Below are 454,016 nucleotides of genomic sequence, written 5' to 3' on the forward strand. Positions count from 1 at the left end.
CATGCTGACTGCCTGGACTCTGGGGCGGGCGGGCGCCGAGGTGGTGCTGTTGGAAAAGGGCGAGACCGGGCGCGAAGCATCCTGGGCCGGCGGCGGCATCGTCTCGCCGCTCTATCCGTGGCGCTACAGTGCTGCCGTCGCCAACCTGGCTCACTGGTCGCAGGATTTCTATCCGCAACTGGGCGAACGCCTGCTTGCAGATACCGGTCTCGATCCGGAAGTGCACGTCACTGGTCTCTACTGGCTGGACCTCGACGACCAGGCCGAAGCACTGGCGTGGGCCAGGTCCCATGGCCGCCCGCTTTCGGAAGTGGATATCGGCGCCGTACGTGAGGCTGTCCCGGTACTGGGACAGGGCTTCGAGCGCGCCGTGTACATGTCCGGCGTGGCCAATGTGCGCAACCCGCGCCTGGCCAAGTCGCTTCGCCAGGCGCTGGTGCAGTTGCCGAATGTGAGGGTGCAGGAGCAGGTCGAGGTAACCGGTTTCCTGAAACGGGGCGATAGCGTGGCGGGCGTCCGCACGGCGCAGGGTGACTTCACTGCCGACTCGGTGGTGTTGGCGGCCGGCGCCTGGAGCGGTGAGTTGCTGGCAAAGCTGGGGCTCGAGCTACCGGTTGAGCCGGTGAAGGGACAGATGATTCTTTATCGCTGCGTCCCGGACTTCCTTTCCAGCATGGTGCTGGCCAAAGGTCGTTACGCGATTCCGCGTCGCGATGGGCACATTCTGGTGGGCAGTACGCTGGAGTTCGCCGGCTTCGACAAGACTCCGTCGGGCGAGGCCCTGAGCAGCCTGCGTGCATCCGCGGAAGCGCTGATTCCCGCACTGTCAGGCATGGAGCCGGTAAATCACTGGGCGGGGCTGCGTCCGGGCTCGCCGCAGGGCATTCCCTTCATTGGCGAGGTTCCCGGCCACCCGGGGCTGTGGCTGAACACCGGTCATTACCGCAACGGCCTGGTGCTGGCGCCAGCGTCCTGCCAGTTGCTGGCGGACCTGATGCAGAAGCGGCAGCCGATCATCGAAGCGGCGCCCTACGCGCCGGCAGGGCGTCTGGTCGCGACGCCCATCGTCTGAGACCGGTCGGGGATCAGTCGATCCCCAGTTTCTTCAGGCGGTAGCGCATGGAGCGGAAGGTCAGCCCCAGGCGCTGCGCCGCCGCGGTACGGTTCCAGCGCGTCTCTTCCAGAGCCTGCATGATCAGCTTGCGCTCGATGTCTTCGAGGTAATCCTCGAGGTTGTCGATCTGCGCCAGGCTCGCGTCACCACCGCCGTCCGCCGTGCTGGTTTCGGCCAGGCGCAGGTCATGAGGCTGGATGACGTCGTCCTCGCAGAGCGTGTAGGCGCGCTCCAGCATGTTTTCCAGTTCCCGCACGTTGCCGGGGAAGCGGTAGCTCTTGAGTTTCTCCAGCGCATCGGCGCTGACCGCCGCGGCGGCCAGTCCGTTGTCTCCGGCCAGGCGCTTGAGGACGCGGTCGGTCAGCAGCGGGATGTCCTCGCGGCGCTCGCGCAGCGGCGGAACCCGCAGTTCGATGACGTTCAGGCGGTAGTAGAGGTCCTGACGGAATCGGCCAGCCGCCACTTCGGCGGCCAGGTCCTTGTGGGTCGCGCAGAGGACGCGCACGTCCACCGCGACCTCCTGCTGGCCGCCCACGGCGCGCACAGCCTTCTCCTGGATGACGCGCAGCAGCTTGACCTGCATCGGCAGCGGCAGGTCGGCGACTTCGTCGAGGAACAGCGTGCCGCCGTTGGCCGCCTGGAACAGGCCGAGCTTGTCCTCCACGGCACCGGTGAAGCTGCCTTTCTTGTGACCGAAGAACTCGCTTTCCATCAGCTCGGACGGAATGGCGCCGCAGTTGACCGGCACGAAGGTCTGAGTCTCGCGCGGGCCCTGCTCGTGGATCAGTCGGGCCACCAGCTCCTTGCCGCTGCCGGATTCACCGCTGATGTACACCGGCGCCTGGCTGCGGGCGAGCTTGGCGACCTGGTTGCGCAGGGTGCGCATGGGCGGTGAATCACCCAGCAGGCGGCTGTCCACCGGCGCTTCCTCGGCTTCCGGCGAGCGCAGGCGCAGGGCGGAATTCACCAGCTCGCGCAGGCGGGCAAGGTCCACCGGCTTGGTCAGGAAGTCGAAGGCGCCGGCCTTGAGGGCCTGCACCGCGGTGTCGAGACTGCCGAAGGCGGTGATCATCGCCACCGGCATCTGCGGATGGCGCTGCTGGATGTACTGCACCAGGTCCAGGCCGGTGCCATCGGGCAGGCGCATGTCGGTGAGGCAGAAGTCGAAGGGCTCGCGGGCCAGGAAGTCACGAGCTTCCTTGACGTTGCGGGCGCTGCGGGTGTCCAGCTTCATGCGGCCGAGGGTGATCTCCAGCAGCTCGCGGATGTCGGGTTCGTCGTCGACGATCAGGGCTTTTTGACGGCTCATGCTCTTTGCGTCTTCTTAGCTTTGTTTGCGCGGGTGGGCGAAGGTGAGGCGGAAGCAGCTGCCACCTTCGTCACGCGTCTTGTAGTCCAGCCGGGCCTGGTTGCTTTCGCACAGCTCGCGGGAGATGTACAGGCCAAGGCCGGTGCCCTTGCTTTCAGTGGTGAAGAACGGCTCGAACAGCTTCCCCCGCTGATCGGCAGCGATGCCGGGACCGTCATCGAGCACTTCCAGTACAGGCAGGTCGGTCTCGCTGTCGCGGAACAGACGCAACCACACCTGGCCGGTGCCGTTCTTCTGAGTGCTGTACCGTAACCCATTCTGCACGAGGTTGGTCAGTACCTGCGTCAACTGGTGCGGGTCCATGCGCGTCTGCACGGTGCCCTGTCCGGTTTCCACGTGGATCTGCTGGCCCTCGCGCAGGCTATCGCGCATCTCGCCGGCGTAGCGGTGCAGCCAGTACTTCAGATCCAGCAACTGCGGTTCGGCCTGGCGCCGGCGTGACAGCTGGAGGACGTTCTCGATGACCAGGTTCATTCGCCGCGACTGGTCCTGAATGATCTGCGTCAGACGCCGGTCGGGCTTGTCCAGCTCTTCGGACTCCAGCAGCAACTGCGCTGCATGGCTGATGGCGCCCAGCGGGTTGCGGATCTCATGGGCGATGCCTGCGGTGAGCCGGCCAAGGGCGGCGAGCTTGAGTTGCTGGGCCTGCTGAGTGATCTGCGAGATGTCCTCGAGGAACATCAGGATGTGCTGTTCGTTGCCCCGGCGCAGGGGGATGAAGCTTGGCTGTACGGTCGGGCCGGACTCCATGGGCTGCAGGCTCGGTGGGCGCAGGGCGGGGTTCTGCTGCCATTGCTGCAGGCTGGAGACCAGCTGCGGGCTGTACTCGGCCAGCGAGTGGCCGGGCAGGTCGTGGCCACCCAGCAGGGTGGTGGCGCTCTGGTTGGCCAGCAGTATCCGGTGGCGATCGCCGAGGACCAGGATGCCGGTGCGCATGCGCTGCAGGATCAGTGCGTTGAGTTCTTCCAGGTTGGCCACCGTCGTGGCGCGCTGCTCGGCGATGCTTTCGACGATCTGCTGGCGCCGCGCCAGGGCCTGGATCAGCAAGGCCGAGGCGAAGCTCAGGGCGCCCAGCCCGCCTGCCTGCACGTAATGGTTGATGACCGTGGGTTGGCTGAGGCTCAGGTAGAAGGTCAGGTAGATCAGGCCGATGGCGGCGATTGCAGCGATGAGCAGGCCGATTCGCCCGCGCAGCAGGATGTTGGCGATGGCCACCGCAACCACCATCAGGTTGCCGATGCCGCTGGGAATGCCGCCTGCGGTATAGAACAGGGCGCTGAGCAGGAGTATGTCCAGCGCCGCCAGGAGGAAGATCGGCAAGAGATGGCGCGGTGTTGGCATCAGCACCGCGATCAGGATGTTGAGGACCAGGTAGATCCAGCAGCCGACGTGGAACAGCTCGGGGTGAGCCAGTTTCAGCAGCTCATCGTCCAGGCTGCTGGAGATCAGCAGCACCAGCACCAGCCCGATGGTCAGGCGGTACAGGTGGTACAGGCGCAGGACTCGAAGGCCCTGGCCAGTGAGCGAGATGCCTTCAGCGATCACGGTCGGTGCGATCCTGTTCGAGGTGCGCGCGGCTGCAGTACCACTTGCTCTCGTCCTGCAGGGCGTGGGTCTGCGGCACATGCACGCCGCACTGCGCACAGCGGACCATCGGAGCGGCCGGGTCGTCGCCCTTGGGCTTCTCGACAGGGCGGGCCGGCCGGGTAGCTTTGCGCCACAACCACCAGCCGAAGGCGAAGAGGGCGATCCAGAACAGCAGACGGGTCATGGCAATCCCTTGTGCATAAAGAGCGGCAGTTTATCCAAGCCAGGCGGTGCCGCACAGTGAACCCGTGACCGCGCGGCAAAAAGCCCCTGGGCTTTCCAGCACGAAAAAGGGAGGCCAAAGCCTCCCTTTTTCGTCGAACCTGCTGGTATCAGTCGAAGATGCCGAAGGTCATGTAGCTGAACCAGGAACGGTCGCTGCTGCCGGCGTTGCCTTCGGATTCGTGCTGCTCTTCCTGCACGTCGCTCTGGTTCTCGGGCTTGAGTTCGGCCGGAATCTGCTGTTCGGCGTCTTCGTACTGCTTGATCACGTCCTTGGATGCCTGGGTTTCCATGTGCGGCGGGGCATCGTTGGTTTCGATCAGGCCCAGAGTAGCCTTGGCCAGCCAGGAGCGGTTGTCGGCTTCGTCTTCACGGGGAACGAACTGGCCATCCTTGAGGCTGGCGTTGTCCGGGTAGTTCGCCTTCAGGGTTTCCAGGCTGGAATCGGCCAGGTCGTTCAGGCCCAGGCGCTGATAGGCCTCGACCATGATCGCCAGGCCATCGCCGACGGCCGGGGTTTCCTGGAAGTTCTCTACCACGTAACGGCCACGGTTGGCGGCGGCGACGTAGGCCTGGCGCTTGAGGTAGTAGTGACCGACGTGCACTTCGTAGGCCGCCAGCAGGTTGCGCAGGTAGATCATGCGCGCCTTGGCGTCCGGGGCGTAGCGGCTGTTCGGGTAGCGGCTGACCAGTTGGGCGAACTCGTTGAAGGAGTCGCGGGCGGCGCCCGGGTCGCGCTTGGTCATGTCCAGCGGCAGGAAACGCGCCAGCAGGCCACGGTCCTGGTCGAAGGACGCCAGACCCTTGAGGTAGTAGGCGTAGTCGACGTTCGGGTGCTGCGGGTGCAGGCGGATGAAGCGCTCGGCGGAGGCGCGGGCGGCCTCGGGCTCCATGTTCTTGTAGTTGGCGTAGATCAGCTCCAACTGCGCCTGCTCGGCATAGCGGCCGAACGGATAGCGGGACTCCAGCGCCTTCAGCTTGGCGACGGCGTTGGTGTAGCTCTTGTTGTTGAGGTCGTCCTGTGCCTGCTGGTACAGCTGGCTTTCGCTCAGGTTCTCATCCACCTTCTCGCCCTTGGAGGAGCAGGCGGTGACGAAGGCGAGGATGGCGATCAGCAGCAGGTGTTTCACTTGCATGGCGAGTTGCGTCCCTGGACGGTCGGCTGTCGCGGCCGCAACCGTCTGTTATGATTGGCGCCCCAGGGATACCCCTGGGACAAAGGCCCCGTATTTAACCACAGCGTGCTGCCGAACCAAAAGGCCGCGCGCCCTTCGTGTCCCGTCATGTCCAATATCATCCAACTCGCGGCAGAAGTGCCGTTCGACCTCGGTGGTCAGCGTCTCGACCAGGTCGCCGCCCAGCTCTTCTCCGACCACTCCCGCTCCCGCCTGGCTGGCTGGATCAAGGACGGCTGTCTCAAGGTCGACGGCAACGTGCTGCGTCCGCGCGACATCGTCCACGCCGGCTCGCGCCTTGAACTGGACGTCGAGCTGGAGGCCCAGGGCGAATGGGTCGCCCAGGACATCGAGCTGGACATCGTCTACGAAGACGACCACATCCTGGTCATCGACAAGCCGACCGGCCTGGTGGTTCACCCCGCCGCCGGTCACCAGGACGGCACCTTGCTCAACGCGCTGCTGCACCACGTGCCGCATCTGGCCAACGTGCCGCGCGCCGGCATCGTGCACCGCCTCGACAAGGACACCACTGGCCTGATGGTGGTGGCCAAGACTCTCGAAGCGCATACCAACCTGGTCGCCCAGTTGCAGGCGCGCAGCGTCAGCCGCATCTATGAAGCCATCGTCACCGGCGTGATCGTCGCTGGCGGCACCGTCGACGCACCCATCGGTCGTCATGGCGTTCAGCGCCAGAAGATGGCGGTGATCGAGACCGGCAAGGTCGCCATCAGCCATTACCGTGTGCTGGAGCGCTTCCGTGCGCATACTCACACGCGGGTGAAGCTGGAAACCGGACGTACCCACCAGATCCGCGTCCATATGACGCACATCGGCCACCCGCTGGTCGGCGACCCCACCTACGGCGGCCGCTTCCGCATTCCGCCAGGGGCCAGCCCGACCCTCGTCGAGTCCCTGCGCGATTTCCCGCGCCAGGCCCTGCACGCGCGCTTCCTGGAGCTGGATCACCCGGCCACCAACGTACGCATGAAGTGGGAATCGCCGCTGCCGGATGACTTCACCTGGCTGCTGAGCCTGCTACGGCAGGACAACGAGTCCTTCGTATGAGCCCCTGGCTGACGCCCGACTGGCCGGCTCCGGCGAACGTCCGCGCCTGCGTGACTACCCGTGCCGGCGGCGTCAGCGTCGAGCCTTTCGACAGCTTCAACCTTGGTGACCATGTTGGCGACGAGCCGGCTGACGTAGCCGAAAACCGCCGACGCCTGACCGCCGAGCTGGGCTGTCAGCCGGCTTGGCTGAGCCAGGTGCATGGCATCGATGTGGTCGAGGCCGACCCGGCTGCTGTCGCCACTGCGGATGCCAGCTGGAGCGCCACGCGCGGTACCGCCTGCACCATCATGACTGCCGATTGCCTGCCGGCGCTGTTCTGCGACCGCGCAGGGACTCGTGTCGCTGCAGCCCACGCCGGCTGGCGCGGGCTGGCGGGCGGCGTGCTGGAGGCGACGGTGGACGCCATGGGCGTCGCACCGGCTGAGCTGCTGGTCTGGCTCGGCCCGTCCATCGGTCCGCAGGCCTTCGAAGTCGGCCCGGAAGTACGTGAAGCCTTCCTGGCGGACCACGCCGAAGCTGCACGAGCCTTCGTGCCAAGCGCCAATGCCGGCAAGTTCATGGCTGACATCTATGAGCTGGCGCGCATCCGTCTTGCGGCGAAGGGCGTGACTGCCGTCTACGGTGGGGATTTCTGCACCTTCACCGACACCGAGCGCTTCTACTCCTACCGCCGCAGCTCGCGCACCGGCCGCCTGGCCAGCCTGATCTGGCTGGCCTGACAGTCTGTTTGTAGGAGCAAGTTCGCTCGCGAACAGCTGGATACCTTTGTATCAGGCGAGGTTCGCGAGCAAGTTCGCTCCTACAGGTTCAACTCCGTTCCGGAGGTCCTTTCGAAGGCACTAACTGACGGGTGTCATGGCCAAATGGCTTGAACCGACCAAAATCGTCCTTATCTATCTGGCATCCCGGCGGGTTAGTCGTGACCAGGGGCACTCATCGCTCCGGCCCGCTATAGAAAGGAAGGACGACCCTCATGCGAATCGACCGTTTGACCAGCAAGCTCCAGCTTGCACTCTCCGATGCCCAGTCCCTGGCCGTCGGACATGACCACCCGGCCATCGAGCCGGTGCACCTGCTGTCCGCGCTGATCGAGCAGCAGGGCGGCTCCATCAAGCCTCTGCTGATGCAGGTCGGCTTCGATATCCCCGCGCTGCGTTCCTCTCTCAACAAGGAGATGGATACGCTGCCGAAGATCCAGAATCCCACCGGCGACGTGAACCTGTCGCAGGACCTGGCGCGCCTCCTCAACCAGGCCGACCGCCTGGCCCAACAGAAGGGCGACCAGTTCATCTCCAGCGAACTCGTGCTGCTCGCCGCCATGGACGACAGCACCCGGCTCGGCAAGCTGTTGACCAGTCAGGGCGTTACCAAGAAGGCTCTGGAAAACGCCGTGACCAACCTGCGCGGCGGTGAAGCGGTCAACGATCCCAATGTCGAGGAGTCTCGGCAGGCGCTGGACAAGTACACCGTCGACATGACCAAGCGTGCCGAGGACGGCAAGCTCGATCCGGTGATCGGCCGTGACGACGAAATCCGTCGGACCATCCAGGTCCTGCAGCGCCGCACCAAGAACAACCCCGTGCTGATCGGCGAACCCGGCGTCGGCAAGACCGCCATCGTCGAAGGCCTGGCCCAGCGCATCGTCAACGGCGAAGTGCCCGACGGCCTGAAGGACAAGCGTCTGCTGGCGCTGGACATGGGCTCGCTGATCGCCGGCGCCAAGTTCCGCGGCGAGTTCGAGGAGCGCCTGAAAGCCGTCCTCAACGAGCTGTCCAAGCAGGAAGGCCGGATCATCCTGTTCATCGACGAACTGCACACCATGGTCGGTGCCGGCAAGGCCGAAGGCGCCATGGACGCCGGCAACATGCTCAAGCCGGCCCTGGCCCGTGGCGAGCTGCACTGCGTGGGCGCCACGACCCTGGACGAGTACCGCCAGTACATCGAGAAGGACGCGGCCCTGGAACGCCGCTTCCAGAAAGTCCTGGTGGATGAGCCGAGCGAGGAAGACACCATCGCCATCCTGCGTGGCCTGAAAGAGCGCTACGAGGTGCACCACGGCGTGACCATCACCGACGGCGCGATCATCGCCGCGGCCAAGCTCAGCCACCGCTACATCACCGACCGCCAACTGCCGGACAAGGCCATCGACCTGATTGACGAAGCCGCCAGCCGCATCCGCATGGAGATCGACTCCAAGCCGGAGGAACTCGATCGCCTGGATCGCCGCCTTATCCAGCTGAAAATCGAGCGCGAGGCGCTGAAGAAGGAAGACGACGAGGCCACCAAGAAGCGCCTCGCCAAGCTGGAAGAAGACATCGCCAAGCTTGAGCGCGAGTACGCCGATCTCGAGGAAATCTGGAAGTCGGAGAAAGCCGAGGTCCAGGGTTCCGCGCAGATCCAGCAGAAGATCGAGCAGGCCAAGCAGGAAATGGAAACCGCGCGTCGCAAGGGCGACCTGGAAACCATGGCGCGCATCCAATACCAGACCATTCCGGACCTGGAGCGCAGCCTGCAGATGGTCGACCAGCATGGCCAGACCGAGAAGCAGCTGCTGCGTAACAAGGTGACCGACGAGGAAATCGCCGAAGTCGTCGCCAAGTGGACCGGCATCCCGGTGTCCAAGATGCTCGAAGGCGAGCGCGAGAAGCTGCTGCGCATGGAAGACGAGCTGCACAAGCGCGTCATTGGCCAGCATGAGGCCGTGGTGGCCGTCTCCAACGCCGTGCGCCGTTCCCGCGCCGGCCTGGCGGACCCGAATCGCCCCAGTGGCTCGTTCCTCTTCCTCGGCCCGACCGGGGTGGGCAAGACCGAGCTGTGCAAGGCGCTGGCCGAATTCCTCTTCGATACCGAGGAGGCGCTGGTGCGCATCGACATGTCCGAGTTCATGGAGAAGCACTCCGTGGCCCGTCTGATCGGTGCTCCGCCGGGCTACGTCGGCTATGAAGAAGGCGGTTACCTGACCGAGGCCGTGCGCCGCAAGCCGTACTCCGTGGTGCTGCTCGATGAAGTCGAGAAGGCCCACCCGGACGTCTTCAACGTGCTGCTGCAGGTGCTCGAAGACGGTCGCCTGACCGACAGCCACGGGCGTACCGTGGACTTCCGCAACACCGTGGTGGTGATGACCTCGAACCTCGGTTCGGCGCAGATCCAGGAGCTGGTCGGCGATCGTGAAGCCCAGCATGCGGCGGTCATGGATGCGGTGAATTCGCACTTCCGTCCGGAATTCATCAACCGGATCGACGAAGTGGTGGTCTTCGAGCCGCTGGCCCGCGAGCAGATCGCCGGTATCGCCCGCATCCAGATGGGGCGCCTGCGCAAACGCCTGGCCGAGCGCGAGCTGAGCCTGGAGCTGAGCGACGAGGCGATGGACAAGCTGATCGCCGTCGGCTTCGACCCGGTGTATGGCGCACGGCCGCTCAAGCGCGCGATCCAGCGCTGGATCGAGAACCCGCTGGCGCAGCTGATCCTGGCCGGCAAGTTCAACCCTGGCACGCAGATTCACGCCAAGGTCGAGAACGACGAGATCGTCTTCTCCTGATCTGTGCTCCACGAAAAAGCCCGCCAATTGGCGGGCTTTTTCTTTGGCTATTTGTAGGACCGAGGGGGGCGCCTAGTCCTTGCTCGCCAACCGCAGGGCACGGCGTTCCCTTGTAGGAGCAGGCCATGCCCGCGATCGCGCGCATGGCGCGCTCCTACAGGTGTTTCGGCGCTCAGCCGGTCTCGCGGGCGCCACCGAGCAGGACCAGCAGTTGCTCGATCAGCTCCGCCTGATCCTCGGCGATATCGATGATATGGAAACCCGCCCAGCCCAGTTGGCTGTCGGTGCCAGCGCGACTCCAAAGACAATCGGCACCGAGCTGGATTTCGCCGATCTCGTCCAGCGGCGGCGCCGGCACCAGATGGCACTCCCAGACCGAATCGGCCTCCGGCACGTCCACGCCGCAGAGCATGAACCCTTCGGCGGACAGGTCGGCGAGCCGGCCCAGGCTGCGCCCGGAGTGGCGGTCGAAGACTTCCACGGTCAGCCCGGTCTGCTGCCGGCTATGCTGGCGACGTTCACTCATCGACTGCTCCTTCAGGTCTGTGCCGGGCTGCGCCCGGAAGTAAAGCGTTGCAGGACGCGGTAGATCGCACTCAGCGCACGATCCATCAGCGGGGCGGACTGTTCCGTCGGTACCAGGCGGACCTTGCCGGCTTCCATCTCCTGGGCCAACTGCACTATCGGTTTGACCGCCACCCGTTGCCCGGTGTGGTCGACGAACATGTAGTTGCGCGTGGTCGGGCTGAACCACGACAGCTTGAGTCGGCGCGCCGGCGTGGTGTCGCTGAATTCGAACCAGGTGCCGAACTCCAGGTGGCTCAGCTCCTTCATCAGGACCCGCACGCGCTCGGACAACGCCTCCCCGTTGGGCTTGACCAGGGTATGGCCTTCGGCACCGAGCATGGCGCCCAGCGGGCTCTCCGGCAGCTCCTGTTTCAGTTGCGCCGCGATCTGCGGCTGCTGCGCCTGGATCGCGTGCTGGCAGGCAACCAGATCCTGCAGTAACCGGCGGATGCCGTCCTCGTGGTAACCGCCGAGTACCTCCAGTCCCTTGCGCAGCTCTTCCAGGAGAGCCAGGCGGATCGCTTGCAGATGATCGCGGCCGGCGGCATCCAGCGGCGTCACGCTCCAGGCCAGCTGTTCAGCCACTTCACAGGCGCGCTTCCATTCGTCGCTGTGCTCGCCGCTGCGTAGCACGATGAAGGTCAGAGCATCGCACCAGCTCATTTCCAGGAAGTTGCGCACCAGCTCCGGCAGGTCGCGGTCCTGTGTCACCTTGGCGATGGCGTCCAGCGCATGCTCGCGGGCGGCCAGCAGGCGGTCGCGGCCACGGGCGGCCTCCATGGCGCGGCGTTCGCGCAGTTCGACCTTCTGTCGCAGGTTGGTGACGTACTCGTTGAACTCGCCCAGCAGGTTGTCGAACAGCGACAAGTCGCCGACGAAGTCCTGGATCACCCGCTCGACCACCCAGTGCATCTTCGCCAGCAGGGCGCGCTCCTCGCCCTCGCCGCCATACAGCACGCCGGCCTGGGCCATGGCGTTGAGCAGCTTGCGCGCGGGGTGGTGATGCTGGGTGAACAGCTGCTTGTCCAGCAGCGCCACCTTGAGGAAGGGCGTATGCAGGTGGGAAAGGGTGGTCTTGCAGCTGTCGGGCAGGTTCTCGTCATCGAGGATGAAGTCGAAGACCATGCCCACCAGGTCGATGACGTCGGCTTCCTGGTCGGTCAGCCGGGTGTTGTTCGGCTGTGCGCTGCCGGCTTCCAGCTGGCGCTGCAGGTCGGCCTTCAGCACATCGACCGGCTGCGGCCGACGCAGTCGGTGGGCCAGTTCGTGGGCAGACTCGCGCTGCAGTCGGTTCAGCGCCTCCAGCAGTTCGTTGGCGCTGTAGGTCGTGGTGGCCGAGGTTGGGCCAAAGCTGACGATGCTCTGGGTATTGCCGAACAGCGTGGCCTTGTTGCCGCGCCGACGGTGCTCGGCGAGCAGCACCGCGAGGCCGCCGAACAGGGCATTGCGGTCACCCGGTGGCACATCCGGCAGGTCGCCGGCGGCGTAGGGCGATGGTGCTGCTGCTCCGCCGTCCATCGTCGCGGTGCTCTTCTCGGTCATCGCCGGGCGCGGCGGGGGCGGGGAGGCCTGGCGCTGCCCTTGTGGGCGGTATTTCAGGTTGGGCAGGACACCGCCGTCGGCCAGGCGCTTGTTCAGCTGTTCATATAAAGGTTGCAGGTGCTGCATGACCTGTTGATCGAACAGTACATAAAGGATGGTCTTGATCCGCAGCGGAAAGACACTGCGCGCCAGGGTGTCACGGAACGCCTGGGCGATGGCCTGCGGGCCGAAGGGGTTGCGGTCCTCGCCCAGCTTGCTGCCGTTGTTGAGCAGCGCCAGGCGCTGATCCAGCGCGAACAGCTGCTGGGCGCAGTGGGCGCGCACCTGGTTGACCATGTTGGTCACCAGCAGTGTTTCTTCATATTCGTCGTTGCCGACCAGGGTCAGCTGGTCCACGTCCAGTTCTTCCAGCGGCTCCACGAGGGGCAGCTTACCTTCGAGGAAGTCGCTCAGGCCCTGGGCGATTCGCTGGTGGTAGAAGCGCTCAAGGTTCGGCCGCTCGCGGCGGACTTCGCGCATGGCGTCGAAGAACAAGGCCTGGACCTGGTTGTTCTCGGCTTTCTCGGCGCATTCGAAGAGCGTGTCGTCGACCTGGGCGAAGACATTACCCAGGAGCTCGGCGAGGTGATTCATCGCCAACTGACGGCAGCCCTGCACCAGTTCGCCGAAGCGCGGCTGGATCATCCGGCTGGCGATGGGGGAGGGTGGTGGGGTGTCCTTGTTGCTCATGGCCATCCTGTGCGTGATCGTTCCGTTTGCACCCGCGGTGGATCACTCGAGTTTTTCCATGCAGATATAGCAATCAGCCCGGCCCCCTGCAAAGCAGAGAAAAACTTTTTGGATCAGAGTGTTGACAGACGTTTCGATATACGTAAAATGGCGCGCCTCTGATACGGGAAACCGGTGAAGCCGGAAGAAAGTAGAGGAGATTGAAAGGTTCTTCGTTCCGCGATAGCTCAGTCGGTAGAGCAAATGACTGTTAATCATTGGGTCCCTGGTTCGAGTCCAGGTCGCGGAGCCAACTTTCAAACGGGGTATAGCGCAGTCCGGTAGCGCGCTTGCTTTGGGAGCAAGATGTCGGGAGTTCGAATCCCCCTACCCCGACCAACATTTGGGTCGTTAGCTCAGTCGGTAGAGCAGTTGGCTTTTAACCAATTGGTCGTAGGTTCGAATCCTACACGACCCACCATATTGAGCTCGCAAGAGCTATGAAGAGCCCGCAGTCTCATCGAGACTGCGGGCTTTTTCATTTTCCGCAATAATCTCCTCGCCTGATCCCTTCCGTCTGACATCAATCGCTGCTCCGGGACGACGACTTTTCGTGCTCCAGAAACGGAACGATCGTCATACTTCGTCGCATATTGTCACTTGCAAAAACCTCGATGCGTCGATGTGTCGCAGGGTGCGCGCGGTCATTTCCATACATTTGAAAAAGTTCTTGATCGCCGTCATGGCAAGGTCTTTGCCCGATGCTTCGGCGACTTCTGATGACCTTCTCGCGACGCGCTGTAACCCCCGTGGTTCATGGATTTGACACATTTTTATGGCGGTTGGTGAGAGGACTTGGCGGGGTGGGAAAACCCTTTCGCAGGATATGTGAATTGATCGTTTTCTGAACGATCCAGGTCCGGACTGTTTCGTAGGATGAGAAAATATCTTGTTAAAAATGAAAGGTCAGGGCCTTGAAAGGGGTTTCTGAAATGCTTTGTAATACCCGCCGTCCATTTCCTACCCCCAAATCGCTGAGTCGCACTGACGTAGATCAAAGCCAGTGCTCACCCTTCGGTGCAGCGGCATAACAACAGGGGGCTGCCATCGGTGGGCTCCTGTCATCAAGACGAGTCGGGCAATCCGCTCGTGCATCCGGTGTGCGACGCGCGTGCTTCAACGAGCCGCCAGTCCAGACACCACACGCTGAATAACACGGAACGAATCAGCTGACGAAATCGGTTTCGCATCGCGAAGACCGGGCGAGCTCCCTTTGCCTGGAATCCGTGCGGCCGCGTTCGTGAATCCATGACAGCCCTGGCAGGCGGCTTGGAAAAGTCGCGGGTAACGAGTCGTCGAGCAATGCGTGGCGAAGGCTCGTGGGCGGTGAAGCGATTTTCATCCACTAAGGCCGCAAGATGAAAAAAGAGCAGTACACAGGAATTTTGAAGAGACTTGCGCTGCTGCCGATGCTGATGCTCGGTGGTTGCAACATGGCGCTGTTCGACCCGAAAGGGCAGGTCGGCGCTGACGAGAAGTCCCTGATCATCACGGCAACCCTGCTGATGTTGATCGTGGTGGTGCCGGTCATCCTGATGACCTTCGGGTTCGCCTGGAAATACCGAGCTTCGAACACCAAGGCCACCTACATGCCGGACTGGTCTCACTCGACCAAGATCGAGCTGGTGGTATGGCTGGTTCCCTGCGTGATCATCGCCGTGCTCGGCTGGATCACCTGGGAGAGCACCCACAAGCTGGACCCGTATCGTCCGCTGGACTCCGAGGTCAAGCCGGTGACCATCCAGGCCATCTCGCTGGACTGGAAGTGGCTGTTCATCTACCCGGAACAGGGTATCGCCACCGTCAACGAAATCGCCTTCCCGAAAGACACCCCGGTGAACTTCCAGATCACCTCGGATTCGGTGATGAACTCCTTCTTCATTCCGCAGCTGGGTAGCCAGATCTACTCCATGGCCGGAATGATGACCAAGCTGCACCTGATCGCCAACGAAGAAGGCGTGTTCGACGGTATCTCCGCGAACTACAGCGGCGGCGGCTTCTCGGGCATGAAGTTCAAGGCTATCTCCACCTCCGAGCAGGGCTTCCAGGATTGGGTCGCGAAGGTCAAGGCCTCGCAGCAGACCCTGAACCTGGATCAGTACCCGGAGCTGGTCAAGCCGACCGAGAACGTCCCGGCGACCTACTTCGCAACCGTCAGCCCCGAGCTGTTCTCCCACGTGCTGAACAAGTGGGAACACGCTGGCCACGCGATGGCGAAAGCCCACGAAGCCAAAGAACAGGCCGAGAAGGGCGAGCACGGCGAAGCAGCGCATGACGAGACCGCCATGGCGGGCCACGACATGAGCAACATGCAAGGCATGCCTGGCATGCAAACGAATCCGAGCCAGGAGTAACCGCAGATGTTCGGGAAACTGACACTGTCGGCCGTGCCGTATCACGAGCCGATCATCGTCATCACGCTGGCCATCGTCGCCCTGTTGGGCCTCGGTGTGTTCGGCGCGATCACCTACTACCGCAAGTGGACCTACCTGTGGACCGAATGGCTGACGTCCATCGACCACAAGAAAATCGGCGTGATGTACATCATCGTCGCCCTGGTCATGCTCCTGCGCGGCTTCGCCGACGCCATCATGATGCGCGGCCAGCTCGCGCTGGCTGAAGGCGCCAACCACGGCTACCTGCCGCCGGAACACTACGACCAGATCTTCACCGCTCACGGCGTGATCATGATCATCTTCATGGCCATGCCCTTCATGACCGGTCTGATGAACCTGGCCGTGCCGCTGCAGATCGGCGCACGTGACGTGGCGTTCCCCTTCCTGAACTCCCTGAGCTTCTGGCTGCTGGTCGTCAGCGCCATGCTGGTGAACGTCTCGCTGGGTCTGGGTGAGTTCGCCCGTACCGGCTGGGTCGCCTACCCGCCGCTGTCCGAGCTGGCCTACAGCCCGGGCGTGGGTGTGGACTACTACATCTGGGCTCTACAGATATCGGGTATGGGTACCTTGCTCACGGGTATCAACTTCCTGGTCACCGTGTTCAAGATGCGTACCCCCGGCATGAAGCTGATGCAGATGCCGATCTTCACCTGGACCTGCACCTTCGCCAACATCCTGATCGTTGCGTCGTTCCCGATCCTGACCGCGGCCCTGGGCCTGCTGTCGCTGGACCGTTACTTCGACATGCACTTCTTCACCAACGAGCTGGGCGGCAACGCCATGATGTACATCAACCTCTTCTGGGCCTGGGGCCATCCTGAGGTGTACATCCTGATCCTGCCGGCTTTCGGTATCTTCTCCGAAGTCACCGCGACCTTCGCCGGCAAGCGCATGTTCGGCTACACCTCGATGGTGTGGGCGAGCGCCGCGATCACCTTCCTCGGCTTCACCGTGTGGCTGCACCACTTCTTCACCATGGGTTCGGGCGGCGACGTCAACGGCTTCTTCGGCGTTGCGACCATGCTGATTTCCATCCCGACCGGCGTGAAGTTGTTCAACTGGCTGTTCACCATCTACCGTGGCCGCCTGCGCTTCGACACCCCGATCCTGTGGACCCTGGGCTTCATCGTCACCTTCACCATCGGTGGCATGACCGGCGTTCTGCTGGCCATTCCGGGTGCTGACTACCTGCTGCACAACAGCCTGTTCCTGATCGCTCACTTCCACAACACCATCATCGGTGGTGCGGTGTTCGGTTACCTGGCCGGCTTCGTCTTCTGGTTCCCGAAAGCCTTCGGCTTCAAGCTGGACGAGAAGTGGGGCAAGCGTTCCTTCTGGTGCTGGCTGGTCGGCTTCTACATGGCCTTCATGCCGCTGTACATCCTCGGCTTCATGGGCATGACCCGTCGCCTGAACCACTACGAAAACCCGATGTGGCAGCCGTACATGGTGGTGGCGTTCTGCGGCGCCGTGCTGATCTTCTTCGGTATCGCCTGCCAACTGATCCAGCTGTTCGTCTCGATCAAGAACCGCGAGAAGCTGGCCGACCTGACTGGCGACCCGTGGGGTGGCCGTACCCTGGAATGGTCCACTTCCTCGCCGCCGCCGTACTACAACTTTGCCGAACTGCCGAAGGTCAACGACATCGACGCGTTCCACGACATGAAGCAGACCGGTACCGCGTACCGCAAGCTGCCGGCCTACGCGCCGATCCACATGCCGAAGAACACCGCCGCTGGCTTCTCCATTGCCGTGTTCGCCTTCATCTTCGGCTTCGCTGCCATCTGGCACATCTGGTGGCTGGTAGGTGTTGGCTTCGTCGGCATGATCGCTTCGGTCATCGCGCGCAGCTACGTCACCGACGTGGACTACTACGTCCAGCCGGATGAGATCGAGCGCATCGAGAACGCCAACTTCCAGAAACTCGCCACCGCGCAGCAGGTATAAAACCATGTCGACGGCAGTACTGAATCAACACCTGGTCGATACGCACGAAGCGGCGCATGACCACGACCACGCCCACGACAGTGGCGGCATGACGGTCTTCGGCTTCTGGCTGTACCTGATGACCGACTGCATCCTGTTCGCGAGCGTCTTCGCCACCTACGCCGTGCTGGTCAACCACACGGCCGGCGGCCCGAGCGGCAAGGACATCTTCGAACTGCCCTACGTGGCCGTCGAAACCGCGATCCTGCTGATCTCCTCCTGCACCTACGGCCTGGCCATGCTGGCTGCGCACAAGGGTGCCAAGGGCAAGGCCATCGCCTGGCTGGGCGTGACCTTCCTCTGCGGTGCCGCGTTCATCGGCATGGAACTCAACGAGTTCCATCACCTGATCGTCGAAGGCTTCGGCCCGAGCCGCAGCGCCTTCCTGTCGTCCTTCTTCACCCTGGTCGGCATGCACGGCCTGCACGTAAGTGCCGGCCTGCTGTGGATGCTGGTGCTAATGGCTCAGATCGGCACCCGTGGCCTGACCGCGCAGAACAACACCCGCATGATGTGCCTGAGCCTGTTCTGGCACTTCCTGGACATCGTCTGGATCTGCGTATTCACCGTCGTCTACCTGATGGGGGCTCTGTAATGACCGCTGCTGCACATCATCACGACTCCCACGGTGCCGGCCACGACAACCACGGCGCCGGTCACGGCAGCCTGGGTTCGTACGCCATCGGCTTCGTGCTCTCGGTGATCCTCACCGCGATCCCGTTCTACATGGTCATCGACGGCGGCTTCTCGCGTCACGCCACCCTGCTGACCATGGTGATCCTGGGCCTGGTTCAGGTCGTCGTGCACCTGATCTGCTTCCTGCACATGAACTTCAGCTCCGAAGGCCGCTGGAACGTCATGGCATTCATCTTCACCGCCATCATCATCCTGCTGGTGGTCGGTCTGTCGCTGTGGATCATCTACACCGCAGACACCCTGATGATGCCGATGCCCTGAGGGCCGATGCCGTGAAACTCAAGCGTTATCTCCTGGTCGCCAAGCCGGGCATCATCTTCGGAAACCTGATCGCGGTGGCGGGGGGATACTTCCTCGCCGCTCGCGGCAGCGTTGACCCGATGCTGCTGCTGGCCACCGTGATCGGCCTGTCCCTGGTCGTTGCCAGCGGTTGTGTATTCAACAACTGCATCGACCGCGACATCGATCGCTTCATGGAGCGTACCCGCAGCCGTGTCACCGTGACCGGGCAGATCTCGCTGAAGGCCGCCCTGGCCCATGGCGTGGTCCTCGGCGCGGCGGGCTTCGGCCTGCTGGCGTGGAAGACCAACGTGCAGGCGACTCTGCTCGCCGCGTTCGGCTTCTTCGTCTACGTCGTGCTCTACAGCCTCTGGCTCAAGCGCAGCTCGGTCTACGGCACGCTGGTCGGCAGTCTCTCCGGAGCCATGCCGCCGGTGGTGGGCTACTGCGCCGCCAGCGGTCACTTCGACATGGGCGCGGCGGTGCTGCTGCTGATCTTCTGCCTCTGGCAGATGCCGCACAGCTACGCCATCGCGATCTTCCGCCTCAACGACTACCGCGCTGCCGGGATTCCCGTTCTGCCGGTGGAGCGGGGCATCGAAGCGACCAAGAAGCAGATCCTGTACTACGTCGTGGCCTTTGGTCTTGCGACCCTGCTGCTGACCGTGACCGGCTTCGCCGGCTACGGTTACCTGGTGGTGGCGCTGGCCGTCAGCGCCTGGTGGCTGTTCATCGCGGTGAAAGGCTTCAGTGCCGAAGACGATCGCCGCTGGGCCCGCCAGCTGTTCGCCTTCTCCATCATCGCGATCAGCGTGCTGAGCCTGATGATGTCCATCGACTTCCAGGCCATCCCGGCCCAGTCGATGCTGGCGGCGCTGTAAGGCTGCTTTGCTGCAACGAAAAAGCCGCCCCTCGGGGCGGCTTTTTTGTGCCTGGCGTTTTGGCCGATGTGCCCCTTGTAGGAGCGCGCCATGCGCGCGATCGCGGGCATGGCCCGCTCCTACAGGTGAGGCACCGTGTTTGCCACGGGCGTAGGAGCGGACTCCGTCCGCGATCGCTATCCGATCAATGCAGCTTCAAGCGCGGCTCGGTACTGCGGCCGATGCGGTCCGCGATCATCAGCAGCGCGGTGCGGAACGGTCCATACAGCGCCATCTGGTGCATGCGGTACAGCGACACGTAGAACATCCGCGCCAGCCAGCCTTCGAGCTTCACGCTGCCCATCAGGTTACCCATCAGGTTGCCCACCGCGCTGAAGCGCGACAGCGAGATCAGCGAGCCATAGTCGGTGTAGCGGTACTCTGGCAGCGGCTTGCCTTCCAGGCGCGCGACGATGGCCTTGGCCAGCAGCGAAGCCTGCTGGTGCGCAGCCTGGGCGCGCGGTGGCACGGTGCGTTCGCTGCCATCGCCCATGGGGCAGGCGGCACAGTCACCGAAGGCGAAGACGTTGTCATCGCGGGTGGTCTGCAGGGTAGGGCGAACCACCAGCTGGTTGATGCGGTTGGTCTCCAGGCCGTCGATTTCCCTGAGCAGGCTCGGCGCGCGGATGCCCGCCGCCCAGACCTTCAGGCTCGCCGGAATGAACTCGCCCACCGCCGTGCGCAGGCCCTCGGCGGTCACTTCCTGCACCGCCGAACCGGTGAGTACGCGCACGCCGAGCTTCTCCAGCGTCTGGTGTACCGGGCGGCTGATGCGCTCGGGCAGCGCCGGCAGCACGCGCGGGCCGGCCTCGATCAGGGTGATGCGCATGTTCTGCGGCTGGATGCCGGTCAGGCCGTAGGCCGCCAGTTCCTGCGCGGCGTGGTGCAGCTCGGCGGACAGCTCGACGCCGGTGGCGCCGGCGCCAACGATGGCGACGCTGATCTGGTCGTCCTTGTCCTGCCCGGCGTGGGCGCGCAGGTAGTGGGTCAGCAACTGCTTGTGGAAGCGCTCGGCCTGCTCGCGGGTATCCAGGAAGATGCAGTGGTCCGCGGCGCCCTGGGTGCCGAAGTCATTGGTGGTACTGCCGATGGCTAGCACCAGGGTGTCGTACTCCAGCCCACGCGCCGGCACCAGCTCCTCGCCCTGCTCATCGAGCGTGGCGGCGAGCTGGATGCGCTTGCTCGCGCGGTCCAGACCGGAGAGGCGGCCGAGCTGGAATTCGAAGTGGTTCCATTTCGCCTGGGCGACGTAGTTCAGCTCATCCTCGGAGGAGTTGAGCGAGCCGGCGGCGACTTCGTGCAGCAGGGGTTTCCAGATGTGGGTGAGGTTGGCGTCGACGAGCGTAATGCGCGCCTTGCCCTTTTTACCCAGGGTGCGGCCGAGACGGGTCGCGAGCTCCAGCCCGCCGGCGCCGCCGCCGACGATCACGATACGATGGGACATGGTGCATTCTCATAGCTTAAGGAATCCTGTATCGGCCCGTGGCGGCACGGCGCTCACGCAAGGTAGGCCAGGAGGCGGCTCAGCAAACCCAGGGCGATGACCACAGCGAGCAAGGCTCCCATCATCAGCCAGGGTTTGAACGGCGCGCGTTGGACCTGGTGGACGGGAGAGCTGAGGTACTGATCGACCTTCTGCTGGTCTTCGGGGCTCAGGCGACTGGGCATGGGCGGCCTCCGTTTATAATGTCGAGCATTCTAGTAGGGCTTGGGCGGCCTCTCAATGCGCCGCCGATCAATGCAGCTTTGCGTCGGCGCCTATTTACAGGCCGACGCCCATGTCGAAAAGGATGCTGCGGCCCAGGCTGCCGCGCAGGAAATCCGGCGCATCACTGTGGGCGAAAAGCACGCGGGCGAAGGTCGGGCCGACCACCGACAACGAGCGCCAACCCTGGCGCAGGTACTCGGTTGGCGGTGGAAAAGGGGTGTTGAAGTCCGGCGTTTCGCGCTTGAGGCTGACGAAGGCCAGCAGGTCCAGCTCGCGTGGGTCGATGCCGCGCTCGGTGTAGTTGTGCGCCTTCTTGCGCAGTGTCGGTGCCAGGCGCGCCTGCAGTTCCGCGCAGGGAATCCGCCGCGGCCGCTGCTCACGGCGGATCAGCTGGTTGAGGCTCTGGGCCATGCGCCGGCGCAGCAGTTCTTCCTTCCACTCCTCATTGAGCCGGCGACCCTGGTCGAGTACGAAGAACACCTCGAAGGTGGCGTCGCGGAACAGCACATCCGGTGGCTGCTGCGTGGGCGCGACGAAGTCCTCCTGGCGATACGGCACCTTCAGCGCCTGCAGCAGGCGCTGGCAGGCCCAGCACTCCCGTTCCCACTTGCGGGCGTTGGAGAGAAAGTCGTTGGCTTGTTCTGCCTGGCGCGTCAGCAGGCGCAGATAGTCGGACTCGTTCATGCCTCAAGCATAGTTGCTGGCAACCGCAGGCGGGCGCCGATGGCGGTGTAGACTGTTGCCAATCATTGGCGGTTCCGGGCAAGGGGGATGCGTGAGGCGAGTGCTGGGCGGGATGCTGTTGATGATGTTGGCGAGTCTGGCGGTGGCGCAGGATTCACCGGCCATCGGCTGGACGCTGCTGGATCAGTTCGACAAGCCCTACACGGCGAACGCTGACCTGAAGGTGCTGCTGGTCGCCCACGACATGGCCGGCTCCAAGCTGGTGAAAGCCGCGCTGGCCGAGCGCCCGGCAGGCTATCTCGAAGCTCGCCATGCAGCCTTCGTGGCCGACATCAGCCGCATGCCCGCGCCCATCTCGAAGCTGTTCGCAATCCCCGCCATGCGCGACTACTCCTACCGCGTGCTGCTCGACCGCGAGCCGCGCGTGGCCAACCGTTTCCCGGGCCAGGCCGACGCGGTGACCTGGTTGCAACTCGAACAGGGCAAGGTCTTCTCGACCCATCAGCTCGACTCGGCTGAAGCGCTGCGTCAGGCGCTGGAGCGGGGCGCGCCGTGATCGCCGCGCAGTTGCTGTCCGCGGAGACCCTGGAGATCGGCTGGGCGATCTACCTGCCCATCGTCGCCTGGGCCATCTGGCGCGCACCGTGGCTGGAGCTGGTCAGCGACTTCCGCCGCCAGCACCTGGTGTTCGGCACCATGCTCGGGCTGTTCCTGCTCTGGCTGGTGCGGCGCGACTTCGCTTCCGGGGTGTCCTTCCACTTCATCGGCATGACCGCCGTGACCCTGCTGCTGGACTGGCCGCTGGCGGTGCTGGTCGGCCTGGTTGCGCAATTGGGGCTGTGCGCCATCGGCCGGCAGGACTGGGCGGCCCTCGGCGTCAACGGCATCCTGCTGGTGCTGATCCCGGTCGTCATCACCGAGCTGGCGGCGATCTTCGTCGAGCGCCGGCAGCCGCGGAACCTGTTCGTCTACATCTTCTGCTCGGGCTTCTTCCCGGCGGCGCTGGCGGCGGTCTGCAGCCTGCTGCTGGGCCTCGGCCTGCTGTGGATGGACGGGCTGTTCCCGATGCCGCCGTGGATCGAGGACTTCATCGGCTACCTCTGGCTGATCATGTTCCCCGAGGCGTTCATCAACGGCACCATCGTCACCGGGCTGGTGGTCTTCTACCCGGACTGGCTGGAGACCTTCAACCGCACGCGCTACCTGCAGGCGCCGTGGAAGGATGACGATGAGCCACGCTGATGTTCGGCCATCTGCGAGGCCCATGGCCGCCGCGGTTTGATCCAGATCAGTTCGGCAACCTCCCAGGATCAGGGAAGCTTGGCCCCCCATTCGCAAGGAGATTGCCGATGAGCATTCACAGCTGGGCCGAACAACGTCTCCACGAACTGCTGATCGAAGCGGAAGCGGGCGGGCAGGACCCACAACTGGTCGTGCGCGCACTGCTCAGCGCAGTGGTGCAGGCCAATGCGCAAGTCCGTACTCAGGAAGACCTGGGGCATGAGTTGCATTTCCTCGCCGACAACCTGGACGAGGAGCGGGACTACAGCTTTATGCGCCCCTGAACGAAAAAGGCCCGCAGATGCGGGCCTTTTTACTGGCTTGGAGAGCGCCGCTTCAATGTCCGCGCGGATTCTCCAGATCACCGGAGAACAGCTCGTCCTCGAGATTGTCGCCGGGGATGGCGTGATCTTCCGCCGCCCAGGCGCCGAGGTCGATCAGCTTGCAGCGGTGCGAACAGAAGGGGCGGAACTCGCTCTTGGCGCTCCACTCCACGGGGGCGCCGCAGGTGGGGCATTCCACGGTCAGGGGTTGGCTCATGGTTGTCCTCCACGCAGGCCTAGATAGAACTGATGCAGACGCTCGACCTGCTGGTGCAGGTGGCCGAGGTCGCCATCGTTGAGCAGCACGTCGTCCGCGTGCTTGAGTCGGTCGTCGCGCAAGGCCTGGGCCTTGAGAATCGAGCGGACCTGTTCTTCGGACACCTGGTCGCGGCGCATGGTGCGCTCCAGCTGCAGGTGTTCCGGGGTATCCACCACTAGCACGCGCTGGGTCATGCGGTGCTGCCCGGACTCCACCAGCAGCGGCGAGACCAGGATGGCGTAGGGCGATTGCGCCTGCGCCAGGTTGCTGGCGATCTCCTGGCCGATCAGCGGATGCAGCAGCTGTTCCAGCCAGCGACGTTCGTCTTCGGCCTTGAAGATGCGCTCTCGCAGGGCGGCGCGGTTGAGCTGGCCATCCGGCAGCAACATGGCTTCGCCGAAGCGTTCGACGATCTTCGCCAGGGCAGGGCGGCCGGGTTCCACCACCCAGCGCGCAGCGTGGTCGGCGTCGACCATGTGTATGCCCAGTGAGGCGAAATGCTCGGCGGCGGCACTTTTGCCGCTGCCGATGCCGCCGGTGAGGCCCAGGATCCAGGGTTTCATGGTTCTCCTTTCAGCCGGCCCGGTGGCCGTCCAGATGCGCCGAGGAGACTCGGCGCAGGAGAAGGCTAGCGGAAACCGGCGAACTGCAGATAGGTCGCGGTTATTTGATCACCCCAGAGCAGCGCAATCCAGCCGGCGATGGCCAGATAGGGTCCGAAGGGGATGGGCGTACTGGTTTCGGCATTGCGCAGGCGCAGCATGATCACGCCCAGAACCGCGCCTACCAGCGAGGAGAACAGGATGGTCAGCGGCAGCACCTGCCAGCCGCCCCAGGCGCCGAGCATGGCCAGCAGCTTGAAGTCGCCGTAGCCCATGCCTTCCTTGCCGGTGATCAGCTTGAACAGCCAGTACACCGACCACAGGCTCAGGTAACCGAACACCGCGCCCCAGAGCGCGTCGCCCAGGCTGGTGAAGAGCCCGAAGTGGTTGACGATCAGCCCCAGCCAGAGGAGCGGCAGTACCAGGGCGTCCGGCAACAGCTGATGATCGACGTCGATCATGCTCATCGCCAGCAGGCCCCAGGTCAGCAGCAGCATCGCGCCGGCCTGCCAGCCGAAGCCGTAATGCCAGGCGATGAAGGCCGACAGGATGCCACAGGCCAACTCGACCAGCGGGTAGCGCTTGCTGATCGGCGCCTTGCAGGACGAGCACTTGCCGCCCAGCGCCAGCCAGCTGACCACCGGGATGTTCTCCCAGGGCTTGATCTCGTGGGCGCAGTGCGGGCACTGGGAGTTGGGCAGGACCAGGTTGTAGATCGGGAGCTTCTCGCCCTCCGGCAGGCCCAGGGTTTCCCGCGCCTGCTGCTGCCAGTCGCGCTCCATCATCCGCGGCAGACGATGGATCACCACGTTGAGGAAGCTGCCGACCAGCAGGCCGAGGAGGGTGACGCACAAAACAAAGGCCAGCGGGGTGCTGGCCAGGTAGTCAAGAGCAGGCATGGGTTATACGACGTTGCCCAGTTGGAAGATCGGCAGGTACATGGCGATGATCAGGCCGCCGACCAGTACACCCAGGACGGCCATGATCATGGGCTCCATCAGGGTGGTCAGGTTGTCGACGGCGTTGTCGACTTCCTCTTCGTAGTAGCTGGCCACTTTGTCGAGCATGGCATCCAGCGAGCCGGATTCCTCACCGATCGCGGCCATCTGGATGGCCATGCTCGGGAATACGCCGGTGGTGCGCATGGAGAAGTTCAGCTGTGTACCGGAGGAAACGTCCTGCTTGATCTTGTTCACTGCGTTGCGGAAGACGACGTTGCCCGTGGCGCCAGATACGGAGTCGAGGGCCTCCACCAGTGGCACACCGGCAGCGAAGGTCGTAGACAGGGTCCGAGCATAGCGGGCGACGGCGGACTTGAAGATGATATCGCCGACAATGGGTGTCTTGAGCAATCCCCGATCCACCGAGTCTCTGAATTTTTCTGAGCGTTGATGGGCTGCCCGAATGATGAACGCCACAGCGAACATGCCTATCAACACCACGAACCACCAGGCCTGAAGCACCTCTGACAGGGAGATGACCATCTTGGTGAAGGCCGGAAGCTCCGCGCCGAAGTTGGCAAACACCGACTGGAATTGCGGCACCACTTTAATCAGCAAAATTGCGGAAACGACGATGGCAACGACCACGACCGCAATTGGGTAGGTCATGGCCTTCTTGATCTTGGCCTTGAGCGACTCGGTCTTTTCCTTGTAGGTGGCTACTCGGTCCAGCAGGGTCTCCAGCGCGCCAGACTGCTCGCCCGCGTCTACCAGGTTGCAGTAGAGATCGTCGAAATACAGCGGCTTCTTTCGCAGCGAATTAGCCAAGCTGTTGCCGGAGGCAACCTCTTGTTTAATCTCGTCGACGAGCTTGCGCATGTTGGCGTTGTCGAAGCCTTCGCCAATGATGTCAAAAGACTGCAGCAACGGAACACCCGACCCCATCATGGTCGCCATCTGCCGGGTGAACAGAGCGATGTCCATTGGCTTGATCTTCTTGCCCCGACCCAGCAGCGAGATGCTTTTCTTGCGCACCTTGGTCGGATTGATGCCCTGCTTGCGCAGTTGCGCCTTTACCAACGCAGTATTGGTGCCAGAAAGCTCCCCTTTGACTTTCCCACCCTTGCGGTCAGTGCCTTCCCAGGTAAAGACACTGGACTTCAATGCTTTTTCCGCCATGGATTAATCCTTGGTCACGCGGTTGACTTCCTCGAGGCTGGTAATGCCTTGCATGGCTTTCAGCAGGCCCGAGTTGCGCAGATCGTTGAAGCCTTCTTTGCGGGCCTGTTCGGCGATCTGAATGGAATTGCCTTCTTCCATGATAATCCGCTGCAGGGCTGGCGTGATTTTAACCACTTCATAAATACCTACACGTCCTTTGTAGCCGTTCTTGCAATTTTCACACCCTACCGGCGAATAAAGCTTGAAGGTACCGATTCTTTCTGCAGGGAAGCCTTCATGCAGAAGGGCCTCGTGCGGGACGTCATGTTCCTTCTTGCAGTGCGAGCAAAGCTTACGGGCCAGGCGCTGGGCGATGATCAGGTTGGTGGAAGTGGCTAGGTTGAAGGAGGCAACGCCCATGTTGAGCAGGCGTGTCAGGGTTTCCGCGGCACTGTTGGTGTGTAGGGTGGACATCACCATGTGGCCGGTTTGCGCCGCTTTGATGGCGATCTCGGCGGTTTCCAGGTCGCGGATCTCGCCGACCATGATCACGTCGGGGTCCTGCCGCAGGAACGCGCGCAGCGCCTGGGCGAAGTCCATGCCCTGCTTGGGGTTGACGTTGACCTGGTTGATCCCTTCCAGGTTGATCTCTACCGGGTCTTCCGCTGTGGAAATGTTGATATCCGGGGTGTTGAGAATGTTGATGCCGGTGTAAAGCGACACGGTCTTGCCCGAGCCGGTCGGGCCTGTCACCAGGATCATGCCCTGCGGTTGTTTGAGTGCCTCCAGGTAAAGTTGCTTCTGCGCTTCTTCATAGCCCAGGGCATCGATGCCCATCTGTGCACTGGACGAGTCGAGGATCCGCATCACGATTTTCTCGCCCCACAAGGTCGGCAGGGTGTTGACGCGGAAGTCGATGGATTTGGTCTTGGAGACGCGCATCTTGATGCGACCGTCCTGGGGCTTGCGGCGCTCGGAGATGTCCAGGCCGGCCATCACCTTCAGGCGCGCCGATATGCGGCTGGCCAGCTGGATCGGAGGCTTCGCTACTTCATGGAGCATGCCGTCAGTACGAAAGCGCACACGATAGATCTTCTCGTAAGGCTCGAAGTGCAGGTCCGATGAGCCGCCCTTGATGGCATCGAGCAGCATTTTGTTGACGAATCGAACAACCGGGGCGTCATCGGCATCGCCTCCGACAGCCTCATCCTTCTGTTCGGAGTTGCCGCTTTCGATGTCCAGACCGTCCAGATCGATGTCACCCAGGTCGTCCAGCCCACCGGTAACGCTCTCGAACAGTTTCTCGATGGCTTCACCCAGTCTGTCGTCGTCGACCAGGATGGCTTCGGTGGTCAGGCCGGTGCTGAACTGCACGTCGGTGATGGCCTGGTGGTTGGTGGGGTCGGAAAGGCCCACGAAAAGCTTGTTGCCACGTCGCCAGAGCGGGAGGATGCGATGCTGGCGGACCAGCTTCTCGCTGACCAGTTCCTTGGGAATTGACTCCTTGTCCAGGCTCGCGAGATCGAAAAAGGCTACCCCGAACTGTTCGGCTGCCAGCTCCGTCAGAGGGCGCGACTTCACCAGCTTGTTCTGCACCAGGTAGGTCACCAGTGGCAGCTTATTTCTCTGGGCTTGCTGCTGTGCCTGCTGTGCGCTCTTTTCATCGAGCAGTTCAGCGATAACCAATTGGCGGGCAAGTCCGGAAAGGATGACTTGGTCGTTCATGAGCATCAGGGCCTGGAGTAGATATAGGCAGCCTTATAACGCAGTTGCCGTGGGCTGCCAAATTGACACCTGGCAGGTGTCGTTTTTTGTCACTTCCTGCTGAAACCGCTCAGTTCAATCTTTGAAGTTTCCTTTTTTATAGCAGGAAACACAGTACCTTTTATGTTGGCACGGATGATGCTTTTGTCAGATCAGGTCATAGGACCTCCATTACTGACTCTAGGAGTTCAAGCATGAATGCTCAGAAAGGTTTTACTCTGATCGAACTGATGATCGTGGTTGCGATCATCGGTATTCTGGCCGCCATCGCCCTGCCGGCCTACCAGGACTACACCGTCCGCGCTCGCGTTTCCGAAGGTCTGGTCATCGCCAGCGGCGCCAAAGCCACTGTTGCTGAAAACCTGGCTGCCGCTGCTGCCGACAACTGCGCCGGTGTTAACACTGGTGTCACTGGTCGTACTACTCTGGCCTGCAACGCCGGCACCCTGTCGGTAGCGGTGGATGCCGGTAACAGCATCACCGTCAACCTGGCTCTGGCTCCCACTGCCAGCAGCACCGGTGTGACCTGGGCTTGCACCACCTCTTCCGATCTGAAATACGTTCCGGCCGAGTGCCGCAACGCCGCTACTCCGTAATCCGATGTCTCGAAAATGCGCCGCTTGCGGCGCATTTTTTTTGAGGTCACGAAAATGATGGTTCAACCAGCGCGCTGCTTCTTTTCTCCCATTGTCGACTTCATGATGATTGGCGGGTTGTCGCTGCTGGTACTGGCTCTGGTAGTTGCGCTGAATTTACAGGTATCTACTTTTGATATTTCCTTGCTGGCGTGGTACCTGGCGTTCTTCGTCAACGGCCCGCACTTTCTGATCAGCTACCTGATGCTCTATGGAGGGCATCGTGGGCGCCTGCTGAAGGACATTCGTTTTTTCTGGGCCGGCGTGCTCGCACCGCTTTTGTTGCTTGGTGCAGTGGGTTACGCGCTTATGACCGCGCGAATCGACGTACTTCGGGGTCTGCTGTACCTCATGCTCTTTACGGTGGGCTGGCATTACATCAAGCAGTCCTACGGCTGTTTCATTGTCTATTCAGCGGGCCAGGGCGCTTTTTTCAGTCGCTCCGAACAGCTGATTATTCGCTATTCGCTGTTCCCGCTTTGGTGGGCGTCGTTTCTGCGTCTTTTCACTGGGCGCTATGACAATAATTTTGCGGGACTTCCGTATTCATTGCCGTCCGTTTTGAGCGACTGGACGCGAGAGTTGCATCTGCTCTCTTTGCTGGGAGTCCTCCCCGCTCTGGCGGTGTTTCTGTGTCGCTGGAAGCGCAACGAGAAGTGGCCAGGGCTGATCGCGGTTACGCCCTTGCTGATGATCTACCTCTGGCTCTCACCGCTGCTGCGTAATGAATTCTTCCTGGTGCTCATTCCGCTGTTCCACTCCCTCCAGTACATGCTGTTCAGCGGCGCTTACACGCGAAGCAAGGTGCAGCGTTCCGGGCGCGCCTGGCTGGGATATGCGGCTTGGTGGGGCAGCGCGTTCGTGTTGGCTGCCTTGTTGTTCAATTATTTACCGGTCTATCTGGATCAGTTGAGACTTCTGCCGCTGGCAATGCCGATCAATACCTTCATGCTTTGCTTCGTCCTCTTCATCAATGTTCACCATTACTTCATCGATAACGTAATGTGGCGAGGGGGAAATCAGGAGGTCCGAGAGAACATTGGTATGCGGACCTTGGGGCGAACTGCCGAGTCTGCCGGTCGTTCAGCCATTTAGAATGCTGGCCCTGCGGCCTGGGGGCAGAAGCTCCCGATGATCAATGGTTTGATGGTTGCCATCCGGAGTTGATGAGCTCGTGATCCTCCTCTAGATGGCGATTTCTTCAGAGTGCTTATGACCAAGTTAGTACGGGTACTGCTTTCCCTGGCATTCTTGCTGCTCTACTGGGCTCCGTTGCTTCTGGAGCCTCGCGTATTGCCCATGGATGATAGGCACGTCTATGCCTTGCTTCGCCAGGCCTGGATGTCAGGAACGGTGCGTGAGGGGGCGTCGCTGTTCATTGCCAGCAGTCTGGTGCTGTGCGCCGTGACCCTGTGGTTCTTCAGTTGGCTGGGAAGGTGGGTGGCGCGCCTGTTTGGCATTTCGCCCACGATTGGCCATGCACTGGCCCTGCTGTTCGGTTGGATGCTGCTGGTCTCGGTGAACCGCTGGTGGTTCCCTTACTCCAACTACTCCTATGCGCTTTCGCTGCTGGACTCGGTCATTCTGGGTAAGGTAGCGCTGAGCCTGCTGGCGATTCTGCTGCTAGTCATTTTTTATCGCGCGATTCCTGTAATGACTCGAGCGCAGCGCCTGGCGGGTATCTGTGTAGCCCTGGGGGGGCTGGGACTCTGGGCTATCAGCGGGGCCGCGCATGTAGAACCTCGCTCTGGGCGCAGCATTGTCATAGTCGGAGTGGACTCGCTCTCGGCGCATGCCTTTGCCTCGACCGCAGAGCAAACCCCAGTCCTCCATGGTCTGTATGCCCAAAGCATGAAGTACACTCGGGCTTACGTTCCCCTGGGCAGGACTTACCCTTCGTGGACCAGCATCCTGTCGGGCCAATATCCCCAGCAGCATGGTGCTGTTTTCAATCTGCGTGGTCTGGCGCATGTGGCCCCAGAGACGCTCCTTAGCACTCAATTGCAGAAGCGAGGCTATCGGACTGTTTTTGCCATCGACGAGCGCCGTTTCAACAATATGGATAAAGGCTTCGGATTCGACGTCATAGTTGGACCCAAGGCTGGCGTGTTGGACGTCGCCCTACAGAGCTTTGCCGATACACCACTGACTAATCTGTTGATGCAGACGCAGCTGGCCGGGTGGTTGTTTCCCTACGCCTTTGTCAACACGGCCATTCACGTAAATTACTCGGATACGGACTTCGTCCAGGCGGTCCTGGATTCAGTGGGTGGCGGTGGTGATGTATTTCTTGCCACGCATTTTGAGTCCGCACACTTCCCCTACAAGACCCGGCACGCCCATGTGAAGGTGAAAACTGACAACCCTTTCTGGGATGCGCATGTTGAGGCGCTCAGTGTCGTCGATCACCAGGTCGATCTTCTGATGGATGGGCTCCGGCAAAAAGGAGTGCTGAACGATGCCTTGGTGGTGCTGCTCTCCGACCATGGCGAAGGGGTGGGGGAGATTGAGAGCGTTGTCGCTGTCGATGGTCAGCCCTTCGAAGTCACAGGCTACGGGCATGGCGCCAATGTCTTGAGTGATCGGCAGAACCGAGTGCTGCTGGCAACTCTGGTCTACAAGAACGGCAGAGTGGTCAGTGCTCCGGGAGAAGTGAGTGCCCAGGTTGGGCTGACGGATGTTCGAGCGGCCATGGAGCGCTATCTTGCAGGGCAAGAGCCGCAGATCAGGGCGAAGGACGACTGCATGATGGTCGAGACAGGGATTCGTTTCTTTGCTGCGGAAAACTACAAGACACTCGATGAGGCCGCCCTTGCACAACAGGGGGCGGGATACTACGAGGTCACTGCTCAGGGCTTGATGCAACTGCGGGAAGACCGGATAGCGGAATTGGTAGCGACGAAGGATATTGGTGTGCGCTGTCTGGGACGCATCAGCTATTACGTTGCCGCCTCAGGGCGGGTCTATGGTTTCGCCCTCGACACACAGGGGGTGCCGGTCAGGCAGATCGTCCCGCTGGTCGATGACATCGCAAGGATCGAGGCATACAGAAATGCCTACCGGAGCCAGTTCCCTGCTTCATCTGCGGCGCCCGGGGCTGGTCACTGAGCAAGCTTTGCTTTGCGGCGTATGGTGCTGTCGCCCATCGCCTCGAACCGGTGCCGGGCGGATTGCCATGTCGCCGGCCTAGTGCTAGCTTACGCCCGCCGCCGGTGTAGCTCAGTCGGTAGAGCAGCTCATTCGTAATGAGAAGGTCGGGGGTTCGATTCCTCTTACCGGCACCAGATGTACCGCTCCGAATGATCCTGAATCATCCCGGAGCTCAGGAAAACCGGCCTCTTGGCCGGTTTTTTTGTGCCCGTATAAATCTGTATGCTGATGCACAATCCAGGTTTTTAGGGGTACAAATAGGGGTACGGCCCGGTTCGATATTGCCCGTACCCCTAAAAATGACGCTATGGCCCGTCCCATCACGCCTCTGAGCGATTCCAAGTGCGAAGCTGCCAAACCGCGCGAGAAAGCCTACAAACTCGCTGACGGCCAAGGCCTGTACCTGTTTGTCCGTCCTAATGGCAGCAAGGTCTGGCGGATGAAGTACACCCGCCCAAACGGCAGCGAAAACACGCTTACCTTCGGCGAGTACGGCCGGCAGGGTATTTCCCTCGCCAAGGCACGTGAGAAGCGCAGGAAGGCCCGCGATCTGCTGGCGCAGGGTATCGACCCCGCCGAGCAGGCAAAGCGTGAGGAAGCCCAGGCGAAGAACGCCACCACCTTTGAAGCCGTCACCCGTGATTGGCACGCCGCCCAGGTGAAGCGTGGCAAGTGGTCAGCCGGCCACGCCGAGCGAATCCTTCGCGAGATGGAAGGGGATCTGTTCCCCGCCCTCGGAAAGCGGCCGGTGGAGCAGTTGAAGACTCGTGACCTGCTGGCGCCGCTCCTGGAAGTGGAAGCCCGCGATGCACTCGACATGGCAGCCAGGCTCAGACAAAGGCTGTGTGCCGTCATGCGCTACGCCACTCAGACCGGAATCATCGACTACAACCCCGCTCAGGACCTCTCTGGCGCGATTTCCACGCGTAAGACGGTCCATCGGCCGGCTTTGCCTCTGGAGCGCCTTGGCGAGCTCTTAGAGCGCATTGACGGCTATAGCGGTCGCACGCTTACCAAATACGCGCTGCAGCTCACTCTGCAGGTGTTCGTGCGGTCGAGCGAGCTGCGCATGGCGCGGTGGCCGGAATTCGATTTCGATCGGGCCCTGTGGATCATTCCGCCGGAGCGCGAAGCTTTGCCAGGAGTGAGGCACTCCACCCGCGGCAGCAAGATGCGCGATGAGCACCTGGTCCCGCTGTCGCCCCAAGTCTTGGCCATCTTGCGTCAGGTACACGAACTCACGGGGAAAGGGCTTCTAGTGTTCCCCCATGACGCCTATGCCTCCAAGCCCATGAGCGAGAACACCATCAACGGCGCTCTCCGCCGGCTTGGCTACGACACGAAGACCGAAGTCTGTGGCCACGGTTTCCGGACCATGGCGTGCTCCGCCCTGGTCGAGTCGGGACTGTGGTCGAAGGACGCGGTGGAGCGACAGATGAGCCACAAGGAACGCAACGGCGTGCGTGCGGCGTACATCCACCGCGCAGAACACATCGAGGAGCGCCGGCTGATGGTGAACTGGTGGAGCAACTACCTGGACGAAAGCCGCCATCGGGCGATCACGCCTTTTGAGTATGCCCGGCCGGCAGGGAAGAACGTTGTCGATCTACGGAGAGCCGCAGAATGAGCAAGCTACTGAAGTTCCGTGACTGGCTATCGGCCGAGGAAGCAGCCATGTATCTGGCTGGGCTTATTGGCGAGCAGGTGAGCGCGAGAGACATCGCCCAGCTGCACAGCGAAGAGTGGCTCCCCGCCTACCGTGAGGGCTACTACAGGATCGTTCGGCTGGAGCCCGTGCAGGGCCCCAATGAGCAACAGGCACGATCAGACCTTGGGCTTCCCATATTCCGTGCAGCAGAAGACGTAGGTACTTGTTACTGGCTTCAACTTCCTAGCCGCCTTGCGATGTTGGAGAGCGAAGATGGGGGCCGGGAAGTCTTCACCATCCGCGACGAGGCAGGAGGCTACTACGCATACTTCGACGAAGACGCCGGCGAGTACCAACCGACATTCCCCAACGAACACGACCCGTCAGATTGCGAAGCAACGATCTTCAATCCAACCGATGTGTTTGAGCTTTCCCAACTGGCAAACACCCCAGGGGCCTCGGAGAAGCCGCGCCAACGGCGAGAAATCGACTGTCTCGCAAGCATACGACTATTCAACCTTGGGGGAGACGAAGAAGCTCCTGCACGCATGCCCGCGAAAATGGCAGAGCCCCCACAACGGGCTTCCAGCAAACTTCTAATCGCTGCTCTTGTAGCAATGCTCATCGAGCAAGGGCCTGGTCGGACCACCCAGGAACTCATTGCGGAAAAGATTGAGGAAAAATACAAAGGGGTAAGGGGGCTCGGATCGAAGACATCTACGAACCTCTTCGCAGAAGCAAAGAAAGCACTCAGAGCTGCGATGGCTGCTCTGCAGCCCTGAAATCCCAATTGGGATTCTATTTTTCCTAATTGGGATGACTGTTTATCCATACAGTATAAGGATGGCGCCGTAGTCATACGGAGCCATCTACATGCACACCCAAGCTAAACAATCGCCCGCAAAGGCGCTGATTCGTAAAACCTCTCTCTGCAGCTGGCTAGACATTACTCCTGGCGGCCTCGACAAGCTCAAGGCGAAGGACCCGAGCTTTCCCAAACCGATCAAGGACAGCCCGACCCGCCAAGCTGCTGCGTACTACGTCGTTGCCGAGGTGGAGGCCTGGCTGCAGAACAAGATCGCTAAGCGCGATGGTGCAGCGGTATGAGTGCCCTCGACATCTCGACCGAAGCGCAGCGCGCACGCCTGCTTGCTCGCGTTCAGGAAGGCCCTGTAGATACCCTCACTGCTCGGGCTGAACTCAACATCCTCCACCCCGCCGCACGCATCCAGGAGCTCCGCGACCGCGGCTATCCGATCAAGACCCACCTGATAACCAAGACCGACGACCACGGCCGCAAGCATCAGCGGGTGGCGCTGTACTACATCGGCACCCTGCCTCAGGGCGAGGGGAGGGCTGTCGCATGAGCATCTACGCCGGCCACCGCATCGAGGACCACGAGGACTTCATCTTCGAAACCCTCATGCCGGAAATCATCAACCAAGCCACCCGCAAGAGTGCCCCAACCGAAGTCGTTGCCTTCGCATGCTTCATGGCGCTGGCCACCATCCTCCAGCACAAGGGCATCGATCCCGATTCCTTGGCCCGCTACATCAAGGCGGCTAACCCGGTGAGCATCGTCAATCAGGGGGCATTGCACTAATGGCCCTTGCACTCACCTATCGCCGGCGCTATGGTTTGCCCGTCACGGTAAATCCCGTGGCCGGGCGTCGCGGCCCGTACGATCAAGGCGCACAAGCGCCCAAGACCTCATTGTTGGCGCTTTTTTTGTGCTCGCAGTGTCGCTCTATGGTGACGGCTGTGCGTGGGACACCTTCGGGTGTGCCGGTTTCCTTGATGCCGGTCCGCGAACCCGCGTACAGCTGTCACCTCCCTTCGCGTCGCGGCGAACGGTGGCAGCTCCACAATCAAGGAGCTACACCCATGCACACCCGCAATCCGCTTGCACATGCTGCAGCTCTCCGGGCAATTGCCCTGGCTGCACTCCGTGCTGATTCCTCCCTCTCTGTTCGTCTCGCTCGCTACAACGCCGCTATGGCCAAAGTCCGCGCGCTCGAAGCGCAGGGGGTGGACCATGCAGCAAGTTAACCACCTCGGCTTCATCGAACTGGTAGGCGACGCTCGCCTTAGCGACATGGACATGGCCTACATGAACGCCGCACGCGCGGAATTCGAGCACTTGGCCAACCTGATCCGCCTGGTCGTCATCCCCGCTGTGGGTGGCTGGCAGTCTCCAATCAGCATGGAACTCGGCGCCCACCTGGAAAACGTCCAGGTACTGTCCTCCAACTTCTGCTGGCGCCATCGCCACGTGGGCGCTGCTCACGATGCGCGCGACGTGCTCAGCACTAGCCAATCCAAGGCGCTGGCGCAGGAAGGTGCGGCATGAAGGCATTCGCCCCCAAGCGCAGCCAGGCCGTTGGCTACTTCTTCGTCCTCGATGAGCGCCGCCCAGTTCTGCCGTTCGGTGTATGCGGTCCCTTCGCCAAGCGCCGTGAAGCGAAGAAGGCCGCGAGCAAGTTGCGGGGCGTCCGTCCCGAGAGCGTGCTGAGCGTGTACGGAGGAACGGTGTTCGGCGTCGCGCAGACCTGCGAGGCGATGACCCAGGCCCGACTGCGAGCGCGCGATGAACTGAGCGCCATGCTGCAGGCGCCCACTCCCACTGCCCAGGCATTCAACGGCCTGACCAAGGAGTAAACCCATGACGACTTTTCAACAGCGCCGCGCAGCGCTGACGGGATCGGCTTGCCTGCAGAAAGTGGAACACGCTTTCCGTGAGGCGCTGCAGGGCATCTTCGGGCAGTTGGATTGGCTGCCTGAAGGCGACGGAAGCATTCACCGCTTCCACGTGCCCGGTGATCGTGTCGGCAGCCGCAATGGCTGGTACGTGCTGTTTGTGGATGGGGTAGCGGCTGGCGCTTTCGGTACATGGAAGAGCGCCCAGGTACATCACTGGAGCAGCGCCGGCGAACTGTCCGCCACTGAACTTGAGGAAAGCCGGCAGCGGATCGAACAGGCCCGCGCCCAGCGTCAGGCAGAACAGCTACAACGCCAGCAGGCCGCGGCAGAGCTTTCCCACCGCTGGTGGGAAAGTGCCCGTCGCGCAGATCCCGCTCACGCCTACTTGGCCAGCAAGCACATCCGCCCCTACGCGCTGCGGCAACGAGCCGGTGAACTACTCGTGCCGCTCTATCACTCGGGAGAGCTGGTCAACCTGCAGCGCATCAGCACCACCGGCCACAAGCGCTTCCTCTACGGAGGACGCGTGACCGGCTGCTATTCGCCTCTCGGCAATATCAGCTCCGGCAAGCCGCTGTACATCTGCGAAGGCTGGGCAACCGGCGCGACCATCCACGAGACCTCAGGCATGGCCGTCGTCTGCGCGATGAACGCCGGCAACCTAGTGCCCGTGGCGCTAGCGCTCAAGGCCCGTTACGGCGACCAAGTTCAGTTGGTGATTGCCGGTGACGACGATCGCAACACACCCGGCAACCCGGGGCGCACTGCGGCTACTGCGGCAGCACTCGCCGCCGGCGCGCTGGTGACGTTCCCCGACTGGCCCGACGACGCTCCGCCATCGCTCACCGACTTCAACGATCTGCACGTGTGGAGGGCTGGCGCATGAGTAGCCCGATCACTCTGAAGGCCAAGAGCCCGATCCAGGAAGCCATCCACAACTTGTCCGAAGACGCTGGCGCCTTGTACGCGCCGGCCGTGCTCGAGGAGTTGCGCTCGATGCGCAGCAAAGACCCCGCAGCCTTCGCCCGCCTGCGCATCCAGGTGAAGGAAACCAAGATGCTGAGCATGGCGGAGTTCGATCGCCTGACCGTCTCGGCCGAGTCGGAGGCAGGAGCTGCTGCAGGGCAAAGCATCTTCACTGACGTGGAGCCCTGGTCGAAGCCGGTAGATGGCGCCGAGCTACTGGATGACGTCACCCAGGCGCTCGCCCGCCACGTGATAGCTGAGAAGGAGACGCTGCGCGCTGCAGCACTGTGGGCCACCTTCACCTGGTTGGTCGATGTGGTGCAGATAGCCCCCATCGCCAACATAACGGCTCCGGAGAAGCGCTGCGGTAAATCGGTCCTGCTCACCGCCCTGGGCAAGCTGGTCAACCGCCCGCTGCAGGTGTCGAATATCGGGCCGGCAGCGCTGTTCCGCTCCATCGAACTGTGGTCGCCCACGCTGCTGATCGATGAGGTGGACGCCTTCCTTGCTGCACACGAAGACGCCCGCGGCATCCTCAATGCTGGCTTCACTCGAGATAGCGCAGTGGTCATCCGCTGCGTGGGTGATGACCATATACCCACCCCGTTCAACGTGTGGGGCGCGAAGGCTCTCTGTGGCATCGGCCGCATCGCTGACACGCTGGCCGATCGGAGCGTGCCGCTGCGCCTGCGCCGTCGCACACCCGGCGAAAGCGTGGAGAACCTGCGCCACTCCGACCCGGCACTGTGGGAGCAATTGCGCTCTCGGCTGGCACGCTTCGCCCTCGACTACTCAGAGGCGATCGGCAAGGCTCGCCCGAAGCCCATCGAAGGGTTGAACGATCGCGCCAACGACTCCTGGGAGCCGCTCCTGGCGATTGCTGACCAGGCCGGCGCTCACTGGCCGAAGTCGGCACGCACTGCCGCAATTGCATTGCATGGTCTGGAGGGTGATGCACCCAGTGTTGGCGTCGAGTTGCTGGGTGACGTGAAGGCTGCATTCGATGCCAAGAAGGCTACGAAGCTGTTCAGCGCCGAGTTGCTCGAATACCTCATTGCGGATGAGGAGGCGCCCTGGTCGACGTGGAACAGAGGTAAGGCAATGTCGCCCCGTCAGCTCTCCGCGAAGCTGGCTGATTTCGGGGTGAAGTCGGGCACCGTCCGTGTCGGCATCATGACCAAAAAAGGCTACTCCCTCGAGCAGTTCCGTGACGCTTTCGGTCGATACCTTTCCCCTAGTACCCCCATCACAAGCGTCACATCGGCACAAGCCAGTAACGGCGCGGCTTACAGCCAATCTGAAAGCGTCACACAGCCCCCGTCCGTGACGGATAAAAAACAGCTGAAAGCCACGGCTGGCGCGGGTTGTGACGATGTTACGGATAAAACACCCCCTGCAAGGAAAGGGGCAGGCAAGGCAAAGGCGACTTCCCACGACGAAACCGACCGGGAGGAGTTCTGATGTCTGCCCTCGACTTCCTCACCGAACGTGGTTTCGCCGCCCGCATCAGTGGCAACAAGGTCAGCATTTCACCTGGTAGCCGGCTCACCGAAGAGGTCCGCCAATACGTCCGCCGGCACCGCCTCGAGCTGCTCGCCGAACTGGGCTCGATGGATGGCAAAACGCGCCGCATGCACTGGGCGATCACGCTGGGCGGCAAACCGCTCTGCACGATGATCACGCCGCCCCTGACACTCGAAGAGGCACTGATCGAAGCGCGCTGGCGCTGGCCCGGTGCCGAGATCACTGAGTAACACCAACCCTGCGCTGGCCGCAGGGCTGGCGCTTACTTCGACCCATGGAGGTCATATGAAAGCTGCAACCCGTAAACACCTGCTGTCCAACCGCACTGAACAACTGCTCCAACAGCGGGATGATTACCTGGAAGAGATCGAGCAACTGGAGGCACGAGTCCCCGGCCTGGAAACCAAGCTGGCGGAACTGCGAAAGAAGGTCGTGCGCACGACCTTGCATCACATCGACAACGGCAGCCACGAGGTGATGGAGGAGCTGTCGAATGCGAGGGCGCGCATCAATGCGCTGCGCGGCCACGTGCAGGAGACCGAGCGCAGCCTGGAGTTGGTCGAGAAAGCCGAATCGGCGGCGGTCGCCATTGCCCAGGCCATGGAGCAGATCAACACCGAGCAGCGCCTGCAGGCCTCGCTGCAAGCTCGAATCGAACAGGCAGCAACGCGAAGCCAGAGCATTGAAGAGGAAATTGCTGCAGCACAGTCCGCGGCGGAATCGGCAGAGCAAGCAGCCGGCCAGGCACTCGCCCAAGCGGAAGACGCCAAGGCCGAGAAAGCCGCACGCACGCAACTTGAGAAAGCTGTGGAGCTGGCGCTAGCGACCGAGGCCACCATCCGAGTGAAGCGCCGCACCATCGAGACCATGGAAACCGAAGTGGCCAACATGAAGCAGCAGGCCGCCGACTCCAGGCAGCGCGAACAGGTGGCCAAGGCTGCGCTGTCGGAGGCGCTGTGGAGCAAGTACGCCGAGGAGTGGAATGCTGCGGCCAAGACCTTGGCCGGCATCGGCGCTCACCTAGTCGCTGCTGATCGAATCAACGGCGGCTGGGGTGCACACCTGACGAAGCTGTACATCCCGCTGTTCGGCACACAGGACCGGGAGACGCTCACCCGCACCGAGGTGGTAGATGCATCCGACGAGGTTTCCCTAGGTGACCTGGTAAAAGGAGCAACCTGATTACTATGCCTTAAGGAGTAACCGTTGCCCCAAGAAGCACCGAAGCCCGGCATCAGAGCCGGGCTTCGGCTGTCTAGCGAGGTCAAGACTGCCTGATCTTTACGGTTTGCATGACCTCCTGCCACTTGGAGAACTCGGTGAAGTTTAGGTGGTAGCTATCGGTACCCGCATAAGGGATCGCCGGAAGATGGCGACTGATTACGATCAAGCTTCCCGTCTCATCGTTGAAACCAACAACCTGGTTACGGCCATAGATACCATCGAAGCAGTCAGGCGGCATTCCGAAGCGTTTCGTCCATATCTCACCTTTCTGGGCCCAGTTGGCCACTTCATGAGCATTTTTGTACGTTGCGGCTCTTTCAGCCTGGGTGTGCTGGAACGTTGAGTAGCTTGCTTCTTGAACCTGCTGCTCCAGCGGAATTGATCCCAACTCAACGGTGCGGAGGTACTGCTCAAGCGCTTTGGCCACGAGCTGATTCTTCGACATCCCCGTAGACATTGATACGTAGTCGAGAGAGTTTTCTATCTCGGTTGGCAGCCTTACTGAAAGCATGCGCATTTCCTTTTCATGTTGTCTATACATGTATTCGAAGTGAATACATGTGGTGACATTATGAGTTCTCTGTAATCAAGTCAAGATCCGCTGCATGAATCAAGGTGGGGGCCAACCAGATGGTCGGCCCGCCTGCGGCCCCTAAGATCAAGACAGCCGGAATGAGCCAGCCGAGCCGCGATCGAAATCCTCGAAGGTGTGGGCAGATTGCGAGAGCGGAATATTTCGCGGAGGGGACCCTAGCCATTCCCCCGCCCCCACGGGGGAGGCGTCGAGCCGCGCGGTAAGGCAGAAAATTTCGATTTTTCGGATGCTCCACCACAGGTCTCTGCATGAATCGTTGAAAGCCATGCAATCTGTGGGCTGCAGCGCTTTTCAGTCGGTGCGCAGGGTGAGCATTTGGCCGTGCGCACATGTACAGCTAGGGATAGTGGAAGAACCGTCTACAGGCCCCGTACTGCGTGGCTTTCAGCAGTTTTCGATATGACGCGGGGTTGTACATCGCATCTAGGACGTGCTGAGGGCCTCATTGGTGTCGCAAGTGAGGTACCCCTCGGATCAGATCCCGGAAAACAGGCGGGGAGGCAAATCGCCACTAACCGTCTACCTTTTCCCTGTCTTGATCTGAAAAGCGCACGGAGGCGTCATGAAGATTTCAAAGGTAGTAATAGAAAATTTCCGCTCAATTGAACACATCGAAGTAGACACCACAGACTTCAACATAGTCATCGGCCAAAACAATACGGGAAAGACAAATTTCTTCGAAGCGATTAATTGGTTTTATACCGGGTCAGGAAGTCTCGCTGATCTTAAGCATAAGCAGGAGAATGATAGAGAGATTGTTGTAAGTCTTGAATTTTCTGACGCTCAGCATGGTGCAGAAAATATGCTGAACGAGGGAAATAAAGCCAAGATACAAGCAGTCTTGAATGGTTCGAACTCCATAAAAATCACTCGTCGAAGCAGTGACCCTAAAAAACGGACTGTGGAGGTGGGTGGGGCGGCAACGAAAAATCCTACTGGGTTTGATACGGCGCTAAATGATTTTCTTCCAAAGTTTGAGTACATTCATACCCGTCAATACTTTGAGGATATGGCAAAGTACAGCCAGAAGAGTGCAGTGGGGATAATGCTTTCTTCGGTGATCGAAGAAATACTTAAGGACGACCCGAAGTACCTAGCATTCCGCAGTACATTTGAAGAGCTGTTTAACTCGGAAGACTCCGCAGTGAGCGGGCACTTTAAGGGATTGGGCGAATCTGTAAGAAAACATCTGGAGAAACAATTTGCGGAATGCTCAAAAGTCTACTTTGAGGTGCTTTCTCCAGAGTTTAGCGATCTACTAAAAAAATTTGAAACTGTAGTCGATGATGGTGTTGAGACATATGCCACCGCAAAAGGGGATGGCATGCAGCGAGCACTTATGCTTGCGATCATTCAAGCTTATGCGGATTACCGAAAAGCACGAGACGATGCAGGGAAGTCGTTCTTGTTTTTCATTGATGAAGCCGAACTACATCTTCACCCTACAGCGCAGCGAAAGTTAAAAACCGTACTCCTAGAATTAAGCGAAAGCCTGGATCAAGTCTTTATCAGCACACACTCATCGGTATTTGTCGCGGACACCGCGCCTTCCCAGAGCGTTTTTAAAGCCGAAAAGATAGAGTGTAGGACGGAAATATTTAAAACTGACGAAGCCGACAAGCCATATATTGTTTATGAGCTTCTCGGAGGAAGTCCAGCCGACCTTTTACTTCCTAGGAATTTTTTGATAGTTGAAGGCCCGAGTGAGCTCGAACTTCTGACCAGAGTTATTAGAAGGCATTACCCTCATGCTCCAGCCATTCAGATAATCTCCGCAGAGGGAGATACTCACCAGGCCAAAAGGTCTATCAATGCCATAATGAAGGCCTATTCACCCATGGGGAATAGTATCTACAACGAACGAACCACAATTCTTTGTGACAAGCCAACCCCTAAGGCGCAGGCCGGATTTGACCAGTTTGCCGAGTCGCATAAGGCCTTGTTTGATAGAGGTCAGATTCACATCTTGCCTCATGGGAGCTTAGAAGAATGCTATCCAGCCGGCTCCGGCTGGCAAAAAACTGAGGACGAAGTTAAAGGTATGACTGGCCATCAAAAGAAGCAACTGGCCAAGCTTGCTGGCGACCAAATTTCGAAGGAGTCTTTCGAGACAGACATGGCCGCGCTACTCGATGTTCTCAATTGCTCTTGGCAGCGTGCGTATTGAGTAGGAAGTTACACCTTAAAAACATGGAGGCTCAGCATGAAGCACCGATACGCTATTTCTTTAAGCGCATTTCTTCTGCTGGTGCATTCAGCATCTAAAGCAGATGAGCCTCTCCCTCCACTCTTAGTAAAGTCAGGAGAGACAAAGATTATCTCGGCCCAGCGCTACGAGTTCTCGAAGGTGGAAATTCAGAAGGACGCGAGGCTTGTGGTGAAATCTGGGGCCGCGATGCTCCATCTTGTCGTTAAGGGGCCAGTGAAGCTCTATGGAGTGATCGAAGCCAGGTCTTTCAATTCGGATGAGCGACAAGTCGCCCTCGCTATTGCCGGACAGCAAACTCCACTGCAACTTGAGTTTCGCAATACAAACCGAGGAGGAAATGGAGGGCACGGTGGAGCGGGGGCAGTGAATGTTGGAGGTCAAGGCGCAGTCGGTAACAGCGACGCAGGCGGCGGCGGTGGTGGTGGAGGCGGGCGTGAGCTGAGGCCGCTGAAAGACTACCTAGGAAAGCCTGCAAGCGGGGAAGTTGGTGGCGGTTGGGCTGGCGGAGGGTGTGGTGCTATGGGCGGCAACGGAGCGCGTCGGAGCGTAAACGGAAATGGTGGCATCGTGTTTCTTGAGGTTGCCGGCGACTTCGATGGTTCCGGGGGAACGATCGATGTACGAGGAGATATTGGCCCTCGAGGTTCTGATGGAGGTCTGCCGCAGTTTCCCCCGATGGCAGGGGCCGGGTGCATCGGTGGAGGTGGCGGCGGCGGCGGTGGAGCTCCAGGAGGTCAAGGAGGCTATGTCGTGGCATATGTAGATGGATCAATAGCAGCTTACCCGGCGACTGAAACCGCTGGAGGTGATGGTGGAGATGGCGGGGCAGCGAAGCAAGAAGGAGATCGTTCAGGTAGCCAGGGGACGAAGGGGCAGCGCGGCGCTAGCGGTCGAGCCTTTTGGTTTAAAAGGCCATAAGCCTCAAGGGCTCTCGGCCTGGCATGGATCAGATGTGAGCCATCGACTTCCTCAGCTTGAGGAAGTCGATGCTGGCACCCGGTTGCCACAATTTGTGGAGACCCCAGGCCGCCCCGGGTGATGCCGATGACGTGGCTAAAGTCGCCCGGGGGCCCCTAGGGAAACTGGAAGCGCTGAGGGTAATTCGAGCCCCGGTTTCCCGCTATGTACGAGACTTTTCCTAAGTTGGTTGTTGTTTCGTCGTTCACCTGAAACCCTGCAACGGTGAGGCCTGCAGGCGATCAAAACACCAACCTAGGCCGTGAATACCCCAACTGCCTTCCCCTCTCCCGTCCAGTGACCGTAATCACTCGGAAGCTGCCTGTCATTGGCAGCAGCTATCGGCCAGAAACGCCCCCTCGGGAGGGGCTGTTGCCTAGTGATGAGCAGTAGTAGCCTACTAAAGGCGGGTCATGGACAGGCTGCTTAGATGTCATAGGAGTGATCGATGAACAATGCAGAACATGTCTACCAGCGTATTGGAGAGTTTGCTGTCGCTTTTCAGTCCATTGAGAACAAACTTCGCGAGATCGGATGGTTCGTCATCGATCCGGAACGATTGAAATGGCCTCCTCCTGATCTGCGGAATCTAACCAATGAGAAGCTCGTGGACCGCGTTTATGAGCTTTTCCTGCAAGCTCTTCCAAAGTGCAAGCTGCCGAAGGGGTTAGAGGCCGATTTCAAGGAATCCTTTGCGACTGCTGCCAAGCACCTGCACCAACTTCGTAGAGATAGGAATCGAATACTTCATTCTGCATTCGTTGAGCTCAACTCCGGAGGAGAGGCTCAAGGGATTCTGCGTACTGGCTCCAGGCTTCAGGTGGATGAGGAGACAGGCGAACCTCTCTTTGATCAGGAACTGCTCACCACCGAGTCATTCGCCGATGAAATGGAAGCTATGGCAGAGTTATCCATGTTCTTGAATCGCGCCTATACGCAACTCATTCATCGATATCCCAATGGCGGAGCCTGAATCAATGAACGGCGATGCCCAGCGAGTAGGGCCACGCCGGATATCTCAAACGTCAGAGCGCTTTTTGGGATCGGAGCGGAGGTGTTCGAACGGCGACCTCTGGCCGTTCAACGTCAACTTGCTGATGATTGACCGCAGTAGCCGCTGTCAGCCAATACGGTGCTGACTCCCCTGCAGCGATCAACCCCACCATGAGCCCAGCCATTCTGCATACTCAGAGCGGTGCCATTGAATGTGCGGCCGTCTGGATTCAACATGGAAGCAATCTCTTAACCCAATTCGGGCCTCGCCCAATAGATGGGGCACTCAGATTGGATTACGTTTGCCGCAAGTCTGATGGCTCCGGTGGTGGCTAGCACTCCTAGCCGACCATGATGGGCGTAAGGACATCATACCGAGGACCGCGAATGGCTCTGCCAACTGACACCATAGGACCCTTTGACGTCAGAACCGACGACCTGATGCAGATCGCAGCCGGTCAAGCGGTTGAGCTGTTCCGTCAACTGTTGGTCATCGAGGCAGCAAAGCTCGGCCTACCGACCACGGGAGTGGATGTACCTGCGTCGATCAACGTAGCCGATGGCGGCATCGATGCGGATGTTGCGGGCATCGAAGGCAAATTGCTGCCCGCCGGACTGATCGAGGAAGGCCAGACCTGCTACCAGATCAAGACGGGCGATTTTTCAGCAACGAACCAGTCGGACATTCGATCGCTGCTGATACAGCCAAAATTTGCTGCAGGGAAGGATCTGCCGACCAAGGATCAGCTGCAGCCTCGGGTGCTGAGCTGTTTTGAGAACGGCGGAGCATTCGTTGTCGTGCTTTTCGGCACGGACCTCGTGGGTAAGACCGACGACTACGGCGAAAAGCAGATCAGTGACTTGATGGGAGCCATCGACCCTGCCTTCGCAAAAGTCACGGTCCGGATCATCCGAGCGAACCAGTTGTGCACGGCTATCAAGACACTGGCACCGGGCATCGCGAGACGTATCAGTCGAGTTCAGGGGTACGACAAAACCGACTTTTATGACCTGTCGTTCATGGCGGAGGCCTGCGAGCTCGAGATTGATTCCTATCAGTTGACGGATGATCTGAAGGCATTCGCCGAGGAGATTACGCGCGTAGCCGACAGCCTTGATGGCTTCAAGCATGTGCGCATCCTGGGGGACGCCGGGGCGGGCAAGACTCACCTGATGTATAGGGCGCTAGCGGCATGCCAGCGAGCAGGATGTGTCCTGTACTGCCCTGATCCTGAGCAAGCGATAAACAGCGGCCCCATGGAGGCCCTGAGGCAGATGGCACCGAATACTACCATCATCCTGGTGGCTGACGACTGCGACCTAGAAACGTCGCGCGAGCTGAGCGCGCTTTTCCGCAAGCGAGCAAGCAATATGCTACTCCTGACCGCCAACAACTTAGCCGATGGACCCAGTGCGCACGTCGATGTCCAACTGATCGAAATACCTAGGCTTTTGCAGCCGTTTCTGGCCGAGATCTTCAAGGGCTACGGGATCGTCGCGGACGAGGCGGAGTGGTTTGCCAGCCTATGCGAGGGCTCGCCTAGGGCCGCGCACCGGCTGGGTCAGTACATCAAGAACAATCCGACCCAACACTCGGCTGAGCATTTCGCGCATTTGGATGACCTGTGGAATGGCATAGTGTGCGCACCGTACAACATCGATTCCGTTGACGGGCAGGATCGACTCGCTGTTATTCGCACGATGGCATTGTTCCGCCAGATTGCATGGGAGACCGGCGATGGCGCTGAAGTCCAGGGCGCAGTCTTGAAGGCGGTTCAGCTCCTTGATTCCAACTTCTCGCGGTTGCGGTTGGTCCGCGCGGTCGAGGCGCTTCGCGAGCGCCGCGTTCTGCAGGGCCCGCGGACGTTGCTGATATCTCCGAAGCTCCTTCACGTCGCCATGTGGAAGAGTTGGTTCGAAAAGTATTCCCTCGCAATCGACGTGCTGGAACTCCGCGAAAACCTTGGGGTGCGTATGCAGCAGCACTTCGATGCAATGTTGATGTTTGCTAAGGAGTCTAAAGCGGCGACTGCCTGGGCCGACCGATTGCTCGGTGAGGGCGGTATGTTCGCGTCCCTTGCTGGCTTTGGTGCTGGCTCAGACGCCAGTCTTTTTTTCGCCATAGCGCAGGCTAAACCCAAGGCAGCCCTGCGCCGTTTCGTCGCTGCCTTGGGACGCGAAGATGTAGAAAAGCGCCGAGAGTTCTCTGGCGATGCGCGTCGAACGGCTATATGTCGGCTTGAGCAGCTCGCCGTGCCCGCCGAAACCTTCTTCGAGGCCGCCCAGTGCCTGCTGCTGTTAGCTGAGGCCGAGAATGAAAACTGGTCGAACAATGCCACCGGCACTTTCATCTCGCTATTCAGCCTCGGTCATGGTCAGCTCGCCGCGTCTGAGATGTCGCCAATCGACAAGCTCGACTACCTAAGGCACCTGTTGCAGAGCCCTGTGTCGTTCTATAGGGAAATTGCTGTGCAAGCGCTGAGCAAAAGCCTCGATCCGTTCATGAGCAGGCAGGTTATCGACGAAGTCATTGGGCTAGAACGGCTGCCCGACCGTTGGATGCCGGAAACCTGGGAGCAGTTATATGACGCCTACGCCGCGCACGTGTCGCTGCTCACGGAGTCGGTTGATTACCTGCCTCCTGCCGAAGGCCACAAAGCGGCGATCGGGATATTGGATCACTTCCGCAGCCTCGTACTGATCGTGCCGATTGCCAAGTCGATCCTCGCGTTCATGCGACGGGCGGCCCAGGTGCATGAGCTGCGTGATAAGTGCATCGAAGCCATCGTGGCAACGCTGCATTACGAACGGAAGGAGTTGTCCGCGGAAGTTTCATCTGAGCTAGAAGCGCTACGTGTGGAGCTCATCGAATCCTCTTTTTCGACCAAGCTGCATCGGCACGCTGGCATGAAGCTGATCGAGGACCACTTCAGCGCGGATGGTGAGTACACGGATGGCGCGAAGCCGGAACTGGTCCAACTTGCTGCGGCTGCCGTTGGAGATCCAGCACTGCTGCTGCCAGAACTCTCCTGGCTCGTCACGGATGATGCCAAGAATGGATATGAGTTTGGCGTGTTGTTGGGGCGCATGGATGACCTAAAACTATGGACGTCAATCTTGCACGCCTGGACCCGGGCGACCGAAAAGCGGTCAGACTTCTTCGTCGGGGGATATCTGGCCGCTGTTCATGACAAGAACGCTTTGCTCTGGGAGGGGATGGTCGAGAGCTTGCTGTCGAACGACGAGACTCGCCACTTGACTTTGGGCGTCGTCTGGCGGTCTGGAATTAGCGATCGCATCGCCAAACTTTTGCTCAACCTAGCCCAGCAAGGTGAGATCGACCCGAGGGGTTTCAGGCTATTCATCTATGGCGGGGTGGTGAACCAGCTGCAGCTGACCGTCTTCGAAGGCGTCATTGACCTATTGCTCGGAATCGATGACCTCGTTGCGTCCGATGCAGCACTGGATTTGATCGACTCCAGGCTACGTGGGCATCCGGAGGAAGGTGTCCTGCTGTCTGGCCGGATTGAGCAGAGCCTTGGTGCGCCGGCCTTCATCGAGGGACAGGAGCGCCAAAGCTATAACAACATGCTGCAGTATCGCTGGAACGAAGTCGCGAACCGTCTGCTCGAACTGGATGCCGATGCTGCGGCACGCCTAGCTGTGCGCTTGCTCGAAAACTTCGACGGCCGCACCAATATCACTGCGGGCTACCGCCCGGAACCGCTCAAGTTCCTGTCAAACGTCGCACAAGCAATGCCTACCGCCATCTGGCCTGTTATTGCACGCCGTCTGGAGGCGCCAAGGGACCGGGGTACCTGGCATCTGCTGAATTGGTTCCGTGGGGGGAGCTCAGTCCGGGGTGAAGGTATGGCAGGTATCGACTCGCTGCCATCACCCATGGTGTTCGAATGGGTCGATGTCGCTCCTGCAGACCGTGCTTGGCTCCTCGCAGCGCATTGCCCGACCATCGTTAGCAGTCCTGGGGACACGCCGAGCTTCGCTCGCCAGTTGCTGGAGCGTTACGCGCATATCGAGCAGGTTCGGAGCAGTCTGCATGCCAATAGTTTTTCGGGGTCATGGAGCGGTCCCGCGAGTGAGTACTACCGCGGGAAACTTGAGAGGGCCGAGGCGCTACTGGCCATTGAGACTAACTCGAATGTACGGATGTGGCTAAAGGAACACCGAGAGCGGCTCCAGGCTCATGTCGAGCACGAGCTTGAGCAAGAGTTGCGAGAGAGTGAGTACTGAGTGCCGATTGGCGGCTCGGCCATATCGCCTAACGGGGTAGAACCCCAATCAAAGCAATAGAAACGGGTTGCTGATGGTTTGCAGTAGCTGCGGCGCCTAACCCCAGTAATCGAGCGTGGCTCACGCCACCGGGGGCCCCTAGGGAATCTGGAATCGCTGAGGGTAATTCGAGCCCCGACTTCGGACTACATACCAGCTTTTCCTGGGCAAGCCGTTTCCGGTTCCGGTTTGAAGCGAAACCCGCGCCATGACTGGATGCGCAGCACTAAACCAACCGGAAACGGTTGCCTCAGTAAGCTGCTATCAATCAGGCGCGTCATAAAGCAGCGATGTGCTGCGAGCGAAAAATAGCCACTGATCTCGCAATCCAAATATTGCAGATCCGCCTCGCTATCTCCGTCTGGCTAGCTAGAAAGTCGTTCATCGGAAGGGCTTTCTTCATCCAGGTCTTGCTCATCGGTCTTCTTTCGCTTTTTCCCTTGAAGAAGCGTACCGATGACGATGCCAACACCAGCCATGCAAAAGATGAGGTACATCCCAAAGTTGAAGGCGTGAAGCAGCACCGCGACGATCTCTCTGCGAGTGACTGGCTCAACAGAGTCCCTGAACGCCACAACGTGGAAGTAAGAGTTCCATGAAATCAGCGCCGGGCCCACGACGATCGCAACCAACAAGATTGGGCGAAGCCCTTTACGTGCCAACGTTAGGATCTTGCGCAGCGAGTCTTTAAGGTCAGTTCGCCCTTCTCGGCTAATCGCGAAGTAGGCAAGAAAAAGCGCGATCAACGAGCAGGCTGGTGTGATGTATTCCATGACAGTTCGCTCCATTTTCGATCGTCCGATAGTAATGCGACTGACGTTACTCAGCCACGTCAGCGTCAGCAGCCAGAAGGTGCGTTTTGGCGGGACCGGCTTTACAACTCTGTATTAGATACCCTACCCGTCGTCTCGATTACACTGGCTGAACAATTCCACGGAAAGGGAGCTTGATGATGCAATTGCACGAGGCAGAAGAAGTAATAGAGGTCCAGACTGCGCATGCTGCCAATCAGAAGCTGGCAGAGGGATGGATCTTGTTGGCTGTGACAGCGACGGGGCCAGGTGGAGATACCCGCCCTTGGTACGTATTGGGCAGGCGGAAAAAAGCGACGGCTAGCACCACGAATCTTCGTGTCTGATCGCGACCTAAAGCCGGGCTGGGCGCGCTGCGGCGTGCTTTCTACTGTGTAACGCGCGAAGGAATGTTCCTTGCCTATCAAGAGCGTCTACATCGATAACAACGTCTGGGATTTTTTGTTCGCACGCCAAATGGATCTTAGCGTCGAGCTACCGGCTGACAGGTATTGCCTCTGCATGACCCGGGAGGCGGAGTTTGAGATTCCTCCGATCCCCGAGGAGAAGGCCGACCTGAAGCAGTTCATTCAGGAGGCAATACGAAGCTGCGTCAGAACTGTTCCGTTCTTTGGCTTCTTTGACGAGAGTCTCCCAACAGATGAGCAGCGACATGGCGGTTTTGACCAAGGTCGTTTCGCGAGTCTTGAGGAGTTGGACTTTATCAACCAGCAGCGAACGACGATTGGAAGCCGGAAGAAAGAGAAGACGAAGCTGTACCCCAACGAGGCCGACGTCTCGGTAGCAGCAAGGTCGTTTGAATCAATTGTATTGACGCTTGACCGGAAGAAGGGGCCGATCAATTCCGCATACCAACAGGGCGGCCAGATTGTCTTTCTCACGGAGTTTGACGGGAGCGGGCTTTCCTTGATGGAGTACGTTGAGGCGAAGATTGTGAGGCGTCAGCCCTAGATCGTTGGCTCGACAGCTTGTTGAGGGCATCGATTCAGGTTGGCTAGGGTGCTTGCAGGTTTAGGGGTACAGATAGGGGTATAGTTAGCCGATAGTTAGAATTTATCCGCTAATTGCCTGGCTTATAGAGTGTTATTCGATTCCTCTTACCGGCACCAGCTTCAACAAAAAGCCCCGCTTTCGAGCGGGGCTTTTTGTTTTCCGATTCGAAGAAAAGTCAGGCGTAGCCGCTGGGGTTCTGGCTCTGCCAGTTCCAGGCGTCGCGGCACATGTCTTCGATGTCGCGGCTGGCGCTCCAGTGCAGTTCAGCGCCGGCCAGGGCCGGGTCGGCGTGGTAGCTGGCGATGTCCCCATCGCGGCGGGGCAGGAACTGGAAGGGCAGTTCGTGGCCGCAGGCCTTTTCGTAGGCTTGGATGATCTCCAGCACGCTGTAGCCGCGGCCGGTGCCAATGTTGAAGGTCTTTGCGCCGCTGGCGCCGTCCAGCCAGCGCAGGGCGCTGAGGTGGGCGTTGGCCAGATCGACGACGTGCAGGTAGTCACGCACGCCGGTGCCGTCCGGGGTGGGGTAGTCGTTGCCGAATACGCGAATGAACGGCTGCTTGCCGGTGGCGACCTGGGAGACGTAGGGCATCAGGTTGTTGGGGATGCCGTTGGGGTCTTCGCCGATGCGCCCGCTGGCGTGGGCACCCACTGGATTGAAGTAGCGCAGGATGGCCATGGTCCACTGCGGGTCGGCGTGGGCGATGTCGCGCAGGGCGATTTCCGCCATCAGCTTGGACTGGCCGTATGGGCTGGCCGGGCCGGTGGGGGCGTCCTCGCGGATCGGGCTTTCGGCCGCCAGGCCGTAGACCGTGGCGGAGGAGCTATAGATGAAGCGCTTCACGCCATGGCGCTGCATGACCTGGCAGAGCGTGACGGTGCCGGTGAAATTGATCTGGTAGTAGGCGATGGGATCGGCCACCGATTCGGCGACGGACTTGACGCCGGCAAGGTGGATCGCCGCGTCGATGCTGTACTCGCTGAACAACCGATCAAGGATGGCTTCGTCGCGGACGTCGCCCTTGACGAAGGGAATGCTCTGGCCGGTCAGCTGCTCGATGCGCTGCAGCGGGATGGGCGAGCTGTTGCTCAGGTTGTCGAGCACGACGGGCTGATACCCCTGCTCGATCAGTTCCAGACAGATGTGGGAGCCGATATAGCCGCAGCCCCCGGTCAGCAGAATCTTGCCCGCCATTGCGCCAGTGCCTCCTTTCGCCAGCTGTAGGAAAACGCCTGAGGGAATTCAGGCGCTTGGCTGAAAGCGTAGGCAATGGAGGACAGGCGCGCCTGTCAGGGTGATTACAGGCTCAGGCGCATCGACAGATCCAGCGCCTTGACGTCCTTGGTCAGGGTGCCGATGGAGATGTAGTCCACGCCGGTCTCGGCGATGGTGCGCAGGGTGCTTTCGGTGATGCCGCCCGAGGCCTCCAGCTTGGCGCGACCGGCAGTGAGGGCGACGGCGGTGCGCATGTCGTCCAGGCTCAGCTCGTCGAGCATGACGATATCGGCGCCGGCCTCCAGCGCCTGGCGCAGCTCGCCGAGGTCTTCCACTTCGATCTCCACCGGTTTGCCGGGGGCGATCTGCTGGGCCGCCGCGATGGCCTGGGCGATGCCCCCGCAGGCGGCGATATGGTTTTCCTTGATCAGGAAAGCGTCGTACAGGCCGATACGGTGGTTATGGCAGCCGCCGCAGGTGATCGCGTATTTCTGCGCCAGGCGCAGGCCGGGCAGGGTCTTTCGGGTGTCGAGCAGCTTCACGCCGGTGCCTTCCACCAGGTCGGCATAGTGCCGGGCGCGGGTGGCGGTGCCGGAGAGCAGCTGGAGGAAGTTCAGTGCGCTGCGCTCGCCGGTGAGCAGGGCGCGGGCCGGGCCTTCCAGGGTGAACAGGGTCTGGTCGGCGCTGACCTGCTCGCCGTCGCGAACCTGCCATTTCACCTGCACGCGCGGGTCGACCTGGCGGAATACCTCATCGACCCAGGCGGTGCCGGCGATGATGGCGTTCTCGCGGGTGATGATGCGGGCGCTGGCGTCGCGCTCGGCGGGGATCAGTTGGGCAGTGATGTCGCCGCTGCCGACGTCTTCGGCCAGTGCGGCGCGGACGTTGGCCTGGATTTCCCCGGAAAGCTCGGCGAGGGTGAGGTTCGGCATGGAAAGCTCCTGTTCGCAGTGGCGCGATTATACGGGCGACAGCGCGCGGCGTGCAGGGCGTGGTGTTTTTTGGACCGCCGTACAATCTGTCGGACGGACGGCGGGCGCTTCAGTGTGAATTTCTTCAAGAATGCGTGAAATGTCTCTTGGTTGTGTAAGAAGCTTCCCTATAATGACGTTGAACCTTTCCGCTTTTTGACGCCACTAAATTGACGTTACGGATGACGCTTCGATGACTGTTGGTGCCGCCAGACAGGTCTGACGGCAGGAGACTTGCGATGCAGAACGACGCGAACGTAGTGCCGCTGAACAAGTCGGCCACGGAACCCTCGCAGAATTCGTTCGCTGGACGCGTTCCGGCGGGGCTCGTCGCTGTCCGCGATAAGGTCGCCGTCCAACTGCGTCACGCCATGCAGGCCCTGTTCGACAACGCCGACGACACCCTGTTCGAGATGGCCGATCGCGCCGCCAACAACGCCGAACAGAGCGCCTACTTCGAAGCCATGCGCGACCTGCGTCTGAAGCGCAAGGGTATCGAGCGTGGCGTGCTGCAGAAAGTCTTCGAGAACTTCGCCAACCTGAATCAGTATGAGATCGGCCGCGCGCCGGCGCTGGATACGGTTTCCTACGAAAATCTCACCCTGGTGCAGAACGACGAACTGGAAGAGTCCGTCGCCCTGGATGCCATGGTCGCGAAGGTGATGAGCCGCGACGGCGTCGCCCTCACGCACCTCACCACCCGTTTCAATACCCTGGTCAGCAAGAAGGTCGAGGACAAGAACAACCCGCTGGGTCCGCGCCAGCTGTGCGAAGCCTTCCTCGATGCCTGCCGTGGCCTGGGCGTGGAGATCAAGGTCAAGCTGATCATCCTCAAGCTCTTCGAGAAGTACGTGCTGGCCGACGCCGAGCACCTGTATGCGGAAGCCAACCAGACGCTGATCGCGCTGGGCGTGCTGCCGGAGCTGAAATCCGTCCCGCTGCGCCGTCCGCCGCAACGCACCGTACCCAGCAGCCAGGGCGCCGCGCCGTCCTCTGCTGCCGCTGAAGCGGGCGAGCAGGGCGTCCCCGCTCAGTACATGGATGCCGACAGCCAGGCCGCCTTCGCTGCCTTGCGCGACCTGCTCTCGCAAGTGCGCGGCAGTGCCGCCCCGACGCGCTCCATGCCCGCCGATGCGGTGCCGATTTCCAGCAATGACCTGATGCGCCTGCTGTCCCACCTGCAGTCGCATCTGCCGGCGCAGAGCATCGACGAGATCGACGTGCGCCAGCACCTGGATCACCTGCTGACCCGCGTCAGCAGCAAGAGCGGCCGTTCCCGCGTGGTCGGCCAGGTGGACGAGGATGTCATCAACCTCGTCTCCATGCTCTTCGAATTCATTCTCGATGACCGCACCCTGCCGGATTCGCTCAAGGCCCTGATCGGCCGCATGCAGATCCCGATGCTCAAGGTCGCGGTGCTCGACAAGACCTTCTTCAGCCGTGGCAGCCACCCGGCGCGCCGCCTGCTCAACGAGATCGCCTCGGCCGCCCTGGGCTGGGCCGAGCAGTCCGACGGCCAGCGTGACCACCTGTACCAGAAGATCGAGCAGGTGGTGATGCGCCTGCTGAACGACTTCGTCGACGACCCGGCGATCTTCTCCGAGCTGCTCGACGAGTTCATCTCCTTCACCGGCGACGAGCGCCGCCGCAGCGACCTGCTGGAGCAACGCACCCGCGATGCCGAGGAGGGCCGCGCGCGCGCCGAACTGGCCCGTCAGGACGTGGAAGGCGTGCTCAATGAGCGCCTGCTGGGTCGCACCCTGCCCGAAGTGGTGGTGCGCCTGCTGCAGGAGGCCTGGAGCCAGGTCCTGCTGCTCACCTGCCTGAAGCACGGCACTCACTCCAGCGAGTGGGAAGCCGCGCTGGCGACCATGGACGACCTGATCTGGAGCGTCGAGCCCCACGAAGATCCGGACTCCCGTCTGCGCCTGCTGGAAATGGTCCCGCAACTGCTCAAGTCACTGCGCGAAGGCCTGGCTTCGGCCGCCTTCGATCCGTTCTCCACCGGCGAATTCTTCAGTCGCCTGGAAGGGCTGCATGTGCAGGCCTTCCAGCGCTACAAGCAGGTCGAGGAAGCGCCGCTGCTCGATCTGGAAGACGACCTGCCGCTGCTCGACGACCCGCTGGATGCACCGGCAGACGTCGCGCCTGCACCTGCACAGCCAGCCATGGTGGCTGTGGTCGAGGAGATCGTCCTCGCCTCGCCGGAACCGCCCCGCGCCGTAGAGCCCGAGGAGGCCTTTGCCGACGACGACGAGTCGCTGCGCAAGGTCGATGACCTGCGCGTCGGCAGCTGGGTGGAAATCCAGGAAGACGAAGAACACAAGCTGCGCTGCAAGCTGGCCGCGGTGATCCGCCCGAGCGGCCGCTACATCTTCGTCAACCGTACCGGCATGAAGGTGCTGGAAAAGACCCGCATGAGCCTGGCCGTCGAGTTCCGCCGCAACGCCGTGCGCCTGCTCGACGACGCGCTGCTGTTCGACCGTGCCCTGGAGTCGGTGATCGGCAACCTGCGCCGCCTGAAGAACGCCTGAGCCCGCTGGCCGCGTGCCAGCGAGTTCATTTCCCCCGTCGCCTGCTTTAGAGTGGGGCTCTGCCAAGGAGTCTCCATGCAGATCGACCCCGAATCCGGCTGGTGCCTCGATGCCCAGCGCTGCCCCTCGCCGAACTTCAACGCGCGCCCCGACGGCGAGGAAGTCTCGCTGCTGGTCATCCACAACATCAGCCTGCCGCCCGGCCAGTTCGGTACCTGCAAGGTGCAGGAGTTCTTCCAGAACCGCCTGGACGCCGATGAGCACCCGTACTTCGCCAGCATCTGCAGCCTGACCGTCTCGGCGCATTTCCTCATCGAGCGCGATGGCTCGCTGTTCCAGTTCGTTTCCTGCAACTCGCGCGCCTGGCATGCCGGCGTGTCGCGCTTCGACGGCCGGGAGAACTGCAACGACTTCTCCATCGGCATCGAGCTCGAAGGCACCGATAGCGAACCCTACAGCGAGCGGCAGTACGAGGTGCTGGCGCAACTGACGCGGCAATTGCGCAAGGTCTACCCGGCTATCACCCCGGAGCGCATCCAGGGCCACTGCGATATCGCCCCGCAGCGCAAGACCGACCCGGGCGAAGCGTTCGACTGGACGCGCTACTTTGCCGATATTGGCGCCGGCCTGAAGAAGGAGCCGACATGAGTTTCCTGGTGCTGTTGCTGGTCCTGCTGGTCGAGAAGTTCTCCGGTTGGCGTGCAAAGGTTCAGCGCGACGGCTGGTGGCTCGGCTGGCTGGATAGCGTGGGCGGCGTGAAGTCGCTGGTGGCGCAACCCTGGCTCGGCCTGCTGGTGGCGATCCTGCCGCCGCTGCTGTTGCTGGCGCTGCTGCTGACCCTGCTCGAACCGGTCGCCTACGGCCTGCTGGCGCTGCCGGTACAGTTGCTGGTGGTGGTCTGGTGCCTGGGGCGCGGCGACGTGCTGCGCGCCATCGGGCCGTTCCGCGATGCCTGGCGCCGCGAGGATGCCCAGGCCGCCTACCACGTCGCCGAGCGCGACCTGGGCGTGCAGGTGCAGGCCGATGGCGACGACGACCTGCTGGCCGTGGTGCAGGGCACCCTGGTGTGGGAGGCCTACCAGGCCTTTTTCGCCGTGATCTTCTGGTACGCGCTGCTCGGCCCGGTGGCTGCGCTGGCCTACCGCCTGCTCGCCATCGCCGCCGAGCAGGCGCGCCAACCGGAGCTGCGCGAACGCGCCGCGCAACTGCGGCATGCCTTCGACTGGTTGCCGTCGCGCGCGCTGGTGCTGAGTTTCGCCCTGGTGGGCAACTTCGTCGCGGTGACCCGCACCCTGTTGCATGACCTGCTGGCCTGGGACGTACCTGCCGCTCGTCTGCTGGCGCGCGCCGGCTACGTCGCCGAAGACTTCAACGAAGGCGGCCTGGGCGCCAAGGGTGTCGCCAGCCTGGATGCGCTGTGGCAACTGCTGGTGCGCTCTGCCGTGCTCTGGTACGCCATCTTCGCGATCTGGACGCTGCTGCTCTGAACCCGCGAATCGGGCCGGCGCCCGCCGGTCCGATGATGGCATTTTAACCTTAAGTTACAGAACTCCCCGCCGATATCAGGTACACATCGAAACCAAAGCGTGAGGTGACGGCCGCTGCATGACAGTGACCGGCCGGTGAGCGCTCGTGGCGACGGCCCGTCCAGGGGCGCGCCGTACCATCCCCGACAAGCGACATAACAATAACGGGAACAGGAGACGTCTTTCGTGAGGACCGTGCTCTATCCGGCCATCGCGCTGATGAACCGTCTGAGCTTCGGCATGAAGTTCAGCCTGATCAGTGTGCTGTTCTTTCTGCCGATGCTGATTACCAACTTCTACCTGGTGCGCGACTCCTACGGGCAGTTCGTCAGTACCCGTGCCGAGCTGGAGAGCCTGTCGCTGATCAGCGACGGCCTGAAGGTCCGCCGCCACCTCGAGTCCTACAACGACCTGTTGCAGATCAACGGGATTCTTGGTCAGTCCAGCAAGACCGCCGGCCTCGACTCGCGCATCAGCCAGTTGCACAAGGACCTGCAGGCGCAGATCGGTGGCCTGCAACCGGTCACCCAGGACGCCGAGCAGATCACCGAGTTCAACGCCAAGCGCGACGAACTGCTGGCCAGCCTGAAGGGCGTCGACGCCGAGGGCTCGCTGCAGAGCAAGGCGGCCATGGCCGCGCGCCTGCTCAGCGAAGTCCAGGTGTTCAACAAACTGCTGGTGTCCCAGGCCGGCCTGAGCCAGGACGACGCCCGCGACCTGCGTCAACTCGCCGAACTGATCACTTCCGGTACCCCCCAGGTCACCGAGACGCTCAGTCATGGCCGGACCATGGGTTCCGGCGCGCTGGGGCAGGGGTTCCTCAACTCCTCCACCAGCAGCAAGCTGGACGACCTGCTGCAGGACCTGGAAAAGCTCCACGCCGAGTACGGCCTCAAGCTGCAGGACGCCCTGGGCGCCAGCCCGGCCGCGCAGAGCGCGTTGTCCGCCGATGCCCAGGCCAGCCGTGAAACGATCAAGAGCATGGGCAAGCTGTTCGAGGACAAGGTCGTGATGGCCGATACCCTCGATACGCCCTGGTCCGAGTTCTATGAGCAGGTCAGCAAGGCGATGGAGCAGACCTACCGCCTCGACGACCAGGTGCTGCAGTTCGTCGATGGCGCCCTGCAGGCGCGCCTGGCCAGCAAGCAGCGGCAGATGGTGCTGCTGGTCGTCGCGCTGCTGGTGGTGTTCGTCTCCATCGTCTACCTCTACGGCGGCTTCTACGTCTCCACCCGCACCACCCTGAAGAGCCTGGGCAAGATGATGGAACGCGTCGCATCCGGCGACATGACCGTCAACTTCCAGGCCCAGAGTCGCGACGAGCTGGGTGAGCTGGGCGATGCCTTCAACCAGACCGTGTCGAAGATCCACGACCTGATCGAGCAGGTTGGCCGCACCGTCAGCGAAGTGGAGCGGCAGACCGTGCGCGTGGAGTCGGTTTCCGCCGAGAGCAACCAGGCGGTGGCCGGTCAGCGCAACCAGATCGAGCAGGTCGCGACGGCGATGAACCAGATGGCCGCGACCGCCCAGGAGGTCGCGCGTAGCGCCGCCGTGGCGGTGGGCAGCGCGCACAACGTGAATCAGGAAACCGCCAGCGGCCGCGCCCTGGTGGAGTCCCAGGTGGGCAGCATCCAGCGCCTGGCCGGCGAGATCGATGAATCGGTGGCGGTGATCAACCAGCTGGCCGCCGACAGCGCCTCCATCAGTCGCGTGCTGGATGTGATCAAGGGTGTCGCCGAACAGACCAACCTGCTGGCGCTCAACGCCGCCATCGAGGCCGCGCGCGCCGGAGAGCAGGGCAGGGGTTTCGCGGTCGTGGCCGACGAAGTACGCACCCTGGCCAAGCGCACCCAGCAGTCCACCGAAGAGATCGAGCAGATGATCGCGCGCCTGCAGAACGGCGTGGGCGCGGCGGTGAAGGCCATGGGCAGCAGTCACCAGACCGCCGACGGCACCGTCAGCCAGTCGGCCCAGGTGCAGCAGGCGCTGGAGAACATCCTCCAGGCGGTGGGCGCCATCGTCGACCAGAACCAGCAGATCGCCGCCGCCGCCGAGCAGCAGACCGCCGTGGCCCATGACATCGACCAGAACATCGTCGAGATCAACCAGGCCGGCGAACGCACCTCCGAAGGCGCCAGCGAGACCGAGCGCGCCAGCCGCGAACTGGCCGGGCAGGTGGTGGAACTCAAGCGACTGATCGGCGCGTTCCGCGTCTGATCCGAAAGATCCGGGGCGGACCTGGCGGTCCGCTTCGCAACGAGGTTTTCGCCAGCAGGCCGATGTCCGTGGGTCGCACGGATGCACCCCATCTCACGGGCATCGGTTTGTCGGTGAATCCGGGATTACTGTGATCGGTTTCGATCCCCCTGGTTGTTCACTCTGACGCGTCCCCTCACCCCAGCCCTCTCCCGGAGGGAGAGGGAGCCGTCGGTACCGGCTGATGCCATGGATTCATCCTGCGCTGAACGGTCCCCTCTCCCGCTTGCGGGAGAGGGTTAGGGTGAGGGGCTCTTGTTCTTGCAGGAGGGGACGGTTCAGCTCCAGCCGAACAACTCCATCGCATTGCGCGTGCTGGCACTGGCCAGCTCCTCCGGGCTGACGCCCTTCAACTCCGCCAGTGCCGCGCAGATATCTGGTAGGTGTTCCGGGCTGTTGCGCACGCCGGGGTACATCGACGGCGCCATGTCCGGCGAGTCGGTTTCCAGCACGATGGACTCCAGCGGAATCTCCGGCACCACCTTGCGCAGGCGGTTGGCCTGCGGCCAGGTCGGCGCGCCGCCCAGGCCCAGGCGGAAACCCAGCTTGAGGTATTCGCGGGCTTCCTCGCGGCTGCCGGCGAAGGCATGGATGATGCCCTGGCGCTTGGGCTTGTAGCGCTTGAGCGTGGCGATCATCGCTGCATGGGCGCGGCGTACGTGGAGCAGCACCGGCAGCTCGAAATCGATGGCGATGCGCAGCTGTTCCTCGAAGATGGCCTGCTGGCCATCGCGGTCGAGGTCTTCCAGGTAATAGTCCAGGCCGATCTCGCCCACCGCGCAGAGCTTCGGGTGCCCGGCCAGGCGCTGCAGCCACTCGCGCAGCGCCGTCAGATGTTCCGGCCGGTGCCGCGCCAGGTAGATCGGGTGCAGGCCAAGGGCGGCGTACAGGTCCGGCTCGTTGTCGACCAGCGCCCAGACGTCCTCCCAGTTCTCGCGGAATACCCCCAGCAGCACCTGTCGCTCCACACCCAGCTCGCGGCTGCGTTGCAGCACGGCGGCGCGGTCCTGCTCGAAGTCCGGGCAGTCGAGGTGGTTGTGGGTGTCGATCAGGCGCATCGGTTCACTCCGTGCGCAGCTTGAGGTTGCGCGGGATCGGGTGCACGCCGGGGGTGTAGCTGTTCTGTTCGATGGCGGCCAGCGCGAGGTCCAGCGCGCGCTCGGCGATCAGCGCGTGCTGCTGGGAAATGGCGTTGACCTTCAGTGGCACGAAGTCCAGCAGCTGGGTATCGCCGAAGGTGGCGATGCGCAGGTCCGCCGGCCAGCCGCTGGGCAGCGCCTGGAGCACGTCGAAGACGCCTTCGAGCAGCACGTAGGAGGTGGTGATCAGCGCGTCGGGCAACTGTCCCTGGCTGGCCAGCAGCTCTTCCATCAGAAGGCGGCCGCAGGGGCGGCTGAAGGTCTCGCCGTGCTCGATCAGCACCTGGCCCCGGTAGTCGCGCAGGGCGCTGCGGAACCCTGCGGCGCGTTCCTGGGAAATGATCAGCTCCGGTCGTGCGCCGAGCAGGGCGATGCTGCGCGGCGCCGGCTTGAGCAGGCTGGCGGTGAGGCGCTGGCTGGCGTCGCGGTCGTCGCTCACCACCGAGCAGAAGCGTTGCGGGTCGAGCTGGCGGTCCACTGCGATGATCGGCACGCCGTCGGCCTGCAGGCGCGCGTGGCTGTCGTCCACGCTGGGCAGGCAGCTGGCGACTATCAGTGCGTCGCAACGTCGCGCGCGGAACAGGTTGAGCACCTGGCGCTCGGTGTCCGGTTCGTCGTCGGAGCAGGCGATCAGCAATTGGTAGCCGCGCGCGCGCGCGCCTTGCTCGAGCAGCTTGGCGAGCTTGGCGTAGCTGGGGTTTTCCAGGTCCGGCAGGACGAAGCCCAGGGTGCGGGTCTGCCCGCGGCGCAGGCTGGCGGCCTGCTGGTCCGGGTGGTAGCCGTGCTCCTCGATCACCGCGCGCACGCGCTCCACCGTGGCGGCGCTGATGCGGCGCTGGACGGCCTTGCCATTGATCACATAGCTGGCGGTGGTGACCGAAACACCTGCCAGGCGGGCGATATCACTGAGTTTCAACGCGGGATGCTGCCGACAATTGGGGGCTTCAAGGATCACGCATTATCGAGTAACGTGCCAGTCTCAATAGGTGAAACGATTCAGCATTGCGCACGCAGTATTGCCTGAACCCTGTTCCTGCGCCGCAACCTCTAAGCTGATCACCGTACAAGCGGATAACCGCCCCAGCGCCAGCGCGTGCGAACGCCGGTGAGGAGACAAGCGATGCTCGAATTCAACGCGCAGCAGGTCCGCATGGGCCAGCGCGCTGCCGACAAGCAGGCCGCCCTGGCCCTGCTCGGCTCCGCCCTCGAGGACGACGGCCTGGTCGCTCCGGGTTACTTCGCCGGGATGCAGGCTCGCGAGGTGCAGGGCTCTACCTACCTCGGGCAGGGCATCGCCATCCCCCACGGCACTCCGGAAACGCGCCACCTGGTGCAGCGTACCGGCGTGCGCCTGATGCACTTTCCCGAGGGCGTACATTGGGGCGACGGGCAGACCGTACACCTGGCCATCGCCATTGCCGCCAAGTCCGACGAACACCTGCGCCTGCTGCAACTGCTCACCCGTGCGCTGGGTGACGGCGAAGTGGGCGCGGCGTTGCGTGCAGCGCAGAAGCCCGAAGACCTGCTGCAGTTGCTGCAAGGTGGAGCGCCGCAGCCGCTGCTGTTCGACGAGCATCTGGTCGGGCTCGGCGTCGCCGCCGAGGATTTCGACGAACTGGCGCTGGTCGGCGCCCGCCGTCTGAAGAAGGCCGGCTGCGTCGTCCCCGGCTTCGCCGCCGCGCTGCATGATCAGGAAGCCCTGCCGCTGGGCGCCGGGCTCTGGTGGCAGGACAGCGAACAATGCGTCACGCGTCCCGGCCTCGTTTTCGTCACTCCGACGCGCGAGCTGAGCCACGCCGGCCAGCCTGTGCGCGGTCTGTTCTGCCTGGCCCGCCAGGGCAACTCTCATGAAGCGGTGTTCGCGCGCCTGTGCGATCTGCTGGTGGATGGCCGTGCCGACGAATTGGCGAGTGCCACTTCCGTTCGCGCGGTGCTGGAGGCCCTGGGCGGCGAATTGCCGGTGGACTGGCCGAGCATCCGCGTGCCGCTGGCAAACCCCCATGGTCTTCACGCGCGCCCAGCGCAGGTTCTGATGTTGCTGGCGCGGGAATTCAGCGGGGAAATCCGTGTGCGCATCGCCGAGGGCGACAGCGCCCCGGTGTCGATCCGCAGCCTGAGCAAACTGCTCAGCCTCGGCGCGCGACGCGGGCAGATGCTGGAGTTCTTTGCCGAACCGGAGATCGCCGAAGCCGCGCTGGTTGCTGTCCGTACGGCAGTGGAGCAGGGCCTGGGCGAAGAGGTCGAACCGCTACCGGAAACACTCGAACTGATCGTCGAAAGCATTCAGCTGGACGAGCAGGAATTGCAGGCCGTGCGGGCTCCCGAAGCGGGTGCGCAGCTCCAGGCCATCCCCGCATCGCCGGGCATTGCCCACGGGCCGGCCTACGTGCAGGTCGCCCGGGCCTTCGAATTCGCCGCGCGCGGAGAGGCGGCGGAGGTCGAACGCCAGCGCCTGGACGAGGCGCGCACGGCCATCAGCCGGGAGATCGAAATCCTCGTGGAACGCAGCCAAGTCAAGGCGATCCGCGACATCTTCGTCACCCACCAGGCCCTGCTGGATGACCCCGAACTGCTCGACGAGGTGCAGGCGCGCCTGGTCGAAGGCGCCAGCGCCGAAGCGGCCTGGAGCCAGGTGATCGAGCGTGTGGCCGGCGAGCAGGAGGCCCTGCGCGACGCGTTGCTGGCCGAACGTGCGGCGGACCTGCGCGACGTCGGTCGGCGAGTGCTGGCGCGCCTGTGCGGCGCCGAGAGCGCGGTTGAGCCCAGCGAGCCCTACATCCTGGTGATGGATGAAGTCGGCCCGTCAGACGTGGCGAGGCTCGATCCGGAGCGCGTGGCTGGTATCGTCACCGCGCGCGGCGGTGCGACTTCGCACAGCGCGATCATCGCTCGCGCGCTGGGCATTCCCGCATTGGTGGGCGCCGGGGCAAGCGTGCTGGCGCTGGAATCCGGCACCGCCTTGCTGTTGGATGGCGAGAAGGGCGAGCTGACGATTGCGCCGGACACACAGACGCTACACGCCGCCGAAGCTCAGCGTGACCTGCGCCAGCGCCGCGCCGAGCAAGCCGAGGCGCGCCGTCATGAGCCGGCAGTCACCCGCGACGGCCATGCCGTGGAAGTCTGTGCAAACCTCGGCGATACCGCCGGCGCGGCGAAAGCCGTCGAGCTGGGTGCGGAAGGCGTGGGCCTGTTGCGCACCGAATTCGTCTTCATGGACAACCCCCAGGCGCCGGACCAGGCGACCCAGGAACTCGAATACCGTCGCGTCCTCGACGCCCTCGAAGGCCGCCCGCTGGTGGCGCGCACCCTCGATGTGGGCGGCGACAAGCCACTGCCTTACTGGCCGATCCCCGAGGAAACCAACCCCTACCTGGGCATCCGTGGCGTGCGCCTCACGCTGCAGCGCCCGCAGATTTTCCGCACCCAGCTGCGCGCCCTACTCACCGCCGCCGCCGGCCGCCCGCTGCGCATCATGTTCCCCATGGTCGGGCAGGTGGATGAGTGGCGCCAGGCCCGCGACCTCACCCTCGAACTCTGCGCGGAGCTGGGCGGCGAACACGACCTGCAGCTCGGCATCATGGTCGAGGTGCCGTCGGCTGCGCTGCTGGCGCCGGTGCTGGCGCGCGAGGTGGACTTCTTCAGCGTCGGCACCAATGACCTGACCCAGTACGCATTGGCCATCGACCGTGGCCACCCGAGCCTGTCTGCCCAGGCTGACGGCCTGCACCCGGCCGTGCTGCAACTGATCGACATGACCGTCCGCGCCGCCCATGCCAACGGCAAGTGGGTAGGCGTGTGCGGCGAACTGGCCGCCGACCCGCTGGCCGTGCCATTGCTGGTTGGATTGGGAGTGGACGAGCTGAGCGTCTCGGCGCGCAGCATTCCCCTGGTGAAGGCGCGGGTCCGCGAACTGGACCTGCCGACTTCCCGCGAGCTGGCGCAAGCCGCCCTGACCCTGTGCTCGGCGGCGGACGTTCGCCAGAGTGTCGCCCTCGCGCTGCCGGAGGTGCACTGATGGCCCGCATCCTCACCCTGACCCTGAACCCCGCGCTGGACCTCACCGTGCGCCTGCCGCAGCTGGAGCCCGGCGAGGTGAACCGCAGCGAATCGGTGCTCAGCCAGGCCGCTGGCAAAGGTGTGAACGTCGCCCAGGTGCTGGCCGACCTTGGGCATTCCCTGACCGTCGCCGGCTTCCTCGGTGCGGACAACGCGCAGCCGTTCGAAGCTCTCTTTCGCCGTCGCGGTTTCATCGACGCTTTCGTCCGTGTGCCGGGCGAAACCCGCAGCAATATCAAGCTCGCCGAAGGTACCGGGCGCATCACCGATATCAACGGGCCCGGCCCCGAGGTGGGTGAGGCGCAGCAGGACGCGCTGCTGGATCGCCTCGACCTGATCGCCGCCGACTTCGAGATCGCCGTGGTTGCCGGCAGCCTGCCGCGCGGCGTCGCCCCCCAGTGGCTGCGCGAGCTGTTGCTGCGGCTGCAGGGGCATGGCCTGAAGGTCGCCTTCGATTGCAGCGGCGCAGCCTTGCGCGCGGGTATTGAGGCCTCGCCCTGGCTGATCAAACCCAACGACCAGGAGCTGGGCGAGGCCTGTGGACAAGTCGCCGGCAGCGCCGAGGAACTGACTGCTCAGGTCGAATCGCTGCGCGCTCGCGGGATCGAGCAGGTGGTGCTTTCCCAGGGCGCCGAGGGCGTGCGCTGGTTCAGCCCGCAGGGCGTCTGGCAGGCGGTGCCGCCGCAGGTGGAAGTGGCCAGCACGGTGGGTGCCGGCGATTCCCTGCTCGCCGGCATGATCCATGGCCTGCTCGCCGGCTGGCCGGCCGAGCGCGTGTTGCGCCAGGCAACGGCGGTGGCCGCGCTGGCGGTCACCCAGTTCCAGTTCGGCATCGGCGATGTGCAGCGGCTCAAGCGCATCGAAGACGCGGTGCAGGTTCAGGCGCTGGCCTGAGCGATAGAACAACAAGAGGTATGACGATGAACCTTGCCCTGATCACGGCCTGCCCCAACGGCCAGATTTCCAGCGTGCTCAGCGCTCGCCTGCTGCGGGCGGCGGCCGAGCGCCTGGGCTGGTCGGTGTGTGTCGAGCAATGCGACCCGCAGCATCCGGAGCGCCAGTTGAGCGAAGGCCAGATCGCCGCGGCCGACTGGGTGCTGGTGGTCAGTACGCAGCCGCTGGAGCTTTCGCGTTTCGCCGGCAAACGCCTGGTCCAGGCCCGGCCTGCCGAGGCGCTGGCCGAGCCCGCCAGCTTCCTGCAGCGAGCGCAGGAAGAGGCGCAGGTCTGGCAGCCCGGTGAGCCTTCGAGCGTACCGCTCGCAGTGGAGCGCGCGGCGAAAGTCGTTGCGGTGACCGCCTGCCCGACGGGAGTGGCGCACACCTTCATGGCGGCAGAGGCGCTGCAACAGACGGCGCACCAAATGGGCATCGAGTTGCGGGTGGAAACCCAGGGCTCGGTGGGCGCGCGGAACCCGCTGACCGCGGAAGAGATCGCGGCCGCCGATGTGGTGCTGCTGGCGGCGGACATCGAGGTCAATCCCGAGCGTTTCGCCGGCAAGCGCATCTTCCGTTGTGGTACGGGCGTGGCGCTGAAGCAGCCGCAGGCGACCCTCGAGCGCGCGTTGAAGGAAGCGACGGTGGAGTCCGCTTCATCTGCCGGCAGCAGTGCGGCGCCAACCAAGAATGAAGCGCGCGGGGTCTACAAGCACCTGCTCACCGGCGTGTCCTTCATGCTGCCGATGGTGGTGGCCGGCGGCCTCTTGATCGCGCTGTCCTTCGTCTTCGGCATCGAGGCCTTCAAGCAGCAGGGCACCCTGGCGGCGGCGCTGATGCAGATCGGCGGCGACGCGGCGTTCAAGCTGATGGTGCCGATGCTCGCGGGCTATATCGCCTGGTCCATCGCCGACCGTCCTGGCCTGGCGCCGGGGATGATCGGCGGGCTGCTGGCGAGCACGCTGGGCGCGGGCTTCCTCGGCGGCATAGTCGCCGGCCTGCTGGCCGGCTATTCGGCGCGGGCGATTGCCCAGTGGATTCCGTTGCCAGCCAGCGTCGCGGCGCTCAAGCCGATCCTGATCATTCCCTTGCTGGCCAGCCTGTTCACCGGGTTGGTGATGATCTACGTGGTGGGTTCGCCGGTGGCGGCGATGATGCGTTCGCTCACCGATTTCCTCGCCGGCATGGGCACCACCAATGCCATCCTGCTCGGCCTGCTGCTGGGCGGGATGATGTGTGTGGACCTCGGTGGGCCGATCAACAAGGCGGCCTATGCGTTTTCGGTCGGGCTGCTGGCTTCGCAGAGCTATGCGCCGATGGCGGCGGTCATGGCGGGCGGCATGGTCCCGCCCATCGGCATGGGTATCGCCACGCTGCTGGCGCGGCGCAAGTTCGCCCAGAGCGAACGCGAGGCCGGCAAGGCTGCGCTGGTGCTGGGGCTGTGCTTCATCTCCGAGGGGGCGATTCCCTTTGCCGCGAAGGACCCGCTGCGGGTGATCCCGGCGAGCATCGCCGGAGGTGCGCTGACCGGCGCGCTGTCGATGCTGTTCGGCTGCAAGCTGCTGGCGCCCCATGGCGGGTTGTTCGTGCTGCTGATCCCCAACGCGATGAACCACGCGTTGCTCTACCTGCTGGCGATTGCCGCGGGCAGCGTGGTGACCGGGGTGCTTTATGCGCTGCTCAAGCGCGGCGAGGCGGCGCCGATGATGGTGATGGGACAGGTGTAACGGAGCTTGCACTGACGCAGGAGCGGACAAAGTCCGCTCCTGCGGGTTCAGCTTCGGTCAGGCGCTGCGTCGGTGACGTTGCTCGACGACCTGCGCCGGCACCGGCAGGCGGTGCGAGTCGCCACGGCCCATGGGGAAGTACTCGAAGCCGTAGCGCGCTACGCGCTCGGGGTCGAACAGGTTTCGGCCGTCGAAGATCACCGGGGTCTTCAGGCGGCTGGCCACCAGCTCGAAATCCGGTGCCTTGAACTGCCGCCACTCGGTGCAGATCACCAAAGCATCGGCGCTGCCCAGGGTGGCTTCCGGCGTGCCCATCAGGGTCAGGCGTTCATCGTGGCCGTACAGGCGCTGCGCTTCAGGCATGGCTTCGGGGTCGAAGGCGCGGACCTTGGCGCCGGCTTCCCACAGGGCTTCCATCAGGGTGCGGCTGGGGGCGTCGCGCATGTCGTCGGTGTTGGGCTTGAACGACAGGCCCCAGAGCGCGAAGGTGCGGCCCTTGAGCTTGCCGCCGTAGTAGCTGCGGATGCGCTCGAACAGCTTGCTCTTCTGCCGCTGGTTCACCGCCTCCACGGCGCGCAGCAGGTCGCTGGAGCAGTGGGCTTCCTCGGCGCTCTGGATCAGGGCCTGGACGTCCTTGGGGAAGCAAGAGCCGCCGTAGCCGCAGCCAGGGTAGATGAAGTGGTAGCCGATGCGCGGGTCGGCGCCCATGCCCTGGCGCACTGCCTCGATGTCGGCGCCCAGGTGCTCGGCCAGCTCGGCGATCTGGTTGATGAAGCTGATCTTGGTGGCGAGCATGCAGTTGGCGGCGTACTTGGTCAGTTCCGCACTGCGCAGGTTCATGGTCAGGATGCGGTCGTGGTTGCGGTTGAACGGCTCGTAGATCTCGCGCATGACGTCCAGCACCTCGGCGCTTTCGCAGCCGATGACGATGCGGTCGGGTTTGCGGCAGTCGGCCAGCGCTGAGCCTTCCTTGAGGAACTCGGGATTGGAGACGATTTCGAAGTCCAGGCTGCGGCCTTCTTCGGCGAGCACCGCCAGCACCTTGGTCTTGACGCGGTCGCCAGTGCCCACCGGCACGGTGGACTTCTCCACGATGATCACCGGCTGGGTGCGGTTGCGGGCAATGCCTTCGGCCACCGCCAGCACGGCGCGCAGGTCGGCGGAGCCATCGGGCAGCGGCGGGGTGCCGACCGCGATGAACTGCACGCGGCCATGGCCGGCGGCCTCGGCGACGTCGCTGGTGAAACGCAGGCGCCCGGCTTCCAGGTTGTCCTTCACCAGCTCGGCGAGGCCCGGTTCGAAGATGCTGATCTGGCCGCGCTTGAGCTTGGCGATCTTGTCTTCGTCGATGTCCATGCATAGGACGTCGTGGCCCACTTCGGCCATGACTGCGGCCTGCACCAGGCCCACATAACCGATTCCGAATACGCTGATTTTCATGTTGTGCTCTCCCGGATAGGGACTCGAAGCGGGATTGGGGTCAGTCGAACTGCGCGTGCTCGGAGCGAGCGTCGCTGGGTTTGATGACGGTTGTTCTGTCAGGGCGGCGTGGCGCGTTGATCGCGATCACACCGGCGATCACCAGGGCGACGCCCAGGGTGCGCGGCAGGCTCAGGGGCTCGCCGAAGCCCGGCAGCACGGCGGCGCCGAGGTAGACGAACGCATAGCTCAGGCTCAGCAGCGAATAGGCGCGGCTCAGCGGCAGGTGTTTGAGGGCGAGCAGCCAGCAGAGCATCGACAGCGCGTAGGCCAGTACCGCGCCGGCCAGCGCCAGCAGGGCGGCGAGGTCCAGTTGCGCGAGGTCGAACGGCCAGTGCGTGGGCAGGCGCGTCATGCTCCAGCGCATGCCCAGCTGCGCACCGCTCACCAGCAGCACGCTGCCCAGGGCGAAGGCGATGCCGCGCTTCACGAGTGCATCCCCAGCAGGGCGACGCCGCCGACGATCAGTGCGACGCCGAACCAGTGGCGTGCATCGATGCGCTCGCCGAACAGGCGGCTCGCCAGGAGCGTCACCAGCACGAAGTTCAGGCTCAGCATGGGATAGGCGACGCCCACTTCCAGGCGCTGCAGGACCAGTAGCCAGAGCAGCAGGCCGAACCCCAGGCAGGCTACGGCCAACAGCAGCCAGGGCGAGAAGAGCTTCGCCGCCATGCTCGAAGGAGTATCGCGCCAGTTTTCCACGGCGAGCTTCTGCGCCAGCTGGCCCAGGCAGGTGAGCAGGCAGACGCCGGCCAGCAGCAGGGCGGTCATGGCGTGGCCTGCGGAATCAGCAGGACCACCAGGTGGTTCTGCCGGTAGCTGATGGCGTCGCTGGGCAGCATGGCCAGTTCGGCTTCATCGCTGGCGCTGTTGACCCGCATGATCACGCCGATGGAGCCCTCGGCGCGGGCGCGTTCGATCCAGGCGTGGATGCCGTCTAGGGCGATGCTGCGGCCCTGACCCTCGGGATAGCCCAGGCCGAACTTCAGCTCGCCTTCGGTGTTGAACAGCGTGATGTCGCTGCGCTGGGTGCGCCAGGCGAGGGCGGTTGCCGCGCCGAGGTCATTGCTCAGCAGGCTGCGGGCGCTCTTGAGCTGGTCCAGGTGCTCGGCGATGAACTGGTCGGGCATCTTGCTGTTGACCATCTTGTTCGGCATCGCATTGGGTACCAGCGCCACCAGCAGCCAGGCCGCGAAGGCCGGTGCCGCCCAGTAGCGATTGGGTCGCAGCAGCTGCAGCAGGCCGGCCAGCAGCCAGACTACGCAGACCAGGGCGACCATCAGCACGCTGGGCAGTTCGTCGTGGTACTGCGGGTGGCGGGCCTGCATGAACAGCAGGCCCGCCAGGGCGCTGCTGCCCAGCAGCAGGTTGAGCGCGCCGTTGAGTTTCAGCGCGATCAGCTTGCGTTGCTGCAGCGCACGGCCGATGGCGTCGGCCATCAACAGGGCGAGCGGGGCGAAGCAGGGCATGATGTAGGTCGGCAGCTTGCCCTTGGCCAGGCTGAAGAACAGGAAGGGCATGACGAACCACAGCAGCAGGAATACCAGCCTGGAGTCACGCCAGCCCTGCAGGCCATTGCGCAGCGCCGGGAAGATCAGCACCGCCCAGGGCAGCGCGCTGGCGAACAGCAATGGCACGAAGAACCAGATCGGCCGACCGTGCTGCGCGTCCTCGCCGGCGAAGCGGCGGATGTGCTCGTGCCAGAAGAAGAAGTCCCAGAAGTCCTGTTCGCGGGCGTGGATCAGCAGCACCCAGGGCGCGGCGACCAGTACGGCGACCAGCACCGCCAGGGGCCCGTAGCGCAGCAGTTCGCCGGAGCGCTTCTGCAGCAGGGCATAGGGCAGGCCGATGAGCACCGGCAAGAGGAAGGCGAGGAAGCCTTTGGTCATGAAGCCGAAGGCGCAGGCGGCGCCCAGCAGACTCCAGGCGGCGAAGCGTCCGCGCGTGGTTCTGGCGTCGAAGGCGAACCACAGGGCGCCGAGGCTGAGATTCACGCAGAAGGTGAACTGCGGGTCGAGGTTGGCGTAGCCGGCTTGGCCTGCGATCAGCCCGAAGCTCAGGTAGAGCAGGCCCGCAGCCCAGGTGCGGCGCGGGTCATTCCACAACCGGCGGGCGACCAGGATGACCAGCAGGGTGCTCAGTGCGGTGACCAGCGCCGAGCCGAAACGCACGCCGAACAGGTTCTGCCCGAACACGGCCTGGCTGGCGGCGGTCAGCCAGTAGCCGCCAGTGGGCTTCTCGAAGTAGCGCAGGCCGAGCAGGTGCGGGGAAATCCAGTCGCCAGTCTGCAGCATGGACTGGCTGATCTGCGCGTTGCGCGACTCGTCGGGAATCCACAGCCCGTGGAAGGCCATCGGCAGCAGGATGCACAGTACGAAGGCGGCTAGCAGGGACGGGTAGGCCAGGCGCTTCATGCGTGCTGCACCCCCAGCCAGCCTTCGCGGCCGGCCAGTTCGCCGCGCACGAGACTGGCGACGGGCAGGGTGGTCGGGTCGTCCGGCAGCAGCCGGCCCAGCGGAACGAAGCGGATGCCGCCGGCCCGTGCCTGGGCCAGCAAGCGGCGGAAGTCGTGGGCCATGAGAATGCCCTCGACCTCGGCGTGAATGGTGTACACGTTCAAGGCGTCCATGTCGAAACGGGAAAGGATGTAGTCATTGAAGGCGGACGGCGCCACCTGCGGGCCGACGACTTCGTCGAAGGTAGGCATGTCCACCGGGATCTGCGGGGTGCCGGCGCGACCATCGGCCAGGCGCGGACGGAACAGTGAGCGGCCGCGGCAATCACTGTTGTAGCGAAAGCCGAAGCGCTCCTTGGCTTCCACGGTGCGCTCGTCGGCGCGCCAGCCGGCCACCGCCGAGCACTCCACCGGGTTGCCGAGGATGTCGGCGAGGGTGTCCACGCCCCGGCGGATCTGTTGCTCCAGTTGCTGCGCGCTCCAGCGGCCGGCGTTGGCCTGCCAGCTGTGGTGGTCCCAGGCATGCAGGCCGACTTCGTGGCCGGCGTCCTGGGCGCGTCGCATCAGGTGGCCCAGGTCGCGGCCGATCGGCTTGCCCGGCCAGGCGGTGCCGGCCAGGAGGATGTCCCAGCCGTAGAGGCCGGCGGCGTTGGAGCGCAGCATCTTCCACAGGAACTGCGGGCGGATCAGGCGCCACAGGTGCCGGCCCATGTTGTCGGGGCCGACGCTGAAGAAGAAAGTCGCCTTGACGTCGGTTTCCTCGAGCATGTCCAGCAACCGGGGCACGCCATCACGGGTGCCACGGTAGGTGTCGACGTCGATGCGCAGTCCCGCTCTCATCAGGCGATGCTTTTCTTCAGCGGGAAGGCATGAGGTAGACCGCCGGAGCGTTCGGCCAGGGCTTCGCGGAGGAAGAAGTCCAGGGTCTTGCCGATGGTGGCCGACAGCTCCACGCTCGGCTGCCAGTCCAGCAGGCGACGGGCGTTCTCGATGCTCGGCTTGCGGTGCGACACGTCCTGGTAGCCGTCGCCGTAGAAGCTGCGGCTTTCCACTTCGCGGAAGCCGGCGAAGGGTGGGAACTGGTCGCGCAGCGGGTGGGCCTCGAACTGGCGCAGCAGTTCTTCGCCCAGCTGGCGGATGCTGGCTTCGTTGTCCGGGTTGCCGATGTTGACGATCTGCCCGTCGCAGCGGCCGCCTTCGTTGTCGATGATGCGCGCCAGCGCTTCGATGCCGTCATCCACGTCGGTGAAGCAGCGCTTCTGCTCGCCGCCGTCGACCAGGCGGATCGGGGTGCCTTCCACGAGGTGCAGGATCAGCTGGGTAATGGCGCGGGAGCTGCCGATTCGCGCGGAGTCCAGGCGGTCCAGGCGCGGGCCCATCCAGTTGAACGGACGGAACAGGCTGAACTTCAGCCCCTTCTGGCCGTAGGCCCAGATGACGCGGTCGAGCAGTTGCTTGGAGACCGAGTAGATCCAGCGCTGTTTGTTGATCGGGCCGACGATGAGGTTGGAGGTGTCCTCGTCGAAGTTGGCGTCGGTGCACATGCCGTACACCTCGGAGGTGGACGGGAAGATCACGCGCTTGTTGTATTTGACGCAGTAGCGGACCAGCTTGAGGTTTTCCTCGAAGTCCAGCTCGAACACGCGCAGCGGGTTGCGGGTGTATTCGATCGGCGTGGCGATGGCCACCAGCGGCAGGACCACGTCGCACTTCTTGATGTGGTACTCGATCCACTCGGTGTGGATGCTGATGTCGCCTTCGACGAAGTGGAAGTCCGGGTTGCCCTTCAGGCGCTCGATGGCGTCGGAGCCGATATCCAGGCCGTAGACCTCGTAGTTGCCGTCACGCAGCAGGCGCTCGGAGAGGTGGTTGCCGATGAAGCCGTTGACGCCGAGGATCAGCACGCGGGTCTTGCGCTTGGGCTTGCCGAGTGCGCCATGCAGGCGCGAGCCGTCCACCAGGCCCATCTCGCGGGCCAGTTGCGGGCCGGCGAGGAACAGGCCGCTGTCATTCTGCTGGCCGGAGAGGATTTCCAGCGAGTCTTCGCCGCAGGCGATGCGCAGGGGATCGACCGAGAGCACCGAGCCGGGCGCCATGCCGTTGTTTCCGGCTGCAACGCGCGAGCTCCAGACGATCAGCTTGCGATCGCCCACCGGAGCGAAGGCGCCGGGGTAGGGCTGGGTGACGGCGCGGACCAGGTTGTGCAGTTCGCGGGCCGGGCGTTTCCAGTCGAGCTGGCCGTCCGCCGGGGTACGGCGACCGAAGTAGCTGGCACGGGATTCGTCCTGGGCGACTTCCTGCAGCTCACCGCGCGCCAGGCGCGGCAGGGAGGCGGCGAGCAGTTCGCGGGCGGCTTCGCGCAGCTTGCCGTGCAGCACCAGGGCGGTGTCGTCGGCGCCGATGGCGACGCTCTGCTGGGCAAGGATGCCACCGGCATCGGCGCGCTTGACCATGCGGTGCAGGGTCACGCCGGTCTCGGTCTCGCCGTTGACCAGCGCCCAGTTGGCCGGGGCGCGGCCACGGTAGCGCGGCAGCAGCGAGCCATGCAGGTTGTAGGCGCCCCTGGTGGCGCAGGCCAGCAGAGCTTCGCTGAGCAGGTGGCGGTAGTAGAAGGAGAAGATGTACTGCGGCTGCAGCTCACGGATGCGCGCGACCCACAGCGGGTGGTTGACGTCTTCCGGGGCGTGCACCGGGATGCCCAGGCGAGCGCAAAGCTGCGCTACGGAGCCATAGAAGCGGTTCTCCTTGGGATCGTCGGCGTGGGTGAAGACGGCGTCGATCTGGTAACCGGCGGCGAGCAGCGCTTCGATGCCGGCGCAGCCGAAGTCGTGGTAGGCGAAGACGATGGTCTGCTGGGTCATGGCTGGATGGACTCGAAAGAAGGGGAAGAAGTGGTGATCTGGGCGCGCGGCGTCTCGGTGCGGACGATGCGCTCGATGAAGAAACGGGGGCGGGCGCGCACGTCGTTGTACATGCGCCCCAGGTACTCGCCGAGCAGACCCATGCCGACCAGCTGCACACCGGTGAACATGAACAGCACGGCGAACAGCACGAACACCCCGTGGCCGGCCCAGGCGGCACCGAACAGCAGGCGCAGCACCAGCAGCATCAGGGCGAAGGCGAAGCCGGCCACCGCCATGCCGCCGCCGACGAAGGACAGCAGGCGCAGCGGCGAGGTGGTCATGCAGGTGACCAGGTCGAACATCAGGTTGATCAGGCGCAGGAAGTCGTACTTCGACTCGCCGTGCTCGCGCTCGGCGTGGGCGACGAGGATCTCGCTGGTGTGGCGGGCGAAGCTGTTGGCCAGGATCGGGATGAAGGTGCTGCGCTCGCGGCAGGCGAGCATCGCCTTGACGATGCTCGAGCGATAAGCGCGCAGCATGCAGCCGTAGTCGTTCATCGCCACGCCGGTGGAGCGCTGCACGGCGAGGTTGATCAGTTTCGACGGCCAGCGGCGCAGGGCGGAGTCCTGGCGTTGCTGGCGCACGCTGCCGACCACGTCGTAGCCCTTGGCGGCTTCGGCCACCAGGCGCGGGATTTCTTCAGGTGGGTTCTGCAGGTCGGCGTCGAGGGTGATCACCAGGTCGCCCTGGCACTGCTCGAAACCGGCCATGATCGCGGCGTGCTGGCCGTAGTTGCGGTTGAGGATCACCGCCACCACATGGCTGCCCGGCGCCTGCGCGGCTTCCTGCAGCAGGTCGGCGGAGCTGTCGCGGCTGCCGTCGTCGATCAGTACGATCTCGTAGTCGCGGCCCAGCTGTTCGCAGGCGGCGGTGGTGCGGCGCAGCAGCTCGGGCAGGCTGGCCTCTTCGTTGTACACCGGGATGACGATGGACACGCGATGGATCGGATAGGGTTTCACGGTGGCGTTACCGAAGCAGGGTTTCGATGGCGTCGACCACACGGTCCTGGTCGGCCTGGGTCATGTCGGGGAACAGCGGGATGGAGACGATCCGCGAGGAGTTCCACTCGGTGTTGGGCAGTTGCACGCGCGGGTAGCGCTGGCGGTAGTAGCTGTGCAGGTGGCTGCCGATGAAGTGGATGCCGCTGCCGATGCCGCGCTGCTGCAGGCCCTGCATGAAGGCGTCGCGGTCGATGCCGCAGCGCTCCTGGTCGATGCGCAGGACATACAGGTGCCAGGCGTGATGTTGCGGGTAGTCCGGCACCACCAGCGGTTGCACGGGCAGGTGCGCCAGGCGCTCGGCGTAGCCAGCGGCCAGCTCGGCGCGGCGGGCGTTGATCGCTTCGAGCTTGGGCAACTGGACCAGGGCAATGGCGGCGTTGATGTCGGTGAGGTTGTACTTGAAGCCCGGCTCCACCACCTGCGCCTGCGGCTTGCGGCCGTGGGTCAGGCGGTCGTAGGCGTCGACGCCCAGGCCGTGGAACTTCAGGGTGCGCACGCGGTTGGCCAGGACTTCGTCATCGGTGACGAACATGGCGCCCTCGGCGCAGGTGAGGTTCTTGATCGCGTGGAAGGAGAAGATCGCGGTGCCGTGCTGGCCCACCGGGCGGCCCCGGTAGAAGGTGCCGGCGGCGTGGGCGGCGTCCTCGATCACGGGGATGCCGTGGCGCAGGGCGAGCTCGTCGATCGGGTCCATGTCGCACGCCGCGCCGGCGTAGTGCACCGGGATGATGGCGCGGGTACGCGGGGTGATCGCGGCCTCGATGCGGGCGGCGTCGGTCATCAGGGTGTCACGGTCGACATCGACGAACACCGGGGTGGCGCCCAGCAGGCTGATCATGTTGACGGTGGAGACCCAGGTCTGCGACGGGGTGATCACCTCGTCGCCCGGGCCGATGCCCAGGGCCAGCAGCGCCAGGTGCATGCCGCCGGTAGCGGAGGACAGCGCGACGGCGTGGCGGCAGCCGATCGACTGGGCAAAGCGTTGCTCCAGTTCGGCGTTCTTCGGCCCGGTGGTGATCCAGCCCGAGCGCAGCACTTCATTGACTGCCTGGATCTCCTCCTCGCCGATGCTAGGGCGGGAGAAGGGGAGGAAGGGCATTTCCATGTGGGTTTCCAACGGCCGTAGCGGCTCTGTTTCAAGATGTGTAAACGCTACGGGGACGATCGTTAAGAAGCCGTTAAGTGGATGTCGTGATTCCGTTCGTCGGTCGAGTCTGCGACATGGGACATCCGAAGATAGGAAGGGCGGTGAGTGAACGGTCTGAAAACGACATGGCTGATGTCGGAAAACGCTGTTGAACACTCGTTCATCCTTGGCTATGGTGGCCCAACGCTCCTGCGGACCTTTCTGCAGGACATTCCGTCATTCGGATGAGGCCCTTGCATGCGTTATTCGTCGCTTGTGGACAGGATGGTCGGACCCGGCGTCGCTGCCTGGGACATTCACTACGCCGCCATTGCCGCCCAGCGAGCCGGCCGCGACGTGATAGTGCTCAGCGTCGGCGACCCCGATTTCGCAACCCCGGACTTCATCACCGATGCCGCCGTTTCCGCGTTGCGCGACGGCGACACCCATTACAGTGACGTGGCCGGCAAGCCCGCACTGCGCCAGGCGATCGCGGCATTGCATGAGCGGCGTTTCGGCCAGAAGGCAGGGCCTGAAAACGTCATCGTCGTCGCCGGTGCTCAAAACGGCCTGTTTGCCGCCGCGATGTGCCTGCTGGAGAAGGGCGACGAGGTCATCACCTTCGACCCGGTCTACGTCACTTACGAAGCCACGCTGAAAGCCACCGGCGCCGTGCTGGTCGGGGTACCGACCCGTCCGGAAAACGGCTTCCGCCCGCTGGCCACCGATATCGCCGCAGCGATCACCCCGCGCACGAAGGCGATCTTCCTCGCCAACCCGAGCAACCCGACCGGCGTCGTGCTGGACCGCGACGAGCTGCTGGCCATTGCCGCGCTGGCGGAGACTCACGACCTCTGGGTGGTGGTCGACGAGGTCTACGAGGGCCTGACCTTCGAGCGTGAGCACCAGAGCTTTGCCGCGCTACCCGGCATGGCCGAGCGCACCCTGAGCATCGGCAGCCTGTCGAAATCCCACGCCATGACCGGCTGGCGCGCTGGCTGGATAGTCGCCAACCCGACGCTGGTCGGGCACCTGGAAAACCTCGCGCTGAACATGTTCTACGGCCTGCCGGGCTTCGTGCAGGAAGCCGCCCTCGCGGCGGTGGAGCGTCACGACGAGGTAGTCACGACAATGCGCGAGATCTACCGCCGCCGCCGAGATCTGGTGGTCGCCGCGCTGAGCGATTGCCCACGGGTGAAGGTGCTGTCGCCCGAGGCCGGCATGTTCGTCATGGTCGATGTGCGCGACACCGGCCTCAGCTCGCTGGACTTCTCCTGGCAGCTGTTCCATGCCACTGGCGTCTCGGTGCTCGACGCAGCGGCCTTCGGCCCGCAGGCGGAGGGCTTCGTGCGGCTGTCCTTTGGCCTGAGCGACGAGAGCATGGCGGAGGCCTGTGCGCGGATCATTCGCTTCGTCGAATCCCTTCCGGCGAAGGCCAATTCCGTAGGAGCGGACTCCGTCCGTGATGTGGCCCGTGCCGAGGCGGGTCGCGGGCATGGCCCGCTCCTGCAGGAGCCGCAAGCGCAGTCCAGACCGGTGATCGAAGTGCGCGATATCCACAAGCGCTTCGGCGACTTCGAGGTGCTCAAGGGCGTGTCGCTGTCGGCGCGCGAGGGTGAGGTGATCTCGCTGATCGGCGCCAGCGGCTCGGGCAAGAGCACCCTGCTGCGCTGCATCAACATGCTGGAGATTCCCAACCAGGGCTCGGTCACCGTCAACGGCGAGACCATCGGCCTGACCCAGAACCGCCACGGCGAGCCGATGGTGGCCGACCAGAAGCAGCTCACCCGCATCCGCTCGCAGCTGGGTATGGTGTTCCAGAGCTTCAACCTGTGGCCGCACCGCACCGTGCTGGAGAACCTGATCGAGGCGCCGACCTTCGTCCTCCACGAGAGCAAGGCCGAGGCCCGCGAGCGCGCCGAGGCGCTGCTGGAGCGCGTCGGCCTGGCCGAGAAGCGCCACGAGTACCCGGCCTTCCTTTCCGGCGGCCAGCAGCAGCGCGTGGCCATTGCCCGCGCGCTGGCCGTGCGGCCGAAAGTGATGCTGTTCGACGAGCCGACCTCGGCGCTGGACCCGGAGCTGGTGGGCGAAGTGCTGAAGGTGATCCGCTCGCTGGCGGAGGAAGGGAGGACCATGATCCTGGTCACCCACGAGATGGCTTTCGCCCGCGACGTGTCCAGCCATGTGGCGTTCCTCCACAAAGGCCTGATCGAGGAAGAAGGCACCGCCGAGGAGGTTTTCTCGCGGCCGCGCAGCGAGCGCTGCCGGCAGTTCGTCAACGCGCACCAGAATCGCTGACCGATGCCGCGCTGTCGGCGCATCGATGAGCGTGACCCAACACTAAGTAAAACAATGCAGGGGATCACGATGAACAAGAAAGGTCTGTGCAATCTGATGGTGGGTGCGGCGATGCTGGTGGCCGGCGTGGCGAGTGCCCAGGCCGAGACGATCCGTTTCGCCCTGGCCGCCGAACCCTACCCGCCGTTCTCGCAGAAGCAGCCCGATGGCAGCTGGGTCGGCTTCGAGCCGGACCTTATCCACAAGGTCTGCGCCGAGATGAAAGCCACCTGCGAGATCGACGAGGTGGCCTGGGACGGCATCATCCCGGCGCTGCTGGCGAAGAAGATCGACGTGATCTTCAACTCCCTGTCGATCACCGATGAGCGCGAGAAGCAGATCGCCTTCAGCCGCCCCTACTACGACACCCCGGTGGCCGTCGCCGCGCCCCAGGCGGTGGACGTGCAGATCAGCCCCGAGGGCCTGAAGGGCAAGACCATCGGCGTGCAGATCTCCACCGTCAGCTCCAACTACCTCAAGCAGTACTACGAGAAGATCGCCGACGTGCGCTACTACGACACCCAGGACTCGGTGAACGCCGACCTGGTGGCCGGGCGCATCGACCTGATGATGGCCGACGGCATCGCCGTGGCGTCCTTCGTCAAGTCGCCGGATGCCCAGGCGGCCGGCATCGTCAACAAGGGGGAAGTGAAGTACGACCCGCTGTTCGGCCGCGGCGTCGGTGCCGGCATGCGCAAGGGCGATACCGAACTGAAGGCGAAGATGGACGAGGCCATCGGCAAGCTGCTCGCCAGCGATGACTACAAGGCGCTGTCGGACAAGTACTTCGGCATGAGCGTCGCGCCCAAGCAGTGATCCCGGCGTGAGCCGAACCCGTGCCCGCTGCGGGCACGGGGACGACCCTGAGCCTCCCACCCTGGAGACGGCCATGCAAAGCATCTTCGACCTGATCGGCTTCGGCCCAACCGGCTGGGGCCCGGCCCTGCTCAAGGGGCTGCTGGTCACCCTGCAGATTTCAGTCGGCGCCTTTCTCGTCGGCCTGCTGATCGGCCTGGCCGCGGCGAGCGCCAAGATCGGCGGACCGCGCCCGCTGGCGATGCTCGCGCGCGGCTATACCACGCTGTGCCGGGCGGTGCCGGAGCTGCTGCTGATCCTGCTGCTGTTCTACGTCGGCTCCATGGGCTTGAACCAGTTCTTCGAGTGGCTCGGCTACGGCCAGGTGAAGCTCAACGGCATGATGGTGGCCATCGTCGTGCTCGGCCTGGTGCAGGGCGCCTACGCCTCGGAAATCTTCCGTGGTGCCATCCAGTCGATTCCCTATGGCCAGATCGAAGCGGCGCGCGCCTACGGCATGCACGGCTTCGGCCTGTTCCGCCGGGTGACCCTGCCGATGATGGCGCCCAACGCGCTGGCCGGCATGGCCAACCTGTGGGTCAACCTGATCAAGGACAGTGCGCTGATCAGCGTGGTGGGCACCAACGAGCTGCTCTACACCGCCAAGCAGGCCGCCGGCTCGACCCGTCACTACCTGACCTTCTACCTCACCGCGGCGGCGCTGTATTACGTGCTCACCGTGCTTTCCAACCTGTTCGCGGGCTACCTGGAGCGGCGCTTCCGCCGCTGGATTCCGGCGGTCTGAACGAGGCGCGGCGATGAACGAACACTGGCTATTCGTCTACGGGGCCCTGCTGCTCAAGGGCCTGGGCACCACCCTGGTGATCCTGCTGATTTCCGCGACGCTGGGCTTCGTGCTGGCGCTGGGTGTGGCGCTGGCGCGGATGTCGCGCAACTTCCTGGTCTCGCGCCTCGCGCTGGCGTACACCAGCGTGATTCGCGGCACGCCGCTGCTGGTGCAGATCTACATCTTCTACTACGGCCTGGGCAGCCTGTTCGCGCAGTTCCCGCTGATCCGCGGCAGCTTCCTCTGGCCGTACCTGCGCGATGGCTTCTGGTACATCGTGATCGCGCTGATCCTCTCGGTCGGCGCCTACGTCGGCGAGGTGGTGCGCGGCGGCCTGAAGGCCGTGCCGCGTGGCGAGCTGGAAGCCGCTTCGGCGTTCGGCATGAACCGCACGCTGGTGCTCTACCGCGTGTGGCTGCCGCGGGCGATTCGCCTGCTGCTGCCGACGCTGGCGGGGGAGAGCGTGATGCTGCTCAAGTCCACCGCGCTGGCTTCCACCATTGCCGTGGTCGACCTGCTCGGCGCCGCCAACGTGGTGCGTGCGCAGACCTTCCAGATCTATGAGCCGCTGCTGCTGGTGGCGGCGATCTATGTCTGCCTGACCTTCATCATCGAAGCGCTGTTTGCCGTGCTGGAGCGCGCCACGCCGGTTCGCCGCGAGCAGAAGACGACGCAGCGTTCATGGCTGGGCAAGCGAAGGCCGCGTACGGCCGTGTGAGCGATTACGCGTAGGCGCCGCGGCGGAGTCCCTCCACCCAGCAACGGCTGAGTTCGAGGCCGTCGGCGGCGCTGAAGGTCGAGGGATTCAGACACCACTCCAGCCACAGTCCGTCGAGCATGGCGGAGAGGCCGATGGCGGCGAGGCGCGGGCGCGCCACGCTGAAACCCTCGGCGCTGGCGAGTTCGCTGATGAGTTTTTCCAGGATCGCGAGGTAGCTGTGGTAGCCGCGCTCGTGCGCCTCGTTCACCGGTGGCGAGTGGCGGATCAGGCTCCAGAACACCACCCAGGGGCTGAGCAGGTCGGGGTCCAGCACCTGGGGTGAGAAGGAGCCGGTGAGGAAGGCTTCCATGCGCACGGCCGGGTCGTGGCCGACTGCGTCGACCTGCTGGTAGAGCGCCTGGGTGACCTCGCTGGCGAGGGTTTCGTAGGCCTGGGCGACCAGGGCGTCGATGCTGCCGAAATGGTGGTTCACCAGGCCCACTGCGACGCCGGCTTCCTTGGCGATGCGGCGCACCGAGATACCCGCATGGCCATCGGCGACCAGGCACTTGAGGCAGGCGCGGACCAGGTGGTCGCGGCGTTCCTCGGAGGTGGCGCGCTGGGCTTTCTGGCGGGGGATATCCAAGGGCGGGCGTCCTGTTAGCGTGGTGCCGGTACGCGGCGAACGGGTTCGATACTAGGAGGCGCTGGCGAAGATTTCCATGGGCTTTTCGGACAGACACAGGACAGAGGAGGCAGTGCAAATGATCGAGGACGTATCCTTCAGCGTACCCGGTGATTCCGGTGCCGAGCTGCGCGTGCGCGCCTGGCGTATCGATGGCGGCAGGCCGGGGCCGAAGGTGCACCTGCAGGCTGGCGTGCATGCCGATGAAATCGCCGGGATGCTGGTGCTGCACGAGCTGCTGCCACGCCTGCGCGATGCCGCCGAACGCGGTGTGCTCAATGGCAGTGTGACGGTGGTGCCGCAGGCCAATCCCTTCGGCATTGCGCAGTTCCGCCAGGGACGGATTCTCGGTCGCAACCACGACGCGACCTCGCGCAATTTCAATCGTGGCTTCATTGCCTCGGCGGCCGCCAGCGGCACGCTGGATAACCTCACGCTGTGGCAGAAGCGCGTGGCCGAACTGGCCGCACCGGCGGACATCGTTCTCGACCTGCACACCGACGATGAGGCGCTGCAGTATGTCTACATCCACGAGTGCTTCTGGCCTGCCGCGCAGGACCTCGCCGCCGCGCTCCGCGCGGAGCTGGCGATCATCTGGGAAGGCGATGGCGACGGCGCGTTCGAGGAGGTGGTGATCGCCCCGTGGCTGGCCGAACAGCGCTTCGCCGGACGCCTGGTGGCAACCGTCGAACTGCGCGGCCAGGGCGACGTCAGCGATGCGCTGGCACAGCAGGATGTCGATGGTCTCTACCGCTTCCTCGGCGCCCGTGGCGTGGTCACCGACGCCGGGCCGTTGCCGGAGTGGAAGGGCGTCGCCACGCCCATGGGGTTCATGGAAACCGTGTTCGCCCCCGCGGCCGGCGTGCTGGTCTTCGAGCGGGAACTGGGCGAGTGGATCGAGGCGGGCGAGCGCTTCGGCCGCATCGTCTCCCGCCCCGGCGACGCCAGCAGCGAGCACATCCTGCGCGCACCACAGAGCGGGCTGCTTGCCACACGCTATCGCGACCGGCTGATCCCGCAGGGCGCCATCGCCGCCAAGCTGACCGGCAGTGCGACTTCCAGCACCTGGCGTTCCGGTGCGCTCGATCCGTGAGTGGCTGTCGCGTGCGTCCTGCGGGATGGCACGCCGTTCCCTGTAGGAGCGCCCCATGGACGCGATCGCGGGCATGGCCCGCTCCTACAGGGTACCCGGTGCGAGCACGGCACGGGCACGGACGTGTCCAGGTGAATGCAGTGGTTCCAGCCGGCGGCACCAATGAAAACGCCCGCACAAGGCGGGCGTTTTCGTGAGCGGCGAACTCAGTGGTGTTCGCGGGTGGCGCGGAAGGTGATGTCCGGCCAGCGCTCTTCCATCAGGCTCAGGTTCACGCGGGTCGGGGCCAGGTAGGTGAGGTGGCCGCCGCCGTCCACGGACAGGTTCTCGAAGGCCTTGTCCTTGAACTCCTTGAGCTTCTTCTCGTCCTTGCACTCGATCCAGCGCGCGGACCAGACGTTGATCTGCTCGTAGGCGCACTCGACCTTGTATTCCTCTTTCAGGCGGCTGGCGACGACGTCGAACTGCAGCACGCCGACGGCGCCGAGGATGATGTCGTTGTTGCGCTCGGGGAAGAACACCTGGGTGGCGCCTTCCTCGGCCAGTTCCTGCAGGCCCTGGCGCAGTTGCTTGGACTTGAGCGGGTCCTTCAGGCGCACGCGGCGGAACAGTTCCGGGGCGAAGTGCGGGATGCCGGTGAAGCCCAGCGCCTCGCCTTCGGTGAAGGTGTCGCCGATCTGGATGGTGCCGTGGTTGTGCAGGCCGATGATGTCGCCGGCGAAGGCCTCTTCCAGCTGCTCACGCTCGCTGGAGAAGAAGGTCAGCGCGTCGGCGATCTTCACGTCCTTGCCCAGGCGCACGTGGCGCATCTTCATGCCCTTCTCGTACTTGCCCGAGCAGATGCGCATGAAGGCGATGCGGTCGCGGTGCTTGGGGTCCATGTTCGCCTGGATCTTGAACACGAAGCCGGAGAACTTCTCCTCGGTCGGCGCCACGGTGCGTTCGTGGGCGCCACGCTCCAGCGGTTGCGGGGCCCAGTCGACGATGCAGTCGAGCACCTGGTCGACACCGAAGTTGCCCAGCGCGGTACCGAAGAACACCGGGGTCATCTCGCCCTTGAGGAAGGCGTCCTTGTCGAACTCGTGGCAGGCGCCCTGCACCAGTTCCAGCTCTTCGAGGAAGTTGTCGTAGAGGTCGCCCAGGTGCGCGCGTGCTTCGTCCGAGTCAAGCTTGTCGATGACCTTGGTCTCGATGCGCTCGTGGCCGTGGCCCGGCACGTAGACGATGATCTTGTCCTGGGCGAGGTGATACACGCCCTTGAAGTCGCGGTAGCAACCGATCGGCCAGGTGATCGGCGCGGCCTTGATCTTCAGTACCGCTTCGATTTCGTCGAGCAGCTCGATCGGGTCGCGGATGTCGCGGTCGAGTTTGTTGATGAAGCTGACGATGGGCGTGTCGCGCAGGCGGCAGACTTCCATCAGGGCGATGGTACGCGGCTCGACGCCCTTGCCGCCGTCGAGGACCATCAGTGCCGAGTCCACCGCGGTCAGGGTGCGGTAGGTGTCTTCGGAGAAGTCTTCGTGGCCGGGGGTGTCGAGCAGGTTGATCATGTGCTCGCGGTAGGGGAACTGCATCACCGAGGTGGTGATGGAGATGCCGCGTTGCTTCTCCATCTCCATCCAGTCGGAGGTGGCGTGGCGGTCGGACTTGCGCGACTTCACGGTACCGGCGACGGCAATCGCCTTGCCCATCAGCAGGAGCTTCTCGGTAATGGTGGTCTTACCGGCGTCGGGGTGGGAAATGATCGCGAACGTGCGGCGCTTCGCGACTTCGGCGGCTTGGATGCTCATGGATGGGTGCCTGGTCGATTCGGTGAAGACGGGCGGCGAGCGGCCCGAAAAACGCGGGATTATAGCCTGATTCGAGGCGTCGCCGGCAGACCCGGCGACGCAAGGCTCAAGGCCCCTGGAGAGCGCCGTCAGTGGTGGCTGTCGGCGGCGGGCTCGGCGCCCTTGTAGATGCGCCGCACCAGCGGGCCGATGGACAGGCCCTGGAGCAGGATCGACACCAGCACCACCACGTAGGTCAGGCTGAGGATCAGGTCGCGCTGCTCGCCCAGCGGCAGGGACAGCGCCAGGGCTACCGAGACGCCACCGCGCAGGCCGCCCCAGACGAGGATGCGGATGGTGCCGGCAGGTACCTGGCGGCGGCCGTTTTCCCGCTGGCGCAGCACGAGGATGGCCGGGGCCACGGTGAGCAGGCGGGAGATCAGCACCGCGCCGCCGAGGACGAAGGCGGCGACCACGTGCAGCCAGTTGAACGGCAGCAGGAGCAGCTCCAGGCCGATCAGGGCGAACAGCAGGGCGTTGAGGATCTCGTCGATCAGCTCCCAGAATTTGTCGATGTAGCGCCGCGTCTCGTCGGACATGGCGTACTGCCGCGCCTGGTTGCCGATGATCAGGCCGGCCACCACCATGGCGATCGGCGCCGACACGTGCAGGCGCGCAGCCAGCGCCGCGCCGCCGATCACCAGGGCCAGGGTGAGCATGACTTCCACCTGGTACTGGTCGATACCGCGCATCATCAGGAACACCCCGTAGCCCAGCGCCGCGCCGAACAGGATGCCGCCAATGGCCTCCTGCACGAACAGCCAGGCGATGGTGGAGGCGGTGGGTGTCTCGCCGGCCAGCAGGATGCCCAGCAGGATGGTGAAGACCACCACGGCGGTGCCGTCGTTGAACAGCGATTCGCCGACGATGGTGGTGGCCAGCGGCTTGGGCGCACCGGCGGACCTGAGGATGCCCAGCACCGCGATGGGGTCGGTGGGCGAGATCAGCGCGCCGAACAGCAGGCAGTAGATGAAGTCCACGTGCCAGCCGAAGAGGGCGAAGGTGTAGTAGGCCAGGTAGCCGATCACGGTGGTGGCGATCAGCACCCCAAAGGTGGCCAGCAGGCCGATGGGCCACTTGTAGTTGCGCAGGTCGGCGAGGTTCACGTGCAGCGCGCCGGCGAACAGCAGGGCGGGCAGGAACCAGGTCATCAGCACGTCGGAGAAGTCGATGCGGCTGATGATCTGCTGCATCTCGACTTCCAGGACCGGGTAGCCGAGCAGCGACATGCCCTGGGCGATGAAGGAGAACACCAGGGCGGTGGCCATGACGCCGATGGTCGGCGGCAGGCGGACGAAGCGGTAGTTGACGTAGGTGAGCAGGGTGGTCAGCGCGATGAACGCCGCAGCCAGATCAAGCATGGTGATGGATCTCCGTGGTAGGCAAGACGCCGGCCCCGAGTGACCTATCCATGGGTCGGGGGCACGCGAAAGGAACCCGATGATAACCGCTGAGCGAAACCGCGTGCGTCTTCGCCGGGCGCATTCGGCGTTGGGCAAGCGGTGAGGGGCGATGGTTCAGCCGGATCGGCGGTTTTTTTGAAAATAATTTTGTCGCCCGCAGGCCCCGGACCATGGGGACTGACGCCGATTTCGCCTGCGCGCGATGGCACAAAGATGGCAATTTTATTGAACGTAAGCGCACGGACGGGGGTCCACCCCTTCGCGACGGCAATCCGTAAAGGCTTCTGCAAGTGCTTGATTCCCGTCGCGTTTAATCGCGGTCCCAACTAGCTTTCTGGACGGGATCGAGCGTCAAGTGAGCGTGGCGATGCCAGTCGCCGCGCACCCGAAGGGAGTCCCCCAACCATGGTGAAGTCCACCACGGGCAAGGCCCTGTTCGGCGTCTGCTTTGCAGTCGTTGTGCTGGCCCTGCTGATCCACTGGATCACCCCTGCCACCTTGTGGCAGTACCGCGAAGACCTGCTGTTCTACCTGCAGGCACACCTGTTCCTGGTGTTCGTGTCCATGCTGGCCGCCGTCGCGGTCGGTATCCCCGCCGGTATCCTGCTCAGCCGGCCCGCCCTGCAGGGGCAGGCCGAACGCCTGATGCAGGTGTTCAACGTCGGCAACACCATCCCGCCGCTGGCTGTACTGGCCATTGCCCTGGCGATAGTCGGGATCGGCAACGGCCCGGCGATCCTCGCCCTGTTCCTCGCATCCTTGCTGCCCATCGTGCGCAACACCTACGAAGGCCTGCGCGCCGTGCCGGCCTCGCTCAAGGAAGCGGCCACCGGTATCGGCATGACCCCGCGCCAGGTGCTGCTGCGTGTCGAGCTGCCCAATGCCGTTCCGCTGATCATGGGTGGCGTGCGCATCGCCCTGGCGCTGAACGTCGGTTCCGCCCCGCTGGCCTTCCTGATCGGCGCCAACAGCCTGGGCAGCCTGATCTTCCCCGGCATCGCCCTGGACGACCAGTCCAAGCTGCTGCTCGGCGCCGTGTGCACCGCGCTGCTGGCGCTGGTGCTCGATGGCCTGGTGGTACTGTTCAGCCGCAGCGTGCTGGAGCGGGGGCTGACGCAATGAAAGCTCTCGACTTCAAAGGATCGGGTATGAAACGACTGCTCGGCGCCCTGGGCCTGCTGCTCGCCGTCGCTACCGGGACGGCGCACGCAGCCGATGTGATCCGCATCGGCGGCAAGCCGTTCACCGAACAGCGCATCCTCACCGCCATCACCGCGCAGTACCTGCAGAGCAAGGGCTACGACGTGAAGGTCACCAACGGCCTGGGCAGCACCCTGGCGCGCAGCGCCCAGCAGAGCGGACAGCTGGATCTGGTCTGGGAGTACACCGGCTCGTCGCTGATCGTCTACAACAAGGTCAAGGACAAGCTGGACGCCCAGCAGTCCCTGGCCAAGGTCCGCGAGCTGGACGGCAAGAAGGGCCTGGTCTGGCCCAAGCCGGCGCCGTTCAACAACACCTATGCGCTGGCGATGCCCGAGGAGCAGGCCGAGCAACTCGGTGTGCGCACCCTCAGCGACCTGGCGCGGGTGATGAAGGAGCAGGGCGCGAAGCAGACCCACCTGTTCGCCATGGACCCGGAATTCGCCGGGCGTCCCGATGGCCTCGGGCCGATGAGCGAGCTGTACGGCTTCCACTTCACCCGCGACGACGTGCGGCAGATGGATGCCGGGCTGGTCTACACCGCGTTGAAGAACCGCCAGGTGTTCGTCGGTCTCGTCTACACCACCGATGGCCGCCTGAAGGACTTCAAGCTGCGCGTGCTGGAAGACGACAAGCACTTCTTCCCCTTCTACAACGCCGCGCCGGTGCTGCGCGCCGATACGCTGGAAAAGCACCCGGAGCTGAAGACCCTGTTCGAGCCCATCTCCGACCTGCTCGACGACAAGACCATGCAGGCGCTCAACGCCCAGGTCGACATCGAACAGGAGCCGCCGCAGCGCGTGGCGCAGAAGTTCCTGCGCGAGCACAAGTTGCTGGGCGACAAGGCCCAGTCCACCAATGACCAGCCCGCCGGGGAGGAGAACTGACATGGACTTCATGACCGTGATTTCCCGCCTGGACTGGACCCAGGTCGGGCAACTGACGCTGCAGCACCTGATGCTGGTGTCCATCGCCGTGGGCCTGGCGATCATCGTCGGCGTGCCGCTGGGCGTGCTGATGACGCGCTTCCGCTGGCTCGCCGGGCCGCTGCAGGGCGCCGCCACCGTGGTGCTGACCATCCCGTCCATCGCGCTGTTCGGCCTGATGCTGCCGCTCTACTCGAAGATCGGCCAGGGCCTCGGCCCGCTGCCGGCGATCACCGCGGTGTTCCTCTATTCGCTGCTGCCGATCCTGCGCAACACCTACCTCGCGCTGACCAATGTCGAACCCGGCATCCGCGAAGCCGGCAAGGGCATCGGCATGACCTTCTGGCAGCGCCTGCGGATGGTCGACATCCCCATCGCCGTGCCGGTGATCCTCGCCGGCGTGCGTACCGCCGTGGTGATGAACATCGGCGTGATGACCATCGCCGCGGTGATCGGCGCCGGTGGCCTGGGCGTCCTCATCCTCAATTCCATCAGCCAATCCAACATGCCCATGCTGGTGGTCGGCGCCGTGCTGGTGAGCCTCTTGGCCATCGCCGCCGACCTGCTGCTGCAATGGCTGCAGCGTGCGCTCACCCCGAAGGGCCTGCGCCCGCAGACAGGAGACTGAACATGATCGAACTCGACCAACTGACCAAGACCTTCACGCTCAAGGACGGCAAGGAATTCCGTGCCGTCGACAAGGTCAGCCTGACTGTGGAGAAGGGCGAGATCTGCGTGTTCCTCGGCCCCTCCGGCTGCGGCAAGACCACCACGCTGAAGATGATCAACCGGATCATCCAGCCCACCTCCGGGCGTGTGCTGATCGACGGCCAGGACACCGCCGAACTGGACGAGGTGACCCTGCGCCGGCAGATCGGCTACGTGATCCAGCAGATCGGCCTGTTCCCCAACATGACCATCGAGGAAAACATCATGGTCGTGCCGCGCCTGCTCGGCTGGGACAAGCAGAAGTGCAAGGAGAAGGCGCGCGAGCTGATGGCCATGGTCAAGCTCGAGCCCAAGCAGTACCTGTCGCGTTACCCGCGCGAGCTGTCCGGCGGGCAGCAACAGCGTATCGGCGTGATCCGCGCGCTGGCGGCCGACGCGCCGCTGCTGCTGATGGACGAGCCGTTCGGTGCGGTGGACCCGATCAACCGCGAGTCGATCCAGAACGAGTTCTTCGAGCTGCAGCGCAAGCTGGGCATGACCGTGATCATGGTCAGCCACGACATCGACGAGGCCATCAAGCTGGGCGACAAGGTGGCCGTGTTCAAGAGCGGCCGCCTGCTCCAGTACGATCACCCGGACACCCTGCTGGCGCACCCGGCGGACGAGTTCGTCAGCGCCTTCACCGGCCAGGACAGCACCTTGAAGCGTCTGCTGCTGGTGCGTGCCGAGGATGCCGCCGACAGCAGCATCGTCACCGCCAACCCGCAGACCAGCGTCGCCGAAGCGCTGGAGAAGATGGAGGAAGACGACCGCCGCTACCTGGTGGTGGTCGACGCCAACGGCAAGGGGCTGGGCTACGTGCGCCGCAAGGACATGCGCCGCAAGGAAGGCGCGTGCAGCGACTTCCTCAACGAGTTCCGCGTGACCGCCAGCCACGACGAGCACCTGCGCATCCTGTTGTCGCGCATGTACGAGTTCAACAGCTCGTGGCTGCCGGTGCTGGATGCCGAGGGGCAGTTCCTCGGCGAGGTGACGCAGGAGTCGATCGCCGATTACCTGAGCTCGGGCCGCTCGCGTGGGCGCAAGACCAACATCGTGTCGCCGGCGGAGGTTGCTCAGGCTTCCTGATATTTCCAGCGGGCACGTGCCCCTCACCCTAACCCTCTCCCGGAGGGAGAGGGGACCGTCCGCGGTTTGTTGCCAGGCCAGCGTCAGCCTGTCCATCTGCGGCAAACTTCCGGCCTGCTCGGATTACCCCCTCTCCCTTTGGGAGAGGGCAGGGGTGAGGGGATGGCCCCCGCTCCGAAATTCCCGAAAAATCCCCTCCCGCACCACCCATCCCAAACAGCTGAACTCCCCCCTCTGTCACCGGTCGTTAACTCAGTAGGACGATGATGCAGAAACGCGTCGAAAGCCCCGTTCTGTGCGGTATTCCGTGCATTTTGTTGAGTATCCAAAACAGTCAACCGGCAGTGCGACAAAGGGATGCGAAAAAGCGGCAATTCAGGGTTGAACTCAGTGACTTCAGGTCCTAAAGTTCGCGCCCGAACGTCCATGCTGGAAACGATCCATCCGGCTCAAGTACTGACGACGAGAGGCACCGGCTCCATTGACCGGTACCGGTGATACTCGGCGACATGCCTTGGGAAGTAGGCGAACCAAAGTGGGGAAACGGATTCGACGTTCAGCTTCACCCCTACGAATAACCTGTTCTGCCATTTGGAGTCCCAACCATGTCCATCAAGGTCGAGGATTACTTCGCCCCCGAAACCTTCCAGCGTATGAAGGCGTTTGCCGACAAGCAGGAAACCCCCTTCGTCGTCATCGACAAGCAGACCATCGCCGATGCCTACGACCAGCTGACCGGCTGCTTCCCGTTCGCCAAGATCTACTACGCAGTGAAGGCCAATCCGGCCACCGAGATCACCGAACTGCTGCGCGACAAGGGTTCGAACTTCGACATCGCCTCCATCTATGAGCTGGACAAGGTGATGAAGACCGGCGTGCGCGCCGAGCAGATCAGCTACGGCAACACCATCAAGAAAGCCCGCGACATCCGCTACTTCTATGAGAAGGGCGTGCGCCTGTTCGCCACCGACTCCGAAGCCGACCTGCGCAACATCGCCAAGGCCGCGCCGGGCTCCAAGGTCTACGTGCGCATCCTCACCGAAGGCTCCACCTCGGCTGACTGGCCGCTGTCGCGCAAGTTCGGCTGCCAGTCCGACATGGCCATGGACCTGCTGGTGCTGGCCCGCGACCTGGGCCTGGTGCCCTACGGTGTGTCCTTCCACGTGGGTTCGCAGCAGCGCGACATCGGCGTGTGGGACGCAGCCATCGCCAAGGTGAAGGTCATTTTCGAGCGCCTGAAGGAAGAAGACGGCATCGAGCTGAAGCTGATCAACATGGGCGGCGGCTTCCCGGCCAACTACATCGCCAAGACCAACAGCCTGGAAACCTACGCGGAAGAAATCATCCGCTTCCTCAAGGAAGACTTCGGCGACGAACTGCCGGAAATCATCCTGGAGCCGGGCCGCTCGCTGATCGCCAACGCCGGCATCCTGGTCAGTGAAGTCGTGCTGGTGGCGCGCAAGTCGCGTACCGCGGTCGAGCGCTGGGTGTTCACCGACGTAGGCAAGTTCTCCGGCCTGATCGAAACCATGGACGAGTCCATCAAGTTCCCGATCCACGTGGAGAAGGCGGGCGAGTTGGAAGAAGTGGTGATCGCCGGTCCGACCTGCGACAGCGCGGACATCATGTACGAGCACTACAAGTACGGCCTGCCCCTGAACCTGGCTGCTGGTGACCGCCTGTACTGGCTGTCCACTGGCGCCTACACCACCAGCTACAGTGCGGTGGAATTCAACGGCTTCCCGCCGCTGAAGGCCTTCTACCTGTAAGCCATGCTGTCCTGAAAAGGCCCCGCTGATGCGGGGCTTTTTCTTTTCTGCCGTTCTGTACCGCGACTGCGCGCTACGGGTTGAATCCGCCGCGCGCTGTTGCAGGAGCGGGCCATGCCCGCGGTCGCGCCCATGGGGCGCTCCTGCAGGTTGAATTCATTGTTGGGGCACAATTAAAAACGCCCCGCAGGGGCGGGGCGTTTCATCGCATCGCGGGAGACTCAACCCTCCTTGGGTTGCGTCTGCACTGGAGCCTGGGCCGTCGCGGGAGCCTTGGCGTCCTTGGCGATTTCCTGCTCCGGCGCGGCCTTGTCCTGCGGCAGCTTGTCGAACTCGTGCAGACCGTCCTTCTTGTACGGGTCGCCGATCCAGCGCGGGGCGGCGGCGAACTGCTCGTTCACCAGGCTCTTGGCCGGTTCGTAACGGTCGTAGCTCAGGCCGGCGAGGTCCGACAGCGTGTGGATCAGGTGCGAGCTGCTGTAGGAGCGGTTGGCCACTGCCTGCAGGTCGCGCGGGTGCTCGGCCTGCCAGCTCGGCGAAGTCCAGACCATGAACGGAATGGTGTACATCGGCCGGGTCGGGTCCATCTCGTTGCGGCCCAGACGGTCGTGGTTGCCCGAGCTGTAGACCTCCTCGCCGTGGTCGGAGAGGTAGAGCATGAAGCCGTTGGCGTTGGCGGCCGAATAGCGCTTGATCAGGCTCGACACCACGAAGTCGTTGTAGCGCACCGCGTTGTCGTAGAAGTTGTAGGTCTCCACCTGGTCATCCGACAGCGCCGAAGGCACGCCCTGGCGGTCCTTGAAGTGGGCGAACTCGTCCGGATAGCGGTAGCGGTAGTCCATGTGCGTGCCCAGCAGGTGGATCACGATGAACTTCTTCTGCGCCGGGTCCTTCAGGGCCTTCTCGAACGGGTCCAGCACCACGCCGTCGTACTGGCTGGCGTTCTGGTTGCGCTGGTTGTTCAGGTACACCGGCTCGTCCGTCTGCTGGGAGAAGGTGGTGAGCATGGTGTTGCGCTTGGTCATCGTCTGCTGGTTGGTGATCCAGAAGGTCTTGTAGCCCGCCTGTTTCATCAGGTTGATCAGCGACGGATCGGTGAGGAACCTGTCCGGGTTCTGCTCATCGCCGAAGGTGAGGATCTGCTGCATCACCTCGATGGTGTAGGGGCGCGGCGCGACCACGTTGTTGAACACGGTCAGGCCCTGGCCGCTGGCGGCGAGGGCGTCGAGGTTCGGCGTGGTGTCGCGGCCGTAGCCATACAGGTGCATGTGCTGGCGGGTAGTGGATTCGCCCAGCACCAGGACCAGGGTGCGCGGTTCGTTGCCGCTGCTGTCCTTGAGGTTCTGCAGGGGCGGCAGGGAGGCGTTCTGCTGCAACAGTTTCTGCATGTTGTCCAGCTGCTGGCGGTACTGGACGTAGCCGACCACCAACTGCCACGGTACGGCCGGCTCCATGCGCGACTGCACCTTTTCCACGGCCTGGGCGAAGGTGCGCTCCTGGGTGACCATCTGCTTGTAGAAGGGGTAGAACAGGTTCAGCACGACCAGCAGCACGGCCAGCGGCACGCGGGCGTAGGCCGGCATGCTGATCGGGCGGATGCGCTTCCAGAGCACCACGGCGACCACGCTGTAGGCCAGCAGTGCCAGGCACAGCCAGAGGCTGAAGTACTGGCTGAAGTACTCGCCGGCTTCGGCGGTGTTCGACTCGAACATCACGAAGATGACGCTCTGCGAGAACTCCTGCTTGTAGATGCCGAAGTAGCTCAGGCCCACCAGCGAGGCGCCCCAGAGCACCAGGCCGATGACGGCGGCGATGCCCCTGGTGAAGCGCGGCAGCAGCAGCGGCGGTGCGAGCCACAGGCTGCTGAGGAAGAACGCGTCACGGAAGCCGGCAAAGCCGGTGGTGCCGCTGAACAGGATCAGCGCCTGGGTAACTCCGGAGAAGTACCAGAAGAACAGCAGGAGCCAGCCCAGGGCGGCCCAGTCCACGCGTTTGCGCGCTACGGGGGATGTGGTGTTCGACACTTGCGCCTCGTCGTTACGTGGCGGCTGCCGAACGCTCCGGCAGCCAGGTTAGCCGGCAAAGCTAGCAGGGGTGGCGTGAAAATTACGTCAAGGGGCGTCAGGCGACGCCCATCTGCGCGGCGAGGTGATGCAGGTCCGACTCGTCGCCCAGTTCGGCGGCGCGCTGGAAGTAGGCCAGGGTCAGCTCGCGCAGGCTCGGCGGCATGGAGGCGGCGAGCTGGTGGCGGGCCACGCGCAGGAAGTTGAGGTTGCCGCCTTCCAGCGCGCGTTCCAGCCAGATGCGCGCGGCTGGCAGGTCGCCGCGCTCGGCGAGCACCGAAGCGTGGCTGAACTGACCACGGAAGTCGCCGGCCTCGGCCGATCGACGGTACCACTGGCGCGCCGTCTCCAGGTCGCGCGGCACCACCAGGCCCTCCTCGTGGAAGCGCCCGACCAGGTTCATCGACTTGGCGTGACCCAGCGTCGCCGCGCTCTGGTACAGCGCCAGTGCGCGGGCGTCGTCGCGTTCCACGCCACGGCCGGTGGAGAGCAGGTTGGCGAGGTTGTACATCGCCCAATCGAGTTTCTGCTGCGCAGCGATGGCGTAATGACGGGCGGCGCCGGCCTCGTCCTTCGCGCAGCCCCAACCATGCTCCAGGCAGCGGCCGAGCATGTTGCGCGCCATGGCGTGGCCGCGCTCGGCGGCAATGCCGAACCAGGTCAGGGCGAGGTCGACATCCTGCTCGATGCCGTGGCCGTCGAGGAGGATCTGACCAAGCAATGCCTGGGCTTCGAGGTCACCCTCGCGGGCACCGGTCACGATGAGGCGGGCGGTCTGCCGCGGGTCATCGGCGAGCTGGCCGGTGAGGTCTTCGACGTTGATTTCTTCAGTGCGACGCAGGATGAAACTCATGGCGGGTCAGACGTCCACCCAACGGCGCAGCAGGTTGTGGTAGGTGCCGGTCAGCTCGATCAGCGCCGGATGCTCCGGCACGTCTCGGGTCAGCGCCTGGATCGACTGGTCCATCTGGAACAGCAGGGCGCGCTGGCTGTCCTCGCGCACCAGGCTCTGGGTCCAGAAGAACGAGGCGATACGCGCGCCACGGGTCACCGGGTTGACCTTGTGCAGGCTGGTGGCGGGGTAGAGCACCAGGTCGCCGGCCGGGAGCTTCACCTGCTGGGTGCCGTAGGTGTCCTGGATCACCAGTTCGCCGCCGTCGTAGTCGTCCGGGTCGCTGAAGAACAGCGTCGAGGACACGTCGGTGCGCACCCGCTCGCGGCCGCCCTGGGTGTCGCGCACGGCGTTGTCGATGTGGAAGTCGAACGAGCCACCGCCGGTGTAGCAATTGAACAGCGGCGGGAACACCTTGCTCGGCAGCGCGGCCGACTGGAACAGCGGGTTGCTCCACAGACGCTGCAGCATGGCTTCGCCGATCTCGCGGGCCAGCGGGTGGTCCTGCGGCAGTTGCAGGTTGTGCTTGGCGCGGGACGACTGGTAGCCGGCGGTGACCTTGCCGTCGGCCCACTCGGCCTGTTCCAGGGCGGCGCGGATGCGAGTCACCTCATCGCGGGTGAAGACGCCGGGAATGTGCAGCAGCATGGGCCGGTTCCATCAGTTTCGATAATTTGCCAATGATAATGATTTGCAACATGTCGGTACAACCGCCATACCCCTACTTCCGACAGGGAGAAAGTGTAAAAGTTGTAAATCATGTGCGTATGGTAATGAATGTGAATTGATACAAATTCTCAGTTGCAATAAATTGCGCGGCCTTCATGAACCCCTGGGGAGGGAGTTTCGATGTCGCGTCAATCCACCGAGTTCGCCGGCAGCAAGCCGCGCCTTCTAGTCAGCGCTGTCGGCGTGGCGATCACCGCCATGTCCGGTACTCATCTGGCCCATGCTGCCGAGGCTTCGCCGAAGAAGTCCGGCCAGGACGTGCTGTCCCTGGACGCCGACACCGTCGTCGGCACCCAGCAGCAGGACCCGACCACCTACAACGTCGAGAAGTCCTCCAACGAGAAGTACACCGCGCCGCTGCTGGATACGCCCAAGACCGTCACCGTGATTCCGCAGCAGGTGATCAAGGATACCGGTGCGCTGACCCTGCAGGATGCGTTGCGCACTACGCCAGGTATCACCTTCGGGGCAGGCGAGGGTGGCAACCCGGCGGGTGACCGTCCGTTCATCCGCGGCTTCAACGCCGAAAGCGATACCTTCCTCGACGGCATGCGCGACGTCGCCTCGCAGACCCGCGAAATCTTCAACATCGAGCAGATCGAAGTCAGCAAGGGCCCAGGCTCGGCCTATACCGGCGCCGGCTCCACCGGCGGCAGCCTGAACCTGATCAGCAAGACCGCCAAGCAGGCTGACTTCAACGACGCCAGCGTCGTGCTGGGCACCGACCAGACTCGCCGTACCACGCTCGACGTCAACCACATGCTGGGCGACAACGCGGCCTTCCGCCTGAACCTGATGAAGCACGATGCCAACGTCGCCGGCCGCGACGAGGTGAATGTCAGCCGCTGGGGCGTCGCGCCGACCATCACCTTCGGCTTCAACACGCCGACCCGTGCGACGCTGTCCTACTACCACCTGTCCACCGACGACATGCCCGACTACGGCATCCCGCTGACCCTGACCGGGCGCAGCGAGCGCAACCCGAGCAAGCCGGTATCCGTGGACAAGAGCAACTTCTACGGCCTGAACGATCGCGACTATCGCAAGAGCACCACCGATACCGGGACCTTCCGGATCGAGCACGACCTGAACGACAATCTGACCCTGTCCAACAGCTTCCGCCTGGTACGCACCACTCTCGACTACATCGTCACCAACCCCGATGACAGTCGTGGCAATGTCGCCAACGGTCTGGTCTATCGCTCCTCGAAGAACCGCAACTCCACCTCCAAGGGCTGGGTCAACCAGACTGACCTGAAGTCCACCTTCGACACCGGCTTCGTCGGCCACACCCTGGTGACCGGCATGGAGTTCAGCTACGAGGACGTGCACAACCGCCCCTACGTGATCACTCCGGGCGGCGGCACTGGCAACATCTGTACGCCATCGCTGATCGCCAGCGGCGACTGCACCAGTCTGAACAAGCCGACCCCGGGCGACCACTGGACCGGCAGCATCACCGACAGCGCCGCCTTTACCGACACCGACACCAAGACCGCCTCGGCCTACGTGTTCGATACCCTCAAGCTCAGCGAGCAGTGGGACCTCAACCTCGGCCTGCGCTACGACGACTTCGAGACCCGTTCCAGCGGTTATTCCACCGGCGGCCGTGGCTCGCCCGCCGGCGATTTCGACCGGCAGAACAACTCGCACTTCTGGAATTACCAGCTCGGTGTGGTCTACAAACCAGCGCCCAACGGCAGCATCTACGCCGCCTGGTCCACTTCCAGCAACCCCAGCGGCGAGACTGCCGGTGAAGGCGGCGGTGACCTGGCCCTGGCCAACACCAACCTCGATCCGGAGCGCAACCGCAACTACGAGATCGGTACCAAGTGGGCGTTCTTCGACGAAGCGCTGTCGCTCAACGCGGCGATCTTCCGCACCGACAAGACCAACGCCCGTGTCGCCTCGCCGGATGACTCCACCGTGCAGGTGCTCGATGGCGAGCAGCGTGTGCAGGGCATCGAGCTGGGCTTCAGCGGCGCACTGACGCCCAAGTGGAAAGTCTTCGGCGGCTACACCTACCTGGACAGCGAGATCCTCAAGTCCAGCGTGGCCAGCGACGAAGGCAACCGCATGCCACAGACCGCACAGAACAATTTCACCCTCTGGTCGACCTACGACGTGCTGCAGAACTTCACCGTGGGCGGCGGCGCCACTTACGTCGACGAGCAGTACGGCAATACCGCCAACAGCACGATGATCCCGTCCTACTGGCGCTACGACGCCATGGCCAAGTACGTGATCAGCAAGAACGTCGACCTGCAGCTCAACGTGCAGAACCTGACCGACAAGCGCTACTTCGACCAGGTCTTCAGCACCCACATGGCCCACGTGGCCCCCGGCCGCACCGCGCTGCTGGGCGTCAACGTCCACTTCTAGGGACGAGCTCCTTGCGTTGGGGCGCGCACCTCTGGCGCCGCGCCCCGGCCGATGCTCCTCGGCCGGGGCTTTTCTTTGTCCGGGCTGGCGCCCGTTCGGTGAAGGTAAGGCCAGGGTAAAGATTGTTAAATGGGCTGCGCTTGCGAGCCATTCTCATTAAAATGCCCGCCCTGCGTGAAGGGTCTGCGAAGGTGAAGCCGCGGTGTTGAAGAAAGTCCTGTTCCAGTTGCATTGGCTGTTCGGTATCAGCGCAGGTCTGGTGCTGGCGCTGATGGGCATCACCGGGGCGATGCTGTCGTTCCAGGATGAAATCCTGCGCGCCATCAACCCCCAGAGTCTGGTGGTGGAAAAGCGCGCCGAAGCCGTGCTGCCGATGGACGAACTGATCCGCCGGGTGGAGAGCGCCGAGCCGGGCAAGAAGGTTTCCTTCCTCTGGCTGAAGACCGAGGGCGTGGAGTCCGCGCGTATTTTCTTCACCCCGCCACCGGGCCAGCGCCGGGGCGAATCGCTCTATGTCGATCCGTACACCGCAGAAGCTCTGCCCGCGCCAGTGGGCGAGGGCGCCTTCATGTTCATCATGCAGCTGCACCGTTTCCTCGCCGCCGGCGAAGTCGGCCAGCGGATCACGGCGGCCTGTACCCTGATCCTGGTGTTCTTCTGCCTCTCAGGCTTGTACCTGCGCTGGCCGCGCAAGGCGCTGAACTGGCGCACCTGGCTGACCTTCGACTGGCGCAAGAAGGGCCGCGCCTTCAACTGGGACCTGCACGCCGTCGCCGGCACCTGGTGCCTGGTGTTCTACCTCCTGGCCTCGCTGACCGGCCTGTACTGGTCCTACGAGTGGTACCGCAACGGCCTGTTCAAGCTGCTCGACGACGCCCCCGCCGGCCAGGCCAAGGGCGGCCAGCGCGGCGGCAAGCGCGGTCCGGTGCCCGAAGGCCCGCCGCCAGTGGTGGATGCCACGGCCATCTGGAACACCATCGCGCAGACCGGCGGCCCCAACATGACCGCCTACAACCTGCGCCTGCCGCCGGTGAAGGGCCAGCCGGCCACCGTGTTCTACCTCCTCGATGACGCCGCCCACGAGCGTGCCTTCAACGAGATGACCATCGACCCGGCCAGCGGCAAGCTGCTCAAGCACCGTCGCTACAACGACAGCAGCGCCGGCAAGCAACTGCTCACCAGCGTCTACGCCCTGCACGTGGGCAGCTACTTCGGCCTTACCGGGCGCATCCTGATGATGCTCGCCAGCCTGACCATGCCGCTGTTCTTCATCACCGGCTGGCTGCTCTACCTCGACCGCCGCCGCAAGAAGCGCGCCGCACAGGCCGCCCGTGGCGAGCTGGACCAAAACGCCGCTGGCGCCGACTCCTGGCTGGTGGGCTACGCCAGCCAGAGCGGCTTCGCCGAGCAACTGGCGTGGCAGAGCGCCGGCCAGCTGCAGGCCGCCGGCCTGCCGGTGCGTGTCGAGCCGCTGGGCAAGCTGGATCGTGCGCAGCTGGAGCAGACCCGCAACGCGCTGTTCGTGGTCAGCACCTTCGGTGAGGGCGAGGCACCGGACAGCGCCCGTGGCTTCGAGCGCCAACTGCTGGGCCAGGCCCTCGGCCTCAATGACCTGCGCTTCGCCATCCTCGCCCTGGGCGACCGCCAGTACGAACACTTCTGCGGCTTCGCCCGACGCATGCAGGGCTGGCTGCAAGGGCAGGGCGCGCGGCCGCTGTTCGACGGCGTGGAAGTGGACAACGGCGATGCCGCTGCGCTGCACGACTGGCAGGTGCGCCTGGCCGAACTCTCCGGCGCTGCGCCGCAGGTGGCCTTCAGCGCACCAGCTTTCGAAGTCTGGACGTTGAGCGGTCGCGAGCACCTCAACCCCGGCAGCCAGGGCGAATCCACCTGGCTGCTGCGCCTGAACGCACCGAGCGATTCGCAGATCGACTGGGCTGCCGGCGACCTGGTGGAAATCGTCCCGCGCCAGCCGGACTTCCTCGTTGCCCGCTGGCTCGAACGCCTCGGCCTCGATGGTGCTGCCAAGGTGCAAGTGGATGGACTGGCCCTGCCGCTGAAGGACGCCCTGGCCGGCTGCCTGCTGCCGGGCAACCTCGAGCACCTGGTCGGCCAGCACGGCCAGGCGGTTTACGACGCGCTGATCAAGCTCTCGGTGCGCCAGTACTCCATTGCCTCGTTGCGCAGTGCAGGCGCCCTGGAGCTGATCGTCCGCCAGGAGCAGCACGCCGACGGCTCGCTGGGCATCTGCTCCGGCTGGCTGACCGAATACCTGCCCGAGGGCGGTAGCCTGCTGCTGCGCCTGCGCCGCAACCGCAGCTTCCACCTGACCGAGGAGGATCGCCCGCTGATCCTGATCGGCAACGGCACCGGTATCGCCGGCCTGCGGGCACTGCTGCAGGCGAGCGTGGCCGAGGGCCGCTCGCGTAACTGGTTGCTGTTCGGTGAGCGCAACATCGCCCACGACTTCTACTGCCGCGAGGAACTGGAAGGCCTGCTGGCGCGCGGCGAACTGCAGCGCCTGGATGTCGCCTTCTCCCGCGACCAGGCCGAGAAGGTCTACGTGCAGGACCGCCTGCGCGCCAGCGGCGAAGTCCTCGCCCAGTGGCTCGACGACGGCGCGGCGATCTATGTCTGCGGAAGCCTGCAGGGCATGGCTGAAGGCGTCGACCGCTCCCTGCGCGAGATGCTTGGCGACGCCGAGGTCGAGGCGCTGCTGGAGAGCGGGCGCTACCGCCGCGATGTCTATTGATCCTGCGTCAGGGGGAGCCCATCGCGGACGGAGTCCGCTCCTGCAGGATCAAATGCCCCGCGCTGGCCTGATCCTGTAGGAGCGGGCCATGCCCGCGACCCGCCGGCACGGCCGGCGTTGGCGTTCCGCACAGCCGTCGCCGGTACCTGCGGATTTCGCGGCCAGCGATGCGCCTGCAAACGGATCGGTCCACGATGTCTTGAACGGTCCGCAAACAAAAAGGCCCCCGCCAATGCGGAGGCCTTTTTGATCTCAGGCGCGGCTCATATCCACAAGAACAGCGCCAGCACCGCCGCGAAGAAGCCCCACTTCTGCAGGTAGTACAGCTTGCGGTTGCGCTTCTTCAGGGCCTTGCCATGCAGGCGGATCTTGTACAGCGAAGCGAAAGCGCGGTTGATGCCGCCGGTCTTGTCGCCCGCGTCGTTGGGCGAGGCGGCTGCGGCCATCACGTTGCGGCTGAACCAGCGGTTGAAGGCCGTCACCCAGCCGTATTTCAGCGGCCGCTCGATGTCGCAGAAGAGGATCACCCGGTCGTGGTCCGTGGTGTTCTCGGCGTAGTGGATGTAGGTCTCGTCGAACACCACCGCCTCGCCGTCACGCCAGTGGTAGCGCTCGCCGTCCACCTCGATGAAGCAGCCCGGATCATTCGGTGTCAGCAGGCCCAGGTGGTAGCGCAGCGAACCGGCGTAGGGGTCGCGGTGGCGCACCAGGCGCGAGCCCGGCGGCAGTTCGGCGAACATCGCCGCCTTCACCGACGGAATCTGCCGCAGCAGCTCGGTGGTCTTCGGGCACAGGGCGTCGGCGGACGGGTGACTGTCGTCGTACCACTTGAGGTAGAAGCGCTTCCAGCCAGTCTTGAAGAAGGAGTTGAAACCCACGTCGTTGAGCTGGTCGGAACGCTTGATGCTACCGGCGTCGCGCAGGTGCAGGGCTTCGCTGCGGATGGCTTCCCAGTTGTCGGCAAGCAGGCGCATCTCGGGGAATTCGTCGGTCGCCAGGTACGGCTGGCTCGGCACCCGTGAGAACAGGTACATGAGGCAGTTGATCGGCGCCAGGAAGCTGGAGTGGTCGCTCAGCTGGCGCGTGAACTTGTGGCGCACCCGCCCACGCAGGTGGACATAAACGATGCTCAGGCCGAAGGCGGCCAGGATGGCGGCTTTGATCATTCGGGGGGAGATTTCCACGGGTCTAGAGGCGGAATGGTACTCCTCCTGAGCGTGACTGAGTATTCTCCGAAGGCCAAAGGCCAGTCGGTGCAGTAACCTGTGCACTGATCGAAACCGGGACAGACCGATGACCGAGCGCACCACGCCAATCCTGCTGAACTGCGACATGGGCGAAAGCTTCGGTGCCTGGCGCATGGGCGACGACACCCATGCCATGCCGCTGATCGACCAGGCCAACCTCGCCTGTGGGTACCACGCGGGCGACCCGCTGACCATGCAGCGCACCGTCCGCCTGGCGGTGGAGCAGGGCGTCAGCATCGGCGCGCACCCCGCCTACCCGGACCTGGCCGGCTTCGGCCGCCGGCACATGAACTGTTCGTCCGAGGAAGTCCACGCCCTGGTGCTCTACCAGATCGGCGCGCTGGACGCCTTTTGCCGCGCCGCCGGCACCCAGGTGGCCTACGTGAAGCCCCACGGCGCGCTGTACAACGACCTGGTGCGCGATGATGCGCTGCTCGCCGCGGTGCTCGATGCCTGCGCCGCCTACCGCAAGCGCCTGCCGCTGATGGTGCTGGCCCTGGCCGACAACAACCGCGAGCTGCAACTGGCTGACGCCGCCGACGTGCCGCTGATGTTCGAAGCCTTCGCCGATCGTGCCTACCTGCCTGATGGCCAGCTCGCCCCGCGCCGGCTGGCCAACGCCGTGCACCACGAGCCGCAGCGTATCCTCGACCAGGCCCTGGCCATCGCCCGTGGCGAGCCCTTCCCGGATATCGACGGCAACCCGCTGCAGCTGCGCGCCGACAGCCTCTGCGTGCATGGCGACAACCCCGAATCCCTGGCGGTGCTGCGGCGCCTGCGTGGCCTGCTGGACCAGGCATGATCCGCGTCGAAGCCTTCGGCGCCACGGCGCTGCTGATCACCCTCGCCGAGCAGCCCGGCGACGCGCTGCCGCTGCGCATCGCCCGACTGGCCGAGCGCCTGCGCACCGAGCTGGGCGCGGCGCTGACGGATTGTGTGCCGGGCTGGACCACGCTGTTGCTGCATTACGACCTGCTGCGCATCGACCTCCCGCAATTGCAGAGCCGCGTGCAAGCTGTGCTGGCGGAGTGGCCCGGCGGCGCCTTGGCGAACGATGCCGGGTGCCTGCATGAGATCGCCGTGTGGTACGCCGGTGAGGACCTTGTGGAGATCGCCCGTCTTTGCGGGCTCAGTACGTCCCTGGTGATCGACCTGCACGCCGGCCGCGACTATCGCGTCGGCGCCATCGGCTTCGCCCCCGGCTTCGCCTATCTCGGTGAGCTGGACCAACGCCTCGCCCTGCCGCGCCGGGCCACGCCGCGCACGCACGTGCCCGCCGGCAGCCTGGCGATTGCCGAGCGGCAGACGGCGGTTTATCCACAGGTCTCGCCCGGTGGCTGGCATCTGCTCGGTCGCACTGCGCAGCGCTTGTTCGATCCCCATCAGCAGCCGCCTTGCCCGTTGGCGGTGGGCGATCGCGTGCGCTTCGTGCCTATCGATGAGGCGGCTTATCGTGCGGCCGGAGGCGAGCCATGAGCCTGAAAGTCATCGCCTGCGGCCCGCTGTGCCTGCTGCAGGACGGCGGCCGGCGAGGCTGGCAGCACCTGGGCGTATCGCCCGGCGGCCCTGTGGATATACACGCGGCGGTCTGGGCCAATCGCCTGCTCGGCAACGCGCCAGGCGCGCCTTTGCTGGAAATCGCGCTCGGCGGGGTGGAGCTGGAAGTGCAGGCGGACACCTGGCTGGCGCTGACCGGCGCCGAGTTGCCGGTGACGCTCGATGGTGAGCCGCTGCTGGGGTGGTCTCGCTTTCGAGTACGGGGTGGGCAGCGCCTGAAGCTGGGCTTCGCTCGCTCTGGACAACGGGCTTATCTCGCCGCTGCCGGAGGCTTCGAAGCGGAGCCGATACTGGGCAGCGTCGCGACCCAGGCACGGGAAAGACTCGGCGGTCTTGCCGGCAATGGCCAGCTGCTCGCCGCCGACGATCTGCTGGAATGCGCAGCCCATGGCGAACGTTTCACTCGCGGCGCCAGCGTGCCCTGGCCTTATCGGCCGGACTACCGCGAGGCCCCGACACTGCGCGTGCTGCCCGGCCCGGATGCCTTCAGCGAGGACCAGCGCCAGGCGTTCTTCGAACAGCGCTGGCAGGTCAGCCCGCAATCCGATCGCATGGGCGTGCGACTGCGCGGCGAAGCGCTGAGCGCGCCTCGCCGGCAGTGGTCGTTGGGGATAGTGGAAGGCGCCATCCAGGTGCCGCCGGATGGCCAGCCGATTGTCCTGTTGGCGGACCGCCAGAGCATGGGTGGCTACCCGCTGCTGGGCGTGCTGCACCCGCTGGACATCGGCCGACTGGCGCAATGCCCGGCGCACAGCCAAGTGCGGTTCGCCCCGGCAAGCGTGGAACAGGCGCAGGCTGACCTGCGCGCGTTCCTGCGCTTCTTCTCAGGCTGACATCAGCCCTCGAAGCGTTCACCGTGAAACACCCGGCGCGGATTGCCGCGTTCCAGGTGGTGATGCACCAGCCGGCGTTCGGCGCGCAGTTCGCTGCTCGCCTGCTCCGCGCGTTCCTCCAGCTTGCGGGCGATCAGCAGCAGCGCCAGGCGCTTGTTGGCGTGCTGGCTGCGTTCGCTCTGCACCTTCACGCTCAGGCCGCTGGCGACGTGGGTGGCGCGCACTGCCGAGTCGGTGGTGTTGACGTGCTGCCCGCCGGGGCCGGAGGAGCGCAGGGTTTCGAAGCGCACTTCACCTTCGAGGCTGGCCGGCGGCGCGTTGAACCGCGCGCCGCCGAAGTACCAGTTCTTGCGTCCGTGGTTGGGCCGGTAAGGGCTGGCGCAGACCCATTGCAGGGTGCCGCTCCAGCCCTCGGCCAGGGTTGCCGCCGAGTCGCCCTCCAGCGCCAGCAGCACCGAGAGCAGGGTGCCCCGGCGAGGGCCGGCTTCCTCCTCGATCACGCGCACCTCGGCGCCCTTGGCTTCGGCTTCGCGCAGCAGTCGCTGCAGGGCCTTGGCCACGGCCAGTGCGCATTCGTCCGGCCCCTGGGCCGCGGAAAGTTGCAGCAGGATCATCAGCAGCACTCCCCGCGGGTCTTGTAGGTCAGCACCGGCTTCAGCCGCGCCAGTACCCGCAGCAGCCCCGCTTCACGCAGCGCGCCGACCACCGAGTCGATGGCCTTGTAGGCTTCCGGCGCCTCCTCGTAGATGAGTCCGCGATCGCCGCAGATCACCCGGCTGCCGAGCGCAGTACGGGCCAGCTGCTCGACGCGGTAGCGCGCCGAGAGTCGGTCCTTGCACTCGCTGCGCATCCACTTGCGACCCGCGCCATGGGCGAGGGAGAAGAGGCTGCGCGGATCGGCGACCGGCTCCACCAGGTAGCTGTAGTCGCCACGGGAGCCGGGGATGACCATCACCCCGCGATCCGCCGGCGTCGCGCCCTTGCGATGCAGCCAGCCGTCGACGCCGTCGACCTGCGCCGGGCTGACGAGGTTGTGGTTCACGTCCAGCACCTGCGCACCGTCCGCCCGCAGGCGGTCGAGCATGCGCAGGGCGATCAGTTGGCGGTTGGCTTCGGCGAAACGCAGCGCGCCGTCGTGGCGAGCCAGGTAATGCGCGCACTCGTCGGTGCCTTGTTCCAGGCCCTGGTGGCTGAAGCGGTCCACCTGCTCGCGCAGGATGGCTTCGCCCAGGCCGCGCGAACCGCTGTGCACCAGCAGGAGCAGGTGCCGCCGGTCGAGGCCGAGGGCTTCGACGGCGACTTGGTCGTAGAGCTGGTCGAGTTGCTGCAGCTCGGCGAAGTGGTTGCCGCCGCCGATGGTGCCCAGCGAATGCTCGTGGTCGCAGGGCGGCAGGCCGAAGCTTGCAATGCGCTCGCTCCAGTCGTCGTCCAGCGGGCCGTCGAGGTTGCCCAGGCGCTTTTCCAGTTTGTCCAGGTTCAGTTTGGCGGTAGCGATATCGGTGCGCCACAGCGCCATGCCGCAGCCGATGTCGTTGCCCACCAGCGCTGGGTACAGGCGGCCGGTGGAGAAGAACGCCGCGCCGATCGGGTAGCCGCGACCAGGGTGCAGGTCCGGCATGCCGGCGACACGCTGCATGCCCGGCAGGCGGGCGGTGGTTTCAAGTTGCTGGATCGCTTTACCTTCGATCCAGGTGTCGTCCGCGGCGATCAGGGTGATGCCGTCGGACAGATTTTGGATGCAATTGCCCATTGTCCAATCCCATGAGGAATGAAACGAAAAAAGAGGATGGGGGCAGGCCGGAGCCGGGCAATGCAATGCCGCCAAAGGGGCGGCGGGGAAGCGATTACGCCAGACGCGACCTGCAAAGGGTGATCAGTGTTTGCATGATGTCTCTCCTTTGCTGTCGGTGGATGGGAAGGGTGCGAATGATAGGCGCACGGCGGCGCGCGCGCAATCTTCGCTATTTCGGCAGGTGGCGCAGCGGCAGGGGCGCCGACTCCTTCACCGTCTGGATGGCGAAGTTGCTGCGAATGTCGCTGACGCCCGGCAGCTTGAGCAGGGTGCCGGTGAGGAACTGCTCGTAGGCGCGCAGGTCGGGCAGCACCACTTGCAGGAGGAAGTCCGACTCGCCGCTGACCAGGTGCACCGAGATGACTTCCGGCAGGTCGATCACGGCCTGGCGGAAGGCGGCGGCGCTGGTGTCGCTGTGACGCTCCACCTTCACCCCGACGAACACGGTCAGGCCCAGGCCGACTTCGTCGCGGCCCAGCTCCGCGTGGTAACCACGGATCATCCCGGCCTCTTCCAGCAGGCGCACCCGGCGCAGGCAGGGGGAGGGTGAGAGGCCGATCTCCTCGGCGAGCTGCACGTTGGTCAGCCGGCCATCGCGCTGCAGGGCGGCGAGGATGCGGTGGTCGTAGGCGTCCAGTCTTGGATTTGGCATGAGTGGCTATTCAATGGATGGGAGATTGGCAGGATATGCCAATTGTTAGCGTCAGACTGGTTGAATACGCAAGCACCTGCCTCGGCCTTCAGGCATAGAATCCCTATCCGCGATGACTTCTTCGGAGTGGCTCTTGTGGATATCGGCGTCTTCCTGCTGGCCTTGGCGATGGTCTACTTGCTGCCGGGGCCGGACATGATTCTCCTGCTGCACACGGGGGCCCGCGACGGCTGCCGGGCCGCTCTGGCAACGGCCCTGGGGCTGGGCTTGGCCCGTGGCTGCCACGTCGCCCTGGCGGCAACCGGGCTGGCGCTGCTGTTTCGCACCGCGCCCTGGACCTTCGATGTCGTACGCATCGGCGGCGGCCTCTACCTGGCGTGGATCGGCCTGCAATTGCTGCGCGCGCCGGTGGGTTTGCCGGTGGCGACCGGCGCGGCAGGGTTATCCACAGTCAGCTATCGGCGCGCCTTCCGCCGGGGCCTGCTGACCAATCTGCTCAACCCCAAGGCGCTGCTGTTCTGTTCGGTGCTGTTGCCGCAGTTCATCCATCCGCAGAACGGCCCGCTGGCGTTGCAGTTCGCGCTGCTGGGTAGCGTGCTGGTGGTGGTCGGGCTGGGTTTCGACAGCTTCTATGCGGTCAGCGGCGAGCGCATGGGCCGCTGGCTGGCGCGGCACCGGACGATGCAGCGCGTTCAGCAGTGGGGCTTCGGCGGCATCCTGCTGGGCTTCGGCGTGCGTCTGGCGCTGATCCGCGATTTGTAGAGGCGCGGATCAGAGGTCTTCCGGCTGGATTTTCCACAGCCTCGCCACCGAGGGTTTCTGCGGGTTGCGCGCGACCACCAGCAGGCCCAGGTCCTTGCCGCGCAACTCACGCAGCAGTTGTGCGCCCTTGCGTTGTTGCAGGCTCTCGGCGAGATGCCCGAGGGCGATGGCCGCTGCTGCCGGGTGCGTGGCGACCGGCACATAGCTGCCGTCGTCCATGTCCAACACCACATGCTTCTCGCCGGGTTCCGGAGTGGGGATGTGCAGGCTGGTCTTGAGCAAATGCGCCATGGCTTCGTCGCGCTGGGCGGCCGTCAGTTGTCCCGGTGGCAGTGCCCGTTCCAGGGCGAAGAATTCGTCTTTGGGCTCGACCTTCGGTTTGGCCTCAGCCGGCAACTGCGTGGGGGCTTTGGCACGAACTGGAGCGGGCGGCGGCTTTGGCGCTGGCGGGGGCGTCGCACTGAAATCCAGCTCCTCCTGATCGAGACCGTCCCAGTCGATTTCGTCGAGTTCGACGTCCTCCGCTGGCGCTTTCTTCTTCGCCGCTGGTTTCTTCCGCGACTTCACGGCCGCGCGCACGTCCATCCGTCGCTGACGCTTCCACTTGTGCAACTGGACGTTGGCGACGATGGCGGTGACGAGGATGAGCAGAAGGTAGAACAGCAGCATGGAGGATAGTGGCCCTGTGGATAACGGCCACGGCGTGCAGGCAGTGGCGGGGTGCCACCCTGGCGGGATCGTCTGGATCAGGCGATAGGCCTGTTCCGGCTGCGTCGTAGGACGCCGCTGTTTCCGAAAGAGGGGCCGGCCTATGACCGGCCCGTTTCGCATCAGTTCAGGAACTGCTCCGCATGGTGGCAGGCCACCTGGCGCTCATCGAGCAGGCGCAGTTCCGGCACCTCGGTCTTGCAGCGCTCGGTCGCATACGGGCAGCGCTTGTGGAAGGTGCAGCCGGTGGGCGGGCTGAGCGGGTTGGGGAGTTCGCCCTGGATCTTGATCTTGGGCTTGTCCGGGTCGGGGTGGATGGCCGGGGTCGCCGACAGCAGCGCCTGGGTGTAGGGGTGCAGCGGGCGCTCGTAGAGCTTGTCCGCCGGGCCCATTTCCGCCGGGCGGCCGAGGTACATCACCAGCACGTCGTCGGCCACGTGGCGGACCACGGCGAGGTTGTGGGAGATGAACACGTAGGCGGTGCCGAACTCCTGCTGCAGGTCCATGAACAGGTTGAGCACCTGCGCCTGGATCGACACGTCCAGCGCCGAGGTCGGCTCGTCCGCCACCAGCACTTTGGGCCGCAGCATCATGGCGCGGGCCAGGGCGATGCGCTGGCGCTGGCCGCCGGAGAACATGTGCGGGTAGCGCTGGTAGTGCTCGGGGCGCAGGCCGACCTGCTTCATCATCGCCTGCACGCGCTCGCGGCGTTCGGCGCGGGACAGGCTGGTGTTGATGACCAGCGGCTCGGCCAGTTGGTCACCGATCTTCTGCCGCGGGTTGAGCGAGGCGTAGGGGTTCTGGAAGACCATCTGCACGTCGCGGCGCAGTTGCTTGCGGGTGTCGTGGTCGGCGCCTTTCACCTCGTGGCCGGCGATCTGCAGGGAGCCGGAGGTGGGCTCCTCGATCAGGGTCAGCGCACGGGCGAGAGTGGACTTGCCGCAGCCGGACTCGCCGACCACGGCGAGGGTCTTGCCGGCCTGCAGGTCGAAGGACACGCCATTCAGCGCACGGACCAGGGCGTGCGGCTTGAACAGGCCCTGGGATATTTCGTAGTGACGGGTCAGGTCGCGGGCGGTCAGGACGGCGCTCATCGGGCCACCTCGGTGTTCAGGTTGAGCGGGTAGAAGCAGCGCACGGCGCCGCGCTCATGGGCTTCCAGGGCTGGCCGAACGCTGCGGCAGTGGTCCTGCACGTAGGGGCAGCGCGGCGACAGCAGGCAGCCCTGCGGGCGGTCGTACTTGCCGGGGACGATGCCGGGCAGGGTGGCCAGGCGTTCCTCGCCGGCGCTGTGCTCGGGGATCGCCTTGAGCAGTGCCTCGGTGTACGGGTGGGTGGGCAGGTCGAACAGCGCCGGCACCTCGCCGATCTCCACCGCTTGCCCGGCGTACATCACGCAGACGCGCTGGGCGGTCTCGGCGACCACGGCGAGGTCGTGGGTGATCAGGATCAGCGCCATCCCCTGGTCGCGCTGCAGGTTCAGCAGCAGCTCCATGATCTGCGCCTGGATAGTCACGTCCAGCGCGGTGGTGGGCTCGTCGGCGATCAGCAGCTTGGGCTCGCCGGCAATCGCCATGGCGATCGCGACGCGCTGGCTCATGCCGCCGGACAGCTGGTGTGGGTAGGCATCCAGACGCTGCGCAGCGCCGGGGATTTCCACCCGTTCGAGCAGTTCCAGGGCGCGCTGGCGCAGGGCCTTGCCGCGCAGGCCGAGGTGCAGCTTGAGCACTTCCTCGATCTGGTAGCCGACGGTGAAGCTGGGGTTGAGGGCGGTCATCGGGTCCTGGAAGACCATGGCGATGTCCTTGCCGACGATGCGCCGCCGCTCGCGGCCCTTCAGGCGGAGCATGTCGGTACCATCGAACTGCATGGTGTCGGCGGTGATGATGCCGGGGGCGTCGATCAGGCCCATCAGCGCCATCATGGTCACCGACTTGCCGGAACCGGATTCGCCGACGATGGCCAGGACTTCGCCCTTGTCCACCGAGAGGTCGAGGCCGTCCACTACCGGGATGGCGTTGCGGTCGCCGAAGCGGACCGAAAGATTGCGCAGGTCGAGGAGGCTCATACGGCGGTCTCCATCAGGCTTCTCTTGTTGTCGTTGGCGATCTTGAGGCTGTGCATGGTCACTGTCCTCACGCCGCGTTCTTCAGCTTCGGGTCCAGCGCATCGCGCAGGCCGTCGCCCATCAGGTTGATTGCCAGCACGCTGAGCAGGATGGTCAGGCCGGGCAGCGAGACGACCCACCAGGCGCGCTCGATGTAGTCGCGCGCGGAGGCCAGCATGGTGCCCCACTCGGGCGTCGGCGGTTGCACGCCCAGGCCGAGGAAGCCCAGGGCAGCGGCGTCGAGGATCGCCGAGGAGAAGCTCAGCGTGGCCTGCACGATCAGCGGCGCCATGCAGTTGGGCAGCACGGTGACGAACATCAGGCGCAGGGTGCCGGCGCCGGCGAGGCGCGAGGCAGTGACGTAGTCGCGGTTCAGTTCGCCCATCACGGCGGCGCGGGTAAGGCGCACGTAGGCCGGCAGCGAGACGATGGCGATGGCGATCACGGTATTGATCAGGCCAGGGCCGAGGATGGCGACGATGGCCACCGCCAGCAGCAGCGAGGGCAGCGCCAGCATGATGTCCATCAGGCGCATGATCACCGGGCCCAGTCGGGTCGGCGAGAAGCCGGCGAGCAGGCCGAGGAAGATGCCGGGGATCATCGAGATCAGTACCGAGGTCAGGCCGATCATCAGCGACAGCCGCGCGCCGTGCATCAGGCGCGAGAGCAGGTCGCGGCCCAGCTCGTCGGTGCCCAGCAGGAACTGCGAGTTGCCGCCTTCGAGCCAGAGCGGCGGGGTGAGCAGGAAGTCGCGGAACTGCTCGCTCGGGTCATGGGGCGCGACCCACGGTGCGAACAGCGCGCAGAACACGATGACCAGCATGAACAGCAGGCCGCCGACCGCGCCCTTGTTGCGCGAGAAGGCATGCCAGAATTCTTTCAGCGGGGACGGGTAGACCAGGCTCGGGTCGCTGGCGGGAGCTTTGGCGTTGGCATTCATGGCGTCGGCTCCTCAGCGTTGGTGACGGATGCGTGGGTTGGCGAGGCCGTAGAGGATGTCCACGATGAAGTTCACCAGGATCACCAGGGTCGCCACCAGCAGGATGCCGTTCTGCACCACCGGGTAGTCGCGGCGGCCGATGGCGTCGATCAGCCATTTGCCGATGCCGGGCCAGGAGAAGATGGTCTCGGTCAGTACCGCACCGGCGAGCAGCGTGCCGACCTGCAGGCCGAACACGGTGAGCACCGGGATCATGGCGTTGCGCAGGGCGTGCACGAACACCACGCGGGCCGGCGACAGGCCCTTGGCGCGGGCGGTGCGCACGTAGTCCTCGCGCAGCACTTCGAGCATCGAGGAGCGGGTCATCCGGGCGATCACCGCCAGCGGGATGGTGCCCAGGACGATGGCCGGCAGGATCAGGTGGCGCACGGCGTCCATGAAGGCGCCTTCTTCATCCGAGAGCAGCGTGTCGATGAGCATGAAGCCGGTCTTCGGCTCGATGTCGTAGAGCAGGTCCAGGCGCCCGGAGACCGGCGTCCAGCCCAGGGAAACGGAGAACAGCATGATGAGGATCAGGCCCCACCAGAAGATCGGCATCGAATAGCCGGCCAGGGAGATGGTCATCACCCCGTGGTCGAACAGCGAGCCTCGCTTCAAGGCGGCGATCACCCCGGCGAGCAGACCGAAGACGCCGGCGAACAGCAGGGCGGCCAGGGACAGTTCGAGGGTCGCGGGGAAGAGGGTGAGGAACTCGTGCCAGACGCTGTCGCGGGTGGTCAGCGACTCGCCGAGGTTGCCCTGGGCGAGGTTGCCTACGTAGTCGAGGTACTGCTGGTAGAGGGGCTTGTCGAGCCCCAGGCGGTGCATGGCCTCGGCATGCATCTGCGGATCGACGCGGCGTTCACCCATCATCACTTCCACGGGGTCGCCCGGAATCAGGCGGATCAGCGCGAAGGTAAGCAGGGTGACGCCGAAGAAGGTCGGGATCAGCAGACCGAATCGGCGTGCGATGAAACTGAGCATGGTGTTTGGGGGCTCCTCACCGAGCGGCTACCCGTCGGATCACGACAGGCGCCGGTTTCTTATGACTTTGCCGGTTACTGGATCTGAACGTCGGCGAAGTTGTTTTTTGTCAGCGGACTGATGGTGTAGCCCGAGACATTGCTGCGGCGCACATTGAACAGCTTAGGATGTGCCAGGGGAATCCATGGGGCCTGCTCGTGGAATATGGATGTCGCCTTTTTGTAAAGTTCCGCCCGTTTTGCGTTGTCGCTGGTCTGGCGAGCTTCCTGGATCAGCGTTTCGAAGCCCTGATCGCACCAGAAAGCATGGTTTTCGCCTGATTTCGCTGCCGCACAGCTCAGGTTGGGCGAGAGGAAGTTGTCCGGGTCGCCGTTGTCGCCGGCCCAGCCGCCATAGAGCGAGAGGTCGTGCTCGCCGGCCTTGATGCGCTTGATCAGCTCACCGAACTCCAGTGTGCGGATATCCAGCGTGATGCCCACCTTGGCCAGATCCGACTGCAGCATCTGTGCCATTTGCGCCGCATTGGGGATGGTCGAGGAGCTGCCGTTGCGGGTGAACAGGGTCAGCTTGAGGTTCTCCACGCCCGCTTCCTTGAGCAGCGCCCTGGCGCGCTCCGGATCGTGCGGCCAGTCCTGGATGTCTTTGTCATAACCCAGCAGGGTGGCAGGGTACGGATTGATGGCCGGCGTGGCCGCACCGGCACCGTAGACGGCATCCAGCATGGCTTTCTTGTCGAACGCCAGGTTGATGGCCTGGCGCACGCGCACGTCGTCCAGCGGTTTGTGCCGGGTATTCAGGGCGACGTAGGTCGTGAGCAGCGCGTCGATACTGTCCACGGCGAGGTTCTTGTCCTGTTCGAGGCCAGGCACGTCCGACGGTTTGGGGTAGAGCGCGATCTGGCACTCGTTGCGGCGGATCTTCTGCAGCCGGACGTTGGAGTCCGGGGTGATGGCGAAGATCAGGTTGTCGATCTTCGGCTTGCCGCCGAAGTAGTCCGGGTTGGCACGGAAGCGCACCTGGGCATCCTTGGCATAGCGGTTGAAAACGAAAGGGCCGGTGCCGATGGGCAGGTTGTTGAGCTGCCCTTGTTTACCGGCGGCCAGCAACTGGTCGCCGTACTCGGCCGAGTAGATGGAGGCGAAGTCCATCGCCATGTCGGCCAGGAACGGCGACTCCGGATGGTTCAGTGTGAAGCGTACGGTGAGGTCATCGACCTTCTCCACCGACTTGATCAGATCGCGCATGCCCATGGCGTCGAAGTAGGCATAGCCGCGCGCGGACGAATCATGCCAGGGGTGCTTCGGGTCGAGTGGACGCTGAAAGGTCCAGAGCACGTCGTCGGCGTTGAGGGCGCGCGTGGGCTTGAAGTAGTCGGTGGTATGGAACTTCACGTCCGGGCGCAGGTGGAAGGTGTAGGTCAGCCCGTCGGGGCTGACCTCCCAGCTTTGCGCCAGCGAAGGCACCACTTCGGTGGTGCCGGGGCGGAAGTCAGCCAGACGATTGAAGACGGTCTGGCCGCTGGCATCGGCGGTGACCGCGCCGGTGTACTGGACGATGTCGAACCCTTCCGGGCTCGCCTCGGTGCAGACCACCAGGTTCTGCGCCAGGGCGGTGCCGCTGCCGAGCGCGAGCAGAAGGGGAATCAAACGCGGGATGGGCATGCCGGTTCTCCTTACAGCAGGTTGAAGGGGAAGTTGCTGACCAGGCGGATTTCGTTGACGCTGCCGTCCGCCTGGTTCTGGCTGGCCAGATGCTTCATGTAGGTCAGGCGGAAGCTGCTGCTCTTGAGTGGGCCGCCCTGCAGCGTGTAGCCGGTGGAGAGGCCGAGTTCGTGGTGCTTTTCATCATCCATGTTGCGGACGTCGTAGCCGCTGACGCCATTGCAGTCGCCGTCGTAGTGGGTGCCGTCGATGCCCCAGCCCTTGGCGTACCACGCCATGGTGGTCAGGCCGGGCACGCCGAAGCCCGCCCAGTCGGTGCTGTAGCGCAGCTGCAGGGACTTTTCGTTGGGACCGTTGTAGTCGGAGAGCAGGGAGTTGGCCAGGTAGATGGCCGCAGTCTCGTGCACGTAGTCGAAGTACTCGTCGCCACGGATCTGCTGCCAACCCAGCAGCACGGCATGGGCGCCGTGGGTGAGGGTGAAGGCAAGGCTGTAGGCATCGTTGTCGATGTAGCCGGCCTTGCGCTCGCCGCTGTCGCCGGTGTGGTAGTAGTTCAGGCTGGTGTTCAGCGCCAGGCTGGACGGGTCGCCCAGATCATGGGAGGCACCGAAGTAGTACTGGTTCCAGATGTCCTGGAAGTGCGCGCCGTAGGCGGTGAGCTTGAGGTCCTTCATGACCTGGTAGCTGCCGCCGAGGTAGCTGAAGCTGCTGCCGGTGAAGTCCTGTGCGCCGTACTCGGTGGTCAGGCCTTCGTGGCCGGAGCCGGTGCGCGGGCTGGCACGGGTGAAGCCGCCGGCCTGCACTTCGAGGCCTTCGAGCTCTTCGCTGAGCAGGCTGACGCCATCGAAGGACGAGGGCAGGGCGCGGTTGTCGTTGATGTTGAACACCGGGTTCTCGGTCTGCTGACGGCCGGCGCGCAGCACGGTCTCGGAGGCGCGCAGCTTCACGCTGGCCAGTCCCATCTTCGACCATTGCCCCACGGCATCGCCGTCGCTGTCGGTCAGGGTGCGCGTGCCGCCGCCGGCGATGCGCCCGTGGCCGCGCTCCAGGGCGACCTCGTTGAAGGCGGCGGCGTCCAGGCCGACGCCCACGGTGCCCTGGGTGTAGCCGGAGCTGTACTTGAGCTGGCTGCCCTGGGTCCAGGTGTAGCGGCTGTGGGTCGGCTCGGTGTAGCCGTCCTTCTTGATGTTGAAGTGGAAGCTGTCCTTCATCTGTTCGCGGGCGGCGAAGTTGCGGGTGCTGAAGGTCAGGCTCTGGCCTTCGGCGAAGCCTTTCGCACCGGCCTGGCCCTTGACCACGACTTCGGCGTCGCGGCGGGCCTCGTCCGGCGGCAGGTCGTCTTCGCCGGCGAATGCCTGGCCCAGCGGTGCGCTGCAGACGGCCAGTGCCAGTAGCGTGCGGGTGAGTACGTGATGCTGCATGAGTTGCTCCTTGTTGTTGTCGGTTTTCCTAGCAACGAATGCATCCCCTCCACCCATCGGAGAGATGGGGGAGCCGGCAGGCGGAAGGGAAGGCGGGGTGTGCCGCCCGGTCTGTGCCGGGCTGGCGTTCAGGCGGCCGTGGCCGCCGCTGTCCTGTCGGCGATCAGGGCTGGTTGGCCACGCCGTAGAAGGAATTGCGCCCGAAGGGGCTGATCAGGAAGCCTTGCACCGACTTGCGCATGGGCTGGTAGACGGTGGAGTGGGCGATGGGGCTGATCGGCAGCTGTTGCGCGAGGAGCTGCTGGGCCTTCTGGTAGAGGGCCACGCGCTGGTCGTGGTCGGTGGTGGCCTTGGCCTGGCGCACCAGTTTGTCGTAGTCGGCGTCGCACCACTTGGAGACGTTGTTGCCGCTCACCGAGTCGCAGCCGTAGAGAGTGCCCAGCCAGTTGTCCGGGTCGCCGTTGTCGCCGGTCCAGCCGAACAGCATGGCGTCGTGCTCGCCGGCATGGGCGCGCTTGATGTACTCGCCCCACTCGTAGGTGACGATCTTCGCCTTGATGCCGACCTTGGCCCAGTCGGCCTGGATCATCTCGGCCATCAGCTTGGCGTTGGGGTTGTACGGGCGTTGCACGGGCATCGCCCACAGGGTGATTTCGGTGCCTTCGGCGATGCCGGCTTTCTTCAGTAGCGCCTTGGCCTGCTCCGGATCGTAGGCCTGGCCCTTGATCGATTGGTCATAGGACCACTGGGTCGGGGGCATCGCGTTCACGGCCAGCTGGCCGGCGCCCTGGTAGATCGCGTCGATGATCGCCTGCTTGTTCAGCGCCATGTCCAGCGCGCGGCGCACGTCGGTCTTGTCCAGCGGGGCGTGGGTGACGTTGTAGGCCAGGTAGCCGAGGTTGAAACCCGGCTGCGAGGGCATGTTCAGGTTCGGGTCCTGCTTCAGCGCTTCGAGGTCCGCCGGGCGCGGGTTCAGGGTGATCTGGCATTCGCCGGCCTTGAGCTTCTGCATGCGCACCGACGCATCGGTGTTGATGGCGAAGACCAGGTTGTCGACCTTCACGTCCTCGGGCTTCCAGTAATCCCGGTTGCCCTTGAAGCGGATCATCGCGTCCTTCTGGTAGCGGCTGAACACGAAGGGGCCGGTGCCGATGGGCTTCTGGTTGATCTCGCGGGGCTTGCCCTGCCTGAGCAGCTGGTCGGCGTATTCGGCGGACTGGATCACTGCGAAGTTCATTGCCAGGTTCTGCACGAAGGCCGCGTCGACCTCGTTCAGGGTGAAGGTCACGGTGTGCTCGTCGACCTTGCCGACCCTGGCGATGTTGCGGTCCAGGCCCATGTCGGTGAAGTACGGGAACTCGGTGGGGTACGCCTTGCGGAACGGCTGCTCCTTGTCGAGCATGCGGTTGAAGGTGAACAGCACGTCGTCGGCGTTGAATTCGCGGGTCGGCTTGAAGTAGTCGGTGGTGTGAAACTTCACACCCGGGCGCAGGTGGAAGGTCCAGGTCTTGCCGTCGGCGGAGGTTTCCCAGCTTTGCGCCAGGGCCGGCTGGGCTTCGGTGCCGCCACGCTGGAACTGCACGAGGCGGTTGAACAGGGTTTCCGAGGTGGCGTCGTAATCGGTGCCGGTGGTGTACTGGCCGGGGTCGAAACCTGCCGGGCTGCCTTCGGAGCAGTACACCAGGCTGGAGGCGGCCTGGGCCGCGGAGCCGGCGAGCAGCAGCCCGCCGAAGGCGAGTGCGTGCAGGGGATTACGTCGCATCTTGCGCATTGCCTGACCTCATTCTTGTTCTTCTGAGGGGGCCGGCGAACCGATGGGGTTTGCAGCCGGCCTGGGCGGACTGGTCCGGATAAGGCCTATCCATTCATGGCCGGGCTGTGCCCGGTCATGCCGCGCCGAAGTTAAGTCAGGCTGAAATTTAGTTCAACTTAAAATTCAGTGGCACTGAAAATCTTGCGGGTCTGTGAATCAGCTGGCGGGATGTTCGCCGAACAGCGGAAGGGTGGTGACGGTGAGCATTTCCGCCACGCTGTCACCGACATTGCGCAGGCAGTGACGCTTGCCGGAGTCGAAGTGTACGGAGTCGCCGGGGCCCAGCGGGTAGGTGTGGCCATCGATGTCGTAGGCGATCCGCCCGGTGAGGACGTAGGCGAATTCCGAGCCGTCGTGGGTGATCAGTTCGGATTCGTAGCCCACCGGGACCGTCACCTTCACCGCGTTCAGCTGGTTGCCGGGGAAGCTGCTGGACAGTCGTTCGTAGCTCAGCGGCTGGCCTTCGATGGTGTAGCGCACGCGCTCGCCCTGGTGCGAGTCCGGCGGGATCTGCTGCGGAGAGTCGAAGAGGGCGTTGAGCGGCACGTCCAGCGCCTTGGCGATGCTGGCCAGTGAAGACAGCGAGACGCCGGTGAGATTGCGCTCGGCCTGGGACAGGAAGCTGGCGGTCAGGCCGGATTCGGCGGCCACCTGGTTCAGGGTCTTCTTCGCTGCGCGCCGATAACGGCGCAGGCGTTCTCCGATACGATCTGCGGACATTGGCAAGGCTCTTGTGGGACGCCGGCAGCATACCAGTGTCGTCGCCCGGTGGAAGCATCGCGCCATCAGCGGATGGAAAATCGACCACAAGGGGCGCGGACACCGAAAAGCCTTTGACCGGAAATTTCAGTGCTGCTTAAATTTCACGTCGTTTCATCCATTCCTCGGGAGAGTCGCATGACATTGGGAGTTGGGGGCGTGAGCCCCGAGCAGGCGCTGGCGAAATTGCAGGTCATGACGGCCGGCGCTCGCCCCATTGCGCTCGAGGAATACCAGGCGCGCATCACGCACCTGCAGCAGCTGATGCAGGCGCGGGAAATCTCGGCGGTATTCGTCGATGCCGGTAGCTCGCTGGTCTATTTCACCGGCCTGAAGTGGAGCCCCAGCGAACGCCTGGTGGGCGCGCTGGTACCGGCGCGGGGCGAGGTGCGCTACATCGCCCCGGCCTTCGAGGAAGGCACGGTGCGTGATCTGCAGGTGCTGCCCGGCAGCATCAGCGTTTGGGCCGAGCATGAAAGCCCGTTCACCCTGCTGGCCGGAATGCTGGCGGAGATCGAAGTGCGCGAAGGCGCGCGGGTCGGCCTTTCCCACAGCCTGCCGTTTGGCATGTACGAGCGCCTGCGCCAGGCGACGAGCATGCTGCAACTGGTGGACGCCGGTGCGCTGATCGAGCAGTGCCGTCGCTGCAAGTCGCCGGCGGAGCTGGCGCTGATGCAGAGGGCGAAGGACATGACCCTGGAAGTGCACAAGGCCGCCGCGAGCATCCTGCGCGAGGGCATTAGTACCACCGAGGTGACGCGCTTCATCGAGGCAGCGCACCGGCAGGTTGGCGCACCGGGCTCCACTTTCTGCATCGTGTTGTTCGGCGAGGACAGCGCCTTCCCCCACGGCGTGCGCCAACCGCGCCCGTTGCGTGAAGGCGACATGGTGCTGATCGACACGGGCTGCCAGCTCTTCGGTTACAACTCGGATATCACCCGCAGCTACGTGTTCGGCTCGCCCAGCGCACGCCAGCGTGAGCTGTGGGATCTGGAGAAGGCCGCGCAGCAGGCTGCGTTCGACGCCGCTGTGCTGGGTGAACCCTGCGAGCAGGTGGACGCCGCCGCCCGCCGTTGCCTGGAGGCTGGTGGCCTCGGGCCGGACTACGCGCTGCCGGGCCTGCCGCATCGCACTGGCCACGGTATCGGCCTGGATATCCACGAAGGTCCGTACCTGGTGCGCGGCGACAGCACGCCGCTGGACGTCGGCATGTGCTTCAGCAACGAGCCGATGATCTGCGTGCCGGGGGAGTTCGGCATCCGTCTGGAGGACCACTTCTACCTGACGGTGGAAGGCCCGCGCTGGTTCACCCAGCCGAGTCATTCGGTGGACGATCCCTTCGGCCTGGAGGCCTGAAGTTTGGTGTAGGAGCGGGCTAAGCCCGCGATCGCGCGCATGGCGCGCTCCTACAGTCAGGGCGCGAGTTCAACCCGTGAGAAATTGTTCGACCCCAGCGGGCTCAGGGTGAAACCGCTCACCCCCGGCCGCACCACGGCGAACTGCTTCGGGTACGCCAGGGCGATCCACGGCGCTTCGCGCTGGTAGATCGCCAGCGCCTGGCGGTAGAGGCCCGCACGGGCTTCCTGATCGGTGATGGCGCGGGCCTTGCGCAGCAATTCGTCGAATTCCGCGTTGCACCAGCCCGCCTGGTTCTCGCCACTCCTGGCGGCGGCGCAGGACAGGTTCGGCGTGAGGAAGTTGTCTGGGTCGCCGTTGTCGCCGGCCCAGCCCATGAAGATCAGGTCGTGCTCGCCCTGCTTGGCGCGCTTGATCAGCTCGCCCCACTCGAACACGCGAATCTCCGCCTGGATGCCGATCTGCTCCAGGTCGTTCTGCAGCATCTGCGCGCCGATGCCGGGGTTGGGGTTGGTCGGCCCGCCGCCAGGGCGGGTCCAGATCGACAGTTTCAGGCCGGGCTTGATGCCCGCATCATCCAGCAGCTGTTTCGCCCGCGCCGGGTCGTGGGGCCAGACCTTGAGTTGCGGATCGGAGCCCCACAGCGTCGGCGGATAGGGCGCCACAGCCAGTGTTGCGGCCCCCTCGCCAAACTGCGCGCGCAGGTAGGCGTTGCGGTCGAAGGCGAGGTTGATCGCCTGGCGCACGCGCACGTCGTCCAGCGGCTTGTGCCGGGTATTGATGCCGACATAAGCGACCAGCAGCGAATCCAGTTCCTCGACCGTCAGCTTCGGGTCCAGGCGCAGCGCGGGCACGTCGGTGGGCTTGGGGTAGACGGCGATCTGGCAGTCGCCGGCCTTGACCTTCTGGATGCGCACGTTCGGATCCGGAGTGATCGCCAGCAGCAGGCGGTCGATCTTCGGCTTGCCGGCCCAGTAGTCGGGATTGGCGTTGAAGCGCACCTGGGCGTCCTTCTGGTAGCGCTGGAAGACGAAGGGCCCGGTGCCGATGGGCAGGTTGTTCAGCTGGTCGGCCTTCTCGGCGGCCAGCAGCAGGTCGCCGTACTCGGCGGAATAGATGGAGGCGAAGCCCATTGCCAGGTCGGCGAGGAAGGGCGCCTCCGGATGCCTGAGGGTGAAGCGCACGTGGTGGTCGTCGAGCTTTTCCACCGCGCTGATCAGGCCGGGCAGGCCCATGGCCTCGGCGTAGGGGAAGCCGCGCGGGGCCAGCTTGTTCCACGGATGTTTCGGGTCGAGCTGGCGCTGGAAGCTCCAGAGCACATCGTCGGCGTCGAACTCGCGGGTCGGGGTGAAGTAGTCGGTGCTGTGGAATTTCACGCCCTGGCGCAGGGCGAAGGTGTACTGCAGGCCGTCGTCGCTGATCTCCCAGCTCTGGGCCAGCGCGGGCACCACGCGGGTGCTGCCGGGGGCGAACTGCACCAGGCGCTCGAAGACGGTTTCCGCCGAAGCATCGGCGGTGGTGGCGGCGGTGTACTGGGTGATGTCGAACCCTTCCGGGCTGGCCTCGGTGCAGACCACCAGGGATTGGCCGAATGCCGGCGCGCAGCCGAGCAGGCTGGCGAGGGTCAGGCGGATGAGCGCTTTGCGCACGGCGGCTGCCGGAAGAAAGGGCCGCCGGGACACCCGGCGGCCGCTGGCCTTACTTGCCTACGCTGACGCCGTAGAACGAGTTCAGCGCGAACGGGCTGATCTTGAAGTCCTGCACCGTCTTGCGCATCGGCTGGTACACGGTGGAGTGGGCGATCGGGGTGATCGGCACCTGCTCCTTGAGAATGTGCTGGGCCTGCTTGTACAGCTCGGTGCGCTTGGCCTGGTCCGGGGTGCGCTTGGCATCCTTGATCAGCTTGTCGTAGGCCGGGTCGCACCACTTGGAGAAGTTGTTGCCGTCCACCGCGTCGCAGCCGTAGAGGGTGCCCAGCCAGTTGTCCGGGTCACCGTTGTCGCCGCTCCAGCCGATCAGCATGGCGTCGTGCTCGCCGCCCTTGGCGCGCTTGATGTACTCGCCCCACTCGTAGGTGACGATCTTCGCCTTGATACCGACCTTGGCCCAGTCGGACTGCAGCATCTCGGCCATCAGCTTGGCGTTGGGGTTGTAGGGGCGCTGCACCGGCATGGCCCACAGGGTGATCTCGGTGCCTTCGGGCACGCCGGCCTTCTTCAGCAGTTCCTTGGCCTTTTCCGGGTTGTAGCCGGCGTCCTTGATAGTGTCGTCGTAGGACCACTGGGTCGGCGGCATGCCATTCACGGCCAGCTGGCCGGCGCCCTGGTAGACGGCGTCGATGATTGCCTTCTTGTTCACCGCCATGTCCAGCGCCTCACGCACTTCGAGCTTGTCGAACGGCTTGTGCAGGACGTTGTAGGCGATGTAGCCGAGGTTGAAGCCCGGCTGCGACGGCATGTTCAGGTTTGCATCCTTCTTCAGCGCTTCCAGGTCGGCGGGGCGCGGGAAGAGGGTGATCTGGCACTCGTTGGCCTTGAGCTTCTGCATGCGCACCGAAGCGTCGGTATTGATCGCGAAGATCAGATTGTCGATCTTCACCTCGCCCTTGTTCCAGTAATCCGGGTTGGCCTTGAAGCGGATCATCGCGTCCTTCTGGTAGCGACTGAACACGAACGGGCCGGTGCCGATCGGCTTCTGGTTGATGTCGGCGGCCTTGCCCTGCTTGAGCAACTGGTCGGCGTACTCGCCGGACTGGATCGAGGCGAAGCTCATGGCCAGGTTCTGGATGAACGCGGCGTCGACTTCGTTGAGTGTGAACTTGACGGTGTGGTCGTCGACCTTCTCCACCTTGGCAATGTTCGCGTCCATGCCCATGTCGGTGAAGTAGGGGAATTCGGTCTGGTACGCCTTACGGAACGGGTGGTTCTTGTCGAGCATGCGGTTGAAGGTGAACAGCACGTCGTCGGCGTTGAACTCGCGGGTCGGCTTGAAGTACTCGGTGGTGTGGAACTTCACGCCAGAACGCAGGTGGAAGGTGTAGGTCTTGCCGTCATCGGATACGTCCCACTTTTCCGCCAGGCCCGGGATGACCTGGGTGCCGCCGCGCTCGAACTGGGTGAGGCGGTTGAAGACCGTCTCGGCCGAGGCGTCGAAGTCGGTGCCGGTGGTGTACTGGCCGGGGTCGAAGCCCGCGGGGCTGCCTTCGGAGCAGTAGACCAGGTTGTTGGCGGCGTGGGCGAGCGGGGCGCTGGCGATCAGCCCAGCGGCAATCATGGAGCGGATGACGGCGTTCTTACGCATACGGACCTCTGTTTATTCTGGTTGTCATCGAGGGGCAGCCTCGTGAGCTGCGTTGCGTGAAGCTATGCACGGCACATGCCGGGCGCAAGCGGCTGGCGGGGATGAGTGTAGAAGTTGTGACGCGAGTGCAAGGGAATGTCGCAATTTCGACAATGGGAACCGTGCGGTCGGGCGGCGGCGCCCCGGTCCAAGGAAGCGCCGCGCTGGAAGGGGCCGAGGGTGTTACGGCATCTGCACCTCGATCGTGCCGTCGGCGCTGACGATGACCTGGCTGGTGCCGGCTTCGATTTCCTGCGCCGGGGCGCCGCCATAGCTATCGGCCTTCATCGCTGCCATGCGCATCACCGGCATCGGGCGCGGCGTGCCGGAGGTGTTCAGGTTCAGGCTGACCAGCTTGTAACCCTTGCCACCGAGCGCGTCGGTGAGCACCTGGGCGCGGGCCTTGAAGGCGTCCACAGCGCCTTTCATCATCGCGTCCTCGTTCTTCGCGCGGGTGGCGTCGGCGATGCTGAAGTTCATGCTGCCCATCTTCAGCTTGCCCAGCAGGTCAGCGCTGAGCTGGGAGAGGGCGGCGAAGTCGGTGCTCTCCAGGCGGATTTCCGCGCGCTCGCGCCAGGCGGTGATCTTCTGCCCCTTGTCGTCATACACCGGGTAGCTGCTGCGGCTGCCCAGGCTGACGGTCACGCCTTTCACCTTGCGCGCCTGCTCGACCGCCGCGTTCATCGCGGTGGTGGTCTCGGCGGCGAGCTTGGCCGGGTCGGTGCCCTGGCCTTCACTGAACAGGGTCACGTGCATCAGGTCGTGGGCGACTTCCTGGCTGACCTCGGCGCGCAGCGAAACCTGGTTGTAGCGAGGTTCGTCTGCCAGGGCTCCCAGGCTGGTGGCGCACAGGGCGATGGCGGCGGCGATGGCGGTGAAGGGTTTCTTCAGTACAGACATGGATGACTCCTTGCTCCAGAAAATGTCCGGGCCACAGCTTAGTAGAGGCAGTGGCGAGGACTGTCAGACCCTTTGACGAGGATGGGTTCGGATTCGGGTTAATGACGGATGTCACCATTTGTTTCGGGCTGCGGCGGCCGTCACAGGGCGCGCTGGAGTATGCTGTGGCGCTATGCCGCATTAAGGGGAGGGGGCTCTTGGCTATACTCGCGCAAATTCCGGAATTCACCATGCGCCCACCGGTTTTCCAGCTGTCCGCCAGTCGTCAGAACCTTCTGCATCTGACGCTTATCCGTATTCTCGTCCTTGCCGCCCAGGCCGGTTCCGTCGGGCTCGCCTACAAGGCCCAGCTGATCCAGCTGCCCTGGCTGGCGCTGGGCGTGACCATCGGCGTCTCCCTCGTGCTGTGCCTGGGTACTGCGCTGCGCCTGCGCGGTCCGTGGCCGGTCACCGAGCTCGAGTACGCCGTCCAGCTCGCTTGCGACCTGGTCATCCACAGCGTGCTGCTCTATTACTCGGGCGGTTCGAGCAACCCCTTCGTCTCCTATTACCTGGTGCCGCTGACCATCGCCGCGGCGACCTTGCCGTGGCTGTACACCATCGCCCTGGCCGGCCTCGCGCTGGCCAGCTACACGGTGCTGCTGGTGTGGTTCCACCCGCTGGAGATGGCTGCCGGGCAGCGCGACAACCTGCTGATCTACGGCATGTGGCTGAGCTTCGCGCTGGCCGCCGCGCTGATCACCTTCTTCGTCGCCCGCATGTCCGAGTCGCTGCGTCGGCAGGAGCAACTGCAGGCGCAACGCCGCGAGGAAGGCATGCGCGACCAGCAACTGCTGGCTGTCGCCACCCAGGCTGCCGGCGCTGCCCATGAGCTGGGCACGCCGCTGGCAACCATGAGTGTATTGCTCAAGGAGTTGCGCCAGACCAATGCGGACCAGCCGATGTTGCAGGAAGATCTCGCCCTGCTGCAGGAGCAGGTCAAGCTCTGCAAGACCACGCTTCAGCATCTGGTACGTGCCGCCGAGGCGGATCGTCGCCAGGCGGTGGAAGAGCAGGGCGCCAACGAATGGGTTGAATCGGTGCTGCGTCGCTGGCATCTGATGCGCCCCGAGGCGAGCTATCGCTACCAGACGCTGGGCAAGGGCAAGGCGCCGCGGATGACTCCGCCGACCGACCTGAGCCAGGCGCTGCTGAATCTTCTGAATAACGCGACGGACGCCTGTCCGGACGATCTGGATATCCGCCTGGACTGGGATGCCGGTGAAATCTGCCTGAGCATCCGCGACCAGGGCCCGGGCGTGCCGCTGGCCATTGCCGAACAGCTCGGCAAGCCGTTCTTCACCACCAAGGGCAAGGGCTTTGGCCTGGGGTTGTTCCTCAGCCAGGCCAGCGTGACCCGAGCGGGTGGAACGGTGAAGTTGTATAACCATGAAGATGGCGGCACTCTGACCGAGTTGCGTCTGCCCAGAAGCTATGGCGTGGCCTGATAGCCGCGCCCGCGAGGAAGTACCATGAGCGAAGAGATCCTGTTCGAAGGCGAAGAGCAGCCCCACCTGCTGCTGGTGGACGACGATGCCACCTTTACCCGCGTCATGGCCCGCGCCATGACCCGTCGCGGGTTGCGGGTGTCGGTCGCCGGCTCCGCCGAGGAAGGCCTGGCCATGGCCAAGGAAGATCTGCCCGACTACGCCGTGCTGGACCTGAAGATGGACGGCGACTCCGGCCTGGTGCTGCTGCCCAAGCTGCTCGAGCTCGACGCCGAGATGCGCGTGGTGATCCTCACCGGCTATTCCAGCATCGCCACCGCGGTGGAAGCCATCAAGCGCGGCGCCACCAACTACCTGTGCAAGCCGGCCGATGCCGACGATGTGCTCACCGCACTGTTGTCGCAACATGCCGACCTGGAATCCCTGGTGCCGGAAAACCCCATGTCGGTCGACCGCCTGCAGTGGGAACATATCCAGCGCGTGCTTGCCGAACATGACGGCAACATCTCCGCGACCGCCCGAGCGCTGGGTATGCACCGGCGCACATTGCAACGTAAGCTGCAGAAACGCCCGGTGAGGCGTTAAGCGATCGATAAGACAAAGGAGCGCCAATGAGCGCTCCTTTTTATTTCCAGCCGTGCGAGCCGACCCCATGACCGACAGCGCCGAATACCGGGCCGCGAACGACGCCGTTCGCAGCCGCTTCTTCCACCGAGTCTGGCAACTCACCGCGCCCTACTGGCGCAGCGAAGAGAAGGGCATGGCCTGGCTGCTGCTGATCGTGGTGATCGCCCTGTCGCTGGTGGGCGTGGCCCTCAGCGTCTGGCTCAACAGCTGGTATCGCGACTTCTACAACGCCCTGCAGAACAAGGACCTGAAGAGCTTCATCCACCTGATGCTGATGTTCTGCGGCATCGCCGCGGTGTTCATCCTCACGGCGGTGTACCGGCTGTATCTCACGCAGATGCTCACCATCCGCTGGCGCCGCTGGCTCACGGAGAAGCACTTCGCCGCCTGGCTGGGTGACAAGAACTACTACCGCCTGGAGCAGCGCGGGCACACCGACAACCCCGACCAGCGTCTTTCCGAAGACCTCAACAGCTTCACCGACACCACCCTGACCCTTGGTCTGGGGCTGATCCGCAACATCGTCAGCCTGGTGTCCTTCTCGGTCATCCTGTGGGGCGTGTCCGGCAGCATCGAACTCTTCGGCATCAACATCCCCGGCTACATGTTCTGGGCGGCCCTGCTCTACGCTGCGGTCGGCAGCTGGCTGACCCACCTCATCGCACGCCGCCTGATCGGCCTGAACAATCGCCAGCAACGCTACGAGGCGGATCTGCGTTTCGGCCTGGTGCGGGTGCGCGAGAACGCCGAGAGCATCGCCCTGTACAACGGCGAGGCCAACGAAAGCAACCGGTTGATGGGGCGCTTCCGCAATGTCTGGGGCAACTTCTGGGAGCTGATGAAGGTGCAGAAACGCCTGACCTTCTTCAGCTCCGGTTATGCCCAGATCGCCACCGTGTTCCCCTTCATCGTCGCCGCACCGCGCTATTTCTCCGGGCAGATCCAGCTGGGCGAACTCATGCAGATCAACTCCGCCTTCGGCAACGTGCAGGACGGCCTGAGCTGGTTCATCGACGCTTACGCCAGCCTCGCCAGCTGGCGCGCCACCTGCGACCGTCTGCTGAGCTTCCGCGAGACCATGGACGAGACAGCGCACGAGTCCGCCAACATCGACGTGCGCAAGACCGGCGACAACCTGCAACTGCACAACCTCACCCTGAGCCTGGGCAACGGCCGCGAACTGCTGCAACCCACCAGCCTGGAGTTGAACTCCGGCGAGCACGTTCTGATCGGCGGCCCCTCCGGTGGCGGCAAGAGCACCCTGCTGCGCGCCATGAGCGGCTTGTGGCGTTACGGCAGCGGCGTGGTGCAGATGCCCGAGGCACGCAGCCTGTTTGTCCCGCAGAAACCCTACCTGCCCATTGGCACTCTGGCCGAAGCGCTGTGCTACCCGGAAGCGGGCGACCGTCATGATCCCGAACAACTGAAGCAGGTGCTGCACCTGTGTCGCCTGGATTCCCTGGTGCCGCGTCTGGAGGAAGCCGACCACTGGCAGCGCGTGCTCTCCCCGGGCGAGCAGCAGCGCCTGGCCATCGCCCGCGCGTTGCTTTACGCACCGCAGTGGCTGTTCCTCGACGAAGCCACCTCCGCGCTGGATGAGACCGACGAGGCCGCGCTCTATCAGGTGCTGCTCGACCAGCTGCCGGGCGTGACCCTGGTCAGCATTGGTCACCGGGTCAGCCTGAAGCGCTTCCACCCGCGCCAACTGCGCCTGGACGAGCATCGTTTGCAGGAGATCGAGTCCGTTTTGCCGGCGTAGTGGCAGTTTGATTCACTGGAATAATGTGATCGCGTTAGTGGGAAACATCTGAAAGTCTTCTCAGACGGGATGATTTCTTCTTATTTATTTACATTTTTCAGTGTTTAGCCGCTGCGAAGTTTTCAAGAACAGGTACCCTGTGCACCCCCGGCGGCCATCCGCCGGGCCGAATGCATTCCAACGGTACCGCCATGAAATCCCTTTCCCCCTCACGGCAAGCCCTGACCCGCTCGGACCTGCGCCTGGTCGACACGCGCCGGTATGTGCTGGGCGCCGCCTGTCTATCGCTGGTCCTCGCCACGGTCGCCTTCGCTGGCGGGCTGTGGCTCGGGCGGGGCCAGACCGAGCCGGTGATGGTGCCGGTGGCGCAGGCCGACGAAGCGCCGGATGAGTCCGGCGAGCGTTTTGCCGCCGAGCGCATCGGCGAGCTGACCGGCCGCCTGCAGGTCCTGGAAAAGGATGCGGACTACCTGCTCAAGGCTGTCGACAGCCATGAGGAAATCGCCCGCAAGCTGTCCAGGGTCGACCCCGAGCTGGTGCCCACCCCCAAGAGCAAGTCAGGTTCCACCCGCAACGAAGGTGGCATCCTGCTGCCGCCTCGGGCCTGCGTCGACCCGCTGCCCGCATCGGCCGCCGACCTCGAGCGCAACGAGCAATCGGCCAAGTGCCTGCGCCGGGTCTTCGACCTGCTGATGGATCAGGTGGCCCGGCGCAACGCCGATTTCATGGCCATTCCCGCGCGCCGCCCGATGGAGCAGGCGCGCCTGGGTTCGCCCTTCGGCAATCGCGTCGATCCGTTCAACCGCCACTTGGCCTTCCATTCCGGCCAGGACTTCTCGGCGCCTATCGGCAGCCCCATCCACGCCGCCGCCGGTGGCCGGGTGATCGTTTCCGGCCGCCACGCTTCCTATGGCAATCGCGTCGAGATCGACCACGGCAATGGCCTGGTGACCCGCTACGCCCATGCCTCCAAGCTGCTGGTGAAGGTTGGCGACGTCGTACTGCCGGGGCAGGAGATCGCCAAGGTCGGCTCCACCGGACGCTCCACCGGCCCGCACCTGCACTTCGAAGTGCTCTACCACGGCGAATTCGTCGACCCGCAGAACTTCCTTTCCCTGGGCGGCATGGAGATCGACAGCGATGGCCTGGCCACGGACTAAACGCCCCTCCACCCGCCAGTTGCTGCGCGCCGAGCACCGCCCCCACGTTCCCCGTGGCTTCGCCTGGCTGGGCTGGACGGCGCTGGTGCTCCTCGTGCTGACGGCCCTCGCGCTGGGTGGCTGGCAATTGCGCGCCCGTGACGACGGACAGCTACGCGAGCGCATCGATGCGCTCGAGGCGCAGAATGCCGAGCTGACGCAGGAGCTGGAGGAAAAGCGTCTGCAAGCCGAAGAGGAGCGCGCCAACCGCGAACAACTGATGCTGCGGATCGACGCGATGTCCGCCGAAATCAAGAAACTCAAGACCGAGCTGGCCTTCTTCCGCCAGCAGAAACCTGGCAAGTAGTGCGCGCGAGGAATTGCGATGTTCAGCAACAGCAAGAAGAAAGGCCCGCAGGTATCGGTGGACAAGTTCTCCAGCCTGCTCTCGGGCAATGTCGATCTGGTCGGCGACATGCAGTTCCAGGATGGCCTGAAGATCCTCGGCACGGTGAAAGGCAACGTCAGCCACAAGCCCGGTGCGGCCAGCCTGCTGGCGCTCAGCGCGGAAGGGCGGATCGAAGGCAACGTCAGCAGCTACGACGCGCTGATCGACGGCACCATCATCGGCGACCTCTATGTCGAACACCTGCTGGAACTGCACTCCAACGCGCGGGTGGTCGGCAACATCCAGTATCGCCAGCTGAGCATGGAAAACGGCGCCACCGTGGACGGCAAGCTGACCCGTCTGGCCGACGGCGAAGCCCCCAAGCCGCTGGAGCTGCCGGCTCCGGTGCGCGAAGAGGCAGCCGACGCCTGATTTGCCCCGGCGCGGTGGGTACTTAGCTTGCTATGATTGTCGCCCCCACCGCCCAGACCCTCCCGTCCCATGCTTGCACTCCTGCTCCAGACCTTCAGCATCACCGCCCCGGTCTTCGCCATGCTGTTCCTCGGAGTGCTGCTGCGCCGCGTGGGGGCGATCAATCCGGAGTTCATCCAGACGGCGTCGGCGCTGGTGTTCAACGCCACCATGCCGGCGATGCTGTTCCTCGGCATCTACCACTCCGACCTGCACAGCGCGGCGCGCCCGGAAGTGCTGCTGTACTTCTGCGCGGCGACCCTGGCGGGCTTCCTGCTGGCCTGGGGCTGGGCCGCCTGGCGGGTGCCCCGCGAGGAGCGCGGCGTTTTCGTGCAGGGCTCGTTCCGCGGCAACAACGGCATCATCGGTCTGGCGCTGGCCACCAGCCTCTACGGTGACCACGGCCTGGCGCTGGGCTCGGTCCTCGCTGCGCTGGTGATCCTCTGCTACAACACGCTGTCCTCGGTGGTGCTGGCGATCTACAGCCCGAGCATGAAGTCCGATCCGCTGAGCATTGCCCGCAACGTCATCTGCAATCCGCTGATCATCAGCGTACTGGCGGCGCTGCCGTTCTCCTGGTTCGGCATCGGCCTGCCGAAGTGGCTGCTGACCTCCGCCGACTATTTTGCCCAGATGACCCTGCCGCTGGCGCTGGTGTGTATCGGCGGCACCCTGTCGCTGGCCTCGCTGCGCGAAAGCGGCGGGCTGGCAATCAGCGCGAGCCTGATGAAGATGGTCTGGCTGCCGCTGATCTGCACCTCCGTCGCCTGGGTATTGGGCTTCCGCGGCGCCGAACTGGGCGTGCTGTTCCTCTATTTCGCCAGCCCCACGGCTGCGGCCAGCTATGTCATGGCCCGTGCGGCCAACGGCAACCATGAACTGGCGGCGTCGATCATCGTCATCACCACCCTGGTGGCGGCGCTGACTACCAATATCGGTATCTTCGTCCTGCAGTGGGGCGGCTGGATGTGACTCGGGGGAAGTCGAGATTCTTCCAATGGGTGTTGCGCAAATGGCTATTCAGTTTGTAGGAAATTTCTGAAAGATCGCCCTGAGTCGCAACGCCGCGCGAACGCCGTTCCGCGCGTCGACAAGACCGGTTACATTTGGCTCCCCCCGCTATGCACGATCAAGGAATGTTCATGCAGCTCACGCGTCGGATGGTTCGTGCCGTCTTTTTTCTGTCAGCCAGTCTCCTGGCTGCGGCGGTCGCTGCCGAGCCGAGCGCGGACCTCTCCAGCCCTGCCGCCGGCTGGCGCTATTCGGGCCTGACCGATGATCCCAGCGTGCCCCGCGTGGCCTATCCCACGCCCCCCATCGACCGGGGCGGTTCCCGTGGCCGCAGCCTGATCGAAGGCCATCTGCGCGAAGTGGCCGGCGTCGACCGCGCCCAGCGCCTGGTGGTCAACGGCAACCCGCTCCCTCTCTATACCGACGGCGAAGGCAAGTTCGTCCGTCCGTACAACTTCGGCGCCGGCAGCAACAGCGTCGAGGTGGCCAGCGCCGAGGGAAAATCCCTCAAGCGCATCCAGTTCTATGAAGCCAACAACCACCGGGTTGCGCCGCGTCTTCGCCTGGCGCTGGGCTGGAACGACCCCAAGGCCGAGCTTGACCTGCATATCGTCACGCCCGACGGCCAGCATGCCTTCTGGGCGCGGCCGCGCCTGAGCAACGGCGGCGGCCTCGACCCCGATGGCGTCGACGGTCCCGGCCCGGAAATGTTCACCATGGCTGCGCCGTTGCACGGTACCTACCTGGTCTACGTGAACTACTGGGGCAACTACAACGCCAGCCAGGGTTACAACTTCCAGGAGGGTAACCACGAGCAGGACGTGATCACCGCCGAGATCAACCTGGTGTTCAACGAAAATACCGTCAACGAGAAGCGCGAGACCTTCGTGGTGCCGATGCGCACCATCGGTGATCTGGTGCTGGTGAAGACCTTCAACTACTGAATTCGCCCCTCGCAGGGATGACACGGGACAAGCGATCCATGAGCGACAATACGCCCTCCAGCAGCCAAGACAGCACCCCTTCGTCGACGCCGGCCCAGGCCCCGGGCCGTGGTCCGCTGATCGCCATCGGCGCGCTCGCCGCCGCGCTGGTCGCCGGCGGCCTGGCCTTGGCCTTCGGCCTGATCCCCGCCTTCCATTCCGCACCGGTAGGCACCCTGGAAGCGCCGGAAAGCCCGGAAGTGGTCCGCGACCTCAAGCGCCCCGACGCGCTGATCGAGAGCGCCTCCCTCAGCCAGTTGCCCAAGGCCGTGCTGGAAGTGCCGCTGCTGCGCGACGTGCTCACCGAGGACTTCGTCTTCTACTACGAGAACAACGCCGACCGCCTGGGCCTGACTGGCACCCTGCGGCGCATCGTCTACGAGCACGACCTGACCCTGAAAGACAGTGTGATCGAGGAGCTGCTCGACCAGCCGGCCCAGGTTGCCCTGTGGCGCGGTGCCGATGGCCGTCTGCGCGACTTCATGGTGGTGCTCAAGCGCGGCGGCCTGGCCAAGGTGCTGGAGCCGCTGGCCAGGATCGCGGCCGATGATAGCCAGTTGAAGAAGGTCGCGGAAATCCAGGTGAAGGGCAGCACCACGCCGGTCTACAGCCTGCGCTATGGCGCCGAGAAGACCCTGCTGTTCGTCTCCCGTGGCGACCAGATGCTGGTCCTGTCGAACCCGAAGATGCTCTTTCCCAACCCGGATTACGACAACCTGGGTGAGCCCGATGCCGCCGTTGCCAAGGATCTGGGAACCGCGCTGGAAGGCGAGCCGCTGTTCGCCAAGGACTTTGCCCTGGAGCCGCGCGGCGAGCTGAAACAGCGCATCACCCTGGGTGCAGGCGTCATCGCCATGGGCTACCAGCGCCTTATCCCGACTTTCTCCGGCGTGCGCTTCGAGCAGGGCAAGGACGGCTGGCACAGCTACCTGGCGCTCAACGAGGTCGCCCGCCAGCCGGACCTGGACTTCACCCCCGTCTGGCAGGCCATGCCCATGGGCGCCAGCGCCTGCGTCGCGCTGCCGGTCACGCCGGGCCTGTACGACAACATGCTGGTGAAGCTGGGCGCCGAGCAGAAGATGGCCGCAGCCTTCTCCGAGCATCTCTCCGGCGCCGCCGGCCTGTGCTGGTACCCGGACTCGCGCCTGCACTCGCCGCTGCTCGCGGTAAAGCTCGACGCGCCCGCCAGCCCCGAGCTGGACGAGCAACTGGGCAAGCTCTTCGGCAGCATGATCGGCGCCTACGAGGCCAATGTGGAGGCCGGCGCCTTCGAGGTTGAAAGTCGTACCGAGGGCGAAGGTCGCCTGTGGCAGCGCCAGGTCAGCTCGCGCTTCGGCCAGTACCCGGCCAGCGAGGCGGAGAACCCCGACCAGGTCAGCGGCAACGGCTTCTTCCGCGTCAGCCTGCTGCGCGATGGCAACACCCTGCTGTTCTCCATCGACGACAAGCTGCTCGACAAGGCCCGCAACACCCTGGCCAAGCGCTACCCGCCGCTGGCCGACGTGCTGCCCAAGGACGCCCTGGTGCCCGCGTATCTGGCGCCCAAGACGTTGTCCGCACTGCTCCAGCGCGAGACCCTCGACAGCCTGCCGCAGGACATCGAGCCGGTATTCCGCAACGCCGCCGACACGCTGCTCCTGCCACGCCTGAAGACCCTCGCCGGCAACGGCTCCTACGCCCTGACCCTGCCGGCCGGCAGCGAGCCCAGCGGTGAGTGGGAGTGGCTGCCGCTGGAATGGAAGGCGCTGTGATCCGCAATCCCCTTATCCTGCTGGCCGGTCTGCTGGTCGCCACGCTGGCGCACGCAACGGAGCCGGCGCTGGATGCGCAGCAGACCCAGGTGTTCCGCGCCTGGTTCGTGCGCATCACCGAGGAGCAGCTGCGCCGCGGGCCGAACCCGCGCTGGTACCAGCAGGACTGCGCGGGCCTCGTGCGCTTCGCCGCCAACGAGGCGCTGAAGGTGCACGATGCCAAGTGGCTGCGCGCCAACGGCATGTCCAACCGCTACCTGCCGCCGGAGCTGGAGCTGTCCGACGCGCAGCGCAATCTCGCGCAGACCTGGCAGCAGGGCGGCGGCAAGACCGGCCCCTACGTCAACGCGATCAAACTCATTCAATACAACAGCCAGCTCGTTGGCCGCGACCTCAACCAGGCGCGCCCCGGCGACCTGATGTTCTTCGACCAGGGCGATGACCAGCATCTGATGATCTGGATGGGCCGCGACATCGCTTATCACACCGGCACTCGTACGGCGACCGACAACGGCATGCGCTCGGTCAGCCTGCAACAACTCATGACATGGAAGGACACCCGATGGATACCCGACGAATCCAATCCCAACTTTATCGGCGTCTATCGCTTGTCCTTCCTGACCCGATGAACGCGCTGCGCGGCATGGCCGCTGCCCTGGCCTGCGCCGGCCTGTTCGCCGCCGCGCCCGCGATCGTGCAGGCGGACGACGACGTCCCGGCGAGCGGCTACACGCCCATGGCCGGTGAGTCGTTCTTCCTGCTCGCCGACACCAGCTTCGCTTCCGACGAGGTGGCCAAGGTGCGTCTCGAAGCGCCGGGCCGCGACTACCGCCGCTACCGCATGGAGCCCTACGGTGGCGCGGACATCCGCGTCTACCGCATCGACCAGCCGCTGGACTTCCTCAAGCGTCAGAAGAACCTGCACCGCGTGCTGTCCGAAGGGCAGTTCAAGGGCGAGGGCCTGTCCAACACCTTGGCTTACCTGTGGGACAACTGGTACCGCAAGTCGCGTCGGGTGATGCAGCGGACCTTCTCCTACGAGTCGCGCCAGCAGGTCACCGAGGTGGTGCCCGAGCTGAAGATGGGCAATGCCATGCGCGCGCCGACGCCTTATGACGCGCAGCCGCAGTACGCGCCGATTCCCGGCCTGCCCATGGTCAGCCAGTTCCGCTATCCATTGTGGGACGCCAAACCGATCCAGCCGCCGAAGGGAGTCAGCCTGGCCGGCTCTTCCAGCGAGTTCATCAACGTCGCGCCGGGCAACGTGTATGTGCCGCTGGGCAAGCTGAAGCCCGGCCTTTATCTGGTCGAAGCGCTGGTCGGCAAGTACCGTGCGACCACCGTGGTGTTCGTCTCCAACAGCGTTGCGGTGAGCAAGATCGCCGGCAATGAGCTACTGGTGTGGACCGCGCGCAAGCATGAAGGCACCCCGGTCGGTGGCGCCAAGGTGCTGTGGACCGATGGCCTGGGCGTGATGAGCAGCGGCAGCAGCGATGCCGACGGCCTGCTGCGCCTGCAGCACGTCAGCCCCGAGCGCTCCTTCGTGATCGGCGAGGACGAGGAGGGCGGCGTCTTCGTCTCCGAGAACTTCTATTACGACAGCGAAATCTACGACACCAAACTCTACGCCTTCACCGACCGCCCGCTGTACCGTCCGGGCGACTGGGTGTCGCTGAAGATCGTCGGCCGCGAGTTCAAGAACTCCCGTGAATCGCAGTCGCCGCAGAGCGCGCCGCTGCGCCTGTCGGTGATCGACGCCGCCGGCACCACGCTGCAGACCCTCGACCTCAAGTACGACGCCAAGAGCGGCACCAACGGCCGCTTCCAGCTGCCGGCCAATGCCGTCGCCGGCGGCTACGAGCTGCGTTTCGACTACCGCGACCAGACCTACAGCAGCGCCTTCCGCGTCGCCGAGTACATCAAGCCGCACTTCGAGATTTCCCTCGACCTGGCCAAGCCGGACTTCAAGACCGGCGAGCCGGTGAAGGGCAACCTGATCCTGCTCTACCCGGACGGCAAGCCGGTGGCCAATGCCCGCCTGGAGCTGAGCCTGCGCGCCCAGCAGCTGTCCATGGTGGACAATGAACTGCAGTACCTCGGCCAGTTCCCCGTGGAGCTGACCAGCGCACAGATCACCACCGACGCCCAGGGCCGCGCCGCGCTGGACCTGCCGGCGGCGGAAAAGCCTAGCCGCTACATGCTCACCGTGTTCGCCAGCGATGGCGCCGCGTACCGCGTGAAGACCAGCAAGGAAATCCTCATCGAACGTGGCGCCGCGCGTTACCGGGTGAGCGCGCCGCAGCGCTTCAGCGCCGCCGGTGACAAGGTCGAGTTCAGCTACGCCGCCGAACAGCAGACCCAGATCCAGCCGACCGCCTTCCGCTGGCTGCGCCTGGAAGACCGCAGCAGTGGCGACGGCGCGGTGGCCGACGGCAAGTTCGCCATCACCTTCGACAAGCCCGGCACCTACAGCGTCGAGCTGCGCGACAAGGCCGGCCAGCTGCTCGGTGGCACCGGCCACTCGGTCAGCGGCGACGGCGTGAAGGCCGTGCCCGGCACCGTGGAAATCGTCCTCGACAAGGCCGAGTACCAGGCCGGTGAAGAAGCGCTGGCGCTGATCACCTTCCCCGAACCCGTGGACGACGCGCTGCTGTCGCTGGAGCGCGACAAGGTCGAGGCCACTGCACTGCTGTCCAAGGGCGGCGACTGGCTGAAGCTGGAAAAGCTCAACCCGACCCAGTACCGCGCCCGCATTCCGGTGACGGCCGAGTTCTCGCCGAACCTCACCTTCTCCGTGCTCTACACCCGCAGCGGCGACTACAGCTTCCAGAACGCCGGCATCAAGGTCGCCGTGCCGCAGGTGGAGATCGCCGTCAGCACCGACAAGGAACGCTACGAACCGGGCGAGACGGTCACCGTCAACCTCGACACCGCCTACGCCGGCAAGCCTGTCTCCAGTCACCTCACCGTGAGTGTGGTGGACGAGATGATCTATGCGCTGCAGCCGGAGATCGCTCCGGGTATCGACCAGTTCTTCTACCACCCGCGCCGCAACAACGTGCGCACCAGTGCCAGCCTCGCGTTCATCAGCTACGACGTGGCACTGCCCGGCACGCCCAGCGCGCCCGGTCGCGCCAATCGCAGCGAGCGCGGCGTGAAGGTGTTGGAGCGCCCGCGCCGCGAGGAAGTCGACACCGCAGCCTGGGAGCCGGAGTTGGTCACCGACGCCAACGGCAAGGCTCAGTTCAAGTTCCGCATGCCCGACTCCCTGACACGCTGGCGCATCACTGCCCGTGCCATGGATGATCAGGGGCAGGTCGGCCAGAAGAAGCAGTTCATCCGCTCCGAGAAACCGCTGTACCTCAAGTGGAGCGGCCCGAAGCGCTTCCGCACGGGCGATGCGCCGGACCTCGGCCTGTTCGTCTTCAACCAGGGCGAGCAGGACACCAAGGCCGAGCTGCTGATCCGTGCCAACGGCGCGGAGAAGACCCAGGCGCTGGAGCTCAAGCGTGGCGTCAACTACATCGCCCTGCCGCAACAGCCCCTCAGCGATGGCGACTGGAGCGTCGAGCTGCGCCAGGATGGCCAGGTGCGCGACAGCATCGGCGTGCACTTCAGCCTCGTGGCGGACAGCTGGCAGGTGCTGCAGTCCAGGCCGCTGCAGGTCAACGCGCAGAACACCCCGCTGCAGCTGCCGGCGGACGCCCGCGACGTCAGCCTGCGCCTGGATGACAGCGCCCAGGCCCTGCTGCGCGGCAACCTCGACTCGCTGCTCGACTACCCCTGGGGTGGCGTCGAGCAGACCGCCAGCCAGCTGCTGCCGCTGAGCGTTGCCTACCCGATGCTGGCCAACGGCGAGCCGCGTGTGCGCGATCGCCTGCGCCTGATCATGCAGACCAGCCGCCTGCGCCTGGTGCAGATGGCCGGCCCGGACGCCTACTTCACCTGGTGGGGCGGCGAAGACTACGACGCCTTCCTCACCGCTTATGCCTACTACGCCGACTGGCACGCCAGCCGCGCGCTGGAAATCCAGCTGCCGCCGGACCACTGGCAGCGCGTACTGGAGCTGTACTCCGCACGCGCCAGCGCCACGCCGCTGCTGCAGCGCGCGCTGATCCTGGCCTTCGCCCGCGACATGAAGTTGCCGGTGCAGACCCTGGTCAGCGGTCTGCTCACCGATCTGGAGAACGCCGGCAACGGCGAGGCGGAGAAGTCGGTGAACGACTTCGACAGCGACGACAGCCTGGTCATGGGCCAGCCGGACTCCGAGCTGGGCCTGGCAGTGGCCCGCGTGCTGACGGCCAGCCTGGCCGAGCAGAACAAGGTTGCGCTGCCGTCCGGGTTCGCCAGGCAACTGGATGGCGCGCGCCTGAAGCTGAACACCAGCGACCAGCCATTCGCCCGTGCCGTGCAGCTCTACATCGGTACCGTCGATGCCAGCCGTGCCCGCGCACTGCTGCAGAGCCTGGCGCCGCAGCAATCCACTGTCGAACGTGCCCTGGCGCTGACCTGGATGCAGCGCGCCGTGGCCGATGCCCCGGCTGCCGAGCTGCCCAAGCCGGTCGCGGACTGGAAGGAAAGCCACAGCACCACCGGCGATGCCTTCTGGCAATGGCAGGGCAAGGACGTGCCTGCGCAGCTGGACCTGAGCGCCGCGCCTGCGCGTCCGCTCAACGCTTCCGTGACCTTCCGCAGCGCCGAAGCGCCGGCCAGCCAGCTGCCGGTGACCATCAAGCGCCGCCTGCTGCGGCTGGTGCCGGGCGAGGACGCCTTCGCCTTCAGCGCCGAGGAACTGGGTGACAAGCCGCTGTCCAGCGACGAGCTGTACCTGGACGAAGTGACCCTGACCACCGAGCAGGCGCAAGCCTTGCGCTACGGCATGCTGGAAGTGCCACTGCCGCCGGGCGCGGACGTCGAGCGCACCACCTGGGGCTTGCAGATCAGCGGCCTGGGCGGCGTCGAGGCGACCAGCCTGGAGCGCGCACGCAACGAGCCGGGTGACCTGTTCTACGGCGTGCCGGTGGACACCCTCGGCGGCGAACTGCGCTTCCGCCATCTGGTCCGCTTCTCGCAGAAGGGCGAGTTCGTCCTGCCGCCAGCGCGCTACCAGCGCCTCTATGCGCCGCAGGAGCAGGCGCTGGAGCAGCAGCCGGCCCTGGCGAAGATCAAGGTTCAGTAATCGATGCGCGCGCGTCTGGCCGGGCTGATCCTGCTGTTGCCGCTGAGTGCCCTTGCGGCGCCCGGCTCGCAAGAGTCGGCGCAGCTGGCCTGGCGCACCGCGCAGGGCGACGAACTGCTGCGACTCGGGCCGCAGCAAGTGCTCGATCGCCAGCCATTGCCGGCCGACCTGCATGCTCCGCTGGGCAGCCTGTGGAAGCTGTTCGTCTATGCGTGGCTCAACGACACTGGCCAGCAGGAGCCGGCCTACTCGTGCCGCGGTGAAAGCAAGGAAGAGGTGTATTGCTGCACGGCAGGGCAGAGCATTGAGCGCGACGCCGCGCTGGTGAAGTCCTGCGGCCTGTACTTCCAGCCGCAGCGCCTGGGTATCGACGGCACGGTCTGGCGCCAGTACTGGCAGTCACGCCATGCGCCAGAGTGGATCGCCCAGCTGGACAAGCTGGCGCCACAGACCGAAGTGCCGGTCGCCGAACTGCTCGATCAACTGCAGCACCTGCCGGCCCAGGAGCAGGCGCGCAAGGTGCTGCTCGATGTCAGCCTGGCCGCCGACGAGGGCCGCACACCGGCTGCCCTGGGCGGACGGCTGCGAATCAAGACCTGGAGCTGGGACGAAGGTGGCAAGCGCGAGGGCGGCTTCGCCGGTTGGCTGGTCGACGGCACGCCGCTCTGGGCGCGCGGGCCGGGCACCAGCAAGACAGTGCTGGCCAAGTACGGTAATGCCATCGGTGCCGCGCTGCCGGCGCCGTGGCCCAGCGATCCGGGGCGCTGCGTGGAAGTCGGGCTGTTCAGCCGTTACCCGCTGAAAGAGGTCTACGACGCGCGCAATCAGCCCGCCGCCGAAGGCCTGCTGGCGGGCCGGCAGAATGTATTGTTCACCAATGGCGTTCGACTCGACGTGAACAGCAGCGGCGACCTTTTTCTCGAGCGTGATGCGCAGGGGCCGCGCCTGACGGCCCGCCTGTCCCGCGAGGAATACGTCGCCCGCGTGCTTGACCGCGAGGCCTCCGCGACGCCGCCGGAAGCGGCCAAGGCGCTGGCGGTGACCATCCGCACCTACCTGTTGCAGAACGGCGCGCCGCGCGGTGATTGCCTGAGCATCGACGACAGCAGCCAGCGCCAGCGTGTGGCGCCGCGCCCGGCCAGCGAGGCGGCGCGCGGCATCGCGGCCTGGACCGCCGATCTGGTGCTGGCTGGCGGCACCGTCACTTACCATTCGGACGAGGCGGGGCAGTCGAAGCTGTCCTGGCGCGACGCCCAGGAGCAAGCCGCCAAGGGCCTGCGCTATGACGCGATTCTCGCCCGCGCTTTCCCACGCACCAGTCTGAGCCGCTGGAGCAACCCGACCGCCGCCTGCCAGCCACTGCCTGAGGCCGAGCGCTGGCTGAAGGCGCAGCGCCGCGACTGGCGCCCGCGCCTGGAAACCGAGGCGGGCTATGAGGAACTGCAGTCCTTCGCCGTGTGCCGCCTGAGCAGTGGCCGGCCCTACGTCGACCGCGAACGCCAACGCATCTACGTGCGCGGCCTGTACTCCCAGCAGGACCGCCTCGACCTGGCTCATGAATACCTGCACCTGGCCTTCCAGGCGCACCCCAATGGACAAGACGAGGGCTACGTGGAAAACCTGGCCCGTCGCCTGATACTGGAATGATCAGCATGAAACTCGCCCACGCGCTCCGCCTGTCCCTGCTCGCCAGCCTGATCCCGCTGGGTGCGCAGGCCGCCGAATCGCCGATCAGCCTGGATACTCCGCTGGGCGGCTGGCGCTCGGGCGACGGTGACAAGGCCGATTTCCGGCAGACGGTGAACTACCCGGCGTCCTCGGTGAACTCGCGGGAGGACCAGTCCGATACCGCGCGCATCCGCGGTGAAATCCGTGGCTTGCCCAAGGACAGCAAGGAGCCGGCGCGCCTGGTGGTCAACGGTGTGGCCATGCCGATGCGGGTCGAGAGCGACGGCAAGTTCGACCGGCCGTTCGCCTTCCCGGCGGGCTCCAATAGTGTCGAAGTCGTCAGCCCGGACGGCCAGCAGCGCAAGCGCGTGCAGTTCTACCACGGCGGCGGCGGTGGCGAGGTAGCGGCCAAGCTGCGGGTCATGCTGTCCTGGGACTCGGACAACACCGACCTCGACCTGCACCTGGTAACGCCCGATGGCGGGCACGTCTGGTACGGCAACCGCTCGCTGCCCAACGGCGCCGCCCAGGACGTCGACGTGACCACCGGCTACGGCCCGGAAATCATCGCCAGCCCGACTCCGCTCAAGGGTCAGTACCTGGTCTACGTGAACTACTACGGCGGTGGCTGGAGTTCCGATGACAGCTCCGGCGACGTGAATGCGGCCAAGCCGCTGACCACGGCGCAGGTGACCATAGTCACGGAGGAGGGGACGGTGAACGAGAAGCAGGAGTCCTTCCTGATCCCGATGCGCCAGCCGGGCGAACTGACCCTGGTGAAGCGGTTCAGTTACCCGTAGCAGCGAGAACCGTCGGCCCTGCCGACGGATCGCGGGCATGGCCCGCTCCTACAAATGGGCGCTGCGCTTCGGCGTTTCCCGGTTGCTGTGGTGCCAACCTGTAGGAGCGGGCCACGCCCGCGAACAGCGCCTATTGGCGCTGCTGACAATCAGACCTTCTGATCCGCCTGCCACGCGTCGATCACTTCCTGCGCCGCACGGAATGCATCGATAGCAGCTGGGACACCGGCATAAACCGCGCAATGCAGCAGCGCCTCGCGAATCTCCTCCACCGTGCAGCCGTTGTTCAGCGCGCCGCGCACGTGGCCTTTCAGCTCCTGCGGGCACTTGAGCGCGGTCAGCGCGGCCAGGGTGATCAGGCTGCGGGTCTTGAGCGGCAGGCCCTCGCGGTTCCAAACGCCGCCCCAGGCGTGCTCGTTGACGAAGTCCTGCAGTGGCTGGGTGAACTCGGTGGCGTTGCCCAGCGCGCGGTCGACGAAGGCGTCGCCCATTACTTCGCGGCGGACCTGCTCGCCGGCCTTGCGGTTGTCGTTGCTCATTCTGGCTCCTTCAGAGACCTTCCAGGCGCACCGGCGCGGTGCCGGAGCGCAGCATGTTGAGTTGTTCGGCGGCGGCCTTGGAGACATCGATGATCCGCCCACGGCCGAATGGTCCGCGGTCGTTGATGCGCACCACGACGCTGCGGCCGTTGTCGAGGTTGGTCACTCGCACCCGCGTGCCGAAGGGCAGGGTGCGATGCGCGGCGGTCAGGGCGTTCTGGTTGAAGCGCTCGCCGCTGGCAGTGCGCTTGCCGTGGTGCGCCTTGCCGTAATAGGACGCGGTGCCTTCGGCGCGGTAACCGCGTCCGGAGACTTCCGAGTCGCTGTCATATGACGTGGTGCTACAGCCGGCCAGCAGGGCCAGGCAACCGATGAGGGCCATGGGTCGCAGCATCGAACCTCCGGACGAAAAAACGCCGGGCAAGCCCGGCGTCGTTGAAGTGTGGGCTCAGCCTTCGAGCTTCTTCTTCAGCAGTTCGTTCACTTGTGCCGGGTTGGCCTTGCCCTTGGCGGCCTTCATGGCCTGGCCGACGAAGAAGCCGAACATCTTGCCGCGCTTGGCTTCGTCGCTGGCGCGGTACTGTTCGACCTGCTCGGCGTTGGCCGCCAGCACGTCGTCCAGCAGCTTCTCGACGGCGCCCGAATCGGTGTTCTGCACCAGGTCCTTGGCCTTGATGATCTCGTCTGGCGAGCCTTCACCTTCGGCCATGGCGGCGAACACGGTCTTGGCTGCCTTGCCGTTGATGGTGCCATCCTTCAGACGCAGGATCATGCCGCCCAGGTGCTCGGCGGAAACCGGCGACTGCTCGATTTCCAGACCGTCCTTGTTGAGCAGGCTGGACAGCTCGCCCATCACCCAGTTGGCCGCCAGCTTGGCGTCGGCGCAGATGGCCTGGACCTGTTCGAAGTAGTCGGCCATCTCGCGGCTGGCGGACAGCACGCTGGCGTCGTAGGCGGACAGGCCGTACTGGCTCTCGAAGCGCTCGCGCTTCTGGTCCGGCAACTCCGGCAGCTGGCCGCGCAGTTCTTCGAGGAAGGCGCGCTCGATCACCACCGGCAGCAGGTCCGGGCAGGGGAAGTAACGGTAGTCGTTGGCTTCTTCCTTGCTGCGCATGGAGCGCGTTTCGTCCTTGTTCGGGTCATACAGGCGGGTTTCCTGCACGACCTTGCCGCCGTCCTCGATCAACTCGATCTGGCGCTGCACTTCGTGGTTGATCGCCTTCTCGATGAAACGGAAGGAGTTCACGTTCTTGATCTCGGCGCGGGTACCGAACTCGGCCTGGCCCTTCGGCCGTACCGAGACGTTGCAGTCGCAACGCAGCGAGCCTTCAGCCATGTTGCCGTCGCAGATGCCCAGGTAGCGCACCATGGCATGGATCGCCTTGACGTAGGCGACGGCTTCCTTGGCGCTGCGGATATCCGGCTCGGAGACGATCTCCAGCAGCGGAGTACCGGCGCGGTTCAGGTCGATGCCGCTCATGCCGTGGAAGTCTTCGTGCAGGCTCTTGCCGGCGTCCTCTTCCAGGTGCGCGCGGGTGATGCCGACACGCTTGACGGTGCCGTCTTCCAGGGTGATGTCAAGAAAGCCCTTGCCAACGATGGGGTGGTCCATCTGGCTGGTCTGGTAGCCCTTGGGCAGGTCCGGGTAGAAGTAGTTCTTGCGCGCGAACACGTTGCGCTCGGCAATCTCGGCGTTGATCGCCAGGCCGAACTGGCAGGCCATGCGCACGGCTTCCTGGTTCAGCACCGGCAGGGTGCCGGGCATGGCCAGGTCGACCAGGCTGGCCTGGGTGTTCGGGGCGGCGCCGAAGGTGGTGGCGCTACCGGAGAAGATCTTCGATTGGGTGGAGAGCTGTGCGTGGATTTCCAGCCCGATCACGGTTTCCCATTGCATGTGTATCGTCCTCAGAATCCAGCCGGTGCTTGTTTGTGCCAGTCGCTGACCAGTTGGTACTGGTGCGCGACGTTGAGCAGGCGGCCTTCCTGGAAGTACGGCGCGAGCAACTGGACACCCACCGGCAGGCCGTCGACGAAGCCGGCCGGCATGGACAGGCCCGGAATGCCGGCGAGGTTGGCGGTGATGGTGTAGATGTCTTCCAGGTACTGGGCGACCGGGTCGTTGTTCTTCTCGCCCAGTTTCCAGGCCGGGTTCGGCGTGGTCGGGCCGAGGATTACGTCGACTTCGGCGAAGGCATTGGTGAAATCGTTCTTGATCAGGCGACGAATTTTCTGAGCCTTCAGGTAATACGCGTCGTAGTAACCGGCGGAAAGTGCGTAGGTGCCGACCATGATGCGGTTCTTCACCTCAGCGCCGAAACCTTCGGCGCGGGAGCGCTTGTACAGGTCCTGCAGGTCCTTCGGGTCTTCGCAGCGGTAGCCGTAGCGAACGCCATCGAAGCGCGACAGGTTGGAGCTGGCTTCTGCGGGCGCGATCACATAATAGGCAGGGATCGCGTGCTGCATGTTGGGCAGGGAGATCTCCTTGACCACCGCGCCGAGCTGCTTGAGCTGCTCGACCACCTTCATCACCGCGTCGGCGATACGGCTGTCCAGGCCGGCGCCGAAGTATTCCTTCGGCAGGCCGATGCGCAGGCCGGTCAGCGGCTTGGCCAGGGCGGCCAGGTAGTCGTCCACCGGCTGGTCGACGCAGGTGGAGTCCTTCGGATCGAAGCCGGCCATGGCGCCGAGCATCAGCGCGCAGTCCTCGGCAGTGCGGGCCAGCGGGCCACCCTGATCGAGGCTGGAGGCATAGGCGATCATGCCCCAGCGCGATACGCGGCCGTAGGTTGGCTTGATGCCGGTGAGGTTGGTCAGCGCCGCCGGCTGGCGGATCGAGCCGCCGGTGTCGGTGCCGGTGGCGGCCGGGATCAGGCGCGCGGCCACGGCGGCGGCGGAGCCACCGGAGGAACCGCCCGGTACGCGGGAGGTGTCCCAGGGGTTCTTCACCGGGCCGTAGTGGCTGGATTCGTTGGCTGAGCCCATGGCGAATTCGTCCATGTTCAGCTTGCCCAGGCTCACGGTGCCGGCGTCCGCCAGGCGCTCGACGACGGTGGCGTCGTAGGGCGAGACGAAGGCGTCGAGAATCTTCGAACCGCAGCTGGTGCGCACGCCCTGGGTGCAGAACAGGTCCTTGTGGGCGATCGGCGCGCCCAGAAGGGCACCGGTCTCGCCTTTGGCGCGCCGCTCGTCGGCCGCCTTGGCCTGGGCCAGAGCGTTCTCTTCGGTGACGGTGATGAAACTGTTCAGCTGCGGGTCGAGCTGCTGGATGCGCGCGAGCAGGGCAGTGGCCAGTTCCTGGGCGGAGAATTGCTTGTCGGCGAGTCCGCGGGCGACTTCGGCGAGGGTCAATTGATGCAGCATATGTCCGTGTCCTTCTCGCTTACTCGATGACTTTCGGGACGAGGTACAGGCCGTCTTCCACGGCCGGCGCGATGGCCTGATAGGCTTCGCGGCGGTTCTCCTCGGTGACGGCGTCGGCGCGCAGGCGCTGCGTGGCTTCCAGCGGGTGGGCCAGGGGCTCCACGCCGTCGGTGTCGACCGCCTGCATGGCGTCGATCAGGCCGAGGATGTTGTTGAGGGTGTCGGTGGTGCGCGAAATGTCGGCTTCCTCCAGGCCCAGGCGGGCGAGGTGGGCGATCTTTTCCACGTCGGAGCGTTCAAGCGCCATCGGGGTCTCCAGCTAGAGCGGCCCGGTTCGAACTGGACCTGGCCGGAAGGAATTGAGGGGGCAGGGAACAGAACCCGCGGCAGACGGTCGAAGGCCGCTGGGGTGGGCCTGCGGGCCCGAAAAACGAGGAATCTAGCATAAATTGCCGCCTTGCCCAAAACCCCCGTCATTGTTAGAGTTTGCCGCACTTTTTTACCCGCGCACTTTTCACCCACGCGCCACCTATGGGTTTCTTTCCAATGTTCAAAAAACTGCGTGGCATGTTCTCCAGTGATCTGTCGATCGACCTGGGCACTGCCAATACCCTTATTTATGTGCGCGAGCGCGGCATCGTCCTGAACGAACCGTCCGTGGTCGCCATTCGTAGCCACGGCAGCCAGAAGAGCGTGGTAGCGGTCGGTACCGAAGCCAAGCGCATGCTGGGCCGTACCCCGGGCAACATTGCCGCCATTCGTCCGATGAAGGACGGCGTGATCGCCGACTTCAGCGTCTGCGAGAAGATGCTGCAGTACTTCATCAACAAGGTTCACGAGAACAGCTTCCTGCAGCCCAGCCCGCGCGTGCTGATCTGCGTGCCGTGCAAGTCCACCCAGGTGGAACGCCGCGCCATCCGTGAATCGGCCCTGGGCGCTGGCGCCCGTGAGGTGTACCTGATCGAAGAACCGATGGCCGCAGCCATCGGCGCCGGCCTGCCGGTCGAAGAGGCCCGTGGTTCCATGGTCGTCGACATCGGCGGCGGCACCACCGAGATCGCCCTGATCTCCCTCAACGGCGTGGTCTATGCCGAATCCGTCCGCGTCGGCGGCGACCGCTTCGACGAAGCCATCGTCACCTACGTGCGCCGCAACTACGGCAGCCTGATCGGCGAATCCACCGCCGAGCGCATCAAGCAGGAAATCGGCACCGCCTTCCCGGGCGGCGAAGTCCGCGAAGTCGACGTCCGTGGCCGCAACCTGGCCGAAGGCGTACCGCGCAGCTTCACCCTGAATTCCAACGAAGTGCTCGAAGCGCTGCAGGAATCCCTGGCGACCATCGTCCAGGCGGTCAAGAGCGCCCTGGAACAATCCCCGCCGGAACTGGCTTCGGACATCGCCGAGCGCGGTCTGGTGCTGACCGGTGGCGGCGCGCTGCTGCGCGACCTGGACAAGCTGCTGGCCCAGGAAACCGGCCTGCCGGTGATCGTCGCCGAAGACCCGCTGACCTGCGTCGCCCGTGGCGGCGGCAAGGCGCTGGAAATGATGGACCGTCATTCGATGGACCTGCTGTCCACCGAGTAAGTTGGACGTGGAGGTTGGTTGACGTTTCGCCCGCGCTGGTGAAACTTCAACCGACCTTGCACAGCTAGGAGCCGGTCATCAAACCGATATTCTCCAAAGGGCCCTCGCTGGGCGCGCGCCTTCTGGTGCTCGCTGTCCTGTCGGTCGCCTTGATGGTGGTCGATGCCCGCTTCGATTATCTGAAACCGGTACGCAGCCAGATGGGCCTCGTGCTGAGTCCCTTCTATGGCATCGCCGACTTCCCCGTTCGTGCGTGGGAAGGCGTGCGCGACCAGTTCACCAGCCGCAGCGAGCTGCTGGCCGAGAACGAGCGCCTGAAGGCCGAGCAGTTGCTGATGCAGCGCCGCCTGCAGAAGCTGGCCACCCTCACCGAACAGAACGTACGCCTGCGTGAGCTGCTCAACTCCTCCGCTCTGGTCGACGACAAGGTGCTGGTGGGCGAGTTGATCGGCGTTGACCCGAACCCCTTCACCCAGCGCATCCTGATCGACAAGGGCGAGAAGGACGGTGTGTTCCAGGGCCAGCCGGTGCTCGATGCCAGCGGCCTGATGGGCCAGGTGGTCGAGGTCATGCCCTACACCGCGCGCGTGCTGCTGCTGACCGATACGACCCACAGCATTCCGGTGCAGGTGAACCGCAATGGCCTGCGCGCCATTGCCGTGGGCACCGGCAACCCGGAACGCCTGGAACTGCGTTACGTCGCCGATACCGCCGACATCAAGGAAGGCGACCTGCTGGTGAGCTCCGGCCTTGGCCAGCGTTTCCCGGCCGGCTATCCGGTGGCGGTGGTGAAGGAAGTGCTGCACGACACGGGCGGGCCTTTCGCCACCATCCGTGCCGTGCCGACCGCCAAGATGAACCGCAGCCGCTACGTGCTGCTGGTCTTCAGCGACAGCCGTACCCCCGAACAGCGCGCTACCGATGCAGCCGAAGCCCAGGCCGAGGCTGATCGCAAGGCCGCCGAGTCGGGCACTCCGGCTCAGCCTGCACCGGGCGCCCCGGCAGCCCAGCCGCATGACGGCACGCAGCCTGCTGCCCCTGCCGCTCCCTCTGCGCAGCCAGCCCACCCGGCCGGCACCAACGGTACGGCGCCTGCCGCGCCTGCCGGTGCCCCGGCATCGCACCCGGATGCAAGGACCCGTCACTGATGGCGGCGCAGGGCTCGAACAACGGCTGGGCCATCTGGCTCACCCTGCTGGCGGCGTTGCTGCTGTCGGTGGCGCCGATGCCCAGTTTCATGGAGATCGGCCGCCCGCTGTGGCTGGCGATGTTCCTTACCTACTGGGTGCTCTACCTGCCGCACAAGGTCGGCATGCTGACCGCCTGGGTGTTCGGCGTCGCCGAAGACGTGCTCTACGGCAGCCTGCTGGGGCAGAACGCCCTGATCCTCAGCCTGATCATCTGTCTGGTGCTGTCGCTGCATCAGCGCCTGCGCATGTTCCCCATCTGGCAGCAATGCTTGGTGTTGCTGGTGGTCTACGGTCTTGCCCAGCTGGTCCAGTTGTGGATCAGCGCCCTGACCGGCAACCGCCCGCCTACCCTGGTGTTCCTCCTGCCGGCTCTGGTCAGCGCCTTGCTCTGGCCCTGGGTCTACACACTGCTGCGGGCCCTGCGGCTGCGCCTGAACATCAACTGATCGCCCCCTTGCGGGGGAATCGCCGGGCCCGCGTTTCGCGGGCCCGCTTCGGAGTCTCTGATGGCCCAGCTGTACCTCGCCTCCAGTTCGCCGCGTCGCCGCGAGCTGCTCACCCAGATCGGCCTGCCGTTCCACATAGTGCCCGCGTCCATCGATGAAACGCCCGAGTCCGGCGAGTCGGCGCATGCCTATGTCGAGCGCCTGGCGCGCGGCAAGGCACTGGCCGGACTGAATTTCCTCGCCCAGCGCGCCGACGTCTGCGTGCTCGGCGCCGATACCGCCGTGGTGCTGGACGGCCGCATCCTCGGCAAGCCGGTGGACCGCGACGACGCCCTGGCCATGCTGCAGGCCCTGTCCGGCCGCGAGCACGAAGTTCTGACCGCCGTGGCAGTGGCTGACCGGGATCGCTGCGAGGCGCGCGTGGTCAGCAGTCGCGTGGCCTTCCGTGCGGTCTCCGCCGAGGAAGCCGAGCGCTATTGGGAAACCGGCGAACCCCAGGATAAAGCCGGTGGCTATGCTATCCAGGGGCTTGCGGCGGTGTTCGTCAGCCGCGTCGAGGGCAGCTACAGCGCCGTGGTCGGCCTGCCTCTTTGCGAAACCTCGGCATTGCTGGCTGACTTCTCCATCCCCAGCTGGCAGTCTTGATCGGAAAATAGCGCTGGCACGACTCCGGGCGCGATAAGGAAGGGCGCATGAGCGAAGAGATCCTGATCAATATCACGCCGATGGAATCGCGCGTGGCGGTGGTGGAGAACGGCGTCCTGCAGGAGGTCCACGTCGAGCGCACGCTGCGCCGCGGGATCGTCGGCAATATCTACAAGGGCAAGGTCGTGCGCGTGCTTCCCGGCATGCAGGCGGCCTTCGTCGACGTCGGCCTGGAGCGCGCGGCCTTCATCCACGCCGCGGAGATTTCCACCCGCGAGGGCAGCGCCGTGGAAAGCATCGGCGCGCTGGTCCACGAAGGGCAGAGCCTGGTGGTGCAGGTCACCAAGGACCCCATCGGCACCAAGGGCGCGCGCCTCACCACGCACCTGTCGATCCCCTCGCGCTACCTGGTCTACATGCCGCGCACCAGCCATGTCGGCATTTCCCTGAAGATCGAGGACGAACACGAGCGCGAGCGCCTCAAACAGGTGGTCGCCAAGTGCGTCGAGGCCGAGGGCATCGTCGAGCGCGGCGGTTTCATCCTGCGTACTGCTGCCGAGGGTGCGGGTGAAGACGAGATCCTCGCCGATATCCGCTACCTGCGCCGCCTGTGGGACCAGATCGACGCGCAGATCCAGACCGTCGGCGCGCCGACAATGATCTACGAAGACCTTTCCCTGGCCCTGCGCACCCTGCGCGACCTGGTGAATCCGCGCATCGAGAAGATCCGTGTCGATTCCCGGGAAAACTTCCAGAAGATCACGCAGTTCGTCGAAGAACTGATGCCGGAAATCGCCGACCGCCTGGAGCACTACCCGGGCGAGCGGCCGATCTTCGACCTCTACGGGGTCGAGGACGAGGTGCAGAAGGCGCTGGAGCGCAAGGTGCTGCTCAAGTCCGGCGGCTACCTGATCATCGACCCGACCGAGGCGATGACTACCATCGACGTGAACACCGGCGCCTTCGTCGGCCATCGCAACCTCGAAGAGACCATCTTCAAGACCAACCTCGAGGCGGCCACTGCCATCGCCCGCCAGCTGCGCCTGCGCAACCTGGGCGGGATCATCATCATCGACTTCATCGACATGGAAGACGAGGAGCACCGCCGCCAGGTCCTGCGGACCCTGGAGAAGCAGCTCGAGCGTGACCATGCCAAGACCAACATCATCGGCATCACCGAGCTGGGCCTGGTGCAGATGACCCGCAAGCGCACCCGCGAAAGCCTGGTGCAGGTGCTCTGCGAGCCCTGCCCGAGCTGCCAGGGGCGCGGCATGCTGAAGACTGCCGAAACCATCTGCTACGAGATATTCCGCGAGATTCTTCGCGAGGCTCGGGCCTACCAGGCCAATTCCTATCTGGTGCTGGCCAATCAGAAGGTGGTGGATCGCCTGCTCGACGAGGAGTCGGGTAATGTCGCGGACCTGGAGCTGTTCATCGGTCGCCCCATCAAGTTCCAGGTCGAGGCCATGTATTCCCAGGAGCAGTACGACGTGGTCCTGCTTTGAGCGGCGGATCGCACAGTCAGGGATTCCGGCAGGAGGCCGCCGTGCAATGGGGTTTTTTGGAGCTTTGCCTGACGCACACTGTCAGACCTGGTTCGACATTGCCTGGCTGGGAGGCCGCTCGATGATCCTTCGCTTCACTTCACAGGCAGCCGGCTGACATGGAGCGTGCCGGCCGCCTGTTCGCCACTTCCCTGCGCGTCATCCTGGGCCTCCTGGCGCTGGGGCTGGTGCTGCTCGCGCTGTACGTCAGCCTCGGCCGGCAACTGGTACCGCTGGTGGCAGAGTACCGCGATGACCTTGCGCAGAAGGCCAGCGAACAACTGGGCCTGCCGGTGGCCATCGGCGCGCTGGAGGGGCACTGGCATGCCTTCAGCCCGATCATCGTGGTGCGCGATATCCAACTGGGCGAGGGCAATGACTCCCTGCGTCTGGAACGGGTACGTCTGACTCCGGACATCCTCGGCAGCGTAATGGCGCGCCAGCCGCGCATCGACAGCCTGGAACTGGAAGGTCTGCACCTGACCCTGCGCGAAGACGAGGACGGCAAGTGGCACGCCGATGGCCTGCCCAGCCGTGGCGGCGACACCGATCCGCGCAAGCTCATCGACCTGCTGCTGACCCCGCGTCGCCTGTCGCTGATGGACAGCCAGCTGACCGTGCTGCCGCAGCAGGCCAGCCCGCTGTCGCTGACCTACGTCGGCATGACCCTGCGCAGCGGCAGCCGCCAGCGCCTGGAAGCACGCCTCAGCCTGCCCGGCGGCGAGCCGGTGGCGGCGCGCCTGGAAACCCGCCTGAACCGTGACGACTGGGCGAAGAGTTCGGCGCAGCTGTACCTCAGCCTGCCTCAAGCCGACTGGGCCAAGTGGCTGCCTGAGCGCCTCACCGGTGCCTGGAAGCTGTCCCAGGCCAGGGCCGGCGGCGAGTTCTGGGCGACCATCGACAAGGGCGTGCCGGTGTCGGCTGTGGCGCGCCTGAACGCGCCGAAGATCGACGCGGCGCTGGGCGATCGCAAACCGGTGAGCCTGAGTGACCTTGGCGTCAGTCTGTTCTTCCAGCGCAATGGCGACGATTTCGACCTGCGCGTCGCCGATCTGGCAGCGAACCTCGGCGAAACGCGCTGGGGCGAGGTGGAACTGGAGCTGACTCGTCGGATGAAGGGCGAGGAGCACTGGCAGTTGCGTGCCGACCGCCTCGACCTGACCCCGCTGGGGCCGACCATTACTGCACTGGCGCCGCTGCCGGACAAGGCCATCGAGTGGCTCGACGGCCTCAAGCCGCAGGGCGTGCTGCACAACGTCAACTTCGATTACTGGCCGCAGCGCGAGGGCTCCGAGCGCGTTGCCTATGCCACCAACCTGGAGAAGGTTGGCGTCAGCGCCTTCCATGACGTGCCCGCCGTGGCCAATGTCGATGGCACCCTGCGCGGCAACCTGGAAGGCGGCACGCTGGATGCCAACGCCCAGAACTTCATGCTTCACCTGGCAACCCTCTTCCCGGAGCCCTGGCACTACCGCACTGCGCACACGCGCATGTTCTTCAAGCTCAACGACGAGGCCTTCACCCTCGGCAGCCACCTGATGCGGGTGGAAGGCGAGGAGGGCACCATCGCCGGTGACATGCTGATCCGCCTGATGCGCGACCCGGCGCAGGAGGACTACATGGACCTGCGAGTCGGCATGAGCAATGGCGATGCGCGCTACACCGGCAAGTACCTGCCGACCGTCATCCCGCAGATGAGCAAGGACCTTGCCGCCTGGCTCAAGGGCTCGATCAAGAGCGGTCGCATCGAGCAGGGCTATTTCCTCTGGCAGGGCTCGCTGCAGAAGGGCTCGGCGCCCGAAGCCCACGCCATGACCCTGTATTTCAAGGTCCACGACGGCGTGCTCGACTACCAGCCCGGCTGGCCCGGCCTGAGCAAGGCCGAGGGCGAGGTGCGGGTCGAGGACACGGGCGTCAGCATCAACGCCAGCAGCGGGCAGATCCTCAACAGCCAGGTGCGCGATGTGTCGGTGGAGATTCCCCACTCGGACCCGGGCGAAGTTGCCCACCTGCACGTGAACGGCGACATCGACAGCAACCTCGTCGATGGCCTGAAGATTCTCCAGGACTCGCCGATCGGCGCGACCCATACCTTCGCCGGCTGGGAAGGCTCCGGTGACCTGAACGGCCACCTCAATCTCGACATTCCCCTGGCCAAGGGCGAGGCGAGCAAGGCGCGGGTGATAGTCGACTTCGACACTGACAAGGCGAAGTTGAAGATCGCCAAGCCCGAGCTGAACCTCGAACAGGTCAAGGGCAAGTTCCGCTACGACACCGACAGCGGCCTGAGCGGGCAGAACATCGCGGCCCAGGTGCTGGGCGCCCGCGTCACCGGCAGCATTCGCGCCGAAGGCCGCAACGGCGTACCGCGCACGCGGGTGCTGGTGGGCGGCCAGGTGCCGGTCAAGTCCCTGCTCGAGTGGGGCAAGGTGCAGAAGCAGTTGCCGGTCGACGGGAGCATTCCCTTCCAGCTCAACCTGCTGCTCGACGGCAAGGATAGCCAGTTGCAGGTCGCCTCGAACCTGCAAGGCGTCACCATCGACCTGCCGGCGCCGCTAGGAAAGGCCTCTCAGGAGACCCGCGAGAGCGAGTGGCGCATGACCCTGGACGGCGCCGAGCGGCGTTACTGGGCGACCTATGGCGACCGCGCCAGCCTGGCCTACGCCGCACCGGTGGATCAGCCGCTGGCTGGCCGCGGCGTGCTGCGCCTGGGGGGCGATCCGGCCGTGCTGCCCAACTGGAGCGGTGTGCAGGTGCGCGGCAAGATCGACGAGGTCGACGCCGACGCCTGGATGGCCGTTGCGAAGAAGTACTCCAACACCGGGGTGGAAGGCGCGGCTGGCCTGTTGCGCGGTGCGGACCTGCAGATCGGTCGCTTCAAGGGCTTCGGCCAGACCCTGGAAAACCTCACGCTGGACCTGGCGCGTGTCGACAGCAGCTGGCAGGTCGGGCTGGTCAGCTCACTGGTTTCCGGCAAGGTCACCCTGCCTGACAGCAAGGTGAAGCCGATCCAGATCGCCCTGGACCGCATCGACCTGCCCAAGGGCGAGGCCATCGATTCCGAGAAGGCGGTGGAGCAGCCGGACCCGCTGGCGAAGGTCGACCCGCGGACCCTGCCACCGATGGACGTGTCCATCCGCCAGGTGCTGAAGGCAGGCAAGCCAGTCGGCGCCTGGAGCTTCAACGTGCGGCCGACGCCAACAGGCGTGGGCTTCAACGACGTCAACCTGGACCTGCGTGGCCTGTCGGTGAAGGGCAACCTGCGCTGGGACGGCATGGAGTCCAGCGCCCGCAGTACCTTCCAGGGCCAGCTCGAAGGCAAGAACCTGGGTGATGTGCTCAAGGCCTGGGACTTCGCGCCCAGCGTGACCAGCGAGCGCTTCCGCGTGGACATCAACGGCAACTGGCCGGGCTCCCCGGCGGCGCTGAACCTGCGACGCTTCGGCGGCACCCTCGACGCCAGCCTGCGCAAGGGCCAGTTCGTCGAAGTAGAGGGCGGCGCCAATGCCCTGCGCGTATTCGGCCTGCTCAACTTCAACGCCATCAACCGCCGCCTGCGCCTGGACTTCTCCGACCTGCTCGGCAAGGGCCTGAGCTATGACCGCGTGAAGGGCGTACTCACCGCCACCGACGGCGTCTACTTCACCCGCGAACCGCTGCGCCTGGACGGCCCGTCGAGCAACCTAGAACTCAACGGCACCCTGGACCTGGCCCACGACGAGATCGACGCCAAGCTGCTGGTGACCTTGCCGGTGACCAACAACCTGCCGCTGGCGGCGCTGATCGTCGGCGCGCCGGCCATTGGTGGGGCGCTGTTCGTGGTGGACAAGCTGCTGGGCGACAAGGTCGCGCGCTTCGCTAGCGTTCAGTACAGCGTAAAGGGCCCGTGGCAGAGCCCCACCATCGCTTTCGAGAAGCCTTTCGAAAAGCCTCATTGAGCCCCTCAATCGAGCAGAAAGGTCGGGCTTCAGTTAGCATGAAACCCAGACACCGACGGAGCTCAGCATGTCCATTGCCGTCATCCAGATGGTCAGCCAGGACGATGTCCTGGCCAATCTCGCCGCCGCCCGTCGCCTGCTCGAGCAGGCCGCCGAGGGCGGCGCGCGCCTCGCCGTGCTGCCGGAGAACTTCGCCGCCATGGGCCGCCGCGATCTCGCGGAGATCGGCCGGGCCGAAGCGATGGGCGAAGGCCCAATCCTGCCCTGGTTGAAAAGCACCGCCCGCGACCTCAGGTTGTGGATAGTCGCCGGCACCCTTCCGCTGCCGCCCGAAGGCCAGTCGGACGCCAAGGCCAACGCCTGTTCGCTGCTGGTGGACGAGCGCGGCGAAGTGGCGGCGCGCTACGACAAGCTGCACCTGTTCGACGTGGACGTCGCTGACGCCCGTGGCCGCTATCGCGAGTCGGACGACTACGCCTTCGGTCAGCGCGTGGTGGTGGCGGATACGCCGGTTGGGCGTCTGGGAATGACGGTCTGCTACGACCTGCGCTTCCCCGAGCTCTACACGGCGCTGCGCGAGGCTGGCGCGGAACTGATCAGCGCCCCGGCGGCCTTCACCGCGGTGACCGGTGCGGCGCACTGGGAAATCCTCGTCCGCGCCCGCGCCATCGAGACCCAGTGCTACCTGCTGGCGGCCGGTCAGGGCGGTACCCACCCCAAAGGACGGGAAACCTGGGGCCAGTCGGCCATCGTCGATCCCTGGGGGCGTATCCTCGCCGAACAGGCCAAGGGCGAGGCCGTGCTGCTCGCCGAGCGCGACAGTGAGGAACAGGCGGCGGTCCGGCAGCGCATGCCGATTGCCCGGCACAGAAGATTTTTCCCGCCGGTCGAACCACGACCGGCGCGTACGGAGTGAATATGAGCGAACTGTTGTCATCCGTCAGTCAGCACCTGCTGGCCCCCGGTGGTCTGGATATCGACCAGCTGTCGCCGATCCTGCACGAGCTGAGCGGCCCCGGCATCGACGCCGCTGACCTGTACTTCCAGAGCCAGGTCTCCGAGTCCTGGATGCTTGAAGACGGCATCGTCAAGGAAGGCAGCTTCCACATGGACCAGGGCGTCGGCGTGCGCGCGCAGTCCGGCGAGAAGACCGGCTTCGCCTACAGCAACGCGATCAACCATGAAGCGCTGATCCAGGCCGCCCGCGCCGCCCGTTCGATTTCCCGCGCCGGGCAGAACGGCAAGGTGCAGGCGTTCCAGGCCGTGGTGCCGACCCGCCTGTACGCCGGCGAGAACCCGCTGGACGTGATGAGCCGCGCCGAAAAGGTGGAGTTGCTGCAGAAGATCGACGCCGCCACCCGCGCCCTCGATCCGCGCATCCAGCAGGTCACCGTCAGCCTCGCCGGCGTCTGGGACCAGGTGCTGATCGCTGCGGCGGACGGTTCGCTGGCCGCGGACATCCGCCCGCTGGTGCGCTTCAATGTCAGCGTCATCGTCGAGCAGAACGGCCGCCGCGAGCGTGGCGGTCACGGCGGTGGCAGGCGTACCGACTACAAGTACTTCCTGCAGGAAGACCGCGCCATGAGCTACGCCCGCGAGGCGTTGCGCCAGGCCCTGGTCAACCTCGAAGCGGTGCCCGCGCCGGCCGGCAGCCTGCCGGTGGTGATGGGTGCCGGCTGGTCCGGCGTGCTGCTGCACGAAGCCGTGGGCCACGGCCTGGAAGGCGACTTCAACCGCAAGGGCAGCTCCAACTACAGCGGGCGGATTGGCGAGAAAGTCGCTTCCAGCCTGTGCACCATCGTCGACGACGGCACCATCGCCGGCCGTCGTGGTTCGCTGTCGGTGGACGACGAGGGCACGCCGACCAACTGCAACGTGCTGATCGAAAACGGCATCCTCAAGGGCTACATGCAAGACAAGCTCAACGCCCGCCTGATGGGCGTGGCGCGCACCGGCAACGGCCGCCGCGAGTCCTATGCGCACCTGCCGATGCCGCGCATGACCAACACCTACATGCTGGCCGGGCAGAGCGATCCGCAGGAAATCATCGCCAGCGTCGAGCGCGGCATCTACTGCGCGAACCTCGGCGGCGGCCAGGTGGACATCACCAGCGGCAAGTTCGTCTTCGCCACCAGCGAGGCCTACCTGATCGAGAACGGCAAGATCACCCGCCCGGTGAAGGGCGCGACCCTGATCGGCAACGGTCCGGAAGTGATGAGCCGGGTGTCCATGGTCGGCAACGACCTGGCGCTGGACAGCGGCGTGGGTACCTGCGGCAAGGACGGCCAGTCCGTGCCGGTCGGTGTCGGTCAGCCGACCCTGAAGATCGACGCCATCACCGTTGGCGGCACGGGCGGCTGAGGCCGTTGCCGGTGGGGCTGGAAGGGAAGGTCGCGGCCGCTCAGCGCAGGCCGCGTTTCAGCTCGTCCAGCTCGCGGATGTACTTGAAGATCTTCCGCGCCGCTGCCGGAGGCTTGTTGTGAGCGGCCTCGTGCTGGGCGTGGCGGATCAGCTGGAGCAGATGCTGGCGGTCGCTTTCCGGGTATTCGCCGAAGAAGGCCGACAGCGCGGCGTCACCGCCAGTGATCAGGTGGTCGCGCCAGCGCTCCAGGGCGTGGAAGCGTTCGTTGTACTGGCGGGTAGAAGTATCTACCTGCTCCAGCAGGGCAAGGATCGCCTCGACGTCCTGGTCACGCATCAGCTTGCCGATGAACTGCCGGTGGCGTTTCTTGGCGGCGTTGGCCTTGTGCTTGGGAGCTTCTTCCAGTGCGCGGCGCAGCGGATCGGTGAGCGGCATGCGGTCGAGCATGTCGGCCTTGAGCGCGGTCAGGCGCTCGCCGAGTTCCTGCAGCGCGTGCATTTCGCGTTTTACTTGCGTCTTGCTCTTCTCATCGAAGAACGAGTCGTCATCGTGAATTTCAGCCATGGCGGGGGTCTCGTTGAAAACGCCGCCATGATAACGAGTCAGGGGCCGCTTGTCCGGCCCGCGCCGGTCGCCGCCGCCTGATGGCGGGGCCGGACCATGAACAGGAGAGGCATGCAATGAGCGAACACAACCCGGCAGTGAGCCCGGAGGTCCTTCCCGAACTGCGCGAGCAGGTCGAGCGGATCATCGCCGAGGCCACCCGGCAGGGCGCCAGCGCCTGCGAGGTGGCGGTGTCGGTGGAGCAGGGGCTGTCGACCTCGGTACGCCAGGGTGAAGTCGAGACCGTCGAGTTCAACCGCGACCAGGGCTTCGGCATCACCCTCTACGTCGGCCAGCGCAAGGGCTCGGCGAGCACCTCGGCGACCGGCGCGGACGCCATCCGCGAGACCGTGGCGGCGGCGCTGGCGATTGCCAAGCACGCTTCCGAAGACGATTGTGCCGGCCTGGCCGATCCGGCGCTGATGGCCCGCGACCTGCCGGACCTGGATCTGTACCACGGCTGGTCGATCACCCCCGACCAGGCAATCGAGCGCGCGCTGGTGTGCGAGGCCGCTGCGTTCGCCACCGACAAGCGCGTTACCAAGGCCGACGGCACCACGTTGAATACCCACCAGGGCTGCCGCGTCTACGGCAACAGCCACGGCTTCGTCGGCGGCTACGCCAGTACCCGCCACAGCCTGAGCTGCGTGATGATCGCCGAGCTGGAAGGGCAGATGCAGCGCGACTACTGGTACGACGTGAACCGTCGCGGCGAGCTGCTGGCCACTCCTGAATCCATCGGCCGCCGCGCCGCCGAGCGCGCCGCCAGCCGTCTCGGTGCGCGCCCGGTGCCCACCGCTGAAGTGCCGGTGCTGTTCGCCCCGGAAGTCGCCGTCGGCCTGTTCGGCCACTTCCTCGGCGCGATCTCCGGCGGCAGCCTGTACCGCAAGTCCTCGTTCCTCGAAGGCGCGCTGGGCCAGCGGCTGTTCCCGGAATGGCTGACCCTGGACGAACGCCCGCTGCTGCGTGGCGCGCTGGGCAGTGCTTCGTTCGACAACGATGGCCTGGCGACCTACGCAAAGCCCTTTGTCGAGGGCGGCGAACTGGTCTCCTACGTACTCGGCACCTACTCCGGGCGCAAGCTGGGCATGCCCAGCACGGCCAACTCCGGCGGCGTGCACAATCTGTTCGTCAGCCATGGCGACGAGGACCAGGCCGCCCTGATCCGCCGCATGGGCCGTGGCCTGCTGGTCACCGAGCTGATGGGGCAGGGCGTCAACCTGGTGACCGGCGACTACTCCCGTGGTGCCGGTGGCTACTGGGTAGAAAACGGCGAAATCCAGTTCCCGGTGCAGGAAGTCACCATCGCCGCCAACCTGCGCGATCTGTTCCGCAATATCGTCGCCATCGGCAACGATGTGGAGTACCGCGGCAACCTGCATACCGGCTCCGTGCTCATCGAAAAGATGATGGTCGCCGGCAACTGATCCAGCGGCCGCGGCCCCACTGGCCGCGGCTTTCAGCCCTTCTTCGATTCCCTTCTCCAGACGAGCCGCCCAGCGCAATGCGTACGGGCGGCTTGTTTTTTTGTCTTTCGGAAACAATAATCAATCTCATTATCGATTGAGAGATTGCCATGTTCGCCGAAATCGACAGTTCAATCACCGACCGCTGGTATCGCCTGGGCACCCGCATCCGCTGCGCCCTGGAGCCGAATGAGCCGCGTCTGGTCGAGCAGTATCTCGGCGAAGCGCGCTACCTGGCGGCCTGGGAGCCGGTGCCGGCCTGGCGCCTGTTCGAGAAGTGCTTCGGGCTGCTGCTCGACAGCAGCCGTGACATCGCGCTGCCCTGGCACTGGCGCGTGCTCTGCCTGGATCACGCCTATCTCCCGCTGCGTGAACTGCAACGCCTGGCGACTTCGACCGCCCAGCGTCAACGCCTGTGCCTGCTGGCCCGGCGCATGGCGCAGCAGGAGATGGCGCCTTCCCTGAGACTGCAAGAAGGAATCGAGAATGACTGACAGCCGTATCGAACGCGACAGCATGGGCGAACTGGAGGTGCCGGCTTCGGCACTCTACGGCGCCCAGACGCAGCGGGCGGTGAACAACTTCCCGGTGAGTGGCCAGCGCATGCCGCGTCCGTTCATCCGCGCGCTGCTGCTGGCCAAGGCGGCCGCGGCCCGCGCCAATGTCAGCCTGGAACAATTGGACGCGGAGACCGGCGCCGCCATCGTCACCGCCTGCGAAGAACTGCTGGCCGGCGATCTGCAGCAGCATTTCCCGGTGGACGTGTTCCAGACCGGCTCGGGCACCAGTTCGAACATGAACGCCAACGAGGTGGTCGCGACCCTTGCCAGTCGCCGCCTCGGCAAGCCGGTCAATGCCAATGACCAGGTCAACTGCGGGCAGAGCAGTAATGACATCATCCCCTCGACCATCCACATCAGTGCGGCGCTGGAGGTCCACCAGCATCTTCTGCCAGCGCTTGACCACCTGCATGCGACCCTGGAGAGGAAGTCCAAGGCTGTTCACCAGCACGTAAAGACCGGCCGGACCCATCTGATGGACGCCATGCCGGTACGCCTGAGCCAGGTGCTCGGTGGCTGGGCCCAGCAGGTGCGCCAGGCATTGCAGGGTATCGAGGCACAACTGCCGGCACTGCAGCAACTCGCCCAGGGTGGCACTGCGGTCGGTACCGGGGTGAACGCCCATCCGCAGTTCTCCGCGCGCTTCTGCGAGGAGCTCAATGGCCTGACCGGCCTGGTGTTCCGCCCCGGTGACGACTTCTTCGCGCTGATCGGCGCCCAGGACATCGCCGTGGCCACCTCCGGCCAGCTCAAGGCGCTGGCCGTGGCGCTGATGAAGATCGCCAACGACCTGCGCTGGATGAACTCCGGCCCGCTCGCCGGCCTCGCCGAGATCGAGCTGGAGGCCCTGCAGCCGGGCTCCTCGATCATGCCCGGCAAGGTCAATCCGGTGATTCCGGAAGCCACCGCCATGGTCGCCGCCCAGGTGATGGGCAACGACACCACCATCGCGGTCGCCGGGCAGTCCGGCAACTTCGAGCTGAACGTGATGCTGCCGGTGATCGCCGACAACCTGCTGCACAGCATCCACCTGCTGGCCAGCGTCAGCCGCCTGCTGGCGGACAAGGCCATCGCCAGCTTCAAGGTCAACGAGGCGAGCCTGCGTGAGGCGCTGTCGCGCAACCCGATCCTGGTCACCGCGCTGAACCCGATCATCGGCTACCAGAAGGCTGCCGAGATCGCCAAGCAAGCTTATCGCGAGGGCCGGCCGATCATCGAGGTCGCGCTCGAAAACACTGATCTGGATCGTGCCCGCCTCGAGCAACTGCTCGATCCCGAGAAGCTCACCGCCGGCGGACTCTGAGTCCGCCCCACCCGCTGGAGGAACCTGCCATGCGTCATTGGCAACGCACCATCGAACTGGGCAACCGCTGCTTCATTCGTCAGGAATTGATCGATGCCCGTGAGCACTACCTCCACGCTCTGGCGCTGGCACAGGTGCTGCTGGATCGGTGGCATGACGCCGAGGAAGCGGTGATGGCCTTCGTCATCTCGCACCACAACCTCGGTGACCTGCACTTGCAGCTGGGCCAACCGGAAGAGACCGCTGAGTACCTCTGCGCCTGCCACGAGCGCCTGCTCGCGCTGGGGGAGGACCTGCGCAAATGCTCGGATCTGCGCGCCGCAGCGGTGCAGCACAGCCGCCGTACCTACGTCGAGCTGCTCAACTTCATCGGCGAACACGGCACGTACCCGCGCACCCAGCGCCTGCTGCGCCGCCAGGGTGCGGTAGAGCTGCGTCCGGGGCTGTTCACTGCCGTGCATTCGATGCGTTACCACTAGTCGATGCGCTATCGCTGAGTCGATGCGCTACCACTGATAGAAGGTTTGAAGATGCCTCACGTCCTGCCTGCCTTGCCCTATGCCTACGCTGCGCTGGAGCCGCACATCGATGCGCAGACCATGGAAATCCACCACAGCAAGCACCACCAGACCTACATCAACAACCTCAACGCAGCGCTGGAAGGCACTGAGTTCGCGGAGACTCCGGTAGAGCGACTGCTGCAGCAACTCGACAGTCTCCCCGCCGCCCTGCGCGGACCGGTGATCAACAACGGCGGCGGCCACGCCAACCATTCACTGTTCTGGACCGTGATGGCACCGGATGGTGGCGGTCAGCCGCAGGAAGAGCTGCGCCAGGCGATAGACGCTGAACTGGGCGGCTACGACGCCTTCTGCCAGGCCTTTACCAAGGCGGCGCTGACTCGCTTCGGCAGCGGCTGGGCGTGGCTGAGCGTCGATCCGCAGGGCCAGCTGGTCGTCGAGAGCAGCGGTAACCAGGACAGCCCGCTGATGCAGGGCAACCTGCCGATCCTCGGCCTGGATGTCTGGGAGCACGCCTACTACCTGCGCTACCAGAACCGCCGGCCGGAATACATTGCGGCTTTCTACAACGTGGTCGCCTGGCCGGAGGTGCTGCGCCGCTACCGAGTGGCCCAGCAGGCACGAGGCAAAGGATGAAACCGAAGGCAGCAGCATGCGTCTGATCGTGCAGAGTCTGCGTGAAAGCGGAGGACGCAATTTGCGTTGGTTGCTGGGACTGAGCATCGTCCTCGGCGGAGGTGTGCTCGTGGCCCAGCACCTGATGGAACTGGCGCGGCTGCAGCTGTCTCCGCCGATGTACCTGGCCCTGCATGGCGGCATGCTCTGCGCACTCGGGACCGCCCTGGGTGCTCTGCCGGTGTTGCTGGTGCGCAGCATGCCGGCGCGCATCGCCGACACCATGCTTGGCTTCGGCGCCGGGGTCATGCTGGCCGCCACGGCCTTTTCCCTGCTGCTGCCGGCGCTGGAGGCGGCGGAAGCTTCCGGGCGCCCGACCTGGCTGGCCTCGCTGCTGGTCAGTCTCGGCTTGGCTCTGGGAGCCTTCGGTCTGGCGGTGTTCGGTCGGGTGCTCGAAGACGCCCAGGCGAATATTCAGGGCGTGGCCGAAGGCAAGGTGCCCGCACGCATCCTGCTGTTCGTCGCCGCCATTGTTCTGCATAACATTCCCGAAGGCATGGCTGTGGGGGTTGCTGCCGGCGGAGAGGTGCAGGGCGCGAGCGGCCTGGCGCTGGGGATCGCGCTGCAGGATGTGCCCGAAGGGCTGGCGATCGCGCTGGTACTGGCTGGGGCGGGCGTTTCGCGCGGCAAGGCGGCGCTGGCGGGTGCGGCTTCCGGGCTGGTGGAGCCCCTGTTCGCGGTGCTTTGCGCCTGGCTGATCGGCATCTCGCGGATGTTCCTGCCCTGGGGACTGGCCGCAGCGGCGGGCGCGATGCTCTATGTGGTGGTGCGCGAGATCATTCCCGAATCACAGCGGCGCGGCCACGCGGCGCAGGCCACACAGGGGCTGATCATTGGCTTCTGTCTGATGATGGTGCTGGATACGTCGCTGGGCTGAGGGCCCGGCGCGTCACTCGCCTTCGTCGAAGTAGTTGTTGATCAGGTCGACCAGCGCCTTGATTGCTTCGTCTTCCTGCTCACCTTCGGCGGCGAGGTGCAGATTGGTGCCCTTGCCGGCGGCCAGCATCATCACGGCCATGATGCTCTTGCCGTCCACCGTACTCTCCGGATTGCGGCCCACGCGAACCTGGCAGGGGAACCGCCCTGCGACGCCGACGAATTTGGCCGCCGCGCGAGCGTGCAGGCCAAGCTTGTTGATGATGGTGACTTCGAGGGCGGGCATCGCGAGGGGCTGTCCTTTTGTTGTCTGTCGCTGCTTAGCTCAGGTCGCGGTGGCGAATCTGTACGTTGGTGAGAGTTTCCTTGAGGGCCTGACCAATGCGCTCGGCAATGTAGGTCGAGCGGTGCTGGCCACCGGTGCAGCCGATGGCGATGGTCACGTAGGCCCGGTTGCTCGCGGCGAAGCGCGGCAGCCATTTGTTCAGGTAGGCGAGGATATCCTGGTACATCTCCTCGACGTCCGGTTGCGCCGCCAGGTACTCCTGGACTTCCGCTTCCAGCCCGGTGTGCTCGCGCAGTTCGGGCTTCCAGTACGGATTGGGCAGGCAGCGCACGTCGAACACCAGGTCGGCGTCCACCGGCATGCCACGCTTGAAGCCGAAGGATTCGACCAGGAAGGCGGTGCCCAGTTCGGGCTTGTTCAGTAGGCGCAGCTTGAGCACGTCGCGCAGCTGGTAGAGGTTCAGGTTGGTGGTGTTGAGCTTGAGATCGGCCAGGTCGGCGATCGGCGCCAGCAGGTTCGACTCGTCGCTAATGGCCTCGGCGAGGGAGCGAGTGTCGGTGGTCAACGGGTGGCGTCGGCGAGTCTCGGAGAAGCGTTTGAGCAGCGTCTCATCATCGGCATCGAGGTACAGCACGTCGCACTGGATGTGCTTGTCTCGGGCTTCCTGCAGCAGCTCGGGGAAGCGCTGCAGCTGGCTGGGCAGGTTGCGCGCGTCGATGGAGACGGCGACCTGCGGATGCAGCAGCTCGGTGTGCAGCAGTGCGCGCTGGGCCAGGTCCGGGAGGAGGCTGGCCGGCAGGTTGTCGATGCAGTAGAAGCCGTTGTCCTCGAGCACGTTGAGCGCGGTGCTCTTGCCCGAGCCGGATCTCCCACTGATGATGATCAGGCGCATGATCAGTGCCCGTTGTTCTGGAAGTCCACGACGATCCGGTACAGGTCCTCGCCGTTGGCGGCGTGACGCAGGCGGTCGCGGACGTCGGAGCGGTCGAGCATGGAGGCGATCTGCCGCAGCAGTTCCAGGTGCTCCTCGGTGGCCGCTTCCGGCACCAGCAGCACGAACACCAGGTCGACCGGCGCGCCGTCGAGGGCGTCGAAGTCTACCGGGTGATCCAGGTGCAGGATGGCGCTGATGGGCGACTGGCAGCCGGGGAGGCGGCAGTGCGGAATGGCGATGCCATTGCCGAAGCCGGTGGAGCCCAGGCGTTCCCGGGCCACCAGGCTGTCGAAGATGTCTTGGGAATCGAAACCCGGCAGCTCGCGAGCCACCAGGTTGGCGATTTGTTCGAGGACACGTTTCTTGCTGCCGCCCGGCACGTTCACGAGGGAACGGCCGGGGGTCAGGATTTGCTCAAGTCGGATCATAGGGAGGGGTTAACGGACACCAACACCTTGCTGGCGTTCGAGGTATTTTTCCTTGTGCTTGATCAGTTGGCGGTCGAGCTTGTCGGTGAGCAGGTCGATGGCCGCGTACATGTCTTCATGTTCCGCGCAGGCCACCACTTCGCCACCGGCGATGTGGAGGGTGGCTTCAATTTTCTGCTTCAGCTTCTCGACCTCCATGATGACCTGAACATTGGTGATCTTGTCGAAGTGGCGCTCCAGTCGGCCAAGTTTCTCGCCGACATAGTCGCGCAGGGCGTCGGTCACATCCAGTTGATGTCCACTGATGTTGACTTGCATACCGCTTTCTCCTTGTTGCCCGTGTGTAAGTGGCAGGTTATGGGGCCTGCCGCCGGAACACCTTGGCGTGGATCAACGTCACACCAGCCGCTTGCGCTCGCTCGAGGGAGAGATTCCTAGGGACTCCCGGTACTTGGCGACGGTACGACGTGCCACTTGAATGCCCTGTGCCTCCAGTAAACCAGCGATCTTGCTGTCACTCAATGGCTTTTTCGGACTTTCCGCCGCGACCAGTTTCTTGATGATGGCGCGAATCGCGGTGGACGAGCACTCGCCGCCTTCGGAGGTGCTGACGTGGCTGGAGAAGAAGTACTTCAGCTCGAAGATGCCACGCGGCGTGTGCATGAATTTCTGCGTGGTGACGCGGGAGATGGTCGACTCGTGCATGCCCACCGCCTCGGCGATGTCGTGCAGAACCAGTGGCTTCATCGCTTCCTCGCCATACTCGAGGAAGCCGCGCTGGTGCTCGACGATCTGGGTCGCCACCTTCATCAGCGTCTCGTTGCGGCTCTGCAGGCTCTTGATGAACCAGCGCGCTTCCTGCAACTGGTTGCGCATGAAGGTGTTGTCGGCGCTGGAGTCGGCGCGGCGCACAAGGCCCGCGTACTGCGAGTTCACGCGTAGGCGCGGCACCGCTTCCTGGTTGAGTTCCACCAGCCAGCGCTCGTTGTTCTTCCGCACGATGACATCCGGGACGACGTATTCGGCTTCGCCGGATTCGATCTGCGAGCCGGGCCGCGGGTGCAGCGACTGGATCAGCTCGATGGTCTCGCGCAGCTCGTCTTCCTTGAGCTTCATGCGGCGCATCAGCTGGCTGTAGTCGCGGCTGCCGAGCAGGTCCAGGTGATCGCTGACCAGACGGATGGCCTCGGCCAGCAGGTAGGTCTTGGTCGGCATCTGGCGCAGCTGCAGGAGCAGGCATTCGCGCAGGTTGCGGGCACCGACGCCGGCGGGTTCGAGCTGCTGCACGCGGCGCAGGACGACTTCCACTTCATCCATCTCCACGCCCAGTTCCGGGTCGATGGAGGCGAGGATGTCGTCGAGGGACTCGTCGAGGTAGCCGTCGTCCGTGATGCCGTCGATGATGCTCAGGGCGATCAGGCGGTCGGTATCGGACATCGGCAGGAGGTTGAGTTGCCACAGCAGATGGCTCTGTAGGCTTTCACCAGCGGAGGTGCGGGAGGTGAAGTCCCACTCGTCGTCATCGTTGCTGGGCAGGCTGCTGGCGCTGGTCTGGTAGATGTCTTCCCAGGCGGTATCGACCGGCAGTTCGTTGGGGATGCGCTCGGCCCACTGGTCCTCGTCGAGGCTGTCGACGCTGGGTGTGGTGCTTTCCTGGAAGTTGTCCTGGGAGCTGCTGCTGGTGCCGTTGGCGCCGGACTCGGCACCGTCCGCCATGGGATCGCTGTTGTCGAAGTCCTCGCCTTCTTCCTGGCGCTCCAGCATCGGGTTGGACTCCAGGGCTTCCTGGATTTCCTGTTGGAGGTCCAGCGTGGAGAGCTGGAGCAGTCGGATGGCCTGTTGCAGCTGCGGAGTCATCGTCAGCTGCTGGCCCATCTTGAGGACTAGCGATGGTTTCATGGCTGGAACTAGGCACCTTGTTCGCTGGCGCGAAGCGCGCCATATCCACGACTACGGACACCGGGGTGCCGCGAGGAAGCAAATTATATGCCTGAGTTTGGACGCTTTGCCTAGGGGCTGTCGACCTTTCGTTACAACCCGGTTGCACCAGGGTACGGCAGGCAGCCGGCTGCGTCGCGGAGCGGCCGACGGGCCGCGCCACGCTTGGTGGAGAGATGGAGCTGCCACGCCCTGGCAGGGGCGCGGCACGGGGCCTTGGAGACAGGCCTTAGAGGCGGAACTCGTGGCCCAGGTAGACTTCCTTCACCAGGTCGTTGGCGAGGATGCTCTCGGCGCTGCCTTCGGCGATCAGCTGACCGTCGTTGACGATGTACGCCGTTTCGCAGATGTCCAGGGTCTCGCGGACGTTGTGGTCGGTGATCAGTACACCGATGCCCTTGGCCTTGAGGTGATGGATGATCTGCTTGATGTCGCCCACGGAGATGGGGTCGACGCCGGCGAAGGGTTCGTCCAGCAGGATGAACTTCGGCGAACTGGCCAGCGCGCGGGCGATTTCCACGCGGCGTCGCTCACCACCGGACAGGCTCATGCCGAGGTTGTCACGGATGTGGTGGATGTGGAATTCCTCGAGCAGGCCTTCCAGGGCTTCCTGGCGGCCGGCGCGATCGAGGTCGGTGCGGGTCTCGAGGATCGCGCCGATGTTGTCCGCCACCGACAGCTTGCGGAAGATCGAGGCTTCCTGCGGCAGGTAGCCGATGCCGGCGCGGGCGCGGCCGTGCATGGGCAGGTGGGTGACATCCTGCTCGTCGATGCGCACGACGCCCTGATCGGCGCGAACCAGGCCGACGATCATGTAGAAGCAGGTGGTCTTGCCCGCTCCGTTGGGGCCGAGCAGGCCGACGATCTGCCCGCTCTCGATGCTCATGCTGACGTCGCGGACGACTTGCCGGCTCTTGTAGCTCTTGGCGAGGTGCTGGGCGGTTAGCGTAGCCATTACTGCGCTTGATCCTGCTTTTTCTTGGGCTGGATGACCATGTCGATACGCGGGCGCGGCGTGGTCACCTGGGAGCCGGTGGCGCGGCCTGCGTTGACGATCTGGCGCTGGGTGTCATAGACGATCTTCTCGCCTTCGAAGGTGTTGCCTTCCTGGATCACCTTGGCCTGGTCGATCAGAACGACGCGGTTCTGCGAGACGAAGTACTGGATGGTCAAGCCGTAGGCCTGGGTGATCTGCTTGTCCGGCGCCGGCTTCTGTTCGAAGTAGGCGGGCTTGCCGACCGAGGTGACGACTTCGATTTCGCCGTCCTTGTTCTGCTTGAGCGTAACGGTGTTGCCAGTCAGCTTCATGCTGCCCTGGGTTACCACCACGTCGCCGCGATACACGGCCACGCCCTGCTTGTCATCCAGTTCGGCGCTGTCGGCCTGGACGCGGATCGGCTGTTCCCGGTCGGTGGGAAGAGCCCAGGCGGCAGAGCTGCCGATAGCGGCGGCGAGGCTGAAAAGAAGGGGGAGGGTGTTAACGAGCCTCATGCTGACCTCTTACGTTGGACAGCAGGAGCATCCGGCTGTCTTTCAGATACGCTTTCATGCCAACTGCCGTGGTCACACCGTTGGGTTCGGTAATCTTCACGGGCTGGTCAGTCTGCGCATAGTCCTTGTCTGGGAACACCGTCATGCGCGAGGTGTTGAGCAGGAGCGTGCGCTGCTGCGCGTCGGTGCGCGCGACGCGCACGTCGTCGATCAGCTCGACCTGCTTGCCTTCGGGGGCCACTTCGGCGCGAACGCTCTGGACGTGCCACGGCTGAGGCTCATTCTCCCGGTGGAAGTAGAGGTCGGGCGTGGTAACCAGGGTCACGTCGCTTGCTTTCAGGTGTTCGAGTTTGTCGGCGGTCATCTCGTAGGCGAGGGAGCCGTCGACGCGGTACTGAACGCTCTTGGCGTTCACCACGTAGAAATCGATGGCGTCGCTGGTCTGCGACTTGAGCTGGCGCTCGTTGAAGTCCAGGCGCACGTTCCAGTAATAGCCGAGGGCGATCAGCCCGATGGCGATCAGGGCGAACAACAGCTTCTGTTGGAATGTCTTGGGCATGTTCGGCTCTAGAGATACGCGTTCTGGGCAGCTTCGAGGTTGCCCTGGGCGCGCAGGATCAGTTCGCAGAACTCGCGGGCGGCACCTTCGCCGCCACGGGCCTGGGTTACACCGTCGGCGTGCTGACGGACGAAAGCGTCGCCGCTGGCGACTGCCATGCCGAGGCCTGCACGGCGAATGGCTGGCAGATCGGGCAGATCGTCGCCCAGGTAGGCGACTTCTTCATAGCCTAGACCCAGTTCGGCGAGCAGCTCGTCGAGGGCGACCAGCTTGTCCTCGCGGCCCTGGTACAGGTGGTTGATGCCCAGGTTCTTCGCCCGACGCTCGACCACCGGGCTCGAGCGACCGGTGATGATCGCGGTGCGCACGCCGGAGTTCATCAGCATCTTGATGCCCTGGCCATCCAGGGTGTTGAAGGTCTTGAACTCGCCGCCGTCGGGCAGGAAGTAGAGCTTGCCGTCGGTGAGCACGCCATCGACGTCGAACACCGCCAGGCGGACCGCTTTCGCACGTTGCAGCAGGTCGGCGGTCATTCAGATGACTCCCGCGCGGGTCAGGTCGTGGACGTGCAGGACGCCGACCGGGTGATCCTTGTCGTCGACCACCACCAGTACGTTGATCTTGTGGTCGTCCATTATCTTCAGGGCTTCGGCGGCAAGCATGTCCGGGCGGGCGGTCTTGCCGTGCACGGTCATCACCTGGTCGATGGTCACCTGGCGCACGTCCAGACCCTTGTCCAGGGTGCGGCGCAGGTCGCCGTCGGTGAAGATCCCGGCCAGGCGGCCGTCCTCGCCGAGCACGATGGTCATGCCCAGGCCCTTGCGGGTCATTTCCAGCAGCGCGCCGCTGAGCGAAGTGCCGGGGGAAACCTGCGGCAGTGCTTCACCCACGTGCATGATGTTTTCCACTTTCAGCAACAATCGGCGGCCCAGTGCGCCGCCCGGGTGCGAGAAAGCGAAGTCTTCGGCGGTGAAGCCGCGGGCTTCCAGCAGGGCGATGGCAAGCGCGTCGCCGATCACCAGGGAAACCGTGGTGGAGGAGGTCGGCGCCAGGTTCAGCGAGCAGGCTTCATGCTCCACGCTGGCGTCGAGGTTGACCTCGGCGGCCTTGGCCAGCGGCGACTCGGCGTTGCCGGTCATGCTGATCAGGGTGATGCCCAGGCGCTTGATCAGCGGCAGCAGGGTGATGATTTCCGCGGTGGAGCCGGAGTTGGACAGGGCCAGGACAACGTCGTCCTTGGTGATCATGCCCATGTCGCCGTGGCTGGCCTCGGCCGGGTGTACGAAGAAGGACGGGGTGCCGGTGCTGGCCAGGGTGGCGGCAATCTTGCGGGCGATGTGCCCGGACTTGCCCATGCCGACCACGACCACGCGGCCCTTGCAGGCCAGCAGCAGCTCGCAGGCCAGGGAGAAATCGGCGCCAATGCGCGGCAGCAGAGCGTCCACCGAGTCACGCTCGAGGCGGATGGTGCGTTGTGCCGATTGGATGAAATCGTGTTTCTGGCTCATGTTCGAAAGGCGCGGGGCAAAATGAAGTGCGAGATTATAACGGGAAAGCGGTAAAGGCTTCACCACTGGTATCTCAATGTTGAGCGCATTTTGCTGAACTGAGCCTTAACAGTGGCTTAGCAGCCCTTGGGGCGTGGCTTCGCGGGGTGTTATAGTTCGCGGCCGTTCGGCCTGCCGCGCCGTGTTTCTGCCGTGTGACAGACGGGGCAACGGACAGCGCCGTGATGAAAGGAGTTCTATGAGCACCAATGACCAATACGCGGTCGAGCTGAAGGGCCTGAGCTTCAAGCGTGGCACGCGTAAGATTTTCGATAACGTGGACATCCGCATTCCACGCGGCAAGGTCACCGGGATCATGGGACCGTCAGGTTGTGGCAAGACCACCCTGTTGCGACTGATCGCCGCCCAGCTGCGGCCGGCGAGCGGCGAAGTGTGGGTCAATGGCCAGAACCTCCCCACGCTGGGCCGCAGCGACCTGTTCGACATGCGCAAGCAGTTTGGCGTGCTGTTCCAGAGCGGCGCGCTGTTCACCGACCTCGATGTCTTCGAGAACGTGGCCTTCCCGCTGCGCGTGCACACTGAGCTGCCCGAAGACATGATTCGTGACATCGTGCTGATGAAGTTGCAGGCCGTGGGCCTGCGCGGAGCCGTCGAGCTGATGCCGGATGAGCTGTCCGGCGGCATGAAGCGTCGCGTGGCGCTGGCCCGCGCCATCGCGCTGGATCCGCAGATCCTGATGTACGACGAGCCTTTCGTGGGCCAGGACCCGATCGCCATGGGCGTGCTGGTGCGCCTGATCCGCCTGCTCAACGATGCCCTGGGGATCACCAGCATCGTGGTGTCCCACGACCTCGCGGAAACCGCGAGCATCGCCGACTACATCTATATCGTCGGCGACGGCCGCGTGCTCGGTCACGGAACGCCGGCTGACCTGCAGGGTCTCGATGATCCGCGGGTTCGTCAGTTCATGAAGGGCATCCCGGATGGTCCGGTGCCGTTCCACTATCCTGCTCGCGATTACCGCGCCGACCTGCTGGGAGAACGTTGATGCGCAAGACTTCACCGCTCGAGCGAGTTCGCCTGCTCGGGCGTGCGGGCCTCGATGTCCTCGAATCGCTGGGCCGTTCGACCCTGTTCCTGGTGCACGCCATCTTCGGTCGCCGTGTGCACAGCGGCGCCTTCCAGCTGCTGCTCAAGCAGCTGTATTCGGTGGGCGTGCTGTCGCTGGCGATCATCGTCGTCTCCGGCCTGTTCATCGGCATGGTGCTGGCCCTGCAGGGCTACAACATCCTGGCGAGCTACGGCTCCGAGCAGGCGGTCGGCCAGATGGTCGCGCTGACGCTGCTGCGTGAACTGGGACCGGTGGTGACTGGTCTGTTGTTCGCCGGGCGCGCGGGTTCCGCGCTGACCGCCGAGATCGGCAACATGAAATCCACAGAGCAGCTGTCCAGCCTGGAGATGATCGGCGTCGACCCGCTCAAGTACATCATCGCTCCGCGCCTGTGGGCGGGCTTCATCTCGATGCCGCTGCTGGCAGCTATCTTCAGTGTCGTCGGCATCTGGGGCGGAGCCCTGGTCGCCGTGGACTGGCTGGGTGTGTATGACGGTTCGTATTGGTCGAACATGCAGAACAGCGTGCAGTTCACCAAGGACATTCTCAATGGCGTGATCAAGAGCGTGGTGTTCGCCTTCGTCGTGACCTGGATCGCCGTGTTCCAGGGTTATGACTGCGAACCCACCTCCGAGGGGATCAGCCGCGCCACCACCCGTACCGTTGTGTATGCCTCCCTGGCCGTGCTGGGGCTGGACTTCATCCTGACCGCCTTGATGTTTGGAGACTTCTGATGCAAACCCGCACCCTGGAAATCGGTGTAGGCCTGTTCATTCTGGCCGGCCTGCTGGCCCTGCTGCTGCTGGCCCTGCGTGTCAGCGGACTGACCATCGGCAATTCGGGCGATACCTACAAGCTGTATGCCTATTTCGACAATATCGCCGGCGTCACCGTGCGTGGCAAAGTCACCATGGCTGGCGTCACCATCGGCAAGGTCACTGCGGTGGACCTGGACCATGACAGCTATCGTGGTCGTGTGACCATGGAGATCAATCGCCAGGTCAACAACCTGCCGGACGACTCCACCGCTTCGATCCTGACCGCCGGCCTGCTGGGCGAGAAGTACATCGGCATCAGCGTCGGTGGCGATGAAGAGCTGCTGAAGGAAGGCGATACCATCAAGGACACCCAGTCGGCACTCGTGCTGGAAGACCTGATCGGCAAGTTCCTGCTGAATTCGGTCAACAAAGACGACTCGAAGAAATGAGGACTCACTCCATGTTGAAAACCTTGCGCCGTGGCTTCCTGGTTCTGCTCGCGGTCCTGCCGCTGTTCGCCCAGGCCGAGCAGACCGCTCAGCAGGTCGTGCAGCAGACCGTCGACAGCCTGCTGTCGGACCTGAAGACCAACAAGGCCAGCTACAAGGCCAATCCCCAGGCGTTCTACGACACCCTGAACCGCATTCTCGGTCCGGTCGTGGATTCCGAGGGCATCGCCAAGGGCGTGATGACGGTCAAGTACTCCCGTCAGGCGACTCCGGAGCAGGTCAAGCGCTTCGAGGAAACCTTCAAGAACAGCCTGTTCCAGTTCTACGGCAACGCGCTGCTGGAGTACGACAACCAGGACATCCGCGTGCTGAACACTGGCAAGCAGGAGCAGGACCGCGCTTCGGTGAACATGGAAGTGATCGGTGGCAACGGTGCCGTCTATCCGGTGCAGTACACCATGGTCAACCAGGGTGGCAGCTGGCGTCTGCGTAACGTGATCATCAACGGCATCAACATCGGCAAGCTGTTCCGTGACCAGTTCGCCGACTCCATGCAGAAGAATCGCAACGACCTGGAAGCCACCATCGCCGGTTGGGGTCAGGTGGTCGCCAAGGCCAAGGACGCTGCCAAGGGCCAGCCGGAAGGCGGCGCAGAATGAGTCAGGGCAGTATCACGGAGCGGAGCGAGGGCGACCTGGTCCTCGCCGGCGTGCTGGACTACAGCACCGGCCCCGCGCTGCGTCAGCAGGGGGCGCGGCTGATCGCTTCCAGCAAGGCCGGCGCGCTGCGTCTGGACTGCTCGGCGGTCGAGCACTCCAGTAGCGTCGGATTGTCGCTGCTGCTGTCCTATACCCGTGATGCGCGCAAGGCCGGCAAGACGTTGCAGATCTCCGGCCTGCCCAAGGACATGCAGGAAATCGCCAAGGTTGGCGAACTCCTGGAGATCCTGCCGTTACAGCATTGAAACACTGAAAAGGCCCTCCGTCCGCGACTTCCCCTGCCGGGGTTCGCAGGCGGGGGGCTTTTTTGTATCATGGCCGACCCGCGCGCGTAGGGCGCCGAACGAGGTTGAGCATGCAGGCCGTAGAAGTCAAAAACTTCCTGGAATCGAAACTCCCAGGTACCCAGATCGAAGTGGAAGGCGAAGGCTGCAATTTCCAGCTGAACCTGATCAGCGACGAGCTCGCCGGTCTGAGCCCGGTCAAGCGCCAGCAACAGATCTATGCCCACCTGAACGAGTGGATCGCCTCCGGCGCCATCCATGCCGTCACCATGAAATTCTTCAGCCGCGCCGCCTGGGCCGAGCGTTCCTGAGCCCACGGGGAAAATAGCAATGGATAAACTGATCATTACCGGCGGCACTCGTCTCGATGGCGAGATCCGCATCTCCGGCGCGAAGAACTCGGCGCTGCCGATTCTCGCCGCGACCCTGCTGGCGGACACCCCGGTGACCGTCTGCAACCTGCCGCACCTGCACGACATTACCACCATGATCGAGCTGTTCGGTCGCATGGGCGTGCAGCCGATCATCGACGAGAAGCTCAACGTCGAAGTCGATGCCAGCACCATCAAGACCCTGGTGGCGCCGTACGAGCTGGTCAAGACCATGCGTGCGTCGATCCTCGTGCTCGGCCCGATGGTCGCCCGCTTCGGTGAGGCCGAAGTCGCGCTGCCCGGCGGCTGCGCCATCGGCTCGCGTCCGGTGGACCTGCACATCCGCGGCCTGGAAGCCATGGGCGCGCAGATCGATGTCGAAGGCGGCTACATCAAGGCCAAGGCTCCGGCCGGCGGCCTGAAGGGTGCGCACTTCTTCTTCGATACCGTCTCCGTGACCGGTACCGAGAACATCATGATGGCCGCGGCCCTTGCCAATGGCCGCTCCGTGCTGGAAAACGCCGCGCGCGAGCCCGAGGTCGTCGACCTGGCGAACTTCATCAACGCCATGGGCGGTGACGTGCAGGGCGCCGGTACCGACACCATCGTGGTCAACGGTGTGAAAAGCCTGGGCGGCGGCGCCAAGTACAGCGTCATGCCCGACCGCATCGAGACCGGTACCTACCTGGTCGCCGCAGCGGCCACCGGTGGCCGCGTCAAGCTCAAGGACACCGATCCGACCATCCTCGAGGCTGTGCTGGCCAAGCTGGTCGAAGCCGGCGCGCACATCACCACCGGCAGCAACTGGATCGAGCTGGACATGAAGGGCAACCGGCCGAAGGCGGTGAACCTTCGTACCGCGCCGTACCCGGCATTCCCGACTGACATGCAGGCCCAGTTCATCTCCCTGAACGCCATAGCCGAAGGCACCGGCGCGGTCATCGAGACCGTGTTCGAGAACCGCTTCATGCACGTCTACGAGATGAACCGCATGGGCGCGCAGATCCTGGTCGAGGGCAACACCGCCATCGTCACCGGCGTTCCGCAGCTCAAGGGCGCACCGGTCATGGCGACCGACCTGCGTGCTTCCGCCAGCCTGGTGATCGCAGCCCTGGTGGCTGACGGCGATACCATGATCGACCGCATCTACCACATCGACCGTGGTTACGAGTGCATCGAAGAGAAACTGCAACTGCTCGGGGCGAAGATTCGCCGCGTACCGGGCTAGGGCTGAGCCAGACAATGCTGACGATTGCCCTGTCCAAGGGCCGTATCCTCGACGACACCCTGCCGCTGCTCGCAGCGGCGGGCATCGTGCCGACCGAGAATCCGGACAAGAGCCGCAAGCTGATCATCCCCACCACCCTCGATGACGTGCGCCTGCTGATCGTGCGCGCCACCGACGTGCCGACCTATGTCGAGCACGGCGCTGCCGACCTCGGCGTCGCGGGTAAAGACGTACTCATGGAGTACGGTGGCCAGGGCCTCTACGAGCCGCTGGACCTGAAGATCGCCAACTGCAAGCTGATGACCGCCGGTGCGGTCGGCGCGCCGGAGCCCAAGGGCCGCCTGCGCGTGGCCACCAAGTTCGTCAATGTCGCCAAGCGCTACTACGCCGAACAGGGCCGCCAGGTCGACGTGATCAAGCTGTACGGCTCCATGGAGCTGGCACCGCTGGTCGGCCTCGCCGACAAGATCATCGACGTGGTCGACACCGGCAACACCCTGCGTGCGAACGGCCTGGAGCCCCAGGAACTGATCGCACACATCAGCTCGCGCCTGGTCGTGAACAAGGCCTCGATGAAGATGCAGCACGCGCGCATCCAGGCCCTGATCGACACCCTGCGCGAAGCAGTGGAGTCTCGACACCGGGCGTAATTCATACCGCGACTTCGGTCGCGGCCGCCTATCCGTGTCATAGCCAAATTTTCTCGGGTGCCCGCACGGAAGGCTTGATAGTCTTGCGGCGCCCGAGATCATGCCAATTAAAGAGGCCAGCTATGACCGCACCCTTCGCTATCCGTCGACTCAACGCCGCCGATCCGGACTTCGCGCGTCATCTGGACCATCTACTCTCCTGGGAAAGCGTGTCCGACGAGTCGGTGAACCAGCGCGTCCTGGACATCATCGCCGACGTGCGCAAGCGCGGTGATGCCGCCGTGGTCGAGTTCACCCAGCGCTTCGACGGTGTCGATGCCAAGACCATGGCCGACCTGATCCTGCCGCGCGAGCGCCTGGAGCTGGCCCTGACCCGCATCACCCCGGCCCAGCGCGAAGCTCTGGAAACTGCTGCCGAACGTGTGCGCAGCTACCACGAGAAGCAGAAGCAGGACTCCTGGCGCTACACCGAAGCCGACGGCACCGTGCTTGGTCAGCAGGTCACTCCGCTGGACCGCGCCGGCCTGTATGTGCCCGGCGGCAAGGCGTCCTATCCGTCTTCCGTGCTGATGAACGCCATTCCGGCCAAGGTCGCCGGCGTTAACGAAGTGGTGATGGTCGTTCCGACCCCGCGTGGCGAGATCAACGAGATTGTCCTGGCCGCCGCCTGCATCGCCGGCGTCGACCGCGTCTTCACCATTGGCGGCGCCCAGGCCGTGGCCGCGCTGGCCTATGGCACCGAGAGCGTGCCGCAGGTGGACAAGATCGTCGGCCCGGGCAACATCTACGTCGCCACCGCCAAGCGCCACGTGTTCGGCCAGGTCGGCATCGACATGATCGCCGGTCCCTCTGAAATCCTCGTGGTCTGCGATGGCGGCACCGATCCGGACTGGATCGCCATGGACCTGTTCTCCCAGGCCGAGCACGACGAGGACGCCCAGTCGATCCTGGTCAGCCCGGACGCCGCTTTCCTCGACAAGGTCGCCGCCAGCATCGAGAAGCTGCTGCCGACCATGGAGCGCGCCGAGATCATCCGCACTTCGCTGACCAACCGCGGCGCGCTGATCCTCGTCGCTGACCAGGAGCAGGCCTGCCAGGTCGCCAACCGCATTGCCCCGGAACACCTGGAGCTGTCGGTGGAAGACCCGGAAAGCTGGCTGCCGAAGATCCGTCACGCCGGCGCCATCTTCATGGGCCGCTACACCGCCGAGGCGCTGGGCGATTACTGCGCCGGGCCGAACCACGTGCTGCCGACTTCCGGCACTGCGCGCTTCTCCTCGCCGCTGGGCGTGTATGACTTCCAGAAGCGTTCCTCGATCATTTTCTGCTCCGCGCCGGGTGCTTCCGAGCTGGGCAAGACCGCATCGATCCTGGCCCGTGGCGAGTCGCTGACCGCCCACGCGCGCAGCGCCGAATTCCGCATCCTTGACGGCAAGAGTGAGTAACCCATGAGCAAGTTCTGGAGTCCCTTCGTCAAGGAACTGGTGCCCTACGTTCCGGGCGAGCAGCCGAAGCTGGCCAAGTTGGTCAAGCTGAACACCAACGAGAACCCCTACGGCCCGTCGCCGAAGGTGGTTGCCGCAATCCAGGCCGAGCTGAACGACACGCTGCGCCTGTACCCGGACCCGAACGCCGACCGCCTGAAGCAGACCATCGCCGAGTACCACGGCGTGAAGACCTCCCAGGTCTTCGTCGGCAACGGTTCGGACGAAGTGTTGGCTCACGCCTTCCACGCGCTGTTCCAGCACGGCAAGCCGCTGCTGTTCCCGGACGTGACCTACAGCTTCTACCCGGTCTACTGCGGCCTCTACGGCATCGACTTCGAAGCGCTGCCGCTGGACGAGCAGTTCCAGATTCGTGTCGATGAATACGCGCGCCCGAATGGTGGCATCATCTTCCCCAACCCCAACGCGCCGACCGGTTGCCTGCTGCCGCTCGAAGCCATCGAGCGCCTGCTGCAGGCGAGCCCGGACAGCGTGGTGCTGGTGGACGAGGCCTACGTCGACTTCGGTGGCGAGACTGCAATTTCCCTGGTCAGCCGTTACCCGAACCTGCTGGTGGCGCAAACCCTGTCCAAGTCCCGTTCGCTGGCGGGCCTGCGGGTCGGCTTCGCGGTCGGCCACGAGGACTTGATCGAAGCGCTGGAGCGGGTGAAGAACAGCTTCAACTCCTACCCGCTTGACCGCCTGGCGCTGGCCGGCGCGGTGGCGTCCTTCGAGGACCAGGCCTATTTCGAACAGACCTGCAATGCGGTTATCCACAGCCGCGAGAAGCTGGTGACCGAGCTCAAGACCCTGGGCTTCGACGTACTGCCGTCGGCGGCGAATTTCATCTTCGCCCGCCACCCGCAGCGCGATGGCGCCGAACTGGCTGCAGCCCTGCGTGAGGAAGGCGTGATCGTGCGTCACTTCAAGCAGCAGCGGATCAACCAGTTTCTGCGCATCAGCATCGGCACCGAGGAGCAGAACCAGGCTCTGATCGATGCGCTGCGGCTGAAGCTGTAAGGCTGTCGCTGGAAAAGAAAACGGCGCCCTTGGGCGCCGTTTTTCATTGGTCTGGAAAAGAGCACGGCATCAGTTGCCGTTCGGGGCGGGCGGCGGGCGCAGGCCGACTTCGGCGTTGAGCGTCACCGGCTTGCCGTTGCGCAGCACTTCGATGGTGATCTTTTCGCCCGGCTTGGTGCGCGCGACCTGGTTCATCGAGCGGCGGCCATCGCTGGCGGCCTCGCCATCGATGTTCAGGATGATGTCGCCCGGCAGCAGTCCGCCCTTGGCGGCGGGGCCGTCGCGGTAGACACCAGCGACGACGATGCCGGCCTTGTCCTTGAGGTCGAAGGACTCGGCCAGTTCCGGGGTCAGTGGTTGTACCTCGACGCCGAGCCAGCCGCGGATCACCTGGCCGTGCTCGATGATCGACTGCATGACCTCCAGGGCCAGCTTGGTCGGGATGGCGAAGCCGATGCCCTGGGAACCGCCGGACTTGGAGAAGATCGCGGTGTTGATGCCGATCAGGTTGCCGTTGGCGTCCACCAGCGCGCCGCCGGAGTTGCCCGGGTTGATCGCCGCGTCGGTCTGGATGAAGTCTTCGTAGGTGTTCAGGCCCAGCTGGTTGCGGCCGGTGGCGCTGATGATGCCCATGGTGACGGTCTGGCCGACGCCGAAGGGGTTGCCGATGGCCAGGCAGACGTCGCCGGTGCGGATGCCATCGGAGCGGCCGAGCATGATCGAGGGCAGGTCCTTGAGGTCGATCTTCAGCACCGCGAGGTCGGTCTCCGGATCGCTGCCCACCAGGCGGGCGATGGTCTCGCGGCCGTCGCGCAGGGCCACGACGATCTGGTCGGCGCCGGAGGTCACGTGGTTGTTGGTCAGCAGGTAGCCTTCCGGGCTCATGATCACTGCCGAACCCAGGCTCGACTCCATGCGCTTCTGCTGCGGCAGGTTATCGCCGAAGAAGCGCCGGAACAGCGGGTCGTCGAGCATCGAGTTGTTCGGCTTGCTCACCATTTTGGTGGTGTACAGGTTGGCCACGGCCGGCGAGGAGCGGGTCACGGCGTCGGCGTAGCTGACCGGACCCTGCTGCAGGCGGCTGAGCAGGGGAGCTTGCTGCAGGTGCACTTCCTGCTGCGGAAGGCCGACCCATTGCGGGTTATGCTGGATGATCAGTAGCGCCAACAGGACGCCAACCAGCACGGGCCAGCCGAGGAAACGCAGGGCCTTCAGCATCGAAGAAAATCCTTGGGGTTGCTTGGCCGGGGGATGGCCGATAGGGTGGCGGCCATTATACGGGCGGCGAGCCAAGAAAATAGACGCTCGCAGCCGATGTTGGAGGAATTTCGATGGCAATCGCACTGAGCACGCTGGTCGAGGAAGCGGACCGTTTTCTCGATGCGGCGAAGATCCAGGATTACTGCCCCAACGGCCTGCAGGTCGAGGGCCGCCCGCAGGTGCGTCGCATCGTTTCCGGTGTCACCGCCAGCCAGGCGCTGCTGGATGCTGCCGTGGAAGCGGGCGCCGATGTGGTGCTGGTCCACCACGGCTATTTCTGGAAGGGCGAGGATGCCCGCGTGGTGGGCATGAAGCAGCGTCGCCTGAAGACCCTGCTGAACAACGACATCAGCCTGCTGGCCTATCACCTGCCGCTGGACCTGCATGCTGAAGTGGGTAACAACGTGCAACTGGGCCGCCAGCTCGGCTTCGAGATCGAGGGGCCGCTGGAGCCGGGCAACCCGCGCTCCATCGTGCTGGTCGGTTCGCTCGCCGAACCCATGTTGCCGAGCGATCTCGCGCTGCATGTGCGCGACGTGCTGGGCCGCGAGCCGCTGCTGGTGGATGGCGGCCAGCCGATCCGCCGCATCGCCTGGTGCACCGGTGGTGCCCAGGGCTATATCGATCAGGCGATTGCCGCTGGCGTCGATGCCTATCTGACTGGCGAAGTCTCCGAGCAGACCGTACACAGCGCGCGGGAGAACGGCATCAGCTTCATCGCCGCCGGCCACCATGCCACCGAGCGCTACGGCGTGCAGGCGCTGGGGGATTACCTGGCCAAGCGCTTCGCCATCGAGCATCTGTTCATCGATTGCCCGAACCCGGCCTGATGCTTCGGCGCCATGAAAAAAGCCGGCTCATCGAGCCGGCTTTTTTGTGTGCGTCTCAGCGGTAGCCGTGGCGCTGGCGGTCGACCGCCTTGCCCAGCTCCCACACCGCCATGGCGTAGTGCGTGCTGTGGTTGTAGCGGGTGATCACGAAGAAGTTCGGCAGGCCATACCAGTACTGGTAGGTGTTGCCCATGTCCAGGCGCAGCAGGCTGGCGCTCTGGTGGTTGCCCAGCGAGCCCTGCGGGCGCAGGCCGGCGTTGGCCAGCACGCTGATGGGGTACTGGGTCTTGAAGCCGTCTTCCAGCGAGCGCGCCTGGCCGATCGCGGGGATCGCCACCGCGTCGCCGGTGACCCAGCCGTGTTGCTTGAAGTAGTTGGCCACGCTGCCGATGGCGTCGCGTGGGTTCCACAGGTCGCGGTGGCCGTCGCCGTCGAAGTCCACCGCGTATTGGGTGAAGGAGGAGGGCATGAACTGCCCGTAGCCCATGGCGCCGGCGTAGGAGCCGCGCATTTCCAGCGGATTGTCGCCTTCCTTGCGCGCCTGCAGGAGGAACTGCTCCAGCTCGCCGCTGAAGAACTCGGCGCGGCGCGGGTAGGAGAAGGACAGGGTGGCCAGCGCGTCGATGATCCGCGTCTTGCCCATCACACGGCCCCAGCGGGTTTCCACGCCGATGATGCCGACGATGATTTCCGCCGGCACGCCATAGGTGCGCGAGGCGCGCTGCAGGTCGGCCTCATACTGGTCCCAGAACTGCACGCCCTTCTGCACGTTGTCCGGGGTGATGAACTTCTTCCGGTAACGCAGCCATGCGCCGTTCGGGCCGCTGGGCGGGGTGTAGGTCGGCGCCTGGCGGTCCATCAGGCGGATCACCCAGTCCAGTTCCTGTGTCTGGGCGAACAGGTCGTGCAGGTCTTGCCGGTTGAAGCCGTGCTTGCTCACCATCATGTCGATGAAGCGATTGGCGTTGGCATTGTTCGCGTAATCGCCACGCAGCGGGGTGATCGGCTGCACCGAGCCGAACGCCGGATGGGCGCTGGGCGTGATCAGGGTCGGTGTCTTCGGCTTCTGGGCCGGCTGCGGAGCGGGAGTCGGTTTGCTGCTGCACGCGGAGATGAGGACAAGCAGAGGCAGGGCGAAAGCGATGCGGCGCATGGGAAATCTTCTGGGACAGGAAAACGTGCCGCTATGCTAGCGCAGTGCCGGCCGGGCACAAGCCGGGAGAGCATCGTGGAAGTCGCTGACTCTGTTGCAGGAAAAGTCCCGAGGCTGTTTCCGAGATGGCATTTGCGCCTTTGCGGCGCCTCGTTCGGGTGCCTCGGAAGCACCCCTTCAGGCGCCGGTTGAAAGCGGTTTTTACACTGAGCGCGTATGGCTATATCAGTATATTTTTTCGGTATAACCCGCTCGCCGGTTAGAGCCTTGCGCTGTGATAGAGTGCGCGCTCGTCTACGGCCCGCCGGCCGTCCATAAGCAATTCCGTGAGTAGCCATGGTCGACAAACTGACGCATCTGAAACAGCTGGAGGCCGAGAGCATCCACATCATCCGCGAGGTCGCCGCCGAGTTCGACAACCCGGTGATGCTGTACTCGATCGGCAAGGACAGCGCGGTGATGCTTCACCTCGCGCGCAAGGCCTTCTTCCCCGGCAAGCTGCCTTTCCCGGTGATGCATGTCGACACCCGCTGGAAATTCCAGGAGATGTACAGCTTCCGCACCAAGATGGTCGAGGAACTGGGCCTGGACCTGATCACCCACATCAACCCCGATGGCGTGGCTCAGGACATCAACCCGTTCACCCACGGCAGCGCCAAGCACACCGACATCATGAAGACCGAAGGCCTCAAGCAGGCCCTCGACAAGCACGGCTTCGATGCCGCCTTCGGTGGTGCCCGCCGCGACGAGGAGAAGTCCCGCGCCAAGGAGCGCGTCTACTCCTTCCGTGACAGCAAGCACCGCTGGGATCCGAAGAACCAGCGTCCGGAGCTGTGGAACGTCTACAACGGCAAGGTGAAGAAGGGCGAATCGATCCGCGTCTTCCCGCTGTCGAACTGGACCGAGCTGGACATCTGGCAATACATCTACCTGGAACAGATCCCGATCGTGCCGCTGTACTTCGCCGCCGAGCGCGAAGTCATCGAGATGAACGGCTCGCTGATCATGATCGACGACGAGCGCATCCTCGAGCACCTCACGCCCGAGCAGAAGGCCAGCATCCAGAAGAAGATGGTGCGTTTCCGTACCCTGGGCTGCTACCCGCTGACCGGCGCGGTGGAGTCCACCGCTACTTCGCTGCCGGAAATCATCCAGGAAATGCTGCTGACGCGAACTTCCGAACGCCAGGGCCGGGTCATTGACCACGATGCCGCCGGTTCGATGGAAGAAAAGAAACGTCAGGGCTACTTCTAAGGTTCTCGCACCATGTCGCATCAATCCGATCTGATCAGCGAGGACATCCTCGCCTACCTGGCCCAGCACGAGCGCAAGGAACTCCTGCGCTTCCTCACCTGCGGCAACGTCGACGACGGCAAGAGCACCCTGATCGGGCGCCTGCTGCACGACTCCAAGATGATCTACGAGGACCACCTCGAGGCCATCACCCGCGACTCGAAGAAAGTCGGCACCACCGGCGATGACGTCGACCTGGCGCTGCTGGTCGACGGCCTGCAGGCCGAGCGCGAGCAGGGCATCACCATCGACGTGGCGTACCGCTACTTCAGCACCGCCAAGCGCAAGTTCATCATTGCCGACACCCCCGGCCATGAGCAGTACACCCGCAACATGGCCACCGGTGCGTCCACCTGTGACCTGGCCATCATCCTGATCGACGCCCGTTACGGTGTGCAGACCCAGACCCGCCGGCACAGCTTCATCGCCTCGCTGCTGGGCATCAAGCACATCGTCGTGGCCATCAACAAGATGGATCTCAAGGGCTTCGACGAGGGCGTCTTCGAGCAGATCAAGGCCGACTACCTGCAGTTCGCCGACAAGATCAACCTCAAGACCAACTCCCTGCACTTCGTGCCGATGTCGGCGCTGAAGGGCGACAACGTGGTCAACAAGTCCGAGCGCTCGCCGTGGTACACCGGCCAGTCGCTGATGGAAATCCTCGAGACCGTGGAAGTCGCGGGCGACCGCAACCTCGACGACATGCGCTTCCCGGTGCAGTACGTCAACCGTCCGAACCTGAACTTCCGCGGCTTCGCCGGCACCCTGGCGAGCGGCATCGTGCGCAAGGGCGACGAAGTCATTGCCCTGCCGTCCGGCAAGGGCAGCAAGGTCAAGTCCATCGTTACCTACGAGGGTGAACTGGAACAGGCCGGCCCCGGCCAGGCCGTCACTCTGACCCTGGAGGACGAGATCGACGTCTCCCGCGGCGACATGCTGGTTCACGCCGACAACCGTCCGCAGGTCACCGACGGCTTCGACGCCATGCTGGTGTGGATGGCCGAAGAGCCGATGCTGCCGGGCAAGAAGTACGACATCAAGCGCGCCACCAGCTACGTGCCAGGCTCGATTCCGAGCATCACCCACAAGGTCGATGTGAACACCCTGGAAGAGACCGCCGCCAGCGAACTCAAGCTCAACGAGATCGCCCGCGTGAAGGTCAGCCTGGATGCGTCCATCGCACTGGACGGCTACGAGCAGAATCGCACCACCGGTGCCTTCATCGTCATCGACCGCCTGACCAACGGCACCGTTGGTGCCGGCATGATCATCGCCGCCCCGCAGTCGAGCCACGGCACCGCTGTACACCATGGTGCCAACGCCCATGTAGCTCGGGAAGAGCGCGCAGCACGTTTCGGCCAGCAACCGGCCAGCGTGCTGTTCAGCGGTCTTTCCGGGGCGGGCAAGAGCACTCTGGCATACGCGGTGGAGCGCAAGCTGTTCGACATGGGCCGCGCGGTCTATGTGCTGGATGGCCAGAACCTGCGTCATGACCTGAACAAGGGGCTGCCGCAGGATCGCGCTGGTCGCACCGAGAACTGGCTGCGCACCGCTCATGTGGCCAAGCAGTTCAACGAGGCCGGCCTGATCAGCCTGTGCGCCTTCGTCGCCCCGAGCGCCGAAGGTCGCGAGCGCGCCAAGACGCTGATTGGCGCAGAGCGCCTGATCACCGTCTACGTCCAGGCTTCCCCGCAGGTCTGCCGTGAGCGTGACCCGCAGGGCCTGTACGCCGCTGGCCAGGACAACATCCCGGGCGAGTCCTTCCCGTTCGACGTACCGCTGGATGCCGATCTGGTGATCGACACCCAGAGCCAGTCGGTGGAAGAGGGCGTCAAGGCAGTCCTCGACCTGCTCCGCCAGCGCGGCGCGATCTGATCGCACAGCGTTGAACGGAAAAAAGCCCCGCACCTGCGGGGCTTTTTCATGCCTGGCGTTTCTGTTGGAGGCCGTTGCAGTGGGCTGCCCGGCCGATTGTTTCGCGCCGCGAACATTCACTGGCAGATGGCTATTGCCGTCGATCGGCTCCTGCATATAATGCGACTGATTATTATTTGCTGAATAGCAGGTGCGGTGGTGTCGCTACTGGGTCGTACACAACTCGCGGATCACGACATGCACCGCCTCTACGTCGATCACCATGGTTGGCTGCAAGGCTGGATTCGGCGCAAGACCGGCTGCTCGCAGCGTGCTGCCGACCTTGCCCAGGACACTTTCCTGCGCGTGCTCACGGTGCGTGCCAAGGGCGTCGTGGTGTATCTCGACCAGCCGCGTAGCTACCTCGCGACCATTGCCCGCGGCTTGGTGATCGACCAGTGGCGCCGCCAGCAGCTGGAGCAGGCGTGGCTGGAGTCCCTGGCCGCGCAGCCCGAAGCGGTGCAGTCGTCGCCCGAACAACTGGCGTTGATCCTGGAGACCCTGCACCAGGTCGACGCGATGCTGCTGCGCCTGCCCGCCAGGGTGCGCCGGGCCTTCCTGCTGGCGCAGGTCGATGGCTTGCCGTACCGCGAAATCGCCGTGGAGCTGGGGGTGTCCGAGCGCATGGTGAAGAAGTATCTCGCCCAGGCCTTCCTGCATTGTGCGGTGCTCGAAGCCGAGCTGGACGGAGTACTGGTGGAGTGAACAGCGACCAAAACAAACTCAGCCACGCCAGCCTGCAGCAGGCGGCGAACTGGTACGTGCTGCTGCAGGATGAAAATCCCAGCGCGCAACTCCACGCGCAATGGCGCCAGTGGTTCGACCTGCACGCCGAGCACCAGGCCGCCTGGCATTACGTCGAGCGCATAGGCCAACGCTTCGCGCCATTACAGGGTGAGCGGCAACTGGCGGGGCGGGTACTCAAGAGCAGTGGCGAGCGTCAGCTTTCGCGTCGCCAGGGGCTCAAGAGCCTGCTAGTGCTCAGCGGCGGCCTGTTGCTCGGCTGGGGCACCTGGCGCGGCACGACCTTGCCGAGGCTGGTGCAGGGCTGGAGCGCCGACTACAGCACCAGTACCGCTGAGACCCGCGAGGCAATCCTCGCCGATGGCACGCACCTCTGGCTGGCGGCGATCAGTGCGGTCGATGCTGATTTCAGCCCGGACCAGCGCCTGCTGCGACTGCGCTTCGGCGAAGTCCTGGTGGACACCGCCAAAGACGCCGCGCATCGGCCCTTCCTCGTTGACACCGAGCAGGGGCGCCTGCGCGCGCTGGGGACGCGCTTCGCGGTACGGCAACTGGGCGACGCTACGCGTCTCAACGTCTACAGCGGCGCGGTGGAAATCCGCACGGCGGACAGCGGCGAGCGGCGGGTGCTGGAGGCCGGCCAGCGCGTCGACTTCACACGCCTTGCCATCGGCGAGGTGTCGGCGGCACAGACGGCGGGGGAGTCCTGGGTGCGCCACGTGCTCACCGCCGAGAACATGTCGCTGGGGCAGTTGGTCGAGGAGCTGGGACGCTATCGCCACGGTTACCTGGGCTGTGATCCGGCAGTCGCGCAGCTGCCGGTGATGGGCGCCTTCCCGCTGGACGACAGCGATCAGGCGCTGCGTCTGCTGGCGGCGGCGCTGCCGGTGAAGGTCCAGCGCCTGACGCCCTGGTGGGTCAGCATCGAGTCTGTCTGACTCATCGCGAAAAAACTTTCCGCTGCGGTTCCCTTTTCAGTTTCCCGTTCGGTCATTCCACAGAAACGCACTTTTACCCACTGCACCGAACCAGGGAATTCCATGCACTCGCCCACTTCCTACTCGCGCCGCTTCGCCCGGCGGCCGCTGGCGCTGGCCATCTCGTTGTCGCTCTGCAGCGTTGCTGCGCTGCCCCTGAGCTCGCCCGCGCAGGCAGCTTCCGGCACGGAGCAGACCGCTCTGCGCGAATACCACATCGCGCCGGGCGCCCTGGCGGCCTCGCTCAACCAGTTCAGCAGCCAGGCCGGAATCTACCTGGTCGGCCACAACGACCTGACCGCCGGCAAGTCCAGCAAGGGCCTCGATGGTCGCTACAGCGTCGAGCGCGCCCTGGCGTTGCTGCTCGATGGCACCGGCCTGCAGGCGGTGCCACAGGAGTCCGGCGGCTACGTGCTGCAACCGGACCCGAATGGCGCCGTGCTGCAGATGGATTCGACCTCAATTATCGGCACAGGTGCTGCTGGCGCGCAGCAGGATGACAACGGCTACAACGCCAAGGTCAGCTCCACGGCTGGCAAGACCAGCACTTCCCTGGCGGAGACGCCGCGCTCGATCTCGGTGGTGACCCGCCAGCGCATGGAGGACCAGCAGTCGCAGACCCTGACCGATGTGCTGGGCTACGTACCGGGCATCTTCGCCCCGCCGTTCGCCGCCGGTGATGGTCTGGCCGGTGACCTGTTCTTCATTCGCGGCTTCAACGCTACCGACTGGGGCTACGGCCTGCTGCGCGACGGCCTGCGCGTGCAGGGCAACCGCTACGACACCACCAGCGAACCCTATGGCCTGGAGCGCGTCGAGGTGTTTCGCGGCCCGACCTCGATCCTCTACGGCGAGAATGCGCCCGGCGGCATCGTCAATCTGGTCAGCAAGCGCCCGACCGTTGATCCGCGCGGCGAGGTCCAGCTCACCTACGGCTCCCATGATCGCAAGCAGCTGGGCGTCGACGTCTCCGGCCCGCTGACCGACGAAGGCAATATCCTCGGTCGCGTGGTGATGCTCGGTCGCGACTCCGACACCCAGGTCGATCACCAGCCGGACGACCGCCTCTATATCGCCCCGTCGATGACCTTCAATTTCGACGACGCCACCTCGCTGACCCTGCTTTCGACCTACCAGCGCGACCGCACGCTGATGGAGCTGGGCTACCCGGCGGCGGGCACCTTGCTGCACAACCCCAACGGCAAGATCGACAAGGACACGCTGTCCGGCAATCCGGACTGGGACAAGTTCGAGCGCGAAGCCTGGACCCTGGGCTACGAGTTCAGTCATCAGTTCAACGACACCTGGCAGTTCCGCCAGAACTCGCGCTACATGCAATCGCGCATCGATCGCCGCGAAATGTGGCCGGGCAGCCTGAACAACGGTGGCTTCGGCACCAACGTCAATAACACCGCCTACGACCGCTACAACAAGTCGATGACCTACTCGCTGGACAACCAGTTCGAGGGACACTTCCAGTCCGGCGAACTGGCCAATACCGTGCTGGTGGGCGCGAGCTTCGACCGCACCTCGTTCAACCAGGACTGGGACGCGGGCGCCGGTGGCACGGTGAACGTGTTCGATCCGGTGTGGACGACCAGACCAACCACGCCGATCCACGTGCAGGACGCGTTGCTGGAACAGAAGATGTACGGCCTCTACGGCCAGCTGCAGACGCGCTACGACAACTGGATCGCCCTGCTCGGCGGACGCCTCGACGAGGTCAACAGCCAGTACCGCAACCGCGCCGGTACCACCAACGGCCTGGCCGACCTCGACTACTGGGACCACGACTTCACCTGGCAGGCCGGCCTGATGTACCAGTTCGACAATGGCCTGTCGCCCTACGTCAGCTACTCCACCGCCTTTGCGCCGACCCAGCAGACCTCGAGCAAGTCCGGCACCCTCGACCCGACCACCAGCGAGCAGTACGAAGTTGGCGTGAAGTACGAGCCCAAAGGCTGGAACACCTCGATGACCGCCTCGGTCTACGACCTGCGCAAGACCGACGACGTGATCTACGACAGCACAGTCGGCGACTACCGGCAGGTGGGTGAAAGCCGTTCCAAGGGGCTGGAGATGGAGGTCAACAGCGACATCACCGAGAACCTCAGCCTGACCGCGTCCTACACCTATACCGACTCGCGGATCACCAAGGATTCCCCCGGCTCGCTGCTGGAGGACCACCAGATGACCGGCGTACCGCGCAACCAGGCGTCGGCCTGGGGCACCTACCGCTTCCTCGACGGCTATCTCAAGGGGCTGCGTGTGGGCGGTGGTGTGAGGCACTTCGACAGCACCTTCGCCTACACCCCGGCATCGCTGTACGGCAAGCTGGATACCGGCGATGTGACCCTGGTGGATGCCCTGATCGGCTACCAGCTCGACGAACACTGGTCCGCCGAGGTGAACGCGAAGAACCTGCTGGACAAGGAATACGTCGCCGGCTGCAACAACGCCGGGCGCTGCTACTGGGGCGAGGAGCGCACGCTGCTGGGCAGCGTGACCTTCCGCTGGTAATTCTGGCCGCCTGAATGAAAAAGCCCCGCATCGGCGGGGCTCTTTCTTTGGTGCGAGCGATCAGTACTTGCTCTTCAGCCCGTACGTCTCGTCCAGAGTGCCCGGACCGTCGCCGGTCTTGGGCGCGTAGTCGCGCGGCGCTTCGTTGTTCGCCGGCGGCGTCAGGCGCTCGCGGCGCTCGGGGTACTCGTCGGCGTGCAGGGCGGCCAGCAGGCGCTGCTTGGTCTGTTCGTCCAGGGCCAGGCGCTCGGCGCCTTCGGACAGGTGTTCCTGCACATCCTGATAGCTCTGGGTGAGCTTCTTCATCAGGCTGGCGGAGGTGCTGAAGTGGGTCACCACTTCGCGCTGGTAGCTATCGAAACGATCCTGCATGTCGTCCACCTGACGCTGCAGCTTGTTGGGCGCGGCGTTGGGCAGAAGGCGGGCGATCAGAAAGCCGATGCCGACCCCGACGATCAGGGCGAGTAGCGGCAGCAACCAGGTGGTGAGGGACTGTTCCACGCGAATCCTTCCTCTATAGACGGCTTTGCTTTACGTTAGCGGCTTGCACCTGTGCTTGTATACCGTGGCGAATGCTTCGCCGCCTGCGCAGGTATTGAGCTAGACGAGACGACCCGCCACGGGGTCACGGAGCTGTTGTTTGACCACCCGCGAAATCCCCCTGTTCCTCGACGGCCCCGACGGCCAGCTGGAAGCCCTGCACCTTGCCACGCCAGACGCCAAGGGCGTCGCGCTGATCTGTCATCCGCATCCGCTGTTCGCCGGCACCATGCAGAACAAGGTGGTCGCCACCCTGCAGCGCGCCGCACGGGATGCAGGATACGCCACCCTGCGTTTCAATTTTCGTGGCGTGGGTCAGAGCGTCGGCAGTTATGCCGAAGGGCGCGGTGAGATCGACGACGTGCTGGCTGCCGCGCGCTGGCTGGCCGAGCAGCATCCGGGCCTGCCGCTGACGCTGATGGGCTTCTCCTTCGGCTCCTGCGTGGCCGGCAATGCCGCCGAGTGCCTGGAAGAGGAGGGCGCTGAGCTGGCGCAACTGTTCATGCTGGCGCCGCCGGTGGAGCGCTTCGACGTCGATCTGCCCGAACGCTGCCCGCTCACGGTGATCCAGCCCGAAGCCGACGAAGTGGTCACGCCCGAGCGCGTGTATGCCTGGAGCGCCGAGCTGAGCAAGCCCCATGAGTTGATCCGCATCCCCGAGTGCAGCCATTTCTTCCACGGCAAGCTGATCGAGCTCAAGGACCTGATACAGGCCCGGCTCGCCTAGGTCGGCCAGCCGCGTTACCATCCGGCCCGCCATTTCATTTGTGTTGATTCCTGGATTCCCATGACGACCCGTATCCTGACCGGCATCACCACCACCGGTACTCCGCACCTGGGCAACTACGCCGGCGCCATCCGCCCGGCCATCGTCGCCAGCCGCGATCCGCAGGCAGATTCCTTCTACTTTCTGGCCGACTACCACGCGCTGATCAAGTGCGATGACCCGGCGCGCATCCAGCGTTCGCGCCTGGAAATCGCCGCCACCTGGCTGGCCTGCGGCCTGGATGCTGACAAGGCGACCTTCTATCGCCAGTCCGATATTCCTGAGATCCCCGAACTGACCTGGCTGCTCACCTGCGTCAGCGCCAAGGGCCTGCTCAACCGCGCCCACGCCTACAAGGCCTCGGTGGACAAGAACGTTGAGGCCGGCGAAGACCCGGACGCCGGCGTCACCATGGGCCTGTACAGCTACCCGGTGCTGATGGCCGCGGACATCCTAATGTTCAACGCCCACAAGGTGCCGGTCGGCCGCGACCAGATCCAGCACGTGGAAATGGCCCGCGACATCGGCCAACGCTTCAACCACCTGTTCGGCAATGGCAAGGAGCTGTTCACCCTGCCCGAGGTGGTGATCGAGGAAGACGTGGCGACCCTGCCGGGCCTGGACGGTCGCAAGATGTCCAAGAGCTACGACAACACCATTCCGCTGTTCGGCAGCGCCAAGCAGCTCAAGGACGCCGTGGCGCGCATCGTCACCGACTCCCGCGCGCCGGGCGAGCCGAAGGACCCGGATAACTCGCACCTGTTCACCCTGTACCAGGCCTTCTCCACCCACGAGCAACAGGCTGCGTTCCGCGCCGAGCTGCTCGGTGGTCTGGCCTGGGGCGAAGCCAAGCAGCGCCTGTTCGAGCTGCTCGACAACGAGCTGGGCGAGGCCCGCGAGCGCTACCACGCGCTGATCACCCGCCCGGCCGACCTGGAGGACATCCTCCTGGCCGGTGCCGCCAAGGCCCGTCGCATCGCCACGCCGTTCCTCGGCGAGCTGCGCGAGTCGGTCGGCCTGCGCTCGTTCCGCGAGCAGGTGCAAGTGGCCGGTGAAGGCAAGAAGAAGGCCGCCAAGACCGCGCGTTTCGTCAGCTTCCGCGAGGACGACGGCTTCCGCTTCCGCCTGCTGGATGCCGCTGGCGAGCAACTGCTGCTGTCCATTGCCTTCGCCGACGGCAAGGCGGCGGGCCAGGTGACCAAGCGCCTGCAAGCCGAGGAACTGGACCTGCACGCCGAGCTGAACGCCTTCAGCGTGCGCCTGGATGGCGAAGCCGTGGCGTACAGCCCGGAATTCTCCACCGACGCGGAACGCGACGCCGCCATGCAGCGTCTGCGCGAGGCTCTCGCTCCGCAGGAGTGAAGGTCGGCAGGCCGGTCCGACTACCGGCCAATTGCCAAGCAACGGGGGCGCCGCTAAAGTGTGCGCCCCCGTTTTCGTTGCCTTGCTACCGATCATGACGCCTCTTCAGCGCTACCAGGAAGACCTCAAACGCCCCGATTTCTTCCACGACGCCGCGCAAGCGAACGCCGTGAAGCACCTGCAACGCCTCTACGACGACCTGGTCGCCGCGGATAAAGGCAAGACCGGCCTGTTCGGCAAGCTGCTCGGCAAGAAGTCCCAGGAGCCGGTGAAGGGCCTTTACTTCTGGGGCGGCGTCGGCCGCGGCAAGACCTACCTAGTGGATACCTTCTTCGAAGCGCTGCCCTTCAAGCAGAAGATGCGCACGCACTTCCACCGCTTCATGAAGCGCGTCCACGAGGAAATGAAGACCCTCAAGGGCGAGAAGAACCCGCTGACCATCATCGGCAAGCGTTTCGCCGACGAGGCCCGGGTCATCTGCTTCGACGAATTCTTCGTCTCCGATATCACCGACGCGATGATCCTCGCGACCCTGCTGGAAGAGCTGTTCAAGAACGGCGTCAGCCTGGTGGCGACCTCCAACATCGTGCCGGACGGCCTGTACAAGGACGGCCTGCAGCGTGCCCGCTTCCTGCCGGCCATCGCCCTGGTGAAGAAATACACCGAAGTGGTCAACGTCGACAGCGGCGTGGACTACCGTCTGCGCGCCCTGGAGCAGGCCGAGCTGTACCACTGGCCGCTGTCCGAGCAGGCTGAGCAGGCCATGACCCGCGACTTCAAGGCGCTGACCCCGGAATGTGCTGCGGCGACCCGCGATGACGCTCTGATGATCGAGAACCGCGAAATCCGCGCGCGCATCACCTGCGATGACGTGGCCTGGTTCGAATTCCGCGAGCTGTGCGACGGCCCGCGCAGCCAGAACGACTACATCGAGCTGGCGAAGATCTTCCACGCCATCCTGATCTCCAACGTCGAGCAGATGGGCGTGGCCAAGGACGACATGGCCCGCCGCTTCATCAACCTGGTGGACGAGTTCTACGACCGCAACGTCAAGCTGATCCTCTCCGCCGAGGTCGAGCTCAAGGACCTGTACACCGGTGGCCGCCTGGAGTTCGAATTCCAGCGCACCCTGAGCCGCCTGCTGGAAATGCAGTCCCACGAATACCTGAGCCGCCCGCACCGTCCCTGATGGTCCGGTGAATGAAAAAGGCTGCCCGAGGGCAGCCTTTTTTGTTTTCGAGGTGCGGGGATTGTGCCGACCGTGCCGGGCCCTTGTAGGAGCGGGCCATGCCCGCGATCGCGGACAAGGTCCGCTCCTACAGGGAGGTGTCGTTGTCAGCGCTGCGCCATCTCCTGCTGCGCCTTCTTCAGCAATTGCTGGGCATGGGCGACCTCCAGCGCCTCCATGGCATTGATCGGCTTGATCGCCACGGCCTTCTTCAGCTGCTCCAGCGCCTTCTGCTCCTCGTCCTCGCCGTACACATAACCCAGCGCGTTGGCGTATTCGTAGTGGCCGATGGGCAGGTCGTCGGAGGCGCGGAAGGAGCGTGCGAAGTATTGCTCCATCTTGTCCGCGCTGACCCCGTAGGTCATCTTGCCCACCAGCTTGCCGACCTTGCGGATCACGCCGGCCTCATAGCCGCCGTAGAGCGCCAGGGCGAACGGCTGGTTCGGCTGCTTGGCCAGCAGGGCGTCCAGTTCCTTGGGGATGTCGCCGGTGTAGCCGCGCTTGAGCACCACCGGCACCGGCAGGTCCTCCGCCAGGCGGGCCTTGGCGTAGGCGCGGCCGAACTGGGCGATGGGGTCGGCGTTGAGCAGCGGACCGGCCTCGTCGGTGTAGCTGATGACTTCTTCCAGCAGGCGCTGCTTCTCGTCCTGGCTCGGCGCGAGGAACATGGCATAGAGCACCTGGGCGAACATGCCCGGCACCTGTCCGCCGACACCCAGCGCGAGACCGTCCTTCTTGGCCTGGGCGAAGTCGCCGCGGAATACCTTGCGCCACACGTCCTGCAGCTTCTCGGCGTAGACCTGCGCCTCTTCCGGCTTGCCGCTGAAGCCGGTGCCGGCGGTCACGGTCTTCTCCAGGGCATCGGGATGCCTGGTGGCCATGGTTACCACCCAGTCCGCGTCCGGGAAGGGGTAGTTGGCGCCAAAGCCGCGGGTCAGTCGCGGCCAGGCCTCGCGCAGTTTGTCCCCGCTGTAGTCGAAGGTGCTCTGGTCGTAGGGGAAGGGTTTCCAGGTGTCGTCCGCCACAGCGTTCAGGCTGAAGACGGCCAGCAGGGCAAGCAGAAAGCGGCGCATGGCGATATCCCGTTGGGTTCTTGTTGTCGAAAGCTGCCCTCGATCATAGGGCGGCACTCGAGTCCGTGAACCCATCCTAGGGATGGCCTGTTTCAGGCTTCCTTCTGTTCGTACTGGCGCCGGTAATGATTCGGCGACAACCCGGTGTGCTGTCTGAACAGGCGCGCGAAGAAGCTGGCGTCGTCGTAGCCGACTTCGTAGCTGATAGTCTTGATGCTCTTGCGGCTGGTCGACAGCAGGTTGCGCGCGGTCTCGATGCGCAGGCGCTGCAGGTAGTGCAGCGGCTTGTCGCCGGTGGCCGCCTGGAAACGCCGCATGAAGTTGCGGATGCTCATGCCGTGCTCGCGGGCGACGTCCTCGAAGCGGAACTTGTCGCAGAAGTGCTCTTCCAGCCAGTGCTGGATCTGCAGGATCGCCGGGTCGTGGTGCAGCTTCTGGCCGCCGAAGCCCAGGCGGCCGGGCGTATAGGTGCGCTGCACTTCGTAGAGGATGTCGCGGGCCACGCCCTGGGCCACGGCGGCGCCGCAGAAGTGCTCGATCAGGTAGATGTACAGGTCGCGCACGGAGGTCAGGCCGCTGGCGCTGTAGATGTTGTCGGCGTCGGCGATGTGCTTGTCCTGGTTGAGCTGCACCTTGGGGTAGCGCTCGGCGAATTCACGGAAGAAGCGCCAGTAGGTGGTCGCTTCCTTGCCGTCCAGCAGGCCGGCCTCGGCCAGCCAGAACACTCCCGAGACTTCGCCGCACAGCACACAGCCGGCCGCATGGCGCTCGCGCAGCCAGGGCATCACCTGCGGGTAGAGGGTCAGCAGTTCGTCGAAATCGCCCCAGAAGGCCGGAAGGATGATCAGCTCCGGTTCGTCCAGGGCGCCGTGGACCGGCAGGAGGTCGCCGCTGAAACTCATCACCGACTGGCCGTCGGGGCTGACGATGCGGGTCTCGAAGCTGGGCTGCAGGCCTAGGCCCTGTTGGCGACCATGGCGCAGGGCAGCCATGTGGAAGAAGTCCTTGGCCTGCATCAGGGTGGAGCCGAACACGCCATGGGTGGCGAGGATGCTGACGCGGCGCAGCACGCGGGAAGCTGGGTTGGGCATCGGTTCTTGTACTTCTTATGGATGTCTTTGCATGACGCTAAAGTGGTCATGATGCGGCTGGATCGTCTTATTTTTTGGCGAAAGTGTCCAGTGCAGAGCGGTTCGTGCTTGGCCTACAGTCGGCCTTCCAATAATTCCTACAACCGATCCGCAGGTGCACTGCATGATTCCGAGAACCCTGTTCAGTTCCGACCACGAGCTGTTTCGCGACAGCGTCCGCAAGTTCCTCGAACAGGAGGCGGTACCGTTCCACGCCCAGTGGGAAAAGGACGGCCACATCGACCGCCAGCTGTGGAACAAGGCGGGGGAGGCCGGGATGCTCTGCTCGCACCTGCCCGAGGCCTACGGCGGCATGGCGGCGGACTTCCTCTACAGCGCCGTGGTGATCGAGGAGATCGGTCGTCTGGGTCTGACCGGCATCGGCTTCTCGCTGCATTCGGACATTGTCGCGCCCTACATCCTTCACTACGGCAGCGAAGAGCTGAAGCAGCGCTACCTGCCCAAGCTGATTTCCGGCGAGATGGTCTCGGCCATCGCGATGACCGAGCCGGGCGCCGGCTCCGACCTGCAGGGCGTGAAGACCACCGCCGTGCTGGATGGCGACGAGTACGTGATCAACGGCTCGAAGACCTTCATCACCAACGGCTGGCTGGCCGACCTGGTGATTGTGGTCGCCAAGACCGACCCCAAGGCTGGCGCCAAGGGCACCAGCCTGTTCCTGGTGGAGGCCGGCACGCCGGGCTTCAGCAAGGGCAAGCGCCTGGAAAAGGTAGGCATGAAGGCCCAGGACACCTCCGAGCTGTTCTTCCAGGATGTGCGCATCCCCAAGGAAAACCTGCTGGGCAAGGACGGGCAGGGCTTCATCTACCTGATGCAGGAACTGCCCCAGGAGCGCCTGACCGTCGCCCTCGGCGCGCTGGCTTCGGCCGAGGCGGCGCTGAAATGGACGCTGGACTACACCCGCGACCGCAAGGCCTTCGGAAAATCCGTCGCGGACTTCCAGAACACTCGCTTCAAGCTCGCGGAAATGGCTACCGAGATTCAGGTCGGTCGCGTCTTCGTCGACCGCTGCCTGGAGCAGCATCTGGAAGGCAAGCTGGACGTGCCCACGGCGGCAATGGCCAAGTACTGGACCACCGACCTGCAGTGCAAGGTGCTCGATGAGTGCGTGCAGCTGCACGGTGGCTACGGCTTCATGTGGGAGTACCCGATCGCCCGCGCCTGGGCCGATGCGCGGGTGCAGCGCATCTACGCCGGTACCAACGAGATCATGAAGGAGATCATCGCCCGCGCGCTGTAACCGGCGCGGATGAAAAAAGCCCGGCATTGCCGGGCTTTTTCGTTTGTGCAGCGGTCAGGGGGCCGGATTCGGCTGGTCCTTGTGGATTGCCTCGATGCCGGCCAGTACCTCGTCGGAGAGCTTCAGCTCGAAGCTGCCGAGGTTGGCTTCCAGCTGCTCGAGGTTGGTCGCGCCGATGATGTTGCTGGTGACGAACGGCCGGCTGGTGACGAAGGCCAGTGCCATCTGCGCCGGATCCAGTCCGTGCTCTCGGGCCAGGCTCACGTAGCGGTCGCAGGCGCTGGCAGTCTGCGGGTTGGTGTAGCGGGTGAAGCGGCTGAACAGGGTGATCCGCGCGTTGGCCGGGCGGGCGCCACCGAAGTACTTGCCCGAGAGCATGCCAAAGGCCAGGGGAGAGTAGGCCAGCAGGCCGATCTGCTCGCGGATGGCGATTTCCGCCAGGCCCACCTCGAAGCTGCGGTTGAGCAGGTTGTAGGGGTTCTGGATCGACACCGCGCGCGGCCAGCCGCGCTCCTGGGCGATCTGCAGGAAGCGCATGGTGCCCCAGGGCGTCTCGTTGGATAGGCCGACGTGGCGGATCTTGCCGGCGCGAACCTGCTCGTCGAGGGCTTCCAGGGTGTCTTCCAGAGCGGTGAAGCTTTCATCCTTGTGCTGGTAGCCCAACTGGCCGAAGAAGTTGGTGCTGCGCTCGGGCCAGTGCAGCTGGTAGAGGTCGATCCAGTCTGTCTGCAGGCGCTTGAGGCTGCCGTCCAGCGCCGCGACGATGTTCTTGCGGTCGAGCTTCGGCTGGCCGTCACGGATATGGCTGATCGAGTTGCCGGGGCCGGCGATCTTGCTGGCGAGCACCCAGTCGGCGCGGTCGCCGCGCTGGGCGAACCAGTTGCCGATGATCTGTTCGGTACGCGTGTAGGTTTCCGCGCGCGGCGGCACCGGGTACATCTCGGCGGTATCGATGAAATTCAGACCGGCGGCCTTGGCCCGTTCGATCTGGGCGAAGGCCTCGCTTTGCGTGTTCTGCTCGCCCCAGGTCATGGTCCCCAGGCAGAGGGCGCTGACTTTCAGTTCGGTGCGGCCGAGCGGGCGGTACTCCATGCAGGTCTCCTCATGAAAACAAGTGCGTAAGACGGTTGAAAATTCTGCCGGAATCTGCATAATTCCGCAGCCTTTCATCGGTGGGGGATGCCAAAGCCTGCCGATCGATACATCTAGTCGTTACGGACGCACACCGACCCGAGCCCCAATTCGTGTCTGTCTTCGGCTGTCCTTGACTTGTCAAGGCAACCACTGTCCAGTAAGATTCGCCGTCTTATTTTCAGGCGGCCCCTGAGGCTATAACGAATGAAAACTTATACCGCGAAACCAGAAACTGTTAAGCGCGACTGGTTCGTCGTCGACGCTGCTGGCCTGACCCTGGGTCGTCTGGCTACCGAGATTGCTACCCGCCTGCGCGGCAAGCACAAGCCGGAATACACCCCGCACGTTGATACCGGCGACTACATCGTCGTCATCAACGCCGAGCAGGTTCGTGTCACTGGCGCCAAAGCTACCGACAAGATGTACTACCATCACTCGGGCTTCCCGGGCGGTATCAAGTCGATCAACTTCGAGAAGCTGATCGCCAAGGCTCCCGAGCGCGTCATCGAGACTGCCGTCAAAGGCATGCTGCCGAAGAACCCGCTGGGTCGCGACATGTACCGCAAGCTGAAAGTGTACAAGGGTGCCAGCCACCCGCACACCGCTCAGCAGCCTCAAGAACTGAAGATTTAACGGGATAGCTCATCATGTCGGCGACTCAAAATTACGGCACTGGCCGTCGTAAGACCGCTACCGCTCGCGTCTTCCTGCGTCCGGGTACTGGCAAAATCTCCATCAACAACCGCTCCATCGAGCAGTTCTTCGGTCGTGAGACCGCTCGCATGGTTGTCCGTCAGCCGCTCGAGCTGACCGAGAACACCGAGAAGTTCGATATCTACGTCACCGTCGTTGGCGGTGGTGTAAGCGGCCAGGCCGGTGCGATCCGTCACGGTATCACCCGCGCTCTGATCGAGTACGACGAGACCCTGCGCAGCTCGCTGCGTAAAGCCGGCTACGTCACTCGCGACGCCCGCGAAGTTGAACGTAAGAAAGTCGGTCTGCGCAAAGCGCGTAAGCGTCCGCAGTACTCCAAGCGTTAATACGACGCTTCGAAAAAAACGCCCGGTTCCTTTGGACTGGGCGTTTTTTTATGTCTTCAATAAGTTCGTGCGGCAAGGTGTCGCATCCGCGCAAGCCGCGCGGTGCAAGGGTTTCAGGGGTTGCGTAACAGGCTATTACCTTGTCATCACAAGGGCTTTTCTTTACCATTTGGCGAATTTTTTGCGCGGCTCGAATTTTTACTTAAAAGCCTGATTTGAACAGGCTTGAAGCTGATGGGAGACGACTGAATGAGTAATGACGGCGTGAATGCAGGCCGGCGTCGCTTCCTTGTCGCGGCCACTTCGGTGGTTGGTGCGGCAGGAGCGGTCGGAGCTGCGGTCCCGTTCGTGGGGTCATGGTTCCCCAGTGCCAAGGCGAAGGCCGCTGGCGCGCCGGTGAAGGTCAACGTAGGGAAGATCGAGCCGGGCCAGCAGGTGATCGCTGAGTGGCGCGGCAAGCCGGTATTCCTGGTGCACCGCACCAAGGAAATGCTGGACGCTCTGCCGACCCTCGATGGGCAGCTGGCCGACCCCGAGTCGAAGGCTTCGGACCAGCCGGCCTACGTCGATCCCAAGGTGCGCTCGATCAAGCCTGAACTGGCAGTGATCGTCGGTATCTGCACCCACCTGGGCTGCTCACCGACCTTCCGCCCGGAAGTCGCTCCCGCAGACCTCGGTCCGGATTGGAAAGGTGGCTATTTCTGCCCGTGCCACGGCTCCCATTACGACCTCGCCGGCCGCGTTTACAAGGGACAGCCCGCGCCCCTGAACCTGCCGATTCCGCCTTATTCGCTTGATGGTGACGAGTTGACCATCGGTGTGGACCAGGAGAAAGCCTGATGAACAAGTTCATGGCTTGGGTCGATGCCCGCTTCCCCGCGACCAAGATGTGGGAAGACCATCTGAGCAAGTACTACGCCCCGAAGAACTTCAACTTCTGGTACTTCTTCGGCTCCCTCGCACTGCTCGTCCTGGTTAACCAGATCCTCACCGGTATCTGGCTGACCATGAGCTTCACTCCGTCGGCCGAAGAAGCTTTCGCGTCCGTCGAGTACATCATGCGAGATGTAGATTACGGCTGGATTATCCGCTACATGCACTCCACCGGTGCATCGGCGTTCTTCGTGGTCGTCTACCTGCACATGTTCCGTGGCCTGCTGTACGGTTCGTACCAGAAGCCCCGCGAGCTGGTGTGGATCTTCGGTATGCTGATCTACCTCGCCCTGATGGCCGAGGCCTTCATGGGCTACCTGCTGCCCTGGGGTCAGATGTCCTACTGGGGTGCCCAGGTGATCATCTCGCTGTTCGGCGCCATCCCGGTCGTCGGCGAAGACCTGGCCCAGTGGATCCGTGGTGACTTCCTGATCTCCGGCATCACCCTGAACCGCTTCTTCGCCCTGCACGTGATCGCGCTGCCGATTGTCCTGCTCGGCCTGGTCGTGCTGCACATCCTGGCGCTGCACGAAGTCGGCTCGAACAACCCCGACGGCGTGGACATCAAGAAGAAGAAGGACGAGAACGGCATCCCGCTGGATGGCATCCCGTTCCACCCGTACTACACCGTCAAGGACATCGTCGGTGTCGTAGTCTTCCTGTTCGTCTTCTGCACCGTGATCTTCTTCTTCCCGGAAATGGGCGGTTTCTTCCTCGAGAAGCCCAACTTCGAGATGGCGAACCAGTTCAAGACCCCCGAGCACATCGCTCCGGTGTGGTACTTCACTCCGTTCTACGCCATCCTGCGCGCCGTTCCGGACAAGCTGATGGGTGTCATCGCCATGGGCGCCGCCATCGCCGTGCTGTTCGTGCTGCCGTGGCTGGACCGTAGCCCGGTTCGCTCGATCCGCTACAAGGGCTGGCTGAGCAAGATCTGGCTGGTGATCTTCGCGGTTTCCTTCGTGATCCTCGGCTACTACGGCTCGCAAGCGCCGTCGCCGCTGGGCACCACGCTGTCGCGCCTGTGCACCATTCTGTATTTCGCCTTCTTCATCCTGATGCCGTTCTACACCCGGATGGAGAAAACCAAACCGGTTCCGGAAAGGGTGACTGGCTGATGAAAAAGCAATTCGCTGCATTTGTTCTGGCTCTGCTGCCTGTCTTCGGCTTCGCCGCCGAAGGCCATGGCCCGGCCCTGGATCGCGTCGATATCGACCTGACCGACAAGGCCGCCATGCAGGATGGCGCTCGTACCTTCGCCAACTACTGCATGGGCTGCCACAGCGCCAAGTTCCAGCGTTATGAGCGTGTAGGCCGTGATCTGGGTATCCCGGAAGAGCTGATGATGAGCCACCTGGTGTTCACCGGTGCGAAGATCGGCGACCACATGGATATCGGCATGAAGCCGGCTGACGCCAAGGCATGGTTTGGCGCTGCGCCGCCAGACCTGACCCTGGTAGCTCGTGTTCGTGGTGCTGACTGGCTGTACACCTACCTGCGTTCGTTCTACGAAGATCCCAAGCGTCCGTGGGGCGTGAATAACAAGATCTTCCCGAATGTCGGCATGCCGAACGTGCTGGTGAGCCTGCAGGGCCGCCAGGTCGTCGGTTGCAAGCAGGTTCAGGTCGTCGAGGATGGCAAGAAGCAGTACGATCCTCTGACCGGTACCCCGCTGACCCATGAGGCTTGCGACCAGCTGACCATCGTGCCGAAATCCGGCCAGCTGACCGAAGCCCAGTTCGACGAGAAGGTGAAGAACCTGGTGACCTTCCTGGCTTATTCGGCTGACCCGAACAAGCTGGATTCTCACCGCATCGGCACCTACGTCCTGCTGTTCCTGGCCTTCTTCTTCGTATTCGCCTACCTGCTCAAGCGCGAATACTGGAAGGACGTGCACTAAGCACCACCAGTCGTAGTAACAAGCGCGCGCCCTACGGGGCGCGCGTGCGTTTTTCTACCTCCCACAAGAAGATCCTGCGAGGAGGCGCGCGGCATGGCCGCAATCAACAAGCTCACCTGCTTTTCCGACCCTTCCTGCCATTACAGCCACCGCGTGCGCCTGGTGCTGGCCGAGAAGAGCGTCGTCGCTGACATCATCGACGTACCCGCCGGCAACATTCCGGCCAAGCTCGCCGAAGTGAACCCCTATGGAAGCCTGCCGACCCTGGTGGATCGCGATCTCGCGCTCTACGAGTCGACGGTGGTCATGGAGTACCTCGATGAACGTTATCCACACCCGCCGCTGCTCCCGGTCTATCCGGTGGCCCGCGCCAATAGTCGCCTGCTGATACACCGCATCCAGCGCGACTGGTGCAGCCTGGTGGACCGTATCCTCGATACCCGCCGCAAGGATGCCGAGCGAGCCTTGGCGCGCAAGGAGTTGCGTGAGAGCCTGACCGGAGTGTCGCCGCTGTTCGCCGACAAGGCGTTCTTCCTCAGTGACGAGCTGAGCCTGGTGGATTGCTGCCTGCTGCCGATCCTCTGGCGCCTGCCGATCCTGGGCATTGAACTTCCGCGGCCGGCGAAGCCTCTGCTGGACTACATGGAGCGGCAGTTTGCGCGGGAAACTTTCCGTGCGAGCCTGTCCTCTATCGAACGTGATATGCGCTAAGGAGCCTGATGATGAACTCCAGTCGTCCCTACCTCGTGCGAGCCCTCTATGAGTGGATCGTCGACAACGGCTGCACGCCGCATATCCTGGTGAATTCCGAGTATCCGGGTGTGCGGGTGCCGCCGGGTTATGCCAGTGATGGCCAGATCGTGCTCAACGTCTCGCCGACCGCGGTGCGCCACCTGCAGATGGACAACGAGGCGGTGAGCTTCGAGGGTCGCTTCGGTGGCGTCGCCCAGAGCCTCTATGTCCCGTCACAGGCCGTGATGGCCATCTATGCGCGGGAGAACGGCCAGGGCATGGTCTTCGACTTGGAGCCGCCGGTACCCACCGATGACGAGGATCTGCCCGATGACGGCCCCTCCGACGAGCCACCGCGCCCCAGTGGCCGGCCGAGTCTCAAGGTGGTGAAGTAATAAAAAAGGCGACCCGAGGGTCGCCTTTTTCATGCCTGCGATCGAGCGATCAGTCGATGTACTCGAACAGGCGGACGATCTTCTGTACGCCGTCCACGCTCTGAACCACCTGGGTGGCCAGGTCGCCTTCCTTGCGGGTCACAAGGCCCAGCATGTAGACGATGCCGTTCTCGGTCAGGACCTTGATACGGGTGGAGGGCACGTTCGCGTCAGCGAGCATCTGGCTCTTGATCTTGGTGGTCAGCCAGGTGTCGTTGCTGCGGGCGGCCAGGGAGGAGGGCTGCAGGATCTGCAGCTCGTTGTGCACGGTCTTGACCTTCTGCACTTCCTTGGCGGCCTGCTCGGCCTTGTTCTTCAGGTCGGCGCGTGGGGTCTGGCCGGCCAGCAGTACCACGCCGTTGTAGCTGATCACGACGATGTGGGAGTTGCGGTCGAGGTCCGCATCGGCCTTGGCGACGTTCACCGCCACCTTGGTTTCGATCAGCGAGTCGTCGATCTTGCTGCCAAGGGTACGGGTACCCTTGTCATCGTCGATCGGCTTGTCGCGGGTGGCGCTGACGAAGCTCGTGCAGCCACCCAGTGCCATGGTCACGGCCAGTGCGGCTGCGATCAGTGGGGTACGGGTCATTCTTCACTCCCGAACAGTTGACGGTCGATTAGGTCGCACAGGCAGTGGATGACCAGCAGGTGGACTTCCTGGATGCGTGCGGTGACCTTGGCCGGAACGCGGATCTCCACGTCTTCGGGCAGCAGCAACGATGCCATGTTGCCGCCGTCGCGGCCGGTCAGAGCTACGACAACCATTTCGCGATCATGTGCGGCCTGGATCGCCTGAATGACGTTCGCCGAGTTGCCGCTGGTGGAAATCGCCAGCAGCACGTCGCCCGGTTGGCCCAGGGCGCGGATCTGCTTGGAGAAGACTTCGTTGTAGCTGTAGTCGTTGGCGATCGAGGTGATGGTCGAGCTGTCGGTGGTCAGGGCAACCGCTGGCAGGCTCGGGCGCTCACGCTCGAAGCGGTTCAGCAGTTCGGAGGAGAAATGCTGAGCGTCGCCGGCGGAGCCGCCGTTGCCGCAGGAGAGAATCTTGCCCTCGTTCAGCAGGGCATTGACCATGACCATGCTGGCCTGCTCGATATGCGGGATGAGCACCTCGGTGGCCTGTTGCTTGGTCTCGATGCTGGCATGGAAGAGCTGGCGGATACGGGATTGCATGTCCATCAGGTGTGACCTTTCGTCGGGCGTCTGATCAGGTGTCAAAAGCGTTGGGAATCCAGTTCAAGTGCCCTGCGGAGCCTGGGGCGCGCGCGTCGATGGCGACGACGTCGAACCGGCAGGGATGACTGCTCCAGCGGGCGTTCTGTTGCAGGAAGAGTTCGGCGGAGATGGCCAGGCGCTGTCGCTTGCGCCAGTCCACGCTTTCCAGCGCTCCTCCCCAGGCCGAATGCCGGCGGGAGCGAACTTCGACGAATACTACTGTATCGCCGTCCAGCATGACCAGATCAAGCTCGCCTCGGCGGCACGTCCAGTTCTGCGCCAGGAGGCGCAATCCATGCTGTTCCAGGTGGGCCAGGGCGGCGGCTTCGGCCTGCCGCCCGGCCTTCTGGGTAGGGCTGTTGCCGATCAAATACCGCTGTTCTCCAGCGGCTGGACCTGGCCATTCTTGAACTCGGCCCAGGGCAGGCGGCGTTCAACGCGTTGACCGGCGCTGACGCTCAGGGTGCCGGTCAGGCCGTCTACCTGCATGCTCGGTACGGCCTTGAGCTCCGGCAGGCGCGGGGCCAGCTGGTAAGCGTCGGCGCCCATGGCGTAAAGGCGGCCGAGGCTGCCGTTGGCGGCCGGCCACTGTGCGGCGACTTGCTGGCGCAGGGCGTTGTTCGGGTTCAGCAGCCACGGGGTCTCGCAGAAGCGGATGCCGTTCAGGTCCTGGTCCTGAGCCGGGTTGTTCACGCCGGTATACAGGTTGGAGGTGGCGTAGACGGGCAGGTCGCCAGCGTACTGGAAGGCCAGGGTCGGCTTGATCTGGCGGGCCTGCTGCGGGGTGGCGGCGAGGAAGATGAAGTCGATGTCCTGACGGCGCGACGGCTGGGTGTCGACGCTGCTGTCGAGCACGCCCTGCAGGCGCTTGGCGCGGCCTTCGCTCTGACGCAGCTGCAGCAGGTCGGCGATCTGGCGGGCCAGCTCAACCGGCTGGTCGACGTGCTCGGCGGCGATCAGGGTGCCGCCGGCGGCTTGCCAGTTGCGGCTGAAGGAGGCGAGTACGCGGTCGCCCCACTCGCCGCGCGGCACCAGGGCCACGGCGCGGCGCATGCCGTCGTTCCAGGCGCGGTTGGCGACTTCGCGGGCTTCGTCCTCGGCGGACAGGCCGAACTGGAACAGCTGGGCCGGACCTTCCTGGTTGCCGTCGGCGTAGTTCAGCGCCAGGGTGGTGATCGGCAGTTGCGGCTGGCTGCTCATCTGCTTGACCAGGTTCTTCTCCAGCGGGCCTACGACCAGCTGTACGCCATCGGCCTGGGCCTGGCGGTAGAACTCGTCCAGCGAGCGCACCTGGGTGCTGTCGTAGAGCTTGATCGCCGGCTGCGCCTGGCCGCTCTGCTGGGCCTGGTAGTGGGCAGCGAGGAAGCCGTCCTGCAGGGCGCGGGCGACGGAGGCGAGCTGGCCCTGTTGCGGCAGCAGCAGGCCGATCTTGTTCAGTGGCTGGGCGGCCAGGGACTTCAGCTTGGTCAGGGCGTCAGGCAGTTGCTTGGCGGCCGGATGATCCGGGTTCTGCGCGACCCAGTTGTCGATGTTCGACTGCTGTTCCTTCAGGGTCGAGGAAGACTTGGTGATGCGTGCCAGCTCCAGCCATCCGTTCAGATCGCCTTCGTTGCTGCTGGCCTGCATCTGATCCAGGGGCAGGCTGGACACCAGCTTCCAGATTTCCTCATGGTTGGCCTTGCTGGCCTCGGCGTTGAGCAGCGGGTCGATGAACACGCGCTCGCGGGCGGCGCTCAGGGTCTGGCCGTCGGCGGCCAGGGCCAGGGATTTGACCATGCCGGCGCGGGCCTGCAGGTCCACGGGCATTTCGCCCAGGCGCTGGAAGCTGGGGTTGTCGAAGGCCTTCAGAGCCGCCTTGGTCTTGTTGCGGGCCAGTTCGAGCTGGGCGCGCAGGGTGCTGGCGAAGACCTGCTGGGCGGGCTTCAGGCTGTCCATCGGGATCTGATCGAGGATCTGCGTGGAGCGGCCGAGATCCTTCTGCTTGTACGCCAGATCGGCAGCGGACAGGCGCAGGACGGCGGCTTCGTCCGGCTTGGCGGTGGAGGCCTGCTGCAGCAGCTGTTCGATGCTGGCGTCCGGGGTGCGCGGCAGTTCGCCGAGATTGGACGACGGGGAGGACGCACAGGCGGCGAGCATGCCAGCCAGGAACAGAGCGGATAGCGGACGCAGGCGAGCGATCATATCGGGCTTCTCGTGACGCATTCAAAGAGCTGCCGATTGTACCCAAGCGGCGAGGGTGACGCGATGGCGGCTGCCGGAATCGGGATACAATGCGTCTTTTCTGACGCTTCCGGTGAGGTTCTCCCGCGTGACCCTAGGCACTCTCTATGTGGTGGCTACTCCCATTGGTAACCTGGACGACATCAGCGCCCGGGCGCTGAAGGTGCTGGCCGACGTGGCCCTGATCGCGGCCGAAGACACCCGTCATTCCGTGCGCCTGCTGCAGCACTTCGGCATCCAGACGCCGCTGGCGGCCTGCCATGAGCATAACGAGCGGGAGCAGGGTGGGCGCTTCCTCAACAAGCTGCAGGCCGGCGAGGACGTCGCGCTGATTTCCGATGCAGGCACGCCGCTGATTTCCGATCCGGGCTACCACCTGGTGCGCCAGGCGCGCGCGGCAGGCATTGCCGTGGTGCCGGTGCCGGGGGCCTGCGCGCTGATCGCTGCGCTTTCTGCTGCAGGCCTGCCGTCGGATCGTTTCGTCTTCGAAGGCTTCCTGCCCGCCAAGGTCGCCGGTCGTCGTGGGCGCCTGGAGGCGCTGGTGGATGAACCGCGCACCCTGATCTTCTACGAGGCGCCGCACCGCGTGCTGGAGTGCATCGAAGACATGGCGGCGATCTTCGGCGACGAACGGCCGGCGCTGCTGGCCCGTGAGCTGACCAAGACCTTCGAGACCCTGAAGGGGCTGCCGCTGGGCGAGTTGCGCGAATTCGTGGCGTCCGACAGTAACCAGCAGCGCGGCGAATGTGTGCTGCTGGTGGCCGGCAAACCGGCGCCGGAGAGCGATGAGGCGGTGGATGCGCAGACTCTGCGTGTGCTCGATCTGCTGCTCGCGGAACTGCCGGTCAAACGTGCCGCAGCGCTTGCCGCGGAGATCACCGGAGCGCGCAAGAACCAGCTTTACCAGATCGCGCTGGAGCGCCAGGGCAAGGCTTGAGCTTGTCCTGAGCGTCGTCAGCCGCTAACCTTGCGGACTGAGAGTCGATTGGACAGTCGCTGTTCCGTGGTGTTTCACCATGGGGTGGAGGAAAGTCCGGGCTCCATAGGGCAGAGTGCCAGGTAACGCCTGGGAGGCGCGAGTCTACGGAAAGTGCCACAGAAAATAACCGCCTAAGCGCGCAAGCGCCGGTAAGGGTGAAAAGGTGCGGTAAGAGCGCACCGCACGGCTGGCAACAGTTCGTGGCTAGGTAAACCCCACTCGGAGCAAGATCAAATAGGAACCCATTGGCGCGGCCCGCGTTGGGTTCGGGTAGATCGCTTGAGGCATGCAGTGATGTATGTCCCAGAGGAATGGCTGTCCTCGACAGAACCCGGCTTACAGATCGACTCTCACCACTTTTCCTCCACTTCTTCCCACATGACCATTTGTCGCTGACCGGAAGAAGTTACAAACTTAAGAAATCACTTTAAGTATGAAAGCCCAGTGTTTTGAAAACACTGGGCTTTTCTCTTTTCTAGCGCGTCAAAATCCCTCCCCGAACCTCGCAAAAGCACGCTAAATCTCGGTCCTGTAAGGATTTTTCCTCTCTGGCTCGCCTTGACGGTGGGGAGCGCGGATTTCTATAGTGTGCGGAAGTGGTACGAAGTGGGTAAAAGTGGGATCAACAGGCATGGATAGCCAACCACAGGGGAAGCGCTGACGTGTTTCGCGGAGCTAACGCCATCAGTCTCGACGCCAAAGGGCGCCTCGCGATGCCGAGTCGGTATCGTGACGAGCTCGTTTCGCGTTGCAATGGCCAGCTCATCGTCACCATCGATGCCGTCGACACCTGCCTCACCGTATACCCCCTCCCTGAATGGGAACTCATCGAAGCCAAGCTGCGCGAACTGCCCTCGCTGCGTGAAGAAACGCGGCGCCTGCAGCGTTTGCTGATTGGTAATGCCGTTGACCTGGAGCTGGATGGCGCCGGGCGTTTTCTCATTCCGCCGCGCCTGCGCGAGTACGCCGGCCTGGACAAGAAGGCGATGCTGGTCGGCCAGCTGAACAAGTTCCAGTTGTGGGACGAAGACAAATGGAATGCGGTTGCCGAGGCCGATCTCGCAGCCATCAAAGAACCCGGCGGCCTGCCGGATGAATTGCGCGACCTTATTCTGTGAGCCTGCCTGTGACCAGTACCTTCCAACACATCACCGTTCTGCTCGAGGAGGCCGTCGAAGCACTGGCCCCCCTGGAGGGCGGCCGCTATGTGGACGGAACCTTCGGAAGGGGAGGGCACAGCCGGGCCTTGCTCGGCAAGCTCGGGCCGGGCGGTCAACTGCTCGGGTTCGACAAGGATCCCCAAGCCATCGCGACGGGAAAAACACTGGCGGCCGAAGACGGCCGCTTCGTCATTGTGCAAAGGTCCTTCGCCGAGATGGCGGAAGAGTTCTCCGCGCGCGGCCTGCAGGGCAGCGTGAATGGGGTTCTGCTGGACCTGGGCGTGTCCTCGCCACAGCTGGATGACCCCGAGCGCGGCTTCAGCTTCCTCAACGACGGTCCGCTGGACATGCGCATGAACCCGGACCAGGGCGTCAGCGCTGCGCAGTGGATCGCCACCGCCGCGGAAGACGAGATCGCCCGCGTGTTCAAGGATTACGGCGAAGAGCGTTTCGCCAAGCGCATGGCTCGCGCCATCGTGCAGCGCCGTGCGGAAGCGCCGTTCGAGCGCACCGCCGATCTGGCGGCCGTGATCACCGAGGCCAATCCGGCCTGGGAGAAGGGCAAAAACCCGGCTACCCGCGCCTTCCAGGGACTGCGCATCTTCATCAACAACGAGCTGGGCGATCTGGAGCGGGGTCTCGAAGCCGCGCTGGAAGGCCTGGCCGTGGGCGGTCGCCTGGTGGTGATCAGCTTTCACTCGCTGGAAGACCGCATCGTCAAACAGTTCATGCGCAAGCAGGTGAAGGGCGAGGCGGATAACCTGCCGCGCAACCTGCCGATCCAGGTCAAACCCTTTGATCCGCGCATGAAGCTGATCGGCAAGCCGGTTTATGCCTCCGAGGCTGAACTCAAGGCCAACCCGCGCTCGCGCAGCGCAGTCATGCGCATCGCGGAGAAGCTCAGATGAGCCGGCTCTTCTCCAAGCGCCTGCCGACCGGCAGCTTCTTCATGCTGCTGCTGTTCATCGGCGTGCTGCTGTCGGCCATCTCCGTTTCCTACAGCGCGTACTGGAACCGCCAGCTGCTCAACTCGCTGTACACCGAGCTCAACATTCGCGACAAGGCGCAGGCCGAGTACGGCCGCCTGATCCTCGAGCAGAGCACCTGGACGGCCCACAGCCGCATCGAAGGCCTGGCGACCGACCAGCTGAAGATGCGCGTGCCTGATCCCACCGAAATCATCATGGTGGCGCCATGAGAGACCTGGCCGGCGCTCGCTATCCCTGGCGCTTCCGCGTCGTCATCGCCCTGCTGCTGGCGATGGTGGCGGCGATCGCCTGGCGGATCGTCGACCTGCACGTCATCGACCACGACTTCCTCAAGGGCCAGGGCGATGCGCGCAGCGTGCGGCACATCAACATTCCCGCGCACCGCGGCCTGATCACCGACCGTAACGGCGAGCCGCTGGCCGTCAGTACGCCGGTTGCCACGCTCTGGGCCAACCCCAAGGAGCTGGTGCTCGAACGTGAAAAGTGGGGCTTCCTCGCTGACGCCCTTGGCCAGCCCAAGGCGGCGCTGTCCGAGCGCCTGGATGCGAATGCCGACAAGGAATTCATCTATCTGGTCCGTGGCCTGACCCCGGAGCAGGGTGAGGCCGTGATGGCCCAGGTGAAGACCCATCGCATCCCCGGCGTCTATTCGGTCGAGGAATTCCGCCGCTTCTACCCGTCCGGCGAAGTCGCCGCCCAGGTGGTGGGCTTCACCGACGTCGACGATCGCGGCCGTGAAGGTGTGGAACTGGCCTTCGACAGCTGGCTGGCCGGTGTGCCGGGCAAGCGCCAGGTGCTCAAGGATCGCCGTGGTCACCTGATCCGCGACGTGCAGGTCACCCGCAACGCCAAGGCCGGCAAAACCCTGGCCCTTTCCATCGACCTGCGCCTGCAGTACCTCGCCAACCGTGAGCTGCGCAATGCGCTGGTGGAGAACGGTGCCAAGGCCGGCAGTCTGGTGATCCTCGACGTGAAGTCTGGCGAAGTGCTGGCCATGGCCAACCAACCGACCTACAACCCGAACAACCGTCGCAACCTGCAGCCGGCGATGATGCGCAACCGCGCCATGATCGATGTGTTCGAGCCGGGTTCGACCATGAAGCCGTTCTCCATGAGTGCGGCGCTGGAAACCGGCCGCTGGAAGCCCACCGACAAGGTCGAGGTCTACCCCGGTACGCTGCAGATCGGCCGCTACACCATTCGTGACGTGTCCCGTACCGAAGGTCCGGTGCTGGACCTGACCGGCATCCTGATCCGCTCCAGTAACGTGGGCATGAGCAAGGTCGCCTTCGATATCGGCGGCGAAGCCATCTACAGCCTGATGCAGAAGGTCGGCCTCGGCCAGGACACCGGCCTGGGCTTCCCCGGCGAGCGCGTCGGCAACCTGCCGAACTACCGGGAGTGGCGCAAGGCAGAAACTGCGACCCTGTCCTACGGCTATGGCCTGTCCGTCACCGCCATCCAGCTCGCCCATGCTTACGCAGCGCTGGCCAACAATGGCCGCAGCGTACCGCTGACCATGGTCCGCGCCGATCGTCCGGCCGAAGCCACCCAGGTCATCCCCGAGCCGGTCGCCAAGACCATGCAGGGCATGCTGCAGCAAGTGATCGAAGCGCCGAACGGCGTGTACCGCGCCCAGGTGCCGGGTTACCACGTGGCTGGCAAGTCCGGTACCGCGCGCAAGACCGCGACCGGCGCCAAGGGCTATGCCGAGAACTCCTACCGCTCCCTGTTCGCCGGCTTCGCGCCGATGAACAACCCGCGCTACGTCGCCGTGGTGGTCATCGATGAACCCAGCAAGGCCGGCTACTTCGGTGGCCTGGTATCCGCGCCGGTGTTCAGCAAGGTGATGTCCGGCACGCTGCGCCTGATGAACGTGCCGCCGGACAACCTGCCGGCGACCCCGCAGCAACAAGCTGATGCTGCGCCCGCTGCCAAAGGAGGGCGTGGCTGATGCCGATGAGCCTGAATCAACTGCTGCCGCAAGCCGAAAGCGGCGAACTGATCCGTGAACTGACCCTGGACAGCCGCACCGTCAAGCCGGGCGACCTGTTCCTGGCCGTGCCGGGCGGTCGCCAGGATGGCCGCGGGCACATTGCCGCCGCGCTCACCCAAGGCGCTGCCGCTGTCGCCTATGAAGCGGAAGGTGCTGTTGATCTGCCGCCCAGCGACGTGCCAATGATCGCCATCAAGGGCCTCGCCAAGCAGTTGTCCGCCATCGCCGGACGCTTCTACGGCGAACCCAGCCGTGGCGTCGAACTGGTCGGTGTGACCGGCACCAACGGCAAGACCAGCGTCAGCCAGTTGGTGGCCCAGGCGCTGGACCTGCTCGGCGAGCGCTGCGGCATCGTCGGCACCCTCGGCACCGGTTTCTATGGCGCGCTGGAAAGCGGTCGCCACACCACGCCTGACCCGCTTGCCGTGCAGGCGACCCTGGCACGCCTGAAGCAGGCTGGCGCCAGGGCTGTGGCCATGGAAGTGTCTTCCCACGGTCTGGAGCAGGGCCGCGTCGCGGCGCTGGGCTTCGACGTGGCGGTGTTCACCAACCTGTCCCGCGACCACCTGGACTACCACGGCTCGATGGAGGCCTATGGCGCCGCCAAGGCCAAGCTGTTCGCCTGGCAGAACCTGCGTTGCCGGGTGATCAACCTGGACGACGACTTCGGTCGCCAACTGGCCGCCGAGTCCCACGAATCCCGCCTGATGGGTTACAGCCTGAGCGACCCGTCGGCGTACATCTATTGCCGCGAAGCCACCTTCAGCGATGCCGGCGTGCAAGCGCAGATCGTCACCCCGCAGGGCGAAGGCCTGCTGCGCAGCTCGCTGCTGGGCAAGTTCAACCTGAGCAACCTGCTGGCCGTGGTCGGCGCGCTGCTGGGCCTGGACTACCCGCTGGGCGACGTGCTCAAGGTGCTGCCGCAGCTGGAAGGCCCGATCGGCCGCATGCAACGCCTGGGCGGCGGTGAAAAGCCGCTGGTGGTCGTGGACTACGCCCACACCCCGGACGCGCTGGAAAAAGTCCTGCTGGCCCTGCGTCCGCACGTACATGGTCAGCTGCTTTGCCTGTTCGGCTGCGGCGGCGACCGTGACAGCGGCAAGCGCCCGATCATGGCGCAGATCGCCGAACAGCATGCCGACCGCGTGCTGGTCACCGATGACAATCCGCGCACCGAGAAGAGCGAGGCGATCATCGCCGACATCCGTGCCGGTTTCGCCAAGCCTGAAGCGGTCGAGTTCGTGTCCGGTCGCGGTGAGGCCATCGCCCGCCTGATTGCCGCTGCCGGCGTCGATGACGTGGTGCTGCTGGCCGGTAAGGGGCATGAGGATTACCAGGAGATCGACGGTGTTCGCCACCCGTTCTCCGATCTGGAACAAGCCGCCAAGGCGCTGGCTGCCTGGGAGGTGAAGCGTGCTTAAGCCCCTTTCGCTCAACGAAGTCGCTGCTGCGCTGCAAGGCCGTGTGGTCGGCGCCGATGCCAGCTTCGACGCCGTCAGCACCGACAGCCGTGCCATCGTGCCCGGCCAGCTGTTCATTGCCCTGACCGGCCCGCGCTTCGACGGCCACGACTACCTGGCCGACGTTGCCGCCAAGGGCGCAGTTGCTGCCCTGGTCGAGCGCGAAGTCGTCGGCGCGCCGCTGCCGCAACTGGTCGTTGCAGACACCCGTATCGCGCTGGGCCAGCTCGGCGCGCTGAACCGCGCTGCCTTCACCGGCCACGTGGCTGCCGTGACCGGCTCCAGCGGCAAGACCACCGTGAAGGAGATGCTCGCCAGCATCCTGCGGACCCAGGGTGAAGTCCTGGCGACCCGCGGCAACCTGAACAACGACCTTGGTGCGCCGCTGACCCTGTTGCAGCTGGCCCCTGAGCACAAGAGTGCGGTCATCGAGCTGGGCGCCAACCGTGTCGGTGAAATCGCCTACACCGTCGCGCTGACCTGCCCGCAAGTCGCCATCATCACCAACGCCGGTACCGCCCACGTGGGTGAGTTCGGCGGGCAGGACAAGATCGTCCTGGCCAAGGGAGAGATTCTCGAGGGGCTGGCTGCCGACGGCGTGGCCATCCTCAACCGCGACGACAAGGCCTTTGACACCTGGCAGGCCCGCGCCGCCGGTCGGCGTATTTCCAGTTTCGGCCTGCACGACGCTCGCGCCGACTTCCGCGCCAGCAACGTCAAGCGTGATGCCCGTGGTTGCCCGGGGTTCACCCTGCAGGGCCCGGCCGGCGAGGCTGCCGTTCAGCTGAATCTGCTGGGTGAGCACAACGTCACGAATGCGCTGGCCGCCGCTGCCGCCGCTCACGCCCTGGGCGTGCCGCTGGTCGGGATCGTTTCCGGCCTGCAGAACCTGCAGCCGGTCAAGGGTCGCGCCGTAGCCCAGCTGGCGACGAATGGCATGCGTGTGATCGACGACAGCTACAACGCCAACCCGGCTTCAATCTGTGCGGCGATTGATATACTCGCCGGCTTTTCCGGCCGGACCGTCCTGGTCCTCGGGGACATGGGCGAGCTGGGTGCCTGGGCGGAATCTTCCCACCGCGAAGTGGGAACCTACGCCCTTGGCAAAGTCACCGCGCTCTATGCCGTCGGACCGTTGATGAGCCACGCCGTGCAGGCGTTCGGTTCCGCGGGCCGGCACTTCGCCGATCAGGCCAGCCTGGTCAGCGCCCTGGCCGACGAAGCATCGACCACCACCATTCTGATCAAGGGTTCCCGCAGCGCGGCGATGGACAAGGTCGTCGCGGCGCTGTGTGGTTCCTCCGAGGAGATTCACTAAATGCTGCTGCTGCTCGCCGAGTACCTGCAACAGTTCTACAAGGGCTTCGGCGTCTTCCAGTACCTGACCCTGCGCGGCATCCTGAGCGTGCTGACCGCGCTCGCCCTGTCGCTCTGGCTGGGCCCGTGGATGATCCGCACCCTGCAGATCCGCCAGATCGGCCAGTCCGTGCGCAACGACGGCCCGCAATCGCACCTGTCCAAGAAAGGCACGCCGACCATGGGTGGCGCGCTGATTCTCACCGCCATCGCCATCAGTACGCTGCTGTGGTCCGACTGGTCGAACCGCTACGTCTGGGTCGTGCTGGCCGTGACCCTGCTGTTCGGCGCCATCGGCTGGGTGGATGACTACCGCAAGGTGATCGAGAAGAACTCCCGTGGTCTGCCGAGCCGCTGGAAGTATTTCTGGCAGTCGGTATTCGGCCTGGGCGCGGCGATCTTCCTCTATATGACTGCCGAGACGCCGGTCGAGACCACCCTGATCGTGCCGATGCTGAAAAACGTCGAGATCCCGCTGGGCATCTTCTTCGTAGTGCTGACCTACTTCGTGATCGTCGGCTCCAGCAACGCAGTGAACCTGACCGACGGCCTCGATGGGCTGGCGATCATGCCCACCGTGATGGTCGGCGGCGCGCTGGGGATATTCTGCTACCTGTCGGGCAACATCAAATTCGCCGAATACCTGTTCATCCCGAGCGTGCCGGGTGCGGGCGAGCTGATCATCTTCTGCGGCGCCATCGTCGGCGCTGGGTTGGGCTTCCTCTGGTTCAACACCTATCCGGCCCAGGTCTTCATGGGTGACGTCGGCGCGCTGGCGCTGGGCGCCGCGCTGGGCACCATCGCCGTGATCGTCCGCCAGGAGATCGTGCTGTTCATCATGGGTGGCGTGTTCGTCATGGAAACCCTGTCGGTGGTGATCCAGGTCGCCTCCTTCAAGTTGACCGGCAAGCGGGTGTTCCGCATGGCGCCGATCCACCACCACTTCGAACTCAAAGGCTGGCCTGAACCGCGCGTGATCGTGCGCTTCTGGATCATCACGGTGATTCTCGTGCTGATCGGCCTGGCCACGTTGAAACTGCGTTGAGGACTGATCGAGCATGAGCCTGATCGCTTCCGACCAATTCCGCATCGTTGTCGGCCTCGGCAAGAGCGGCATGTCCCTGGTGCGCTACCTGGCGCGCCAGGGCGTGCCGTTTGCCGTGGCCGATACGCGCGCGAATCCGCCGGAGCTGGCGACCCTGCGCGAGCAGTATCCGCAGGTCGAGGTGCGCTGCGGCGACCTCGACGCCGATTTCCTCTGCCGCGCCCAGGAACTCTACGTGAGCCCCGGCCTGTCGCTGCGCGTGCCGGCGCTGATCGAAGCCGCCGCCCGCGGTGTGCGCATGTCCGGTGACGTCGACCTGTTCGCGCGTCACGCGAAGGCGCCCATCGTCGCCATCACCGGTTCCAACGCCAAGAGCACCGTCACCACCCTGGTGGGCGACATGGCCAAGGCCGCCGGCAAGCGCGTCGCCGTTGGCGGCAACCTCGGCACCCCAGCGCTGGACCTGCTGGCCGATGACGTCGAGCTGTACGTGGTGGAGCTGTCCAGTTTCCAGCTGGAAACCTGCGAGCGCCTGAACGCCGAGGTCGCCACCTGCCTGAACGTCAGCGAAGACCACATGGACCGCTACGACGGCATGGCCGACTACCACCTGGCCAAGCACCGTATCTTCCGGGGTGCCAAGCAGGTCGTGGTGAACCGTGCCGACTCGCTGAGCCGCCCGCTGATCGCCGACAACGTGCCGTGCTGGACCTTCGGCACCAACAAGCCGGACTTCAAGGCTTTCGGCCTGATCGAGGAAGACGGGGAGAGGTGGCTGGCTTTCCAGTTCGACAAACTGATGCCGGCCCGCGAGCTGAAGATCCGTGGCGCGCACAACCAGTCCAATGCCCTGGCGGCGCTGGCGTTGGGGCATGCCGTGGGCCTGCCATTCGAGCCGATGCTCCAGACCCTGCGTGAGTTCGCCGGCCTCGCTCACCGCTGCCAGTGGGTGCGCGAGCGTAACGGCGTGAGCTACTACGACGACTCCAAAGCCACCAACGTCGGTGCCGCCCTGGCTGCCATCGAAGGCCTGGGTGCCGACATCGACGGCAAGCTGGTGCTGATCGCCGGTGGCGACGGCAAGGGCGCCGACTTCCATGACCTGCGTGACCCGGTTGCGCAGCATTGCCGCGCCGTGGTGCTGCTGGGCCGTGACGCGGAGCTGGTGAGCGCCGCCCTTGGCAACGTGGTGCCCAAGGTTCGCGTGAATACCCTGGACGAAGCCGTCGAGCACGCTGCCGACCTGGCTCTGCCGGGTGACGCCGTGCTGCTGTCACCTGCCTGCGCGAGCCTGGACATGTTCAAGAACTACGAAGAACGCGGACGCCTGTTCGCCAAGGCCGTGGAGGAGCTCGCCTGATGTTCTCCTTCCTGCGCCCTTATCCGTCCCCGCTGATCAGCCGCAATGGCATCGACATCGACTTCCCGCTGCTCGCGGGTTGTATGGCGCTGCTCGGCCTCGGTCTGGTGATGGTCACTTCGGCATCCTCCGAAGTCGCCGCGGCGCAGTCCGGCAACCCGCTGTACTTCTCGGTCCGCCACCTGATCTACCTCGCCATCGGCTTCGTCGCCTGCGGCGTGACCATGATGGTGCCGATGGAAACCTGGCAGCGCTGGGGCTGGAAGCTGCTGGCCGTGGCCTTCCTGCTGCTGGTGATGGTGATCACCCCCGGCATCGGCCGCGAGGTGAACGGCTCCATGCGCTGGATCGGCTTCGGCCTGTTCAACATTCAGCCTTCGGAGATCGCCAAGGTCTTCGTGGTGATCTTCATGGCCGGCTACCTCGTCCGCCGCCAGGAAGAAGTGCGCGAGAGCTGGCTGGGCTTCTTCAAGCCTTTCGTGGTGCTGCTGCCGATGGCCGGCCTGCTGCTGCGCGAGCCTGACTTCGGCGCCACCGTGGTGATGATGGGCGCGGCTGCCGCAATGTTGTTCCTCGGCGGCGTGGGCCTGTTCCGCTTCGGCCTGATGGTCGCTCTGGCAGTGGGCGCCGTGGTCCTGTTGATCCAGACCCAGCCTTACCGGATGGCGCGCCTGACCAACTTCACCGACCCCTGGGCCGACCAGTTCGGCGCGGGCTACCAGCTCAGCCAGGCGCTGATCGCCTTTGGTCGAGGCGGCTGGACCGGCATGGGCCTGGGCAACAGCATCCAGAAGCAGTTCTACCTGCCCGAAGCGCACACCGACTTCGTGTTCGCCGTGCTCGCCGAAGAGTTGGGCATCGTCGGTGCCATGGCCACCGTCGCGCTGTTCGTCTTTGTCAGCCTGCGCGCCCTGTACATCGGCATCTGGGCCGAGCAGTCGAAACAGTACTTCTCCGCCTACGTTGCCTACGGCCTGGCCTTCCTGTGGATCGGTCAGTTCCTGATCAACGTCGGCGTGAACGTCGGCCTGCTGCCGACCAAGGGCCTGACCCTGCCGTTCCTCAGCTACGGCGGCAGCTCCCTGGTGATCTGCTGCGCCCAGCTGGGAATGCTGCTGCGCATCGAGTGGGAGCGCCGCACCGTGATGGGCAGCGAGGAATATGAATTCAGCGAAGAGGACTTTGCCGATGAAAGGTAACGTCCTGATCATGGCAGGCGGCACCGGTGGACACGTGTTCCCGGCCCTGGCCTGCGCCCGTGAATTCCAGGCACGTGGCTACAGCGTGCACTGGCTGGGCACCCCGCGCGGAATCGAGAACGACCTGGTACCCAAGGCCGGTCTGCCGCTGCACCTGATCAACGTCAGCGGCCTGCGCGGCAAGGGCCTCAAGTCCCTCCTGCGCGCGCCGTTCGATCTGCTCAAGTCGTTGGTCCAGGCCCTGGGCGTGGTTCGCCAGCTCAAGCCGGTCTGCGTGCTCGGCCTGGGTGGCTACGTCACCGGCCCGGGCGGCCTGGCTGCCAAGCTGTCCGGCGTGCCGCTGGTGATCCATGAACAGAACGCCGTCGCCGGCACCGCCAACCGCAGCCTCGCGCCGCTGGCCAAGCGTGTCTGCGAAGCCTTCCCGGATACCTTCGACAGCAGCGCCAAGCGCCTGACCACCGGCAACCCGGTGCGCGTCGAGCTGTTCCTGGAAGAGGGTGCCCGTGCGCCGTTGGCCGGCCGCCGCGTCAACCTGCTGGTGCTGGGCGGCAGCCTGGGCGCCGAGCCGCTGAACAAGCTGCTGCCCGAAGCGCTGGCGCAGGTGCCGGGCGAGATTCGCCCGGCCATTCGCCATCAGGCCGGTCGTCAGCATGACGAAATTACAGCGGAGCGTTACCGCACCGCTGGTGTCGAAGCGGATGTAGCTCCGTTCATCGCCGACATGGCCGCCGCCTACGCCTGGGCCGATCTGGTGATCTGCCGCGCCGGAGCGCTGACCGTGAGCGAGCTGACCGCCGCCGGCCTGCCGTCCTTCCTGGTGCCGCTGCCCCACGCGATCGATGACCACCAGACCAAGAACGCCGAATTCCTGGTGCGGGAGGGCGCGGCCCACCTGCTGCCACAGAAATCTACCAGCGCCGCCGAACTGGCCGCGCAGTTGTCCGAGGTATTGATGCATCCCGATTCCCTGACCCGCATGGCCGCTCGCGCGCGCAGCCTGGCCAAGCCCGAGGCTACCCGCACGGTAGTCGATGCCTGCCTGGAGGTGGCCCGTGGTTAAAGAACCCACCGGCGTCACCCGCACCATGCGGCGCATCCGTCGCATCCACTTCGTCGGCATCGGTGGCGTGGGCATGTGCGGTATCGCGGAAGTGCTGCTCAACCTCGGTTACGAAGTCTCCGGCTCCGACCTCAAGGCTTCGCCGGTCACCGAGCGCCTGGAGAAGTTCGGTGCGGAAATCTTCATCGGCCACCGCGCGGAGAACTCCGACGGCGCCGACGTGCTGGTGGTTTCCAGCGCGGTGAACAAATCGAACCCGGAAGTCGCTGCTGCGCTGGATCGCCGCGTGCCGGTCGTACCGCGCGCCGAGATGCTCGCCGAGCTGATGCGCTACCGCCACGGCATCGCCGTCGCCGGTACCCACGGCAAGACCACCACCACCAGCCTGATCGCCTCGGTATTCGCCGCCGGTGGTCTGGACCCGACCTTCGTCATCGGCGGCCGCCTGAACGCCGCCGGCACCAACGCGCAGCTGGGTACCAGCCGCTACCTGGTGGCCGAGGCCGACGAGAGCGACGCCAGCTTCCTGCACCTGCAGCCGATGGTCTCGGTGGTCACCAACATCGACGCCGACCACATGAGCACCTACGGCGGCGACTTCAACAAGCTCAAGCGCACCTTCGTCGACTTCCTCCACAACCTGCCGTTCTACGGTCTGGCGGTGGTCTGCGTGGACGACCCGGTGGTGCGCGAGATCCTGCCGCAGGTCGCCCGTCCGACCGTGACCTATGGCCTGAGCGAGGACGCCGACGTCCGCGCCATCAACATCCGCCAGGAAGGCATGCGCACCTGGTTCACCGTGCTGCGCCCCGAGCGCGAGCCGCTGGACGTCTCGGTGAACATGCCCGGCCTGCACAACGTGCTGAACTCCCTGGCGACCATCGTCATCGCCACCGACGAAGGCATCTCCGACGAGGCCATCGTCCAGGGTCTGTCCGGCTTCCAGGGCGTCGGCCGACGCTTTCAGGTCTATGGCGACCTGCAGGTGGAAGGCGGCAGCGTGATGCTGGTCGATGACTACGGCCACCACCCGCGCGAAGTCGCGGCGGTGATCAAGGCCGTGCGTGGTGGCTGGCCGGAGCGCCGTCTGGTGATGGTCTACCAGCCGCACCGCTTCAGCCGTACCCGTGACCTGTACGACGACTTCGTGCAGGTGCTGGGCGAAGCCAACGTGCTGATGCTGATGGAGGTCTACCCGGCCGGCGAAGAGCCGATCCCCGGCGCCGACAGCCGTCACCTGTGCCACAGCATCCGCCAGCGCGGCCAGCTCGACCCGATCTACCTGGAACGCGGCGGTGACCTCGCTTCGCTGCTCAAGCCGCTGCTGCGTCCGGGCGACATCCTGCTCTGCCAGGGCGCCGGCGATATCGGCGGGCTGGCTCCGGCACTGATCAAGAATCCGATGTTCGGCGCCGCCGCTGCTGGCGCCGAGGGGAAGAAGCAATGAGTGACGCCCTCAAATCCGCCCTCGAGCCCCGCGCCTTCGGTCGCGTCGCCGTGCTGTACGGCGGCAAGAGCGCCGAGCGCGAGGTGTCGCTGAAGTCCGGCGCCATGGTCCTGCAGGCTCTGCAGGGCGCGGGCGTGGACGCCTTCGGCATCGACGTGGGCGACGATCTGCTGGAGCGTCTGACCCGCGAGAAGATCGACCGCGCCTTCATCATTCTCCACGGTCGTGGCGGCGAAGACGGCACCATGCAGGGGCTGCTGGAAATCGCCGGCATTCCCTACACCGGCAGCGGCGTGCTGGCCTCGGCGCTGGCCATGGACAAGCTGCGCACCAAGCGAGTCTGGCTGAGCCTTGGCCTGCCGACGCCCGACCACGCCGTGCTGGCCAGCGAGGACGATTGCCGCACCGCTGCCGCGAAGCTCGGCTTCCCGCTGATCGTCAAGCCGGCCAACGAGGGTTCGAGCATCGGCATGGCCAAGGTGAACAGAGTGGAAGAGCTGATTGCCGCCTGGGCTGCTGCCGCGAAATTCGATCCGCAGGTGCTCGTCGAGCAGTGGATCAGCGGCCCCGAATACACCGTCGCGATCCTCCGTGGCCAGGTGCTGCCGCCCATTCGCCTGGGCACCCCGCACACCTTCTACGACTACGACGCGAAGTACCTGGCCAACGATACCCAGTACCAGATTCCCTGCGGCCTCGATGCCGACAAGGAACAGGAACTCAAGGACCTGACGGCGCGCGCCTGCGATGCACTCGGCATCCAGGGCTGGGGCCGGACCGACGTAATGCAGGACGCCCAAGGGCGCTTCTGGCTGTTGGAAGTGAACACCGCACCGGGCATGACCGACCACAGCCTGGTGCCCATGGCCGCGCGCGCGGCCGGCCTGGATTTCCAGCAACTGGTGCTGGCGATCCTCGCCGACAGCGTCGAGGCAAGGGGGTAAGTCATGAACGGCGCGCAGCTTCGTCACCAGAATCCCGGAATCGGCCGTGCTCCGGCACGCAAGCCGGTGCCGCGCGGCGCCAGCCGTCTGGTGGCCAAGGAGCCGCTCAGCGCCCGCATGCCCAAGCCCAGCTTCGGCTTCCTGAAGGTGCTGCTGTGGCCTCTGGTGCTGGGTGTGCTCGGCGGCGGTGCCTACTACGGCGCGCAGTACGTGCTGCCCTACGCGGACCGGCCGATCGCCAAAGTCAGTGTGGAAGGCGACCTCAGCTACATCAGCCAGGCGGCGGTGCAGCAGCGGATCAGCCCCTATGTATCGGCCAGTTTCTTCACCATCGACCTGGCCGGCATGCGCCAGGAGCTGGAGCAGATGCCCTGGATCGCCCACGCCGAGGTACGTCGCGTCTGGCCCGACCAGGTGGTTGTCCGCCTGGACGAGCAATTGCCCATCGCCCGCTGGGGCGACGAAGCCCTGCTGAACAACCAGGGTCAGGCTTTCGCCCCGCGTGAAGTGGCCAACTATGAACACCTGCCGCGCCTGTCCGGTCCGCAGCGTGCTCAACAGCAAGTGATGCAGCAGTACCAGATTCTCAGCCAGATGCTCCGCCCGCTGGGCTTCACCATCGCCAGCCTGGACATGAGTTCGCGCGGCGCCTGGACCCTGGGCACCGCGCAGGGCGTGGAGATCATGCTGGGCCGCGATCACGCGGTAGAACAGATTCGCCGGTTCGTGACCATCTACGACAAGGCGCTGAAAGATCAGATTACGAAAATTGCCCGCATCGACATGCGCTACCCCAACGGCCTTGCCGTAGGTTGGCGTGATCCGATGCCGGAAGCGACGGTGGCTCAGACCACCGCCGCGCAGTGAGTTGAGGAGACTTCTATAAACATGGCAAGCGTGCAGAGCGGCAAAATGGTCGTCGGCCTGGACATCGGCACCTCCAAGGTGGTGGCGCTGGTGGGTGAGGTAGCGGCCGATGGCAAGCTGGAAATCGTCGGCATCGGGACGCATCCGTCGCGCGGGCTGAAGAAGGGCGTGGTGGTGAACATCGAATCCACCGTGCAATCGATCCAGCGCGCCATCGATGAAGCCCAGCAGATGGCTGGCTGCCGTATCCACTCGGCCTTCGTCGGCATCGCCGGCAACCATATCCGCAGCCTGAATTCCCACGGCATCGTCGCGATCCGCGACCGCGAAGTGAGCGGTGCGGACATCGAGCGCGTACTGGACGCGGCCCAGGCCGTGGCCATCCCGGCCGACCAGCGTGTGCTGCACACCCTGGCCCAGGACTACGTGATCGATAACCAGGAAGGCGTGCGCGAGCCGCTGGGCATGTCCGGCGTACGCCTGGAGGCCAAGGTGCACGTGGTGACCTGCGCGGTGAACGCTGCGCAGAACATCGAGAAGTGCGTGCGCCGCTGCGGCCTGGAAGTGGACGACATCATCCTCGAGCAACTGGCCTCGGCCTACTCCGTGCTTACCGAGGACGAAAAGGAACTGGGCGTGTGCCTGGTGGACATCGGCGGCGGCACCACCGACATCGCCATCTTCACCGAAGGCGCCATCCGCCATACGGCTGTGATCCCGATCGCCGGCGATCAGGTCACGAACGACATCGCCATGGCGCTGCGTACCCCGACCCAGTACGCCGAAGAGATCAAGATTCGATATGCTTGTGCCTTGGCCAAACTGGCCGGTCCGGGCGAAACCATCAAGGTGCCCAGCGTAGGGGATCGGCCGCCGCGGGAACTGTCGCGCCAAGCGCTTGCCGAAGTGGTCGAGCCTCGTTACGACGAGCTCTTCACCCTGGTTCAGGCCGAGCTGCGTCGCAGTGGCTACGAGGACCTGATTCCGGCCGGGATCGTCCTGACCGGTGGCACCTCCAAGATGGAAGGCGCCGTCGAGCTGGCCGAAGAGATCTTTCACATGCCGGTGCGCCTGGGCGTACCACACAGCGTCAAGGGACTGGCCGACGTCGTGCGCAATCCAATCTATTCCACCGGTGTGGGGCTGCTCCTGTACGGACTGCAAAAGCAATCCGACGGCATCTCCATGTCCGGCAGCAGCTTCAGCAGCGACGAACCCAAGACACCGGTACTGGAAAAGCTTAAACGCTGGGTCCAGGGCAATTTCTGATTTACCACCGCGGTAAACGTAGGCAACACAACTAGAAAGGAAGGAGAGGGGAAATGTTTGAACTGGTAGATAACGTCCCGCAAACAGCAGTCATCAAGGTTATCGGCGTAGGTGGCGGCGGCGGCAACGCCGTGAACCACATGGCCAAGAACAACGTTGATGGCGTTGAATTCATTTGCGCCAACACCGATGCGCAGGCGCTGAAGAACATCGCCGCGCGCACCGTGCTGCAGCTCGGCCCGGGTGTGACCAAGGGCCTGGGCGCTGGCGCCAACCCTGAAGTGGGCCGCCAGGCCGCCATCGAGGACCGCGAGCGTATCGCCGAAGTCCTGGAAGGCGCCGACATGGTCTTCATCACCACCGGCATGGGTGGCGGTACCGGTACCGGTGCTGCGCCGATCATTGCCGAGGTTGCCAAGGAAATGGGCATCCTCACCGTGGCTGTGGTCACCCGTCCGTTCCCGTTCGAAGGTCGCAAGCGCATGCAGATCGCCGACGAGGGCATCCGCTCGCTGGCTGAAAGCGTCGACTCGCTGATCACCATCCCGAACGAAAAACTGCTGACCATCCTGGGCAAGGACGCGAGCCTGCTGGCCGCCTTCGCCAAGGCTGACGATGTACTGGCCGGTGCCGTTCGCGGTATCTCCGACATCATCAAGCGCCCGGGCATGATCAACGTCGACTTCGCCGACGTGAAAACCGTCATGAGCGAAATGGGCATGGCCATGATGGGTACCGGCTGCGCCAGCGGCCCGAACCGCGCTCGCGAGGCGACCGAAGCGGCGATCCGCAACCCGCTGCTGGAAGACGTCAACCTGCAGGGCGCCCGCGGCATCCTGGTGAACATCACCGCCGGTCCCGACCTGTCCCTGGGCGAGTACTCCGACGTGGGTAACATCATCGAGCAGTTCGCTTCCGAGCACGCCACCGTGAAAGTGGGCACCGTGATCGATCCGGACATGCGCGACGAGCTGCACGTCACCGTGGTCGCCACCGGTCTGGGCGCTCGCCTGGAGAAGCCGGTCAAGGTCGTCGACAACACCGTTCAGACCCAGGCCGTCAGCACCCAGGCTCCGGTTCAGCGCGAGCAGCAGTCGGTGAACTACCGTGACCTGGACCGTCCGACCGTCATGCGCAATCAGAACCACGGCGGCGCTGCCACCGCGGCCAAGCTGAACCCGCAGGACGATCTGGACTATCTGGACATCCCGGCCTTCCTGCGTCGCCAGGCCGATTGAGTCAATTTATCAGGAGTATCAATGTGATTGGTGTTCAGCAAAGGGCGGTTCTGCTATCATCGCCGCCCATTGTTGACAACAGTTCGCAACTTGCGCGAAAGCGGCCAAAGCCATGATCAGACAACGCACCTTGAAGAACATCATCCGGGCGACCGGTGTCGGCCTGCACTCCGGGGAAAAGGTTTACCTGACCCTGAAGCCGGCTCCCGTCGATACTGGCATCGTGTTCTGCCGGGCTGACCTCGACCCTGTGGTGGAAATTCCCGCCCGGGCCTCGAACGTCGGCGAAACCACCATGTCGACTACCCTGATCAAGGGTGACGTCAAAGTGGATACCGTGGAGCATCTGCTTTCGGCCATGGCCGGCCTGGGTATCGACAACGCCTATGTCGAGCTGTCCGCGTCGGAAGTACCGATCATGGACGGCAGCGCAGGACCCTTTGTATTCCTGATCCAGTCCGCTGGCCTGCAAGAGCAGGAAGCGGCCAAGAAGTTCATCCGCATCAAGCGCGAAGTGACGGTGGAAGAGGGCGACAAGCGCGCCACCTTCGTTCCGTTCGACGGCTTCAAGGTGAGCTTCGAGATCGATTTCGATCACCCGGTCTTCCGTGGTCGCACCCAGAAAGCCGTGGTGGATTTCTCCAGTACTTCCTTCGTGAAGGAAGTCAGCCGCGCCCGCACCTTCGGGTTCATGCGCGACATCGAGATGCTGCGTTCCCAGAACTTGGCTCTGGGTGGCAGCGTGGAGAACGCCATCGTGGTCGACGAGTATCGAGTGCTCAACGAAGACGGTCTTCGTTACGAGGACGAGTTCGTCAAGCACAAGATCCTGGACGCCATTGGTGACCTGTACCTGCTGGGTAACAGCCTCATCGGCGAGTTCATCGGCTACAAGTCCGGTCATGCCCTGAACAACCGTCTCCTGCGTACCCTCATCGCAGACAAGGACGCTTGGGAAGTGGTGACCTTCGAGGACGCCAAGACTGCGCCGATCTCCTATATGCGACCCGCTGCGGCCGTATAAGGAAACCTCCTCCTTTCAGCTACAACTTCAAAGGCCACCCTCGGGTGGCCTTTTTTTATTCCAGCGTTTTTATTCCTGGTCCGCTTCTGGCGGCTTGCGGCTGCGGCTGGCGAGGCGCTCGAGGGCGGCCTTGAGTTGCGGGTTGCTGATACCTTCGGCGGCTTCGTGCAGGGTGGCGGAGGCGGACTCGGTAATGCGGTTGGTATTCACCCGGGTGGGCGCCTGGATCACCGGCTGCACCTTGAACAGGATGCGCGCCAGGCCCCTGAATTCCTCGAACGCGGCCAGTTGCCGCAGCAGACGGTTCTGCTGGTAGCGCAGGCGCGTGGCCCAGTGACCGTCGGTGACGACCAGCAGCAGGCTGCCTTCACGCCAGGAGGCGACACGGCAGTAGGGGCGCGCCGCGGGCTGCAGTTGCGAGTCGAGCAGTTCCTGCAGGCGCGAGAGGCGCTGCGCCTGGGCGAACAATGACTGCAGCGGCTTGGCTTCGCGCAGCAGCTTGGTCATCGCCTTGGCGGGCAGGGGGCGGAAGGCCATCGAGAGCAACCGGGAGTGAATGAACAAGGATGGTAACAGATGCACTCAGGGCCAGATGCCACCGTCCACCCTTGAAGTTATCCGGCTGCGTCACCATATCACCCACTCGGATTCAAAGTTGTCTGCCCATGCATTGCCCCCAAGCTCGCAGAATGCGAAGCTTCGGAGGATGACTTCGGCACTTTTTTCCCGGAAGTTTCCGGGTAGAATGCCCGCTTCATTGCCGTTCCGCGCCGCGGCCAGCCAGTCGGGCAGCCCTCCAATTCTCCAGTTCGGATGACCCAGTCGATATGTTTGCGCCTTTGTTGAAAAAACTCTTTGGAAGCAAGAACGAGCGCGAAGTGAAGCGCATGGCCAAGCAGGTCCAGGCCATCAATGCACTCGAGCCCCAGATGGTCCCGCTTTCCGATGAGCAACTGAAGGCCAAGACCGAAGAGTTCAAGGCACGCGTCGCCAAGGGCGAGACCCTCGACCAGATCCTTCCGGAAGCCTTCGCCGTCGCCCGTGAGGCCGGCAAGCGCGTGATGGGCATGCGTCACTTCGACGTCCAGCTGATCGGCGGCATGTCCCTGCACGAAGGCAAGATCGCCGAGATGCGCACCGGTGAGGGCAAGACCCTCGTGGGTACCCTGGCCGTCTACCTGAACGCCCTGTCCGGCAAAGGCGTGCACGTGGTCACCGTGAACGACTACCTGGCCCGCCGCGACGCCAACTGGATGCGCCCGCTGTATGAATTCCTCGGCCTGACCGTTGGCATCGTCAGCCCGTTCCAGCCGCCGGAAGAAAAGCGCGCCGCCTACGCCGCCGACATCACCTACGGCACCAACAACGAATTCGGCTTCGACTACCTGCGCGACAACATGGCGTTCAGCCTGGAAGACAAGTTCCAGCGTGAACTGAACTTCGCCGTGGTCGACGAAGTGGACTCCATCCTCATCGACGAGGCGCGGACTCCGCTGATCATCTCCGGCCAGGCCGAAGACAGCTCCGAGCTGTACATCAAGATCAACAAGCTGATCCCGCGCCTGAAGCGTCATATCGAGGAAGTCGAAGGCCAGGTGACCCAGCAGGGCCACTACAGCATCGACGAGAAGACCCGCCAGGTCGAACTCAACGAACAGGGCCATGCCTACGTCGAGGAACTGCTGACCCAGAACGGCCTGCTGGCCGAGGGTGAGAGCCTCTACTCCGCGCACAACCTCAGCCTGCTGACCCACGTCTATGCCGCGCTGCGCGCCCACACCCTGTTCCACCGCAACGTGGAATACATCGTCCAGGGCGACCAGGTCCTGCTGATCGACGAGCACACCGGCCGTACCATGCCGGGCCGTCGCCTCTCCGAAGGCCTGCACCAGGCCATCGAGGCGAAGGAAAACCTGCCGATCCAGGCCGAGAGCCAGACCCTGGCCTCGACTACCTTCCAGAACTACTTCCGCCTCTACACCAAGCTGGCCGGCATGACCGGTACCGCCGACACCGAGGCCTTCGAATTCCGCCAGACCTACGGCCTCGACGTGGTGGTGATCCCGACCCACCGTCCGGTTGCCCGTAAGGACTTCAACGACCTGGTCTACCTGACCCAGGACGAGAAGTACGCCGCCATCATCACCGACGTGCAGCAGTGCCAGGCGCTGGGCCGTCCGATCCTCGTGGGTACCGCTTCGGTCGAGACTTCCGAATACGTCTCGCAGCTGCTGCAGAACGCCGGCATCGAGCACAAGGTACTGAACGCCAAGTACCACGAGAAGGAAGCCGAGATCATCGCCCAGGCCGGTCGTCCGGGCTCGGTCACCATCGCCACCAACATGGCCGGTCGTGGTACCGACATCCTGCTGGGCGGCAACTGGGAAGTGGAAGTCGCCGCGCTGGAGAACCCCACCGACGAGCAGGTCGCGCAGATCAAGGCCGACTGGCAGAAGCGCCACCAGCAGGTCATCGAGTCGGGTGGCCTGCACGTGATCGCTTCCGAGCGCCACGAATCCCGCCGTATCGACAACCAGCTGCGTGGCCGTGCCGGCCGTCAGGGTGACCCGGGCTCCAGCCGCTTCTACCTGTCGCTGGAAGACCACCTGATGCGCATCTTCGCCTCCGACCGGGTGAAGAACTTCATGAAAGCCCTGGGCATGCAGCCGGGCGAGGCGATCGAGCACCGCATGGTGACCAACGCCATCGAAAAGGCGCAGCGCAAGGTCGAAGGCCGCAACTTCGATATCCGCAAGCAACTGCTGGAGTTCGACGACGTCGCCAACGAGCAGCGCAAGGTGATCTACCACATGCGCAACACCCTGCTCGCGGCCGACGACATCGGCGAGACCATCGCCGAGTTCCGCGAAGAGACCCTGAACAGCACCGTCAGTGAGCACATCCCGCCGCAGTCGCTGCCTGAGCAGTGGGACGTCGCTGGCCTGGAAGCCGCGCTGTACAGCGATTTCGGCCTGAAGCTGCCAATCCAGCAGTGGCTGGACGACGACGAGAAACTCTACGAAGAGACCCTGCGCGAGAAGATCCTCGCCGAGCTGGTGGCGGCCTACCACGAGAAGGAAGACCTCGCCGGCGCCGAAGCCCTGCGGACCTTCGAGAAGCAGATGCTGCTGCGCGTGCTGGACGACCTGTGGAAGGATCACCTGTCCACCATGGATCACCTGCGCCACGGCATTCACCTGCGCGGCTATGCGCAGAAGAACCCGAAGCAGGAATACAAGCGCGAGTCGTTCAACCTGTTCCAGGAACTGCTCAATTCCATCAAGCGCGACACCATCCGTGTCATGTCCTTCGTCCAGGTCCGCCGCGAAGACCCGGCCGAGGAAGAAGCCCGTCTGCGCCGCGAAGCCGAAGAGATGGCCAAGCGCATGCAGTTCCAGCACGCCGCCGCACCGTCCATGGAGCAGGTCACCGGCGAGCCGGAAGAGGAAGGCGAAGCGCCGGCTGACAACGTGGTGCCGATGGAGCCCATCCGCAACGAACCGAAGATCGGCCGCAACGAGCCGTGCCCCTGCGGGTCGGGCAAGAAGTACAAGCACTGCCACGGTCAGGTGGAATAACGCCTCCCGACCCTGATACCAACGCCGCGACCGGCCCTGCCGCTCGCGGCGTTTTTTACATCTGCTTCACTGATTCGTTTCCCTGACAAGATTCACTGACTAGATAGGAGCGCGCCACATGGCTGTTGGTCTCGGCCCCATGTCCACCCTGCACCCGGTCCCCGGTTTCGAACTCGGCATCGCCTCTGCCGGCATCAAACGACCCGGCCGCAAGGACATCGTGGTGATGCGCTGCGCCGAAGGCTCCACCGTGGCCGGTGTGTTCACCACCAACGCCTTCTGCGCCGCCCCGGTGATCCTGGCGCGCAAGCGCTTCCTGGGTCCGGTGCGTTACCTGCTGACCAACACCGGCAACGCCAACGCCGGCACCGGTGAGCCGGGGCTGGCCAACGCCACCCGCACCTGCGCCAAGCTGGCCGAGCTGGCCGGCGTGCCGGAAAACGCCGTGCTGCCGTACTCCACCGGCGTGATCGGCGAGCCGCTGCCGGTCGAGAAGATCGAAGCCGCGCTGCCCGCTGCGCTGGCCAACCTGTCTGTGGATAACTGGGCCGACGCCGCTGCCGGCATCATGACCACCGACACCCTGCCCAAGGGCGCCAGCCGCCAGTTCCAGCACGACGGCGTGACCATCACCGTCACCGGCATCAGCAAGGGCGCCGGCATGATCAAGCCGAACATGGCCACCATGCTCGGTTACATCGCCACCGACGCCAAGGTTGCCCAGGGCGTGCTGCAGGACTTGCTGCGCGACGCGTCGAACAAGTCTTTCAACCGCATCACCATCGACGGCGACACTTCCACCAACGACTGCTGCATGCTGGTTGCCACCGGCCAGGCCGCGCTGCCGGAAATCACCGCTGCCACCGGCGCGCTGTTCGCCGCGCTGAAGCAGGCCGTGCTGGAAGTTTCCATGGAGCTGGCCCAGGCCATCGTCCGTGACGGCGAAGGCGCCACCAAGTTCGTCACCGTGCAGGTGAACGGCGGCGCGACTCACCAGGAGTGCCTGGACGTCGGCTACGCCGTGTCCCACTCGCCGCTGATCAAGACCGCGCTGTTCGCTTCCGACCCGAACTGGGGCCGTATCCTCGCGGCCGTCGGCCGTGCCGGCGTGCCAGACCTGGACGTGAGCCTGATCGACGTGTTCCTCGATGACGTGGCCATCGCCAGCCGTGGCTGCCGTGCCACCAGCTACACCGAGGACCAGGGCGCCAAAGTCATGGCCCAGGAAGAGATCACCATCCGCATCGATCTCGGCCGCGGCACCTGCAGCGAGACCATCTGGACCACCGACCTGTCCCACGAATACGTGAAGATCAACGCGGAATACCGTACCTGATCGACGCGTACGCGCTGGCGCGGAGACCGCGCCGGCGCCTTGTCACACCTCGCATTCCCGATTTTCATCGATAGATGAAAATCGGGAATTTGTTTTCATGGCTGCCGCGCTCTAAGGTCTCCTGACGACCCTCAAGAGCATCGCATCCATGTCCCTCACCCTGATCATCGGCAGCAAGAACCTCTCCTCCTGGTCCCTGCGCGGCTGGCTGGCCATGCAGCTCACCGGCGCCGAGTTCGAGGAAATCCTCATTCCCCTCGGCGGGCAGGACACCTCTCGGCGCATCCGCGAGCACTCGCCCAGCGGCAAGGTGCCGGCGCTCAAGTGCGAGCACGGGCTGATCTGGGACTCCCTGTCGATCGCCGAATACCTCGCCGAGCGCTTCCCCGAAGCCCATCTCTGGCCCCGTGGCGAAGCGGCCCGCGCGCTGGCGCGCTCGGTCTGCGCCGAGATGCACAGCGGCTTCATGGCGCTGCGTTCGCACATGCCCATGGACATCCAGCGCAACCAGCCGTTGACCCAGGTGCCCGACGCGGTGGAGGCGGATATCGCCCGCGTCGTCGAGCTCTGGGCGCTGTGCCGCCAGCAGTTCGGCCAGGACGGCCCGTTCCTGTTTGGCCACGCGAGCATTGCCGATGCTTTCTACGCTCCCATTGCCACGCGCCTGCGCAGCTACTGCGTGACCCTGCCCATCGAGGCGCAGAGCTATGTCGATGCAATCTATGCCTGGCCGGCCTTCCGTCCCTGGCTGGAAGCGGCGATGGTCGAACGCGCCTGAACCCGGCCGCCAATGACGGTAGAATGCCCCTCTGCGCGGGCCCTGCCTGAATCGGATTGAGGAGTAGCACTGTGAAACGAGTACATGTCGCCGCCGCCGTGATTCGCGGACTCGATGGCCGGGTGCTGATCGCCCGCCGTCCGGACGACAAGCACCAGGGCGGTCTCTGGGAGTTTCCCGGTGGCAAGGTGGAAGAGGGTGAAGCAGTGCAGGTCGCCCTGGCCCGCGAGCTGAAGGAAGAACTCGGCATCGACGTCGAGCAGGCGCGCCCGCTGATCCGGGTGCAGCACGACTACAGCGACAAGCATGTGCTGCTGGATGTCTGGGAAGTCTCCGCCTTCTCCGGCGCGCCCCATGGCGCCGAGGGCCAGCCGCTGGCCTGGGTCGCCCCGCGCGACCTGCCGGACTACGAGTTCCCGGCAGCCAACGAGCCCATCGTACAGGCCGCGCGTCTGCCGGATCGCTACCTGATCACCCCCGATGGCCTGGAAATCCCGCAACTGGTGCAGGGCGTGCGTGCCGCTGTTGCCAACGGCATCCGCCTGATCCAGCTGCGCGCGCCGAACATGTACAGCCCCGAGTACCGCGACCTCGCCGTCGACGTGCAAGGCCTGTGCGCCGGCAAGGCGCAGCTGATGCTCAAGGGTCCGCTGGAGTGGCTGGGAGACTTCCCGGCGGCCGGCTGGCACCTGACCTCCGAGCAATTGCGCAAGTATGCCCCCAACGGCCGGCCGTTCCCCCGCGAGCGTCTGCTGGCGGCGTCCTGCCACAGCGCCGAGGAGCTGGAGCTGGCGGTGCGCATGGGTGTGGACTTCGTCACCTTGTCGCCGGTGCAGCCCACCGAGAGCCATCCGGGCGAGCCGGCGCTGGGCTGGGAGGCGGCGGCTGAGCTGATCGATGGCTTCAACCAGCCGGTGTTCCTGCTCGGCGGTGTCGGCCCGCAGGATCTTGAGCGCGCCCGGCAGGCAGGTGCGCAGGGCGTGGCGGGTATTCGTGCGTTCTGGCCGAAGGCGGAAGGCTGATCGGCACTTTGCGTGGGGCGGCGATGGGTATCGCTTCGCTCCACGCCATCCTACGAAACTGATTCCGGGCTGTCGGGCAACTTCGGTGCTCCCTGTAGGAGCGAGCCATGCCCGCGATCGCGCGCTCCTACAGATTGTCTGAGGTATTTCCCTGCGTGTGAGTGGGGAACCCTCAATGCCACAGCGAGGCCTGCATCGTCGATCAGGCAGGCTTTTCGGCTGCCTGCCAGAGAATCTCTTCCACGCCCTGGCGACGGGCGATGAAGCGTGCGGCGACGAACAGCAGGTCGGACAGGCGGTTCAGGTAGCGCAGGCCCGCGCCTTCCAGCGGTTCCTCGGCATTCAGCTGCTGGCAGCGGCGCTCGGCGTTGCGCGCCTGGGCGCGGCACAGGTGGGCGAGGGCGACCAGGCGTGAGCCGCCGGGCAGGATGAAGTTCTTCAGCGGCCCGAGTTCCTCGTTCCAGCGGTCGATCACCTGCTCCAGGCGCTCCACTTCGGCATCGTTCAGCGCGCGGTATTCCGGCATCGCCAGTTCACCGCCCAGGTCGAACAGCCGATGCTGGATCGGCGCCAACACACCTATCACTTCTTCCAGCGCGCTGCTGCGCGCCTCGTGCAGCCCGGCCAGCAACAGGCCAAGGTGGCTGTTCAGCTCATCCACCGCGCCCATGGCTTCCACCCGTGGATGGTGCTTGGGCACGCGGCGGCCGTCGGCCAGGCCGGTTTCTCCGGCATCGCCGGTACGGGTGTAGATCTTCGACAGGCGATTGCCCATGGCTCAATGCTCCTTGTCGCCCTGCGCCAACAGCGGCAGCGGCGGGGAAATCTCGGCGGCCAGCGGCAGACGGATGGTGAAGCAGGTGCCCACGCCCAGTTCGGACTGCACCTCCATCTGCCCCTTGTGGTTGTTGGTGACGATGAAGTACGAGACCGACAGGCCCAGCCCCGTGCCCTGGCCGACTTCCTTGGTGGTGAAGAAGGGCTCGAAGATGCGCTTGCGCACGTTCTCCGGCATGCCGCAGCCGTTGTCCTCCACGTGGATTTCCGCCCACGGTGGATTGAGCCGGGTACGCAGGGTGATGCGGCCGTACTCGCCTTCCTCTTCGTCGTCGCGCAGGTGGATGGCCTGGGCGCCGTTCTTCAGCAGGTTGAGCAGGACCTGTTCGATTTCGTTGGCGATCACCGGCACCGGGCCCAGGCGTGGGTCGTACTCGTGGAGGATCTCCAGCGACTTGAAGTCGAAGCCGCCGGTGAGGTCGAAGTCGTTGCCGGCAATCTCCACCGCCTGCTCCAGCAGCGCCGGCAGCTCGCAGGCGGCCATCTGGCGGTGGCTGCGGCGGCTGAAGGAGAGCATGTGGGTGACGATCTTCGCCGCGCGGGAGCCGGCATACTGGATGCCATCCATCAGCTTGGGGATCTCCCGCGCTTCCAGGTAGTGGTTGAGGTCGTCCAGGCGCACGCCCACTTCGCCGGCCACTTCGAGGTTCTTCGGCAGCTCCTGAGACAGGCGCCGGCGGATGTTCTGCACGTTGTGCAGGATGGCGCCCAGCGGGTTGTTGATCTCGTGGGCCATGCCGGCAGCGAGGCCGCCGACGGAGAGCATCTTTTCCGACTGCACCATCATTTCTTCCATGCCCAAGCGGTCGGTGATGTCGTCGATGCGGATCACCGCGCCACGGCCGGTGCCGCCCATCAGCGGGTAGAAGGTCAGGGCATAGTGCCTCGGGGCGTCGGTAAGGGCCCAGGTGACGCGTTCGACACGCTCGACCTTGTGCTGCTCGGCGGCGCGGGTGAGCTGCGGCAGGAAGGGCTTGAGCGACGGGAAGGCGAGGAACACCGGCTGGTTCACCGCGTCGTCCAGGCTGGTGCCGGAGAGCTGGCTGGCCTCCTGGTTCCACTGGGTGACGTAGAGCTGCTCGTCCACCGCGATCAGCGCCGAGGGCATGGAGTCGATGATGCTGTTGAGGTAGTGCTGGAAGCCGGTGAGCTTCTTCTCGATCTTGCTGCGCACCTGGACTTCCAGCTCCAGCTTGCGGTTCGAGCGGCGGGTCTCTTCGGCCAGCGACTGGGCCTGCTCCACGGCTTCCTGGGCATCGTCGCGGGCGCGCTTGAGCTGCTGCTCGCGGGCCTCGATGCGGGTCAGCATGGTGTTGAAAGCGTCGGCCAGGCGACCGATCTCGTCGGCGTTGCCGCGCTCGGCGCGCAGGGCGTAGTTCTCCTCGCGGGTGACCTGGCGCGAGAGCTCTTCCAGGCTGCGGATCGGCCGGGTGATCAGGCGGCGGATCTGCTGGGCGATGAGCAGCCAGAGCAGCACCGACACGGCGAGAATGACCAGGCTGGCGGTCAGCGTGCCGGTGTAGAAGGCGCCAGGCAGCTCGCTGCTCGCCACCAGCAGCAGGTAGCCGCTGTTGCGGCCGGCCTGGGGCAGCTCGAACAGCGCGTTGAGGCGGTATTCGTGCTGGCGCCAGCGCTCCAGGTGATCCAGGCGCTCGGGCAGGGCCACCGGGCCGTTGCTCGGGGTCTGCGCGATGCGCTCGCCATTGCTGTCGTAGAGCGCGGCGGCGCGCAGCGGCTGGTAGTCGTCCAGTTGCCGCAGCAGCACCTGGGCCTGGGTCGGCGAGGACAGCGCCGGCTCGCTGAGCGCCGGGTTGGCGATCAGCCGGCCGATGGTCTGCAGGGCCTGGGGCGCGACGCTGTCCTGGGAAATCCAGTAGGCCGCGCTGATGAAGGCGAGGTTGGCCACCAGCATCACGGTCGCCAGCAGCACCAGCAGGGCGGCGAGGACTTTCTGGCCGACCGGCAGGTCTTCCAGGCGCTGGCGCAGGTTCATGGGTGAAGGCATGGGCGCGTCAAAGAGAAAAACAGGGGAGGCGGGCAGGGTAGCCCGCCATCAGTTGTCGGGCAATCCGCGGGCCGCCAGGTAGGCCCGCAGGCGCTCGTGCAAGGCACGCAGTTGCGGCAGTGCCAGGTGCCGGCGGTCGCCCTCGCGGCAGGCGTGGCCGAGCAGGTAGGCGATCTCGCTGCGCCGGCCCCTGGCGACGTCCTGGTACATGGACGAGAAGTTCGCTGCGGTGGCGGCGATCACACGCTCCACGTCGCCCTGCAGCTCCCGTGCGGCGGCGGAGTAGCCGGCGACATGGAGCAATTGGCCCAGCTCGTCGCAGAGCCCGGCGACCTCGCCGGGGTGGCTGGCCAGCTCGCCGTTGCGGCATTGGTGCAACACGGTGAGCGGGTTGATCGCGCAGTTCAGCGCGACCTTGCGCCACAGGCGTTCGAGGATGTCGTCGCTCCACTGCACGGGAATCTCCGCGCGGCGCAGGTCGGCCAGCCATTCCGGCTCGGGGCCGCCCTGTTCGTCGCCCAGCCAGGTCTGGCCAGCGCCTGCGAATACCACGCGGAAGTCGGATTCGCGGAAGGCGCCTTCGGTGCTGGAGGCGTACAGGCAGCGTGCGCGCGGCAGGTGGGCGCTGACCGCCTGCTGGCTGCCCAGGCCGTTCTGCAGCAGGATCAGCTCGGCGCCTGGGGCCAGGCGCGCGGCCACGCTGGCGGCGGCGGATTCGGCGTCGTAGGCCTTGCAGGCCAGCAGCAGGCGCTGGATCGGCGCGCCCTGGGCGGCGGTTTCCGCCGGGATCGGGTAGAGGCTCTCGCGGCCGTCTTCCACCAGGGTGATGCCGCCGAGCGTGCGGTAGGCGTTGAGGCGCTGGCGGTCGCGCAGCAGCAGGCGCACCGGCAGGCCGGCGCGGGACAGGCGGGCGGCCCACAGGCAACCGAGGCTGCCGGCGCCGAGGATGGTCCAGGTCATGGGAGGAACTTCGCGGTTTCGGGGGCTTACCGCGAAGTTTAGCGCAGGCCGGTCAGGCGGCTGGCGTTGATTCGCCCGCTGGCGAAGGCATCGGGCAGCAGCGCGCGGCCTTGCTGCATCAGGTGCTCGACTTCCAGCGGCAGCGCCTTGGCGTCCAGGCCCACCAGGCTGATGCCAGCCTTGAGGGTGATGAAGCCTTCGCTGGTCTTGAAGGCCTTGAGGTTCAGGCCTTCGTGCAGGCGGCGGAAGCTGCTGGGCGAGCATTCCTGCAGGTCTTCGAGCAGGGTGATCAGGGCGAAGTGCTGGCCATCGATGCGCGCCAGGACATCCAGCGGCCGCACCAGTTGCTGCAGGCGCCGGGCGACGCCGTGGAGCAGTTCGTTCTGGAACGACTGGCCGTGCTTCTGCCCCAGTTCGGCCAGCTCCGGCAGGCCGATCAGCATGTAGCACACGGCGCCGCCACGGGATTCCACCTGGCGGATGCTGTCGGCCAGCTTCTGCTTCAGGTAGCGCTGGTTGCCCAGCCCGGTGGCGCTGTCCACCAGGTTGCGCTCTTCCAGGCTGGTGATGTTCTCGGTGAGCAGGCGGTTTTCCATCAGCAGGCGCTGCAGGGTGTTGCTCAGGCGGTCGGCGGCCAATACGCGGGGTACCAGTTGCTCGTTCATCGCCGACTTGCTGACGAAGTCATCGACGCCGCGGTCGAAGGCTTCGGCCAGGGCGTTGTCGCCCTCCTTGCCGGTGAGCAGGATGATGTAGGTGTAGTGGTCGCCGCTCTCGTCGAGCTGGCGTACCCGTGCGGTCAGCTCCAGGCCGTCCATCTCGGGCATCAGCCAGTCGGCGAGCAGTACGCTCACCGGCTCCTTTTCCAGCAGGTCGAGCGCTTCGCTGGCGCTGCTGGCGAAGCGTACGTTCAGGTAACCGGCCTGGCTCAGCGCGCGACCGATCATGGCGCTGGAGAACTTGGCGTCGTCGACCACCAGAATGCTGAGATGGTTGGTTGGCATGGAAAGGAATGTCTCGCAAACGAGTGGGAAATGCCGACTCTCAGTGTCAGAGGCCGGGCGCGGTCTTGTCTGTCAGTTATAATGACCGCGCATTTTTATCGTCAAGCCAGGCTCGATGCTGACTGTGAACCGCATCGCGCCGTCCATCTGGAGAGATGTCATGCCTTCGTTCGACGTGGTGTCCGAACTGGACAAACACGAACTGACCAACGCCTTGGATAACGCCACCAAGGAACTGGACCGCCGTTTCGACCTGAAGGGCAAGTGCAGCTTCGAGGCCAAGGAAAAGTCCATCACCCTGACCGCCGAGGCGGATTTCATGCTCGAGCAGATGCTCGACATTCTTCGCTCCAGCCTGGTCAAACGCAAGATTGACGCGCAGTGCATGGAGATCAAGGATTCCTTCGCCTCCGGCAAGGTGGTCAAGCAGGAAGTCGACTTCCGCGAGGGCATCGACAAGGATCTGGCGAAGAAGATCGTCGCCCTGATCAAGGACAAGAAGCTCAAGGTACAGGCCGCCATCCAGGGCGAGCAGGTGCGTGTCACCGGCAAGAAGCGCGACGACCTGCAGGAAGCCATCGCGCTGCTGCGCGGCGAATCCCTCGGCATGCCGCTGCAGTTCAACAACTTCCGCGACTGATGCGAACTCTCGACGAAAAGCTGCGGAACCTCACCGCCCGCCTGACGTCGCAGTAATAGAGTCGCTCGGCGAACTCCCGACCGCCATGGCTTGCCATGGCGGTTTTGTTTTTGGAATGGCAATAGACAAGGGGCCTGCATCCATGGATATGAATTACGAGCAGATGATGAACAGTGCGGAGGCCTGGACTCCGATAGCCCTGGCCTACCTGGGCAATGCCGTGCTGGCGCTGTTGACCCTGCTGATCGGTTGGTGGGTGATCAACCTGTTCACCCGGCGCGTGGGCGGGATGTTGTCCACCAAGCATGTGGACAAGACGCTGCAGGGCTTCATCGGCAGCATGGTGAACATCATCCTGAAGATCCTGCTGATGGTCAGCGTGGCCTCGATGATCGGCATCCAGACCACCAGCTTCGTCGCCGCCATCGGTGCCGCCGGCCTGGCCATCGGCCTGGCGCTGCAGGGCAGCCTGTCGAACTTTGCCGGCGGTGTGCTGATCCTGCTGTTCCGCCCGTTCAAGATCGGCGACTGGATCGAAGCCCAGGGCGTGTCCGGCACCGTGGACAACATCATGATCTTCCACACCGTGCTGCGCACCGGTGACAACCGCACCGTGATCGTGCCCAACGGCGCGCTGTCCAACGGCATCATCACCAACACCTCGACCCAGACTACCCGCCAGGTGACCTTCGACGTGAAGCTGGCCTTCGACGCCGACCTCGATGGCGCCCGATCCATCCTCAAGGAGCTGGCGGACGATCCGCGCGTGCTCAAGTCGCCGGCGCCGGTGGTGGTGGTCGCGGGCCTGGGCGAGAACTCGGTGACCCTGTCGCTGCGCCTGTGGACCGCCAACTCCGACTACTGGGGCGTCACCTTCATGCTCAACGAGCAGGTGCGCCTGCGTCTGCGCGATTCCGGCATCGACCTGGCGCCGAACAAGGTGGTGCGCGTGGTCAAGGGCGAAGAGGACTCCGTCCTGGCGGACTGATCCCGCCCCGCAGGAACGAAAAAGGCCGGCATTTGCCGGCCTTTTTCATGGGCGCTGATCCATTAACCAGGATCAGTGACGTTCGGCGCTGGGGTGCTGCGCTGGCGCCTCCGTGGCTTCCTCGGCTGCGCCGTTGGTGATGTCGTTCTTGCGGCGCAGCCACAGCCAGCCGATCAGCAGCAGCGTCGGCACGCCGAGCAGGGCGGTGACGAAGAAGAAACGCTCGTAGCCCATGCTCTCGACCATGCTGCCGGAGTAGCCACCGATGAAGCGCGGCAGCAACAGCATGGTGGAGCTGAGCATGGCGTACTGGGTCGCGGAGAACTTCAGGTTGGTCAGGCTCGACAGGTAGGCGACGAAGGCCGAGGTGGCGAGGCCGCCGCTGAAGTTGTCGAGCATGATCGTCACCACCAGCATGGTGACGTGGGGTTCCAGCACCTTGAGCAGGGCGAAGACGTTCTGCCCCATCAGGTGCGGGTCGTCGATCGCGCCCATCTGCGCCAGCATGGCGAACAGCAGGTTGGTCCCGGCAGAGGCCGCGCCGCCGATGAAGAGGATCGGCAGAATGCTGAAGCGGGCGATCAGTACGCCGCCGGCTGCAGCACCCACCAGGGTCATGACCACGCCGAACAGCTTGCTGACGGTGGCGATGGTGTCCTTGGAGAAGCCCATGTCGATGTAGAACACGCTGGCCATGGTGCCCATGACGGTGTCGGACATGCGGTAGGTGGAGATCAGTCCGAGCAGCAGCAGCGCCTGCCAGCGGTAGCGGCGGACGAACTCGGTGATCGGCGTCAGCACCGGCGCCATCAGCAGGCGTCCCGGGGCGGAAATACAGCTCAGGGCGATCAGCAGGTACAGGAGGGCGAGCCACCACTTGCCGGCTTCGGCCATGTTGATGAAGGCGGTGCCGGTGACCAGCAGGATGATCAGCACGATCACCGAGACGGCCTGGTGGACGAAGTCGAACTGCGGCAGGCCGCGCCCGTGCACCGCCAGCAGCAGTGGGCGGCGTACCTTCGACAGCAGCTCGCGGACCGGGCGGATCTGCCGGCGGCCGTGGGGGGTCATGCAGATGCCGATGAAGATTCCGTACAGTGCGGCTCGTGGCCAGGCCTGGGCGGTCAGGGCGGTGAGCATGGCCGGCACGGAGATCAGCAGCACCAGCAGGGTCAGCACCGAGAGCAACTGGTGATTAAAGGCGAAGGCCGAGCTGCCGGCCTGCGGCTGCACGTTGACCGGCGGCTCTTTCATCAGCAGCGTGGTGATCAGGCCGGGCAGGATCGCCAGCGAGCAAACCGCGTAGGTCAGTGCCCAGGCCGACTGGCTGTAATGCAGGGCGCTGGAGCCGGCCCACTCGGCGAGGAACAGCACGCCGGCGGTGGCGAACAGCACGGCGACCCGGTAGCCGGTCATGTAGCACGCGGCCAGCGCGGCCTGGCGGGTGTTCTCGGCGATTTCCAGGCGGTAGGCGTCGATGGCGATGTCCTGGGTGGCCGAGGCGAAGGCCACCACCATCGCCAGGGCGATCAGCCAGTTCAGGTGTGATTGCGGGTTGCACAGGGCCATGCCGAGCAGGCCGATGGCGATCAGCCCCTGGGAGAACACCAGCCAGGAGCGACGGCGACCCAGGCGGCCGATGAAGGGCAGGCGCCACTGGTCGAGCATGGGCGACCACACCCACTTGAAGGCGTACACCAGCCCGATCCAGCTGGCGAATCCGATGGTTTCCCGAGCGACACCCGCTTCACGCAACCACACCGAGAGGGTGGAGAGCACCAGCATGTAGGGCAGGCCGGCGGCGAAACCCAGCAGCAAAAGCGCGAGGCTGGCGGGAGACTTGTAGGCAATCCATGCCTCGCGCCAGGAATGCTCTTTCATGGGGGGTGTTTTCCAGCAGGACGAAAAATTACGCGAACTCTACTAGGACTGCTCGCCGCTAGGCCAGCCGTGCCGACGTATGTCCACCCGATCGTTATGGATTCTGACACCCTCGGCACGTAATCGTGCGCGCTGTTCGTTACCCGAAACCGTGCCGACGGGCAGGCTGATGCGCCCCCCTGCGGCGATCACCCGATGCCAGGGCAGGCGCGTTCCTTCGGGCAGTTGGCTGAGGATACGTCCTACAAGCCGTGCGGAACGTCCCAGGCCGGCGAGTCGCGCGACATCGCCATAGGTGATGACACAGCCTTCCGGCACCTGGGCGATGACCAGGAAAATCGCTTCGCGCCGTACCTGCAGGCTTTCCAGTCCGAGGTCAGTCACCGGTGCGCTGGCTGGGGGCTTGGGCTTGGGCATCGAATGCACCGCAATAGAGGGGCTGACGCTCAGGATATCGGCTGGTGCAGCCCTGGCAAGTCGGCTCATTTGTAAGACCCATCTGTCAGTCATTGTGAACTCCCTGCAACTGGGTCTGTCAGTCGTTGCTCTAGTGTCGGGTATCTGGATAATGCCCGGCTTTTTGCCCATTCAATCCAGTTGAATCCGACTCATGTTCCCCAGAACCCTGCTTACCGTCGCACTCGCATCCTGTTCCCTGTCCGCCCTCGCCGACACCGTCTGGTTGAAGAACGGTGACCGCCTCAGCGGCACCATCAAACTCTATGACGGCGGCAGGCTGCTGCTGGCTACCGACTACGGCGGAGAAATCACGTTGAAGGCGGACAAGATCAAGACGCTGGAGACCGACCAGAACCTGCTGGTGAAGTACGACGAGGAAACCGGCGAGCACTCCAAGGGCCTGAAAGCGTCGGACCAGGGCAAGGTCACGCTCGTCAACGGCGAAGCGCGCACGGTGGAACTGGCGAAGATCGAGCAGATGATGCCGCCCAAGCCGATCCTCGAGGACTGGGTCTGGACCGGCAACGTCGACTTCTCCCTGGACCACAAGCAGGCGGAGAACGATGTCGAGGATTACGACATCGACTTCAAGACCAACGCCCGTCACGGCCGTTGGCGCCACAATCTGCAGGGCGAGTACAACCGCGAGAAGAAGGACGACCAGGTCAGCACCAACAATTACTCGGCGCAGTACGCGCTGGACCGCTTCCTCGACGAGCACTGGTTCTGGCAGGGCCAGGCGCAGTACAAGCGCGACTGGATCGAGGACCTGCAGAAGAAACGCACCGTCGGTACCGGCCCGGGCTACCAGTTCTGGGATAATGAGCTGGGGGCGTTCTCCCTGGCGACCCTGGTCAACCGCAACGACTACGAATTCGTCGACGACGAGAAATCCCACTTCTACAGCACCAGCCTGAAGTGGGACTACAACCGTTACCTGCTGGCCAAGCAGTTCGAGGTGTTCACCAACGGCGAAGTCAGCAAGCCGCTGGAGTCCAACGTGGAGTACGAGCTGGAGAGCGAGGCGGGCATCCGCTACAAGCTGACCTCCTGGGCGTCCCTCAGCCTGAAGGCCGAGTGGGACAAGCTCAGCGGCAACGACGGCGACGTCAACGAGCGCCGCTACACCCTGGGTCTGGGCGTCGGCTGGTAACACTTCACTTCGACTGGCTCCGCTCTACGAGAACGGCAATAAAAAGCCCCGCACCTGGCGGGGCTTTTTCATGGGCGGGCGGATTACAGACGCAGGCCGCCGTCCAGCTCCAGAACTCGGCCGGTGTAGTAGTCGTTCTCGAGGATGTAGGCCACCGAGTGGGCGATTTCCAGCGGCTTGCCCAGGCGCTTGAGCGGAATGCCGGAAGTCATCTTCTCCAGAGCCTCGGGCTTCATGCTGGCGACCATGTCGGTCTCGATGAAGCCGGGAGCCACGCCCGCCACGCGGATGCCGTAGCGCGCCAGTTCCTTCGCCCACACCACGGTGTCGGCGGCGACGCCGGCCTTGGCGGCGGAGTAGTTGGCCTGGCCCATGTTGCCGGCGCGGGAGATGGAGGAGATGTTGACGATCGCGCCTTCGTTCTTCAGCTCGATCATCTTCGCCGCCACTTCGCGGGTGCAGAGGAACACGCCGGTCAGGTTGACGTCGATCACGGCCTGCCACTGGGCCAGGCTCATCTTGCTCAGCTCGCCGTCCTTGACCTTGATGGTCAGGCCGTCACGCAGGATGCCTGCGTTGTTGACCAGGCCGTTGATGGCGCCGAAGTCGCTGGCGACCTGGGCCACCATGTGGGTAACCTGTTCTTCATTGGCCACGTTGCACAGATAGGCGCGGGCGTCACCGCCGGCGGCCTTGCAGGCAGTCACGGCTTCGTCCAGTTTTTCGGCATTGAGGTCAACCAGCGCGACGCGCGCGCCCTTGCCGGAGAGGTACTCGCCCATGGCGCGGCCCAGGCCCTGGCAGCCACCGGTGATGATGATGACCTTGTCTTTCAATTGCATCGGAACAACCCCACGAACAGTTTCTGGTGAAAGGCCCCGCCGGCAGCTGTGCACAGAGTCAGTCCTGCCCGTCCGTTTGCGACGGATTCTTTGCGAGGAGTCATAAGTTGAGCGTGAAAGCTGCCAAGCATGCCCGAGAACTGCTGCTCAAGGAATACCGCGGCGTCCTCTCCACCCACTCGAAGAAGTGGCCCGGATTCCCCTTCGGCTCCGTGGTGCCGTATTGCCTGGACGAGGCGGGCCGTCCGCTGATCCTGATCAGCCGCATTGCCCAGCACACCCATAACCTGCAGATGGATGGCAAATGCTCGCTGCTCATCGGCGAGCGCGGTGTCCACGACATCCAGGCCGCCGGCCGCCTGACCCTGCTGGCCGAGGCGCTGCTGATCGAAGACGTCGACGCCATCGCTGGCGCCGCCGAGCGCTACTACCGCTATTTCCCCGGTTCGCAGGACTACCACATCGTCCACGATTTCGATTTCTGGGTACTGGAACCGGTGCAGTGGCGTTACATCGGCGGCTTTGGCGATATCCACTGGCTGGGCGCCAACAGCGTGCCGCTGGCCAACCCCTTCGTCGGCGAGGCGGAAAAGAGCATGGTCGAGCACATGAACAGCGACCACGCCAATGCCATCGAGCACTACGTCGAACTGGCCGGGTTGACCGCCGGCAAGGACCCGCAGCTGGCGGGAATTGATACTGAAGGTTTCCACCTGCGCATCGGCCAGGGTCTGCACTGGCTGCCGTTCCCGGCGCCCTGCGGCAACGCTGGCGCGGTGCGCCAGGCGCTGGTGCAGCTGGCCAAGGCGGAGGTCTGGCCGGGCAACGAAGTGATCCAGGCCTGATCCATCCCTTGGCTTATCCCTTGAAATTGGAATGGGGCGTCGCCACCTAGCTTTCTACCCGGGCAATGACCCCGCCAAGGATTCATCGATGCGAGTTCCCCTGTTTCTGATTCTTCTGTTCCCGCTGATCGAGCTGGCCGTGATGATCAAGGTCGGCAGCGTGATCGGCGTGGGCTGGACCCTGCTGCTGATCATCGCCGGCGCCTTCATCGGCGCTGCGGTGCTGCGCGTGGCCGGCGTCGCCACCGCGCTGCGTGCCCGCGAGCGCCTGAACCGCGGCGAGCTGCCCGAGCAGGAAATGCTCGAAGGTCTGGTCATCGCCCTGGGCGGTGGCCTGCTGATGCTGCCGGGCTTCATCAGCGACATCGTCGGCCTGTTCTGCCTGATCCCCTTCACCCGTCGCCTGATGCTTGGCCGCGTGCGCCAGCGCATGCAGGAGCAGGCTGAGCGCCGCCGCGCCTTCGCTGACGATCCGGCCGCCCAGCACCGCAGCGGCCCCAGCGTGATCGAGGGCGAATACCAGCGCCGCGAGGAAGATCGCGACCGCCTGCGTTGAGCGTCGGGCGGTTTCGCTCGCCTGAAGCACCCGCCGTTAGCAAAAATTTTTTCGTCACACACTTGAAATGCCTTGTAGCGACCTTATGTACCGGTCACCGCAAGGTCCCTGTCACACGGACAGGCTGCTCTTTACGCGTCTCGCCAGCCGGGACGCAAACCGGCACCGCCGGATTCAATAAAACCTGCCGGGCATCGATCCGGCCGTTGGAAATCACAGTTTGGGAGAGTTACGACTATGAAGCTTCGTCCTCTGCATGACCGCGTCGTCATCCGTCGCAGCGAGGAAGAGACCAAGACCGCAGGCGGCATCGTGCTGCCGGGTTCCGCCGCCGAGAAGCCGAACCGCGGTGAAGTGGTCGCTGTTGGTGCCGGCCGTGTCCTGGACAACGGCGAAGTTCGCGCTCTGGCCGTGAAGGTCGGTGACAAGGTGGTCTTCGGTCCGTACTCCGGCAGCAACGCCATCAAGGTCGACGGCGAAGAACTGCTGGTGATGGGCGAGTCCGAGATCCTCGCCGTCCTGGAAGACTGATTTCAGTCCGTCCACTCCCCACCGAATTCGATTTAGAGGAAACAGAACATGGCTGCCAAAGAAGTTAAGTTCGGCGATTCCGCTCGCAAGAAAATGCTGGTCGGCGTAAACGTCCTGGCCGACGCTGTAAAAGCGACCCTGGGCCCGAAAGGCCGTAACGTCATCCTGGACAAGAGCTTCGGCGCTCCGACCATCACCAAGGACGGCGTCTCCGTCGCCAAGGAAATCGAACTCAAAGACAAGTTCGAGAACATGGGCGCCCAGCTGGTGAAAGACGTTGCCTCCAAAGCCAACGACGCTGCCGGTGACGGCACCACCACCGCTACCGTTCTGGCCCAGGCCATCGTCAACGAAGGCCTGAAGGCCGTCGCTGCCGGCATGAACCCGATGGACCTGAAGCGCGGCATCGACAAGGCGACCATCGCCATCGTTGCCCAGCTCAAGGAGCAGGCCAAGCCCTGCGCCGACACCAAGGCCATCGCCCAGGTAGGCACCATCTCCGCCAACTCCGACGACTCCATCGGCAACATCATTGCCGAAGCCATGGACAAGGTCGGTAAAGAAGGCGTGATCACCGTTGAAGAAGGCTCGGGCCTGGAAAACGAACTGTCCGTCGTAGAAGGCATGCAGTTCGACCGTGGCTACCTGTCCCCCTACTTCATCAACAAGCCGGACACCATGGTGGCCGAGCTCGACGGCCCGCTGCTGCTGCTGGTCGACAAGAAGATCTCCAACATCCGCGAAATGCTGCCGGTCCTGGAAGCCGTTGCCAAAGCCGGCCGTCCGCTGCTGATCGTGGCTGAAGACGTCGAAGGCGAAGCCCTGGCTACCCTGGTCGTCAACAACATGCGTGGCATCGTCAAGGTCGCAGCCGTCAAGGCTCCGGGCTTCGGAGACCGCCGCAAGGCCATGCTGCAGGACATCGCCATCCTGACCGGCGGTACCGTCATCTCCGAAGAAGTCGGTCTGAGCCTGGAAGGCGCCACCCTGGAGCACCTGGGTAACGCCAAGCGCGTGGTTCTGAGCAAAGAAAACACCACCATCATCGATGGCGCTGGCGCTCAAGCCGACATCGAAGCTCGCGTCCTGCAGATCCGCAAGCAGGTCGAAGAGACTTCCTCCGACTACGACCGTGAGAAGCTGCAAGAGCGTCTGGCCAAGCTGGCTGGCGGTGTTGCCGTGATCAAGGTTGGCGCTGCCACCGAAGTCGAGATGAAAGAGAAGAAAGCCCGCGTTGAAGACGCCCTGCACGCTACCCGCGCTGCTGTGGAAGAAGGCGTGGTTCCTGGCGGCGGTGTCGCTCTGGTTCGTGCTCTGCAAGCCATCGAAGGCCTGAAGGGCGACAACGAAGACCAGAACGTCGGTATCGCTCTGCTGCGTCGCGCCGTTGAAGCTCCGCTGCGCCAGATCGTTGCCAACTCCGGCGACGAGCCGAGCGTAGTGGTCGACAAGGTCAAGCAGGGTTCGGGTAACTTCGGCTACAACGCTGCTACCGGTGTGTACGGCGACATGATCGAGATGGGTATCCTCGATCCGGCCAAGGTCACCCGTTCGGCTCTGCAAGCCGCTGCTTCCATCGGCGGCCTGATGGTCACCACCGAGGCCATGGTTGCCGAAGTGGCTGACGACAAGGCTGCTCCGGCCATGCCGGACATGGGCGGCATGGGTGGCATGGGCGGCATGATGTAAGCCACTCGGCACCTGCTGTAAGAAAAAGCCCCGCCTAGGCGGGGCTTTTTCATGGGCGTCGGATATGCCAGACTGCGCCGCAGGAGATGGCATTCCTCCTTCAACCGCCCTTGTGGCTGATGATGCCTACGCATAGACCTGGAAAGGCGCGTAGGCGCTCGCCTGCAGCCTGTCCAAAACACCTTCCCCAGGACAGGACCATGTGGAAACCCATTCTCGCCGTCTCCCTCGGAGCCGCCCTCGGCGCACTGCTGCGCTGGGTGCTCGGGCTCAAACTCAATACCCTCCTGCCATCCATGCCGCCGGGCACGGTGGTCGCCAACCTGGTCGGCGGCTACATCATCGGCGCGGCCATCGCCTTCTTCGCCAACTCCCCCGGCCTGGCGCCAGAATGGCGATTGCTGATCATCACCGGCTTCTGCGGTGGCCTCACCACCTTCTCCACCTTCTCCGCCGAAGTCGTCGTACTGCTGCAGCAGGGGCGGCTGGCCTGGGCAATGGGTACGGTTGCCACGCACCTCGCTGGTTCGCTGTTGATGACCCTGGCCGGGCTCTGGTCGGTGCACGCGCTGATGGGCCGCTAGGCCGTCCAGCCAAGAGAAAGGCCGCGAGGCCTTCGGGAGAAAGACATGAACGGCTACCAGTTGAAGTTCTTCACCCAGCAGGACCGCAAACACGCCGGCTTGCCGCTGGCTCAATGGCTGCTGGAGGAGGCGCGCCGGCAAGGCGTACGCGGCGCCACCCTGATGACTGCGAGCGAAGGCTTCGGCAAGACCGGGCGCATTCACTACGCGCATTTCTTCGAGCTGGCCGACCAGCCGCAGGAAGTCACCATGGCAGTGAGCGAGGAAGAGTCCGGGCGCATCTTCGAAGTGATCCGTCAGGCGGGTGTGAAGCTGTTCTACGTGAAGACGCCGATCGAATTTGGTGTGACGGGCGAGGGCGACTGAAGCCGCGCCGGAGGGCTCATTCGACCTGCCGCACGGGCAATCGGCAAGTTGAATGTGAAAATTCCGTCAAAGCCGCTTAAGTTCTATTTAAGCTGGTTAGGCTAACGTGCATTGCGTTCGAGGAGAGCATATGCGCATTTTGTTGGTTGAAGACAATCGGGACATCCTGGCCAATATGGCCGACTACCTGGGCCTGAAGGGCTACACGGTGGATTGTGCCCAGGACGGCCTGTCCGGATTGCACCTCGCGGCGACATCCCATTACGACCTGATCGTACTGGACGTGATGCTGCCGGGGCTGGACGGTTTCACCCTGTGCCGCCGCCTGCGCGAAGACGCGCGCCGCGACACCCCGGTGATCATGCTTACCGCCCGCGATCAGCTGGACGACCGCCTGCAGGGCTTTCGTTCCGGCGCCGACGATTACCTGCTCAAGCCCTTCGCGCTCTCCGAGCTGGCCGCTCGCATCGAAGCGGTGCTGCGCCGCAGCCAGGGCGGCGGTCGCCGCGAGCTGCAGGTCGCCGACCTGAGCTACAACCTCGACACCCTCGAAGTGAACCGCGCCGGCAAGCCGCTCAAGCTCAACCCCATCGGCCTCAAGCTGCTGGCAGTGCTGATGCAGAAGAGCCCGCACGTGGTGCGCCGCGACGTGCTCGAGGAAGCCGTCTGGGGCGATGACTGCCCCGACAGCGACAGCCTGCGCAGCCACGTTCACCAGTTGCGTCAGGTGATCGACAAGCCTTTCGCATCCTCCCTGCTGCACACCGTGCATGGCGTCGGCTACAAGCTGGCGGAGGAAGCGCATGGAGTATAAGCAGAGCCTTTCCCGACGGATTGTCTTTGCCTTCGTACTCATGACCGCCGCCGTTGGCGGCCTGTTTTCGGTGGGAATCGTCGGCGTCGTTCATATCGTCGAAGAGCGCCTGATCTCCCGCGACCTGGGCGGCGAACTGGACCGCATCATCAATGAGGACCTGGGCAACGGCCAGGCTCCGAAACTCGATCCCGGCATGCGTTTCTTCATCAGTGATGGCGCGGGCGTCTATGCCATGCCGCCGGCGCTGCGCCGACTGGATGAAGGCTTCCACGAAGTCTTCGACGGCGAATTGTCCTTCCATGCACTGGCGCGCGACGTCGATGGTCGCCGCTTCGTCCTGCTGCAGGACCAGAGCGACTTCGAGGCGCGCGAGCAGATCCTCTACGCCGCCGTGGTCACCGGTTATGTGCTCAGCCTGGCCCTGTCCGGGGTGCTGGGCTGGCTGCTGGCGCGCAAGGTCATGGAGCCGGTGTCGCGCCTGGCGCGCCAGGTCCGCCACCGCGACCAGTTGCTGGAACTGGCGCCGCCGATGTCGCCGGACTATGCCAACGACGAGGTGGGCGAGTTGGCGGCGGCCTTCGATTACGCCATGGGACGGCTGCACGACGTGCTGACCCGGGAGAAGCTCTTTACCAGCGATGTCAGCCATGAATTGCGCACGCCGCTGATGGTGATCGCCACCAGCTGCGAACTGCTGGCCGAAGAGCCGGGGCTCACCCCGCGGTCGCGTGCTCAGTTGGCGCGGATGAACAGCGCCTGCGAGGAGATGCGTGATCTGGTGCAGACCTTCCTGATGCTGGCGCGAGCCCAGCGCAAGGATATGGCCATCGTGTCCCAGGCCGGCTTGCGGACGATCGGCGACGAGTTGGTCGCACAGTGGCGCGGGCCTATCGAAGCGAAGGGCCTGACCCTGGAATACAACGTCAGCCAGGAGATACCCGGGCAGTTTAACGCGCCTTTCCTGCGTTCGGTGATGAGCAATTTATTGCGCAATGCCATGCATTACACCGAAAGCGGCAGCATCCGCTTACAACTTGGACCGAACGGATTCTGGGTCGAAGACACCGGCGCCGGCATCCCGGAAGAACAGCGCGAGCGCGTCTTCCAGCCTTTCGTGCGCGGCCAGAACCCGCGTGGTGAGGGGCTTGGGCTGGGGTTGTCGCTGGTCAAGCGGATCTGCGCCTCCGAAGGCTGGGACGTCACGCTGCGTCCGGCCGAGCCCCATGGCTGTCGCTTCGAAGTTCGCCTAGCCGTCGTTTGACAAAAACTTCACAAGTGCATGACCCGGCTGTGACAGGCTGGTTCGTATCGTTCGCCCTGAATTCGGGAAAGGTAAATATCCGATGACTGATAAACCCGTCGACCTGGAGTTCTCCCAAAAGTACGACCGCCAGCACGCAGAGCGTTACCTGCGCAAGCACCAGGCCGGACTCTCCCGGAAACTTTCCCATTGGCGTGATGTCCAAGTCGCCCGCCAGGCACTCAAGCTGGCGGGGCAGCCCAATCTGGTTCTCGACCTGCCGTGCGGCGCCGGGCGCTTCTGGCCGATGCTGGCGGAAAAGGAGAACCGGGTGATCATCGGGGCGGACAATTCCCCCGACATGATCGCCGTGGCCTGCGCCGGTCAACCGAATGAGGTTGTAAAACGCGTCCGACCTTTGCAGACTTCCGCGTTTGCCATTGATCTGCCCGACAACGCCGTCGATAGCATCTTCTCGATGCGCCTGATGCACCATATCGGCGAAACTGAAGATCGTTTGACGATGTTGCGCGAATTTCACCGCGTAACCCGCGATTCGGTGATCCTGTCGATGTGGGTCGATGGCAACTTCAAGTCCTGGAAACGTGCTCGCGCCGAGTCGAATCGCAAGAAACACGCCTACCAGAACCGCTTCGTGATTCCCGCCAAGACCATCGAGGCGGAGTTCCGCCAGGCTGGTTTCAAGGTCCAGGATCATATTGATTTCGTCCCGCTCATCCATATGTGGCGGGTCTACATTCTGCGTAAGGAGTGATGGATGGCCGTTGATCTGGCTTCGCTGCAGCAAATTTCCGGTGAGAACGCCATCGACCGTTGGCTCCAGGTGCCCGGCAAATGGGTCGAGGAACCCAACCGTCGGCGCGGCGGCGAAAGCGGCGTGCAGCGAGTCCTGACCTCCGACGGCCGGATGCTCTATCGCAAGCAGCAGATGGGCCACATCTATCGTGACCTGCTGCATCCCTTCGGCTACCCCACTGCCATCCGCGAGCGCAATGCGCTGAAAGCCGCCGAAGCGTTGGGCGTGAAAGTGCCGACCCTGGTCTACGCCGGCTGCCGCAAGGTGGAAGGCGAATGGCAGGCCCTGCTGGTCACCGAGTCACTGGACGGTTTCAGCAGCCTGGAAGACTGCTACGCCCGTGGCGACCAGGAGCGCTGGGGCGAAGCCCTGCACCAAAGAATTCTGCAACATTACGGTAGTACCCTTGCAAAGCTTAACGCCGGCCGTTGGCAGCATGGCTGCCTCTACCTGAAGCACGTCTTCGTGAAGATGGACGGCGACAAGATCGAAGTGGCCCTGATTGACATGGAAAAAGCCCGCCAGCGCTTCAGCGCCCAGCGCGCCGCCCGTCACGATCTTCGCCAGGTAAAACGCCGCTCGTCGTGGACAGAGGCGCAATGGCAGGCCTTTGTCTATGGTTACCAAGCGGCGTTTGGCAGCGCCATCAAAGGGTTGCAGACATGAAGTTAGAAATTACGCGAGGTTTGCTCCTCATCGGCGCGCTCGGGGTGGCGACCCTGGCGGCGGCGGCCTGGCATGAGCCTGGGCCTTCGGTCATTTCCGGAAGAGGCGGCCTGGACAGCTGCCCGATGCCGCCCAACCTGCGCGCCAAGCAACAGGACATCCGTCCGGATGACGACCTGCTGCTTTTCCTGTTCGGGATGTCGCAGAGCAAAGCACGCTGATTTCTGATTCCAACTCAAAACCCTGCCTCGGCGGGGTTTTTTGTGGGCGACGGGTTTAGACTGCCGATTCAAGCCTGCAATGAGATGAGCATGAGCGACAGCGCATTTTCCCGGCGGATCGTGCAGAACCTGCTGGATACCGACTTCTACAAGCTGAGCATGATGCAGGCGGTGCTGCACAATTATCCCAACGCCGAAGTCGAGTGGGAGTTCCGCTGCCGCAACGAAGAGGACCTGCGCGATTACCTCGACCCGCTGCGCGAGCAGATCGAGCAACTGTCGGAGCTTTCCTTCGCACCGCAGGACCTGGCTTTCCTCGAGCGCATCCCCTTCTTCAAGCCCGACTTCATCCGCTTCCTCGGCCTGTTCCGCTTCAACCCCAGCTATGTGCAGCTGGGTGTGGAGAACGAGGAACTGTTCCTGCGCCTGAAAGGCCCCTGGCTGCACGTGATTCTCTTCGAGGTGCCGCTGCTGGCGATCATCAGCGAAGTGCGCAATCGCCAGCGCCATCCGGGTACGACGCTGACGATGGTCCGCGAGCGCCTGCAGGAGAAGTTCGACTGGCTGCGCAAGGAGGCCAGCGCCGAAGAGCTGGCTGGCTTCAAGATGGCCGACTTCGGCACCCGTCGGCGCTTCTCCTATCCGGTGCAGGAAGCCGTAGTACGCGATCTGCGCGACGGCTTCCCCGGCCATTTCGTCGGCACCAGCAACGTTCACCTGGCGCGCGAACTGGGTGTGAAACCGCTGGGCACCATGGCTCACGAGTGGTTGATGGCGCATCAGCAACTCGGCCCGCGGCTGATCGACAGCCAGGCCGCCGCGCTGGATGCCTGGGTTCGCGAGTATCGCGGGCAGTTGGGCATCGCGCTGACCGATTGCATCACCATGGAAGCCTTCCTGGCGGACTTCGACCTGTACTTCGCCAAGCTCTTCGACGGCCTGCGCCACGACTCGGGCGACCCGCTGGAGTGGGCGGAAAAGGCCATCCGGCATTACGAACACCTGGGCATCGACCCGCTGACCAAGACCCTGGTGTTCTCCGACGGCCTCAACCTGCCGCGTGCGCTGGAAATCTACCGGGCGCTGCGCGAGCGCATCGATATCAGCTTCGGCATTGGCACCCATTTCACCTGCGATGTGCCGGGTGTGCAGCCGATGAACATCGTGCTGAAGATGACTGCCTGCAACGGCCACCCGGTGGCGAAGATCTCCGATGCGCCGGGCAAGACCCAGTGCAAGGACGAGAACTTCCTGCACTACCTCAAGCACGTCTTCAAAGTACCGGGGTAGCCGATTGCGCGGCGCGCCGGGACGCGCCACTCTTGCTCAAGCAGTCAACGCGACAGGCCCTCTGGCGCGACAGGTCCACTGAAGGGGAACAACGGATGTCAGCCACCAACGAACTCATCATTGGCGCCGGGCCCGACGGGCAGCCGGTCGGCCAGTCCTGGAAACTCGCCAACCGCCACGGCCTGATCGCCGGCGCCACCGGCACCGGCAAGACAGTGACGCTGCAGCACCTCGCCGAATCCTTCAGCGACGCCGGCATCGCGGTATTCGCCGCTGACATCAAGGGTGACCTGTGCGGCATCGCCGCCGCGGGCAACCCACAGGGCAAGGTGGCCGAGCGCATCGCCAGCATGCCCTGGCTGAACCACAAGCCCCAGGCCTACCCGGTGAGCATCTGGGATGTGGCCGGGAAGACCGGTCATCCGCTGCGCACCACGCTGTCGGAGATGGGCCCGTTGCTGCTGGCCAACCTGCTGGAGCTGACCGAGAGCCAGCAGGCGGCGCTGTTCGCCGCGTTCAAGGTGGCCGACCGCGAAGGCCTGCTGCTGCTCGACCTGAAAGACCTCAAGGCGCTGCTCAACCACTTCAAGGAAAACCCGGACATCCTCGGCGAGGACCGCGCATTGTTCACCGGCGCCTCGTCCCAGGCGTTGCTGCGGCGCCTGGCGCTGCTGGAACAGCAGGGCGCCGAGGACTTCTTCGGCGAGCCGGCGCTGCAACTGGAGGACCTGCTGCGTCCCGAGCCTGACGGCCGTGGCCGCATCCACCTGCTGGACGCCAGCAAGCTGGTGCATGACGCACCCAAGGTCTATGCCACCTTCCTGCTCTGGCTGCTGGCCGAACTGTTCGAGCAATTGCCCGAGCGCGGCGACGCGGACAAGCCCATCCTCGCGCTGTTCTTCGACGAGGCGCATCTGCTGTTCAACGGCACGCCAAAGGCCCTGCAGGATCGCCTGGAGCAGGTAGTGCGGCTGATCCGCTCCAAGGGCGTGGGCGTCTACTTCGTTACCCAGTCGCCCGGCGACCTGCCGGACGACGTGCTGGCGCAACTGGGCCTGCGCATCCAGCACGGCCTGCGCGCGTTCACCGCCAAGGAACAGAAATCCCTGCGCGCGGTGGCCGATGGCTTCCGGCCCAACCCGGCGTTCGACACCCTGAAGGTGCTCACCGAATTGGGTATCGGCGAAGCGTTGGTAGGCACCCTGGAAGAGAAGGGCACGCCCGCGATGGTCCAGCGCGTGGCCGTGGCGCCGCCGCAGTCGCGTATCGGCCCGCTGACCGACGCCGAGCGCGCCGACGTCATCCGCCGTTCGCCGCTGGCCGGTCACTACGACCAGCCGATCGACCGCGAATCCGCCTACGAGAAACTGACCGGCCGCGCCGACAACAAGATGGCGCCGACCCAGGAGAAGGAAGAGAAGGGCGGCGGCACCGACTTTGGCGGGATGGCCGGCGAGATACTGGGTTCGCTGGCCAGTCAGGTGAGCAAGACGGTGGTGCGCCAGGCGGCTAACCAGATCGGTCGGCAACTGGTGCGCGGGTTGATGGGCGCGTTGCTGGGCGGTAGCAAGCGACGCTAAGACCGTAGGGCGGATAACGCGCCAGCGTTATCCGCCGTCGTGGTATGGCGGATAACCCGTTCCGGGTTATGCGCCCTACGTATTGATGGGCGGCAGCAAGCGATGCTGAGGTCTTCCCTGTAGGAGCCGGCCATGCCCGCGATCGCGAGCATGGCTCGCTCCTACAGGTGTACCCAATGAAAAAGGCGCCCGCAGGCGCCTTTTTCAATGCAGCGAAGATCAGATGCGGAAGCTGTCCACCAGGTGACGCAGGCGGCCAGCCTGGTTCTCCAGGTCGGCACAGGCGCGCAGGGTGGCCTGGAGGTTTTCCACGCCTTCCTGGTTCAGCGTGTTGATCTCGGTGATGTCCATGTTCAGTGAGTCGACCACGGCGGTCTGTTCCTCGGTGGCGGTGGCCACCGACTGGTTCATCGAGTCGATCTCGCCGATGCGGTGGGTCACGCTGGCCAGACGCTCGCCGGCGCGGTTGGCGATCTCCACGCTTTCCAGGCTGTAGCGCTGGCTCTCGGTCATGGTGTCCACGGCTTCGCGGGCGCCAATCTGCAGTTCCTCGATCATCTTCTGGATCTGCTGCGCCGATTCCTGGGCGCGGTGGGCGAGGTTGCGTACCTCGTCCGCCACTACGGCGAAGCCCCGACCGGCTTCACCGGCGCGGGCGGCTTCGATGGCGGCGTTCAGGGCCAGCAGGTTGGTCTGCTCGGAGATGCCCTTGATCACTTCCAGAATCTGCCCGATGTTCACCGTGCGGCTGTTCAGTGCTTCGATGTTGGCGCAGGCCGAGCTGATCTTGTCGGACAGCAGGTTCATCGCGCTGATGGTCTGCTCGACCACCTGACGCCCGTCACCGGCCTGGTGCGAGGCATCGGTGGCGTGGTGCGAGGCATCGGCGGCGTTGCGGGCGATTTCCTGGGCGGCGGCGCCCAGTTCATTGATCGCAGCCGCGACGCTGTTGGTGCGGTTGGATTGCTCGTCGGAATTGCTCATGGACGAGTTGGAGGCGTTCACCACCAGTTGCGAAACGTCGTGCAGCTGGCGCGCGGTGGAGGCCACCTCGCGGATGGACTCGTGGATACGTTCGACGAAGCGGTTGAAGGCATTGCCCAGCACGCCGAACTCGTCGTTGCTGGCGACCTTCAGGCGCTTGGTCAGGTCGCCTTCGCCCTGGGCGATGTCTTCCATCGCGCGGCCCATGGTGGTCAGCGGCTGCATCAGCACGCGGATCAGCATGCCCAGCAGGAGCAGGATGGCGACAATGGCAATCGCGGCGGCGACTATGGCCGAGGCGCGGAACTTGCTCAGCATGGCGTAGGCGGCGTCCTTGTCGATGGACAGGCCGATGTACCAGTTCACCGACGGCAGGCCCTTCACCTGGGTGAAGCTGAGGATGCGCTGGTGGCCGTTGAGTTCGGCCTCGCTGAAGCCGCTGCCGATCTTCGGCGTGTTCTGCGGGTAGACATCCGCCAGCGTCTTCATGATCTGGTTCTTGTCCGGGTGCACGAGGATCTTGCCGTCGCCGCTGACCAGGAAGGCGTAGCCCATGCCGCTGAAGTCCAGCGAGTTGATGATCTCCACCAGGGTCTGCAGGCCGAGGTCGCCGCCGACCACGCCGAGGGTCTTGCCGCCGGCGCGCGCGGGGGTGGCGACGGTCATGATCAGTTGCTGGGTGGCCGCGTCGATGTAGGGCTCGGTCAGCGTGGTGCCGCCGGCCGCGACGGCATCCTTGTACCAGGGGCGGGTGCGCGGGTCGTAACCGTCTGGCATGGCGCTGTTGGGGCGCATGGTGAAGGTGCCGTCTTCCTGGCCCAGGTAGGTGAAGTTGAAGGTCTTGCGCAGGGTGTCCTGCTCCAGCAGGCCGCTCAGGTGCTCGGGCGAACTGTCGCGGGCGAGGGTCTGGGCGGTGCTTTCGATCAGCAGCAGGCGGCCGCTCAGCCAGTTCTGGATGTTGCTGGCGCTGACGTCGCCCATCTCCCGCAGGTAATCCTCGAGGTCCTCGCGGATCGCATTGCGCTGCAGGTAGTCGTTGTAGAGGGTGAAGAGGGCGAATGCCGAGAAAACAACAAGAGAAGCGGCCAGGAGGATCTTATGGCTGAATTTCAGGCTCTTGATCATGCTGCGTCGAGTCCGGAGGTAGTGGGATGCCTGAACGGCGTTGGTCCGGGCGACAGATCCGGTGTCGCCGCAGAACGTCCGTCCCTGTGGTGTGAAACGGACGGCGCCGGCGCGGCGGATAGCCGTGCGGGCGTGGCCGGAAGTCCCTTGTGCCGGCGGTGACGACAGGCCCGGTTTGTTGGTGGGTATAAAAGGCCTTCACCCTTGATTTCGGCGTGCCCGAGGGAAGCTTGAAAGCGTCGGACGAACGGTAGGGATGGCTCTGTGGCGGGTGTTTCAGAGGTGATACAGGATCGGCGTTTACCTGTAGGAGCGGGCCATGCCCGCGATCGCGCGCATGGCGCGCTCCTACAGGTTGATGACGAGCTGGCGCCCAATGAAAAAGGCGCCCGAAGGCGCCTTTTCACTATTGCCGCGATCAGATGCGGAAGCTGTCCACCAGGTGGCGCAGGCGGCCGGCCTGGTTCTCCAGGTCGGCACAGGCACGCAGGGTGGCTTGCAGGTTTTCCACGCCTTCCTGGTTCAGCGTGTTGATCTCGGTGATGTCCATGTTCAGCGAGTCGACCACGGCGGTCTGTTCCTCGGTGGCGGTGGCCACCGACTGGTTCATCGAGTCGATCTCGCCGATGCGGTGGGTCACGCTGGCCAGGCGCTCGCCAGCGCGGTTGGCGATTTCCACGCTCTCCAGGCTGTAGCGCTGACTCTCGGTCATGGTGTCCACGGCTTCGCGGGCGCCGACCTGCAGTTCCTCGATCATCTTCTGGATTTCCTGCGCGGACTCCTGGGCGCGGTGGGCAAGGTTGCGCACCTCGTCCGCGACCACGGCGAAGCCACGGCCAGCTTCCCCGGCGCGGGCGGCTTCGATGGCGGCGTTCAGGGCCAGCAGGTTGGTCTGTTCGGAGATGCCCTTGATGACCTCCAGAATCTGGCCGATGTTTACCGTGCGGCTGTTCAGCGACTCGATGTTGGCGCAGGCGGAGCTGATCTTGTCGGAGAGCAGGTTCATCGCGCTGATGGTCTGCTCGACCACCTGGCGACCATCTCCAGCCTGATGCGAAGCGTCGGTGGCGTGGTGCGAGGCATCGGCGGCGTTGCGGGCGATTTCCTGGGCGGCAGCGCCCAGTTCATTGATCGCCGCGGCCACGCTGTTGGTGCGATTGGCCTGTTCGTCGGAGTTGCTCATGGACGAGTTGGAGGCGTTCACCACCAGCTGCGAGACGTCATGCAGGCTGCGCGCGGTGGAGGCCACTTCGCGGATGGATTCGTGGATACGCTCGACGAAGCGGTTGAAGGCGTTGGCCAGTACGCCGAATTCGTCGTTGCTGGCGACCTTAAGGCGCTTGGTCAGGTCGCCTTCGCCCTGAGCGATGTCCTGCATGGCGCGGCCCATGTCGGTCAGCGGCGCCATCAGCACGCGGATCAGCATGCCCAGCAGGAACAGGATGGCGACGATGGCGATGACGGTGGCGACGATGGCGGTGTTGCGGAAGTCGCTGAGCATCGCATAGGCGGAGTCCTTGTTGAGCACCAGCGCGACGTACCAGGTCACGCCCGGCAGGCCCTTCACCGGCGTCATGGAGACCAGTTGGTCCTCGCCATTGATGCTGACTTCCTGCACGCCCGGCTGCACCTTGGGTGCGCCCTGCTGGTAGACCTCGCCGAGGCTCTTGAAGATCAGGCTGCTGTCCGGGTGCAGGAGGATCTTGCCGGCATCGCTGACCAGGAAGGCATAGCCGTCGCCGTCGAACTTCAGCGAGTTGATGATCGCGGTGATGGTTTCCAGCTTCATGTCGCCGGCGGCCACGCCGACCAGTTGGCCATTGCGCATGACCGGCATCGACATGGCGAGGATCTGCTCGTTGGTGCCGGCGTCGAGGAAGGGTTCGGTGACGATCAGCCGGCCGGCGGCCACGGCGTCCTTGTACCAGCCACGGGTGCGCGGGTCGTAGCCGTCGGGCATCGGCGCGTAGGGGCGCATGGTGAACACGCCGCTGGCGGCTTCACCGAGGTAGACCGATTCGAAGTTCTTCTGGAACACCTGCTGCTCCAGTACGTGCTGGATGCGCTCGGGCGTCGGCTCGCCGTCGGCCAGTTGCGCAGCTTCCGCTTCCACCAGCTGGATGCGACCTTCCAGCCAGCTCTGGATATTGCTGGCGGTCAGGCTGCCGACCTCGGAGAGGTAGGATTCGGTGTCGGAGTGGATGGCCTCGCGCTGGCGCAGATCGTTGAAGAAGATGAAACAGGCGAAGGCGAAGGTGACTACGAGGGAGGCCGCCAGGAGAATCTTCCTGGAGAAGGACAGCGAACGAAGCATCGGTAAAGCATCCTGCTGTAAAACGGGTTTGAGCAGGCTGTATCGGCAGGGCTGGCTGGAACTTTAGAAAAACTTTTCGCAGGCACAAGAACAAGTTCCCGTGCAAGTGCACGGGAACTTTGAATTAGATAGAACGGAATTGGCTGGAGCGCGGCTATCTTTTATTTCGCTTTCGCAACTTCTGTCTGGATAGTGGTCATGATCGCACCCAGATCGGTTCCGATCAGGGCTGCACCGGTGATAACCACCACCGAGATCAGGCCCGCAATTACCGCATACTCGATCGCTGTTGCCCCTTCCTTGTCGGCCGCGAATGCCTTGGCCATGCAGAACAGTTTCAGGGACAGGTTTTTTATTTTCAGGTCCATCGCGGGTGCTCCCTCGAATACCACCGGGGCGGCGCCCCGACTTCATCGTCAGGCTAGGCGTCGTATGGCTGAATGCAATTGTTCAAATAGCGCTAATACCAAAGTTATAACCCTCTCGGCATATAAATAATTGCAGATCGTAAATTTAACCGGCGTGGTTGACGCTCTAAACACAGCTACTAGATTCAGCCATGGCACAACTAAAAACTGATTATGAGGAATGGTTCTTATCGAACTTCCTCGCCTGGCCGAAACAACAATAAAGGTCTGAAGGACAAACCCCGGTGCTGCCGGTAACGGACTTCATACGACAAGGCCGCGGACCCTCCGGTCCGCTTTTCCGAGATTGCCCAAGGATGTGGTCATGAATAGCAAGGTGCTGATGGTTTTCGCCGGGCTGTTGCTGGTGTGCGCCGGTGTGGTGGGGTATCTCGGACTCAAGGTCGGCAAGCCGGCCGCGCCGGTTGCCGGTGTGGTGCAGGAGGTCGCGCCGGCGGCAATGGCCGAAGCCGACAAGCTGCAGCGCACCGCTGTGGTGGTGGCCGCCCGTGACCTGCCGCCCCTGGCAGTGATCGGCAAGGACGATGTCAGCGTGGAAATGCTGCGCACCGCTCCCGCCGGCAGCTTTCCCAAGCCCGAAGCCGTGATCGGCCAGCGCGTCTGGGTCGCCGTTCCTGCGGGCAATATCCTCACCTCCGCCGTGACCGAGCCAGGCGGCCCATTGGCCCGCACCATCCGGCCGGACGAGCGCGCCATGGCGATTGCCGTGGACGAGGTCATCGGTGGCGGCGGCTTCGTGCTCCCCGGCGACTACGTCGACGTCATGCTCTTCGTCCAGGACCAGCAGAGCACCGAGCGCAGCCTCAGCGCCCAGGTGGTGCTGCCCGGTGTGCGGGTGCTGACCTACGGCGAGCAGATCGCCGTTTCCACCGACGGCCAGGCGCGCAACGCCGGCGACCCCAAGGACAAGACACCCAAACCGCCGCGCACTGCCGTGCTGGCAGTGCCCGCCGAAGCCGCATCACGCCTGATGCTCGCCAGCCAGGCCGGTTCCCTGCGCCTGGCGGTGCGCAGCAAGGACGAGAACCTCTACGAGAAGGAGCAGCAGGGCCGCTATATCCAGGCCTCGCTCGGCTCCGCCGTCAGCCAGCCGATCACCCTCGAACAACTCATCGGCAAGCCGCGCCAGGCGCCGGCCCCCGCCGTGCGCCAGGTCTCCGCCCCGCAGGTCGATGCCGGCGTGGTGGTCTACCGAGGCACCACCGTTACCCGTGAAGCACATTGAGCAAGGAGTGCATCGATGTCCAAGCGCTTCATCCTTCCCCTGGTCGCCATGCTGGCTTGCGCCGTTCACTCCGCGGCGCAGGCCGTACCGAGCGCGTGCGCAGGCTTTGCTGACCAGCAACTGAATCTCGATGTCGAGCAGGGCGCCCAGCGTGACCAACAGCTGCCGGTGCCGATCAAGCGCCTGGCCATCGGCGACCCGAACATCGCCGACGTACAAGTGCTCGACAAGCGCGACTTCCTCGTCACCGGCAAGGCCGAAGGCCTGACCAGCCTGCTGATCTGGACCGCCTGCAGTGACCAGCCGATGCGCACCGTCGTGCACGTTGGTGCGCGTGCGGTGGGCGATGTGGCCGGGGCTATCGGCGCCAGCGCCGGCAGCCTGCCCAACCAGGTGCAGACCGATATCCGCTTCGTCGAAGTCAGCCGCAGCAAGCTCAAGCAGGCGAGCACGTCACTGGTGCGGCGCGGTTCCAACTTCTTTGGTATCGGTTCGCCGGGAAGCGCTGGCGGTATATCCGGAAACATATCCGACGTCCTTCAAAACGGTGCGCGCGATCTCGTCAACGGAACCGGGGGTGGTATCGAATCCACGCTCAATAGCGGCTTCAACATCATCTGGGGCGGTGGCAGCAGCAAGTGGCTGGGCTTCATCAACGCCCTGGAAGGCAGCGGTTTCGCCTACACCCTGGCGCGCCCCAGCCTGGTGGCTACCAGCGGGCAGACGGCCTCGTTCCTGGCCGGTGGCGAGTTCCCGATTCCGGTGCCCAATGGCGATAACAACAACATCACCATCGAGTACAAGGAGTTCGGCGTGCGCCTGACCCTGACCCCGACGGTGATGAACGACAAGCGCATCGCCCTGAAGGTCGCCCCGGAGGTCAGCGAACTGGACTTCTCCAGCGGCATCCGCACCAACGACATCGCCGTGCCCGCGCTGACCGTGCGGCGCACCGACACCAGCGTGATGCTGGCCGACGGCGAGAGCTTCGTGATCAGCGGGCTGATCAGCAGCAGCACCATCAGCAACATCGACAAGTTCCCCTTCCTCGGCAGCATCCCGGTGATCGGCGCACTGTTCCGATCTTCGAACCTGGATAAGGACGACCGTGAACTGCTGATGATCGTCACCCCGCACCTGGTACAGCCGCTGGCCGTCAATGCCGCGCTGCCCAAGCTTCCTGGCGAAGGACTGCGCGACTACGACCCGAGCTTCGGCGAGTTCTACTTCTTAGAGGACGGGCGCTTCGACAAGCGCAAGGCCAGCAGCGGGATGTCGCACTGATGGATACCTACGAAGCGCTGACCCGCCAGAGAGCGGGAGGCAAGGCAAAGCAAGGGAGCACGGGCATGAGTCAGACTTTCGTGGCGCTGGTCCAGCATCCCGGCGAGCAGGAGTGGCTGCAGAGCAGCCTGGCCGGCTGCGGGCAGGTGGTGCTGGCCAATAGCGGGACCCTGGAAGAACTGCTGTCGCTGCTGGATGTCACTGGCGCGACGGTGCTGTTCACCAGCCTGAACAAGGCCAACTTGGTCTCCCAGGGCTCGCTGATCGAGGGGCTGGTCTCAGCGCGGCCGCTGCTCTCGGTCGTCGCCGTCGGCGATGGCCTGGACAACCAGCTGGTGCTGGCCGCCATGCGCGCGGGAGCCCGGGATTTCGTCACCTACGGCGCCCGGGCCAGCGAACTGAGCGGGTTGGTCCGCCGTCTCGGCGGGCGCCTGCCCACGGTGCCGGTGAGCGCCACCCAGCAGGGTGAACTGATCAGCCTGATCAGCGCCCGGCCCGACGCCGACGGAGCCTTCGTCGCCCTGCACCTGGCCCTGGCGCTGCAACGCCAGGCGGACCACCGGGTGCTGCTGGTGGACATCGGCCAACCCACCGGCGAGGCGTTGGCGATCCTTGGCATGGAGCCTTCATTCACCTTCGCCGATGCGCTGCGCAACCTGCGCCGCCTGGACCAGACCCTGATCGACAGCGCCTTTGCCCGCCACGAATCCGGCCTGCGCGTGCTCAGCCTGTCGGACGAACCCGGCGTGCTGGAGCGCATCACCACTGCCGAGCTGTATCTGTTGCTGGGCAACCTGCGCAGCGCCTTCAGCCATATCCTGATCAACCTTACAGGCGTTGCCGAAGGCGAACTCAGCGGCCAACTGCTGATGCAGGCCAGCCGCGTGCTGTGGCTGGTGGACCAGAGCGTGCCGTCCTGCAAGAAGGGGCTGGAACGCCTGCGCCGCCTGCGCGAGCGCACGCCTGCGCTGCCGCGTATCGAGCTGCTGATCGAGCGTTACTGGGCCTCGGTGCCACCGGATGCGCCGGCGCTGGGCAAGATGTTCGGCCTGGAACTGTTCGGCGTGCTGCCGGCCTCGCCTGAAGCCCGCCTGCGTGCCAAGAACGTCGGCCAGAGCCTGTTCGACCTGGCTCCGCGTGACCCGCTGACGGTGAAGCTGCGCGACCTGGCCGAGGCGCTGGGTGCGGGTGTGGCCGAGAGGCGCGGGCTGTTCAGCTGGATCGGCCGGGCGAAGGCCGCGCGCTCATGAGCCAGCACTACGGCGGCGGTCACGGCCGCCACGACCAGGACCTGCAGACGCTGAAGATGCGCCTGCACCGCTACATCATCGACGAGATCGACGAAGACGGCATGAACCTGCTGGAGGGCGCGCGGCCGGCGGTGGCGCAGTACGTCTCCGAGAAGGTCTGCGAGTATGCCTCGCGCCGCCAGCTGGCGATCTCCCGCTACGAACTGGACCGCCTCGCCGAGGAGGTGGTGGACGAACTCACCGGGTTTGGCCCGCTGGAAATCCTCCTGCGCGATCCGGGCATCTCGGAAATCCTGGTCAACGGCCCGGACCGGGTGTTCATCGAGCACGAAGGCCGGCTGTACCAGAGCGACCTGCGCTTCATCGACGACCACCATGTGCAGCGGGTGATCCAGCGCATCCTCGCGCCGCTGGGGCGGCGCCTGGACGAGTCCAGCCCGATGGTGGACGCGCGCCTGCCCGACGGCAGCCGGGTCAACGCGATCATCCCGCCGGTGGCGCTGGACGGGCCTTGCCTGTCGATCCGCAAGTTCAGCAAGGAGCTGCTCAAGAGCGCCGACCTGCTGGCCTACCAGAGCGTCGACGAAGCCATGCTGGCGTTCCTCCGTCAGGCGGTGGCGAGCCGCTGCAACATCCTCATCAGCGGTGGCACCGGGACCGGCAAGACCACGCTGCTCAACGTCATGAGCAGCTTCATCGACGAGCGCGAACGCATCGTCACCATCGAGGACACCGCCGAGCTGCAACTGGGCCACGACCATGTGGTGCGCCTGGAGACCCGCCCGCCGAACGCCGAAGGCTTCGGTGAAGTGACCGCCCGCGACCTGATCCGCAACGCCCTGCGCATGCGCCCGGACCGCATCATCCTCGGCGAGATCCGCGGCGTCGAAGTACTCGACGTTCTGCAGGCGATGAACACCGGCCACGATGGCTCGATGAGCACCGTACACGCCAACTCGGCGATGGATTCGCTGCTGCGCCTGGAGATGCTGGTGGGGCTCACCGGCCAGCGCGTGCCGGAGCAGACCCTGCGGCAGATGCTCTGCTCGGCGCTGGACATCATCGTGCAGATCACCCGCCTGTCCAACGGCCGCCGCTGCGTCAGCGAGATCCTCGAAGTGCTGGAGGTACGTGACGGCGTCTACGTCACCAACTCGCTGTTCAGCCTCGACCGGCGCGGCACCGGGCAATTCGTCCGCACGGCCCAGCCGAGCGGCATCAAGTTTCGCCAGGTGCTGCTGTGAACGGCGCCCTCTGGCTGGTCGTGGGCAGCCTGGCGCTGGCGGCGCTGGGCATGGGGCTGGCAGGCATGAGCTGGCGCGCGCGGCACCATGAACTGGTGATGCGCCGCCTGAGCGGAGAGAGCGTGGTGGCCGGAGGAGGGCGCGCCCGCAGCAGCCACTGGCTGGCGCGGCGCATGCGGCGTGCCGGCATCTCCGACATGCGCGGCTGGGTGCTGGGTGCCGTGGTGGTTTGCATCGTACTGGGGCTGTTCGGACAGCGCCTGGCCGGTCCGGTGGGCGCGCTCTGCGGCGTCGGGGTGGGTGTGCTCGGCTTCCATGCACTGCTCAATCTGCTGTACCGGCGTCGCCTGCAGAAGATGATCCGGCAGATGCCCAACTTCCTCGACCAGGTGGTGCGCAGCCTGCACTCGGGACGAACCCTGGGGGATGCCATCACCCAGGCGGTGAACGCCGCCGACGACCCGCTGCGGGAAATCTTCTCGCTGGTGAACAACCATGTGCTGCTGGGTATCAGCCTGCCTGAGGCGCTGCAGGAGGTGGCGGAGCTCTACGACGTGGAGGAGCTGCACGTGCTCTCCCTCGGCGTGGCGGTGAACCACCGTTACGGCGGCAACACCACTGACCTGCTGGAGAACATCATCAAGGTCATCCACGAGCGGGAGAAGCTCGGCCGCCAGCTGCGCGCGATGACCGGTGAAACCCGCATGAGCGCCCTGGTGCTGGCGCTGCTGCCGGTGAGCCTGGGCGGCTACATCCTGTTCAGCAATCCGGGCTACCTGATGAACATGTGGCAAGACCATGGCGGCCGCCTGATGCTGCTGACTTCCCTGGGGTTGCAGGTGCTGGGGTGCTACACGCTCTGGCGCATGCTCAAGAGCATCTGAGGAGGCCGGCATGCCCCTGATGTACGGATTGATGGTGGTGATCCTGGCCCTGGCGGCGATCCTCCTGCTGCTCTCGCAGAGCCGCACGGCCGGTCGCGAACAGCGCCTGATCGAGCAGCGCCTGGGCGGCGATGCAACGCCGCACGGAGCTGGCCAGCGCATGGCGCGGGCGTTCGACCGGATGAGCGACAGCGGCCTGGGGCGACGCCTGCAGCTGCGCGATGAGGAAGTCCGGCTGCTGCTCAACCAGGCCGGCTGGTCCGGCAGTACGCCGCGGCGTATCTACCTGATGTCGATATTCCTGGTTCCCCTGCTGTTCGTGGCCATCGTACTGGTGGTCCTTGCCACGCCGGGGCACGCCCATACCTCGCCGCTGCTGCCATTGTCCTTCGCCGCCGGGGTCGGCTTCCTGCTGCCCAAGCGGGTGCTGGCCTACTTCGCCAGCAAGCGCCGGCAGCGCCTGGCAGACGAGGTGATCCTGTTCATCCAGCTGATCCGCATCCTCTTCGACTCCGGCCTCACGGTGGAGCAGAGCCTGCGAGTGGTCAGCCGGGAAGGGCGGAGCATCGTGCCGGTGCTGGTGGAAGAACTGGATGGCGTCCTGGCCCATGCCGAAAGCGGCCTGGACCTGGCGGATGAGCTGGAACTGCTGAGCAAGCGCCTGGCGGTGGGGGAACTGAGCGACTGCTGCAACGTACTGCGCCAGATGCTGCGCCAGGGCGGCAGTGCTCGCGGATCGCTGCTGACGCTCAAGCAATTGTTCGAGGATCGCCGCCTGACCGGCCTGCAGGAAAAGGTCAGCAAGATGTCGGCGAAGATGAGCCTGGTGATGATGACGCTGCTGTTCCCGGCGCTGCTGATCATCCTCGCCGGGCCCGGCTTCCTCGCGATCACCAAGGCCCTGGGGAGAATGGGATGAGAAACGCGTGCTTGATCGGCCTGCTGGGCCTGACCCTCGGCGGCTGCGCCAACTTCGACACCCTCGGCGGGCCGAGCGTCGGGCAGAACTGCGACGAGAAGCTCGGCCAGGCGGTGGAACTGCAGCTCAATCTCGCCCGCGAGATGCTCGACAACGGCCGTGCCCACGCCGCCCTGGCCAACCTCGAAACCCTGCCGCCGAACTCGCTGGAAGTCCGCGAAAGCAAGGCGCTGGCTCTGCGCCGCATCGGTGATCCCAAGGCACGCATCATCTACGAAGGGTTGCTGGGCACCTGCAAGGCCGCCGAGGCCCACCATGGTCTGGGGCAGATTGCCATGCGCGGCGGCAATACGGTGGAAGCCGAGCGCGAGCTGCGTGAAGCGGCGCGTTTGCAGCCCACCGACAGCGCGCTGCGCAACGATCTGGGTTACGTCCTGCTGCGGCGCGGCGAGCTGGAGAAGGCGCGCTTCGAGTTCATCACCGCCATGGAGCTGAACGAGCACGACAAGCTGCCGGCCACCAACCTGCTCAGCGTCATGTTCATCCAGGGCGAGAGCAGCGAGGCCAGCCGGTTGATCCAGAGCGTCGGGCTGTCTGCCGAGCAGGTCCGCGCGGCCCAGGACCAGGCGAAGGACCTGCGTCCGATAAGCCCCGCCAGCCCGGGCAGCCAGCCGGCGGTGCGGGCCGAAAGCGTGAGTTACGTGGACGAGCCGGTGGAAGACGCACACCCGGCTCAGATCGTGTCGACTCCGGCGGTGGCGCGCGACGCCAAGCTGCTGGTCAAGGCCCGCTGAGGTGGGCAGGGAGGGAAGGATGAAGACATGGATTCTGGCCGGCGCACTGCTGGCGACGCCGATGCTGGCCCAGGCGGTGGGGACCACCCACACCGAAGCCGGCACCACCGCTCGTGACCAGCAGGAAGTGCTGACCTGGCTGGACCTGCAGAGCAGTGGCAAGGCCGCTTCGGCCCACCGGCAGAGCGCCACACCGGCCGAGCGAGACCGCGCCTACCAGCGCTACCTGAAGAGCTATACCCACGAGATTCCCGAGTACCTGCTCGACGACAACAACGGCTTCAGCACCGACAAGAACTGATCCCTTCCGGAGGCTGCCATGGGACGTGAACGGCAGCGAGGCGCAATCGGCGTCATGGCGGCGGGAACGCTGCTGCTGGCGCTGATCTGCCTGGCCCTGGTGATCGACACCGGGCGCCTGTACTTCGAACAACGCAAGCTGCAGCGTGTGGCGGACATGGCGGCGCTGGAAGCCGCCACCCAGGGTGGCATGTGCGGCTCGCAGCTGGCCGCTGACATCCAGGGCTATGTCACCGCCAGTGCGGCGAAGAACGGCTTCGTGCCCGGGACCGGCGACACGCTGGTCGGGACACTGGGCAGTGTCAGTTTTTCTGCCGGTTACGGCAGTGCCGATTCCCAGCGGGTTTTCAGCGCGGGCGGCAACCTGGCAGATTCCGTGCGCGTGCAGGCCACCCACAGCGTACCCTCCAGCTTGGTACTCAACGTCGCCAGCCTGTTCAGCGGTGCGTCGAGCACTACGGTGATCAGTGCCCAGGCCGTGGCACGGCGCTCGGCGATGGCGGGAATCTCCGCGGGTAGCGGTGTGTTGAGCCTGGACTCGAGCAACTCGCCGTTGCTCAATGCCCTGCTCGGCGGGCTGCTGGGCACCAACCTCAACCTGGACGTGGTGACCTACCAGGGCATCGCCGGGGCCAACGTCTCGCTGCTCGCCCTGAGCCAGCAGCTCAAGGCCGCCGGGGTGAACCTCGAACTGGGCAAGATCGACAGCCTGCTGGGCGCGAACGTCACCGCTGCACAGTTGCTCCAGGCCATGGTCAACGCGGCGGACTCCTCACAGCTTGTCGGGGTGAACACGGCGCTGCTGCGCACGGCGCTGGCCACCATCAACGTGCCGACGGCGCAACTGACCCTGGGGCAGATTCTCAGCGTGGTGGCGCCGGACAGCGTGCGCGATACGGCGCTCAGTGCCGGGGTCAATATGCTTGACCTGCTGATGGCGACGGCGCTGGTGGCGAACAAGAACAACGCAGTGAACCTCGATCTGAAGGGAAAGAGCATCGCTGGAGTTGTGCCGACCGTGAAGTTATGGGTCATCTCCCCGCCGACCATCGCCTATGGGTATCCGGGCAAGGACGGCGCCGGAAACTGGCGAACAGTGGCGAAGAACGCTCAAGTGCAATTGGAGGTGGGGGCCAACGCCAACCTGCTTGGGTTGAATCTGGTGAGGCTGGCGCTGAGCCTCAAGGTGGGTGTGGCGGAGGGTTATGCCGCGCTGGACACAATTCAGTGTGGAGGCGTGGGCAAACCCGTCACGGTCAATGTGAAGGCGCGGCCGGGCGTAGCGAGCGCCAGTCTCGATGCCAATGTCAGTCTGCTCTCCGGCGCCAATGGCAGTCTGGTTGGGGTGACCATCACCAACACCGGTACGGGAGCTACAGGTAGCAGCACGTCGACGTCTACCCAATTCGCCATTCCAGGAGAGCAATCCCTCAGCTTCCTGGTCAGCAGCCCTGCCGATCTGCCCAGCGCGGTAAAAAGAGTACAGAGCCCATTGGGATCATCGCTGGGGACGGGGCTGACCAGTCTGGCGAATTCCCTGACCATCAAGGTTGAGCCAGGCGGTAACTGCAACAACATCCTCAGTTGGCTGCTGTGTACATTGAGCAGTCTGGTGAGTTCGATTGCGCAGCTTGCTCTCGATCTCACAGGTGCGGTGGGTGCACTGGTCACCGCGCTCGGCCAGCAACTGATTGACCCATTGCTGGCCTTGTTGGGCATCCAGACCGGCATCCTCGACGTGCGCCTGATCGACCTCCAGACCGGCGGCGCGGAGCTGCTGATCTGAAGATCGTCAGAGGGCGAGGCGGACTCAGTGCACCGCGCTGCTCTGCGAGGCGCTGGGGGAGATGGCGAGGGCGAGCTGGGTGCGGTTGTGCATGTGCATCAGCCGCAGCACCTGGGAGACATAGAGCTTCACGGTGTTCTCGGTGATCCCCAGATCGTAGGCGATCTGGTAGTTGGTCAGCCCCTTGCTCACCAGGCGCGCCACCGCCTGCTGGCGCGGCGAGAGCTTGTTGAACAGCGGGTTGTTGACCACCGGCGTCATCTGCTCGGCGTTGCTCGGCGCTGCGCTGGCCGCAGGCTCGGGCTGTTCCTGCTTGAGCGCGCCGCTGCTGGCCGGCTGGCCGCCACCACCATGGACTTCATACTTGATCTTGTGGATATCCCGCGAGATCGAGTTGAGCGATTCGGCGAGGTACTCCAGGCGCTGATTCACATGGCTCAGGCTGAGCTGGCTGCGGATGCGCTCGTGCAGGCGCGCCTCCAGGCGCTCCAGGCCCTTGAGCAGGTCCATCGGCGCCACCGGCTTCTGGTAGTAATCGGCGACGCCGACGCGCATGGCCTCGATCACTTCCTGGCTGCCTTGCTGGCCGGTGAGGATGATGGTCTCGAAGAACCGCGTCGCGCCGGCCACGTCCTTGAGTGCCTCGACCACGCGGATGCCGTTGTCGCGCCCCAGGCCCAGGTCGCAGATCACCAGGCCGATCGAGGCGTCATCGCGGAATTTCTGCAGAGCACTGTCCTTGCTGTCGCTGACCACACAGCGGTAGCCGCTGTTCTCCAGCAGTTCGGAAAGCTCCGCAGTAACCTGAGGCTCGTCATCGATGACCAGCACGCTGAAACGGCGATTGGCCGTTTTTTCCATGACTGCACGCTCCTTGAAGGATTACTTCCATTATTTTTATCGTCCGGCCGTTCAATTACCGTAGCCGGATCGTCCCATCAGGTGATGGATGGTATTAACCCTTAGCATATAGTCGTTAAGTTTGGACTCTGCCAATTGTCGGAATCATTTTTATTTGAGGAGCGACAGGGTCGTCAGAAGACCGGCGAACAGCGCGAAGATGAACGGAAATGACTTGAACCTTGACGGTTGCAGTTTGGTTAATTGCGATTTGCAATTAGCCGGTACTTTGTCCGAATCAATCAAAAGTTTGCTGGCGAACATCAGCACCACACAGAACAGGCAGGCCACCGCCAGGGTGTACAGCACCGTCAGCGGGTCGCTGGCCAGGCCCAGGGCGATCAGTATTTTCACGTCGGCCGCGCCCAGCTTCCCCAGCCAGTAGCCCGGCACGCTGAGCAGCGCCGCCAATAGCGCGGCGACCCCCGCGGCAAGCGGCGCGTAGCCCGTCAGCGTGTGGCCCGTGACCAGCAGGAACAGCAAGGCGGCCAGCGCCCCACCCAGGGTCAGCCAGTTACTGACCCGCAGCCGCGTGAGGTCCTGGCTGGCACAGACGGCGAACCAGCCCAGCAGGCAGAGTTTGAACAGCATCGAGAATGTCCTTATCCCGGAACGGCGACTTCGAAGCAGGTTAGTGGAGTTTTAAGGTATCCCGCACTCCAGCGCCATATTGCAATTGAAGCCATGGGTAATCGAGTTTGGCTCGCAACGTTATTCCGATAGGCCATGAAGGCGAATCGTGGAAGAGCGCCTAGTATTGCTGGAGAGCGGTATTTATCCGACGGCGAGTATCTTCAGTAAAGTTCCGCTGTGCCGACAAGTTGAACGATCATTCAAGTTGGAAGTTGGTCCGGGAGTATTTCGCATGAACGGAGTCGGCGGGCGTGGCACTCAACGAGGCGCGGTGGCTATCGAGTTCGCCGCCGTATTCGTGCTGTTCTTCGCAGTTCTCTACGGACTGCTCGGTTATTGCGTGCCCCTGCTGATGCTGCAGTCGTTCAACGATGCGGCGGCGGCGGGTGCGCGAGTGGCCGTCTCGGTGAATCCCCAGGCCGCGGGTGGCTACAGTGCCGCCCTGAAAGCGGCTGTGGATAACGCCGTGACCCAGCGCCTGAGCTGGATGCCGGTGAGCTGGCGCAACGGCTGCTACAGCGGGCAGTTCATGGATACCCCGGTGACCGAGACGGTCTCGGGGCGCCAGTACACGCGCGTGCGGGTGTGCGTCAGCTATCCCTACGCCACCTCGCCCATCGTCCCGCTCCTGACCCTGCCGGGAATCGGCACGGTGCCGCGCCTGCCCGACGTGCTCAGCGGCACCGCCAGCGTCCTGCTCTGAGGTACTGGATGTTCGATTTCTGGCGCTCCAGGCCTCGCGGCCAGCATGAGATGAACGAGAACCCGGCGCCGAGCCGGCCCCTGGCGGCACGCCGACGTCCGGCGCTGCCGGTGGAAGAGCTGGCCGAGCCCGTGGTGACCGGCCACTGGGACCTGTGGCTGGAGCTGGACAGCCGCGATCGCGTCATCGCCCGAGGTGGCAGCCAGGCGCACCGCCTGCTGCCGCCGGTGCCGGGCAACGGCGACCTGCCCGGGCTGGGAGACTATCTGGACCGGCGCATTCCCGGCGGCATGCAGGTGTCCAGCCTGCGCGGTGGTGAGCGGCTCGACCTGGTGCTGCGCAGCACCGGCGACCTGCCGCTGGTCTGCCGCTTCCAGGCGGTCCTGCAGCCCAACGAGCATTGCCTGCTGCTGGGTACGGACATCTCCGACCTGAACTGGCAGTCCGACAGCCAGCAGCACAAGCTGCAATGCCTGAACCTCAGCAAGCTGCTGCTGGCGCGTCTGCGCCACAGTTCGCAACGCCGCCTCGGCGAGGCCGTCAGTGAGGTACTGGAGGCGTTCTGCAGCAACTTCCACATGCGCAGCATGGCCCTGCTGCTGGAAGCGCCGGACCAGAGCCTGCGGGTCTTTGCCTGCTACGTGCAGCCCGGCTTCGACAGCCTGCTGCGGGAAAACCTGGCCCTGCCCGGCGATGAGCTGCGGGCCGCCAGCGGTGCCTGCCTGCTGGGGGCCGATGACAGCCCGTCGGAGCTGCTGCGTACCTTGTGCTGCGCCCAGCTCTACCTGATCCCGGCGCCCGTGCGCGGGGGGCGGCTGGCCGGGTTGCTGGCCGAACCGATGGAGCACGGCGGCAGCTGGCCAGGGCTGGCGCCGAGCGACTGGCAGTACCTGGCGGAAATCCTCACCAACCTCGTCCACGAGCGCACCGAACTGCACAATCTGCGCGACAGCAGCCGGCGCCTGAACCTGCTGCAGGACATGGTGGGTGGTGGCTGGTGGCGCTTGCGCGTCGACGAGGGCCTGTTCGAACTGTCGCCGGCGGTGGCGGCGAGCCTGGGGTTGCCCGCCGGGCAGCTGCAGCTGGCGTTGAGCGACCTGCTGAGCCAGTTGCACCCCGCCGACGCCGACGAACTCAGCCTGCGCCTGCGCAACCTGCAACCGGGCGGGCGACTGGTCCAGGACCTGCGCCTGCGCGGCGCGGCTTCTAGCCAGACGCGCCGCTGGCTGCGCCTGCAGGGCCGGCGGCAGGCGCGCGCCGGCGACCAGTTGATGGACGGCGTGCTGCTGGATATCAGCGAAGGCAAGTTGCAGGAAGAGCAGGCGCTGGCCGCCCACGCCCGGCTGCGCAACCTGATCGACAGCGCGCCGGTGGTGATCTACGTGCAGCGGGTGGAGGAGGGGCACCTGATCCCCGAGTTCTACAGCGAGAGCGCCGGCAACCTGCTCGGTCTCGACCTGCAGGGCCAGAATTGGCAGGCGCTGGCCGAACGGGTGCACCCGGATGATCTGGAAACCTTCCTCGACCGTGGCCGCGAGCTGCTGCGCGAGGGCCGCGTGCGCACCGAGTACCGCCTCTGCGACAGCGCCGGAGAATGGCACTGGCTGTACGACGAGGCCAAGCTGCTGCGCGATATCCAGGGCATTCCGCAGGAGGCTGTCGGCCTCTGGCTGGACGTTACCGAGCAGCACCTGGCCGCGTTGCAGATCGCCGAAAGCGAAGAGCGCTACCGCGTGCTGGTGGAGGACTCGCCCGCTCTGATCTGCCGCTACGACCCCGACCTGCAGCTGACCTTCATCAACCACACCTTCGCCCAGGTACTGGGTGAGCCAGTGGACGCGCTGCTCGGCCGGCGGCTCGACGAGTGGCTGTCCGAGCAGGACTGCAGCGCCCTGCGCGCGCGTCTGGTGGGTGGCGGCCAGAGCGTGGCGGACGATTCCTGGGAGCTGCGTTTCTGCCTGTCCGGCCAGCGCAACCTCTGGCTGATCTGGTCGGACCGGCCTTTGCTGGACTCTGAGGGGCGGCTGGTCGAAGTCCAGGCGGTGGGGCGCGACAATACTGCCGTGCGCCATGCCCAGCAGCAGCTGGCACAGGGCGCGAAGATGGCCAGCCTGGGCGAGATGGTCAGCGGCATGGCCCACGAGATGAAGCAGCCGCTGCACGTCATGCGCATGTCCCTCTATAACGCCCGACAGAAGCTCGGCGAGCCCGAATACCTGAAGGAAAAGCTCGAGCGTGCCGACGCGCAGATCGACCGGCTTTCGCGGGTGATCAGCCACATGGGCGTGTTCAGCCGCAAGTCGGAGCTGGAGGCCGCGCCCTTCGATCCCTACGACGCCTGCGAAGGTGCCGTCGCCTTGCTGGGGGAAAGCCTCACGCAGCAGGGCATTACCCTGGAATGCCGGCCACCGGCGCAGCGGGTGGTGGTGCGCGGCTATGCCGACCAGCTGGAGCAGGTGCTGATCAACCTGCTGGCCAACGCCCGTGACGCTCTGCTGGGACGAGGAGAAGAGGGCGCGCGCTGGGTCGGCGTCTCGCAGGAGCCCTGCACGGATCCCGGCTGGGTGGAGTTGCATGTGCGCGACAACGCCGGCGGCATCGACCCGGTAGTGATCGAGCGCATCTTCGAGGCCTTCTTCACCACCAAGCCCATCGGCAAGGGCACGGGGCTGGGTCTGTCGGTGAGCCACGACCTGATCCGCAACATGGGTGGCAGCCTGTCTGTGGATAACTTCAAGGGCGGCGCGCGTTTCGTCATCCGCCTGCCGAGGCAGGCCATCACGGTTTGAGCGACCGGAAATGAAAAACGCCTGCGGATGCAGGCGTTTTTTTGGTGCGCGGCGCGGGATCAGCCGATGAAGCGCGAGGACAGCCAGAACAGGCCGGCGGACAGCGCGATCGACACGGGCAGGGTCAGTACCCAGGCCATGAGGATGTTGCGGATCGTGCTGCCTTGCAGGCCGCTGCGGTTCGCCACCATGGTGCCCGCCACGCCCGAGGACAACACGTGGGTCGTGGACACCGGCAGGCTGTAGATGTTGGCCATGCCGATGGCGGCGGTCGCGGTGAGCTGGGCGGCGATGCCCTGGGCATAGGTCATGCCCTGCTTGCCGATCTTCTCGCCGACGGTGAGCACCACGCGCTTCCAGCCAACCATGGTGCCGATACCCAGGGCCAGGGCTACCGCGATGATCACCCAGAAGGGCGCGTATTCGGTGGTGCTGGTCAGGTCCTTGCGCAGCTTCTCGAGGTCCGCCTTCTCGCGGGACGGCAGCTCGGACAGCTTGCCGACCTTCTTCGCGGTGTCGTCCAGGCACAGCAGGTAGCGGCGCACCTGGACGCGCTCGTCGTCGTTCAGGTCGTTGTAGCTGGAGACGCCGTGCAGGTCGCTCAGCAGGCCCTTGAGGGTCGCTTCGGTCTGCTTCGGCTCGCAGCGGTACAGGTCGGGCATGTCCGCTTCGCCGGCCTTGCCCAGTGCGAGCATCTCGCCGAGAGTGTCGGAGTGGCGGTTGTAGAACTGCTGCAGGTGGATGGCGGCGTCGCGGGTGCGCTCGATCTGGTAGGTGGTGCTGTTCAGGTCGAGGACGAACTTCGCCGGGACGATGCCGATCAGCACCAGCATGATCAGGCCGATACCTTTCTGGCCGTCGTTGGAGCCGTGCACGAAGCTCACGGTCATGGCCGAGATCACCAGCACCAGGCGGTTCCAGAACGGCGGGTGCTTCTTCTCGTCGACGTCGCGACGGGTTTCCGGGGTCTTGTGCATCTTCGACAGCGGGTAGAGCCACTTCAGGCCGATCAGCAGGGCGCCGGCGACGATGAAGCCGGCCAGCGGCGAGAAGATCAGCGACAGGCCGATGTCGATGGCCTTGCCCCAGTTGATCCCGTCGGCCACCGGTACGCCGTTGATCAGGGCATTTGCCAGGCCTACGCCGAGGATCGAGCCGATCAGGGTGTGCGAGCTGGAAGCCGGGATGCCGAAGTACCAGGTGCCCAGGTTCCAGGTGATGGCCGCGGCGAGCAGCGAGAACACCATCGCCAGACCGTGGCCGGTGTTCACGTTGATCAGCAGTTCCACCGGCAGCAGGTGGACGATCGCGTAGGCGACGCCAACGCCGCCGAGCAACACGCCAAGGAAGTTGAAGATGCCGGAGAGGATCACCGCGCGGTACGGGGACATGGCCTTGGTGTAGATGACCGTGGCCACCGCGTTGGCGGTGTCGTGGAAGCCGTTGATGAACTCGAACGCCAGGACGAATGCGAGTGCCAGCACCAGGCTGATACCCACCCAGAGATCGAGTCCGCTGAAGAGATCGAACATGAAAATTCTATGACCGGTCGGAGACGGGGCGGCGATTATGCCAGAAGCTTGGAGCACCGTATTTAGCCTGAAACGGTTTCTCCAATTTGCGCGACGCCTCGTCGCACGGCGCTTTCAGACAGTGTGGAAAAAGTTTGCAATGCTTCCACGCGGGCCGCCGGCCCATCGGATGAGTATTTGCAGGCCAACTGGCGGCTCCCCCACGGAGCGCTGCCCGCCCATTGCCTCAAGACTTTCCCACAACAGATTCGGGCGAGTCTTTCAGCCTGGGGTCGTACCTGCGATTTAAACGGAAGCGCCTTCCTGATCCTTTTTCTGTCGTTCTTCTTCGATTCTTTCCAGTTCCCGGTCGAAGGCCTTGTCCTGCACGCTGGGTCGCTTGCGCCAGGGTTTCTTGCCGGGTTCGGGCTGGGCGGCATAAAGGGTCACTTCGCCGCCCTGTTCATCCTTGAAACGTTGCTCCTGGCGCTCCAGTTCCGCGCGCAGTTCGTCTTTGGTCACGATCATTCCTGATGACTGAAAGCTGATGACTAAAAGCTGATGATTTGAAGAGGGTGACTGGCAGCTGATGACGATGGGCCGCTCGCCGGCAGTCGACGTCCCGCCAGGGCGACGCCCTGAAAGTGTAGACGCTCAGCTTGCACTGGCGTGCCGGCTGCAAAAGCGCTGCGGATTATAACCTTTCGCGGGGGGAGGCCGGGCGGGGATCGCCGACGGACGGTTTCAGCCCACTGCTGGCGCGGGCTGAACTCACCTCAGCCGGTGCGGCTGAGGTTCAGTTCGCCGATCTTTTCCAGGCGCGCGCGGACGATGTTGCGGCTGATGCCCAGCAGACGGCCGGTCTGCAGCTGGTTGCCATGGCAGAAGTGGTAGGCGGTGCGGAACAGCACTTCCTCGACATGCTCGTAGAGATCCGGTTTGTTGCTTTCGAACAGCTCCAGCAACGCCTGCTCCAGGGTGGCCTCGACACGGGGCGCCAGGGCGTGGGGGAAGGCTTCGTGGCGCAGCGAGTCGTGGCGTGGCGCGGATGGCAGCTCGGCGAGTTGCAGGTCGCCCGGCTGCACCTGCTGGTTGCGGCACACCAGCAGGGCGTGGTGGATGGCGTTCTCCAGCTCGCGGATATTGCCCGGCCAGGTGTGGCCCAGCAGCTTGCGTTCGGCCTCGGGGCTCAGGGAGGCGCGGTTGTAGCCCAGGCGCTGGCAGTGCTCTTCGAGGAAGAACTCGGCCAGCGGCAGGATGTCGCCGGGGCGCTCGCGCAGCGGGGGCAGGCGGATGGTGGCGACGTGCAGGCGGTAGAACAGGTCCTCGCGGAAATGCCCGGCCACCACGGCGTCGGCCAGGTTGACGTTGGTGGCGGCGACCACCCGTACGTTGATCGGCACCGGTGTGCGCGAGCCCAGGCGCACCACTTCGCGCTCCTGCAGCACGCGCAGCAGTTTCACCTGCATGTTCAGCGGCAGGTCACCGATTTCATCGAGGAACAGGGTGCCGCCGTTGGCCGACTCGAACCAGCCGGCCTTGCTGCTCGTCGCGCCGGTGTAGGCGCCTTTCTCGTGGCCGAACAGTTCGCTTTCCACCAGCGTCTCGGAGAACGCGCCGCAGTTCACCGCCACGAAGGGCGAACCGCTGCGGCGGCTGAGCTTGTGGATATGTCGCGCGACCAGCTCCTTGCCGGTGCCGGTCTCGCCGATGATCAGCGCGTTGGCTTCGCTGGGCGCCAGGCGCTCGATGCGGTTGAGCAGCTCCTGCGAGCGCGGGTCCTTGAACACCAGCACCGTGGCGCGGACCGACTTGGTTTGCTCGCGGGCATTGGGAAGGGTCAACAGCGACATGGCGGGTTCCTGGCGTACCGAATGGGTGGCAGCGCCATACTGCGGCATTTTTCATATTTCAAAAAATTATCAATTCGAATTTATATATAACCAATTCCCCTTGCGGGCTCGTGCAAACCATTACGGGCCGGCTGGGACGACGTCCAGCATCGCGTCGCAGCCCTCGCGAATACTGGGCTGCAAGCTACGCTCAGAGTGGCAATTCCATCCTGGGAGACCACTCCATGACCACCGTTCGGATTCCGCTGCTCGTCCTGGCTCTGCTTTTTTCGGCGCAAGGCTTTGCCGCCACCGCCGCGCAGACCGCGCAGCAGGAGAAGATGAAAACCTGTAACGCCGACGCCACGACCAAGGCGCTCAAGGGCGATGAGCGCAAGGCGTTCATGAGCACTTGCCTGAAGGCGGGCGGGGGCGAAACCAAGGCGACGACGGCGCAGCAGGAAAAGATGAAGACCTGCAACGCCGATGCGACCAAGAAGGCGCTCAAGGGTGATGAACGCAAGGCGTTCATGAGCACCTGTCTGAAGAAGTGAGGATGGAGCGCGGCAGGGCCGCGCGGGGTACGAAAAAGGGCAGCCATGGCTGCCCTTTTTCAATGGTGTCTGTCTCTTCGGTCCGGCATTACAGGCCCGAGAACACCAGCCAGGCCGCGGCCATGGCGTAGAGGACGATCACCGCATCCATGCGCAGCGCAGGCGGGAGTCGCCGCACGAGGTTCATTTCTTGGCCACCGCGGACCAGAAGCCCTGGGCATTACGGAAGGGCTGGCGGGCCATCTGTTCGGGACGAGTGATGCCGTCGGCACGCAGGGCGTTGACGAGGGCGGAAAAGGACTTGGCGCTGTAGCTCATGATCGGGCTCCCGATGCTTTCTCTCCTTGGGGTGGAGCTATGAAAACACCCGGGCCGCTATCGACGGAAATGGATCGTCTTAAGGGTGACCATCGATGAAATTGATGGAAGGCCAGGTCAGTTCCAGCTGGCTCCTGAAATACCGTGCCTCGCCGGTGAACGGGTCGACGAACTCCAGTTGCCGGGCCAGCAGCTTCAGCGGCTTGTCGAAATCTTCCGGCGGCCGCTCGCCGCGCGGCGGCAGCGTCGGGTAGAGCGGGTCGAAGCACAGCGCCGCGCCCAGGCCGGACATGTGTACGCGCAACTGGTGACGTTTGCCGGACACCGGGTGCAATCCATAGCGCCACAGCTCGCCGCGCTGCTCCAGCACCTCGATGCGCGTTTCGCTGTTGGGCTCACCGTCCACTTCCTGCATGCGGATGAAGGGATCGCCCTCGACCATTCGCGAGCGATGCACCAGCGGGAATTCCCGTTGCGGCAGCGCCGGGGCGATGGCTTCGTACATCTTGTGGATGCGCCGCTCGCGGAACAGCGCCTGGTAGGCGTCGCGGTTGTCCGGGTTGGCGGAGAACAGGACCAGTCCGGCAGTGAGCCGGTCGATTCGGTGCAGCGGCACCAGCTGCGGGTTGTCCAGGCGCCGGGTGAGGCGGGCGAGGAGGGTTTCCTCGACGTACTGGCCCGCAGGCGTCACCGGCAGGAAGTGCGGCTTGTCCGCTACCACCAAGTGTTCGTCGGCATACAGGATGCTTTCCTGGAAGGGGATCGGCGCTTCCTGCGGCACCTCGCGGAAGTAATGGATGCGCAGCGCTTCGCGGTAGGGATGCTCGGGACCGATGGGCTGGCCGTCGTTGTCCAGCACCTTGCCGCGCGCCATGCGGTCCAGCCAGGTGTCGCGGCTGATCGCCGGGAAGCGCGCGCACAGGCAGTCGAGCACCGTCGTCCAGGGGCCGGCGGGCAGGTGCAGGATGCTGGCGCGTTGCTGGGCGGTGGAGAAGCGGGAGCTGGACATGCGGGCGGGCGACCGGGTTCGACAGGCTGCGCATTAGGCCGCAGCGGCGTGGCGGCCGTCAAAGCCGCCACGACTTCCGGTCTTTTTATGGGCCGTCCTCAGGCGGGGATCGGGTTGATCTCCACGGTGATGTGCGCCAGCTCTTCGTGGATCTGCAGGCGCTGGCGCACCAGCTCGGGCGTCAGGTTGCCGCTGCTGGCGAGGCTGAGGATGCAGGCGTAGCGCGACTTGCCCACGCGCCACAGGTGCAGGTCGGTGATGCGCGCCGGACAGGGCAGCTCGGCAACTACCTCGCGGATTTCCTCCACCACCGGGTCGTTCATCTCCGCATCCAGCAGCACCCGGCCGCTCTGCTTGAGCAGGCCGACCGACCAGACGGCCACCAGCACGGCGCCGACCATGCCCATCAGCGGGTCGAGCCAGGCGGCGCCCCAGATCAGGCCGCCAATCAAAGCGATGATCGCGGCCACCGAGGTGGCTGCGTCGGCCAGCACGTGGAGATAGGCGGCGCGCAGGTTCAGGTCGTGACCATGGTCGTGATGGTCATGGTCGTGGTGATGGTCATGTCCATGAGGGTGATCGTGGCCATGGTGGTGCTCGCCGCGCAGCAGCCAGGCGCAGGCCAGGTTCACCAGCAGGCCGATGACCGCGATGGCGATGGCCTGCTGGTAATGGATCGGCGAAGGGGAGAGCAGCCGGGCGACGGACTCGAACATCATCAGCGCAGCCACTCCCAGCAACAGGATGGCGCTGGTGTAGCTGGCGAGAATCTCGATCTTGAAGGTGCCGAAGGCGAAGCGCGCGTCGCCCTTGAAGCGCCGCGCCGCTACGTAGGCGAAGAACGCCAGCCCCAGCGCCAGGGCGTGGGAGCTCATGTGCCAGCCGTCGGCGAGCAGCGCCATGGAGTTGAAGATCCAGCCGCCGGCGATCTCCACCACCATCATCACGACGGTCAGCAGCGCGGCGCGCAGGGTGTTGCGTTCGGCCAGGGGATTGCCTTCGTGGAACTGGTGGTCGTGGCGACCGTCTTGCGGGTGGGCGGCGTGCTGCATGATGATGGTCCGTAGGATCAGTCTGGATACTATACCCCAGTATACCTTTGGAGTTTTGACGTGGGACATACCATCAAGGACCAGAAGAAGCTGCTGACCCGGGTGCGGCGCATCAAGGGCCAGAGCGAGGCGCTGGAACGGGCGCTGGAGGCGGGCAGCGAATGCGCGGCGATCCTGCAGCAGATCGCCGCCATCCGCGGCGCGGTTAACGGGCTGATGGCCGAGGTGCTCGAAGGCCACCTGCGCGACCACCTGGGCGCCGAGGATCGTACCGCGGCGCAGCGCCACGAGGACCTCGAGCAGGTCATGGGCGTGCTGCGCTCCTATCTGAAATAAGGGCGTACCGGGTCAGTCGGACAGCCGCACCGCCAGCTCGTCGGCTTCTTCGGTCCAGTCCGAGTCCTGCTGCAGCGCCTCGCGCAGGAACTGCGACTGGGCGGCGTTCCAGAACGGTGCGTCCGGCAGTTTCTGGCCCTCGGCGAGGCGGTGGCTGCCGAGGAAGGCATCGATGTCCTGGCGCCCGTCGGGCAGGCCCAGTTGCTTGAACAGGGCGCTCAGGCTGTGCTGGCTGGTATCCATGACGATCTCCTTGGTTGAAATGGAGCGCGCCGCCACGGCGCGCGGCAATGCAACAACTATAGGAGCCCCTGCCGGCGAGCAAGGTTCGGATTGGCAATCGCGGCGGAAATAGATAGCCTGCTTTCAATCGTCCCCGCACACGCTCCGCCACCCACCGTCAGGCCCGTCCATGAGCTCGTCCGAGCAGCGAACCGCCGCCGTCACCCTGCGCATCCTCGCGACCGTCTTCTTCACCTTTGTCCTGTTCCTGAGCATCGGCCTGCTGCTGCCGGTGCTCCCCGGCTTCGTTCACGAGGGCCTGGGCTATTCCACCGTGGTCGCTGGCGGGGTGATCGGCCTGCAATACATTGCCACCCTGGTTTCGCGCCCGCTGGCGGGCTACGTGGCCGACACCTACGGGGCCAAGCGCGCCGTGCTCCATGGTCTGGGCGTGCTGGGCGCTGGCGGGGTGCTGGTGCTGGCTTCCACCAGCCTGGAGTCGGTGACCTGGCTGAGCCTGATCCTGCTGCTCGGCAGCCGCCTGCTGTTCGGTCTGGCGCAGGGCTTGCTGGGGATTGGTACAGCGAGCTGGGGCATTGCGCTGGTGGGCACGCAGAACACCGCCAAGGTGATTTCCTGGAACGGCATCGTCAGCTACGGCGGCATCGCCATCGGGGCGCCGCTGGGAGTGACCATGTCGGCCTCGCTGGGCCTGTGGAGCCTGGGCGCGAGCATCCTGGTGCTCACCGCCCTGGGCTGGCTGGCGGCCCGTGGCCGTGCGGAGGTACCGACCATTCCGGGCGTTCGCATGGCCTTCCACGCGCTGCTCGGCCGCGTGCTGCCCTACGGTATGTGCGTGATGCTCGGTTCCATCGGCTTCGGCACCCTGGCGACCTTCATCACCCTCTATTACGGCAGCCAGGGCTGGGCGAACCCGGCCTGGTGCCTGACCGCCTTCGGTGTCTGCTTCGTCGGCGCTCGGCTGATCTTCTCGGGCATGGTCAATCGCTTCGGCGGCTTTGCCGTCGCGGTGGTCTGCCTCGGTGTGGAGGTCGTCGGCCTGTTGCTGCTCTGGCAGGCGCCGGGGCCGGGTTTCGCGCTGTTGGGCGCGGCGTTGACCGGTTGCGGTCTGTCGCTGGTCTATCCGTCGCTGGGCGTCGAGGCGGTGCTGCGCATCCCGGCCAGCAGCCGCAGCGCGGGGCTTGGTGCCTACGCGCTGTTCTTCGACCTGGCGATGGGCATCGCCGGCCCGCTGATGGGGCTGGTTGCCGCCCGCCACGGCTACGCGTCGATCTTCCTGGTCGCCGCCGGGCTGGCGCTCTGCGGCTTCGTCATCTGCTTCGGCCTGCTGCGCTTCACCCGGCAGCAGCACGAGGAGTTGCCCAGGGATTGAGCTGGGCTGGGTTTCACACCGGCGGGAAGGCCTTGAAGACGTCCAGCGCTTCGGCCTGTTCCGCCCAGTCGCTCACCGCCGGGTAGCTGTCCGCCGGAATGTCTTCGGAGTGCAGCAACTGCACGAAGGTCCAGGCCACGGCGATGCTCAGCCCGGCCTGGTCCAGCGGTGCGCCGGCGTCCAGTGACATCTCGCGCAGCTCGCTCTCCAGTTGCGCCAGGGCGGCGTGCAACTGCTGGTCGACCCGCTCCTGCCAGGTGGCGAGCTGCCTGTCCTGCGGCCGCTGCTGCTCGTAGTAGCGCTGCACCGCCTTCTCCATGACCGCCAGGGCCAGGCCCAGCAAGCGCGTGGCGCGCACCCGCGCGTCCGGCTCGGCGGGCATCAGGCTGCGCCCGGCGAGGTGTTCGAAGCAGTCGATGATCAGGGTGGAATCCATCAGCACCTGGCCGTCGCCCAGCACCAGGGTCGGCGCCTTGACCACCGGGTTGATGCCGCGGAACTCCTCGTAGGTGCGGAACACCGACAACGACTGATGGCTGAATTCGATGCCGAGCAGGCGCAGGGTGATGGCGACGCGGCGCACGTAGGGTGAGTCGAGCATGCCGATCAGGTGCGGAAGCTTCTGTTGCATGGGCACATCCTGTTAGTGGAAATTGCATCGTGGTTGACGCGGTTTTCCGCGCGGTGGCCCTGAATCTAGCGGCTTTGGTCGCTGGGAAATAGCGACGATTAATGACCAATTTGGTTAGGAAAACTTACATGAGCGCATTGCCACCGCTTTCCGCCCTGCGCAGTTTCGAGGCCGTTGCCCGGCTCGGCAGCGTGACCCTCGCGGCCAGCGAACTGCATGTCACCCACTCGGCCATCAGCCAGCAGGTGCGCCTGCTGGAGAACCTGCTGGGCATCACCCTGCTGCAACGCGAGGGCCGGGGATTGCGCCTGAGCGAAGAAGGCCGCCTGTATGCCCTGCAGATTCGCGGAGCGCTGCGTGATATCGCCGAGGCGACCCGCCTGGCGAAGGCGCGTCCGGGCGAGGATGAGCTGGTGGTGGCGCTTACCCCGTCCTTCGGCCAGAAGTGGCTGCTGCCGCGCCTGCCGCGCTTTCGCGCGACTTATCCACAGTACCGCCTGCGCCTGCTGGCCAGCCTGGAAGTGATGGACCTGCGCCAGGGGCTTGCCGACGTGGCGATCCGCATCGGCCAGGGCCATTGGGAAGGGCTGGCGCAGGAGCGACTGTTCGAGGATGAAGTCGTGGTCGTCGCTGCGCCGGACTTCAACGGCGGGCTGTTGCCTGGCAGCCCGGAAGAGATCCTCCGCTGCCCGCGCGTTACCGGCTTCGAATCCTGGCTGGGCTGGTGCCAGGCGGCTGGCGTGGCGGTGCCGCAGGAGGCGGCGGAGTTCGTGGTGAACGATTCCAACCTGAGCATCGAGGCGGTGCGCATGGGGCAGGGCATCGGCCTCGAACGGCGCAGTCTGGTGGCCGGCGCGCTGGAAAACGGCGAACTGGTGGCGCTCAGCGATCTGCGCGTTCCGTACGGCTTCCCCTACTGGCTGGTGTGGCCCGAGCGCGAGGCGACCCAAGCCAAGGTGGCGGCGTTTGCCGGGTGGTTGTCTGGCGAGGTGGCCGACTATCTGCGCCCCATCGTGTGAGATTGATGAGGTTCACGTGCGGACTGCGTCCTGCGTGAAAGCCCCTGCGCCGGTATTCCATTGTAGGAGCGCGCGATGCGAGCGATTGCGGGCTTGGGCCAGGCGCCCCCGCTGTACCTACAAGGGGAGTCGGCGCTGACCGGCGGGGCGGGCGTGTGCCTGGTGCAAATCGAACCAGGGCCGGCGCGTGCCGGCCCTGGTTGGCTTCAGAACTTCTCTTCGATGTAGTGGATCGGGTAGTCGGGGCTCTTGTACTTGCCGATCTTGCCGCGCTTGGGCAGCTTCACTTCCTCGCGCGGAGTTTCCTTGTACGGCACGTGCTTGAGGACGTGGCTGATGACGTTCAGGCGCACGCGCTTCTTGTCCTCGGACGGTGCCACGATCCAGGGCGCCCAGGGCGAGTCGGTGGCGGCGAACATCAGGTCGCGGGCGCGGGTGTACTCATCCCAGCGGGTGAAGGACTTCACGTCCATGGGCGAGAGCTTCCAGATCTTGCGGCCGTCGGTGATGCGGTCCCTCAGGCGGCGCTCCTGCTCTTCGGGGCTGACCTCCAGCCAGAACTTCAGCAGGATGATTCCCGACTCGGTGAGCATCCGCTCGAACAGCGGAGTCACGGCGAGGAACTTGTCGGCCTGCTCCTCGGTACAGAATCCCATCACCCGCTCGACGCCGGCGCGGTTGTACCAGCTGCGGTCGAAGATCACGATTTCGCCGGCGGACGGCAGGTGCTTGATGTAGCGCTGGGCATAGAGCTGGGATTTCTCCCGTTCGGTGGGTGTGGGCAGTGCCACCACGCGGAATACCCGCGGGCTGACGCGCTCGGTGAGTGCCTTGATGGTGCCACCCTTGCCCGCTCCGTCGCGGCCCTCGAAGATGATGCAGACCTTCAGGCCCTTGCTCACCACCCACTCCTGCAGCTTGACCAGTTCCACCGACAGCTTGCGCAGGTGTTCCTCGTACTCGCGGTTCTTCATCTTGCCTTGCGGTTCTACGGCCTGACTCTTGTCTTTGCTCTTCTTGCCCATCTTGGTCTCCATGTCGGGGCGTTGGGGTGCCACTGCAGAGCATAGCGGGGGATTGCCATCGAGCATCTGCGAAAGCGACCCGATACGCGTCGGACTTTGCTGTGAGCTGATCGGAAAGATCATTCAACACGGCGGCTGGCAAGCCGATCCCCCGGCGGGACGTTCACAACCACACTGGCGCGCTTTTCATTCGCGTGCGCAGGAGTGCGCCGCTTCCCCCGCCCCGGACCCCTCTGACTCATGCGCTGGAAAACCATTCGCAAGACCGGCCAACGCGCGCTGGCTGCCACCCTGTTCCCCTACCTGCACTGGCGCTGGTCGCGCTGTATCGAGCGCATGCCGGTGCTGTCGATGCCCTACAGAAACGGCTTGCCGCCCGCCCAGAAGCACTGGCGAAAGTACCTCTGTCGCCACTGGAGCGTCCGGCGCCGGCTCGCTGCGCTGCTGGAGCACTATTCGCAGCTGGATTGTCTGCCCGGCGTCTGGAGAGACAAGTTGCTGGCCTTGGGGGCGGTGCATCTGAGCCGGGTTCCCCTGAAAAGCGGCGAGGCGCTGGACGTGCTGCTGGAGCCCTCGGACTTCTACCGTGAGGGAGAGCTGGGCCTGTACCTGCGCAATGGCGAAGGCGAGCGTCTGTACTCGCTGAGTTTCACCCTCGGGAAAAATGGCCAGCTGCTGATCGGTGGGCTGCAGGGCCCTCGAACGACGATGGATGAAGGCACCGTCAAATGGCTGGGCAAGGAAATGTTCGGCCTGCGCCCCAAGAGCCTGCTGCTCACCGCTCTTTATACGCTGGGCGAACAGATGGGCGGCCGCCAGTTGCTGGGCATCAGTGACGCCGCACACACCTGTTCGCACAAACTCAAGTCCAGTTACGACGCCTTCTGGCTGGAGGCCCAGGCCAACCGCCACGGCCGCCACTGGTACCGCCTGCCGGATTGCGAACCGGTGCGCGACATCGCCGAGGTGAAGAGCCAGCGGCGCAGCGAGTTCCGACGCCGCGAAGCCTTGCGCGAAGAGATCGCCGGCGCCATCCGTAGGGCGTGGGAGCGAGGCGCTATCGCCGCCTGAGCCGTCCTGTAAAAAACTGCCCCGCCAGCACGCTTTTTTGGTGAAATGCCCGTCATCCCCGGCGGGCACTCCCAGTTGCCCGCTCCGCACCAGGAGACACGATGAGCGAGCAGCGACTGACCCCCGGCCTGATGGTGATCCACGGCAACCATCCGGAAGCGCTGCGCGACCTGCTGGTGCAGTGGATGAGCCTGCACCCGCTGGCCCCACTGGAGAACGAAGTCATCCTGGTGCAGAGCAACGGCATCGCCCAGTGGCTGAAGCTGGCGCTGGGGCGCGATGTGGAGGACGGCGGCTGCGGCGTCACCGCCGCGCTGGACGTGCAACTGCCCGCGCAATTCCTCTGGCGCGCCTACCGTGGCGCGCTCGGCCGCGATGAAATTCCCGAAGTCTCGGTACTCGACAAGGGCCCGCTGACCTGGCGTCTGATGCGCCTGCTGCCCACGCTGCTTGCGCGCGACGAGTTCGCCACCCTGCAACGCTTCCTCGCCGACGACGCCGACCTGCGCAAGCGCCACCAACTGGCCGAGCGCCTGGCCGACCTGTTCGACCAGTACCAGGTCTACCGTGCCGACTGGCTGGAGGACTGGAGCCGCGGCGTCGATCAACTGCGCCTGGCCAATGGCACTGTGCGCGAGCTGGACCCCGACAACCGCTGGCAGGCCGCCCTGTGGCGCGCGCTGCTCGACGATGTCGGCGCCGAAGGCCTGGCCACCAGCCGGGCCGGCGTACACGGGCGCTTCATCGAGAAGCTGAAGGGTGCCGACAACCTGCTGCCGAACCTGCCGCGTCGCGTGGTGGTGTTCGGCATCTCCGCCATGCCTGCGCAGACGGTGGAAGCCCTCGCGGTGCTGGCGCGCCACGCCCAGGTGCTGCTCTGCGTACACAACCCCTGCCGTCACCACTGGGCCGACATCGTTGCCGACAAGGACCTGCTGCGCCACGAATACCGCCGCCAGCGCCGTCGCGCCGGCACCCCGGAGCTGCTCAGCGACGACCAGCAGCACCAGTACGCCCAGCCGCTGCTGGCCGCCTGGGGCAAGCAGGGCCGCGACTACATCAACCTGCTCGACCAGTACGACGATCCGGAAACCTATCGCGCGCGTCTGGGGGCGGTGAGCAACGGGCGTATCGACCTGTTCAGCGAGGTGGAACCGGGCAGCCTGCTCGGCCAACTGCAGGACGACATCCTCGAACTGCGGCCGATCAACGAGACCCGCGAACACTGGCCGGCAGTCGACCCGCAAGCCGATGACTCGGTGCGTTTCCACGTCGCCCACAGCGCCCAGCGCGAAGTGGAAATCCTCCACGACCAGCTGCTCGCGCGCTTCGACGCCGATCCCACGCTGCGCCCGCGCGACGTGATCGTCATGGTCCCGGACATCAACCCCTACGCGCCGCACATCGAAGCCGTGTTCGGCCAGATCGCCCGCGACGACAAACGCTTCATCCCCTACACCCTGGCCGACCAGGGGCAGCGCGGCCGCGAGCCGCTGCTGGTGGCGCTGGAACACCTGCTGCGGCTGCCCGACAGCCGTTTCGCGGTGAGTGAAATCCTCGACCTGCTGGACGTCGCCGCCGTGCGCGCGCGCTTCGGCCTGGCCGACGCCGACCTGCCGCTGCTGCGCCGCTGGATCGATGGCGCCGGTGTACGCTGGGGCCTCGACGGCCAGCAGCGCGAACGCCTCGGCCTGCCCGCCGCCGCCGAAGCCAACAGCTGGCGCTTCGGCCTTCGGCGCATGCTGCTGGGTTTTGCGGTGGGCGAGGGCGATGCCTTCCAGGGCATCCAGCCCTACGCGGAAATCGGCGGGCTAGACGCCGCCGCCCTCGGCCCGCTGGCCGGGCTGCTCGGCTCGCTGGAAAAAGCCTGCGACCTGCTCGCCGAGGAAGCCGACGCGGCGACCTGGGTGCAGCGCCTGCGCGGCCTGCTGGACGACTTCTTCCGGGTCACCGACGACCATGACGAACTGCTCCGCCAGCAACTGCTGGACCTGCTCGATGACTGGCTGAAAACCTGCGAGTACGCCTGTTTCACCGACCCGCTGCCGCTCTCGGTGGTGCGCGAGGCCTGGCTCAGCGGGCTGGATGCCGGTGGCCTGAACCAGCGCTTCCTCGCCGGCGCGGTGAGCTTCTGCACCCTGATGCCGATGCGCGCGATTCCCTTCCAGCTGGTCTGCCTGCTGGGCATGAACGACGGCGACTACCCGCGCCCGCAGTCGCCGCTGGACTTTGACCTGATGCGCAATGACTACCGCCCCGGCGACCGTTCGCGCCGCGAGGACGACCGTTACCTCTTGCTCGAAGCGCTGCTTTCCGCGCGCCGCCAGCTCTATGTCAGCTGGGTTGGGCGGAGCATCCGCGACAACAGCGAGCGCCCGCCGTCCGTGCTGGTCGGCCAGTTGCGCGACCACCTTGCCGCCGGCTGGCACGGCGCCAACGACAGCAACCTGTTGCACGGACTGACCCTGGAGCACCCGCTGCAACCCTTCAGCCGCGCCTATTTCGACGCGCCCTCGGTGCAGGGCATCGACGGCCTCTATACCTACGCCCGCGAGTGGCGCGATGTGCACCGCGAGCACGAGGGCGAGACGAATGACACGCCGCTGTCGCCGCTGGTGCTGGATGCACCCATCGGCCTGCGTGTGGTTTCGGACTTCCTCGCCAACCCGGTCGGCGCCTTCTTCCTGCAGCGCCTCAAGGTGCGCTTCGGTGAGGAGCAACTGACTGGCCAGGATGAAGAACCCTTCGAGCTGAACGGACTGGATGTCTGGCAATTGCAGTTCGAACTCTGCGAGCGCCTGCGCCCGTGGGTGGAGCAGCACTGGCAGGATGATCAACTGGCGGCGCAACTGACCGGCCAGGTGGAACGCCTGCGCCGCGAAGGCCGGCTGCCCCTGGCGGCCTTCGGTGACTTCTCCGCCCAGGCGCTGGTGGCGCCGCTGCACGACCTGCTGGCGCGCTACCGCGAACAGCTGGAGCACTGGTCGCAGGTGGAAGACGAACAGCGCGAACTCAACCATGAACACGCCGGCATCGGGCTGGCCGACTGGCTTGGCGGCCTGCGTCGCAATGCCGACGGCCAGCTCGCCAGCCTGCAACTGGTCAGCGGCAAGCTGCATGAAGGCAAGGGCTACAAATGGCATGGGCTGGTGCGCCCATGGGTGCGCCACCTGGCATTGCAACTGTGCGGTGAACCGGTGACCAGCGTGCTGGTCGGCCTGACCGGCACCCTGGAATTCCCGCCACTGCCGGCCGAGCAAGCCCGCGCCGAACTGAACAACCTGATGGATGCCTGGTTCCAGGGCATGAGCCGCCCGCTGCCGGTCGCCTGCAAGGCGGCTTTCGCCTGGCTGGCCGCCGGAGATGACGACGACCGTGCAGCCCGCGAAGCCGCCAAGCGCTACGACGGCGGCTTCAACCTGAGCGGTGAGGCGGCCTCTTCGGCGGCGCTGGCGCGAGTCTATCCGGACTTCGCCGCGCTCAATGCCAGCGGGGAGTTCGCTGCCTGGGCCGAAGCACTCTACGGGCCCTTGTTCGAGCTGCTGCAGCGCAAGGAGGCCGAACAATGAGCGCCGTCGAGCTGAACCCCCTCGACTTCCCGCTGCACGGCAGCCGGCTGATCGAGGCCAGCGCCGGCACCGGCAAGACCTTCACCATCGCCTTGCTCTACGTGCGCCTGGTGCTAGACCACGGTGGCGAGCTGGCTGCGTTTGGCCGGCCGCTGAGCCCGCCGGAAATCCTCGTGGTGACCTTCACCGAGGCCGCGACCCAGGAACTGCGCGAGCGTATCCGCGCGCGCCTGGGCGAAGCCGCGCGCTGCTTCGCCGAGCCCGAGCAGAAACACGACGGCCTGCTGGTGAAGCTGCGCGACAGCTACGCCGCCGAGCGCTGGCCCGGCTGCGCGCGCCTGCTGCGACTGGCCGCCGAATGGATGGACGAAGCCGCCGTCTCCACCATCCACAGCTGGTGCTACCGCATGCTGCGCGAGCACGCCTTCGACAGCGGCAGCCTGTTCACCCAGGACCTCGCCGCCGACCAGAGCGAACTGCTCGCCGAAGCTGTGCGCGACTACTGGCGACGCAACTTCTACCCGCTGGGCGTGGCGGCGGCCAACGCCGTGCGCCATTGCTACGCCGGCCCCGAAACGCTGGCCCGCGCCCTGCAACCGCTGCTGGCGGCGCAGGAGACCGGCTTCCGCTACGCCGACCAGCCGCTGACGGCCCCGGCCTCGCTGGCCGAACTGCTGGAGGACACCGGCCGGTTCTACGATGAACTCGCTGCCGCCGAAACCCGCGCCCGTGAAGCCTGGGCGGCGGATCGCGAGGGCGTCGCCGAACTGCTGCGCAACCTGCGCGGTGATCTCAACGGCAACAGCTATCGCGGCAAGGATGACGACACCGTCTTCGCCGGCTGGATCGAAGCGCTGGACGCCTGGAGCGAAGGCGCCGACGCGCCGGACAACCTGGCCAAATTCGGCCAGACGCGGATCAAGGTGAAAGCCAAGGCCGTGGTGCCGGAGCATCCCGCGCTGCTGGCCATCGATGCCTGGGTCGAGCGCGCCGAACAACGTCCGGAGATCGCCCCGCAACTGCTGCTGCACGCCCTGGGCGAAGTGCGGCACAACCTCGAAGTGGAGAAGCAGAAGCGCGCCGAACTGGGCTTCGACGACCTGCTGGTGCGCCTCGACCGCGCCCTGGCCGGCAGCGGCGGCGAACGCCTGGCCGAACGCATCCGCGAGCAGTTCCCGATCGCGCTGATCGACGAATTCCAGGACACCGACCCGCTGCAGTACCGCATCTTCGAGCGCGTCTACCGCATCGGCGAAAACCCGATAAACCTCGGGTTGTTCATGATCGGCGACCCCAAGCAGGCGATCTACGCCTTCCGTGGCGCCGACATCCACACCTATCTGCGTGCCCGCGCTGCCACCGCTGGGCGGCACTACACGCTGGGCACCAACTACCGCTCCACGCTGGCCATGGTCAAGGCGGCCAACCGCTGTTTCCTGTTCGCCGAGGGCCACCCGCGCGGTGCCTTCCGCTTCGCGGTGGAAGGCCAGGAAAACCCGGTGCCGTTCCTCAACGTCGAAGCGCGTGGCCGTGACGAAACGCTGCTGCTCGAAGGCAGCGAAGCGCCGGCCATGACCTTCTGGCAACTGGACAACGACGGCCAGGTCTGCGGCTCCACGCTGTACCGTCAGCAGATGGCCGAGCGTTGCGCGAGCGCCATCCAGCGCTGGCTGAGTTCCGCGCAGAGCGGCTTCCGCGGCGCCGATGGCCAATGGCGCAACCTGCGTCCGGCGGACATCGCCATCCTCGTGCGCGGCCGCAGCGAAGCCGAAGCCGTGCGCGGCGAACTGGCCAGGCGCCGGCTCGCCAGCGTCTACCTGTCCGACCGCGACTCGGTGTTCGACAGCCCCGAAGCCATCGACCTGCTGCACTGGCTGCGTGCCTGTGCCGACCCCGGCGACGATGGCGCCCTGCGCATCGCTCTCGCCACTCGCAGCCTGGCGCTGGACTGGGCGACCCTGGAGCGGTTGAACCAGGACGAGCGCTTCTGGGAAGACATGGTGCTGCGCTTCCGCGACTACCGCGTGCTCTGGCAACAGCAGGGCGTGCTGCCGATGCTGCGCCGCCTGCTCACCGACTTCGCCCTGCCGGCGCGTCTGCTGCGCGAAACCGATGGCGAACGCAGCCTGACCAACCTGCTGCACCTGGCCGAGTGGCTGCAGCGCGAGGCCGTGGAACTGGACGGCGAACACGCGTTGCTGCGGGTGCTCGCCGAGCAGCTGGAGAGCCCGTCCAGCGAGGAAATTCTCCGCCTGGAGAGCGACGCCGACCTGATCAAGGTGGTGACCATCCACAAGTCCAAGGGCCTGGAATACCCGCTGGTGCTGCTACCCTTCATCTGCACCTGGCGCGAGCTGGACGGCAAGAGCGGCACGCCGCCGAGCTTCCAGTCCGGCGAGTCGCGAGTGGTCGAACTGTCCCGTGACAAGGAGCTGGCCAAGGCCGCCTTCCAGCTGGCCAACGACGAGCGCCTGAGCGAGGACATGCGCCTGCTCTACGTGGCCCTGACCCGTGCGCGCCACGCCGTGTGGCTGGGCATGGCGCCGCTGGTGATGAGCAACAGCAAGAACCCCGAACTGCACAAGGGCGCCATGGGCTACCTGCTCGGCGGCGGCAACGCACTGAGTGTCGAGGACGTGACTGCGCGCCTGGGTGACTTGCAGGCCGGCCAGGCGGAGATTGCCCTGCAGCCGGCGCCGGAAGTCGCTACGGAAGTCTTCGTCGGCGTACAGGCCGGCGAGCTGGGCGCGGCCCGCGAACCGCGCCGCCGAGTGGCGGAGAAATGGTGGATCGCCAGCTATTCCGCGCTGGCGACGCTGGCTACCGAAGACGACAGTGACATCGCTCCCGCACCGGCCGCCGATGAACCCATCAGCGCCGGCGAAGACCTGCTGCGCGAAAGCAGCCTGGAAGAACACCGCGAGCTGGAAGCCGTGCCGGCACCCTTCAGCCTGCACGCCTTCCCGCGCGGCGCGAACCCCGGCAGTTTCCTCCACGGCCTGCTGGAGTGGGCCGCCGACGAAGGCTTCAACGCCAACGAAGAACAGCTGCGCGACCAGATCGCCCGGCGCTGCGCCGTGCGCGGTTGGGAAGAGTGGATCGAGCCGCTCACCGGCTGGCTCGGGCAGTACCTGCGCACGGCCTTCCGCGCGCCCGATGCGGCGCCGGTCAGCCTCGCCGGGCTGACTACCTTCCAGAAGGAAATGGAGTTCTGGTTCTCCACCCGCCATGTCGATACCCAGCGTCTGGATGCCGCCGTGATCCGCCATACCCTGGGCGGCGTGGCGCGGCCAACGCTGCAGGCCAACCTGCTCAACGGCATGCTCAAGGGCTTCATCGACCTGGTGTTCGAGCACGAGGGCCGCTACTACGTGGCCGACTACAAATCCAACTGGCTGGGCGCCGACGACGAGGCCTACACGCAAGCCGCGCTGCGCGAGGCATTGCTCGAGCACCGCTACGACCTGCAGTACGCGCTCTACCTGTTCGCCCTGCACCGGCTGCTGCAGGCGCGCCTGCCCGACTATGACTACGACCGCCATATCGGAGGCGCGATGTACCTGTTCCTGCGCGGCAGTTCCTCGGCGACCCAGGGCATGTACCTGGAACGCCCGCCGAAGGCGCTGATGGACGAGCTGGACCGCCTGTTCCGCGCGGAGGTGCCGGCATGAAGAGCACCGCCCAGATGCTCGAACTGATCGGCCGCTGGGCCGAGCGCGGCTGGCTGCGCGAGCTGGACCGCGCCTTCGCGATCTTCCTGGTGGAGCGCGCGCCGGACGCCAATCCGCTGCTGATCCTCGCCGCCGCGCTGGCCAGTCACCAGCTCGGCCGCGGGCACGTCTGCCTCGACCTGGAAGCGACCCTGGCCGACAGCCGTTTCGCCCTGTCGCTGCCGCCCGAAGGCGACTCGGCCAAGGACGCGCCGGAGCTGCCCGGCGTACTGCTGGACGGCTTCGACCTTGACGCCTGGCGTGCCGTGCTGAGTGATCCGCGACTGGTTGGCGACGGCCCCGGCGATACGCCGTTGGTGCTGTCCGGCCGTCGTCTGTACCTGCGCCGCTACTGGCAGTACGAGCGCGAAGTGCGCGCCGGTATCGACCAGCGCCTGCAACAGGGCGATACGCTGCGGGCCGCGTTGCCTGCGGCACAATTGCGCCAGACGCTGGATGCGCTGTTCCCGAAAAAAGCCGGCGCGCCGGCGGACTGGCAGAAGCTCGCCTGCGCGCTGGTCGCCGGCAACGCCTTCGGCATCGTCACCGGCGGCCCCGGCACCGGCAAGACCACCACCGTGGTCAAGCTGCTCGCCCTTCTGCAGAGCCTGGCGCTGGGGGAGGGCGGGCGATCGCTGCGCATCCGCCTCGCCGCGCCCACCGGCAAGGCCGCCGCGCGCCTGAACGAGTCCATCGCCGGCGCCGTGCAGCGCCTCGATCTCGCAGGGTTGGCCAATGGCGAAGCCGCGCGCGAGGCGATCCCGACGGAAGTCACCACGCTGCACCGCCTGCTCGGCAGCCGGCCGGACAGCCGCCAGTTCCGCCACCACGCCGGCAATCCGCTGGCGCTGGAGTTGCTGGTGGTTGACGAAGCCTCGATGGTCGACCTGGAAATGATGGCCTCGCTGCTCGCCGCGCTGCCGCCGCGCGCACGGCTGATCCTGCTGGGCGACAAGGACCAGCTGGCCTCGGTGGAAGCCGGCGCGGTGCTCGGCGAGCTTTGCAGCCGCGCCCGCGAAGGTCATTACCGACCGGCCACCCGCGACTGGCTGGAAGCCGTGACCGGCGAACCGATCGCCCCTGCTTTGCTCGACACCTCCGGCAGCGACCTCGACCAGGCCGTGGCCATGCTCCGCCACAGCCACCGCTTCAGCGCCGACAGCGGCATCGGCCAGTTGGCCGAGGCGGTCAACGCCGGCGATATCCCGGCCCTGCGCCAGGTGTGGAAGGCGCAGCACGAAGACCTCGCCCGCATCGCCGTGGACGCCCAGGAAACCCGCAGCCTGCGCGATCTGGTGATCGACGGCGGACGCGGTGGCGACCTGTTCGGCCCGGTCGGCTACGCCCACTACCTGCGTGTCGTCAGCGGTTCGCGCCCGGCGGACAACGCCGACCAGCCCGCGTTGGATGCCTGGGCCAGGCAGGTGCTGGAAGCCCACGGCCAGTTCCAGTTGCTCTGCGCCTTGCGCCGCGGGCCCTGGGGCGTGGAAGGGTTGAACAGCCTGATCGGCGACCTGCTGCAACGCGAAGGATTGATCCCTTCGGCGAGCGGCTGGTTCGCCGGTCGCCCGGTGCTGGTCACCCGCAACGACTACGGCCTTGGCCTGATGAACGGCGATATCGGCATCACCCTGGCATTGCCGCAAGCAGCCGACGACGGCTCGGTGCGCTGGGTGGCGCGCGTGGCCTTCCCGGCGGGCGACGGCACCGACGCCATCCGCTGGATCCTGCCCAGCCGCCTGCAGGCGGTGGAAACCGTGTTCGCCATGACCGTGCACAAGTCCCAGGGCTCGGAGTTCACCCACGCCGCGCTGCTGCTGCCCGACAGCCTCAACCCCATCCTCACCCGCGAGCTGGTCTACACCGGCATCACCCGCGCGCGCAAATGGTTCACCCTGGCCAGCGCCGGGCGCGGCTGGCAGGTACTGGAGGCGGCGACGGAGCGGCGGGTGCAGCGGGCGAGCGGGTTGCTCGGCGGCTGACCGGAAGGTCGCCAGGCGACCCACTGGAAAGCTCTCCGATGAATGGCGGCGGGTGAGTCGCTGGCGCTCTGTCCCGCCGCTTTGCCGGCCTCCCTGCGGGCAAGAGGACTGGCCAGGCGTGCGCCGTCTGCAAGGGGTCGAAAAAATTCGAGTGCCGGGGCGAGGAAGATAGGTGCTCAGCCAGGCAATGCCTGGAGAGCGCCCTGAGAAACGGGCTCTCCAAGTGCCTAATCTGTTCAGGTTTCGAACTTTTTAGATTTGTCTGATGTTCTATTCGTCGGCTGTTCGAGAGGCTGGCGGCCATGAAACTCAAGCAGTTCCTTCGTCGTCAGGATTCGTCCTTTTCCACCCCGAAGGCAGCCCGAAAGCTCCTTCGTCTGCTGGCCGGGGTGGTGATCGCCTGCCTTTTCTTCACCCTCAGCCTGTTCCTTGCCGCGAGCCTCAACAGCGAAGTGTCGCAGTTGCGCCGGCAGATGAACGCCGCCATGTACGAGGCCCAGGATTACCTCGGCCAGCGCGAGTTGCTGCTGGAGCACATCAGCCGGGGCGTGACCTGGAAGCTGCGTGAGCCGCTGGTGCAGTGGCGCCAGTTGAGCGTGCCGGTGCCGCCCCACGAGCAGATTTTCGTCACCCTCGGCGAGCCAGGTTCCAGCTGGAGCCTGGCTTTGTCCGGGCGCGACCTGGCGGAGATGGAGGCGAAGCGGCTGAACCTGATCTATGTCTCCCCCGAACCGGATCGCTCGGTGACAAGGCTGTACGGGGCGCCGGCGCTCAACGCCGTGGTGCCGCCGTCGGTGCTCGAGGCGCTGGCGCAGCCCGGTACGCCGAAGGAGGAGCGGCAGGTGCGCTGGCTCGCCGACCCGACCGACCCGCAGGCGCGGCAGTACCTGTTCACCCGCGTGACCAGCGAGCAGGACAACGGCTGGCTGGGGCTGGAGCTGTTCGGCGCCGACCTCTCCGCCGCTTTCGGCGTGCCTGAGGCCGGGCGCTTCCTGCTGCTGGATCGCGATCACCGGGCGATCCTCGGCAGCGCGGTCACGCCGCAGCTCGGCCTGCAGTTCAGCGACCTGTGGGACGGCGACAACTTTGCCTTCAGCGGGTCCGGTGTGCTGCCCAGCCACCTGGCGCTGCTCAAGCACCTGGGCAGCTCCGACTGGTCGCTGATCTACTACTTCAACCTGTACGACCTGCTGCTGCCGATGTGGCCCAGGATCCTCGCATCGCTGGCCTTCCTGCTGGGCTGCTCGCTGCTGGTCTGGGGCATGTGCCGGCGTATCAACCGGCGCCTGATCGGCCCGGCGCAGCACCGCCTCAATGCGCTGGTGGAGAACGAGGGGTTCTCCCGCGCGATGATCCAGACCGCGCCAGTGGCGCTCTGTGTACTGCGGCGCAGCGATGCCGAGGTGGTGCTGGAGAATCGTCTCGCCCAGCAATGGCTGGGCAGCGGCGACGAGCGTCGTTACTGGAGCCATGGCTGGCTGGAGCGCGGCTTCAGCAGTGGCGAGGAGGGCGGCTCGGAAGAGGTGGAAACCCATACCGGCCGGCACCTGTACCTGAGCTACACGCCGACCCGCTACAAGGGCGAGGAAGTGCTCTGCTGCGCCTTCAGCGATATCAGCGCGCGCAAGCAGACCGAGGCGGCGCTGGCCGAAGCCAAGCGCCTGTCCGACACCGCCAACGAGGCCAAGACGCTGTTCCTGGCGACCATGAGCCATGAAATCCGCACACCGCTGTATGGCGTGCTCGGCACCCTGGAGCTGCTCGGCCGCACGGCGCTGGACCACCAGCAGTCCGGCTACCTGCGCGCCATCCAGCGCTCGTCCTCGACCCTGTTGCAACTGATCAGCGATGTGCTCGATGTGTCGAAGATCGAAGTCGGCCAGTTGGGCCTGGAGCCGGTGGAGTTCTCGCCCCTGGAACTCACCCTCGACAGCGTCCAGTCCTACGCTGCCGCGGCTCGCGCCAAGGGGCTGCAGATATACGCCTGCTGCGACTCGCAGATGCCCGAGCGGGTGCTGGGCGACGCTACGCGCATCCGCCAGATTCTCAACAACCTGCTGAGCAACGCGGTGAAGTTCACCGACAGCGGGCGCATCGTCCTGCGCGTGCGCGCCGAGACCGGCGAGGGCTGGAACGACACCCTGCACTGGCAGGTGGCCGATACCGGCATCGGCATTCCCGGGGACCAGCAGGAGAACCTCTTCGACGCCTTCTACCAGGTTTCCGGCAACGCCCGCATGGCCGGCGGGACCGGGCTCGGCCTGTCGATCTGCAAGCGCCTGACCGAGCTGATGGGCGGGCAGTTGCGGGTGGTCAGCGACGTCGGGCTGGGCAGCAGCTTTGCCCTCAGCCTGCCGTTGCAATGCGTGGACCGGCAGACTTCCAGCGCCCCCAGGCTGTGCAACGCGATGGTGTGGGTGCACGCACCGACCCGCGAGCTGGCCGATAGCCTTTGCGGCTGGATCACCCGCTGGGGCGCGCGGGCCCAGGTCGTGGCCGCCGACCAGCCGCTCGAGGAAGATGCGTCCAGCGTGCTGGTGGACCTGCGCTTCAATCCCCACGATCGCAAGCCGCTGCCTGCCTGGCGGGGCTGCCGGGTTCTGGTGACCGACCTGGGCGGCGAGCAGCCTCGCCAGGAAGGCTGCGACTGGCATGTGGGCCGCTACAACCTCGAAGGACTGCGTCGTGCCCTGGCGGCGGCGCAGGGCTGCGTCAGTGGCGAGGCTGCGCGTCTGGCCGAGACCCTGCCCGATATCGGCCTCGGCCTGCGCGTGTTGCTGGTGGAGGACAACCCGATCAACCAGTTGATCCTGCGCGACCAGCTGGAGATGCTCGGTTGCGCAGTCGAACTGGCCGCCGATGGCCGAAAGGCGCTGGCGCGCTGGCAGCCCGATGCCTTCGACGTGGTGCTCACCGACGTCAACATGCCCCATCTCAACGGCTACGAGCTGGCCCGTGCGCTGCGCCAGCGCGGCTATCGCGGGCCGATTATCGGCGCCACAGCCAACGCCATGCACGAGGAAAGCGAACGTTGCCTCGCTGCCGGCATGAACCTCTGCCTGCTCAAACCGGTGGACCTGCGCACCTTGCGCCAATGCCTGACCAGCCTGCCCGCGGAGGTGCCGCCATGCGACATCAGCGAATCCTGATCGTCGAAGACCAGCCCTTCCAGCGGGAGTACCTGCTCAACCTGTTCCGCGAGCAGGGTGCCGTGCAGCTGCGCGCCGCCGAGGATGGCGCCGAGGCGCTGCGCTGGCTGGCGCGGGAGCGCTTCGACCTGGTGGTCAGCGACCTGATGATGCCCGGCCTTGACGGTGTGCAGCTGATCCAGCGGCTGGCCGCGCTGAGTCATCCGCCGCTGCTGGCGATCATGAGTTCGGCCTCGCGCCCGCTGATGGGCAGTGCCTGCATGGTGGCCCGCGCCCACGGCATCACCGTGCTCGAACAGATCGCCAAGCCTGCCCGCGCGCCGGTGATCCGCCGCCTGCTGGAGAAGCTCGTGACGCGCCTGGAGCGCGAGGAGCAGCACCGCGCAGCGGATATTCCGGTGCCGACCCGTGAGGAACTGGAGCAGGCCCTGGCGCAGCGGCAGTTCTGTGCGTGGTTCCAGCCCAAGGCCTCGCTGATCGATGGCCGCATCGTTGCGGCGGAGGCGCTGGTGCGCTGGGAGCACCCTCGCCACGGTGTGTTGCAGCCGGGCAGTTTCATGGCGGCGCTGACTGCCGCCGGGCTGGACGAGGCGCTGCTCTGGACGGTGCTCGAACAGGCGCTGCAGGCCCAGGCCGATTGGGGCCGGTTGGGCTTTCACCTGTCGGTGGCGGTCAACCTGCCGACCCACCTGCTGGATGATCCCGACCTGCCGGATCGACTTGCAGCCTTCGTCGCTTCCCGTGGCGGAGTGCCGGCGCACATCGTTTTCGAACTGCTCGAATGCAGCAGCACGGCGACCCCGGCGAACTACTATGCCGGCACCTGCCGCTTGCGCATGAAGGGTTTCGGTCTCGCCCAGGACGATTTCGGCCAGGGCTACAGCTCGCTGTATAACCTGGTTTCGACACCCTTCACGGAGCTCAAGATCGATCGCGCACTGGTGCACGGCTGCGTCGACGACGATGGCCTGGCAGCGGCGCTGGAAAGCATCGTCAAGCTCGGCCGGCAGCTTGGGCTGGAGGTGATTGCCGAGGGCGTCGAGCATCCGGACGAGCTGGCGCTGCTGCGCCGGCTGCGGTGTGATTGCGCCCAGGGTTTCCTGTTCTCCGAGGCGGTGCCGCCGTCCGTGTTCACCCGCCAGTTGCTCCAGGAACGCTCCGCCATGGCTTATTGATACACGGCAGCTACATGGCAGATGCAAGGGCAATCAGCGGCCGGCCAGGGGCCTCCGGGTCGCCTTATCGCGTACTCACATCTACAGTCTGCTGGTATCCGGCGGGCCCTCCGCCGCCACTTTCCGCGACACCGGATGCTTCGCATGCAGGAACATGACAACGGCTCGATTCGTAAACTGGCGAGCACTTCGCTACGCCTGAATATCGTCTTGCTGTGTGCCGTCTCCCTTGCGCTGATACTCGTTGGCGCCTGTTACTGGGCGCTTGGCCGGCTGGTGCAGGAAGAGCGTGACAAGGTGCATTTCCATTTCAGCCGGCTGGTCGGGGACCTCCACGAGCACGAGGCTTTCCTCAACCGTATTGCCCAGCAGAGCGACGCATCCACCCAGCGCCAGGACCTGGATGTGATCCCCCTGCAACGGCGAATGCTGGTCAGCGAGAACGGCATGGAGATCCACGAAGGGCGGGAGTTCTCCTTCGCCATGCCCTTTACCCTGGCGCAACAGGTGCGCGGCGTCGGCCCACGGACGAGGATCGGGACCTTCTCCTTCGGCGTGATGCTGGCGAATTTCTACAGCAGCTATTGGAGCACTTCGTCCTTTCCGTCGCCGCAGGTCCTGGTACTCGACCTCAACGGGCCGACCAGCCTGGCGGTGCCCGCCATCGGCAACTTCCGTGATCATCGCCCGGTGACCCGGCGCTCCTACCTGCCGGTGATCGAGCAGGTGCGCCAGGCGCTGGAAGCACGTTCCCCCCAGCGCAGCGACACGCGGGTGCACTGGGCAAAAGCACAGAACTACACAGGCGGCAGTCGCGAACTGCTGGCCTATGTCAGCCTCGACCTGCCCGATGAGCTCTGGTGGGATTCGGACCTGGACCGCAGAGTGGTGGCGGTTTCGCTGCTGGATCTGGGGCGGATCAATGACATGGAGCAGATACTCGATCGCCCGGTCTTCGACGAACTGGAGCTGATTACCCCCCACGGCAACGTGCTGATCGACGTCCCCGGTTCGGACAAGGACTATGCGGATGGGCTCAACATCGGCACCGACGGCCTGGTCTTCAAGATTCGCAGCGAGTTCGACGGCGGCTGGATCGGGCTCTATCACCTGAGCTATCGCAGCTTCTTCCGCTACGCCAAATGGGAGTTCTTTGGTGGCCTGGCGCTGATCCTGGGGAGCCTGGCCGGTGGCTGGCTGGCCATCTCCTGGTACTCCCGTCGCGTGATCGGGCCGGCACGCCAGGCACACCTCGATCTGGTCGAGAGCGATGCCTTCAGCCGGGCGGTGATCCAGACCGCGCCGGTGGCGCTCTGCGTGCTGCGCCATGGCAGCCACCAGGTGGTGATGCAGAACCGCCTGGCCGAACAATGGCTGGGCGACAGCGAGGCCATCACTCGCATCAGTCGCGACTGGGACCTGAGCGGGAGGGTTGGCGAGGGCAACGGCGAGCTGGTTTTCGACGTGGAAGGGCGCGCCCTGCACGCCAGCTTCGCGCCGACCCGCTACCGTGGCGAGAATGTGGTGCTCTGCGCCTTCAACGACATCAGCGCGCACAAGCAGGCGCAGCAGATGCTGGCCGATGCCAAGCTCACGGCGGATGCGGCCAGCGAGGCGAAATCGGTGTTCCTCGCCACCATGAGCCATGAAATCCGCACGCCGCTCTATGGGGTGCTGGGCACCCTGGAGCTGCTCGGGCTGACCGAGCTGAGCCACCAGCAGCGTGACTACCTCGCAACCATCCAGCGCTCGTCCTCGACCCTGCTGCAACTGATCAGCGACATCCTCGATGTGTCCAAGATCGAGGCCGGGCAGATGGCGCTCGAGGTCGTGGAGTTCAACCCGCTGGAGCTGGCGGAGGGCGTGGTCGCCAGCTATGCCGGCGTGGCCGAGGGCAAGGAGCTGCAGCTGTATGCCTGCATCGACACGAATGTTCCGAGCCTGGTGCGCGGCGATGCTGCGCGCATCCGGCAGATTCTCGCCAACCTGCTGAGCAACGCGCTGAAGTTCACCGACATGGGGCGCGTGGTGATGCGTCTGCGCATCGTGGCCGGCGAAAAGGGCGAGACGGCCCTGCAGTGGCAGGTGACCGATACCGGCATCGGCATGTCCGACGCGCAGCAGCAGCGGCTGTTCGAGCCCTTCTACCAGGCTCATGGCCACGAGCACACGGTCAGCGGCACCGGTCTGGGCCTGTCGATCTGCGCGCGGCTGAGCGACCTGATGGGGGGGCAACTGCGGGTGGTCAGCGAAACCGGGCTGGGCAGCAGTTTCACCTTCACCCTGGCGCTGCCGGTGCTGGAGCGCGCCCAGCCATTGGTTGACGGCGCGCCGCTGCTACCGCAGCCGGTCTACGTGCGGGCGCCGGTGAAGGAACTGGCGCAGAACCTGGCCGCCTGGGTCGACTGCTGGGGCGGCTCGGCGCTGGTCCAGGAGGAGTTGCCGCTGGACGCTCCGCCCGGCGCGGTGCTGCTGGACCTGCTCGAGGCCGGCGACGAGCCGCTGTGGAACGGCGCGCGGGTAAATGCTTTGACCGAGGGCAGCGTGCAGCCACAAGCTTCAGTCCTCGGCTGGGAGGTCAGCCTCTACCATCTGTCCGGCATCGCCCAGGCCTTGCGCCTGGCGCAGCGGGGCGGAGGTGGCGAACCCCGCCAGACTCCCCGTGTCGCCCGATTGGGCAAGCTTGGCCTGCGGGTCCTGGTGGCCGAGGACAACCCGATCAACCAGGCGCTGCTCAAGGAGCAGCTCGAGGAGCTGGGCTGCCGTGTCACCCTCACCAGCAACGGTCGCGAGGCCTTGCAGCGTTGGGCACCCGGCGCCTTCGATGCGCTGCTGACCGATGTGAACATGCCGGTGATGAATGGCTACGAACTGGTCGGTGAACTGCGCCGCCAGGACAGCTGGCTGCCCATCATCGGCGTCACCGCCAACGCCCTGCGCGAGGAGGGTGAGCGTTGTATGGCGGTGGGAATGAACGCCTGGCTGGTCAAACCGATGAGCCTGCGTACGCTGCACGACGGCTTGCTCAAGGTCTGCGGCCATGCGACGGCTGAATCGCCGGAAAGCCCGGTGCAGGAACAGGAGCCGGTGCAGGATCGCATCCAGGTCTCGGAGAAGATGCGCGAGCTGTTCCTGCGCACCATGCGCCAGGACATGCAGGGCGTGACCGATGCCCTGCAGGCCGGCGACCTGGCGACCGTCCGGCAGCAGGTCCATCGCCTGCGTGGCGCGCTGGCGGTGGTCCAGGCCCATGGCCTGAGTGATGCCTGCGGCGCGGTGGAGGAGGCGCTGATTGCGCAGCCCGCCGGGCCGGAACTGTCTGCGGCGGTGAACGCGCTGCTGGGACGAATCGAGGCGGCCCTGGCCAGCCTCTGAGAGCCTGTCCGGTAACCGGGGCTACTCTGGAAGAGTGGCCGTGCCTCTGTGGCCGGCCGACGATCGCAAATGTTGGGACTCAAGAAACTCATGGAAAAAGTCAGAGTGGCACTAGCGGACGACCATCCCATCGTCCTGATGGGGGTTCGCGAGGTGATCGAACGGGACGATCGCTTCGAGGTGATCGGCGAGGCACACAACTCCAGCGAGCTGGTGGCCCTGTACCGTGAGCAGCGACCGGCCATCGTCATCACCGACTACAACATGCCGGGCGACCAGACCTACGGCGACGGCATCAAGCTGATCGAGTTCCTGCTGCGCAACTTCCCCGACACGCGCATCCTGATCCTCACCATGCTGTCCAACCCGCTGATCCTCTCCAGCCTGTACGACCTGGGCGTGTCGGGGGTGATCCTGAAGAACGGCGACCTCAACGAGATCCTGGTGGCGCTCAAGGCGTTGTCCCAGGACCGCATCTACCGGGGGCCGGGCATGCAGTCCTCGAACAGCGTGCTGTCCAGCGGCGACGATGTGGAGGGGCGCATCGCCAGCCTGTCGGTAAAGGAGTATGAGGTGCTGCGCCACTTCGTCTCGGGGTTGAGCGTGCGTGACATCGCGCTGCTGCTCAACCGCAGTGTGAAGACGGTGAGCGCGCAGAAAATCTCCGCCATGCGCAAGCTGGACGTGGATACCGATCAGGCGCTGCTGACGTTCTGTGTGATGGCCAATCTGTTCCAGTAACCCCGACGCCGCGCAAGCGGGCCATGCCCGCGATCCGCCCGCAGGGCCGGCGCTTTCTTATGCTCCTGGTGTTGCAGGGCTGCTGCGTTGGTTTGGGTGTTCCAGCGCCGCTTCGGTGTGCGCTCGGGCTTCGTGTTTCGCCCCCTCGGGCGAGTTACTTTGGCAAACGCCCCAAAGTAACCAAAGGTCTTGCCCCGGACATCCGGTTTTTCGCTTAGGCGAAAAATACCCTCGTTGAACCGGAGTTTCTGGGGCACGAACTAGGCGTCCCCCTCGACGGGCCATCCCTGGCCCGACAGCGCTCTCGCGGCATCCATGCCGCTCAACCCCTGAAACTCCGCTTCAACGAGGCCTCCTGAACGGGGCATTCGGCGCGCGCGGATGTTTCGCTGGAAATCTTCAAGAGCCAGAGCGGCTCTTCGTAGGACCGAGGGGGACGCCTAGTCCTTGCTCGCGAAGCACCCAACGCCGAACGTCCCCTGTAGCTTCGGTCGTCAGCGCAGTGGCGCAGTGCCCGGCTGGCTGTTCCCGCCATCGTCGATCCACAGGTAGCGCACTTCGCCAGCGCTTGCCGGCAAGGCCTGGGTTGGCGTCAGTGTGCGCTGGGAGAACGGCGGCAACAGGTCGGCCGGCAGCGGTGAGCCGGTGCTGCCCTGGCGCATTTCGGCGCCGGCCAGGGTGATGAAGTAAGCGGTGGGGTTTTCCACCTGCACTGCATTGCCGGCCCTGCGGAAGACCAGTTTGCGCGGAGCTTCCTCGGCGTCTTTCGCCAGGGAGCGCGGCCGGTAGATGACCTTCATCTGCGTGCGCAGCGTGACGGTCAGGCGCGACTGTCCCTCGGCCAGCGGCTCGCTGGATTGCGGCGGAATCTCGTAGAGGTTGAGCCAGTACAGCGACTCGCGGTCCTGCGGCAGCGCCACGCCGGTGTAGAGCAGGCGCAGGCTGCGCTGCTGGCCAGGGTTCAGGCGGAATACCGGGGGCAGCGGCATGATCGGCGCCTCGGCGGACTGCGGCGCGGCGTCGAGATCGCCGTCGTCGATCCAGGTCTGCACGATGACCGGGTAACTGTTCTGGTTCACCAGCGCCAGCGAGGCTTCGCGCTGGCCTGCATCGAAGATCACCCGCGTACGCTCGGCAGTGACCCCGGCGTGAACCTCCATGGCCCCCAGCAGCGCGAGGCCGAACAGCGCGATGAGCAGCCGTTTACTGCACACGGATCACCACCTGGGCGGTGGCTTCCACGCGGCCGGGGGTCACGGTGGGCATGCTGCCGAGGCTGAGCTTTTCCAGACGGGCGCGGAAAGTCTCGCTGTACTGGGAGATACCGCCCACTTCACCTGTCTTGTTCGAGGCGTTGCCGATGACCGGGTACCAGCCGCGCGCTTCTGCGTTGCTGCCGTTGGCGGAATCCTCGTTGGACAGCAGGTTCATCGTGCTGCCATTGCGCAGCAGGCGGATGCCCACGCCCTGGGCCATACCCGGCTCGCCGTATCGATCGGAGACCAGGTAGGACAGCCCGCCGTTGGCATTCACCAGGCCCAGGCCAGGGGCGGCCGCCAACGCTCCGGCGGAGACCTTGATGCCCAGGGCGGTACCGCTGGTGCCGGTTTGGCTGGTGCTGGGGGTGGTGCTGCTGAGCACGCCACTCTGGCACTTGAAGTCGACCTGGAAGGGCATCTCGCGGTTGGCGCCGGCATTGATCTCACCGATGGAGATCGATGGGAATACCACATGCGGTGTGACGTTGGTGACGGCACAGGTCGGGTAGCGCTTGAGCGTGACGTCGCCGTACAGGCCGATGGCGCCCGGCCAGTTGTAATGCCAGCCGCTGTAGTTGCCGTAGTGCGACTGGCCGACGGTGGGGTAGGCCAGCCCCGGCCCCTTGATGGCGATGTAACCGGCTGGCTGGGTGCGGCCATACAGCTGCGATTTCGTATTCGGCGAATAGCCCTGAGTGGACTCCAGCGGCGCCCTGAAGAGTTCGGCGCGTACCGCGCTGAGGTTCTTCGCCTTGACCAGCTGGAAGCCACGCGAGTCGATATCCAGCCCGCTGAGCTGGCGCTCGCGCCAGACGTCGGTGAAGTACTGGCCGGTTTCCACGTGGGTCAGGCGCAGCAGCACGTTCGGCCACGCGGTGCGGTAGGCCGCCGTCAGGCCGATGGAGTTGCCCACGCTGTCGCCGCCCTGGTACCAGCCGCTGTAGAGGTCGTCGCCATTGGTGGAGAACATCTCGTAGACCGCATCTCCCGCCGCACAGCGGAAAAACACGCGCTCGGCGTCGTAGCCGGCGGAGTTGCCGTACTGGGTGATGGGCGACATGGCGCTGGCGATCAGGCTGCCATCGGGCTGGAAGCTGGCGTCGCTGACGTTGATCACGCTGGGGAGGCCAAGGGAGCCGTTGCAGGTATCGCAGGCGCCATCCCCCGGCCAGGCACCGGCCACGCCCTCGCCGGGGCGGATCGCCGTATTGGACGTGGTGGTGGCGCTGCCGACGCTGGTGACCTTGTAGCAGGTGGCCCAGGCGCTCGGGGCGAGCAGCAGGGCGAGCAGCGGCAGGCTGCGCAGGAGAGGGTTCATGAAGCCTCCGGTAGGCAGGTTGCCTGCAGGCGGACCAGTACCTGGTCGACGTCGGCGCCCTTGAGGTCATACGGCAGCAGGCAGCCGTCTTCCGGGCGTTCGCCCCACTGCACGCGCAGGCGGCCTTTCTCGCCTTCGGCGCGGGCATAGACCTGGCCGCCCTGGCCGACCATGCCGATGTTCACACCATTGCCGTCGAGCACATCGGCGCCCAGCGGCAGCGGCTGGCCATCGGGCAGCCTGGCCTGGATCAGCAGGGGGTGGCCGGTGAGGGTCTTGAACTCGACGAGTACGGCGGCGCCGGCGTAGGGGGCGATCTTGCGTTCGGTTTCCACCAGCTCGGCGTTCTCGTCGATGCCTTGCGGGTCGAGGCTGATGGGGTTGTAGCGATAGGGCGAGAGCGACGGCACTACGGCATAGCCGTTGCTGTCCACCCGCGCGCCCTGGCCGCCGCGCACGCCAGCGCCGCTGGCGCCCTTGGCTTCCACCAGGGCGAAGGTGTCGCCGACGTAGGGCCCGAGGGTCAGGCCGCCGCTGTGCAGCACCGCTGCGCCACGCATGCCGCCGTTGACCTGGCGGTAGCTGGAGCTTTCCGCGTAGCCGGCGTTGAAGGTGGCGACCGAGGTCTGCTGCTGCACGCTGCCATTGAAGTCGGTGCCCTGGCCTTCGCTGTCGCGTCCGGCGGAGAGGGCGTAGCTCAGGGTGCGGTCTTCGCCCAGGGTGCCGTTGAGGCCGGTCTGGTAGGTGCTGCCGCTGGTATCGCCGGAGCGTCGCGAGGCCATGGCGCTGAGGTTCGGTGCGCGGCTGGTGGAGCCCAGCGGCATGGACAGGCTCAGGGTCAGGGTGTTGTTGCGGTTGCTGCCGTGCTGCAGGTTGTACTGCGGCGGCTGAGACGGGTCGTAGTCGTCGTTCACGTCGCGGTACCAGGTGGTCTGCTGGCGCGAGTAGGAAAGGTTGTAGCTGAGCTGGCGCCAGATATTGGAGTAGCCGACCTGCAGCTGGGTATCACGGCTCTTGCCGTCGTAGTAGTCGGCGGTGGAGCCGGACAGGTAGAGGTTGCCGTACTGTCCCAGGCCCTGGTTGACCAGCAGGGTGAACTGGTTGCGCTGCTTGTAGCTGCTTGAGTCCCAGCTGTCGCCGTGTTCGTCGGCATCGCGGGCGGAGAGCGCATCGCCGAGGTCGCGGTAGCCCTCGGTGGAGTAGCGGTAGCCGGCGAGGGTCAGGGTGGTCTGGGTCGGCTGGAAGGTCCGGCTGTAGTTCAGCCCGACGCGCCAGCCCTGCTTGCGCTGGTTGTTCTCCACGGTGGCGCTGGAGAAGGTGGTGTTCATGCCGAAGGCGCCGTAGGGCGTGGCCAGCACGCCGCCGCCGAGCACGGCCAGGTAATCCTCGGCGACGCGGGTGCCGAGGTTGGCGGTGAGGGCGTTCGTGAGGCCGCGCTGGTAGGTCAGGTCGCCGAACAGGTCGTTGCCGTCACCGTACTGGCGTGCCTGGCCGACCGTGGCGCTGTAGCGCGACAGGCCGGGGCGCATGGACTCGGGCACGGCGGAGAAGGGCACGGAGAAGCGCGACACGCTGCCGTCGGCCTCGATCACCTGCACGTCCAGGTCGCCGTCGTAGGCGGTGCCGTAGAGGTCGTCGATGACGAAGGGGCCGGGTGCCACGGTGGTCTCGTGGATCTTCCGGCCATTCTGGCTGATCACTACCCGCGCGTTGGTGTTGGCCGTGCCGCGCACCTGCGGCGCGTACTGGCGCTGCGAGTCGGGCAGCATGCGGTCGTCGGTGGCCAGGCGCAGCCCTCGGTAGCCCATGCTGCCGAACAGGTTGCCCTCGGTGTAGCTGTCGCCCAGGGTCAGTTCGCTGCGCAGGTCCGGCACTGCGCGCTGGGCGTAGGTGCGGATGCTGTTCCAGTCGCTGCGGGTGTTCCCCGCGTAGCTGGAATAGGTGTAGTTGGACTGGTGGCGCAGGCGCCACAGGCCGAGGTTCATGCCGCCGTTCAGGCCCAGGTAGCCGTAGTCCGAATCGCCGCCGCTGCCGGAGTCTTCGAAGCTCGAGCGGTAGAGGTTGGCGTCGTAGTTGACGAAGCCCATGGTGCTGCCGGCGTCCCATTCATCCGGGCTGACATAGCCGCGCGGCTTGATGTCGAGCAGCGCCTGGGGCACCGAGAGGTCCAGGCGCAGGCGTGCGGTGTCGAGGTTCCAGGTCGAGTCCGGCAGGCGCTCGGTGAGCCAGTGGCAGATGCCCTGGTCGTCCTTGCCGGCTTTCGGGTCGGGGCGCGCACCCAGGCTCTGGCGCAGGAAACGTTCGCTGAAGCAGGGCTCGGCGCGCTCGCCGCGCTGGCGCATTTCCACTTCGGCACGGGTGGCGTACTGACCGTTGAGATAGAGGTCGACGTGGTAGGTGCCGGGGTCCACCTGATCGGCGCGGTTGAACCGCTCCAGGCTGCCGCCGGCCAACCCCGAGCCCATCAGCAGGCTGTCGTCGAAGCGGTAGTCCGCATCGCCCTGGGCCAGTCCCGCGACCACCATGGCGAGGGCTCCGAGGGCGAAGGGCAGCAGCGGTCCACGGTGGAGATCAACGCGGCAGATCATGGCGAAGTTCCACTCTTGCGCCGTAGTCGTTGATCAGCAGGGCGGACAGTCGCGGCGTGCCGGCGGGCAGTGCCGAAGGCTTCTGCGCCTGCCACTGGGCCTGGCCCATGGGCGCGACCATGCTCGGCTGCAGCTTCCACTGGCGCTCGCCGACACTGAGCGTCGCGCCGCCGAAGGAGGCGTGGTAGCCGGTGGGGTTCTCCACCTTCACGCTCCAGCTGCTGCCGCTCTGCACCAGGGAGAAGCGCAGCTTTTCGGGCAACTGCTCCGGGCTGCCGGCGATGCCTGCCGGACGGTAGAACAGCTTCAAACGGTTGCGCAGCATCAGCAGCATCTGGTTCTGCTCGGCCTTGGCGGCGTTGCGTGGCGGAATCTGCAGCACGTTGAGGTGGAACAGCGATTCGCGGTCCTGGGGCAGGCCGGGGCCGGTGTAGAGGATGCGCAGGGTCTGGCCGCTGCCGGGCGCCATGCGCGAAACCGAAGGGTTCACCACGAAGGGAGCCTTGGCGGTGTCCGGCGTGGAGGCTGGGTCGTCGATGTCGATCCAGGCCTGGATGACGTTGGGGAAGCCGTCCTTGTTGGTCAGTTGCACGGTCTTTTCCCGGGCGTCGCCAGGGTAGATGACACGAGTGCCGGTGATCACCACGCTGGCCTGGGCGAGCGAGGCGGTGAAGGATGCCAGCAGGGCGAGCGCAAGCGTCGCCGCGCGAAGCGGGCGCGGTGGGAGGGCGTTCATCCGGTTCACCTGTGTTGCCGGGACGTTCGGGGCGGGTTCACCCCTGAACGGCGCGGCGCAATGCGGGAAGGCGGCACCGGGGGGCGGTGCCGCGGGGTATCACTCGTAGCGCAGGGTGTAGGTCACCGAGCCGAGCACCGGGCCGGGGGTCACGGTGGCGTCTTCGGAGATGTACTGCACCGCGTAGTCGTAGCTGGCGCTGGTCTCACCGTCGGCGAGGACGATGTCACCGGCGGCCACGGCCGCGCCGCCTGCCAGGTTCACCGGAGCGCCGGCCGGGCCGTCGAGCAGCTGCAGGGCCACACCGGTGGCGCCGCTGGCGGCGGTGTTGGTCAGGTTGCCCGAGGCGGTGGCGTTGGTGGCCTGGAACAGGGTGGTGAAGTGCTCGTCGGCACCGCTGGGGGCGGCACAGCCAGTCAGCTGCAGGGTGAAGCTGGTCTCGCCGGTGGTCTGGCCGACGGTGCCGTTCAGGGCGCTGACCGGCACGCTGTCGAGGATGACGGTCGGGTCGGTGTTGCCGTCGACCACCGCCGAGCAGGTCTGGTCGGTCACTTCACCGCTGAAGTTGATGGTGTTGGCGGCGAAAGCAAAGCCCGGCACAGCGAGGGTGGCTGCGACAGCCAGGGCGGTTGCGCGAAGTTTCATTCTCTTGAGCTCCATGGTCAGGGTTTTTTCCCAGGCCAATCTTCCCGTCAGAGCTTTCGGAAAGCTCTGAGACGAATCTGAAAGCGCCGCGGCAGGTTTTCTGCGCCGCCTGACCAACGGCGCCGGGGCCGTGGCAGAGCCCTGTGCCGGGGTTGCCGAGGCCCGCTGCCATGCCACGGGAGAAAAACTTTTGCTCGCCTGTCGATTCCCGCCCGCGCGCTTCGACTATGAGGTAACTGCAAGCGCACTGCGTGGGGAGAAGGCCATGAAGTACCTGTGTCTGATCTATGTGGATGACCGGCGCCTGTCGAGCCTGTCAGAGCCCGAATACCGGCGGCTGATGGACGAGTGTTTCGCCAACGACGAGTACCAGCGCCGGGCCGGACGGGTGCTCGCCTCCGAGGCGCTGGAGACGGTGGAGACGGCGACTACGCTGCGCCATGGCACGGCGGGCCTGTCGATCACCGACGGACCCTTCGCCGAGACCCGCGAGTATCTGGGCGGCTTCGTGCTGATCGACGCCCGCGACCTCAACGAGGCGCTGCAGATTGCCCAGCGGATTCCCAGCGGTCGGCTGGGCGCCGTGGAAGTTCGACCGGTCCGTGACTGGGACCGTTATTTCGCCGGGCGCTGAGGCCCGGCACTTCAAGTGCTCTTTGTTTCAAGGGCTCTTTATTTCAAGAGCGAGCAACGTCAGGAGGATGTGATGCTGAAGTGGATCGGGTTGGTGGTGGTTGTGGCCGTGGTGGTGGTTCTGGTGCTGGCGGCGAATCGTCCGGGTACCTTCCGCGTGGAGCGCACCGCGCGCATCCAGGCGCCGCCGGAGAGGGTCCAGGGCTATATCGAGGACTTCCACCTGTGGGCGCAATGGTCGCCCTTCGAGAAGCTCGACCCGGCCATGCAGCGCAGCTTCTCCGGCGCCGACAAGGGCCGCGGCGCGGTGTACGCCTGGGAAGGCAACGGCAAGGCCGGGGCAGGGCGCATGGAGATACTCGAGAGCGCCCCCGGCAGCCGCGTGACCATCGCGCTGGATTTCCTCAAGCCGTTCAAGGCCAGCAATACCGCCGAGTTCACCCTGGTGCCGCGCGACGGCGGCACCGAAGTGACCTGGGCGATGTTCGGCCCGGTGCCCTTCGTGGCGAAGATCATGCACCTGTTCTTCGACGTGGACAGCATGGTCGGCAAGGACTTCGAGGCGGGCCTGGCCAACCTCAAGACGCTTGCCGAGAAGGGCTGATGCAACCCGCAACCTGAAGGAGGTGAGCCATGTGCCCTCTGTGCGTATCGACCCTGACGCTGGCGGTCACCAGCATCCTTTCCGCCGGCGGCGTCAGCGCCTTCGCCGTCACCCGCCTGCGCGGCAAGCGCCGCGCCCGGCCCAACGAGCAACGGGAACGCCCCCAGGAGCGTGCGACATGAAACTGGCTAACCAGGACTTTCCACGAGTCGTTTCCCAGGCCGCCTGGCGGCAGGCACGCATCCGCCTGCTGGAGCAGGAAAAGGCCGCCACCAAGGCCCGCGACGCGCTCAGCGCGCAGCGTCGCGAGCTGCCGGTGGTGCGCATCGACAAGGACTACCGCTTCGAGGGCGCGCACGGCCCGCTGCGCCTGCTCGACCTGTTCGAAGGCCGGCCGCAGCTGATCGTCTATCACTTCATGTTCCACCGCGACACGGGGCTGGGCTGCGAGGGCTGCTCCTACCTGATCGACAACCTCGGCCGGCTGGAGCACCTGCATGCGCGCGGCACCACCTTCGCCATGGTGTCCCGCGCGCCGCTGGAGGAAATCGCGCCATTCCGCGCCCGCATGGGATGGCAGTTCCCGTGGTACTCGTCGTTCGGCAGCGACTTCAACTACGACTTCCATGTCAGCGTCGACGAGTCCGTCGCCCCGGTGGAATACAACTATCGTGACAAGGCGGAGCTGGAGCGCCTCGGCCAGGACTACCACGTGCGTGGCGAGCAGCCGGGCATGAGCGTATTCCTGCGCGACGGCGAGCAGGTCTTCCACAGCTACTCGACCTACGGCCGCGGACTGGAGGCACCGCTGTTCACCTACCACCTGCTCGACCTCACCCCGTTGGGGCGCGGCGAAGGCTGGGGCGGCATGCCCGACTACCAGGGCAAGGGCATGAACTGGACACGCTTCCACGACGACTACGAGCAGGCCGCGCCGCCGCACAGCTGCTGCGGTTCCTGATCCGACCCGACTACTACACGGAGAGATTCCCGATGACTGCTGCCCAGAAGAACGCCACCCACAGCGAACTGCACGCACTGCTGGAAAGCTGGCTGAAGTCCGTGCGCGCCTCCGACGTGGAAGGCATCACCGGCCACTACACCCGCGACATCCTTGCCTTCGATGCGGTGAAGCAGTTGCAGTTCAAGGGCGTCGAGGCCTATGCCAGCCATTGGCGCGACTGCACGCAGATGTGCAAGGAACCCACTTTCGAGATTCATGAGCTGAGCTTCGAGAGCGGCGGCGATACAGCCTTCGGGCACTACCTGGCCTACTGCGGCGGCACCGACGACAAGGGCCAGCACAACGCCTCCTGGGCGCGGGTCAGCGTCGGTCTGCGCCGCGAGGCGGGGCAGTGGAAAATTGCCCACGAGCACTTCTCCATTCCCTTCGATCCGGCGACGGGGCAGCTGTTGTTCGATGCCAAGCCCTGACCTGTGGCGTTTGCCTGTAGGAGCGGGCCATGCCCGCGATCGCGCGCATGGCGCGCTCCTACAAGAGCAAAGGCCTCTCACCCTGCCTGCGCGGCCTGCTCCTCAAGCGGGAGAGGGGACAGTTCGACGCAGGATGAATCCATGGCGTCAGCCGGCCCAATCAGCCCCCTCTCCCTCTGGGAGAGGGCTGGGGTGAGGGTCGCACCCAGCTCGGTCTTCCCTGCTCGACGAAACACCCCGCAACGATCCCCCCGTCGCATCCGTCCGACCACCTCCCGCCGTGCCGCGAATCCGTGCAGGATAGGCAGACCTCTCCACGCCAAGGACCTTCGGCCCATGCACGAGTATGCTCCCCAGCCCCTGCGCGACGTGGTGGATGAGGTCTATCGCCGTGAATCGCGCCGGGTGCTGGCCACGCTGATCCGTCTGCTGGGTGATTTCGACCTCGCCGAGGAGGCGCTGCACGAAGCCTTCGTCGCCGCCGTGGACCAGTGGCGGCGCGACGGCGTGCCGGCCAACCCGCGCGCGTGGCTGGTCTCCGCCGGGCGCTTCAAGGCCATCGACGGCCTGCGCCGACGCTCGCGTTTCGACGCCTCGCTGACGCAGATCGCCGAGCAACTGGAGATCGACGCGCAATCGGTGGAAGAACTGGCCGACGAAAGCGTCGAGGATGACCGCCTGCGGCTGATCTTCACCTGCTGCCACCCGGCGCTGCCGGCGGACTCGCAGGTGCCGCTGACCCTGCGCGAAGTCTGCGACCTGAAGACCGAGGAAATCGCCCGCGCCTACCTCGCCACGCCTTCGACCATCGCCCAGCGCATCGTCCGCGCCAAGGCGAAGATCCGCGACGCGCAGATTCCCTACCAGGTGCCGGAAGCCGCTGAGCTGCCGGAGCGCCTGGCCAGTGTGCTGCGGGTCATCTACCTGGTGTTCAACGAGGGGTATTCGGCTTCGGCCGGCGATTCGCTGACCCGCACCGATCTGTCCGCCGAAGCCATCCGCCTGGGCCGGCAGCTCCTCGAATTGCTGCCGGAAGCCGAAGTGATGGGCCTGCTGGCGCTGATGCTGCTGCACGAGTCGCGACGCGAGGCGCGCACCGCCGAGGACGGCGAACTGGTGCTGCTGGAAAACCAGGACCGCGCCTGCTGGGACCGTGCCTTGATCGAGGAGGGCCAGCAACTGATCAGCGCTGCGCTGGCAACCCGGCGTATCGGCCCCTACACCCTGCAGGCGGCGATCTCCGCCGTGCATGCCGCCGCCGCGGACATGGCCAGCACCGACTGGGCGGAAATCGTCGGTCTCTATGACCTCCTGCTGGCGATGCAGCCCTCGCCGGTGATCGAACTCAACCGCGCCGTGGCCCTGTCCATGCGCGATGGCCCGGACGCGGGGCTGGCGCAGGTCGATGCCATCCTTGCCCGTGGCGACCTGCTGGATTACCACCTGGCCCATGCCGCGCGCGCCGATTTCTGCCGCCGGCTGGAGCGCCGCGAGCAGGCGCGCGGCGCCTACGAACGCGCCCTGGAACTGGCGAAGCTGGAGCCGGAGCGGCGCTTCCTCGAACAGCGGATTCGCGAGCTCGATCGCTGAGTTGCATTGCAACATCCAACTGCCAGACTGTGCGACTGACCCCTGTTGACCCGTGCCCATGACCGAACCGACGCCGCGCGATTCCCTCTGGACCGTCTTCCTGATCTTCCTGCGCCTGGGCCTGACTTCCTTTGGCGGGCCGGTGGCGCACCTGGGTTATTTCCGCGACGAGTTCGTGAGCCGGCGGCGCTGGCTGGACGAGCCGCACTACGCCGATCTGATCGCCCTCTGTCAGTTCCTCCCTGGCCCGGCCAGCAGCCAGCTGGGCATGGCCCTGGGCGCCTTGCGCGCGGGGCAGTGGGGTGCCTTGGCGGCCTGGGCAGGCTTCACCCTGCCGTCGGCCTTGCTGATGCTGCTGGTCGCCCTGGGGCTTTCGCGGCACGGCCAATGGCTGCCGGTTGGGGTGTTGCACGGACTGATGCTGGTGTCTGTCGCCGTGGTGGCCCACGCCGTCTGGGGTATGGCCAGGGCGCTGTGTCCGGACTGGCAGCGCCAGGGACTGATGATCCTGGTGACTGCCGTGGCCCTGCGCTGGCCCGGCGTCGTCGTGCAATTGCTGGTGATCCTCATGGCTGCGCTGATCGGCATGGCCTGGCTGCGGCCATCTGCTGCGGGCGAGTCCGTGGGCCCGGGCCATTGCGCGTCCCGTCGCCAGGGCTGCTTCTACCTGCTGCTGTTCTTCGCGCTGCTGGCGCTTCTGCCGTTGGCGGCGGCCGCGTGGCAGTGGCCGTGGCTCGCTCAGTTCGACGCTTTCTACCGGGTCGGCAGCCTGGTCTTCGGTGGCGGGCATGTGGTGCTGCCGCTGCTGCAGAGCGCGGTGGTCGAACCCGGCTGGGTGGATGCGCAGACCTTCCTCGCCGGCTATGGCGCAGCACAGGCGTTGCCGGGGCCGCTGTTCACCTTTGCTGCCTTCCTCGGAGCGGCCATCACTGAGCCGGGGGGCGCGACCGGCGCGTTGCTGTGCCTGCTGGCGATCTTCCTGCCGTCCTTCCTGCTGCTGCTCGGCGCCTTGCCGTTCTGGCAGAGCCTGCGTCGCCAGCGGCCTCTGCGCGCGGCGCTGGCCGGGGTGAACGCCGCCGTGGTCGGCCTGTTGCTGGCGGCGCTGATCCATCCCATCGGCAGCGAGACCATCGTCGGTCTGCTCGACATCTCCCTGGTCGCGCTGGCCTTCCTGGTGCTGCTCAGTGGTCGGGTTCCGCCCTGGGCGCTGGTGCTGCTGGGCGCGCTGGGCGGAGGCCTGGCCGGGGCGTTCTAGAGGCTGCTCACCAGGTGCCCGCCGTCCACGGCGAGCACCGCACCGGTCATGAAGGCGCCGGCGTCGCTGGCCAGCAGCAGGAAGGGGCCTTCCAGTTCCCGGAGCTGGCCGAGGCGGCGCATCGGTACCGTGTCGCGGATGTAGGCCTGGCCCTTGTCGCTGTCGAAGTAGGCGTCGTTCATTTCGGTCTTGAAGTAGCCCGGTGCGATGGCGTTGACCCGTACGTTGAAGCGCGCCAGTTCCAGCGCCAGGGACTTGCTCAACTGCACCACGCCGGCCTTGGCTGCGCAGTAATGGCTGTAGCCGCCGCCCACGCGCAAGCCGAGGATCGAGGCGATGTTGACGATGCTGCCGCCGCGCCCGGCCTTGGCCAGACGCTGCGCCGCGCACTGGGCGACACGCCAGACGCCGTCGAGGTTGGTGGAGAGCATGCTGCGCCAGTCTTCCTCGCTGACCTCCAGCGCGCGCTGACCGTTGCCGATGCCGGCGTTGTTGAGCACCACATCCACCACACCAAACTGCGCTTCTGCGCTGTCGAACGCGGCCTCGACGCTGGCGCGGTCCGTCACGTCCAGCGCCACGGCATGGGCTTCGCCGCCGTCGGCACGGATGGCTTCAGCCAGTTGCGCCAGGCGCTCTGTGCGACGTGCCGCCAGCACCACGCGGGCGCCCGCACGGGCGGCCACGCGCGCCAGGTGTGCGCCGATGCCGCTGGAAGCGCCGGTGACCAGTACGGTCTTGCCGGCGAGGGAGAAGATGTCGTTGCTCATGGGTACCTCGTCCAAAGCCCCCGGGGGCGCGCTGCGGATAGGGAGCGGGCAGGTTCTGCCGGCCCGGAATGTCGGCAGGATAAACAGCCGCGGATGTGAGCGTGGTTTCATTCGCGGTCTGAATGGTCGGGACCCCGCTGTCGCAATCGGGGCGGGCCCGGCAGGTTGTGGAATAATGCTAGCCATTTCCGCAACGGACTGCCGATATGCCCAGCCTGCGTCGCAATGCGTTCGACCTCATCCGCCATCTCGCCGCGCTATCGGTCCTGGTCAGCCACCATTTCGCATTGTCCGGTCTGGAATCTCCCGGCCTGGGCGGTTCGCACAACCTGGGCGCGTTGGCGGTTCTCGCGTTCTTCTCGATCTCCGGTTACCTGATTGCCCTGAGCTTCTGCCGGTCCGCCAGCTTCTCCAACTACCTGCTCAAGCGCGTGGCGCGGTTGTTCCCGGCGCTGATCGGCTGCTCCCTGTTGATGGTCTACGTTGCCGCGCCGCTATTGTCGGAGCGCGGTGTGGCGCGGCTGTTTGATGGCAGCGCATTACTCGATTTTCTTCGCATCTCCGCCATGGGGCAGGCGAATCTGGCGGATGTGACCGCTGGTTTCATCTTCCCCGACTCCTTCAATGGGAGTCTGTGGACGTTGAAAATCGAGTTTGCTTGTTATCTGGCGGTGGCGGCCCTGCTCAGTCTGACGCGTGGTCCGCTGCTGCCGCTGGGCGCGGCATTGCTGCTAGCGGGAGTGAGCGGCTATCTGGGGCGTTTCGGCGAAGGTGTGTGGGCGGCCAAGCTGACAACCTACCTGTCGGTGGCCAGCGCGTTCTTCCTCGGCTCCTTCTTCGCCTTTCGCCGTGCCTGGCTGGCCCGACCGGTCGTGCTCGTGGCGATGATCGTGGTCGGCATCGCTCTTCTGGCCGGCACCCTTGGCTCGGCCTGGTCGCTGCCGCTGGGCAGCCTGGCGATGTGCCTGATTACTCTGGGAGCTGGCCTGCTGTTCACCGATCGGCTGATCGCCGGGCGTTTCGATTTTTCCTACGGTATCTACCTCTACGCCTTCCCGGTACAACAGGTCGTCATCAACCGTAGCGGTCTTGGCTTCTATCCGGGCATGGCACTGACAGCGCTGTTGGTGCTGGTCCTGGCGGTGCTGTCATGGCATCTGCTGGAGCGTCCGGCGTTGCGTATGGCCCACCGTCGCACGGAGCGGCCGGCGGCATTGCCGGTCGGTGGGTAGGAGAACGAAAAAGCCCGGCGGATGCCGGGCTTTTTCATGACACGGGAAGCGAATCAGGCAGCGAGTGCGCGAGCCTGCTTCTTCTTCACCTGCGCGCGGCAAGCATCGCCGAACGCCTGGAAGATCTTCACCGAGTCGGGGTTCTTCGCCGCCTGCCATTCCGGGTGCCACTGCACCGCGAAGAGGAAGGAGGAAAGCGTCGGGGCGTGGATGGCCTCGACCAGGCCGTCTTCGGCGTGGGCGATGGCTTCGATACCCTTGCCCAGGTTTTTCAGGCCCTGGCCATGCAGCGAGTTGACGCGGATCTCGTCACCCAGCAGCTGCTGCAGCCAGCTGCCCGCTTTCGGGCGAACGCCGTGGGCCGGGCTGTACTGCACGTCGACCGGGTCTTCGGGATTCTCGCGATGGTCGTTGAAGCCGGGTTCGGCATAGACCTTCTGGTAGATATCGCCGCCCAGGGCCACGTTGATTTCCTGCATGCCGCGGCAGATACCGAAGATCGGCAGGCCCCGCGCGATGGCGGCCTTGATCAGCGGGATGTCGAAGTTGTCGCGGTCCTTGTCCTGGCCCTTGCCGGGAGTTTCGTTCTCCTGGCCATACAGGGTCGGATCGATGTTGCTGCCGGCGCCGGTCAGGTACACGCCGTCGGCCATGTCCAGGTATTGCTCGAGGTCTTCGATGCCGCAGCAGGTCGGTACCAGTACCGGCACGCAATCGGACTGTTCGACCAGGGGCACGATGTATTTGTGGGTCATTACCTGATAGTCGTGGCCTTTGCGCTCTTGGCTGCCCATGGACATCAGCACGACGGGTTTACGGAGAGTCTGTTTCTTGTTGCCAATGTTGCTGTTGGACATATGTCACCTTTGGACGGGCTGCAGCCCATCGTTTTTGTGCAGGCGCGCAGCGGAAAGGCGCGCTACCTGAGGCCCCGAGCACTGCCGGGAGCGCACAGAAGGCGAAGTTTCCCGGTCGAAACCTGCCTACCAGCCTGCCAGAGCCGTTAAATATGTCAAACGAATTCGAAGCGGGGCGTCAAAAATAATGGCCGAAATCCTGTCTTACAATTCTCCTATCTGATTGTTTTTAAAGGATTTATTGTAATATCTCGACGTGCTGAAAAGTCCATTATTTAAAACGCTTGGTCATAATGGTGAAAAATTCTGCACGCTTTTTCACGGTGGCCGTTCAGGATCGGCAACGCCCGCGCAGGCGGCACGCTCTGCCTCGCGGGTTTGCCTTCAGTGGCACTCGATGCGGTTGCGACCGTTCTGCTTGGCCCGGTAGAGCGCGCTGTCGCTACGGGAAAGCCCGGCCTCGGCAGACGCGTCGCTCGCTTCCAGCGCAGCGATGCCGATGCTGATGCTCAGCGGGATGCGCTGCCCGCCCTGCATCAGCGGCTGCTCCAGCAATTGCTGCTGCAGGCGCTGGGCGAAGACCCGGGCGGCGGCGACGTCGGCATCCCCCAGCACCACGGCGAACTCCTCGCCACCCATGCGCCCGGCGAAGTCGACGCGGCGGATGTCGCGCCCGAGGATGCTGGCGAAATGGCGCAGGGCCTCATCGCCGACGGCATGGCCCCAGCGGTCGTTGATCGCTTTGAAGTGGTCGATATCGCACATCAGGATCGCCGCGTGGTGCGTCGTCGAGCGTTGCACGCGGCCGAGCTCCGCCTCGATAAGGCGCATGAAGTGGCCCCGGTTGGGCAACTGCGTGAGGAAGTCGGTGGTGGCCAGCACCTGCAATTCGGCTTCGATGCGCTTGCGTTCGGTGATGTCGGTGATGAAGCCGTGCCAGATCAGCGTGCCGTCCGGCACGCGCTTGGGGTGTGCGTTGCCCTGGCGCCAGAGCGTGCCGCGCCCGGCGATCTGCACACGGTATTCGTGCCGCCAGGGTTGCAGGAGGGCGGCGGAGGCTTCCAGCGAGGCGAGGCAGGCCGGCAGGTCCTCGGGGTGGATCAGGTCGCGCAGGAACACGGAGTTGTGCTGCATCTGTTCGGCCGGAATGCCGTAGATGTCCATCACCCCCGCGCTGACGTAGGGGAAGGTGCCGGTGCCGTCGGGCAGGCGGCGGAACTGGAAGACCATGCCGGGGATTTCGTTGGTCAGGTCGGTGAGCAGTTCCACGCTTTCGCGCAGTTGCTCGGCCATGCCGCGCAGGGCGGTGATGTCGGTGGTGGTGCCGAGCATGCGCAGGGCGTTGCCGGCAGCGTCGCGCTCGACCACCTTGCCGCGGCTGCAGACCCAGAGGTAGTGGCCGTCCTTGTGGCGCAGGCGATGCTCCACCTCGTAGGCCTCGGTGCGGCCCTCGAAATGATCGCGCATGGTGTTCTGCACGTACTCGAGGTCGTCCGGGTGCAGGCGCGTGTAGGCGTCCTCGATGCGGCTGCCGATCTCGTCCTCGGTGTAGCCCAGCAGGGACTTCCAGGCGCTGGAATAGTGGATCTCGCCGGTGGGCACGTGGCGATCCCAGATGCCGGTTCCGCTGCCGTCCACCGCCAGGGCCATGCGCCGCTCGCTTTCCTTCTGTGGCATGCGGGCGCGGTCGAGCAGGGCCTCGCCCAGCTCCAGCACATCGGCCAGCAGCGTTTGCTGTTCCTGGCTGAGCGTCTGGTCACCGTTGCCCAGCAGCAGCAAGCGCGCCTGGGGGAAGCCTTCCTGGTCGCGCAGGGTCTGGCTGGCCAGCAGGTTGAGGAGCTGGCCCTGGTGGCTCAGCGGGCTGGTGGCGGCATTGAGGGACAGCAGGGTGGCCAGGGAGAGGGCGCCGGCACCGTCGATGCCGAGCTGGCCGAGCAACTGGCCGCGCATGTCGATGAGCAGGACGGCGCAATCGCCACCCGCGTGGCGTGCGAGACGCAGCAGGCCGTCGTATCGCCCGTACTCCTGTACCCCAGCTTTACTGGAAGTTCGCATCCGATAGCAGCTTCTTCAACGGAGGATGAGCGTGATTCTGGATTGTGCTCCGCGCCGGACATGCGGCAGGCGGACGCAGGTGGCTTTATGAAATCACGGGCAGGTGAGCGCCCACAATCTCCACCTGCGACAAGAGCGACGAACGCACCCGCCCGCCGGCTCTTCGGCGGGCGGGCAGGGTGTCAGTTGATCAGTTGGTCGATCAGCACGGCGTTGGTGTAGATCAGGCTGCCATCGCTGGCGCGGTGGCCGACCAGGTGGAACTGGCCGCGCTGCTCGGTACCGCCCAGGTACACGCGGAACATGCAGTCGGCCAGCGGCCCGTAGCCTTCGGGCATATGCAGGTCGAGGGTGTCGAGGTCGGCATCGACCATCATTTCCCGCTGGCCGTTTTCCTGCAGGTAGACCTCGGCCTGTTCCAGGTGCAGGCGGTCGTCGGCGGTCAGGTAGAAGCGGATGTCTTCCAGCGGCGTGGGCTTCTGCTCGGCGGTGGTCTTGCACCAGCCTTCGAGGGTCATTGCGCTCATGGTGAGGTGCCTCCAGGGTTCGCGGGCGGGATTACCGCGTCGTCGGAGAGTTGGACCGCAGCGCCGGGCGGTTCGATCAGTTTTTGTTCAGGTCATTATTTGAGCGATAAATGCCGGGCATAAAAAAAGCCGCTCCAGGGGAGCGGCTCGAAGGACGTCGAAGGAGCAATCACAATATCAACGTCAGGAGTTGTCTTCCGCAGGGAAAGTGCGGAAGCGGGAAGATGGGGTAATTCTAGAAAGTTGCAGCGGCGGGATAAACCGTCATTCCGGGAAGAGACTTTCTGCACGGGCGTAATAATCTTGCCCGATGCCGGGGCAAACTTTCAGACGAATCTGAAAGTTGCCCCGGTCAATAATTCAGCCAGATACTGGTGCTGAATTACAGGATCGACAGCGGGTATTCGACGATCAGGCGCAGCTCGTTGTTGTCGGCTTCGCCCTGATCGGCGTTGGCGCGGTGGAAGGCCTGACGCACGCGGAAGGACAGGTCCTTCGCCGGGCCTTCCTGGACCACGTACTTGGCTTCCAGGTCGGTCTCGTGGTGGCTGCCGTCTTCGCCGTACATGCCGGCGTAGCTGCCATCGGCGTCGGCGTGGCTGCCGTCGATGCCGGTACCGTTGATGTAGCGGGCCATGAAGCTCAGGCCCGGTACGCCGTAGGTGTCCATCGCCAGGTCGTAGCGGACCTGCCAGGAGCGCTCGCCCGGACCGTTGAAGTCGGAGTACTGCACGGAGTTGGCGAGGAACACCGAGTCACCGGTGGCGCCATCGCCGTCGTCGCCGAAGCCGACGTAGTCGAACGGGGTGTCGCCGTGGACCTTCTGGTAGGCCAGGGTGACGGTGTGCGCCTGCAGGAAGGAGTAGGCGGCTGCCAGCGACCAGGTGGTGTTGCTGATCTCACCGGCCTTGGCCTGGCCTTCGTCGTTGGTGCGGTAGATGTTGAAGTCGAAGGCCAGCGACTGGTCATCGGCGACCGGCAGAACCCAGTTCACGTTGCCGTAGTACTGACGCCAGATGTCCTTGAACTCGGAGCCGTACAGCGAAACGCTGAGGTTGTCGTTGATCGCGTACTTGCCGCCGAGGAAGTCGACGTCGCTGGTTTCCACGCCGGCATAGGCCGCCCACAGGCCGCCGTCGCGGGCGGTGGTGACCGGGCTGGTGCCGGAGGTGAAGTGACCGGCTTCCAGGTCCAGGCCTTCGATTTCGCTGCTGAACAGGTTGAAGCCCGAAGCGGTCTGCGGGATCAGGCGGGTGCCGCCAGCGGCGAACACCGGAGCGGTCGGCTGCATGTCGCCGAATTTCAGCTCGGTCTTGGAGATGCGCACTTTCAGCGCGCCACCGGCCTTGCCGTAGTCGTCATCCGGCTTGCCGTCGTTGCCGACCGGCAGGTTGCCGGTGCCCGCGCGGCCACGTCCGGCGTCGAGCTTGATACCCAGGTAGCCGAAGGCGTCCACGCCGAAGCCGACGGTGCCCTGGGTGTAGCCCGAGGAGAAGTTCGCCAGGAAGCCCTGGGTCCAGTCGCGGTTGTCGGCTTTGCCGTTCTTGCCGTCGTGGTCGTAGTAGTAGTTGCGCAGCAGGACGTCGAACTTGGCGTCCTCGACGAAGCCCTTGGCATCGGCCTGATCGGTGACGAAGGGTTCGGCGCTGGCGAACTGGCTGGCGGCGGCGGAAACAGCGAGCACGATGGCGCTGCGTTTGAGGTGCTTCATGGATATTGCCCCTAGAGTCTTGGAGGACCGGCTCGATGAAGTGCGTGAGAGCCGGACGTTTTTATAGGCAGGCACAATGAATCCGAACGTGGATTGACCACGGCGGAAAATCGCAGGAAGTTGCGTTGGCATTGTTGCAGTTAACTGGCTTTTATTTCCCCCGCGAATTGCTCCAGATGCGGAAGAGCCGACGTCATAATGCCGAAAGAGTTCGCCGTTTAAATCACGGATTATGAAAAGGTCTATGTCTCAAACTGTAATAATCAGGACGTTGGTCGAGTTGACATAACGCATTCGGAAGTTCCGCGTATATAAGCAATGTCACTGTTTCCGGGGGCTGCGGGCACGGTGACATGGCGCGCATCGGGGCGATGCGGCTAAGCTGCGCGACCCGGCCGCCGCACCCGGTGCGGCGACCTGCCCCATTCACCGACAGCAGAGATTTGTCCCATGACGCCTACCTTCATCCCCGACGCGGACTCCGAATCCATCTCCTCCGACGTCGCCGGCTTCGGCGGCCTGCTGGTTTCCACGCAGATCCCTACCCTCGAGGACGGCAGCCTGGAACTGGGCGACATCAAGGCCCAGAGCGTGGCGACCCTGCGCAGCCTGCAACTGGCCCTGGAAAAGGCCGGCAGCGGCCTGGATCACGTGCTGCACCTGACCATCTACCTCACCAGCATGGCCGACCGCGCCGCGTTCAACGAGGTGTACTGCAGCTTCTTCGCCAAGCCCTACCCGGTGCGCGCCGCCGTCGGAATCTCCGAGCTGGCCGTTGAGGGCATGAAGGTGGAAGTCACCGCCATCGCGGCCAAGCGCGCGAGCTGATCTACCCGTTCTGCAGGATCGGGCCGCTCTGCGGCCCTTTCTTTATGCGTCATCTCCGCGGCCCAGGCATGGCTCTGGTTCGCGAGCAAGAACCGGGCGTCCCCCTCGCTCCTTCAGGTCCGCGCCACGCTGCTCTGCGCAGGAGCGAGCTTGCTCGCGAATAGCCCCCGCTCCAAACCCTCCCGAATGTATTCCTTTGTATCCGCCGCTCCCTGAGCGGACACACGCATACAAAAGCCTCCCGACGCCGATACGTCCGCGATACATCACTGCGGCGAAATAGCCCTACCCGAACGACACGGCGCTTCGGCAGGGCAACCTCCAGCGCTTCGTTCCAGGGATTCGCCCTTGCGGCATGACCCGGCGCAGCACGCGCCACAGCATCTGGAGAAGCACCATGACTCGTACCTCGAAGACTCAACTGGGCCTGATCGCTATCGCGCTGGCTGGCGGCCTGAACATGGCTTCTTCCGCCTTCGCCGTCGAAGCCCTGCCGCAGGGCTACCAGCTGGCTTCCGCCGCCAAGGCCGGGGAGGGCAAGTGCGGCGAGGGCAAGTGCGGCGCCAACGAGGCCAAGGCCCAGGCCAAGGCGAAACAGGGCGAAGGCAAGTGCGGCGAAGGCAAATGCGGTGCCGACGGCGCCCAGGCCAAGGCCACCGGCGCCGAGGGCAAGTGCGGTGAAGGCAAGTGCGGCGACGCCTCCTTTGCCCGCACCGATGCCGACCACGACGGCCGCGTCTCCCGCGCCGAACTGCTGGCCGTGGCGCCCAAGGCGGGCGCGGAGTTCGACGCCATCGACGCCAACCACGACGGCTACCTCTCCGAGGCCGAGGTCTACCAGTTCCGCAAGAACCAGTTCGACTCCAACGGCAAGCCTTTCCCGTCCGACCTGTACAGCAAGCTGAGCCAGGCCAAGAACTGACAGACGCTGCCCCTCCCCGAGCCGATGGCCGGGGAGGGCACTTCGCCAAGGAGACTGCCATGACCCCTTCCGTACCCCTGCAAGGAGCCGGCCTCGGCCTGCGCCGCGCGATGCTGCCCGACCTGTTGACCCTGGACGACCGCGCCGTGGACTTCCTCGAAGTCGCGCCGGACAACTGGATCGGCGTCGGCGGGACCTACGGCGAAGGACTGGCCCGCCTGGCCGAACGCTTCCCGCTGTCCTGCCATGGCCTGTCGCTGTCCCTGGGCGGCCCGGAACCGCTGGACCATGTATTCCTCGGTCGCGTCCGCGAATTTCTCGACCAGCACCAGGTACCGCTGTTCAGCGAACACCTGAGCTACTGCTCCGACGAGGGCCACCTCTACGACCTGATTCCCATGCCCTTCACCGACGAGGCCGTGCGCCACATCGCCAGCCGCATCCGTGAAGTGCAGGACGTCCTCGGTCGCCGTATCGCCGTGGAAAACATCTCCTACTACGCCGCGCCGTACCAGGCGCTGAGCGAGATCGACTTCCTCCTCGCGGTGCTCGGCGAGGCTGACTGTGACCTGCTGCTGGACGTCAACAACCTCTACGTCAACGCCCATAACCATGGCTACGACGCCGCCGGCTTCCTGGCCCGCGTACCGGCCGAGCGCGTCGCCTGCCTGCACGTCGCCGGCCACTACGACGAAGCGCCGGACCTGAAGATCGACACCCACGGCGCCGCGGTGAAAAACGATGTCTGGAGCCTGCTGGCCAGCGCCTACCAGCACCTGAGCAGTGTCCCCACCCTGCTGGAGCGTGACTTCAACCTGCCGCCGCTGGCCGAACTGCTCGGCGAGGTGGCCACCATCCGCAACCTGCAAGCGGCCGCGCGCCAACCGGGGGTGCGTCATGGCTGAGACCTTGCGTGAGCAGCAGTTGCGCATGACCCGCTACATCCGCGATCCGCAGGCCAACGAGCCGCCGCCCGGCATCGAGGCGCGGCGCCTGGCGGTGTACCGGCAACTGTTCTTCGGCAACCTGCAAGCGCTGCTCGCCGGCAACTTCCCGGTGCTGCACGCCAGCCTGCCGGGCGAGCAGTGGCAGGCGCTGACGGAGGACTTCTACGCCAGCTTCCACTGCCAGACGCCGCTGTTCACCGAGGTGGCCGGCGAGTTCGTCGACTACCTGGAAGGTCGCAGCGAACAGCTCGGCTGGGTCGCCGAACTGGCGCACTACGAATTCATCGAGACCGCGCTGCTGCTCAGCGACAACACCGAGCCGGCCCATGATCCGGACGGTGACCTGCTCGAGGGTGTGCCGCTGCTGTCCGTCCTTGCCGCGCCGCTGGCCTATGCCTGGCCGGTGAGCCACATCGGCCCCGGGCATATCCCGCAGCAGACGCCGGCCGAACCGACGCTGCTGCTGGCGCGCCGGGATACCGACCTGAAGGTGTACTTTTCGCGCCTGGCCCCGCTGGCCCATGCTCTGCTGGTGTCGCTGCAACAGTGGCAGCTCACCGGTCGCCAACACCTCAAGGCGCTGGCGGAAATCGCCGGCGTCGAACCGGCCGCCATCGAAGGGCAGGGCATTGCCCTGCTGCGCAGCCTGAAAGCACAGGGCGTGGTGCTCGGCACCCGCCCGAACTGCACCACTCCACGTCGTCCCCCATTGCATCGCCCCTGAAGGAGAAGCGTCATGACCGACACCCTGGCAACCGTGATCTACACCGCCCACACCCACACCACCGGCGGCCGCGACGGCCGCGGCCAGACCACCGACGGTGAGCTGGACCTGCCCCTGAGCCCGCCCGGCTCCGGCCGCCCCGGCACCAATCCCGAGCAGCTGTTCGCCATCGGCTGGTCTGCCTGCTTCATCGGTGCCCTGCGCCGCGCCGGGCAGAAGCTGAACGTGCGCCTGCCGGCCGATGTGGCGGTGGACGCCGAAGTATCGCTGGGCAACACCGCCGACGGCGGCTTCGCCCTGGCTGCCCAGCTCACCGTGCACCTGCCGGGGCTGGAGGCCGAGGACAAGGCGAAGCTGGTCGATGAGGCCCATCAGATCTGCCCGTACTCCAAGGCTTCGCGCGGCAATATCGAGGTGGGGTTCGTCATTCCCTGATCGAGCCCTTATCCACAGCGCAGCCCGCACACCGTCATCGGTGCGCGGGCTTTTTTCTTTTCGTAGGAGCGAGCTTGCTCTTGAACCCGCCCACTTCCGAAGGCGCCAGGAGTCCGTTGGCGAGCAGGCTCGCACCGACAACTGTCGACTATGTGCGGTGCCCACTTGTAGGAGCGGGCCATGCCCGCGATCGCGCCCATGGGGCGCTCCTACAGGTTGATGCCGGTATTCCCGGCCGGATAGGAGCGGACTTTGTCCGCGATGCTTTTGCTTCGGGTAGGGGGGGCTGCGTCGCTCGGGCTCGGTGTTTTGCCCCCTCGGGCGAGTCACTTTGGAAAGACCCAAAGTGACCAAAGGTCTCGCCCCTGGCATCCGGCCTTTCGCTTCGCGAAAAGTACCCTCGGTTCCTCGGAGTTCCAGGGGCCCGAACTAGGCGTCCCCCTCGACGGGCCATCCCCGGCCCGACAACGCTCTCGCAACATCCATGTCGCTCAACCCCTGAAACTCCGATCACTGTCGGCCTCCTGAAAGGGGCACTCCGGAGCGCGCGGATGTTGCACTGGAAGTCTTCAGCATGTGGAGGCGGATAACGCTGGCGCGTTATGCGCCCTACGGTCTCAGCGGCGCGGAGGGAAGCCCGAGGGTCGTACGCACCTTGTAGGAGCGGGCCACGCCCGCGAACAGCGGACAAAGTCCGCGTTCAACCCCCTGCACCGACTTCCCGCAGACAAACAAAAACGCCCTCTCCAAAAGGAGAGGGCGTTGCTGGTTGAACAGACGAATCGCTAGCTGATCAGACAGTCCGCGCAGCTCCCAGGAAGCGCCGCACCATCCCATCCACACTCAGCGCGCCCGAGCCCTTCAGCACCAGCGGCAGCAGCGCCACCAGGTAGATCAGCGGCAGCTTGTAGTTACCGAAGCCATGGTCGGTGATCGAGTAGCCTTGGGCCAGTTCCGCGAGGCTCGACCACTGTGCAGGCCAGTGCACTGCGGCGATCGCGACGATGGTTACCACGATCAGCGAGGCCGAGGCGAAGCGGGTTGCCAGCCCCAGGAGCAGCAACACCGGCGCGATCAGCTCGGCCCACATCGACACCTGCCAGTCGAAGCCGGCGGAGAAGTGGTTGAAAGGGAAGGGGAAGCTGGCGTGGATCTGTTCGAACCAGTTGTCGCCGTGCCATTTCTCCAGGCCCGACTCGAAGAACTCCCAGGCCAGGAACAGCCGCAGCGGGATGTCCCAGCCCCAGGCGGCGAGGCGGTCGAGTTGGTCGAAAGCGGTCTTGAGCGGGTTCAGGGTCAGCAGGGTCATGGCACACCTCGTGGGCAATATTGTGGGCAGTCGGTCGTGGGCAAGGCTTGGGCGGCCGGGCGAGGGTTTCGCCCGGTGGCGGAGAAGTCGGGATCAGGCGTTTGGCAGCGCGGGGCGGGCGCTACGGCGCAGGCGGACGGCCAGCTTGGCGATGAGCTTGAAGGCGATGGCGCTGAAGATCAGGCCGAAGCCCAGCGGGTACCAGGAGCCCATCGGCAAACGCTTGTAGAAGGACAGGAAGAACACCCCGGCGATCACCCAGGTGCCGGTGCTGTGCAGGCTCTTCCAGACACGAGCGCCGAGCAGCTTCACCGCGTAGGGGAAGGAGGTGACGGCCAGCAGGGCGATGAACAGGTAGCCGACCGAGCCGGGAATGTTCGCGGCGACGCTGCGGCCGTTCCAGAAAGTCTCGGGGAAGAACTTCACGTAAAGGAGGATCAGCACCGCGTGCACGGCGTGGGAGAAGGCAAAGGCCAGCCCGAGGAAGCGTCGCTCGCGCAGCAGACCACGGGTGAAATCGCTCGGCACCAGCGCTGCCAGGGACGAGGCGAGGAAGGTGGCGAGGAACAGCGCGAAGGAAGTGCGGGCGGTGACGCGGATCGAACTGCGCAGCGCCTCCACGCCTTGCGGCTGGGACCACAGGGCCAGCACGGTGACGATCAGCACCAGCAGCGACAGCAGGGAAAACAGGCGCCAGCCATGCAGGCGGGCAGGTTCGGCGGGACGGTTCATGGCAGGCTCCTTTGGGGGAACTCGGCGGGCGGGGTGCCGCCGCTGTTCGTGGAGCCATCTTGTCGACGGGCCTTATCCCGGATGTGTCCGGGGAAGGCCGTCTTGTATCTCTGTGTACATTATCGGGCGGGCGGCAGTTCCAGTTGCACGCACAGCCCGCCGCTGGTGCGGTTGGACAGGGTCAGCGTGCCGCCCAGCGCCTGGCTCAGCTGCAGGGCGATGGCCAGCCCGAGGCCGGTGCCGCCGGTGCTGCGGTTGCGCGAGCTTTCCACCCGGTAGAAGGGTTTCACCACCTCTGCGAGTTCTTCCTCGGGGATGCCCGGGCCGTTGTCGAGTACACGGACACACACGCTGCCCTGGCTATCGCGCTCGACTTCCACCTGGGCGGAGCCGCCGAACTTCAGGGCGTTGTCCACCAGGTTGGTGAGCACCCGGCGCAGCGCGTGGGGGCGGGTTTCCAGCACGGCATTGCTGGTGCCCTGCAGCTCCACGGCCTGGCCGCTGTCCTGGTAGTCGAGGACGAGGCTGTCGAGGAAGGCGTCGAGGTTGACCTTCACCGCCGCCTCGCTGGCGCCGTCCATGCTGCGTGCGTAGGCCACGCCTTCGCGGACCAGGTGCTGCATTTCTTCCAGGTCGCTCCACAGGCGCTCGCGCTCGGGCGAGTCGTCCATCTGCTCGACGCGCAGCTTCATCCGGGTGATGGGCGTCTGCAGGTCGTGGGAGATGGCGGCGAGCAGTTGCATGCGCTCCTTGAGGTAGGAGCCGATACGCCCCTGCAGCGCGTTGAAGGCGCGGGCGGCGTAGACGACTTCGCTGGGGCCGCGTTCGTCCAGCTCCGGCGCCGGGGCGTCCGGGTCGAGATGATCCACGGCCTGGGCCAGACGCGTGAGCGGGCGGATCGCCAGGCGCACAGCAATCCAGGTGCAGAACAGCAGCAGCGCCAGTTGCACGACCAGCACCCAGGGCAACCATTGTGCGACCGGCACACCCTTGGGCGTCACATCGATGGTCAGCGGCATGCCGTCGGCGAGCTTGAGGTGCGCCTGGAAGTGCGGGATGGAGCCGGGGATATCCTCGAAGCGCAACGCATAGCGTGGGCCGATGGAGTCGGCGATGGACATGGCGGCCATCGGCGCCTGCGCCATGTTCATCGGCTCGCCGGGTTCACCGCCGTCCAGCCGGTAGCGGTAGTTGGGCCGCTGCACCATCGGCAACCAGGCCTCGCGTTCATCCTTGGGCAGGCGGTCGAGCAGGGCGACTGCGGTGCTGACGTCGGTCTCCAGGTTGCCCAGCATCATGCTGCGCGCACTCTGGTAGCGCTCGTAGAACTGCGAGCAGAACGACAGGCTGTAGGCGAACACCAGCCCGGCGAGGAAGATCAGCGCCAGGCGCGCGGCCAGCGTGCGTGGCCAGTGCAGGAGGGATTTCATTCGTTGGGCTCGAGCAGTTCGACGGCCAGGGCGAAGACGTAGCCTTCGCTGCGCACCGTCTTGATGTAGGCCGGCTCGCGGGCGTCATCCAGCAGGCGCTGGCGCAGGCGGCTGACCAGCAGATCGATGGAGCGGTCGAAGATGTCCGCCTCGCGGCCCTGGGTGAGGTTCAGCAGTTGCTCGCGACTGAGCACGCGCTGCGGGTGATCGACGAACACGCGCAGCAGGCGGTATTCGGCGCCGCTCAGGGCGACCAGGGTGCCGTCTTCATCGAGCAGGTGGCGCGCGGTGGTGTCGAGCTTCCAGCGGCCGAAGCCGATCAGCCGGCTGGCCTCGCTGACCTGCAGGTTCGGCGGCAGCATGCGGGTGCGGCGCAGCACGGCGTTGATCCGCGCCAGCAACTCGCGGGCGGAGAAGGGCTTGGTGAGGTAGTCGTCGGCGCCCATTTCCAGACCGATGATGCGGTCGGTCTCGTCGTTGCGCGCGGTGAGCATCAGCACCGGGGTGGACTTGTGCTTGCCCACTCGCAGCTCGCGGCACAGTTTCAGGCCGTCGTCGCCGGGCATCATGATGTCGAGAACGATCAGGTCGACGCTGTTGCCATCGAGGAAGGCGCGCATCTGCCGGCCGTCTCCCGCCAGGCTCACGCGCAGGCCGTTCTTCTTCAGGTAGTTGCCGACCAGCTCGCGGATCTCGCGGTCGTCGTCGACGATCAGTACGTGATCGACATGGTCCATGCCGTTGCCTCGTTCGTAGTGGGTTGAGGCGAGTTTATAGCGCAGCGCCGCGCTTGCCTTCCGTGCTTTGTATTCCACTGTATCTACAGCCGCCGCCGATACCCGGCGCGGCAAACCTGGGCCTTGCGCGACACAAGCCCGATACCTCCTGAACGTGAAATGGGCACCAACGGCGAGGCACACAGCCCTCGCCGGCCAAACCCGACACAGGACAGGAGAACCACCATGAAAGCCATCCAGATCGCCAATGCTTGCCTCTTCGCTGCCGTCGCCGCCTTCGCCAGCTTCAGCGCCCAGGCCGCGGACACCCAGCCCGCCGAGGCGTATCACTACGGCCAGAAACTGGACGTGAAGCGCGTCCTGGCCATCCACGAAGAGAACGCCTCGCCGTTCGACTGCGGCATCGTCAACGCCCGCATGGACTACCTGGATTCCAGCGGCCAGCCGCACAGCCTGGCCTATCGCAAGTTCGCCACCAACTGCAACGAAGGCGGCTGATTCGCCTGATGCCGCGGCCATGAGTGGCCGCGGCGTTCATTCCCCGGCGTTTATCCCAAGCGTGAACCCCACGGGCCGACGGCCCACCGAGGTGCCCATGTTGCTCATCGCCTTTCTCGGCGGGGCGCTGACCCTGCTCAGCCCCTGCATCCTTCCCGTACTGCCCTTGTTGCTGCAGCGCGCCGGCGGCCCGGCGTGGTCGCCGTGGGTCACGCTGCTCGGCCTGGCCAGCGGCTTCGCCGTGCTGGCGAGCCTGGCGACCGTCTCCAGCAACTGGGTGATCGCCGCCAGCGAGTGGGGCCGCTACTTCGCCCTCGCGCTGCTGTCGGTTTCCGCCGTTGCGCTGCTCTGGCCGCGTTTCAGCGACGCTCTGGCCAAGCCCTGGGCGTGGATCGGTGATCGCCTGCAGGGTGAATCCCGGCGCCTGCCGCCGGCGCTTTCCACCTGGGTGCTGGGCTTCGCCGCCGGCTTGCTGTGGGCGCCCTGCGCGGGACCGGTGCTGGGTCTGATTCTCTCCGGCGCCATGCTGCAAGGCCCGAGCGCGCAGACCAGCCTGCTGCTGTTCGCCTACGGCCTGGGCAGTGCCACGGTGCTGGGCATCGTGCTCTTCGCCGGTCGCCGACTGATGCAGCACCTGCGGCCGCGCATGGCCGTCATCGAAGGCCTGCGCCGCGCCACCGGCGTACTCGCCCTGCTGGCCGTGGTCGGCATCGCCAGCGGCACCAGCGCACAACTGGCTTCCGGCAGCTCATCCACGCTGGTGAACAGCCTGGAGCGCAAGGTCATCGACGGCGTACCCGCGCTCATCAGCCAACTGATGCCCGGCGACATGGCCCACGGCGCCGAACGCCTGCCCGACCTCGGCCCGGCGCCGGAACTGCAAGGCGCGGCGGAGTGGATCAACAGCCCCGAACTGAACCTGCGTGACCTGCGCGGCAAGGTGGTGCTGGTCGACTTCTGGACCTACGACTGCATCAACTGCCAGCACAGCCTGCCGTACGTGAACGCCTGGGCGAAGAAGTACGCCGACCAGGGTCTGGTGGTGATCGGCGTGCATACCCCGGAATACCCCTTCGAACGCGTACCGGCCAACGTCCGCGCAGCAGTGAAGCAGCATGACATCCACTACCCCGTGGCGCTGGATAACCAGTACCGCATCTGGAACGCCTTCGCGAACCAGTACTGGCCCGCGCACTACTTCATCGACGCCCAGGGGCGGATTCGTCACCTGTCGATTGGCGAAGGTGGGTATGAGGAGCAGGAGCAGGTGATTCAGACGTTGTTGAAGGAGAGGGATGGGGTGAGGGCTGGGGCCTGAGTGAGCGAAGGGGCGGATAGTGCATCCGCCCCTTTCCATTCTGTGCTCGACTGATGTCAAAATGAGCTCATCGCTGACAAGGAGGTCGTATGAGGCTGATCACTGCTTTGCTCATGGTGTTGCTGGCGGGGTGTTCCGCACATGTGAAAAGGTCTGCCGAGGAACCGCTGGCGCTGTATTCCGACACGCGTGGCGTCATCGTGCTCAACATCACGGGCTCCGAACGGGTGCAGAACAATACCGAGTGGGGCGTACTGCGCAACGTCTGGATGAATGCTATGCAGCGCCAGGCCGTGGCGGCGGGCCTGAAGTACTCGGAGCAGGTGGGTGAAACGCGCTTGTCGCAGACGCCCGCCACTCTGGTCCAGATCAACGTCACAAACTTCCGTTACCTGACCACCGGTGAGCGGGTGAATCTTGGCGTGATGGTCGGCAACGCCTGGGTCAATTCCGAGGTGCAATACCTCGACGCACAGACCGGCAAGCTCATGGGCTCGCGCAACTACGACACCTCATCCAGTGCTTGGGAAGGCATACTCTCGGCGATGACCGACAAGCAACTGGAAGCGTTGTCGCAGTCCATCATTGCGGATGTACGTGGCGCCAGTGCGCTCGCCCGATCCGAACCTGTCGCGGCGTCATCGTCGAAGGCGGCCGAGCAGGCATCCCTTGAGCAGAAGCTCGCTGAACTGCAGCAGCGAAATCTGCCGTATGAGCAGTATCAGAGCGAGTACCGACGGATTCTGGATGGTGGCCAATAAGGGCTGCCGACCGGGCTGAGGAGCACCGTCATCAGCCTGCCAGCTGATTCCGCCCCTGCTTCTTCGCCTCGTACAACGCGGCATCAGCCCTTGCCACCAGCGCCTCGGCCGAGGCTTCCTGCCCCGGCACCGCTGCTGCAATGCCGATGCTCACGCTCACCCGCCCCAACGGCGAAAGCTCATGGGGCAGGGCAAGGGCTTCCACCGCCTGTAGTAGCTTGTTCGCCATGCCACGCGCGCCGGCGAGGTCGGTCATCGGCGCGAGGAAGACGAACTCCTCTCCGCCGTAACGCGCCACCAGATCGGTCGAGCGGTTGACCGTTGTTGCCAGTGCCTGGGCGATCTCGCGCAGGCAGGCGTCGCCAGCCGGATGGCCGTAATGGTCGTTGTAGCGCTTGAACCAGTCCACATCGACCACCGCCAGCGCCAGTAGCTCGCCGGAGCGGCGCGCATGGCCCCATTCCTGTTCCAGCACCTGGTCGAAGCGGCGGCGGTTGGCAATGCCGGTGAGGGCGTCGGTCAGGCTCATGGCTTCCAGCTGGTTGTTCAGCTCGCGCAGCTCGTCGGTGCGCTCGGCGACGCGCAGCTCCAGTTCGTGCTCGGAGGTGCGCAGGTTATCCACAAGCTGCTGCTGGGCGCGGATCAACTCCTCCTGCACCCGCGCCTTCTCTCGGCGCATCACGTTGAAGCGGTCGGCGAGGGCGAAGGCCAGCACGATCATCTCCATCGCCGAGCCGAGTTGCAGGCCGTCCACGGTGAACAGGTTGGTCGGCACGATGCCCATGGCGCGCAGCGAGGTCATCGCCCCGCCGAGCATCAGCAGCGCGAAGGCGGCGAGGAAGAAGAACGCGCTGCGCTGGCGCTTGAAGGCGCAGACGCTGGCCGCGACCAGCAGCACCACCGCCGTGGCGAAGTTCAGCATGATCCCCGCGCGGGACACATACGGCAGCGCGAACGCGTAGGCGACGAGGCTGAGCAGGTACAGCGCGATCATCCCGCGCAGCACCCAGTCCAGGCGCGGCAGGATGCGTTCGAGCTGCATCATCCTCCTGGCGAACAACAGCAGTGCGGCGAGGGCCAGCGACACGCCGGAGTAATAGACGATGTTGGAATTGAGCGGCACGCCGAAGATCGCCCAGTCCGGCGCCAAGCCGTTCTTGATCGCCAGCGCCGAGGCCGTGCAGCCGACGAAGACCACGTAGAGCAGGTAGATCGGGTCGCGCAGGGCGAACAGCAGCATCAGATTGAACAGGATCATCGCCATGGCGATGCCGAAGTACCACGCCTTGCCGGTGTAATCGTCGCGCTCGTAAGTGTGGAATGCCTTCACCGGCCACAGCTGCAGCGGCACCAGCAAGCCGATGCTCGACTCCACCCGCAGGTACACCACCTGCTCCGACCGCGCTGGCAGGTTCAGCGGGAAGACGAAATTGCGGTTCGGGTAGACCTTGCTCGACTGCGGCACGTCGCTGCCGGTGTTGATGGTTCTATACGAACCATCCGCCTGCGGGATATTCGCCTGCACGTGAGACACCCGAGGGTTCTCCACGACCAGAAACCGCTGCAACGGCGCGTCGCTGGAGTTGCTCAGCTGCAACTTCAGCCAGAACGCCGAACGGGTGAAGCCCATCGCCAGCGCACTGCCCGGCGGCTGGTTGCCGTTGAAGCGCGACTGCTGCTCGGGGGATTGCACGTCTGCCAGCGTCAGATTGCCGGTTGGGTCTTCGAGAACGGAAACGTAGGTGGTCAGCGTGAGTGGCTGGGTGGTGACGCTGGCAGCGTCGACCACGTGATCGGCCCAGGCAGGGTGGATCAATAGAAGCAGGAGGGGGAGCAGGAGCCAGGACAGGGATAGCCGGTGCGGGGCGAGGGCGGGCATGCGGCGGGTCCGGGGATGTAGGTGTGCCACGGAGTTTACAAGACAGGCTTTGGCGACGCCAAAAACACAAAAGCCCCCGGCAACTTACGCTGCCGGGGGCTTTTGCTTGGGATTCTGGAGCGGGCGAAGGGAATCGAACCCTTGAGAACACTGCTTTGATGTGTCGCTATGCGTGTCAATACAACCGTTTTCGTCGCATCGGCGCCTCATTCCGTACCTTTCCGTGCCATTGATTTCGACACATTTTCGACAGGTATCCGATGAATGCTGTCGACTAATAGCTGCCGATCGTCAAGATCTTTTTCAATCAAAATCTACCGCAGTTGCCTTTAATCGGTACCCTTCATCGGGCATCTTACGATTCGGCTCCATTTAGGATCTGTCTCGTCATCAGCCTGTGTCCGGACTTCTTAATTGTTCCTCAATGGAGGTGTGAGCTATGGTCGAGTCAGGACGTTGCGACATGACCGCTAACAACCTATTCGACAGTCCGCTCGGAAGATAGCAGCGAAACCACTGGAAAAAAGGAATGATTAGTGGTTCTGGTGGTTCCCCAGGAACTAGCGAGGCCATGTATTCGCAGTGTCGCTTCAGACAGGTGAAGCTGAGGCGTTGAGGGCAAGCGCTCAGAATTCATGGGCGTGTAGTAAGATTCGCCTGATAGTTTGTTTAATGGAGTACATCGCTTCGTGAAAAGAGACTTAGGTAAGGCAGGTGAAAGCAAGTTCGTCAGTTGGTGTAGTGATGTAGGTATCACTATCAACAAGGCTGAAGAAGATAAGCATGGATGGGATTTTCTTTTAGAGCTTCCGGTAAATAGAGCAACTGGAGCTGCGTTCGATCTGCATAGATCAAACATGATCTGTAAGGTTCAGGTAAAAGCTACCGAAGGGAGGAGGCTTTCCAAAAGCGTAGAACTATCTAATCTTCATTCTTTGGCTACTGATCCACTACCTGTCTTTTATCTATTTCTTCACTTTGATAGTGGTGCTACTCCTGTGGCTGCCTATTTACTTCACCTTGATGAAGGTTTAATAAGGCGAATTCTAAAAATGGCGAGAGAGCATATTTCTACCGGACAAGGAAATCGGCTGCACAAGAAGAGTTTAACTTTGAGCTATGACGAGACCAATCGATTGCCTGAACCCAGTGGGCGAGGATTGCTAAAATATATTGAGGATAATCATTATAGGAGGTGGGGAAGGTATCTTGGTGAGAAGCAAGAAACTCTTAGTTCTGCAGGATTTGAAGATGGGGGGGCAGATATATGTTTCACTATCAAGGGGGGCGAGCAGAGAGAAAATTTTATTCTCGGCTCTCTAGGCTACGACAATAAAGTGACGGTTAGTGATTTTTCACTCTTTAATAAGCGTTTTGGAATTAAAGATCCAAAACCTGTTGTTGCTATGAAAAATGCAGTGATGACAATGACAAGGGCTGATTTTACCCAGACCAGGGTAATGATTACCAGCTCGGCTGTCGAGACTTTAGTGTTGCCGGCTAAGGTGTATTTGAGTCCTCTAGTTAATAGCTTGGATAGAGCTATATTTCGTGTGTCAACCGATTTCTTGGATATATGTGCTGACGTAGGCACGGGGAAAATAAATGTGGTGCCGGCTTTTGTGGATGACAATGACTACTCTCTGAGCTTGCTGCGTAAGGCGCTCATATTTTTTGAAAAAACCATAACTTCTCGACACGATATCTCTGTATTCTTCGAACATCAGGGTGATTTTCTTAGGGTTTTTAATGCTTATACCAATCCGCTTGATAAGTCGATTGAGTGTTTAAGTGTGGTGGCGGAATATTTGCGTGATATCCTGAAGGATTCATTTGACTGTTCATCTCTATCAGTTAGTTTAAATTGGTTGCGTGAAAATGAGAGCGCCCTGCTGGATTTGCTAGGCTTGAAAAAAGGCCTTGGGAGCCTAAAGATAAAATTCGAGCAGGAGGAAAGCTCTGGTAGTGCCCGCCCCTCGATAGCTCACTTTTTTCACTATAGGACTTTAGTTTTAGACTCAGTATGCTATGTATTTATTTTTGCTGCTCAATGCACTAGGTTTTATGAAGATGGTCGGCATGGTTTTGCCGGGGATTTCAAGCTGGTTAGAGAGGAGGGGGGGCCCAACTCGGAATCATGGGTAAATGAGTTTTTAATTTCTGAAGGGATGCGATTAGCGAACGAAATTATTAAAATTGGGGATGTATATTGTGATGATTATTGGACTGATCTATCCAGTGCTCCAACTCATCTAATGATTCGTACGGGGTAGGCTCTACATTTTCCGCAACCTTGTCTTAGATCAATAACTAAAATTATGGAAGATGTTTCATGTCTGGACAGTTGGCCTCCTTTTTGCGAACGGCAGGAACTAACTTAGGTGACCCTTCGCCAGGCGATCAACTGCTTTCGTTGTTAGACGTTTCCTGAAATAGCTTGCGGATCATTTATTGTCGTCATATTGGCTTTGTAAATAATAAGTGGCGTAGATGGGAAGTGCTGTCGTGGGATTTATTAGGGGGATTTTGATGCAGCGACCGCTAGGTTTGGAGTGTGTAAGAAAAAGTAAGCCGTTTCCCTTGGAAACGGCTTTGCTATGAAAAACAGACTTATGTTACGGTGTGTTTTTGACTATCTCGTCAAGTATTTTTATTGTTTCTGGCATTGACTGGTCCAGAAGCTCCATAGGGTTTTTTATTCTGAATAACGGGGCGGGCCTCCCGTGCATGGCTTTCTTCACTTTAATATCAATTCGATCATGCTTTGCAAGGATCTGCTTAAGAGTTGGCCAGCTTTCATCTTTCAACAGAAATGATCCTTCATCGTCACCTTCTTCTCTTATGTAACAGTAACGGTTTGAACGGCGTGCGAGTTTCTCCAGTAATCTTACTGCTGAATTTTCTGAATATTTGTTTTCAGAGGTAAGTATGCTGTGCGTTGATAGCTCGCTGCTAATTGTCTCTGGTGAGCGTTCTATGCGGGAGTTTAGTCCGCGAATTTCTAGTGAGTCTACTTGGGGATGGCTTTTCCCAAACTTGGTATATTCGTCGATTACTAGTGTGGTGATTCTTGCTTTTTCGAATATTACATCTGTCAGGTCAGCGCCGCATGCATCTATGCGACTGGCAGAGAAGTCATTCAATATTCCAGATGGAGAACCAGCAGCAAACGTTGCTTCATTAACGGATAGGTAATCTAGTCTATTAAGTAGTCCCAGTGAGAATGCTAGAAGAGCTAGTGCTGATCCATTGTTCGATAGGCTATCGGCAGTTAGATCTTTGTTGAGTTCTGAGTACAGATAGGTTGTAGCGTCCTTCGCTTGTTTTTCTTTGGAGGTGAATACCTCCGCAAATACTTCTAGTTGTTCATTGCCTAATATTGTTCTTCGAAGTACAGAGGGGGTCGATCTCCCTGCTAGTCCTTCGAGTATGGCGTGGGCGAAGAAATAGTACTGAATTTCTGAATGAGGGAATTTTCTCTTGTCTTTTTCGGTTGTTATTTCAAGGAGAGAAGTGCTCCCGGACTTGTGAGAAAGTTTGCGTATCGATAAATCGTCTGTAACTCCCTCAAATACATAGGACATGATAAAGGAAAGGTGTTCTAAATCTATTAGATTATTTTCTCTCATCGCCATTTCGAGCGATATCTCGGAGAACAAATGGTGTAATGAGGGTATTACATCTTGAATATCTAGTCCTTTTAGGCCGGCAGATATTATTTTTGCCTCTCGTTGGATGAGGTTGTTAACAAGATAAGATCTGAAACCCTCGTCTTTTACTTTTTCCCAGCCGCCTGCATCTCTCAATACATTAAGGAAAAATGGACGAAGTGCATAGCTTCCCTCTGACAAAATATCCCGTGTTATTTCTGAGTTAATGTCATCAGGTTTCCAATGTGGGGATTTTGAAAGGTATTCTATTGCGCTTTCTGGCGATACTAGGTTGATGTGCCCGAGTTCAAGTTGGATGCTATCGCCATTTTCTTTATTTATTCTATCTAATAATTCTTGTTGGTCGATGAAAGTGTCTCTTGCAGCAAGTATTATCTGCCCAGAGTTCCCTACATCGTTGAGGAAGTGCTGGAGAGCTCTCCAAGAATCTTCATAGCCGTCAGCGTCAACTAGCTCATCGAATCCATCAATTGCAGCAATTATTAGGCCGTGTCGAACTAATATTGGTACATGCTTTCCATTAAAGCATGCACCGATTTCTTGCGTGGTCGCCGCCAATACGTCAGGGAAGTTCGAAAGCCTTCTCCCTCCGCTGCTAATGTGTAGAACAGGCGGCGACTGATTGTCATTTAAAAACTTTGCGGCTTGCTTTTTTGCTAGACGTTTGATTTGATATGTTTTGCCTACGCCAGCTGGTCCATCAAGCAGAGTTAGTGAGATCTTTCCGTCGGTAGAAGATATTTTTTCAGCTAGATTTTCAGCTGAGATCTTCTTCTTGTTTATTGTTATTTCGGCTGGAATTTCGGGACCTTGCTCTTGTCTTGTATAGTACCGGTGTTGAGTGTCGGCTAATCTTTTTATGTCGCAAAACTCTGCCGATGCTAAAAGAGACCTCAAATTTTGGTAGTCTCCTTTACGGTGCTTTGAGGATATTCTTCCTGAGGTTTTATCGATCTCGAAGATTAGCTCTCTTGCATTTCTTATTAGCTCTATCCTACGTTTTCCTGCTGGGTTTTTCACTTTGCTGTCAGTGAAAGGGTCGCTAAATGCAAGAATGTCGCACGTGATTTCTTCGATATCCATATTTTTAAATCCTGTGAATTATTCCGGATGATGAGATGTGCCGACTTTCGTGTTCTCTTGATACTCTAAAGACGTATGTCGGCATTCCCCAGGCTTCAGCAACAAACGCTCCAGGTAGAAGATCATCATCATCGCCAATAATTATCGCTGCTGAACTGGGCTCTGAGTCTCTTCTAAAGTTTCTACTTTCGGTTCTGCAATGGCAAAGGAGGTCTGAGGTGAGTGATGTGTCCACCATCTTCTGTTGAAGCCTCACAGGTTTTCTTTTTCCGCCTTGATCTTGTCTTAAAGTGTCATATAAGGGAACTCTTGTGCCGCTGCAGATTAGTTCATTGCCAAATTGAATCTCGGGGATAAATATAGAGTTCCCTTCTCGTAGTGAGCGAATCCTGCTCTTCGTATTTTCCCAGGCTATTCTGTCTTTAGTTGCTGTTGTTCCTTGATGCCAGCCGTGGTAGATGCGAGCCTTCTCTATTGTGGTTCTTCTGTTGTTTGTTATTTCGTTGATTTTTTAAGTGTTTTCTTTTGTAGCTCTTCAAATATTGCGCTTATAGCCGTCTCTTTAGATTTCAACGGAGCGTCAGGGTCGCGAATTGCGAACCCGTTGGATGAGATCCGAGCGGCACTATCCCAGTCTATGAAAACACTTACTCTATACATGTGGTCAGCGTCCTGGCGATATCGTTATTTTGGGGACTCAACATGTTGATGGTGCTAGCCCATTGGGCTAAAGCTGCTCGCGGCAGAGCAATAGCGCTGTTTCATGTAGTCACTACTTAGTTTTCGGTCGCTTTTCCATCTACCTTCCCAGGAGCGGCATTCCTCCTTGAAGAATTGCTTCGCTCCCTTTCTGCATTCGCGGTAGTCGATTGACCCTCGTTTGTGATTGGAGCATACCGACGTATCGTCAATGTAGTTATTGATCACCGTCCACTCTGCGTAGTAATGAGCGCCACCACTCCATTTATCGACCCATGCACCGGATTGCTCGATGCTATTGCTGGACGATCTGCTCGATGCGGAAGTGGGATTTCTGTACGCCTCTGATTGGCGCACAGCCTCCATGTCAACAACGTTAGTAGCGCCCTTGGGAACGTAGTTGGTGTCGTTGTAGACGGTTTGCTTTGGCTGGGCCTGCTGGCGGTTGCGTTCGTTTACGTCGTCCCAGAACAGTTGCTCGGGGGTCGCTGCGGGCTGGCCGGCGGGCTCGTTGAATTCGTATTTAGGCGTGTAGCTTTCTGCCGGGGGCGCCTGCGCAATTGGCGGCTCAGGCGGAAACGGAAGCTTGTGATCGGCTACATAGACGGCCAGGGCGGTGAAGGCAACCCCGATGCCCACGGCAATCACCCACTTCCCAGCGCTTTGGCGTTTGCGCTTGAGGTGCTGCGGGGCGTCGTCCCAGTCTGCTTTCATGAGGCCTATTCCGTGGCTTTACATGTGAGGGCATTGTGCCATTCTGTGCTTTTCGTGGCCAGAGTCCCAGTGATGCACTTTATGCGCCTCTTTTCTCTGGCTAGTTACGTAGTTTTGTCGCTGGCCTTTAACATTTGGCTAAGTTCTGCGATTTCAACAGCGTAGCGAAGTTTTCTTAACTCAAGAGATGCAAATAGCGCCGCAACAACACAGCTGGTGACAATGACACTTGCAGCGTAAATCAAGAAGTTTGTCCAGTTGTCAGCGTAGCCGCCAGTAAGTATTTTCCATATTGATATTCCCTTTTCGTCAAGTTTTTCGAAAGTTTCCCAGCTGGTTTTTAAAATTGTTAAAATAGTCAGGCCGCCGCCTCCTATTAAAACTCCTAGCCTTCTCTCTACTCTCTTTATCTTGGTTTCAAAAAGACTTTTTGCTATCTTCAAATGGTACGGACTAATGTCGTTAATTAGTTCTGCATTTTTTAAGTCGTTCTGAGATTGTCGCTTAAAAATAGAAAATAGGCTATTTTCCTTTTTGAATAAATCTGTAACTGCAAGGTACGTGACAATTAATAGGGATGCGACTGCCATAGCAACACTTGTTAGGATTGCTAGAAGAGCTACTTGTTTTGTGGTACTCGATAGAGGGGAGATATACGTCGTCCAGACAGCAAGAAGTAGAATTATCGCGTAGATGGAAAGGGAGATTACTATTAGGCCGTTAGATACTCTATTAAATATCTCTTCGTGATGAGTTTTGTTGTTTTTTAGTTTCTCTTTTTTTAGCCTTCCAAGGCGATCAAGAACTGCAGTTACCTCATTGGCGATTATATGAGGTTTGGTGGTTTTTTTCAGATTTTCCATGCTCATCCTGCTGCTGCCTGTGCTATCTGATTTGCTTTTCTCTTTAGTTTTTTGTGGTTTTTTGTGTATGAGAATTTACTTGGCTGCCTGATTTGGATTGGTCGATCTTGAGTTAAACAGTATTCACAGAAAAATGATTGCAAATATCATGGCGCACGTAGCTACGCCGAATAGGTAGCCCTGAATAAAGATCTTTTTTGTCTTGGCTCTGATCGCTACTTCGTAACGGGCAGCTAGGACGGCATGAGCCGGAGGGATGGTTTTGGCCTTTGCCAAGTCTTCTGGATCGATGGACCGTTGCTGCTGCCTGGGGAGTCCTGTTTGCGCGCGCTCGGCTGACTGTTGACCTTCATTATGGCTGCGGGCATCCCTGAACCATTCCCTGTCTAGCAATCCCATCTGTTTCTCCTTGGCTCTTGCCTCTACCGATCATCTTGCCGGGCAAACCAGCGCCTAGCTACTTCCTTGGTCATCGCTATCCCGCGCTTTGATCGGCCAATTTTGAATTCGCTACGTCGTATTCCGGACTAGTTTGGCCGACCTCTGGCATTACCTCTCCTGTTAGCAGCCACCAACGGTACTGGGGGTACACCTCAGCAATTGCCAGGATTTCTTCTTCCTTGATCTCTCGATTGCGTGCCGGGTTTTTCAAGTTATTCCACGTGTAGCGACTGATGCCCGTGCGCGCCTCAAGCTCAGGCAATCGAATACCTGAGCTTTTAAGAATTTCTATAACGCGAGCTTTTATCATAATAAAATGATCTATTGGTGATCTATCCAAAATGGATAAATCCATGAACTATCCATTTCAAGTTGATTCAAATCGGATCATCTAGATGCGAATCGATTTATTGGAACGAATAGTGACGGAACGAGCATGGAACTGGAAGAGCTGAACCCTGGCGCCCTGGTAGGGCCGCAGCAGGATGTGGAGTCGATAGAGCATTGGGCTGAACGCAACGGTGTCGCCTATGGCATCGCCCGAGCCTGGGTGTATCGGGGCGTTCTGCCTTCCGTGAAGTTCGGCAAGTTCCGCATGGTCAACAGCGCTTTGCTCCGGAGCTGGCTGCTGGAGCAGGAGTGGACGGCATGAACGACCGAATGGGAGAACGACTGTGAGCAAGGAGAAATGGAATCTGGACCTGTGCGGCATCGCCACCTTCGCGGAGATGTGCAGCGTGTCCTATGACGAGGCGGCCCAGTGGGCGGAAGACGGCACTGTTCCGAGCATCCAGATGGGGTGCTTCCGCATGATCAACCTCGCCCGCTTCCGCGATGACATGGAGCGCGGCAAAGCCACCTTCGGTGCGGGGGACTACAGCAATGAATAGCCAGTCTCCCGTCCTCGATGCTGACAGCGCCCTGCCTTACTTGGGGAAGACCGTACTCGTTGAGTTGGCCTGGGAACAGGACCCGGAATCGCTCTGGTGCTGTATGCACATCGTAGGCATCGTCCTGCCGCTGGCCGGTATCCAGGAAGAACCGTACTTCCTGGTCAAACACGTCGCTGGTGACGAGCCATTTCCCAACGAGATGTTCTGGTCGAACGTGCGCACGATTCGGGTGATGCGGTACCGCGACCGGCACGGTTCCGGCAACGTACTGGGCCGCGTCACCCACCCTGACGACTCGCGCTCAAGGGCCGCGCTCCCGGATCGTCGGAACAGCCCCACCGTTCCGTCGAACGGAAGCACGGGCGGAGCGAACCCTTGAACGCATGCCCTTCATCAGCCTCGGCCGGTGAGTGTGGGGCAGCTTCTCCGCCCCGCGCTCCCGAGCCCTCGGCGGCAAGAGCGGGATGACAAGGGCAGCGCCCTTGGTGTGTTGGAGGCATCAGCCATCAAGAAAGCTGATGGCTCGGATTGCCTGCTCATGACGCCGAATGTTGTTCCGTCGCTATTCGTTCCAATGCCTCTAGAACGGGCTTCTAGCCATCAAATCAAACGATTAGTCGCGCCGCCGGCTGTTTGATTCAATACCCATATCCCACTGCAAAACCTCGATAGCGCAGATGAACCGGCGAGCGCGCCTGTTTATCCGTGCCGGGCCAACTCATGCCTGTGAAAAGGCAACGGAGGCAGCGCGATGCAACTACCCGATTGGACTTACGACCTTGTGCTGTTGGCGCTGGCCTTCCTGCTGGGCGCGCTCTCGATCCTGGGTTCGTCCTCGCCTGCGGTGGCGTTTCCCTACTGATGGTCGAGGGTTGGGGCGTGGGCCGCGCCCCCGGCAAGTAGCGTAAGGCACGAGCGCCCTGCCGGAGGGCGCGGCCGACGACCCCTGTAACACGTCGGAAAGCCCAACTACCAACGTTTCAATTCGTAGCTATTTGGAGTGTTTAACATGGCAAAGCCCTATCACATGCTGCGCATTACCCTAAAACCCAATGGCGAGTTCGTAGAGTCGGAGAGCGGTCGCCTGTTCTTCGATGACCAGCGCAAGCGATTCATTGACCTGTCCAACGTTCGGTTGCTGCGTTGCGGCGTCGACACCGTTCGCCAGTTGTACAACGGCATGATCCGGCCTGAAGTCATGGCGCTGTTCGAGCAGCCGGAAGAGTTCGTTAAGTTCGCCGGCCACCAGTGGGCCAAGGGCAGGGTAGGGCGCGATTCGGGCTATCAGTACCGTCTGCAGAACGCTGACATGGGCGTGATCCTGCTGATCAAGAACCACAACGTGAAGCTCGAGAACATCGGCGCTCACCTCAAGTTCGAGATCTCCCCTCACGCCCTGGATGGCGCGGATCCGCAATCACTTCAACGCCTGATGGATGACCTGGCGCGGGCTGTGCTGATGCACTGCGAAACCAATCAGTGTGCGGTCCACCTCGCCTTGGATGTGCAGGGTTGGGAGCCTCCGCGCGACATCGTGGAGCACATGCATTGCCGGTCGCATCGGGTGCGCCAGATCACTGGGATTGAGCGCATTGAGTTCGACAGCAGCGCCTCCGTCTACGGTCGCGGTGAGACATACATGTTCGGCTCCGCCAGTGGCCTGCAACTGTGCATCTACAACAAAACGATCCAGGCACGGGCCACCGACAAGCTCGATTACTGGAGCAACGTGTGGGCATCCCTCAACGGCGATCCGTTCGGTGATGGCGACCCGGCTTACAAGCCTGAAGAAGACGTTTGGCGTCTTGAGTTCCGCTTCCATCACTCGGTGATTCAGCAGTTCTCCGAAGGCTCCACGCTGTCCTCTGGTGAGGTGATTGGGTGCCGCACCTATGCCGGCCTATGCCCGCACCTGCAAGGCCTCTGGCGCTACGCCTGCGACAACTTCCGCCTGTTCAAATCGAAGTCCCGCCTCGATCCGTTCTGGACCCTGATCTTCCAGGACGCAAAGGTCCAGGTGGAGGCCGATCCGCTGATTGATCGCACCGAGTACCGTCGCTACTACAAGACCGCACAGGGCTTCTCCGGCAAGAACTGCGAGATGTTCCTAGGCCAATTCGTCAGCCTGATCGCAAGGGAGCGCGTGAACATAAAAAAGGCTATTGAGGTCGGCAAGACGCTGCCGTTCTGGCACGTGATCGAGGATCACTACAAGGCCAAAGGCTTCACGACTGTCGACCTCGAAAAGCACATGCGCAAGCTGCTGAATGACCGGTATCTGCGGCGGGGGTACTCCATCTAGTGAGCATCACCAAGCTCCCTGATGGTCGCTGGTTCGTCGATGTAGAGCCGATCAAGGGCAAGCGCTTCCGCAAGCGGTTCAAGACCAAGATGGAAGCGCAGCAGTTCGAGGCCAATGCTCGCCAGAAATGCTCTGAGAATCCGGGCTGGACGATCAAGCCCAAGGACCGCCGCAAGCTCTCCGAGCTGGTCGAGCTCTGGTACGAACTGCATGGCCAGACTCTAGCGAACGGTAAGCGCTGTGTGGCGATTCTGCGGCTGATAGCGAAGGATTTGGGTGACCCGGTAGCGGTGTCCCTGGAACCAGCGAAAGTGGCCCGTGTGCGCTCCTTGCAGGTCGCTAAAGGCATGTCGGGGAAGTACGCCAACAATCGCCTTGGCTACCTCAAGTCGATGTACAACGAGCTCCGGCAGCTGGGCACCATCGACTACGAGAATCCTGTTGGGCGAATGCGCCCGTTGAAGCTTCAGGAGAAGCCGCTGTCGTACCTGACCAAGCACCAGGTATCCGAGCTGCTGGCCGCGCTCGATGCTCGCATCACGTCACCGCACCCGAAGATGGTCGCTCGCATCTGCCTTGCGACTGGTGCTCGGTGGGGAGAAGCGCAGGCACTGACCCTGGATCGGTTGAAGGGCAATGTGGTGATCTTCGCCAACACCAAGTCGAAGCGTGTTCGCTCGGTTCCGATCTCGGAAGGGTTGGCCAAAGAGATTCGCCAGCATTGGCAGACTCACGGACCGTTCACCAATTGCCTCGGCGTATTCCGCATCGTGCTGCTGTCCACGTCGATCAAGCTCCCGAGAGGGCAGGCCAGCCATGTGCTACGCCATACGTTCGCCAGTCACTTCATCATGAATGGTGGGCACATCGTGACGTTGCAGCACATCCTGGGGCACGCCTCGCTATCGATGACGATGCGGTATGCACATCTGTCAGAGGATCACTTGGCTGATGCAGTCAGATTTGGGCCGCTGAGATAGGCAAAGTGACAGGAAGAGCTACGCCTCATTTATGAGCATGTAGATCTCGTCATTTGACGTGTTCTTTAGCAAGGAAATCATATGTTCTTCGCCTCCGCGCCAGAACAGAAATAGATTCTGGTCGCTTGCTGAGATGGCGAATTGCTTTCCTAGAAACCCATCAAGTGTCGGTTTCCAGTCCCAAGGGAGCACTTTGCCGTTGGGAAGTTGGAACGAAGTTCTTTCTGTTGGAGAGAGGGAGCTAATCGCTAGGGGCGTTGACCGGACTTCCCATTTGAGGATTTCGTCTTCACAGAAGATGCGCAGGTATGCGTTGTCCCTGGTGCTGATGACCAGTTCTCTGCCGTTGAAAGCGTACTGGTGGAAGATTTTTCCGTTGATACCTGAGGCTTCGATTTCTTTGTTCTTCTGCTGGGCAGCCCGAGCTGTCTCGCCAAATGAATCGTGTTCTACAAGACGGTCTAGGAATGTTGCGTTAATCAGCATGCGATGCCTCCCTTCCATGATGGCAAGCGTGCAGTATCGACACTTTTTCGACACCTTTCCCGCCCCAAAAACGCAAAACCCCCGAAACGCTAGGCATTTCAGGGGTTCGGCAGGGTGTTCTGGAGCGGGCGAAGGGAATCGAACCCTCGTCATGAGCTTGGGAAGCTCAGGTAATGCCATTATACGACGCCCGCTTGGGGGTGCCTTTTTACCAGAAGGGCGGGGCTTAGTGAAGCCTCGGACGTTCAGGTGTTACGAGCGGGCTGCAGCTGTGAACAACGTGGCGCAGTAAAAAACCGGGGGCGGAGGGGCTGGGGCCGGCCCCCGGTTGTGTGCGCTGGCGGCATCAGCCCACCATGGCGGCGATGGGCACGCCCTGGCTGCTGGGCAGGTAGGGGTTGGCCAGGACCGGGTGGCGCTGGGGCTGGAGGAAGGTCAGGAGGGCGTCCTGGGTGTCCTGCCAGGCCTTCTTGTGCTCCACGTCGATGAAGTGGCCGGCGTTGCGGATGGTGCGGAACTCGCAGTCGCGGATCAGTTGCTGGAACAGCTTGGCCTCGGCCGGGGTGGTGTAGATGTCCAGCTCGCCGTTCATGAACAGCAGCGGGATATCAATGGCCGCGAACTTCTCCATGTAGCTCTCCGCGCTGAGCTTGAGCACCTGGCAGATGTGGAAGTGCATCTGCTGGTATTCGTGCTCGTCGAGGCCGCTGACATGGCGGAAGTTGTAGCGCTTGAACAGTTGCGGCAGGTAGCGGCCGATGGTGTCGTTGACCAGGTTGCCGACGTTGGTGCGGTCGCAGGCGGACAGGTAGTCCAGGCCGCGGTGCAGGTAGTCGAGCATCGAGGCGTTGAGCAGCGGCGAGAAGGAGTTGATCACTGCCTTCTGGATCCGCGCCGGGCGTTCGGCCAGGGCCAGCAGGGTGGCGACGCCGCCCCAGGAGAAGGACATCACCACGTCGGCGCGGTAGTGCTCGATCAGCCCGAGCAGCAGCTGCGCCTCGTACTCCTTGGTGATGAACTCGCGGCAGTCGTTGTGGGCCTTTGACCGGCCAGCGTACGGCTGGTCGTAGCACACCACGTTGAAGTGCGGTTGCAGGTATTTCACCGTTTGCGCGAAGGAGGCGGTGGTTGCCAGCGAGCCGTTGACCAGGATGATGGTCTGGCGCGCTTCCCTGTTGGCGTGAAACTCCGTGTGTACCCGATGTTGCTGAATCTCGACGACGGCGGTTTCCGGCCTCATGTCGTATTCCTCCAGACGCAGGTCATGGTGCGCATCCACCATCGGATGCGAAGAAAGTACCCAGGCAGAGGAAAGCGTCTTGACGTGACAGCTTCATGTCACTCGACGAAAGTTAATAAACTCTTAATTTTCAATAATTTAGAGCATCAATAGAGGCGAGGTCCGGCGTCGTTGAAGACGCGGATTCGGGCTATTGATCAGGCAGGGAAGGGGCGGCTTGGGGAACGGCGTGCCGCGAAAAGCTATCTTGGATGCAGCGTGTGACTCATTGGTCACGCTTGGGCCAGAGTTAAGCAGCACCGTTCAGCCGGCGCAACCGCCGCTGAGCGCTTGAGTCACATCTGCGGCGCGGATTCCGACGAAATGACATTTCTCTGCGCGATTGTCCGGCGCTTTGGATAAGCCGGATTACACTCTTGTGATAGCTGTAACGCCCCCTGCCGAAGACGAGCGAACTTGCCGTGCTCCCCCTGAGGCCGATACCGCGTGCGGAGCGGGTCCATGGCACTTCACCGAAAGTTCGTCCCACTGCTGGTCCTGGCCCCGGCCGCATGGCTGTGTGCGGAAGCCATGGCCGAGGATCGCTACGGCTGCGAACAACCGGTTTCCGTCGCCTACACCCGCAACGTAGTGTTCTTCCATGACGACGTCGGCATCGACCCGGATCTGATCGCAGAACTGGGCAAGCGCACTGGCTGCCAGTTCGAGGCGTCCGTCCGTCCGCGCGATGAAATCTGGAGCATGCTGGAAAGCGGCGATCTGCAGATGGGCACCAGCGGCGTCGCCACGCCGCAGCGGCGCGCTTACACCTACCTGCTGCCTTACCTCTACATGCGCAACAAGCTGATCGTGCGCGACGACCTGGGTGAGATGAACAGCCTGGAGGCCTTCCACGACATGCCCGGCGCGCGCCTTGGCGTGATTGCCGGCTACCGCCATGGGCCCTTCATTGACGGCATGTTGCGCATCCTCCGCGCCGAGGGTCGGGTGGTGGAGTACAAGGACGATGCGACCCGTTTCAGCGCGCTGCTCAACGGCGATGTGGAGGGCGTGATCGGCCACGAGATGAATCTTGAAGGGGCGGTGAGCGATCGTCGTCAACGCGAACGCTTTCATGTGATAGACGTGGTGCCCGGGCCGGCGACACCCCACAACCTGATGCTCTCGCGCAAGCGCTTCACTCCGGCGCAAAGCGCCGAATGGATGCGCCTGCTGGAGACGTTGTGGCTGGACGGAACCCTGGCCCGGATCATGCGTAAGAATGCACCGCCGCAAGTGGCGGAAGGACTGCTCGACAGCGGATATCGCTACAGCTCCACGGACAGAGGCTGGTAAAGGATGAAGGCATTCGAACGGGGTATTCCGCTGCAACTGCTGGTGGCCGGAGCCATCATCGCCAGCATGCTGGTGCTGGCGGGTGCGTTGCTGATCCAGGGATACCGCGGTGTGGAAGGGGCGTTGGTGACGGCAGCCGGGGAATCGGCCAGCCAGTTGGGCGCGACCATCAACGAGCGGATTCGCCGCCTGATCGATCCGGCGGAAAGCGCGCTGCGCCTGCTGACCCACGACCCCATCTCGCAGACCGACAACCTGCCGGCGCGCCTCGACCGCCTGCCGATGCTGGTGGAAAACTTGCGCGCCAACCGCACCCTCAGCGCGGTGTACATCGGTTATCCGAACGGCGAGTTCCTGCTGATTCGTGCGTTGCGCGTGCCGGAAGTGCGGCAGACTCTGCAGGCGCCGGACGCAGCCAAGTACCTGGTGCAGAGCCAGACGCTGAACGGCCAGGGCGGGCTGCTCGGCGAGTGGCGCTTCTACGACAGCGAGCTTCGCCTGCTGCGTGTGCAGGAGCGCCCCGATTACAACTATGACCCCCGTCAGCGACCCTGGTACAACGAAGCGCGGCTCACCAGCAAGACGGTGCTGACCCAGCCTTACGTGTTCTTCACCACCCGCGAGATCGGCCTGACCCTGGCTCATCGCAGCGTCGACGGCGCCGCGGTGATCGGCATGGATGCCTCGGTCAACGATCTGGGGGGCGAGATGGGCGACCTGCGCCAGACCGCCAATACGGAACTGGCGGTGGTCGACGGCAAGGGTACGGTGATCGCCTACCCGGACCTGTCCCGGCTGATGATCCACGAGGGCAAGGAGTTGCGCCTGGCCTCGCTGGCTGAGTTGAAGGTGCCGGCACTGAGTGAACTCAATGCCGAGAAGGTGCCGTCCGGTACGCCGCAGGCTTACCGGGTCAATGGCGAGGGCTGGTACGGCATCTGGGTGCCGCTGTCGAACTTCACCAGCAACGAGGTGAAGGTGCTGATCGCCATTCCCGCCGTGGAACTGCTGGCCGGCGCTCGGCAACTGCTGTTCAACCAGGCTCTGTGGAGCGGCACCCTGCTGCTGGTCCTGCTGCTGATCGGCTGGTACATCGGCCGGCGCATCGCCCGTCCGCTGACCGCGCTGGCCGATCAGGTCGGCGCGTTGGCGGCCTTCGACTTCGCCCGGCCGGTGGGCGTGGAGTCGAAGATCGCCGAGGTTCGCGACCTGAGCAGCGTGATGGGCAGCATGTCGCGCACCATCCACAACTTCCAGGCGATCACCCTGACCCTGAGCCGAGAGACCCGCCTGGAGAGCATGCTCGAGGGAGTGCTCTCGCGCTTGGTGGAAGCCACTGGCGTGATGGGCGGCGCGGTCTACCTGCTGGACGACGAGGAGTGCCGCTTGCGTCTGGCCTGCTCGGCAAACGGTGAGCAGTACCCGCAATCGATGCTGATCGAAGGCTTCACCGAGGCGGAGCTGGCCGAGCGGGTGGACCTGGCGCTGGCCAATCGCGGGCAGTACCTGGAGGTTTCCCTGCGCAACCGCTCGGACGAGCTGCTGGGCATCCTGGTCCTGCAGCTGGCCCAGGAAGGCGTGCACAGCCGCCAGCCGCGCAAGCCGTTCAAGCGCTTCGTCGAGGAACTCTCCGGCGCCGCCGCCGTGGCCATCGAGACCCGCCAGCTGATCGAGGCGCAGCAGCGTCTGCTGGACGCGATCATCAAGCTGCTGGCCGACGCCATCGACGCCAAGAGCCCCTACACCGGCGGCCACTGCGAGCGCGTGCCGCAGCTGGCCGACCTGCTGCTGCAGAAGGTCATCGACTCGCACGATGGCGAGTACGCCGGCTTCACCATGAGCGATGCGGAGCGCTATGAATTCCAGATCGCCGCCTGGCTGCACGACTGCGGCAAGATCACCAGCCCCGAGTATGTGGTGGACAAGGCGACCAAGCTGGAGACCCTGTACAACCGCTTGCACGAAGTGCGCACGCGCTTTGAGGTGATCTGGCGCGACATCGAACTGGACTACTGGCGCGGCATCGCCGAGGGCAGCGACATCGGCCTGCTCGCCGCCCGCCGCGACGCGCTGCACGAGTCACTGCGCGACGACTATGCCTTCGTCGCCCAGGCCAACGTCGGCGGTGAATTCATGAAGGACGAGGACATCGAACGCCTCAAGCAGATCGGCGAGCGCCGCTGGTTGCGCTATTTCGACGATCGCCTGGGCATCTCCCACGACGAGGCCGAGCGCCTGCAGGGCCGGCCGGCGCAGCCGCTGCCGGCGGAGGAGTGCCTCCTCGCCGACAAGGCCGAGCATCGCGTGATGTGGGGCGAGCGCAAACCACCGGTGACCAAGGACGACCCGCGCAATATCTGGGGCTTCGACATGCGCCTGCCGCCCTACGCCAGCAACTATGGCGAGCTGTACAACCTGGGCATCCGCCGCGGCACGCTGAACGACGAGGAGCGCTTCAAGATCAACGAGCACATCGTGCAGACCCTTATGATGCTCACCACCCTGCCGCTGCCGCGCAACCTGCGCCGCGTGCCGACCATCGCGGCCAACCACCACGAGAAGATGGATGGCACCGGCTACCCGCGCAAACTCTCCCGCGAGCAGATGAGCATCCCGGAACGGGTGATGGCGATCGCCGACATCTTCGAGGCGCTGACCGCCGCCGACCGTCCGTACAAGGCGCCGAAGACACTCTCCGAGTCGCTGAAGATCCTCGCCTTCATGGCGCGCGATCAGCACATCGACTCGGACCTGTTCCGCCTGTTCATCAGCCAGGGCGTGTACAAGGAATACGGCGACCGCTTCCTCAATCCCGAACAGATGGACGCGGTGGACGTGCGTGCGATTCTGGAAATCCTCGACGGGGTGAAGGCCTAGTCGCCCCCGCGACCTCCTGAAATGCAAACCGCCGGCTGATGCCGGCGGTTTGCATTTCAGCGATGAGATCAGCGCTTGGCGAGGTTGGTGGCGTAGCGGTTGATCTGCGGGTTCTTGGCCACGGTGCAGCTCTGCCCGGCGAGGAACTGCGAGGTCTTCAGGTACTGCTGCTGCGGATAGTAGGCGAATACGTAGCTGCCGTTCTTCACCGTGTCGATCAGCTTCTGCGCTACCTGCGGCCGCACGGCGGGGCAGCCCAGGCTGCGGCCGAGGCGGCCGAGACCGGAGACGACCTTGGGATCGGCGTAGGCGGCGGCATGCATGACGATGGCGCGTTCTTCGCTGTTGTCGTTGAAACCCGGCTCCAGGCCCAGCAGGCGCAGGGAGCGGCCGTGCTTGCCGCTGTAGGTCTGGCCGGTCTGGTAGAGGCCAATGGAGGACTGGTTGCTCTCCGGGCGGTTGGAGAAGGAGGTGGCCATGTCGTCGCCACTCTTCTTGCCGTGGGCGACCCACTCCTCGAAGAGCAGTTTGCGCTGCTTCAGGTCGAAGACCCACAGGCGCTTGTCGCGGGACGGCTTGGAGTAGTCGATCACCGTCAGCAGATTGTTCTGGCCGCCCAACTGGGTGCTGGCGCACTGCAGCGCGCTGAGCGCCAACCGCAGGGTTTCGGTATTGGTTGCCGGCGCGAGGCGGTGCAGTTCCTCGGCGGTGGGCAGGGTGGCAGCGGACGCAGCCTGCCAGCTACCGATCGCGAAGAGCGCGGCACTGGCGAGCGAAATCCGGAAGAACCCCCGTAACTTCAAAAAAGTCAGCATGAATACAACATTCCCGTTGAATCGATATGGTTTTTTCTGGGAAACGCCGCATTGTGCGCGATTTTTGACCAGTGATGTGGTTGTTTTTTAATCAAGTATGGTTCCGCCCGTCGGTAATTACGAACTTTCCAGCGCGATAAAGCGCCGCGAGGCGGTGAATTTCCTTGCGCTGAGGCGCAAGGGAACTCACCCCGGACAGGCGCCTTGACTCCTTGTGTTTCGAGATTCTTCGGCTGCTTGCACGGCTGGCTTGAGGCCGTCTGTCCGTTGGTGAGTGCCGGCAGTTTGAAGGGGGCGGGCGAGGGGCGGTGCAGTGGAATGATGAAGAGGCTGTAGGGGAAATCCGGAGCGCCCTGGCGTCGCTCCGGCCCATCGCGTTACTGCACGCTCTGGTTCTTGACCGGCTTCTGCTCGGCCTTGCGGTCGTTGGTGGTGATCACGGTGAAGTCCGGGTTGCTGCGCATGTCGCGGGTGGACGGCAGGTCGGTGATCACCAGGGTGCTGCCCACGTCCATGCTGGCCAGCAGGCTGCGCAGGAACTCGCGGTCGAGGCTGAACTTGCCCAGTTGCTCGGCGGGCGACAGGCCGCGCTGTGGGTCGCTGACCTGCACGCTGGTCCAGCGCAGGTTCGGGCTCTCGCTGTCGATCTCGGCCTGGGAGGGTTTCTCCATGAGGGAGAAGGCGGCGACGCCGGTCCTTTCTTCCGGGTGTTCGAAGGCCACTGGCGCGGTACCGATCTGCAGGCCGCCGCGGTAGACATAGAGGCGCCGGTCGGCACGGCTGACCAGCACGGAGACCGGGCCCTTCTCCGCACCCGGATCGCTCCAGAACGGCACCACCATGCCGCTGTCGTCATGTGGGCCGGCGGCGCGGCCGTCGCTGACGATGGGCGCGAGCAGGCCGGGGTGGTAGACCTCCACCGGCGAGCTCTTGGCGTCGGAGATGATCACGGTGGTGGAGGTGAAACCGGTGACTTCGTAGAGCTTCTTGGCGAAGGCCATGGGCAGGCGGATGCAACCATGGGAGGCCGGGTAGCCGGGCAGGTTGCCGGCATGCAGGGCGATGCCGTCCCAGGTCAGGCGCTGCATGTAGGGCATGGGCGCGCTGTTGTAGAGGTCGGAGTGGTACTCGACCTTCTTCTGCAGGATGGAGAACACGCCGGTGGGGGTTTCCTTGCCTTTCTTGCCGGTGCTCACCGTGGCCACGCCGATGGCGATGCCGTTGCGGTACACGTAGGCGCGCTGCTCGGTGAGGCTGACCACCAGGGTAACCGGGCCCGCCGGGGAGATTTCCGGGTACCAGAGGAACTGGCCGGGCTTGAGCGTCTTCAGCGCGGCCTGCAGGTCCGAGAGCGGCGAGGGCTTGCCCGGATTGGCAAAGGCGACGCTGGCGCTCAGGGCGATCAGCAGGGCAACCGACAGTTTCTTCATCACCTTTCCTTGGGACGCGGGCATGTCTGGCAGCTTAGCCAAGCGGCGGCGACGGCTGCAAACTGCTGGGCCGAACGGTCTGCGCAGGGTGTTTCAGGACGTGACCTGGATCGCGATGTCTGTAGGAACGGCTCAGCCCAGCTCGGCGATTTCCTGCGCCGTCAGCGCACGGTACTGGCCCGGTTGCAGGGCCGGGTCGAGCTGCAGGCTGCCCATGCTCTCGCGGTGCAGGCGGGTCACCTTGTTCTGGAAGTGGCCGAACATGCGCTTGACCTGGTGGTAGCGGCCTTCGTGCAGGGTCAGGCGCGCGGCATGGGCGTCGAGGATTTCCAGCTGGGCGGGCAGGGTGGTGAGGTCTTCGAAGGCGAAGTACAGGCCCTGCTCGAAGGTCGCGATGTAGCGCTCCTCAATCGGGTCTTCGGTCTCGACGTAGTAGACCTTGGGCAGCTTGCGCCCCGGCAGCGTCATGCGCCGCGACCATTGCCCGTCGTTGGTGATCAGCAGCAGGCCGGTGGTGTTGTAGTCCAGGCGGCCGCCGATGTGCAGCTCGTGCTTGTCCGGCTCGTCCAGCAGGTCGAGCACGGTGCGGTGTTCGGCGTCGCGGGTGGCGCTGACGCAGCCGGCAGGCTTGTGCAGCATGAAGTAGCGCGCCGGCTTGCCGGCCTGCAGCACGTCATCGTCCAGCTCCACGCGGGAGAACTCGCGCACCTCGTGGCGACCATCGCGCGCCACCTGGCCATCCACGCGCAGGCGGCCCTCGGCGAGCAACTGGCGGGCCTGCTGGCGGTTCAGGTGCGGCAGGTTGGCAATGAAACGGTCCAGGCGCATCAGGCGTTCCCGGCGTCCTTCAGCCCGGCGGCGCAGCGCGGGCACAGGCAGGCGCGGTCGACCAGCTCAGGTGGGATACGCTCCAGCGCCTCACGCTCGATGGGCGTGCTGAAGCACCAGCAGTCCTGGCTTTGCAGCGCCGGGTCGGCCTGGGTGCAGCGGTTGGACTGGCCGCAGAGTGGGCAGCGGCTGGGATCGGAAGTGGTGTCGTTCATGGCCGGTCAGGGCGGGTGTCGGCGGTGAGGCGGGCGCACAGGGTGCAGCGCCGACCCGTATCGCGCAAGCGGATTCGGATCGGCGCGGCGGGTGTTGGTCAGGGGATTTCGATGCGCTCGATCCAGGGCTCCAGGCGCCTGCCGAAGGCGACTTCGGCAACGAAAGGCCGGGGCAGGCCGTCCGCCGTCCGGTGGGGCTGCGCCGTGATCTCGTCCAGGCGCTCGCGCCACTGGTAGGGCACGTTGATGCTGTCGGAGCCGGTGTCGCTGGCGGTGCCGCCCAGCGTCCAGATGTGCTGGTAGTAGTTGGAGATGGGGCGCACGCGGCCATGAATGATCAGGTAGCGCTGGCGGTCCGGATATTGGGCGCGCAGGGCCTGCAGATCCAGGCCGACGTCCTTGAGCAGCAGACGCGTGTCGGTCTTCTCTTCGCTGTCCAGTTCGCGGCGGATGAAGTCGCGCTCGTCCGCCAGGCGCGCATTCTGTGGTGCGGCGTCGGCGGCCTGGCGGGCCTCGTCGAGGCGCTTGCGCGTCAGTTGTATTTCTCGCTCGTGCAGTGGGCCGGCCAGTTCCAGCACCAGCAGGGCGTCGCGCGATTGCTGGCGGCCGAAGCGCCGGGCGCTGTCGTCGTCCACCTGCGCGGGCATGGCGAAGCCCAGGCTGGCCATCTTCTGCCCGTCGATGGCCGGCAGCCAGCCGCGGTTGTGCCGGGTGCCTTCATCGCGCGTGGGGGTACGCCAGCGCAGGCGCAGGCTCAAGCCGCTGTTCTCGTTGTGCCAGGTGGTGTTGCGGATCAGCTCGCGCTGGCTGAGGGGCAGTTTGCTCTCGGGCTCGGCCGAACGGTTCCAGGCGACGCCGCCCAGGGCCACGGCGTTGACCAACAGGATCAGGCCGACGCCGCCGGCCAGGGCATGGGTGCGCGTCCAGTTCATGGCGAAGTCCCTCCCAGCAGGCCGTGGGCACGGCGCAGGCGCCGCAGCACCAGCAGGATCAGTACGGCGCAAAGGCCCAGCACGAGGAAGAACAGGTACTTGGGCATGACCTCCCACCACCAGTCGAAGAACTTGGTGTAGAGGAAGATCACGAAGAAGGCCAGCCCGGTGTTCACCACGTCCGGCCATTCGCGGCGCGCACCCAGCCAGATGACCAGCGCCGAGGCAATGAAGCCGAGCACCTGGTAGAGGCTCTCCACCGTGGCGAAGCCCAGCGGCAGGTAGCTGCTGCCGCCCCAGTTGGCCAGCACCAGCATCGGCAGGAACAGCCCGAGCAGGCCGAATATCCGGTAAATCGCGGCGAAGCCGTCGAAGCGGTTCTGCGCGATGAACGAGGGGACGAGGAAGATCAGCAGCGCGGCGGGGAAGAAGTTCTCCGGGCGCTCGCCCACGTCCAGCCAGTAAACACCGCTCCAGGTGCCGACCCGCGCGGCGACATAGCCCATCACGCAGATCAGCGCGGCGGCCAGCAGCAGGCGAGTGTTGCAGGTATAGGCCAGTAGCAGGGCGTAGGCGGCCCAGGGCAGCAGGGCCTTGTCCGAGGGGGTGATGTTGAAGATCTGCCCGACCATCACGACGTTCAGCACCAGGCAGGCGAAGGCCAGCATGGCGCCGAGCTTGGCGAAGTAGCCGGAGGCGTCGCGGCGTTGCAGGAAGAGCGTCAGCAGCAGGCTGATCAGCGAGGCGGCGATGAGGGTGAGCACCTGGGCGGTTTCCGCGAACAGGCCCCAGAACTGGTAGAACAGGAAGAACAGGCTGGCGGCCAGTGCCAGCGCGCCGAGGAACGAGGCGATGCGCATCCCCAGGGAGAGGCGATGGTCCTGGCTGTCGCGGTCGATATCGAAGCGCGCGCGGTAGTCGGCAAGCAGGCGTTGCTGGTGGTCGTGCAGGCGGTCGCGCTGGGTGGTGTCGAGGACGAGGGCGCCTTCGTCGTGCAGGCGGCGCAGCTCGCGGTCGAAGGCCAGGATATCGTCGACGCGGTGCTGCGCCTGCTGGTGGCTGAGGTCGGGCATGACCGGTCCTTGCGGCGGATGATGCTTGAACTCTAGCTGTCGGCGGGGCGGGGTTCCATGGGCAGCTTCGCAGCGCGTATGACGCATGGCGTCATACGCGCTCGCGGGCATGGCCCGCTCCTACAGGTTCGGGTGCCGTGTAGGAGCGGGCCATGCCCGCGAACACCGAGCGAAGCTCGGTTCACTCACGACTGGCTAGGAACGTAGGGCGAATAACCTGGCACAGGTTATCCGCCGACTTTGCGCGGCGGATAACGCTGGCGCGTTATGTGCCCTACGAAATCCCCCGGCGATCAGCTACGGCTCTGCAGCCACGCACGCCAACCGCCGAAGTGGCTGATGTCCTCGGCGCCGTCCAGGCCATAGGCGTCGCAGATGAAGCCGGTCTCCCAGCTGCCGTTCTCCAGCTGCACCTTGCCCAGTCCCAGCGGCGCCGGGATGCCGGTGAGGAAGGAGCCCAGTTCGGCGCTGGGCAGTTCCCAGACTTCCACTTCGATGGCCACGCCGCCGTCGGCCACGCGCAGCATGCCGGGGCGCAGCGGCGGGCCGCCGGCGAGGGCGTAGAGCTTGTAGGCCGGGGCGCTCCGGGTAGCACGCAGCAGGCGTGCGCCGCGCTGGCGCAGTTGCCAGTTCAGCGCCAGGCCGTCGAGGTGCGCGCCGCACACCACCAGGCGCGCGCGGTCGTTGCGTGCGGCGTTGGCGGAGGACGCCGGGGCAATTGCATTGCCGCCGGTGAGCGGCAGGTTGTGCCGGCGCTGCAGGGCGTCGGCCACGCCGAGCAGGTACTGGTCGGTGAAGGCGCGGCCGAACAGCGTCACGCCCCAGGGCAGTCCGTTGTCCATGATCGCGCTGGGCACGGCGACGGCGGCATAGTCCAGCAGGTTCATGAAGTTGGTGTAGTAGCCCAGCTCGGAATTGCGCTTCACCGGTTCGGCGTGCAGCTCGTCCAGCGTCACCGGGCGGCCGATGGTGGGCGTCAGCACGCAGTCGAGGTCGGCGAGGATCGCGTCGCACTGCGCCTTGAGTTCCTGCAGGCGGTATTGCGCGCGGAAGGCCTGCACGGCGGTGGCGTCGGGAGCTTTCGCCAGCACGTCGCGGATCACCGGCAGCACGGCTTGTGGGTCGCGTTCGATCAGCTCGCCCGCCACGCTGTAGCGCTCGGCCACCCAGGGGCCTTCATAGAGCAGGCGCGCGGCTTCGAGAAAGGGCGCGAAGTCGATTTCCCGAGCCTCTCCGCCCAGCGCCTTGAGCTGGTCGAGGGCATCGGTGAACAGCACCGGGCCTTCGTGGCAGCCGAAGAATTCCAGCTGGTCGGCGCGGGGCACGCCGAAGCGGAACGGCTTGGGCGCACCGAAGGCACTGGCGTCGTTCCAGGCGGGATTGGCGCGGCTGTAGCCGTCCAGTGGATCGAGTCGGGCGGTGAGGCCCAGCAGCTCGCTGGCCTCGGCGGCGCTGGCGGTGAAGTAGGTGATGCAGTCCAGGGTGCGGCAGGCTGGCACCAGCCCTGTGTTGGACAGCAGACCCTTGCTCGGCTTGAGTCCCAGCAGGCCGTTGAGCGCGGCCGGCACGCGGCCGGAGCCGGCGGTGTCGGTGCCCAGGGCGAAGCTCGCCACGCCCATCGCCACGGCCAGCGAGGAACCGGCGCTGGAGCCGCCCGAGGGGTACTCCGACAGCACACTGTTGCGGCATTCGCCATAGGGCGAGCGGGTGCCGTTGAGGCCGGTGGCGAACTGGTCGAGGTTGGTTTTGCCCAGCGGGATGGCGCCCAGCTCGATCAGCTGTTGCACCAGCGTCGCCGAGGTTTCCGGCGTGTAGGCGAAGGCCGGGCAGGCGGCGGTGGTGGGGATGCCGGCGAGGTCGATGTTGTCCTTGATGGCGAAGGGAACGCCGTAGAGCGGCAGCGCTTCGGGGGACTTTTCGTACAGTGCGGCGAAGTAGGGTTCCAGTTCTTCCAGGCTCAGCAGGTGGATGAACAGGTGGTAGTCGGGGTTCAGCGCGGCTGCCTTGTTGCGCAGCTCTGCGATCAGCTGGCGCGGCGTGGCGCGGCCTTCGCGGTAGACGGCGCGCAGGGTGGCGAGGCGGAGGTCGAAGGTGGTGGGCATGGTCGGGATTCCTTGGGGCCTGTCAGTTATTCGCTCGGATTGCCCTCACCCCGGCCCTCTCCCGGAGGGAGAGGGCGAAGAGCAGTCCGGCGCGGTGTCTGTTTCCAAGCACGACCCACCAGGCGGTGTGTCGTGGTTTCGGGTTCCTGCGCTGGGCGGATACCCTCTCCCCGGCCCTCTCCCTGAAGGGAGAGGGGGAAGAGCAGTCCGGCATGGTGTTGGGTTTTGAGCACAGCTCATCATTTGGCGTAGCTGTGGCTCCGGCTGGCTCCAAAGGTGCTGCTCGCTCCGAACAGTCCCCTCTCCCGCTTGCGGGAGAGGGTTAGGGAGAGGGGCTCTTGCAACTTCTGCGGTGTCAGCTCAAGCCTCCTCCATCACCACCACCCGCTGCCCCGCACGCACCGGCGAGCCGGGCTGCACGCGGACCTCGCGGACCACACCGTCGCGCGGGGCAGTGAGGGGGATTTCCATCTTCATGGATTCTAGGATCACCAGGATGTCGCCGGCCTTCACGCTGGCGCCGGCTTCCACCTGCACCTGCCAGAGGTTGCCGGCGATGTGGCTCTCGACGGCGTGCTGGCCGGCACCGAGCGGGGCCTCCTCGCCGGTATCGGCGGCGGCTTCCTCGCTCTCGAAGTGTGCCTGGCCGGAGGCGATCCAGCGCTCGCGCTCGGCATCGAAGGCGGCACGCTGGTGGCTGCGGAAGGCGGCGATGCTCTCGGCTTCCTCGGCGAGGAACTGCTGGTAGTCGGCCAGGCGCAGTTCGCTGTGCTCGATGCGCAGCGGGTAGCGGCCCAGCGGGAAGTCACGGCGGATGCGCAGCAGCTCCTCGGCGGACACCGGGTAGAACCGCACCTGGTCGAAGAAGCGCAGCAGCCAGGGCTTGCCGTCGAACGCCGCGACTTCGCGGTAGCGGTTCCACATCTGCAGGGTACGGCCGACGAACTGGTAGCCGCCGGGGCCCTCCATGCCGTAGACGCACATGTACGCGCCGCCGATGCCCACGGAGTTTTCCGCAGTCCAGGTGCGCGCCGGGTTGTACTTGGTGGTGACCAGGCGATGGCGCGGGTCCAGCGGCGTGGCCACCGGCGCGCCGAGGTAGACGTCGCCCAGGCCCATCACCAGGTAGCTGGCCTCGAACACGGTGCGGTACACCGCCTCCAGGTCCGGCAGCTCGTTGATGCGGCGGATGAACTCCAGGTTGCTAGGGCACCAGGGCGCGTCCTTGCGCACGGTGGTCATGTACTTCTCGATGGCCAGCTGGCAGGCCGGGTCGTCCCAGGACAGCGGCAGGTGCACGACGCGCGATGGCACCTTGAGGTCCCGCGCGGCGCAGACGGCGTCCCACAGGCCGGCGACGGTTTCCAGCAGGCTTTGCAACGGCAGCGTTTCCGGCTGGTAGTGCACCTGCAGCGAGCGGATGCCGGGGGTGAGGTCGATCACGCCGGCGAGGGCCTTGGCCTCCAGCGCCTGCATCAGCGCGTGGGCGCGGAAGCGCAGGACCAGGTCCAGCTCGGGCTGGCCGATTTCCAGCAGCAGGTGGGTGTCGCCGGAGAGGCGGGCGACCAGGCGGGTGTCGTCCTGGCCGAGGTCGAGGACGATGGGGGAGGTGAGCATGGCGCTCGGGCTACCCTCACTCCCCGCCCTCTCCCGCAAGCGGGAGAGGGGGCTGTCCGTGTGGTCGGATATCACCGCATTTGCCGGCAACTCCGCACTGCTCCCTCTCCCTCCGGGAGAGGGCTGGGGTGAGGGGAAACCGGCGGCGCTGTGGTTCGCCTGACCTGTAGGAGCGAGCTTGCTCGCGAACGGAATTCCGCCTGGCGTTCCGGTGATGTGCGGTTCGCGAGCAAGGGCTGAGGCGCCCCCCTCGGTCCTACGAAAAGCAGCCAGATTCCGGGCTTCGGAAATGGATACAGGCAGGAACCGCACCTTGTCCCCGGCCTTGAGCTGGCCGAGTTGCCAGAGGCCGGCTTCGATCACCGTCACCGGGCAGACGAAGCCGCCCAGGCTCGGGCCGTCCGGGCCGAGGATCACCGGCATGTCGCCGGTGAAGTCCACCGCACCGATGGCGTAGGGGTTGTCGTGGATGTTCGACGGGTGCAGGCCCGCCTCGCCGCCGCTCTCGCGCAGCCATTCCGGCTTCGGGCCGATCAGGCGCACGCCGGTGCGGCTGGAGTTGAAGTGCACTTCCCAGTCGGTGGCGAAGAAGGTGTCGATGTAGGCCGGAGTGAAGTATTCCGGCGCGCCGTGGGGGCCGTAGATCACGCGGATCTGCCGCACCGCTGGTAGCTCGGTGCGCAGCTCGGGCGCCAGGCTGGCGCCGTGGCTGTCGTCGGCCAGTTCCGCCAGGTGCAGCACGTCGCCGGCACGCAGGGCGCGGCCGCCGTGGCCACCGAACTGGCCGAGGGTGAAGGTGCTCTTGCTGCCCAGGTAGTCCGGCACCTGCAGGCCGCCGCGCAGGCACAGGTAGCTGCGCGCGCCGGCGCCGCCGACGGTGCCGACGGTGCCGAGGCTGAGGGTGGAGCCGGCGGCGATGAACAGCGAGGTGTGCATCGGCTGCTCGACGCCATCCAGGCTGATCGGCAGTGCCGCGCCGGTGATGGCTACCACTGCGTCGGTGTTGAAGCGTAGGGTCGGGCCGCTCATGGTGATTTCCAGGGCGGCGGTGCCTTCGGGGTTGCCCAGCAGCTGGTTGCCCAGGCGCAGCGCACGGTCGTCCATCGGGCCGGACGGCGGCACGCCCACGGCCCAGTAGCCGAGGCGGCCGGGGTAGTCCTGCACGCTGGTCTGGGTGCCGGCGCTGAGCACTTCGAAGGTCTGCGCGCGGTAGCGCAGGCCTTCCAGGCAGCGGGTCCAGGGCGAGCCGCTGGCGAAGGGAGCGTCCGCGAGAATCTGCCGCAGGTAGTCGCGGTTGCATTCCACGCCGTAGAGCTGGCTTTCGCCGAGGGCGCGGTCGAGGCCGGCGCTGGCCTGCTCGCGGGTCGGCGCCCAGACGATGAGCTTGGCGATCATCGGGTCGAAGTAGGGCGGAATCTCGCAGCCGGCCTCGACCCAGGTGTCGATGCGCAGCGCCTTGCCGTCGGCCGGCGGGAATTGCACGGCGGTGAGCAGGCCGGGGCAGGGCTGGAAGTCGCGGCCGGGGTCTTCGGCGTAGAGGCGCGCCTGGATGGCGTGGCCGCTGGGCTTCAGCGTGGCCGCCAGCTCGGTCAGGGGCGGCAGGTCGCCGGCGGCCAGCTCGATCATCCAGCGCACCAGGTCGACGCCCCAGACCTGTTCGGTGACGCCGTGCTCCACCTGCAGGCGGGTATTCACTTCGAGGAAGTAGAAGTCCTGCGCCTCGCTGTCGTAGACGAATTCCACGGTGCCGGCGCTGCGGTAGCTGACGGCTTTTGCCAGCTGGATCGCCGCCGCGCAGAGGGCTTCGGCCATGCCGGCGGGCAGGTTGGGCGCCGGGGTTTCTTCCAGCACCTTCTGGTTGCGCCGCTGTACCGAGCAGTCGCGCACGCCGAGGGCTATCACTTCGCCCTGGCCGTCGCCGAACACCTGCACTTCCAGGTGGCGGGCGCGCTGGATGTACTTCTCGATGAACACGCCCGAGTCGCTGAAGTTGTTCTGACCCAGGCGCTTCACCGCGTCGAAGGCGTCGCGCAGTTCGTCCGCCGAGCGGCACACGCGCATGCCGATGCCGCCGCCACCGGCGGTGCTCTTGAGCATCACCGGGTAGCCGACTTGCTCGCCGGCGCGCAGCGCAGCGTCGAGGTCTTCCAGCAGGTCGGTGCCTTCGAGCATCGGCACACCCTGTTTTCGGGCCAGCGCGCGGGCGGTGTGCTTGAGGCCGAAGAGGCGCAGCTGTTCCGGCGTCGGGCCGACGAAGGCGATGCCGGCGGCCTCGCAGGCTTCGGCGAAGGCGGCGTTCTCGGAGAGGAAGCCGTAGCCGGGGTGGATCGCTTTCGCGCCGCTGGCGCGGGCAGCCTGGAGAATCTTCTCGACCACCAGGTAGGTGCTCGACGCGGGGCCTTCGCCGAGGCTGATGGCCTGGGCGGCCTGCTGGATGTGCAGGCTGGCGGCGTCGGCTTCGGAGTAGACGGCCACGCCCTCTACTTGCAGCTCACGAAGGGTGCGCAGGATGCGGCAGGCGATGGCGCCGCGGTTGGCAATGAGCAGTTTGTCGAACATGGAGGCTTCCCCATGCGGGACAGGTCGTCCTGTCGAATTCGTATCTGGCGGTGGCCGTCCACCGCCGGGGCCTGGGCCCTGCTGCGTACTGCTCCCTCTCCCTTCAGGGAGAGGGTTGGGGAGAGGGGCCCTTGCTATGGCGCTGGGCGTTCCCTCTCCCCCCGCCCTCTCCCGCAAGCGGGAGAGGGGGCTGTTCGGAGCGTCGGGCTGCACTGGGTGCTGCGGCTCTGGCAGAGCGTGAACAGCCACTGGCGCACGCGCGCGGTTAGTCCCATACCAACAGCTCCGCCGGGGTCGGGTTCCAGCCGTTGCAGGGGTTGTTGAGCTGCGGGCAGTTGGAGATCAGGACGATGACGTCCATGTGCGCGAGCAGCTCGACGTACTTGCCGGCGCCGGAGATGCCGTCCTCGAAGGTCAGGCCGCCCTCGGCGGTGACCGGCACGTTCATGAAGAAGTTGATGTTGTGGCTGATGTCGGCCTTGGTCAGGCGGCCGTCGTGCAGGCTGGCGCGCAGGAAGTTGTCGCGGCAGCTGTGCATGTAGCGCTTGTCCAGGGCGTAGCGCACGGTGTTGCTCTCCTGGGCACAGGCGCCGCCGAGGGTATCGTGGCGGCCGCAGGTGTCGGCAGAGATCGTCAGCATCGGGTTGCCGAGGTTGGACCAGAGCACGCTGCCGGCGCTGAGGTAGACCTGCCCCTGCTTGCGCAGGGTACGCTGCACGTCGTAGCGCTCGCGCGGGTTGGCGGCGCTGAAGAACAGCGTGTCCACCGCCTGATTGCCTTCCAGGTCGAGGATGCGCAGGGTCTGCCCGGCCTTGAGTTCGGTGAGGCTCGGTTCGCCAGCCGGGATCAGGGTGCGCGAGACGCAGGCTTCGGGGTGTTTGTCGCTGGGGACGATGGGCATGCTCGCGCTCCTTACAGGTACTGGCGTTCGGTGTTGTGGAAGCCGCGGCCGTTCTCCGCGCGGGAAGTGCGGCAGAGCACGCTGATGCCGTCGGACGCGACCTGCTGCCAGCTCAGGCCGATGGGCTTGGGCGCGTACTGCGGGTTCGGGTCCAGCGGGTGTTGCAGGGCGGTGAGCACGACGAGGGTGTCCATCGGCGCGTAAAGCTCGACGTAGTCGCCGGCTTTCGAGTTGCCCTGGGCGAAGTGGAAGCAGCCGTCGGCGTCGACGTCCACGCGGCTGAACAGGTTCAGGCACATCAACAGGTCTTGCAGGCGCATGTCCCACTTGCCCATTTCCACCAGCAGGTTGTCCACGCCGTTGCGGTGGAAGCCGTTGCGCAGTTCCTGGTAGCGACCCGCGCCGTATTTCTCCTGCACCTCGGCGGCGTTCAGCACGCCGCCGAAGCTGTCGTGCCAGCCGCAGCTGTCGGCGGTGATGGCAGCCAGCACGCGGCCCATGTCCGAGTACAGGCAGTGGCCGGCGGTGAGCCGCGCTGTGTGCTGGCACTTGAGGCTGTCGGGCAGGTTCAGCCGCTCGCTTTTCTCGGCGGCGTTGAACAGCAGCACGCTGGCGTTGCCACCGCCTTCCAGGTCGGTCAGGCGCAGTAGCTGGCCGCGCTTGAGGACGAAGGAGGTGTGGCCGCCTCCGGGGACGGTTTCTTCATAGAGGGTGGTGCGCAGTTCGTTCATGGCAGGCTCCTTAGTAGGCCGGCGTGATCGCGGGCTCGGCGGCCGGTTGCAGGCGCGCGGCGAGCGTGGCCGGCAGGGCGGCGCGGGCAGCCCGGCGGTCGGCGTTGAGCGGGATGTCGTAGGTGATGCGGGCACCGTAGGCGCTGGGCGCCTGCGGGTCGTGGCGGACCTTGTCGAAGACCAGCAGGCGGGTGCCCAGGCTGAAGCCCTCGGCAAGGTCGTGGGTGACCATGAACACGGTGAGCCGGGTTTCCTGCCACAGCTCCAGCAGCAGGGCGTGCATGTCCTTGCGGATGCCTGGGTCCAGCGCGCCGAAGGGTTCGTCGAGCAGCAGCACGCGCGGCTTCATCACCAGCGCCTGGGCGATCGCCAGGCGTTGCTGCATGCCGCCGGAGAGGGCGCTCGGATACTGCTGCAGCGCATGGCCGAGGCCGACGCGCTGCAGCAGTTCGGCGGCCTGCTCGCGGGCCTCGCGCTTGGCCGCACCGAACAGTCGGCCGAGCAGCGGCGAGCGCGGCAGTTCCAGGCCGAGGGCGACGTTGTCGAGCACGGAAAGATGCGGGAACACCGAGTAGCGCTGGAACACCACGCCACGGCTTGGATCGGGTTCTGCGGCCAGCGGCCGGCCCTCGAGCAGCAGCTCGCCACGGCTGGGCCGCTCCTGGCCGAGCAGCAGGCGCAGGAAGGTGGACTTGCCGCAGCCGGAGGCGCCGACCAGGGTGCAGAACTCGCCTTCCTTCACCGCGAGATTCAGGCGTTCGAGCACCACGTTGCCCTCGTACTCCTGCCAGACGTTGTTCACCTGGATGAAGCTCATGCCTTGGCTCCTTCGTACCAGGGGAAGGCGCGCCGGGTGAGCGCGCGCAGCGCCCAGTCCATCAGCCAGGCCAGCGCGGTGATCCACACCACGTAGGGCAGGATCACGTCCATGGCCAGGTAGCGGCGCACCAGGAAGATGCGGTAGCCCAGGCCGTCGGTGGAGGCGATGGCTTCGGCGGCGATAAGGAACAGCCAGGCCGAGCCGAGCATCAGGCGCAGGGAGATCAGTAGTCTCGGCAGCAGTTGCGGCAGCACCACGCGCAGGATCAGCGTCCAGGTGCTGGCGCCCAGGGTCTGCGCCTTGATCAGCAGTTCGCGGGGGATTTCCCGGGCGCGTTGTTCGATGTCGCGGGCGATGCAGGGGGCGACGCCGATGACGATCAGCACCACCTTGGACAGCTCGCCGAGGCCGAAGACGATGAACAGCACCGGCAGGATCGCCAGCGGCGGGATCATCGACAGCACGGTTAGCAAGGGTGACAGCGGTGCGCCGAACAGCGGCACGCTGCCGGCGGCGATACCCAGCACCAGGCCGAGCAGGGCGGCGATGGACAGGCCCATGCCAAGGCGTTGCAGGCTGGCACCGGTGTCCTTCCAGAACAGCACGTCGCCGGTACGCTTGTCTTCGCTGAAGGCCAGGCGGTTCACTGCGTCGGCCATCTGCGCGGCGCTGGGCAGCAGCTTGTCGTTGGGGTTCTCCGCCAGCCGCGACGTGGAGCCTGCGAAGTAGGCGAACAGCAGCAGGGCGAAGGGCAGCAGCACGAGGAACAGGCGGCCGCTGCGGTCGGGGGTTCGGTTGATCAGGCGCATGGGTCGTACCTGTTTATTGCGGGCCTTGAGGGCCGGTAACTTCGTCACGTGAGTCCGTGCCGATGCTTCCCCCTCACCCCAACCCTCTCCCTCAGGGAGAGGGGGCTGTCCGTGCCGGCTGAGGCCATGCTTTCAACCTGCACCGAACGGTTCCCTCTCCCTCAGGAGCGGGGCGCGCAGCCAGGGCTAGGGTGAGGGGCTCTGGCGGGAGCCGGCTGGTCAGAGCTTGCCGTCGGCCGCCATCTGCACGTAGGTCGGGTCGAAGCGCAGCTTGAGGTTCTGCGCGTCGCCGGTGGTGAGGCCGCCGGCGAAGCTCATGCCGACCGCTTCGGCGCTTTTCGCACCCTCGCCGAGCAGGCCGTGGGCGAAGGAGAAGGCCGCGACCTTGTCCATGGTCGCCGGCAGTTTCGGGCTGGTGGCGAAGGCCAGTGCTTCCTGCGGAGTGGCAAACAATTTGGTCGTGGCGAGCTGGCTCTGGTAACCGGCGAGGTCGGTACCGGAGGCCTTGGCCATGTGCTCCAGCGCGGCGCGGGTCTCGGCGCTTTCGCCCTGCATCAGTGCCACGGTTTCGAACCAGGCGCCGGTCAGTGCCTTGCCCAGGGCGGGGTTGTCCTTCAGGACCGCGCTGTTGACCACCATCATGTCCATGATCTCGCCGGGGACCTGGCTGGAGTTGAACACTTCGGTAGTGCCCGGCTTGGCGCGGGCCTCGGCGAGCATCGGGTTCCAGGTAGTGACGGCCTGCACGTCGTCGGTGTTGAAGGCGGCGGCGATGTCGGCGTCGGAGGTGTTCACCGTCTTCACGTCCTTCTCGCTGAGGCGGGCGTTCTCCAGGGCGCGGGCGAGCAGGTAGTGGGAGACGGACAGCTCCACCAGGTTGACGTTCATGCCCTTGAGGTCGGCCAGCGTCTTGCCTTCACCCTTGATGACGATGCCGTCGTTGCCATTGGAGAAGTCGCTGACGATCAGCGCGGTGGAGTCGACGCCGCCGGCGGCGGGGATGGTCAGGGCGTCCATGTTGGTCATGGTGCAGCCGTCGAACTGGCCCGCGGTGTACTGGTTGATCGACTCGATGTAGTCGTTGAGCTGGGTGACCTTGATCTCGATGCCGTACTTCTTCGCCCACTTGTCGACGATGCCGTGGCTGGCCGCGTACTCCCAGGGCATCCAGCCGGCGTAGATGGTCCAGCAGAGGTTGAAGCTGTTCTTCGCGGCGGCGGAGGCTGAGAGGCTGAAGGCGGCGAGGCCGGCGGCGAACAGGGCGGTCAGAAGGGGCTTGCGCATGGAGCATCTCCAGTCGATTGGCGGGCAGGCAGGAGTCGGGCGGCACTTGTCGCTCTCGTCTCCCGGGCTTTTGTCCCGCCGTGTAACCTCGCTGGAGGTCGATGACTCTCGGACCAGTCACTCGCTGCGCGAGCCGGAACCCTAGTCATCCATTGTCAGATTGTGGTGCCGCTGTCCGAATGCTTCGGATCGTTCCTGCACACTCGATACAAAGCGAGCGGCGTGCCAAGTTGGCGAAAGTGCCGGGGCAGAAGGGCTGCGCTGGATCGCGGCGGATGTTTCGCTGCAAGCCGGGGCGTTCCGCCGCCCTCAAATGAAGCGCCGCGCCGCATCCTGGTGCGCGGGCCAGTCGAAAGGCAGGAGCGGGCGGGGCGTGCCGGGCGGCAGACTGCAGCGACCTTCACCTTGAGGAATCCATCGCCATGTCCGAGTTGCTGAGCTTCGCCAAGGGCGCGCTGTCCATGTTCTGGCTCGCCGCCGTGCTCAACCTGATCTACCCGTTCGGCGAGCTGCATCGCCCGCTGCTGTGGCTCTCCGCGATCCTGCTGGCGGTGCATGTGGGCGAGGTGCTGTTGCTGGCGCGCCGTCGTTCCTGGCTGGAGCAGATACAGGTGCTGCTGTTTGGCGTGCTCCACCTGCAGAGCCGCAAGGTTCGCCGGCTGGCCACTGTAAACGGCTGATTTACCCAAGCTTTACCTTTTGCCGCGGCACCGCCTTCTGACAGACATGTCTGATCTTGTGAGACCGGAAGAATGTACGCCCCGCACCCCGGCGGGGCGACCGGCTCGCCTGATGGAGGCGCCATGCGTCGTTTCTTCGCTGCTGTACTGATGATCCTCCCGTTGACCGGCTGCGTGGTCTACGAGCATGACCACGACCGTGGTGGCTGGCATGACCGGCCACACTACTATCGCCCGGCGCCGCCGCCGGCCTATTACGGTGGCCCGTACCAGGGCTGGCGCCGTTGAGTCTCAGGCTAAAGCCAGAGCCCCTCACCCTAACCCTGGCTGCGCGCCCCGCTCCTCAAGCGGGAGAGGGGACTGTTCGGTGCAGGAGGAAGCTTATGTATCAGCCGGTACGGACGGCCCCTTCTCCCTCTGGGAGAGGGCTGGGGTGAGGGAGAACCCAGAGCTGGATTCTCATGATTCTGCTCAAAGCGCGGCGTTGAACGCCGCATCTTCCTCCAGCAACAACTCGACGAACTGGCTGGCCGCAGGCGACAGGCTGCGGCTGGCATGGCGTACCAGGGCGTAGGCGGAGCCGCGCCCTGCAACCTCGCCGCTGCCGGGCCAGGGCAGCACCGCCAGGCTGCCGGCCTGCACATCCGCGGCCACCACGTCCCAGGTGGCCAGGCAGAGCACGTCGCTGCCTTTCACCAGCTCCTTGAGCATCAGCACGTCATCGCATTGCACGCTCAGCGGCTGCCCGCGGCCGAGGGTGCGAGCCAGCCCTTCGTGGGCGTCGCGCGGCAGGCGCGGGCCGGCCAGCGGGTAGTCGAGCACGCGCTCCACCGACGGCACGCTACCGATCAGTGGATGCCCCGGCCGGCAGAACAACACGCCCCGGTGTACCCGCAGCGGCAGGATGTCGAGGCGGCTGTCGCCTTCCAGTTCGCGGTAGTCGGCGATGAACAGTTCCAGCTCGTCGTCCAGCAGACGCTGGTGCAGCTCGCTCCAGTTCTCGATGGACAGCAGCACCGACACCTTCGGGTGCGCGCTGCTATAGCGCGCGAGCACCTGCGGCATCAGCCGCGCGCCGGGGAAGGGCCCGGCGCCCAGGCGCAACTCGCCGGTTTCCAGGTCGGCCAGTTGCAGCACCGCATTCTTCAGCGCACGGTCCCCGGCCAGCAGCCGGCGGGCGTGTTCCAGCACCAGCCGGCCGTGGGCGGTGAGGGTGACGCCACGCGGATTGCGGTCCACCAGCTGGCAGCTCAGCTGGCCTTCCAGCGCCTGGATGCTCCGCGACAGGGCGGGTTGACTAAGATTCACCGCATCGGCGGCGCGGGCGAAGTGACCGTGTTCGGCGAGGGCGACGAAGTGGCGTAGCTGGCGGAGATCGCTCATGCGCTTCCTGCATTGATTGTTAAATTGGAATGCATTGGAATTATTAGCGCGACGGCCGGCATAGTGCGAGCACAACAACAAATTCCGGAGCCTTCCGATGTCCCGTCTTTCCGCTGCCGTGCTGCTCGCCAGCCTCTGCCCTGGCCTGCTGCTCGCCGCCGAACAGCCCAAGCCCCCGACTTCCTTCACCCAGGCCGCGCAGGAGCAGGTGCGCCAGTCGCTGCCGTTCAGTGACCGTGCCGATTTCGACCGGGTGGAGAAGGGGCTGATCAAGCGTCCCGAGAACCTCGTGATCAAGAACGAGGACGGTACGGTCGCCTGGCAGCTGGGTGGCTACGACTTCCTCAAGGCCGCCAGAGACGTTGCCAGCGTCAACCCGAGCCTGATGCGCCAGGCCCAGCTGAACCTCAGTTACGGCCTGTTCAAGGTCACCGACGGCATCTACCAGGTGCGCGGTTTCGATCTCGCCAACACCACCTTCATCGAGGGCAAGACCGGCTGGATCGTCATCGACACCCTGACCACCCCGGCGACTTCCAGGGCCGCCTACGCCCTGGTGAGCCAGGAGCTGGGGCAGAAGCCGATCCGCGCGATCATCTACAGCCATGCCCACATCGACCACTTCGGCGGCGTGAAGGGCTTGGTCAGCCAGGAGCAGGTCGACAAGGGCGAGGTGCAGATCATCGCGCCCAAGGGCTTCATGGAAGCGGCGATCAAGGAGAACGTGCTGGCCGGCAACGCCATGCTGCGCCGCGCTACCTACCAGTACGGCACCATGCTGCCGCAGGGCCCGGAAGGTCACGTCGACATGGCCATCGGCAAGGCCGTCGCCAAGGGCCCGATGAGCATCATCGCGCCGACCAAGACCGTTGACGGCTCGCTGGTGGAGATGGAGATCGACGGCGTGCCCGTTACCTTCCAGAACACCCCCGGCACCGAATCGCCGGCGGAGATGAACGTCTGGCTGCCGCAGCAGAAGGCGCTGCTGATGGCCGAGAACGTCACCGCCACCCTGCACAACCTCTACACCCTGCGCGGCGCCGAGACCCGCGACCCTCTGGGCTGGAGCAAGTACATCAACGAAGCGCTGCACCGCTTCGGCGACAAGGCCGAGGTGATGTTCGCCGTGCACAACTGGCCGCGCTGGGGGCACGAGGACATCGTCCGCACCCTGGAGAAACAGCGTGACATGTACGGCTACCTGAACGACCAGACCCTGCACCTGGCCAACAACGGGGTGACCATCAACCAGATCCACGAGCGCCTGAAAGTGCCGCCGGAACTGGCCAACGAGTGGTTCAACCGCGGCTACCACGGCAGCGTCAGCCACAACGTGCGCGCGGTGGTGAACAAGTACCTGGGCTACTACGACAGCAACCCGGCGACGCTGAACCCGCTGGCGCCGGAGGATTCGGCGGTGAAGTACGTCGAGTTCATGGGCGGTGCCGATCACCTGCTGCAGATGGCCAAGGCGTCCTTCGACAAGGGCGAGTACCGCTGGGTGGTGGAGGTGGTCAACAAGCTGGTCTTCGCCGACCCGACCAACCAGGCTGCGCGCAACCTGCAGGCCGACGCCCTGGAGCAGCTCGGTTACCAGGCGGAGAACGCCGGCTGGCGCAACAGCTACCTGACCGCCGCACAGGAACTGCGCAATGGCGTGCCGCGTGACATGCCGACCATGAAGTCGGGTAGCCCCGACGCGCTGGCGGCGATGGATACCGGACTGCTGTTCGACTACCTCGGCGTGCGCCTGAACGCGGAGAAGGCCGAGGGTGAGGACTTCGCCATCAACCTGGTGCTGCCGGACAAGAATGAGCAGTACCTGCTGGAACTGAAGAACTCGCACCTGAACAACATCAAGGGCGTGCAGAGCGAGAACGCCGGGCAGACCGTGACCATCGACCGCGCCGACCTCAACCGCCTGATGCTCAAGCAGGTCTCGCCGGTGCGCCTGGTGTTCGAGGGCAAGCTCAAGAGCTCGGGCAATCCGCTGCTGCTGGCCAAGCTGTTCGGCATGCTGGAAGACTTCAACTTCTGGTTCGACGTCGTCACCCCGCCGCAGAAGAGCTGATCCTTTCCCCACCTACGCGGCCGGTTCCCCGCCAGGCCGCGTCTCCCCTGGATGGCACAATGCAATGATTGCATTGTGCCATTGTTTTTTTCGCGGCCAGTCTGCACCATGCGACCCCTGCGCCCGCAGCTGGTTGCCGGCGCTCGCAGTCGAGTAGTCGCGATCGTGCTCAACCGTTGTTCCAGGGTGTTGCGTCGTTGCTGGCCGGGGCCGTTGGCCCTGATGCTGGCGGCTTCGCTCGGCGTCCTGGCGGGGGCGCAGCAGGCCGAGTGGGACTTCAAGCTGATCAGCCAGCAATCCGCGCGCCTCTATGGGCCGCTGGGCCAAGGCCAGGTGCGCATCGAAGCCTGGCAGAAGCTGCTCGCGCAGCAGACCACGGTGAGCGAGCGTGACCAGCTGCAAGCGGTCAATCGCTTCTTCAATGACCAGCTGCGCTTCACCGATGACCTGAGCCTCTGGCACGAAGTGGACTACTGGGCCACGCCGGTGGAGGCCTTGCTCAAGGGCGCCGGCGATTGCGAGGATTTCGCCATCGCCAAGTACATCAGCCTGCGACACCTGGGCGTGCCGGCACAGAAGCTGCGCATTACCTACGTCAAGGCGCTGCGCCTGAACCAGGCGCATATGGTGCTCACGTATTACCCACGGCCCGACGCCGTGCCGCTGGTGCTGGACAACCTGATCGGCAGCATCCTGCCGGCCAGCCAGCGCAGCGACCTGCAGCCGGTCTACGCGTTCAACGGCGAGGGCCTGTGGCTCGCCGGCAATGGCGCGGGTGGCGGCAAGCAGGTCGGCGACAGCAAGCGCCTGTCGCGCTGGCAGGACCTGCTGAAGAAGATGAAGGCCGAAGGCTTCCCTCTGGATGAGTAGCCGCGGAACGAATAGCTGCACCGACACGAATAGCTCCCGCGGGGGGAGCCTGGAGACACGATGTCCCTGTTCAAACAGTTGTTGATCGCCATCTGCCTGTTCCTGGTGGTCGCCTTCAGCGGCAGCTTCATGGTCGGCCTGGAAAGCTCGCGCGAGCAGTACGGCAACCAGCTGCGCTCCCACGCCCAGGACGCGGCCACCGCGCTGGGCCTGTCGTTGACGCCGAATATCGACGACCCGGCGATGGTCGAGTTGATGGTTAGCTCGATCTTCGACAGCGGCTACTACGAGAGCATCCGGGTGATCGACCTGGCCACCGGCAAGGTGATGGTGGAGCGCACCGGGGTCCCCGACGCGGTGGCGGCCAAGGTGCCGCAGTGGTTCATCTCGCTGATTGACCTGCATTCGGCTGGCGGCGATGCCATCGTCAGCCGCGGCTGGACCCAGGCCGCGCGGGTCGAGGTGCTCAGCCACCCGATGTTCGCCATCGCCAAGCTCTGGCAGAGCACCCTGGGCAGCCTGCTCTGGCTGGTGCTGTGCGGCATCGCCAGCGCCGTGCTCGGCGCCATCCTGCTGCGTCGCCAGCTCAGGCCGCTGGACTACATGGTGGCGCAGTCCCACGCCATCGCCCGCCGCGAGTTCCTCAGCCTGCCGGAACTGCCGCGCACCCCCGAGCTGCGCCGCGTGGTGCAGGCGATGAACCAGATGGTGGAGAAGCTCAAGGCGCTGTTCCAGGAGCAAGCCCAGCGCAGCGAACGCCTGCGCGACGAGGCCTACCAGGACAGCCTGACCGGGCTGGGCAACCGGCGCTTCTTCGATATGCAGCTGAACAATCGGCTGAGTGCCGAGGACCAGGTCAGCAGCGGCGTGCTGCTGGTGCTGCGGGTCAACGACCTCGCCGGGCTGAACCAGCGCCTGGGCGGCCAGCGCGTCGACCAGTTGCTCAAGGCGGTGGCCGACCAGCTGCGTCTGTCCGGGCAGGGCCTGGGCTCCGGCCTGACCCTGGCGCGCAGCCGTGGCGGCGAGTTCGTGATGCTGGCGCCGGGGCTGATGCCCGAGGACGCGCCGGCCCTGGCGATGCGCCTGGAAGGCATGCTCGCCGCGCTGGCCACCACTGGAGCCAGCGATGTGAGCCCGGTGGCTTGCCAGGGGCTGGTGCCCTTCGTTTCCGGCGAGTCGGCGCAGGCGCTGTTGCAGCGCGCGGACGAGGCGCTGGTGCAGGCCGAGCGGCAGAACGACAGCTGCTGGGCCTTCCTCCAGGGCGGCGCCAAGCCGGTCGCCGAGGAGCGCCACAGCTGGCACCAGTTGCTGGACGAAGCGTTGATGCACAAGCGCTTCCAGCTGCATTTCCAGGCGGTGGTGTCCTGCGCCGATCCGCAGGTGGTGCTGCATTACAAGGTGCTCTCGCGCCTGCCGGACGGGCAGGGCGGCAGCATTGCCGCCGGGCGCTTCCTGCCCTGGCTGGACCGCTTCGGCTGGACTGCACGGCTGGACCTGCTGATGCTCGAAAGCGTCCTGGCCGACATGGCCAAACACAACCGCCCGCTGGCGCTGAACCTGTCCGCTGCGCTGCTGCGGGATGAATGGGCGACCACCCGCGTGTTCGACCTGCTGCGTCAGCACCCGCAATTCGCCGGGCGCCTGACCCTGGAGCTGGAAGAAGACCAGCTGCCGGCGCAACCGGTGCTGGAAGCGTTGACCCGCCGCCTCGGCGAGCTGGGCTATCGCCTGAGCCTGCAGCACTTCGGCGGGCGCTTCAGCATGATCGGCAACCTCGCGCGGCTGGGGCTGGCGTACCTCAAGGTCGACGGCAGCCACATCCGCCATATCGACCAGGAGAACGACAAGCGTCTGTTCATCGAGGCGATGCAGCGCGCGGCGCACAGCATCGACCTGCCGCTGATCGCCGAGCGCGTGGAGACGGCGGGGGAGTTCCGGGTGCTGAAGGAGATGGGTATCCAGGGCGTGCAGGGACAGCTGTTTGGTGGGCCGGCGCCGTGGTGATGCGCCTGTAAGGTTGTAGGAGCGGGCCATGCCCGCGACCCGTCGGCAGGGCTGACGTGTGCCTTGGTTCCAGGGCCGTAGGGCGGATAACGCGCCAGCGTTATCCGCCTTCGTGGCATCGGCGGATAACCCGTTCCGGGTTATGCGCCCTACAGGGGAACATTTGCCGGAAAAGAAAAACGGGGCTCAGATCAGCCCCGTTTCCTCGTCGTCGTTGATCAGCCGGGTCAGCCCGCCCAGCGCTTCACGGGCCTGGGTCCGGTTGAGCAGCTTGGAGCGCGCCGCCGGCGGCAGGTCGGTGATGCGGATCACCCCCTTGGTGATCAGGACCGAGATCAGGTCCTCCAGTACCCGGATCATGTCCAGGTCGCTCTGCTTGAGCTGCAGCAGGCTGCTCTCGGCCGCCCAGGCCTGGATGTCCGGGTGGTCTGCCGGCAGGGTGCCGGTCATCCCGTCGAACTCGGCGTCCTCGACGCGCGAGATTCTTCCCTCGGCGTTGCGCTGGATATACAGCATCGACCCGTCCCCAATTCATGTGATGTGAAGGAACGACAGCGCAGCCACCCCGAAGGGTGGCCCCGCTGTCGTCGTGTCAGAGCCTGACCGTCTGGAAGCCTGGCGGCAACCGCGGATCAGTGATGCTCAGTCTTGACCACCGGGTCGGAACCCGCCACCAGCTTGTTGACGATCTCGGTGGAGGTCGAGCCGTAGGTGGAGAGGTCGACCCCGCTCAGCTTGATGGTGACGTCCGCGGCCCCGCCGTTGTTGATCTGCCCGGTGGTGCTCACCTGCAGGGTCGAGGTCGTGGTGTCCACCTTCAGGTAGCTGAGGATGTCGTTGTGCGCGGTCTCCGGCAACAGGTCGCTGATGTCGATGCGGTCGCCTTCACCGGCCTTGAAGTCGGTGATGGTGTCGTTGCCGATATCGCCGGCCTTCCAGATGAAGGTGTCGGCACCCGCACCGCCAGTGAGGATGTCGTCGCCCTTGCCGCCGGTGAGCTGATCGTCGCCGGTGCCGCCGAAGAGGATGTCGTTGCCATTCTCGCCGAACAGGAAGTCGTTGCCGCCCTGGCCGTAGAGGATGTCGTTGCCATCGCCGCCATACAGGTGGTCGTTGCCGCCACGGGTATCGCCATCGACGTTGAAGGTCGCGTGGTTGGCCTTGATGTAGCTGTACATCTCCTCGGTGGTCGCCGCATGGCCATTCTTCAGTTCGAGGAACGCCGACAGCGCGCTGACGCCCGAGCCCGCCGGCATGTCGGCCGGTTTGGCCGGGTTGCCGTTGACGCCCCAGGGCAGGTTGTCGGTATTGATGGTGTCACCGAAGATGATGTCGTCACCCGCGCCACCGTTGATGGTGTCGTGGCCCGAGGGCGCCAGCTCGGAGCTGCTGGAGCCGCCGTGCAGGGCGGCCGTGAGGTCGCTGGCCTGCTTGACGATGTCCACCTGGCCGGTCGGGCCACTGACCAGCGTCGGCGTCAAGGTGATCTGCTTGATGTTGTCGATATCGACGGTTGCCGTACCCTGGTTGGTGTTGTCGGTCAGGATGAAGTCGAAGCGATAGCTGCCGCCGTCCACCGACTTGGTGGTGATGGTGGCGTCACCGGTCTGGAAGTTCACCGTTCCGGTATCAGCCTGTGTCCAGACGCCACCCACCAGTTTTTCCAGCTTCCAGACGAAGTCGTCACCGTTGCGCATGCTTTCGCTGACGCCGAAGCTGAAGGTGGAAGTTGAGCCTGTGGCAACAGTCATGTTCGGGCTGATGGCGGTTGTCGAACCGGTCGCATTGGTATCCACCATGTGCAGATAGCCATTGCTGCTGAACCAGGGGAACTCGACGGTCGAGCCGTTACCCGTACCCTTGCTACCCAGCGTCCAGCCAGAGAGGCCGCCGCTGTTGAAGTCATACAGGGTGCTGGTGCTGCTGGTCGTGCCGAAGCTCAGCGAGCCGGTCCCGGTGATGTTGCTGTTGTCGAAGAACTTCAGCAGGTCGGCGTTCACGCCGCTTCCGATACCGATGGCCCGCACGTCGCTCAGGCCGCTGAGGGTGGAGAAGGACTGCACCGACTCGCGAACGACGTCGTAGGTCGTGCTGTTACCGCTGCCGTAATTCTTCGAGTAGGTAGGGTCACCGTCGGTGAGGAACAGCGTGAGGTTCTGGTAGCCGTTCTTCTGGCCGTTGAACCAGCTGACCGCCTGCTCGAAGGCCGACTGGTAGTTGGTGCCGCCGTCGGCCTGCAGGCCGGTGTTCTGGGTCTTGCCGATGGCGTTGATCAACTGGTCGACGTTGCCGTTGTTCAGGTCGGCGATGCTGACCTTGATGCTGGCAGTGGCGGAGAAACCGATCAGGCTGATGTTGATCACGCCATCATGGCCCTTGAGCTCGTTGGCCAGGTTGATCAGCGCATCCTTGATCAGCTTCATCCGCGAGTCGGCGTAGGCCGCACCGCCGCTGCCGGCGAGGTTGTAGGCCATGCTGCCGGAGGTATCGACCACCAGGGCGATGTTGTAGTTGGTCCCCGGCTGGGTGGTGGTGAGCATGCCGCCTACGTCGCCGAGGATCACGTCGTCCCCCGAGCCGCCGGTGAGGGTGTTGTCACCGTTGGGGGTGGTGCCGGGGATCTGCACCTGGCCGACGTGGATGTCGAAGCCGTAGGTCGGCGATGTGTCGACGCCGCCGTTGGCCACGCCACCGCTGTCCTGCACGGCGAAGCTGAAGTGCGCGTTGGAACCTGAAGCGTCCGGCACGAAGGTCAGTTTGCCGCTGGACACGTCACTGACGCTGATGGCCTGGCCAGCCTTCACGGCGATACCGTTGAGCAACAGGCTGCCCGAGTCCGGCAGGGCCTTGATGACGATGTTCTGCAGACTGTGGTTCTGGCCGTTGGCGGAGTCCGCGGTGTCGCTGAAGGCGAAGTCCTTGGTGCCGAAGGTGTAGGTCTTGCCGGCGTAGATGCTGGCCGAGGCGTCCGCCGACAGCGGCGCATCGTTCACCGGGATGACGTTGAAGGTCAGGGTGTTGGAGGCGCTGGAGAAGCCGTCGTGGCTGTCCTGTACCGAGAACTTCAGGGCTGCGTAGGCGTTGGCTGCAGCATTGGCTGCCGGGGTGTAGACCAGGCTGGCGAGCAGGCTGACGGCGATGACCTGGCCGGCGGTTACCGACTGGCCATTGAGGGTCAGGCTGCCGGCGGTAGGCAGGTTGTCGAGGCGGATGGCCTTGAGCGCATCACCGCTGTCCTTGTCGGAGAAGCCGAAGTCGGCGGCGCTGAAGTTGCGGCTGCCATCTTCGTTCAGGCTGACGGTCTTGTCGGTACCGGTCGGGGCGTCGTTTTCGCCATTGATGGTGATGGTCACGGTGGCCGGAGCGCTGACCGCGCCCTGGACGTCCTTGGCGGTGTAGGTGAAGGTCACCTGGCGCGATTCGCCGACATTGAGCGAGTCGAACGCGGTGCCCGGGTTGTACACGTAGCTGCCGTTGGCATTGAAGGTCAGGGTGCCTGCGCTCGGGCCACTGACCAGCGCGTAACCATTGCCGTCCACGGCGCTGTCTATATCGGTGGCGACCGGAACCTGGCCGCTGACCGAGCTGTTTTCGCCGGTGGATTTGCTGTCGTTCTTCGCCTCGGGTGCATCGTTCACCGGGGTGACGTTGATGTTCACCACGGAGTCGACGAAGCCGCCTTTGCCATCGCTGACGGTGACGGTGAAGCTGTCCGGGCCGTTGTAGTTGGCCGCCGGGGTGTAGGTGTAGTCGCCGGTGGCGGCGTCGACGGTGACGCTGCCATGGGCCGGGGTGAAGCCGGCTTTGACGGCATAGCCCAGGGTGTCGCCGTCGACATCGCTGGCGACGATCTTGCCGGAGACGGCGGTGTCTTCAGCCGTGGACTTGGACTGGTCGGCGGTGGTCGGGGCGTCGTTGGCGCCGTTGACGGTGATGGTGATGGTTTTCGGATCGCTCAGCGCGCCGTTGTTGTCCTTCGCCTGGTAGGTAAAGGTGACGGTTTCGCTTTGACCGACGGCCAGGTGGTCGAAGGCCGTGCCCGGGTTGAAGGTGTAGCTGCCATTGGCGTTGAAGGTCAGGGTGCCTTTGCCGGCCGCCACGCTGGTGGCGAGCTGGTAGCTGGCGATGGTGCCGTCGACGTCCGTGGCGACCGGGACCTGGCTCTGGAGCACGACGTTCTCGCCGGTGCTCTGGGTATCGGCGTAGGCCACCGGTGCATCGTTGGTGCCGTTGATGGTGACGGTCACGTTGGTGCTGGTGCCGTCGGCCGCTTTCACGATGAAGGTCTCGACGAGGTGTTCGCCGGCCTTCAGTTCGTTGAAGGCGGAGTTCGCCACGTAGGTCCAGCTGCCATCGGTGGCGATGCTGAACTTGCCGTTGGTGCCGACGGTGTTGGTCTGCGCCTGGAACACCGCCGGGCTGTCGACATCGTTGACGATCAGCTTGCCGGCGATGGTGACAGGGGCGTTGGTTTCGTCGGCGCTGCCGCTGGACTGGCCGGTGATCACGGCGGCGTCGTTGGTGCCGGTGAGGGTGATGGTGACGCTTTTCGGGTCACTCAGGGCGCCGTTGTTGTCCTTCGCCTGGTAGGTGAAGGTGACGTCCTGGGTCTGGCCCGCCGCCAGGTAGTCGAAGGCGGTACCCGGGTTGAAGGTGTAGCTGCCGTCGCTGTTGAAGGTGAGCGAGCCCTTGCCGCCGCCGATACCGGTGGCCAGCTGGTAGCTCGAGATGGTGCCGTCGACGTCAGTGGCGACCGGGACCTGACCCTGGAACACGGCGTTCTCGCCGGTGGTCTGGGTGTCGGCGTAGGCCACCGGCGCATCGTTGGTGCCGTTGATGGTGACGGTCACGTTGCTGCTGGTGCCGTCGGCCGCTTTCACGATGAAAGTCTCGACGAGGTGTTCGCCGGATTTCAGTTCGTTGAAGGCGGAGTTGGCGACGTAGGTCCAGGTGCCATCGGTGGCGATACTGAACTTGCCGTTGGTGCCGGCAGTGTTGGTCTGCGCCTGGAAGCTGGCCGGGCCGTCGACATCGGTGACATTCAGCTTGCCGCCGATGGTGACCGGGGCGTTGGTTTCATCGGCGCTGCCGCTGTTCTGGCCGGTGATTACCGCCGCGTCGTTGCTGCCGTTGACGGTGATGGTGACTGTCTGCGGGGTGCTCAGCGCGCCGTTGTTGTCCTTCGCCTGGTAGGTGAAGGTCACGGCTTCGCTCTGGCCGGCGGCGAGGTGATCGAAGGCGGTGCCCGGATTGAAGCTGTAGCTGCCGTCGGTGTTGAAGGTCAAGGTGCCTTTGCCGGCGGCCACGCTGGTGGCGAGCTGGTAGCTGGCAACGGTGCCGTCGATATCGGTGGCGACCGGGACCTGCCCGTTGAACACGGCGTTTTCGTCGGTACTGACAGTGTCGGCAAACGCCACCGGCTTGTCGTTGGTGCCGACGATGTTCACGGTGACGGTGCTGCTGGTGCCGTCGAAGGCCTTCACGGTGAAGGTGTCGGTCAGGGTCTGGCCGTCCTTCAACTCGTTGTAGGCCTCTTTGGCGGTGTAGACCCAGGCGCCGTCGCTGCCGAGGTTGAAGGTGCCGTACTGGCCGGTGCTGCTCTGTGCCTGGAAGCTTTCCGGGCTGTCGACGTCACTGATGCTCAGCTGGCCATTGGTGGTGACCGGGGCGTCGGTCTCGTACACGTTGGCCGTGGACAGGCCGCCGATGACGGCTGCGTCGTTGCTGCCGTTGACGGTGATGGTGACGGTCTTCGGATCGCTCAGTGCGCCGTTGTTGTCCTTCGCCTGGTAGGTGAAGGTCACGGCTTCGCTCTGGCCGGCGGCCAGGTGATCGAAGGCAGCGCCCGGATTGAAGCTGTAGCTGCCGTCGGTGTTGAAGGTCAGGGTGCCTTTGCCAGCAGCCACGTTGGTGGTGAGCTGGTAGCTGGCAACGGTGCCGTCGATATCGGTGGCGACCGGGACTTGCCCGTTGAACACGGCGTTTTCGTCGGTACTGACGGTGTCGGCAAACGCCACCGGCTTGTCGTTGGTGCCGACGATGTTCACGGTGACGGTGCTGCTGGTGCCGTCGAAGGCCTTCACGGTGAAGGTGTCGGTCAGGGTCTGGCCGTCCTTCAACTCGTTGTAGGCTTCTTTGGCGGTGTAGACCCAGGCGCCGTCGCTGCCGAGGTTGAAGGTGCCGTACTGGCCGGTGCTGCTCTGTGCCTGGAAGCTTTCCGGGCTGTCGACGTCACTGATGCTCAGCTGGCCATTGGTGGTGACCGGGGCGTCGGTCTCGTACACGTTGGCCGTGGACAGGCCGCCGATGACGGCTGCGTCGTTGCTGCCGTTGACGGTGATGGTGACGGTCTTCGGATCGCTCAGCGCGCCGTTGTTGTCCTTCGCCTGGTAGGTGAAGGTCACGGCTTCGCTCTGGCCGGCGGCCAGGTGATCGAAGGCGGCACCCGGATTGAAGCTGTAGCTGCCGTCGGTGTTGAAGGTCAGGATGCCTTTGCCGGCGGCCACGCTGGTGGTCAGCTGGTAGCTGGCGACGGTGCCGTCGACGTCGGTTGCAGCCGGAACCTGGCCGTTGAGAACGGTGTTCTCCTCGGTGGTCTTACTGTCGGCATAGGCAACCGGCGCGTCGTTGGTGCCGATGAGGGTCACGGTGACGGAGGTGCTGGTGCCGTCGGCAGCCAGGACGGTGAAGGACTCGGTCTGATGCTCGCCGTCCTTCAGTTCGTTGAAGGCCTCGTTGGTGACGTAGCTCCAGGTGCCGTCAGCGGCGACGCTGAACTTGCCGAAGGTGCCGGCGGTGTCGGTCTGGACCTGGAAGCTGGCCGGGCCGTCGACGTCGCTGATGTCCAGCTTGCCGTCGATGGTGACCGGGGCGTTGGTTTCATCGGCGCTGCCGCTGGTCTGGCCGGTGATCACGGCCGCGTCGTTGGTGCCGTTGACGGTGATGGTGATGGTCTGCGGATCGCTCAGCGCACCGTTGTTGTCCTTCGCCTGGTAGGTGAAGGTCACGGCTTCGCTCTGGCCGGCGGCCAGGTGATCGAATGCGGCACCCGGATTGAAGCTGTAGCTGCCGTCGCTGTTGAAAGTCAGGGTGCCTTTGCCAGCGGCCACGCTGGTGGTCAGCTGGTAGCCGGCAACGCTGCCGTCGACGTCGGTGGCGGTCGGAACCTGGCCGTTGAGAACGGTGTTCTCTTCGGTGGTCTTGCTGTCGGCGTAGGCGACTGGCGCGTCGTTGGTGCCGTTGACCGTGATGGTGATGGTCTGCGGATCGCTCAGCGCGCCGTTGTTGTCCTTGGCCTGGTAGGTGAAGGACACGGTTTCGCTCTGGCCCGCAGCCAGGTGATCGAAGGCGCTACCCGGGTTGAAGCTGTAGCTGCCGTTGGCATTGAAGGTCAGGGTGCCCTTGCCGGCGGCGACGTTGGTGGCGAGCTGGTAGCTGGCGATGGTGCCGTCGACATCGGTGGCGGTCGGAACCTGGCCGCTGTAGACGGTGTTCTCCCCGGTAGTTGCGGTGCCATCGAAGGCCACCGGTGCATCGTTGGTGCCGACGATGTTCACGGTCACGGTGGCGCTGGTGCCGTCGGCAGCCTTCACGGTGAAGGTGTCGGTCAGGGACTGGCCGACCTTCAGTTCGTTGTAGGCGTCCTTGGCGACGTAGGTCCAGTTGCCGTCGGTGCCGAGGTTGAAGGTGCCGTACTTGCCGGCCACGTTGCTCTGCGCCTGGAAGGTTTCCGGGCCGTCGACGTCGCTGACGTTGAGCTTGCCGCTGGTGCTGACCGGCGCGTCGGTCTCGTTGACGCTGCTGGACTTCACGCCGCTGATGACGGCGGCGTCGTTGCTGCCGTTGACGGTGATGGTGATGGTCTTGGGTTCGCTCAGCGCGCCGTTGTTGTCCTTCGCCTGGTAGGTGAAGGTGACGACCTGGCTCTCGCCGGCAGCCAGGTGATCGAAGTCGCTGCCGGGCTCGAAGTGGTAGGTGCCGCTGGAATTGAAGTTCAGCGAGCCGTTGCCCTGGCCGACGTCGGTGACCAGCTGGTAGCTGGAGACCCGGCCGTCCGGATCGGTGGCGGCCGGTACCTTGCCGTTGACGCGGCCGTTCTCGTCGATGGTGACGCTGTCATCGTAGGCGGTGGGCGCATCGTTGGTGCCGAGGATGCTCACGGTGACGCTGGAGCTGGTGCCGTCGGCGGCCTTCACGGTGAAGGTGTCGGTCAGTGTCTCGCCCGGCTTCAGCTCGTTGTAGGCGTCCTTGGCGACATAGGTCCAGTTGCCGTCGGTGCCCAGGTTGAAGGTGCCGTACTTGCCGGCGACGTTGGTCTGGGCCTGGAAGGTGTCCGGGCCGTCGACGTCGCTGACGTCCAGCTTGCCGGTGGTGGTGATCGGCGCGTCGGTCTCGTAGACGTTGACGATCTTCGCCCCGCTGATGATCGCGGCATCGTTGCTGCCGGTCACGGTCAGGGTCAGGACGTTCTCGTCGGTGGCGCCCTTGTCGTCGGTGACGATGAACTTGATCTGCAGCTCGAGGGTTTCACCAGCGCCGAGCTTCTGGTAGTCGGCGTGGTTGCCGTTGAAGCTCCAGGTGCCATTGGCGTTCAGGGTGAAGCCGCTGGGCGCCGCGTCCTTCAGGCTGAAGTACAGCGCGTGGCCGTCGTCGACATCAGTGGCGGTGAGCGTGCCGCCGCTGATCTTGTCTTCATTCACCGATGCGCTGGCGGCCTTGGCCTGCGGCGCATCGTTGGTGCCGATGACGGTGATGGTCAGGGTGCTGGTGCTCTTCGCACCGTACTGGTCGGTGACGCTGTAGTTGACGGTGAATTCCTGGGTCGCGCCCACGGCCAGGTGCTGGTATGCCGCGTTGCCGGCGTCGAAGCTCCACTTGCCGCTGCTGTCGCTGCTGAAGCCCGCCGGCAGGCTGCCGGTGGTGGCGAAGGTCAGCACGGCGTTGTGGTCGACATCGCTGCCGGCCAGTTGGCCACCGATCTTGCTGTCTTCGTAGACGGTTTCCTTCATCACCGCGGCGACCGGTGCGTCGTTGGTGCCGGTGATGGTGAGGGTCAGGGTGCTGGTGTCGGTGGCGCCGTGTTCGTCGGTGACGGTGTAGTTGATCGCCAGCGTCTGCGTCTCGCCCTGGGCGAGGTGGTCGTAGGCCGGGTCCTTGGCGTCGAACAGCCAGCTGCCGTCGGACTTCAGGGTGAAGCCGGCGGTGTTCTGCGCGGTGCTGAAGGTCAGCTGGGCGTCGTGGTCGACGTCGGTGGCCTGCAGCTTGCCGGTGATCTCGCTGACCGGCTTGAGCTGGTTGGCCAGGGTGGTGTTGTTGGCGCCGCTGGTGGTCAGGGTCCAGTTGCTGCCGGTGTGGGTGACCTGGCCGACCACATTGCCGACACTCACCTGCGAAGGCAGGTTGCTCAGCACGAGGGTCGAGTCGACGGATTTGTCGACGGCATCGGAAACGCCCAGGACGATGGTGTAGGTGCCCGGCTTGTCGAACACCTGCTGGAAGGTCTGCAGCCCCGAGCTGCCGCCGTCGCCGACCAGAGCCACGCTGGAAAGCAGCTGCACCTTCTGGCCGTTGACCTGCACGTAGGCGAAATCGTTGAAGGCCGATTCGTCGTTGGTGCTGAACTTCCAGTTGAAGCTGACCGCCTCGCCCGGCTGGGTGGTGGTGATGGTCAGGGTGACGGACGAGCCGTCGGTGGCGCCGGCCACGACGCCGGGGTCCTTGATGCCGCCTTCGACCGCGCTGGCGGTGGCCGGGTAGGCGACCGGCGCATCGTTGGTACCGACGATGTTCACGGTGACGCTGGAGGCGGTGCCATCCGCGGCTTTCACGGCGAAGGTGTCGACCAGGGTCTCACCGACTTTCAGTTCGTTGTAGGCGGACTTGGCGGTGTAGGTCCACTGGCCGTCGGCGCCCAGGTTGAAGGTGCCGTACTTGCCGGCGACGTTGGTCTGGGCCTGGAAGGTTTCCGGGCTGTCGACGTCGCTGATGGTCAGCTGGCCGCTGGTGCTGATCGGTGCGTTGGTCTCGTTGACGCTGACCGAGGTCTGGCCGCTGATGACCGCGGCGTCGTTGCTGCCGGTGACGGTGATGGTGATGGTCTGCGGGTCGCTCAGCGCGCCGTTGTCGTCCTTCGCCTGGTAGGTGAAGGTGACGTCCTGGGTTTCGCCGGCGGCCAGGTGGTCGAAGTCGGTGCCCGGCTCGAAGGTGTAGCTGCCGTCGGCGTTGAAGGTCAGGCTGCCATGGCCCTGGCCGACGTCGGTGGCCAGCTCGTAGCCGACGACGCTGCCGTCGATATCGGTCGCCAGCGGAACCTGGCTGGTGAAGGCCGCATTCTCGCCAGTGGTCTTGGTGTCGCCGAATGCCACCGGCGCATCGTTGGTGCCGACGATGTTCACGGTGACCGTGGCGCTGGTGCCATCGGTCGCCTTGACGGTGAAGCTGTCGGTCAGTTTTTCGTCCTGCTTGAGCTCGTTGTAGGCATCTTTGGCGGTGTAGGTCCAGGTGCCGTCGGTGCCCAGGCTGAAGGTGCCGTACTTGCCGGCGACGTTGCTCTGCGCCTGGAAGCTGGCCGGGCCGTCGACATCGCTGACGGTCAGCAGGCCGCCGGTGGTGACCGGCGCATTGGTCTCGTTGACATCGACGCTGGCCACGCCGCCGATCACGGCCGGGTCGTTGCTGCCGGTGACGGTGATGGTCAGGGTCTGGGTGTCGGTGGCGCCGTGTTCGTCGGTGACGATGTACTTGACCTGGATGTCCTTGGTCTCGCCTTCGGCGAGGGACTGGTAGGCCGGGTTCTTGCCGTCGAAGGTCCAGCTGCCGTCGGTCTTCAGGGTGAAGCCGGCCGGCGGGTTGCCGGAAACGCTGAAGCTCAGCCTGGCGCCGTCGTCCACGTCGGTGGCGGTGAGCTGGCCTTTGCTGACGGCGTCTTCCTGGGCGGCTGCAGTCGCAGCGTCGGCCTTGGGCGCATCGTTGGTGCCGGTGACGGTGATCACCAGCACGCTCTGGGTGCTCGCGCCGTGTTCGTCGGTGACGGTGTAACCCACGCTGACGAGCTGGGTCGCGCCAGCCTTCAGGTGCTGGTAGGCGGCATCGCTCGCATCGAAGCTCCACTTGCCGTCGCTGTTCAGGATCAGGCCCGCCGGAGCGGTCTTGTTCAGGCTGTAGGTGAGCTGCGCGCCGTTGTCGACGTCGATGGCCTTCAGCTCGCCGCTGATCTGCGCATCTTCCTTGACGCCATTGAGCAGCGAGGGCAGGGCGATCGGCGTGTCGTTGGTGCCGGTGACGGTCAGCGTCAGGGTTTTGGTGCTGGTGGCGCCGTGTTCGTCGGTGACGGTGTAGTCGATCGACAGCACCTTGGTCTCGCCGGCGGCGAGGCTCTGGTAGGCCGGGTCGAGGCCGCTGAAGGCCCAGGTGCCGTCCTTGAACAGGGTGAAGCCGGCCGGTGCCTTGTCATTCAGGCTGAAGCTGAGCTTGGCGCCGTCGTCGACGTCGCTGGCGGTCAGTTTGCCGAAGCTGAACTTGTCTTCGCCGACCTTGGCGGACGCCGCGTAGGCGACCGGCGCATCGTTGGTGCCGGTGATGGTGATGGTCAGGCTGCTGGAGCTGGTGGCGCCGTGCTCGTCGGTGACGGTGAACGGGATGCTGAGGGTCTGCGTAGCGCCGGCCTTCAGGTGCTGGTACTCGCTGCCGCTGGCATCGAAGGTCCACTTGCCGCTGGCGTCGACGCTGAAGCCGGCCGGGGCGGCCTTGTCCAGGGCGTAGCTGAGCTGGGCGCCGTTGTCGGCGTCGGTGGCGGCGAGCTGGCCGCTGATCTGCGCATCTTCCTTCACCGCGCCGGTGGTGGCGCTGGCGACCGGCGCATCATTGCTGCCGGTGACGGTGATGGTGATGGTCTGCGGGTCGCTCAGGGCACCGTTGTCGTCCTTCGCCTGGTAGGTGAAGGTGATGTCGCGGGATTCACCTTCGGCCAGGCCGTCGAAGTCCTTGCCGGGGTTGAAGCTGTAGCTGCCGTCGGCATTGAAGGTCAGGGTGCCGTTGTTGGCGCCCACGCCGGTGGTCAGTTGGTAGCCGGCGATGCTGCCGTCCACGTCGGAGGCGACCGGCACCTGGCCGTTGAAGACGGTGTTCTCTTCGGTGGTGGCGCTGTCGGCATAGGCCACCGGCGCGTCGTTGGTGCCGGTGACTGTGATGGTGACGGTCTGCGGATCGCTCAGCGCGCCGTTGTTGTCCTTCGCCTGGTAGGTGAAGGTCACGGTCTCCTCGGCGCCGGCGGCCAGATGGTCGAACGCGGTGCCCGGGTTGAAGCTGTAGCTGCCGTTGGCATTGAAGGTCAGCGAGCCCTTGCCCTGGGCGACATCGGTGGTCAGCTGGTAGCTGACGACGGTGCCGTCCACGTCGGAGGCTGCCGGAACCTGGCCGTTGAGAACGGCGTTCTCTTCGGTGGTGGCGGTGCCGGCAACGGCGACCGGCGCGTCGTTGGTGCCGATGAGGGTCACAGTGACGGTGGTGCTGGTGCCATCGGCGGCCAGGACGTTGAAGGATTCGGTCTGGTGCTCGCCGTCCTTCAGCGCGTTGAAGGCCTCGTTGGTGACGTAGGTCCAGCTGCCGTCAGCGGCGACGCTGAACTTGCCGTAGTCGCCGGCAGTGCCGGTCTGGACCTGGAAGCTGGCCGGGCTGTCGACGTCGCTGATGTTCAACTTGCCGTCGATGGTGACCGGGGCGTTGGTTTCATCGGCGCTGCCGCTGGTCTGGCCGGTGATGACCGCTGCGTCGTTGGTGCCGGTGACGGTGATGGTGACGGTCTGCGGGTCGCTCAGGGCGCCATTGTTGTCCTTCGCCTGGTAGGTGAAGGTCACGTCGCGGGTCTCGCCCTGGGCCAGGCTGTCGAAGTCCTTGCCGGGGTTGAAGCTGTAGCTGCCGTCCGGATTGAAGGTCAGGCTGCCGTTGCCCTGGCCGACGTTGGTGGCCAGCTGGTAGCCGGCGACGCTGCCGTCGACGTCGGAGGCGGCCGGCACCTGGCCGTTGAGAACGGTGTTCTCCTCGGTGGTGGCCGCGCCCGGCAGGGCGACCGGCGCGTCGTTGGTGCCGGTGACGGTGATGGTGATGGTCTGCGGGTCGCTCAGCGCGCCGTTGTTGTCCTTCGCCTGGTAGGTGAAGGTCACGTCGCGGGTCTCGCCCTGGGCTAGGCTGTCGAAGTCCTTGCCGGGGTTGAAGCTGTAGCTGCCATCCGGGTTGAAGGTCAGCGAGCCCTTGCCCTGGGCGACGTCGGTGGTCAGCTGGTAGCTGACGACGGTGCCGTCCACGTCGGAGGCGGCCGGGACCTGGCCGTTCAGCACGCTGTTTTCTTCGGTAGTGGCTGCACCCGGCAGGGCGACCGGCGCGTCGTTGGTGCCGGTCAGGGTCACGGTGAGGGTCGCGGTGCTGGTCGCACCGTGCTCATCGGTGACGGTGTAGGGCACCTGCACGACCTGGGTCTCGCCCTCGGCCAGATGCTGGTAGGCCGGGTCCTTGCCATCGAAGGTCCAGCTGCCGTCCGGCTTCAGGGTGAAGCCCGCCGGCGGATTGCCGTTGGTAGTGAAGGTGACGGTGCTGCCGGTGTCGCGGTCGGTGGCCACCAGTTGGCCGCCGATCAGGCTGTCTTCGTTGCCGCTGGCCTGGCCATCCTGGGCGACCGGGGTGTCGTTGGCGCCCTGGACGTTGATGGTGATGACGCGGGTGTCGGTGGCGCCGGACGGGTCGGTGACGGTGACGGTGAAGCTCTCGCTCGGGTTCTGACCCAGCGGCAGGGCGTTCACCGCGTTGGCGTCAACCACGTAGGTGTAGCTGCCGTCGGCGTTGACGGTCAGCTCGCCGTAGGCGCCCTTGGCGCTGCCGCTCCAGGTCAGGTTGGTGTCGTCGACGTCGGTGGCGCTCAGTTGGCCCTTGATGTCGGCGAAGCTGTCGTTGGCGGCGGTGTCAGTGATGGCACTGGTATAGGTGCCCGTGGCCACCGGAGCGTCGTTCACCGGGGTGATGCCGACGTTCACGACCAGGGTGCTGGACGCGCCACGGCTGTCGGTGACGATCACGGTGAAATTGTCCGCGCCGTTGTAATCGCCGTTGGGGTTGTACTGCCAGGTGCCATTGGGGTTGAGCACCAGCTGGCCGTTGGCCGGTGCCTGGCCGACGCTGTAGGAGATCAGGTCGCCGTTCGCGTCGCGGGCGGAGAAGGTGCCAGTGAGCTGCGTGTCTTCGGCGGTGGTCAGGTTCAGCACGCCGTTGCCGCCGTCCTCGAACTGCGGCGCGAGGTTGGCCGGCAGTTCGTTCTGGCGCTCGTCAGCCGCGGCGCCGCCGTTGTCCAGGCCGGAGGTGGTGTAGCCGATATTCGGGTCGACGCGGCCGGCGGTGGCATCCAGCACCACGAAGCTGTGGCCGCCGCCAACGCCACCATTGCCGCCAGCGGCCGAAGGCGCGGCAGTCGGGCCCGCTGCGGTGGGCGCCAGCGCCTGGGTCGGGTCGAGACCGGCGGCGATGGCTTTCTGCAGGTCTTCGGTGCTCGGTGCATTGACCGGCTGCGCGGCGGCGTGGTGCGTCTCGGCCTGCGGCAGGTCGGCGCTGCTCCACTGGCTGTCGCGGCCCAGGTCGACCAGCTTGCCCTTGCCGACGTCGAGCGTCACCGCGCCGGAAGCGCCGGTGAGCAGCTGCTCGCCCTGGTAGATGCGGTCACCTTCGACCAGGACGCGCTGGGCGCCTTCGGGGGATACCGCAATCACTTGGCCGATGATGCTTTTTACGACGGCGACGACGCTGCTCATGCACTTCTCCTGGTGAGGCTTGCCTGGTTGCCGACCGGCCGCAGGTGAGGTCGGCTCAGGAGGCATTCCTTTGTCTTTAAGAGCAAAAAGTTTGGCGTCAATCCTTTGGCTTATAGCGTATCGAAATTACGTATATGCCAATGTATTGACCATTCGATTGCCATCCTAAACAATTGGCAAATCGATGTCACTTTGATATCGGTGGTCCGCCCAAAAAAATTTAGCGTGAAATTCATCACGCTTTTTGAAGCTTTCCTTGCAGCCATTCGCCGGTCTTTTGACGCTCCCTAGCGGCAATCGAATCGCTGCGGCTATCTCACTGATAAGGATGTTTTCCTCATGCGCATGCGATTCGCTCAAGCCGTGCCCTTCGCCCTGGCTTTCGTCATTCCCGTTGCCCTGCCGGTTCAGGCCGACACCCTCAACCAGGCCATGCAGAAGGCCCTGGAGTACCACCCGGAAATCCAGGCCGGGGTGAACTCGCGTCTCGCTGCGGACAAGCAACTGCGCGCTGCGAAGGGCGGCTACCTGCCGTCCGTCGACCTGACCGCCGGTTACGGCCGTGAAGGCTCCGACAACACCACCACTCGCGGCCAGGGCGACCACTGGGACACCCTGAACCGTGGCGAATCCAACCTCGCCCTGCGCCAGATGGTGTTCGACGGCTTCGCCACTTCCAGCGAAGTCGGCCGCCAGCAGGCCAACGTCAATTCCCGTGCCTACGCGCTGCTGGGTACCTCCGAGCGCACCGCGCTGGACGTCGCCCAGGTCTACACCGACGTGCTGCGTCGTCAGGAAATGGTTCGCCTGGCCGAGGACAACCTGAAGAATCACCAGCGCGTCTACGACCAGATCAGCCTGCGCAGCTCCCGTGGCGTCGGCCGCCTTGCCGACCAGGACCAGGCCGAAGCCCGCCTGGCCCAGGCGCAGAACAACCTGATGACCGAGAAGACCAACCTGGCCGACGCCCGCACCAACTACTACAGCGTGGTGGGCAGCGACCCGGTGGAACTGAGCGAGCCCACTGGTCTTGTCGGCCAGCTGCCGGAAGACCTGCAGGCCGCCCGTCGCCAGTTGGTGGAGAACAGCCCGATCCTGCGCTCCGCAGAATCCGACGTCGCCGCCGCCGAGAAGCAGTACGACGCTGCGAAATCGACCTTCTATCCGAGATTCGATGCAGAACTTTCCCGAGGTGCCGATAACAACCTCGACGGAGAAGAAGGCCACAACAACGAATGGCAGGCCATGCTGCGCATGCGCTACAACCTGTTCGCCGGTGGCAGCAACAAGGCCGAGCTGGAAGCCAAGTCCTATGAGGCGAACCAGGCCCTGGATATCCGCAACAACGCCCTGCGCCAGTTGAACGAGGAACTCGGATTGTCCTGGAACGCCCTGAACAACGCCCGTGACCAGCTGCCGATCGCCCGCCAGTACGTGGACTACAGCACCCGTGTGCGCGAGGCCTACCAGAAGCAGTTCACCATCGGCGAGCGCACCCTGCTCGACCTGCTGGACAGCGAGAACGAACTGTTCAACGCTTCGCGCCGCCTGGTCGACCTGAAGTACACCGAGCTGTTCACCCAGTACCGCATCAAGGCCACCCTGGGCGAATTGCTCAAGAGCCAGGGCGTGGTAGCGCCGATGGCCGCGGTGGCGTCCGAAGACATCAAGCCGAAAGTCCAGCTGCCCGGCCTCAACTAACCTGCCCGAGAGAGCATCCGCGTGGATCAAGAAGTCAGCGAAGTACCCCTAAGCCACGATCCACGCGGTCTGCTGGATGACCCGCTGCTGGACAGCCTGCTGACGCTCTGTCAGCTGCACCAGAAGCCGGCCAGCCGCGCCATGCTCACCAGCGGCCTGCCGCTGCCCGGCCAGCGCCTGTCCGCCGAGCTGCTGCCCCGTGCGGCGGCTCGCGCCGGCCTGCAGGGTCGCCTGCTGCAGCGCAAGCTGGAGCAGATTCCCGCGCTGGCCATGCCCGCCATGCTGCTGCTGCGCGAAGGGCGCTGCGCGGTGCTGCTGGGTTGGGAAAACAACGGCGATGCGCGCCTGCTGCTGTCCGAGAGCGACGGCGGTGAAGTACGCGTCACCCGCGAGCTGCTCAGCGAGGACTACGCCGGCCAGGCCTTCTTCGCCCAGCCGCAGCACAAGTTCGACCTGCAGCACGGTGAGCTGATCCCGCGCGCCAAGAGCTGGTTCCGCGACACCCTCAAGCGCTCGCGCTGGCTGTACGTCGACGCCGTGGCCGCGAGCCTGCTGATCAACCTGATCGCCCTGGCCGCGCCGCTGTTCGTCATGAACGTCTACGACCGCGTGGTGCCCAACCAGGCCGCCGCCACCCTCTGGGTGCTGGCCATTGGCATCAGCGGCGCCTACCTGTTCGACCTGCTGCTCAAGACCATGCGCGGCCTGTGCCTGGACCTGGCCGGCAAGAAGACCGACCTGATCATCTCGGCGACGCTGTTCGAGCGCATCGTCGGCATGAGCATGAAGTACCGCCCGGCGCGGGTCGGCTCGTTCGCCCAGAACATCCACGAATTCCAGACGCTGCGCGACTTCCTCAATTCGCTCACGCTCACCACCCTGATCGACATGCCGTTCACCCTGCTGATCCTGCTGGTGATCGGCATCATCGGCGGGCCGCTGGTGTTCGTCCCGCTGGTCGCCTTCCCGCTGGCTGCGGGCCTCGGCTGGCTGCTGCAGCGGCCGCTGGTGGAAACCATGAACCGCACCATGGCGCTGGCCGCCGAGCGCCAGTCGAGCCTGATCGAGACCCTCGCCAGCCTCGACGCGGTGAAGGTCAACAACGCCGAAAGCGAGCGCCAGTACCTCTGGGAGCAGACCATCGGCACCCTCAGCCGCCTGGAGCTGCGGGTCAAGCTGCTGTCGACCCTGGCGATGAACATCACCGTGCTGATCCAGGCGCTGGCCGGGGTCATCATGATCATCGGCGGCGTCTACCTGATCATCGCCGGCGACCTGTCCATGGGTGGCCTGATCGCCTGCTACATGCTCAACGGCCGCGCCCTCGGCCCGCTGACCCAGCTCTCCGGGCTGATCCAGCGCTACCAGCAGGCACGCCTGTCGATGGCTACCACCAACCAGATGATGGAGCTGCCGCAGGAGCGCAACGCCGACGAACGTCCGCTGACCCGCTCGCAACTGCGCGGCGGCATCGAGATGCGCGGCCTCGACTTCGCCTACCCGAACCAGCAGGTGGCGGCGCTGCACGGCATCAACCTGCAGATCCGCGCCGGCGAGAAGATCGGCATCATCGGCCGCAGCGGCTCGGGCAAGAGTTCCCTGGCCAAGCTGATCGTCGGCCTGCACCAGCCCGAGAACGGCAACCTGCTGGTGGACGGCGCCGACGTGCGCCAGTTGGACATCAGTGAGCTGCGCCACAACATCGGCTACGTGCCTCAGGACATCAGCCTGTTCAGCGGCACCCTGCGCGACAACCTGGTCAGCGGCGCGCGCTACATCGATGACGAGCGTGTGCTGGAAGTGGCCGAGCTGACCGGCGTGAACGAGTTCGTCCGCCTGCACCCGCAGGGCTACGAACTGCAGGTCGGCGAGCGCGGCCACAATCTTTCCGGCGGCCAGCGGCAGAACGTCGCCCTGGCCCGCGCGCTGCTGCTCGACCCGCCGATCCTGCTGCTGGACGAACCCACCAGCGCCATGGACAACGCCGGCGAAGAACGCCTGAAACAGCGCCTGCAAGCGATCATGGGCGAGAAGACACTGCTGCTGGTCACCCACCGTGCCTCCATGCTCAGCCTGGTGGACCGCCTGGTGATCATCGACAAGGGCCGCATCATCGCCGACGGTCCGAAGGACGTGGTCATGGATGCACTGAAGAAGGGGCAGATCAGTGTCGCTTAATCCTCTGGGCAGTATCCGCCACTCTGTCCGTGGCTATTTCAAGGGCGGCGACAACCTCTCCGGCCAGCCGCTTCCGGAGGTCAGCAAGGCGCTGATCGAGGACGCGCCACGGGTGGTGCGCCTGACCATCTGGATTCTCATCGGCTTCGTGGCCTTCCTGCTGCTCTGGGCGCACTTCGCGCAGATCGACGAAGTCACCCGTGGCGAAGGCAAGGCGATTCCCTCGTCCAAGGTGCAGAAGATCCAGAATCTGGAAGGCGGCATCGTCTCGCAGATATTCGTCCACGAAGGGCAGGTGGTGCAGGCTGGCGAGCAACTGATGCGCCTGGACCCGACGCGCTTCCAGTCCAACGTCGGCGAGACCGAGGCCGACCGCCTGGCGATGTTCCTGCGCGTGGAGCGCCTGTCCGCCGAGGTCGAGGACCGCGCTCTGAACATCCCAGACGACGTGCGAACCAAGGCTCCGGGCCAGGCCAGCAGCGAAGAAGCGCTGTTCCACAGCCGCCAGCAGCAGCTCAAGGACGAAACCGACGGCCTGCAGCAACAACTGGTGCAGAAGCAGCAGGAACTGCGCGAGTTCATCTCCAAGCAGGCGCAGTACCGCAACAGCCTGAACCTGCTGCGCCAGGAAATTTCCATGTCCGAGCCGCTGGTGGCCCAGGGCGCGATGTCCCAGGTGGAGCTGCTGCGCCTGAAGCGCGGTGAAGTGGAGAACCGTGGCCAGCTCGACGCCACGACACTCGCGATCCCGCGTGCCGAAGCGGCCGTGAAGGAAGTGGAGCGCAAGGTCGCCGAGACCCAGTCGCGCTTCCGCAGCGACGCGCTGAAAGAACTCAACGAAGCCCGCACCGAACTGAGCAAGGCCACGGCCACCGGCAAGGCGCTGGAAGACCGCGTCAGCCGCACTCTGGTTACTTCGCCGGTACGCGGCATCGTCAAGCAGCTGCTGGTGAACACCATCGGCGGCGTGATCCAGCCGGGCAGCGACCTGATCGAGATCGTCCCGCTGGACGACACCCTGCTGGTGGAAGCGCGCATCCGTCCGCAGGACATTGCCTTCCTGCGTCCCGGCCAGCACGCCATGGTCAAGTTCACCGCCTACGACTACACCATCTACGGCGGCCTGCAGGCGGACCTGGAGCAGATCGGCGCCGACACCGTCACCGACGATGACGGCAACAGCTTCTACCTGATCAAGCTGCGCACCCGCAAAAGCCACCTGGGCACGGACGACAAGCCGCTGCTGATCATCCCCGGCATGATCGCCACCGTGGACATCATGACCGGCAAGAAGAGCATCCTCAGCTACCTGCTCAAGCCCATCCTGCGGGCCAAGGCGGAGGCGCTGCGCGAGCGTTGATTGCCGCGCGGGACCCAATGAAACGGGCCGCCCTTGGGTGGCCCGTTTCGTTTGTGCAGGATGCCGGAGCGGTTCCGGCGCGACAGTCGGCTTGGGAGCGCGAATCTGCCACTGCGGAATCTAATCCTGCTGCGCCCCTTGTAGGAGCGGGCCATGCCCGCGATCGCGTCGATGGGACGCTCCTGCAGGTTGCCACCAGCGTTGCGGTCAATACGCCACGGTAAACCGCTGCTGGTGATGGTTGGCCTGCTCGGCCTCGTCGATCATCGCCACCGCCAGGTCCGGCAGGGAGATGCGGCTCTCGCCATTGCCATCGAACAGCACCTGATCGCCACCGATGCGGAAGCTGCCGGTGCGGGTCTCGCCGTCGAGCAGCATGGCCGGGCTGAGGAAGGCCCAGTCCAGCGCCTTTTCCGCGCGCAGCTGATCCAGCGCGTCTGCGGCGCCCAGCGCGCCCTGCTTCCACTGCTCGGGGAATTCCGGGCTGTCCACCAGGCGCTGGCCGGGGGCGATCTCCAAGCTGCCGGCGCCGCCGAGCACCAGCAGGCGTTTCACGCCGGAAGCCTTCACGCCGTCGAGAATGGCGCGGCTGCCGCTGGCGTGGGCCTCGCGGATATCCGGGTTGCCCCAGCCGGCGTTGAACGCGCTGACCACGACGTCCTGGCCAGCCACGGCACGGGCGACCTGGGCCGGATCGTAGACGTCGGCCTGGACCACCTTGAGGTTGTCCCGCGCCGGTAGTTTCGCCGGGTCGCGCACCAATGCGGTGACCTGGTGGCCTCGGCGCAGGGCCTCTTCGAGGAAGTAATGGCCGACGTGGCCGGTGGCGCCGATCAGGGCAATGTTCATGGAATCACCTTTTCGTGGGAGGGAGTGCCGCGCCTGGCTGTGCAGGGCTGGCAGGTGATTCATCTTCGGCCGGGGACGGGCGGTGATAAAGACCGGCTGACGCCATGCACTCGTAAGCCCGGCTTCACAATCAGTCCTTGCTGTCGTCGCTCATCAGGCTCAGCCCCCGCGCCACCGCCAGCGCGATGAACAGCGCGCCCATGATCGCTTCGCTGCCTGCCAGCAGGCGCGCCAGAGGGTTCACCGGGACGATGTCGCCGTAGCCGATGGTGGTCAGGGTGATCATGCTGAAGTAGATGAAGGCATCCAGATGCAGGGCTCCGTTGTTGGTCTGGAAGCTGCCTGGCCTGAGGTCCTCGATCAGGTTGTAGGCCAGGGCGAAAGACAGGGCGAAGTTCAGGTACAGGGCGCAGAGCCCGTAGAGCAGCTCGCGGGTGACGGGGCGTTCCTGGGTGACGCGGCGGAACAGTGCGACGACCAGCAACTGAATGAAGATCAATTGCGGAATACCGCGCTGCAGTGCGGGATGCACATGCCACGCGGCGGGGGCGAACAGCATGAACAGGCTGAGCACGCCCATCACGCTGATGAAGCTGAAAAGCAGGCTATGGCTGCGGACGGTGTTCAGGCCAGCCAGCACCATCAGCAACAGGCTGCACAATTCCAGCAGCGGGTTGGGCGATGGGAAAGCCAGGACGACCAGCAGCAGAAGGATGCTGTTGAGCAGAAGACGAAAGCGATAGCGCAGCAGGAATGAGTTCAAGGCCGATGGCCCTCTGTCCTTCACGGGAGGCCAGTCTCGGCCGGGACGCACGAGCGCACCATGACTGCAGCTAGGAATCGAACAGCTTCTGCACGACAGAAAAGTCCTGTTCGCCATGGCCCTGTTTCACCAGCAGCCGGTACATCGCCAGCGCCAGGCTGCCCATGGGCGTGCTGTTGCCACTGACCTGCGCGGTCTCCTGTGCCAGGCCGAGGTCCTTGGTCATCAGCGCGGCCATGAAGCCGCCGGTATAGCCGCGCGAGGCGGGGGCGTTTTCCATCACGCCGGGCCACGGGTTGTACACCTCCAGCGCCCAGTTGCCGCCGGAGCTGCGCCGCATGATCTCCGACAGCACTACCGGGTCCAGGCCATTGGCGGCGCCCAGGGCGAGGGATTCGGCGGTACCGATCATCAGCACGGCGAGCAGCTGGTTGTTGCATACCTTGGCCACCTGACCGGCACCGTCGCCGCCGGCGTGAAAGATATTGCGGCCCATGGCGGAAAACACCGGGCGCGCGCGTTCGAGCACCTCGGCATCACCGCCGACCATGAAGGTCAGGGTGCCGGCGATGGCGCCGCCGGTACCGCCGGAGACGGGGGCGTCGAGCATGGGGATATGCCTCTCGGCCGCCGCTTGGTGCACCTTGCGCGCCGAGGCCGGGGCGATGGTGGAGCACTCCAGCACCAGGGTGCCGGGGGCGATGTGCGCGAGCAGGCCTTCGTTGCCGAGGTAGAGCCCCTCGACGTGCTGGCTGGCCGGCAGCATGGTGACCACCACGTCGGCGCCGTCCACGGCGTCATGGGCGCTGCGCGCGGCACTGGCGCCCTGGGCGATCAGGCCATCGATGGCGCTCTGCACCAGATCGAACACGCGCAGCAGGTAGCCGGCCTTGATCAGGTTGGCGGCCATGGGGGCGCCCATGTGGCCGAGGCCGATGAAGGCGATGGTTTGCATGCTGGTTTCCTCCTGTTCAAAGACGACAGGCACTCCAGCGCAAGAAGTCATCCTGTAGGACGGGCGGGGGCGCCTAGCCCATGCCCGCGATCGCGCCCATGGGGCGCTCCTACAGGAAGAGCAGGGGAGTGGACCTACAGGTCCGCCAGCGGATGCTCGCCCTCCCAGGTCGCGTCGAAGTGCGCATTCACCACAGCATCAGGTATGGCAGCGATATCCGGCCAGTGCCAGTGCGGGGTGTTGTCCTTGTCGATCAGCCGGGCCCGCACACCCTCCGGGAATTCCGGGTGACGGCAGCAGTTCAGGCTCATCGCGTACTCCATGCGGAACACCTCGGCAGTGGACAGATGGCGCGCGCGGCGGATCTGTTCCCAGACCAGATGAGCGGTCAGCGGGCAGCCCGAGGCGAGGGTCTTCGCTCCGCGTGCGATCAGCGCGTCCTCGTCGTTGACCAGCGCGGTCAGCGCGTTCCAGGCCTCGGCGATATTGGCGCTGTCGAGCACCGCATCCAGGCGTGCGCGGCGCGGCAGCAGCTGGGCTTCGGGCATCTCGCCACGGGCTTCGTGCTCCAGCGCCTGGAGCAGGCTGTGCAGCTGCACGTCAGCCTGTTCGCGCCAGTTCAGTTGCACCAGGCCTTCGATCAGGTCTTCCTGCTGGGTATCGAGCAGGAAGCGGTCGGCGAGGTCCAGGTCCAGCGCGTCGCGGGCGTTCATCTGTGTCGCGGTCAGCCCGAGGAACAGGCCGAGGCGGCCGGGCAGGCGGGCGAGGAACCAGCTGGCGCCGACATCCGGGTACAGGCCGATATTCACTTCCGGCATGGCCAGGCGGCTGCTCGGGGTGACGATGCGCACGCCGGCGCCCTGCATCAGGCCCATGCCGCCACCCATCACGTAGCCGTGGGCCCAGCAGATCAGCGGTTTGGAATAGGTGTGGATGAGGTAGTCCAGGCGGTATTCGTCGGCGAAGAAGCGGCGCGCCAGCTCCGGCACCTCGCCGGGCTTCTCGCGGCAGGCATCGACCAGCTTGCGCACGTCGCCGCCGGCGCAGAAAGCCTTGCCGCCGTTGCCGCGCAGCACCACGCAGGCGATCTGCGCGTCGTCCCGCCAGACGCGCAGCTGGTGGTTCATCGCCTCGATCATCGGCAGGCTCAGGGCGTTCAGGCTCTTCTCCGCGTCCAGCGTCACCACGCCGATACGGAAGCCGTGCAGGCCGGGGCGTTCCTCGAAAATCACATTCATGGTCAGGGCCTTATTGGTTGCGCCAGTGCGGGTCGCGTTTTTCCAGGAAGGCGTTCACGCCCTCGCGGGTGTCGTCGGCGTCGAACAGGTCGACGAAGCGCTCGCGTTCTTCCGGCAGCCAGGTGGTCGGGCCGCGCTCGCGGGCGCCCTGGATCAGCGGCTTGATGGTGCGCACCGCCACCGGGCTCTGCCGCGCGACCTTGGCCGCCAGCAGCAGGGCGGTGCCGCGGGCTTCGCCGGTATCGACGATCTGCTCGATGAGGCCGATGCGCAGCGCGGTGTCGGCATCGACGCGCTCGCCGCAGAGGATCATGCGCTTGGCCCAGCCTTCGCCGACCAGCCACGGCAGCGCCTGGGTGCCGCCGGCGCAAGGCAGCAGGCCCACGGTGGCTTCGGGCAGGGCCATCTGCGCCTGGCGCTCGGCGATGCGGATGTCGCAGGCCAGGGCGCATTCCAGGCCGCCGCCCATGGCGTAGCCGTTGATCGCGGCGATGGACACGCCACGGAAGTCGCGCAGCGTCTCGAAGGCTTCGCCGAAGCGCCGCGCCATCTCGCGGGCGCGGGCCTTGTCGCCGTCGGCGAACATGTTCAGGTCGGCGCCGGCGGAGAAGAATTTCGGACCCTGGCCAGTCACCACCAGGGCGTAGATGTCGTCGTCGCGGTTCAGGTGTTCGACCACCTGGCGCAGGCCGATCAGCGAGTCGCGGTCCCAGGTATTGGCCGGCGGGTGGTTGATGGTGATCAGCGCGGTGTGCCCGTGTTTTTCCACGGTCAGCTTGTGGGTCAGGTCGAAGACTCCGGGCTTGTAGGGCTCGAGGGCGTTGCTCATGGGCATCTCCTTGTCGGTGCCGCCGGTGGGCGGGCGTATGGGCATGGACTCTAGGTGCGCGCGGCGGGGCGCGTCCATGTCCGATCTGTTCGATTGCGTCCGCGTGGGCGGGCGGTTTTTCCAGTGAATCGCGTGGATCGATACGTAGAGCGAATAACGCGCCAGCGTTATCCGCCATCCCAGGGGCGGCGGATAACCTGTTCCAGGTTATGCGCCCTACGGTTCTGGTTCGCGAGCAAGCGCGCTCTTACACAAGAGTCTTCAGAGCAGGCGGTCCAGCATCCCGCCCTGTTCCAGCAGGCGGCGGGCGACGATGACCCGCATGATCTCGTTGGTGCCCTCCAGAATCTGGTGCACGCGGCTGTCGCGCACCCAGCGCTCCAGCGGGTAGTCGTTGAGGTAGCCGTAGCCGCCGTGCAGCTGCAGCGCCTCGTTGCACAGGGCGAAGCAGCGGTCGGTGGCGAAACGCTTGGCCATGGCGCAATAGAGGGTCGCTTCGCCGTCCTTGTGGTCCAGCTTGTGCGCGGCCAGGCGCACCATCTGCCGGCTGGCGGTGAGGTCGGTGAGCATGTCGGCGAGCTTGAACTGCAGGGCCTGGAACTCGGCCAGCGCCTTGCCGAACTGCTTGCGCTCCTCGACGTAGCGCAGCGACTGCTCCAACGCCGCCTGGGCTGCGCCGAGGGAGCAGCTGGCGATATTCAGGCGGCCGCCGTCCAGGCCCTTCATGGCGTAGACGAAGCCCTGGCCCTCCGGGCCGATGCGATTGCCGGCGGGGATGCGCACGCCTTCGAAGGTGATGGTGCGGGTCGGCTGGGCCTTCCAGCCCATCTTGTCCTCGTTGCGGCCATAGCGGATGCCCTCGGCGTTGGCCGGCACCAGGAAGCAGGAAATGCCCTTGGCGCCTTCCTCGCCGGTGCGCGCCATGACGATCAGCACGTCGGTCGAACCGGCGCCGGAAATGAAGGTCTTGGCGCCGTCGAGTACGTAGTCATCGCCGTCGCGTTTGGCGCGGGTGCGCAGGCGCGCGGCGTCGGAGCCGGCGTCCGGCTCGGTCAGGCAGTAGGAGGCCAGCAGTTTGCCGCCGATCAGCCCCGGCAGCCACTGCTCCTTGAGCGCGGCGTCGCCGAAGCTTGAGAGCATCCAGCTGGCCATGTTGTGGATGGTCATGTAGGCCGTGGTGGCGACGCAGCCGGCGGCCAGTTGCTCGAAGATCAGCGAGGCGGAGAGGCGTGACAGCCCCAGGCCGCCGTCTTCCTCGGCGATGTACAGGCCCAGGTAGCCCTGCTCGGCGGCACGGCGGATCACTTCCACCGGAAAGTGGTGCTGGCGGTCCCAGTCGGCGGCGTGGGGCGCCAGCTCGCGGCTGGCAAAGGCGCGGGCGCTCTCCACCAGCAGGCGTTGTTCTTCGGACAGATCGAAATGCATGCAGCTACCTCTGTTTGTTCTTGTCGGCTACCGCTTCGCGCTCGTGGCGCGCGCTTCTTGGATAAAAAGGCTCTTGGGTAAAGAGTCCTTCGGTTATAGCCGTTGCACCATCCGCTGTGGATTGACGATCTTGTGCTGGGGATGGACGATCTTGGTATTGCCGATCGCGGATTCCTGCCCATGTCCCGTCCATTGATCTCCACCTGGCCGCTACCGCAGCAGGGCGTGCGCTTCATCACCCCGCCACGCCTGCGCCGCGCGCTGGATCGCCATCCGCTGGGCCAGGCCTGCTATCCGCTGGCGCTGGGCTACTACCCGGCAGCGGTAGGGCATCGCATGGAGCGGGAAGACCCGGACGATCACCTGCTGATCTACTGCAGCGCAGGGCTCGGCTGGCTGGAAACGGCGGATGGACGATTCGAGGTCGCCGGCGGTGATCTGCTGGTGCTGCCCAAGGGCCGCGCCCACGCCTATGGCGCCGACCTGCAGCAACCCTGGTCGATCTTCTGGGTGCACCTGGAAGGCCGGCTGGCCGAGGACTTTCTGCGCCCGCTGGGCAAGTCGCCGCGCCTGCGCGTGGGCGTGCAGCCGCGCATTCTCGGTGAGTTCGATGCGCTGTTGGCGCTGCGCCGGCAAGGCCTGAGCCTGCCGCACTTCATCCATGCCGCCCACCTGCTGCAGAGCCTGCTGACCTCGCTGGCCCTGCGCCCGGCGCGGGCGCGGCTGAAGTCCGGACGGGTACTGGACGTGGAGGCGGTGCAGGCGATGATGCGCGAGCACCTGCACGATGCGCTGAACCTCGACGAGCTGGCGGCGCAGTTCCGCCTGTCGCGCTTCCACTTCGCCAAGACCTACCGCGCGCTGACCGGCCAGGCGCCGATCCAGGACTTCATCCGGCTGAAGATGACCCACGCCTGCCGGCTGCTCGACCAGGGCAACCTGGAAGTACGCCAGGTGGCCGAGCAACTGGGCTACGCCGACCCGTACTACTTCTCGCGGCTGTTCAAGAGCGTGGTGGGCATGGCGCCCAGTCACTACCGGGCGCTGCACACCGGCTGAGTCATTGCAGGGTCAGCGGCTTGCCTGCGGCGCTGCGCTCGGCCTGCCATTCGGCGAGGGAGGGGGCCGCCTCGGGGCCGTCCATGTGCTCGACGATCTCGAAGTAGTCCTGGTGCAGCGGGCTGCGCATCACCTCGTCGCGCGGTTTCACCTTCACCACGTAGACACGCTGGATGTTCTGGTGGTCGAAGTCGCGCCATTGCTGCTCGCCCTTGAGCAGGCTGTAGCGGTGGCCTTCCAGCGCCTTGACCAGCGCGTCGCTGTCCAGGCTGCCGCTGCGCCGGGCGGCGTCGGCCCACTGGTAGACGATGCTGTAGGCCGAGGCGGCGGAGCTGGCGGGGTAGACGCCGTAGCGCTGGGTGAAATCGCGCACGAAGGCCTGGCCGCGCGCCGAGCTTTCGCGCTCAGGGACCTGCCAGGTCCAGGGTTCGGTGCCGATCACGCCCTGCATCAGGCCGGGCCCGGCCAGCTCGACCATGCTCTGGGTGAGGTTGGGCGCGATGATCTGGTGGTTGCGCGTCAGGCCCAGCTCGTCGGCGATGCGCATGGCGTGCACCAGGTCCTCGCCAAACAGCGCCAGGACCAGCACGTCCGCCTTGCTCGCGGCCGCCTGGGTCAGCGCATCGCGGTAATCGGAAAGGCGTGCGCCGGGAAAGGGCACCTTGATCGACGGGTGCCGGGCGGCGTCTTCGGTGCCGGTGTAGTGGCGCAGCGAGCTTTCGGTGGTCAGGCCCCAGGTGTAGTTGGCGGTGACGTAGAAGTAGCGCTTGCCCGGCAACGTGCGGCCCAGGTAGCTGCCCAGCGCGCGGGCACTCATCCAGGCGCTGTTGCACTCGCGGAACATGTAGCGCTGGCCGTCCTTGCCGGTGGTGTCGTTGGAGTAGGTGAGGGTGCCGAAGTACAGCAGCTTCTTCTGCGCCGCCCGTTCTCCGGCGGCGATGGCTACCGCGCTGGAGGCGCCGCCGAAGAACATCGCCGCGCCGTCGGCGGCCATGGCGTCGATATTGCGCAGGGCCTTTTCCGGGCGCGAGGCGTCGTCCTTGCTCAGCAGATGCAGCGGCCGGCCGAGCACGCCGCCCTGGGCGTTGATCTCATCGATGGCCAATAGCGCGCCGCGCATCTGCGCGAGGCCTTCTTCCTTGTAGGAGCCGGTGCGGGGGTAATTGAGGCCGAGGTTGATCGGTTCGGCGGCTTGCGCCAGGCAGCTGAAGGCAGCCACCAGCGAGAGTGCGGCAGTCAGAAAGCGCATGTTCGTTCCCTGTTGTTTTTATTGGCGGGTGAAGCGAAGAGGGGACTGTGCACAGACTGGCCGGCCACTCCCATTGGCCTTTGGTCGAATCCAGGCGTGGTCGATGGACGCAGGATGGCGCGCGGCGTCGCCTGTGCTGGCGTGCCCGACCGTGCGCGCAGCGGCGCGGCTCGCTAGTCTGCGCCGACGACAAGAAGAAGGACTGCCCGATGCTGCCCGTGATCGCCGAACTGCTGCTGACCCTGGCCTGCGCCGTCGCCGCCTGGCTCGCCCTGCGTGAGCAGATGGGCTGGCGCGCGCTGGGGTTCCTGTCCATGGGCATCGCGGCGCTGCTGGGGGCGCTGGAGTATGGCGGCGTTGCGGCATTGTCTGAGGCGCATCATTTGGCGAGCGTGGTGTCCGGCGCCGTAGGCCTGCCGCTGATTGCGCTCGGGCGTCTGTCCGGCGGCCCCGGCCGGCAGGTGGTGGTGCTGGTGATCGGCGTGCTGCTGGTGTTCCTGTCGCAGCTCTCGCTGGTGAGCAACCTGATCGCCTTGCTGGTCATCGCCTGGCCCGGTCGCTCGCGGCGCTATGGGTTGGCGCTGCTTGGCGCGCTGCTGTTCATCGGTGGCGGCCTGCTGATCGGTACCCGTGGCGAACTGGCCGGTGTGCCGCGCCGCGAGCTGTTCCACCTGGGCCTGACGGTCGCCGTCGCAGCTTGGATTCTGACTGGCCTGGGCAGTGGTGCACCGCGCTTGCCGGGCTCCTGGGCGGTGCGGCACAAGTCGCCTTGACTTGGCCGGGGCGCTTGCTTAGCGTGCCGGTTCGTTTCACCAGGCAGACGTACCATGACCAACGACGACCGGATCAAGCTGGAACCCAGCTGGAAAGAAGCCCTCCACGAGGAGTTCGAAAAACCCTACATGAAGCAGCTGGGGGAATTCCTGCGCACGGAGAAGGCCGCCGGCAAGGTGATCTTCCCGCCCGGTCCGCTGATCTTCAACGCGCTGAACACCACGCCGCTGGAGCGCATCAAGGTCGTCATCATCGGCCAGGACCCGTACCACGGCCCCGGCCAGGCCCATGGCCTGTGCTTCTCGGTGCAGCCGGGCGTGCCCACGCCACCGTCGCTGCAGAACATCTATAAAGAGCTGCAACGCGACCTCAACCTGCCGATCCCCAGCCACGGCTACCTGCAGCACTGGGCCGAACAGGGCGTGCTGCTGCTCAACACCTCGCTCACCGTCGAGCAGGCCCGCGCCGGCTCCCACGCCCAGGCAGGCTGGGGCCCGTTCACCGACAAGGTGATCGAAGTGGTCAGCCAGCGCTGCGAGAACCTGGTGTTCCTGCTCTGGGGCTCCCACGCACAGAGTAAGCAGAAGCTGATCGACGCGCAGAAGCACCTGGTGCTCAAGTCCGCGCACCCGTCGCCGCTGTCGGCCTATCGCGGCTTCCTTGGTAACGGCCACTTCAGCCGCACCAACAAGTTCCTCGAACAGCACGGTCTGACGCCCATTGACTGGTCGCTGCCGCCGGTTTAACCCCGCCCAAAAAGAGGCCCGCACAAAGGCGGGCCTTGAAAATCGCCGCGCGTCTCGACGCGGCGAGCGTGGTTGCTTTACGCAGCGTCAGCCACTGCATCGCGGGAGCGGCGGGCGCGCTTGCGCCAGGCGCGGAGCAGCGGCAGGCCGAGCATGACCGCGACCAGTGCCCAGGTACCGATCGCGATTGGGCTGGACCAGAGGATGCCCAGTTCGCCGTTGGAGATGGACAGCGCGCGGCGCAGGTTCTGCTCCATCAGCCCGCCGAGGATGAAGCCCAGCAGCAGCGGCGACAGCGGGAAGTCCAGCTTGCGCAGGATGTAGCCGAGGATGCCGATGGCGACCATCAGGAACAGGTCGAAGGTAGTGGCGTGCACGGCGTAGACGCCGATGGCGGTGATGATCGCGATGCCCGGTACCAGCGCCCAGTTCGGCACCGAGAGGATGCGGGTGAACACCCGCACCATCGGCACGTTGAGGATGATCAGCATGACGTTGGCGATGAACAGCGAGGCGATCAGGCCCCAGACGATGTTCGGCTGTTCCTGGAACAGCAGCGGGCCGGGGGTGATGTTGTACAAGCTGAGCGCGCCGATCATCACCGCGGTGGTGCCCGAACCGGGTACGCCGAGTGTCAGCATCGGCACCAGCGCGCCGCAGGCGGAGGCGCCGATGGCGGTTTCCGGGGCGGCCAGGCCGCGCAGGTCGCCCTTGCCGAACTTGCCGGTGTCACCGGCAAGTTTCTTCTCGGTCATGTAGGCCACGGCGCTGGCCAGGGTCGCACCGGCCCCGGGCAGCACGCCCATGATGAAGCCGAGCAGCCCGCAGCGGACGTTGACCACGGCCACCGAGGCGGCTTCCTTCATGTTGAACAGCATGCGCCCGCTGGCCTCGACCATCTTGTGGCCGTGGTGGGTCTTCTCCAGCAGCAGGAGGATTTCGCTCACCGAGAACAGACCCAGCACCAGTACGACGAACTGGATGCCGTCGGAGACGTGGATGTTGTCGAAGGTGAAGCGATACACGCCGCTGTTGGCGTCGATCCCGACGCTGGACAGGAACAGCCCGAGCAGCGCCGCCAGCAGGGTCTTCAGCGGCCGGTCGCCGGCCAGCCCGCCGAGAGCGACGATGGCGAAGACCATCAGCACGAAGTATTCCGCGGGGCCGAAGGCGATGGCCCATTTCGCCAGCAGCGGGGCGAACAGCACCATGCCGCAGGTGGCGATGAAGGCGCCGATGAAGGAGCTCCACGCCGACAGCGACAGGGCTACGCCGGCCAGGCCGTTGCGCGCCATGGGGTAGCCGTCGAGGGTGGTCATCACGGTGGAGGCTTCGCCGGGGATGTTCAGCAGAATCGAGGAAATCCGCCCGCCGTATTCGCAGCCCAGGTACACGGCGGCCAGCAGGATCAGCGCCGACTCCGGCGGCAGGCCGAGGGCGAAGGCGACCGGGATCAGCAGCGCCACGCCGTTGATCGGGCCCAGGCCCGGCAGCAGGCCGACGACGGTGCCGATCAGGGTGCCGATCAGCGCGGTGATCAGGTTGTACGGGCTCAGGGCGACGCCGAAGCCCTGTCCCAGGTAGCTCAAGGTTTCCATGGTCTTTTCCTCAGAGCAGGGGATCGAGGATGCCCAGCGGCAGCGGGACGTCCAGGGTGCGGTCGAACAGCACGTAGAGGCCGATGGCGAGCAGCGTCGCGGTGATCACGCTGGCCACCGGACGGCCGCCGTAGATCAGCGCGATGAAGGTGCCGATCATCGCGCTCGCCGGGATGAAGCCCAGCGGCTCGAACAGGCCGGCATAGACCGCCAGCAGGACGACGCAGAGCACCACCTTGCCCAGCAGCGCGCCTTCCAGCGCCGGCTCGTCGTCCTCGCGCTTGATCGGCGTGGGACGGGCGATCAGCCAGGCCAGGCCCACAGCCATCAGGCCCAGGCAGAGCAGCGGGTAGGCGCGCGGGCCGACCGGTTCGTAGGAGAAGGGCGCCTGGAGCTGCCAGGCGATCAGGGCGAAGGCGACGCAGGCGAACAGCCAGGCGCCGGCAAACAGCCGCTGGAAGAGGCTGGTACGGGACATGGGGAGTCTCCTTGCGCCGCCTTCGTGGAAGGCGGCGCCGCTCGGGGCGTTACTGGATGAGGCCGAACTCGCGGGCCAGCTGCTTGTACTGGGCGACCTGCTGCTTCACATAGGCGTCCAGTTCCGGGCCGGTCATGGCGAAGGGGAACAGCTCGCGCTGGTCGCGCAGCTTGGCGAAGTCTTCCGAAGCCAGCAGCTTGTCGAAGGAGGCCTTCCAGAACTGGTAATCCTCTTCGCTCACCTTCGGCCCGACGTAGAAACCGCGCACCACCGGCCAGACGATGTCGAAGCCCTGTTCCTTGGCGGTGGGGATGTCGGCCATGCCTTCATCCTTCAGGCGTTCCTCGGAGAACACCGCGAGGATGCGCATCTTGCCGGCGCGGATGTGCGGCATGGAGTCGGAGATGTCCGTGCTGCCCACCTGGATGTGCCCGCCCAGCAGCGCCGTGGCGATCTCGCCGCCGCCTTCCAGGGCGACGTAGCGCAGTTGCTTCGGATCGATGCCGGCGGCCTTGGCGATCAGTGCGGTCTGCATCCAGTCCTGGCTGCCGACGGTGCCGCCGGAGCCGATCACCACCTTGCCCGGGTCGGCCTTGAGCGCGGCCACCAGGTCGCCGAGGTTCTTGTACGGCGAGTCGCTGGGCACCGCGATGGCGCCGTAGCTGGTGCCGACGGCGGCCAGCCACTTCACGGCGTTCTCGTCGAAGCGGCCGAACTTGCCTTGGGCCAGGTTCAGCAGCGAGCCACTGGAGAAGGCGGTGATGGTGTTGCCGTCGGCCGGACGCTGGGCGACCACCGCGTTGTAGGCCACGGCGCCGACGCCACCGGGCATGTAGGTGACGCGCATCGGCTTGGTCAGCAGCTTCTCGTCCACCAGGGCGCTCTGCGCCAGCTTGCAGGTGAGGTCGAAGCCGCCGCCGGGGGACGCCGGGGCGATGCATTCCGGGCGTTTGGGCTCGGCCATCAGTTGGCTGGCGGCGAGCAGGGTGGCGCCGGCGAGGGTCAGGTTGCGCAGGACGGTGGTCATGGTGCGATGCCTCTCTTGTTGTTGTCGGTTTACCAGATCGCCAGGGAGTAGCTGAGGTAGATACGCGTCTCGTCGGCGTCCCGCGCGAAGCTGGAACGGTAGGTGGCGTTACGCACGCGCACCGCGACGTCCTTGAGCGGGCCGCTCTGGATCACGTACTTGATGTCGGTGTTGCGCTCCCATTCCTTGCCGTGACCGTCCATGCCGTTGATTTTGGCATTGTCACCGCTGATGTAGCGATTCATCAGGGTCAGGCCGGGGATGCCGAGGCCGGCGAAGTCGTAGTCGTGGCGGACCTGCCAGGAGCGCTCGTCGGTCTCGGCGAAGTCGCCGACCTGGACGAAGTTGACGAGGTAGGGGTTGCTGCCGTCGATGTAGGGGAAGGCGCTGTCGCCGCTCATCTGCTGCCAGCCGAGGCTGAACTTGTTGGCGCCGATGGCGTAGCCGAGCATGCCGTTGAAGGCGCGGTTGTCGATCTCGCCGCCGCGCGCCTCGCCCTGGTCATCGCTGATGGCCAGGCGCACGTCTGCACTGAGCTTGCCGGGGCCGAGCGGGTAGCTGGCGAGCAGGCCGACGAAGTGCTGGCGGTAGACCTCGTCCAGCTGCGCGTAGTGATAACGGCCGGTGAGGTTGTCGGTGAACTTGTAGTCGCCGCCGGCCAGGTCGTAGTGCTTGCCCTCGGCGCTGCCGCCGGAGAAGCGGCGGTTCTTGTTGTTCAGCGCAAGGTCCTGCCAGTCGGTGGAGTCGCGGTCCTTCACTTTCTCCAGGCGCCCGCCGGTGAAGTTCAGGCCCGGCAGGTCGGTGGAATTGAGCAGGCCGCCCTCGAAGGTCTGCGGGAACAGGCGGCTGTCGTTGGGCTGCAGGGTCGGCAGGTCGGGGATCAGGCTGCCGATCTTCAGCTCCGTCTCGGAGGCCTTGAACTTGGCGGTCAGGCCCAGCTTGCTGTACTCGTCGGCGGCGCGGCCGTCGTCGTGGGTCGGCAGCAGGCCGGTGCCGGTGCGGTCCGGGGAGGAGTCGAGCTTCAGGCCGAGCATGCCCATGGCATCCAGGCCGACGCCGATGGTGCCGGGGGTGTAGCCGGACTGGAAATCGAGGATGAAACCCTGCGCCCATTCTTCGCGCTTGGACTGGCCGGCGCCGTCGCGGAAATCACGGTTGAAGTAGATGTTCTGGGTACTGAGCGTGGCGCTGCTGTCTTCGAGGAAGCCGGCAGCTTCGCACAGCGGGGCGACCCCTGCGAAAGCCAGCAGGGCGGGGGTCAGACGGCGGGAACTGGGCTTGGCGAAAGCCGGTGCAGCCAAAGGCCGGGCGGTGGGCATCTGTGGTCTCCGTTCTTGTTGTTGTCGCGAAAGGGCACCACGCCGCCTTCCGCTCTGTTGACGGTCTTTGCCGTCGTCGAGTCCGCTGCTCCCGCCGTCGCGCCTGGGCAGTTGGCGCTGAAAAATTCGGGGTTGGGAGGCGGCTCGTTGGCGATGCTAACGGGCTAAGCTTTCGCCAGGCTTTCAGTCGCCTTTCGCAGTGATTTCAGCGAATTTCCCCCATTCACAGTGGCGCGCGGATGGGTAAACTGCCGGCCCGAACCTGTAGTCCGAGGGGTAGAAACGCGTGCGAATTCTCCTGGTTGAAGACCATCCGCAACTCGGCGAAAGCGTCGCCCAGGCGCTCAAGGGCGCCGGCTGGACCGTGGACCTGCTGCAGGACGGCGTGGCCGCCGACCTGGCCCTGGCCAGCGAGGACTACGCGTTGGCGATACTTGATGTCGGCCTGCCGCGGCTGGACGGCTTCCAGGTGCTGGCGCGTCTGCGTGAGCGCGGCAAGACCCTGCCGGTGCTGATGCTCACCGCCCGTGGTGAGGTGCGCGACCGCGTGCACGGGCTGAACCTGGGCGCCGACGATTACCTGGCCAAACCCTTCGAACTCACCGAGCTGGAAGCGCGGGTGAAGGCCTTGCTGCGCCGCAGTGTGCTGGGTGGCGAACAGCAGCAGCGCTGCGGCGAGCTGGTCTACGACCTCGGCGCGCGGCGCTTCACCCTGGCCGAGCAGGCGATGAACCTGACCTCCCGCGAGCAGGCCGTGCTGGAGGCGCTGATTGCCCGTCCGGGGCGGGTGATGAGCAAGGAGCAACTGGCGGCGCAGGTGTTCGGCCTGGACCAGGACGCCAGCGCGGACGCCATCGAAATCTACGTCCACCGCCTGCGCAAGAAGCTCGAAGGCAGCTCGGTGCGCATCGTCACCTTCCGCGGCCTGGGCTATCTGCTTGAGGCCCAGGATGGCTGAACGGCGCTGGGTGCTTCCCGGCACGGGCAGCCTGCGCGGGCGCCTGCTCTGGCGCCTCGGCGGGCTGCTGCTGGTGCTGCTGCTGATCGGCAGCGCGGCCACCTACTGGCGTGCCCGACACGCCGCCGACATCGCCTATGACCGCACCCTGCTGGCGTCGGCGCGGGACATCGCCGATGGCCTCTACGCCAGCGACGGCACCCTGCGCGCGAACGTGCCCTACGTGGCGCTGGACAGCTTCGAGTACGACAGCGCCGGGCGCATCTTCTACCAGGTGATCGATCCCCAGGGGAACATGATCTCCGGCTACGAGAACCTGCCGGCGCCACTGCCGACCACACCGCGCACCGACGATTACCCGGCATTGGCCAAGTTCTACGACGCCACCTACGAAGGGCAGGGCGTGCGGGTGGTCAGCCTGCTGCAGCCGGTGAGCCAGCCGACGGTCAACGGCATGGCGGAAATCCGCGTCGCCGAAACCATGGGCGCCCGCGAGCGGCTGGCGCGCAACCTGCTCGCCGATACCCTGCTCAACCTCGCGCTGTCGGCCATCGCCGCGCTGATGATGGTCTGGTACGCGGTGAGCGCCGGCCTGCGCCCGCTGGACCGTCTGCGCGAAGCGGTGGAGGAACGTCAGCCGGACGATCTGCGGCCGTTGCCGGAAGTCCGCGTGCAGAAGGAACTGCGCCCGCTGGTGGCAGCGCTCAACCATTTCACCGTGCGCCTGCGCGGGCTGTTCGACCGCCAGTCGCAGTTCATTGCCGAGGCGTCCCATGAGCTGCGCACCCCGCTGGCTGCACTCAAGGCGCGGCTGGAGCTGGGCCTGCGCGAGCAGGACCCACAGCAATGGCGCGCGACACTGGCCGAGGCCGTGCAGAACACCGACCGGGTGACCGGGCTGGCCAACCAGCTGTTGTCCCTGGCACGCGTGGAAAGCGGCGCCCGCGCCATCGCCGAAGGCGCGGGGGAGAGCATCGAGCTGGGCCAACTGGCCCGCGAGCTGGGCCTTGCGCTGGCGCCGCTGGCCTATTCACGCGGCGTGGCGCTGGCGCTGGAGGCGGACGAGCCGGCCTGGGTGAAGGGCGATCCGACCCTGCTCAACGAACTGCTCAGCAACCTGGTGGACAACGCCATCGCCCACGCCCCGGCGGACGGCAACGTGATCATCCGCGTGCGTTCGCCGGCGGAGCTGGAGGTCGAGGACGACGGCCCCGGCATCCCGCCGGAAGAGCGCGACAAGGTATTCCGCCGCTTCTACCGCCGCCGCCAGCAGGGCACCGGCCTGGGCCTGGCCATCGTCGGCGAGATCTGCAGCGCGCACCGTGCGCGGATCGAACTGGGGCAGGGTGAACTGGGCGGGCTGCTGGTGCGGGTGACCTTCCCGGCGGAGAACGCCTGAGCCAGAAACACGAAACCCGCCGGTAAGGGCGGGTTTCGGGCGGTACGGCGCGAGCTTACTGCAACATGCTCATGGCCGCTTCCATGGCGGCGGAGAGGTCTTCGTCTTCCTTCACGTCCGCCTTCGGGTCCAGGCCCAGCTTGGCGAAGGCCGGAATGGTCGCCCAGTCCAGCTCGGTGTAGGGGTGCTGGCTGCCCAGGTAGCTCTGCAGGGTGGCGACCTGGACGATGTCCACGTAGTCGACCTTGGCCGAGTCGCGGCTGAAGTCCAGGTGCTGGCCCGGTACGGCGGCGATCGGCGCCGGGAAGTCCCAGGCCTTGAGGATGCGGTCGCCGATGATCGGGTGGATGCGCTCGATCACGTGGTTGAGGCTGATGGAATCGGCCAGCAGTTCGCTGTGCTCCTCGGCGTAGGTGAGGATAGGCAGCACGCCGATCTGGTGCACCAGGCCGGCCAGGGTCGCCTGATCCGGCGCAAGGCGGGTGTAGTGGCGGCACACGGCGTGGCAGATGCCGGCGATCTCGGTGCTCTTGTTCCACACCTCGCGCATCTTGCGGTCGACCACGTCGGAGGTGGCCTGGAACATCTGCTCCATGGCAAGACCGGTGGCCAGGTTGCAGGTGTAGTTGATCCCCAGGCGGCTGATCGCCATCTGCAGGTCGGTGATTTCCTTGTTGGTGCGCAGCAGCGGGCTGTTCACCACCTTGATGATGCGCGCGGTCAGGGCGGCGTCGTTGCCGATCACCTTGGCCAGATCCTGGATGCTGATGTCCGGGTCTTCCGCCGCTTCCCGGACGCGCAGGGCGACTTCCGGCAGCGTCGGCAGCACCAGCTCATCGTTGTCGATGGCCCGCAGCAGTTCCTGTTGTACTTTTTCGGCAAGCTTGCTCATGAAGTGTCCTTCAGGGAAAGCCGGGCTCCCCGCCCGGCACGAAATTCAGCGCTGGATCTCGCGGTCGCTGTCCAGAACGTAAGGCAGATCCAGCAGGCGCAGGGGCTGGTCGTCGCCCAGGCGCACGTTGCCGTCGGCAGCGGCGTCGTCCTGCAGCACGGCGAGCAGCTCCACGCCATCGGCCGCGCGGGCGGCCAGTACCACTTCGCCGACACTGGTGGAGTGCACCGGCGAGAACAGCTCGCGGCCCGGCTCCGGCAGTTCGGCGCCATCGAGTTTCAGGCGCTGCAGGCGGCGCTTGAGGCGGCCCAGGTACTGCATGCGCGCGACGATTTCCTGGCCGGTGTAGCAGCCCTTCTTGAAGCTCACGCCGCCCACGGCCTGCAGGTTGATCATCTGCGGGATGAACAGCTCGCGGGTGGCGCCGAACACTTGGCCGACTCCGGCGCGAACCTGGCCGAGCAGCCAGTCGTTGAGCTCGGCGTGGGGCAGGCGGGCCTGCAGCAGGTCGGCGATGGCGGCGGCGCGTTCAGCCGATGCCCAGAGCTCGACGCGGCCCTGGCCGAGGCCGATGGCGATCAGGCCCTCGGCCCGCGCCACCTGGTCGGCTTCGCCGGAGAGGCTCAGGCCCAGTTCGGCGAGGACGGCGTCCGCACCGCTCAGGCCGAAGCGCGCCCACTGGCTGCTGTCATCGGAGAGGGTGGCCTTGGAGAACACCGCGTACTTCTTCAGGTCCGTCAGTTGGCTGTCCAGCAGGTCGTTGGCCATGGCCAGCAGGAAGCCCTCGCCTTCGGCGAGGATGCGGAAGCTGGAGGTCATGCGGCCCTTGGGCGTGCAGCGGGCGCCGAGGCTGGAGTATTCGGCGTTCAGGTAATTGAGATTGCAGGTCAGCTGGCCCTGGAGGAATTTGGCGGCGTCCGCGCCCCGGACGGCGAGAATCCCTTCGTGATTGAGTTCGGTGTAGAAAGCAGAGTCGGTCATCACGATTCGCTGGAAGAAAGTTAGGGGCCTCATGATAGAGCTCAGGCCCAGCCTTGTCAGCGGGTGCCGGGTGAGCCGAGCATGCGTATAATGCCGCTCGGCTCGCGCCGTCCGTCGACTTCGCGAGCGTTCCGATGTATTTGCTCGCAGTTATTCGAGGGAACCCGCAGATGAACGACGAAACCGAACTCAAACGCCTTTTCTGGCACAGCCGCCGTGGCATGCTGGAACTGGACGTCCTGCTGGTGCCTTTTGTCCAGGAAGTCTATCCGGGCCTGCCCGCTGACGATCAGGCGCGCTTCCGCAAGCTGCTGGAGTGCGAGGACCAGGACATGTTCGGCTGGTTCATGCAGCGCGGCGAGCCGGAAGATGCCGACCTGCGCATCATCGTTCGCATGATCCTGGACCGTGTCCAGCCGAAGTGACCCCTTCGAGTGCCGCTGGCAACCGTCCATCGGTTTGCTCGCGGCCTACCTCGCCGCGCAGTGCTGCGCCGTCCTGGCGCTGCTGCTGGCGGACATCCCCCTTCACTGGAAAACGCTCGGCCTGAGCCTCTGCCTGCTGCATGCGTGCCGGGTTGTGCCTGGGCGGATTCTATTGCGCGCGCCGGATTCGGTGCGTGCGCTGCGCCACAACGCCGAGGGCTGGCAGTTGTGGAGCGAGCGGGAAGGGTTTCAACCAGTGCAGTTGATGCCGGACAGCCTGGCGCTGCCCTCGTTGATCGTCCTGCGTTTCCGTCGCCCCGGCGACTGGCTGGCGCGCAGCGTCTGCGTGCCGGCCGATGCCCTGGCGCCGGAGTTGCACCGGCGCCTGCGGGTGCGGCTGCGCTTCAGCCGCAATAGGTGGACGGCGCCAGGATAGTGTCGCGGGCTTCGGGCAGCAGCTCCGGGTAATCCAGCGTGTAGTGCAGGCCGCGGCTCTCGTGGCGCTGCATGGCGGAGAGGATGATCAGCTCGGCCACCTGGGCGAGGTTGCGCAGCTCGATCAGGTCGCGGCTGACCTTGTAGTTCGAGTAGAACTCGTCGATTTCGTCCAGCAGCAGGCGCACCCGGTGCTGGGCGCGCGCCAGGCGCTTGTTGGTGCGCACGATGCCCACGTAGTCCCACATGAAGCGCCGCAGTTCGTCCCAGTTGTGGGCGATGATCACGTCCTCGTCCGAGTCCGTCACCTGGCTGGCATCCCAGCAGGGCAGGGTGACCAGCGTCTGGGCCTTGGGCAGTTCGGCGAGGATGTCGGCGGCGGCGGAGCGGGCGTAGACGAAGCACTCCAGCAGCGAGTTGCTGGCCATGCGGTTGGCCCCGTGCAGGCCGGTGAAGGTGGTTTCACCGATGGCGTAGAGGTTGGGTACGTCGGTGCGCCCATGAGAGTCGACCAGCACGCCGCCACAGGTGTAGTGCGCCGCCGGCACCACCGGGATGGGCTCGCGGGTGATGTCGATGCCGAAGTCCAGGCAGCGCTCGTAGACGGTGGGGAAGTGCTCGCGGATGAACTCGGCCGGCTTGTGGCTGATGTCCAGGTAGACGTAGTCGATACCCAGGCGCTTCATTTCGTGGTCGATGGCGCGGGCTACTACGTCGCGCGGGGCGAGTTCGCCCAGGGCGTGGAAGCGCGGCATGAAGCGCTCGCCGTTGGGCAGGCGGAGCAGGGCGCCTTCGCCACGCAGCGCCTCGGTGATCAGGAAACTCTTGGCTTGCGGGTGGTACAGGCAGGTCGGGTGGAACTGGTTGAACTCCAGGTTGCCGACCCGGCAGCCGGCGCGCCAGGCCATGGCGATGCCGTCGCCGGAGTTGCCGTCGGGGTTGCTGGTATAGAGGTAGACCTTGCTGGCGCCGCCCGAGGCGAGCACGGTGAAGCGCGCGCTGAAGGTGTCGACTTCGCCGGTGGAGCGGTCCAGTACGTAGGCGCCCAGGCAGCGCTGACCGTCCATGCCGAGTTTCTGCTCGGTGATCAGGTCGACGGCGACCCGTTGCGACAGCAGTTCGATGTTCGGCCGCTGCCGGGCCTGTTCCAGCAGGGCGTTGAAGATCGCGGCGCCGGTGGCGTCGGCGGCGTGGATGATCCGCCGGTGGCTGTGGCCCCCCTCGCGGGTCAGGTGGAATTCGAAACCGCCGTCCTCGCGGCCCGGCTCATGGTCGCGGGTGAAGGGCACGCCCTGCTCGATCAGCCACTGGATGGCCTCACGGCTATGCTCGACGGTGAATTTCACCGCGTCCTCGCGGCACAGGCCGGCGCCGGCAACCAGGGTGTCCTCGACGTGGGACTCCACGGTATCGGTGTCATCCAGCACGGCGGCGACACCGCCCTGGGCCCAGAAGGTGGAGCCCTGGGAGAGTTCGCCCTTGCTCAGCACGGCGATCCTCAGGTGCGAAGGCAGCGTCAAAGCCAGCGTCAGGCCGGCGGCCCCGCTGCCGATCACTAGGACATCGTGCTGGAAATGCTGACTCATACCCGGCTCCACAAAATGGCGCCCTAGTATATAGAAGGGGGCCACGGCACAATACTGGCGAACCGATGACACCGAAGGCGCGTGAGGTGGGGCGGCAGTCGCAGGGCGGGAAGCTTTCTTCCCCGCTCAAGCCGGTCCGGCAGGCGCCAGGGGTTGCGTCGAAGTCATTGAACGATCACGGCAAATCACCGGAACTTTTTCAGGCGTTCCGGTTCGAACTCGGAATACCCAATCAACTTTGCGCGCAGATTGACATTGCGCGGAAGGGGAGCGGGTGTTCCGCCCGGTACAGTTGAATTTGACGGGCTTCGGACGCATGTCGGGGTCCGATTGCCGCAAATGTGAAAAAACTGTGCGGCGCATGCTTGGAGGGGAGAACTTTTGCAAAAGACCCGAGTCTATCTTGGCAGGACGATTTACCAGGGTGCTCGAAGCTCCTCCAGGTTTTCAGAGGAGCATTCATGCTAACCCAGGAACAGGATCAGCAACTGGTTGAGCGGGTACAGCGCGGAGACAAACGGGCTTTCGACCTGCTGGTGCTGAAGTACCAGCACAAGATTCTGGGGCTCATCGTGCGATTCGTGCACGACGCCCAGGAAGCCCAGGACGTTGCACAGGAAGCATTCATCAAGGCGTATCGCGCCTTGGGCAACTTCCGGGGTGACAGTGCCTTTTATACCTGGCTGTACCGTATCGCCATCAACACCGCGAAGAACCATCTGGTTGCGCGCGGTCGGCGGCCGCCGGACAGCGATGTCACGGCAGAGGACGCGGAGTTCTTCGACGGCGATCACGCCCTGAAGGACATCGAGTCGCCGGAAAGAGCCATGCTGCGGGATGAGATCGAGGAAACCGTCCATCGCACCATCCAGCAGCTGCCCGATGATTTGCGCACGGCTTTGACCCTGCGCGAGTTCGAAGGCCTGAGTTACGAAGATATCGCCACCGTGATGCAGTGTCCGGTGGGGACCGTCCGCTCACGGATCTTCCGTGCGCGGGAAGCGATCGACAAAGCTTTGCAGCCTTTGTTGCATGATGAAGTCTGATACAGCGGCAGAAGCCAAGAGAGGTACCGCTATGAGTCGTGAAGCCCTGCAGGAATCGCTGTCCGCGGTAATGGATAACGAAGCGGATGAGCTTGAGCTGCGGCGTGTGCTTGCAGCCTGCGGCGAGGACGCCGAATTGCGGGCCACCTGGTCCCGTTACCAACTGGCCCGAGCAGTGATGCACCGCGAGCCGGCCATGCCCAAGCTGGACATTGCCGCCGCCGTGTCCGCCGCGCTGGCTGATGAAGCCGCACCGGCGCCGCGCAGCCGCAATCCGTGGCGCAACGTCGGTCGCCTGGCTGTCGCCGCCTCGGTGACCCTGGCCGTGCTGGCTGGTGTGCGGATGTACCATCAGGATGACAGTGTCGCCAACGGCCTTGCCCAGCAAGGCGCCACTCCGCAGATCGCCCTGCCGCAAGTGCAAGGCCCGGCGGTACTGGCAGGCTACACTCAGGACGAGGCGCCGCAGGTGATCACCAATGCCCAGGGCGGGCAGACCACCTGGCACGAGCAGCGTCTTCCGGGTTACCTGCGTCAGCACGCGCAGCAGTCCGCTGTCAGCGGCACCGACAGCGCCCTGCCTTACGCACGCGCCGCGAGCCTGGAAAGCCGCTGATTTGCGACCTTAAGGAGCGACATGCGCGCGACTACAGCACTGTTGTTCTTCCTCGGCGGTCTGCTGGCATTGCCAGTCCAGGCCGCCGATGCGTTGGACTGGATCAAGCGCCTCTCCGAGGCTGATCAGCAACAGAACTTCCAGGGCACCTTCATCTACGAGCGCAGCGGAGCCTTCACTACCCACGATGTCTGGCATCGTGTGGAGAGTGACGGCTCGGTGCGCGAGCATCTGGTCCAGGTCGATGGACCGCGCCAGGAAGTGGTGCGCGTCGATGGCGCCACCCAGTGCGTAGGTGGAGGCATGTCGGGACAGGTGTCGACCGGTGAGATGTGGCCGGCACGCAAGCTCAACCCTGCCGATCTGTCTACCTACTATGACGTTCGCGTCGCCGGCGAATCGCGCATTGCCGACCGCCCGGCGGTGGTGCTGGCGGTGATCCCGCGTGACCAGCATCGCTACGGCTTCGAGCTGCACGTGGACAAGGAAACCGGCCTGCCGCTCAAGTCCCTGCTGCTCAACGACAAGGGCCAGATCATCGAGCGCCTGCAGTTCACCCGCATCGACATGGCAGCGCCGGATGACGGCGAGCTGCAAGCGAGCGCGGCCTGCAAGCCGGTGAAGGAAGCCAAGGTTGCCGAAGTGAAGACCAACTGGCATTCGGAGTGGGTGCCGCCGGGCTTTACCCTGAGCAGCACGCTGCAGGAGCGCAGCCCGGTCTCCAATGACCAGGTCCTGTGTCTCGCCTATGGCGACGGGCTGGCACGTTTCTCGGTGTTCCTCGAGCCGCTGCATGGCGCCAAGGTCGATGATGCCCGCACTCAGCTGGGCCCGACCACCGTGGTGTCGAGGCGGTTCGCCAGTGAAGATGGCGGCACCATGGTGACCGTGGTCGGCGAGATACCCAGTGGTACGGCCGAGCGCGTGGCGTTGTCCATGCGGCCAACGGGAGCCCAGCCACAGTGATCCATGAGCGGGGGAGGGTGATTGCGGTCGAGTCTGGAACTGTCCAGGTCGAAACGCTGCGCCGCTCCATCTGCTCGGGATGTTCGGTCAACGCCGGTTGCGGTCAGGGTCTCCTGGAGCGACTGGGTGTTTCCCAGGGACGCAGCCGAGTGCGAGCGCTCATCTCGCCGAACCTGGCTTCATCGAGTCTTAAGCCTGGCGATGAAATCCTGCTGGGCGTGGATGAAGACCTTCTGCTGAAAAGCGCCCTGCTTTTCTATCTTTCCCCGCTGATCGGGCTTTTCGCGCTGGCGCTAGTGGCGTCGCACCTCGATCTGGGGGAACCTCTCATCATCGTGGCCGGGCTGGCGGGTTTCCTGCTGTCCTGGCTGCTGGTGCGTCGCTACGCGCGACGCCATACGGATGATCCGGCGATGCAACCGGTTGTGCTGCGTGCGCTGGTCGGTGGGCCGCCCGGCCCTGTTTAGTGATCTTCCCAATCAACATCACGGGAGCTGTAGTCAATGCAAACCCTGAAACGCAGCATGGCTGCGCTGGTCGCCCTGCTGGCCCTGAGCCTGTCGGTTACCGCGCGGGCTGAACTACCGGATTTCACTCCGCTGGTCGAGAAGGCCTCGCCGGCGGTGGTCAACATCAGTACCACCCAGAAACTTCCCGACCGCTCCAATGCGCAGATGGGCATTCCGGACCTCGACGGCCTGCCGCCGGGCCTGCGCGAATTCTTCGAGCGCAGCATTCCCCGCGGCCAAGGCGGTCAGGGCCAGGCGCCTCGTGGCCAGCAGCGCGAAGCCCAGTCCCTGGGCTCGGGCTTCATCATTTCCGATGATGGCTACATCCTCACCAACAACCACGTGGTGGCCGACGCCGACGAGATCCTCGTGCGCCTGTCCGACCGCAGCGAGCACAAGGCCAAACTGGTCGGTGCCGATCCGCGCAGCGACGTGGCCGTGCTGAAGATCGACGCCAAGGGCCTGCCGACGCTCAAGCTGGGCGATTCCGACAAGCTGAAGGTCGGTGAGTGGGTGCTGGCCATCGGTTCGCCGTTCGGCTTCGACCACTCGGTGACTGCCGGTATCGTCAGTGCCAAGGGCCGCAGCCTGCCGAACGAGAACTACGTGCCGTTCATCCAGACCGACGTGGCGATCAACCCGGGCAACTCCGGCGGTCCGCTGCTGAACCTGCAGGGCGAGGTGGTGGGTATCAACTCGCAGATCTTCACCCGTTCCGGTGGCTTCATGGGGCTTTCGTTCGCGATCCCGATCGATGTGGCGCTGAACGTCGCCGATCAGCTCAAGGCCGGTGGCAAGGTCAACCGTGGCTGGCTGGGCGTGGTGATCCAGGAAGTGAACAAGGATTTGGCTGAATCCTTCGGTCTCGACAAGCCGGCCGGCGCACTGGTTGCCCAGTTGGTGGAAGACGGTCCGGCAGCCAAGGGCGGCCTGCAGGTGGGTGACGTGATCCTGAGCCTGAACGGCCAGACCATCAACGAGTCCGCCGACCTGCCGCACCTGGTGGGCAACATGAAACCGGGCGACAAGGCGGCTCTGGAAGTCATCCGTGACAACAAGCGTCAGACCCTGAACATGACCATCGGCAGCCTGCCGGACGACGACGATGCGATCGCCGCCGTCGAGGGCAAGGGCGCCGAGCGCAGCAGCAACCGCATGGGCGTGACCGTGGCGGAGCTGACTGCCGAACAGCGCAAGTCCCTGGATATCAAGGGCGGCGTGGTCATCAAGGAAGTGCAGGGCGGCCCGGCGGCCATGATCGGCCTGCGTCCGGGCGACGTCATCACCCACCTGAACAATCAGGCGGTGGATTCTTCCAAGACCTTCGCCGAGATCGCCAAGGCACTGCCGAAGGATCGTTCGATTTCCATGCGCGTGCTGCGTCAGGGGCGTGCGAGCTTCATCACCTTCAAGCTGACCGAATAAGGTCGACGCACCAGAAAAGGGCGACTTCGGTCGCCCTTTTTCATGCCTGACCGTCCGGCGCGGCGTGACGCATCAGGCTGTAGTCAGGTAAACTCCCCCGCTATTTTTCGGCGGACCGCCGCCTTCAGCCTTCCGAGTGTGTTCGCCGTGAGTGACCTGAGTCATATCCGCAATTTCTCCATCATCGCCCACATCGACCATGGCAAGTCGACGCTGGCAGACCGCTTCATCCAGATGTGCGGCGGCCTGTCCGACCGCGAGATGGAGGCCCAGGTACTGGACTCCATGGACCTGGAGCGTGAGCGCGGCATCACCATCAAGGCGCACAGCGTCACCCTTCACTACAAGGCGAAGGACGGCAAGACCTACCAGCTGAACTTCATCGACACCCCCGGCCACGTTGACTTCACCTATGAAGTCAGCCGTTCGCTGGCCGCGTGCGAAGGCGCGCTGCTGGTAGTGGATGCCGGCCAGGGCGTGGAAGCGCAGTCGGTCGCCAACTGCTACACCGCCATCGAGCAGGGCCTGGAAGTCATGCCGGTCCTGAACAAGATGGACCTGCCGCAGGCCGATCCGGACCGCGTGAAGGACGAGATCGAAAGCATCATCGGCATCGACGCCACTGACGCCGTGGCCTGCTCGGCCAAGAGCGGCATGGGCGTGGAAGACGTGCTGGAGCGCCTGGTCACCGCCATTCCCGCTCCGGAAGGCGAAATCGACGCGCCGCTGCAGGCGCTGATCATCGACTCCTGGTTCGACAACTACCTGGGCGTGGTCTCGCTGGTGCGTGTGAAGCACGGCCGCGTCAAGAAAGGCGACAAGATCCTGGTGAAGTCCACCGGCAAGGTCCATCAGGTGGACAGCGTCGGCGTCTTCACCCCGAAGCACACCGAGACTCCGGACCTCAAGGCCGGTGAAGTGGGCTTCATCATCGCTGGCATCAAGGACATCCTCGGTGCGCCGGTGGGCGATACCCTGACCCTGAACAACACCCCCGATGTGGACGTGCTTCCGGGCTTCAAGCGCATCAAGCCGCAGGTCTACGCCGGCCTGTTCCCGGTCAGCTCCGATGACTTCGAGGACTTCCGCGAAGCGCTGCAGAAGCTGACCCTGAACGACGCCGCGCTGCAGTACGAGCCGGAAAGCTCCGAGGCGCTGGGCTTCGGCTTCCGCATCGGCTTCCTCGGCATGCTGCACATGGAGATCATCCAGGAGCGCCTGGAGCGCGAATACGACCTGGACCTGATCACCACCGCGCCGACCGTGATCTTCGAGATAGTGCAGAAGAACGGCGAGATCCTCTACGTCGACAACCCGTCGAAGCTGCCGGACCTCTCGTCCATCGACGAGATGCGCGAGCCGATCTGCCGCGCGACCATCCTTGTGCCTCAGGAGCACCTGGGCAACGTCATTACCCTGTGCATCGAGAAGCGCGGCGTCCAGCGCGACATGCACTTCCTCAGCGGCCAGGTCCAGGTGATTTACGATCTGCCGATGAACGAAGTGGTGCTGGACTTCTTCGACCGCCTGAAGTCCACCAGCCGTGGCTATGCTTCGCTGGACTACAGCTTCGACCGCTTCGAGCCGGCCAACCTGGTTCGCCTCGATGTGCTGATCAACGGTGAGAAGGTTGACGCCCTCGCCCTGATCGTCCACCGCGACAACGCCCCGTACAAGGGCCGTCAGTTGGTGGAGAAGATGAAGGAATTGATTCCGCGGCAGATGTTCGACGTCGCGATTCAGGCGGCCATCGGTGGGCAGATCATCGCCCGCTCGACGGTCAAGGCGCTCAGGAAGAACGTGCTGGCCAAGTGCTACGGTGGTGACGTGAGCCGTAAGCGCAAGCTGCTGGAGAAGCAGAAGGCCGGTAAGAAAAGGATGAAGCAGGTCGGTAGCGTGGAGATTCCGCAGGAAGCCTTCCTCGCTGTGCTCAAAGTGGACAGTTGAACCCTATGACCCTGAATTTCCCGCTGTTGCTGGTGATTGCCGTTGCGGTATGCGGCGTTCTCGCCCTGGTGGACCTGGTGCTGTTCGCACCGCGCCGCCGGGCGGCCATTTCCGCCTACGAAGGTTCGGTCAGCGACGCTGACCCGGAAGTGCTGGAGAAACTGAACAAGGAGCCGGTGCTCGTCGAGTACGGCAAGTCGTTCTTCCCGGTGCTGTTCATCGTGCTGGTGCTGCGTTCGTTCCTGGTCGAGCCCTTCCAGATCCCGTCGGGTTCGATGAAGCCGACCCTGGAAGTGGGCGATTTCATCCTGGTGAACAAGTTCGCCTACGGCATCCGCCTGCCGGTGCTCGACACCAAGGTGATCCCGGTGGGTGATCCGCAGCGTGGCGATGTCATGGTGTTCCGCTACCCCAGCGACCCGAACATCAACTACATCAAGCGTGTCGTCGGCGTGCCGGGCGACACCATCCGCTACACCAGCGACAAGCGCCTGTTCATCAACGACCAGGCCGTGGCCGAGTCGCTGGTGGGCGAAGAACCGGGGACCCTGGGCAGCGTGACCCTGTACCAGGAGAAGCTGGGTGCGGCGGAGCACATGATCCGCAAGGAAATGACCCGTTTCCGCATCGAACCGGGCAAGCAGTGGAAAGTGCCGGCCGGCCATTACTTCATGATGGGCGACAACCGCGACAACTCCAACGACAGCCGCTACTGGAACGATCCGAAGATTCCGAAGGACCTGCTGGGCATGGTTCCGGACCGCAATATCGTCGGCAAGGCGTTCGCGGTCTGGATGAGCTGGCCGGATCCGAAGATGCGAAATCTGCCGAATTTCTCGCGAGTTGGTGTGATTCACTAAACTGGTGAGACGTTCCAGGCCTGCAGGGCTGGATCGGTGCTGAAAACGGGCGGGGCTGCACGCGGGGAGCGAGGCGGCCCCGCTTCACTTGGACCTGCCGTGGTTGGCGGGCAAATAAGAAAGATACCGACATGAGGTCGATATGACGTACGCACGTTCGCAGAAGGGAATGTCGTTGCTGGGTTGGCTGGTGGTGCTCGCCCTCGTGGCGTTTCTCGCCAGTGCCGCGTTCAAGATCATTCCGCATTACCTGGACTATTACGCCATCGAGAAGGCCATCACCTCGGTGGAAACCGACAAGGCCGCCGAAGTGCGTACCGTTCCGGAGTTCTACTCCTATGTGGACAAGGCACTGATGCTCAACAACATCCGCGACCTCAAGCTGGATGACGCGCTGGACGTGAAACTCGAGAACAACGAGTTCCGCGCCCACCTGAAATACGAAAAACGCGAGCCACTGGTCCAGAACATCGACCTGGTGGTCAAATTTGACAAAGAATTCCGTGTACGAATGCCGTGAGTAACAACAGTCTGGATCGACTCGAGCGCAAGCTTGGCTACACCTTCCGCGACCAGGACCTGATGGTCCTGGCGCTGACCCATCGCAGTTTCGCCGGGCGCAACAACGAGCGCCTGGAGTTCCTCGGTGACGCCATCCTCAACTTCGTCATCGGCGAAGCCCTGTTCACCCACTTTCCCCAGGCCCGCGAAGGCCAGCTGTCGCGCCTGCGCGCGCGATTGGTGAAAGGCGAGACTCTGGCCCTGCTGGCCCGCGGTTTCGAGATTGGGGATTACCTGCGACTGGGCTCGGGTGAGCTGAAGAGCGGCGGTTATCGTCGCGAGTCGATCCTGGCTGACGCCATGGAGGCGCTGATTGGCGCCATCTATCTGGACACCGGCATGGATTCCGCCCGTGAGCGGATCATGGACTGGCTTGGCCCGCAGCTGCGCGAGCTGACCCCGGTGGATACCAACAAGGACCCCAAGACCCGCCTGCAGGAATTCCTGCAGTCCCGCGGGTGCGAACTGCCGCGTTACGACGTGGTGGATATCCAGGGCGAACCGCATTGCCGCACTTTCTTCGTGGAGTGCGAGGTGGCCCTGCTGAACGACAAGACCCACGGTCACGGCGGCAGTCGCCGCATCGCCGAGCAGGTGGCCGCCGCCGCCGCACTGGCAGCCCTGGGCGTGGAGAATGGCCATGAGTGAGCACGAGCAAGACCAGCACGACCCATCCGAGCACGATGAAGCAGGAACCGTTCGTTGCGGTTACGTCGCCATCGTCGGCCGCCCCAACGTCGGCAAGTCGACCCTGCTCAACCACATCCTCGGGCAGAAGCTGGCGATCACCTCGCGCAAGCCGCAGACCACCCGTCACACCTTGCTGGGCATCAAGACCGAGGGTGACGTGCAGGCGGTGTATGTCGACACTCCCGGCCTGCACAAGGACAACGACAAGGCGCTGAACCGCTACATGAACCGTTCGGCCAGCGCCGCGCTGAAGGACGTCGACGTGGTGATCTTCGTCGTCGACCGCAACCGCTGGACCGACGAAGACCAGATGGTCTACGACAAGGTCAAGTACGTGAGCTGCCCGGTCCTGCTGGCGGTGAACAAGGTCGACCGCATGGAAGACAAGGGCGAGCTGCTGCCGCACCTGCAGTGGCTGGCCGAACAACTGCCCAACGCCGAAGTCGTGCCGATTTCCGCCCAGCACGGGCAGAACCTCGACGTGCTCGAAGGTCTGGTGGCCGAGCGCCTGCCGGAGAACGACCACTTCTTCCCGGAAGACCAGATCACCGACCGCAGCAGCCGCTTCCTCGCCGCCGAACTGGTGCGCGAGAAGATCATGCGCCAGCTGGGCGCCGAACTGCCGTACCAGGTTGCCGTGGAGATCGAAGAGTTCAAGCAGGACGGTCCGATCCTGCACATCCACGCGCTGATCCTCGTGGAGCGTGACGGCCAGAAGAAGATCATCATCGGCGACAAGGGCGATCGCATCAAAAGCATCGGCCAGAACGCCCGCAAGGACATGGAAGTGCTGTTCGACTCCAAGGTCATGCTCAACCTCTGGGTGAAAGTGAAAGGCGGCTGGTCCGACGACGAGCGCGCACTGCGTTCGCTGGGCTACGGCGACCTCTGACCTTCAGCGCCCCGCGAGCATTCGCGGGGCGTACCCTTCGGGTGCCTGAGCGCGCCCGCCTCCCGACTCCCACTCCAGGCGCAGCGCCATGAGCCTCGCTTCTACCGCCCAAGCCACCTTCGTCCTGCACAGCCGTCCCTACAAGGAAACCAGCGCGCTGGTGGATTTCTTCACCCCGCAGGGGCGTCTGCGCGCCGTCCTGCGTGGCGCGCGGGGCAAGGCTGGAGCGCTGGCGCGGCCGTTCGTGCCGCTGGAGGGTGAATTCCGCGGACGCAGCGACCTGAAGAACGTCGTGCGCCTGGAGCCTAACGGCATCCCCAACCTGCTCAGTGGCGAAGCGCTGTTCAGCGGCCTGTACCTGAACGAGCTGATGGTCCGCCTGCTGCCCGTGGAAGACCCGCATCCCGCGCTGTTCGAGCACTACCGCGCGACCCTGCCGCTGCTGGCCGCCGGCAGTCCGCTGGAGCCGCTGCTGCGCTCGTTCGAATGGCGGCTGCTGGATGACCTGGGCTATGGTTTTTCCCTGGACACCGATATCGTCGGCCAGGCCGTGGCGCCCGATGGCCTCTACCGCCTGTTGCCCGACGCGGGCCTCGAACCGGTCGGCAGCCTGCAGCCGGGGCTGTTCCATGGTGCCGATCTGCTGGCCATGGCCGAAGCCGACTGGAGCGCCCCTGGCGCCCTGGCGGCGGCCAAGCGCCTGATGCGCCAGGCCCTGGCACCCCATCTTGGCGGCCGACCGCTGGTCAGCCGCGAGCTCTTCATGAATCGCAAGGACAACTCCCGTGACTGAAGCCAACCGTATTCTGCTCGGCGTGAACATCGACCACGTCGCCACCCTGCGCCAGGCCCGCGGCACCCGTTATCCCGACCCGGTGAAAGCCGCGCTGGACGCCGAGGAAGCCGGCGCCGACGGCATCACCGTGCACCTGCGCGAAGATCGCCGGCACATCCAGGATCGCGACGTGCGCGTGCTCGCCGAAGTGCTGCAGACCCGTATGAACTTCGAGATGGGCGTGACCGAGGAGATGATGAAGTTCGCCGAGATCATCCGTCCGGCCCACGTCTGCCTGGTCCCGGAGACCCGCCAGGAACTGACCACCGAGGGTGGCCTGGACGTCGCCGGCCAGGAAGCGCGCATCCGCGAAGCGGTGCAGCGCCTGGCGGCCGCGGGCTGCGAGGTGTCGCTGTTCATCGACCCGGACCAGCGCCAGATCGAGGCTTCGGCTCGGGTTGGCGCTCCTGCCGTTGAGCTGCACACCGGTCGTTACGCCGACGCCCACAACCCGGCCGAAGGCGCCCACGAGCTGGCACGCATCCGCGATGGCGTGGAGTTCGGTCTGTCCCATGGCCTGATCGTCAACGCCGGCCATGGCCTGCATTACCACAACGCCGAGCCGGTAGCGGCCATCGCCGGGATCAACGAACTGAACATCGGCCACGCCATCGTCGCCCATGCGCTGTTCGTGGGCTTCAAGCAGGCGGTTGCCGAGATGAAGGCGCTGATCGTGGCGGCAGCCAACCGCTGATCGCTACCTGATTTGAAACCGTAGGGCGCATAACCCGGAACGGGTTATCCGCCACCACGGCGGATAACGCCTTAGGCGTTATGCGCCCTACGTTCTGATCCGGCCGCGTACAACCGAGAACGGTTGTACGGCCTGCACCTCTGTAGGAGCGGGCCATGCCCGCGACTGCGCCTGCCAGGGCGCAGCACAAATCAGGGCTTGCGCGCTACCAGCGTGGCGCGCATCGGCGCCGGAAGGCCTTCGAGGGTGCGGCTGTGGTCGTCCGGATCGAGGAAGTCCGGCAGCGACTGGTAGCGCATCCACTCGGTGGCGCGCTGTTCTTCCACCGAGGTGCGGCTGAGATCCACGCTGCGTACGTCGGTGAAGCCCGCACGGCGCAGCCACAGTTCCAGCGCTGGCACCGACGGCAGGAACCACACGTTGCGCATCTGCGCGTAGCGGTCCTCGGGCACCAGCACGGTGTTCACGTCGCCTTCCACCACCAGGGTTTCCAGCACCAGCTCGCCGCCACGGCGCAGGCAGTCCTTGAGCGCCAGCAGGTGGTCGATGGGCGAGCGGCGGTGGTAGAGCACGCCCATGGAGAACACTGTGTCGAAGCCTTCCAGTTTCTCGGGCAGGTCTTCCAGGGCGAAGGGCAGGTGCCAGGCCGGCAGGTCCGGCAGGTAATGCTTCATGGCGAGGAACTGGCAGAAGAACAGCCAGTTCGGGTCCACGCCCACCACGCTGCGCGCGCCGGCGCCAAGCATGCGCCACTGGTAGTAGCCGTTGCCGCAGCCAACGTCGAGGACGCGCTTGCCCGCCAGATCGATGTGCGGCGAGACGCGCTCCCATTTCCAATCCGAGCGCCATTCGGTGTCGATGTGCACGCCGAACAGGTTGAACGGCCCCTTGCGCCACGGGATCAGCCCTTGCAGGGCAAGCTTGAGCTGCGCGCGGGTGTCCTCGTCGCAGGCGCCTTCGAGGTTGAAGCGCTCGCGCAGCTCGATGGCAGCGGCTTGCAGCGGCGGCAGGCGGTCCACTGCGGCCAGCCAGCGTTCGAGATCGCCGTGACCATCGTCGACCTTACTGGCCAGTTGCACGGGCAGCGAGGCGGCCCAGGATTCCAGTGGCGTGCCGGCCAGTTCAAGGCGCAGGCGGTCGAGGTCGAAGCGTTCGATCATGGCAGGGCAATCAGGGAAGCGAAGTTGAGGCACTGGAACCACGGCACGACCTTGGAAAAACCGGCGGCCAGCAGGCGCTCGCGATGGGTATCCAGGGTGTCGGGGCGCATGACGTTCTCGATGGCGGTGCGTTTCTGGGCGATTTCCAGTTCGCTGTAGCCATTGGCGCGCTTGAAGTCGATGTGCAGGTCGGTGAGCAGCTCGTGCTCCTGCTCGTCGGCGAAACGCAGTTTTTCCGAGAGGATCAGCGCGCCGCCGGGCAGCAGGGCGCTGTGCAGGCGGGTGAGCAGTTCCAGGCGTTGTTCGGGGGCGATGAACTGCAGGGTGAAGTTCAGCGCGATCAGCGAGCAGGGCTTGAGGTCCAGCTTGAGGATGTCCGCCTCGATCAGTTCGACCGGCAGCAGTTCCTGGTGCATGGCGTCCTGGGCGCGCAGGTATTCGCCGCAGCGCTCGATCATCGGGGCGGAGTTGTCGACGCCGATGACGCGGCAGCCTTCGGTCTTCACGTGGCGACGCAGCGCCTGGGTCACGGCGCCCAGCGAGCAGCCGAGGTCATAGAGCACGCTGTGCGGGGCGGCGAAGCGCGCGCCGAGCACGCCGATGTTCTCGACGATGGTGGGGTAGCCCGGCACCGATCGCTTGATCATGTCCGGGAAGACGCGCACCACATCCTCGTTGAAGGTGAAGTCGGGAACCTGGGTTTGCGGCTGGGCGAAGATGCGGTCGGATTCGCTCACGCTGGATGGGGCCTCGTTACGCTGAACAGGCAACAGGGCGCGGCGCGCCCGATTTGCCGGGGCGCGCATTGTAGCCGAGGCGCGAGGTGCGCCCAACCGTTAGCGGACGAGGGTCACTTGAGCTGGTCGGAGAAGTATTCGCCGGCGCCCTGCAGCGGGCCGAGGGGGTTCTTCTTGTCTTCCATGCGGCGGATGTTCGGCTCGCCGTTGCTGGTCTTGTGCACCACCACGTCGTCGATCAGCACGAACACCGGGCGGAACGACCAGCCCTGCACCTGGCGGCGCTTGCGGAAGTTGAAGATGTCGGCCCAGAAGCTGCCCACGCGCTGGCTGTCGGTCTTGTTGAAGTCGAAGGCGTAGCCGACGCAGCGGTCCTTGGCCTGCAGGCAGGTCACCAGGCCGTCGGGCAGGTAGTCGATGGGGATGTTGGGCTGCACGAAGAGCAGGCGCACGTCGATGAACGAAAGCATCTTGGCGTTGCCCTGGGACAGCGGATCGAAGCCCAGCGCATAGAGCTGCGACTTGGTGGTCTTGCCAGGGTCGACCTGGTTGTAGCGGCTCTGTGCATCCTGGTAATCCAGGAATGGTGACTGCACTTCCGCGCGTTCGCTGGGCAACAGGCTGCCACAGGCCGAGAGTGTCAGGCAGGCTCCCAGCAACAACATCGAGCGAACTACTGCACGCATGGAGCTCCCCTTTTCCCAGTCTCTTATTGATTGATCTATAGCCGATGACAGAGGGCTCTGCCGGACTTTTCTCACGCCTTCACAGGACTAGTCAACGGCGATGCCGTAACCCTGCATCAGGGGTTTCCACTGGTCGTTGCGGCGCAGTTCGCGCAGGCCCTCGTCGAGGTCGGCCAGGCGCTCCTGCACGCCCTCCAGGCGAGGGTTGAGCGCGACGTACATAGGACGTTTATCGGCGAGCTCGCCGGCCGCTTGAATGCGCTCCGAGAGGCCATGGCGCTGCAGGTAGTGCTCGACGATCTGGCTGTCCTCGAGCAGCACCGTGATGCGCCCGAGCAGCAGCTTCTGGATGTTGCGCTCGAGCACCTTCTCGCCGCTGAGCACCTGCACCTGTTCGTGGTTGGCCAGGTGCTCGTCGCGCCAGTCGTCCAGCTCCTTGCCGTAGGAGTAGCCCTGAGCCAGCCCGATGGACTGGCTGCTCAGCGAGGCCGGCCCCTTCCAGGTCCAGGGATTGTCCTGGCGCACGTAGAAACGCATGGTCACCCAGCCGATGGGCTCCTTGCCGATCAGCAGTTCTGCGGACTCTTCGCTGTAGGCGCCGACCACGCCATCGACCAGGCCCTCGCGGGCCATCTGCAGGGCGCGAGGCCAGGGCAGCGGTTCGAAGCGGGGTGGTTGCGGCAGCACCCGGCCGAGGGCTTCGAGCAGGTAACCGGGCTTGTCCGGATCGTCCGGGCAGAGGTAGGGGCACCAGTCGTCGCCGGCCAGGCGCAGGGGTTCGGCGCTGGCCAGCGCCGAACAGAGGAGCAGCAGCGGTGACGCAATTCGCAGCATGTCAGGCCCGGGAAGTGGATTGTCCTTCCGAGTATGGCAGAGCGATATGACGGGATGTGACGGACGCGGCAATACCAAACTGGCCGAGCCAGTAGGTGAGCATGATGGCGTAGGAGGAGCCGTCGAAGGCGGCGACGAAGCGGCTGATGCCGATCATCGAATCGGAGCTGACGAACAGCAGCGCGCCCAGGGCGGCAAACACCCGGCTGGCATTGGTGATGCTGGGTACGCCAAGGCGGGCGATGGCGCGCCAGAGCATGGCGCTGATGGTCAGGCTGTACAGGGCGATGGGCAGCAGCAGCGGGCCCAGGCCGCGACTGTAGAGCAGGGCGAACAGGCCGCCACCCACGCCGCCGGCGACCAGCAGGCCGAGTGGGGCGAAGCGGCGGGTGTCGCCCAGGTAGGCGACCAGGTAGGCGAGGTGTGCCAGCAGGAAGGCGGCGAGGCCGGGAACGAAGGCGTTGATCGGCCATTCCAGCAGGATGTCGCCGAGCATCGACAGCACCAGGCCGATGGCGACCCAGCGGCGATAGCCGTCGGCGGGCGAGGTGAGAATCCATAGCAGCATGGCCAGCACCGGCAGCGGCTTGCACAGCATGCGCAAGGTGGGCAGGTCGAAGGTGACGGCGAACAGGTAGGCGGCACCGCCGATCAGTGCCAAGAGTGCCCAGCGCATGGGGTTCCCTCCCGAGGAAATGAACGCCCACTGTGCCGCAGCGTGTCGCCCGGCCCACAGGCCGAAGGCGCCAGCGCGAGCGGCTTATGGCGCCGGGTGGGCGTTCTGCTGAGCGAGCTTTACTTGACGCTGATCGGGCAGACGAAGGTTTGCGCCGGTGCTACTTCCGCTTCCCATGGTCGGCGGTAGGCCAGTTCCAGCTTGTCCTCGCCGGCGGCGGTCACGCGGAAGCGCCAGGCGGACTCGCCGGCGCTGCCGACCAGGCCTGCGTCTTCCGGGTTGCTGTAGACCTCCGGGCCGAGGGCGCGCAGCAGGCCGTTGGCGGCGTTGCGCAGTTCCCAGCGGAAACCGGTGGTGGGGTTGCTCGGCAGGATCAGCACCAGCTCCTGGCCGGTGTGCAGCTTCAGCGGCTTGCAGTCGCTGGCGTCTTCCAGGGTGACCACGGGTTTGGTCTGCCCGGCGCAGCCGGCGAGCAGGGTCAGGGTGAGGGGCAGCAACGAGCGGTACGACGGCATGACGGCTCCTGGGAGGGGACAGGTTGCGCCGCAGGATAACGCAATCGGCGTTGGAGCGGACGCACACCCACGATGCTTTTGGCTTGGGCGTTCTAGCGCCGCTTCGGCGTGCGCTCGGACTTCTTGTTTCGCCCCCTCGGGCGACCTTCTTTGGCAAACGCCCCAAAGGAGGCAAAGGTCTTGCCCCGGACATCCGGTTTTTCGCTTAGGCGAAAAATACCCTCGTTGAAGCGAAGTTTCAGGGGCTCGCTGCGAAGGGCCGTCCCTGGCCCATCGCAGCTCTCGCGACATCCATGTCGCTCAACCCCTGAAACTCCGCTTCAACGAGGCCTCCTGAACGGGGCAGTCGGAGTGCGCGGATGTTTTTCTGGAAGTCTTCTGTAAAGCCAAAGCCAAAGCCAAAGCCAAAGCCAGCGCGAGAGTCGTTGCTCTTCGTAGGAGCGAGCTTGCTCGCGAACAGACCGTAGGGCGCATAACGCGTCAGCGTTATCCGCCGTTGTGGCATCGGCGGATAACCCGTTCCGGGTTATCCGCCCTACGCAAGCATCGGGCTTCGTGCTTTGCTTTTGAGGTCTTCCAGGGAAATACCCGCACGCTCCGGAGTGCCCCTTTCAGGAGGCCGAAGGTGATCGGAGTTTCAGGGGTTGAGCGACATGGATGTCGCGAGAGCGTTGTCGGGCCAGGGATGGCCCGTCAACGCGGGCCCCTGGAACTCCGAAGAACCGAGGGTACTTTTCGCGAAGCGAAAAGCCGGATGTAGGGGCGAGCCTTTTGGTTACTTTTCGGCGTTTGGAAAAGTGACTCGCCCGAGGGGGCGAAACAAGAAGTCCGTGCGCACGCCGAAGCGGCGCGGAAACTCCCAAGCCCAAGCCCAAGCCCAAGCCCAAGCCCAAGCCCAAGCCCAAGCCCAAGCCCAAGCCCAAGCCCAAGCCCAAGCCCAAGCCCAAGCAAGAGCATCGCGGAGAAGCTCCGCTCCTGCAAAAGCCAAAGCCCAAACCCCGGAGCAAGCCTGTAGGAGCGCCCTATGGGCGCGAATCGCGGGCGTGGCCCGCTCCTACAGGTTGGTTCAGGACATCAGGCCGGGAACAGCACCTTCGCCACATCGCCATAGCGCCGCGCGAAATGCACCGTCAGACCTTCCTTCAGGTACTCCGGCAGCTCTTCGAAATCGCCACGGTTGGGCTCGGGCAGGATCAGCTCGAAGATCTTCTGCCGGCGCGCCGCGATGACCTTCTCGCGCACCCCGCCAATGGGCAGTACCTGGCCGGTGAGGGTCAGCTCCCCGGTCATGGCCACGCCCTTCTTCGGCGCCTGATTGCGCGCCAGGGACAGCAGGGCGCTGGCCATGGTCACGCCGGCGCTGGGGCCGTCCTTGGGCGTAGCGCCCTCGGGAACGTGCAGGTGGACGAAGGCCTGGTCGAAGAAGCTCGACTCGCCGCCGTACTTCTTCAGGTTCGAGCTGATGTAGCTGTAGGCGATCTCCGCCGACTCCTTCATCACGTCGCCCAGTTGCCCGGTGAGCTTGAAGCCGCGGTTCAGCGTGTGGATACGCGTCGCCTCGATGGGCAGGGTCGCGCCGCCCATGCTGGTCCAGGCAAGGCCGGTGATCACGCCGGTGCCGGAGAGCACCTGCTCGGTGCGGAACACCGGCATGCCGAGGTACTCCTCCAGGTCCTTGGCGCCGATCTTCACCACCGAGTCCGGGTCTTCCAGCAGCTTCATCACCGACTTGCGCACCAGCTTGCCGAGCACCTTTTCCAGCTGGCGCACGCCGGCTTCGCGGGCATAGCCCTCGATCACCGCGCGCAGGGCAGCGTCGTTGATCGACAGGCGACTCTTCGGCACACCGGCCTTTTCCAGCTGCTTGGGCCACAGGTGACGCTTGGCGATGGCCAGCTTCTCCTCGGCGATGTAGCCGGACAGGCGGATGACTTCCATGCGGTCCAGCAGCGGGCCGGGGATGGAATCCAGGGTGTTGGCGGTGCAGACGAACAGCACCTTGGACAGGTCCAGGCGCAGGTCCAGGTAGTGGTCGAGGAACTCCACGTTCTGCTCCGGATCCAGCGTCTCCAGCAGCGCCGAGGCAGGGTCGCCCTGGTAGCTGCTGCCGAGCTTGTCGATTTCGTCGAGCATGATCACCGGGTTCATCACCTCGACGTCCTTCAGCGCCTGCACCAGCTTGCCGGGCAGGGCGCCGATGTAGGTGCGGCGGTGGCCCTTGATCTCGGCCTCGTCACGCATGCCGCCGACGCTGAAGCGGTAGAACGGCCGCCCCAGGCTCTCGGCGATGGACTTGCCGATGCTGGTCTTGCCCACGCCGGGCGGGCCCACCAGCAGTACGATGGAGCCGGCGATCTCGCCCTTGAAGGTGCCCACCGCGAGGAACTCGAGGATGCGGTCCTTCACGTCTTCCAGGCCGGAATGGTGCCGGTCGAGGACCTTGCGCGCGTGCTTGAGGTCGAGCTTGTCGACGCCCATCAGGCCCCACGGGACGGAGGTCGCCCAGTCGAGGTAATTGCGCGTGACGGCGTATTCCGGTGAGCCGGTCTCCAGGATCGACAGCTTGTTCAGCTCTTCGTCGATGCGCTTCTTCGCCTGCTCGGGCAGGGTCTTGCCTTCCAGGCGTGCGCGGAACTCGTCGGAGTCGGCGCTCTTGTCGTCCTTGGTGATGCCCAGTTCCTGTTGGATGATCTTCAGCTGTTCCTGCAGGAAGAACTCGCGCTGGCGCTCGCCGATCTTGCGGTTGACCTCGGCGGACAGCTCCTTCTGCAGGCGTGCGACTTCCACTTCCTTGCGCAGCAGCGGCAGTACCTTCTCCATGCGCTTGAGCATCGGCACGGTGTCCAGCACGCCCTGCAACTCGGAGCCGGGCGCGGTGGTCAGCGCGGCGGCGAAGTCGGTCAGCGGTGACGGATCGTTGGGGTTGAAGCGGTTGAGGTAGTTCTTCAGCTCTTCGCTGTACAGCGGGTTGAGCGGCAGCAGTTCCTTGATCGCGTTGATCAGGGCCATGCCGTAGGCCTTCACCTCGTCACTGGGGTCGTTGGGGGTGTGCGGGTACTCCACTTCCACCAGGAAGGGCGGGCGGTGGCGCTTGATCCAGCCGCGGATGCGCACGCGCGACAGGCCCTGGGCGACGAACTGCAGCTTGCCGCCCTCGCGGCTGGCGTGGTGCACGCGCACCAGGGTGCCGTGCTCGGGCAGGCTGTCCGGGTCGAAGTGGCGCGGGTCTTCCGGCGGGTTCTCCATGAAGAACAGCGCCAGGCTGTGGTGCTCGGTCTTGGCGACCAGTTCCAGCGTCTCGGCCCACGGCTCCTCGTTGACGATCACCGGCAGCACCTGCGCCGGGAAGAACGGGCGGTTGTGGATCGGAATGACGTAGACCGTGGTCGGCAGGTTCTGCCCCGGCAACACCAGCCCGGTGTTGCTGACCTCTTCGGCGCTATGGATATCGTGAATCTCGTCGTGGTCGCTCATGAGGCACCTGACTGATTGAACATGACAGTCTAGATGGGGAAACCGGCGCGGGGTTTCAATCCCATTGCTTCGAAGGATGTGTCCGCAGATGTTGCGGCCGATTGTGTGCGAACGAAGCTTACGAGCGGATTAGCGGGCGCGGCCGCAGGAAATCGCTGGGCGGCCGGCCGAACTGGCGGCTGAACATGGCGCTGAAGGCGCTGGGCGTGCTGTAGCCCACTTCCAGCGCCACGCTCAGCACGCTCTCGCCCAGAGCCAGGCGCTCCAGTGCGGCCAGCAGGCGTGCCTGTTGCCGCCATTGGCCGAAGGTCAGCCCGGTTTCGGCGAAGAACCAGCGCTGCACCGTCTTGCTGTCGACATTCAGCCGGGCGGCCCAGTCGGTAAGGCTCGCGCTGTCGCCGGGCTGGGCCTGGATGGCCTGGCACAATGCACGCAGGCGCGGATGGGCGGGCAGCGGCAGGTGCAGCGGCAGCATCGGGTCTTCACGCAGTTCATCGAGCATCAGGCCGAGGACGCGACCGTCGCGGGAGTCCGGGGTGACCTCGCCGCTGATCGACAGCGCCGCCAGGATCAGTTCCCGTAGCAGCGGCGAGACCGCCAGCACGCAGCAGTCCGGCGGCAGGTGCGGGGCGCTGCCCGGTTCCACATAGAGGGTGCGCACCTGCACGTTGCCGACCATGCGCGTCCAGTGCTCCACGCCGCCGGGTATCCACAGGCCGCGGTTGTCCGGCACCACCCACTGTCCGCTGGCGCTGCCCACCACCAGCACGCCGCGCACGGCGTAGAGCAGTTGCGCGCGGTGATGGCTGTGCGCAGGCACCTGATGCCCATCGGGGAAGTCCAGGGCGATGGCTGCCACCGGGCTGGCGGCCCGTTCGTCGCCGTGGTTTTCCAGCGGTTGGGCTGCAATGTCCTTTTTGCGCATGTAGATGCCTGTTTGTCGTTAGACGACCACTTTCCTCCATCGTTAGGCTGCTGAACAGTCCCCATCTGCATCGATGATTCCGCCATGACCGACATGTCCGTTATCGCCGAACAACTGGCCCGAATCGCCCAGTTGCTCGAACAATCCCTGCCTGCGCGCCCCGAGCTGGCGCTGCAGGAGGGCGCCATCGCCCACCTCTGGGAATACCGCCAGGGCCAGCCGCGCCTGACGCCGGTGGTCGAGCCTGCGCTGATCGCCTTCGATGACTTGCGCAACGTCGACCGGCAGAAGGCGCTGATCGAGCAGAACACCCGTCAGTTCGTGTCCGGCCGCCCGGCGAACAACGTACTGCTGACCGGCGCGCGCGGCACCGGCAAGAGTTCGCTGGTGAAGGCCTGCCTGCATGCCTTCCAAGCCGAAGGGTTGCGTCTGATCGAGGTGGACAAGGAGCACCTGGCCGACCTGCCGCAGATCATCGACCTGCTGCGCCATCGCCAGGAGCGCTTCATCCTGTTCTGCGACGACCTGTCCTTCGAGGATGGCGAAACCGGCTACAAGGGCCTGAAGACCGTGCTCGACGGCTCGGTGGCCGGGCAGTCCGGCAACGTGCTGATCTACGCCACGTCCAACCGTCGCCACCTGCTGGCCGAGCGCGCCGAGGACAACCTGTCGTTCCAGCGCAGCGAGAGTGGCGAGTTGCACCCCGGCGAGGCGGTGGAAGAGAAGATCTCGCTCTCCGAGCGTTTCGGCCTGTGGATATCTTTCTATGCCTTCAGCCAGGAGCAGTACCTGGAGGCGGTCGCCCGCTGGCTGGAGTCCCACGGCCTGGGCGGCGTACGGCAGGAGGAGTGGGAGCAGGCGGCGATCCGCTGGGCGACCCATCGCGGGTCGCGGTCCGGTCGGATCGCCGCGCAGTTCGCCCGGGATTACGCCGGGCGTCAGCTCTAGAGCATCAGAACGCGACCTTTACCCCCGCCTGGATGCCACGCCCGCCGGCCGGCACGCTGTCGCGCAGGATAGAGCTGGCGTAGCGCACGGTCTGGTTGGTCAGGTTCTCGCCCTTGACGAAGGCCAGCCAGCGGCTGTCGCCCAGGTCAAAGCGGTATCCGACGCTGGCGCCGAGGGTGGTGTAGCCATCGGTGCGCAGCTCGTTCTCCGGCACGCGGTTCTGGTCGGCGGCGTATTCCACATCGACCCGTGCCTGCCATTGCTGCAGTTCCCACAGCAGCGCGCTGTTCAGGCGCAGCGGGGCGATGCGTGGCAGGGCTTCGCCGGTGTCCTTGTTCTTGGCGCGGGTGTAGTCGCCGGAAAGCTCCAGGTCGAAGCGTCCGTAGGGGCTGTCCAGCAGATGGATGCGATCCTGGGCCTCGATGCCGTAGAAGTCCGCCTTCACGCCGCTATAGAGGTACTCGGGCAGCGCCTCGTCGTCGCCGGCATCCACCAGCGCGCCTTCCTCGTCGCGGTAGCGTCCGCTGGCCAGCAGGCCGATGTAGTTGGAGAAGCGGCTGTAGAACACGCCGACGCTGCCCTTGTGGCGGCCGCTGTCGAAGCGCAGGGCGAGGTCGGTGGAAACGGCCTTTTCCTTGCTGGCGTCGGCGTCGCCCACTTCGAAGGTGCCGGTGGCGGCGTGGGCGCCGTTGGCGTACAGCTCGTAGAAGGTCGGGGCGCGCTCGGTGTAGGCCAGGGTGCCGGCCAGCGACCAGCTCGGCGTCAGTGTGTAGACGGCACCGGTGGACAGGCTGCCGGCGGTGAAGCTGCGCGAGCCGTCGTTCTCGGCGAAGCGCTCGTTGTCCTTGGCGTTGGGCTCGATGCGCGTGTGCTCGACACGGCCGCCCAGGTTCAGCGCCAGGCGTTCGCTGGCCTGCCAGTTCTCCAGGAAGAACAGCGCAGCGCTGTCGGTCTCGGTGTGCGGGACGAAGGCTTCTTCACCCAGCGCGGAGAAGCGGCTGTTGGCGACCTGCGCGCCGATCACGCCGTCCAGCGGGCCGATAGGCTTGTGCCGCGCCTCGATGCGCGCCTCGTAGCCGTCGTTCTTGAAGGTGGTGCCGGTCTCGCCGTCCTCGATTTCCTTGTGCTGGTACTCGGTGTAGGCGGCGTCCAGCTTCACCGAACTGAAGGGGCCGTCGAGGTCGCGGATTTCCGAGGCGAAGGCGTAACGGTCCTGCTGCATCTTCAGGCGCACGTCGTCTTCGGCGGGCGAGCCGTAATTGCTGTCGTAGCCGCTGTAGGACAGGCCGGCATAGCCGTGATCCCAGTGGTAGCTGCCGCCGATGGCGCCGCTGTCCTGGCGGCCGTCGCTGTTGTTCACGCGGTGCTTGGAGTCATCGCCATCGATCTGCCGTTGGCGCGACGAGTGGGCATAGCCGGGGATGCGCAGGTCGTTGAACTCGCGGGAGCCGGCGTCCAGGTGCAGGGCGAAGTGGCCGTCGCCGGCTTCCAGCGCGCCGGCGCTGCTGCGGGTAGTGTCCGAGCCGCCGTAGCGCAGCTCGCCCTGGCCGTGGATGCCGTCCACCGGTTCGCTGGGGATGCGGTTGTCGAAGCTGTTGACCACACCGCCGATGGCGTTGCCGCCATAAAGCAGGGCGGCCGGGCCGCGCACCACTTCGATGCGCTCGACCACATTGGGGTCCTCCGGCACGGCGTGGTCGTAGGACAGCGACGAGGCGTCCAGCGCGCCCACGCCATTGCGCAGGATGCGGATGCGGTCGCCGTCCATGCCGCGAATCACCGGGCGGCTGGCGCCGGGGCCGAACCAGGTGGAGGACACGCCCGGCGTGCCGTTGAGGGTTTCGCCCAGGCTGCCTTTCTGCCGCAGGGTCAGCTCGTCGCCCCGCAGGACGCTGCTGGGCGCAGCGGGGGAGGCATCACCCAACGGGTTGGCGGTGATCACCTGGGGCTCCAGCTCGGTGGGGGCGGCATCGGCCAGCGAGGGTGCGCCGGCGCACAGGGCGAGGCCCAGCGGTGCTAGACGCCAGCGCGGACGGGGAAGGGATGGGGGCATGACGAACTCCTGGTTTTTCTTCTGGCAAAGCGAACCCCTCCCTCGTGGTCAGGGATGCGCCAGGCGGCGGAGGAGGGGCAATGGGAAAGTGTTATTTGTTATAACATAACATATCTATCGGTTAGCAAGATTTTCCGGCTTAGATGCTTTAGTGCTTGCCTATCCCTGGAGTTGCGCCCGGTTGCACCTGTGCGCTGGGCAGGCCCGGTCGAATCCCGTACCATGCTCAAAATTTGATCAGTCCAGCGCCATGTTCGATACCCGCCTCGCCACGCTGTCCGACCAGACCGACCAGCACGCCCATGACCATCACCAGTTGGTGATGTCCCTGAGCGGTCGCGCGGAATTCGAGATCGGTGGCGCCGGCGGCGAGGTCTGCCGGATGCGCGCCTGCCTGGTGCCGGGGGATGTCGATCATGAGTTCGCCGGGCTCGGCGACAACCGGATGCTGATCCTCGATCTGAACGAGGCCGGCACCGGCGAGCAGGATCGTGAGCTGCTGGCGCGGTTGTTCGAGGTGCCGCGCTATCCGACCCTGGATGCGGATTTCCAGCACCTGCTCAGCTACGCCGGCGCGGAGATCGCCCGCTACGGCGATGACCCGCTGCTCGCCCGCGCCCTCGGTGGCGTGCTGCTGCGCGCGCTGCACCTGCGCCTGTTCGGCGAAGACCGTGCGCCGCGCAGCGGACCGCTGGACCTGGAGCGGCTGGACGGCTACATCGCCGATCACCTGTCCCGGCGCATCACCGTGGCCGAGTTGGCGCAGGTTGCGTGCCTGAGTCCCAGTCACTTCCATGCGCAGTTCAAGGATCGCGTCGGCCTCACGCCGCACCAGTACCTGCTGCGCCAGCGCCTTGATCGTGCTGCGCGCCTGCTGCGGGAAACCGACCTGCCGCTGGTCGGCGTGGCCGGCGAATGCGGCTTCTCCAGCCAGAGCGCGCTGACCACCGCGATGCGCCGATACCTCGGCTTGACCCCGGGCAGCCTGCGCCGTAGTTGAATCCGCTAGCCTGCGCGCCCTGGATTGCTGATCGAACGGTCAGCTGCCGCCCCTTGGGTGCCGGAGTCTTTTGCAAGAACTCCAGAGCTTTCGGCAAGAAATTCGCTGGGTGCAACCCATAGAGTCCGCCCACCGCGTTGCTGGTGCTCCAAGGTGCAACCCGGTCAAGCCAAGAACAACAGCCAGCTCGATACGCGGGAGGGGCAGCATGCCCATCACCGGTTTTGTCTTTGCCTGTAGCGCGCCTGCACCTGGCCGCGCCACTCCCTCCACGGCCCGGCCCGCAGCGCCCGCCCGTGGTCTTGCGCCGTCCGCCCTCGGACCAGTGGCGCCATTCGCTCCGATGCTTTCTGTACAATCCGCGCCCTCGCGCGCCGGCCACCCCCTGCCGCACCTCCATGCGCGCGTGAACCCAGTTTCGAATCGCTCCGGCAAGCAGTGCTGCCCGTCCATGGGGCGGCGCGCCAGGTATTGCCGTAGTGCGGGCGCCCGTTCAGGCGCCTGATGGATCACCGGGCCCAGCCCGGGAAACGGCCCGCACCTCGCTAACCGGCGAAGGCGGGACGGAGGTCGCCGTGGTGAGACGGTGGCTGCAGGAAGACGCCAGCAAGGACGAGGGCGTGCCTGCGTCGGGATGCGTAGCGGTTCGGTGCCTGTTTGGCATCACGCGCAACCCGGTTTGCCTGTGAGCAAGCGCTAACCGGTCGGCGTCAACCACGCCGGCTGCCAGTCAAGGGCCCGCGATACCCCGCGAGCCCGGATAAAAACAAGCTGTAGGGGAGTCCCCATGAGCGTCAACACGCCAACACTGATCACCTTCGTGATCTACATCGCAGCCATGGTTCTGATCGGCCTGGCCGCCTATCGTTCGACCAACAACTTCTCCGATTACATCCTCGGTGGCCGCAGCCTCGGCAGCTTCGTCACCGCGCTGTCGGCCGGTGCCTCGGACATGAGCGGCTGGCTGCTGATGGGCCTGCCGGGCGCCATCTACCTGTCGGGCATCTCGGAAAGCTGGATCGCCATCGGCCTGATCTGCGGCGCCTACCTGAACTGGCTGTTCGTCGCCGGCCGCCTGCGCGTGCACACCGAGCACAACGGCAACGCCCTGACCCTGCCGGACTACTTCAGCACCCGCTTCGAGGACAACAGCCGCCTGCTGCGTGTCATCTCCGCGCTGGTGATCCTGGTGTTCTTCACCATCTACTGCGCCTCCGGCATCGTCGCCGGCGCCCGCCTGTTCGAAAGCACCTTCGGCATGTCCTACGAGACTGCGCTGTGGGCCGGTGCTGCCGCGACCATCGCCTACACCTTCGTCGGTGGCTTCCTGGCGGTGAGCTGGACTGACACCGTGCAGGCCTCGCTGATGATCTTCGCGCTGATCCTCACCCCGATCATCGTGCTGTTCGCCACTGGTGGCGTGGAGCCGACCTTCGCGGCCATCGAGCTGAAGGACGCGGCCAACTTCGACATGTTCAAGGGCGCTTCCTTCGTCGGAGTGCTGTCGCTGATGGCCTGGGGCCTGGGCTACTTCGGCCAGCCGCACATCCTGGCGCGCTTCATGGCCGCCGATTCGGTGAAGTCGATCCCGGCTGCCCGCCGCATCTCCATGACCTGGATGATCCTCTGCCTGGGCGGCGCCGTGGCCGTCGGCTTCTTCGGCATCGCCTACTTCCAGGCGCACCCGGAGCAGGCTGGCGCCGTGGGCGAGAACCACGAGCGCATCTTCATCGAACTGGCGAAGATCCTCTTCAACCCGTGGATCGCCGGCATCCTGCTGTCCGCCATCCTCGCCGCGGTGATGAGCACCCTGAGCTGCCAGCTGCTGGTGTGCTCCTCGGCGCTGACCGAGGACTTCTACAAGGCCTTCCTGCGCAAGAACGCCAGCCAGCTGGAGCTGGTGTGGGTCGGTCGCGCCATGGTGCTGCTGGTCGCGCTGGTCTCCATCGCCCTGGCCGCCAATCCGGATAACCGTGTCCTGGGCCTGGTGTCCTACGCCTGGGCCGGCTTCGGCGCCGCGTTCGGTCCGCTGGTACTGTTCTCCGTGCTGTGGAAAGGCATGACCCGCAATGGTGCGCTGGCCGGCATCATCGTCGGTGCGGTCACCGTGATCGTCTGGAAGCAGTTCGGCTGGCTCGGCCTGTACGAGATCATTCCGGGCTTCATCCTCTCCAGCGTTTCCATCGTGGTCTTCAGCCTGATCGGTTCTGCACCGTCCAAGGCGATGATCCAGCGTTTCGAGGACGCCGAGGCGGAATACGCCGAAGCGACCCAGCCGGCCGGTACTCCGCTGACCAGCCGCTGATCCTGCGCTGAATGAAAAAGGTCGCGCTCCCGGAAGGGGCGCGGCCTTTTTTGTGGCTCTTTTGTCGGCGCGAGCTGCGGATCTCCCTGTAGGAGCGCGCCATGCGCGCGATCGCGGGCATGGCCCGCTCCTACAGGGAGCACCGATGTTTCAGTGCGAAGCGTGCCCGCTGCTCATCGCTGCTGCATAGCGCCAGCAGGCGAACAGGCACAGCAGCAGGCCGGCCACCGCCAGCGCGCCGCCGGTGTAGCCGATCCATTCCAGCCCCATGCCCACCGCCACGCGGCTGCCCAGCAGCGCGCCGCCGCCGATGCCGACGTTGTACAGGCCGGAGAACATCGCCATGGCCACGTCGGTGGCGTCATGGGCGAGCTGCAGTACCTTCGCCTGCAGCGCCAGGCCGAAGCAGAGGATCGCCGCGCCCCAGAACAGGCTCAGGCCCAGCAGCGCCGTGGGCGAATGGGCCAGCGGCATCAGCAGCAGGAGCGAGCCGCCGAGCACGGCGATGGCCATGCACGGGAAGGCGCGTGGGAAACGCTCGCTGTAGCGGCTGAAGAGGATCGAGCCGAACATCCCGGCGCCGCCGAACAGCAGCAGGAGCAGGGTGGTCTTGTGGCTGTCCAGCGCGGCGACTTCGCGGGCGAACGGCTCGATGTAGCTGTAGGCGGTGAACTGCGCGGTGATCACCAGCACGGTGAGCACGTACATCGACACCAGCGCCGGGCGGCGCAACAGCAGCGGCAGGCTGCGCAGCGAGCCGGAGTTCTGGCTCGGCAGCAGCGGCAGCGCGCGGGCCAGCCAGAGCACCACCACTACCGAGACACCAGCAATCGCCAGGAAGGTGGTGCGCCAGCCCATCGCTTCGCCCAGTACGCGGCCCAGCGGGATGCCCAGCACCATCGCCAGGATGGTCCCGGTGGCCAGCAGGCCGAGGGCTTTCGCCTGTTGGCCCGGCGGCGCCACGCGCACCGCGAGCGACGCGGTGATCGACCAGAACACCGCATGGGCGAAGGCGATGCCGAAGCGGCTGATCATCAGCACCGTGAAGTTCCAGGCGAAGCCGGAGAGCACGTGGCTGACGATGAACAGGCAGAAGATCACCACCAGCAGGCGCCGGCGTTCCATGTTGCGGGTCAGCTGCATCAGCGGCAGCGAGGCCAGCGACACGACCCAGGCGTAGAGCGTGAGCATCAGCCCGGTCTGTTCCGGACGCATGTCGAAGCTCGCGCCGATGTCGCTGAGCAGGCCCACCGGGACGAACTCGGTGGTGTTGAAGATGAAGGCGGCGATGGCCAGGGCGATGACGTTCAGCCAACTGCCGGAGCGGGTTTCTTGCGCGGTGGTCATGGGAATCCTGAGGTGAAGTGGGGCTCAGGCCGTGCCTTGGGATCACGCGCGGAGCGTGTCGCGGGCAAAGAAGAATTGTTGTTGCGGCAGGCGTGATTCTACCCACGGGTTGCCCATCGCGCACGGCGAATGCCGCCCTGCGCGGGCGCAGCGGCAGGCTCAGGCGGCGTTGTCGATCAGCGGGTCGGCGGCATGCGCGGCTTCCTCGGCCAGCCAGTCGAGGAACGCCCGCACCGGCGGGTGGCGCTCGCGGCCCGGCACGCAGAGCGCGGTGTAGCGGGCGCCGGGCACGTTGATGTCGGGGCGGTAGGGCACCAGCAGGCCTTTCTCCACGCTCTCGGACACCAGCAACGAACTGGCCAGTACCAGTCCCTGGCCGGCGATGGCCGCCTGCAGGGCATAGAACTCCTCGTCGTACTCGCGCTGCACCGCCTGGGCCAGCAGGCATTCTTCGCCGGCCACCTGGCACCAGGCCTTCCAGCCGCGCTCGTAAAGCTCGGAGTTGTGCCAGCGCACGCTGATCATCTCCGGTACTTCCACGTCGGCCGTGGCCACCAGCGCCGGCGCGCCATACACGGCGAAGCGCTCGGCCAGCAGGAACTGGTTGTGCATGCGCGGGTAGTCGCCGAAGCCGTAGCGGATCGCCAGGTCGACGCTGGCGTCCTGCTGCAGGTCGAGCAGTTCGCACTGGCTGTCCAGGCGCAGGCGGATGTGTGGGTAGCGTGCGTAGAAGCGGCCCAGGCGCGGCACCAGCCACAGTGCGGCGAAGGCGGGCGTGGTGGAGAGCGTCAGGCTGCTGGCGCTGCGCTGCGGGCGCAGACTGTCCACCGATTGCGAAACTTCCAGCAGCGCGCCATGCAGGCTGCGGAACAGCCGCTCACCGGCTTCGGTCAGGCGCACCTGGCGTGGCAGGCGCTCGAACAACGGCAGGCCCAGCCATTCCTCCAGCGCGCGCACCTGGTGGGATACCGCTGTGGGCGTCACCGCCAGCTCCTGGGCGGCGGCCTTGAAGCTCAGCTGGCGCGCGGCGGATTCGAAGGTGCGCAGGGCGGGAAGCGGCAGGTTGGCGAACATGGTGCGCTCCATGGATGAGCTGGATTCATCTGGAAGGAAATCCCCTCAGTTGTCCGGCTATACGGCTGGAAATAGCTTAGGCGGCAACAGGAGGCCAATCAGGACCTCCGCAGTGTACACCTTCAGCAAGGAACGACAGATGAACAGGATTCTCGCCATCCACGCCAGCCCCCGCGCCGACCGCTCGCATTCCCGCCGCCTGGCCGAGGGCTTTCTTTCGGCGCTGCCGCATGTGCAACTCACCCGCCGCGAGGTGGGCCGCGCCGACTTGCCCCACGTCAGCGAGGGCTTCATCGCCGCCGCCTTCCACCCTGAACCGGACAATCGCCCGGCCGAGCTGCAGGCCGAGCTGGCGCTGAGCGAGGAGCTGGTGGACGAGCTGCTCGGCCACGACCTGCTGGTGATCTCCACGCCGATGTACAACTTCAGCGTGCCCAGCGGGCTGAAGGCCTGGGTCGACCAGATCGTCCGCATCGGCCGCACCTTCGACCTGCACCTGAAGGACGGCGAGGCGGAATACGAGCCGCTGCTCAAGGGGCGCAAGGCGCTGATCGTCACCAGCCGCGGCGGCGCCGGCATGGGGCCTGGCGGCGAGCTCGAGTGGATGAACCACGCCGATACCTGGCTGCGCGTGGCCCTGGGTTTCCTCGGTATCGAGGACGTGCAGGTGATCGCCGCGGAGGGCGAGGAGGGCAATCCTGAAGCCTTCCGCGCTTTCTATCAACAGGCCGAGAAGGCCCTGGCCGACCTCGCCGAGAGCGAGTGGGCGCGTGTGTGATGGCCTGGGCAATGCTGATGGTGGCGGCGGTGTTCGAGGTGATGTTCGCGGTGTCGATGAAATACGCCGAGGGCTTCACCCGCCCGCTGCCGACCGTGGTGACGGTGGTCGCGGTGATCGGCGGGATCTTCTTCCTCACCCTGGCGATGCGCCACTTGCCGGTGAGCATCGCCTACCCGGTGTGGACGGCCATCGGCACGCTGGGCACGGTGTTCTTCGGCTTCCTGTTGCTGGGCGAAGCGCTGACCCTGACCAAGCTGGCGTCGGTCGCCCTGATCGTGGCTGGCGTGGCCGGGTTGCGGGCCTGATCGCCTGTGGCTGATTCTTGGTGGTAAGGTGCCGCGCATTCTCCACGACGGCACCGAACATGAACGACAAACCGAAGAACCCGCTGCATGGCGTGACCCTGGAAGCCATCCTCAACCAGCTGGTGGCGCAGTACGGCTGGGAAGGGCTGGCCAAGCGCATCGACGTGCGCTGCTTCAAGAACGACCCGAGCATCAAGTCCAGCCTGACCTTCCTGCGCCGCACGCCGTGGGCGCGGGAGCAGGTCGAGGCGCTGTACGTGAAGAGCGTGCAGGGCAAGTAACCTGGCGGCTCTGCGTATCGCAGGGCTACCTCCAACTCACCCGCAGGTTATCCAGCCGCTCCTGGCACCCGGTGCTGATCCCCGGCTCCAGGTAGCTGGTCAGCAGCGGCGCCATGCCCTTGAGCACCTGCACCGGCAACGCCGAGGTGAACTTGAAGCCATCCGACTCGCTGCCGGCCACATAGGCGGTGAGCGTACCGAAGTGGCGCGGGCCGATATAGAAGACGAAGGTCGCCGTGCGGTTCATCGCCTTGGAACTCTTCACCCAGCCGCTGCGAGTGACGCTCTCGATGCGGTTGTCGCCGGTGCCGGTCTTGCCACCCATCACCAGGGCATTGCCATCAGCCAGCTTGAAGGTACCGGACAGACGCCGGGCAGTGCCCGCATCCACCACCTGCGATAGCGCGGTGCGCAACGCCTGGGCGACCTCTGAACGCATCACCTGGCGGCCGTTGCCGGATTCCGGGCCGAGGGTGACTTCATAGGGCGTGGCGGCGGCGAAGTGCAGGCTGTCGATGCGCAGGGTCGGCAGGCGCACGCCGTCGTTGAGGATGATCCCCATCAGCTCCGCCAGCGCCGCCGGGCGGTCGCCCGAACTGCCCAGCGCGGTGGCCAGCGACGGTACCAGGTGGTCGAACGGGTAGCCCAGGCGCTTCCACTGCTCATGCAGGTCGAGGAAGGCTTCGACCTCCAGCATGATGCGGATGCGCTTGTCGCGGGCGTACTTGTGCCGCGACTTGAACAGCCAGCCATAGACTTCCTTGCGCTCGGCGCCGCTGGCGGCGACAGCGTCGGCGAAGGTCGCCGCCGGTTGGCGCTGCAGGTAGCCCAGCAGCCACAGTTCCAGCGGGTGCACGCGGGCGACATAGCCCTGGTCGTTGAGGTTGAACGCGCCCGGACCGTAGCGCGTGTAGAGATCCTCGATGCGTTTGTCGGTGAGCTTGTCGCCGGCGTACTTGCCCTGCTTCAGGCGGTCCTGCAGGAAAGCGGCGAAGGTCGGCACATCCGCCTGCGGCTGCAGATAGCGGTGGATTGCCGCCAGCCGCACCGGCCAGGCGCGCAGGCCGTCGAGGAAGGTGCTCAGGCGCTCGTCGTTGTCCTTGCCCTTGTACTTCTGCCAGAAACGCAGCAGGTAGACCTGGCTTTCCTTGTCGACGAAGCGGTCGAGGTAGTCCTGCCGGCGCGGGTCCTTGTCGTCGGCCAGCACGGCGACCTTGCTGCCCTCGTTGGCATAGATGTCATGGCGCACCAGGTCGCGCAGCAGGCGCACGAAAGGCAGGTTGATCGACTCGCGCAGGGCATCCTGGATGGTCGGGATGCGGCCGTTGTCTTCCTTGCGGAAGTTGCTGAAGGTGTGCACGCCGCCGCCGGTGAAGAAGCTTTCATAGGGGCTGGCGGAATATTTTCGTTGCAGCGCGGCGGCGAGCATGTCCGGCAGGTCGCGATCCTTGGCGGCGATCAGGTAGTCGATGGACCAGCGGGTGAGGAAGTCCAGCGGCTCCACCGGCACCTTCCTCAGCTCCGCCACGCTCATCGGCGCGTACAGCTGGTGCAGGTCGGCGATGGTTTCCAGGTAGGTGGAGAGCACGCGCAGCTTGGCGGTGGAGCCCAGCTCCAGCTTGCTGCCTTCGTTGATGTCGAAGGGTTGCTCGGTGCTGTCGGTCTGCACGCGCACGCGGTTGCCGCTGGGAGTGCGCTCGAACAGGGTGAAGCTGTAGCGCACGTCTTTGGTCTTGTCCTTGGACAGCAGGTGCTCGCCGAACAGGCCGATCTGCTCGGCGAATTCCGGGTTGGACAGATGCCGCAGGTAACCGGTGACCTGCTCCTGCAACTCATGCTGCAGGGTGGTGGTGAAGCTCATGTCGAAGCGGTCGAGGTCGTACAGCGGCACGTCGAGCATGCCGGCCAGGCGGGTGCGGGCCAGACCGATGCCCTTGTTGTTCTCCAGCGGGGTGAAGCTCGGCTCGCTGCGCGGATCGCGGAACGTAAGCTTCTGCTTGAGCGCGGCGTCGCGCAGTTCGGGAGCGATCACATTGTTCTGCGCGAGCACGCGCAGATAGCTGTCGGTCAGCACGGCGAGCTGTTCGCGGCCGCGCGCCAGGTACCAGGACGGCCGGCGGTGGGCGATCATCAGCGACACCACCTGGCGCAGCGCCTTGCCCTGGGCCGCCAGTTCGGCGTCGGAGCCGGGCGGGGCGTTGAGCAGCTTGTTGACCTGCTGGTAGTCGGCGCCGTACCAGATCCACAGGCCATCCGGCAGGCCGCTGACTTCGCCATAGCCGGGCTGCGCCGAAAGCGGCACGGAGTTCAGGTAGGTGAGGGCGACGTTGCGCCGCGCGGCCATATTCTCCGCGCCGTTCTGGTAGGTACGCACACTGGCCGAAGCCATCTGCCGCAGCTTGTCGGTGATGGAGTTGGTGCGGCCATCCTCGGAGTGGCGGTACTTCTCGATCTGCGTGGCGAGGGTGCTGCCGCCGGGCGCGTGGTTGCCCAGGCCGACCAGCTTGCCCACCTGCGCCACCGAAGCCTGGGTGAAGCGGCTCCAGTCGATGGCCGGGTTCAGGTAGGGGCGGTCGGGGTCGAGCAGGTCGCGGTTCTCGATATACAGTAGGCTGTTGACGATGGCCGGCGAGATGCTCTCGAAGTTGGCGTAGAGCCGCTGCGGGTAGCGGAAGTTGTAGATCGGCAGGCCGCGGCAGTCGGCGATGTCGACGCCGGCCTGGGCCTTCTCCGGGTAGGGCGGGAACATGCCGTGGCCGGTGTACTGCAGCAGCGGATCGGAGAAGCGCGCCTGGCTCAGGGTGACGAAATTGCGCTCGTGCAGGCGGCCGAGGAAGCTCGGCAGTTGCTGGTAACCCAGGCGTCGGTCGAAGGGCCCGCCTTGGGGATAGACCACGTCCGCGGTGCCGCCCTGCTCCAGGCTCCAGGTCAGCCCGGTGGCGTAGCGCGCCAGTTCGCGCGCCTGCAGCTTGGAGGTGCGCGCTTCATAGAGCAGCGCCGCGCCCATGGCGGCCAGCAGCGGCAGGAGAAAGAGGAAGAGGATGAGGAAGCGGTGGTGATGCACTTTCTGCGGGGAAAGGCCGGGCCCCAGACTTCCCGGTTGACCTGCCACTTGCGTACCGGAATGCTTCGAGTTGCCCATTTTCACGCCCCGCCCTTGCTTGTACGACAGCCCAGGTAGCGGACTCCGCCCACGTGATGGCCGGCGCCATCCTGGCGCCGCGAAAGCCGCTTCCCCCGCGGCTTTCCTAACTTCCAGCGTAGTCGGCGGCAAAAAAACTGCGCACCGGCTGGCACCGTTCACGACCGTGCGGATTGATTTGCCGACGGCCAGCAGGTGCAATGTACTGACTTCGACAGGAACCTTTGCCCATGCGTTCGCCTTTTCTGCCTTGCAGCCTGCCCCGTGCTCTGTCTCTGGCGGCCCTGATACTGGCGTCCTTGAGCGCCCAGGCGGCGCCCATGCCGTTCTATCGCTGGCAGAGCAAGCTCGATGGCGCCTATACCTGCCAGCAGACGTCGCCGGGCAGTGGCTGGCAGAAGATCGGCGGGCCGTTCCGCGACGCCGGCTGCCGCGAAGCGCTCCCGCAGACCCCGCCGCCCAAGGGGTTGGCGGTGCCCAAGGTGCTCAGGGGGCAGTAGTCCGCGTTCGCTTGCCCCCATGCACGGAGCTCACCATGACCGACCACGACGCCCGAATCCGCCAAAGCTGGCAGGCCAACGCCGATCCCTGGACCCGTGCGGTACGCGAGCAACGCATCGAAAGCCGCCGGCTGGTGACTGACGCAGCGATCCTTGGCGCCATCGCCGATGGTCCGGCACGGCGTGCGCTCGATATCGGCTGCGGCGAAGGCTGGTTGTGTCGCGCGCTGGCGGAGCGGGGCAGCGAGTGCGTCGGTGTGGATGCCTCGGCGCCACTGATCGATTCGGCGCAGGCGGCAGGCGGCGCACGCTTCGAGGTGATGGATTACGCGGCGCTGATCGAGTCCGGCAGCAGCCTGGGACAGTTCGACGTACTGGTGTGCAACTTCGCGCTGCTCGACGAGTACATTGCGCCCTTGCTCGGCGCCTTGCGCGATCGGCTCAACCCCGGCGGGCGGCTGCTGATCCAGACCGTTCACCCCTGGACCGCCTGCGGCGACGAGCCCTATGCGGATGGCTGGCGTCTGGAAACCTTCGCCGTATTCGGTGGCGAGTTCCGCTCACCGATGCCCTGGTTCTTCCGCACCCTGGAGTCCTGGCTGGCGCTGCTGAGCGCCAGCGGCTGGCGTCTGCGGCAACTGCGCGAGCCGCGCCATCCGGACACCGGCCAACCCTGCTCGCTGTTGCTGGAATTGCATCCGCCGGCGGGCTGAACCGCTCTACACCGGCCCTGACCGGTCACGCGGATGTGGCGATACGCCGCTATTCCTTTGGTCACATTGCACCTTGGTGGTGCAGACGTTTCCTACACACTTGTGTAACACTCGCCCGCGACCTCAGCCGTGGTCCTCCCGCAATGCCCACGTCCGCTTCACAAGAGCGGGCAGCCTCTTCCGGTGTGCCGTCCTGGAACTGCCAGACACTTCTCCCTCCGTGCCGCCCGGCGCGGTGGCGAAGCCTTTCCGGTGGTTCCGCACCCTGACTGCACTCAGAGTCCGCAGCTGATTACTCCCAAGAACAAAATGAGGTTGCATCACCATGTCGTCCCACGATCTCCAAAGGGATCTCAACGAGCGGCACATCCGTCTCATGGCCCTGGGCGCCTGCATCGGCGTCGGCCTGTTCCTCGGCTCCGCGAAGGCCATCCAGATGGCCGGCCCGGCCATCATGCTGTCCTACATCATCGGCGGTCTCGCCATCCTCGTGATCATGCGCGCCCTCGGCGAGATGGCCGTGCACAATCCGGTGGCCGGCTCCTTCGCCCGCTATGCGCAGGACTACCTCGGCCCGCTGGCCGGCTACCTGACCGGCTGGAACTACTGGTTCCTCTGGCTGGTGACCTGTGTCGCGGAAATCACCGCGGTGGCCATCTACATGGGCATCTGGTTCCCCGACGTGCCGCGCTGGATCTGGGCGCTGGCCGCGCTGGCGAGCATGGGCACCATCAACCTCATCGCCGTGCGCGCCTTCGGTGAATTCGAGTTCTGGTTCGCGCTGATCAAGATCGTCACCATCGTCGCCATGATCCTGGCCGGCGCCGGCATGATCTTCTTCGGCCTGGGCAACGGCGGCATCGCCACCGGCATCTCCAACCTGTGGAGCAACGGCGGCTTCATGCCCCACGGCATCACCGGCGTGCTGATGTCGCTGCAGATGGTGATGTTCGCCTACCTGGGCGTGGAGATGATCGGCCTCACCGCCGGTGAAGCGAAGAACCCGCAGAAGACCATCCCCGGTGCGATCAACTCGGTGTTCTGGCGCATCCTGCTGTTCTACGTGGGCGCGCTGTTCGTGATCATGTCCATCTACCCGTGGAACGAGATCGGCACCCAGGGCAGCCCCTTCGTGATGACCTTCGAGCGCATGGGCATCAAGACCGCCGCGGGCATCATCAACTTCGTGGTGATCACCGCCGCGCTGTCGTCCTGCAATGGCGGCATCTTCAGCACCGGCCGCATGCTCTACAGCCTCGCCCAGCATGGCCAGGCCCCGGCCGTGTTCGCCAAGACCTCCAAGGGCGGCGTGCCGCGCAATGCGCTGCTGCTGTCCATCGGCGCGCTGCTGCTGGGCGTACTGCTGAACTATCTGGTGCCTGAGAAGGTGTTCACCTGGGTGACCTCCATCGCCACCTTCGGTGCGATCTGGACCTGGGCGATGATCCTGCTGGCGCAGCTGAAGTTCCGCCGCGGCCTCTCTGCCGCCGAAGCCGGCAAGCTGCAGTTCAGGATGTGGCTGTACCCGCTCAGCTCCTACCTCGCCATGGCCTTCCTGGTGCTGGTGGTGGTGCTGATGGCCTTCTTCGAGGACACCCGCATCGCGCTGTACATCGGCCCGGCCTTCCTGGTGCTGCTGACGGTGCTGTACTACGCGCTGAACCTTGCTCCTAAGGAGCAAGGCAGCGTCGCCAGCCGTGCCTGACGCGCGGTTGAGCGAATGAAAAAGGGCCTCTTCGGAGGCCCTTTTTTTCGTGCCGAATCAGGCGCTGGGCAGGCTGCCGGCCATGCGGGTCAGGCTGCGGTCGAGTTCGGTGATCTCAAGCTGCAGGCCGATAGGGCGCTTTTCGATGAGCGCGGCGAGGGTCTGCTCGGCGGTGGCGAACAGGGTGTCGACGATGCGCTGGCGCAGCTCCTCCGGGCGTCCGGGGGCGATGCGGACCTGGATATTGATGAAGGCTTCGTTCTTCGAGTTGGCGCCTACCCGGTATTCCCCGATGGCGCGGGCGAAGGTGCGCAGGCCGTTGATGGGGAACACCCCGAGACTCTGCGCGGCCTCATGGAGTTTTTGCGCAAAGCCCAGCGACGCGAGGTCGTCGGCGAGGTTGGCGGTGTAGTCGATGGCGATGTGGGGCATGGGGAGTATCCGGCATAAGTGATGCTGGTCATCCTAGGGAGAGGCGCTCACGGCGGATATGCGGGTGACTACGTATTCGATTGCGCTGACCCGTCGGCTGGGCCGGCGCTTTTTTTGCTGTGGTATTGCAGGTTCGCTGCGTTGGCTTGGGTGTTTCAGCGCCGCTTTGGCGTGCGCGTGGACTCTGTGGTTTCGCCCCCTCGGGCGACCTACTTTGCCAAACGACGCAAAGTAGGCAAAGGTCTTGCCCCGGACATCCGGTTTTTCGCTTGGGGCGAAAAATACCCTCGTTGAAGCGAAGTTTCAGGGGCCCGAACTAGGCGTCCCCCTCGACGGGCCATCCCTGGCCCGACAGCGCTCTCGCGACATCCATGTCGCTCAACCCCTGAAACTCCGCTTCAACGAGGCCTCCTGAACGGGGCATTCGGAGTGTGTGGATACTCCTCTGGAAGTCCTCAAGAGCCAAAGCCGGATCGGTGTGGAGTGGGTTCTTCGTAGGGCGCATAACGCGCCAGCGTTATCCGCCGTTGTGGCATCGGCGGATAACCCGTTCCGGGTTATCCGCCCTACGTGCCAGGGCGTCAGCCCGCCAGCAACGGCGGCATCGGGCAATCCAGAATGTCCGCCACCGCGCGCATCAGCTCCGCCTCGCCGGTGCTGATGCGGCCGTCGTGTTCGATGCAGCGCGCCAGCGCCTTGAGCAGTTGCGGCTTCTGCAGCGGCCTGAGCTGCTCCAGCTTCTTCAGAGCGCCTTCCAGGTCACGCAGGCTGCTATCCGCCGGCAACGGACGAGGCGGGAAGGGCAGGCCACTCCAGGCATCGGCGAATGCCTGCGCGGTTTCCACATCGCTGGTTTCACCAACGCGGGCGAGGAAGGCCAGCAGCGTCGCGGACTCTTCGGCAAGCTCCGCCAGCGGCACGTTGCCAATCTTTCCGCTGCCCGGCCGCAGGTTGCGTTCGACGATGCGCAGCAGGGTCCATTCCAGCAGCTTTACCTTGCCGTCCAGCTTGATCAGCAGCGCCATGTTCTCGCGCAGGGCGAGGAAGGCCTTGGCGTCCAGTTGCTTGAGCGCCGGCATCGCCAGGTCCAGCAGCGGCAGGCGCTGGCCGGGATCGAGTCGCAGCAGCGACTCTTCCAGCAGGTCCAGTTGCAGCGCCAGGCTCAGGTTCAGGCGCTTCTTGATCTCTTCCAGCTGGCGCGTGCGCAGGCCGGGTTCGTTGTCCAGCAGCAGGCCGTAGATCAATGCCTCGGCGCCCTCGCTGTCATGGGCGGCGCGCTGCAGGCGCTCGTCCAGGCGTTGCAGGGTGCTGCGCGCTTCCAGCAGGTGGGCGGCAGTCGGCGCGCCCACGGCGGCCACGGCCACTTCCACGGCGCTGGGCTGGTAAGGCTGGCCGGTGACGGCGGCAGTCCAGGCGTCCTGGTTCATCAGTGCCACGTCCAGGCGCGGCTCGAACTTCGGGTAGCGGCCGTCCCAGCCCGGATCGACGCGGCGGATGCGATCCTTCAGCGGCGGGTGGGTGTCGAACCAGCTGCTGCCCACGCCATCGCCGAAGTACATGTGGCTGAACTCGGCGGCGCGCGGCGCGCTGAGCAGGGCGCCCAGCGGGTTGCTGCCAATCTTCTTGAGCGCGCCGGCGATGGTCGAGGGATCGCGGGTGAACTGCACCGCCGAGGCGTCGGCCAGGTACTCGCGCTGGCGGCTCACCGACGCCTTGATCAGCTGGCCGAAGAAGGTGCCGACATAGCCCAGCACATAGAGCACCACGCCGGCGCCGATCACCAGCAGCACCACGCTGCCGCCGCCGTTCTTGTCGTTG

The 454,016-nt window shown here is 64.8% G+C and carries 391 protein-coding genes, 5 tRNA genes, 1 other RNA gene, 1 pseudogene and 2 riboswitches (2 of these 400 cut by a window edge); of the genes and pseudogenes, 233 read left to right on the forward strand and 165 right to left on the reverse strand.

The window, feature by feature from the left end:
- On the forward strand, positions 1-1,072 hold the 3' portion of the coding sequence (thiO, locus tag ABKS89_RS04870) for a glycine oxidase ThiO (RefSeq protein ID WP_348588125.1). Its footprint begins 38 nt before the window's first position; only the last 1,072 of its 1,110 coding nucleotides appear in the window; its start codon lies off the left edge, out of view; its stop codon occupies positions 1,070-1,072.
- A 13-nt stretch (positions 1,073-1,085) separates the two neighbouring features.
- Here thiO and ABKS89_RS04875 read toward each other — a convergent pair whose 3' ends face one another.
- From ABKS89_RS04875 to ABKS89_RS04890, 4 genes are all read right to left on the reverse strand, one after another.
- Complete coding sequence (locus ABKS89_RS04875) at positions 1,086-2,423, reverse strand: sigma-54-dependent transcriptional regulator (RefSeq protein WP_138212185.1); 1,338 nt, start codon at positions 2,421-2,423, stop codon at positions 1,086-1,088.
- Positions 2,424-2,438: 15 nt separating this feature from the next.
- Complete coding sequence (locus tag ABKS89_RS04880; protein WP_348588124.1) at positions 2,439-4,028, reverse strand: sensor histidine kinase; 1,590 nt, start codon at positions 4,026-4,028, stop codon at positions 2,439-2,441.
- Entirely contained in the window at positions 4,018-4,260 is a 243-nt protein-coding gene (locus ABKS89_RS04885; protein WP_171039352.1) for a PP0621 family protein, read from the reverse strand. Before ABKS89_RS04885 ends, ABKS89_RS04880 begins: the two co-directional genes overlap by 11 nt.
- 142 nt (positions 4,261-4,402) lie before the next feature.
- On the reverse strand, positions 4,403-5,428 hold the full coding sequence (locus ABKS89_RS04890; RefSeq protein ID WP_138212188.1) for an outer membrane protein assembly factor BamD: 1,026 nt from the start codon (positions 5,426-5,428) through the stop codon (positions 4,403-4,405).
- A 147-nt stretch (positions 5,429-5,575) separates the two neighbouring features.
- Between ABKS89_RS04890 and rluD the strand changes: the two genes are divergently transcribed.
- From rluD to clpB, 3 genes are all read left to right on the forward strand, one after another.
- Positions 5,576-6,535 (forward strand): 23S rRNA pseudouridine(1911/1915/1917) synthase RluD, encoded by a 960-nt coding sequence (gene rluD, locus ABKS89_RS04895; RefSeq protein WP_138212189.1) that lies wholly within the window; start codon positions 5,576-5,578, stop codon positions 6,533-6,535.
- Positions 6,532-7,257, forward strand: coding sequence for a peptidoglycan editing factor PgeF (gene pgeF, locus ABKS89_RS04900; protein WP_348588123.1), 726 nt, complete (start codon positions 6,532-6,534; stop codon positions 7,255-7,257). Before rluD ends, pgeF begins: the two co-directional genes overlap by 4 nt.
- 254 nt (positions 7,258-7,511) lie before the next feature.
- Positions 7,512-10,076: an ATP-dependent chaperone ClpB gene (gene clpB, locus ABKS89_RS04905; RefSeq protein WP_138212191.1), complete on the forward strand. Its 2,565-nt coding sequence runs from the start codon at positions 7,512-7,514 to the stop codon at positions 10,074-10,076.
- Positions 10,077-10,248: 172 nt separating this feature from the next.
- On the opposite strand, the gene ABKS89_RS04910 is transcribed toward clpB, so the two are convergent.
- Positions 10,249-10,602 carry a PilZ domain-containing protein gene (locus ABKS89_RS04910; RefSeq protein ID WP_138212192.1) on the reverse strand — a complete coding sequence of 118 codons (354 nt, stop codon included), beginning with the start codon at positions 10,600-10,602 and terminating at the stop codon, positions 10,249-10,251.
- Positions 10,603-10,613: 11 nt separating this feature from the next.
- Positions 10,614-12,914, reverse strand: coding sequence for a DUF1631 domain-containing protein (locus tag ABKS89_RS04915; protein WP_348588122.1), 2,301 nt, complete (start codon positions 12,912-12,914; stop codon positions 10,614-10,616).
- A 216-nt stretch (positions 12,915-13,130) separates the two neighbouring features.
- On the opposite strand from ABKS89_RS04915, the gene ABKS89_RS04920 reads away from it, so the two are divergent.
- From ABKS89_RS04920 to cyoE, 8 genes are all read left to right on the forward strand, one after another.
- Positions 13,131-13,206, forward strand: a tRNA-Asn gene (locus ABKS89_RS04920).
- Between the two features lie 9 nt (positions 13,207-13,215).
- Positions 13,216-13,292 (forward strand) — tRNA-Pro (locus ABKS89_RS04925).
- Between the two features lie 6 nt (positions 13,293-13,298).
- Positions 13,299-13,374, forward strand: a tRNA-Lys gene (locus tag ABKS89_RS04930).
- A gap of 937 nt (positions 13,375-14,311) precedes the next feature.
- Complete coding sequence (gene cyoA / locus ABKS89_RS04935; RefSeq protein ID WP_138212194.1) at positions 14,312-15,307, forward strand: ubiquinol oxidase subunit II; 996 nt, start codon at positions 14,312-14,314, stop codon at positions 15,305-15,307.
- A 6-nt stretch (positions 15,308-15,313) separates the two neighbouring features.
- A complete protein-coding gene (gene cyoB / locus ABKS89_RS04940; protein ID WP_138212195.1) occupies positions 15,314-17,296 on the forward strand; it encodes a cytochrome o ubiquinol oxidase subunit I in 1,983 nt (660 codons plus the stop codon).
- A gap of 4 nt (positions 17,297-17,300) precedes the next feature.
- A complete protein-coding gene (gene cyoC, locus ABKS89_RS04945; RefSeq protein ID WP_015475724.1) occupies positions 17,301-17,930 on the forward strand; it encodes a cytochrome o ubiquinol oxidase subunit III in 630 nt (209 codons plus the stop codon).
- Entirely contained in the window at positions 17,930-18,292 is a 363-nt protein-coding gene (gene cyoD, locus ABKS89_RS04950; RefSeq protein WP_015475725.1) for a cytochrome o ubiquinol oxidase subunit IV, read from the forward strand. Before cyoC ends, cyoD begins: the two co-directional genes overlap by 1 nt.
- Before the next feature lie 11 nt (positions 18,293-18,303).
- Positions 18,304-19,191, forward strand: a complete 888-nt coding sequence (gene cyoE / locus ABKS89_RS04955) for a heme o synthase (RefSeq protein WP_081517366.1) — start codon at positions 18,304-18,306, stop codon at positions 19,189-19,191.
- A 184-nt stretch (positions 19,192-19,375) separates the two neighbouring features.
- On the opposite strand, the gene ABKS89_RS04960 is transcribed toward cyoE, so the two are convergent.
- From ABKS89_RS04960 to ABKS89_RS04970, 3 genes are all read right to left on the reverse strand, one after another.
- The gene (locus ABKS89_RS04960; RefSeq protein ID WP_348588121.1) at positions 19,376-20,674 is read right to left on the reverse strand and encodes an NAD(P)/FAD-dependent oxidoreductase; all 1,299 of its coding nucleotides are present in this window, start codon (positions 20,672-20,674) and stop codon (positions 19,376-19,378) included.
- 53 nt (positions 20,675-20,727) lie between these two features.
- Entirely contained in the window at positions 20,728-20,898 is a 171-nt protein-coding gene (locus tag ABKS89_RS04965) for a DUF3094 domain-containing protein (protein ID WP_017516731.1), read from the reverse strand.
- A gap of 94 nt (positions 20,899-20,992) precedes the next feature.
- On the reverse strand, positions 20,993-21,622 hold the full coding sequence (locus ABKS89_RS04970) for a DUF1780 domain-containing protein (RefSeq protein ID WP_045209488.1): 630 nt from the start codon (positions 21,620-21,622) through the stop codon (positions 20,993-20,995).
- Positions 21,623-21,743: 121 nt separating this feature from the next.
- Between ABKS89_RS04970 and ABKS89_RS04975 the strand changes: the two genes are divergently transcribed.
- The 3 genes from ABKS89_RS04975 (at position 21,744) to ABKS89_RS04985 (ending at position 23,187) form a co-directional block, all read left to right on the forward strand.
- Positions 21,744-22,178 carry an FAD/FMN-containing dehydrogenase gene (locus ABKS89_RS04975; protein WP_348588120.1) on the forward strand — a complete coding sequence of 145 codons (435 nt, stop codon included), beginning with the start codon at positions 21,744-21,746 and terminating at the stop codon, positions 22,176-22,178.
- Positions 22,175-22,864, forward strand: coding sequence for an energy-coupling factor ABC transporter permease (locus ABKS89_RS04980; RefSeq protein WP_138212197.1), 690 nt, complete (start codon positions 22,175-22,177; stop codon positions 22,862-22,864). Before ABKS89_RS04975 ends, ABKS89_RS04980 begins: the two co-directional genes overlap by 4 nt.
- Before the next feature lie 107 nt (positions 22,865-22,971).
- Complete coding sequence (locus ABKS89_RS04985) at positions 22,972-23,187, forward strand: hypothetical protein (protein WP_138212198.1); 216 nt, start codon at positions 22,972-22,974, stop codon at positions 23,185-23,187.
- A gap of 52 nt (positions 23,188-23,239) precedes the next feature.
- On the opposite strand, the gene yacG is transcribed toward ABKS89_RS04985, so the two are convergent.
- The 5 genes from yacG to pilB all read right to left on the reverse strand — a co-directional run bounded on the left by yacG (position 23,240) and on the right by pilB (position 27,914).
- Entirely contained in the window at positions 23,240-23,443 is a 204-nt protein-coding gene (gene yacG / locus ABKS89_RS04990; protein WP_138212199.1) for a DNA gyrase inhibitor YacG, read from the reverse strand.
- Positions 23,440-24,048 carry a dephospho-CoA kinase gene (coaE, locus tag ABKS89_RS04995; protein WP_081517370.1) on the reverse strand — a complete coding sequence of 203 codons (609 nt, stop codon included), beginning with the start codon at positions 24,046-24,048 and terminating at the stop codon, positions 23,440-23,442. The genes yacG and coaE overlap by 4 nt, the downstream gene beginning before the upstream one ends.
- A gap of 65 nt (positions 24,049-24,113) precedes the next feature.
- Entirely contained in the window at positions 24,114-24,986 is an 873-nt protein-coding gene (locus ABKS89_RS05000) for a prepilin peptidase (RefSeq protein WP_348588119.1), read from the reverse strand.
- A gap of 3 nt (positions 24,987-24,989) precedes the next feature.
- Entirely contained in the window at positions 24,990-26,207 is a 1,218-nt protein-coding gene (locus ABKS89_RS05005) for a type II secretion system F family protein (protein ID WP_192290158.1), read from the reverse strand.
- A 3-nt stretch (positions 26,208-26,210) separates the two neighbouring features.
- Positions 26,211-27,914: a type IV-A pilus assembly ATPase PilB gene (pilB, locus tag ABKS89_RS05010; RefSeq protein WP_348588118.1), complete on the reverse strand. Its 1,704-nt coding sequence runs from the start codon at positions 27,912-27,914 to the stop codon at positions 26,211-26,213.
- Between the two features lie 233 nt (positions 27,915-28,147).
- Here pilB and ABKS89_RS05015 point away from each other — a divergent pair, with 233 nt between their 5' ends.
- From ABKS89_RS05015 to ABKS89_RS05085, 15 genes are all read left to right on the forward strand, one after another.
- Positions 28,148-28,549, forward strand: coding sequence for a pilin (locus ABKS89_RS05015; protein WP_348588117.1), 402 nt, complete (start codon positions 28,148-28,150; stop codon positions 28,547-28,549).
- Positions 28,550-28,564: 15 nt separating this feature from the next.
- Positions 28,565-29,683: a hypothetical protein gene (locus ABKS89_RS05020; RefSeq protein WP_348588116.1), complete on the forward strand. Its 1,119-nt coding sequence runs from the start codon at positions 28,565-28,567 to the stop codon at positions 29,681-29,683.
- 117 nt (positions 29,684-29,800) lie between these two features.
- On the forward strand, positions 29,801-31,696 hold the full coding sequence (locus ABKS89_RS05025) for a sulfatase-like hydrolase/transferase (RefSeq protein WP_348588115.1): 1,896 nt from the start codon (positions 29,801-29,803) through the stop codon (positions 31,694-31,696).
- A 100-nt stretch (positions 31,697-31,796) separates the two neighbouring features.
- Positions 31,797-31,872 (forward strand) — tRNA-Thr (locus tag ABKS89_RS05030).
- A 173-nt stretch (positions 31,873-32,045) separates the two neighbouring features.
- Positions 32,046-33,365 (forward strand): tyrosine-type recombinase/integrase, encoded by a 1,320-nt coding sequence (locus ABKS89_RS05035; protein ID WP_348588114.1) that lies wholly within the window; start codon positions 32,046-32,048, stop codon positions 33,363-33,365.
- Positions 33,362-34,168: a hypothetical protein gene (locus ABKS89_RS05040; protein ID WP_348588113.1), complete on the forward strand. Its 807-nt coding sequence runs from the start codon at positions 33,362-33,364 to the stop codon at positions 34,166-34,168. Before ABKS89_RS05035 ends, ABKS89_RS05040 begins: the two co-directional genes overlap by 4 nt.
- Before the next feature lie 91 nt (positions 34,169-34,259).
- Positions 34,260-34,493, forward strand: coding sequence for a helix-turn-helix transcriptional regulator (locus tag ABKS89_RS05045; RefSeq protein ID WP_348588112.1), 234 nt, complete (start codon positions 34,260-34,262; stop codon positions 34,491-34,493).
- Positions 34,490-34,753, forward strand: a complete 264-nt coding sequence (locus ABKS89_RS05050) for a helix-turn-helix domain-containing protein (protein ID WP_348588111.1) — start codon at positions 34,490-34,492, stop codon at positions 34,751-34,753. Before ABKS89_RS05045 ends, ABKS89_RS05050 begins: the two co-directional genes overlap by 4 nt.
- On the forward strand, positions 34,750-34,989 hold the full coding sequence (locus ABKS89_RS05055; RefSeq protein WP_348588110.1) for a hypothetical protein: 240 nt from the start codon (positions 34,750-34,752) through the stop codon (positions 34,987-34,989). Before ABKS89_RS05050 ends, ABKS89_RS05055 begins: the two co-directional genes overlap by 4 nt.
- A 432-nt stretch (positions 34,990-35,421) precedes the next feature.
- A complete protein-coding gene (locus ABKS89_RS05060) occupies positions 35,422-35,736 on the forward strand; it encodes a hypothetical protein (RefSeq protein ID WP_348588109.1) in 315 nt (104 codons plus the stop codon).
- Entirely contained in the window at positions 35,733-36,044 is a 312-nt protein-coding gene (locus ABKS89_RS05065) for a hypothetical protein (protein WP_348588108.1), read from the forward strand. The genes ABKS89_RS05060 and ABKS89_RS05065 overlap by 4 nt, the downstream gene beginning before the upstream one ends.
- Positions 36,045-36,048: 4 nt before the next feature.
- Positions 36,049-36,972, forward strand: a complete 924-nt coding sequence (locus ABKS89_RS05070; RefSeq protein WP_348588107.1) for a toprim domain-containing protein — start codon at positions 36,049-36,051, stop codon at positions 36,970-36,972.
- The gene (locus ABKS89_RS05075) at positions 36,969-38,513 is read left to right on the forward strand and encodes a DUF3631 domain-containing protein (protein ID WP_348588106.1); all 1,545 of its coding nucleotides are present in this window, start codon (positions 36,969-36,971) and stop codon (positions 38,511-38,513) included. Before ABKS89_RS05070 ends, ABKS89_RS05075 begins: the two co-directional genes overlap by 4 nt.
- On the forward strand, positions 38,513-38,806 hold the full coding sequence (locus tag ABKS89_RS05080) for a hypothetical protein (protein WP_348588105.1): 294 nt from the start codon (positions 38,513-38,515) through the stop codon (positions 38,804-38,806). The genes ABKS89_RS05075 and ABKS89_RS05080 overlap by 1 nt, the downstream gene beginning before the upstream one ends.
- A gap of 55 nt (positions 38,807-38,861) precedes the next feature.
- Entirely contained in the window at positions 38,862-39,758 is an 897-nt protein-coding gene (locus ABKS89_RS05085; protein ID WP_348588104.1) for a coiled-coil domain-containing protein, read from the forward strand.
- 82 nt (positions 39,759-39,840) lie between these two features.
- Here the strand turns inward: ABKS89_RS05085 and ABKS89_RS05090 are convergent, their stop codons facing one another.
- Positions 39,841-40,311, reverse strand: coding sequence for a YlcI/YnfO family protein (locus ABKS89_RS05090; RefSeq protein ID WP_348588103.1), 471 nt, complete (start codon positions 40,309-40,311; stop codon positions 39,841-39,843).
- Between the two features lie 646 nt (positions 40,312-40,957).
- On the opposite strand from ABKS89_RS05090, the gene ABKS89_RS05095 reads away from it, so the two are divergent.
- From ABKS89_RS05095 to ABKS89_RS05105, 3 genes are all read left to right on the forward strand, one after another.
- Positions 40,958-42,562 carry an ATP-dependent nuclease gene (locus ABKS89_RS05095; RefSeq protein ID WP_348588102.1) on the forward strand — a complete coding sequence of 535 codons (1,605 nt, stop codon included), beginning with the start codon at positions 40,958-40,960 and terminating at the stop codon, positions 42,560-42,562.
- Between the two features lie 1,447 nt (positions 42,563-44,009).
- Positions 44,010-44,534 carry a hypothetical protein gene (locus ABKS89_RS05100; protein WP_348588101.1) on the forward strand — a complete coding sequence of 175 codons (525 nt, stop codon included), beginning with the start codon at positions 44,010-44,012 and terminating at the stop codon, positions 44,532-44,534.
- Positions 44,535-44,941: 407 nt separating this feature from the next.
- Positions 44,942-48,805: a hypothetical protein gene (locus ABKS89_RS05105; protein WP_348588100.1), complete on the forward strand. Its 3,864-nt coding sequence runs from the start codon at positions 44,942-44,944 to the stop codon at positions 48,803-48,805.
- Positions 48,806-49,209: 404 nt separating this feature from the next.
- On the opposite strand, the gene ABKS89_RS05110 is transcribed toward ABKS89_RS05105, so the two are convergent.
- Positions 49,210-49,617, reverse strand: a complete 408-nt coding sequence (locus ABKS89_RS05110) for a hypothetical protein (RefSeq protein WP_348588099.1) — start codon at positions 49,615-49,617, stop codon at positions 49,210-49,212.
- Between the two features lie 435 nt (positions 49,618-50,052).
- On the opposite strand from ABKS89_RS05110, the gene ABKS89_RS05115 reads away from it, so the two are divergent.
- Complete coding sequence (locus ABKS89_RS05115) at positions 50,053-50,607, forward strand: hypothetical protein (RefSeq protein ID WP_348588098.1); 555 nt, start codon at positions 50,053-50,055, stop codon at positions 50,605-50,607.
- Positions 50,608-50,824: 217 nt separating this feature from the next.
- On the opposite strand, the gene galE is transcribed toward ABKS89_RS05115, so the two are convergent.
- Together galE and nadC are read right to left on the reverse strand one after the other, a co-directional pair.
- On the reverse strand, positions 50,825-51,841 hold the full coding sequence (gene galE, locus ABKS89_RS05120; protein ID WP_348588097.1) for a UDP-glucose 4-epimerase GalE: 1,017 nt from the start codon (positions 51,839-51,841) through the stop codon (positions 50,825-50,827).
- A 104-nt stretch (positions 51,842-51,945) separates the two neighbouring features.
- Entirely contained in the window at positions 51,946-52,794 is an 849-nt protein-coding gene (nadC, locus tag ABKS89_RS05125) for a carboxylating nicotinate-nucleotide diphosphorylase (RefSeq protein ID WP_348588096.1), read from the reverse strand.
- 278 nt (positions 52,795-53,072) lie between these two features.
- On the opposite strand from nadC, the gene ABKS89_RS05130 reads away from it, so the two are divergent.
- The 4 genes and pseudogenes from ABKS89_RS05130 to ABKS89_RS05145 form a co-directional block, all read left to right on the forward strand.
- Positions 53,073-55,367, forward strand: a complete 2,295-nt coding sequence (locus ABKS89_RS05130; protein ID WP_348588095.1) for a DUF1631 domain-containing protein — start codon at positions 53,073-53,075, stop codon at positions 55,365-55,367.
- Positions 55,368-55,442: 75 nt separating this feature from the next.
- A complete protein-coding gene (ampD, locus tag ABKS89_RS05135) occupies positions 55,443-56,015 on the forward strand; it encodes a 1,6-anhydro-N-acetylmuramyl-L-alanine amidase AmpD (protein WP_348588094.1) in 573 nt (190 codons plus the stop codon).
- Positions 56,012-56,854 (forward strand): regulatory signaling modulator protein AmpE, encoded by an 843-nt coding sequence (gene ampE, locus ABKS89_RS05140; protein WP_348588093.1) that lies wholly within the window; start codon positions 56,012-56,014, stop codon positions 56,852-56,854. The genes ampD and ampE overlap by 4 nt, the downstream gene beginning before the upstream one ends.
- 1,743 nt (positions 56,855-58,597) lie before the next feature.
- A pseudogene (locus ABKS89_RS05145) lies at positions 58,598-59,110 on the forward strand (methyl-accepting chemotaxis protein); the annotation flags it as partial.
- A 317-nt stretch (positions 59,111-59,427) separates the two neighbouring features.
- Here the strand turns inward: ABKS89_RS05145 and ABKS89_RS05150 are convergent.
- Positions 59,428-60,207, reverse strand: coding sequence for a TatD family hydrolase (locus tag ABKS89_RS05150; RefSeq protein ID WP_348588092.1), 780 nt, complete (start codon positions 60,205-60,207; stop codon positions 59,428-59,430).
- A gap of 4 nt (positions 60,208-60,211) precedes the next feature.
- Complete coding sequence (gene cra / locus ABKS89_RS05155) at positions 60,212-61,204, reverse strand: catabolite repressor/activator (RefSeq protein WP_138212212.1); 993 nt, start codon at positions 61,202-61,204, stop codon at positions 60,212-60,214.
- A 204-nt stretch (positions 61,205-61,408) separates the two neighbouring features.
- Between cra and ptsP the strand changes: the two genes are divergently transcribed.
- Genes ptsP through ABKS89_RS05170 form a run of 3 tightly spaced genes read left to right on the forward strand, consistent with a single transcriptional unit; the run spans position 61,409 to position 67,004 of the window.
- Entirely contained in the window at positions 61,409-64,303 is a 2,895-nt protein-coding gene (ptsP, locus tag ABKS89_RS05160) for a phosphoenolpyruvate--protein phosphotransferase (RefSeq protein WP_348588091.1), read from the forward strand.
- On the forward strand, positions 64,303-65,238 hold the full coding sequence (gene pfkB, locus ABKS89_RS05165; RefSeq protein WP_348588090.1) for a 1-phosphofructokinase: 936 nt from the start codon (positions 64,303-64,305) through the stop codon (positions 65,236-65,238). Before ptsP ends, pfkB begins: the two co-directional genes overlap by 1 nt.
- A 26-nt stretch (positions 65,239-65,264) precedes the next feature.
- Positions 65,265-67,004, forward strand: a complete 1,740-nt coding sequence (locus ABKS89_RS05170; protein WP_348588089.1) for a PTS fructose-like transporter subunit IIB — start codon at positions 65,265-65,267, stop codon at positions 67,002-67,004.
- Between the two features lie 57 nt (positions 67,005-67,061).
- On the opposite strand, the gene ABKS89_RS05175 is transcribed toward ABKS89_RS05170, so the two are convergent.
- The 8 genes from ABKS89_RS05175 to arnB are packed head-to-tail and all read right to left on the reverse strand — an operon-like array spanning position 67,062 to position 75,947.
- Entirely contained in the window at positions 67,062-68,444 is a 1,383-nt protein-coding gene (locus ABKS89_RS05175; protein WP_138212216.1) for a UDP-glucose dehydrogenase family protein, read from the reverse strand.
- A gap of 40 nt (positions 68,445-68,484) precedes the next feature.
- Positions 68,485-68,850, reverse strand: a complete 366-nt coding sequence (gene arnF / locus ABKS89_RS05180) for a 4-amino-4-deoxy-L-arabinose-phosphoundecaprenol flippase subunit ArnF (protein WP_242015311.1) — start codon at positions 68,848-68,850, stop codon at positions 68,485-68,487.
- 59 nt (positions 68,851-68,909) lie between these two features.
- Positions 68,910-69,254 (reverse strand): 4-amino-4-deoxy-L-arabinose-phosphoundecaprenol flippase subunit ArnE, encoded by a 345-nt coding sequence (gene arnE / locus ABKS89_RS05185; RefSeq protein ID WP_348588088.1) that lies wholly within the window; start codon positions 69,252-69,254, stop codon positions 68,910-68,912.
- Positions 69,251-70,897 (reverse strand): lipid IV(A) 4-amino-4-deoxy-L-arabinosyltransferase, encoded by a 1,647-nt coding sequence (gene arnT, locus ABKS89_RS05190; RefSeq protein WP_348588087.1) that lies wholly within the window; start codon positions 70,895-70,897, stop codon positions 69,251-69,253. Before arnT ends, arnE begins: the two co-directional genes overlap by 4 nt.
- Positions 70,894-71,781, reverse strand: a complete 888-nt coding sequence (gene arnD / locus ABKS89_RS05195) for a 4-deoxy-4-formamido-L-arabinose-phosphoundecaprenol deformylase (protein ID WP_518301029.1) — start codon at positions 71,779-71,781, stop codon at positions 70,894-70,896. Before arnD ends, arnT begins: the two co-directional genes overlap by 4 nt.
- Complete coding sequence (arnA, locus tag ABKS89_RS05200) at positions 71,778-73,799, reverse strand: bifunctional UDP-4-amino-4-deoxy-L-arabinose formyltransferase/UDP-glucuronic acid oxidase ArnA (protein ID WP_348588085.1); 2,022 nt, start codon at positions 73,797-73,799, stop codon at positions 71,778-71,780. Before arnA ends, arnD begins: the two co-directional genes overlap by 4 nt.
- Entirely contained in the window at positions 73,796-74,800 is a 1,005-nt protein-coding gene (gene arnC / locus ABKS89_RS05205) for an undecaprenyl-phosphate 4-deoxy-4-formamido-L-arabinose transferase (protein ID WP_138212222.1), read from the reverse strand. Before arnC ends, arnA begins: the two co-directional genes overlap by 4 nt.
- A 7-nt stretch (positions 74,801-74,807) precedes the next feature.
- The gene (arnB, locus tag ABKS89_RS05210; RefSeq protein WP_348588084.1) at positions 74,808-75,947 is read right to left on the reverse strand and encodes a UDP-4-amino-4-deoxy-L-arabinose aminotransferase; all 1,140 of its coding nucleotides are present in this window, start codon (positions 75,945-75,947) and stop codon (positions 74,808-74,810) included.
- A 279-nt stretch (positions 75,948-76,226) separates the two neighbouring features.
- Between arnB and ABKS89_RS05215 the strand changes: the two genes are divergently transcribed.
- The 4 genes from ABKS89_RS05215 (at position 76,227) to ABKS89_RS05230 (ending at position 80,665) form a co-directional block, all read left to right on the forward strand.
- The gene (locus ABKS89_RS05215) at positions 76,227-78,266 is read left to right on the forward strand and encodes an aminotransferase class I/II-fold pyridoxal phosphate-dependent enzyme (RefSeq protein WP_348588083.1); all 2,040 of its coding nucleotides are present in this window, start codon (positions 76,227-76,229) and stop codon (positions 78,264-78,266) included.
- A 69-nt stretch (positions 78,267-78,335) separates the two neighbouring features.
- Complete coding sequence (locus ABKS89_RS05220; protein WP_138212225.1) at positions 78,336-79,121, forward strand: transporter substrate-binding domain-containing protein; 786 nt, start codon at positions 78,336-78,338, stop codon at positions 79,119-79,121.
- Between the two features lie 73 nt (positions 79,122-79,194).
- On the forward strand, positions 79,195-79,905 hold the full coding sequence (locus tag ABKS89_RS05225) for an ABC transporter permease (RefSeq protein ID WP_015475765.1): 711 nt from the start codon (positions 79,195-79,197) through the stop codon (positions 79,903-79,905).
- A 13-nt stretch (positions 79,906-79,918) separates the two neighbouring features.
- A complete protein-coding gene (locus ABKS89_RS05230) occupies positions 79,919-80,665 on the forward strand; it encodes an ABC transporter permease (protein ID WP_138212226.1) in 747 nt (248 codons plus the stop codon).
- A 4-nt stretch (positions 80,666-80,669) separates the two neighbouring features.
- Here ABKS89_RS05230 and ABKS89_RS05235 read toward each other — a convergent pair whose 3' ends face one another.
- Complete coding sequence (locus ABKS89_RS05235) at positions 80,670-81,293, reverse strand: TetR/AcrR family transcriptional regulator (RefSeq protein ID WP_348588082.1); 624 nt, start codon at positions 81,291-81,293, stop codon at positions 80,670-80,672.
- Positions 81,294-81,411: 118 nt separating this feature from the next.
- On the opposite strand from ABKS89_RS05235, the gene ABKS89_RS05240 reads away from it, so the two are divergent.
- Entirely contained in the window at positions 81,412-82,425 is a 1,014-nt protein-coding gene (locus ABKS89_RS05240) for a M14 family metallopeptidase (protein WP_348588081.1), read from the forward strand.
- Between the two features lie 206 nt (positions 82,426-82,631).
- Here the strand turns inward: ABKS89_RS05240 and ABKS89_RS05245 are convergent, their stop codons facing one another.
- Both ABKS89_RS05245 and ABKS89_RS05250 read right to left on the reverse strand, forming a co-directional pair.
- On the reverse strand, positions 82,632-84,215 hold the full coding sequence (locus ABKS89_RS05245; protein ID WP_054906664.1) for a peptide chain release factor 3: 1,584 nt from the start codon (positions 84,213-84,215) through the stop codon (positions 82,632-82,634).
- A gap of 128 nt (positions 84,216-84,343) precedes the next feature.
- Complete coding sequence (locus ABKS89_RS05250) at positions 84,344-85,615, reverse strand: cation:proton antiporter (RefSeq protein ID WP_138212229.1); 1,272 nt, start codon at positions 85,613-85,615, stop codon at positions 84,344-84,346.
- Between the two features lie 447 nt (positions 85,616-86,062).
- Here ABKS89_RS05250 and ABKS89_RS05255 point away from each other — a divergent pair, with 447 nt between their 5' ends.
- From ABKS89_RS05255 to ABKS89_RS05275, 5 genes are all read left to right on the forward strand, one after another.
- Positions 86,063-86,779, forward strand: coding sequence for an ABC transporter permease (locus ABKS89_RS05255; protein WP_348588080.1), 717 nt, complete (start codon positions 86,063-86,065; stop codon positions 86,777-86,779).
- A gap of 26 nt (positions 86,780-86,805) precedes the next feature.
- Positions 86,806-87,744: a glycine betaine ABC transporter substrate-binding protein gene (locus ABKS89_RS05260; protein WP_348588079.1), complete on the forward strand. Its 939-nt coding sequence runs from the start codon at positions 86,806-86,808 to the stop codon at positions 87,742-87,744.
- A 1-nt stretch (position 87,745) separates the two neighbouring features.
- The gene (locus ABKS89_RS05265) at positions 87,746-88,411 is read left to right on the forward strand and encodes an ABC transporter permease (RefSeq protein ID WP_081517409.1); all 666 of its coding nucleotides are present in this window, start codon (positions 87,746-87,748) and stop codon (positions 88,409-88,411) included.
- A gap of 2 nt (positions 88,412-88,413) precedes the next feature.
- Positions 88,414-89,580 (forward strand): osmoprotectant ABC transporter ATP-binding protein OsmV, encoded by a 1,167-nt coding sequence (locus tag ABKS89_RS05270; protein WP_138212232.1) that lies wholly within the window; start codon positions 88,414-88,416, stop codon positions 89,578-89,580.
- Positions 89,581-90,185: 605 nt separating this feature from the next.
- Complete coding sequence (locus tag ABKS89_RS05275; protein WP_045209531.1) at positions 90,186-91,349, forward strand: type III PLP-dependent enzyme; 1,164 nt, start codon at positions 90,186-90,188, stop codon at positions 91,347-91,349.
- Between the two features lie 221 nt (positions 91,350-91,570).
- Here ABKS89_RS05275 and ABKS89_RS05280 read toward each other — a convergent pair whose 3' ends face one another.
- The 3 genes from ABKS89_RS05280 to ABKS89_RS05290 all read right to left on the reverse strand — a co-directional run bounded on the left by ABKS89_RS05280 (position 91,571) and on the right by ABKS89_RS05290 (position 94,952).
- Positions 91,571-93,373 (reverse strand): phosphoethanolamine transferase CptA, encoded by a 1,803-nt coding sequence (locus ABKS89_RS05280; RefSeq protein ID WP_348588078.1) that lies wholly within the window; start codon positions 93,371-93,373, stop codon positions 91,571-91,573.
- A 97-nt stretch (positions 93,374-93,470) separates the two neighbouring features.
- Positions 93,471-94,265 carry a tetratricopeptide repeat protein gene (locus tag ABKS89_RS05285; protein WP_138212234.1) on the reverse strand — a complete coding sequence of 265 codons (795 nt, stop codon included), beginning with the start codon at positions 94,263-94,265 and terminating at the stop codon, positions 93,471-93,473.
- A gap of 6 nt (positions 94,266-94,271) precedes the next feature.
- Positions 94,272-94,952, reverse strand: a complete 681-nt coding sequence (locus tag ABKS89_RS05290) for a Fe2+-dependent dioxygenase (RefSeq protein WP_138212235.1) — start codon at positions 94,950-94,952, stop codon at positions 94,272-94,274.
- Between the two features lie 201 nt (positions 94,953-95,153).
- Here ABKS89_RS05290 and ABKS89_RS05295 point away from each other — a divergent pair, with 201 nt between their 5' ends.
- Both ABKS89_RS05295 and ABKS89_RS05300 read left to right on the forward strand, forming a co-directional pair.
- The gene (locus tag ABKS89_RS05295) at positions 95,154-97,415 is read left to right on the forward strand and encodes a TonB-dependent receptor (protein ID WP_348588077.1); all 2,262 of its coding nucleotides are present in this window, start codon (positions 95,154-95,156) and stop codon (positions 97,413-97,415) included.
- Positions 97,416-97,620: 205 nt separating this feature from the next.
- Positions 97,621-100,167, forward strand: a complete 2,547-nt coding sequence (locus tag ABKS89_RS05300; RefSeq protein ID WP_348588181.1) for a PepSY domain-containing protein — start codon at positions 97,621-97,623, stop codon at positions 100,165-100,167.
- A gap of 263 nt (positions 100,168-100,430) precedes the next feature.
- Here the strand turns inward: ABKS89_RS05300 and lpxO are convergent, their stop codons facing one another.
- Complete coding sequence (lpxO, locus tag ABKS89_RS05305; RefSeq protein WP_138212927.1) at positions 100,431-101,330, reverse strand: lipid A hydroxylase LpxO; 900 nt, start codon at positions 101,328-101,330, stop codon at positions 100,431-100,433.
- Positions 101,331-101,460: 130 nt separating this feature from the next.
- Here lpxO and ABKS89_RS05310 point away from each other — a divergent pair, with 130 nt between their 5' ends.
- From ABKS89_RS05310 to ABKS89_RS05320, 3 genes are read left to right on the forward strand one after another with little or no spacing between them, the layout of a single operon-like run.
- Positions 101,461-102,216 (forward strand): 5-oxoprolinase subunit PxpA, encoded by a 756-nt coding sequence (locus ABKS89_RS05310; protein ID WP_138212238.1) that lies wholly within the window; start codon positions 101,461-101,463, stop codon positions 102,214-102,216.
- Positions 102,213-102,890, forward strand: coding sequence for a 5-oxoprolinase subunit PxpB (gene pxpB, locus ABKS89_RS05315; protein WP_348588076.1), 678 nt, complete (start codon positions 102,213-102,215; stop codon positions 102,888-102,890). Before ABKS89_RS05310 ends, pxpB begins: the two co-directional genes overlap by 4 nt.
- The gene (locus ABKS89_RS05320) at positions 102,887-103,804 is read left to right on the forward strand and encodes a 5-oxoprolinase subunit C family protein (protein WP_348588075.1); all 918 of its coding nucleotides are present in this window, start codon (positions 102,887-102,889) and stop codon (positions 103,802-103,804) included. The genes pxpB and ABKS89_RS05320 overlap by 4 nt, the downstream gene beginning before the upstream one ends.
- 2 nt (positions 103,805-103,806) lie before the next feature.
- Here the strand turns inward: ABKS89_RS05320 and prfH are convergent, their stop codons facing one another.
- From prfH to ABKS89_RS05335, 3 genes are all read right to left on the reverse strand, one after another.
- The gene (gene prfH, locus ABKS89_RS05325) at positions 103,807-104,418 is read right to left on the reverse strand and encodes a peptide chain release factor H (RefSeq protein WP_348588074.1); all 612 of its coding nucleotides are present in this window, start codon (positions 104,416-104,418) and stop codon (positions 103,807-103,809) included.
- Positions 104,418-105,554, reverse strand: a complete 1,137-nt coding sequence (locus tag ABKS89_RS05330) for an RNA ligase RtcB family protein (RefSeq protein WP_348588073.1) — start codon at positions 105,552-105,554, stop codon at positions 104,418-104,420. Before ABKS89_RS05330 ends, prfH begins: the two co-directional genes overlap by 1 nt.
- A gap of 211 nt (positions 105,555-105,765) precedes the next feature.
- The gene (locus tag ABKS89_RS05335; RefSeq protein ID WP_138212243.1) at positions 105,766-106,248 is read right to left on the reverse strand and encodes an Lrp/AsnC family transcriptional regulator; all 483 of its coding nucleotides are present in this window, start codon (positions 106,246-106,248) and stop codon (positions 105,766-105,768) included.
- A gap of 135 nt (positions 106,249-106,383) precedes the next feature.
- Between ABKS89_RS05335 and ABKS89_RS05340 the strand changes: the two genes are divergently transcribed.
- Positions 106,384-107,010, forward strand: coding sequence for a LysE family translocator (locus tag ABKS89_RS05340; protein ID WP_138212244.1), 627 nt, complete (start codon positions 106,384-106,386; stop codon positions 107,008-107,010).
- 9 nt (positions 107,011-107,019) lie between these two features.
- On the opposite strand, the gene ABKS89_RS05345 is transcribed toward ABKS89_RS05340, so the two are convergent.
- The 9 genes from ABKS89_RS05345 to ABKS89_RS05385 all read right to left on the reverse strand — a co-directional run bounded on the left by ABKS89_RS05345 (position 107,020) and on the right by ABKS89_RS05385 (position 117,403).
- Positions 107,020-107,679: a hypothetical protein gene (locus ABKS89_RS05345; RefSeq protein WP_348588072.1), complete on the reverse strand. Its 660-nt coding sequence runs from the start codon at positions 107,677-107,679 to the stop codon at positions 107,020-107,022.
- A 161-nt stretch (positions 107,680-107,840) separates the two neighbouring features.
- Positions 107,841-108,812, reverse strand: coding sequence for a peptide ABC transporter ATP-binding protein (locus tag ABKS89_RS05350; RefSeq protein WP_348588071.1), 972 nt, complete (start codon positions 108,810-108,812; stop codon positions 107,841-107,843).
- On the reverse strand, positions 108,809-109,786 hold the full coding sequence (locus tag ABKS89_RS05355; RefSeq protein ID WP_348588069.1) for an ABC transporter ATP-binding protein: 978 nt from the start codon (positions 109,784-109,786) through the stop codon (positions 108,809-108,811). Before ABKS89_RS05355 ends, ABKS89_RS05350 begins: the two co-directional genes overlap by 4 nt.
- 67 nt (positions 109,787-109,853) lie before the next feature.
- Positions 109,854-110,765: an ABC transporter permease subunit gene (locus tag ABKS89_RS05360; RefSeq protein ID WP_081517424.1), complete on the reverse strand. Its 912-nt coding sequence runs from the start codon at positions 110,763-110,765 to the stop codon at positions 109,854-109,856.
- A gap of 12 nt (positions 110,766-110,777) precedes the next feature.
- Positions 110,778-111,788 (reverse strand): ABC transporter permease subunit, encoded by a 1,011-nt coding sequence (locus ABKS89_RS05365; RefSeq protein ID WP_045209546.1) that lies wholly within the window; start codon positions 111,786-111,788, stop codon positions 110,778-110,780.
- Between the two features lie 74 nt (positions 111,789-111,862).
- Complete coding sequence (locus ABKS89_RS05370) at positions 111,863-113,449, reverse strand: ABC transporter substrate-binding protein (protein ID WP_348588068.1); 1,587 nt, start codon at positions 113,447-113,449, stop codon at positions 111,863-111,865.
- A gap of 11 nt (positions 113,450-113,460) precedes the next feature.
- The gene (locus ABKS89_RS05375) at positions 113,461-114,870 is read right to left on the reverse strand and encodes an OprD family outer membrane porin (protein ID WP_348588067.1); all 1,410 of its coding nucleotides are present in this window, start codon (positions 114,868-114,870) and stop codon (positions 113,461-113,463) included.
- Between the two features lie 163 nt (positions 114,871-115,033).
- Complete coding sequence (locus ABKS89_RS05380; protein WP_348588066.1) at positions 115,034-116,641, reverse strand: ABC transporter substrate-binding protein; 1,608 nt, start codon at positions 116,639-116,641, stop codon at positions 115,034-115,036.
- A 198-nt stretch (positions 116,642-116,839) separates the two neighbouring features.
- A complete protein-coding gene (locus ABKS89_RS05385) occupies positions 116,840-117,403 on the reverse strand; it encodes a helix-turn-helix domain-containing protein (protein WP_348588065.1) in 564 nt (187 codons plus the stop codon).
- A gap of 177 nt (positions 117,404-117,580) precedes the next feature.
- On the opposite strand from ABKS89_RS05385, the gene ABKS89_RS05390 reads away from it, so the two are divergent.
- Positions 117,581-118,798 carry a M24 family metallopeptidase gene (locus ABKS89_RS05390; protein WP_348588064.1) on the forward strand — a complete coding sequence of 406 codons (1,218 nt, stop codon included), beginning with the start codon at positions 117,581-117,583 and terminating at the stop codon, positions 118,796-118,798.
- Between the two features lie 56 nt (positions 118,799-118,854).
- Here the strand turns inward: ABKS89_RS05390 and ABKS89_RS05395 are convergent, their stop codons facing one another.
- The 3 genes from ABKS89_RS05395 to ABKS89_RS05405 form a co-directional block, all read right to left on the reverse strand.
- Complete coding sequence (locus ABKS89_RS05395; RefSeq protein ID WP_518300987.1) at positions 118,855-120,447, reverse strand: ABC transporter substrate-binding protein; 1,593 nt, start codon at positions 120,445-120,447, stop codon at positions 118,855-118,857.
- A 49-nt stretch (positions 120,448-120,496) separates the two neighbouring features.
- Positions 120,497-122,098 carry an ABC transporter substrate-binding protein gene (locus ABKS89_RS05400; protein WP_138212254.1) on the reverse strand — a complete coding sequence of 534 codons (1,602 nt, stop codon included), beginning with the start codon at positions 122,096-122,098 and terminating at the stop codon, positions 120,497-120,499.
- 222 nt (positions 122,099-122,320) lie between these two features.
- Positions 122,321-123,037, reverse strand: coding sequence for an SIMPL domain-containing protein (locus ABKS89_RS05405; RefSeq protein WP_348588063.1), 717 nt, complete (start codon positions 123,035-123,037; stop codon positions 122,321-122,323).
- A 230-nt stretch (positions 123,038-123,267) separates the two neighbouring features.
- On the opposite strand from ABKS89_RS05405, the gene ABKS89_RS05410 reads away from it, so the two are divergent.
- The 13 genes from ABKS89_RS05410 to ABKS89_RS05470 all read left to right on the forward strand — a co-directional run bounded on the left by ABKS89_RS05410 (position 123,268) and on the right by ABKS89_RS05470 (position 140,300).
- A complete protein-coding gene (locus ABKS89_RS05410; RefSeq protein WP_045209553.1) occupies positions 123,268-124,524 on the forward strand; it encodes an ATP-binding protein in 1,257 nt (418 codons plus the stop codon).
- 24 nt (positions 124,525-124,548) lie between these two features.
- Positions 124,549-125,109, forward strand: a complete 561-nt coding sequence (locus ABKS89_RS05415; RefSeq protein ID WP_081517431.1) for a response regulator transcription factor — start codon at positions 124,549-124,551, stop codon at positions 125,107-125,109.
- A 67-nt stretch (positions 125,110-125,176) separates the two neighbouring features.
- Entirely contained in the window at positions 125,177-126,910 is a 1,734-nt protein-coding gene (locus ABKS89_RS05420; protein ID WP_138212256.1) for an ABC transporter ATP-binding protein/permease, read from the forward strand.
- A 191-nt stretch (positions 126,911-127,101) separates the two neighbouring features.
- The gene (locus ABKS89_RS05425) at positions 127,102-128,070 is read left to right on the forward strand and encodes a M23 family metallopeptidase (protein ID WP_192290059.1); all 969 of its coding nucleotides are present in this window, start codon (positions 127,102-127,104) and stop codon (positions 128,068-128,070) included.
- Positions 128,051-128,416 (forward strand): hypothetical protein, encoded by a 366-nt coding sequence (locus ABKS89_RS05430; protein ID WP_242015292.1) that lies wholly within the window; start codon positions 128,051-128,053, stop codon positions 128,414-128,416. The genes ABKS89_RS05425 and ABKS89_RS05430 overlap by 20 nt, the downstream gene beginning before the upstream one ends.
- 18 nt (positions 128,417-128,434) lie before the next feature.
- On the forward strand, positions 128,435-128,869 hold the full coding sequence (locus ABKS89_RS05435; protein WP_138212258.1) for a bactofilin family protein: 435 nt from the start codon (positions 128,435-128,437) through the stop codon (positions 128,867-128,869).
- A gap of 69 nt (positions 128,870-128,938) precedes the next feature.
- Positions 128,939-129,880 (forward strand): AEC family transporter, encoded by a 942-nt coding sequence (locus tag ABKS89_RS05440; protein ID WP_348588062.1) that lies wholly within the window; start codon positions 128,939-128,941, stop codon positions 129,878-129,880.
- 188 nt (positions 129,881-130,068) lie between these two features.
- Positions 130,069-130,863: a YfaP family protein gene (locus ABKS89_RS05445; RefSeq protein ID WP_348588179.1), complete on the forward strand. Its 795-nt coding sequence runs from the start codon at positions 130,069-130,071 to the stop codon at positions 130,861-130,863.
- Between the two features lie 38 nt (positions 130,864-130,901).
- The gene (locus ABKS89_RS05450) at positions 130,902-132,653 is read left to right on the forward strand and encodes a DUF2138 domain-containing protein (RefSeq protein ID WP_348588061.1); all 1,752 of its coding nucleotides are present in this window, start codon (positions 130,902-130,904) and stop codon (positions 132,651-132,653) included.
- Positions 132,638-133,282 carry a DUF1175 domain-containing protein gene (locus tag ABKS89_RS05455; RefSeq protein WP_348588060.1) on the forward strand — a complete coding sequence of 215 codons (645 nt, stop codon included), beginning with the start codon at positions 132,638-132,640 and terminating at the stop codon, positions 133,280-133,282. The genes ABKS89_RS05450 and ABKS89_RS05455 overlap by 16 nt, the downstream gene beginning before the upstream one ends.
- A gap of 14 nt (positions 133,283-133,296) precedes the next feature.
- Positions 133,297-137,832 carry an MG2 domain-containing protein gene (locus tag ABKS89_RS05460; protein WP_518300988.1) on the forward strand — a complete coding sequence of 1,512 codons (4,536 nt, stop codon included), beginning with the start codon at positions 133,297-133,299 and terminating at the stop codon, positions 137,830-137,832.
- Between the two features lie 3 nt (positions 137,833-137,835).
- Entirely contained in the window at positions 137,836-139,479 is a 1,644-nt protein-coding gene (locus ABKS89_RS05465; protein ID WP_138212264.1) for a DUF2300 domain-containing protein, read from the forward strand.
- Between the two features lie 5 nt (positions 139,480-139,484).
- Positions 139,485-140,300 (forward strand): YfaP family protein, encoded by an 816-nt coding sequence (locus ABKS89_RS05470; protein ID WP_348588058.1) that lies wholly within the window; start codon positions 139,485-139,487, stop codon positions 140,298-140,300.
- A gap of 149 nt (positions 140,301-140,449) precedes the next feature.
- On the opposite strand, the gene ABKS89_RS05475 is transcribed toward ABKS89_RS05470, so the two are convergent.
- The 5 genes from ABKS89_RS05475 to gatC are packed head-to-tail and all read right to left on the reverse strand — an operon-like array spanning position 140,450 to position 144,506.
- Entirely contained in the window at positions 140,450-140,839 is a 390-nt protein-coding gene (locus ABKS89_RS05475) for a carboxymuconolactone decarboxylase family protein (protein WP_138212266.1), read from the reverse strand.
- Between the two features lie 10 nt (positions 140,840-140,849).
- Positions 140,850-141,233: a septal ring lytic transglycosylase RlpA family protein gene (locus tag ABKS89_RS05480; protein ID WP_081517440.1), complete on the reverse strand. Its 384-nt coding sequence runs from the start codon at positions 141,231-141,233 to the stop codon at positions 140,850-140,852.
- A gap of 54 nt (positions 141,234-141,287) precedes the next feature.
- Positions 141,288-142,733, reverse strand: a complete 1,446-nt coding sequence (gatB, locus tag ABKS89_RS05485) for an Asp-tRNA(Asn)/Glu-tRNA(Gln) amidotransferase subunit GatB (RefSeq protein WP_138212267.1) — start codon at positions 142,731-142,733, stop codon at positions 141,288-141,290.
- Between the two features lie 11 nt (positions 142,734-142,744).
- Positions 142,745-144,199, reverse strand: a complete 1,455-nt coding sequence (gene gatA / locus ABKS89_RS05490; RefSeq protein WP_138212268.1) for an Asp-tRNA(Asn)/Glu-tRNA(Gln) amidotransferase subunit GatA — start codon at positions 144,197-144,199, stop codon at positions 142,745-142,747.
- Between the two features lie 19 nt (positions 144,200-144,218).
- Entirely contained in the window at positions 144,219-144,506 is a 288-nt protein-coding gene (gene gatC, locus ABKS89_RS05495; protein WP_015475813.1) for an Asp-tRNA(Asn)/Glu-tRNA(Gln) amidotransferase subunit GatC, read from the reverse strand.
- Between the two features lie 239 nt (positions 144,507-144,745).
- On the opposite strand from gatC, the gene mreB reads away from it, so the two are divergent.
- From mreB to tldD, 8 genes are all read left to right on the forward strand, one after another.
- Positions 144,746-145,783 carry a rod shape-determining protein MreB gene (gene mreB / locus ABKS89_RS05500; RefSeq protein WP_017518164.1) on the forward strand — a complete coding sequence of 346 codons (1,038 nt, stop codon included), beginning with the start codon at positions 144,746-144,748 and terminating at the stop codon, positions 145,781-145,783.
- Between the two features lie 125 nt (positions 145,784-145,908).
- The gene (gene mreC, locus ABKS89_RS05505; RefSeq protein ID WP_242015293.1) at positions 145,909-146,931 is read left to right on the forward strand and encodes a rod shape-determining protein MreC; all 1,023 of its coding nucleotides are present in this window, start codon (positions 145,909-145,911) and stop codon (positions 146,929-146,931) included.
- Positions 146,931-147,419 carry a rod shape-determining protein MreD gene (mreD, locus tag ABKS89_RS05510; protein WP_138212270.1) on the forward strand — a complete coding sequence of 163 codons (489 nt, stop codon included), beginning with the start codon at positions 146,931-146,933 and terminating at the stop codon, positions 147,417-147,419. The genes mreC and mreD overlap by 1 nt, the downstream gene beginning before the upstream one ends.
- Before the next feature lie 60 nt (positions 147,420-147,479).
- Positions 147,480-148,064 (forward strand): Maf family protein, encoded by a 585-nt coding sequence (locus ABKS89_RS05515; protein WP_348588057.1) that lies wholly within the window; start codon positions 147,480-147,482, stop codon positions 148,062-148,064.
- A 47-nt stretch (positions 148,065-148,111) separates the two neighbouring features.
- Positions 148,112-149,569: a ribonuclease G gene (gene rng / locus ABKS89_RS05520; protein WP_045209573.1), complete on the forward strand. Its 1,458-nt coding sequence runs from the start codon at positions 148,112-148,114 to the stop codon at positions 149,567-149,569.
- Between the two features lie 158 nt (positions 149,570-149,727).
- Entirely contained in the window at positions 149,728-153,546 is a 3,819-nt protein-coding gene (locus ABKS89_RS05525; protein WP_348588056.1) for a YhdP family protein, read from the forward strand.
- 67 nt (positions 153,547-153,613) lie between these two features.
- Positions 153,614-154,462: a carbon-nitrogen hydrolase family protein gene (locus ABKS89_RS05530; RefSeq protein ID WP_138212273.1), complete on the forward strand. Its 849-nt coding sequence runs from the start codon at positions 153,614-153,616 to the stop codon at positions 154,460-154,462.
- Positions 154,463-154,464: 2 nt separating this feature from the next.
- Positions 154,465-155,907, forward strand: coding sequence for a metalloprotease TldD (gene tldD / locus ABKS89_RS05535; RefSeq protein WP_348588055.1), 1,443 nt, complete (start codon positions 154,465-154,467; stop codon positions 155,905-155,907).
- A gap of 40 nt (positions 155,908-155,947) precedes the next feature.
- On the opposite strand, the gene yjgA is transcribed toward tldD, so the two are convergent.
- Positions 155,948-156,472 (reverse strand): ribosome biogenesis factor YjgA, encoded by a 525-nt coding sequence (gene yjgA / locus ABKS89_RS05540; protein ID WP_242015294.1) that lies wholly within the window; start codon positions 156,470-156,472, stop codon positions 155,948-155,950.
- A 116-nt stretch (positions 156,473-156,588) separates the two neighbouring features.
- Between yjgA and pmbA the strand changes: the two genes are divergently transcribed.
- The 6 genes from pmbA (at position 156,589) to ABKS89_RS05570 (ending at position 161,913) form a co-directional block, all read left to right on the forward strand.
- Complete coding sequence (gene pmbA / locus ABKS89_RS05545; RefSeq protein ID WP_348588054.1) at positions 156,589-157,938, forward strand: metalloprotease PmbA; 1,350 nt, start codon at positions 156,589-156,591, stop codon at positions 157,936-157,938.
- Positions 157,939-158,087: 149 nt separating this feature from the next.
- Positions 158,088-158,471 carry a hypothetical protein gene (locus ABKS89_RS05550; protein ID WP_045209578.1) on the forward strand — a complete coding sequence of 128 codons (384 nt, stop codon included), beginning with the start codon at positions 158,088-158,090 and terminating at the stop codon, positions 158,469-158,471.
- Positions 158,464-159,840, forward strand: coding sequence for a class II fumarate hydratase FumC (fumC, locus tag ABKS89_RS05555; protein ID WP_348588053.1), 1,377 nt, complete (start codon positions 158,464-158,466; stop codon positions 159,838-159,840). Before ABKS89_RS05550 ends, fumC begins: the two co-directional genes overlap by 8 nt.
- Positions 159,841-159,869: 29 nt before the next feature.
- Positions 159,870-160,319, forward strand: coding sequence for a DUF2753 family protein (locus tag ABKS89_RS05560; RefSeq protein WP_081517451.1), 450 nt, complete (start codon positions 159,870-159,872; stop codon positions 160,317-160,319).
- Between the two features lie 51 nt (positions 160,320-160,370).
- Entirely contained in the window at positions 160,371-160,997 is a 627-nt protein-coding gene (locus ABKS89_RS05565; RefSeq protein ID WP_138212278.1) for a superoxide dismutase, read from the forward strand.
- A 22-nt stretch (positions 160,998-161,019) separates the two neighbouring features.
- Entirely contained in the window at positions 161,020-161,913 is an 894-nt protein-coding gene (locus tag ABKS89_RS05570; RefSeq protein WP_518301030.1) for a ZIP family metal transporter, read from the forward strand.
- Positions 161,914-161,925: 12 nt separating this feature from the next.
- On the opposite strand, the gene ABKS89_RS05575 is transcribed toward ABKS89_RS05570, so the two are convergent.
- From ABKS89_RS05575 to ABKS89_RS05620, 10 genes are all read right to left on the reverse strand, one after another.
- Complete coding sequence (locus ABKS89_RS05575) at positions 161,926-162,198, reverse strand: HPr family phosphocarrier protein (RefSeq protein ID WP_081517453.1); 273 nt, start codon at positions 162,196-162,198, stop codon at positions 161,926-161,928.
- A 34-nt stretch (positions 162,199-162,232) separates the two neighbouring features.
- A complete protein-coding gene (rapZ, locus tag ABKS89_RS05580) occupies positions 162,233-163,090 on the reverse strand; it encodes an RNase adapter RapZ (protein ID WP_138212280.1) in 858 nt (285 codons plus the stop codon).
- A gap of 2 nt (positions 163,091-163,092) precedes the next feature.
- Positions 163,093-163,560, reverse strand: a complete 468-nt coding sequence (gene ptsN, locus ABKS89_RS05585) for a PTS IIA-like nitrogen regulatory protein PtsN (RefSeq protein ID WP_037009823.1) — start codon at positions 163,558-163,560, stop codon at positions 163,093-163,095.
- Positions 163,561-163,569: 9 nt separating this feature from the next.
- Positions 163,570-163,878: a ribosome hibernation-promoting factor, HPF/YfiA family gene (gene hpf, locus ABKS89_RS05590; RefSeq protein WP_017518151.1), complete on the reverse strand. Its 309-nt coding sequence runs from the start codon at positions 163,876-163,878 to the stop codon at positions 163,570-163,572.
- 78 nt (positions 163,879-163,956) lie between these two features.
- The gene (locus ABKS89_RS05595) at positions 163,957-165,459 is read right to left on the reverse strand and encodes an RNA polymerase factor sigma-54 (RefSeq protein WP_138212281.1); all 1,503 of its coding nucleotides are present in this window, start codon (positions 165,457-165,459) and stop codon (positions 163,957-163,959) included.
- A gap of 268 nt (positions 165,460-165,727) precedes the next feature.
- Positions 165,728-166,453, reverse strand: coding sequence for an LPS export ABC transporter ATP-binding protein (gene lptB / locus ABKS89_RS05600; protein WP_081517456.1), 726 nt, complete (start codon positions 166,451-166,453; stop codon positions 165,728-165,730).
- Entirely contained in the window at positions 166,453-166,989 is a 537-nt protein-coding gene (gene lptA, locus ABKS89_RS05605) for a lipopolysaccharide transport periplasmic protein LptA (RefSeq protein WP_017518148.1), read from the reverse strand. The genes lptB and lptA overlap by 1 nt, the downstream gene beginning before the upstream one ends.
- On the reverse strand, positions 166,976-167,548 hold the full coding sequence (lptC, locus tag ABKS89_RS05610) for an LPS export ABC transporter periplasmic protein LptC (RefSeq protein WP_045209586.1): 573 nt from the start codon (positions 167,546-167,548) through the stop codon (positions 166,976-166,978). The genes lptA and lptC overlap by 14 nt, the downstream gene beginning before the upstream one ends.
- 8 nt (positions 167,549-167,556) lie before the next feature.
- Positions 167,557-168,081 (reverse strand): KdsC family phosphatase, encoded by a 525-nt coding sequence (locus ABKS89_RS05615; protein WP_138212283.1) that lies wholly within the window; start codon positions 168,079-168,081, stop codon positions 167,557-167,559.
- Complete coding sequence (locus ABKS89_RS05620; RefSeq protein WP_138212284.1) at positions 168,082-169,056, reverse strand: KpsF/GutQ family sugar-phosphate isomerase; 975 nt, start codon at positions 169,054-169,056, stop codon at positions 168,082-168,084.
- A 238-nt stretch (positions 169,057-169,294) separates the two neighbouring features.
- On the opposite strand from ABKS89_RS05620, the gene ABKS89_RS05625 reads away from it, so the two are divergent.
- The 10 genes from ABKS89_RS05625 (at position 169,295) to hisC (ending at position 177,130) form a co-directional block, all read left to right on the forward strand.
- Complete coding sequence (locus tag ABKS89_RS05625; protein ID WP_024766540.1) at positions 169,295-170,104, forward strand: ATP-binding cassette domain-containing protein; 810 nt, start codon at positions 169,295-169,297, stop codon at positions 170,102-170,104.
- The gene (mlaE, locus tag ABKS89_RS05630; RefSeq protein ID WP_138212285.1) at positions 170,104-170,901 is read left to right on the forward strand and encodes a lipid asymmetry maintenance ABC transporter permease subunit MlaE; all 798 of its coding nucleotides are present in this window, start codon (positions 170,104-170,106) and stop codon (positions 170,899-170,901) included. Before ABKS89_RS05625 ends, mlaE begins: the two co-directional genes overlap by 1 nt.
- Entirely contained in the window at positions 170,901-171,374 is a 474-nt protein-coding gene (gene mlaD, locus ABKS89_RS05635; RefSeq protein WP_045209590.1) for an outer membrane lipid asymmetry maintenance protein MlaD, read from the forward strand. Before mlaE ends, mlaD begins: the two co-directional genes overlap by 1 nt.
- A gap of 11 nt (positions 171,375-171,385) precedes the next feature.
- A complete protein-coding gene (locus tag ABKS89_RS05640) occupies positions 171,386-172,033 on the forward strand; it encodes a Tgt2/MlaC family protein (RefSeq protein WP_348588051.1) in 648 nt (215 codons plus the stop codon).
- Positions 172,030-172,338 (forward strand): STAS domain-containing protein, encoded by a 309-nt coding sequence (locus ABKS89_RS05645; protein ID WP_348588050.1) that lies wholly within the window; start codon positions 172,030-172,032, stop codon positions 172,336-172,338. Before ABKS89_RS05640 ends, ABKS89_RS05645 begins: the two co-directional genes overlap by 4 nt.
- A 110-nt stretch (positions 172,339-172,448) precedes the next feature.
- Entirely contained in the window at positions 172,449-172,688 is a 240-nt protein-coding gene (locus tag ABKS89_RS05650) for a BolA family protein (protein ID WP_017518139.1), read from the forward strand.
- 19 nt (positions 172,689-172,707) lie between these two features.
- On the forward strand, positions 172,708-173,976 hold the full coding sequence (gene murA / locus ABKS89_RS05655) for a UDP-N-acetylglucosamine 1-carboxyvinyltransferase (RefSeq protein WP_348588049.1): 1,269 nt from the start codon (positions 172,708-172,710) through the stop codon (positions 173,974-173,976).
- Positions 173,977-173,990: 14 nt separating this feature from the next.
- Positions 173,991-174,626: an ATP phosphoribosyltransferase gene (hisG, locus tag ABKS89_RS05660; RefSeq protein WP_017518137.1), complete on the forward strand. Its 636-nt coding sequence runs from the start codon at positions 173,991-173,993 to the stop codon at positions 174,624-174,626.
- A gap of 122 nt (positions 174,627-174,748) precedes the next feature.
- The gene (gene hisD / locus ABKS89_RS05665) at positions 174,749-176,071 is read left to right on the forward strand and encodes a histidinol dehydrogenase (protein ID WP_138212289.1); all 1,323 of its coding nucleotides are present in this window, start codon (positions 174,749-174,751) and stop codon (positions 176,069-176,071) included.
- A 3-nt stretch (positions 176,072-176,074) separates the two neighbouring features.
- Positions 176,075-177,130: a histidinol-phosphate transaminase gene (hisC, locus tag ABKS89_RS05670; protein ID WP_348588048.1), complete on the forward strand. Its 1,056-nt coding sequence runs from the start codon at positions 176,075-176,077 to the stop codon at positions 177,128-177,130.
- Positions 177,131-177,199: 69 nt separating this feature from the next.
- Here hisC and algW read toward each other — a convergent pair whose 3' ends face one another.
- On the reverse strand, positions 177,200-178,348 hold the full coding sequence (algW, locus tag ABKS89_RS05675; protein WP_348588047.1) for a Do family serine endopeptidase AlgW: 1,149 nt from the start codon (positions 178,346-178,348) through the stop codon (positions 177,200-177,202).
- Positions 178,349-178,461: 113 nt separating this feature from the next.
- Here algW and ABKS89_RS05680 point away from each other — a divergent pair, with 113 nt between their 5' ends.
- A complete protein-coding gene (locus ABKS89_RS05680) occupies positions 178,462-179,220 on the forward strand; it encodes a Nif3-like dinuclear metal center hexameric protein (protein WP_348588046.1) in 759 nt (252 codons plus the stop codon).
- Between the two features lie 55 nt (positions 179,221-179,275).
- On the opposite strand, the gene mltB is transcribed toward ABKS89_RS05680, so the two are convergent.
- Complete coding sequence (gene mltB / locus ABKS89_RS05685; RefSeq protein WP_348588045.1) at positions 179,276-180,373, reverse strand: lytic murein transglycosylase B; 1,098 nt, start codon at positions 180,371-180,373, stop codon at positions 179,276-179,278.
- 336 nt (positions 180,374-180,709) lie between these two features.
- On the opposite strand from mltB, the gene cysD reads away from it, so the two are divergent.
- From cysD to ABKS89_RS05710, 5 genes are all read left to right on the forward strand, one after another.
- On the forward strand, positions 180,710-181,627 hold the full coding sequence (gene cysD, locus ABKS89_RS05690) for a sulfate adenylyltransferase subunit CysD (protein ID WP_045209600.1): 918 nt from the start codon (positions 180,710-180,712) through the stop codon (positions 181,625-181,627).
- 12 nt (positions 181,628-181,639) lie between these two features.
- Positions 181,640-183,541, forward strand: coding sequence for a sulfate adenylyltransferase subunit CysN (gene cysN, locus ABKS89_RS05695; protein ID WP_348588044.1), 1,902 nt, complete (start codon positions 181,640-181,642; stop codon positions 183,539-183,541).
- 237 nt (positions 183,542-183,778) lie between these two features.
- Positions 183,779-184,285 carry a sigma-70 family RNA polymerase sigma factor gene (locus ABKS89_RS05700; protein WP_348588043.1) on the forward strand — a complete coding sequence of 169 codons (507 nt, stop codon included), beginning with the start codon at positions 183,779-183,781 and terminating at the stop codon, positions 184,283-184,285.
- The gene (locus ABKS89_RS05705; RefSeq protein WP_138212295.1) at positions 184,282-185,262 is read left to right on the forward strand and encodes a FecR domain-containing protein; all 981 of its coding nucleotides are present in this window, start codon (positions 184,282-184,284) and stop codon (positions 185,260-185,262) included. Before ABKS89_RS05700 ends, ABKS89_RS05705 begins: the two co-directional genes overlap by 4 nt.
- A gap of 102 nt (positions 185,263-185,364) precedes the next feature.
- Positions 185,365-187,821 (forward strand): TonB-dependent siderophore receptor, encoded by a 2,457-nt coding sequence (locus ABKS89_RS05710; protein ID WP_348588042.1) that lies wholly within the window; start codon positions 185,365-185,367, stop codon positions 187,819-187,821.
- Between the two features lie 60 nt (positions 187,822-187,881).
- Here ABKS89_RS05710 and ABKS89_RS05715 read toward each other — a convergent pair whose 3' ends face one another.
- The gene (locus ABKS89_RS05715) at positions 187,882-188,322 is read right to left on the reverse strand and encodes a Z-ring associated ZapG family protein (RefSeq protein ID WP_045209602.1); all 441 of its coding nucleotides are present in this window, start codon (positions 188,320-188,322) and stop codon (positions 187,882-187,884) included.
- A gap of 139 nt (positions 188,323-188,461) precedes the next feature.
- Here ABKS89_RS05715 and ABKS89_RS05720 point away from each other — a divergent pair, with 139 nt between their 5' ends.
- The 3 genes from ABKS89_RS05720 to zapE all read left to right on the forward strand — a co-directional run bounded on the left by ABKS89_RS05720 (position 188,462) and on the right by zapE (position 191,678).
- Entirely contained in the window at positions 188,462-189,088 is a 627-nt protein-coding gene (locus ABKS89_RS05720) for an alpha/beta hydrolase (RefSeq protein WP_348588041.1), read from the forward strand.
- A gap of 60 nt (positions 189,089-189,148) precedes the next feature.
- Entirely contained in the window at positions 189,149-190,489 is a 1,341-nt protein-coding gene (locus tag ABKS89_RS05725; RefSeq protein ID WP_348588040.1) for a tryptophan--tRNA ligase, read from the forward strand.
- A gap of 94 nt (positions 190,490-190,583) precedes the next feature.
- Positions 190,584-191,678 (forward strand): cell division protein ZapE, encoded by a 1,095-nt coding sequence (zapE, locus tag ABKS89_RS05730; RefSeq protein ID WP_138212299.1) that lies wholly within the window; start codon positions 190,584-190,586, stop codon positions 191,676-191,678.
- A gap of 146 nt (positions 191,679-191,824) precedes the next feature.
- Here the strand turns inward: zapE and ABKS89_RS05735 are convergent, their stop codons facing one another.
- Positions 191,825-192,790, reverse strand: a complete 966-nt coding sequence (locus ABKS89_RS05735) for a hypothetical protein (RefSeq protein ID WP_348588039.1) — start codon at positions 192,788-192,790, stop codon at positions 191,825-191,827.
- Between the two features lie 92 nt (positions 192,791-192,882).
- A complete protein-coding gene (locus tag ABKS89_RS05740; RefSeq protein WP_171039356.1) occupies positions 192,883-193,782 on the reverse strand; it encodes a GlxA family transcriptional regulator in 900 nt (299 codons plus the stop codon).
- A gap of 253 nt (positions 193,783-194,035) precedes the next feature.
- Here ABKS89_RS05740 and ABKS89_RS05745 point away from each other — a divergent pair, with 253 nt between their 5' ends.
- Positions 194,036-195,181, forward strand: a complete 1,146-nt coding sequence (locus tag ABKS89_RS05745) for an acyl-CoA dehydrogenase family protein (RefSeq protein ID WP_348588038.1) — start codon at positions 194,036-194,038, stop codon at positions 195,179-195,181.
- A gap of 54 nt (positions 195,182-195,235) precedes the next feature.
- Here the strand turns inward: ABKS89_RS05745 and ABKS89_RS05750 are convergent, their stop codons facing one another.
- A complete protein-coding gene (locus ABKS89_RS05750) occupies positions 195,236-196,273 on the reverse strand; it encodes an NADP(H)-dependent aldo-keto reductase (RefSeq protein ID WP_348588037.1) in 1,038 nt (345 codons plus the stop codon).
- Positions 196,274-196,519: 246 nt separating this feature from the next.
- Here ABKS89_RS05750 and rplM point away from each other — a divergent pair, with 246 nt between their 5' ends.
- The 7 genes from rplM (at position 196,520) to ABKS89_RS05785 (ending at position 201,315) form a co-directional block, all read left to right on the forward strand.
- On the forward strand, positions 196,520-196,948 hold the full coding sequence (rplM, locus tag ABKS89_RS05755; RefSeq protein ID WP_152220722.1) for a 50S ribosomal protein L13: 429 nt from the start codon (positions 196,520-196,522) through the stop codon (positions 196,946-196,948).
- A gap of 14 nt (positions 196,949-196,962) precedes the next feature.
- Entirely contained in the window at positions 196,963-197,355 is a 393-nt protein-coding gene (gene rpsI / locus ABKS89_RS05760) for a 30S ribosomal protein S9 (protein WP_015475858.1), read from the forward strand.
- 249 nt (positions 197,356-197,604) lie between these two features.
- Positions 197,605-198,195 carry a ubiquinol-cytochrome c reductase iron-sulfur subunit gene (petA, locus tag ABKS89_RS05765; RefSeq protein WP_081517479.1) on the forward strand — a complete coding sequence of 197 codons (591 nt, stop codon included), beginning with the start codon at positions 197,605-197,607 and terminating at the stop codon, positions 198,193-198,195.
- A complete protein-coding gene (locus tag ABKS89_RS05770; protein WP_045209611.1) occupies positions 198,195-199,406 on the forward strand; it encodes a cytochrome b in 1,212 nt (403 codons plus the stop codon). The genes petA and ABKS89_RS05770 overlap by 1 nt, the downstream gene beginning before the upstream one ends.
- A complete protein-coding gene (locus tag ABKS89_RS05775) occupies positions 199,406-200,188 on the forward strand; it encodes a cytochrome c1 (RefSeq protein WP_045209612.1) in 783 nt (260 codons plus the stop codon). The genes ABKS89_RS05770 and ABKS89_RS05775 overlap by 1 nt, the downstream gene beginning before the upstream one ends.
- 93 nt (positions 200,189-200,281) lie before the next feature.
- Positions 200,282-200,899: a glutathione S-transferase N-terminal domain-containing protein gene (locus tag ABKS89_RS05780; protein WP_138212304.1), complete on the forward strand. Its 618-nt coding sequence runs from the start codon at positions 200,282-200,284 to the stop codon at positions 200,897-200,899.
- Positions 200,900-200,910: 11 nt separating this feature from the next.
- A complete protein-coding gene (locus tag ABKS89_RS05785; RefSeq protein WP_081517483.1) occupies positions 200,911-201,315 on the forward strand; it encodes a ClpXP protease specificity-enhancing factor in 405 nt (134 codons plus the stop codon).
- 49 nt (positions 201,316-201,364) lie between these two features.
- Here ABKS89_RS05785 and ABKS89_RS05790 read toward each other — a convergent pair whose 3' ends face one another.
- From ABKS89_RS05790 to ABKS89_RS05805, 4 genes are read right to left on the reverse strand one after another with little or no spacing between them, the layout of a single operon-like run.
- Entirely contained in the window at positions 201,365-201,943 is a 579-nt protein-coding gene (locus ABKS89_RS05790) for a BON domain-containing protein (protein WP_348588036.1), read from the reverse strand.
- Entirely contained in the window at positions 201,940-202,533 is a 594-nt protein-coding gene (locus tag ABKS89_RS05795) for a phosphoheptose isomerase (protein ID WP_017518113.1), read from the reverse strand. Before ABKS89_RS05795 ends, ABKS89_RS05790 begins: the two co-directional genes overlap by 4 nt.
- Before the next feature lie 28 nt (positions 202,534-202,561).
- On the reverse strand, positions 202,562-202,939 hold the full coding sequence (locus ABKS89_RS05800; protein WP_348588035.1) for a YraN family protein: 378 nt from the start codon (positions 202,937-202,939) through the stop codon (positions 202,562-202,564).
- Entirely contained in the window at positions 202,936-204,750 is a 1,815-nt protein-coding gene (locus ABKS89_RS05805) for a penicillin-binding protein activator (RefSeq protein ID WP_348588034.1), read from the reverse strand. Before ABKS89_RS05805 ends, ABKS89_RS05800 begins: the two co-directional genes overlap by 4 nt.
- A 127-nt stretch (positions 204,751-204,877) precedes the next feature.
- Here ABKS89_RS05805 and rsmI point away from each other — a divergent pair, with 127 nt between their 5' ends.
- The 18 genes from rsmI (at position 204,878) to lpxC (ending at position 224,185) form a co-directional block, all read left to right on the forward strand.
- Entirely contained in the window at positions 204,878-205,726 is an 849-nt protein-coding gene (gene rsmI / locus ABKS89_RS05810) for a 16S rRNA (cytidine(1402)-2'-O)-methyltransferase (RefSeq protein WP_348588033.1), read from the forward strand.
- Positions 205,727-205,766: 40 nt separating this feature from the next.
- An RNA gene (gene rnpB, locus ABKS89_RS05815) (RNase P RNA component class A) lies at positions 205,767-206,123 on the forward strand.
- Between the two features lie 307 nt (positions 206,124-206,430).
- The gene (gene mraZ, locus ABKS89_RS05820) at positions 206,431-206,886 is read left to right on the forward strand and encodes a division/cell wall cluster transcriptional repressor MraZ (RefSeq protein WP_081517487.1); all 456 of its coding nucleotides are present in this window, start codon (positions 206,431-206,433) and stop codon (positions 206,884-206,886) included.
- An 8-nt stretch (positions 206,887-206,894) separates the two neighbouring features.
- Positions 206,895-207,836 carry a 16S rRNA (cytosine(1402)-N(4))-methyltransferase RsmH gene (rsmH, locus tag ABKS89_RS05825; RefSeq protein WP_138212308.1) on the forward strand — a complete coding sequence of 314 codons (942 nt, stop codon included), beginning with the start codon at positions 206,895-206,897 and terminating at the stop codon, positions 207,834-207,836.
- Positions 207,833-208,126 carry a cell division protein FtsL gene (gene ftsL, locus ABKS89_RS05830; RefSeq protein WP_045209619.1) on the forward strand — a complete coding sequence of 98 codons (294 nt, stop codon included), beginning with the start codon at positions 207,833-207,835 and terminating at the stop codon, positions 208,124-208,126. The genes rsmH and ftsL overlap by 4 nt, the downstream gene beginning before the upstream one ends.
- Complete coding sequence (locus ABKS89_RS05835) at positions 208,123-209,871, forward strand: peptidoglycan D,D-transpeptidase FtsI family protein (protein WP_138212309.1); 1,749 nt, start codon at positions 208,123-208,125, stop codon at positions 209,869-209,871. The genes ftsL and ABKS89_RS05835 overlap by 4 nt, the downstream gene beginning before the upstream one ends.
- Positions 209,871-211,334: a UDP-N-acetylmuramoyl-L-alanyl-D-glutamate--2,6-diaminopimelate ligase gene (locus tag ABKS89_RS05840; protein WP_348588032.1), complete on the forward strand. Its 1,464-nt coding sequence runs from the start codon at positions 209,871-209,873 to the stop codon at positions 211,332-211,334. Before ABKS89_RS05835 ends, ABKS89_RS05840 begins: the two co-directional genes overlap by 1 nt.
- The gene (locus tag ABKS89_RS05845; protein ID WP_348588031.1) at positions 211,327-212,691 is read left to right on the forward strand and encodes a UDP-N-acetylmuramoyl-tripeptide--D-alanyl-D-alanine ligase; all 1,365 of its coding nucleotides are present in this window, start codon (positions 211,327-211,329) and stop codon (positions 212,689-212,691) included. The genes ABKS89_RS05840 and ABKS89_RS05845 overlap by 8 nt, the downstream gene beginning before the upstream one ends.
- Positions 212,692-213,774: a phospho-N-acetylmuramoyl-pentapeptide-transferase gene (gene mraY / locus ABKS89_RS05850; RefSeq protein ID WP_081517491.1), complete on the forward strand. Its 1,083-nt coding sequence runs from the start codon at positions 212,692-212,694 to the stop codon at positions 213,772-213,774.
- A 13-nt stretch (positions 213,775-213,787) separates the two neighbouring features.
- Positions 213,788-215,134, forward strand: coding sequence for a UDP-N-acetylmuramoyl-L-alanine--D-glutamate ligase (gene murD / locus ABKS89_RS05855; protein ID WP_348588030.1), 1,347 nt, complete (start codon positions 213,788-213,790; stop codon positions 215,132-215,134).
- A complete protein-coding gene (ftsW, locus tag ABKS89_RS05860; protein WP_138212313.1) occupies positions 215,134-216,333 on the forward strand; it encodes a putative lipid II flippase FtsW in 1,200 nt (399 codons plus the stop codon). Before murD ends, ftsW begins: the two co-directional genes overlap by 1 nt.
- A complete protein-coding gene (gene murG, locus ABKS89_RS05865) occupies positions 216,323-217,396 on the forward strand; it encodes an undecaprenyldiphospho-muramoylpentapeptide beta-N-acetylglucosaminyltransferase (protein ID WP_138212314.1) in 1,074 nt (357 codons plus the stop codon). Before ftsW ends, murG begins: the two co-directional genes overlap by 11 nt.
- Positions 217,389-218,843, forward strand: a complete 1,455-nt coding sequence (gene murC / locus ABKS89_RS05870) for a UDP-N-acetylmuramate--L-alanine ligase (protein ID WP_038803244.1) — start codon at positions 217,389-217,391, stop codon at positions 218,841-218,843. Before murG ends, murC begins: the two co-directional genes overlap by 8 nt.
- A complete protein-coding gene (locus ABKS89_RS05875; RefSeq protein WP_348588029.1) occupies positions 218,840-219,787 on the forward strand; it encodes a D-alanine--D-alanine ligase in 948 nt (315 codons plus the stop codon). Before murC ends, ABKS89_RS05875 begins: the two co-directional genes overlap by 4 nt.
- A gap of 3 nt (positions 219,788-219,790) precedes the next feature.
- Positions 219,791-220,654 carry a cell division protein FtsQ/DivIB gene (locus ABKS89_RS05880; protein WP_138212316.1) on the forward strand — a complete coding sequence of 288 codons (864 nt, stop codon included), beginning with the start codon at positions 219,791-219,793 and terminating at the stop codon, positions 220,652-220,654.
- Between the two features lie 21 nt (positions 220,655-220,675).
- Positions 220,676-221,923: a cell division protein FtsA gene (ftsA, locus tag ABKS89_RS05885; protein ID WP_045209630.1), complete on the forward strand. Its 1,248-nt coding sequence runs from the start codon at positions 220,676-220,678 to the stop codon at positions 221,921-221,923.
- Positions 221,924-221,976: 53 nt separating this feature from the next.
- On the forward strand, positions 221,977-223,161 hold the full coding sequence (gene ftsZ / locus ABKS89_RS05890) for a cell division protein FtsZ (RefSeq protein WP_017518095.1): 1,185 nt from the start codon (positions 221,977-221,979) through the stop codon (positions 223,159-223,161).
- A gap of 112 nt (positions 223,162-223,273) precedes the next feature.
- Positions 223,274-224,185: a UDP-3-O-acyl-N-acetylglucosamine deacetylase gene (gene lpxC / locus ABKS89_RS05895; RefSeq protein ID WP_015475884.1), complete on the forward strand. Its 912-nt coding sequence runs from the start codon at positions 223,274-223,276 to the stop codon at positions 224,183-224,185.
- A gap of 69 nt (positions 224,186-224,254) precedes the next feature.
- Here lpxC and ABKS89_RS05900 read toward each other — a convergent pair whose 3' ends face one another.
- Positions 224,255-224,722 carry a DUF721 domain-containing protein gene (locus ABKS89_RS05900; protein WP_081517497.1) on the reverse strand — a complete coding sequence of 156 codons (468 nt, stop codon included), beginning with the start codon at positions 224,720-224,722 and terminating at the stop codon, positions 224,255-224,257.
- Positions 224,723-225,012: 290 nt separating this feature from the next.
- On the opposite strand from ABKS89_RS05900, the gene secA reads away from it, so the two are divergent.
- The 4 genes from secA (at position 225,013) to ABKS89_RS05920 (ending at position 230,899) form a co-directional block, all read left to right on the forward strand.
- The gene (secA, locus tag ABKS89_RS05905; protein WP_138212318.1) at positions 225,013-227,763 is read left to right on the forward strand and encodes a preprotein translocase subunit SecA; all 2,751 of its coding nucleotides are present in this window, start codon (positions 225,013-225,015) and stop codon (positions 227,761-227,763) included.
- 118 nt (positions 227,764-227,881) lie between these two features.
- Positions 227,882-229,099, forward strand: a complete 1,218-nt coding sequence (gene argJ / locus ABKS89_RS05910; RefSeq protein WP_138212319.1) for a bifunctional glutamate N-acetyltransferase/amino-acid acetyltransferase ArgJ — start codon at positions 227,882-227,884, stop codon at positions 229,097-229,099.
- Positions 229,100-229,247: 148 nt separating this feature from the next.
- Positions 229,248-229,877 carry a glutathione S-transferase family protein gene (locus ABKS89_RS05915; protein WP_348588028.1) on the forward strand — a complete coding sequence of 210 codons (630 nt, stop codon included), beginning with the start codon at positions 229,248-229,250 and terminating at the stop codon, positions 229,875-229,877.
- A 71-nt stretch (positions 229,878-229,948) separates the two neighbouring features.
- Positions 229,949-230,899, forward strand: a complete 951-nt coding sequence (locus ABKS89_RS05920) for a Nudix family hydrolase (protein WP_138212321.1) — start codon at positions 229,949-229,951, stop codon at positions 230,897-230,899.
- A gap of 202 nt (positions 230,900-231,101) precedes the next feature.
- On the opposite strand, the gene ABKS89_RS05925 is transcribed toward ABKS89_RS05920, so the two are convergent.
- From ABKS89_RS05925 to ABKS89_RS05940, 4 genes are read right to left on the reverse strand one after another with little or no spacing between them, the layout of a single operon-like run.
- Positions 231,102-231,674, reverse strand: a complete 573-nt coding sequence (locus ABKS89_RS05925; RefSeq protein WP_081517502.1) for a cob(I)yrinic acid a,c-diamide adenosyltransferase — start codon at positions 231,672-231,674, stop codon at positions 231,102-231,104.
- A gap of 3 nt (positions 231,675-231,677) precedes the next feature.
- The gene (locus tag ABKS89_RS05930) at positions 231,678-233,729 is read right to left on the reverse strand and encodes a sensor histidine kinase (protein ID WP_138212930.1); all 2,052 of its coding nucleotides are present in this window, start codon (positions 233,727-233,729) and stop codon (positions 231,678-231,680) included.
- A gap of 60 nt (positions 233,730-233,789) precedes the next feature.
- Entirely contained in the window at positions 233,790-234,701 is a 912-nt protein-coding gene (locus ABKS89_RS05935; RefSeq protein WP_348588027.1) for a putative 2-dehydropantoate 2-reductase, read from the reverse strand.
- Between the two features lie 38 nt (positions 234,702-234,739).
- Positions 234,740-235,705 (reverse strand): response regulator, encoded by a 966-nt coding sequence (locus tag ABKS89_RS05940; RefSeq protein ID WP_348588026.1) that lies wholly within the window; start codon positions 235,703-235,705, stop codon positions 234,740-234,742.
- A 160-nt stretch (positions 235,706-235,865) separates the two neighbouring features.
- Between ABKS89_RS05940 and ABKS89_RS05945 the strand changes: the two genes are divergently transcribed.
- Together ABKS89_RS05945 and ABKS89_RS05950 are read left to right on the forward strand one after the other, a co-directional pair.
- Complete coding sequence (locus tag ABKS89_RS05945; protein ID WP_045209642.1) at positions 235,866-236,345, forward strand: YajQ family cyclic di-GMP-binding protein; 480 nt, start codon at positions 235,866-235,868, stop codon at positions 236,343-236,345.
- 142 nt (positions 236,346-236,487) lie between these two features.
- The gene (locus ABKS89_RS05950; RefSeq protein ID WP_138212324.1) at positions 236,488-237,333 is read left to right on the forward strand and encodes a mechanosensitive ion channel family protein; all 846 of its coding nucleotides are present in this window, start codon (positions 236,488-236,490) and stop codon (positions 237,331-237,333) included.
- 72 nt (positions 237,334-237,405) lie between these two features.
- Here the strand turns inward: ABKS89_RS05950 and ABKS89_RS05955 are convergent, their stop codons facing one another.
- Positions 237,406-239,214, reverse strand: coding sequence for an AmpG family muropeptide MFS transporter (locus ABKS89_RS05955; protein WP_348588025.1), 1,809 nt, complete (start codon positions 239,212-239,214; stop codon positions 237,406-237,408).
- Between the two features lie 42 nt (positions 239,215-239,256).
- Positions 239,257-239,631 (reverse strand): MGMT family protein, encoded by a 375-nt coding sequence (locus ABKS89_RS05960; RefSeq protein ID WP_192290640.1) that lies wholly within the window; start codon positions 239,629-239,631, stop codon positions 239,257-239,259.
- 193 nt (positions 239,632-239,824) lie between these two features.
- On the opposite strand from ABKS89_RS05960, the gene ABKS89_RS05965 reads away from it, so the two are divergent.
- Positions 239,825-240,826 (forward strand): DUF481 domain-containing protein, encoded by a 1,002-nt coding sequence (locus tag ABKS89_RS05965; RefSeq protein ID WP_138212326.1) that lies wholly within the window; start codon positions 239,825-239,827, stop codon positions 240,824-240,826.
- Between the two features lie 83 nt (positions 240,827-240,909).
- On the opposite strand, the gene ABKS89_RS05970 is transcribed toward ABKS89_RS05965, so the two are convergent.
- A complete protein-coding gene (locus tag ABKS89_RS05970; RefSeq protein WP_138212327.1) occupies positions 240,910-241,668 on the reverse strand; it encodes an SDR family oxidoreductase in 759 nt (252 codons plus the stop codon).
- 107 nt (positions 241,669-241,775) lie between these two features.
- Here ABKS89_RS05970 and ABKS89_RS05975 point away from each other — a divergent pair, with 107 nt between their 5' ends.
- The 13 genes from ABKS89_RS05975 (at position 241,776) to ABKS89_RS06035 (ending at position 252,870) form a co-directional block, all read left to right on the forward strand.
- Positions 241,776-242,513, forward strand: coding sequence for a HugZ family pyridoxamine 5'-phosphate oxidase (locus ABKS89_RS05975; protein WP_348588024.1), 738 nt, complete (start codon positions 241,776-241,778; stop codon positions 242,511-242,513).
- An 88-nt stretch (positions 242,514-242,601) separates the two neighbouring features.
- Entirely contained in the window at positions 242,602-243,069 is a 468-nt protein-coding gene (locus tag ABKS89_RS05980) for an FxsA family protein (protein WP_138212329.1), read from the forward strand.
- 237 nt (positions 243,070-243,306) lie between these two features.
- Positions 243,307-243,600: a co-chaperone GroES gene (locus ABKS89_RS05985; protein WP_009617968.1), complete on the forward strand. Its 294-nt coding sequence runs from the start codon at positions 243,307-243,309 to the stop codon at positions 243,598-243,600.
- Positions 243,601-243,648: 48 nt separating this feature from the next.
- Positions 243,649-245,289, forward strand: a complete 1,641-nt coding sequence (gene groL, locus ABKS89_RS05990) for a chaperonin GroEL (protein WP_138212330.1) — start codon at positions 243,649-243,651, stop codon at positions 245,287-245,289.
- 73 nt (positions 245,290-245,362) lie between these two features.
- A riboswitch (Fluoride riboswitch) is annotated at positions 245,363-245,425 on the forward strand.
- 64 nt (positions 245,426-245,489) lie between these two features.
- Positions 245,490-245,873 carry a fluoride efflux transporter CrcB gene (gene crcB, locus ABKS89_RS05995; protein ID WP_081517512.1) on the forward strand — a complete coding sequence of 128 codons (384 nt, stop codon included), beginning with the start codon at positions 245,490-245,492 and terminating at the stop codon, positions 245,871-245,873.
- A gap of 45 nt (positions 245,874-245,918) precedes the next feature.
- Complete coding sequence (locus ABKS89_RS06000) at positions 245,919-246,239, forward strand: putative PII-like signaling protein (protein WP_348588023.1); 321 nt, start codon at positions 245,919-245,921, stop codon at positions 246,237-246,239.
- A gap of 130 nt (positions 246,240-246,369) precedes the next feature.
- Positions 246,370-247,053: a response regulator transcription factor gene (locus tag ABKS89_RS06005; RefSeq protein WP_081517514.1), complete on the forward strand. Its 684-nt coding sequence runs from the start codon at positions 246,370-246,372 to the stop codon at positions 247,051-247,053.
- On the forward strand, positions 247,043-248,317 hold the full coding sequence (locus ABKS89_RS06010; RefSeq protein ID WP_138212332.1) for a sensor histidine kinase: 1,275 nt from the start codon (positions 247,043-247,045) through the stop codon (positions 248,315-248,317). Before ABKS89_RS06005 ends, ABKS89_RS06010 begins: the two co-directional genes overlap by 11 nt.
- 82 nt (positions 248,318-248,399) lie before the next feature.
- On the forward strand, positions 248,400-249,071 hold the full coding sequence (locus ABKS89_RS06015) for a class I SAM-dependent methyltransferase (protein ID WP_138212333.1): 672 nt from the start codon (positions 248,400-248,402) through the stop codon (positions 249,069-249,071).
- A 3-nt stretch (positions 249,072-249,074) separates the two neighbouring features.
- Positions 249,075-249,779 (forward strand): lipopolysaccharide kinase InaA family protein, encoded by a 705-nt coding sequence (locus ABKS89_RS06020; protein WP_138212334.1) that lies wholly within the window; start codon positions 249,075-249,077, stop codon positions 249,777-249,779.
- Positions 249,776-250,000 carry a hypothetical protein gene (locus ABKS89_RS06025; RefSeq protein ID WP_192289921.1) on the forward strand — a complete coding sequence of 75 codons (225 nt, stop codon included), beginning with the start codon at positions 249,776-249,778 and terminating at the stop codon, positions 249,998-250,000. Before ABKS89_RS06020 ends, ABKS89_RS06025 begins: the two co-directional genes overlap by 4 nt.
- A 90-nt stretch (positions 250,001-250,090) precedes the next feature.
- Positions 250,091-251,290: a nicotinate phosphoribosyltransferase gene (gene pncB, locus ABKS89_RS06030; protein ID WP_138212336.1), complete on the forward strand. Its 1,200-nt coding sequence runs from the start codon at positions 250,091-250,093 to the stop codon at positions 251,288-251,290.
- A gap of 95 nt (positions 251,291-251,385) precedes the next feature.
- Positions 251,386-252,870 (forward strand): helicase HerA-like domain-containing protein, encoded by a 1,485-nt coding sequence (locus ABKS89_RS06035; RefSeq protein WP_138212337.1) that lies wholly within the window; start codon positions 251,386-251,388, stop codon positions 252,868-252,870.
- A 219-nt stretch (positions 252,871-253,089) separates the two neighbouring features.
- Here ABKS89_RS06035 and ABKS89_RS06040 read toward each other — a convergent pair whose 3' ends face one another.
- The 3 genes from ABKS89_RS06040 to ABKS89_RS06050 form a co-directional block, all read right to left on the reverse strand.
- A complete protein-coding gene (locus ABKS89_RS06040) occupies positions 253,090-254,979 on the reverse strand; it encodes a methyl-accepting chemotaxis protein (protein ID WP_348588022.1) in 1,890 nt (629 codons plus the stop codon).
- A gap of 418 nt (positions 254,980-255,397) precedes the next feature.
- Positions 255,398-257,293 (reverse strand): methyl-accepting chemotaxis protein, encoded by a 1,896-nt coding sequence (locus ABKS89_RS06045; protein ID WP_138212339.1) that lies wholly within the window; start codon positions 257,291-257,293, stop codon positions 255,398-255,400.
- Between the two features lie 161 nt (positions 257,294-257,454).
- On the reverse strand, positions 257,455-257,649 hold the full coding sequence (locus tag ABKS89_RS06050; protein WP_138212932.1) for a Flp family type IVb pilin: 195 nt from the start codon (positions 257,647-257,649) through the stop codon (positions 257,455-257,457).
- A 376-nt stretch (positions 257,650-258,025) separates the two neighbouring features.
- Between ABKS89_RS06050 and cpaB the strand changes: the two genes are divergently transcribed.
- The 9 genes from cpaB to ABKS89_RS06095 all read left to right on the forward strand — a co-directional run bounded on the left by cpaB (position 258,026) and on the right by ABKS89_RS06095 (position 267,407).
- Positions 258,026-258,946: a Flp pilus assembly protein CpaB gene (cpaB, locus tag ABKS89_RS06055; RefSeq protein WP_138212340.1), complete on the forward strand. Its 921-nt coding sequence runs from the start codon at positions 258,026-258,028 to the stop codon at positions 258,944-258,946.
- Positions 258,947-258,961: 15 nt separating this feature from the next.
- On the forward strand, positions 258,962-260,230 hold the full coding sequence (locus ABKS89_RS06060) for a type II and III secretion system protein family protein (protein ID WP_348588021.1): 1,269 nt from the start codon (positions 258,962-258,964) through the stop codon (positions 260,228-260,230).
- A gap of 65 nt (positions 260,231-260,295) precedes the next feature.
- Complete coding sequence (tadZ, locus tag ABKS89_RS06065; RefSeq protein ID WP_138212342.1) at positions 260,296-261,480, forward strand: type 4b pilus Flp biogenesis protein TadZ; 1,185 nt, start codon at positions 260,296-260,298, stop codon at positions 261,478-261,480.
- Positions 261,477-262,724: a type 4b pilus Flp biogenesis ATPase TadA gene (gene tadA, locus ABKS89_RS06070; protein WP_045209664.1), complete on the forward strand. Its 1,248-nt coding sequence runs from the start codon at positions 261,477-261,479 to the stop codon at positions 262,722-262,724. The genes tadZ and tadA overlap by 4 nt, the downstream gene beginning before the upstream one ends.
- Positions 262,721-263,608 carry a type II secretion system F family protein gene (locus ABKS89_RS06075; protein WP_348588020.1) on the forward strand — a complete coding sequence of 296 codons (888 nt, stop codon included), beginning with the start codon at positions 262,721-262,723 and terminating at the stop codon, positions 263,606-263,608. The genes tadA and ABKS89_RS06075 overlap by 4 nt, the downstream gene beginning before the upstream one ends.
- A gap of 10 nt (positions 263,609-263,618) precedes the next feature.
- Positions 263,619-264,527 carry a type II secretion system F family protein gene (locus ABKS89_RS06080; protein WP_348588019.1) on the forward strand — a complete coding sequence of 303 codons (909 nt, stop codon included), beginning with the start codon at positions 263,619-263,621 and terminating at the stop codon, positions 264,525-264,527.
- A complete protein-coding gene (locus ABKS89_RS06085; RefSeq protein WP_348588018.1) occupies positions 264,524-265,321 on the forward strand; it encodes a tetratricopeptide repeat protein in 798 nt (265 codons plus the stop codon). The genes ABKS89_RS06080 and ABKS89_RS06085 overlap by 4 nt, the downstream gene beginning before the upstream one ends.
- A 19-nt stretch (positions 265,322-265,340) precedes the next feature.
- Positions 265,341-265,622 (forward strand): DUF3613 domain-containing protein, encoded by a 282-nt coding sequence (locus ABKS89_RS06090; protein WP_348588017.1) that lies wholly within the window; start codon positions 265,341-265,343, stop codon positions 265,620-265,622.
- Between the two features lie 18 nt (positions 265,623-265,640).
- Positions 265,641-267,407 carry a pilus assembly protein TadG-related protein gene (locus ABKS89_RS06095; protein WP_348588016.1) on the forward strand — a complete coding sequence of 589 codons (1,767 nt, stop codon included), beginning with the start codon at positions 265,641-265,643 and terminating at the stop codon, positions 267,405-267,407.
- 24 nt (positions 267,408-267,431) lie between these two features.
- Here the strand turns inward: ABKS89_RS06095 and ABKS89_RS06100 are convergent, their stop codons facing one another.
- Together ABKS89_RS06100 and ABKS89_RS06105 are read right to left on the reverse strand one after the other, a co-directional pair.
- Positions 267,432-268,268 (reverse strand): response regulator transcription factor, encoded by an 837-nt coding sequence (locus ABKS89_RS06100; protein ID WP_138212347.1) that lies wholly within the window; start codon positions 268,266-268,268, stop codon positions 267,432-267,434.
- Between the two features lie 150 nt (positions 268,269-268,418).
- Positions 268,419-268,898 carry a prepilin peptidase gene (locus ABKS89_RS06105; protein ID WP_348588015.1) on the reverse strand — a complete coding sequence of 160 codons (480 nt, stop codon included), beginning with the start codon at positions 268,896-268,898 and terminating at the stop codon, positions 268,419-268,421.
- Positions 268,899-269,172: 274 nt separating this feature from the next.
- On the opposite strand from ABKS89_RS06105, the gene ABKS89_RS06110 reads away from it, so the two are divergent.
- Entirely contained in the window at positions 269,173-269,643 is a 471-nt protein-coding gene (locus tag ABKS89_RS06110; RefSeq protein WP_138212349.1) for a TadE/TadG family type IV pilus assembly protein, read from the forward strand.
- An 8-nt stretch (positions 269,644-269,651) separates the two neighbouring features.
- Positions 269,652-272,432: a PAS domain-containing sensor histidine kinase gene (locus ABKS89_RS06115; RefSeq protein ID WP_348588014.1), complete on the forward strand. Its 2,781-nt coding sequence runs from the start codon at positions 269,652-269,654 to the stop codon at positions 272,430-272,432.
- A gap of 59 nt (positions 272,433-272,491) precedes the next feature.
- Here ABKS89_RS06115 and ABKS89_RS06120 read toward each other — a convergent pair whose 3' ends face one another.
- The 3 genes from ABKS89_RS06120 to ABKS89_RS06130 form a co-directional block, all read right to left on the reverse strand.
- Positions 272,492-273,964 (reverse strand): inorganic phosphate transporter, encoded by a 1,473-nt coding sequence (locus ABKS89_RS06120; protein WP_138212351.1) that lies wholly within the window; start codon positions 273,962-273,964, stop codon positions 272,492-272,494.
- Between the two features lie 285 nt (positions 273,965-274,249).
- Complete coding sequence (locus tag ABKS89_RS06125) at positions 274,250-274,465, reverse strand: hypothetical protein (protein WP_081517536.1); 216 nt, start codon at positions 274,463-274,465, stop codon at positions 274,250-274,252.
- Positions 274,466-274,719: 254 nt separating this feature from the next.
- Positions 274,720-275,796: a sigma-54 interaction domain-containing protein gene (locus tag ABKS89_RS06130; RefSeq protein ID WP_138212352.1), complete on the reverse strand. Its 1,077-nt coding sequence runs from the start codon at positions 275,794-275,796 to the stop codon at positions 274,720-274,722.
- Positions 275,797-276,020: 224 nt separating this feature from the next.
- Between ABKS89_RS06130 and ABKS89_RS06135 the strand changes: the two genes are divergently transcribed.
- Entirely contained in the window at positions 276,021-276,329 is a 309-nt protein-coding gene (locus ABKS89_RS06135; RefSeq protein ID WP_045209676.1) for a PsiF family protein, read from the forward strand.
- Positions 276,330-276,512: 183 nt separating this feature from the next.
- Here the strand turns inward: ABKS89_RS06135 and ABKS89_RS06140 are convergent, their stop codons facing one another.
- The 3 genes from ABKS89_RS06140 to dmeF all read right to left on the reverse strand — a co-directional run bounded on the left by ABKS89_RS06140 (position 276,513) and on the right by dmeF (position 278,708).
- Complete coding sequence (locus ABKS89_RS06140) at positions 276,513-276,647, reverse strand: hypothetical protein (protein WP_017519380.1); 135 nt, start codon at positions 276,645-276,647, stop codon at positions 276,513-276,515.
- A gap of 79 nt (positions 276,648-276,726) precedes the next feature.
- Positions 276,727-277,656, reverse strand: a complete 930-nt coding sequence (locus ABKS89_RS06145; RefSeq protein WP_138212353.1) for a pseudouridine synthase — start codon at positions 277,654-277,656, stop codon at positions 276,727-276,729.
- A gap of 98 nt (positions 277,657-277,754) precedes the next feature.
- Positions 277,755-278,708 (reverse strand): CDF family Co(II)/Ni(II) efflux transporter DmeF, encoded by a 954-nt coding sequence (gene dmeF / locus ABKS89_RS06150; protein WP_348588013.1) that lies wholly within the window; start codon positions 278,706-278,708, stop codon positions 277,755-277,757.
- Positions 278,709-278,768: 60 nt separating this feature from the next.
- Here dmeF and ABKS89_RS06155 point away from each other — a divergent pair, with 60 nt between their 5' ends.
- The gene (locus tag ABKS89_RS06155) at positions 278,769-279,044 is read left to right on the forward strand and encodes a metal/formaldehyde-sensitive transcriptional repressor (RefSeq protein ID WP_024764116.1); all 276 of its coding nucleotides are present in this window, start codon (positions 278,769-278,771) and stop codon (positions 279,042-279,044) included.
- A gap of 12 nt (positions 279,045-279,056) precedes the next feature.
- Here the strand turns inward: ABKS89_RS06155 and ABKS89_RS06160 are convergent, their stop codons facing one another.
- On the reverse strand, positions 279,057-279,287 hold the full coding sequence (locus tag ABKS89_RS06160; protein ID WP_348588012.1) for a DUF2789 domain-containing protein: 231 nt from the start codon (positions 279,285-279,287) through the stop codon (positions 279,057-279,059).
- 169 nt (positions 279,288-279,456) lie between these two features.
- Between ABKS89_RS06160 and ABKS89_RS06165 the strand changes: the two genes are divergently transcribed.
- A complete protein-coding gene (locus tag ABKS89_RS06165; RefSeq protein ID WP_138212356.1) occupies positions 279,457-280,659 on the forward strand; it encodes an MFS transporter in 1,203 nt (400 codons plus the stop codon).
- Between the two features lie 13 nt (positions 280,660-280,672).
- Here the strand turns inward: ABKS89_RS06165 and ABKS89_RS06170 are convergent, their stop codons facing one another.
- Positions 280,673-281,290 carry a glutathione S-transferase family protein gene (locus ABKS89_RS06170; RefSeq protein ID WP_348588011.1) on the reverse strand — a complete coding sequence of 206 codons (618 nt, stop codon included), beginning with the start codon at positions 281,288-281,290 and terminating at the stop codon, positions 280,673-280,675.
- Between the two features lie 128 nt (positions 281,291-281,418).
- Here ABKS89_RS06170 and ABKS89_RS06175 point away from each other — a divergent pair, with 128 nt between their 5' ends.
- Positions 281,419-282,309: a LysR substrate-binding domain-containing protein gene (locus tag ABKS89_RS06175; protein WP_348588010.1), complete on the forward strand. Its 891-nt coding sequence runs from the start codon at positions 281,419-281,421 to the stop codon at positions 282,307-282,309.
- Positions 282,310-282,515: 206 nt separating this feature from the next.
- Here ABKS89_RS06175 and ppk2 read toward each other — a convergent pair whose 3' ends face one another.
- A complete protein-coding gene (ppk2, locus tag ABKS89_RS06180) occupies positions 282,516-283,334 on the reverse strand; it encodes a polyphosphate kinase 2 (RefSeq protein ID WP_348588009.1) in 819 nt (272 codons plus the stop codon).
- A gap of 240 nt (positions 283,335-283,574) precedes the next feature.
- On the opposite strand from ppk2, the gene ABKS89_RS06185 reads away from it, so the two are divergent.
- From ABKS89_RS06185 to ABKS89_RS06220, 8 genes are all read left to right on the forward strand, one after another.
- Positions 283,575-284,405 (forward strand): VirK/YbjX family protein, encoded by an 831-nt coding sequence (locus tag ABKS89_RS06185; protein WP_348588008.1) that lies wholly within the window; start codon positions 283,575-283,577, stop codon positions 284,403-284,405.
- Between the two features lie 101 nt (positions 284,406-284,506).
- Positions 284,507-287,974 carry an exodeoxyribonuclease V subunit gamma gene (gene recC / locus ABKS89_RS06190; RefSeq protein WP_348588007.1) on the forward strand — a complete coding sequence of 1,156 codons (3,468 nt, stop codon included), beginning with the start codon at positions 284,507-284,509 and terminating at the stop codon, positions 287,972-287,974.
- Positions 287,971-291,645: an exodeoxyribonuclease V subunit beta gene (recB, locus tag ABKS89_RS06195; RefSeq protein ID WP_348588006.1), complete on the forward strand. Its 3,675-nt coding sequence runs from the start codon at positions 287,971-287,973 to the stop codon at positions 291,643-291,645. Before recC ends, recB begins: the two co-directional genes overlap by 4 nt.
- The gene (recD, locus tag ABKS89_RS06200) at positions 291,642-293,666 is read left to right on the forward strand and encodes an exodeoxyribonuclease V subunit alpha (RefSeq protein WP_348588005.1); all 2,025 of its coding nucleotides are present in this window, start codon (positions 291,642-291,644) and stop codon (positions 293,664-293,666) included. Before recB ends, recD begins: the two co-directional genes overlap by 4 nt.
- 302 nt (positions 293,667-293,968) lie before the next feature.
- Entirely contained in the window at positions 293,969-296,815 is a 2,847-nt protein-coding gene (locus ABKS89_RS06205) for an ATP-binding protein (RefSeq protein WP_348588004.1), read from the forward strand.
- Entirely contained in the window at positions 296,794-297,990 is a 1,197-nt protein-coding gene (gene pvrR, locus ABKS89_RS06210) for a response regulator cyclic di-GMP phosphodiesterase PvrR (RefSeq protein ID WP_348588003.1), read from the forward strand. The genes ABKS89_RS06205 and pvrR overlap by 22 nt, the downstream gene beginning before the upstream one ends.
- A gap of 144 nt (positions 297,991-298,134) precedes the next feature.
- Entirely contained in the window at positions 298,135-301,365 is a 3,231-nt protein-coding gene (locus ABKS89_RS06215; protein WP_348588002.1) for a hybrid sensor histidine kinase/response regulator, read from the forward strand.
- A 90-nt stretch (positions 301,366-301,455) separates the two neighbouring features.
- The gene (locus tag ABKS89_RS06220) at positions 301,456-302,106 is read left to right on the forward strand and encodes a response regulator (protein WP_348588001.1); all 651 of its coding nucleotides are present in this window, start codon (positions 301,456-301,458) and stop codon (positions 302,104-302,106) included.
- 494 nt (positions 302,107-302,600) lie between these two features.
- Here the strand turns inward: ABKS89_RS06220 and ABKS89_RS06225 are convergent, their stop codons facing one another.
- From ABKS89_RS06225 to ABKS89_RS06245, 5 genes are all read right to left on the reverse strand, one after another.
- Positions 302,601-303,320: a fimbrial biogenesis chaperone gene (locus ABKS89_RS06225; protein WP_348588000.1), complete on the reverse strand. Its 720-nt coding sequence runs from the start codon at positions 303,318-303,320 to the stop codon at positions 302,601-302,603.
- Entirely contained in the window at positions 303,310-304,683 is a 1,374-nt protein-coding gene (locus tag ABKS89_RS06230; protein ID WP_138212370.1) for a fimbrial protein, read from the reverse strand. Before ABKS89_RS06230 ends, ABKS89_RS06225 begins: the two co-directional genes overlap by 11 nt.
- Complete coding sequence (locus ABKS89_RS06235) at positions 304,680-307,271, reverse strand: fimbria/pilus outer membrane usher protein (RefSeq protein WP_348587999.1); 2,592 nt, start codon at positions 307,269-307,271, stop codon at positions 304,680-304,682. The genes ABKS89_RS06230 and ABKS89_RS06235 overlap by 4 nt, the downstream gene beginning before the upstream one ends.
- Positions 307,255-308,007, reverse strand: coding sequence for a fimbrial biogenesis chaperone (locus ABKS89_RS06240; protein WP_348587998.1), 753 nt, complete (start codon positions 308,005-308,007; stop codon positions 307,255-307,257). The genes ABKS89_RS06235 and ABKS89_RS06240 overlap by 17 nt, the downstream gene beginning before the upstream one ends.
- A gap of 99 nt (positions 308,008-308,106) precedes the next feature.
- Complete coding sequence (locus ABKS89_RS06245) at positions 308,107-308,652, reverse strand: fimbrial protein (RefSeq protein ID WP_138212373.1); 546 nt, start codon at positions 308,650-308,652, stop codon at positions 308,107-308,109.
- A 265-nt stretch (positions 308,653-308,917) separates the two neighbouring features.
- On the opposite strand from ABKS89_RS06245, the gene ABKS89_RS06250 reads away from it, so the two are divergent.
- The 7 genes from ABKS89_RS06250 to chrA all read left to right on the forward strand — a co-directional run bounded on the left by ABKS89_RS06250 (position 308,918) and on the right by chrA (position 314,168).
- Positions 308,918-309,286: a YciI family protein gene (locus ABKS89_RS06250; protein WP_348587997.1), complete on the forward strand. Its 369-nt coding sequence runs from the start codon at positions 308,918-308,920 to the stop codon at positions 309,284-309,286.
- A gap of 72 nt (positions 309,287-309,358) precedes the next feature.
- Positions 309,359-309,889 carry an SRPBCC family protein gene (locus ABKS89_RS06255; protein ID WP_348587996.1) on the forward strand — a complete coding sequence of 177 codons (531 nt, stop codon included), beginning with the start codon at positions 309,359-309,361 and terminating at the stop codon, positions 309,887-309,889.
- Positions 309,890-309,918: 29 nt separating this feature from the next.
- The gene (locus ABKS89_RS06260) at positions 309,919-310,071 is read left to right on the forward strand and encodes a hypothetical protein (RefSeq protein WP_348587995.1); all 153 of its coding nucleotides are present in this window, start codon (positions 309,919-309,921) and stop codon (positions 310,069-310,071) included.
- The gene (locus ABKS89_RS06265) at positions 310,068-310,850 is read left to right on the forward strand and encodes a DUF899 domain-containing protein (RefSeq protein ID WP_348587994.1); all 783 of its coding nucleotides are present in this window, start codon (positions 310,068-310,070) and stop codon (positions 310,848-310,850) included. Before ABKS89_RS06260 ends, ABKS89_RS06265 begins: the two co-directional genes overlap by 4 nt.
- A gap of 32 nt (positions 310,851-310,882) precedes the next feature.
- Positions 310,883-311,323, forward strand: coding sequence for a YybH family protein (locus ABKS89_RS06270; RefSeq protein WP_138212377.1), 441 nt, complete (start codon positions 310,883-310,885; stop codon positions 311,321-311,323).
- 336 nt (positions 311,324-311,659) lie between these two features.
- The gene (locus ABKS89_RS06275) at positions 311,660-312,913 is read left to right on the forward strand and encodes an RNA polymerase sigma factor (RefSeq protein WP_348587993.1); all 1,254 of its coding nucleotides are present in this window, start codon (positions 311,660-311,662) and stop codon (positions 312,911-312,913) included.
- A gap of 58 nt (positions 312,914-312,971) precedes the next feature.
- Positions 312,972-314,168, forward strand: a complete 1,197-nt coding sequence (gene chrA, locus ABKS89_RS06280) for a chromate efflux transporter (RefSeq protein ID WP_348587992.1) — start codon at positions 312,972-312,974, stop codon at positions 314,166-314,168.
- Here chrA and ABKS89_RS06285 read toward each other — a convergent pair.
- Positions 314,165-314,938, reverse strand: a complete 774-nt coding sequence (locus ABKS89_RS06285) for an SDR family NAD(P)-dependent oxidoreductase (RefSeq protein WP_348587991.1) — start codon at positions 314,936-314,938, stop codon at positions 314,165-314,167. The genes chrA and ABKS89_RS06285 overlap by 4 nt on opposite strands.
- A gap of 206 nt (positions 314,939-315,144) precedes the next feature.
- On the opposite strand from ABKS89_RS06285, the gene ABKS89_RS06290 reads away from it, so the two are divergent.
- Positions 315,145-316,170 (forward strand): acyltransferase family protein, encoded by a 1,026-nt coding sequence (locus tag ABKS89_RS06290; protein WP_348587990.1) that lies wholly within the window; start codon positions 315,145-315,147, stop codon positions 316,168-316,170.
- A gap of 53 nt (positions 316,171-316,223) precedes the next feature.
- Here ABKS89_RS06290 and ABKS89_RS06295 read toward each other — a convergent pair whose 3' ends face one another.
- The 4 genes from ABKS89_RS06295 to ABKS89_RS06310 form a co-directional block, all read right to left on the reverse strand.
- Positions 316,224-317,027: a gamma-glutamyl-gamma-aminobutyrate hydrolase family protein gene (locus ABKS89_RS06295; protein WP_138212381.1), complete on the reverse strand. Its 804-nt coding sequence runs from the start codon at positions 317,025-317,027 to the stop codon at positions 316,224-316,226.
- A gap of 384 nt (positions 317,028-317,411) precedes the next feature.
- Positions 317,412-319,082 carry a sensor domain-containing diguanylate cyclase gene (locus tag ABKS89_RS06300; RefSeq protein ID WP_348587989.1) on the reverse strand — a complete coding sequence of 557 codons (1,671 nt, stop codon included), beginning with the start codon at positions 319,080-319,082 and terminating at the stop codon, positions 317,412-317,414.
- A 182-nt stretch (positions 319,083-319,264) separates the two neighbouring features.
- Positions 319,265-319,609 carry a hypothetical protein gene (locus tag ABKS89_RS06305; RefSeq protein WP_138212383.1) on the reverse strand — a complete coding sequence of 115 codons (345 nt, stop codon included), beginning with the start codon at positions 319,607-319,609 and terminating at the stop codon, positions 319,265-319,267.
- A gap of 382 nt (positions 319,610-319,991) precedes the next feature.
- On the reverse strand, positions 319,992-321,320 hold the full coding sequence (locus ABKS89_RS06310) for an OprD family porin (RefSeq protein ID WP_138212384.1): 1,329 nt from the start codon (positions 321,318-321,320) through the stop codon (positions 319,992-319,994).
- A 450-nt stretch (positions 321,321-321,770) separates the two neighbouring features.
- Between ABKS89_RS06310 and ABKS89_RS06315 the strand changes: the two genes are divergently transcribed.
- The 5 genes from ABKS89_RS06315 (at position 321,771) to ABKS89_RS06335 (ending at position 325,176) form a co-directional block, all read left to right on the forward strand.
- A complete protein-coding gene (locus tag ABKS89_RS06315; protein ID WP_348587988.1) occupies positions 321,771-322,148 on the forward strand; it encodes a RidA family protein in 378 nt (125 codons plus the stop codon).
- A 397-nt stretch (positions 322,149-322,545) separates the two neighbouring features.
- The gene (locus ABKS89_RS06320; protein WP_138212386.1) at positions 322,546-323,070 is read left to right on the forward strand and encodes an HvfA family oxazolone/thioamide-modified RiPP metallophore; all 525 of its coding nucleotides are present in this window, start codon (positions 322,546-322,548) and stop codon (positions 323,068-323,070) included.
- 59 nt (positions 323,071-323,129) lie between these two features.
- Positions 323,130-323,975, forward strand: a complete 846-nt coding sequence (locus ABKS89_RS06325) for an HvfB family MNIO-type RiPP peptide maturase (protein ID WP_348587987.1) — start codon at positions 323,130-323,132, stop codon at positions 323,973-323,975.
- On the forward strand, positions 323,968-324,741 hold the full coding sequence (locus tag ABKS89_RS06330; RefSeq protein WP_348587986.1) for an HvfC family RiPP maturation protein: 774 nt from the start codon (positions 323,968-323,970) through the stop codon (positions 324,739-324,741). The genes ABKS89_RS06325 and ABKS89_RS06330 overlap by 8 nt, the downstream gene beginning before the upstream one ends.
- Positions 324,742-324,753: 12 nt before the next feature.
- Positions 324,754-325,176 carry an organic hydroperoxide resistance protein gene (locus tag ABKS89_RS06335; RefSeq protein ID WP_081517574.1) on the forward strand — a complete coding sequence of 141 codons (423 nt, stop codon included), beginning with the start codon at positions 324,754-324,756 and terminating at the stop codon, positions 325,174-325,176.
- Positions 325,177-325,969: 793 nt separating this feature from the next.
- On the opposite strand, the gene ABKS89_RS06340 is transcribed toward ABKS89_RS06335, so the two are convergent.
- The 4 genes from ABKS89_RS06340 to ABKS89_RS06355 form a co-directional block, all read right to left on the reverse strand.
- Positions 325,970-326,485: an HvfX family Cu-binding RiPP maturation protein gene (locus ABKS89_RS06340; protein ID WP_348587985.1), complete on the reverse strand. Its 516-nt coding sequence runs from the start codon at positions 326,483-326,485 to the stop codon at positions 325,970-325,972.
- A 93-nt stretch (positions 326,486-326,578) separates the two neighbouring features.
- The gene (locus ABKS89_RS06345) at positions 326,579-327,217 is read right to left on the reverse strand and encodes a hypothetical protein (protein WP_348587984.1); all 639 of its coding nucleotides are present in this window, start codon (positions 327,215-327,217) and stop codon (positions 326,579-326,581) included.
- Between the two features lie 119 nt (positions 327,218-327,336).
- A complete protein-coding gene (locus tag ABKS89_RS06350) occupies positions 327,337-328,635 on the reverse strand; it encodes an ATP-binding protein (protein WP_348588178.1) in 1,299 nt (432 codons plus the stop codon).
- 8 nt (positions 328,636-328,643) lie between these two features.
- Entirely contained in the window at positions 328,644-329,384 is a 741-nt protein-coding gene (locus ABKS89_RS06355) for a response regulator (protein ID WP_138212393.1), read from the reverse strand.
- A 225-nt stretch (positions 329,385-329,609) separates the two neighbouring features.
- On the opposite strand from ABKS89_RS06355, the gene ABKS89_RS06360 reads away from it, so the two are divergent.
- The 3 genes from ABKS89_RS06360 (at position 329,610) to ABKS89_RS06370 (ending at position 331,961) form a co-directional block, all read left to right on the forward strand.
- Positions 329,610-329,882, forward strand: coding sequence for a DUF2790 domain-containing protein (locus ABKS89_RS06360; RefSeq protein WP_348587983.1), 273 nt, complete (start codon positions 329,610-329,612; stop codon positions 329,880-329,882).
- Positions 329,883-329,979: 97 nt separating this feature from the next.
- Positions 329,980-331,200, forward strand: a complete 1,221-nt coding sequence (locus ABKS89_RS06365; RefSeq protein ID WP_348587982.1) for a cytochrome c biogenesis protein DipZ — start codon at positions 329,980-329,982, stop codon at positions 331,198-331,200.
- A gap of 89 nt (positions 331,201-331,289) precedes the next feature.
- Positions 331,290-331,961, forward strand: coding sequence for a hypothetical protein (locus ABKS89_RS06370; RefSeq protein WP_348587981.1), 672 nt, complete (start codon positions 331,290-331,292; stop codon positions 331,959-331,961).
- A 31-nt stretch (positions 331,962-331,992) separates the two neighbouring features.
- Here the strand turns inward: ABKS89_RS06370 and ABKS89_RS06375 are convergent, their stop codons facing one another.
- Positions 331,993-333,840: a sensor domain-containing diguanylate cyclase gene (locus ABKS89_RS06375; RefSeq protein WP_348587980.1), complete on the reverse strand. Its 1,848-nt coding sequence runs from the start codon at positions 333,838-333,840 to the stop codon at positions 331,993-331,995.
- 689 nt (positions 333,841-334,529) lie between these two features.
- Between ABKS89_RS06375 and ABKS89_RS06380 the strand changes: the two genes are divergently transcribed.
- Positions 334,530-336,113, forward strand: coding sequence for a hypothetical protein (locus ABKS89_RS06380; RefSeq protein ID WP_348587979.1), 1,584 nt, complete (start codon positions 334,530-334,532; stop codon positions 336,111-336,113).
- Positions 336,114-336,455: 342 nt separating this feature from the next.
- Here ABKS89_RS06380 and ABKS89_RS06385 read toward each other — a convergent pair whose 3' ends face one another.
- From ABKS89_RS06385 to ABKS89_RS06405, 5 genes are all read right to left on the reverse strand, one after another.
- Entirely contained in the window at positions 336,456-338,594 is a 2,139-nt protein-coding gene (locus ABKS89_RS06385; RefSeq protein ID WP_348587978.1) for an NACHT domain-containing protein, read from the reverse strand.
- 714 nt (positions 338,595-339,308) lie between these two features.
- Positions 339,309-340,007 (reverse strand): hypothetical protein, encoded by a 699-nt coding sequence (locus ABKS89_RS06390; RefSeq protein ID WP_348587977.1) that lies wholly within the window; start codon positions 340,005-340,007, stop codon positions 339,309-339,311.
- 104 nt (positions 340,008-340,111) lie between these two features.
- Positions 340,112-340,870, reverse strand: a complete 759-nt coding sequence (locus tag ABKS89_RS06395) for a YuaM family protein (protein WP_348587976.1) — start codon at positions 340,868-340,870, stop codon at positions 340,112-340,114.
- A 123-nt stretch (positions 340,871-340,993) separates the two neighbouring features.
- Complete coding sequence (locus ABKS89_RS06400; RefSeq protein ID WP_348587975.1) at positions 340,994-341,269, reverse strand: hypothetical protein; 276 nt, start codon at positions 341,267-341,269, stop codon at positions 340,994-340,996.
- Positions 341,270-341,345: 76 nt separating this feature from the next.
- The gene (locus tag ABKS89_RS06405; protein ID WP_348587974.1) at positions 341,346-341,666 is read right to left on the reverse strand and encodes a helix-turn-helix domain-containing protein; all 321 of its coding nucleotides are present in this window, start codon (positions 341,664-341,666) and stop codon (positions 341,346-341,348) included.
- 81 nt (positions 341,667-341,747) lie between these two features.
- On the opposite strand from ABKS89_RS06405, the gene ABKS89_RS06410 reads away from it, so the two are divergent.
- From ABKS89_RS06410 to ABKS89_RS06430, 5 genes are all read left to right on the forward strand, one after another.
- Complete coding sequence (locus tag ABKS89_RS06410) at positions 341,748-341,963, forward strand: hypothetical protein (RefSeq protein WP_023090053.1); 216 nt, start codon at positions 341,748-341,750, stop codon at positions 341,961-341,963.
- Between the two features lie 22 nt (positions 341,964-341,985).
- A complete protein-coding gene (locus ABKS89_RS06415) occupies positions 341,986-342,201 on the forward strand; it encodes a hypothetical protein (RefSeq protein WP_023090052.1) in 216 nt (71 codons plus the stop codon).
- Positions 342,194-342,583: a hypothetical protein gene (locus ABKS89_RS06420; RefSeq protein WP_058200725.1), complete on the forward strand. Its 390-nt coding sequence runs from the start codon at positions 342,194-342,196 to the stop codon at positions 342,581-342,583. Before ABKS89_RS06415 ends, ABKS89_RS06420 begins: the two co-directional genes overlap by 8 nt.
- A gap of 630 nt (positions 342,584-343,213) precedes the next feature.
- On the forward strand, positions 343,214-344,506 hold the full coding sequence (locus ABKS89_RS06425) for a phage replication initiation factor (RefSeq protein ID WP_169936338.1): 1,293 nt from the start codon (positions 343,214-343,216) through the stop codon (positions 344,504-344,506).
- The gene (locus ABKS89_RS06430; RefSeq protein WP_348587973.1) at positions 344,506-345,486 is read left to right on the forward strand and encodes a phage integrase; all 981 of its coding nucleotides are present in this window, start codon (positions 344,506-344,508) and stop codon (positions 345,484-345,486) included. The genes ABKS89_RS06425 and ABKS89_RS06430 overlap by 1 nt, the downstream gene beginning before the upstream one ends.
- Positions 345,487-345,504: 18 nt before the next feature.
- On the opposite strand, the gene ABKS89_RS06435 is transcribed toward ABKS89_RS06430, so the two are convergent.
- The 3 genes from ABKS89_RS06435 to ABKS89_RS06445 form a co-directional block, all read right to left on the reverse strand.
- Complete coding sequence (locus ABKS89_RS06435) at positions 345,505-345,972, reverse strand: hypothetical protein (protein WP_348587972.1); 468 nt, start codon at positions 345,970-345,972, stop codon at positions 345,505-345,507.
- A gap of 120 nt (positions 345,973-346,092) precedes the next feature.
- A tRNA-Gly gene (locus tag ABKS89_RS06440) sits at positions 346,093-346,166 on the reverse strand.
- Positions 346,167-346,318: 152 nt separating this feature from the next.
- Positions 346,319-347,212, reverse strand: coding sequence for an alpha/beta fold hydrolase (locus ABKS89_RS06445; RefSeq protein WP_348587971.1), 894 nt, complete (start codon positions 347,210-347,212; stop codon positions 346,319-346,321).
- A gap of 501 nt (positions 347,213-347,713) precedes the next feature.
- On the opposite strand from ABKS89_RS06445, the gene ABKS89_RS06450 reads away from it, so the two are divergent.
- On the forward strand, positions 347,714-348,547 hold the full coding sequence (locus ABKS89_RS06450) for a substrate-binding periplasmic protein (protein ID WP_348587970.1): 834 nt from the start codon (positions 347,714-347,716) through the stop codon (positions 348,545-348,547).
- 3 nt (positions 348,548-348,550) lie between these two features.
- Positions 348,551-351,424: an HD domain-containing phosphohydrolase gene (locus tag ABKS89_RS06455; protein ID WP_348587969.1), complete on the forward strand. Its 2,874-nt coding sequence runs from the start codon at positions 348,551-348,553 to the stop codon at positions 351,422-351,424.
- 68 nt (positions 351,425-351,492) lie between these two features.
- Here ABKS89_RS06455 and ABKS89_RS06460 read toward each other — a convergent pair whose 3' ends face one another.
- From ABKS89_RS06460 to ABKS89_RS06520, 13 genes are all read right to left on the reverse strand, one after another.
- On the reverse strand, positions 351,493-352,239 hold the full coding sequence (locus ABKS89_RS06460; RefSeq protein WP_138212412.1) for a murein L,D-transpeptidase catalytic domain family protein: 747 nt from the start codon (positions 352,237-352,239) through the stop codon (positions 351,493-351,495).
- Between the two features lie 377 nt (positions 352,240-352,616).
- Positions 352,617-353,669, reverse strand: coding sequence for a L,D-transpeptidase (locus ABKS89_RS06465; protein WP_138212413.1), 1,053 nt, complete (start codon positions 353,667-353,669; stop codon positions 352,617-352,619).
- A gap of 132 nt (positions 353,670-353,801) precedes the next feature.
- A complete protein-coding gene (locus ABKS89_RS06470; RefSeq protein WP_138212414.1) occupies positions 353,802-354,497 on the reverse strand; it encodes a pseudouridine synthase in 696 nt (231 codons plus the stop codon).
- The gene (locus ABKS89_RS06475; protein ID WP_348587968.1) at positions 354,497-354,712 is read right to left on the reverse strand and encodes a cysteine-rich CWC family protein; all 216 of its coding nucleotides are present in this window, start codon (positions 354,710-354,712) and stop codon (positions 354,497-354,499) included. Before ABKS89_RS06475 ends, ABKS89_RS06470 begins: the two co-directional genes overlap by 1 nt.
- Before the next feature lie 98 nt (positions 354,713-354,810).
- Positions 354,811-355,644, reverse strand: coding sequence for a DUF4824 family protein (locus ABKS89_RS06480; RefSeq protein ID WP_348587967.1), 834 nt, complete (start codon positions 355,642-355,644; stop codon positions 354,811-354,813).
- Positions 355,641-356,717 (reverse strand): DUF2157 domain-containing protein, encoded by a 1,077-nt coding sequence (locus tag ABKS89_RS06485; protein WP_348587966.1) that lies wholly within the window; start codon positions 356,715-356,717, stop codon positions 355,641-355,643. The genes ABKS89_RS06480 and ABKS89_RS06485 overlap by 4 nt, the downstream gene beginning before the upstream one ends.
- Positions 356,718-357,010: 293 nt before the next feature.
- Positions 357,011-358,819, reverse strand: coding sequence for an allophanate hydrolase (atzF, locus tag ABKS89_RS06490; protein ID WP_348587965.1), 1,809 nt, complete (start codon positions 358,817-358,819; stop codon positions 357,011-357,013).
- Positions 358,820-359,179: 360 nt separating this feature from the next.
- A complete protein-coding gene (locus tag ABKS89_RS06495) occupies positions 359,180-362,995 on the reverse strand; it encodes a 5-oxoprolinase/urea amidolyase family protein (RefSeq protein WP_348587964.1) in 3,816 nt (1,271 codons plus the stop codon).
- A gap of 265 nt (positions 362,996-363,260) precedes the next feature.
- Positions 363,261-363,896, reverse strand: coding sequence for an urea amidolyase associated protein UAAP2 (locus ABKS89_RS06500; RefSeq protein ID WP_081517598.1), 636 nt, complete (start codon positions 363,894-363,896; stop codon positions 363,261-363,263).
- A gap of 11 nt (positions 363,897-363,907) precedes the next feature.
- Positions 363,908-364,627: an urea amidolyase associated protein UAAP1 gene (locus ABKS89_RS06505; protein WP_348587963.1), complete on the reverse strand. Its 720-nt coding sequence runs from the start codon at positions 364,625-364,627 to the stop codon at positions 363,908-363,910.
- A 10-nt stretch (positions 364,628-364,637) separates the two neighbouring features.
- On the reverse strand, positions 364,638-365,444 hold the full coding sequence (locus ABKS89_RS06510) for an ABC transporter ATP-binding protein (RefSeq protein WP_348587962.1): 807 nt from the start codon (positions 365,442-365,444) through the stop codon (positions 364,638-364,640).
- Positions 365,441-366,256 (reverse strand): ABC transporter permease, encoded by an 816-nt coding sequence (locus tag ABKS89_RS06515; protein WP_138212422.1) that lies wholly within the window; start codon positions 366,254-366,256, stop codon positions 365,441-365,443. The genes ABKS89_RS06510 and ABKS89_RS06515 overlap by 4 nt, the downstream gene beginning before the upstream one ends.
- Before the next feature lie 219 nt (positions 366,257-366,475).
- Entirely contained in the window at positions 366,476-367,540 is a 1,065-nt protein-coding gene (locus tag ABKS89_RS06520; RefSeq protein WP_138212423.1) for a putative urea ABC transporter substrate-binding protein, read from the reverse strand.
- 57 nt (positions 367,541-367,597) lie between these two features.
- A riboswitch (guanidine-I (ykkC/yxkD leader) is annotated at positions 367,598-367,696 on the reverse strand.
- A 266-nt stretch (positions 367,697-367,962) separates the two neighbouring features.
- On the opposite strand from ABKS89_RS06520, the gene ABKS89_RS06525 reads away from it, so the two are divergent.
- Entirely contained in the window at positions 367,963-368,220 is a 258-nt protein-coding gene (locus ABKS89_RS06525) for a DUF1145 domain-containing protein (protein ID WP_138212424.1), read from the forward strand.
- A gap of 123 nt (positions 368,221-368,343) precedes the next feature.
- Positions 368,344-368,508, forward strand: coding sequence for a hypothetical protein (locus ABKS89_RS06530; RefSeq protein ID WP_167523272.1), 165 nt, complete (start codon positions 368,344-368,346; stop codon positions 368,506-368,508).
- 183 nt (positions 368,509-368,691) lie between these two features.
- On the opposite strand, the gene ABKS89_RS06535 is transcribed toward ABKS89_RS06530, so the two are convergent.
- The gene (locus ABKS89_RS06535; RefSeq protein ID WP_348587961.1) at positions 368,692-369,603 is read right to left on the reverse strand and encodes a LysR family transcriptional regulator; all 912 of its coding nucleotides are present in this window, start codon (positions 369,601-369,603) and stop codon (positions 368,692-368,694) included.
- Between the two features lie 97 nt (positions 369,604-369,700).
- Here ABKS89_RS06535 and sdsA1 point away from each other — a divergent pair, with 97 nt between their 5' ends.
- The 3 genes from sdsA1 to lapD all read left to right on the forward strand — a co-directional run bounded on the left by sdsA1 (position 369,701) and on the right by lapD (position 374,548).
- A complete protein-coding gene (gene sdsA1, locus ABKS89_RS06540; RefSeq protein ID WP_348587960.1) occupies positions 369,701-371,674 on the forward strand; it encodes a linear primary-alkylsulfatase SdsA1 in 1,974 nt (657 codons plus the stop codon).
- A gap of 222 nt (positions 371,675-371,896) precedes the next feature.
- Complete coding sequence (lapG, locus tag ABKS89_RS06545) at positions 371,897-372,544, forward strand: cysteine protease LapG (protein WP_348588177.1); 648 nt, start codon at positions 371,897-371,899, stop codon at positions 372,542-372,544.
- 60 nt (positions 372,545-372,604) lie between these two features.
- On the forward strand, positions 372,605-374,548 hold the full coding sequence (lapD, locus tag ABKS89_RS06550; RefSeq protein ID WP_348587959.1) for a cyclic di-GMP receptor LapD: 1,944 nt from the start codon (positions 372,605-372,607) through the stop codon (positions 374,546-374,548).
- A 186-nt stretch (positions 374,549-374,734) separates the two neighbouring features.
- Here the strand turns inward: lapD and ABKS89_RS06555 are convergent, their stop codons facing one another.
- Together ABKS89_RS06555 and ABKS89_RS06560 are read right to left on the reverse strand one after the other, a co-directional pair.
- Complete coding sequence (locus ABKS89_RS06555; RefSeq protein WP_081517608.1) at positions 374,735-375,064, reverse strand: tryptophan synthase subunit beta; 330 nt, start codon at positions 375,062-375,064, stop codon at positions 374,735-374,737.
- Between the two features lie 116 nt (positions 375,065-375,180).
- A complete protein-coding gene (locus ABKS89_RS06560; protein ID WP_348587958.1) occupies positions 375,181-389,340 on the reverse strand; it encodes a retention module-containing protein in 14,160 nt (4,719 codons plus the stop codon).
- A gap of 339 nt (positions 389,341-389,679) precedes the next feature.
- On the opposite strand from ABKS89_RS06560, the gene ABKS89_RS06565 reads away from it, so the two are divergent.
- Genes ABKS89_RS06565 through ABKS89_RS06575 form a run of 3 tightly spaced genes read left to right on the forward strand, consistent with a single transcriptional unit; the run spans position 389,680 to position 394,579 of the window.
- Positions 389,680-391,041: a TolC family outer membrane protein gene (locus tag ABKS89_RS06565; RefSeq protein ID WP_045209747.1), complete on the forward strand. Its 1,362-nt coding sequence runs from the start codon at positions 389,680-389,682 to the stop codon at positions 391,039-391,041.
- 21 nt (positions 391,042-391,062) lie between these two features.
- Positions 391,063-393,219, forward strand: coding sequence for a type I secretion system permease/ATPase (locus tag ABKS89_RS06570; RefSeq protein ID WP_138212429.1), 2,157 nt, complete (start codon positions 391,063-391,065; stop codon positions 393,217-393,219).
- Positions 393,209-394,579: an HlyD family type I secretion periplasmic adaptor subunit gene (locus ABKS89_RS06575; protein WP_138212430.1), complete on the forward strand. Its 1,371-nt coding sequence runs from the start codon at positions 393,209-393,211 to the stop codon at positions 394,577-394,579. The genes ABKS89_RS06570 and ABKS89_RS06575 overlap by 11 nt, the downstream gene beginning before the upstream one ends.
- A gap of 207 nt (positions 394,580-394,786) precedes the next feature.
- Here the strand turns inward: ABKS89_RS06575 and ABKS89_RS06580 are convergent, their stop codons facing one another.
- From ABKS89_RS06580 to ABKS89_RS06605, 6 genes are all read right to left on the reverse strand, one after another.
- The gene (locus tag ABKS89_RS06580; protein ID WP_138212431.1) at positions 394,787-395,428 is read right to left on the reverse strand and encodes an NAD(P)-dependent oxidoreductase; all 642 of its coding nucleotides are present in this window, start codon (positions 395,426-395,428) and stop codon (positions 394,787-394,789) included.
- Between the two features lie 130 nt (positions 395,429-395,558).
- Complete coding sequence (locus ABKS89_RS06585) at positions 395,559-396,191, reverse strand: potassium channel family protein (RefSeq protein WP_171039344.1); 633 nt, start codon at positions 396,189-396,191, stop codon at positions 395,559-395,561.
- A gap of 70 nt (positions 396,192-396,261) precedes the next feature.
- The gene (gene mmsB, locus ABKS89_RS06590; protein WP_348587957.1) at positions 396,262-397,146 is read right to left on the reverse strand and encodes a 3-hydroxyisobutyrate dehydrogenase; all 885 of its coding nucleotides are present in this window, start codon (positions 397,144-397,146) and stop codon (positions 396,262-396,264) included.
- Positions 397,147-397,280: 134 nt separating this feature from the next.
- A complete protein-coding gene (gene dspII, locus ABKS89_RS06595) occupies positions 397,281-398,384 on the reverse strand; it encodes an enoyl-CoA hydratase/isomerase DspII (RefSeq protein ID WP_348587956.1) in 1,104 nt (367 codons plus the stop codon).
- A gap of 10 nt (positions 398,385-398,394) precedes the next feature.
- Complete coding sequence (locus ABKS89_RS06600; RefSeq protein WP_138212435.1) at positions 398,395-399,213, reverse strand: enoyl-CoA hydratase; 819 nt, start codon at positions 399,211-399,213, stop codon at positions 398,395-398,397.
- Positions 399,214-399,474: 261 nt separating this feature from the next.
- On the reverse strand, positions 399,475-400,638 hold the full coding sequence (locus tag ABKS89_RS06605) for an isobutyryl-CoA dehydrogenase (protein ID WP_348587955.1): 1,164 nt from the start codon (positions 400,636-400,638) through the stop codon (positions 399,475-399,477).
- A gap of 180 nt (positions 400,639-400,818) precedes the next feature.
- Between ABKS89_RS06605 and ABKS89_RS06610 the strand changes: the two genes are divergently transcribed.
- Positions 400,819-401,697: an AraC family transcriptional regulator gene (locus tag ABKS89_RS06610; RefSeq protein WP_081517616.1), complete on the forward strand. Its 879-nt coding sequence runs from the start codon at positions 400,819-400,821 to the stop codon at positions 401,695-401,697.
- Position 401,698: 1 nt separating this feature from the next.
- On the opposite strand, the gene ABKS89_RS06615 is transcribed toward ABKS89_RS06610, so the two are convergent.
- The gene (locus ABKS89_RS06615) at positions 401,699-402,946 is read right to left on the reverse strand and encodes an ABC transporter substrate-binding protein (RefSeq protein ID WP_348587954.1); all 1,248 of its coding nucleotides are present in this window, start codon (positions 402,944-402,946) and stop codon (positions 401,699-401,701) included.
- 209 nt (positions 402,947-403,155) lie between these two features.
- Here ABKS89_RS06615 and ABKS89_RS06620 point away from each other — a divergent pair, with 209 nt between their 5' ends.
- Positions 403,156-403,719: a hypothetical protein gene (locus ABKS89_RS06620; RefSeq protein WP_348587953.1), complete on the forward strand. Its 564-nt coding sequence runs from the start codon at positions 403,156-403,158 to the stop codon at positions 403,717-403,719.
- Positions 403,720-403,773: 54 nt separating this feature from the next.
- Complete coding sequence (ung, locus tag ABKS89_RS06625; protein WP_138212439.1) at positions 403,774-404,466, forward strand: uracil-DNA glycosylase; 693 nt, start codon at positions 403,774-403,776, stop codon at positions 404,464-404,466.
- 77 nt (positions 404,467-404,543) lie between these two features.
- Here ung and ABKS89_RS06630 read toward each other — a convergent pair whose 3' ends face one another.
- The 4 genes from ABKS89_RS06630 to ABKS89_RS06645 are packed head-to-tail and all read right to left on the reverse strand — an operon-like array spanning position 404,544 to position 408,888.
- Complete coding sequence (locus ABKS89_RS06630) at positions 404,544-406,064, reverse strand: tripartite tricarboxylate transporter permease (protein WP_138212440.1); 1,521 nt, start codon at positions 406,062-406,064, stop codon at positions 404,544-404,546.
- Positions 406,065-406,074: 10 nt separating this feature from the next.
- Positions 406,075-406,542, reverse strand: coding sequence for a tripartite tricarboxylate transporter TctB family protein (locus ABKS89_RS06635; protein WP_348587952.1), 468 nt, complete (start codon positions 406,540-406,542; stop codon positions 406,075-406,077).
- A gap of 49 nt (positions 406,543-406,591) precedes the next feature.
- The gene (locus ABKS89_RS06640; protein WP_138212441.1) at positions 406,592-407,569 is read right to left on the reverse strand and encodes a Bug family tripartite tricarboxylate transporter substrate binding protein; all 978 of its coding nucleotides are present in this window, start codon (positions 407,567-407,569) and stop codon (positions 406,592-406,594) included.
- Positions 407,570-407,598: 29 nt separating this feature from the next.
- Positions 407,599-408,888 carry an OprD family porin gene (locus ABKS89_RS06645; protein ID WP_348587951.1) on the reverse strand — a complete coding sequence of 430 codons (1,290 nt, stop codon included), beginning with the start codon at positions 408,886-408,888 and terminating at the stop codon, positions 407,599-407,601.
- 286 nt (positions 408,889-409,174) lie between these two features.
- Here ABKS89_RS06645 and tctD point away from each other — a divergent pair, with 286 nt between their 5' ends.
- Positions 409,175-409,846: a two-component system response regulator TctD gene (gene tctD / locus ABKS89_RS06650; RefSeq protein ID WP_024765529.1), complete on the forward strand. Its 672-nt coding sequence runs from the start codon at positions 409,175-409,177 to the stop codon at positions 409,844-409,846.
- Positions 409,839-411,245, forward strand: coding sequence for a two-component system sensor histidine kinase TctE (gene tctE, locus ABKS89_RS06655; RefSeq protein ID WP_348587950.1), 1,407 nt, complete (start codon positions 409,839-409,841; stop codon positions 411,243-411,245). Before tctD ends, tctE begins: the two co-directional genes overlap by 8 nt.
- A gap of 55 nt (positions 411,246-411,300) precedes the next feature.
- On the opposite strand, the gene ABKS89_RS06660 is transcribed toward tctE, so the two are convergent.
- Positions 411,301-412,137, reverse strand: a complete 837-nt coding sequence (locus ABKS89_RS06660; protein WP_348587949.1) for an HDOD domain-containing protein — start codon at positions 412,135-412,137, stop codon at positions 411,301-411,303.
- Between the two features lie 45 nt (positions 412,138-412,182).
- Positions 412,183-413,118: a CAF17-like 4Fe-4S cluster assembly/insertion protein YgfZ gene (gene ygfZ / locus ABKS89_RS06665; RefSeq protein ID WP_138212445.1), complete on the reverse strand. Its 936-nt coding sequence runs from the start codon at positions 413,116-413,118 to the stop codon at positions 412,183-412,185.
- A gap of 170 nt (positions 413,119-413,288) precedes the next feature.
- Here ygfZ and ABKS89_RS06670 point away from each other — a divergent pair, with 170 nt between their 5' ends.
- Positions 413,289-413,543 (forward strand): FAD assembly factor SdhE, encoded by a 255-nt coding sequence (locus tag ABKS89_RS06670; protein WP_138212446.1) that lies wholly within the window; start codon positions 413,289-413,291, stop codon positions 413,541-413,543.
- The gene (locus tag ABKS89_RS06675) at positions 413,527-413,979 is read left to right on the forward strand and encodes a protein YgfX (RefSeq protein ID WP_138212447.1); all 453 of its coding nucleotides are present in this window, start codon (positions 413,527-413,529) and stop codon (positions 413,977-413,979) included. The genes ABKS89_RS06670 and ABKS89_RS06675 overlap by 17 nt, the downstream gene beginning before the upstream one ends.
- Here the strand turns inward: ABKS89_RS06675 and nadB are convergent.
- Positions 413,948-415,564, reverse strand: a complete 1,617-nt coding sequence (nadB, locus tag ABKS89_RS06680) for an L-aspartate oxidase (protein ID WP_348587948.1) — start codon at positions 415,562-415,564, stop codon at positions 413,948-413,950. The genes ABKS89_RS06675 and nadB overlap by 32 nt on opposite strands.
- Before the next feature lie 461 nt (positions 415,565-416,025).
- Here nadB and rpoE point away from each other — a divergent pair, with 461 nt between their 5' ends.
- The 12 genes from rpoE to pdxJ all read left to right on the forward strand — a co-directional run bounded on the left by rpoE (position 416,026) and on the right by pdxJ (position 426,605).
- Entirely contained in the window at positions 416,026-416,610 is a 585-nt protein-coding gene (gene rpoE, locus ABKS89_RS06685; RefSeq protein ID WP_017516654.1) for an RNA polymerase sigma factor RpoE/AlgU, read from the forward strand.
- Between the two features lie 31 nt (positions 416,611-416,641).
- Positions 416,642-417,226, forward strand: coding sequence for a sigma-E factor negative regulatory protein (locus ABKS89_RS06690; RefSeq protein WP_081517630.1), 585 nt, complete (start codon positions 416,642-416,644; stop codon positions 417,224-417,226).
- A 21-nt stretch (positions 417,227-417,247) separates the two neighbouring features.
- Entirely contained in the window at positions 417,248-418,192 is a 945-nt protein-coding gene (locus ABKS89_RS06695) for a MucB/RseB family sigma factor regulatory protein (protein ID WP_348587947.1), read from the forward strand.
- Positions 418,189-418,659, forward strand: coding sequence for a SoxR reducing system RseC family protein (locus ABKS89_RS06700; RefSeq protein WP_348587946.1), 471 nt, complete (start codon positions 418,189-418,191; stop codon positions 418,657-418,659). Before ABKS89_RS06695 ends, ABKS89_RS06700 begins: the two co-directional genes overlap by 4 nt.
- Positions 418,660-418,695: 36 nt before the next feature.
- Positions 418,696-420,126: a DegQ family serine endoprotease gene (locus ABKS89_RS06705; protein WP_138212451.1), complete on the forward strand. Its 1,431-nt coding sequence runs from the start codon at positions 418,696-418,698 to the stop codon at positions 420,124-420,126.
- Positions 420,127-420,273: 147 nt separating this feature from the next.
- Positions 420,274-422,073 carry a translation elongation factor 4 gene (gene lepA / locus ABKS89_RS06710; protein ID WP_045210230.1) on the forward strand — a complete coding sequence of 600 codons (1,800 nt, stop codon included), beginning with the start codon at positions 420,274-420,276 and terminating at the stop codon, positions 422,071-422,073.
- Positions 422,074-422,078: 5 nt separating this feature from the next.
- Positions 422,079-422,933: a signal peptidase I gene (lepB, locus tag ABKS89_RS06715; RefSeq protein ID WP_138212453.1), complete on the forward strand. Its 855-nt coding sequence runs from the start codon at positions 422,079-422,081 to the stop codon at positions 422,931-422,933.
- 142 nt (positions 422,934-423,075) lie between these two features.
- Complete coding sequence (locus ABKS89_RS06720; protein WP_138212454.1) at positions 423,076-423,453, forward strand: DUF4845 domain-containing protein; 378 nt, start codon at positions 423,076-423,078, stop codon at positions 423,451-423,453.
- On the forward strand, positions 423,450-424,142 hold the full coding sequence (gene rnc, locus ABKS89_RS06725; RefSeq protein WP_017517395.1) for a ribonuclease III: 693 nt from the start codon (positions 423,450-423,452) through the stop codon (positions 424,140-424,142). The genes ABKS89_RS06720 and rnc overlap by 4 nt, the downstream gene beginning before the upstream one ends.
- Positions 424,135-425,076: a GTPase Era gene (gene era, locus ABKS89_RS06730; RefSeq protein WP_138212455.1), complete on the forward strand. Its 942-nt coding sequence runs from the start codon at positions 424,135-424,137 to the stop codon at positions 425,074-425,076. Before rnc ends, era begins: the two co-directional genes overlap by 8 nt.
- A gap of 88 nt (positions 425,077-425,164) precedes the next feature.
- The gene (recO, locus tag ABKS89_RS06735; protein ID WP_138212456.1) at positions 425,165-425,869 is read left to right on the forward strand and encodes a DNA repair protein RecO; all 705 of its coding nucleotides are present in this window, start codon (positions 425,165-425,167) and stop codon (positions 425,867-425,869) included.
- A complete protein-coding gene (gene pdxJ, locus ABKS89_RS06740; RefSeq protein WP_138212457.1) occupies positions 425,862-426,605 on the forward strand; it encodes a pyridoxine 5'-phosphate synthase in 744 nt (247 codons plus the stop codon). The genes recO and pdxJ overlap by 8 nt, the downstream gene beginning before the upstream one ends.
- A gap of 191 nt (positions 426,606-426,796) precedes the next feature.
- Here pdxJ and cmoB read toward each other — a convergent pair whose 3' ends face one another.
- The 8 genes from cmoB to ABKS89_RS06780 all read right to left on the reverse strand — a co-directional run bounded on the left by cmoB (position 426,797) and on the right by ABKS89_RS06780 (position 435,612).
- Entirely contained in the window at positions 426,797-427,765 is a 969-nt protein-coding gene (cmoB, locus tag ABKS89_RS06745; protein WP_348587945.1) for a tRNA 5-methoxyuridine(34)/uridine 5-oxyacetic acid(34) synthase CmoB, read from the reverse strand.
- Positions 427,762-428,502, reverse strand: a complete 741-nt coding sequence (cmoA, locus tag ABKS89_RS06750) for a carboxy-S-adenosyl-L-methionine synthase CmoA (protein WP_081517640.1) — start codon at positions 428,500-428,502, stop codon at positions 427,762-427,764. Before cmoA ends, cmoB begins: the two co-directional genes overlap by 4 nt.
- 113 nt (positions 428,503-428,615) lie before the next feature.
- Entirely contained in the window at positions 428,616-429,188 is a 573-nt protein-coding gene (locus ABKS89_RS06755) for a hypothetical protein (RefSeq protein WP_081517641.1), read from the reverse strand.
- Positions 429,189-429,275: 87 nt separating this feature from the next.
- Positions 429,276-430,022, reverse strand: coding sequence for a substrate-binding periplasmic protein (locus ABKS89_RS06760; protein WP_151186134.1), 747 nt, complete (start codon positions 430,020-430,022; stop codon positions 429,276-429,278).
- A 1-nt stretch (position 430,023) separates the two neighbouring features.
- Positions 430,024-430,698, reverse strand: a complete 675-nt coding sequence (locus ABKS89_RS06765; protein WP_348587944.1) for a lysoplasmalogenase — start codon at positions 430,696-430,698, stop codon at positions 430,024-430,026.
- 119 nt (positions 430,699-430,817) lie between these two features.
- Complete coding sequence (locus ABKS89_RS06770; protein ID WP_348587943.1) at positions 430,818-431,213, reverse strand: protease inhibitor I42 family protein; 396 nt, start codon at positions 431,211-431,213, stop codon at positions 430,818-430,820.
- Positions 431,214-432,287: 1,074 nt separating this feature from the next.
- A complete protein-coding gene (lon, locus tag ABKS89_RS06775) occupies positions 432,288-434,687 on the reverse strand; it encodes an endopeptidase La (protein WP_348587942.1) in 2,400 nt (799 codons plus the stop codon).
- Positions 434,688-434,805: 118 nt separating this feature from the next.
- Positions 434,806-435,612, reverse strand: coding sequence for an AraC family transcriptional regulator (locus ABKS89_RS06780; RefSeq protein WP_138212462.1), 807 nt, complete (start codon positions 435,610-435,612; stop codon positions 434,806-434,808).
- Between the two features lie 84 nt (positions 435,613-435,696).
- Between ABKS89_RS06780 and ABKS89_RS06785 the strand changes: the two genes are divergently transcribed.
- Complete coding sequence (locus tag ABKS89_RS06785) at positions 435,697-436,560, forward strand: ATP-binding protein (protein ID WP_348587941.1); 864 nt, start codon at positions 435,697-435,699, stop codon at positions 436,558-436,560.
- A gap of 4 nt (positions 436,561-436,564) precedes the next feature.
- Here the strand turns inward: ABKS89_RS06785 and ABKS89_RS06790 are convergent, their stop codons facing one another.
- A complete protein-coding gene (locus ABKS89_RS06790) occupies positions 436,565-438,613 on the reverse strand; it encodes a TonB-dependent receptor (protein ID WP_348587940.1) in 2,049 nt (682 codons plus the stop codon).
- A gap of 250 nt (positions 438,614-438,863) precedes the next feature.
- Between ABKS89_RS06790 and ABKS89_RS06795 the strand changes: the two genes are divergently transcribed.
- Both ABKS89_RS06795 and putP read left to right on the forward strand, forming a co-directional pair.
- Positions 438,864-439,613 carry an AraC family transcriptional regulator gene (locus ABKS89_RS06795; RefSeq protein ID WP_348587939.1) on the forward strand — a complete coding sequence of 250 codons (750 nt, stop codon included), beginning with the start codon at positions 438,864-438,866 and terminating at the stop codon, positions 439,611-439,613.
- 787 nt (positions 439,614-440,400) lie between these two features.
- Positions 440,401-441,918: a sodium/proline symporter PutP gene (gene putP / locus ABKS89_RS06800; protein ID WP_348587938.1), complete on the forward strand. Its 1,518-nt coding sequence runs from the start codon at positions 440,401-440,403 to the stop codon at positions 441,916-441,918.
- A gap of 150 nt (positions 441,919-442,068) precedes the next feature.
- On the opposite strand, the gene ABKS89_RS06805 is transcribed toward putP, so the two are convergent.
- Together ABKS89_RS06805 and ABKS89_RS06810 are read right to left on the reverse strand one after the other, a co-directional pair.
- A complete protein-coding gene (locus ABKS89_RS06805; RefSeq protein WP_348587937.1) occupies positions 442,069-443,265 on the reverse strand; it encodes a sugar transporter in 1,197 nt (398 codons plus the stop codon).
- A gap of 159 nt (positions 443,266-443,424) precedes the next feature.
- Positions 443,425-444,339: a LysR substrate-binding domain-containing protein gene (locus ABKS89_RS06810; protein ID WP_348587936.1), complete on the reverse strand. Its 915-nt coding sequence runs from the start codon at positions 444,337-444,339 to the stop codon at positions 443,425-443,427.
- 139 nt (positions 444,340-444,478) lie between these two features.
- Here ABKS89_RS06810 and ABKS89_RS06815 point away from each other — a divergent pair, with 139 nt between their 5' ends.
- Genes ABKS89_RS06815 through ABKS89_RS06825 form a run of 3 tightly spaced genes read left to right on the forward strand, consistent with a single transcriptional unit; the run spans position 444,479 to position 445,706 of the window.
- Complete coding sequence (locus ABKS89_RS06815) at positions 444,479-445,117, forward strand: FMN-dependent NADH-azoreductase (protein ID WP_348587935.1); 639 nt, start codon at positions 444,479-444,481, stop codon at positions 445,115-445,117.
- The gene (locus ABKS89_RS06820) at positions 445,117-445,425 is read left to right on the forward strand and encodes a DMT family transporter (protein WP_138212470.1); all 309 of its coding nucleotides are present in this window, start codon (positions 445,117-445,119) and stop codon (positions 445,423-445,425) included. Before ABKS89_RS06815 ends, ABKS89_RS06820 begins: the two co-directional genes overlap by 1 nt.
- Before the next feature lie 59 nt (positions 445,426-445,484).
- Positions 445,485-445,706: a VF530 family protein gene (locus tag ABKS89_RS06825; protein WP_138212471.1), complete on the forward strand. Its 222-nt coding sequence runs from the start codon at positions 445,485-445,487 to the stop codon at positions 445,704-445,706.
- 25 nt (positions 445,707-445,731) lie between these two features.
- Here the strand turns inward: ABKS89_RS06825 and ABKS89_RS06830 are convergent, their stop codons facing one another.
- Positions 445,732-448,848, reverse strand: coding sequence for a transglycosylase domain-containing protein (locus ABKS89_RS06830; RefSeq protein WP_518300989.1), 3,117 nt, complete (start codon positions 448,846-448,848; stop codon positions 445,732-445,734).
- Positions 448,849-449,078: 230 nt separating this feature from the next.
- On the opposite strand from ABKS89_RS06830, the gene ABKS89_RS06835 reads away from it, so the two are divergent.
- The 3 genes from ABKS89_RS06835 (at position 449,079) to ABKS89_RS06845 (ending at position 451,766) form a co-directional block, all read left to right on the forward strand.
- Positions 449,079-449,348 (forward strand): hypothetical protein, encoded by a 270-nt coding sequence (locus ABKS89_RS06835; RefSeq protein ID WP_348587934.1) that lies wholly within the window; start codon positions 449,079-449,081, stop codon positions 449,346-449,348.
- 35 nt (positions 449,349-449,383) lie between these two features.
- Positions 449,384-450,061, forward strand: coding sequence for a class I SAM-dependent methyltransferase (locus ABKS89_RS06840; protein WP_348587933.1), 678 nt, complete (start codon positions 449,384-449,386; stop codon positions 450,059-450,061).
- A 325-nt stretch (positions 450,062-450,386) separates the two neighbouring features.
- A complete protein-coding gene (locus ABKS89_RS06845) occupies positions 450,387-451,766 on the forward strand; it encodes an amino acid permease (protein WP_348587932.1) in 1,380 nt (459 codons plus the stop codon).
- Positions 451,767-451,823: 57 nt separating this feature from the next.
- Here the strand turns inward: ABKS89_RS06845 and ABKS89_RS06850 are convergent, their stop codons facing one another.
- Positions 451,824-452,198, reverse strand: coding sequence for a 5-carboxymethyl-2-hydroxymuconate Delta-isomerase (locus tag ABKS89_RS06850; RefSeq protein WP_348587931.1), 375 nt, complete (start codon positions 452,196-452,198; stop codon positions 451,824-451,826).
- Positions 452,199-452,779: 581 nt separating this feature from the next.
- Positions 452,780-454,016, reverse strand: the 3' portion of a protein-coding gene (locus tag ABKS89_RS06855) for a M48 family metallopeptidase (protein WP_348587930.1). The gene runs 674 nt beyond the window's last position; only the last 1,237 of its 1,911 coding nucleotides appear in the window; its start codon lies beyond the right edge, outside the window — the gene reads right to left on this strand; the stop codon is at positions 452,780-452,782.

It is taken from the genome of Pseudomonas sp. LABIM340, assembly GCF_040017195.2.
Lineage (GTDB): Bacteria > Pseudomonadota > Gammaproteobacteria > Pseudomonadales > Pseudomonadaceae > Pseudomonas.

Excerpts from the sequence above, each read along its gene's own strand:
- ABKS89_RS04875 (WP_138212185.1), bottom strand. The coding sequence starts at position 2,423 with ATGAGCCGTCAAAAAGCCCTGATCGTCGACGACGAACCCGACATCCGC.
- ABKS89_RS04890 (WP_138212188.1), bottom strand. The coding sequence starts at position 5,428 with ATGCAAGTGAAACACCTGCTGCTGATCGCCATCCTCGCCTTCGTCACC.
- rluD (WP_138212189.1), top strand. The coding sequence starts at position 5,576 with ATGTCCAATATCATCCAACTCGCGGCAGAAGTGCCGTTCGACCTCGGT.
- pgeF (WP_348588123.1), top strand. The coding sequence starts at position 6,532 with ATGAGCCCCTGGCTGACGCCCGACTGGCCGGCTCCGGCGAACGTCCGC.
- clpB (WP_138212191.1), top strand. The coding sequence starts at position 7,512 with ATGCGAATCGACCGTTTGACCAGCAAGCTCCAGCTTGCACTCTCCGAT.
- ABKS89_RS04910 (WP_138212192.1), bottom strand. The coding sequence starts at position 10,602 with ATGAGTGAACGTCGCCAGCATAGCCGGCAGCAGACCGGGCTGACCGTG.
- ABKS89_RS04915 (WP_348588122.1), bottom strand. The coding sequence starts at position 12,914 with ATGAGCAACAAGGACACCCCACCACCCTCCCCCATCGCCAGCCGGATG.
- cyoA (WP_138212194.1), top strand. The coding sequence starts at position 14,312 with ATGAAAAAAGAGCAGTACACAGGAATTTTGAAGAGACTTGCGCTGCTG.
- cyoB (WP_138212195.1), top strand. The coding sequence starts at position 15,314 with ATGTTCGGGAAACTGACACTGTCGGCCGTGCCGTATCACGAGCCGATC.
- cyoC (WP_015475724.1), top strand. The coding sequence starts at position 17,301 with ATGTCGACGGCAGTACTGAATCAACACCTGGTCGATACGCACGAAGCG.
- cyoD (WP_015475725.1), top strand. The coding sequence starts at position 17,930 with ATGACCGCTGCTGCACATCATCACGACTCCCACGGTGCCGGCCACGAC.
- ABKS89_RS04960 (WP_348588121.1), bottom strand. The coding sequence starts at position 20,674 with ATGTCCCATCGTATCGTGATCGTCGGCGGCGGCGCCGGCGGGCTGGAG.
- ABKS89_RS04965 (WP_017516731.1), bottom strand. The coding sequence starts at position 20,898 with ATGCCCAGTCGCCTGAGCCCCGAAGACCAGCAGAAGGTCGATCAGTAC.
- ABKS89_RS04970 (WP_045209488.1), bottom strand. The coding sequence starts at position 21,622 with ATGAACGAGTCCGACTATCTGCGCCTGCTGACGCGCCAGGCAGAACAA.
- ABKS89_RS04975 (WP_348588120.1), top strand. The coding sequence starts at position 21,744 with ATGATGTTGGCGAGTCTGGCGGTGGCGCAGGATTCACCGGCCATCGGC.
- ABKS89_RS04985 (WP_138212198.1), top strand. The coding sequence starts at position 22,972 with ATGAGCATTCACAGCTGGGCCGAACAACGTCTCCACGAACTGCTGATC.
- yacG (WP_138212199.1), bottom strand. The coding sequence starts at position 23,443 with ATGAGCCAACCCCTGACCGTGGAATGCCCCACCTGCGGCGCCCCCGTG.
- coaE (WP_081517370.1), bottom strand. The coding sequence starts at position 24,048 with ATGAAACCCTGGATCCTGGGCCTCACCGGCGGCATCGGCAGCGGCAAA.
- ABKS89_RS05000 (WP_348588119.1), bottom strand. The coding sequence starts at position 24,986 with ATGCCTGCTCTTGACTACCTGGCCAGCACCCCGCTGGCCTTTGTTTTG.
- ABKS89_RS05005 (WP_192290158.1), bottom strand. The coding sequence starts at position 26,207 with ATGGCGGAAAAAGCATTGAAGTCCAGTGTCTTTACCTGGGAAGGCACT.
- pilB (WP_348588118.1), bottom strand. The coding sequence starts at position 27,914 with ATGAACGACCAAGTCATCCTTTCCGGACTTGCCCGCCAATTGGTTATC.
- ABKS89_RS05015 (WP_348588117.1), top strand. The coding sequence starts at position 28,148 with ATGAATGCTCAGAAAGGTTTTACTCTGATCGAACTGATGATCGTGGTT.
- ABKS89_RS05020 (WP_348588116.1), top strand. The coding sequence starts at position 28,565 with ATGCGCCGCTTGCGGCGCATTTTTTTTGAGGTCACGAAAATGATGGTT.
- ABKS89_RS05025 (WP_348588115.1), top strand. The coding sequence starts at position 29,801 with ATGACCAAGTTAGTACGGGTACTGCTTTCCCTGGCATTCTTGCTGCTC.
- ABKS89_RS05035 (WP_348588114.1), top strand. The coding sequence starts at position 32,046 with ATGGCCCGTCCCATCACGCCTCTGAGCGATTCCAAGTGCGAAGCTGCC.
- ABKS89_RS05040 (WP_348588113.1), top strand. The coding sequence starts at position 33,362 with ATGAGCAAGCTACTGAAGTTCCGTGACTGGCTATCGGCCGAGGAAGCA.
- ABKS89_RS05045 (WP_348588112.1), top strand. The coding sequence starts at position 34,260 with ATGCACACCCAAGCTAAACAATCGCCCGCAAAGGCGCTGATTCGTAAA.
- ABKS89_RS05050 (WP_348588111.1), top strand. The coding sequence starts at position 34,490 with ATGAGTGCCCTCGACATCTCGACCGAAGCGCAGCGCGCACGCCTGCTT.
- ABKS89_RS05055 (WP_348588110.1), top strand. The coding sequence starts at position 34,750 with ATGAGCATCTACGCCGGCCACCGCATCGAGGACCACGAGGACTTCATC.
- ABKS89_RS05060 (WP_348588109.1), top strand. The coding sequence starts at position 35,422 with ATGCAGCAAGTTAACCACCTCGGCTTCATCGAACTGGTAGGCGACGCT.
- ABKS89_RS05065 (WP_348588108.1), top strand. The coding sequence starts at position 35,733 with ATGAAGGCATTCGCCCCCAAGCGCAGCCAGGCCGTTGGCTACTTCTTC.
- ABKS89_RS05070 (WP_348588107.1), top strand. The coding sequence starts at position 36,049 with ATGACGACTTTTCAACAGCGCCGCGCAGCGCTGACGGGATCGGCTTGC.
- ABKS89_RS05075 (WP_348588106.1), top strand. The coding sequence starts at position 36,969 with ATGAGTAGCCCGATCACTCTGAAGGCCAAGAGCCCGATCCAGGAAGCC.
- ABKS89_RS05080 (WP_348588105.1), top strand. The coding sequence starts at position 38,513 with ATGTCTGCCCTCGACTTCCTCACCGAACGTGGTTTCGCCGCCCGCATC.
- ABKS89_RS05085 (WP_348588104.1), top strand. The coding sequence starts at position 38,862 with ATGAAAGCTGCAACCCGTAAACACCTGCTGTCCAACCGCACTGAACAA.
- ABKS89_RS05090 (WP_348588103.1), bottom strand. The coding sequence starts at position 40,311 with ATGCTTTCAGTAAGGCTGCCAACCGAGATAGAAAACTCTCTCGACTAC.
- ABKS89_RS05095 (WP_348588102.1), top strand. The coding sequence starts at position 40,958 with ATGAAGATTTCAAAGGTAGTAATAGAAAATTTCCGCTCAATTGAACAC.
- ABKS89_RS05100 (WP_348588101.1), top strand. The coding sequence starts at position 44,010 with ATGAACAATGCAGAACATGTCTACCAGCGTATTGGAGAGTTTGCTGTC.
- ABKS89_RS05105 (WP_348588100.1), top strand. The coding sequence starts at position 44,942 with ATGGCTCTGCCAACTGACACCATAGGACCCTTTGACGTCAGAACCGAC.
- ABKS89_RS05110 (WP_348588099.1), bottom strand. The coding sequence starts at position 49,617 with ATGGAATACATCACACCAGCCTGCTCGTTGATCGCGCTTTTTCTTGCC.
- galE (WP_348588097.1), bottom strand. The coding sequence starts at position 51,841 with ATGGCGGGCAAGATTCTGCTGACCGGGGGCTGCGGCTATATCGGCTCC.
- nadC (WP_348588096.1), bottom strand. The coding sequence starts at position 52,794 with ATGCCGAACCTCACCCTCGCCGAGCTTTCCGGGGAAATCCAGGCCAAC.
- ABKS89_RS05130 (WP_348588095.1), top strand. The coding sequence starts at position 53,073 with ATGCAGAACGACGCGAACGTAGTGCCGCTGAACAAGTCGGCCACGGAA.
- ampD (WP_348588094.1), top strand. The coding sequence starts at position 55,443 with ATGCAGATCGACCCCGAATCCGGCTGGTGCCTCGATGCCCAGCGCTGC.
- ampE (WP_348588093.1), top strand. The coding sequence starts at position 56,012 with ATGAGTTTCCTGGTGCTGTTGCTGGTCCTGCTGGTCGAGAAGTTCTCC.
- ABKS89_RS05150 (WP_348588092.1), bottom strand. The coding sequence starts at position 60,207 with ATGCGCCTGATCGACACCCACAACCACCTCGACTGCCCGGACTTCGAG.
- ptsP (WP_348588091.1), top strand. The coding sequence starts at position 61,409 with ATGCTCGAATTCAACGCGCAGCAGGTCCGCATGGGCCAGCGCGCTGCC.
- pfkB (WP_348588090.1), top strand. The coding sequence starts at position 64,303 with ATGGCCCGCATCCTCACCCTGACCCTGAACCCCGCGCTGGACCTCACC.
- ABKS89_RS05170 (WP_348588089.1), top strand. The coding sequence starts at position 65,265 with ATGAACCTTGCCCTGATCACGGCCTGCCCCAACGGCCAGATTTCCAGC.
- ABKS89_RS05175 (WP_138212216.1), bottom strand. The coding sequence starts at position 68,444 with ATGAAAATCAGCGTATTCGGAATCGGTTATGTGGGCCTGGTGCAGGCC.
- arnF (WP_242015311.1), bottom strand. The coding sequence starts at position 68,850 with ATGCGCTGGAGCATGACGCGCCTGCCCACGCACTGGCCGTTCGACCTC.
- arnE (WP_348588088.1), bottom strand. The coding sequence starts at position 69,254 with ATGACCGCCCTGCTGCTGGCCGGCGTCTGCCTGCTCACCTGCCTGGGC.
- arnT (WP_348588087.1), bottom strand. The coding sequence starts at position 70,897 with ATGAAGCGCCTGGCCTACCCGTCCCTGCTAGCCGCCTTCGTACTGTGC.
- arnA (WP_348588085.1), bottom strand. The coding sequence starts at position 73,799 with ATGACCCAGCAGACCATCGTCTTCGCCTACCACGACTTCGGCTGCGCC.
- arnB (WP_348588084.1), bottom strand. The coding sequence starts at position 75,947 with ATGGAAATGCCCTTCCTCCCCTTCTCCCGCCCTAGCATCGGCGAGGAG.
- ABKS89_RS05215 (WP_348588083.1), top strand. The coding sequence starts at position 76,227 with ATGCGTTATTCGTCGCTTGTGGACAGGATGGTCGGACCCGGCGTCGCT.
- ABKS89_RS05220 (WP_138212225.1), top strand. The coding sequence starts at position 78,336 with ATGAACAAGAAAGGTCTGTGCAATCTGATGGTGGGTGCGGCGATGCTG.
- ABKS89_RS05225 (WP_015475765.1), top strand. The coding sequence starts at position 79,195 with ATGCAAAGCATCTTCGACCTGATCGGCTTCGGCCCAACCGGCTGGGGC.
- ABKS89_RS05230 (WP_138212226.1), top strand. The coding sequence starts at position 79,919 with ATGAACGAACACTGGCTATTCGTCTACGGGGCCCTGCTGCTCAAGGGC.
- ABKS89_RS05240 (WP_348588081.1), top strand. The coding sequence starts at position 81,412 with ATGATCGAGGACGTATCCTTCAGCGTACCCGGTGATTCCGGTGCCGAG.
- ABKS89_RS05245 (WP_054906664.1), bottom strand. The coding sequence starts at position 84,215 with ATGAGCATCCAAGCCGCCGAAGTCGCGAAGCGCCGCACGTTCGCGATC.
- ABKS89_RS05250 (WP_138212229.1), bottom strand. The coding sequence starts at position 85,615 with ATGCTTGATCTGGCTGCGGCGTTCATCGCGCTGACCACCCTGCTCACC.
- ABKS89_RS05255 (WP_348588080.1), top strand. The coding sequence starts at position 86,063 with ATGGTGAAGTCCACCACGGGCAAGGCCCTGTTCGGCGTCTGCTTTGCA.
- ABKS89_RS05260 (WP_348588079.1), top strand. The coding sequence starts at position 86,806 with ATGAAACGACTGCTCGGCGCCCTGGGCCTGCTGCTCGCCGTCGCTACC.
- ABKS89_RS05265 (WP_081517409.1), top strand. The coding sequence starts at position 87,746 with ATGGACTTCATGACCGTGATTTCCCGCCTGGACTGGACCCAGGTCGGG.
- ABKS89_RS05270 (WP_138212232.1), top strand. The coding sequence starts at position 88,414 with ATGATCGAACTCGACCAACTGACCAAGACCTTCACGCTCAAGGACGGC.
- ABKS89_RS05275 (WP_045209531.1), top strand. The coding sequence starts at position 90,186 with ATGTCCATCAAGGTCGAGGATTACTTCGCCCCCGAAACCTTCCAGCGT.
- ABKS89_RS05285 (WP_138212234.1), bottom strand. The coding sequence starts at position 94,265 with ATGAGTTTCATCCTGCGTCGCACTGAAGAAATCAACGTCGAAGACCTC.
- ABKS89_RS05290 (WP_138212235.1), bottom strand. The coding sequence starts at position 94,952 with ATGCTGCTGCACATTCCCGGCGTCTTCACCCGCGATGAGGTGACTCGC.
- ABKS89_RS05295 (WP_348588077.1), top strand. The coding sequence starts at position 95,154 with ATGTCGCGTCAATCCACCGAGTTCGCCGGCAGCAAGCCGCGCCTTCTA.
- ABKS89_RS05310 (WP_138212238.1), top strand. The coding sequence starts at position 101,461 with ATGACCGAGCGCACCACGCCAATCCTGCTGAACTGCGACATGGGCGAA.
- pxpB (WP_348588076.1), top strand. The coding sequence starts at position 102,213 with ATGATCCGCGTCGAAGCCTTCGGCGCCACGGCGCTGCTGATCACCCTC.
- ABKS89_RS05320 (WP_348588075.1), top strand. The coding sequence starts at position 102,887 with ATGAGCCTGAAAGTCATCGCCTGCGGCCCGCTGTGCCTGCTGCAGGAC.
- prfH (WP_348588074.1), bottom strand. The coding sequence starts at position 104,418 with ATGATCCTGCTGCAACTTTCCGCGGCCCAGGGGCCGGACGAATGCGCA.
- ABKS89_RS05330 (WP_348588073.1), bottom strand. The coding sequence starts at position 105,554 with ATGGGCAATTGCATCCAAAATCTGTCCGACGGCATCACCCTGATCGCC.
- ABKS89_RS05335 (WP_138212243.1), bottom strand. The coding sequence starts at position 106,248 with ATGCCAAATCCAAGACTGGACGCCTACGACCACCGCATCCTCGCCGCC.
- ABKS89_RS05345 (WP_348588072.1), bottom strand. The coding sequence starts at position 107,679 with ATGCTGCTGTTCTACCTTCTGCTCATCCTCGTCACCGCCATCGTCGCC.
- ABKS89_RS05350 (WP_348588071.1), bottom strand. The coding sequence starts at position 108,812 with ATGAGCGCCGTCCTGACCGCCCGCGACCTGACCCGTCACTACGAAATA.
- ABKS89_RS05355 (WP_348588069.1), bottom strand. The coding sequence starts at position 109,786 with ATGAGCCTCCTCGACCTGCGCAATCTTTCGGTCCGCTTCGGCGACCGC.
- ABKS89_RS05360 (WP_081517424.1), bottom strand. The coding sequence starts at position 110,765 with ATGAATGCCAACGCCAAAGCTCCCGCCAGCGACCCGAGCCTGGTCTAC.
- ABKS89_RS05365 (WP_045209546.1), bottom strand. The coding sequence starts at position 111,788 with ATGCTCAGTTTCATCGCACGCCGATTCGGTCTGCTGATCCCGACCTTC.
- ABKS89_RS05370 (WP_348588068.1), bottom strand. The coding sequence starts at position 113,449 with ATGCCCATCCCGCGTTTGATTCCCCTTCTGCTCGCGCTCGGCAGCGGC.
- ABKS89_RS05375 (WP_348588067.1), bottom strand. The coding sequence starts at position 114,870 with ATGCAGCATCACGTACTCACCCGCACGCTACTGGCACTGGCCGTCTGC.
- ABKS89_RS05380 (WP_348588066.1), bottom strand. The coding sequence starts at position 116,641 with ATGCGCAAGATGCGACGTAATCCCCTGCACGCACTCGCCTTCGGCGGG.
- ABKS89_RS05385 (WP_348588065.1), bottom strand. The coding sequence starts at position 117,403 with ATGTCCGCAGATCGTATCGGAGAACGCCTGCGCCGTTATCGGCGCGCA.
- ABKS89_RS05390 (WP_348588064.1), top strand. The coding sequence starts at position 117,581 with ATGACATTGGGAGTTGGGGGCGTGAGCCCCGAGCAGGCGCTGGCGAAA.
- ABKS89_RS05400 (WP_138212254.1), bottom strand. The coding sequence starts at position 122,098 with ATGCGTAAGAACGCCGTCATCCGCTCCATGATTGCCGCTGGGCTGATC.
- ABKS89_RS05405 (WP_348588063.1), bottom strand. The coding sequence starts at position 123,037 with ATGTCTGTACTGAAGAAACCCTTCACCGCCATCGCCGCCGCCATCGCC.
- ABKS89_RS05410 (WP_045209553.1), top strand. The coding sequence starts at position 123,268 with ATGCGCCCACCGGTTTTCCAGCTGTCCGCCAGTCGTCAGAACCTTCTG.
- ABKS89_RS05415 (WP_081517431.1), top strand. The coding sequence starts at position 124,549 with ATGAGCGAAGAGATCCTGTTCGAAGGCGAAGAGCAGCCCCACCTGCTG.
- ABKS89_RS05420 (WP_138212256.1), top strand. The coding sequence starts at position 125,177 with ATGACCGACAGCGCCGAATACCGGGCCGCGAACGACGCCGTTCGCAGC.
- ABKS89_RS05425 (WP_192290059.1), top strand. The coding sequence starts at position 127,102 with ATGAAATCCCTTTCCCCCTCACGGCAAGCCCTGACCCGCTCGGACCTG.
- ABKS89_RS05430 (WP_242015292.1), top strand. The coding sequence starts at position 128,051 with ATGGCCTGGCCACGGACTAAACGCCCCTCCACCCGCCAGTTGCTGCGC.
- ABKS89_RS05435 (WP_138212258.1), top strand. The coding sequence starts at position 128,435 with ATGTTCAGCAACAGCAAGAAGAAAGGCCCGCAGGTATCGGTGGACAAG.
- ABKS89_RS05440 (WP_348588062.1), top strand. The coding sequence starts at position 128,939 with ATGCTTGCACTCCTGCTCCAGACCTTCAGCATCACCGCCCCGGTCTTC.
- ABKS89_RS05445 (WP_348588179.1), top strand. The coding sequence starts at position 130,069 with ATGGTTCGTGCCGTCTTTTTTCTGTCAGCCAGTCTCCTGGCTGCGGCG.
- ABKS89_RS05450 (WP_348588061.1), top strand. The coding sequence starts at position 130,902 with ATGAGCGACAATACGCCCTCCAGCAGCCAAGACAGCACCCCTTCGTCG.
- ABKS89_RS05455 (WP_348588060.1), top strand. The coding sequence starts at position 132,638 with ATGGAAGGCGCTGTGATCCGCAATCCCCTTATCCTGCTGGCCGGTCTG.
- ABKS89_RS05460 (WP_518300988.1), top strand. The coding sequence starts at position 133,297 with ATGGCCGCTGCCCTGGCCTGCGCCGGCCTGTTCGCCGCCGCGCCCGCG.
- ABKS89_RS05465 (WP_138212264.1), top strand. The coding sequence starts at position 137,836 with ATGCGCGCGCGTCTGGCCGGGCTGATCCTGCTGTTGCCGCTGAGTGCC.
- ABKS89_RS05470 (WP_348588058.1), top strand. The coding sequence starts at position 139,485 with ATGAAACTCGCCCACGCGCTCCGCCTGTCCCTGCTCGCCAGCCTGATC.
- ABKS89_RS05475 (WP_138212266.1), bottom strand. The coding sequence starts at position 140,839 with ATGAGCAACGACAACCGCAAGGCCGGCGAGCAGGTCCGCCGCGAAGTA.
- ABKS89_RS05480 (WP_081517440.1), bottom strand. The coding sequence starts at position 141,233 with ATGCTGCGACCCATGGCCCTCATCGGTTGCCTGGCCCTGCTGGCCGGC.
- gatB (WP_138212267.1), bottom strand. The coding sequence starts at position 142,733 with ATGCAATGGGAAACCGTGATCGGGCTGGAAATCCACGCACAGCTCTCC.
- gatA (WP_138212268.1), bottom strand. The coding sequence starts at position 144,199 with ATGCTGCATCAATTGACCCTCGCCGAAGTCGCCCGCGGACTCGCCGAC.
- gatC (WP_015475813.1), bottom strand. The coding sequence starts at position 144,506 with ATGGCGCTTGAACGCTCCGACGTGGAAAAGATCGCCCACCTCGCCCGC.
- mreB (WP_017518164.1), top strand. The coding sequence starts at position 144,746 with ATGTTCAAAAAACTGCGTGGCATGTTCTCCAGTGATCTGTCGATCGAC.
- mreD (WP_138212270.1), top strand. The coding sequence starts at position 146,931 with ATGGCGGCGCAGGGCTCGAACAACGGCTGGGCCATCTGGCTCACCCTG.
- ABKS89_RS05515 (WP_348588057.1), top strand. The coding sequence starts at position 147,480 with ATGGCCCAGCTGTACCTCGCCTCCAGTTCGCCGCGTCGCCGCGAGCTG.
- rng (WP_045209573.1), top strand. The coding sequence starts at position 148,112 with ATGAGCGAAGAGATCCTGATCAATATCACGCCGATGGAATCGCGCGTG.
- ABKS89_RS05525 (WP_348588056.1), top strand. The coding sequence starts at position 149,728 with ATGGAGCGTGCCGGCCGCCTGTTCGCCACTTCCCTGCGCGTCATCCTG.
- ABKS89_RS05530 (WP_138212273.1), top strand. The coding sequence starts at position 153,614 with ATGTCCATTGCCGTCATCCAGATGGTCAGCCAGGACGATGTCCTGGCC.
- tldD (WP_348588055.1), top strand. The coding sequence starts at position 154,465 with ATGAGCGAACTGTTGTCATCCGTCAGTCAGCACCTGCTGGCCCCCGGT.
- yjgA (WP_242015294.1), bottom strand. The coding sequence starts at position 156,472 with ATGGCTGAAATTCACGATGACGACTCGTTCTTCGATGAGAAGAGCAAG.
- pmbA (WP_348588054.1), top strand. The coding sequence starts at position 156,589 with ATGAGCGAACACAACCCGGCAGTGAGCCCGGAGGTCCTTCCCGAACTG.
- ABKS89_RS05550 (WP_045209578.1), top strand. The coding sequence starts at position 158,088 with ATGTTCGCCGAAATCGACAGTTCAATCACCGACCGCTGGTATCGCCTG.
- fumC (WP_348588053.1), top strand. The coding sequence starts at position 158,464 with ATGACTGACAGCCGTATCGAACGCGACAGCATGGGCGAACTGGAGGTG.
- ABKS89_RS05560 (WP_081517451.1), top strand. The coding sequence starts at position 159,870 with ATGCGTCATTGGCAACGCACCATCGAACTGGGCAACCGCTGCTTCATT.
- ABKS89_RS05565 (WP_138212278.1), top strand. The coding sequence starts at position 160,371 with ATGCCTCACGTCCTGCCTGCCTTGCCCTATGCCTACGCTGCGCTGGAG.
- ABKS89_RS05575 (WP_081517453.1), bottom strand. The coding sequence starts at position 162,198 with ATGCCCGCCCTCGAAGTCACCATCATCAACAAGCTTGGCCTGCACGCT.
- rapZ (WP_138212280.1), bottom strand. The coding sequence starts at position 163,090 with ATGCGCCTGATCATCATCAGTGGGAGATCCGGCTCGGGCAAGAGCACC.
- ptsN (WP_037009823.1), bottom strand. The coding sequence starts at position 163,560 with ATGATCCGACTTGAGCAAATCCTGACCCCCGGCCGTTCCCTCGTGAAC.
- hpf (WP_017518151.1), bottom strand. The coding sequence starts at position 163,878 with ATGCAAGTCAACATCAGTGGACATCAACTGGATGTGACCGACGCCCTG.
- ABKS89_RS05595 (WP_138212281.1), bottom strand. The coding sequence starts at position 165,459 with ATGAAACCATCGCTAGTCCTCAAGATGGGCCAGCAGCTGACGATGACT.
- lptB (WP_081517456.1), bottom strand. The coding sequence starts at position 166,453 with ATGGCTACGCTAACCGCCCAGCACCTCGCCAAGAGCTACAAGAGCCGG.
- lptA (WP_017518148.1), bottom strand. The coding sequence starts at position 166,989 with ATGAGGCTCGTTAACACCCTCCCCCTTCTTTTCAGCCTCGCCGCCGCT.
- lptC (WP_045209586.1), bottom strand. The coding sequence starts at position 167,548 with ATGCCCAAGACATTCCAACAGAAGCTGTTGTTCGCCCTGATCGCCATC.
- ABKS89_RS05615 (WP_138212283.1), bottom strand. The coding sequence starts at position 168,081 with ATGACCGCCGACCTGCTGCAACGTGCGAAAGCGGTCCGCCTGGCGGTG.
- ABKS89_RS05620 (WP_138212284.1), bottom strand. The coding sequence starts at position 169,056 with ATGAGCCAGAAACACGATTTCATCCAATCGGCACAACGCACCATCCGC.
- ABKS89_RS05625 (WP_024766540.1), top strand. The coding sequence starts at position 169,295 with ATGAGCACCAATGACCAATACGCGGTCGAGCTGAAGGGCCTGAGCTTC.
- mlaE (WP_138212285.1), top strand. The coding sequence starts at position 170,104 with ATGCGCAAGACTTCACCGCTCGAGCGAGTTCGCCTGCTCGGGCGTGCG.
- mlaD (WP_045209590.1), top strand. The coding sequence starts at position 170,901 with ATGCAAACCCGCACCCTGGAAATCGGTGTAGGCCTGTTCATTCTGGCC.
- ABKS89_RS05640 (WP_348588051.1), top strand. The coding sequence starts at position 171,386 with ATGTTGAAAACCTTGCGCCGTGGCTTCCTGGTTCTGCTCGCGGTCCTG.
- ABKS89_RS05645 (WP_348588050.1), top strand. The coding sequence starts at position 172,030 with ATGAGTCAGGGCAGTATCACGGAGCGGAGCGAGGGCGACCTGGTCCTC.
- ABKS89_RS05650 (WP_017518139.1), top strand. The coding sequence starts at position 172,449 with ATGCAGGCCGTAGAAGTCAAAAACTTCCTGGAATCGAAACTCCCAGGT.
- murA (WP_348588049.1), top strand. The coding sequence starts at position 172,708 with ATGGATAAACTGATCATTACCGGCGGCACTCGTCTCGATGGCGAGATC.
- hisG (WP_017518137.1), top strand. The coding sequence starts at position 173,991 with ATGCTGACGATTGCCCTGTCCAAGGGCCGTATCCTCGACGACACCCTG.
- hisD (WP_138212289.1), top strand. The coding sequence starts at position 174,749 with ATGACCGCACCCTTCGCTATCCGTCGACTCAACGCCGCCGATCCGGAC.
- hisC (WP_348588048.1), top strand. The coding sequence starts at position 176,075 with ATGAGCAAGTTCTGGAGTCCCTTCGTCAAGGAACTGGTGCCCTACGTT.
- algW (WP_348588047.1), bottom strand. The coding sequence starts at position 178,348 with ATGCTGAAGGCCCTGCGTTTCCTCGGCTGGCCCGTGCTGGTTGGCGTC.
- ABKS89_RS05680 (WP_348588046.1), top strand. The coding sequence starts at position 178,462 with ATGGCAATCGCACTGAGCACGCTGGTCGAGGAAGCGGACCGTTTTCTC.
- mltB (WP_348588045.1), bottom strand. The coding sequence starts at position 180,373 with ATGCGCCGCATCGCTTTCGCCCTGCCTCTGCTTGTCCTCATCTCCGCG.
- cysD (WP_045209600.1), top strand. The coding sequence starts at position 180,710 with ATGGTCGACAAACTGACGCATCTGAAACAGCTGGAGGCCGAGAGCATC.
- cysN (WP_348588044.1), top strand. The coding sequence starts at position 181,640 with ATGTCGCATCAATCCGATCTGATCAGCGAGGACATCCTCGCCTACCTG.
- ABKS89_RS05700 (WP_348588043.1), top strand. The coding sequence starts at position 183,779 with ATGCACCGCCTCTACGTCGATCACCATGGTTGGCTGCAAGGCTGGATT.
- ABKS89_RS05710 (WP_348588042.1), top strand. The coding sequence starts at position 185,365 with ATGCACTCGCCCACTTCCTACTCGCGCCGCTTCGCCCGGCGGCCGCTG.
- ABKS89_RS05725 (WP_348588040.1), top strand. The coding sequence starts at position 189,149 with ATGACGACCCGTATCCTGACCGGCATCACCACCACCGGTACTCCGCAC.
- zapE (WP_138212299.1), top strand. The coding sequence starts at position 190,584 with ATGACGCCTCTTCAGCGCTACCAGGAAGACCTCAAACGCCCCGATTTC.
- ABKS89_RS05735 (WP_348588039.1), bottom strand. The coding sequence starts at position 192,790 with ATGCGCCGCTTTCTGCTTGCCCTGCTGGCCGTCTTCAGCCTGAACGCT.
- ABKS89_RS05740 (WP_171039356.1), bottom strand. The coding sequence starts at position 193,782 with ATGGCTGCCCTGCGCCATGGTCGCCAACAGGGCCTAGGCCTGCAGCCC.
- ABKS89_RS05750 (WP_348588037.1), bottom strand. The coding sequence starts at position 196,273 with ATGGAGTACCGCCCGCTCGGCCGCACCGAACTGAAAGTCAGCGCCCTC.
- rplM (WP_152220722.1), top strand. The coding sequence starts at position 196,520 with ATGAAAACTTATACCGCGAAACCAGAAACTGTTAAGCGCGACTGGTTC.
- rpsI (WP_015475858.1), top strand. The coding sequence starts at position 196,963 with ATGTCGGCGACTCAAAATTACGGCACTGGCCGTCGTAAGACCGCTACC.
- petA (WP_081517479.1), top strand. The coding sequence starts at position 197,605 with ATGAGTAATGACGGCGTGAATGCAGGCCGGCGTCGCTTCCTTGTCGCG.
- ABKS89_RS05770 (WP_045209611.1), top strand. The coding sequence starts at position 198,195 with ATGAACAAGTTCATGGCTTGGGTCGATGCCCGCTTCCCCGCGACCAAG.
- ABKS89_RS05775 (WP_045209612.1), top strand. The coding sequence starts at position 199,406 with ATGAAAAAGCAATTCGCTGCATTTGTTCTGGCTCTGCTGCCTGTCTTC.
- ABKS89_RS05780 (WP_138212304.1), top strand. The coding sequence starts at position 200,282 with ATGGCCGCAATCAACAAGCTCACCTGCTTTTCCGACCCTTCCTGCCAT.
- ABKS89_RS05785 (WP_081517483.1), top strand. The coding sequence starts at position 200,911 with ATGAACTCCAGTCGTCCCTACCTCGTGCGAGCCCTCTATGAGTGGATC.
- ABKS89_RS05790 (WP_348588036.1), bottom strand. The coding sequence starts at position 201,943 with ATGACCCGTACCCCACTGATCGCAGCCGCACTGGCCGTGACCATGGCA.
- ABKS89_RS05795 (WP_017518113.1), bottom strand. The coding sequence starts at position 202,533 with ATGGACATGCAATCCCGTATCCGCCAGCTCTTCCATGCCAGCATCGAG.
- ABKS89_RS05805 (WP_348588034.1), bottom strand. The coding sequence starts at position 204,750 with ATGATCGCTCGCCTGCGTCCGCTATCCGCTCTGTTCCTGGCTGGCATG.
- ftsL (WP_045209619.1), top strand. The coding sequence starts at position 207,833 with ATGAGCCGGCTCTTCTCCAAGCGCCTGCCGACCGGCAGCTTCTTCATG.
- ABKS89_RS05835 (WP_138212309.1), top strand. The coding sequence starts at position 208,123 with ATGAGAGACCTGGCCGGCGCTCGCTATCCCTGGCGCTTCCGCGTCGTC.
- ABKS89_RS05840 (WP_348588032.1), top strand. The coding sequence starts at position 209,871 with ATGCCGATGAGCCTGAATCAACTGCTGCCGCAAGCCGAAAGCGGCGAA.
- mraY (WP_081517491.1), top strand. The coding sequence starts at position 212,692 with ATGCTGCTGCTGCTCGCCGAGTACCTGCAACAGTTCTACAAGGGCTTC.
- murD (WP_348588030.1), top strand. The coding sequence starts at position 213,788 with ATGAGCCTGATCGCTTCCGACCAATTCCGCATCGTTGTCGGCCTCGGC.
- ftsW (WP_138212313.1), top strand. The coding sequence starts at position 215,134 with ATGTTCTCCTTCCTGCGCCCTTATCCGTCCCCGCTGATCAGCCGCAAT.
- murG (WP_138212314.1), top strand. The coding sequence starts at position 216,323 with ATGAAAGGTAACGTCCTGATCATGGCAGGCGGCACCGGTGGACACGTG.
- ABKS89_RS05875 (WP_348588029.1), top strand. The coding sequence starts at position 218,840 with ATGAGTGACGCCCTCAAATCCGCCCTCGAGCCCCGCGCCTTCGGTCGC.
- ABKS89_RS05880 (WP_138212316.1), top strand. The coding sequence starts at position 219,791 with ATGAACGGCGCGCAGCTTCGTCACCAGAATCCCGGAATCGGCCGTGCT.
- ftsA (WP_045209630.1), top strand. The coding sequence starts at position 220,676 with ATGGCAAGCGTGCAGAGCGGCAAAATGGTCGTCGGCCTGGACATCGGC.
- ftsZ (WP_017518095.1), top strand. The coding sequence starts at position 221,977 with ATGTTTGAACTGGTAGATAACGTCCCGCAAACAGCAGTCATCAAGGTT.
- lpxC (WP_015475884.1), top strand. The coding sequence starts at position 223,274 with ATGATCAGACAACGCACCTTGAAGAACATCATCCGGGCGACCGGTGTC.
- ABKS89_RS05900 (WP_081517497.1), bottom strand. The coding sequence starts at position 224,722 with ATGGCCTTCCGCCCCCTGCCCGCCAAGGCGATGACCAAGCTGCTGCGC.
- secA (WP_138212318.1), top strand. The coding sequence starts at position 225,013 with ATGTTTGCGCCTTTGTTGAAAAAACTCTTTGGAAGCAAGAACGAGCGC.
- argJ (WP_138212319.1), top strand. The coding sequence starts at position 227,882 with ATGGCTGTTGGTCTCGGCCCCATGTCCACCCTGCACCCGGTCCCCGGT.
- ABKS89_RS05915 (WP_348588028.1), top strand. The coding sequence starts at position 229,248 with ATGTCCCTCACCCTGATCATCGGCAGCAAGAACCTCTCCTCCTGGTCC.
- ABKS89_RS05925 (WP_081517502.1), bottom strand. The coding sequence starts at position 231,674 with ATGGGCAATCGCCTGTCGAAGATCTACACCCGTACCGGCGATGCCGGA.
- ABKS89_RS05930 (WP_138212930.1), bottom strand. The coding sequence starts at position 233,729 with ATGAACCTGCGCCAGCGCCTGGAAGACCTGCCGGTCGGCCAGAAAGTC.
- ABKS89_RS05935 (WP_348588027.1), bottom strand. The coding sequence starts at position 234,701 with ATGACCTGGACCATCCTCGGCGCCGGCAGCCTCGGTTGCCTGTGGGCC.
- ABKS89_RS05940 (WP_348588026.1), bottom strand. The coding sequence starts at position 235,705 with ATGCCAACCAACCATCTCAGCATTCTGGTGGTCGACGACGCCAAGTTC.
- ABKS89_RS05945 (WP_045209642.1), top strand. The coding sequence starts at position 235,866 with ATGCCTTCGTTCGACGTGGTGTCCGAACTGGACAAACACGAACTGACC.
- ABKS89_RS05950 (WP_138212324.1), top strand. The coding sequence starts at position 236,488 with ATGGATATGAATTACGAGCAGATGATGAACAGTGCGGAGGCCTGGACT.
- ABKS89_RS05955 (WP_348588025.1), bottom strand. The coding sequence starts at position 239,214 with ATGAAAGAGCATTCCTGGCGCGAGGCATGGATTGCCTACAAGTCTCCC.
- ABKS89_RS05960 (WP_192290640.1), bottom strand. The coding sequence starts at position 239,631 with ATGCCCAAGCCCAAGCCCCCAGCCAGCGCACCGGTGACTGACCTCGGA.
- ABKS89_RS05965 (WP_138212326.1), top strand. The coding sequence starts at position 239,825 with ATGTTCCCCAGAACCCTGCTTACCGTCGCACTCGCATCCTGTTCCCTG.
- ABKS89_RS05970 (WP_138212327.1), bottom strand. The coding sequence starts at position 241,668 with ATGCAATTGAAAGACAAGGTCATCATCATCACCGGTGGCTGCCAGGGC.
- ABKS89_RS05980 (WP_138212329.1), top strand. The coding sequence starts at position 242,602 with ATGCGAGTTCCCCTGTTTCTGATTCTTCTGTTCCCGCTGATCGAGCTG.
- ABKS89_RS05985 (WP_009617968.1), top strand. The coding sequence starts at position 243,307 with ATGAAGCTTCGTCCTCTGCATGACCGCGTCGTCATCCGTCGCAGCGAG.
- groL (WP_138212330.1), top strand. The coding sequence starts at position 243,649 with ATGGCTGCCAAAGAAGTTAAGTTCGGCGATTCCGCTCGCAAGAAAATG.
- crcB (WP_081517512.1), top strand. The coding sequence starts at position 245,490 with ATGTGGAAACCCATTCTCGCCGTCTCCCTCGGAGCCGCCCTCGGCGCA.
- ABKS89_RS06000 (WP_348588023.1), top strand. The coding sequence starts at position 245,919 with ATGAACGGCTACCAGTTGAAGTTCTTCACCCAGCAGGACCGCAAACAC.
- ABKS89_RS06005 (WP_081517514.1), top strand. The coding sequence starts at position 246,370 with ATGCGCATTTTGTTGGTTGAAGACAATCGGGACATCCTGGCCAATATG.
- ABKS89_RS06010 (WP_138212332.1), top strand. The coding sequence starts at position 247,043 with ATGGAGTATAAGCAGAGCCTTTCCCGACGGATTGTCTTTGCCTTCGTA.
- ABKS89_RS06015 (WP_138212333.1), top strand. The coding sequence starts at position 248,400 with ATGACTGATAAACCCGTCGACCTGGAGTTCTCCCAAAAGTACGACCGC.
- ABKS89_RS06020 (WP_138212334.1), top strand. The coding sequence starts at position 249,075 with ATGGCCGTTGATCTGGCTTCGCTGCAGCAAATTTCCGGTGAGAACGCC.
- ABKS89_RS06025 (WP_192289921.1), top strand. The coding sequence starts at position 249,776 with ATGAAGTTAGAAATTACGCGAGGTTTGCTCCTCATCGGCGCGCTCGGG.
- pncB (WP_138212336.1), top strand. The coding sequence starts at position 250,091 with ATGAGCGACAGCGCATTTTCCCGGCGGATCGTGCAGAACCTGCTGGAT.
- ABKS89_RS06035 (WP_138212337.1), top strand. The coding sequence starts at position 251,386 with ATGTCAGCCACCAACGAACTCATCATTGGCGCCGGGCCCGACGGGCAG.
- ABKS89_RS06040 (WP_348588022.1), bottom strand. The coding sequence starts at position 254,979 with ATGATCAAGAGCCTGAAATTCAGCCATAAGATCCTCCTGGCCGCTTCT.
- ABKS89_RS06045 (WP_138212339.1), bottom strand. The coding sequence starts at position 257,293 with ATGCTTCGTTCGCTGTCCTTCTCCAGGAAGATTCTCCTGGCGGCCTCC.
- cpaB (WP_138212340.1), top strand. The coding sequence starts at position 258,026 with ATGAATAGCAAGGTGCTGATGGTTTTCGCCGGGCTGTTGCTGGTGTGC.
- ABKS89_RS06060 (WP_348588021.1), top strand. The coding sequence starts at position 258,962 with ATGTCCAAGCGCTTCATCCTTCCCCTGGTCGCCATGCTGGCTTGCGCC.
- tadZ (WP_138212342.1), top strand. The coding sequence starts at position 260,296 with ATGAGTCAGACTTTCGTGGCGCTGGTCCAGCATCCCGGCGAGCAGGAG.
- tadA (WP_045209664.1), top strand. The coding sequence starts at position 261,477 with ATGAGCCAGCACTACGGCGGCGGTCACGGCCGCCACGACCAGGACCTG.
- ABKS89_RS06080 (WP_348588019.1), top strand. The coding sequence starts at position 263,619 with ATGCCCCTGATGTACGGATTGATGGTGGTGATCCTGGCCCTGGCGGCG.
- ABKS89_RS06085 (WP_348588018.1), top strand. The coding sequence starts at position 264,524 with ATGAGAAACGCGTGCTTGATCGGCCTGCTGGGCCTGACCCTCGGCGGC.
- ABKS89_RS06090 (WP_348588017.1), top strand. The coding sequence starts at position 265,341 with ATGAAGACATGGATTCTGGCCGGCGCACTGCTGGCGACGCCGATGCTG.
- ABKS89_RS06095 (WP_348588016.1), top strand. The coding sequence starts at position 265,641 with ATGGGACGTGAACGGCAGCGAGGCGCAATCGGCGTCATGGCGGCGGGA.
- ABKS89_RS06100 (WP_138212347.1), bottom strand. The coding sequence starts at position 268,268 with ATGGAAAAAACGGCCAATCGCCGTTTCAGCGTGCTGGTCATCGATGAC.
- ABKS89_RS06105 (WP_348588015.1), bottom strand. The coding sequence starts at position 268,898 with ATGCTGTTCAAACTCTGCCTGCTGGGCTGGTTCGCCGTCTGTGCCAGC.
- ABKS89_RS06110 (WP_138212349.1), top strand. The coding sequence starts at position 269,173 with ATGAACGGAGTCGGCGGGCGTGGCACTCAACGAGGCGCGGTGGCTATC.
- ABKS89_RS06115 (WP_348588014.1), top strand. The coding sequence starts at position 269,652 with ATGTTCGATTTCTGGCGCTCCAGGCCTCGCGGCCAGCATGAGATGAAC.
- ABKS89_RS06120 (WP_138212351.1), bottom strand. The coding sequence starts at position 273,964 with ATGTTCGATCTCTTCAGCGGACTCGATCTCTGGGTGGGTATCAGCCTG.
- ABKS89_RS06130 (WP_138212352.1), bottom strand. The coding sequence starts at position 275,796 with ATGTCGCTGTTGACCCTTCCCAATGCCCGCGAGCAAACCAAGTCGGTC.
- ABKS89_RS06135 (WP_045209676.1), top strand. The coding sequence starts at position 276,021 with ATGACCACCGTTCGGATTCCGCTGCTCGTCCTGGCTCTGCTTTTTTCG.
- ABKS89_RS06140 (WP_017519380.1), bottom strand. The coding sequence starts at position 276,647 with ATGAGCTACAGCGCCAAGTCCTTTTCCGCCCTCGTCAACGCCCTGCGT.
- ABKS89_RS06145 (WP_138212353.1), bottom strand. The coding sequence starts at position 277,656 with ATGTCCAGCTCCCGCTTCTCCACCGCCCAGCAACGCGCCAGCATCCTG.
- dmeF (WP_348588013.1), bottom strand. The coding sequence starts at position 278,708 with ATGCAGCACGCCGCCCACCCGCAAGACGGTCGCCACGACCACCAGTTC.
- ABKS89_RS06160 (WP_348588012.1), bottom strand. The coding sequence starts at position 279,287 with ATGGATACCAGCCAGCACAGCCTGAGCGCCCTGTTCAAGCAACTGGGC.
- ABKS89_RS06165 (WP_138212356.1), top strand. The coding sequence starts at position 279,457 with ATGAGCTCGTCCGAGCAGCGAACCGCCGCCGTCACCCTGCGCATCCTC.
- ABKS89_RS06170 (WP_348588011.1), bottom strand. The coding sequence starts at position 281,290 with ATGCAACAGAAGCTTCCGCACCTGATCGGCATGCTCGACTCACCCTAC.
- ABKS89_RS06175 (WP_348588010.1), top strand. The coding sequence starts at position 281,419 with ATGAGCGCATTGCCACCGCTTTCCGCCCTGCGCAGTTTCGAGGCCGTT.
- ppk2 (WP_348588009.1), bottom strand. The coding sequence starts at position 283,334 with ATGGGCAAGAAGAGCAAAGACAAGAGTCAGGCCGTAGAACCGCAAGGC.
- ABKS89_RS06185 (WP_348588008.1), top strand. The coding sequence starts at position 283,575 with ATGCGCTGGAAAACCATTCGCAAGACCGGCCAACGCGCGCTGGCTGCC.
- recC (WP_348588007.1), top strand. The coding sequence starts at position 284,507 with ATGAGCGAGCAGCGACTGACCCCCGGCCTGATGGTGATCCACGGCAAC.
- recB (WP_348588006.1), top strand. The coding sequence starts at position 287,971 with ATGAGCGCCGTCGAGCTGAACCCCCTCGACTTCCCGCTGCACGGCAGC.
- recD (WP_348588005.1), top strand. The coding sequence starts at position 291,642 with ATGAAGAGCACCGCCCAGATGCTCGAACTGATCGGCCGCTGGGCCGAG.
- ABKS89_RS06205 (WP_348588004.1), top strand. The coding sequence starts at position 293,969 with ATGAAACTCAAGCAGTTCCTTCGTCGTCAGGATTCGTCCTTTTCCACC.
- pvrR (WP_348588003.1), top strand. The coding sequence starts at position 296,794 with ATGCGACATCAGCGAATCCTGATCGTCGAAGACCAGCCCTTCCAGCGG.
- ABKS89_RS06215 (WP_348588002.1), top strand. The coding sequence starts at position 298,135 with ATGCAGGAACATGACAACGGCTCGATTCGTAAACTGGCGAGCACTTCG.
- ABKS89_RS06220 (WP_348588001.1), top strand. The coding sequence starts at position 301,456 with ATGGAAAAAGTCAGAGTGGCACTAGCGGACGACCATCCCATCGTCCTG.
- ABKS89_RS06230 (WP_138212370.1), bottom strand. The coding sequence starts at position 304,683 with ATGAACCCTCTCCTGCGCAGCCTGCCGCTGCTCGCCCTGCTGCTCGCC.
- ABKS89_RS06235 (WP_348587999.1), bottom strand. The coding sequence starts at position 307,271 with ATGATCTGCCGCGTTGATCTCCACCGTGGACCGCTGCTGCCCTTCGCC.
- ABKS89_RS06240 (WP_348587998.1), bottom strand. The coding sequence starts at position 308,007 with ATGAACGCCCTCCCACCGCGCCCGCTTCGCGCGGCGACGCTTGCGCTC.
- ABKS89_RS06245 (WP_138212373.1), bottom strand. The coding sequence starts at position 308,652 with ATGAAACTTCGCGCAACCGCCCTGGCTGTCGCAGCCACCCTCGCTGTG.
- ABKS89_RS06250 (WP_348587997.1), top strand. The coding sequence starts at position 308,918 with ATGAAGTACCTGTGTCTGATCTATGTGGATGACCGGCGCCTGTCGAGC.
- ABKS89_RS06255 (WP_348587996.1), top strand. The coding sequence starts at position 309,359 with ATGCTGAAGTGGATCGGGTTGGTGGTGGTTGTGGCCGTGGTGGTGGTT.
- ABKS89_RS06260 (WP_348587995.1), top strand. The coding sequence starts at position 309,919 with ATGTGCCCTCTGTGCGTATCGACCCTGACGCTGGCGGTCACCAGCATC.
- ABKS89_RS06265 (WP_348587994.1), top strand. The coding sequence starts at position 310,068 with ATGAAACTGGCTAACCAGGACTTTCCACGAGTCGTTTCCCAGGCCGCC.
- ABKS89_RS06270 (WP_138212377.1), top strand. The coding sequence starts at position 310,883 with ATGACTGCTGCCCAGAAGAACGCCACCCACAGCGAACTGCACGCACTG.
- ABKS89_RS06275 (WP_348587993.1), top strand. The coding sequence starts at position 311,660 with ATGCACGAGTATGCTCCCCAGCCCCTGCGCGACGTGGTGGATGAGGTC.
- chrA (WP_348587992.1), top strand. The coding sequence starts at position 312,972 with ATGACCGAACCGACGCCGCGCGATTCCCTCTGGACCGTCTTCCTGATC.
- ABKS89_RS06285 (WP_348587991.1), bottom strand. The coding sequence starts at position 314,938 with ATGAGCAACGACATCTTCTCCCTCGCCGGCAAGACCGTACTGGTCACC.
- ABKS89_RS06290 (WP_348587990.1), top strand. The coding sequence starts at position 315,145 with ATGCCCAGCCTGCGTCGCAATGCGTTCGACCTCATCCGCCATCTCGCC.
- ABKS89_RS06295 (WP_138212381.1), bottom strand. The coding sequence starts at position 317,027 with ATGTCCAACAGCAACATTGGCAACAAGAAACAGACTCTCCGTAAACCC.
- ABKS89_RS06300 (WP_348587989.1), bottom strand. The coding sequence starts at position 319,082 with ATGCGAACTTCCAGTAAAGCTGGGGTACAGGAGTACGGGCGATACGAC.
- ABKS89_RS06305 (WP_138212383.1), bottom strand. The coding sequence starts at position 319,609 with ATGAGCGCAATGACCCTCGAAGGCTGGTGCAAGACCACCGCCGAGCAG.
- ABKS89_RS06310 (WP_138212384.1), bottom strand. The coding sequence starts at position 321,320 with ATGAAGCACCTCAAACGCAGCGCCATCGTGCTCGCTGTTTCCGCCGCC.
- ABKS89_RS06315 (WP_348587988.1), top strand. The coding sequence starts at position 321,771 with ATGACGCCTACCTTCATCCCCGACGCGGACTCCGAATCCATCTCCTCC.
- ABKS89_RS06320 (WP_138212386.1), top strand. The coding sequence starts at position 322,546 with ATGACTCGTACCTCGAAGACTCAACTGGGCCTGATCGCTATCGCGCTG.
- ABKS89_RS06325 (WP_348587987.1), top strand. The coding sequence starts at position 323,130 with ATGACCCCTTCCGTACCCCTGCAAGGAGCCGGCCTCGGCCTGCGCCGC.
- ABKS89_RS06330 (WP_348587986.1), top strand. The coding sequence starts at position 323,968 with ATGGCTGAGACCTTGCGTGAGCAGCAGTTGCGCATGACCCGCTACATC.
- ABKS89_RS06335 (WP_081517574.1), top strand. The coding sequence starts at position 324,754 with ATGACCGACACCCTGGCAACCGTGATCTACACCGCCCACACCCACACC.
- ABKS89_RS06340 (WP_348587985.1), bottom strand. The coding sequence starts at position 326,485 with ATGACCCTGCTGACCCTGAACCCGCTCAAGACCGCTTTCGACCAACTC.
- ABKS89_RS06345 (WP_348587984.1), bottom strand. The coding sequence starts at position 327,217 with ATGAACCGTCCCGCCGAACCTGCCCGCCTGCATGGCTGGCGCCTGTTT.
- ABKS89_RS06355 (WP_138212393.1), bottom strand. The coding sequence starts at position 329,384 with ATGGACCATGTCGATCACGTACTGATCGTCGACGACGACCGCGAGATC.
- ABKS89_RS06360 (WP_348587983.1), top strand. The coding sequence starts at position 329,610 with ATGAAAGCCATCCAGATCGCCAATGCTTGCCTCTTCGCTGCCGTCGCC.
- ABKS89_RS06365 (WP_348587982.1), top strand. The coding sequence starts at position 329,980 with ATGTTGCTCATCGCCTTTCTCGGCGGGGCGCTGACCCTGCTCAGCCCC.
- ABKS89_RS06370 (WP_348587981.1), top strand. The coding sequence starts at position 331,290 with ATGAGGCTGATCACTGCTTTGCTCATGGTGTTGCTGGCGGGGTGTTCC.
- ABKS89_RS06375 (WP_348587980.1), bottom strand. The coding sequence starts at position 333,840 with ATGCCCGCCCTCGCCCCGCACCGGCTATCCCTGTCCTGGCTCCTGCTC.
- ABKS89_RS06385 (WP_348587978.1), bottom strand. The coding sequence starts at position 338,594 with ATGGATATCGAAGAAATCACGTGCGACATTCTTGCATTTAGCGACCCT.
- ABKS89_RS06390 (WP_348587977.1), bottom strand. The coding sequence starts at position 340,007 with ATGAAAGCAGACTGGGACGACGCCCCGCAGCACCTCAAGCGCAAACGC.
- ABKS89_RS06395 (WP_348587976.1), bottom strand. The coding sequence starts at position 340,870 with ATGGAAAATCTGAAAAAAACCACCAAACCTCATATAATCGCCAATGAG.
- ABKS89_RS06400 (WP_348587975.1), bottom strand. The coding sequence starts at position 341,269 with ATGGGATTGCTAGACAGGGAATGGTTCAGGGATGCCCGCAGCCATAAT.
- ABKS89_RS06405 (WP_348587974.1), bottom strand. The coding sequence starts at position 341,666 with ATGGATTTATCCATTTTGGATAGATCACCAATAGATCATTTTATTATG.
- ABKS89_RS06410 (WP_023090053.1), top strand. The coding sequence starts at position 341,748 with ATGGAACTGGAAGAGCTGAACCCTGGCGCCCTGGTAGGGCCGCAGCAG.
- ABKS89_RS06420 (WP_058200725.1), top strand. The coding sequence starts at position 342,194 with ATGAATAGCCAGTCTCCCGTCCTCGATGCTGACAGCGCCCTGCCTTAC.
- ABKS89_RS06425 (WP_169936338.1), top strand. The coding sequence starts at position 343,214 with ATGGCAAAGCCCTATCACATGCTGCGCATTACCCTAAAACCCAATGGC.
- ABKS89_RS06435 (WP_348587972.1), bottom strand. The coding sequence starts at position 345,972 with ATGCTGATTAACGCAACATTCCTAGACCGTCTTGTAGAACACGATTCA.
- ABKS89_RS06445 (WP_348587971.1), bottom strand. The coding sequence starts at position 347,212 with ATGAGGCCGGAAACCGCCGTCGTCGAGATTCAGCAACATCGGGTACAC.
- ABKS89_RS06450 (WP_348587970.1), top strand. The coding sequence starts at position 347,714 with ATGGCACTTCACCGAAAGTTCGTCCCACTGCTGGTCCTGGCCCCGGCC.
- ABKS89_RS06455 (WP_348587969.1), top strand. The coding sequence starts at position 348,551 with ATGAAGGCATTCGAACGGGGTATTCCGCTGCAACTGCTGGTGGCCGGA.
- ABKS89_RS06460 (WP_138212412.1), bottom strand. The coding sequence starts at position 352,239 with ATGCTGACTTTTTTGAAGTTACGGGGGTTCTTCCGGATTTCGCTCGCC.
- ABKS89_RS06465 (WP_138212413.1), bottom strand. The coding sequence starts at position 353,669 with ATGAAGAAACTGTCGGTTGCCCTGCTGATCGCCCTGAGCGCCAGCGTC.
- ABKS89_RS06470 (WP_138212414.1), bottom strand. The coding sequence starts at position 354,497 with ATGCGCCTGGACCGTTTCATTGCCAACCTGCCGCACCTGAACCGCCAG.
- ABKS89_RS06475 (WP_348587968.1), bottom strand. The coding sequence starts at position 354,712 with ATGAACGACACCACTTCCGATCCCAGCCGCTGCCCACTCTGCGGCCAG.
- ABKS89_RS06480 (WP_348587967.1), bottom strand. The coding sequence starts at position 355,644 with ATGAACTGGACGCGCACCCATGCCCTGGCCGGCGGCGTCGGCCTGATC.
- ABKS89_RS06485 (WP_348587966.1), bottom strand. The coding sequence starts at position 356,717 with ATGCCCGACCTCAGCCACCAGCAGGCGCAGCACCGCGTCGACGATATC.
- atzF (WP_348587965.1), bottom strand. The coding sequence starts at position 358,819 with ATGCCCACCACCTTCGACCTCCGCCTCGCCACCCTGCGCGCCGTCTAC.
- ABKS89_RS06495 (WP_348587964.1), bottom strand. The coding sequence starts at position 362,995 with ATGTTCGACAAACTGCTCATTGCCAACCGCGGCGCCATCGCCTGCCGC.
- ABKS89_RS06500 (WP_081517598.1), bottom strand. The coding sequence starts at position 363,896 with ATGCCCATCGTCCCCAGCGACAAACACCCCGAAGCCTGCGTCTCGCGC.
- ABKS89_RS06505 (WP_348587963.1), bottom strand. The coding sequence starts at position 364,627 with ATGAACGAACTGCGCACCACCCTCTATGAAGAAACCGTCCCCGGAGGC.
- ABKS89_RS06510 (WP_348587962.1), bottom strand. The coding sequence starts at position 365,444 with ATGAGCTTCATCCAGGTGAACAACGTCTGGCAGGAGTACGAGGGCAAC.
- ABKS89_RS06515 (WP_138212422.1), bottom strand. The coding sequence starts at position 366,256 with ATGCGCCTGATCAACCGAACCCCCGACCGCAGCGGCCGCCTGTTCCTC.
- ABKS89_RS06520 (WP_138212423.1), bottom strand. The coding sequence starts at position 367,540 with ATGCGCAAGCCCCTTCTGACCGCCCTGTTCGCCGCCGGCCTCGCCGCC.
- ABKS89_RS06525 (WP_138212424.1), top strand. The coding sequence starts at position 367,963 with ATGTCCGAGTTGCTGAGCTTCGCCAAGGGCGCGCTGTCCATGTTCTGG.
- ABKS89_RS06530 (WP_167523272.1), top strand. The coding sequence starts at position 368,344 with ATGCGTCGTTTCTTCGCTGCTGTACTGATGATCCTCCCGTTGACCGGC.
- ABKS89_RS06535 (WP_348587961.1), bottom strand. The coding sequence starts at position 369,603 with ATGAGCGATCTCCGCCAGCTACGCCACTTCGTCGCCCTCGCCGAACAC.
- sdsA1 (WP_348587960.1), top strand. The coding sequence starts at position 369,701 with ATGTCCCGTCTTTCCGCTGCCGTGCTGCTCGCCAGCCTCTGCCCTGGC.
- lapG (WP_348588177.1), top strand. The coding sequence starts at position 371,897 with ATGCTGGCGGCTTCGCTCGGCGTCCTGGCGGGGGCGCAGCAGGCCGAG.
- lapD (WP_348587959.1), top strand. The coding sequence starts at position 372,605 with ATGTCCCTGTTCAAACAGTTGTTGATCGCCATCTGCCTGTTCCTGGTG.
- ABKS89_RS06555 (WP_081517608.1), bottom strand. The coding sequence starts at position 375,064 with ATGCTGTATATCCAGCGCAACGCCGAGGGAAGAATCTCGCGCGTCGAG.
- ABKS89_RS06560 (WP_348587958.1), bottom strand. The coding sequence starts at position 389,340 with ATGAGCAGCGTCGTCGCCGTCGTAAAAAGCATCATCGGCCAAGTGATT.
- ABKS89_RS06565 (WP_045209747.1), top strand. The coding sequence starts at position 389,680 with ATGCGCATGCGATTCGCTCAAGCCGTGCCCTTCGCCCTGGCTTTCGTC.
- ABKS89_RS06580 (WP_138212431.1), bottom strand. The coding sequence starts at position 395,428 with ATGAACATTGCCCTGATCGGCGCCACCGGCCACGTCGGCCATTACTTC.
- mmsB (WP_348587957.1), bottom strand. The coding sequence starts at position 397,146 with ATGCAAACCATCGCCTTCATCGGCCTCGGCCACATGGGCGCCCCCATG.
- dspII (WP_348587956.1), bottom strand. The coding sequence starts at position 398,384 with ATGAATGTGATTTTCGAGGAACGCCCCGGCCTGCACGGCTTCCGTATC.
- ABKS89_RS06600 (WP_138212435.1), bottom strand. The coding sequence starts at position 399,213 with ATGAGCAACGCCCTCGAGCCCTACAAGCCCGGAGTCTTCGACCTGACC.
- ABKS89_RS06605 (WP_348587955.1), bottom strand. The coding sequence starts at position 400,638 with ATGCATTTCGATCTGTCCGAAGAACAACGCCTGCTGGTGGAGAGCGCC.
- ABKS89_RS06610 (WP_081517616.1), top strand. The coding sequence starts at position 400,819 with ATGTCCCGTCCATTGATCTCCACCTGGCCGCTACCGCAGCAGGGCGTG.
- ABKS89_RS06615 (WP_348587954.1), bottom strand. The coding sequence starts at position 402,946 with ATGCGCTTTCTGACTGCCGCACTCTCGCTGGTGGCTGCCTTCAGCTGC.
- ABKS89_RS06620 (WP_348587953.1), top strand. The coding sequence starts at position 403,156 with ATGCTGCCCGTGATCGCCGAACTGCTGCTGACCCTGGCCTGCGCCGTC.
- ung (WP_138212439.1), top strand. The coding sequence starts at position 403,774 with ATGACCAACGACGACCGGATCAAGCTGGAACCCAGCTGGAAAGAAGCC.
- ABKS89_RS06630 (WP_138212440.1), bottom strand. The coding sequence starts at position 406,064 with ATGGAAACCTTGAGCTACCTGGGACAGGGCTTCGGCGTCGCCCTGAGC.
- ABKS89_RS06635 (WP_348587952.1), bottom strand. The coding sequence starts at position 406,542 with ATGTCCCGTACCAGCCTCTTCCAGCGGCTGTTTGCCGGCGCCTGGCTG.
- ABKS89_RS06640 (WP_138212441.1), bottom strand. The coding sequence starts at position 407,569 with ATGACCACCGTCCTGCGCAACCTGACCCTCGCCGGCGCCACCCTGCTC.
- ABKS89_RS06645 (WP_348587951.1), bottom strand. The coding sequence starts at position 408,888 with ATGCCCACCGCCCGGCCTTTGGCTGCACCGGCTTTCGCCAAGCCCAGT.
- tctE (WP_348587950.1), top strand. The coding sequence starts at position 409,839 with ATGGCTGAACGGCGCTGGGTGCTTCCCGGCACGGGCAGCCTGCGCGGG.
- ABKS89_RS06660 (WP_348587949.1), bottom strand. The coding sequence starts at position 412,137 with ATGAGCAAGCTTGCCGAAAAAGTACAACAGGAACTGCTGCGGGCCATC.
- ygfZ (WP_138212445.1), bottom strand. The coding sequence starts at position 413,118 with ATGACCGACTCTGCTTTCTACACCGAACTCAATCACGAAGGGATTCTC.
- ABKS89_RS06670 (WP_138212446.1), top strand. The coding sequence starts at position 413,289 with ATGAACGACGAAACCGAACTCAAACGCCTTTTCTGGCACAGCCGCCGT.
- nadB (WP_348587948.1), bottom strand. The coding sequence starts at position 415,564 with ATGAGTCAGCATTTCCAGCACGATGTCCTAGTGATCGGCAGCGGGGCC.
- rpoE (WP_017516654.1), top strand. The coding sequence starts at position 416,026 with ATGCTAACCCAGGAACAGGATCAGCAACTGGTTGAGCGGGTACAGCGC.
- ABKS89_RS06690 (WP_081517630.1), top strand. The coding sequence starts at position 416,642 with ATGAGTCGTGAAGCCCTGCAGGAATCGCTGTCCGCGGTAATGGATAAC.
- ABKS89_RS06695 (WP_348587947.1), top strand. The coding sequence starts at position 417,248 with ATGCGCGCGACTACAGCACTGTTGTTCTTCCTCGGCGGTCTGCTGGCA.
- ABKS89_RS06705 (WP_138212451.1), top strand. The coding sequence starts at position 418,696 with ATGCAAACCCTGAAACGCAGCATGGCTGCGCTGGTCGCCCTGCTGGCC.
- lepB (WP_138212453.1), top strand. The coding sequence starts at position 422,079 with ATGACCCTGAATTTCCCGCTGTTGCTGGTGATTGCCGTTGCGGTATGC.
- ABKS89_RS06720 (WP_138212454.1), top strand. The coding sequence starts at position 423,076 with ATGACGTACGCACGTTCGCAGAAGGGAATGTCGTTGCTGGGTTGGCTG.
- era (WP_138212455.1), top strand. The coding sequence starts at position 424,135 with ATGAGTGAGCACGAGCAAGACCAGCACGACCCATCCGAGCACGATGAA.
- recO (WP_138212456.1), top strand. The coding sequence starts at position 425,165 with ATGAGCCTCGCTTCTACCGCCCAAGCCACCTTCGTCCTGCACAGCCGT.
- cmoB (WP_348587945.1), bottom strand. The coding sequence starts at position 427,765 with ATGATCGAACGCTTCGACCTCGACCGCCTGCGCCTTGAACTGGCCGGC.
- ABKS89_RS06755 (WP_081517641.1), bottom strand. The coding sequence starts at position 429,188 with ATGCGTGCAGTAGTTCGCTCGATGTTGTTGCTGGGAGCCTGCCTGACA.
- ABKS89_RS06760 (WP_151186134.1), bottom strand. The coding sequence starts at position 430,022 with ATGCTGCGAATTGCGTCACCGCTGCTGCTCCTCTGTTCGGCGCTGGCC.
- ABKS89_RS06765 (WP_348587944.1), bottom strand. The coding sequence starts at position 430,698 with ATGCGCTGGGCACTCTTGGCACTGATCGGCGGTGCCGCCTACCTGTTC.
- ABKS89_RS06770 (WP_348587943.1), bottom strand. The coding sequence starts at position 431,213 with ATGCCGTCGTACCGCTCGTTGCTGCCCCTCACCCTGACCCTGCTCGCC.
- lon (WP_348587942.1), bottom strand. The coding sequence starts at position 434,687 with ATGAGCGACCACGACGAGATTCACGATATCCATAGCGCCGAAGAGGTC.
- ABKS89_RS06780 (WP_138212462.1), bottom strand. The coding sequence starts at position 435,612 with ATGCGCAAAAAGGACATTGCAGCCCAACCGCTGGAAAACCACGGCGAC.
- ABKS89_RS06785 (WP_348587941.1), top strand. The coding sequence starts at position 435,697 with ATGACCGACATGTCCGTTATCGCCGAACAACTGGCCCGAATCGCCCAG.
- ABKS89_RS06790 (WP_348587940.1), bottom strand. The coding sequence starts at position 438,613 with ATGCCCCCATCCCTTCCCCGTCCGCGCTGGCGTCTAGCACCGCTGGGC.
- ABKS89_RS06795 (WP_348587939.1), top strand. The coding sequence starts at position 438,864 with ATGTTCGATACCCGCCTCGCCACGCTGTCCGACCAGACCGACCAGCAC.
- putP (WP_348587938.1), top strand. The coding sequence starts at position 440,401 with ATGAGCGTCAACACGCCAACACTGATCACCTTCGTGATCTACATCGCA.
- ABKS89_RS06805 (WP_348587937.1), bottom strand. The coding sequence starts at position 443,265 with ATGACCACCGCGCAAGAAACCCGCTCCGGCAGTTGGCTGAACGTCATC.
- ABKS89_RS06810 (WP_348587936.1), bottom strand. The coding sequence starts at position 444,339 with ATGTTCGCCAACCTGCCGCTTCCCGCCCTGCGCACCTTCGAATCCGCC.
- ABKS89_RS06815 (WP_348587935.1), top strand. The coding sequence starts at position 444,479 with ATGAACAGGATTCTCGCCATCCACGCCAGCCCCCGCGCCGACCGCTCG.
- ABKS89_RS06820 (WP_138212470.1), top strand. The coding sequence starts at position 445,117 with ATGGCCTGGGCAATGCTGATGGTGGCGGCGGTGTTCGAGGTGATGTTC.
- ABKS89_RS06825 (WP_138212471.1), top strand. The coding sequence starts at position 445,485 with ATGAACGACAAACCGAAGAACCCGCTGCATGGCGTGACCCTGGAAGCC.
- ABKS89_RS06830 (WP_518300989.1), bottom strand. The coding sequence starts at position 448,848 with ATGGGCAACTCGAAGCATTCCGGTACGCAAGTGGCAGGTCAACCGGGA.
- ABKS89_RS06835 (WP_348587934.1), top strand. The coding sequence starts at position 449,079 with ATGCGTTCGCCTTTTCTGCCTTGCAGCCTGCCCCGTGCTCTGTCTCTG.
- ABKS89_RS06840 (WP_348587933.1), top strand. The coding sequence starts at position 449,384 with ATGACCGACCACGACGCCCGAATCCGCCAAAGCTGGCAGGCCAACGCC.
- ABKS89_RS06845 (WP_348587932.1), top strand. The coding sequence starts at position 450,387 with ATGTCGTCCCACGATCTCCAAAGGGATCTCAACGAGCGGCACATCCGT.
- ABKS89_RS06850 (WP_348587931.1), bottom strand. The coding sequence starts at position 452,198 with ATGCCCCACATCGCCATCGACTACACCGCCAACCTCGCCGACGACCTC.